The sequence below is a fragment of the Streptosporangium amethystogenes subsp. fukuiense genome (assembly GCF_042665875.1).
Lineage (GTDB): Bacteria > Actinomycetota > Actinomycetes > Streptosporangiales > Streptosporangiaceae > Streptosporangium > Streptosporangium fukuiense.
This window is the reverse complement of the sequence record NZ_JBHTEE010000001.1, coordinates 8,499,245-8,960,617: the sequence shown is the minus strand read 5'-3', so window position 1 is coordinate 8,960,617 and position 461,373 is coordinate 8,499,245. Positions and strand designations below refer to the sequence as shown.

Annotated in this window: 394 protein-coding genes, 3 tRNA genes, 3 rRNA genes and 2 pseudogenes (2 of these 402 only partly in view); 200 read left to right on the top strand and 202 right to left on the bottom strand. The window is 69.5% G+C overall.

Going from position 1 to position 461,373, the window contains the following annotated elements; genetic code table 11:
• From ACFQVD_RS39795 to ACFQVD_RS39770, 6 genes are all read left to right on the top strand, one after another.
• Window positions 1-1,008, top strand: partial view of a fibronectin type III domain-containing protein gene (locus ACFQVD_RS39795; RefSeq protein WP_386368801.1) — the final stretch only. It extends 5,778 nt beyond the left edge of the window; the window shows 1,008 of its 6,786 coding nt (coding positions 5,779-6,786); its start codon lies beyond the left edge, outside the window; the stop codon is at window positions 1,006-1,008.
• Window positions 1,009-1,263: 255 nt separating this feature from the next.
• Window positions 1,264-2,622 carry a xylan 1,4-beta-xylosidase gene (locus tag ACFQVD_RS39790; RefSeq protein WP_343972936.1) on the top strand — a complete coding sequence of 453 codons (1,359 nt, stop codon included), beginning with the start codon at window positions 1,264-1,266 and terminating at the stop codon, window positions 2,620-2,622.
• 39 nt (window positions 2,623-2,661) lie between these two features.
• Window positions 2,662-3,174: a nitroreductase family protein gene (locus tag ACFQVD_RS39785; RefSeq protein ID WP_386368798.1), complete on the top strand. Its 513-nt coding sequence runs from the start codon at window positions 2,662-2,664 to the stop codon at window positions 3,172-3,174.
• Between the two features lie 220 nt (window positions 3,175-3,394).
• On the top strand, window positions 3,395-6,283 hold the full coding sequence (locus ACFQVD_RS39780) for a helix-turn-helix transcriptional regulator (protein WP_343972941.1): 2,889 nt from the start codon (window positions 3,395-3,397) through the stop codon (window positions 6,281-6,283).
• A 105-nt stretch (window positions 6,284-6,388) separates the two neighbouring features.
• Window positions 6,389-6,541, top strand: coding sequence for a hypothetical protein (locus ACFQVD_RS39775; protein ID WP_343972944.1), 153 nt, complete (start codon window positions 6,389-6,391; stop codon window positions 6,539-6,541).
• 156 nt (window positions 6,542-6,697) lie between these two features.
• Entirely contained in the window at window positions 6,698-10,744 is a 4,047-nt protein-coding gene (locus tag ACFQVD_RS39770; RefSeq protein WP_343972947.1) for a S8 family peptidase, read from the top strand.
• 121 nt (window positions 10,745-10,865) lie between these two features.
• Here the strand turns inward: ACFQVD_RS39770 and ACFQVD_RS39765 are convergent, their stop codons facing one another.
• Window positions 10,866-11,807, bottom strand: a complete 942-nt coding sequence (locus tag ACFQVD_RS39765) for a DUF5996 family protein (RefSeq protein WP_343972950.1) — start codon at window positions 11,805-11,807, stop codon at window positions 10,866-10,868.
• Between the two features lie 348 nt (window positions 11,808-12,155).
• On the opposite strand from ACFQVD_RS39765, the gene ACFQVD_RS39760 reads away from it, so the two are divergent.
• The 3 genes from ACFQVD_RS39760 (at window position 12,156) to ACFQVD_RS39750 (ending at window position 15,585) form a co-directional block, all read left to right on the top strand.
• Window positions 12,156-13,262 carry a HAMP domain-containing sensor histidine kinase gene (locus ACFQVD_RS39760; RefSeq protein WP_343972953.1) on the top strand — a complete coding sequence of 369 codons (1,107 nt, stop codon included), beginning with the start codon at window positions 12,156-12,158 and terminating at the stop codon, window positions 13,260-13,262.
• Between the two features lie 215 nt (window positions 13,263-13,477).
• A complete protein-coding gene (locus ACFQVD_RS39755) occupies window positions 13,478-14,482 on the top strand; it encodes an iron-containing redox enzyme family protein (protein ID WP_343972956.1) in 1,005 nt (334 codons plus the stop codon).
• Entirely contained in the window at window positions 14,479-15,585 is a 1,107-nt protein-coding gene (locus ACFQVD_RS39750; protein ID WP_343972959.1) for a glycosyltransferase, read from the top strand. The genes ACFQVD_RS39755 and ACFQVD_RS39750 overlap by 4 nt, the downstream gene beginning before the upstream one ends.
• Here the strand turns inward: ACFQVD_RS39750 and ACFQVD_RS39745 are convergent.
• Window positions 15,549-15,668 (bottom strand): annotated as a pseudogene (locus ACFQVD_RS39745) (hypothetical protein); the annotation flags it as partial. The gene ACFQVD_RS39750 and the pseudogene ACFQVD_RS39745 sit on opposite strands and share 37 nt — an antisense overlap.
• A gap of 298 nt (window positions 15,669-15,966) precedes the next feature.
• Between ACFQVD_RS39745 and ACFQVD_RS39740 the strand changes: the two are divergent.
• Window positions 15,967-16,167 (top strand): PIN-like domain-containing protein, encoded by a 201-nt coding sequence (locus ACFQVD_RS39740; protein ID WP_343972962.1) that lies wholly within the window; start codon window positions 15,967-15,969, stop codon window positions 16,165-16,167.
• 52 nt (window positions 16,168-16,219) lie between these two features.
• Here ACFQVD_RS39740 and ACFQVD_RS39735 read toward each other — a convergent pair whose 3' ends face one another.
• Together ACFQVD_RS39735 and ACFQVD_RS39730 are read right to left on the bottom strand one after the other, a co-directional pair.
• Entirely contained in the window at window positions 16,220-16,432 is a 213-nt protein-coding gene (locus ACFQVD_RS39735) for a DUF397 domain-containing protein (RefSeq protein WP_343972965.1), read from the bottom strand.
• Window positions 16,423-17,244, bottom strand: a complete 822-nt coding sequence (locus tag ACFQVD_RS39730; protein ID WP_343972968.1) for a helix-turn-helix domain-containing protein — start codon at window positions 17,242-17,244, stop codon at window positions 16,423-16,425. The genes ACFQVD_RS39735 and ACFQVD_RS39730 overlap by 10 nt, the downstream gene beginning before the upstream one ends.
• 731 nt (window positions 17,245-17,975) lie before the next feature.
• On the opposite strand from ACFQVD_RS39730, the gene ACFQVD_RS39725 reads away from it, so the two are divergent.
• Entirely contained in the window at window positions 17,976-18,746 is a 771-nt protein-coding gene (locus ACFQVD_RS39725; protein WP_343972975.1) for an ATP-binding protein, read from the top strand.
• A gap of 69 nt (window positions 18,747-18,815) precedes the next feature.
• On the opposite strand, the gene ACFQVD_RS39720 is transcribed toward ACFQVD_RS39725, so the two are convergent.
• The 4 genes from ACFQVD_RS39720 to ACFQVD_RS39705 all read right to left on the bottom strand — a co-directional run bounded on the left by ACFQVD_RS39720 (window position 18,816) and on the right by ACFQVD_RS39705 (window position 22,388).
• On the bottom strand, window positions 18,816-19,295 hold the full coding sequence (locus tag ACFQVD_RS39720; protein WP_343972978.1) for a hypothetical protein: 480 nt from the start codon (window positions 19,293-19,295) through the stop codon (window positions 18,816-18,818).
• A 261-nt stretch (window positions 19,296-19,556) separates the two neighbouring features.
• Window positions 19,557-20,438 (bottom strand): hypothetical protein, encoded by an 882-nt coding sequence (locus tag ACFQVD_RS39715; RefSeq protein ID WP_343972981.1) that lies wholly within the window; start codon window positions 20,436-20,438, stop codon window positions 19,557-19,559.
• 19 nt (window positions 20,439-20,457) lie between these two features.
• Entirely contained in the window at window positions 20,458-21,216 is a 759-nt protein-coding gene (locus ACFQVD_RS39710; protein WP_343972984.1) for a TIGR04255 family protein, read from the bottom strand.
• Window positions 21,217-21,752: 536 nt separating this feature from the next.
• Entirely contained in the window at window positions 21,753-22,388 is a 636-nt protein-coding gene (locus tag ACFQVD_RS39705; protein ID WP_343972987.1) for an NAD(P)-dependent oxidoreductase, read from the bottom strand.
• A 96-nt stretch (window positions 22,389-22,484) separates the two neighbouring features.
• Here ACFQVD_RS39705 and ACFQVD_RS39700 point away from each other — a divergent pair, with 96 nt between their 5' ends.
• From ACFQVD_RS39700 to ACFQVD_RS39690, 3 genes are all read left to right on the top strand, one after another.
• A complete protein-coding gene (locus ACFQVD_RS39700; RefSeq protein WP_343972990.1) occupies window positions 22,485-22,688 on the top strand; it encodes a hypothetical protein in 204 nt (67 codons plus the stop codon).
• A gap of 101 nt (window positions 22,689-22,789) precedes the next feature.
• On the top strand, window positions 22,790-23,758 hold the full coding sequence (locus ACFQVD_RS39695; RefSeq protein WP_343973292.1) for a helix-turn-helix domain-containing protein: 969 nt from the start codon (window positions 22,790-22,792) through the stop codon (window positions 23,756-23,758).
• Window positions 23,759-23,882: 124 nt separating this feature from the next.
• A complete protein-coding gene (locus tag ACFQVD_RS39690; protein ID WP_343972993.1) occupies window positions 23,883-24,365 on the top strand; it encodes a hypothetical protein in 483 nt (160 codons plus the stop codon).
• 194 nt (window positions 24,366-24,559) lie between these two features.
• Here ACFQVD_RS39690 and ACFQVD_RS39685 read toward each other — a convergent pair whose 3' ends face one another.
• Window positions 24,560-24,868 (bottom strand): hypothetical protein, encoded by a 309-nt coding sequence (locus ACFQVD_RS39685; RefSeq protein ID WP_343972996.1) that lies wholly within the window; start codon window positions 24,866-24,868, stop codon window positions 24,560-24,562.
• A gap of 537 nt (window positions 24,869-25,405) precedes the next feature.
• Here ACFQVD_RS39685 and ACFQVD_RS39680 point away from each other — a divergent pair.
• From ACFQVD_RS39680 to ACFQVD_RS39670, 3 genes are all read left to right on the top strand, one after another.
• The gene (locus ACFQVD_RS39680) at window positions 25,406-25,780 is read left to right on the top strand and encodes an effector-associated constant component EACC1 (protein WP_343972999.1); all 375 of its coding nucleotides are present in this window, start codon (window positions 25,406-25,408) and stop codon (window positions 25,778-25,780) included.
• Window positions 25,764-30,191 (top strand): caspase, EACC1-associated type, encoded by a 4,428-nt coding sequence (locus tag ACFQVD_RS39675; protein ID WP_343973004.1) that lies wholly within the window; start codon window positions 25,764-25,766, stop codon window positions 30,189-30,191. The genes ACFQVD_RS39680 and ACFQVD_RS39675 overlap by 17 nt, the downstream gene beginning before the upstream one ends.
• 101 nt (window positions 30,192-30,292) lie before the next feature.
• On the top strand, window positions 30,293-30,454 hold the full coding sequence (locus ACFQVD_RS39670; RefSeq protein WP_343973007.1) for a hypothetical protein: 162 nt from the start codon (window positions 30,293-30,295) through the stop codon (window positions 30,452-30,454).
• A gap of 96 nt (window positions 30,455-30,550) precedes the next feature.
• On the opposite strand, the gene ACFQVD_RS39665 is transcribed toward ACFQVD_RS39670, so the two are convergent.
• Both ACFQVD_RS39665 and ACFQVD_RS39660 read right to left on the bottom strand, forming a co-directional pair.
• Entirely contained in the window at window positions 30,551-30,886 is a 336-nt protein-coding gene (locus tag ACFQVD_RS39665; RefSeq protein ID WP_343973010.1) for a TraR/DksA family transcriptional regulator, read from the bottom strand.
• 317 nt (window positions 30,887-31,203) lie between these two features.
• A complete protein-coding gene (locus tag ACFQVD_RS39660; RefSeq protein ID WP_343973013.1) occupies window positions 31,204-31,578 on the bottom strand; it encodes a hypothetical protein in 375 nt (124 codons plus the stop codon).
• A 222-nt stretch (window positions 31,579-31,800) separates the two neighbouring features.
• Between ACFQVD_RS39660 and ACFQVD_RS39655 the strand changes: the two genes are divergently transcribed.
• Entirely contained in the window at window positions 31,801-32,298 is a 498-nt protein-coding gene (locus ACFQVD_RS39655) for a GNAT family N-acetyltransferase (RefSeq protein ID WP_343973016.1), read from the top strand.
• Window positions 32,299-32,465: 167 nt separating this feature from the next.
• On the opposite strand, the gene ACFQVD_RS39650 is transcribed toward ACFQVD_RS39655, so the two are convergent.
• Window positions 32,466-34,913 carry a M14 family metallopeptidase gene (locus ACFQVD_RS39650; protein ID WP_343973019.1) on the bottom strand — a complete coding sequence of 816 codons (2,448 nt, stop codon included), beginning with the start codon at window positions 34,911-34,913 and terminating at the stop codon, window positions 32,466-32,468.
• 538 nt (window positions 34,914-35,451) lie between these two features.
• On the opposite strand from ACFQVD_RS39650, the gene ACFQVD_RS39645 reads away from it, so the two are divergent.
• From ACFQVD_RS39645 to ACFQVD_RS39620, 6 genes are all read left to right on the top strand, one after another.
• A complete protein-coding gene (locus tag ACFQVD_RS39645) occupies window positions 35,452-36,126 on the top strand; it encodes a hypothetical protein (protein ID WP_343973022.1) in 675 nt (224 codons plus the stop codon).
• A 3-nt stretch (window positions 36,127-36,129) separates the two neighbouring features.
• A complete protein-coding gene (locus tag ACFQVD_RS39640) occupies window positions 36,130-37,341 on the top strand; it encodes a copper amine oxidase (protein ID WP_343973025.1) in 1,212 nt (403 codons plus the stop codon).
• A gap of 159 nt (window positions 37,342-37,500) precedes the next feature.
• Window positions 37,501-39,807: a 1,4-alpha-glucan branching protein GlgB gene (gene glgB / locus ACFQVD_RS39635; protein ID WP_343973028.1), complete on the top strand. Its 2,307-nt coding sequence runs from the start codon at window positions 37,501-37,503 to the stop codon at window positions 39,805-39,807.
• 139 nt (window positions 39,808-39,946) lie between these two features.
• Window positions 39,947-41,896 carry a S8 family peptidase gene (locus ACFQVD_RS39630; RefSeq protein ID WP_343973031.1) on the top strand — a complete coding sequence of 650 codons (1,950 nt, stop codon included), beginning with the start codon at window positions 39,947-39,949 and terminating at the stop codon, window positions 41,894-41,896.
• 365 nt (window positions 41,897-42,261) lie between these two features.
• Entirely contained in the window at window positions 42,262-43,857 is a 1,596-nt protein-coding gene (locus tag ACFQVD_RS39625) for a glycosyl hydrolase family 18 protein (protein WP_343973034.1), read from the top strand.
• A gap of 148 nt (window positions 43,858-44,005) precedes the next feature.
• The gene (locus tag ACFQVD_RS39620; RefSeq protein WP_343973037.1) at window positions 44,006-46,045 is read left to right on the top strand and encodes a S8 family peptidase; all 2,040 of its coding nucleotides are present in this window, start codon (window positions 44,006-44,008) and stop codon (window positions 46,043-46,045) included.
• A 77-nt stretch (window positions 46,046-46,122) separates the two neighbouring features.
• Here the strand turns inward: ACFQVD_RS39620 and ACFQVD_RS39615 are convergent, their stop codons facing one another.
• Window positions 46,123-46,473: a VOC family protein gene (locus ACFQVD_RS39615; protein ID WP_343973040.1), complete on the bottom strand. Its 351-nt coding sequence runs from the start codon at window positions 46,471-46,473 to the stop codon at window positions 46,123-46,125.
• The gene (locus ACFQVD_RS39610; protein ID WP_343973043.1) at window positions 46,470-46,790 is read right to left on the bottom strand and encodes an ArsR/SmtB family transcription factor; all 321 of its coding nucleotides are present in this window, start codon (window positions 46,788-46,790) and stop codon (window positions 46,470-46,472) included. The genes ACFQVD_RS39615 and ACFQVD_RS39610 overlap by 4 nt, the downstream gene beginning before the upstream one ends.
• 257 nt (window positions 46,791-47,047) lie before the next feature.
• Between ACFQVD_RS39610 and sppA the strand changes: the two genes are divergently transcribed.
• Entirely contained in the window at window positions 47,048-48,748 is a 1,701-nt protein-coding gene (gene sppA, locus ACFQVD_RS39605) for a signal peptide peptidase SppA (RefSeq protein ID WP_343973046.1), read from the top strand.
• A gap of 302 nt (window positions 48,749-49,050) precedes the next feature.
• Here the strand turns inward: sppA and ACFQVD_RS39600 are convergent, their stop codons facing one another.
• Entirely contained in the window at window positions 49,051-49,521 is a 471-nt protein-coding gene (locus tag ACFQVD_RS39600; protein WP_343973049.1) for a flavin reductase family protein, read from the bottom strand.
• 654 nt (window positions 49,522-50,175) lie between these two features.
• Here ACFQVD_RS39600 and ACFQVD_RS39595 point away from each other — a divergent pair.
• Window positions 50,176-58,227, top strand: coding sequence for a GH-E family nuclease (locus ACFQVD_RS39595; RefSeq protein ID WP_343973052.1), 8,052 nt, complete (start codon window positions 50,176-50,178; stop codon window positions 58,225-58,227).
• A complete protein-coding gene (locus ACFQVD_RS39590; RefSeq protein ID WP_343973055.1) occupies window positions 58,227-58,619 on the top strand; it encodes an ankyrin repeat domain-containing protein in 393 nt (130 codons plus the stop codon). Before ACFQVD_RS39595 ends, ACFQVD_RS39590 begins: the two co-directional genes overlap by 1 nt.
• A 100-nt stretch (window positions 58,620-58,719) precedes the next feature.
• On the opposite strand, the gene ACFQVD_RS39585 is transcribed toward ACFQVD_RS39590, so the two are convergent.
• From ACFQVD_RS39585 to ACFQVD_RS39575, 3 genes are read right to left on the bottom strand one after another with little or no spacing between them, the layout of a single operon-like run.
• Window positions 58,720-58,983, bottom strand: coding sequence for a tyrosine-type recombinase/integrase (locus tag ACFQVD_RS39585; RefSeq protein WP_343973058.1), 264 nt, complete (start codon window positions 58,981-58,983; stop codon window positions 58,720-58,722).
• A 42-nt stretch (window positions 58,984-59,025) separates the two neighbouring features.
• Window positions 59,026-59,238 (bottom strand): DUF397 domain-containing protein, encoded by a 213-nt coding sequence (locus tag ACFQVD_RS39580; RefSeq protein ID WP_343973061.1) that lies wholly within the window; start codon window positions 59,236-59,238, stop codon window positions 59,026-59,028.
• 11 nt (window positions 59,239-59,249) lie between these two features.
• Window positions 59,250-60,101, bottom strand: coding sequence for a helix-turn-helix domain-containing protein (locus tag ACFQVD_RS39575; protein ID WP_343973065.1), 852 nt, complete (start codon window positions 60,099-60,101; stop codon window positions 59,250-59,252).
• A gap of 727 nt (window positions 60,102-60,828) precedes the next feature.
• Between ACFQVD_RS39575 and ACFQVD_RS39570 the strand changes: the two genes are divergently transcribed.
• The 3 genes from ACFQVD_RS39570 (at window position 60,829) to ACFQVD_RS39560 (ending at window position 63,673) form a co-directional block, all read left to right on the top strand.
• Window positions 60,829-61,146 (top strand): hypothetical protein, encoded by a 318-nt coding sequence (locus tag ACFQVD_RS39570; RefSeq protein WP_343973068.1) that lies wholly within the window; start codon window positions 60,829-60,831, stop codon window positions 61,144-61,146.
• Complete coding sequence (locus tag ACFQVD_RS39565) at window positions 61,103-61,651, top strand: ATP-binding protein (protein WP_343973071.1); 549 nt, start codon at window positions 61,103-61,105, stop codon at window positions 61,649-61,651. Before ACFQVD_RS39570 ends, ACFQVD_RS39565 begins: the two co-directional genes overlap by 44 nt.
• A 99-nt stretch (window positions 61,652-61,750) precedes the next feature.
• On the top strand, window positions 61,751-63,673 hold the full coding sequence (locus ACFQVD_RS39560; protein ID WP_343973074.1) for an RHS repeat domain-containing protein: 1,923 nt from the start codon (window positions 61,751-61,753) through the stop codon (window positions 63,671-63,673).
• An 858-nt stretch (window positions 63,674-64,531) separates the two neighbouring features.
• Here the strand turns inward: ACFQVD_RS39560 and ACFQVD_RS39555 are convergent.
• Together ACFQVD_RS39555 and ACFQVD_RS39550 are read right to left on the bottom strand one after the other, a co-directional pair.
• Window positions 64,532-64,744 carry a DUF397 domain-containing protein gene (locus tag ACFQVD_RS39555; RefSeq protein WP_386273626.1) on the bottom strand — a complete coding sequence of 71 codons (213 nt, stop codon included), beginning with the start codon at window positions 64,742-64,744 and terminating at the stop codon, window positions 64,532-64,534.
• 496 nt (window positions 64,745-65,240) lie between these two features.
• On the bottom strand, window positions 65,241-66,590 hold the full coding sequence (locus tag ACFQVD_RS39550) for a helix-turn-helix transcriptional regulator (RefSeq protein ID WP_343973080.1): 1,350 nt from the start codon (window positions 66,588-66,590) through the stop codon (window positions 65,241-65,243).
• Window positions 66,591-66,765: 175 nt separating this feature from the next.
• Between ACFQVD_RS39550 and ACFQVD_RS39545 the strand changes: the two genes are divergently transcribed.
• The 6 genes from ACFQVD_RS39545 to ACFQVD_RS39520 all read left to right on the top strand — a co-directional run bounded on the left by ACFQVD_RS39545 (window position 66,766) and on the right by ACFQVD_RS39520 (window position 70,928).
• Window positions 66,766-67,206 (top strand): hypothetical protein, encoded by a 441-nt coding sequence (locus ACFQVD_RS39545; RefSeq protein WP_343973083.1) that lies wholly within the window; start codon window positions 66,766-66,768, stop codon window positions 67,204-67,206.
• Window positions 67,163-67,723 carry an ATP-binding protein gene (locus tag ACFQVD_RS39540; protein WP_343973086.1) on the top strand — a complete coding sequence of 187 codons (561 nt, stop codon included), beginning with the start codon at window positions 67,163-67,165 and terminating at the stop codon, window positions 67,721-67,723. The genes ACFQVD_RS39545 and ACFQVD_RS39540 overlap by 44 nt, the downstream gene beginning before the upstream one ends.
• A gap of 188 nt (window positions 67,724-67,911) precedes the next feature.
• Window positions 67,912-68,451, top strand: a complete 540-nt coding sequence (locus tag ACFQVD_RS39535) for a hypothetical protein (RefSeq protein ID WP_343973089.1) — start codon at window positions 67,912-67,914, stop codon at window positions 68,449-68,451.
• Complete coding sequence (locus tag ACFQVD_RS39530) at window positions 68,448-69,149, top strand: hypothetical protein (protein WP_343973092.1); 702 nt, start codon at window positions 68,448-68,450, stop codon at window positions 69,147-69,149. The genes ACFQVD_RS39535 and ACFQVD_RS39530 overlap by 4 nt, the downstream gene beginning before the upstream one ends.
• A 188-nt stretch (window positions 69,150-69,337) precedes the next feature.
• Window positions 69,338-70,072, top strand: coding sequence for an alpha/beta fold hydrolase (locus ACFQVD_RS39525; RefSeq protein ID WP_343973095.1), 735 nt, complete (start codon window positions 69,338-69,340; stop codon window positions 70,070-70,072).
• 214 nt (window positions 70,073-70,286) lie between these two features.
• Window positions 70,287-70,928: a hypothetical protein gene (locus tag ACFQVD_RS39520; protein ID WP_343973097.1), complete on the top strand. Its 642-nt coding sequence runs from the start codon at window positions 70,287-70,289 to the stop codon at window positions 70,926-70,928.
• Between the two features lie 119 nt (window positions 70,929-71,047).
• Here ACFQVD_RS39520 and lgt read toward each other — a convergent pair whose 3' ends face one another.
• Window positions 71,048-71,950, bottom strand: a complete 903-nt coding sequence (gene lgt, locus ACFQVD_RS39515; protein ID WP_343973099.1) for a prolipoprotein diacylglyceryl transferase — start codon at window positions 71,948-71,950, stop codon at window positions 71,048-71,050.
• A 470-nt stretch (window positions 71,951-72,420) separates the two neighbouring features.
• Between lgt and ACFQVD_RS39510 the strand changes: the two genes are divergently transcribed.
• Complete coding sequence (locus ACFQVD_RS39510) at window positions 72,421-73,653, top strand: glycosyltransferase (protein ID WP_343973102.1); 1,233 nt, start codon at window positions 72,421-72,423, stop codon at window positions 73,651-73,653.
• A 168-nt stretch (window positions 73,654-73,821) separates the two neighbouring features.
• Here the strand turns inward: ACFQVD_RS39510 and ACFQVD_RS39505 are convergent, their stop codons facing one another.
• From ACFQVD_RS39505 to ACFQVD_RS39490, 4 genes are all read right to left on the bottom strand, one after another.
• A complete protein-coding gene (locus ACFQVD_RS39505) occupies window positions 73,822-74,745 on the bottom strand; it encodes an ABC transporter substrate-binding protein (protein ID WP_343973105.1) in 924 nt (307 codons plus the stop codon).
• A 36-nt stretch (window positions 74,746-74,781) separates the two neighbouring features.
• Window positions 74,782-75,453, bottom strand: a complete 672-nt coding sequence (locus tag ACFQVD_RS39500; protein ID WP_343973108.1) for an ABC transporter permease — start codon at window positions 75,451-75,453, stop codon at window positions 74,782-74,784.
• A 184-nt stretch (window positions 75,454-75,637) separates the two neighbouring features.
• On the bottom strand, window positions 75,638-76,300 hold the full coding sequence (locus ACFQVD_RS39495) for an ABC transporter permease (protein ID WP_343973111.1): 663 nt from the start codon (window positions 76,298-76,300) through the stop codon (window positions 75,638-75,640).
• Window positions 76,293-77,582 carry an ABC transporter ATP-binding protein gene (locus ACFQVD_RS39490; RefSeq protein ID WP_386273616.1) on the bottom strand — a complete coding sequence of 430 codons (1,290 nt, stop codon included), beginning with the start codon at window positions 77,580-77,582 and terminating at the stop codon, window positions 76,293-76,295. Before ACFQVD_RS39490 ends, ACFQVD_RS39495 begins: the two co-directional genes overlap by 8 nt.
• Window positions 77,583-77,872: 290 nt before the next feature.
• Here ACFQVD_RS39490 and ACFQVD_RS39485 point away from each other — a divergent pair, with 290 nt between their 5' ends.
• Complete coding sequence (locus tag ACFQVD_RS39485) at window positions 77,873-79,849, top strand: hypothetical protein (RefSeq protein ID WP_343973114.1); 1,977 nt, start codon at window positions 77,873-77,875, stop codon at window positions 79,847-79,849.
• A gap of 375 nt (window positions 79,850-80,224) precedes the next feature.
• On the opposite strand, the gene ACFQVD_RS39480 is transcribed toward ACFQVD_RS39485, so the two are convergent.
• The gene (locus ACFQVD_RS39480; RefSeq protein ID WP_343973117.1) at window positions 80,225-81,208 is read right to left on the bottom strand and encodes a helix-turn-helix domain-containing protein; all 984 of its coding nucleotides are present in this window, start codon (window positions 81,206-81,208) and stop codon (window positions 80,225-80,227) included.
• A 362-nt stretch (window positions 81,209-81,570) separates the two neighbouring features.
• On the opposite strand from ACFQVD_RS39480, the gene ACFQVD_RS39475 reads away from it, so the two are divergent.
• Entirely contained in the window at window positions 81,571-82,629 is a 1,059-nt protein-coding gene (locus tag ACFQVD_RS39475; protein WP_386274440.1) for a glycoside hydrolase family 19 protein, read from the top strand.
• A 127-nt stretch (window positions 82,630-82,756) separates the two neighbouring features.
• On the opposite strand, the gene ACFQVD_RS39470 is transcribed toward ACFQVD_RS39475, so the two are convergent.
• From ACFQVD_RS39470 to ACFQVD_RS39445, 6 genes are read right to left on the bottom strand one after another with little or no spacing between them, the layout of a single operon-like run.
• Window positions 82,757-83,929, bottom strand: coding sequence for a lipid-transfer protein (locus ACFQVD_RS39470; protein WP_343973124.1), 1,173 nt, complete (start codon window positions 83,927-83,929; stop codon window positions 82,757-82,759).
• A 16-nt stretch (window positions 83,930-83,945) separates the two neighbouring features.
• On the bottom strand, window positions 83,946-84,350 hold the full coding sequence (locus tag ACFQVD_RS39465) for a MaoC/PaaZ C-terminal domain-containing protein (protein ID WP_343973127.1): 405 nt from the start codon (window positions 84,348-84,350) through the stop codon (window positions 83,946-83,948).
• Window positions 84,350-85,489, bottom strand: coding sequence for a bifunctional MaoC family dehydratase N-terminal/OB-fold nucleic acid binding domain-containing protein (locus tag ACFQVD_RS39460; protein ID WP_343973130.1), 1,140 nt, complete (start codon window positions 85,487-85,489; stop codon window positions 84,350-84,352). The genes ACFQVD_RS39465 and ACFQVD_RS39460 overlap by 1 nt, the downstream gene beginning before the upstream one ends.
• Window positions 85,486-86,640, bottom strand: a complete 1,155-nt coding sequence (locus ACFQVD_RS39455) for an acyl-CoA dehydrogenase family protein (RefSeq protein WP_343973133.1) — start codon at window positions 86,638-86,640, stop codon at window positions 85,486-85,488. The genes ACFQVD_RS39460 and ACFQVD_RS39455 overlap by 4 nt, the downstream gene beginning before the upstream one ends.
• Entirely contained in the window at window positions 86,640-87,725 is a 1,086-nt protein-coding gene (locus ACFQVD_RS39450) for an acyl-CoA dehydrogenase family protein (RefSeq protein ID WP_343973137.1), read from the bottom strand. Before ACFQVD_RS39450 ends, ACFQVD_RS39455 begins: the two co-directional genes overlap by 1 nt.
• Complete coding sequence (locus tag ACFQVD_RS39445; RefSeq protein WP_343973140.1) at window positions 87,709-89,319, bottom strand: AMP-binding protein; 1,611 nt, start codon at window positions 89,317-89,319, stop codon at window positions 87,709-87,711. Before ACFQVD_RS39445 ends, ACFQVD_RS39450 begins: the two co-directional genes overlap by 17 nt.
• Before the next feature lie 296 nt (window positions 89,320-89,615).
• On the opposite strand from ACFQVD_RS39445, the gene ACFQVD_RS39440 reads away from it, so the two are divergent.
• The 4 genes from ACFQVD_RS39440 to ACFQVD_RS39425 all read left to right on the top strand — a co-directional run bounded on the left by ACFQVD_RS39440 (window position 89,616) and on the right by ACFQVD_RS39425 (window position 93,263).
• Window positions 89,616-90,224, top strand: coding sequence for a TetR family transcriptional regulator (locus ACFQVD_RS39440; protein WP_343973295.1), 609 nt, complete (start codon window positions 89,616-89,618; stop codon window positions 90,222-90,224).
• Between the two features lie 127 nt (window positions 90,225-90,351).
• Window positions 90,352-91,509, top strand: coding sequence for a steroid 3-ketoacyl-CoA thiolase (locus ACFQVD_RS39435; RefSeq protein ID WP_343973143.1), 1,158 nt, complete (start codon window positions 90,352-90,354; stop codon window positions 91,507-91,509).
• A gap of 25 nt (window positions 91,510-91,534) precedes the next feature.
• Window positions 91,535-92,551, top strand: a complete 1,017-nt coding sequence (locus ACFQVD_RS39430) for an MBL fold metallo-hydrolase (RefSeq protein ID WP_343973146.1) — start codon at window positions 91,535-91,537, stop codon at window positions 92,549-92,551.
• A 37-nt stretch (window positions 92,552-92,588) separates the two neighbouring features.
• Window positions 92,589-93,263 (top strand): FadR/GntR family transcriptional regulator, encoded by a 675-nt coding sequence (locus ACFQVD_RS39425; RefSeq protein ID WP_343973149.1) that lies wholly within the window; start codon window positions 92,589-92,591, stop codon window positions 93,261-93,263.
• Between the two features lie 101 nt (window positions 93,264-93,364).
• Here the strand turns inward: ACFQVD_RS39425 and ACFQVD_RS39420 are convergent, their stop codons facing one another.
• The 9 genes from ACFQVD_RS39420 to ACFQVD_RS39380 form a co-directional block, all read right to left on the bottom strand.
• A complete protein-coding gene (locus ACFQVD_RS39420) occupies window positions 93,365-93,946 on the bottom strand; it encodes a PIN domain-containing protein (protein ID WP_343973152.1) in 582 nt (193 codons plus the stop codon).
• Between the two features lie 17 nt (window positions 93,947-93,963).
• Window positions 93,964-94,410, bottom strand: a complete 447-nt coding sequence (locus ACFQVD_RS39415) for a helix-turn-helix domain-containing protein (protein WP_343973298.1) — start codon at window positions 94,408-94,410, stop codon at window positions 93,964-93,966.
• Between the two features lie 159 nt (window positions 94,411-94,569).
• Window positions 94,570-95,499, bottom strand: a complete 930-nt coding sequence (locus ACFQVD_RS39410) for an aldo/keto reductase (RefSeq protein WP_343973155.1) — start codon at window positions 95,497-95,499, stop codon at window positions 94,570-94,572.
• Window positions 95,500-95,650: 151 nt separating this feature from the next.
• On the bottom strand, window positions 95,651-96,664 hold the full coding sequence (locus ACFQVD_RS39405; protein ID WP_343973158.1) for an ABC transporter permease: 1,014 nt from the start codon (window positions 96,662-96,664) through the stop codon (window positions 95,651-95,653).
• Entirely contained in the window at window positions 96,664-98,157 is a 1,494-nt protein-coding gene (locus ACFQVD_RS39400) for a sugar ABC transporter ATP-binding protein (protein WP_343973161.1), read from the bottom strand. Before ACFQVD_RS39400 ends, ACFQVD_RS39405 begins: the two co-directional genes overlap by 1 nt.
• Window positions 98,157-99,215 (bottom strand): sugar ABC transporter substrate-binding protein, encoded by a 1,059-nt coding sequence (locus ACFQVD_RS39395; protein WP_343973164.1) that lies wholly within the window; start codon window positions 99,213-99,215, stop codon window positions 98,157-98,159. Before ACFQVD_RS39395 ends, ACFQVD_RS39400 begins: the two co-directional genes overlap by 1 nt.
• Before the next feature lie 125 nt (window positions 99,216-99,340).
• A complete protein-coding gene (locus ACFQVD_RS39390; RefSeq protein ID WP_343973167.1) occupies window positions 99,341-100,087 on the bottom strand; it encodes an SDR family NAD(P)-dependent oxidoreductase in 747 nt (248 codons plus the stop codon).
• Window positions 100,080-101,387: an L-fuconate dehydratase gene (locus ACFQVD_RS39385; protein ID WP_343973170.1), complete on the bottom strand. Its 1,308-nt coding sequence runs from the start codon at window positions 101,385-101,387 to the stop codon at window positions 100,080-100,082. The genes ACFQVD_RS39390 and ACFQVD_RS39385 overlap by 8 nt, the downstream gene beginning before the upstream one ends.
• Window positions 101,384-102,229: a fumarylacetoacetate hydrolase family protein gene (locus ACFQVD_RS39380; protein ID WP_343973172.1), complete on the bottom strand. Its 846-nt coding sequence runs from the start codon at window positions 102,227-102,229 to the stop codon at window positions 101,384-101,386. The genes ACFQVD_RS39385 and ACFQVD_RS39380 overlap by 4 nt, the downstream gene beginning before the upstream one ends.
• A 439-nt stretch (window positions 102,230-102,668) precedes the next feature.
• Here ACFQVD_RS39380 and ACFQVD_RS39375 point away from each other — a divergent pair, with 439 nt between their 5' ends.
• The 4 genes from ACFQVD_RS39375 (at window position 102,669) to ACFQVD_RS39360 (ending at window position 108,736) form a co-directional block, all read left to right on the top strand.
• Window positions 102,669-105,014 (top strand): glycoside hydrolase family 95 protein, encoded by a 2,346-nt coding sequence (locus tag ACFQVD_RS39375; RefSeq protein WP_343973175.1) that lies wholly within the window; start codon window positions 102,669-102,671, stop codon window positions 105,012-105,014.
• 222 nt (window positions 105,015-105,236) lie between these two features.
• Entirely contained in the window at window positions 105,237-106,442 is a 1,206-nt protein-coding gene (locus tag ACFQVD_RS39370) for a cytochrome P450 (RefSeq protein ID WP_343973178.1), read from the top strand.
• A gap of 117 nt (window positions 106,443-106,559) precedes the next feature.
• The gene (locus ACFQVD_RS39365; RefSeq protein ID WP_343973181.1) at window positions 106,560-107,036 is read left to right on the top strand and encodes a DNA-binding protein; all 477 of its coding nucleotides are present in this window, start codon (window positions 106,560-106,562) and stop codon (window positions 107,034-107,036) included.
• 398 nt (window positions 107,037-107,434) lie between these two features.
• Window positions 107,435-108,736: an MFS transporter gene (locus ACFQVD_RS39360; protein WP_343973184.1), complete on the top strand. Its 1,302-nt coding sequence runs from the start codon at window positions 107,435-107,437 to the stop codon at window positions 108,734-108,736.
• A 106-nt stretch (window positions 108,737-108,842) separates the two neighbouring features.
• Here ACFQVD_RS39360 and ACFQVD_RS39355 read toward each other — a convergent pair whose 3' ends face one another.
• Entirely contained in the window at window positions 108,843-110,930 is a 2,088-nt protein-coding gene (locus ACFQVD_RS39355; RefSeq protein ID WP_343973186.1) for a WD40 repeat domain-containing serine/threonine protein kinase, read from the bottom strand.
• 110 nt (window positions 110,931-111,040) lie between these two features.
• Entirely contained in the window at window positions 111,041-112,069 is a 1,029-nt protein-coding gene (locus tag ACFQVD_RS39350; RefSeq protein ID WP_343973189.1) for a GDP-mannose 4,6-dehydratase, read from the bottom strand.
• Window positions 112,070-112,360: 291 nt separating this feature from the next.
• Here ACFQVD_RS39350 and ACFQVD_RS39345 point away from each other — a divergent pair, with 291 nt between their 5' ends.
• The 6 genes from ACFQVD_RS39345 (at window position 112,361) to ACFQVD_RS39320 (ending at window position 119,884) form a co-directional block, all read left to right on the top strand.
• The gene (locus tag ACFQVD_RS39345; RefSeq protein ID WP_343973192.1) at window positions 112,361-113,605 is read left to right on the top strand and encodes a glycosyltransferase family 4 protein; all 1,245 of its coding nucleotides are present in this window, start codon (window positions 112,361-112,363) and stop codon (window positions 113,603-113,605) included.
• Between the two features lie 40 nt (window positions 113,606-113,645).
• Complete coding sequence (locus ACFQVD_RS39340) at window positions 113,646-114,359, top strand: class I SAM-dependent methyltransferase (protein ID WP_343973195.1); 714 nt, start codon at window positions 113,646-113,648, stop codon at window positions 114,357-114,359.
• Window positions 114,356-115,399 (top strand): prenyltransferase, encoded by a 1,044-nt coding sequence (locus ACFQVD_RS39335; protein WP_343973198.1) that lies wholly within the window; start codon window positions 114,356-114,358, stop codon window positions 115,397-115,399. Before ACFQVD_RS39340 ends, ACFQVD_RS39335 begins: the two co-directional genes overlap by 4 nt.
• 378 nt (window positions 115,400-115,777) lie before the next feature.
• The gene (locus ACFQVD_RS39330; protein WP_343973201.1) at window positions 115,778-116,698 is read left to right on the top strand and encodes a DUF1702 family protein; all 921 of its coding nucleotides are present in this window, start codon (window positions 115,778-115,780) and stop codon (window positions 116,696-116,698) included.
• Between the two features lie 85 nt (window positions 116,699-116,783).
• Entirely contained in the window at window positions 116,784-118,802 is a 2,019-nt protein-coding gene (locus ACFQVD_RS39325) for a CRTAC1 family protein (protein ID WP_343973204.1), read from the top strand.
• A gap of 113 nt (window positions 118,803-118,915) precedes the next feature.
• Window positions 118,916-119,884: an enediyne biosynthesis protein UnbU gene (locus ACFQVD_RS39320; RefSeq protein WP_343973207.1), complete on the top strand. Its 969-nt coding sequence runs from the start codon at window positions 118,916-118,918 to the stop codon at window positions 119,882-119,884.
• On the opposite strand, the gene ACFQVD_RS39315 is transcribed toward ACFQVD_RS39320, so the two are convergent.
• Complete coding sequence (locus ACFQVD_RS39315) at window positions 119,791-120,438, bottom strand: class I SAM-dependent methyltransferase (RefSeq protein WP_343973210.1); 648 nt, start codon at window positions 120,436-120,438, stop codon at window positions 119,791-119,793. The genes ACFQVD_RS39320 and ACFQVD_RS39315 overlap by 94 nt on opposite strands.
• A gap of 77 nt (window positions 120,439-120,515) precedes the next feature.
• Here ACFQVD_RS39315 and ACFQVD_RS39310 point away from each other — a divergent pair, with 77 nt between their 5' ends.
• The 3 genes from ACFQVD_RS39310 to ACFQVD_RS39300 are packed head-to-tail and all read left to right on the top strand — an operon-like array spanning window position 120,516 to window position 122,280.
• Window positions 120,516-120,980 (top strand): pyridoxamine 5'-phosphate oxidase family protein, encoded by a 465-nt coding sequence (locus ACFQVD_RS39310; protein ID WP_343973212.1) that lies wholly within the window; start codon window positions 120,516-120,518, stop codon window positions 120,978-120,980.
• Between the two features lie 9 nt (window positions 120,981-120,989).
• The gene (locus ACFQVD_RS39305; RefSeq protein WP_030913934.1) at window positions 120,990-121,184 is read left to right on the top strand and encodes a ferredoxin; all 195 of its coding nucleotides are present in this window, start codon (window positions 120,990-120,992) and stop codon (window positions 121,182-121,184) included.
• Between the two features lie 10 nt (window positions 121,185-121,194).
• Window positions 121,195-122,280 carry a Zn-dependent alcohol dehydrogenase gene (locus ACFQVD_RS39300; protein ID WP_343973215.1) on the top strand — a complete coding sequence of 362 codons (1,086 nt, stop codon included), beginning with the start codon at window positions 121,195-121,197 and terminating at the stop codon, window positions 122,278-122,280.
• 105 nt (window positions 122,281-122,385) lie between these two features.
• Here the strand turns inward: ACFQVD_RS39300 and ACFQVD_RS39295 are convergent, their stop codons facing one another.
• The 6 genes from ACFQVD_RS39295 to ACFQVD_RS39270 form a co-directional block, all read right to left on the bottom strand.
• A complete protein-coding gene (locus ACFQVD_RS39295) occupies window positions 122,386-123,393 on the bottom strand; it encodes a sugar phosphate isomerase/epimerase family protein (protein WP_343973218.1) in 1,008 nt (335 codons plus the stop codon).
• A 64-nt stretch (window positions 123,394-123,457) separates the two neighbouring features.
• On the bottom strand, window positions 123,458-124,705 hold the full coding sequence (locus ACFQVD_RS39290; RefSeq protein ID WP_343973221.1) for a Gfo/Idh/MocA family protein: 1,248 nt from the start codon (window positions 124,703-124,705) through the stop codon (window positions 123,458-123,460).
• Complete coding sequence (locus tag ACFQVD_RS39285) at window positions 124,705-125,769, bottom strand: ABC transporter substrate-binding protein (protein WP_364156243.1); 1,065 nt, start codon at window positions 125,767-125,769, stop codon at window positions 124,705-124,707. The genes ACFQVD_RS39290 and ACFQVD_RS39285 overlap by 1 nt, the downstream gene beginning before the upstream one ends.
• A 205-nt stretch (window positions 125,770-125,974) precedes the next feature.
• Window positions 125,975-126,982, bottom strand: coding sequence for an ABC transporter permease (locus ACFQVD_RS39280; protein ID WP_343973227.1), 1,008 nt, complete (start codon window positions 126,980-126,982; stop codon window positions 125,975-125,977).
• 100 nt (window positions 126,983-127,082) lie between these two features.
• Window positions 127,083-128,591, bottom strand: coding sequence for a sugar ABC transporter ATP-binding protein (locus tag ACFQVD_RS39275; protein ID WP_343973230.1), 1,509 nt, complete (start codon window positions 128,589-128,591; stop codon window positions 127,083-127,085).
• 345 nt (window positions 128,592-128,936) lie between these two features.
• A complete protein-coding gene (locus ACFQVD_RS39270; RefSeq protein ID WP_343973233.1) occupies window positions 128,937-129,833 on the bottom strand; it encodes an SDR family oxidoreductase in 897 nt (298 codons plus the stop codon).
• Window positions 129,834-130,131: 298 nt separating this feature from the next.
• Here ACFQVD_RS39270 and ACFQVD_RS39265 point away from each other — a divergent pair, with 298 nt between their 5' ends.
• Entirely contained in the window at window positions 130,132-131,190 is a 1,059-nt protein-coding gene (locus ACFQVD_RS39265; RefSeq protein WP_343973236.1) for an NAD(P)H-dependent amine dehydrogenase family protein, read from the top strand.
• A 260-nt stretch (window positions 131,191-131,450) separates the two neighbouring features.
• On the opposite strand, the gene ACFQVD_RS39260 is transcribed toward ACFQVD_RS39265, so the two are convergent.
• Window positions 131,451-131,957, bottom strand: a complete 507-nt coding sequence (locus ACFQVD_RS39260; protein WP_343973239.1) for a flavin reductase family protein — start codon at window positions 131,955-131,957, stop codon at window positions 131,451-131,453.
• 119 nt (window positions 131,958-132,076) lie between these two features.
• On the bottom strand, window positions 132,077-132,598 hold the full coding sequence (locus ACFQVD_RS39255; protein WP_343973242.1) for an NADPH-dependent FMN reductase: 522 nt from the start codon (window positions 132,596-132,598) through the stop codon (window positions 132,077-132,079).
• A 181-nt stretch (window positions 132,599-132,779) separates the two neighbouring features.
• Between ACFQVD_RS39255 and ACFQVD_RS39250 the strand changes: the two genes are divergently transcribed.
• The 9 genes from ACFQVD_RS39250 to ACFQVD_RS39210 all read left to right on the top strand — a co-directional run bounded on the left by ACFQVD_RS39250 (window position 132,780) and on the right by ACFQVD_RS39210 (window position 143,766).
• Window positions 132,780-133,673 (top strand): glutathione S-transferase family protein, encoded by an 894-nt coding sequence (locus ACFQVD_RS39250; RefSeq protein WP_343973245.1) that lies wholly within the window; start codon window positions 132,780-132,782, stop codon window positions 133,671-133,673.
• Between the two features lie 204 nt (window positions 133,674-133,877).
• Entirely contained in the window at window positions 133,878-136,427 is a 2,550-nt protein-coding gene (locus ACFQVD_RS39245; protein ID WP_343973248.1) for a glycoside hydrolase family 9 protein, read from the top strand.
• Window positions 136,428-136,532: 105 nt separating this feature from the next.
• Complete coding sequence (locus tag ACFQVD_RS39240) at window positions 136,533-136,919, top strand: type II toxin-antitoxin system RelE/ParE family toxin (RefSeq protein WP_343973251.1); 387 nt, start codon at window positions 136,533-136,535, stop codon at window positions 136,917-136,919.
• Window positions 136,920-136,926: 7 nt separating this feature from the next.
• Complete coding sequence (locus ACFQVD_RS39235) at window positions 136,927-137,205, top strand: helix-turn-helix domain-containing protein (protein ID WP_343973254.1); 279 nt, start codon at window positions 136,927-136,929, stop codon at window positions 137,203-137,205.
• Window positions 137,206-137,334: 129 nt separating this feature from the next.
• A complete protein-coding gene (locus tag ACFQVD_RS39230; RefSeq protein ID WP_343973257.1) occupies window positions 137,335-138,000 on the top strand; it encodes a B3/B4 domain-containing protein in 666 nt (221 codons plus the stop codon).
• A gap of 194 nt (window positions 138,001-138,194) precedes the next feature.
• Window positions 138,195-141,902, top strand: a complete 3,708-nt coding sequence (locus ACFQVD_RS39225; protein ID WP_343973260.1) for a multifunctional oxoglutarate decarboxylase/oxoglutarate dehydrogenase thiamine pyrophosphate-binding subunit/dihydrolipoyllysine-residue succinyltransferase subunit — start codon at window positions 138,195-138,197, stop codon at window positions 141,900-141,902.
• A gap of 113 nt (window positions 141,903-142,015) precedes the next feature.
• Window positions 142,016-142,192: a DUF6104 family protein gene (locus ACFQVD_RS39220; protein WP_343973263.1), complete on the top strand. Its 177-nt coding sequence runs from the start codon at window positions 142,016-142,018 to the stop codon at window positions 142,190-142,192.
• Between the two features lie 69 nt (window positions 142,193-142,261).
• Window positions 142,262-143,059 carry a DUF4097 family beta strand repeat-containing protein gene (locus ACFQVD_RS39215; RefSeq protein WP_343973266.1) on the top strand — a complete coding sequence of 266 codons (798 nt, stop codon included), beginning with the start codon at window positions 142,262-142,264 and terminating at the stop codon, window positions 143,057-143,059.
• Entirely contained in the window at window positions 143,056-143,766 is a 711-nt protein-coding gene (locus ACFQVD_RS39210) for a PadR family transcriptional regulator (protein WP_343973269.1), read from the top strand. The genes ACFQVD_RS39215 and ACFQVD_RS39210 overlap by 4 nt, the downstream gene beginning before the upstream one ends.
• An 84-nt stretch (window positions 143,767-143,850) precedes the next feature.
• Here the strand turns inward: ACFQVD_RS39210 and ACFQVD_RS39205 are convergent, their stop codons facing one another.
• The 4 genes from ACFQVD_RS39205 to ACFQVD_RS39190 form a co-directional block, all read right to left on the bottom strand.
• On the bottom strand, window positions 143,851-144,840 hold the full coding sequence (locus ACFQVD_RS39205) for an oxygenase MpaB family protein (RefSeq protein WP_343973272.1): 990 nt from the start codon (window positions 144,838-144,840) through the stop codon (window positions 143,851-143,853).
• Between the two features lie 118 nt (window positions 144,841-144,958).
• Window positions 144,959-145,921: a zinc-binding dehydrogenase gene (locus tag ACFQVD_RS39200; protein WP_343973274.1), complete on the bottom strand. Its 963-nt coding sequence runs from the start codon at window positions 145,919-145,921 to the stop codon at window positions 144,959-144,961.
• A gap of 9 nt (window positions 145,922-145,930) precedes the next feature.
• Window positions 145,931-146,818 (bottom strand): hypothetical protein, encoded by an 888-nt coding sequence (locus tag ACFQVD_RS39195; protein ID WP_343973276.1) that lies wholly within the window; start codon window positions 146,816-146,818, stop codon window positions 145,931-145,933.
• A gap of 104 nt (window positions 146,819-146,922) precedes the next feature.
• Window positions 146,923-148,383, bottom strand: a complete 1,461-nt coding sequence (locus ACFQVD_RS39190) for an acetyl-CoA synthetase (protein WP_343973278.1) — start codon at window positions 148,381-148,383, stop codon at window positions 146,923-146,925.
• A 318-nt stretch (window positions 148,384-148,701) separates the two neighbouring features.
• Between ACFQVD_RS39190 and ACFQVD_RS39185 the strand changes: the two genes are divergently transcribed.
• The 6 genes from ACFQVD_RS39185 to ACFQVD_RS39160 all read left to right on the top strand — a co-directional run bounded on the left by ACFQVD_RS39185 (window position 148,702) and on the right by ACFQVD_RS39160 (window position 159,041).
• Window positions 148,702-149,817 carry a trypsin-like serine peptidase gene (locus ACFQVD_RS39185; protein WP_343973280.1) on the top strand — a complete coding sequence of 372 codons (1,116 nt, stop codon included), beginning with the start codon at window positions 148,702-148,704 and terminating at the stop codon, window positions 149,815-149,817.
• Between the two features lie 380 nt (window positions 149,818-150,197).
• Entirely contained in the window at window positions 150,198-151,757 is a 1,560-nt protein-coding gene (locus tag ACFQVD_RS39180) for a hypothetical protein (RefSeq protein WP_343973283.1), read from the top strand.
• Between the two features lie 216 nt (window positions 151,758-151,973).
• Window positions 151,974-153,209 (top strand): trypsin-like serine peptidase, encoded by a 1,236-nt coding sequence (locus ACFQVD_RS39175; RefSeq protein ID WP_343973286.1) that lies wholly within the window; start codon window positions 151,974-151,976, stop codon window positions 153,207-153,209.
• 129 nt (window positions 153,210-153,338) lie between these two features.
• Window positions 153,339-154,511, top strand: a complete 1,173-nt coding sequence (locus ACFQVD_RS39170) for a trypsin-like serine peptidase (RefSeq protein ID WP_343973289.1) — start codon at window positions 153,339-153,341, stop codon at window positions 154,509-154,511.
• Between the two features lie 474 nt (window positions 154,512-154,985).
• The gene (locus ACFQVD_RS39165; RefSeq protein ID WP_386273580.1) at window positions 154,986-156,545 is read left to right on the top strand and encodes a hypothetical protein; all 1,560 of its coding nucleotides are present in this window, start codon (window positions 154,986-154,988) and stop codon (window positions 156,543-156,545) included.
• Between the two features lie 870 nt (window positions 156,546-157,415).
• Window positions 157,416-159,041, top strand: a complete 1,626-nt coding sequence (locus ACFQVD_RS39160) for a hypothetical protein (protein ID WP_386273578.1) — start codon at window positions 157,416-157,418, stop codon at window positions 159,039-159,041.
• A 532-nt stretch (window positions 159,042-159,573) separates the two neighbouring features.
• Here the strand turns inward: ACFQVD_RS39160 and ACFQVD_RS39155 are convergent.
• Window positions 159,574-160,767: an NAD(P)-dependent malic enzyme gene (locus ACFQVD_RS39155; RefSeq protein ID WP_343969230.1), complete on the bottom strand. Its 1,194-nt coding sequence runs from the start codon at window positions 160,765-160,767 to the stop codon at window positions 159,574-159,576.
• Between the two features lie 278 nt (window positions 160,768-161,045).
• On the opposite strand from ACFQVD_RS39155, the gene ACFQVD_RS39150 reads away from it, so the two are divergent.
• The gene (locus ACFQVD_RS39150) at window positions 161,046-161,576 is read left to right on the top strand and encodes a CGNR zinc finger domain-containing protein (protein WP_343969233.1); all 531 of its coding nucleotides are present in this window, start codon (window positions 161,046-161,048) and stop codon (window positions 161,574-161,576) included.
• Here ACFQVD_RS39150 and ACFQVD_RS39145 read toward each other — a convergent pair.
• Window positions 161,546-161,848, bottom strand: coding sequence for a S24 family peptidase (locus tag ACFQVD_RS39145; protein WP_343969236.1), 303 nt, complete (start codon window positions 161,846-161,848; stop codon window positions 161,546-161,548). The two genes, ACFQVD_RS39150 and ACFQVD_RS39145, sit on opposite strands and share 31 nt — an antisense overlap.
• A gap of 90 nt (window positions 161,849-161,938) precedes the next feature.
• Between ACFQVD_RS39145 and sodN the strand changes: the two genes are divergently transcribed.
• The 3 genes from sodN to ACFQVD_RS39130 all read left to right on the top strand — a co-directional run bounded on the left by sodN (window position 161,939) and on the right by ACFQVD_RS39130 (window position 163,925).
• Complete coding sequence (gene sodN / locus ACFQVD_RS39140) at window positions 161,939-162,340, top strand: superoxide dismutase, Ni (RefSeq protein ID WP_030924829.1); 402 nt, start codon at window positions 161,939-161,941, stop codon at window positions 162,338-162,340.
• Window positions 162,341-162,702: 362 nt separating this feature from the next.
• Entirely contained in the window at window positions 162,703-163,128 is a 426-nt protein-coding gene (locus ACFQVD_RS39135) for an ATP-binding protein (protein WP_030924831.1), read from the top strand.
• A gap of 17 nt (window positions 163,129-163,145) precedes the next feature.
• Window positions 163,146-163,925, top strand: a complete 780-nt coding sequence (locus ACFQVD_RS39130; protein ID WP_211264307.1) for an RNA polymerase sigma factor SigF — start codon at window positions 163,146-163,148, stop codon at window positions 163,923-163,925.
• A 119-nt stretch (window positions 163,926-164,044) separates the two neighbouring features.
• Here the strand turns inward: ACFQVD_RS39130 and ACFQVD_RS39125 are convergent, their stop codons facing one another.
• Complete coding sequence (locus ACFQVD_RS39125; protein ID WP_343969243.1) at window positions 164,045-164,428, bottom strand: hypothetical protein; 384 nt, start codon at window positions 164,426-164,428, stop codon at window positions 164,045-164,047.
• A gap of 114 nt (window positions 164,429-164,542) precedes the next feature.
• Between ACFQVD_RS39125 and ACFQVD_RS39120 the strand changes: the two genes are divergently transcribed.
• Window positions 164,543-165,502 carry a diacylglycerol/lipid kinase family protein gene (locus ACFQVD_RS39120; RefSeq protein WP_343969246.1) on the top strand — a complete coding sequence of 320 codons (960 nt, stop codon included), beginning with the start codon at window positions 164,543-164,545 and terminating at the stop codon, window positions 165,500-165,502.
• Window positions 165,503-165,781: 279 nt separating this feature from the next.
• Window positions 165,782-166,036, top strand: coding sequence for a WhiB family transcriptional regulator (locus ACFQVD_RS39115; RefSeq protein ID WP_343969249.1), 255 nt, complete (start codon window positions 165,782-165,784; stop codon window positions 166,034-166,036).
• 471 nt (window positions 166,037-166,507) lie between these two features.
• On the opposite strand, the gene ACFQVD_RS39110 is transcribed toward ACFQVD_RS39115, so the two are convergent.
• Window positions 166,508-167,971, bottom strand: a complete 1,464-nt coding sequence (locus ACFQVD_RS39110) for a sensor histidine kinase (RefSeq protein WP_343969252.1) — start codon at window positions 167,969-167,971, stop codon at window positions 166,508-166,510.
• A 68-nt stretch (window positions 167,972-168,039) separates the two neighbouring features.
• On the opposite strand from ACFQVD_RS39110, the gene ACFQVD_RS39105 reads away from it, so the two are divergent.
• The 5 genes from ACFQVD_RS39105 to ACFQVD_RS39085 all read left to right on the top strand — a co-directional run bounded on the left by ACFQVD_RS39105 (window position 168,040) and on the right by ACFQVD_RS39085 (window position 173,540).
• A complete protein-coding gene (locus ACFQVD_RS39105) occupies window positions 168,040-169,200 on the top strand; it encodes an 8-amino-7-oxononanoate synthase (protein WP_343969255.1) in 1,161 nt (386 codons plus the stop codon).
• Entirely contained in the window at window positions 169,197-169,916 is a 720-nt protein-coding gene (locus ACFQVD_RS39100) for a GntR family transcriptional regulator (RefSeq protein WP_030924850.1), read from the top strand. Before ACFQVD_RS39105 ends, ACFQVD_RS39100 begins: the two co-directional genes overlap by 4 nt.
• 19 nt (window positions 169,917-169,935) lie before the next feature.
• On the top strand, window positions 169,936-170,658 hold the full coding sequence (gene bioD / locus ACFQVD_RS39095) for a dethiobiotin synthase (protein ID WP_343969261.1): 723 nt from the start codon (window positions 169,936-169,938) through the stop codon (window positions 170,656-170,658).
• Window positions 170,659-170,759: 101 nt separating this feature from the next.
• The gene (bioB, locus tag ACFQVD_RS39090; RefSeq protein ID WP_343969264.1) at window positions 170,760-171,755 is read left to right on the top strand and encodes a biotin synthase BioB; all 996 of its coding nucleotides are present in this window, start codon (window positions 170,760-170,762) and stop codon (window positions 171,753-171,755) included.
• 132 nt (window positions 171,756-171,887) lie between these two features.
• Window positions 171,888-173,540 carry an acetolactate synthase gene (locus ACFQVD_RS39085; protein ID WP_343969267.1) on the top strand — a complete coding sequence of 551 codons (1,653 nt, stop codon included), beginning with the start codon at window positions 171,888-171,890 and terminating at the stop codon, window positions 173,538-173,540.
• A gap of 96 nt (window positions 173,541-173,636) precedes the next feature.
• On the opposite strand, the gene ACFQVD_RS39080 is transcribed toward ACFQVD_RS39085, so the two are convergent.
• Entirely contained in the window at window positions 173,637-175,418 is a 1,782-nt protein-coding gene (locus tag ACFQVD_RS39080; RefSeq protein WP_386273567.1) for a protein kinase domain-containing protein, read from the bottom strand.
• Between the two features lie 372 nt (window positions 175,419-175,790).
• Window positions 175,791-176,000, bottom strand: coding sequence for a biotin synthase auxiliary protein BsaP (bsaP, locus tag ACFQVD_RS39075; RefSeq protein WP_343969275.1), 210 nt, complete (start codon window positions 175,998-176,000; stop codon window positions 175,791-175,793).
• On the opposite strand from bsaP, the gene ACFQVD_RS39070 reads away from it, so the two are divergent.
• Entirely contained in the window at window positions 175,999-176,403 is a 405-nt protein-coding gene (locus tag ACFQVD_RS39070; protein WP_343969278.1) for a thioesterase family protein, read from the top strand. The two genes, bsaP and ACFQVD_RS39070, sit on opposite strands and share 2 nt — an antisense overlap.
• Here ACFQVD_RS39070 and ACFQVD_RS39065 read toward each other — a convergent pair.
• From ACFQVD_RS39065 to ACFQVD_RS39040, 6 genes are all read right to left on the bottom strand, one after another.
• The gene (locus ACFQVD_RS39065) at window positions 176,393-176,605 is read right to left on the bottom strand and encodes a biotin/lipoyl-binding carrier protein (protein ID WP_157594786.1); all 213 of its coding nucleotides are present in this window, start codon (window positions 176,603-176,605) and stop codon (window positions 176,393-176,395) included. The two genes, ACFQVD_RS39070 and ACFQVD_RS39065, sit on opposite strands and share 11 nt — an antisense overlap.
• Window positions 176,606-176,765: 160 nt before the next feature.
• The gene (locus tag ACFQVD_RS39060; RefSeq protein WP_343969284.1) at window positions 176,766-178,046 is read right to left on the bottom strand and encodes an HD-GYP domain-containing protein; all 1,281 of its coding nucleotides are present in this window, start codon (window positions 178,044-178,046) and stop codon (window positions 176,766-176,768) included.
• Window positions 178,043-179,389, bottom strand: a complete 1,347-nt coding sequence (locus ACFQVD_RS39055) for an HD-GYP domain-containing protein (RefSeq protein ID WP_343969287.1) — start codon at window positions 179,387-179,389, stop codon at window positions 178,043-178,045. Before ACFQVD_RS39055 ends, ACFQVD_RS39060 begins: the two co-directional genes overlap by 4 nt.
• A gap of 435 nt (window positions 179,390-179,824) precedes the next feature.
• Window positions 179,825-180,769, bottom strand: a complete 945-nt coding sequence (locus ACFQVD_RS39050) for an NAD-dependent epimerase/dehydratase family protein (protein ID WP_343969290.1) — start codon at window positions 180,767-180,769, stop codon at window positions 179,825-179,827.
• A 200-nt stretch (window positions 180,770-180,969) separates the two neighbouring features.
• Window positions 180,970-181,236 (bottom strand): mycothiol system anti-sigma-R factor, encoded by a 267-nt coding sequence (gene rsrA / locus ACFQVD_RS39045; protein WP_030924877.1) that lies wholly within the window; start codon window positions 181,234-181,236, stop codon window positions 180,970-180,972.
• A gap of 64 nt (window positions 181,237-181,300) precedes the next feature.
• Window positions 181,301-181,906: a sigma-70 family RNA polymerase sigma factor gene (locus ACFQVD_RS39040; protein ID WP_343969346.1), complete on the bottom strand. Its 606-nt coding sequence runs from the start codon at window positions 181,904-181,906 to the stop codon at window positions 181,301-181,303.
• Between the two features lie 286 nt (window positions 181,907-182,192).
• On the opposite strand from ACFQVD_RS39040, the gene ACFQVD_RS39035 reads away from it, so the two are divergent.
• Window positions 182,193-182,933 (top strand): class I SAM-dependent methyltransferase, encoded by a 741-nt coding sequence (locus tag ACFQVD_RS39035; RefSeq protein ID WP_343969295.1) that lies wholly within the window; start codon window positions 182,193-182,195, stop codon window positions 182,931-182,933.
• A 350-nt stretch (window positions 182,934-183,283) separates the two neighbouring features.
• On the opposite strand, the gene ACFQVD_RS39030 is transcribed toward ACFQVD_RS39035, so the two are convergent.
• Together ACFQVD_RS39030 and ACFQVD_RS39025 are read right to left on the bottom strand one after the other, a co-directional pair.
• Window positions 183,284-183,616, bottom strand: a complete 333-nt coding sequence (locus ACFQVD_RS39030) for a TraR/DksA family transcriptional regulator (RefSeq protein WP_343969298.1) — start codon at window positions 183,614-183,616, stop codon at window positions 183,284-183,286.
• 200 nt (window positions 183,617-183,816) lie between these two features.
• Window positions 183,817-184,548, bottom strand: coding sequence for an SOS response-associated peptidase (locus ACFQVD_RS39025; RefSeq protein ID WP_343969301.1), 732 nt, complete (start codon window positions 184,546-184,548; stop codon window positions 183,817-183,819).
• 328 nt (window positions 184,549-184,876) lie between these two features.
• Here ACFQVD_RS39025 and aroA point away from each other — a divergent pair, with 328 nt between their 5' ends.
• The 8 genes from aroA to ACFQVD_RS38985 all read left to right on the top strand — a co-directional run bounded on the left by aroA (window position 184,877) and on the right by ACFQVD_RS38985 (window position 193,219).
• The gene (gene aroA, locus ACFQVD_RS39020) at window positions 184,877-186,154 is read left to right on the top strand and encodes a 3-phosphoshikimate 1-carboxyvinyltransferase (RefSeq protein WP_343969304.1); all 1,278 of its coding nucleotides are present in this window, start codon (window positions 184,877-184,879) and stop codon (window positions 186,152-186,154) included.
• A gap of 83 nt (window positions 186,155-186,237) precedes the next feature.
• Window positions 186,238-187,290 (top strand): ribosome small subunit-dependent GTPase A, encoded by a 1,053-nt coding sequence (gene rsgA / locus ACFQVD_RS39015; protein ID WP_343969349.1) that lies wholly within the window; start codon window positions 186,238-186,240, stop codon window positions 187,288-187,290.
• A 309-nt stretch (window positions 187,291-187,599) separates the two neighbouring features.
• Window positions 187,600-188,403 carry a histidinol-phosphatase gene (gene hisN / locus ACFQVD_RS39010; RefSeq protein WP_343969307.1) on the top strand — a complete coding sequence of 268 codons (804 nt, stop codon included), beginning with the start codon at window positions 187,600-187,602 and terminating at the stop codon, window positions 188,401-188,403.
• Between the two features lie 390 nt (window positions 188,404-188,793).
• On the top strand, window positions 188,794-189,792 hold the full coding sequence (locus ACFQVD_RS39005) for a PstS family phosphate ABC transporter substrate-binding protein (protein WP_343969311.1): 999 nt from the start codon (window positions 188,794-188,796) through the stop codon (window positions 189,790-189,792).
• Window positions 189,792-190,733, top strand: coding sequence for a phosphate ABC transporter permease subunit PstC (gene pstC, locus ACFQVD_RS39000; RefSeq protein WP_343969314.1), 942 nt, complete (start codon window positions 189,792-189,794; stop codon window positions 190,731-190,733). Before ACFQVD_RS39005 ends, pstC begins: the two co-directional genes overlap by 1 nt.
• Window positions 190,733-191,623, top strand: coding sequence for a phosphate ABC transporter permease PstA (gene pstA / locus ACFQVD_RS38995; protein ID WP_343969317.1), 891 nt, complete (start codon window positions 190,733-190,735; stop codon window positions 191,621-191,623). Before pstC ends, pstA begins: the two co-directional genes overlap by 1 nt.
• A gap of 29 nt (window positions 191,624-191,652) precedes the next feature.
• Window positions 191,653-192,480, top strand: a complete 828-nt coding sequence (gene pstB, locus ACFQVD_RS38990; protein WP_386273554.1) for a phosphate ABC transporter ATP-binding protein PstB — start codon at window positions 191,653-191,655, stop codon at window positions 192,478-192,480.
• 82 nt (window positions 192,481-192,562) lie between these two features.
• Window positions 192,563-193,219, top strand: a complete 657-nt coding sequence (locus ACFQVD_RS38985; protein ID WP_343969320.1) for a response regulator transcription factor — start codon at window positions 192,563-192,565, stop codon at window positions 193,217-193,219.
• Window positions 193,220-193,233: 14 nt separating this feature from the next.
• Here the strand turns inward: ACFQVD_RS38985 and ACFQVD_RS38980 are convergent, their stop codons facing one another.
• The gene (locus tag ACFQVD_RS38980) at window positions 193,234-194,235 is read right to left on the bottom strand and encodes a serine hydrolase (RefSeq protein ID WP_343969324.1); all 1,002 of its coding nucleotides are present in this window, start codon (window positions 194,233-194,235) and stop codon (window positions 193,234-193,236) included.
• 128 nt (window positions 194,236-194,363) lie between these two features.
• Complete coding sequence (locus ACFQVD_RS38975; protein WP_343969327.1) at window positions 194,364-195,257, bottom strand: phenylalanine 4-monooxygenase; 894 nt, start codon at window positions 195,255-195,257, stop codon at window positions 194,364-194,366.
• Between the two features lie 131 nt (window positions 195,258-195,388).
• On the opposite strand from ACFQVD_RS38975, the gene ACFQVD_RS38970 reads away from it, so the two are divergent.
• Window positions 195,389-195,856 (top strand): Lrp/AsnC family transcriptional regulator, encoded by a 468-nt coding sequence (locus ACFQVD_RS38970; protein ID WP_343969331.1) that lies wholly within the window; start codon window positions 195,389-195,391, stop codon window positions 195,854-195,856.
• A 24-nt stretch (window positions 195,857-195,880) separates the two neighbouring features.
• On the opposite strand, the gene ACFQVD_RS38965 is transcribed toward ACFQVD_RS38970, so the two are convergent.
• Window positions 195,881-196,474 (bottom strand): TetR/AcrR family transcriptional regulator, encoded by a 594-nt coding sequence (locus ACFQVD_RS38965; protein WP_343969334.1) that lies wholly within the window; start codon window positions 196,472-196,474, stop codon window positions 195,881-195,883.
• Window positions 196,475-196,592: 118 nt separating this feature from the next.
• On the opposite strand from ACFQVD_RS38965, the gene ACFQVD_RS38960 reads away from it, so the two are divergent.
• Window positions 196,593-197,042, top strand: coding sequence for a nuclear transport factor 2 family protein (locus tag ACFQVD_RS38960; RefSeq protein ID WP_343969337.1), 450 nt, complete (start codon window positions 196,593-196,595; stop codon window positions 197,040-197,042).
• A 128-nt stretch (window positions 197,043-197,170) separates the two neighbouring features.
• On the opposite strand, the gene rrf is transcribed toward ACFQVD_RS38960, so the two are convergent.
• From rrf to ACFQVD_RS38945, 3 genes are all read right to left on the bottom strand, one after another.
• A 5S ribosomal RNA gene (rrf, locus tag ACFQVD_RS38955) occupies window positions 197,171-197,287 on the bottom strand.
• 131 nt (window positions 197,288-197,418) lie between these two features.
• Window positions 197,419-200,548, bottom strand: a 23S ribosomal RNA gene (locus tag ACFQVD_RS38950).
• Between the two features lie 427 nt (window positions 200,549-200,975).
• Window positions 200,976-202,501: ribosomal RNA gene (locus ACFQVD_RS38945) — 16S ribosomal RNA — on the bottom strand.
• Together the 16S, 23S and 5S rRNA genes form the textbook arrangement of a ribosomal RNA operon.
• A 652-nt stretch (window positions 202,502-203,153) precedes the next feature.
• Between ACFQVD_RS38945 and ACFQVD_RS38940 the strand changes: the two genes are divergently transcribed.
• Window positions 203,154-203,564, top strand: coding sequence for a hypothetical protein (locus ACFQVD_RS38940; protein ID WP_343977273.1), 411 nt, complete (start codon window positions 203,154-203,156; stop codon window positions 203,562-203,564).
• A gap of 53 nt (window positions 203,565-203,617) precedes the next feature.
• On the top strand, window positions 203,618-203,863 hold the full coding sequence (locus ACFQVD_RS38935; protein WP_343977276.1) for a hypothetical protein: 246 nt from the start codon (window positions 203,618-203,620) through the stop codon (window positions 203,861-203,863).
• Between the two features lie 117 nt (window positions 203,864-203,980).
• On the opposite strand, the gene ACFQVD_RS38930 is transcribed toward ACFQVD_RS38935, so the two are convergent.
• The 6 genes from ACFQVD_RS38930 to ACFQVD_RS38905 all read right to left on the bottom strand — a co-directional run bounded on the left by ACFQVD_RS38930 (window position 203,981) and on the right by ACFQVD_RS38905 (window position 210,684).
• Window positions 203,981-204,057, bottom strand: a tRNA-Met gene (locus ACFQVD_RS38930).
• 310 nt (window positions 204,058-204,367) lie between these two features.
• Window positions 204,368-204,444, bottom strand: a tRNA-Met gene (locus ACFQVD_RS38925).
• A 75-nt stretch (window positions 204,445-204,519) separates the two neighbouring features.
• A complete protein-coding gene (locus ACFQVD_RS38920; protein WP_343977279.1) occupies window positions 204,520-207,441 on the bottom strand; it encodes a UPF0182 family membrane protein in 2,922 nt (973 codons plus the stop codon).
• Window positions 207,442-207,779: 338 nt separating this feature from the next.
• Entirely contained in the window at window positions 207,780-208,826 is a 1,047-nt protein-coding gene (locus ACFQVD_RS38915; RefSeq protein ID WP_343977282.1) for a YlbL family protein, read from the bottom strand.
• A gap of 83 nt (window positions 208,827-208,909) precedes the next feature.
• Window positions 208,910-209,335: a molybdenum cofactor biosynthesis protein MoaE gene (locus ACFQVD_RS38910; RefSeq protein ID WP_343977285.1), complete on the bottom strand. Its 426-nt coding sequence runs from the start codon at window positions 209,333-209,335 to the stop codon at window positions 208,910-208,912.
• Between the two features lie 275 nt (window positions 209,336-209,610).
• Window positions 209,611-210,684, bottom strand: coding sequence for an NAD-dependent epimerase/dehydratase family protein (locus tag ACFQVD_RS38905; RefSeq protein ID WP_343977502.1), 1,074 nt, complete (start codon window positions 210,682-210,684; stop codon window positions 209,611-209,613).
• A gap of 79 nt (window positions 210,685-210,763) precedes the next feature.
• Here ACFQVD_RS38905 and ACFQVD_RS38900 point away from each other — a divergent pair, with 79 nt between their 5' ends.
• The 3 genes from ACFQVD_RS38900 to ACFQVD_RS38890 all read left to right on the top strand — a co-directional run bounded on the left by ACFQVD_RS38900 (window position 210,764) and on the right by ACFQVD_RS38890 (window position 213,865).
• Window positions 210,764-212,074: a zinc-dependent metalloprotease gene (locus ACFQVD_RS38900; RefSeq protein WP_343977288.1), complete on the top strand. Its 1,311-nt coding sequence runs from the start codon at window positions 210,764-210,766 to the stop codon at window positions 212,072-212,074.
• Window positions 212,071-212,616: an NUDIX hydrolase gene (locus tag ACFQVD_RS38895; protein ID WP_343977291.1), complete on the top strand. Its 546-nt coding sequence runs from the start codon at window positions 212,071-212,073 to the stop codon at window positions 212,614-212,616. Before ACFQVD_RS38900 ends, ACFQVD_RS38895 begins: the two co-directional genes overlap by 4 nt.
• A 259-nt stretch (window positions 212,617-212,875) precedes the next feature.
• The gene (locus tag ACFQVD_RS38890; RefSeq protein WP_343977294.1) at window positions 212,876-213,865 is read left to right on the top strand and encodes an endonuclease/exonuclease/phosphatase family protein; all 990 of its coding nucleotides are present in this window, start codon (window positions 212,876-212,878) and stop codon (window positions 213,863-213,865) included.
• A gap of 21 nt (window positions 213,866-213,886) precedes the next feature.
• On the opposite strand, the gene ACFQVD_RS38885 is transcribed toward ACFQVD_RS38890, so the two are convergent.
• From ACFQVD_RS38885 to ACFQVD_RS38875, 3 genes are all read right to left on the bottom strand, one after another.
• Window positions 213,887-214,468: a hypothetical protein gene (locus ACFQVD_RS38885; RefSeq protein WP_343977297.1), complete on the bottom strand. Its 582-nt coding sequence runs from the start codon at window positions 214,466-214,468 to the stop codon at window positions 213,887-213,889.
• A 14-nt stretch (window positions 214,469-214,482) separates the two neighbouring features.
• Window positions 214,483-214,998: a M48 metallopeptidase family protein gene (locus tag ACFQVD_RS38880; protein ID WP_030910429.1), complete on the bottom strand. Its 516-nt coding sequence runs from the start codon at window positions 214,996-214,998 to the stop codon at window positions 214,483-214,485.
• Between the two features lie 141 nt (window positions 214,999-215,139).
• Window positions 215,140-215,925 (bottom strand): enoyl-CoA hydratase/isomerase family protein, encoded by a 786-nt coding sequence (locus ACFQVD_RS38875; RefSeq protein WP_343977302.1) that lies wholly within the window; start codon window positions 215,923-215,925, stop codon window positions 215,140-215,142.
• Window positions 215,926-216,120: 195 nt separating this feature from the next.
• On the opposite strand from ACFQVD_RS38875, the gene ACFQVD_RS38870 reads away from it, so the two are divergent.
• Together ACFQVD_RS38870 and ACFQVD_RS38865 are read left to right on the top strand one after the other, a co-directional pair.
• On the top strand, window positions 216,121-217,221 hold the full coding sequence (locus tag ACFQVD_RS38870; protein ID WP_343977305.1) for a ThiF family adenylyltransferase: 1,101 nt from the start codon (window positions 216,121-216,123) through the stop codon (window positions 217,219-217,221).
• Between the two features lie 65 nt (window positions 217,222-217,286).
• Window positions 217,287-218,624: an ABC1 kinase family protein gene (locus tag ACFQVD_RS38865; RefSeq protein ID WP_343977308.1), complete on the top strand. Its 1,338-nt coding sequence runs from the start codon at window positions 217,287-217,289 to the stop codon at window positions 218,622-218,624.
• 530 nt (window positions 218,625-219,154) lie between these two features.
• Here ACFQVD_RS38865 and ACFQVD_RS38860 read toward each other — a convergent pair.
• The 4 genes from ACFQVD_RS38860 to ACFQVD_RS38845 all read right to left on the bottom strand — a co-directional run bounded on the left by ACFQVD_RS38860 (window position 219,155) and on the right by ACFQVD_RS38845 (window position 222,892).
• Window positions 219,155-219,424 carry a WhiB family transcriptional regulator gene (locus ACFQVD_RS38860; protein WP_030910441.1) on the bottom strand — a complete coding sequence of 90 codons (270 nt, stop codon included), beginning with the start codon at window positions 219,422-219,424 and terminating at the stop codon, window positions 219,155-219,157.
• 126 nt (window positions 219,425-219,550) lie between these two features.
• Complete coding sequence (locus ACFQVD_RS38855; protein WP_343977313.1) at window positions 219,551-219,850, bottom strand: hypothetical protein; 300 nt, start codon at window positions 219,848-219,850, stop codon at window positions 219,551-219,553.
• Window positions 219,851-219,965: 115 nt separating this feature from the next.
• On the bottom strand, window positions 219,966-220,832 hold the full coding sequence (gene tesB / locus ACFQVD_RS38850) for an acyl-CoA thioesterase II (protein ID WP_343977317.1): 867 nt from the start codon (window positions 220,830-220,832) through the stop codon (window positions 219,966-219,968).
• Complete coding sequence (locus ACFQVD_RS38845) at window positions 220,829-222,892, bottom strand: ATP-dependent DNA helicase UvrD2 (RefSeq protein ID WP_343977320.1); 2,064 nt, start codon at window positions 222,890-222,892, stop codon at window positions 220,829-220,831. The genes tesB and ACFQVD_RS38845 overlap by 4 nt, the downstream gene beginning before the upstream one ends.
• A gap of 176 nt (window positions 222,893-223,068) precedes the next feature.
• Here ACFQVD_RS38845 and ACFQVD_RS38840 point away from each other — a divergent pair, with 176 nt between their 5' ends.
• Both ACFQVD_RS38840 and ACFQVD_RS38835 read left to right on the top strand, forming a co-directional pair.
• Window positions 223,069-224,067: an alpha/beta hydrolase gene (locus tag ACFQVD_RS38840; protein WP_343977323.1), complete on the top strand. Its 999-nt coding sequence runs from the start codon at window positions 223,069-223,071 to the stop codon at window positions 224,065-224,067.
• 58 nt (window positions 224,068-224,125) lie between these two features.
• Entirely contained in the window at window positions 224,126-224,380 is a 255-nt protein-coding gene (locus ACFQVD_RS38835; RefSeq protein ID WP_343977326.1) for a mycoredoxin, read from the top strand.
• Between the two features lie 256 nt (window positions 224,381-224,636).
• On the opposite strand, the gene nudC is transcribed toward ACFQVD_RS38835, so the two are convergent.
• Window positions 224,637-225,608 carry an NAD(+) diphosphatase gene (gene nudC, locus ACFQVD_RS38830; RefSeq protein ID WP_343977329.1) on the bottom strand — a complete coding sequence of 324 codons (972 nt, stop codon included), beginning with the start codon at window positions 225,606-225,608 and terminating at the stop codon, window positions 224,637-224,639.
• A 223-nt stretch (window positions 225,609-225,831) separates the two neighbouring features.
• On the opposite strand from nudC, the gene ACFQVD_RS38825 reads away from it, so the two are divergent.
• The 3 genes from ACFQVD_RS38825 to ACFQVD_RS38815 are packed head-to-tail and all read left to right on the top strand — an operon-like array spanning window position 225,832 to window position 230,245.
• Window positions 225,832-226,989: a siderophore biosynthesis protein gene (locus ACFQVD_RS38825; RefSeq protein WP_343977331.1), complete on the top strand. Its 1,158-nt coding sequence runs from the start codon at window positions 225,832-225,834 to the stop codon at window positions 226,987-226,989.
• Window positions 226,974-228,680: an IucA/IucC family protein gene (locus ACFQVD_RS38820; RefSeq protein WP_364151197.1), complete on the top strand. Its 1,707-nt coding sequence runs from the start codon at window positions 226,974-226,976 to the stop codon at window positions 228,678-228,680. Before ACFQVD_RS38825 ends, ACFQVD_RS38820 begins: the two co-directional genes overlap by 16 nt.
• Window positions 228,677-230,245: an IucA/IucC family protein gene (locus ACFQVD_RS38815; protein WP_343977337.1), complete on the top strand. Its 1,569-nt coding sequence runs from the start codon at window positions 228,677-228,679 to the stop codon at window positions 230,243-230,245. Before ACFQVD_RS38820 ends, ACFQVD_RS38815 begins: the two co-directional genes overlap by 4 nt.
• 66 nt (window positions 230,246-230,311) lie before the next feature.
• Here the strand turns inward: ACFQVD_RS38815 and ACFQVD_RS38810 are convergent, their stop codons facing one another.
• Window positions 230,312-233,533 (bottom strand): penicillin acylase family protein, encoded by a 3,222-nt coding sequence (locus ACFQVD_RS38810; RefSeq protein WP_343977340.1) that lies wholly within the window; start codon window positions 233,531-233,533, stop codon window positions 230,312-230,314.
• Between the two features lie 157 nt (window positions 233,534-233,690).
• A complete protein-coding gene (locus tag ACFQVD_RS38805; RefSeq protein ID WP_343977343.1) occupies window positions 233,691-234,467 on the bottom strand; it encodes an IclR family transcriptional regulator in 777 nt (258 codons plus the stop codon).
• A 126-nt stretch (window positions 234,468-234,593) separates the two neighbouring features.
• Between ACFQVD_RS38805 and ACFQVD_RS38800 the strand changes: the two genes are divergently transcribed.
• From ACFQVD_RS38800 to ACFQVD_RS38765, 8 genes are all read left to right on the top strand, one after another.
• On the top strand, window positions 234,594-235,583 hold the full coding sequence (locus ACFQVD_RS38800; protein WP_343977345.1) for an ABC transporter substrate-binding protein: 990 nt from the start codon (window positions 234,594-234,596) through the stop codon (window positions 235,581-235,583).
• Window positions 235,576-236,592: an ABC transporter substrate-binding protein gene (locus ACFQVD_RS38795; protein ID WP_343977348.1), complete on the top strand. Its 1,017-nt coding sequence runs from the start codon at window positions 235,576-235,578 to the stop codon at window positions 236,590-236,592. The genes ACFQVD_RS38800 and ACFQVD_RS38795 overlap by 8 nt, the downstream gene beginning before the upstream one ends.
• The gene (locus ACFQVD_RS38790; protein ID WP_343977351.1) at window positions 236,589-237,422 is read left to right on the top strand and encodes an ABC transporter permease; all 834 of its coding nucleotides are present in this window, start codon (window positions 236,589-236,591) and stop codon (window positions 237,420-237,422) included. The genes ACFQVD_RS38795 and ACFQVD_RS38790 overlap by 4 nt, the downstream gene beginning before the upstream one ends.
• Window positions 237,419-238,141 (top strand): ABC transporter ATP-binding protein, encoded by a 723-nt coding sequence (locus ACFQVD_RS38785; protein WP_343977354.1) that lies wholly within the window; start codon window positions 237,419-237,421, stop codon window positions 238,139-238,141. The genes ACFQVD_RS38790 and ACFQVD_RS38785 overlap by 4 nt, the downstream gene beginning before the upstream one ends.
• On the top strand, window positions 238,138-239,604 hold the full coding sequence (locus ACFQVD_RS38780) for a hypothetical protein (protein ID WP_343977356.1): 1,467 nt from the start codon (window positions 238,138-238,140) through the stop codon (window positions 239,602-239,604). The genes ACFQVD_RS38785 and ACFQVD_RS38780 overlap by 4 nt, the downstream gene beginning before the upstream one ends.
• Before the next feature lie 207 nt (window positions 239,605-239,811).
• Window positions 239,812-240,690, top strand: a complete 879-nt coding sequence (locus ACFQVD_RS38775) for an LLM class flavin-dependent oxidoreductase (protein WP_343977359.1) — start codon at window positions 239,812-239,814, stop codon at window positions 240,688-240,690.
• The gene (locus ACFQVD_RS38770) at window positions 240,680-241,810 is read left to right on the top strand and encodes an LLM class flavin-dependent oxidoreductase (RefSeq protein WP_343977362.1); all 1,131 of its coding nucleotides are present in this window, start codon (window positions 240,680-240,682) and stop codon (window positions 241,808-241,810) included. Before ACFQVD_RS38775 ends, ACFQVD_RS38770 begins: the two co-directional genes overlap by 11 nt.
• Window positions 241,810-242,700: an ABC transporter substrate-binding protein gene (locus tag ACFQVD_RS38765; RefSeq protein WP_343977365.1), complete on the top strand. Its 891-nt coding sequence runs from the start codon at window positions 241,810-241,812 to the stop codon at window positions 242,698-242,700. The genes ACFQVD_RS38770 and ACFQVD_RS38765 overlap by 1 nt, the downstream gene beginning before the upstream one ends.
• 143 nt (window positions 242,701-242,843) lie before the next feature.
• Here the strand turns inward: ACFQVD_RS38765 and ACFQVD_RS38760 are convergent, their stop codons facing one another.
• Complete coding sequence (locus tag ACFQVD_RS38760) at window positions 242,844-243,830, bottom strand: ATP-binding protein (protein ID WP_343977368.1); 987 nt, start codon at window positions 243,828-243,830, stop codon at window positions 242,844-242,846.
• 878 nt (window positions 243,831-244,708) lie between these two features.
• On the opposite strand from ACFQVD_RS38760, the gene ACFQVD_RS38755 reads away from it, so the two are divergent.
• From ACFQVD_RS38755 to ACFQVD_RS38740, 4 genes are all read left to right on the top strand, one after another.
• A complete protein-coding gene (locus tag ACFQVD_RS38755) occupies window positions 244,709-245,551 on the top strand; it encodes a helix-turn-helix domain-containing protein (protein ID WP_343977371.1) in 843 nt (280 codons plus the stop codon).
• A gap of 10 nt (window positions 245,552-245,561) precedes the next feature.
• On the top strand, window positions 245,562-245,774 hold the full coding sequence (locus ACFQVD_RS38750; protein WP_343977374.1) for a DUF397 domain-containing protein: 213 nt from the start codon (window positions 245,562-245,564) through the stop codon (window positions 245,772-245,774).
• A 62-nt stretch (window positions 245,775-245,836) separates the two neighbouring features.
• Window positions 245,837-246,040: a DUF397 domain-containing protein gene (locus tag ACFQVD_RS38745; RefSeq protein WP_343977377.1), complete on the top strand. Its 204-nt coding sequence runs from the start codon at window positions 245,837-245,839 to the stop codon at window positions 246,038-246,040.
• Window positions 246,041-246,606: 566 nt separating this feature from the next.
• Entirely contained in the window at window positions 246,607-246,966 is a 360-nt protein-coding gene (locus ACFQVD_RS38740) for a hypothetical protein (RefSeq protein WP_343977380.1), read from the top strand.
• A 126-nt stretch (window positions 246,967-247,092) separates the two neighbouring features.
• On the opposite strand, the gene lepB is transcribed toward ACFQVD_RS38740, so the two are convergent.
• Window positions 247,093-247,683, bottom strand: a complete 591-nt coding sequence (lepB, locus tag ACFQVD_RS38735; RefSeq protein WP_343977382.1) for a signal peptidase I — start codon at window positions 247,681-247,683, stop codon at window positions 247,093-247,095.
• 133 nt (window positions 247,684-247,816) lie between these two features.
• Between lepB and ACFQVD_RS38730 the strand changes: the two genes are divergently transcribed.
• Together ACFQVD_RS38730 and ACFQVD_RS38725 are read left to right on the top strand one after the other, a co-directional pair.
• On the top strand, window positions 247,817-248,623 hold the full coding sequence (locus ACFQVD_RS38730) for an SAM-dependent methyltransferase (protein WP_343977385.1): 807 nt from the start codon (window positions 247,817-247,819) through the stop codon (window positions 248,621-248,623).
• A 462-nt stretch (window positions 248,624-249,085) separates the two neighbouring features.
• Entirely contained in the window at window positions 249,086-249,415 is a 330-nt protein-coding gene (locus tag ACFQVD_RS38725) for a hypothetical protein (RefSeq protein ID WP_343977388.1), read from the top strand.
• Window positions 249,416-249,490: 75 nt separating this feature from the next.
• On the opposite strand, the gene ACFQVD_RS38720 is transcribed toward ACFQVD_RS38725, so the two are convergent.
• The 14 genes and pseudogenes from ACFQVD_RS38720 to ACFQVD_RS38655 all read right to left on the bottom strand — a co-directional run bounded on the left by ACFQVD_RS38720 (window position 249,491) and on the right by ACFQVD_RS38655 (window position 270,223).
• Window positions 249,491-250,684, bottom strand: a complete 1,194-nt coding sequence (locus tag ACFQVD_RS38720) for a cytochrome P450 (RefSeq protein WP_343977391.1) — start codon at window positions 250,682-250,684, stop codon at window positions 249,491-249,493.
• 271 nt (window positions 250,685-250,955) lie between these two features.
• A pseudogene (locus ACFQVD_RS38715) lies at window positions 250,956-251,126 on the bottom strand (helix-turn-helix domain-containing protein); the annotation flags it as partial.
• 227 nt (window positions 251,127-251,353) lie between these two features.
• Entirely contained in the window at window positions 251,354-252,127 is a 774-nt protein-coding gene (locus tag ACFQVD_RS38710) for an SDR family NAD(P)-dependent oxidoreductase (protein WP_343977395.1), read from the bottom strand.
• Window positions 252,128-252,493: 366 nt separating this feature from the next.
• Window positions 252,494-256,123 carry an ATP-dependent helicase gene (locus ACFQVD_RS38705; protein ID WP_343977399.1) on the bottom strand — a complete coding sequence of 1,210 codons (3,630 nt, stop codon included), beginning with the start codon at window positions 256,121-256,123 and terminating at the stop codon, window positions 252,494-252,496.
• A gap of 82 nt (window positions 256,124-256,205) precedes the next feature.
• On the bottom strand, window positions 256,206-259,406 hold the full coding sequence (locus tag ACFQVD_RS38700; RefSeq protein WP_343977402.1) for an ATP-dependent helicase: 3,201 nt from the start codon (window positions 259,404-259,406) through the stop codon (window positions 256,206-256,208).
• A gap of 254 nt (window positions 259,407-259,660) precedes the next feature.
• Window positions 259,661-262,561, bottom strand: a complete 2,901-nt coding sequence (locus ACFQVD_RS38695; protein WP_343977405.1) for a CDP-glycerol glycerophosphotransferase family protein — start codon at window positions 262,559-262,561, stop codon at window positions 259,661-259,663.
• A gap of 113 nt (window positions 262,562-262,674) precedes the next feature.
• On the bottom strand, window positions 262,675-262,983 hold the full coding sequence (locus ACFQVD_RS38690; RefSeq protein ID WP_343977407.1) for an MGMT family protein: 309 nt from the start codon (window positions 262,981-262,983) through the stop codon (window positions 262,675-262,677).
• Window positions 262,971-263,321, bottom strand: coding sequence for a hypothetical protein (locus ACFQVD_RS38685; protein WP_343977409.1), 351 nt, complete (start codon window positions 263,319-263,321; stop codon window positions 262,971-262,973). Before ACFQVD_RS38685 ends, ACFQVD_RS38690 begins: the two co-directional genes overlap by 13 nt.
• Before the next feature lie 129 nt (window positions 263,322-263,450).
• Complete coding sequence (locus tag ACFQVD_RS38680; protein ID WP_343977412.1) at window positions 263,451-264,791, bottom strand: S8 family peptidase; 1,341 nt, start codon at window positions 264,789-264,791, stop codon at window positions 263,451-263,453.
• Window positions 264,785-265,744: a hypothetical protein gene (locus ACFQVD_RS38675; RefSeq protein ID WP_343977415.1), complete on the bottom strand. Its 960-nt coding sequence runs from the start codon at window positions 265,742-265,744 to the stop codon at window positions 264,785-264,787. The genes ACFQVD_RS38680 and ACFQVD_RS38675 overlap by 7 nt, the downstream gene beginning before the upstream one ends.
• Before the next feature lie 106 nt (window positions 265,745-265,850).
• Window positions 265,851-267,149, bottom strand: coding sequence for a S8 family serine peptidase (locus tag ACFQVD_RS38670; RefSeq protein ID WP_343977418.1), 1,299 nt, complete (start codon window positions 267,147-267,149; stop codon window positions 265,851-265,853).
• Window positions 267,143-267,877, bottom strand: coding sequence for a hypothetical protein (locus ACFQVD_RS38665; protein WP_343977421.1), 735 nt, complete (start codon window positions 267,875-267,877; stop codon window positions 267,143-267,145). Before ACFQVD_RS38665 ends, ACFQVD_RS38670 begins: the two co-directional genes overlap by 7 nt.
• Window positions 267,878-268,052: 175 nt before the next feature.
• A complete protein-coding gene (moeZ, locus tag ACFQVD_RS38660; RefSeq protein WP_343977424.1) occupies window positions 268,053-269,234 on the bottom strand; it encodes an adenylyltransferase/sulfurtransferase MoeZ in 1,182 nt (393 codons plus the stop codon).
• An 80-nt stretch (window positions 269,235-269,314) separates the two neighbouring features.
• Window positions 269,315-270,223, bottom strand: coding sequence for an alpha/beta fold hydrolase (locus ACFQVD_RS38655; RefSeq protein ID WP_343977427.1), 909 nt, complete (start codon window positions 270,221-270,223; stop codon window positions 269,315-269,317).
• A 409-nt stretch (window positions 270,224-270,632) separates the two neighbouring features.
• On the opposite strand from ACFQVD_RS38655, the gene ACFQVD_RS38650 reads away from it, so the two are divergent.
• From ACFQVD_RS38650 to ACFQVD_RS38625, 6 genes are all read left to right on the top strand, one after another.
• Window positions 270,633-270,947 (top strand): hypothetical protein, encoded by a 315-nt coding sequence (locus ACFQVD_RS38650; protein WP_343977430.1) that lies wholly within the window; start codon window positions 270,633-270,635, stop codon window positions 270,945-270,947.
• A gap of 750 nt (window positions 270,948-271,697) precedes the next feature.
• On the top strand, window positions 271,698-272,024 hold the full coding sequence (locus tag ACFQVD_RS38645) for a hypothetical protein (RefSeq protein ID WP_343977433.1): 327 nt from the start codon (window positions 271,698-271,700) through the stop codon (window positions 272,022-272,024).
• 739 nt (window positions 272,025-272,763) lie between these two features.
• On the top strand, window positions 272,764-273,144 hold the full coding sequence (locus tag ACFQVD_RS38640; RefSeq protein ID WP_343977436.1) for a hypothetical protein: 381 nt from the start codon (window positions 272,764-272,766) through the stop codon (window positions 273,142-273,144).
• A gap of 586 nt (window positions 273,145-273,730) precedes the next feature.
• Window positions 273,731-274,033: a hypothetical protein gene (locus ACFQVD_RS38635; protein WP_343977439.1), complete on the top strand. Its 303-nt coding sequence runs from the start codon at window positions 273,731-273,733 to the stop codon at window positions 274,031-274,033.
• 60 nt (window positions 274,034-274,093) lie between these two features.
• On the top strand, window positions 274,094-274,723 hold the full coding sequence (locus ACFQVD_RS38630; RefSeq protein ID WP_326644512.1) for a TetR/AcrR family transcriptional regulator: 630 nt from the start codon (window positions 274,094-274,096) through the stop codon (window positions 274,721-274,723).
• A 109-nt stretch (window positions 274,724-274,832) separates the two neighbouring features.
• Window positions 274,833-275,063, top strand: coding sequence for a DUF3107 domain-containing protein (locus tag ACFQVD_RS38625; protein WP_343977446.1), 231 nt, complete (start codon window positions 274,833-274,835; stop codon window positions 275,061-275,063).
• An 807-nt stretch (window positions 275,064-275,870) separates the two neighbouring features.
• Here ACFQVD_RS38625 and ACFQVD_RS38620 read toward each other — a convergent pair.
• Complete coding sequence (locus tag ACFQVD_RS38620) at window positions 275,871-276,509, bottom strand: ferritin-like fold-containing protein (RefSeq protein WP_343977449.1); 639 nt, start codon at window positions 276,507-276,509, stop codon at window positions 275,871-275,873.
• Window positions 276,510-276,878: 369 nt separating this feature from the next.
• Between ACFQVD_RS38620 and ACFQVD_RS38615 the strand changes: the two genes are divergently transcribed.
• The 3 genes from ACFQVD_RS38615 to ACFQVD_RS38605 all read left to right on the top strand — a co-directional run bounded on the left by ACFQVD_RS38615 (window position 276,879) and on the right by ACFQVD_RS38605 (window position 280,679).
• Entirely contained in the window at window positions 276,879-278,717 is a 1,839-nt protein-coding gene (locus ACFQVD_RS38615) for a DEAD/DEAH box helicase (protein ID WP_343977452.1), read from the top strand.
• Between the two features lie 102 nt (window positions 278,718-278,819).
• Window positions 278,820-279,692, top strand: a complete 873-nt coding sequence (locus ACFQVD_RS38610; protein ID WP_343977455.1) for an alpha/beta fold hydrolase — start codon at window positions 278,820-278,822, stop codon at window positions 279,690-279,692.
• A 69-nt stretch (window positions 279,693-279,761) separates the two neighbouring features.
• Window positions 279,762-280,679: an oxygenase MpaB family protein gene (locus ACFQVD_RS38605; RefSeq protein ID WP_343977457.1), complete on the top strand. Its 918-nt coding sequence runs from the start codon at window positions 279,762-279,764 to the stop codon at window positions 280,677-280,679.
• Window positions 280,680-280,694: 15 nt separating this feature from the next.
• Here ACFQVD_RS38605 and ACFQVD_RS38600 read toward each other — a convergent pair whose 3' ends face one another.
• The 3 genes from ACFQVD_RS38600 to ACFQVD_RS38590 all read right to left on the bottom strand — a co-directional run bounded on the left by ACFQVD_RS38600 (window position 280,695) and on the right by ACFQVD_RS38590 (window position 283,041).
• On the bottom strand, window positions 280,695-281,603 hold the full coding sequence (locus tag ACFQVD_RS38600; RefSeq protein WP_343977459.1) for a RecB family exonuclease: 909 nt from the start codon (window positions 281,601-281,603) through the stop codon (window positions 280,695-280,697).
• A gap of 6 nt (window positions 281,604-281,609) precedes the next feature.
• The gene (locus ACFQVD_RS38595) at window positions 281,610-282,323 is read right to left on the bottom strand and encodes an MBL fold metallo-hydrolase (protein WP_343977461.1); all 714 of its coding nucleotides are present in this window, start codon (window positions 282,321-282,323) and stop codon (window positions 281,610-281,612) included.
• Window positions 282,324-282,399: 76 nt separating this feature from the next.
• Window positions 282,400-283,041, bottom strand: a complete 642-nt coding sequence (locus ACFQVD_RS38590; protein ID WP_364151111.1) for a DUF6758 family protein — start codon at window positions 283,039-283,041, stop codon at window positions 282,400-282,402.
• Between the two features lie 74 nt (window positions 283,042-283,115).
• On the opposite strand from ACFQVD_RS38590, the gene ACFQVD_RS38585 reads away from it, so the two are divergent.
• Entirely contained in the window at window positions 283,116-283,514 is a 399-nt protein-coding gene (locus tag ACFQVD_RS38585) for an NUDIX hydrolase (RefSeq protein WP_343977467.1), read from the top strand.
• Between the two features lie 17 nt (window positions 283,515-283,531).
• On the opposite strand, the gene ACFQVD_RS38580 is transcribed toward ACFQVD_RS38585, so the two are convergent.
• Window positions 283,532-286,648 carry a hypothetical protein gene (locus tag ACFQVD_RS38580; RefSeq protein WP_386273511.1) on the bottom strand — a complete coding sequence of 1,039 codons (3,117 nt, stop codon included), beginning with the start codon at window positions 286,646-286,648 and terminating at the stop codon, window positions 283,532-283,534.
• Window positions 286,649-287,092: 444 nt separating this feature from the next.
• Complete coding sequence (locus tag ACFQVD_RS38575; RefSeq protein ID WP_343977473.1) at window positions 287,093-288,034, bottom strand: HpcH/HpaI aldolase/citrate lyase family protein; 942 nt, start codon at window positions 288,032-288,034, stop codon at window positions 287,093-287,095.
• 159 nt (window positions 288,035-288,193) lie between these two features.
• Between ACFQVD_RS38575 and ACFQVD_RS38570 the strand changes: the two genes are divergently transcribed.
• Complete coding sequence (locus ACFQVD_RS38570) at window positions 288,194-288,766, top strand: biotin transporter BioY (protein ID WP_343977476.1); 573 nt, start codon at window positions 288,194-288,196, stop codon at window positions 288,764-288,766.
• 60 nt (window positions 288,767-288,826) lie between these two features.
• Window positions 288,827-289,192, top strand: coding sequence for a hypothetical protein (locus tag ACFQVD_RS38565; RefSeq protein WP_343977479.1), 366 nt, complete (start codon window positions 288,827-288,829; stop codon window positions 289,190-289,192).
• On the opposite strand, the gene ACFQVD_RS38560 is transcribed toward ACFQVD_RS38565, so the two are convergent.
• Window positions 289,167-290,111 carry an EamA family transporter gene (locus ACFQVD_RS38560; RefSeq protein WP_343977482.1) on the bottom strand — a complete coding sequence of 315 codons (945 nt, stop codon included), beginning with the start codon at window positions 290,109-290,111 and terminating at the stop codon, window positions 289,167-289,169. The genes ACFQVD_RS38565 and ACFQVD_RS38560 overlap by 26 nt on opposite strands.
• A gap of 139 nt (window positions 290,112-290,250) precedes the next feature.
• Between ACFQVD_RS38560 and ACFQVD_RS38555 the strand changes: the two genes are divergently transcribed.
• Together ACFQVD_RS38555 and ACFQVD_RS38550 are read left to right on the top strand one after the other, a co-directional pair.
• A complete protein-coding gene (locus ACFQVD_RS38555) occupies window positions 290,251-291,480 on the top strand; it encodes a magnesium transporter MgtE N-terminal domain-containing protein (RefSeq protein ID WP_386273506.1) in 1,230 nt (409 codons plus the stop codon).
• Window positions 291,473-291,952 carry a DUF1003 domain-containing protein gene (locus ACFQVD_RS38550; RefSeq protein WP_343977485.1) on the top strand — a complete coding sequence of 160 codons (480 nt, stop codon included), beginning with the start codon at window positions 291,473-291,475 and terminating at the stop codon, window positions 291,950-291,952. Before ACFQVD_RS38555 ends, ACFQVD_RS38550 begins: the two co-directional genes overlap by 8 nt.
• A gap of 56 nt (window positions 291,953-292,008) precedes the next feature.
• Here the strand turns inward: ACFQVD_RS38550 and ACFQVD_RS38545 are convergent, their stop codons facing one another.
• Complete coding sequence (locus ACFQVD_RS38545; protein ID WP_343977488.1) at window positions 292,009-293,928, bottom strand: Xaa-Pro dipeptidyl-peptidase; 1,920 nt, start codon at window positions 293,926-293,928, stop codon at window positions 292,009-292,011.
• Window positions 293,929-294,143: 215 nt separating this feature from the next.
• A complete protein-coding gene (locus ACFQVD_RS38540) occupies window positions 294,144-294,623 on the bottom strand; it encodes a MarR family winged helix-turn-helix transcriptional regulator (protein WP_343977491.1) in 480 nt (159 codons plus the stop codon).
• A 270-nt stretch (window positions 294,624-294,893) separates the two neighbouring features.
• Between ACFQVD_RS38540 and ACFQVD_RS38535 the strand changes: the two genes are divergently transcribed.
• Entirely contained in the window at window positions 294,894-296,036 is a 1,143-nt protein-coding gene (locus ACFQVD_RS38535; RefSeq protein WP_343977494.1) for an Mrp/NBP35 family ATP-binding protein, read from the top strand.
• 75 nt (window positions 296,037-296,111) lie between these two features.
• Here the strand turns inward: ACFQVD_RS38535 and ACFQVD_RS38530 are convergent, their stop codons facing one another.
• From ACFQVD_RS38530 to sigE, 5 genes are all read right to left on the bottom strand, one after another.
• The gene (locus ACFQVD_RS38530) at window positions 296,112-296,468 is read right to left on the bottom strand and encodes a sec-independent translocase (protein ID WP_343977496.1); all 357 of its coding nucleotides are present in this window, start codon (window positions 296,466-296,468) and stop codon (window positions 296,112-296,114) included.
• A 105-nt stretch (window positions 296,469-296,573) separates the two neighbouring features.
• Window positions 296,574-298,193 carry a S1C family serine protease gene (locus tag ACFQVD_RS38525; protein ID WP_364151093.1) on the bottom strand — a complete coding sequence of 540 codons (1,620 nt, stop codon included), beginning with the start codon at window positions 298,191-298,193 and terminating at the stop codon, window positions 296,574-296,576.
• A gap of 95 nt (window positions 298,194-298,288) precedes the next feature.
• Window positions 298,289-299,290 carry a sigma-E factor regulatory protein RseB domain-containing protein gene (locus ACFQVD_RS38520; protein ID WP_364151236.1) on the bottom strand — a complete coding sequence of 334 codons (1,002 nt, stop codon included), beginning with the start codon at window positions 299,288-299,290 and terminating at the stop codon, window positions 298,289-298,291.
• 35 nt (window positions 299,291-299,325) lie between these two features.
• The gene (locus ACFQVD_RS38515; protein ID WP_343976310.1) at window positions 299,326-299,856 is read right to left on the bottom strand and encodes an anti-sigma factor family protein; all 531 of its coding nucleotides are present in this window, start codon (window positions 299,854-299,856) and stop codon (window positions 299,326-299,328) included.
• Between the two features lie 52 nt (window positions 299,857-299,908).
• Entirely contained in the window at window positions 299,909-300,541 is a 633-nt protein-coding gene (gene sigE, locus ACFQVD_RS38510; protein ID WP_343976307.1) for an RNA polymerase sigma factor SigE, read from the bottom strand.
• A 171-nt stretch (window positions 300,542-300,712) separates the two neighbouring features.
• Here sigE and ACFQVD_RS38505 point away from each other — a divergent pair, with 171 nt between their 5' ends.
• Window positions 300,713-301,363 carry an O-methyltransferase gene (locus ACFQVD_RS38505; RefSeq protein WP_343976304.1) on the top strand — a complete coding sequence of 217 codons (651 nt, stop codon included), beginning with the start codon at window positions 300,713-300,715 and terminating at the stop codon, window positions 301,361-301,363.
• Between the two features lie 54 nt (window positions 301,364-301,417).
• Here the strand turns inward: ACFQVD_RS38505 and ACFQVD_RS38500 are convergent, their stop codons facing one another.
• Complete coding sequence (locus ACFQVD_RS38500; RefSeq protein WP_343976302.1) at window positions 301,418-302,848, bottom strand: leucyl aminopeptidase; 1,431 nt, start codon at window positions 302,846-302,848, stop codon at window positions 301,418-301,420.
• 191 nt (window positions 302,849-303,039) lie between these two features.
• Window positions 303,040-303,207: a DUF3117 domain-containing protein gene (locus ACFQVD_RS38495; RefSeq protein WP_084195322.1), complete on the bottom strand. Its 168-nt coding sequence runs from the start codon at window positions 303,205-303,207 to the stop codon at window positions 303,040-303,042.
• Between the two features lie 189 nt (window positions 303,208-303,396).
• On the opposite strand from ACFQVD_RS38495, the gene ACFQVD_RS38490 reads away from it, so the two are divergent.
• Together ACFQVD_RS38490 and ACFQVD_RS38485 are read left to right on the top strand one after the other, a co-directional pair.
• Window positions 303,397-304,179 carry a PaaX family transcriptional regulator gene (locus ACFQVD_RS38490; protein WP_343976293.1) on the top strand — a complete coding sequence of 261 codons (783 nt, stop codon included), beginning with the start codon at window positions 303,397-303,399 and terminating at the stop codon, window positions 304,177-304,179.
• A 33-nt stretch (window positions 304,180-304,212) separates the two neighbouring features.
• On the top strand, window positions 304,213-304,995 hold the full coding sequence (locus tag ACFQVD_RS38485) for an enoyl-CoA hydratase-related protein (protein WP_343976290.1): 783 nt from the start codon (window positions 304,213-304,215) through the stop codon (window positions 304,993-304,995).
• 116 nt (window positions 304,996-305,111) lie between these two features.
• Here the strand turns inward: ACFQVD_RS38485 and ACFQVD_RS38480 are convergent, their stop codons facing one another.
• Both ACFQVD_RS38480 and ACFQVD_RS38475 read right to left on the bottom strand, forming a co-directional pair.
• Entirely contained in the window at window positions 305,112-305,690 is a 579-nt protein-coding gene (locus tag ACFQVD_RS38480; RefSeq protein ID WP_343976287.1) for a DNA-3-methyladenine glycosylase I, read from the bottom strand.
• On the bottom strand, window positions 305,687-306,442 hold the full coding sequence (locus tag ACFQVD_RS38475; protein ID WP_343976284.1) for a hypothetical protein: 756 nt from the start codon (window positions 306,440-306,442) through the stop codon (window positions 305,687-305,689). The genes ACFQVD_RS38480 and ACFQVD_RS38475 overlap by 4 nt, the downstream gene beginning before the upstream one ends.
• 41 nt (window positions 306,443-306,483) lie before the next feature.
• Between ACFQVD_RS38475 and ACFQVD_RS38470 the strand changes: the two genes are divergently transcribed.
• Window positions 306,484-306,906, top strand: coding sequence for a hypothetical protein (locus ACFQVD_RS38470; RefSeq protein WP_343976281.1), 423 nt, complete (start codon window positions 306,484-306,486; stop codon window positions 306,904-306,906).
• On the opposite strand, the gene ACFQVD_RS38465 is transcribed toward ACFQVD_RS38470, so the two are convergent.
• From ACFQVD_RS38465 to ACFQVD_RS38450, 4 genes are all read right to left on the bottom strand, one after another.
• Entirely contained in the window at window positions 306,883-307,470 is a 588-nt protein-coding gene (locus ACFQVD_RS38465) for an LOG family protein (protein ID WP_343976278.1), read from the bottom strand. The two genes, ACFQVD_RS38470 and ACFQVD_RS38465, sit on opposite strands and share 24 nt — an antisense overlap.
• A 32-nt stretch (window positions 307,471-307,502) precedes the next feature.
• On the bottom strand, window positions 307,503-308,273 hold the full coding sequence (locus tag ACFQVD_RS38460) for an LOG family protein (protein WP_343976275.1): 771 nt from the start codon (window positions 308,271-308,273) through the stop codon (window positions 307,503-307,505).
• 280 nt (window positions 308,274-308,553) lie between these two features.
• Window positions 308,554-309,615 (bottom strand): succinyl-diaminopimelate desuccinylase, encoded by a 1,062-nt coding sequence (gene dapE / locus ACFQVD_RS38455; protein WP_343976272.1) that lies wholly within the window; start codon window positions 309,613-309,615, stop codon window positions 308,554-308,556.
• 122 nt (window positions 309,616-309,737) lie between these two features.
• Window positions 309,738-310,598 (bottom strand): 2,3,4,5-tetrahydropyridine-2,6-dicarboxylate N-succinyltransferase, encoded by an 861-nt coding sequence (locus ACFQVD_RS38450; protein ID WP_343976269.1) that lies wholly within the window; start codon window positions 310,596-310,598, stop codon window positions 309,738-309,740.
• 114 nt (window positions 310,599-310,712) lie between these two features.
• On the opposite strand from ACFQVD_RS38450, the gene ACFQVD_RS38445 reads away from it, so the two are divergent.
• A complete protein-coding gene (locus ACFQVD_RS38445) occupies window positions 310,713-311,513 on the top strand; it encodes a hypothetical protein (protein ID WP_343976266.1) in 801 nt (266 codons plus the stop codon).
• A gap of 148 nt (window positions 311,514-311,661) precedes the next feature.
• Here the strand turns inward: ACFQVD_RS38445 and ACFQVD_RS38440 are convergent, their stop codons facing one another.
• From ACFQVD_RS38440 to fdxA, 3 genes are all read right to left on the bottom strand, one after another.
• Window positions 311,662-312,333, bottom strand: coding sequence for a DUF4178 domain-containing protein (locus ACFQVD_RS38440; protein WP_343976263.1), 672 nt, complete (start codon window positions 312,331-312,333; stop codon window positions 311,662-311,664).
• 11 nt (window positions 312,334-312,344) lie between these two features.
• Window positions 312,345-313,424 (bottom strand): succinyldiaminopimelate transaminase, encoded by a 1,080-nt coding sequence (gene dapC / locus ACFQVD_RS38435; RefSeq protein ID WP_343976260.1) that lies wholly within the window; start codon window positions 313,422-313,424, stop codon window positions 312,345-312,347.
• 289 nt (window positions 313,425-313,713) lie between these two features.
• The gene (gene fdxA, locus ACFQVD_RS38430; RefSeq protein ID WP_030910647.1) at window positions 313,714-314,040 is read right to left on the bottom strand and encodes a ferredoxin; all 327 of its coding nucleotides are present in this window, start codon (window positions 314,038-314,040) and stop codon (window positions 313,714-313,716) included.
• A 160-nt stretch (window positions 314,041-314,200) separates the two neighbouring features.
• Between fdxA and ACFQVD_RS38425 the strand changes: the two genes are divergently transcribed.
• From ACFQVD_RS38425 to ACFQVD_RS38390, 8 genes are all read left to right on the top strand, one after another.
• Complete coding sequence (locus ACFQVD_RS38425) at window positions 314,201-314,386, top strand: putative acetyltransferase (protein ID WP_343976253.1); 186 nt, start codon at window positions 314,201-314,203, stop codon at window positions 314,384-314,386.
• 112 nt (window positions 314,387-314,498) lie between these two features.
• Window positions 314,499-315,560, top strand: coding sequence for an ABC transporter substrate-binding protein (locus ACFQVD_RS38420; RefSeq protein WP_343976250.1), 1,062 nt, complete (start codon window positions 314,499-314,501; stop codon window positions 315,558-315,560).
• Window positions 315,561-315,686: 126 nt separating this feature from the next.
• Complete coding sequence (locus ACFQVD_RS38415) at window positions 315,687-316,442, top strand: class I SAM-dependent methyltransferase (protein WP_343976247.1); 756 nt, start codon at window positions 315,687-315,689, stop codon at window positions 316,440-316,442.
• A 111-nt stretch (window positions 316,443-316,553) separates the two neighbouring features.
• On the top strand, window positions 316,554-318,728 hold the full coding sequence (locus tag ACFQVD_RS38410; protein WP_343976244.1) for a hypothetical protein: 2,175 nt from the start codon (window positions 316,554-316,556) through the stop codon (window positions 318,726-318,728).
• A 3-nt stretch (window positions 318,729-318,731) separates the two neighbouring features.
• A complete protein-coding gene (locus tag ACFQVD_RS38405; protein WP_343976241.1) occupies window positions 318,732-320,789 on the top strand; it encodes a UvrD-helicase domain-containing protein in 2,058 nt (685 codons plus the stop codon).
• A 49-nt stretch (window positions 320,790-320,838) separates the two neighbouring features.
• On the top strand, window positions 320,839-322,686 hold the full coding sequence (locus tag ACFQVD_RS38400) for a sigma factor-like helix-turn-helix DNA-binding protein (protein WP_343976238.1): 1,848 nt from the start codon (window positions 320,839-320,841) through the stop codon (window positions 322,684-322,686).
• Between the two features lie 17 nt (window positions 322,687-322,703).
• A complete protein-coding gene (gene cysS / locus ACFQVD_RS38395) occupies window positions 322,704-324,083 on the top strand; it encodes a cysteine--tRNA ligase (protein WP_343976235.1) in 1,380 nt (459 codons plus the stop codon).
• 133 nt (window positions 324,084-324,216) lie between these two features.
• Window positions 324,217-325,128 (top strand): aldose 1-epimerase family protein, encoded by a 912-nt coding sequence (locus tag ACFQVD_RS38390; protein WP_343976232.1) that lies wholly within the window; start codon window positions 324,217-324,219, stop codon window positions 325,126-325,128.
• Window positions 325,129-325,232: 104 nt separating this feature from the next.
• Here the strand turns inward: ACFQVD_RS38390 and rraA are convergent, their stop codons facing one another.
• The gene (rraA, locus tag ACFQVD_RS38385) at window positions 325,233-325,712 is read right to left on the bottom strand and encodes a ribonuclease E activity regulator RraA (RefSeq protein ID WP_343976229.1); all 480 of its coding nucleotides are present in this window, start codon (window positions 325,710-325,712) and stop codon (window positions 325,233-325,235) included.
• A 108-nt stretch (window positions 325,713-325,820) separates the two neighbouring features.
• On the opposite strand from rraA, the gene ACFQVD_RS38380 reads away from it, so the two are divergent.
• Window positions 325,821-328,355 (top strand): penicillin acylase family protein, encoded by a 2,535-nt coding sequence (locus ACFQVD_RS38380; RefSeq protein WP_343976326.1) that lies wholly within the window; start codon window positions 325,821-325,823, stop codon window positions 328,353-328,355.
• 57 nt (window positions 328,356-328,412) lie between these two features.
• Here ACFQVD_RS38380 and ACFQVD_RS38375 read toward each other — a convergent pair whose 3' ends face one another.
• The 4 genes from ACFQVD_RS38375 to mshB form a co-directional block, all read right to left on the bottom strand.
• On the bottom strand, window positions 328,413-329,609 hold the full coding sequence (locus ACFQVD_RS38375) for an MBL fold metallo-hydrolase (RefSeq protein WP_364151053.1): 1,197 nt from the start codon (window positions 329,607-329,609) through the stop codon (window positions 328,413-328,415).
• A gap of 68 nt (window positions 329,610-329,677) precedes the next feature.
• Window positions 329,678-330,103, bottom strand: coding sequence for a hypothetical protein (locus ACFQVD_RS38370; protein WP_343976220.1), 426 nt, complete (start codon window positions 330,101-330,103; stop codon window positions 329,678-329,680).
• Window positions 330,104-330,186: 83 nt separating this feature from the next.
• Window positions 330,187-330,693, bottom strand: coding sequence for a DUF6113 family protein (locus tag ACFQVD_RS38365; protein WP_386273484.1), 507 nt, complete (start codon window positions 330,691-330,693; stop codon window positions 330,187-330,189).
• Between the two features lie 14 nt (window positions 330,694-330,707).
• Window positions 330,708-331,613, bottom strand: a complete 906-nt coding sequence (mshB, locus tag ACFQVD_RS38360; protein ID WP_343976214.1) for an N-acetyl-1-D-myo-inositol-2-amino-2-deoxy-alpha-D-glucopyranoside deacetylase — start codon at window positions 331,611-331,613, stop codon at window positions 330,708-330,710.
• A gap of 98 nt (window positions 331,614-331,711) precedes the next feature.
• Here mshB and ACFQVD_RS38355 point away from each other — a divergent pair, with 98 nt between their 5' ends.
• The 3 genes from ACFQVD_RS38355 to ACFQVD_RS38345 all read left to right on the top strand — a co-directional run bounded on the left by ACFQVD_RS38355 (window position 331,712) and on the right by ACFQVD_RS38345 (window position 336,343).
• A complete protein-coding gene (locus tag ACFQVD_RS38355; protein WP_343976211.1) occupies window positions 331,712-333,772 on the top strand; it encodes a S9 family peptidase in 2,061 nt (686 codons plus the stop codon).
• Between the two features lie 526 nt (window positions 333,773-334,298).
• Window positions 334,299-335,402, top strand: coding sequence for an FAD-dependent oxidoreductase (locus ACFQVD_RS38350; RefSeq protein ID WP_343976208.1), 1,104 nt, complete (start codon window positions 334,299-334,301; stop codon window positions 335,400-335,402).
• Between the two features lie 113 nt (window positions 335,403-335,515).
• On the top strand, window positions 335,516-336,343 hold the full coding sequence (locus ACFQVD_RS38345; RefSeq protein WP_343976204.1) for a L,D-transpeptidase family protein: 828 nt from the start codon (window positions 335,516-335,518) through the stop codon (window positions 336,341-336,343).
• A gap of 13 nt (window positions 336,344-336,356) precedes the next feature.
• Here the strand turns inward: ACFQVD_RS38345 and ACFQVD_RS38340 are convergent, their stop codons facing one another.
• Together ACFQVD_RS38340 and ACFQVD_RS38335 are read right to left on the bottom strand one after the other, a co-directional pair.
• The gene (locus ACFQVD_RS38340) at window positions 336,357-338,102 is read right to left on the bottom strand and encodes an ABC transporter ATP-binding protein (RefSeq protein WP_343976201.1); all 1,746 of its coding nucleotides are present in this window, start codon (window positions 338,100-338,102) and stop codon (window positions 336,357-336,359) included.
• Complete coding sequence (locus ACFQVD_RS38335) at window positions 338,099-339,796, bottom strand: ABC transporter ATP-binding protein (RefSeq protein WP_343976198.1); 1,698 nt, start codon at window positions 339,794-339,796, stop codon at window positions 338,099-338,101. Before ACFQVD_RS38335 ends, ACFQVD_RS38340 begins: the two co-directional genes overlap by 4 nt.
• A gap of 115 nt (window positions 339,797-339,911) precedes the next feature.
• Here ACFQVD_RS38335 and ACFQVD_RS38330 point away from each other — a divergent pair, with 115 nt between their 5' ends.
• Entirely contained in the window at window positions 339,912-340,145 is a 234-nt protein-coding gene (locus tag ACFQVD_RS38330; protein ID WP_343976195.1) for an RNA polymerase subunit sigma-70, read from the top strand.
• Window positions 340,146-340,147: 2 nt separating this feature from the next.
• Window positions 340,148-340,699, top strand: a complete 552-nt coding sequence (locus tag ACFQVD_RS38325) for a Clp protease N-terminal domain-containing protein (RefSeq protein WP_386273478.1) — start codon at window positions 340,148-340,150, stop codon at window positions 340,697-340,699.
• Between the two features lie 182 nt (window positions 340,700-340,881).
• Here the strand turns inward: ACFQVD_RS38325 and ACFQVD_RS38320 are convergent, their stop codons facing one another.
• From ACFQVD_RS38320 to ACFQVD_RS38310, 3 genes are all read right to left on the bottom strand, one after another.
• Window positions 340,882-341,619 (bottom strand): succinate dehydrogenase/fumarate reductase iron-sulfur subunit, encoded by a 738-nt coding sequence (locus ACFQVD_RS38320; RefSeq protein ID WP_343976320.1) that lies wholly within the window; start codon window positions 341,617-341,619, stop codon window positions 340,882-340,884.
• Window positions 341,620-341,703: 84 nt separating this feature from the next.
• Window positions 341,704-343,632, bottom strand: a complete 1,929-nt coding sequence (locus ACFQVD_RS38315) for a fumarate reductase/succinate dehydrogenase flavoprotein subunit (protein ID WP_343976192.1) — start codon at window positions 343,630-343,632, stop codon at window positions 341,704-341,706.
• Window positions 343,633-343,688: 56 nt separating this feature from the next.
• On the bottom strand, window positions 343,689-344,411 hold the full coding sequence (locus ACFQVD_RS38310) for a succinate dehydrogenase cytochrome b subunit (RefSeq protein WP_343976317.1): 723 nt from the start codon (window positions 344,409-344,411) through the stop codon (window positions 343,689-343,691).
• A gap of 237 nt (window positions 344,412-344,648) precedes the next feature.
• Between ACFQVD_RS38310 and ACFQVD_RS38305 the strand changes: the two genes are divergently transcribed.
• The 7 genes from ACFQVD_RS38305 to ACFQVD_RS38275 all read left to right on the top strand — a co-directional run bounded on the left by ACFQVD_RS38305 (window position 344,649) and on the right by ACFQVD_RS38275 (window position 352,720).
• Window positions 344,649-345,581 (top strand): LysR family transcriptional regulator, encoded by a 933-nt coding sequence (locus ACFQVD_RS38305; protein ID WP_343976189.1) that lies wholly within the window; start codon window positions 344,649-344,651, stop codon window positions 345,579-345,581.
• A 157-nt stretch (window positions 345,582-345,738) separates the two neighbouring features.
• Window positions 345,739-346,893, top strand: coding sequence for a PP2C family protein-serine/threonine phosphatase (locus ACFQVD_RS38300; RefSeq protein ID WP_343976186.1), 1,155 nt, complete (start codon window positions 345,739-345,741; stop codon window positions 346,891-346,893).
• Window positions 346,890-348,503, top strand: a complete 1,614-nt coding sequence (locus ACFQVD_RS38295; RefSeq protein WP_343976183.1) for a sensor histidine kinase — start codon at window positions 346,890-346,892, stop codon at window positions 348,501-348,503. Before ACFQVD_RS38300 ends, ACFQVD_RS38295 begins: the two co-directional genes overlap by 4 nt.
• Window positions 348,496-348,945 carry a response regulator gene (locus tag ACFQVD_RS38290; RefSeq protein WP_343976180.1) on the top strand — a complete coding sequence of 150 codons (450 nt, stop codon included), beginning with the start codon at window positions 348,496-348,498 and terminating at the stop codon, window positions 348,943-348,945. Before ACFQVD_RS38295 ends, ACFQVD_RS38290 begins: the two co-directional genes overlap by 8 nt.
• 323 nt (window positions 348,946-349,268) lie before the next feature.
• The gene (locus ACFQVD_RS38285; protein ID WP_343976177.1) at window positions 349,269-350,054 is read left to right on the top strand and encodes a hypothetical protein; all 786 of its coding nucleotides are present in this window, start codon (window positions 349,269-349,271) and stop codon (window positions 350,052-350,054) included.
• Window positions 350,055-350,063: 9 nt separating this feature from the next.
• A complete protein-coding gene (locus ACFQVD_RS38280; protein WP_343976174.1) occupies window positions 350,064-351,956 on the top strand; it encodes a fumarate reductase/succinate dehydrogenase flavoprotein subunit in 1,893 nt (630 codons plus the stop codon).
• A gap of 2 nt (window positions 351,957-351,958) precedes the next feature.
• Window positions 351,959-352,720 (top strand): succinate dehydrogenase/fumarate reductase iron-sulfur subunit, encoded by a 762-nt coding sequence (locus ACFQVD_RS38275; RefSeq protein ID WP_343976171.1) that lies wholly within the window; start codon window positions 351,959-351,961, stop codon window positions 352,718-352,720.
• 153 nt (window positions 352,721-352,873) lie between these two features.
• Here the strand turns inward: ACFQVD_RS38275 and ACFQVD_RS38270 are convergent, their stop codons facing one another.
• The 11 genes from ACFQVD_RS38270 to ychF all read right to left on the bottom strand — a co-directional run bounded on the left by ACFQVD_RS38270 (window position 352,874) and on the right by ychF (window position 369,524).
• The gene (locus tag ACFQVD_RS38270) at window positions 352,874-354,394 is read right to left on the bottom strand and encodes a hypothetical protein (RefSeq protein ID WP_343976168.1); all 1,521 of its coding nucleotides are present in this window, start codon (window positions 354,392-354,394) and stop codon (window positions 352,874-352,876) included.
• 117 nt (window positions 354,395-354,511) lie between these two features.
• Complete coding sequence (locus ACFQVD_RS38265) at window positions 354,512-356,578, bottom strand: hypothetical protein (protein ID WP_343976165.1); 2,067 nt, start codon at window positions 356,576-356,578, stop codon at window positions 354,512-354,514.
• A 107-nt stretch (window positions 356,579-356,685) separates the two neighbouring features.
• Window positions 356,686-357,084 carry a (deoxy)nucleoside triphosphate pyrophosphohydrolase gene (locus tag ACFQVD_RS38260; protein ID WP_343976163.1) on the bottom strand — a complete coding sequence of 133 codons (399 nt, stop codon included), beginning with the start codon at window positions 357,082-357,084 and terminating at the stop codon, window positions 356,686-356,688.
• A gap of 161 nt (window positions 357,085-357,245) precedes the next feature.
• Complete coding sequence (locus ACFQVD_RS38255) at window positions 357,246-358,343, bottom strand: C40 family peptidase (protein ID WP_343976160.1); 1,098 nt, start codon at window positions 358,341-358,343, stop codon at window positions 357,246-357,248.
• Between the two features lie 13 nt (window positions 358,344-358,356).
• Window positions 358,357-359,022 (bottom strand): hypothetical protein, encoded by a 666-nt coding sequence (locus ACFQVD_RS38250; protein WP_343976157.1) that lies wholly within the window; start codon window positions 359,020-359,022, stop codon window positions 358,357-358,359.
• A gap of 2 nt (window positions 359,023-359,024) precedes the next feature.
• Complete coding sequence (locus ACFQVD_RS38245) at window positions 359,025-361,337, bottom strand: type IV secretion system protein (RefSeq protein ID WP_364151022.1); 2,313 nt, start codon at window positions 361,335-361,337, stop codon at window positions 359,025-359,027.
• Window positions 361,334-363,826, bottom strand: coding sequence for an ATP-binding protein (locus tag ACFQVD_RS38240; RefSeq protein WP_343963864.1), 2,493 nt, complete (start codon window positions 363,824-363,826; stop codon window positions 361,334-361,336). The genes ACFQVD_RS38245 and ACFQVD_RS38240 overlap by 4 nt, the downstream gene beginning before the upstream one ends.
• 118 nt (window positions 363,827-363,944) lie before the next feature.
• On the bottom strand, window positions 363,945-366,344 hold the full coding sequence (locus tag ACFQVD_RS38235) for a TcpE family conjugal transfer membrane protein (protein ID WP_364151018.1): 2,400 nt from the start codon (window positions 366,342-366,344) through the stop codon (window positions 363,945-363,947).
• 47 nt (window positions 366,345-366,391) lie between these two features.
• Window positions 366,392-366,667, bottom strand: a complete 276-nt coding sequence (locus ACFQVD_RS38230) for a hypothetical protein (protein WP_037970213.1) — start codon at window positions 366,665-366,667, stop codon at window positions 366,392-366,394.
• 151 nt (window positions 366,668-366,818) lie between these two features.
• Window positions 366,819-367,850 (bottom strand): conjugal transfer protein, encoded by a 1,032-nt coding sequence (locus ACFQVD_RS38225; protein ID WP_343977611.1) that lies wholly within the window; start codon window positions 367,848-367,850, stop codon window positions 366,819-366,821.
• 585 nt (window positions 367,851-368,435) lie between these two features.
• Window positions 368,436-369,524, bottom strand: a complete 1,089-nt coding sequence (gene ychF / locus ACFQVD_RS38220; protein ID WP_343977614.1) for a redox-regulated ATPase YchF — start codon at window positions 369,522-369,524, stop codon at window positions 368,436-368,438.
• A gap of 246 nt (window positions 369,525-369,770) precedes the next feature.
• On the opposite strand from ychF, the gene ACFQVD_RS38215 reads away from it, so the two are divergent.
• Together ACFQVD_RS38215 and ACFQVD_RS38210 are read left to right on the top strand one after the other, a co-directional pair.
• Window positions 369,771-371,075, top strand: coding sequence for a DNA recombination protein RmuC (locus tag ACFQVD_RS38215; protein ID WP_343977889.1), 1,305 nt, complete (start codon window positions 369,771-369,773; stop codon window positions 371,073-371,075).
• 128 nt (window positions 371,076-371,203) lie between these two features.
• The gene (locus tag ACFQVD_RS38210; protein WP_343977617.1) at window positions 371,204-371,728 is read left to right on the top strand and encodes a DUF6542 domain-containing protein; all 525 of its coding nucleotides are present in this window, start codon (window positions 371,204-371,206) and stop codon (window positions 371,726-371,728) included.
• 79 nt (window positions 371,729-371,807) lie between these two features.
• Here the strand turns inward: ACFQVD_RS38210 and ACFQVD_RS38205 are convergent, their stop codons facing one another.
• A complete protein-coding gene (locus tag ACFQVD_RS38205) occupies window positions 371,808-372,776 on the bottom strand; it encodes a 4-hydroxy-3-methylbut-2-enyl diphosphate reductase (RefSeq protein WP_343977619.1) in 969 nt (322 codons plus the stop codon).
• A gap of 112 nt (window positions 372,777-372,888) precedes the next feature.
• On the opposite strand from ACFQVD_RS38205, the gene ACFQVD_RS38200 reads away from it, so the two are divergent.
• Both ACFQVD_RS38200 and xseA read left to right on the top strand, forming a co-directional pair.
• On the top strand, window positions 372,889-374,097 hold the full coding sequence (locus tag ACFQVD_RS38200) for a hypothetical protein (RefSeq protein ID WP_386273460.1): 1,209 nt from the start codon (window positions 372,889-372,891) through the stop codon (window positions 374,095-374,097).
• Between the two features lie 27 nt (window positions 374,098-374,124).
• Window positions 374,125-375,333: an exodeoxyribonuclease VII large subunit gene (xseA, locus tag ACFQVD_RS38195; protein ID WP_343977625.1), complete on the top strand. Its 1,209-nt coding sequence runs from the start codon at window positions 374,125-374,127 to the stop codon at window positions 375,331-375,333.
• Here the strand turns inward: xseA and ACFQVD_RS38190 are convergent.
• Complete coding sequence (locus ACFQVD_RS38190) at window positions 375,311-375,781, bottom strand: GNAT family N-acetyltransferase (protein WP_343977628.1); 471 nt, start codon at window positions 375,779-375,781, stop codon at window positions 375,311-375,313. The genes xseA and ACFQVD_RS38190 overlap by 23 nt on opposite strands.
• Before the next feature lie 137 nt (window positions 375,782-375,918).
• Between ACFQVD_RS38190 and ACFQVD_RS38185 the strand changes: the two genes are divergently transcribed.
• Window positions 375,919-376,149, top strand: coding sequence for an exodeoxyribonuclease VII small subunit (locus tag ACFQVD_RS38185; RefSeq protein WP_030910800.1), 231 nt, complete (start codon window positions 375,919-375,921; stop codon window positions 376,147-376,149).
• 13 nt (window positions 376,150-376,162) lie between these two features.
• Here the strand turns inward: ACFQVD_RS38185 and ACFQVD_RS38180 are convergent, their stop codons facing one another.
• On the bottom strand, window positions 376,163-376,696 hold the full coding sequence (locus ACFQVD_RS38180) for a DUF4245 domain-containing protein (RefSeq protein ID WP_343977634.1): 534 nt from the start codon (window positions 376,694-376,696) through the stop codon (window positions 376,163-376,165).
• A 38-nt stretch (window positions 376,697-376,734) separates the two neighbouring features.
• Window positions 376,735-377,340: a TetR/AcrR family transcriptional regulator gene (locus ACFQVD_RS38175; RefSeq protein ID WP_343977637.1), complete on the bottom strand. Its 606-nt coding sequence runs from the start codon at window positions 377,338-377,340 to the stop codon at window positions 376,735-376,737.
• A gap of 82 nt (window positions 377,341-377,422) precedes the next feature.
• Between ACFQVD_RS38175 and glpX the strand changes: the two genes are divergently transcribed.
• Entirely contained in the window at window positions 377,423-378,457 is a 1,035-nt protein-coding gene (gene glpX / locus ACFQVD_RS38170) for a class II fructose-bisphosphatase (RefSeq protein ID WP_343977640.1), read from the top strand.
• Window positions 378,458-378,525: 68 nt separating this feature from the next.
• Here the strand turns inward: glpX and ACFQVD_RS38165 are convergent, their stop codons facing one another.
• Entirely contained in the window at window positions 378,526-379,131 is a 606-nt protein-coding gene (locus ACFQVD_RS38165) for a DUF1707 SHOCT-like domain-containing protein (RefSeq protein ID WP_343977643.1), read from the bottom strand.
• A gap of 257 nt (window positions 379,132-379,388) precedes the next feature.
• Between ACFQVD_RS38165 and ACFQVD_RS38160 the strand changes: the two genes are divergently transcribed.
• Window positions 379,389-380,525, top strand: a complete 1,137-nt coding sequence (locus tag ACFQVD_RS38160) for an MFS transporter (RefSeq protein ID WP_343977646.1) — start codon at window positions 379,389-379,391, stop codon at window positions 380,523-380,525.
• Here the strand turns inward: ACFQVD_RS38160 and ACFQVD_RS38155 are convergent.
• Window positions 380,478-382,007 (bottom strand): aminotransferase-like domain-containing protein, encoded by a 1,530-nt coding sequence (locus ACFQVD_RS38155; protein ID WP_343977649.1) that lies wholly within the window; start codon window positions 382,005-382,007, stop codon window positions 380,478-380,480. The two genes, ACFQVD_RS38160 and ACFQVD_RS38155, sit on opposite strands and share 48 nt — an antisense overlap.
• A gap of 67 nt (window positions 382,008-382,074) precedes the next feature.
• Between ACFQVD_RS38155 and ACFQVD_RS38150 the strand changes: the two genes are divergently transcribed.
• Entirely contained in the window at window positions 382,075-383,004 is a 930-nt protein-coding gene (locus ACFQVD_RS38150; RefSeq protein ID WP_343977652.1) for a DMT family transporter, read from the top strand.
• Here the strand turns inward: ACFQVD_RS38150 and ACFQVD_RS38145 are convergent.
• Entirely contained in the window at window positions 382,931-383,278 is a 348-nt protein-coding gene (locus tag ACFQVD_RS38145; protein WP_343977655.1) for a hypothetical protein, read from the bottom strand. The genes ACFQVD_RS38150 and ACFQVD_RS38145 overlap by 74 nt on opposite strands.
• A gap of 251 nt (window positions 383,279-383,529) precedes the next feature.
• On the opposite strand from ACFQVD_RS38145, the gene ACFQVD_RS38140 reads away from it, so the two are divergent.
• On the top strand, window positions 383,530-385,182 hold the full coding sequence (locus ACFQVD_RS38140; RefSeq protein WP_343977658.1) for a fumarate hydratase: 1,653 nt from the start codon (window positions 383,530-383,532) through the stop codon (window positions 385,180-385,182).
• Window positions 385,183-385,513: 331 nt separating this feature from the next.
• Here ACFQVD_RS38140 and ACFQVD_RS38135 read toward each other — a convergent pair whose 3' ends face one another.
• On the bottom strand, window positions 385,514-386,764 hold the full coding sequence (locus ACFQVD_RS38135; RefSeq protein ID WP_343977661.1) for a PQQ-binding-like beta-propeller repeat protein: 1,251 nt from the start codon (window positions 386,762-386,764) through the stop codon (window positions 385,514-385,516).
• A gap of 492 nt (window positions 386,765-387,256) precedes the next feature.
• On the opposite strand from ACFQVD_RS38135, the gene ACFQVD_RS38130 reads away from it, so the two are divergent.
• The 9 genes from ACFQVD_RS38130 (at window position 387,257) to ACFQVD_RS38090 (ending at window position 399,379) form a co-directional block, all read left to right on the top strand.
• Complete coding sequence (locus ACFQVD_RS38130; RefSeq protein ID WP_386273450.1) at window positions 387,257-388,435, top strand: serine/threonine-protein kinase; 1,179 nt, start codon at window positions 387,257-387,259, stop codon at window positions 388,433-388,435.
• 35 nt (window positions 388,436-388,470) lie between these two features.
• Window positions 388,471-390,105, top strand: coding sequence for a serine/threonine-protein kinase (locus ACFQVD_RS38125; protein WP_343977667.1), 1,635 nt, complete (start codon window positions 388,471-388,473; stop codon window positions 390,103-390,105).
• A gap of 64 nt (window positions 390,106-390,169) precedes the next feature.
• Window positions 390,170-391,561: a class II fumarate hydratase gene (locus tag ACFQVD_RS38120; protein ID WP_343977670.1), complete on the top strand. Its 1,392-nt coding sequence runs from the start codon at window positions 390,170-390,172 to the stop codon at window positions 391,559-391,561.
• Window positions 391,562-391,766: 205 nt separating this feature from the next.
• Window positions 391,767-392,153, top strand: a complete 387-nt coding sequence (locus ACFQVD_RS38115) for a tautomerase family protein (RefSeq protein ID WP_343977673.1) — start codon at window positions 391,767-391,769, stop codon at window positions 392,151-392,153.
• A gap of 173 nt (window positions 392,154-392,326) precedes the next feature.
• Window positions 392,327-393,070 carry a 3-hydroxybutyrate dehydrogenase gene (locus ACFQVD_RS38110; RefSeq protein ID WP_343977893.1) on the top strand — a complete coding sequence of 248 codons (744 nt, stop codon included), beginning with the start codon at window positions 392,327-392,329 and terminating at the stop codon, window positions 393,068-393,070.
• A gap of 272 nt (window positions 393,071-393,342) precedes the next feature.
• A complete protein-coding gene (locus ACFQVD_RS38105; RefSeq protein WP_343977676.1) occupies window positions 393,343-395,385 on the top strand; it encodes a helix-turn-helix domain-containing protein in 2,043 nt (680 codons plus the stop codon).
• 273 nt (window positions 395,386-395,658) lie between these two features.
• Window positions 395,659-396,978 (top strand): MFS transporter, encoded by a 1,320-nt coding sequence (locus ACFQVD_RS38100; RefSeq protein ID WP_343977679.1) that lies wholly within the window; start codon window positions 395,659-395,661, stop codon window positions 396,976-396,978.
• A gap of 20 nt (window positions 396,979-396,998) precedes the next feature.
• Window positions 396,999-398,021 carry an alpha/beta hydrolase gene (locus ACFQVD_RS38095; RefSeq protein ID WP_343977682.1) on the top strand — a complete coding sequence of 341 codons (1,023 nt, stop codon included), beginning with the start codon at window positions 396,999-397,001 and terminating at the stop codon, window positions 398,019-398,021.
• Window positions 398,022-398,029: 8 nt separating this feature from the next.
• Window positions 398,030-399,379, top strand: a complete 1,350-nt coding sequence (locus ACFQVD_RS38090) for a tannase/feruloyl esterase family alpha/beta hydrolase (protein WP_343977685.1) — start codon at window positions 398,030-398,032, stop codon at window positions 399,377-399,379.
• Window positions 399,380-399,406: 27 nt separating this feature from the next.
• Here the strand turns inward: ACFQVD_RS38090 and ACFQVD_RS38085 are convergent, their stop codons facing one another.
• Entirely contained in the window at window positions 399,407-401,383 is a 1,977-nt protein-coding gene (locus ACFQVD_RS38085) for a glycosyltransferase family 2 protein (RefSeq protein WP_343977688.1), read from the bottom strand.
• A gap of 60 nt (window positions 401,384-401,443) precedes the next feature.
• The gene (locus tag ACFQVD_RS38080; RefSeq protein ID WP_343977691.1) at window positions 401,444-402,172 is read right to left on the bottom strand and encodes an aggregation-promoting factor C-terminal-like domain-containing protein; all 729 of its coding nucleotides are present in this window, start codon (window positions 402,170-402,172) and stop codon (window positions 401,444-401,446) included.
• A gap of 300 nt (window positions 402,173-402,472) precedes the next feature.
• On the opposite strand from ACFQVD_RS38080, the gene ACFQVD_RS38075 reads away from it, so the two are divergent.
• From ACFQVD_RS38075 to ACFQVD_RS38065, 3 genes are read left to right on the top strand one after another with little or no spacing between them, the layout of a single operon-like run.
• Window positions 402,473-403,147, top strand: a complete 675-nt coding sequence (locus tag ACFQVD_RS38075) for a response regulator transcription factor (protein WP_343977694.1) — start codon at window positions 402,473-402,475, stop codon at window positions 403,145-403,147.
• Complete coding sequence (locus ACFQVD_RS38070) at window positions 403,144-404,550, top strand: sensor histidine kinase (RefSeq protein WP_343977697.1); 1,407 nt, start codon at window positions 403,144-403,146, stop codon at window positions 404,548-404,550. The genes ACFQVD_RS38075 and ACFQVD_RS38070 overlap by 4 nt, the downstream gene beginning before the upstream one ends.
• Entirely contained in the window at window positions 404,547-405,095 is a 549-nt protein-coding gene (locus ACFQVD_RS38065) for a hypothetical protein (protein ID WP_343977700.1), read from the top strand. The genes ACFQVD_RS38070 and ACFQVD_RS38065 overlap by 4 nt, the downstream gene beginning before the upstream one ends.
• A gap of 139 nt (window positions 405,096-405,234) precedes the next feature.
• Here ACFQVD_RS38065 and ACFQVD_RS38060 read toward each other — a convergent pair whose 3' ends face one another.
• From ACFQVD_RS38060 to ACFQVD_RS38015, 10 genes are all read right to left on the bottom strand, one after another.
• Entirely contained in the window at window positions 405,235-406,557 is a 1,323-nt protein-coding gene (locus tag ACFQVD_RS38060) for a PhoH family protein (RefSeq protein ID WP_343977703.1), read from the bottom strand.
• A 242-nt stretch (window positions 406,558-406,799) separates the two neighbouring features.
• Entirely contained in the window at window positions 406,800-407,567 is a 768-nt protein-coding gene (locus ACFQVD_RS38055; protein ID WP_343977706.1) for an isoprenyl transferase, read from the bottom strand.
• 79 nt (window positions 407,568-407,646) lie between these two features.
• Window positions 407,647-408,123 (bottom strand): hypothetical protein, encoded by a 477-nt coding sequence (locus tag ACFQVD_RS38050; protein WP_343977709.1) that lies wholly within the window; start codon window positions 408,121-408,123, stop codon window positions 407,647-407,649.
• Window positions 408,124-408,211: 88 nt separating this feature from the next.
• Window positions 408,212-409,168, bottom strand: a complete 957-nt coding sequence (locus tag ACFQVD_RS38045; protein ID WP_343977712.1) for a DUF7064 domain-containing protein — start codon at window positions 409,166-409,168, stop codon at window positions 408,212-408,214.
• Between the two features lie 37 nt (window positions 409,169-409,205).
• Window positions 409,206-409,388 carry a hypothetical protein gene (locus tag ACFQVD_RS38040; protein WP_343977715.1) on the bottom strand — a complete coding sequence of 61 codons (183 nt, stop codon included), beginning with the start codon at window positions 409,386-409,388 and terminating at the stop codon, window positions 409,206-409,208.
• Between the two features lie 71 nt (window positions 409,389-409,459).
• Window positions 409,460-409,822, bottom strand: coding sequence for a hypothetical protein (locus ACFQVD_RS38035; RefSeq protein WP_364150962.1), 363 nt, complete (start codon window positions 409,820-409,822; stop codon window positions 409,460-409,462).
• Window positions 409,815-410,660 carry a DUF692 domain-containing protein gene (locus ACFQVD_RS38030; RefSeq protein ID WP_343977720.1) on the bottom strand — a complete coding sequence of 282 codons (846 nt, stop codon included), beginning with the start codon at window positions 410,658-410,660 and terminating at the stop codon, window positions 409,815-409,817. Before ACFQVD_RS38030 ends, ACFQVD_RS38035 begins: the two co-directional genes overlap by 8 nt.
• Complete coding sequence (locus tag ACFQVD_RS38025; protein ID WP_343977723.1) at window positions 410,653-411,600, bottom strand: TIGR04222 domain-containing membrane protein; 948 nt, start codon at window positions 411,598-411,600, stop codon at window positions 410,653-410,655. The genes ACFQVD_RS38030 and ACFQVD_RS38025 overlap by 8 nt, the downstream gene beginning before the upstream one ends.
• Window positions 411,601-411,707: 107 nt before the next feature.
• The gene (locus tag ACFQVD_RS38020; RefSeq protein ID WP_343977726.1) at window positions 411,708-413,507 is read right to left on the bottom strand and encodes a phosphoenolpyruvate carboxykinase (GTP); all 1,800 of its coding nucleotides are present in this window, start codon (window positions 413,505-413,507) and stop codon (window positions 411,708-411,710) included.
• 291 nt (window positions 413,508-413,798) lie between these two features.
• Window positions 413,799-414,326 (bottom strand): hypothetical protein, encoded by a 528-nt coding sequence (locus ACFQVD_RS38015; RefSeq protein WP_343977729.1) that lies wholly within the window; start codon window positions 414,324-414,326, stop codon window positions 413,799-413,801.
• Between the two features lie 66 nt (window positions 414,327-414,392).
• Here ACFQVD_RS38015 and ACFQVD_RS38010 point away from each other — a divergent pair, with 66 nt between their 5' ends.
• A complete protein-coding gene (locus tag ACFQVD_RS38010) occupies window positions 414,393-414,704 on the top strand; it encodes an acyl-CoA-like ligand-binding transcription factor (RefSeq protein WP_343977732.1) in 312 nt (103 codons plus the stop codon).
• A gap of 19 nt (window positions 414,705-414,723) precedes the next feature.
• Here the strand turns inward: ACFQVD_RS38010 and ACFQVD_RS38005 are convergent, their stop codons facing one another.
• From ACFQVD_RS38005 to ACFQVD_RS37995, 3 genes are all read right to left on the bottom strand, one after another.
• Window positions 414,724-415,965, bottom strand: coding sequence for a C40 family peptidase (locus tag ACFQVD_RS38005; protein ID WP_343977735.1), 1,242 nt, complete (start codon window positions 415,963-415,965; stop codon window positions 414,724-414,726).
• Window positions 415,966-416,163: 198 nt separating this feature from the next.
• The gene (gene greA, locus ACFQVD_RS38000; protein WP_343977738.1) at window positions 416,164-416,664 is read right to left on the bottom strand and encodes a transcription elongation factor GreA; all 501 of its coding nucleotides are present in this window, start codon (window positions 416,662-416,664) and stop codon (window positions 416,164-416,166) included.
• 106 nt (window positions 416,665-416,770) lie between these two features.
• Window positions 416,771-417,199: a DUF4307 domain-containing protein gene (locus ACFQVD_RS37995; protein ID WP_343977741.1), complete on the bottom strand. Its 429-nt coding sequence runs from the start codon at window positions 417,197-417,199 to the stop codon at window positions 416,771-416,773.
• 228 nt (window positions 417,200-417,427) lie between these two features.
• Here ACFQVD_RS37995 and mca point away from each other — a divergent pair, with 228 nt between their 5' ends.
• Entirely contained in the window at window positions 417,428-418,312 is an 885-nt protein-coding gene (gene mca, locus ACFQVD_RS37990) for a mycothiol conjugate amidase Mca (protein ID WP_343977744.1), read from the top strand.
• Window positions 418,313-418,346: 34 nt separating this feature from the next.
• Window positions 418,347-418,547, top strand: coding sequence for a hypothetical protein (locus ACFQVD_RS37985; protein WP_343977748.1), 201 nt, complete (start codon window positions 418,347-418,349; stop codon window positions 418,545-418,547).
• Here ACFQVD_RS37985 and ACFQVD_RS37980 read toward each other — a convergent pair.
• Window positions 418,544-418,720 carry a hypothetical protein gene (locus ACFQVD_RS37980; RefSeq protein WP_343977751.1) on the bottom strand — a complete coding sequence of 59 codons (177 nt, stop codon included), beginning with the start codon at window positions 418,718-418,720 and terminating at the stop codon, window positions 418,544-418,546. The genes ACFQVD_RS37985 and ACFQVD_RS37980 overlap by 4 nt on opposite strands.
• Between ACFQVD_RS37980 and ACFQVD_RS37975 the strand changes: the two genes are divergently transcribed.
• Window positions 418,707-419,024: a GNAT family N-acetyltransferase gene (locus tag ACFQVD_RS37975; RefSeq protein ID WP_343977754.1), complete on the top strand. Its 318-nt coding sequence runs from the start codon at window positions 418,707-418,709 to the stop codon at window positions 419,022-419,024. The genes ACFQVD_RS37980 and ACFQVD_RS37975 overlap by 14 nt on opposite strands.
• Before the next feature lie 93 nt (window positions 419,025-419,117).
• On the opposite strand, the gene ACFQVD_RS37970 is transcribed toward ACFQVD_RS37975, so the two are convergent.
• Entirely contained in the window at window positions 419,118-420,278 is a 1,161-nt protein-coding gene (locus ACFQVD_RS37970; protein ID WP_343977757.1) for a hypothetical protein, read from the bottom strand.
• Between the two features lie 387 nt (window positions 420,279-420,665).
• On the opposite strand from ACFQVD_RS37970, the gene ACFQVD_RS37965 reads away from it, so the two are divergent.
• Complete coding sequence (locus tag ACFQVD_RS37965) at window positions 420,666-422,666, top strand: thioredoxin domain-containing protein (protein ID WP_343977760.1); 2,001 nt, start codon at window positions 420,666-420,668, stop codon at window positions 422,664-422,666.
• Window positions 422,667-422,668: 2 nt separating this feature from the next.
• Here ACFQVD_RS37965 and ACFQVD_RS37960 read toward each other — a convergent pair whose 3' ends face one another.
• On the bottom strand, window positions 422,669-424,807 hold the full coding sequence (locus ACFQVD_RS37960) for a transglycosylase domain-containing protein (protein ID WP_343977763.1): 2,139 nt from the start codon (window positions 424,805-424,807) through the stop codon (window positions 422,669-422,671).
• A 104-nt stretch (window positions 424,808-424,911) separates the two neighbouring features.
• Window positions 424,912-425,391 carry an Lrp/AsnC family transcriptional regulator gene (locus ACFQVD_RS37955; protein ID WP_030910940.1) on the bottom strand — a complete coding sequence of 160 codons (480 nt, stop codon included), beginning with the start codon at window positions 425,389-425,391 and terminating at the stop codon, window positions 424,912-424,914.
• Between the two features lie 102 nt (window positions 425,392-425,493).
• On the opposite strand from ACFQVD_RS37955, the gene hppD reads away from it, so the two are divergent.
• The 3 genes from hppD to ACFQVD_RS37940 all read left to right on the top strand — a co-directional run bounded on the left by hppD (window position 425,494) and on the right by ACFQVD_RS37940 (window position 428,863).
• On the top strand, window positions 425,494-426,603 hold the full coding sequence (gene hppD / locus ACFQVD_RS37950) for a 4-hydroxyphenylpyruvate dioxygenase (protein WP_343977766.1): 1,110 nt from the start codon (window positions 425,494-425,496) through the stop codon (window positions 426,601-426,603).
• 261 nt (window positions 426,604-426,864) lie between these two features.
• Window positions 426,865-427,287 (top strand): RDD family protein, encoded by a 423-nt coding sequence (locus ACFQVD_RS37945; RefSeq protein WP_343977769.1) that lies wholly within the window; start codon window positions 426,865-426,867, stop codon window positions 427,285-427,287.
• 73 nt (window positions 427,288-427,360) lie between these two features.
• Window positions 427,361-428,863 (top strand): M1 family metallopeptidase, encoded by a 1,503-nt coding sequence (locus tag ACFQVD_RS37940; RefSeq protein WP_343977772.1) that lies wholly within the window; start codon window positions 427,361-427,363, stop codon window positions 428,861-428,863.
• 42 nt (window positions 428,864-428,905) lie between these two features.
• Here the strand turns inward: ACFQVD_RS37940 and ilvA are convergent, their stop codons facing one another.
• On the bottom strand, window positions 428,906-430,114 hold the full coding sequence (ilvA, locus tag ACFQVD_RS37935) for a threonine ammonia-lyase (RefSeq protein ID WP_343977776.1): 1,209 nt from the start codon (window positions 430,112-430,114) through the stop codon (window positions 428,906-428,908).
• A 222-nt stretch (window positions 430,115-430,336) separates the two neighbouring features.
• Here ilvA and ACFQVD_RS37930 point away from each other — a divergent pair, with 222 nt between their 5' ends.
• Window positions 430,337-430,951: a hypothetical protein gene (locus tag ACFQVD_RS37930; protein ID WP_343977779.1), complete on the top strand. Its 615-nt coding sequence runs from the start codon at window positions 430,337-430,339 to the stop codon at window positions 430,949-430,951.
• A 58-nt stretch (window positions 430,952-431,009) separates the two neighbouring features.
• Here the strand turns inward: ACFQVD_RS37930 and ACFQVD_RS37925 are convergent, their stop codons facing one another.
• The gene (locus ACFQVD_RS37925; RefSeq protein ID WP_343977782.1) at window positions 431,010-432,191 is read right to left on the bottom strand and encodes an FIST signal transduction protein; all 1,182 of its coding nucleotides are present in this window, start codon (window positions 432,189-432,191) and stop codon (window positions 431,010-431,012) included.
• Between the two features lie 279 nt (window positions 432,192-432,470).
• On the opposite strand from ACFQVD_RS37925, the gene ACFQVD_RS37920 reads away from it, so the two are divergent.
• Both ACFQVD_RS37920 and ACFQVD_RS37915 read left to right on the top strand, forming a co-directional pair.
• Entirely contained in the window at window positions 432,471-433,868 is a 1,398-nt protein-coding gene (locus ACFQVD_RS37920) for a sigma 54-interacting transcriptional regulator (RefSeq protein WP_343977785.1), read from the top strand.
• A 10-nt stretch (window positions 433,869-433,878) separates the two neighbouring features.
• Entirely contained in the window at window positions 433,879-435,825 is a 1,947-nt protein-coding gene (locus ACFQVD_RS37915) for a vWA domain-containing protein (RefSeq protein WP_343977788.1), read from the top strand.
• 23 nt (window positions 435,826-435,848) lie between these two features.
• Here ACFQVD_RS37915 and ACFQVD_RS37910 read toward each other — a convergent pair whose 3' ends face one another.
• Window positions 435,849-436,262: a DUF6292 family protein gene (locus ACFQVD_RS37910; protein WP_343977791.1), complete on the bottom strand. Its 414-nt coding sequence runs from the start codon at window positions 436,260-436,262 to the stop codon at window positions 435,849-435,851.
• Window positions 436,263-436,793: 531 nt separating this feature from the next.
• Here ACFQVD_RS37910 and ACFQVD_RS37905 point away from each other — a divergent pair.
• On the top strand, window positions 436,794-437,219 hold the full coding sequence (locus ACFQVD_RS37905; RefSeq protein ID WP_343977794.1) for a hypothetical protein: 426 nt from the start codon (window positions 436,794-436,796) through the stop codon (window positions 437,217-437,219).
• 14 nt (window positions 437,220-437,233) lie between these two features.
• On the opposite strand, the gene ACFQVD_RS37900 is transcribed toward ACFQVD_RS37905, so the two are convergent.
• Together ACFQVD_RS37900 and ACFQVD_RS37895 are read right to left on the bottom strand one after the other, a co-directional pair.
• Window positions 437,234-438,373, bottom strand: a complete 1,140-nt coding sequence (locus ACFQVD_RS37900; protein WP_343977797.1) for a cystathionine gamma-synthase — start codon at window positions 438,371-438,373, stop codon at window positions 437,234-437,236.
• Window positions 438,374-438,448: 75 nt separating this feature from the next.
• Entirely contained in the window at window positions 438,449-438,649 is a 201-nt protein-coding gene (locus ACFQVD_RS37895; RefSeq protein WP_343977800.1) for a hypothetical protein, read from the bottom strand.
• Window positions 438,650-438,788: 139 nt separating this feature from the next.
• On the opposite strand from ACFQVD_RS37895, the gene ACFQVD_RS37890 reads away from it, so the two are divergent.
• Window positions 438,789-440,012, top strand: coding sequence for a sensor histidine kinase (locus ACFQVD_RS37890; protein ID WP_343977803.1), 1,224 nt, complete (start codon window positions 438,789-438,791; stop codon window positions 440,010-440,012).
• A gap of 72 nt (window positions 440,013-440,084) precedes the next feature.
• On the opposite strand, the gene ACFQVD_RS37885 is transcribed toward ACFQVD_RS37890, so the two are convergent.
• Window positions 440,085-441,455, bottom strand: a complete 1,371-nt coding sequence (locus ACFQVD_RS37885; protein WP_343977806.1) for a cystathionine beta-synthase — start codon at window positions 441,453-441,455, stop codon at window positions 440,085-440,087.
• Window positions 441,456-441,587: 132 nt separating this feature from the next.
• Here ACFQVD_RS37885 and ACFQVD_RS37880 point away from each other — a divergent pair, with 132 nt between their 5' ends.
• The 3 genes from ACFQVD_RS37880 to ACFQVD_RS37870 all read left to right on the top strand — a co-directional run bounded on the left by ACFQVD_RS37880 (window position 441,588) and on the right by ACFQVD_RS37870 (window position 445,353).
• Entirely contained in the window at window positions 441,588-442,562 is a 975-nt protein-coding gene (locus ACFQVD_RS37880) for an SGNH/GDSL hydrolase family protein (RefSeq protein WP_343977809.1), read from the top strand.
• A 59-nt stretch (window positions 442,563-442,621) separates the two neighbouring features.
• Complete coding sequence (locus ACFQVD_RS37875) at window positions 442,622-443,965, top strand: outer membrane protein assembly factor BamB family protein (protein ID WP_343977812.1); 1,344 nt, start codon at window positions 442,622-442,624, stop codon at window positions 443,963-443,965.
• Between the two features lie 167 nt (window positions 443,966-444,132).
• On the top strand, window positions 444,133-445,353 hold the full coding sequence (locus ACFQVD_RS37870; protein ID WP_343977815.1) for an acetyl-CoA C-acetyltransferase: 1,221 nt from the start codon (window positions 444,133-444,135) through the stop codon (window positions 445,351-445,353).
• A gap of 31 nt (window positions 445,354-445,384) precedes the next feature.
• Here the strand turns inward: ACFQVD_RS37870 and ACFQVD_RS37865 are convergent, their stop codons facing one another.
• From ACFQVD_RS37865 to mfd, 15 genes are all read right to left on the bottom strand, one after another.
• The gene (locus ACFQVD_RS37865; protein ID WP_343977818.1) at window positions 445,385-445,795 is read right to left on the bottom strand and encodes a PPOX class F420-dependent oxidoreductase; all 411 of its coding nucleotides are present in this window, start codon (window positions 445,793-445,795) and stop codon (window positions 445,385-445,387) included.
• Window positions 445,796-445,864: 69 nt separating this feature from the next.
• Window positions 445,865-446,092: a DUF4287 domain-containing protein gene (locus tag ACFQVD_RS37860; protein WP_030910989.1), complete on the bottom strand. Its 228-nt coding sequence runs from the start codon at window positions 446,090-446,092 to the stop codon at window positions 445,865-445,867.
• A gap of 185 nt (window positions 446,093-446,277) precedes the next feature.
• Window positions 446,278-447,063, bottom strand: coding sequence for a Bax inhibitor-1/YccA family protein (locus ACFQVD_RS37855; protein ID WP_343977821.1), 786 nt, complete (start codon window positions 447,061-447,063; stop codon window positions 446,278-446,280).
• 147 nt (window positions 447,064-447,210) lie between these two features.
• Complete coding sequence (locus ACFQVD_RS37850; protein ID WP_343977824.1) at window positions 447,211-447,594, bottom strand: winged helix-turn-helix transcriptional regulator; 384 nt, start codon at window positions 447,592-447,594, stop codon at window positions 447,211-447,213.
• Between the two features lie 107 nt (window positions 447,595-447,701).
• Window positions 447,702-447,774: transfer RNA gene (locus tag ACFQVD_RS37845), tRNA-Leu, on the bottom strand.
• Window positions 447,775-447,947: 173 nt separating this feature from the next.
• A complete protein-coding gene (locus tag ACFQVD_RS37840; RefSeq protein WP_343977827.1) occupies window positions 447,948-449,264 on the bottom strand; it encodes an NAD(P)/FAD-dependent oxidoreductase in 1,317 nt (438 codons plus the stop codon).
• A 171-nt stretch (window positions 449,265-449,435) separates the two neighbouring features.
• Window positions 449,436-450,236 (bottom strand): uracil-DNA glycosylase, encoded by an 801-nt coding sequence (locus tag ACFQVD_RS37835; protein WP_343977830.1) that lies wholly within the window; start codon window positions 450,234-450,236, stop codon window positions 449,436-449,438.
• 176 nt (window positions 450,237-450,412) lie between these two features.
• Window positions 450,413-451,471, bottom strand: coding sequence for a hypothetical protein (locus tag ACFQVD_RS37830; RefSeq protein WP_343977834.1), 1,059 nt, complete (start codon window positions 451,469-451,471; stop codon window positions 450,413-450,415).
• A gap of 232 nt (window positions 451,472-451,703) precedes the next feature.
• Window positions 451,704-452,663 carry a Ppx/GppA phosphatase family protein gene (locus ACFQVD_RS37825; RefSeq protein WP_343977837.1) on the bottom strand — a complete coding sequence of 320 codons (960 nt, stop codon included), beginning with the start codon at window positions 452,661-452,663 and terminating at the stop codon, window positions 451,704-451,706.
• Window positions 452,660-453,178, bottom strand: a complete 519-nt coding sequence (locus tag ACFQVD_RS37820) for a DUF501 domain-containing protein (RefSeq protein WP_343977840.1) — start codon at window positions 453,176-453,178, stop codon at window positions 452,660-452,662. Before ACFQVD_RS37820 ends, ACFQVD_RS37825 begins: the two co-directional genes overlap by 4 nt.
• Before the next feature lie 40 nt (window positions 453,179-453,218).
• Window positions 453,219-453,629 (bottom strand): septum formation initiator family protein, encoded by a 411-nt coding sequence (locus tag ACFQVD_RS37815; protein ID WP_343977843.1) that lies wholly within the window; start codon window positions 453,627-453,629, stop codon window positions 453,219-453,221.
• 195 nt (window positions 453,630-453,824) lie between these two features.
• Complete coding sequence (gene eno, locus ACFQVD_RS37810) at window positions 453,825-455,102, bottom strand: phosphopyruvate hydratase (RefSeq protein WP_343977846.1); 1,278 nt, start codon at window positions 455,100-455,102, stop codon at window positions 453,825-453,827.
• Window positions 455,103-455,496: 394 nt separating this feature from the next.
• The gene (locus tag ACFQVD_RS37805) at window positions 455,497-456,438 is read right to left on the bottom strand and encodes a MazG family protein (RefSeq protein ID WP_343977850.1); all 942 of its coding nucleotides are present in this window, start codon (window positions 456,436-456,438) and stop codon (window positions 455,497-455,499) included.
• 9 nt (window positions 456,439-456,447) lie between these two features.
• The gene (locus ACFQVD_RS37800) at window positions 456,448-457,095 is read right to left on the bottom strand and encodes a SurA N-terminal domain-containing protein (protein ID WP_343977853.1); all 648 of its coding nucleotides are present in this window, start codon (window positions 457,093-457,095) and stop codon (window positions 456,448-456,450) included.
• Between the two features lie 26 nt (window positions 457,096-457,121).
• Complete coding sequence (gene mfd / locus ACFQVD_RS37795; RefSeq protein WP_343977856.1) at window positions 457,122-460,679, bottom strand: transcription-repair coupling factor; 3,558 nt, start codon at window positions 460,677-460,679, stop codon at window positions 457,122-457,124.
• A 634-nt stretch (window positions 460,680-461,313) separates the two neighbouring features.
• Here mfd and ACFQVD_RS37790 point away from each other — a divergent pair.
• Window positions 461,314-461,373: the 5' end (the start) of a class I SAM-dependent methyltransferase gene (locus ACFQVD_RS37790; protein ID WP_343977859.1), read on the top strand. 669 nt of this gene lie beyond the right edge of the window; 60 of the gene's 729 nt are visible here — the first part of the coding sequence; the start codon lies at window positions 461,314-461,316; its stop codon lies off the right edge, out of view.

Here is a 461,373-nt window from a genome sequence, read left to right as displayed (position 1 = left end):
CTGGCGGCCGCCCCGGTGGCCAATCCCGCGAACTACAACCTCTATCTCTTCCGCTACGACACGACCACCACGGAACGTATCGTCGTCTCCAGAGGGCTGACCGGAGAAGCGGTGACCTCGGCCTACATCTTCAAGGCCAGTCGTGACGGGAACGCGGTGGCCTTCCTGAACGGCAGCAACCTGATCGTGCACCGCATCAACGCCGGCACGAGTTGGAGTCCGGGAACCGATCTGGCCCCGTACGGGGTGAGCAACAACGGCGACGTCGTGCTGTACCGGAAAAAGCTGGCGGGCACCACTGCCCAGTTCAACGCGTTCCGTCAGGTCGCCGGTGGCGCCCCGCAGCGGATGGACGAGGAGTGCACCACCGGTGCCGCCGACGAGAAGTGCCTGGATCTCAGCGCGACCATGTCCGACGACGGGTCGAAGGTGGCGTACGGCACCATCGACAACCGCGACGGGGGCAACGAATGGCGAGTGTGGGTGTTCGACGCCGCCGCGGGCACCCGGACCGAGGTCACCAGCGACAGCGCCGTACCCCGCGTGTCGAATCCGATCATCTCCGGTGACGGGAGCACCGTGGCGGTCTCCTACACCTGGTGGAACCGCTCTCCCGCATCGGAACCGCTGGTGAGCGGCCTGGCACTGAAACGACTCGGCACCGGCCCCGTCACCCGCGCGGACATCGTGGTGCCCTTCGTCAGCGACACCTCCGGGCAGGGCGGCTCCGCCAACCAGGAGTGGGCGACGCCGGAGGTCCTGAGCGGAGACGGCCAGGTGCTGGCGTATCACCACCGCACCAAGACCGGGACCGGCATATTCGATGCCCTCCACAGCCTGCGGACCTATCGGGTCGGCGGCATGACACACATCGCCGGTGGATCCGCGCTCACCCAACCTTCGCTGATCAGCTTGACCGATGACGGGCAGCGGCTGGTCTACACCCTGACGGGCGCCTCCGGATCAGGGCTGGGCCTCATACCGGGAGTGTGGCACGACCTGTTGTGACAGAAGGCTCGTGATGGCGGTGTCGTCGTAGGCAACCGGCCCTCGGCCTGGCTCACGACGACACCGCGAAGGCGGCGGTGGCCGGCGAGCACGCCCGCCTTTCGGGCCGGTCATAACGTTTACCTGCGAACCACTTCCCCATACGCCGCTTTTACTCCGCCTGTGGAACCCTCTGGGCAAAGCAGACGGCGAAGATCGAGTGGGGATCAGGTGTCATCGAGTACTGAGGGATCGACATGGTGGCGGCCTGGGCGGGTGGTCGCCTCAGCCGCGGGAGTCATCGCGACGGCGATGATGGCGGCGAGTTGTTCCTTCGGCAGCACCCCGGACCAGGCGGTCACCGCCACGCGACAGGCCGACGCCCCCTCGACGGCGGCGTCCGATCCCCCGACCACGGCGCCCAGCGGCAAGATCCAGAAAGCGCCGGCGGTGGACCCGGCGTGGCCTCGCTGGGGGTTCACCCACACGGGGGTCAGCGCCAACAACGTCACCCCGCAGTTCGAGCAGGAGGTGAGCCGGACACTCGCCCGGACCCCGATGCTGCAGAACCAGCACATCATGGGGTTCGGGGCGCTCAACCCCCAACCGCGCCCGCAGGAGTTCTACTGGGAGGACCTCGACAGCCGGACGAACCTCATGAGGCGGTCCGGCGGCACACAGATCATCACGCTCTGCTGCGCCCCTGACTGGATGAAGGGCGGCCCCGAGGGCCCGACCGAGGACTCGGCCTGGGACGAACACCTGGAGGACGCCCCCTACCCCAAGCATTTCGACGACTTCGCCAAGCTGTCGGCGACCGTCGCCGCGAAGTACCGCGACGTCGAGTACTTCATGGTCTGGAACGAGTTCAAGGGCTTCTGGAAGGACCACTCCAAGCCCGCGGACTTCAAGGGCTACACCGACCTCTACAACAAGGTCTACGACGCGGTGAAGGCGGTCCGGCCCGACGCCAAGATCGGCGGCCCCTACCTCGGCTTCGACAGCAACAGGACCGGCGAGTCCGAGCTGCGCGGCAGCTGGGGAGTCGTCAACCAGAACGCCCTGGACGCCTTCAACTACTGGTTCAAGAACAAGAAGGGCGCCGACTTCATCGTGGTCGACGGCGCCTCGCTGACCGACGCCCACGAGTTGCTGCCCGACGCGTTCGGAGCGCTGAGCAAGTTCGGCGCGGTCACCACCTGGCTGCGCGACAAGACCGGCGACCTGCCGGTCTGGTGGTCGGAGTGGTACTTCGTCCCCGAGGACGACACCGTCTGGCCGGAGCCGATGCGGCTCGCCGTCCAGGCCGCCTCGATGATCGAGTTCGCCGAGAGCGGCGCCGCCACCGCGCTGTACTGGAATCCACAGGCCAAGGAGGGCACCTGCCAGGGGTGCATGTGGGACCCGCGGACCGGTGCCGAGCTCCCGACCGGCAAGCTGGTGGCCGACTTCACCACCTGGTTCCCCGCCGGAGCCGAACTGGAGCACGTCACCTCCTCCGACCCCAAGGTCCGGGTGCTCGCACAGCCGCGGCGGCTGTTGATGGTCAACACCACCGACGCGAAGATCACCACGACCGTGGACGGAAAGTCGTTCGCCCTCCAGCCCTACGAGATCAAGTGGAGTGACCGCTAGCCTCAGGACGTCGCCGGAGCAGGGATCGGGGAGATGGGCGTGGGGCAGAGGGGCGGGCCACTGCGGGCCACCCGGTGGTTCGCCGGCACACCGGTGCCGACGGGCGACCTCGTGCGGGTGCTGGAGGCGGCTCGGTGGACCGGCTCGGCGCGCAACCGCCAGCCGTGGAGGTTCGTCGTGGTCAGGGAGCACGGCCTGCAGCGGAGGTTGAGCCTGCTGGGAGGCTACGCGGCTCACCTGGCCGCCGCTCCCGTGGTCGTCCTGCTCGCGGTGGACCACGGCACGGGCGGCGAGGACGCGGAGTTCGACGCGGGCCGGGCCGCGCAGAACCTCATGCTCGCCGCGCACGACCTCGGCCTGGGAAGCTGCCCGGCCTCGTTCTTTCCCGCCTCCAACGCCGAGCGGGCCGGCCGGATGGTCGGCGTCGAGGCTCCGTGGCGGGTCAGGACCGCCATCTCCCTCGGCTACCCCGCACCCGCGCCTCGCGGCAGGTCAGCGATCCCCTCGGGCCGCCTGCCGCTGGACGACCTGGTCCGCTGGATCGGTCCCTGAGCGGCGTGCCGCCGCTCAGGGACCGGTTCCCGGCCTGACAGGTGCTCTCGTAGCGGGCCGGTCGGCCCGGCGTTCGGAGAGGCGGCCGCAGGCGGTGTCGGCAGGAGGGGCGGTAGTGGCGGCGGGGGCTTGCTGTTTGAATGATCCGGATCGTAACGGTTCAGGGCTTGGAGTCCGAGTGGCCGTTGTGGAGTGGGCCGGGTGAGTGGAGGCGTGCCGGATGACGCTGGACGGGGGTACGGCCGCGGGACGGGTGATCTCTCCGGTTCTCGTGGGACGTGAGGACCAGTTACGGCGGCTGGTGACCGCGATGAGCCGTCCGCCCGCCGTGGTGGTGCTGGAGGGAGAGGCCGGCATCGGTAAGACCCGGCTGGTGACGGAGATGGCGGCCCACCCTGATGCGGCGGGTCGCCTGTTCCTCGTCGGGGGCGCCCGGCGGATCCGGGAGCCGTTTCCCCTGGGGCCGGTGGTGGAGGCGCTACGCGGCACAGGCGAGCTGCTGGCGCGGGCCGAGCTGTCGCCGGTCACGGGTGCTCTGCGAGGGTTGCTGCCGGAGCTGACGGGAGTGCTGCCGCCTCCCCTGGAACCGCTGGACGACCGGGCGGCCGAACGCCACCGGCTGTTCCGCGGTCTCAGAGAGGTGCTGAGCGCGCTGGGACCGCTGGTGCTGGTGATGGAGGACCTGCACTGGGCCGACGAGCAGACGGTCGAGTTCCTCGCCTACCTGCTGGCGGCCCTGCCGGACCGGATGTCGGTGGTGCTCGTCTATCGGGGTGAGGAGGTCGGAGCCGGGGTCAGGGAGGCCACGGGCCGTCTCCCGGACTCGGTCTTCCACCACCATGTCGTGCTGGAGGCCCTGGACGCCGAACAGACCGGCGTGCTCGCGGCGTCGATCCTGGACGCGAAGAACGTCACCCCCGACTTCGGGGCGCACCTGCACGAGCTGTCGTCGGGCCTGCCGCTGGCGGTACAGGAACTGCTGGCATTGCTGCGGGAACGAGGTGCGCTGATCCAGCTGCGCGGCGGGCGATGGGCGCGTAAGGCGCTGGCGGAGCTGGACGTGCCGCCGGGGGTCCGTGACTCGGTGCGCGAGCGGGTGGGCCGACTGTCCGCGGCGGCGCGCGGGGTGGCCGAAGCCGCGGCGGTGCTGCAGGTGCCGGTACAGGTGGCGGTGCTGGCCCAGGTGGGCGGGCTGTCCCGGGCCGAGACCGTGGCCGGGCTGGATGAGCTGCTGGTCTCGGGGCTGCTGGCCGAGCAGGACGGGACGGTGGCCTTCCGGCACGTACTGGCCGCACAGGCGGTGTACGGGGGAGTCCCCCTGGGGCGGCGGCAGGACCTGCACACCCGGGCGGCGGCCGCCGTACGCTCGGTGAAGCCGGTGCCGCTGGGGCAGGAGGCTCACCATCTGCGCCAGGCCGGTCTGCTGCGGGAGTGGGTGGACGCCGCGGAGCAGGCCGCCGACCAGGCGTCGGAGCTGGGCGACGACGCCGAGGCCGTGCGGATTCTGGAGGACGTGCTGCGGAACGCCCCGCTGGAGCCCGAACGCCGGGGACACCTGGCGGTGCGGCTGGGCTGGGCCGCCGGCCAGGTGCTGCGTCCCCCGGAGGTGATCGACCTGCTGTCGGAGGCCCTGGAGTCCGAGCAGCCGGGGCCGTTGCGCGGGCAGCTGCACTTCCTGATCGGCCTGCTGCAGGAGCGGCTCGGCGACGCCCCCGGCGCGCAGCGGCGCGCCTTCATCGCGGCGGTCGACGACCTTGGGGACCGGCCCGAACTCGCGGCGTGGGTGATGGCGGCCCTCGGCAGGCCGATGGACGCGGCCGTGCCGCTGGCCGAGCACACCGTGTGGCTGGACCGGGCCCTGGAAGTGGTGCCCGCGATAGGCGATCCGGTCGAGGAGGTCTTCGTGCTCGGCAAGGTCGCGACCTCGCTGAGCGGATTCGGCGACCGGCGCTGGGCCGCGCTGACCGACGACGTCCGCCGGCGGACCGGCGGCCGGCCGCGGCATCGCCAGGAGGTGAACGCCTACCGGTCCATCGCGGAGAGCGCGTGTTGCACCGGGTATTTCGAACTCGCCGACCAACTCCTGACCGCCGCGTCGCAGGCGGCCGGTGCGGAATCCTCCCGGGAGCCGCTGGCCCGCTGCCGGCTGGTCGCTCTGGTGCTGGCCTACTGCCGGGGCACGTGGACCGGGCTGGCCCAGGAGACCGCGCTGCTTCTCGACGAGTACGGCGGCCGCCCGTTCGACAGGATCACCGCCGAGACGGTCGCGGCCTGCCTGGCGCTCGCGCACGGCGACCTCGACGTCGCCCGGCGCGACCTGCACGATGTCGTCCGGCGCACCGTCGACCTGGGCGGCTACGAGCTGCTCCCGCTGTCGGTGACCGGATTCCTCCGGCTGTCCAGCGCACGCGGCGAGGCCGAGGCGGCGCTCGCGGTGACCGGCGCGGCGGTCACCGTGTGGGAGACCAAGGGGCTCTGGCCGCTGGCGGTACGGGCGGTGCCCGCGCTGGCCGAGGCGATGGCCGGCGTGGGCAGGCACGACGAGGCCGCCGATCTGATCACCCGGCTCTCGGCGCGACTCGACGGCCTGGACGCTCCACTGGCTCCGGCCGCGCTGGCGCACGCGCGCGGGCATCTGGCGGCCGGCCCTACGGCCGCCGCGGAGCGGTTCCTGGCGGCCGGATCCGCCTACGCCCGGCTGGGCGCCTTGTACGAGGCGGCCCAGGCCCGTGAACAGGCGGCCGGTTGCCTGTTCGCCGCCGCGGACACGCGGGCCGAGGAGCCGCTACGCGCGGCGATCACGACGTTTCAGGCGTTGGGCGCCCGGTGGGATCTGGACCGTGCCGCGCAACTGGCCCGCAAGTACGGGGTGGCGGTGAAGGGGCGATACCCAGGTGGCCCGCAGGGTTACGGCGACGGGCTGTCTCCCCGGGAACGGGAGATCGCCGAAATGGCCGCCGCCGGACTGACCAACCGGGAAATCGGCCAGCAGCTTTTCGTGTCCCCCAGAACGGTGGAGAAGCACCTCAGCGCCGCGCTGCGCAAGCTCGGACTCCGCTCCCGCGCCGCCCTCGGGATGCACCTGGGCGGCGACCGCGACGGTCGCTGAGCCGTACGGCACCGCCCACCCCCGTAGTACCGCACCCCATTACGGCCCTCCGAATGGGGGGCCCTACCCATAGTCCCGACGTGCCGCGCAGGCGACGCTAACGGCATGTCCGAAACCGACTCCACGGATGGCCGCCCGGCCGATGCCGCCCCCGAGGCCGACGCGGACCAGGAAGGGCGGGTATCCCCCGCCGCCCCGCCGGATGAGGCGGCCGCCGAACTCCCCGACGACACCCCCGAAGGGTTCGAACCCCTCTGACCTCTCCAGCCCCACCCCCCGAAAGGGCAGTTCCGCATGTCTGCACACATGTCCCCCGACCAGCCCCCGCCGGGCGGCGACCCCGGCCCTCCCCCCACTCGAACCACCGCTCGAATCACTGCTCGAATCCCCGCTCGAACCGGCACGAGACGGAAGGTGGCGCGCGGAGGATCGCTCCTGGCGGCCTCGGTCATGGTGCTGGGCACCCTGGTGGCGCCGGGCACGGCCGCCCTCGCCCAGGAACAGGAGCCCGCACCGGCCACCCCGGCGACGGAGCCGGCCCCCGACCCGATCGCGCTGACCGGACTGGGCCAGGGTGACCGCACGGTCACCCTGGTCACCGGGGACAGGGTGAGGTTGAGCGACGCCGGCGGCGGCAGGTACGCCGTGCGCCCCGAGCCGAGCGTCCGCCCCGACGGCACCAACGCCCAGCTGTCCACGCTGGCCACCCCGAAGGGCGTGTACGTCACCCCCAGCGACGCCCTGCCCGCCATCAACGCCGGCCGCCTGGACCGGGAGCTGTTCAACGTCACCTACCTGGCCGAGAACGGCTACACCGACGACAAGACCAAGCAGCTGCCCGTCATCGTGCAGTACCCGCCGCAGCACACCGCCAAGGCCGTCGCCTCGGCCGCCAAGGCCATCCCGGCCAGCGAGCCGGTGCTCACCCTGGAGAGCGTCAACGCCTCGGCGCTCCAGGTCACCAAGGCCGAGGCGGGCGCGTTCTGGAACGCGGTACGGGCCGTACCGGAGAAGAAGGGCGCGAACGGGCTCGCCGGGCCGGCCAACGTACCGGACACGCTGCGCGGCGACATCGCCAAGGTGTGGCTGGACCGCAAGGTCAAGGCCGACCTCGCCGAGAGCGTCCCGATGATCGGCGCGCCGCAGGCGTGGGCCGGCGGGCACGACGGCGCCGGTGTGAAGGTCGCCGTGCTGGACACCGGCATCGACGCCAAGCACCCCGACCTGGCCGACCGGATCGCCGACAGCAGGTCCTTCATCCCCGGCCAGGAGGTGCAGGACGGCCACGGCCACGGCACGCACGTCGCCTCCACCATCGCCGGCTCCGGCGCGGCGGCCGACGGCAGGTACAAGGGCGTCGCGCCAGGCGCCCAGCTGATCGTCGGCAAGGTGCTGGACGACACGGGCTCCGGCTCCGACTCCCAGGCCATCGAGGGCATGGAGTGGGCCGCGGCCTCCGGTGCCAAGGTGATCAGCATGAGCCTCGGCAGCGGTCCCACCGACGGGACCGACCCGATGAGCCAGGCGGTCAACACGCTGAGCGCCTCCACCGGCGCGCTGTTCGTGATCGCCGCGGGCAACTCCGGCGCGTCGGGCGCCGAGACGGTCTCCGCCCCCGGCACGGCCGACGCCGCGCTGACCGTGGCCGCCGTGGACAAGAGCGACGCGTGGGCCACCTTCTCCAGCCAGGGACCGCGCGTCGGCGGCGGCCTCAAGCCGGACGTCGCCGCCCCGGGCGTGGCCATCGCCGCGGCACGCGCCGCGGGCACCACGATGGGCAGCCCGGTCAACGAGCACTACACGGCCGCGAACGGCACCTCGATGGCCACCCCGCACGTCGCCGGAGCCGCCGCGATCATGGCGCAGCTGCACCCGGACTGGACGGGCCCGCAGATCAAGGCCGCGCTCATGTCGACCGCCAAGGACGACGCGCTCAGCGTGTTCAAGCAGGGCGCCGGCCGGGTCGACGTGGCCAGGGCGTACACCCAGCAGGTCTTCGCCGTCACCCCCGGGGCCGACTTCGGCGCCATCGAGAGCGACGCCGAACCCGTGACGCGGGAGCTGACCTACACCAACCTGGGCAGCCGGCCGGTCACCCTGACCCTCACCCCCGTCCTGAACAAGTCGGACGGCGGCGCGGTCGAGGGCGCGCTGACCCTCGCCGGGACGACCCTCACCGTGCCCGCCGCGGGCACCGCCACCACCACCGCCACCGTCGACCCCAAGACCCTGGCCGGCCTGGACAACTACACCGGCGCCGTCACCGCGACCGCCGACGGCGTCCAGCTGCGCATCCCGGTGGGCGTGGTGCGTGAGGCGCCCAAGGTCACGCTGACCGTCCACACCCTGGGCAGGGACGGCAAGCCCCGCACCCCCTTGGCCCAGGACACCATCGACGTGTCCGGCGGCAAGGGCGTCCTCGGCGGTGTCGCCCTGACCTCCGAGGGGACCACGGTCACCCGCGTCCCGCAGGGCGTCGTCAGCGTGACGCAGGTGCTGACCTGGGTCGGCGACGACGAACGGGACAACCTGGCGCTCCTGTCCGTGCCCGAGCTCACCGTCACCGGGGACACCGAGATCACGCTCGACGCCCGGAAGCTGACCGAGGTCCGTTTCACCACCCCGCAGCCGGCCGAACCGTTGAGCAACGTTCCCTACGTGGCCTACCAGCGGACCGTGGCCAACGGCGGTGCCTACATGGGATTCACCTGGCCCGGCCGCACCTGGTCCCGGCTGTGGGCCCTGCCCACGGAGAAGGTCACCAAGGGCGCCTTCCGCTTCCACACCCGCTTCACCCTCGGCAGGCCCGAGGTCGAGATGAGCGTGCGCGGGCGGGGCGGGCTCACCCTGCACCCGGCCTCCGCGCTGCACGGCGTCAACACCTACGGGGTGCACGAGCAGTACGACGGCTTCCCCGACTTCCGGCCGTTCACCGGCACCCGTGAGCTGGAGGTCGTCGACGTCGGCGAGGGCAGGCCCGAGGACATCGCGGGCCGCGACCTGCGCGGCAAGCTCGTCCTTGTGGAGGCGCCGATGTCAGCGGGTCTGTCCGGACCCATGTGCGGAGTCCAGATCGAGCGGATCGGCCCGATCCGCGATGCCGGCGCGGCCGCGATAGCGCACTTCCCGCAGCCCGGGACCGGCTGCGCGATCCCGCTGAGCTTCACGCAGACCCCGTACACCGGAGAGGCCAAGCCCATCGGTCTCCCCACCGTGTCCCTGCCCTCCCGTGAGGCGCTCGGCCTGCGCGAGCGGCTCACCGGCGGCAAGCCGGTCACCGTCCGGGTGACCGGCACCGAGGAGTCGCCCTACACCTACACCTTCGCCCCCTACGAGGAGGGCCGGGTGCCCCGCTCGCTGCACTACACCTTCGCCGAGCGCGACCTGGCCCGGATCGACCTGAACCCCCACATCGTCGCCCACGCGCGCTACAACGACTGGCGGTACGCGCAGAAGCCCGACGACGTCATGCCGATGTCGACGTCCGTCTCCGGGTGGGGCGGCCCCCGGCTCACCCTGCGGGAACGCCGCGACTGGGTCGGACCGCTCGACTCCGGGGTCCTCTGGTCGCACGGCATGGAGGAGATGCGCGGCGCGCCGATGGACGACCGGGTCCCGCAGTGGGCCCTGGAGGTGTTCGACAAGCCGGTCCGCACCCGGCAGTCCTGGATGACCACCCCGTTCACGCCCGGCGCCGCGACCGGCTCCGACAAGGTCTACAGGCTCGCCAGGCCGGGCGCGAACATCGGCTCGTTCTTCCGGTGCATGATCTGCGTCCAGGGCGACAGCCTGTGGGCGGAGTTCGAGCCCAGCTACGGCTCGCCGGGCACCAGGAAGTACAACGGCGACTACTGGCCGACGACCGACCTGTCCAAGCCCGGCTTCGACGTCCGCCTCTACCAGAACGGAAAGGAGATTCCGCGCACCCCCGTCGGCGGCACCGACTTCATGCCGCTCTTCAGCCTGCCGGACAGTCCCGGCAGCTACCGGCTGACCGCCAAGAACGACCGGAACGACACCGAATGGACCTTCACCACCCCGGTCAAGGCCGAGCGACTGCCCGGATCCTTCTGCTCCCTGGAAGTGCTGTACGGCACGGCGGAGCCCTGCAGGCCCGCCCCGGTCGTGTTCGTCGGCTACGACCTCGGCGACACCCTGGACGCCGCCAACAGCGTCCGCGCCGACCGTACGCACACCTTCACCGTCTCCCCCTACCACTCCCCGTCCCCCTCGAAGATGCCTGACATCACCGGCCTGAAGCTGTGGGCCAGCACCGACGACGGCGCCACCTACACCCCCGTCTCCGTCAAGCGCGGCAAGGACGGGACCTACACCGCCACCACCCGCTACCCCGCCCTCAAGCACACCAAGGGCGCCGTCACCCTCAGGGTCGAGGCCTGGGACAAGGCGGGCAACACCATCAAGCAGACCACCGTCCGCGCCTTCGATCTCCGCGGTTAGGCCACCGGACGACCACACGACCACACCGAGCGGGAACCCCGGGTCACTCAGCGTGATCCGGGGTTTCCCCCGGTTCGCCGCCGGTAAGGCCGGCGGACACCCGATCCGACGGTCGCCCCGGTCATGGGCCGGTCCTCAGCTGCGGGTCGGTGATCCCGCCGGGGCAGGCGAGCCGGGCGATGTCCCAACCGGCACGCCGGGCTCCGGCCTGGTAGGCGCTCTCGTAGAAGGCCAGTGCCGCGACGCGGGGGTCGGCCGCCGATCGGGCGTCGTCGTAGCGCAGCACGGCCAGGTGGCCGCCGCGCTGCTCGATCCACTCCGCGGCCTCGGGCCTCAGCGGCTCGTTCTCCAGCCCTTCGGGCTCGGGGGCGGTGTACGAGTAGAAAGCGGGCTCGGGAAAGACGTCGTCGCCGAACCAGAAGCCGGAGCTGATCACCTCCCGCGAATAGGCCTCCCGCGTCACGGGGTCGACCGAGGGCGGCTGGTCGACCCGGCGTTCGGAGAAGCGGCTGCAGGCGAGGTCGAAGGTGTGCCAGAAGTGATGCACCGGGCTGATCTTCCCCGAGAAGCCCGAGGAGAACTCCTCCAGCACCAGGTTCACCTGGCTCAGCACCTGCCAGTAACGATTGGCCATGACGGGGTCGTAGGCCGCGTGCTCGGTGTCCTCGACGAACGGCCGCCCGGAGTCGGGCAGGTCGAACGGCCACGGCCGGTCCAGGTCCACCTGCACGTCCAGCTCCGCCAGCGCCAGCATGACCTTCTGGTAGAAGGACGCCACCGACTGGCCGTAGAGCGGGAAGGAGACCGCCCGGCCGTCCAGCTCGGTGACGAGCAGCTGGTGGCCGACGAAGTCGAAGTCGATGGTGAAGATCGGGTTGCCGTCCGCCTGTCCCATCGGGCGGGTGGTGAGCCCCCGGCCGGTGAGGTGGAACGGCACGTTCCACCAGTGGTTGCGCCGGACCTCGGCGGCGAGCCGGATCTTGCCCACCACCTGGCAGAACCGGTGCAACGTGGCCTTGGTGTCCCGCCACTCGTCCAGCGGCATCGGGGCGAACAGCTCCATGACGCCACCATTCCCGCAGCGTGCGCGCCAAAGACCCGGCCGGCACCACGGACAGCAAGATCTTCACCGGGGCCGCGCCGGGAACACTCCGGAGCGAGGGCGAGGGCGACTCATGGCGCCCGGCGCCCGCGCCTCGCGGCAGGCCCGCGATCCCCTCGGGCCACCTGCCACCGGATGACCTGGTCCCCGGGCCGGCCCCTGGGGGCCGCCTCTCCGGGCTGTCCGAGGTGACCACCGCATACCGCGCAGTGTCCAACAAAAAGTCATATAGGAAATCTTTTATAAAGAGTATGCAAATCCTTTTATAGCAGTGAGTACGCCCTTTTATCGGGGGTACCGGCCACGAGTATGTCCGGCCTGCGCGTGCCGCTGCCCGCACAGTCGACCTGCGTGCGGCTCGCCATTCTCGTCACCATCCCGGCGGCACCGGTACCGGTGCCGGGAGGCGTTGCTCCCGTCTCACCGGAGGCCGCGCGGGTGCGCTCCGCTCCAGACTTCCCCGCCCGCCACAGGGCGCGGCGCGTCTCCGGGCCTGTCGTCCCAGGCCTGCTCGGTATCCTTTTCGCGGCCCAGACGATCATGCCGATGGCACTCGCCGGCTGGAGGATGCGCGGCATCGTCATGGCCACGCTGCGCCCGGTGAGGAGGATCTGCGACCGCCTCGACGAGATCAACGAGGGTCATCCGGAGGGCCGGATCCCGGACTTCCCGGGTCGGCAGGAGATCAACCGGCTCGCCCGCGGCATCAACAGTGCCCTTGAGCGCGGCTGGAAGGCGCACCGGTTCGCCTCCGACGTCTCACATGAGCTGCGCAGCCCGCTTACCGCCCTTCGCGTGCAGATCGAGGGGGCACGGCTGCACGGCGGGCAGATCGATCTGGACGACCTGCTCCGCCGGGTGTTACGCGAGGTCGACCACCTTGAATCGATCATCGATGATCTCCTGACGCTGTCTCGGGCGGAACAGGGTGGCGAGTCGGCGGCGTGCCGGCCGTTGGACATGGCGGCAGTGGTGAGGCAGCACGTCGCCCGGCGGCACGACCGCGTTCCGGCCGGGCTTCGGCTTGAATCCGGTGTGTTCGTCAACGGCGTGGAACCCCAGATCTCCCGGATCCTCACAAATCTGCTGGACAACGGGCAGCGGCACGTCAAGGAATCGATCACGGTCGGAGTCCGGCGCGACAGCGACATCGCCGAGATGACCGTCGAAGACGACGGCGACGGCGTCCCGCCCGTCGAGCGGGAGCACATCTTCGAGCGCTTCGCCCGCTCCGAGAAGTCGCGCCGTGTCGACCCGCGCGGTGCCGGGCTCGGTCTGGCGATCACGCGCGAGATCGCCCACGCGCACGGCGGCACCATCCATGTCGAGGACTCCGCAGCCGGTGGTGCCCGCTTCGTGCTCCGGCTGCCCGCCATCGACCCGCCGGGTGAAACCGGTGAGACGAGATCGGTGTGATCCTGCCCGCCGGCCACCGCCTGAGACAATCGGCTCCGCCCGGCGCATGGCGCGAACCCGCCGCGCGGCCGCGTTAGTTCTCTGCAGATGAGGGAACATTTAAAAATCCAACTTATAGCCCAAAGAGAGTGCTATTACCACAAAGGAGATGCAATTTGTTCAACTGAACCATTCACCGGTTCTTCATTGATCCATCGTCGCTTCGGGAGACCAGGATGCAACTGCCCGCGCCTCGAGGCCCCCTCACCGCGCTTCTCTTCGAGCGACTGGCGTGCCCGCCTCATGAGTTCGGCCCGCCACCGGTGCCCTCCAGGACACCGGCCCTGGAGGACGAGGATCTCCAGCTCGCGCTTTTCGCCTGTTACGAGCTGCACTATCGCGGCTTCGCGGAGGTGGACGAGGAGTGGGAGTGGGAGCCGTCGCTGCTGGCGGTCAGAGGGGCGCTGGAGCGGCGGTTCGAGGACGGTCTCGCGCGGTCGGTGCCGCGCCCTGTTCCCACCTTCTCGGCGTCCATCCGCCGGGCCCTGGCCGAGCTGACGGCCGCCGCCACCGGGCCCGACCTGTCGGGCTTCCTGCAGCACGAGGCCGACCTCGCGCAGTTCCGCGAGTTCGTCGCGCACCGGTCGATCTACCATCTCAAGGAGGCCGACCCGCACACCTGGGCGATCCCCCGGCTGCACGGTGGCCCCAAGGCGGCCCTGGTCGAGATCCAGGCGGACGAGTACGGCGGCGGGCACGCCGGGCGGATGCACTCGGAGCTGTTCCGCACCACCATGCGCCGCCTGGGCATGGACGACTCCTACGGCGCCTACCTGGACCGGGTCCCGGCGATCACGCTGGCCGTCTCCAACGCCATGTCGCTGTTCGGACTCCATCGGCGGCACCTCGGAGCGCTGCTGGGCCACCTGACGGCGTTCGAGATGACCTCCTCGATCCCCAACCGCCGCTACTCCATGGGCCTGCGGAGACTGGGCGGGGACGAGGAGGCGAGGCGTTTCTACGACGAACACGTGCAGGCCGACGCCGTCCACGAGCAGATCGCCGCGCACGACATGTGCGGCGGGTTCGTGCGGCAGTACCCCGCACGCGCCGGCGACGTCCTGTACGGGACCGCCTGCGCCCTCACCCTGGAGCGGCTCTTCGCCGAGCACGTCATGGACAACTGGCGGCGCGGCGCCTCCTCCCTGCGTGAGGCGGGCCTGACGGTGGGGAGCCGATGATGGACCTGGCCTACGTACTGCCGTTGCGCTGGGACGACGACTCCGGCCTGGAGGAGCTGACCGCCTACCTGCGCCGGCTCGGCCGCAGCGTCCGCGTCATCGTCGTCGACGGCTCCCCGGCCGCCCTGTTCGACCGGCACGCCCGCCGGTGGAACGGCCTGGTGTGGCACCTGCGGCCCGACGAGGATCTCGGCTTCGCCAACGGCAAGGTCAACGGCGTGATCACCGGGATGCGCCGGGCCGACGCCGAACACGTGGTCATCGCCGACGACGACGTCCGCTACGGCGAGGCCGAACTGTCCAGGCTGGACACCCTGCTGGAGGGAGCCGACCTGGTCCGGCCGCAGAACTACTTCGCCCCCCTGCCCTGGCACGCCCGCTGGGACACCGCCCGGACCCTGCTCAACCGCGGCCTCGGCGCCGACTACCCCGGCACGTTCGGCGTACGCCGCTCCACCTTCCTGAAGATGGGCGGCTACGACGGGAACGTGTTGTTCGAAAACCTGGAACTCATCCGCACGATCCGCGCCCACGGCGGTCGCGAGTGTCGCCCCCTGGACCTCTACGTCCGCCGTCTGCCGCCGGAGCCGCACCGGTTCTGGTCCCAGCGCGTCCGGCAGGCCTACGACGACCTGGCCCAACCGGCCCGCATGGCGTTCTTCCTCGCCGTCGTCCCCGTCCTGGCCGCCGGGTTGCCACGCCGGCGTTCCCGGACGGTTCTGGCCGGTGCCGCCGTATCGGCCGGGCTGGCGGTGGGACTGGCCGAGATCGGCCGCCGCAGGGGCGGCGGGCGGCGGGTCTTCCCCTTCACCGCCGCACTGTTCGCCCCGGTGTGGCTGCTGGAGAGGGCCGTGTGCAGCTGGCTGGCACTGGCGGCCCGCCTGTTTCGCGGCGGGGTCCCCTACGCCGGACATCGGATGCGGACCGCCGCGCACTCCTCCCGCCGGCTCAGGGCGCGCGCTCAGGCCACCGCGTCGGGCTCGCTCGCCGCCCGGAAACCGACCCGCTTGTGCGAGCCGTCACAGAACGGCTTGGCCGCCGAACGCCCGCAGCGGCACAGCGCCACCGTCGCCCGGCCCGGGTCGATGACGGCCCCGTCCTGAGTCATCAGCGTGAACCCCCCTCGGATCAACAGCGGCCCATCCTCACAGAGAGTCACCGTAACCGAATTATCCGTTTTGGGCATGTCAGGGTGCTGCCCGCTGTCTCCCTCCGGAAACGCAGGCCGCCGCCCCAGCGCACGCATGCCGGGCACCCCGAACCGAGGCGTCACCTCCTCCGCGGCGACCACTGACGGTCAACATCCAACATCGCCGACGCGAAGGCCCGACCCCACATGCCGGCCGGCATGTCAACCAGCAGGTGAAAGCGGAGGAGGAGATTCTCAGCGTCTTCTTCTGCCGGAGTGCTTGATGACGCCCCGGATCACGTGAGTCAGGACGCCAGGAACACCTCGTCTTTTACTCCGATAAACCGCAAATCGGATGTCCGGTGTTGGCCGAGCCCTGGCGCTCCTACGCCGGGACGTCATCCACACCAACCACCGGCTCATTCCCGAAGTGCCCCTCGGCGCGCTGGACGACGAATGGATCCCTCGGGTGGCGACCAGGAACCTGGTAGTGATCACTCGCGACAAACGCATCCGTACCAAGCACGCGAAGACCATGCTCTACACCGAGAAATGATGGAAGCCCTCGGCCAAGTGGCCGAGGGCTTCTCTCGTTTCCGGAGGCGGAGTCAGAAGTCGAACTCGCCCTTCTTGGCCCCGTCCACGAAGGCGTCCCAGACGCTCGCACTCACCACGAACGGCGCCCGCCCCGGCGCCTCGGTGTCCCGCAGGCCCACCCGACCACCCGACAACGGAGCCACCTCCAGGCAGTTGCCCTGATCGGATCCGCTCTTGGTGGCCTTACGCCAGGTTGCGGTCTTCAGCTCATCGCTCAGGTCCACAGTTTCTCCGCCTCTCTGATCAACTCGATGGACATGTGCTGAGGTTGCGCCTCGGCTCGCAAGGCGTCATATCTGCTATGGATAGCTTCGACATCTTCTGAGCGGTTTGTCACGTGCCCATGGATTGCGGACTGGATATACGCCGTATCCGGACTCCCTGAAAGCTGCGCGATCACGAAGCTACCGAGGATTCCCGTCATCACCCCCAGCATCGAGGGGATGATCTGGATGCCGATTCGCGGGGACTCTACCGCCTCCACGAGGCGTTCGAGTTGCCGACGCATGACTTCCTTACTGCCGACCAGGCGATGTAGAACGCCTTCGTCCAGTACCGCGCGGAACAGCGGTGGAGTGGCGCGCCTGAAGATCTCCTGACGCTCCATTCGAGCCGTAACAGCCTTCTCGATTTGCCTGTCGGTTATGCCGGGCTCGCCGCGGATAACCGCCCGCGCGTATTCCTCGGTCTGCAGCAGGCCTGGAACGACGAGCGGTTCCCAGGTATGTAGGGAATGCGCCTCCTGTTCGATGTCCAGCCAGCCCCGGAACCACCGGGGGCTCGCCGCGCGGGTGAGGTTTTCCCAGAGTCGGACGAGCTCCCCGCCCGCGTCCATGGCCTCGTCGTAGCGCTCCATGAAGTTCCGGCCGGCCCTGCGCTGCCCTCGCTCGATGAAGCCGATCAGGCTCGCACTGAACTGGATGACCTCCGCCAGGCGCTCTATAGAGATACCTGTTCTTTTTCGGTGTTTGCGAAGCTCGGTCCCCAAAAGGACCAGAGGCTTCACAGCAGGATCGGGTTCCTGGAAAACGAACATTTCAGCTCCGTCCTGTGGGGGCGCTACTCCGGCAACACAGAAAAACACAGTCCACTACAAAGTGTCCCGGTGATGTGCGGGGAGTTTCGATACCCAACGTAGCCGGTCGAGGGCACCCTGCGAAGGGAACGAAAGGCGCGAGAAACCCATCGGATAAGCCCACTTACCACATGCAACGAAAGGCCCCACCAAACCCGTCGCCAAAATAGTTGGCTATGTCCAGAAAAGGAAGCGGGAAAAGACGCCGAGGTGCCGGAACATGCGAGGAAACCCCCGGCCCATCAGGGTCCGTTGGCATGCCGACCGGCCACCGATGCCGCTCGGCTGTCGCTGGTGCGGTCATCCCCCGTACGCGCACGAGGCCGCCAGCCTGCCACACCACGCCCACCACCACTGGGAGCAGCCCACCTCCGCCCAGGTCCACGCCCGGATGACCACCCCCGCCGCCTCCTCGTCCCGCCACCCCCCACCGCTCGCCCCGGCCGACCGCCGGCGACTTTCCCCAGGCACTCCCCGGTTTTCCCGCAGCACCCCCCAATGCCACCTTCCCAGCAGTCCTCCGAACACCCCCCACTGCTCTCCCCCGAGCAGCTCCCCGCCCCCTCCCCCGGCCGACACCTGCGGCCGGAGCCGCCCGTGGCCACGGCCGCCGTGCCGTACCGGCGAGGACGGCCGCCGGGTCCCCGTCCCCCCTCCGGCAAGCACACCCCGTACCGGCAGGGGGCGACGACATGAACGAACGCGTCCCCCACCCCCGGCAGGGCGGGCGGCATCGGCGCGGGGCCGTCACCGAGCAGGTCGACTCCCAGGCCTGGGACCTAGCCGAACGGGCCGCCGCCGAGCAGCTCGACCAGATCGAGCCCGCCTGGACCGTCTGGTACGGCCCCGGCACCCGGCACTTCCACGCTGTCGCCGGCTGGCCCACCCCCGAACCCCTGATCGTGCGGGCCCGCACCCCCGACGAACTACGCGCCCTGACGCACGAGGCCGAGGACACCACACCGCCACCCCAAGGAGGGGCCATGCCCGAGACCCCTGACACACCGCACCCCCCGCACGACCCCCACCCCCTGAACCCCTCCCAGACTGGGGGCCACCCACACCCCCCGGACGACCCGCGCGCCGTCTACTGGGACCTGCCGCACGACCTGCCGATCGTCGGCAAGGCCCGCGCCATGGTGAGTGAGACCCTCGCCGCCTGGGCGTTGCACCACCTCGTCGACGACGTCGCCCTGGTGGTCGGTGAGCTGCTCGCCAACGCGATCGTCCACGGCGAGCCCGTGGTCAGGCTCTCCCTGTGGGCGAGTCCTGACGAGTTCCAGGTCCAGGTCACCGACCGGGGCACCAGACAGCCGCGTCATCTCACCCTGGATCCCGAGTCCCTGCACGGCCGCGGGCTCGCCATCGTCAGGGCCATCGCCCACGACACCGGCGTCACCCCCCTCCCCAACCGCCCCGGCAAAACCGTCTGGGCCCGCTGGCGTCTTCCCGTCGAACCGTGACCACCCGGGCATCGTCCTGAACTTCAGAAGCTGATCAGCACATCCGCGCAGGCGTCCGGAGCGTCGGGGTCACTCAGGACGTTTTCCGCTGATCTCCTCGATCAGCACGTCCAGGGCACCGTCGAGGTAGTCACCCGGTACGACCGGGTGTACCGGGTCGAGGGCTGGGATGACCTGAGGCGTCCTCAGCCAGTCACTGAATCCCTTGAGAGAACCGCCGTTCGACCGTATCCAGGCCTGCATCACGAATGACTCGTTCCACTGCCTGAAGGTGTAGGCCGTCGTGTTGGCGAGAGTGCTGGGCATCCGAATCTGGAACCGGAGAAGACGCTTGGCGAGCAGGCCGAGCCCCAGGTGACTGAGGCAGGCCATCCGCCGGGAGGTGTGGAGGTATCTGTTGGGGATACTGACCAGGCGTCCGAAATCAGCGACGTGCGATGCGACGGTCTCCTTCCCGCCGAGCAGCACGGGAAGGTCGGGAAGCGCGAACTTGTCCATCGCGCCCGCGCGCTCGGGGCCGAAGTTGTCGTAGTGCGGCACCTCCGTCACGGGTGCGACCGTGAGGCGAGGACGCAGCTTGTCTCCGTGGTAGCACTGGCACGGGTGAGGGACGAGCCACCATGGACTCGACGAAATCCACGAGGACCTTGCCGGGCTCCGGCGGAGTGGAGGGCATGACCGGCAGGGGGACACCGTGGTAAACATCGCCCTGGAAGACAGGCCGGTCGATCTCGCATGCGGAACCGACCTGGTGGTACAGGTGTTCGGGCTCCAGCCACTCCGCATCGTCGACCGAGGGGGGAGGTGTGGTCATGGTGTCTGGTCAGCGTCCCTTTCCCTCATGTCCGCCACCTCGGGAAGGCTGTAGGGGCTCCACGGTTCGTCGTCGTCATCGACGTCGTCGCCGGGGAGTTCTGTTTCGTCCGCGACGGCCAGCGCCACGAACACGCCCTCCGCGACAGGGCGTGGATCCTCTACCGCCACGATCGCGCGGTGCAGGAGATCGAACCGTCGACTCGTGAGCAGATCGACCGGTGTCCTCGCCCCGTTGAGCGGTGTGTGCAACCAGGCGCGAGCACCGTCCGGCCCGAGACGCCGAACCAGGTCACGGACGAGGGTGTGCAGAAATCGCAACTGCCCGAGACGGACGTCGCTGATGGGGTGGCCGTTCGCCCAGCGGGAGTACTGTTCCCGGGTCACGCCGAGAGCGGCCCCGAGCAGCCTGGCTCCCAGACCGCTCATCTCCCGGACCTCACGCGCCAGGAGTGCCGGCTCCCGCTCGGGAGAGCGTGTGACTTGGGGAAAATCGGGTGTCTGCGCCGTGGCAGCCGTTGTGGTGGTCGCCCGGATCTCCTCAAGCTCCAGCACCTCACCGGCCGCGACGAGCCTCAGGTCATCCAACTGGCCGAGGAGTGCGGCCCACGAGGACAACGCCTCGGGCAACCGGGCGGCATGACCGGATCGGGCATGCGCCATCACCACGTTCATGAGTGCGCTCAGCAGCGTCGCGTTGGCGGCCTCGATAGTGCCGCGCACGACAAGCCTGACGGAGGTGTCCCCCAGCTCGCACGCACCAGTGCCGGTGAGGAAGACCTGGGACAGGCGCTGGGCGATCGGATCGGGTTCGTATCCGGTCCCCGCCGTGAACGGCGATGTTCCCCGGTCGGCGAGGCCGGGCGCGGCATTGGCCACCGTGCCCTCCCTGGGTTGCTCAGTCGTCTACGGCAGAGGCGAGCTGCTTTCGGTACGCCTCGGGAACACACCAGCAGAAGCAACGGTAACTCACATCATTGAGCGCGTCGAAATCATTCAGCGTTTCCCGAAGTGAGAATGTGCGCGGTTGAACTTTGGCGCAGTCTACATCAATCAGGTAGGGAGCCGAGAGGTTCGACGGGTCGGCCGCAAGCCCATAACGGAGCAAAAGTTGCATTTCTCCGTCTTCGGCGATTACCTGGCTGATCATCGTATTGAGGTGCCGCCTCCAGCCCATGTCAACAGCCGGCCCAAGTAGTTCAGGCTGCACCTTTTGAGAGAAAAGTCCATGGTCGTCCGGTTCGATATGATTGATATAGCGAAGACCAACACGTTCTCGAACGCGAATATTTGTGATGTCCTCAACGGCGGTGAGCGCGGCTTCCAACCTCTGCCTGAACGATGTCCAGGTCGCATAGCGGGTCGTCTCCAGAGTGAGATGCTCCCGGCCGATCACGATGGACCAGGCACCGTCCAGGTCGGTCAGTCGATACTGGGGAAGCAACTCACTGGAGGCTCCCGTCGCCGTCATCGTGACGACCTGCTGCTGCTCCGTCAGAAAACGCGGGTAGTGATCGGCGAGTGCCTCGTGAACCACCGCGGCACCCTCATAGGTCCCGAGCATGCTCTGGCCGCCAAAACGCACCTGCGCGATGACCTGCCTGAGCGGTGCACCGCTTAGGCGCACGACCTCGGCGAAAGGCAGGAAGTCGAACATCGGCTCCTCCTGAGCAGCTGTACATCACACCCTACATCACACCCCTCCCGATGTTCCATCAATGCGGCCCGGTAGACCATGAACATCCGAGAGATCGTTCCCTTGCCGTTCCCTCAGGGCTATTTCGAGGAGTTCAAGAAATCCCCTTCCACAGGTAAACAAGCGAAGGCCATGACGATGCCGAGCCGGCCGCCGTTGCTTCGGGAGTTCATCGACATTCCCGAGGGGATGAGCGCTCCCTAAAGGCGTTCGGGCACCGCCACTTCATGGAGCTCACCACCGTTTTCACGGCGTCACCGCAGTTCACGGTCCTGCACGGCCGTGCGGAGATCGGTCGCATCGACCGTCTCGCTCGACGACGGCACACCCTTTCGTGACCGGAGTTACCCCGGCTCCGTTCTGCTCCCTGCCGACCGGCAGCGACGCTACGACCTCTCCGGCACCGGGCGCCTGATCGCGACAGCCCCCGCCGGACAGGTCGTTCATGCCCGGACTCCCCGGCCTCCGGTTTCCGGAAGCCGGGCAGCCCACCTCCCTCAGCCCTCCTCGACGCCGAGATGCGTGCGGCGGTGCTTCGGGGTGTCGATCTCGTCGAGCAGCGCGATCGCGAGGTCGGCGTAGGAGATGCGGCTGGCCGCGTCCGCCGGGGCCGTCCGGTACCGGCCGGTGCGCGTACCGCCGTGGTCGAAGTCGCCGGCCGGGCTGACGACCAGCCAGTCGAGAGTGGTCTCGGCCGCGCGCAACGCCTCCGTCCCGGCGGCGTGTCCCAGGTAGAACGATCGGTACTCCTGGGGATAGCCGGGGGTGTCCATCAGCTTCACCCCGGAGGCGGTCTCCAGGGCGGAGGCCAGCCCGACCACCACCAGCCGCCCCACTCCGGCCTGTCCCAGACCGTCGACCAGGGCCCGCGCCGAGCCGGTGAAGAAGTCATGCGGGTCGGCGCCCATGTCGCAGGCGGCACTGATCGCACCGTCGTGACCCGCGGCGATCTTGGCGATGGCGGACGTGTCGGTGACATCGCCCGCGACGACCCGTACGCCCTCGGCCGCGAGGTCTCCGTGGACGGCCGGGTCGCGGACGACGGCGGTGACCTGGTGGCCACGCCCGCGCGCCTCGGCCACGGCCGCACGTCCGGCCCGGCCGCCGGCCCCGAAAATCACGATCTCACTCATCGGAACACTCCCGTCGTCAGGGCCGGATCCCAAGTTCCGGCCGCCGACCCGGACGCTATCCGGAGCGGTGGTTACCACGGGGATACCGTGGCGCCGGTGAGCGAACCGCCGGCTCCCGGCATGTTCGACGGGCTCCGCCCGTCCGCGCTCGCACCGATCCGGTCCGGCGGCACGTGGGCAGGGATGATCGTCCGCTGTCTCGAACACGGGCCTCGGCGCTTCCCCGAGCCGCGGGTCCCCCTGCGCGGCATCACCGCGAACAGGAACGAGTCGACGGCCCGCGACCATACACCGCCATGATGATTCCACCGGGTCTCCAGCGGGAAGTCGATACTCTGACGTGTCTCCCCCGAGGCCGCGGGGAACGGCGGCACGGCCGGAAGAAGAAGCCATTGAGTGCGATGACCTTCCACACCCACGACCTGCCGGCCAGGGACCGTTTCCCCTGCTGGTTCGAGATGGCCACTCGGACGCACGTGCGCGCCTGGGGCCGCAGCGAACACGAGGACGACTTCGCGGCCACGATGCGCGTGTGGCGACTGGGCGAGGTCCAGGTGTCGCTGCTCTCCTACCCCTCACTCCAGGTGGCCCGAACTCTCAAGTTGATCCGCGAGAACGATCCGGAGATGTATCTGCTCGATCTCAACCTGAACGGCTCGGCCGGCCTCACCTACCGAGGTCGCTCCACCCTCTACCGCGCCGGGGAGTTCGCCTTCTGCGGCACCTCCCACCCCAGCCAGGGATGGCGATCTTCGCAGGAAGAGCCGGCGCGGTCACTGGTCGTGCAGTTCCCGCGTGCCCTGCCGGGCCTGGCCGCCGACAGCGTCGATCGGCTCGCCGCGGTGCCGATCTGCACCCGGAGGGGCATCGGCGCGGTGCTGGCCGCCCACCTGTCCCAGCTGATGAGGGACACGGACGGCTACACCGGAGCGGACGAGACCGCCCTGTCCGGCATCACCCTCGACCTGGTGGCGGCCACCCTCGCCCACCGCCTGGACGCGTCCGACGCGCTCACCCCCGAGACCCACCTGCAGGTCCTGCTCCAGCGCATCGACCACTTCATCGAGCTGCGGCTCTCGGACCCGGAGCTGAGCCCGGAGGTCATCGCCGCGGCGCACCACATCAGCCTGCGCTACCTGCATCGGCTGTTCCAGGCACGCGGTGGCCCCACCGTCAGGGCCCATATCCGCCAGGCCCGGCTGGAACGCTGCCGCCGCGATCTGACGGACCCTCGGCTCGACGGCCTGCCCCTGCACATGATCGCCGCCCGCTGGGGGTTCGGCGACCGCACTCACTTCAGCCGCCTCTTCCGCTCCGCCTACGGCGTCTCGCCCGGTGACTACAGGCACACGCGGAACAACGGCGGGTAGTGCACTGATCTCCATAGGAACGTGCGCCGGCGGTCACATCCCGCGCGCCACGACGACCTAACTTTGCTCTGCACCGAAAAGCGATATCTCAGTCGGACCTCGCCATCCACGTACGGAGTCTCGCATGCCCATCCTCCGCACTCGCCTCGCCCGCAGGATCGCCCCGCTGGCCGCCGCACTGACCCTCGTCGGCGCACTCGCCGTGCCCGCCTCGGCGTCCGCCGATCACTCCGCCCTGACATACTTCGTGATCAGGAGCGCCAACGACTGCACGCAGGCGTCGTTCGATTACACCTACACCTATATCAACACCTTCAATGGCCGTAAGGCGTACGACGTGTATCTGAGCGGGTCGCTGTCGGACTACGGCGACTGCTACAACGACAACTACGGCGGCGCACTCCAGTTCAAGGGGTACCGGTACTCCGGAAGTACGTGGACTAACTACTCGGCGACCGTCTTCGTCACCTATGAGGCCGACGACCACACGACCGGGTTCAGCACGAGTGCTCTTCCCAGCGGCCTGTACTCCGACCTGCACTTCCGAGCCTGCAACAAGGGCCCGACGGGTTACGTCGGCACCTGCGGGGCCTGGACGGGCTCGTGATCCCCGGATACCGGACCACTGGTCCCGGGCGACGGAGAGCGTCCGTTCCCATCGCCGGTCCGCCGCCGTCCGGCGGCTCGTCCTCCAGGCACCTGCTCCCGTCGTGGCCGGCATGCTCGGCCACCTCCACGACGAGCCGACGTTCCTCCTGACCGGGCGCCTCGCCGGGCTCACGCTGACAGCATGAGGAAGCCTCAGCGCAGTATCCCGGCGAGGCGGCGCCATTCCTCGCGGGGCAGGTCGAAACCCGACTCGGTGATGGCCTGCAGCGCCACCTGGTCCGCGCCCGCCGCGTGGAAGTCCTCGACCCGCGCCCGGATCCGCTCCTCGTCGCCCCAGGCGAAGAGCGCGTCGATCAGCCGGTCGCTGCCGCCGCCGGCCAGGTCGTCCTCGGTGAAGCCGCCGCGCAGCCAGTTGTTGACGTAGTTCCGCACCCCCGCCTCCTGCCAGGCCAACCCGCTGAAGACGCCGTACCGCCCGATGTTCGGGGTCTCACTGCTCATGGGAAAACCTCCAGGTCGTCAGGTCCTTCATCGGCCAACACGTCAGATGATCTCGCCTGTTCCTCGGTGGCGATCTCTCCGACGCGCCATGATGTGCTCGGCTCGCGTGGCCACCCTGGCCGGTCGGTGCCCCCTCGGGTGAGCACCTCTTCCGTGCTCCTCCGCCTCGGACGCGGCTCCCGGCGCCGGCCGTACCCACCCACGGCGATTCTTCGCCTCCGCCGGTGGACCCTCCCGCACATCGCCACGTCGCTCCCGTCGCTCGTTCACCGCCCGCTCGGCGGCGACCCCCGCGGCCCGATGTACGGGCTCGCCAGGAGTACCCGACCGAGAGGTGGGTGGCGACCCCGCATGATCCTGTGCCGGAAACTTGACGTCGATTGAGAACCGCGAAAACACCGAAGGCGGTGACTTTCCATAGGCGCCTAGGTCAAACTGGTGGGCGTACCACCTAGAGGAAACCGCGTCGAATTACGCGGTGGTCGCAGTAGCGGTGCGGGGGCCCAGGAATCCTGGAGTGCCAATTTGAACGTGCCGGTGACTGTCACAGCCGAGAACTCCGCGGACGAACTCCGTAACCTGCACTCCTGGTTGCGGGAAGAGCCCGAGCTGCGCGGACAGGTCCGGGTCAGGGAGGGTGACCCGCCGCCCGATGCTCTCGGTCCCGTGGTCGACGGGCTGCAGGTCGCCCTTGGTACGGGAGGGGTGGGGGCCTCGCCGACGGGTGTGCTGATCGCCTGGCTGCGAACATGCGGAGAAGTGAGTCTGCCCCTGGCCCGCGGTGAGAACGAGACTCGCGTGGAGATGACCGCCAAGGGTGTCAAAGCTCTGAATCTGGTCGAGAAACCGGCACTCACCACGCAACTGGTCGAGGTGCTCAAGAGCACCGAGGCCCATGATGGCGGCGACTGAACCGCCTCTCAGCCTGCTGCTCGCCACACCCGGCACCCAGGTCCTTCTGGTCGGTTCGGGAACATACCCGACCGGCTCCCGCTTGCCCGATGTTCCCGCCGTCCCCGGCACCGTCAGCGATCTCGGACAGTGCCTGATCGACCACGCGGGGCTGGACCCGGCCGATCTGACCGTGCTGATCGATCCCTCCGGCCCGCAGGAGTTCGGCGCCGCGCTGGTCCAGGCGGCACAGCGGGCGCGAGCCGTGTTGTTCGTCTACTACCTGGGCCACGGCCTGGTCAGCAGTAACAACGAGCTGCATCTGGCCACCCGTTCGACGGTCGATCTCACCGAGGGGATTCCCAGCCACCAGGCCCTGCCGTACTCGGTCGTCCGGGAGGTCGTCGCCGGCTCCCCGGCCCGCCTGACGCTCATCGCGTTGGACTGCTGCTTCGCCGGACGAGCACAGGGGACCACCGGCCGCGCCGACATCGATCAGGTCTTCGACACCGCCCGGCAAGGCATGTATCTCCTGACCTCCACCAACAGGAACGAGGCCGCGTGGGCGCCCGAGGGACAGCAGCACACCGCCTTCACCGGTGCCCTCATCCACCTGCTGACCAATGGAGACCCCACGGCCCCGCCACTGCTGACCCTGGACGATCTCTACAGGTCACTGTCGCGCACTCTTCCCGCGCAGGGTTTTCCCCGGCCTCGGCGCCAGGCCGCCGACTACGGAGACCGGCAGCCGATCGTCCCCAATCCCGCCTACCGGAGCAGATCCCCCGAAGACCCGAGAGAACAGGTGGGAGATTTCAGCCCCTACCGGGGGCTGGCCGCGTTCGGCCCGGAAGACGCCGGACTCTTCTTCGGCCGCACCGATCTCATCACCGCCCTGGTCGACCGGGTGACCGGACATCCGTCCCAGGCGGGGCCGCTCGTGGTGATCGGGCCGTCCGGGTCGGGCAAGTCGTCGCTGCTCCGCGCCGGTCTGGTCCCCGCTCTCCAGCGAGGATCGCACTCCGGCGAGACCGGCAGCAGGTTCATGATCTTGAGCCCCGGTGACGATCCGGTGGGCATGCTCGCCAAGCGGTTCGCCGTTCTCGGCGACTCATCTCCCGAGGAGTTCCGGCGACGGCTCCAGGATCAGCCCGGTCATCTCCGTGAGGCGCTCGTGCGGATCCTCGGCGACCGGACCGAACGTCCGGTCATCATCGTCGACCAGTTCGAGGAGGTCTTCACCGCCTGTCCCGACGAACACCAGCGTCGAATCTTCGTCGAGGCACTGCACTCCGTATCCGTCGGCACCGAGGGTGACGCCCCGGCCGTGGTCGTCATCGGAGTGCGGGCCGACTTCTACGGACACTGCACGGCCCACCCGGAACTCCTGTCCGCCCTGGATCACCCCCTGGTCGTCGGCCCGATGACGACGGCACAGCTGAGCGAGGCGGTCGAAGGACCGGCCGCGCTGACCGGGCTGATCCTCCAGGACGGGCTCGTCGACCTCCTCCTGGAGGATCTCGGCACCGGCGCGCAGCTCAGCGCGATGGGAATGGGAGGCGTTCTCCCCCTTCTCTCCCACGCCCTGCTGGCGACCTGGCAGAACCGGGAGGGACGGACGCTGACCCTGGCCGGATACCGTGAGACCGGGGGAATCGCCAGGTCGCTGGCACAGACCGCCGACACCACCCTGCAGGGCCTCGACTCCGCGGGCCATCGGATCGCCCGGCGGCTCCTGCCCCGCCTGGTGCGGCTCGGCGAGGACACCGAGAGCACCCGGCGAACGATCCCTCTGGCCGACCTGCTTCCACCGGCCGCCTCGCCGGGGCACGTCGAGGCACGGCAGGTCCTCGACCACTTCGTCCACGCCCGGCTGGTGACGGTTGACGAGGACAGCGTGCAGCTCACCCACGAGGCCCTCATCCGCGCCTGGCCCCAGCTACGTCTCTGGATCGAGGAGGACCGCGCCACCCTGCTGGTGCTTCAGCAGCTCGGTGAGGACGCCCGCGAATGGGCCGGGCATGACCGCGATCCCGCTTTCCTCTACCAGGGCACCCGTCTCCTTGCGGCTCAGCAGGCTCGTACCCGCCGGGAGGGCGACTCCCTGCGCCACCACGTCACGCTGACCGTGACCGAGCAGGCGTTCCTCGACGCGGGTTCGGCGTTGATGAGGCGGCGGGGGCGGCAGCGCCGGCTGACCCTGGCGGTTCTGTCGGGACTGCTGGTCGTCGCCCTGGCGGCCGCGGGTCTGGCCGAGAGCCGGCGCCGGGTGGCCGACGAGCAGACCGCCGAGGCGGTCGCCCAGCGAGATCGCGTCGTCGCCAGCCTCGTCGCCGCTCGCGCAGGCGTCCTGCGGCCCACCGACCCGGTGAACGCCACCCTGCTCAGCATCGCCTCCTGGCGGCTCGGGCAGGTTCCGGAGGCCAGGGGCAGCCTGTACGAGGCGCTGGATCAGCTGGAACGGTCAGTGGTCACCGTCCCCGGCGCGGTCGTGTACGAGTTCAATCGGGACGGCACGGAACTCGTCACCTTCGGACCGGACGGCGGCGGCGTCTGGGACGCCGCCACGGGCAGACGGCTGCGGACGCTGAGCGGCTCCGGATCGGACGTCACCGTACCGATGAGCAGGGGTGCCTCAGCGGGGAGGTCGTTCAAGACCGTCACGCTCAGTCCGGACGGCCACACGCTGGCGGTCGTCACCGAAAAGGGCCGGGTACGACTCTGGGACACCGGAACAGGCCGTCAGATGGGCGCCGAGTTCGGCTCCGGGGTCGAGGCGGTGGAGTTCAGTCCCGGCGGAAAACGACTGGTTCTCGACAGGGGAGAGCCCGACTGGCTGACGTTCGATCTGGAGGTCTGGGACGTGGCCCGGCAGGTCATGCTCCACAGAACCTACTCAAGTCGGCGACTGGTCGCGTTCAGCCCCGACGACCGGCTGGCGGCCTACTTCAGCCTGGACTCGGACACCGTCGTCTGGGACCTGGCCTCGGCGAAGAAACGTCTCACTCTGCGGACGAGGTCGGCGGGAAGCGAGGCGATAAACACTGACACCTTGGGAATCGCCTTCAGCCCCGATGGAAAGTACCTGGCCGTCGCCGGCCACAGTAGCGGCCCGCGACTGTGGGACCTCGGCACCGGGCGGGTCGTCGAGGACGAGTACGGCGTCGACGGCTACAGCGTCAACGACTACGACGGAGTCGGCGTGGCCATGCTGCGCTTCAGCTCCGATGGGCGCTTCCTCGCCGGATTCGACGACGACAGAGCCGTGTGCCTGTGGCGCGTCGCCGATCACACCCTGCTCCAGCGCTACAAGCCCGCCTACGAGGAGGTCTTCGACTTCCGGTTCACTCCGGACGCCTCCTCGCTCAGGCTCGTGGGCGACGACGGTGCCGTACTCACCCTTGACCTGCGCGCCGACACCCACCCGGCGATCGTCAAAGAGGCGTCGCTGAGCCGCGACGGCTCGACGGTCGTCTCCGTGGGAGAAACCACCACCCTGCTCGACTCACGCAGCCGCAAACCGATCGGGTCGATCCCCAACGACGCCTTCGACACGTTGGAAGTCGGACCCGGCGCACGGATCGTGGCGTTGCAGAAGGGCTCCCGCGTGACGCTGACCAAACCCACGGGCCAGGCACCGGTGGTCTTCGACCTACCCGGCGAAGCGCCGTACGGACGCTGGCAGTACTTTCTCCACGGCATGACGTTCAGCCCCGACGGAAAGAGCATCGCCTTCGTCACCGGTGACGACACCAAGCCCAGGCAGACGGTCCTGCTGTACGACGTCGCGACCGGGCGGCAGCTCCACTCGATCAAGGTCGATCACATCGACAGGCCCACCGGGGCATTGGCCTTCCAACCGGGTGGCCATCTGCTCGCGCTCGGCACCTACCCCGGACACGCGATCGACCTGACCTCCGGCAAGATCCTTCCCGAGAAGTTCGGCCCGGAGACGAACCAGACAAGCACGCTGGCCTTCAGCCCCGGCGGCGACCTGATCGCCGTCGGCGGCAACGACGGCCAGGTCACCTTCTGGGACGCGACCACATTCGGCCGAGTCGGGCTCAGCCTCCGTGGCCACAAGAACGGCGTCGACTCGCTCGCCTTCTCCAGCCGAGACGATCTGCTCGCCGTCGCGGCGGACGACGGCGTGCGGATCTGGGACGTCGCGAGCCGGCACCAGCTGGGTCTCCTGCTGACCACCCCGGGAGATGACGTGACCTTCGCCCCCGATGGGTCCATTCTGTACACGACCGGAAGGACCGAGGACGAGGAGACCTGGATCTCCGCCTTTCCCACAGACCCCGAGCAGGCCATCATCACCCTGTGCGCCCGGGTGGGGACCACCCTCTCAAGGGAGGAGTGGACGAGACTCATCCCCGAATCGTCCTACCGCGGGATCTGCCCGAAAAGCGCGGCGGGGATCAGGTAGGCGGCCGCCTCGGCCCGCCCCCGCCTCCTGCCAGGCCGGCCCGCCGAAGACGCCGTACCGCCCGATGCCCGGGTCCCGAACGGCATGGAGAGGGCGGTTCCGTGTCCGGATTCACCTACCCGGCCGACGCCATCGCCGGCCAGACCGGCACCTCGGCCACCGCGTTGCTCTCCGCGCCACTCGGCGCCGCCGTACTGCCGGCCTATGCCCTGATCGCCACCGCCGTCGCCGTCGCGGTACCGCTCAGGCGGGATATCACGTAAACGATCCGCTGGAACACCCGATGATCCGGCACCGGGCCGATCTCCCAGCCGGTGTGGCGGCCCCGCCCGGCGGACGTCGAGCGGGGCCGCCGGGGGTCAGCGGGCCTCGTGGCGCCGCTGGCAGGCGATGCAGTACCGGGCGAGCGGACGGATCTTCAGCCTCTCGAAGGGAATGTCCGCGTCGCAGCCGGCGCACCGGCCGTAGGTACCGGCGTCAAGGCTCTCCAGTGCCCGCCTGGTCTCCGCGAGATCGCGGCCCGCGGCGGCGAGGGCGACGAGCTCGTCCTGCCGGGACGCGACCTCCCCGTCCTCCACCGAGGTTTCGAGCTCGTTCACCCGGGTGGTACGCCACAGGAGTTGCTCGTCCAGTTCCTCGCGGATGATCCGGGCCTGCACGCTGCTGAGACGGGTGCCCTCACTGTTGACTGACATGATCGGAAGTCCTTTCCAAAGCTGAGAACGCCAAGCGGCGCAGTTGGCCGCGCTCGTCGTCGAGTTCGCCCGGCGGGGCCTGGTCACGGCCTCGCGGACATGGCGTGAAACGGGCCGGGGTACGGCCCGATGGAACCTGCGGGGTATCGGCCGGGGCGGGGGTGTGCACAGAGTCGCGGCCGTTCCACGGCTCTGTCCGGTGACACGCGGACACGGCGGACGGCAGAGCGCGCACCCGGGTGTTCGGTGAACACCGGCGCGCGTACGCCACCCGCCGGTCGAGCGCGTGGCCCGACAGGTGAAGGGGAATGGATCGGCTAGATCAGCGGCGGGCTGCGCGAGCCCGAGGTCCGGTGGGTGGCCAGCTGGGGGCTGCGTACCATGTCCGGATCCCGCCACGCGGGGGACAGCAGCGGTAGCAGGTTCGCCAGATCGGAGGCGGAGCGCTGGTGCAGCCGCCGGAGGGCCGGCATGTGCTCGAAGGCGCCGGCGGACGCCCGCGGCATGGTCGACGACTGTTCGAGCCAGTGTCCGGGCTCCCAGACGTCGCCGGTCGCTCCGGGGGAGCGCAGGGCGGGGCCGCCGCCGTACGAGGTCGGGGCCAGGGCGGCGAGCAGGAGGGCGGCCAGAACCAAGCCCACCACCACGGACAGGGCGGTGGACTCACGTGGGGTTCGCCACGAGGTCGCCATGCTGCCGACCATAGCCCAACCAGCGAAAACAGGCACATGCCCAGCCCGGTGCCCCTGGACTCGCCTGCCTGCCCGCGCCGGCAGGCGGTGGAGACGGCCCGGCCGATCCGCCCGGGAAGATCGGGAGGCCCGGAAGGCCGGGAAGACCGTCCGGACCCGGCCCCGAGTTCCGGCAAGCGGGAGTTCAGCAGGTGCCAAGACGGGCGCGTCAGGCTGTTCCGTATGTCGTTCCTACCAAGAACCCATGAGATTCCCGCAGGTGTGGAGCATGACCGGTTCCGCATCCGGCCCATCACGGTGCACGACGCGGTGCGTGACTTCGACGCCGTGATGAGCAGCGCCGCCCGGCTGCGGGAGCGCTTCCCGCTGTGGGGCGGCTGGCCGCTCGACGACATGACACTGGAGGACAACCTGATCGATCTGGCCTGGCACCAGAAGGAGGCGCTGCTGCGCAGATCGTTCAACTACGCGGTGCTGGACCCGGAGGGGTCCCGGCTGCTCGGCTGCGTCTACATCGATCCTCCGGAAAGGCAGGGGGCCGACGCCGACGTGTCGTTCTGGGTGCGGGCCGACGAGGAGGGCACGGGCCTGGAGGAGGAACTGGAGCCGGTGGTCCGCGCCTGGTTGCGCGACGCGTGGCCGTACGCCTCGGTCCGCTGGCCCGGCAGGGAGATCTCCTGGCAGGAGTGGGATCTCCTGCCGGGCGTGCCCGGAGAGTAGACGGGCTCCGGCCGCGGACGGGGACGCGGGAGCCCCTGGCGAAGGCGGTCGGTCTCGCGGCGGGCGGGCGAGCAGGGCCGGCCGTTCGTCTTCGGCGACCAACGGCCTGTGAACGGGCGACGGCCGCCGGTCGGGGGGACCGGCGGCCGTGCGGGCGTCAGGCGGGGTCAGCGGGCGTCGCCGACCTTCACCTTCTCAGTGCGGTAGTTCTTGCCGTTGCCGTCAGGCTTGTAGTTGTTCTCGACGTTGCCGGCGATGTCGACGGCGAACCAGCGGACCTCGGTGGTCTTGTCGATCGTGATCTGCTGCGCGCTCTCGCGCATTCCGGCGGCGACGAGCTTGGTGGAGTTCAGCGTCGGGCGGCTGCCGTCCAGCGTGTAGTACACGTTGGCGGGCTCGTCGGTCTTGAAGGTGAAGGTGGCCGAGGTACCGGTCTGCCCCGTCACGTTCAGCTCCGACTTCGGCTGCTTCTTGTCGTCGGAGAAGGACCTGGCGATCTCCAGGATGCCGATCTGACCGGCGGCGAACTCCATCGCCTCCTCGTGGCCCTCGGCGAACGGCGGCTGGAAGCCGACCGCCTGGAAACGCTTGGTCTCCGGGTTGTAGACGTCCGCGCCGACCTCGAAGTCCCAGCCGATGATGCCCCGGTTGTACCAGTGCTCGTCGGCGCTGTTACCGGCCGCGGAGTACAGCACGTCCGTCACCGGACCGGTGCGACCCGGCCAGATCCCCGTACCGCGCCAGGTCTGGACCGCGGAGAGGATGTGGTCGGAGGCCTTCCAGAAGTAGTTCTCCGTGCCGTAGTCGACCCGCGGCAGCAGTTCGCGACCCGCGGTCTTGTAGGCGCCCGGAGGCCACATGAAGTAGCCGCCGTAGGAGTGCGTATTCATCGCGAACTTGATGTTCGGGAACTGGTTGGTGAGCCAGACCTGGTTGCGCGCCTCCGGCTCGGACAGCTCGGCCGGGCCCGCGAAGGTGTCGCTGGTGCAGGTCGTCGAGGCGCCGTTGTAGCCGTCGAACACCGAGCCGACCGAGAAGTTACGGTTCAGGTCCACGCCCCAGGAGTTGCGCCGGGCCGGGTCGCCGTTGGTCACATCACAGTGGTTGGTCATGTTGCGGCGCTGCGAGTTGTAGTCGTACAAGCTGTAGTGGCCGCCGTCGGGGTTGGCCGTGGGCATGACGAAGATGTCGAGGTTGTCGACCAGCTTCTTGGTCTCCGCGTCCTTGGCGTAGTTGCGCACCAGCCGCTCGGCGGTCTCCAGGCAGACCAGCGGGGTCACCCACTCGCGGGCGTGCTCCTGGCAGTAGAGGAACACGCCGACCTTCGAGCCGTCGCGCTTCTTGCCGATGCGCAGCGCCTTCATCTGGAACGGGTCACGCGAGACGGTCGCCGGCGCCTTGAGGTTGTCGGTCAGCTTCGTCGCCGCGGCCGCGGCGACGAGACCGGCGCCGGCGTTGCCCCGGTAGGTGGCGGCGGTCAGCAACGCCGACGCTGCGGCGTTACCGTTGAGCGCGTCCACCACCGCCTTGGCGGTGCTGTTGATCGCGGCGGACGCGTCCGTGCCGAGGTTGACCACGACGTCCTTACCGCTCACCGAGACGCTCAGCGCGGCCGAGGCGGTGTCCGGCTTGACCAGGGCGACACTGATGTCGTTGCCGCCCTCGTGCCCGTAGGCCTTCGAGCTCACGTAGAACGTGCTCGCCGTGGCCGTGCCGAACTGCGCCTGCGCCGCCCGGCGGTAGCCGTTCGTCTTGTTGGGCAGGTCGACGATCTGGGTGATCTTCGGGAACTCCGCGGCCAGGGCGGTGATCCGGCCGGTGAGCTCGGTGGGGTCCATGTAGCGGTCGACGAAGTCCGCGACGTAGTGCTTGCTCGGCGCCTTGCGCTTCTCACCCAGCCACTTGGTCACCGGAACCGTGACCGAGCCACCCCGGTTGCTGGTGATCGTGACCTTGGTGGGAACCGCGGTGAGGGCCAGCGGCGAGTTGAACCGGTGGTACATGTACTGGCCGGCGTCGGTGAAGCGCGACATCGTCGTGGTGCCGCCCGAGTCCGGGGCCGTGTCCTTTCCGCTGTCCCAGGTGGCGGTGAGCACGGTCTGCGCGTCGATGGCGCTCGACTTGACCTCCACCGAGAGGAAGTGCTCGTTGTCGAGGCTGGTGAACCACTCGGCGCGGAGCGGGGTCAGCGTGTCGACGTCCGCCGCCGCCTCCGCAGCCTGGGCGAGCGCCTCCTGCCGTGCGACCCTGTTCTCGGCCACATCGGTCTGGTCGAAGATGGCGTCGCGCACGTCGATGCCGAGGTCGCGCAGTCCCTGGGCCTCTTCTGGACTCAGTACCGCGTGCACCTCCAGGCCTTCGTCGACGGGCTTCTTGTATTCCGCGAGGTCGACGCCCATGTCGTTGAGCCGTTCGACGGACTCCTGGTCGGGAACGATGACGCGCAGCAGCGCCACGCCGTTCTGCTCTGTGCTGGACTGCCGGTCGGGGGCGACCTCACTGGTCTGCGGCGCCGGATCGGCCAGTACCGGCATCGCGCTGAGGCTGAGGGCAAGGGGCAGGGCGAGTACGACCGCGACGCGACCGGCTCTCCTCCCGTTGAGGGGGCTCCTCATGAAAAATTCCTCCAGTTCGCGCACACCCCAGATAGTTGGTCATTCTGGAATGAAGTGCGCAATTGGCAAGAATCCTCGCTAGAGGTCGAATATTCGTCAAGGCCCCAAAACGGCATATCAGGCGTACTTAAATTCTGTAAGCAAATATTCACATGAAGGTTATATGTGACTTATGCCATTCAGCCCAGAACTGTGGTATATAGCAAAGATCAATAGCCCGTCAAGTAAGTGCATCACGTAATTGATGGGTGTTTGGGCGGTTTATGACCATTAGTGGCCGTATGTCGCTATCGCAACCGGGTGCGATCCTGGCGATCGGCACCCCGTCACCCCCACCGCCGACCGGATCGGCACCCGCCGGTGAAGCACCCCGGACGGCCGGGACGGTTCCCCCAGGCCTCGCGGAGCAAAAGGCCATCAAGTTCCGCAAACCTCGGTAACACCCACCAAAAACGCAATACGCCTTTAGACCCGCCCTCCCCCTCCCCGATCGCTACCCTTCGCAATGAAAAGTCAACGGTGAGTAAAGAGGGCGCTCATGGGGCGAAGGTTGATCGTGACGGCGATCGCGGGGGCGGGGGTGGCCGTCGTCGCCGGCGCGCTGCTGTTCGTCTCCGGCGAGCAGGGGTCGCAGGCGGCGCGGTCCGCCCCGCGGATGCCCGCATGGGAGGATCCACTGACCGGCCAGGAGGTCGCCCAGGCCACCGCCATCGCGTCGGCGGGCTCCAGGTCGCACCTGGCCGCGGGGCGGATCAAGCTGCTCTACGTGGAGCGCGACGACGACAAGGACGTCTCGGACCGCCGCCGTGCCGACGCGTATCTCTACGACTACGGCAGTGACAGGCTCATCGTGCGGACCGTCGACCTCGGCCGGGGCACCGTCGTACGGGAGACGGTGGCGCGGGGGGTGCAGCCGCCGCCGTCGAAGGAGGAGGAGACGACGGCCGCCGGGCTCCTGCTGGCCCACCCGGGATACGGCAAGGTCGCACGCGAGGCGTACGCCGGGGCGGGAGGCGGGCGGCTGGGGTCGGCGGCGGATCTGGGGCTGCGCGGGCTGATCTTCACCCCGTCCGGCGAGAAGGGACCGGCCAGGCAGTGCGAGGCCCACCGGTGCCTGCGGCTGTTCGTCCGGCTGCCCGACGGCACCTGGCTGGACACCAGCCGGCTCGTCGTCGACCTGTCCGCCAAGAAGATCCACACCCTGGAGTGGTGATCAGTGTTCCTCCGCCTCGCCCTCTCCTGCGCCCTGCTCGCCGGAACCCTCACCGCCCCCCAGGCCGCACCGATACCGCCGCTCCCCTCGCCCGGCGCGCCGTCCGGCGCCCCGGCCGAGACGGCGGAGACGACCGCCGCGCAGCCCGGTACGGCACCGTGTAACGCGCCGTACCGGATCGACAAGACCCTGCCCAACGGGGCGCGCTGGCAGCTCTGCTGGGAGATGCGCAACGTCGAGGGGCTGACCCTGACCAGGGTCGTCTACACACCGAGGAACCAGCGGGCGATCGCCGTGCTGCGCAGCACCTCGCTGGCCCAGATCCACGTGCCCTACGACAGGGGCCGGCCGCGCTACCACGACATCGGGTCGCTGGGCTACACCGCCATCCCGCTCCGGGCGGCCGACTGCCCGCTCGGCGAGCGTCGCGAGCAGTTCGTCTGCGTGACGACCAGGGCCCGCGGCCACGCGTACCTGAAGTCGGTCCCCGACCAGCCGAACCTGACGGCCCAGGGGCGTGACCTGGTGGTGTTCGCCGCCTTCCAGGTCGGCTGGTACACCTACCTGGCCGAATGGGCCTTCTCCGACGACGGTGCGATCACCCCGCGGGTGGGGGCCACCGGGTCACTCGCCGGTTTCACCACCACGCCGGAGCACGGCTGGCCCATCGGGGTGGGCGACGACAGGTTCGAGGCGAGCCACACCCACAACATCTTCTGGCGCCTGGACTTCGACGTGGCGGGCCGGGCCGACGACGTCGTGGAGCAGTACGACTTCAGCGGCTCGGGCACCGCGAACCGGCGGCTTGAGCGGACGACGTTCGGCACCGAGGCCAAGGCCGTCAGCAGGCCGATGCGCTGGTGGCGGGTGGTGGACCGCAAGGTGCGCAACGCCGACGGGCACCGTGTCTCCTGGGAGATCAACAACTCCGACAGCGCCCAGTACCGGGGCCCCGCCGACGAGGCCTTCACCCGGGCCGATCTCTACGTCACCGACTACCGCTCCTGCGAGCGCCTGGCGAGCGTCAACCCGACCCCCCGGTGCGCCAAGTCCGTCGACCGCTACACCAACGGCGAGCGACTGACCGACCCGGTCCTGTGGGTCAACGTCGGCTACCACCACGTCCCCCGCGACGAGGACGCCGACCCGATGCCGAGCCACTGGCAGGGATTCCGCATCACCCCCCGCGACGTCACCGCCAAGAACCCGTACTGACGCCCGGTTCCGGCACGCTCCACATAGCTGGCGATCGTCACTTTTCTCCCATTCGGCTCCGCACCTTTTCCTCACACGCATGGTGATAGTGGACAAGGGCATGGGTTGAGAGACCCGGGTAGGGCAAGGTAGGGGCTATCGATCTACGGGAGTTGACTCATGAACGCGCACTTGGACCTGGACCGGCTCGCGGGCGGAGCGCACCATGATCCGCACTCGATCCTCGGGGCGCACCAGGGTCCCGAGGGCGTGACGATACGGACGCTGCGCCCGCTGGCACAGAAGGTCCAGGCCCTCGTGGACGACAGGGCCCACGACATGAGGCATGTGGCCCACGGTGTCTTCGCGGTGACGATCCCCGGCCTCGACAAGATCCCCGACTACCGGCTCCGGATCGCCTACCCCGATGCCGAGCCCTACCAGACGGACGACCCCTACCGGCACTGGCCCACGCTGGGCGAGATGGATCTGCACCTGATCGGCGAGGGGCGCCACGAGCGGCTCTGGGAGACCCTCGGCGCGCGGGTCATCCGGCACGAGGACGTCGAGGGCACGGCCTTCGCCGTGTGGGCGCCCAACGCCCGCGGCGTCCGGGTCATCGGCGACTTCAACCACTGGGACGGCACCGCGTATCCCATGCGCTCGCTCGGCAGGTCGGGCGTGTGGGAGCTGTTCATCCCCGGTCTCGGCCCCGGCGACCGTTACAAGTTCGGCATCCTCGGCTCGGACGGGATCTGGCGGGCCAAGGCCGACCCGATGGCCCGGCGTACCGAGACACCGCCCGCGACCGCGTCGGTGATCGAGAAGTCGGAGTACGGCTGGCGGGACGAGGAGTGGATGCGGCGCCGTGCCGGCGGCGCCGCGGTGCGCGAGCCGATGAGCGTCTACGAGGTGCACCTCGGCTCCTGGCGCCCCGGCCTGTCGTACCGGGAGCTGGCCGTCGAACTGGTCGACTACGTGGTGGACATGGGGTTCACGCACGTGGAGTTCATGCCGGTGGCCGAACATCCGTTCGGCGGTTCCTGGGGTTACCAGGTGACGTCCTACTACGCGCCGACCGCCCGTTTCGGCTCTCCCGACGACTTCCGCCATCTGGTCGACAGCCTGCACGAGGCGGGCATCGGGGTACTGGTCGACTGGGTGCCCGCGCACTTCCCGATGGACGACTGGGCGCTGGCCAGGTTCGACGGCACCCCGCTGTACGAGCACGCCGACCCCGCGCGGGGCGAGCACCCCGAGTGGGGCACCTACATCTTCGACTTCGGCCGCAGGGAGGTGCGCAACTTCCTGGTCGCCAACGCGGTGTACTGGCTGCGCGAGTTCCACGTCGACGGGCTGCGCGTCGACGCGGTGGCCTCGATGCTCTACCTCGACTACTCGCGGCGCGAGGGCGAGTGGACGCCGAACGAGTACGGCGGCAGGGAGAACCTCGACGCGGTCGAGTTCCTCAAGGAGATGAACGCGGTCGCCTACCGGGAGGCGCCGGGCATCGTCACCGTCGCCGAGGAGTCGACCGCGTGGCCGGGCGTCTCACGCCCCGTGCACCTGGGCGGGCTCGGCTTCGGGTTCAAGTGGAACATGGGCTGGATGCACGACACGCTCGCCTACCTCAGGCACGAGCCGGTCTTCCGCCAATACCACCACCACCAGATGACGTTCTCGCTGATGTACGCGTACTCGGAGAACTTCGTGCTGCCGCTGTCGCACGACGAGGTGGTGCACGGCAAGGGGTCGCTGCTCGGCAAGATGCCCGGTGACGAGTGGCAGCGGTTCGCGAACCTGCGCGCGCTGTTCGCCTTCATGTGGGCCCACCCGGGCAAGCAGCTGCTGTTCATGGGCGGCGAGTTCGGCCAGGGCTCGGAGTGGTCGGAGGAGCGCGGGCTCGACTGGTGGGTGCTCGACTTCGACGGGCACCGGGGGGTGCAGCGGCTGGTCCGCGACCTCAACCGGGTCTACAAGGACTCTCCCGCCCTGTGGAGCGTGGACGCCTCCCCCGAAGGGTTCCGCTGGATCGACGCCGACGACGCCCAGGGCAACGTGTTCTCCTTCCTCCGCTACGCCGAGGACGGCTCGGCAGTGGCCTGCGTGGCCAACTTCTCCGGCGCCCCGCACGAGAACTACCGTCTCGGCCTGCCCTTTCCCGGCCGGTGGGAGGAGGTGCTCAACACCGACGCCTACGACTACGCGGGCAGCGGCGTGGGCAACCTCGGCGCCGTCGAGGCCGTCGAGGAGCAGCGCCACGGCCTGCCGTACTCCACCACACTGCGCGTCCCGCCGCTGGGCGCCCTCTGGCTGCGCCACCCGGGTGAGTCCGAGTCCGCCGTGGAGTCCCCCGTGGAGTCCACGGCGGAACCGGCGGCGGACGAGCGCGCGGTGCGGATCGTACGGGAGCGACCGGAGAGGCGGGCCGCGACCGAGTCGCCCGCCGACGAGCCGGAGGAACGCGAGGAGGCCGAACCGGCCTGATCACAACTCAACAACACTCGCACACAGTATCGAATACTCCTCTACCCTCAAGATCGCGAGGCGTGGTGATCTTCGATCCCGCCCGCCAAGTGATCAGCGGGCGTGCGCGGCAGCGGGCGCCCCCTTCCCTGGAGGTTGAGTGAGACTTCGACGTCTCACGGCGGGCGCCATCGCGCTCACCGCCGTTTGGGCGACCCTGGTCGCCACCCCCGTCTCCGCTCTCGCGGCAGGACCGCCCCCCTCGGCCGGTCCCGCCATCGACCCCGCCGTCACAGCCGGGGTCGCCTCGGGGGAGAGGGTCCGCGCCATCGTCGGCGTGGCCGAGGGGCAGTCCGTCGCCTCCGTCGCCCGCAGCGCGGAGGCCGCCTCGCCGGAGACCGGCGTTCTGCCCGGCTCCGGCACCGAGACGTTCTTCGTCATGAACGTCGACGGGCCGACGCTCGCCGCGCTCGGCGGCGATCGGCGCGTCGCGTCCGTTCACGAGGACCGGCTCAGCGCTCCCGCGCTCGCCTCCACCACCAAGGTGATCGGCGCCGACAGGGCGTACCTGGCCGGTGCCACCGGAGCGGGCCAGAACATCGCCATCCTGGACAGCGGCATCGACCGCGACCATCCGTTCCTCGCGGGCCGGATCGTGGCCGAGGCGTGCTTCTCGCACAACGCGGAGGAGTGGAGGAGCCGCACGCTCTGTCCCGACGGCAGCACCAGGCAGGTCGGCCCCGGCTCGGCGGACGCCGAGACGGCCCAGTGCGTGGGCCCGCGCGGAAACCTGTGCGGCCACGGCACGCACGTCGCCGGGATCGCCGCGGGCAAGCGGTTCGGGAAGGAACGGGCGAACGGCGTCGCCCCCGGCGCGGGCATCATCGCGATCCAGGTGTTCAGCCGTTTCCTCGACGAGGAGCAGTGCGGCAAGGGCAAGGCCCCGTGCGTGCTGGCCTGGGCCTCCGACCAGCTCCGTGCGCTGGACTACGTGATCGACCTCACCAGGACCCATCGGATCGCCGCGGCCACCATGAGCGTCAGCCAGCCCGGCGACAACCCGTACGACGAGAACGAGACGTGCGACGTCGAGCCGGTCAGCGAGGAGATCGCCGAGTTGCTGAAGCTGGGCGTCCCGACCGTCATCGCCTCGGGCAACGGGGGGTACGAGGGCAGGGTGAGCGTCCCCGGTTGCGTCCGCAAGGCCGTCACGGTGGGCGCCACGAACGACCGTGACGCCATGGCCCCCTTCTCCAACCGGGGAATCCTGCTGGACCTGCTGGCCCCGGGGGTCGGGGTCAGGTCCTCGGTCCCCGGCGGCGGCTGGGCCACCCGGAGCGGCACCTCGATGGCCGCCGCGCACGTGGCGGGTGCCTTCGCGCTGCTCAGGGAGCGCTCGCCGGAGGCGAGCCCGGCCGAGTTGCTCGCGCGGCTGCAGGACACCGGCAAGGCGGTCACCTACCGCAACCGGGGCAGCGACGTGACCACGAAACGGATCGAGGTGCACGCCGCGCTCGGTCCGGCACCGTCCGCCACCCCGACCCCCAGCCCGACCCCCACCGCCACGCCGTCGCCCAGTGCGACGCCCACCACCGCACCCGCCACGTCCCCGCCGACCACGACGCCGGCCGCGACGCCGTCGCCCGACCCGACGGGCACGGACGCGGGTCCGGCCACCCCGGACCCGCTCCCCGAGGCCGGCACCTGCCGACGAGGCGGCGGCACGAAGGCGCTGACCTCCGCACGGTGGGCCTTCGAGCTGCGCCGGGGCAGCGGGAGGCTCTCGGACCTCACCCTCTCCTGCTATCTGAGCCTGGCCCAGAAGGGCAGCAAGGTCTTCCCAGAGGTCACCGCGTCGGGCTCGCTCGGCAGTGCCTACCGGGTCCTGAAGGGCAGGGCAGGCAAGGCCGCGCTCGACCGTGAGCTGCTGGCCGCCTGGCTGAACTGGGCCCACGGCGCGTACGACGGTTCCTCCAGGGTGCGCGGCACCACCACGCTGAAGAGCGCGATCGCCGCCGCGGAGAGGCAGCGCCTCAACGGCAAGGCGACCGGTGTCCAGGTCGCCGCCGCGACCGGATACCTGCAAAAGCACGTCAACCGGGCAAGGTAGCCCTTCTCCGCGGTCTCTTCGCTCCCCGTGGGAGTGTCCATTCGAACCCAGGAGGCACCCCAGGGGAGCGATTCACCTCGCCGAACATGATTACCCGGGCCGGTCACGCCGCTGCGTGATCGGCCCGCTTTATATCTATTTAGTGCCTTAAATCTGTTTTGCGCTTCACGACCGTTCCGTGACACTCCGACACGGCCCCCTCCCGCCGCGCCCGTTCCACCACCGTTCCTCCCAAAACCTTAAATCGGCCTTATATCCGCGACCGAGGCATTGACCGGCAGCGAAGGAGAACCTACGCTCAAGAAATTAATAGGAAACTTTCCTATGAATACGGGGGCTAGGCACTCTCTGACCTGGAGCGACCCTTGCGACGAATTACCATCGGCTCCTTCATCGCAGCGGCGGCGCTGCTGATTCCGCTGGGGATCGGCAACGCCACGGCCGCCACACCCGCCACCGCGACCTACTCGACCGTTACCGACTGGGGTTCCGGCTTCGAGGGCAAGGTCGTCGTCAAGGCCGGCACGAGCGCGCTGACCAGTTGGAAGGTCGAATTCGACCTCCCCGCCGGCAAGTCGATCAGCTCGGCCTGGGACGCGGACCTGACCAAGAACGGGAACCACTACACCTTCGTCAACAAGTCGTGGAACGGCGCGCTGGCGGCGGGTGCCTCGGTGAGCTTCGGCTTCAACGGCGCACCCGGCGGGGTGTCCGGCGTGCTCAACTGCACGCTGAACGGCGCCGGCTGCGACGGCACCGGCGGCCCCGACCCCACGCCGACTCCGACGGTGACCCCGACGGTGACCCCGACCCCCACGCCGACCGTGACCCCGACCGTCGACCCCTCCGCCAAGAAGCTCATCGGCTACTTCACCCAGTGGGGCGTCTACGGCCGCAACTACCACGTGAAGAACCTGGTCACCAGCGGTTCGGCGAGCAAGCTGACGCACATCCTGTACGCCTTCGGCAACACCACCGGCGGCAGGTGCACCATCGGCGACTCCTACGCCGACTACGACAAGGCATACACCGCGGACCAGAGCGTCGACGGCGTGGCCGACACCTGGGACCAGCCGCTGCGCGGCAACTTCAACCAGCTCCGCAAGCTGAAGAAGGCGTACCCGAACATCAAGGTCATCTGGTCCTTCGGCGGCTGGACCTGGTCCGGCGGCTTCACCCAGGCGGCGGCCAACCCGACCGCGTTCGCCGACTCCTGCTACAACCTGGTCGAGGACCCGCGCTGGGCGGACGTGTTCGACGGCATCGACATCGACTGGGAGTACCCCAACTCCTGCGGTCTCACCTGTGACAACAGCGGTCCGAACGCGTTCAAGAACGTGATCTCCGCGCTGCGGGCCAAGTTCGGCACCGGCAACCTGGTCACGGCGGCCATCACCGCCGACGGCTCCACCGGCGGCAAGATGGACGTCGCCGACTACGCCGGCGCGGTCTCGAATCTCAACTGGCTCATGCCGATGACCTACGACTTCTTCGGCGCCTGGGACGCCCAAGGCCCGACGGCTCCGCACTCGCCCCTCACCGCCCTCCCCAACTCCACGAAGCCCGGCTTCTACTCCGACGCCGCCATCCAGAAGCTGAAGGACAAGGGCGTCCCGGCCAACAAGCTCATGCTCGGCATCGGCTTCTACGGCCGCGGCTGGACCGGCGTGACCCAGGCGGCTCCCGGTGGCACCGCCACCGGCCCCGCCCCCGGCACCTACGAGCAGGGCAACGAGGACTACAAGGTCCTCAAGACCAAGTGCCCGGCCACCGGCACCGTCGCCGGCACCGCCTACGGCTTCTGCAACGGCCAGTGGTGGGGCTACGACACCCCCGCCACCATCACCGGCAAGATGACCTACGCCAAGAACCAGGGCCTGGGCGGCGCGTTCTTCTGGGAGACCAGCGGCGACACCGCGAACGGTGAGCTCATCACCGCCATGTCCAACGGTCTCAAGTAATATCCCAATCACTCGACCCTCCGTGTGCGTCACGCCGCGGGGGGTCGAGCAGTTCCTGAGAAGATCCTCAAAATCCGGGGCAAAGTATTCACGCGTCGCATATGGCTGTTTAGACTCCTAAACGCCCTTTGATCCCCCCGGAGGACGTGTGCGAGTTCGAGCCCTGGTGGCCCTGGCGTTGGTCCTCACCATCGCACCCGCGGTACCCGCCCTCGCCGAGAACCCTCCGGCTCCCCCGGGCGCCTCCGCGAGTCCGTCCCCCGGCCCGGATGAGAGCGCGCCCGCCGACGTGCCGGCCCCGCCCACCGACGGCGAACTCCCGCCCGGTGACGGCGAGACCCAGCCTGGTGACGGCGAACCCCAGCCGAAGCTGGAGACGGGGCTCGCCGCGGAGAGCGACGGGACCCGGGTGATCGTCGAGCTGGCGGCCCCCGAGGCGGCGGCGCCGGTCGCCGGGGAGGCGGAGCGACTCCCCGATGCCCAGGTCGTCCTCGAACCCTCCGACACCTCGTTCATCGTGGTCGAGGGCAGCGGCGAGTCGCTCGCCAAACTGGCCGAGGACCCGCGCGTCCTGTCCATCCGCCGCGACCGCGTCTACTCCCCCGCCGCGCTGACCTCGCTGGGCTCGCTGGCCTCCAGCCTGCAGGTGGTCGGCGCGGACAAGGCGCACGCCGCCGGGACCAAGGGTGCGGGCCAGACGATCGCGGTCATCGACACCGGGATCGACGCCGGCCACCCCGACTTCGGGGGCAGGGTCGTGGGTCAGGCCTGCTTCTCCGCGACGGACGAGGGCGCGCAGTCCCTCTGCCCGAACGGGCAGACGAGCGACCCCGGATCCGCCGACGCCAACACCCCCGCCTGCGTCCACGAGCAGGTCAACCTCTGCGACCACGGCACCCATGTGGCGGGCATCGCGCACGCCGTCGCCCCCGAGGCGGACATCGTCGCGGTCCAGGTGTTCAGCAGGTTCAACGACTGCGACGACGAGGGCGGCGCCTGCCTGAGCGCGTTCGAGTCCACCATCCTGCTCGCCCTCGAACACGTCGCGAAGCTCAAGGAGGGCGGCACGAACATCGCCGCGGTGAACCTCAGCCTCGGCGGCGGCCTGTACGAGGGAGCCTGTGACGCCGAACCCGAGTTGGCGTCGATGAAGAGCAGGATCGACGACCTTCGCGCCAAGGGGGTGGCCGTGGTGGCCGCCGCCGGCAACGAGGGCCTGTCCGGCGCCGGGGCTCCCGGCTGCCTCTCCGGCGCGGTGACCGTGGGCGCGACGGGCGACGACGACACCATCCCCTACTGGTCCAACTACGGCTCCGTGCTCGACCTCTTCGCTCCCGGCCTTGACATCGACTCCGCGGTGCCGGGCGGCGGCCACCAGGTCTACAGCGGCACCTCGATGTCCACCCCGTTCGTCACCGGCGCCCTGGCGCTGATGGCCCAGAAGGCGCCGGGCGCCCCGGACGCGCTGGAGGCCGCGCTGAAGACCGCGGGCCGGCCGATCACCTACGGCAGCGTGACCACCCCCCGCCTCGACCTGAACGCCGCGATCGCCGGGGGCACCCCCGGCGATCCCATCACCCGGACCCCTCCCCCCGACTCCGCCGACTCCCCTGAGGACCCGTCCGAGGACCCGTCGGAGGAGCCCAGCCCGGAACCGAGTTCGGGTCCCACGCCCACACCCACGCCGACCGACCCGGTGCCGACGCCGATCCCGCTGCCGACGGTGACGGTCACCGTGACGGTGACCGTCCCCCCGACGACTCCCCCTGCGGCCCCCACGGTGTGCACGCGCGGCAAGTCCACGAAGACGCTGACCGTCGCGCAGTGGGCGACGGAGATCAGCCGGGGCTCCGGGACGATCCCGGACGCGACGCTCGGCTGCTACCTCGGCCTGGTGAGCAAGGCCAGCAAGGTCTTCTCCGAGATCACCCGCGCCTCCACCCTGGGCACCGCGTACAAGGTGCTCAAGCCCGCCAAGAAGACGTCGAAGGCCAAGCTGGAGGGCGAACTGCTGGCCGCCTGGCTGAACTGGGCGAACGGCGGGGTGAACTTCACCGCGAAGATCAAGGAGACGGCGACGCTGAAGACGGTCCTCACCTCGGTGGAGAAGCAGCGCCTGAAGGGCACCACTCCCGCCGCGTCCACCTCGCTGCTCAAGAAGAAGGTGAACGCCCGCCGGGCCGCCTAGTACGTGATCGGGGTTGAGAAACAACCGGTGGCTGTTCCTCAACCCCGATCAGCCGCCGCCCGTCGCGGTGGCGGCGCTCATGCCTGGATGAGGGTGAGGACGTTGCCGGCCGGGTCCTTGACCTGTGCCTTGACCACCCAGCCGTTGTCGGTCGGCGGCATGGCGACCGCGCCGCCCAGTTCGGCCGCACGGCGGACCGCCTGCTCAAGGTCCGGGACCAGCACGCCCAGGGTGACGCCGGCCTGTTCGGTTTCGACGATCGCCCCGCCCAGCCCGCCGGGCGTCTGAACCAGCGCGTACCCCGGCCCCTTGCGGTCGACCTGCCAGTCCAGTAGGTCGCCGTAGAAGCGGTGCAGGTCCGCGTCGTCCGGGCCGCCGATGTCGAAATGCGCCACCGCGTTCGCCGGGCGCACAGTCTGCTCGTTCATGTCATGTCCTCCTGGGTCTCTTCGCCGTCCCGGGCCTGGACGGTGGCCGGAAAAGCCTGCACGAGCAGGTCGGCAAGCCGGTGAAGCCGTTCAGGGCAGGCCCGGTAGAGCCGATACGTCCGGTCGACTCTCATCGTGACCAAGCCGGTCTTGCGCAGCACCTTCAGGTGCTCCGAAACACTGGCCGGGGCCAGGCCGAGTTCGTCGGCCAGTTCTCCCGCGCCGCGCTCACGCTCCCAGACCTCGGAGAGGATACGCCGACGGTGCCTGCCGGCCACGGCGCGCAGGAGTTCATCGAGATCATCCGGCTCGATCACGACGGCGATGCTATTTCGGATTAATCCGAAATAGCAAGCGGCCGATCACACGCGTTGCCCCGGCAGGCGGGTGAACCTCGCCACACCGCGCATCCCCGGTTAGGGACCACTCACCGCGTACCCGGCAGGCAGCCGAACGTCCGGCAAGCCCGGTGAAAGCGGGACACCGGCAAGCCTCACCGCCCCGCCTACCCGGAAAGCCGACGAACCTACGCCGATCCGCATAAGCCTGGTATGTGTCGCTTAGGGTGAAGGGCATGGACGCGACCAAGGTGATCATCGATACCGTCGACCGGTTCAAGCAGCGGCGTACCGCCCCGCTGGTCCTTGAACTCGACCTCACCGAGGGCCTGACCGACGGCGCCCCGGCGGATCCGCTGGGCGCCATCCTCGCGATGCGCAAGACGAGCCTGGCCGACGTGCTGGCCGGGCTCAAGCGAGCCAGGAAGGACGACCGGGTCAAGGCCCTGATCGTCAAGATCGGCACCCAGTCACCGGGGCTCGCGGTCGTCCAGGAGCTCCGCCAGGCCGTCGCCCTCTTCCGTGCCTCGGGCAAGCTGACCGTCGCGTTCGCCGAGAGCTTCGGCGAGTTCAGCGGGGGCACCGTCCCCTACTACCTGGCCAGCGCCTTCGAGCGGGTCTACCTCCAGCCGTCCGGCGACGTCGGGCTCACCGGCGTCGCGATGGAGCAGCGCTTCCTGCGCGGCGCGCTGGGCAAGCTCGGCGTCGAGTACCAGCTCGGCCAGCGGCACGAGTACAAGACGGCCGCCAACACCTTCACCCAGGACCACATGACCGACGCCCACCGCGAGTCGATGGGCCGCATCACCGAGTCGGTCACCGAGCAGGTCGTGGCGGGCGTCGCCGAGGGGCGCGGGCTGGAGCCCGCCAGGGTACGCGAGCTGATCGACCAGGGCCCGTTCATCGGCGCCGAGGCCGTCGAGGCCGGGCTCGTCGACCGGATGGCCTACCGCGACGAGGTCTACGACGAGGTCAAGCAAGAGGTCGGCGAGAACTCGCTGCTGCTGTACGTCGGCCGCTACGCCAAGGCGCTGACCGCGAAGAAGCTCCCGCACCCGGGCGAGCAGGCCGTCGCGCTGGTCCGCGGCAACGGCGCGATCCGGCTCGGCCGCAGCGGCCGCAGCCCGATGGGCGGCGGCGGCGCGATGGGCTCCGACACCATCTGCGCCGCGCTGCGCGCGGCCCGCCGCGACGACAGCGTCAAGGCGGTCGTCTTCCGGGTCGACAGCCCCGGCGGCTCGTACGTGGCCTCCGACGCCATCTGGCGCGAGGTCGTGCTCACCCGCAAGGCCGGCAAGCCCATCGTGATCTCGATGGGCGACCTGGCCGCCTCCGGCGGCTACATGGTCTCGATGGCCGCCGACGTGATCGTGGCCCAGCCGGGCACGCTCACCGGCTCCATCGGCGTGTTCGGCGGCAAGGCGGTCATCGGCGGCCTGCTGGAGAAGATCGGCGTCACCTCGGAGATCGTCGGCGAGGGCGCCAACTCCGGGATGTTCTCCCCCACGAACGCCTTCTCCGAGGCGCAGTGGGTGCGGATCAACGCCTGGCTCGACCGGGTCTACGACGACTTCGTGAACAAGGTCGCCGAGGGTCGCGGCCTGACCCGCGAGCGCGCCCACGAGCTGGCCAAGGGCCGGGTCTGGACCGGGGCCGACGCCCTGGAGAACGGTCTCGTCGACGAGCTCGGCGGCCTGGAGGACGCGCTGGCCGTGGCCCGCAGGAAGGCCGGCCTGCCCGCCGACGCCCCGGTGCGCGCCTACCCCAAGCTCAACCCGCTGGAGCGGCTGCGCCCCGCGGAGTCCAGCGAGGACAAGGCCGCCGCGCTGGCCCGGGTCCGGGTGGAGGCGTGGGGCCCCCTCGCCCACCTCGCGGGCGAGCTGGGCCTGCCCTCGTACGGGCCGCTCATCCTGCCGGGCTCGTGGACGATCCGCTGACCGCGTCCTGCGGTTGAACCACTGACGTTGTCTCCCGCTTGTCTCCCGCACGCTTCGGTCGTACGGACCGCCCGGCTCGGCGGGCTGATCGTCTTCGGTGAGGAGCCGCCGCGTTCGGACAGAGTGTCCGGCGGCTTCGACGAGGGCCGCCACCCGGATCGGGTGGCGGCCTTTCGGATCAGCGGTGGCGACTCCGACCGTGCGACATTCGCCTCCCGTACGGAAGCGAGCGACGAAACACCGGGGCAGCGGTAACGGCTCCGCGCCTCCCGTACGGAAAAGGCGGGCGGCGGACCGCCAGGTCAGCGATAACGGCTCCGGTAGCGCGTCAGCGGCGGAACGGACGCGTCGACGTAGTCGACCCCGAGGACCTTGGCGACGAAGAGGGTGTGGTCCCCGGCCGGGACGACCTTGACCGTCTCGGCCTCCAGCGCGGTGACACCGCCGTCCACGATGAGGGCCCCGCTCCGCTCACCCCGGTGATGCGGCATGCCCGCGAGCAGCAGCCTGGCACCGGGACGTCCCGCCGCGGCGAACCGGCTGGCGATCGTCTTCTGCCCGGCCGACAGCACGCTGGCGGCCCAGCGGTCGTGCCGGAGCAGCAGCTCGTTGAGGTAGCCGGTGTTGTCCAGGCTCACCATCACCAGCGGCGGGTCCAGCGAGATCGAGGTGAACGTGCCGACCGTGACCCCCACGTCATCCCGCTCGTCCTTCACCGTGACGACCGTCACCCCGGTCACCACCTGGGCCATGGCCTCGACGAACTCGTTCATGCGGCAATCATCCCGGAGCCTGGTGTAGGCGGGACATCCGCCCGGCAAAGCCGTGGTCGCACGCGGCTGATCAAGGTTCCGCCAGGTAGAACAGTGACGACACTGGGCGGGATCACCCTTGACCGCTTCCGGACACAATCTCCCCATCACCCCCGGTCACTGGCGGAGTGACGCCCTTGTCGTCATCGGATGTCCGAAAATAGGCCCTGACCACCCATTCGGATGCTTTTTCATGGCCACCACTGCTTCTTGCCAGGTGCGATCTGGGATTTCAGAAAAAACCCTCGAAGGCGAACAGTCCGAGGTGGCCAAGAGTGATCACATCCACTCCCTACGTCACCGTTTTTGTCTCGTCACTCCGCGACTATCCGTCACATCTCACTCACGTGTTCGATATCTCCCCTCCTCAAACCTGACCGTCGCGCCCGTTATTTGTTCCTTATGTAGATCTTGCGGATTTAAGTGATCTATATGTACTTTCTGATCGTTTGCTTGCATTTGATGCACTCTGAACCGTCAGCTCCGGTCTTGTTCGGGCTCCCTGACGGACTGGGGTAACGCGAGGACGCCCGTTCTCGCGCTGACGTGTTCGGAGGATGACGGCGTATGCGCCGGAGTTTGTCATGGACGTTTTCCACAGGCGCGCGTACCTGGATGGCAGTAGCCGTCACCACGCTCGTGACCCCGGGCCTCCTGCTGTTCCAAGCGGTTCCGGTGTCCGCGGCGGTGCAACCAACCGCGCTGATCAACGGCACTCCTGACACACCCCGGCAGTTGACCGGTTCGGCGGCAGGGCTTGGGTCGCTGGTCGATTCCACCGTCACAGCGACGACGGCGAAGGTACCCTCCGGCCCCGAGCAGGCCCCCCGAGGTGTTCCGGACGCGTTGCCGCTGGAGAAGCGACCCAGCTCAAAGACCGCTCAGCCCGCAGCGGACCCCGACAAGGGCTCCTCTGCGGCTGCGGCGCGCAAGGCGCAGAGCATGGATGTCGTGTCCAACGCCACGGTGTCGGCCCTGACCGCCTGGTGCGAGGACTACCCGCAATGGGACTCCTCCACGCGCTACAGCTACGGCAACGTCGTCTACTACGACGCGTCCCTGTGGGAGGTGACCGCTTTCAACAGCCAGGTCGGCTCGCCGCCGACTTACGGCCAGGGCTGGGTAAACCGAGGGGCGTGCTCATATCACCGGTCCCCGTGGGCAACGGCCACGTTGCCGACCGATGGCGCGCTGGTGGAATCACGGACGCCCATACTGCAGGCCCGAGGCGGCAGTAACGACTCCTACAGCACCCCGGTCGAGTTCACCTTCGAGATCTGTGACGACGAAGCGATGACGAACGAGTGCATCTCTTCTGGTGTGCTGTCGGCCGACTGGACCAATACGAAATCCTGGAAGGTCCCGGCGGGGAAACTGGCGTGGAGCAAGCAGTACTGGTGGAACGTCACCATCACCGACACGGACAACGGGATGCATACGACGTCATCGACGCTCTCCTTCACCACCGGGGTACACCAGCCGGTGATCGGCTCGCGACTGGCCGCCCGGGGAGTCAACGGCCAGGAGTTTCACCAGCTGGCCGGTAACTACACCACCGAGGCCACGGACCTGTCGGTGGCCACCTCCGGTCCTCCGTTGTCAGTGACGCGCTCCTACAACAGCATGGACGCGCGTACCGACGGGATCTTCGGCGCCGGCTGGTCGACCCGCTGGGACATGAAACTGGTCCGTGAGGTGCGCGGAGACCTGGTCTCGGCACTGGTGACCTACCCCGACGGGCGCCGAGTGCGGTTCGCCGCCAACGGAGACGGCAGTTACCAGCCGCCGCCTGGCATGTACGCCACACTGGCGGAGGTGGCCGGTGGGGGCTGGCGGCTGATGGACAAGTCCGCTACCTCGTACGTGTTCGACGCACAGGGGCGTCTGACCAGGGTAACCGACGCCCGTGGCCGAGCTCAGGAACTGCTCTACGGTACGGGCGGCAAGCTGGAGAAGGTGACTGCGGCCGGGGGCCGGTCGCTGACGTTCACCTGGAACGGCGCACACGTGGCGAGCGTGGCCAGTGATCCGGTCGGCGCAGCGGCGATCACCTGGACCTACCACTACGACGGTGAGCGACTGACGGGGGTATGCGCCCCGGTGGCTGCACCGAACTGCACCACCTACACCTACGGCACCGGCTCGCAGTACCGGGGCATCGTGCAGGACTCCGAACCGTACGGATACTGGCGGCTGGGCGAGGTGCCTGATACCTGGGATGCGGCCGACCTCGGCTCAGGGGCGGGCCCCGCGTCTTACTACGGGCTCGATACCAGCGTGTCGAACATAACGCTCGGTAAACCCGGTGCCCTGGCGGGCAGCACCGACACGGCGGTGGAGTTACGAGACGCGATGATCGAGCTGCCCGAGTACGCACTGGCGTACCTGCGAGATCACGCCTCCTTGGAGATGTGGTTCAAGACCGCTTACTCAGGAGTCCTGATGTCTGCCACTCCGGCTGACGAGATCTTCGGTGAGGGCGACAACGAACAGATGCTGTATGTCGGCACTGACGGCAAGCTGCGTGGTTCGTTCGGGGCGGTGGCCTCACCGATGGCCTCAACAGCGGCGGTCAACGACAACCAGTGGCACCACGTGGTGCTGACAATGGCGGGCACCGCTCAGACGCTCTACCTCGACGGTGCGCAGATCGGCACGATGACCGGTGCGGTCAACACCTGGCGACCGCACGCGTGGATCGGTTACGGATCCGTTCAGCGGGGTTCCGCCCCGGGACTTCCGACCGGTAGCGGGACGCAGGACTTCCCCTTCCGTGGGCAGTTGGACGAGGCCGCCGTCTACGGCAAGCCGTTGACCGCGGCCGAGGTGGCGCTGCACCACGCGGCGCGGACCGAGGCGCCGCACAAGCTCACAAAGATCACCCTGCCGTCCGGGCGGGCGTGGGCGACCAATACCTACGACGCCGGCACCGAGCGGATCACCACCCACATCGATCAGAACGGTGGCACCTGGAAGCTCGGTGCGCCCATCTACACCCAGGAAACCGGTCTCTCGGCGGTCACGGTGACCGATCCCAACAACAACACCCTCGGCTACGTCTATGATGCCTGGCGCGGTTACCGCCTGGTCAGCCAGACCGACCAGCTTGGCAAGGTCACCGCATACGAGTACGACACCGGCGGCTTCCTCAGCACGATCACGGACCCGAACAACAACGTGACAGAGCGCTCCTACGACAAACGCGGCAACGTTGTCGGGGTCAAGCAGTGCCGGAACACAAGTAGTTGCCAGACCGAGCGCTATGCGTACTACCTGAACAACAACGACCAGTTCGACGCCCGCAACGACCGGCCGATCGCCTCGCGGGACGCGCGCTCCTCCAGCGCCACCGACAACACCTACGCCACCAAGTGGGAGTACAGCCAGCACGGCGAGACACTCAAGCAGACCACCCCGGCCACCACCGACTTCCCCAGTGGCCGCTCGACCACCTTCACCTACACCGACGGCACCGAACCCGCCGTCGGCGGCGGCACCACCCCGGCCGGCCTGCGCAAGTCGGCCAAGGATTCCAAGAACAACGAGACTACCTACCGCTACACCGCCGCAGGGGACCTGGCCGAGCAGACCAGCCCCTCGGGGCTGAAGACCCAGCTCGCCTACGACGCGCTGGGCCGGGTGACCTCCAACACCCAGGTGTCGGAGGCTCACCCCACCGGTGTCACCACGACGTTCAGCTACGACAACCTCGGGCGCCTGCTCACCCGGACCGAGCCCGGGGTGAAGAACGAGGTCACCGACGTCACCCACACCGCCAAGACCACGCTGACCTACGACGCCGACGGCAACCAGCTCACCACCACCGTGGCCGACCTGACCGGTGGTGACCCCGCCCGTACGACCACCTACACCTACGACGCCAGGGGCCGGGTGGAGACGGTCACCGACCCCGAGGGCGGCGTGGTGCGCTCGGCCTGGGACGTCACCGGCGCCCAGGTCTCGACGACCGACCCGCTGGGCACCGTTCTCACCTACGCCTACACCAAGCGCGGCGAGCCGGCCTCCACCACGATCAAGAACTGGACCGGGAGCCCGGTCAGCCCGCAGGCCCCGCAGGATGTGGTGCTGGAGTCGCGCTCCTACGACCCCGGCGGACGACTGGCCGGTCAGGTCGACGCGATGGGCCGCAAGACGGCCTACACCTACTTCACCGACAACCGCCTGTCGGAGGTGATCGGTGACGATGTCCGGTTGAACGGTTCCACCACCCCGGCCGACGTGGTGCTGGAGGCCAACACCTACGACGCGGCCGGCAACCTCGTCAAGCAGGTCACCGGCGGCGGGAAGGCGACCACCGACTACGTCTACGACGCCGCCGGCCGCCTCACCTCCACCACGTTCGACCCGGCCGCCCTCAAACGCAAGACCGCCTTCGAGTACGACGCGGTCGGGAACGTCACCCAGAAGACCTTCACCGGTACGGGCACCACCCGTACCGAGTCCACGGTTTACGCCTACAACGCGCTGAACCTGGTGACCCGGCAGACCGTGGAGAACGGGGCCGACGACCTGGTCTCCACCAGCACCTACGACGACCGCGGCCTGCTGACCGCGACCACGGACCCGCGCGGCAACGCCTCCGGTGCCACCGCCGCCGACTTCACCACCACGATGCGCTACGACCTCGCCGGTCAACTCGTGGAAACGAAGGCTCCCCAGGTGAAGATCGAAAAGAACGGGTCCGCCGCCGACGGACGCCCCACCCAGAAGTACGGCTACAACAGCATCGGGCTGGCGACCCACACGGTCGACGCCGAGGGACGGACGCTCACCTCGACCTTCGACAAGGCCGGACGCCTCACCTCAGCGGTCGCCCCGTCCTACACCCCGCCGGGTGGCAGCGCCGTCATCCCCAAGGTCAGCTTCGACTACGACGCGGCGGGCCGCCAGATCAAGGTCACCGACCCGCGCAATTACGTCACCTCTACCACCTACGACGCGCTGGGACGCCCGGTCAAGGTCACAGAACCTGGCCCGTCGGGACCCGGTGGCGTCTGGGTGGCGGAGTACGACCTGCTGGGCGAGCAACTCGCGGCCATCGATCCCACCGGCGCACGCGTCGAGGCAACCTACGACGACCTCGGCCGCAGGATCACCCAGACGCAGATCGAGCGCAGGCCCACCACCGCCGCGCACACCACCACGCTGACCTATGACACCGCGGGCAACCTCACCAAGAGCGTCGCTCCCGGCGCCAAGACCACCGCCTACGAGGTCAACGCCGCCGGGCAGGTCAAGACCGTGACCGACCCGCTCACCCACAAGTTCACCCTCGGCTACGACTTCCTCGGCCGAGCCGCCAAGGTGACCGACCCGTTGGGCAACGCCACCGAGGCAGAGTACGACCTGGCCGGACGCCAGATCGCCGCCAAGGACCTCGACAGCACCGGGACCACCGTCCGTACCTTCGGCTTCGGCTACGACCCGGCCGGCAACCCGACCAGCACCACCTCCGGCGAAGGGCGCGTCATCCGTCGTACCTTCGATGCTACGGACCAGATGATCTCGCTCATCGAGCCGGTCACCACCGGCACCTCGATCACAACGACGTTCGGCTACGACGCCACCGGAGCGCGCACCCGCACCACCGACGGCCGGGGCAACGCGACCTGGACCGGCTACAACACCCTCGGCCTGGTCGAATCAATCATCGAACCATCCACCGCCGCCCACCCCAATGCCGCCGACCGGACCTGGATCAATGTCTACGACGCCTCGGGCAACGCCGTCTCCACCCTGCAGCCGGGCGGAGTACGCATCGACCGTACCTTCGACCCGCTGGGCCAGGTGGTCGAGGAGAGCGGCAGCGGTGCCTCGGTGGCCACCCCGACGCGGAACTTCACCTACGACACCGCGGGCCGGGTCACCGCAATCGGCGACTACACCTTGGAATACAACGACCGCAGCCTGCTGACCAAGGTCTCCAAGGCCACCAACCAGGTCGCCGCCTACACCTACGACGCCGTGGGCAATCCCACCCAGCGCGTCGACCCGGCCGGGACGGCGAACTACACCTGGGACAACGCGGACCGGCTCAAGACCGCGAGCGACCCGGTGACGGGACGCACCTGGACCTACGGTTACGACGACGCCGACCGACTCACCACCAAGACCTCCGCGAGCTCGGTCAACACCCAGGCTTACGTATACGACGCCGTCGACCGGCCCACCTCCCAAACATTGAAGAACAGCTCCGGCGCCGAGCTGTCGAAGATCGTCTACGGGTGGGACAAGGACGACAACCTCACCACCAAGACCACCACCGGCACCGCGGGCGCGGGTACCAACACCTACAGCTACGACCACGCCGGACGCCTCAATTCCTGGACCGCCCCCGGCGGTGCCGTCACCGCCTACACCTGGGACGAATCGGGCAACCGCACCACAGCCGGCGCCAAGACCTTCACCTATGACGAGCGCAACCGGCTCATCTCCGGCGGCGGCACCGACTACACCTACACCCCGCGCGGCACCGCCGCCACCGAGACCAAGGCCGGCGTCACCCGCGACCTCACCTTCGACGCCTTCGACCGCCTCATCTCCGACGGCGACGCCACCTACGGCTACGACGCCCTGGGGCGGATGACCTCGCGTACCAAGGGTGCCGATCAGCGACGCTTCGTCTACTCCGGCCTGGAAAACGACATCGTCACCGTCGCCGACGGCGCCAACACCACTCTGGCCAAGTACGGCCGTGATCCCTTCGGCGGTCTACTCGGCCTTCAGGAAGGGGGAACGGCCGCTCTCGGGACCATGACCGACCTGCACGACGACCTGATCGCCACCTTCTCCGGCACCGCCCTGGTCGACTCGACCGCCTACGACCCCTTCGGCGAGGTCACCCACCGCACCGGCACCCAGCGCAGCCTCGGCTACCAGGGCGAGTACACCGACCCGGACACCGGCAAGGTCAACATGCACGCCCGCTGGTACCAGCCCGGCACCGGCGCCTTCACCTCCCGCGACGACTGGACCCTGGATCCCCAGCCATCGGTTCAGGCCAACCGCTACACCTACGGCAACGGCAGCCCACTGGTCAATACCGACCCCTCAGGTCACGCCCTTCCCCTCTTGCGTGATACGGCAGGAGGCAAAATACCTGCGCCTGTACCTCCGGCCCCTAGAATACCCGTTCCTCCCCCGGTCTTCCCTATCCCCAATACAGGCAAAAGTCCCACTACAGCCCCTAGCCCTAGTCCAGGCAAAAATACCAATACAGGCTCTAACCCCAATCCAGGAAAAGGCTCCAATCCCGACCCAGGAAAAAGCTCCAACTCCGACGGCAAGGGAAGTACCGGCAGCAGGTACACCGCTACCGCCACAAGCAGCACGCAGAGCGTTACCACCAGAAGCAATACGGGAGCTACTGGTCCGCCCAGGGTGTCGCCTCCACCGCCGCCCAAGAAGCCGGAGCCGTACAAGCCCGACTTCGATCCGAACAGTCCAGAATTCAAAAACGACCCGAACAACGGCAATAACCCGATCTATCAGCGTACCCCCCAAGAAGAAGCCGACTACTACTGCACGCATCTCGGACCATGCACGGAGAGCTACACCGGCCACGTCGGAACCGATATCGTGGGCGCTATAGGAGGTGGAGGCGGCGGCGGGATCTCCTGCGAGGAATGGAACCCGGGAAACTGCGGAAAAGACTCCTGTAGCGAATCCATTGGCTTTCTGTCCTCCACATCGGTGTCCGGATGTGTGCCCAGTTCCGGCAACGATCTAGGTAACGGCACAGCTCGCCCGCGTAACTTCCCCGTACCCGATACCGACATCGACCCCGACCGGTATCCCGACGCCCCACCACTCTCGCCGGTGTCCTGTTCACCCTCCGGCTTCAACAGCTTCGCCCCGGGCACCAAGGTCCTGATGGCCGACGGCACCACCAAGCCGATCGAAGACGTCAAGGTAGGCGACTGGGTGGTGGCCGCCGACGCGACAACAGGACTGACCGCCGCCAGACGTGTCAGCCACCTGATCACCGGTGACGGCGAAAAACACCTCGTCCGCATCACCGTCACCCCGGACAAAATGACCGGCAAATCCGGAACATTGATCGCCACAGATGGTCACCCGTTCTGGGTCCCCGACCTCCGCAAGTGGGTCAAGGCCGGCGAACTCCAGCCCGGCATGCTCCTACGAACCAGCGCCGGCACCTACGTCCAACTCACCGCCATCAAAAAGTGGACCGCCACCCAACACGTCCACAACCTGACAGTAGAAGGCCTGCACACCTACCATGTGATGGCAGGCGACCAAGCTATCCTGGCCCATAACGCAGGACCTGGTGACCCAGAGCGTGGCCCGGATGGCAGATTCCTGCCTAATCCGAATCCTCTCAACCCGGACTCTCGATACGATCGGGTTTCGCTCTGGGAGAAGACTAAGCGGGACATTCGAAACGCTGCGCCGACGGATGCGAATGGCGACTTTATTGACCCTAACACGGGTCAGATTATTCCGAAGGGAGGACCCTTCCATTACGGACACAAGCCTGGTCATGAGTATTGGCGGGCTCGCGATATGGCACGGGAGAACAACTTGTCCCGAGAGCAGTTCATTGCGCATCAAAACAACGCGGACAACTATCAGATCGAGGACCCGAGTAGCAACATGAGCCATAGATACGAGAGTCCCTGTTAATGATGATCGATCGAGACGGCCGCTCTGACCTGCATCAAGCCGCCTTCACGGGTGATGTGGCTTGGATTACCCTCCTGGCCGAGGAGGGGCTAGATGTAAATCTCCCGGACCGTGACGGCTTTACTCCACTCCACTTTGCCGCACAAGAGTGGAATGTGGATGCTGCACGTGCACTACTGGATCATGGGGCATCTGTCGATCCAGTCAATCGTCATGGGAATACTCCGCTATTCGTGGCGGTGTTCAACTCTCACGGAAGGGGTGAATTGATTGTTGTTCTGCGCGAATTTGGAGCTAACCCCTTCAAGGAGAATGGCCACGGCCAGACCCCTGTGGGACTGGCTAGGCTGATCGGCAATTACGACATCGCGCAATATTTCGCCGATCTATAGAAACGAAATTCGACATCCCTTGTGATGGCTTCACCCGGGGCACCGCACGCCGTTTGACGGCTATGTTGACGGCTACAGCGACCGTGATCGTTTTTGACGGCTACGTTTCGGGGTGGTCGTCGAGGGCTCCCGCCATGCGTTCGATGACCTCGCACTGGAGGCGGAGCCGGACGTAAGCGTAGGTGTCGACGGTGATCGAGATGTGGGCATGGCCGAGCAACTCCTTGATCACAACTAGGTCCATGCCCTGATCCAGTAGGAGCGAGGCGTATGAATGCCGTAGGCCATGGAAGTGGATCATGCGCAGGCTCACGCGCTGAAGCAGAGCCTTAAAGTCACGGTTAACGTTGGCCGAATTGATCATTCCGCCGCACCGTGTTTGGAAGGAAGTTAATTAGGCCGTTAATCAGCAGCCCAAGTTGTCGAATCCTCCACTTTTGGTGCTACGGACGAATGACTGCCAATCGCTGCTTGCGAAACGCAGTATAGGTCCGTTCGGGTCCTTGCTGTCTCGTATGGCGCGGCCTCCGCCCGGAAGGGCTGCCACCTCCACGCAGTTGTCCTGCTGGGCGCTCTTGCTGCTCTTGCGCCAAGCGAGCGCAAGGGGGATTTGATCCACGGTTGTCGCCTCTACTTCTGCTGTAGCTGGTCAACCAGGGCGGCCACGTAGCGTACGGACTCCTCCACGGTCAGTGCCGCCGCCACTACGCGGTTGAAAATGAGGGTATATGCCTGAACCTCCTCTGGTCGCTCCAGAAAGAGATTGTCTGTTGGCGTCTCCAGGTAGACGATCGACGGGTCCAGGTCGCCCATGAAGTCCAGGATGACGAACCCGCTCCCCATCGCCGCATGCGCACCGCTTGAGTCAGGAAGCACCTGGACAGCAATGTTGGGTCGCATCGCCATCTGGGCGAGGTGGCTGAGCTGTTCGGCCATGACGTTGGGGCCACCGACCATCTTGCGCAGTGCTGCCTCGTCGATGACCGCCCAGATCTGCGGCGGGTCGTCGCGGTGGAGGATCGCCTGCCGGGCCAAACGCGCCTCAACGCGTCGCTGGACAGCCGTCTGATCAAGAACCTGCCCGGCCTGGAAGACCGCCGTGGCATAGTCAGCCGTTTGCAGCAGACCGGGGATGGTCACGAGCTCGACGGTGCGGATCTGGCTCGCCTCCGCTTCGAAGCCGGGGAGGCTGCCGCCGAACACGTCCTTGTATTTCGCCCACCAGCCCCTTTCACGGGACTGTCGGGCGAGGTCGAGTATCGCCTCGCGTACAGCAGGATCGACAACCTGGTAAAGGTCCAACAGAAGGCGAACATTACCGATATCAGGCAGAACCCACTTGTTCTGCTCCATATGGGTGAGGCGGCCACGCGACCATTCCAAGCGTTTGGCGACCTCGTCGTGGGTGAGGCCGGCTTGTTCGCGTAGCCGGATGAGTTCGGCACTGAGGCGCCGTCGTTTGATGGTGGGGCTGCCAGCCATATGACCTCTTTCCGCACATTAAGTGAGCGAACTACGCCATTCCTCCGCCAAAACCAGACAATATCGGCGATGAAGTTTTGGCCTTGAAAATTTTGTGGCCAGCCATCACTATGTGAAGAGTATCCAACACCGAGGGTGATCAAGGGGTGACTCTCACCCAACGCGTCTTTGGAAACTCTCAGGAAGTCCCCCTGGGACCAATGGCCGACACAGGCCGGTGCCGAGTTCAGGCCCAGGCTGTCGCCGGCCGGGACTGCTACAGAAAACGGCTCTGCCAGGCGAATGGCGTCGCCTGGCAGAGCCTCGCCCGCACACTGGAGGTGCGAACTGTGCTCAACCCTAGTAGAGCCTGCAAGATCATCAGGGTCCGCTGGCAGGCCGAGCGACCACCCTCGCCCCTGGGCTGCCGCTGGTGCGGCCATCCCCCCTACGCCCATGACGCGGACAGCCTGCCGCACCGGCCCGGTCACCTGTGGGAACAGCCCACCCCAGCCCAGGTCCGTACCCGCATGACGGCCCGGCGTCGTCTCGGGCTCTGTGGTCGGCTGCCCGCTCCCACCGTCGCCGCCTGCCCGCCGAGCCGTCCCCTCTCCGGCTCTCTCCCCAGCCGCGGACGCCACTCACGACCGGCCTCGACGACTGCCGCCCCGCCGTACGAACGAGAATCGCCGCCGGGCGTACGGCCCGGACCAGGCAGGCGCGAACCACGCCGCAGGGCGGTGACGGCATGATCTCCGTCGACACCCCCTTCCGGCACGAGCCCGTCGAGGAGATCGGAGCGCTGCATAAGCCGGCGCTGCGGTTCACCGGCTGGCATCTCTGGTACGGCAAGGCCACCGGCCGCTACTGGGCACTCTCCCCCGCCTGGTGCCGAGAGCACATCGGCCTGATCGAGGCCGACACCCCCGCCGAACTCGCCGCACAGATACAGAACATCGAGAACTACCGCCCCGGGACAGACGCCCCAGTCCCGAGCGACGAGAGCGCGGGAGGTGACCGAGATGGCAGCACGACTCCTGGCCGTACTCGTCGGCGTGCTCGCTGACCGCTTCCGCACAACGGCCGACGGCGCCGTACGGTCACCGCACCTGGGACGGATCCCCGGCTGGTCGGCGCCCCTGGGCCACACGCCCGTCATCTCTCAACGGTTCGCGGCCACCCCCGACCAGGTCAGGCCCGCACGCGTCTTCGTCGCCGAACTCCTCGGCGACGACCACCCGTTCCGCGACGACGCCGTACTCCTGACCAGCGAACTCGCCACCAACGCCGTCGAACACTCCAGCGGACCACTCGATGCCCGACCGCGCGCCACCGGACCGGTCGACCCGCCACGAGAGTTCGTCGTCACGGTGGCCTTCCTCCCCCACGGAGTACTGGTCACCGTCCAGGACCCCGGCGCCTCAAAGGTCCCCTGTACGAGAAAGCCCGGCCCAGAGGCCACCGGCGGCCGAGGACTCCTCCTCGTCAACGACCTCGCCACCCGCTGGGGCTTTCACCGCGACCCCACCGGAACCGTCACCTGGTTCGAACTCCGCTCGACCAGCGGGTAACCCCTTGATCACGGCTACGGCCTCCTCGCCGCCGGAGGCCGCGACGATATCCGCGCAGGCTACGTCTACGACGCCGCCGATCGGCTCACCTCGCACTCGGTGAAGAACAGCTCCGGCACCGAGCTGTCGAAGATCGTCTATGGGTGGGACAAGGACGATCTCCTCACCTCCAAGACCACCACCGGCACCGCCGGAGCGGGCACCAACACCTACGGCTACGACCGCGCCGGACGCCTGACCTCCTGGACCGCCCCCGGCGGCGCCGTCACCGCCTACGAGTGGGACGCCTCCGGCAACCGCACCAAGGCCGGAGCCGAGACCTTCGTCTACGACCAGCGCAACCGGCTGACCTCCGGTGCCGGGACCGACTACACCTACACCCCGCGCGGCACCACCGCCACCGAGACCAAGGCCGGCGTCACCCGCAACCTCACCTTCGACGCCTTCGACCGCCTCGTCAACGACGGTGACGCCTCTTATGGTTACGACGCCCTGGGCCGGATGACGTCACGTACCAAGGGCGCCGACCAGCAGCGCTTCACCTACTCCGGCCTGAGCAACGACCTCGTCGCCACCACCGACGGCGCGGGCGCCCTGCAGGCCAAGTACGGCCGCGACCCCTTCGGCGGCCTGCTCAGCCTCCAGGAAGGCGCCGGCCCCGCCCTCGCCACCATGACCGACCTGCACGGCGACCTGGTCGCCACCTTCTCCGGCACCGCCCTGGTCGACTCGACCGCCTACGACCCCTTCGGCAACGTCACCCACCGCTCCGGCACCCAGCGCGCCCTCGGCTACCAGGGTGAATACACCGACCCCGACACCGGCAAGGTCAACATGCACGCCCGCTGGTACCAGCCCGGCACCGGCGCCTTCACCTCCCGCGACACCGCCACCCTCAACCCAGACCCCTCCGTCCAGGCCAACCGCTACACCTACGCCAACGCGAGCCCCCTCACCCATAGCGATCCCACCGGACACAGTTCCATCCAGATCAACAACGCGAGCTCCATCACCGGCACAACTGGTAGCTCCAGCTGGCAGTCCTTCGACATGAACGCGTACATGAGCGCCCACATCGACAAGCTCTCCGCCAAAAGTTTCGATGTTACGAAAATCAACTGGCCAAAGCCGGGACAGCCGTACAATGCGTGGGGTGGCGACGGCTCGGGTCTGTATAGAAGCGACGGACTCCCGGACTGGGAACCATGGAATCCAGGAGTCTCAAATGACGAGGCGCAGCGAATTGGTTACATGACTAATGGGAGGCCGGCACCGAAGGGTTACTGGAACGAATCCAAAGAAGTCCGGGACACCTACATGTCCCTGTACAGCATTTACAAAGATGATGCCGACATGGCTAAAACCTGGTCAGTACTTAAGAAGATTGATAAAGAATCAAAGCAAAATAGGGCTTCTTCGGGATCCCCTTATGGCGGGAAGGCCTCACTTGCACTGTGTGTAACATGCAAAGCGGGCAGCAATGCGGGTAGCAAAAAGAATATTCCGCCCCCTCCGAAAGACGACAAAGACGCCAACTGGCTACAATGGCTAAGCCAGGCTGGCGTTTGCGCTACGCACGGAATGGTAAAGTGCGGTCAAATAGCTGCGATATCCGCGTATGCCGCAGGGCTCACATCAGGCATAAAAGATAGTAACAAGGCGAATGCAATTCGCCATTTCGTATGGATGGCAGGGATGGCGACAGTGGTGGGAGAAGCTGCGGCGTTGGACTTTGCCAAAGCTCACGAGGCGGGAACCGGAAGAAAGAAGTACGGTGACAGCTTGCGTGACCAGTTGAATAATATCCATTCCATGAAATACGAAAAGAACCACAGAGGGGAATTGCAAGCTATTTATTGGACGGCGTCGGTCGGGGCGGGCATCACGACCGTGATGAACCACCTAGCGATTGCCGGGAGTAAAGAATACAACGCGGGACGTATGGCAATCCTTGTTAGTGTCAACAAGCATGAAGAGCAGGTCTGGTATGGAGGAAGAATAGTTTGGCGTGGGAAAAAATAGAAAGTTTTTTCCCCTCACTAAATCTCTGCTGGTTGTCGTTTCAATAACGCTTACGGTAGCGGGGTGCACGGACACGTGTGAGTCCGAAGTAAAGAAGCTCCTCACTATGACAAAAGAAGCGACTGATAATTCGTTTAATACAGGGTGGGTCGTCTCGCGTGACACATCCGGGTGCGACTCTGGGGACAACCCTTCGGTCACCTTTTGGCTTGCCGAAAATGTTCGGTCGTCGACTGAAGTGTCCGAGAAAATGAAGATGGATGGCTGGACGGCTGTTTCAAAAAAAGACGCGAGACCCTACAATGCCGATGTTGTACTCAAGAAGTATGTTAATAACCAATCTCTGGCTGCCGCAATAAGGAATGCCCCTCAGATAAACAAAAAGATGGTTGAGGTTTTTTTCGGAGATTAAACTGCCCGAAAAGATGTCGCTGTGCACTCGCCGCCGATCACGTTTGATAAATCGCCTGGTTGAGTCGAATTCCTGGACGTCAAACACGTCTGCTGTGTCCAGCCAGGTTATGCAGGATGCGCATCTGGTCAGGCCGGACTTGACGCCACGTGACCGAACAAAAAATTTGCTCCACATCTTTACTTGTTCACCGTCGCCGGGCGCTTCATCCGAGATGGCCGAAGGCTACGGTTACGCATCGCCGTCCGCTGGCTTTGGACAGAATCATCACTGTCGTCATGCGCCTGCAAGCTTTTCCTTCACCGCTGTGGCAGCACCACCTCATCCCGGTCGGGTGGCCGGAGGAAATCTCACCCTCCGGCTCCCACAGATCCGGACGTAAGAGCCTCGAACACACTTCAAGCAATGTCGACCTCCTGTTGAAGGGAGACTAATTGGGCCATTGATCAGTAGCCCAGAGTGTCGAACGCTCCGCCTTTGATACCACCGATGAATGACTGCCAATCACTACTCGCGAAACGCAGCACAGGCCCGTTCGGGTCCTTTCTGTCTCGTACGGCGCGACCTCCGCCCGGAGGGTCTGCCGCTTCCATACAGTTGTCCTGCTGGGCGCTCTTGCTGCTCTTGCGCCAAGCGAGCGTAGGGCTGGTCCGGTCCACAATCCTCTCCTCGTACTGCGGCTGATCACCCAAATCGAACGTTTCAAAGGATGTGCATGCGTGTTCCGAGGCGGCGGATGCGTTCCCTGTAGTTGTAGCGCTCCAGGTCCAGCAGGGTTCGTACCGCCTGCCGGGCCATGGGGTGGTTACGGATGAGGAGGGGGGCCGCCTTCTCCGCGTGTTCCAGTTCGGCCGTGGCGGCCTCGCGGTGGCCGCACCAGAGCAGGGCGCGGGCGTAGTCGAGGTGGTGGTAGCCGACACGGTTGGCCGGAGCCGGACCGCCTTTCCCCGGCTCACGGCCTGGGGACCGTCACCGAGTACGGCCCGGCGACCCCGTGGATGTCGACGTTGGTCTGGCTGGTGCACATCTCGTAGTAGTTGGTGTGCTGGCGAGCCCCGAGCCGAGTGACCGCCTCTCCCGCGAGGCGGTGTCGTGACCACGCCTCGTGGCGTCGTTCCTGCGTGCCACAGTAATGGCCACTCGACTTTCGACTGGTCAGATCGCGTCTACCGTCGATTGGTAAAGGTCCTCGAATCTTCGAACCGCAGCGGTATCCGCGAAAGGGCGGAGGCGGGAACGAATGAGCTCTATGCGGTCGGTGACGCGGGCTGAGTTGACCTTGACCGCCAAGTTCAACGACTTCGAGGCGGCCTCGGTGGCCCGTTCGATCTCGCGGGCCTGAGCGTAGGCGTCGGCGAGCCAGCTCAGATAGAGGGAGACTTCCCGTGCGTGCGTGGCGTCGTAGGTGTCGATGCCCTGGGTGAGCAACGGTTCGGCCTTGAGCGGGCGGCCGAGTTCGGTGAAGCACCGGCCGGCCATCACGTCGACCTCGCCTCGGTCCAGCCAGTAGACCCACTTCGGGTCATCATCGCCGTCCCCGTGCTGCTCGAACACCCGGTCGACCGCGCCGAGTGCCCGTTCGGTGATCGCTGAATCTCCGGCCTTGGCGTGTGCCCAGGCCACTCGTTCCAGTAGCAGGGCGCGGGTGAGCGGGGTGCTTGATCGCTCAGCGCCCTTGACCGCCGTACGGGCCATCGTGGCCGCTTCCCTGGGGTCTCCCACATTGGCCATCTGGTAGCTCAACGAGGACAGCAGATTAGCCGCCGTCGGCTCATCTTCAGCGACGTGCGCGGCTTGGATGCCTTTGACATAGTAGGTACGAGCGCGACCGTACAGCCCCGCATCGGAGGCCACCCATCCCGCGAGCTGGCAGAGCTCTCCCACCGCTTTCAGAAGTCGGCGGCCCACGTCCTCGCGGTACGCGGCCTCCTTGGCGACTGTGGCGGTCGCCTCCAGCTCTTGAGAGACAAGCGTGTGCAGGTCTGTACCGCCCACGTAGTCATCGAGGTGCCGCAAATGGTCGATCCGGGTCTCGATCTTGCCGACCAACGAATGACCGACACGACGCCCCGCCCGGATCTCATGGAGCTGTGGCGGCTCCACGATCAGCCACTCGTGGGCGACGCGGAGCGCGGACTCCTCCGACATGGCTTCGCTCTCGATGACCAGCCCGGCGGCCATCGCCTCGTTGCTCTCGCGCGTCCAGCCGTCGCTGAACAGTGTCAGACGATCACCGTTCACGCTGGGCGGGGTGACGCCCAGTCGTTTGGCGCGGGACAGCACGACCGCCTGGTCCAGTAGAGCCAGCGGGAGATCCAGCACGATGCTCAACCACGGCAGCCAGGCCAGGGGCAACCGCCTGCCGCGCTCCCAGCGGGAGATCTCGTTGCGAGTGATCGTGGACTGCCCTGAAGCTCGGGCGAGCCGGTCGGCGAGGCTCGCCTGAGTGAGGCCCTTGGCCTGCCTGGACTGCTTGATCAGTTCCTCGATCGTCAGACCCTCCACGCCCCGGCTCCTTTCGCTCACCACCTGTAGGCCAGGAAGCGGCCCCCTCGCGACTGACCTGGCCTTCAAGGCGGCCCTCGACGCGGGCCCCTACGAGGCTCCTTTCATCGTCACCCAGCTGCGCTTCTCTTGGAAGAGAATTACACAGAGTTACTTGATCTCACCGGGAGAAGATATGTCGGGCGATCCCTCACCAGTGATCACCATGGATCCCTGCCAGACCACCGAGCTTCTGCAGTGCACATCGCGAGACGACGGATACGACCGGGTTCCGCGTGCGCTGGCGCTGCGGTTCACCGGCTGGCACTTCTGGTACGGCAAGGCCACCGGACACTGGTGGGCGCTCTCCCCCGCCTGGTGCCGACAGCACGTCGGCCTGATCGAGGCCGACACTCCCACCGAACTGGCCGCCCAGATGCAGCACATCGAAAACTTCTGTCCCCATCTCGCCCCCGGCCAGCCCAACCACCCCCTCTCCAGGGCAGAAGCCCCGCGCCCCGAAAGCAGCACGGACGTCAAGGGCGCCAGAAACCCCGAGCAGAACAGGATCGCGCGCACGGGAGGTGACCGAGATGGCAGCACGACTCCTGGCCGTACTCGTCGGCGTGCTCGCTGACCGCTTCCGCACAACGACCGACGGCGCCGTACGGTCACCGCACCTGGGACGGATCCCCGGCTGGTCGGCACCCATAGGCCACACGCCCGTCATCTCTCAACGGTTCGCGGCCACTCCCGACCAGGTCAGGCCCGCACGCGTCTTCGTCGCCGAACTCCTCGGCGACGACCACCCACTCCACGACGACGCCGTACTCCTGACCAGCGAACTCGCCACCAACGCCGTCGAACACTCCAGCGGACCACTCGATGCCCGACCACTCGACACCGGACCGGCCGACCCGCCACGAGAGTTCGTCGTCACGGTCGCCTTCCTCCCCTACGGCGCACTGATCACCGTCCAGGACCCCGGCACCTCAGAGATTCCCTGTACGAGAAAGCCCGGCCCAGAGGCCACCGGCGGCCGAGGACTCCTCCTCGTCAACGACCTCGCCACCCGCTGGGGCTTTCACCGCGACCCCACCGGAACCGTCACCTGGTTCGAACTCCGCTCAACCGGGGCAGCGCCGGATTGCTGAGCGAGCACCAGGAGAAGAATTCCCACGAAAACCCCGGAAAGCACATGTGCGCGGGATGACACTGAGACACCATCGGTCAGGAAAGCCTTTATTGTCACATCCACTCCGCAAAACCCGTATTTGGTGTTTACTTACCCCTCATGTCAGCTGATCTTGGTGCTTCTCGATGGGGGCCTCGTGAATGGGGTGTGCTCGGGGTCGCGGTACTGCTACTCGCGGTGAGTTTCTGGGAGTGGTTCGGTATCACCTGGGCGGTCTCGGATCAGTACGGGGACCGCACCGAGCAGTCGACGGCGAACGTCTGGCAGGCCTCCACCGCCTGGTCGGTCGCGGTGCTGCTGGTAGTGGCCGCCGCGCTGCTGTGGAGCCTGCGCGGCGTTGCTACCGCGTCACGATGGAGTCGGCCTGCCGCGCTCACCCTCGTCGTCCTCGGCATCGCCCTCACGACGTGGCAGTGGTTGAGCGTTTACTCGGTCGGAGGGACGTTCTCCAACGAGATCGAGGTGACGTCCGAGTTGCTCCCGCTCGATGATGCCGCCAAACCCGAAGAGCAGATCGGATACATCACTCGGGACATTCTGCTCAGCTTCCACCAACCCGGCTACAGCGCGGACGTACGCCCCGGTCTCTATATCGCGCTGTTTCTGCTCGTGCTGGAACTCGTCCTCATGCTCAGCGCGTTCCTTCCGCGCATCCCGCTACGGCGAGAAAGTGCTCGGACAGGATGAACGATCACATGATCGACAGGGAGCGCGTCAGGGATGTGCTGTCCATCGGGATCGCCGTCGGCGTCCCGATCTGGGGCGCCGTCGGCGCGTGGACGGCCGTCACCGTGCAGAACTACCCGTGGAACCAGTGGGTGCCGTTCGCCAACGGAGCGAGCAAGGGCGTGCTACTTGGCTTGCTCGCCGCCGTCGGTGTCGCCACCGTGCTGGCTGATGGCTCACGGCCCGGATGGCGATGGGCCGTGTTCAGCTGCGCGCTGATCGGCGGCGGCTTGCTGGGTACGATCAGGGATCTCCTTGGTCCGCCGACCCCCGCGGTGTACTTCGAGGACTCGATTCCCGATGAGCGGTGGTACGGAACGACGATGCTGCTGCACTGGACGGGCAAGGTGGTACTGCCTGCCGTGGTGTGTGCCGTGATCCTGACCCTGCTGGTGGCTCGTCCGTACCGGCGGGCACAGTCGGTCCTGGCCGGTGCGGCACTTGCCCTCGCGGGTGTCGCGCTGCTCCTGCTTCCAATGATCGCCTCAGCTCTCGCGCCCGAGGTCCAGGGCAATGGCCAGCACGTCAACGAGGGCTTCAAAGCGGGACTACTCTGCTGGGTCCTCGGAATCCCGGTGCTGGCCGTCGGCATGCTTCGAACGTTCTCGCTCCGCACCGGTCGGCGCGGAGCGCGCACAGAGCGGATGCGTTCCCGGTAGCTTCGGCGCGGCCGCCCGGTCCTTGTCTGCGGCGGCGTGGCCGAGGTCCTCCACCCCCAGGTGGATCCCGGATCCGGCATCCGTACCGGTGCTGGGACCGCCACCAGCACCGGACGGGGCGCGCCGTCGGCCGGACGACCCCCCTCTGCCATCATGGTCGTCGGCCGACGCGACGGGAGCGGTTCCAGATGCATGTCGAGACGTACGGTCCCGCCGACGCGCCGCCCGTGCTCCTGCTGCACGGTGGCGGTGTCGCCGGTTGGATGTGGGAGCCGGTGCGGGAACGTCTCGCGCACGACCACCGGGTGATCGTCCCGGACCTGCCCGGCCACGACCGCAGCGCGGACGAGACGTATCACTCCCATGCCCGCACCGTCGAAGCCTTGACGAAGCTCCTGCACGACGTGGGCGGTCGTGTCTCCGTCGCCGGGTTCTCCCTGGGCGCGCAGCTGACGGTCCTGCTCGCCGCACACCGGCCCGAGCTCGTGGAACGCGTGGTCGTGGTCAGCGCACAGGCCAAGCCCATCGCGGCCGCCGGGTTCACCCTCGGCCTGCTCGGTGCCACCGCCGGGCTCGCCCGGCAGCGGTGGTTCGCCAGGTTGCAGGCCAAGCAGCTGTTCATTCCCGGCCCGCTGCTCGACGACTACGTCCGCACGTCCGCGAGCGTCTCGAAGCAGACCCTGCTCGCCGCGGTCGGTGAGAACCTGCGTTTCACGCCGCCGCCCGCGTGGTCACGTTTCCCCCGCGAGGCGCTGATCCTCGCCGGCGGGCGTGAACGGGGCCTGATGCGGGAGTCGGCCCGCGTGCTGCACGAAGCCCTGCCGGGCAGCGAGCTGGAGATCGTGGCGGACTGCGGGCACGGCATCCCGCTGCAACGGCCCGGCTGGTTCGCGGACCGGGTGCGCGACCTGCTCGGCGCGTGACCCGGCCGCCGAGCCGCACCCCTGGGCGCTCGACGCCAGAGCAAGGTTTTCGGTCGTTCAGCGGGCCCGCAACGTGATCCTGACGCCGCCGCGGAACTCGTCGCCGAACGAGGTCGCCGCCCGCGCGGGGGGCGCCGAAGGCGTGCTCTACCCGAGGTTCACCGGGCCGACAAGACGCCTGTCAGCATCGGCGGTTTTTCAGTAGCGTGAAGTGATGTTCTTCGATCCCGTACCGACAGAACAGGAACCCGTCGCCCGCCCCGAGCTCCCGCCCTGGTCGGCCCCGTCCTCCCTGGAGATCGGAGCGGTGCTCGCGGTCGAGCGGGTGGTGGCCCGGAGTGCGAACGTCGTGGTGCTCCTGCCGACGATCCGGGTCTTCAGCACCGGCTGCATGCTGAATGTGGAGGTGGTGTCCAGGCAGGGTGACCTGTCCGGTGAGGACTGGTGGTACGTGCAGCTGGCCGGGGCCCCGATCGCCCAGGCGTTCGGGCGCGGCCGCCGACCGGACTCGCTGTTGCGGCTGGGCGTGCGGTTCGCCGACGGCACGAAGGCCACCGCCCTCGAATGGGCACGGCCCCCGAAGAGCACCCCCGGCGATCCGCCGGTCGGGCCTCAGCTGTCCTGGTCTCCGATGGGCAGCGGCATGCGCGGCGGCGAGTTCGGGTTCAGCGGCTTCGGGCTGTGGCTGTGGCCGTTGCCCCCGGCCGAGAACTTCGAGTTCGCCGTGGAGTGGCCGTTGGGCGGCATCGAGTTGACGACCGTCGAACTCGACGGCGCGGCCATCGTCTCCGCCTCCGGCCGCTCGGCGCACCACTGGCCGGACTCCAAGCAAGGGGGAGCGGGTTACGCGGTGTGAGTGTCGGCGCCGCGCTTCGTCCACGGCCTTGTCTCCGCCGGAGTCCGCGACGAGGCGCGGATGTCGCTCCAGTGGGGAAAGCCCGAAGCGCGCATTTGCCACAGCGGTATTCGTGAGTCTCACGGCATGGTGGTCGCGTCAGGATCGGAGACCTGCCCGCCGTTCTCCTCGTGCGGGGCCCTGTGCCGTGAGGTCGGCACCACGGTCTCCTCGGTGTCCTTGTCGCGAGTCACCCAGAGGTAGACCAGCGCGCCGATGAACAGCACGATCGAAGTCCACTGGTTGATCCGCAGCCCCAGGAGCGTCACCGCGTGGTCCACCCCGCCGACCGGGTCGATCCGCAGCCCCTCGATCCAGAACCGCCCGAACGTGTAGCCGGCGACGTAGAGGGCGAACAGGCGGCCGTGGCGCAGCGTGAACCGCCTGCCAGCCAGGATCAGTCCGAAACCGAGCGCCGCGTCCCACAGCGACTCGTACAGGAACGTCGGGTGGTAGAGAACGCCTGGCTCGCCGCCGTGCGCCTGGTCGATCTCCAGGCCCCATGGCAACGTGGTCGGACCGCCGTACAGCTCCTGGTTGAACCAGTTTCCCCAGCGGGCGATCGCCTGCCCGAACGCGATGCCGGGCGCGACCGTGTCGGCCACGGCCCCCAGGGAGAGCCCCCGGCGGCGGCAGGCCAGCCACACGCCCAGGCCTCCCATGGCGACCGCGCCCCAGATGCTGAGCCCGCCTTCCCAAACGAACAGCGCCTGGTAGGGCTCCTTGATCGCGCGCGGGCCGAAGTAGGTCTGCCAGTCGGTGATGACGTGGTAGAGGCGAGCCCCGATCAGGCCGAAGATCACTGCGGGGATCGCGATGTCGCCGATCGTGCCCTTCTCGCCGCCGCGGGCGCGCCAGCGGCGCTCGCTCAGCCAGATGCCGAAGCCGATCGCGATGATGAAGCACAGGGCGTAGGCCCGGATCGGGATGAACCCGAGATACCAGACCCCTTCGGAAGGACTGGGAATCGAGGCGAGAGGCATGCCGGTGAGGCTAGCCAACGCCAGGCCACCCGGCCGCCTTCGTGACCTGATCGCGAACCTTCTGCGGCGCGCCGGACGGTCGATGTGCGGAACCGAGCACCGAGCGCGGTGCGCCCGAGGAGGCCACGCCGTTGGAGGCGTCGGTGGGCTGTGAACGCGACGGGGTGGGCCGGTAGCGCACCGGTGGGGGCCGCCATGAGTACACAGCGATCCGGGGTCCGGCTGATCGGTGAGATAGGTCCTGAAGGAGGCGGTGGCCGGTGCCCAGCGCGTGATCGCAGGCGGTTCCCCCGGTCAGGAGCACTCCATCCTTGTCGCCACTTTCAACGTATAGCCGGGTGAGGGGCTTGCGGCAAGGCCCCGGTGGTCCCTCAGAATCGGGAGCCGTGCGCCGGACCGTCCCAGGGCGGGGCTCACATTCGCCATGCGGCCGGTCGGTCGTGATCCAAGCCGTCACAGGGGGAATTCAGGTGCGTGTGCTGCTGTCCACCATCGGGTCGCGTGGCGATGTCCAGCCGTTGGTGGCACTCGCCTTGGAGCTGCGGGATCTCGGTCAAGAGGTCCGCATGTGCGTGCCGCCCGACTTCCGCGAATGGATCGACGGCCTCGGCATCCCCGTCGTGCCCGTCGGTCCCGAGCTGCGCGCCACCGCCGTCAGCCGACCGGCCCCATCGGTTCCGCCCGCCCCGCCCTCTCCCGAGCAGCGGCGTCGGATGGCGGAGGCCACGGTCGCCGCCCAGTTCGCCACGGTCACGTCGGCGGCTGAAGGCTGCGACGTCATCGTGGCCGCCACAGCCCTGCAGCTGGCCGCCCGCTCGGTGGCGGAGACGATGGGGATCCCCTACGTCTTCACCGCCTACTGCCCGACGGTTCTGCCGTCGTCACACCACCACCCCCCGCTGCTCGCACCGGGACAGCCGCCGCCCGCGACGGCCGACAACCGCGAGTTGTGGGCTCGGGACGCCGAACGCTTCAACGAGCTGTTCGGCGCCGCGCTCAACCTCCATCGGGCGCCGGCCGGTCTGGCCCCTGTCGGTGACGTGCGAAGCCACGTCTTCACCGACCGGCCCTGGTTGGCCGCCGACCCGACGTTGGGGCCGTGGCCCGAACCCGCCGACCGGACCGTGCTCCAGACCGGCGCCTGGATCCTCCCCGATGAGCGGCCGCTCTCTCCTGAGCTGGAGGCGTTCCTGACCGCCGGCGAGCCACCCGTCTACTTCGGCTTCGGCAGCATGCGCGCGCCGCAGGACCTCGCCCGGGTGATGGTCGAATCGGCCCGTGCGCTCGGGCACCGGGCGATCGTCTCCCGCGGGTGGGCCGGCCTGTCACCGGTGGACGACGAATCCGACTGCCTGTCCGTCGGCGAGGTCAACCAGCAGGCGCTGTTCAGGCGGGTCGCCGCCGTCGTCCACCACGGCGGGGCGGGCACCACGACCGCGGCCGCGCGAGCCGGTGCGCCCCAGGTCGTCATCCCCCAGATCTACGACCAGCACTACTGGGCGCGGCGAATCCACGATCTCGGGATCGGAGCCGCGCACGCGCCCGGCGCGCCGACCGCCGACTCGCTGACGAGTGCCCTCAGGCACGCTCTCCGGCCGAACGTGGCGGCCCGTACCCGGGTCATCGCCGCCGGGGTGCGCACTGATGGCGCCAGAACCACCGCGCAGCGCCTGATGACCTTGGCCTCTCAGAGGTCATCCTGATACTGCGGTGCAGCATGCCCGTTTCGCTCCTCCCCACCCCATCACTCCGTACGGTGCGATATCGATGAGCGACCCCGAATCTCCTTCCACCGAACACAGGACCCGAGTCGTTCTCCGAGAACGCGAACCGGCCCCGGACGAGAGGTCCGGGGCCGGTCGGGGGAATCGTTACAGCAGGCCGTTCTGGGTGAGCCAGTCCTTGGCGACCGCTTCGGCGTCGTCCTTGTCGACCGCGACGCGCTTCATCAGCGCGACCAGGCCGGCGGTGTCCAGCTTGGCGGAGACCGCGTCGAGGGTGGTCTTCACCGTGTCGTTCACGCCCGCCTTGTTGACCAGGGGGGCGATGTTCTCCGCGGCGAAGGCGCTCTTGTTGTCCTGGAGGGAGACCAGGTCATTGATGATGATCTTCGGGTCGGTGGTGAAGACGTTGCCGACCTGGACGGTGCCGTCCTTGATGGCGTCGGCGGTGGCGTCGCCGGTCTTCTTCCACTCCTTGAACTCCAGGCCGTAGGTGTCCTTGAAGTTCTTCTCCTGGCGGCTCTTGAACTCCGGCGGGCCGCCCACCGCGTAGCCCTTGGCGACCTTGACCAGGTCCTCGATCGTGGTGAGGCCCTCGGAGGTGGCGGTCTCCTTGGTGACGGTCAGCGAGTTGTTGTCCTCGGCCGCGGCGGGTGTCAGCACCTCCAGCTCGGCCGGGAGCTTCTCCTTGAGCGCGGCGACCACGTCGTCCTTCGACTTCGCCGTGGCGGTGTTGTCGACGAAGGCCAGCAGCGAGCCGATGTACTCCGGCAGGATGGTCAGGCCGCCGCTCTTGACCTGGTCGTACAGCACCTCGCGGCTGCCGATGTTGAACTTCTCCTCGACCTGGACGCCCTTGGCGGCCAGGGCCTGCGAGTAGATCTCGCCCAGCAGGACGTTCTCCGGGAAGTTGGCCGACCCGATGACGACCTTCCCTGCGGCCGCCGGCTCGGAGGCGGACCCGGATTCGGCGGGAGCCTGGGACGCGCTGGTGAGGGGATCTCCACCCCCGCACGCGGTAAGTGTGAGCGCCGCGGACAGAAGGATCGCCGCGGTGCTGAACAGGCGCTTCATGGTGCTATTCCCTTCCAAAACGGGGGGTAATGGAGACTATCGGATGGTCTGGCGCTCGCTCACCCCCGGGGAGACCGTTGCGCGCTGTACCAGGGTGAACCCGAGCTGAACGAGAAGCGCCAGCAGTGCTACGAGAACCGCTCCGCCGATCGTGCTCGGGAAGTTCTTGGTCGCGAGACCGTCGATGATGAAGCGGCCGAGGCCGCCCAGGCCCACGTACGCGGCCACCGTCGCGGTCGCCACCACCTGGATGGCGGCCAGCCGCAGGCCGAGCAGGATGAGCGGCAGCGCGACCGGCACCAGCACCCGGCCGAGCACCTGCCCGCCCCGCAGTCCCATGCCGTACGCGGCGTCGCGCAGGTCCGGGTCCACCCCGCGGATGCCCTCGTAGGTGTTGACCAGGATGGGCGGCACGGCCAGCGCCACCAGCGGGATCAACACCGGCAGAATGGTGCCGACCCCCATCAGCAGCACGATGAGGACGAGCAGGCCGAGCGTCGGCAGGGCGCGGGCCGCGTTGGCGATGGAGACCACCAGCAGGGCGCCCCGGCCGGTGTGGCCGATCAGCAGCCCCAGCGGGAGCGCGATCAGCATGGCCAGCAGCAGCGAGAGCCCGGCGAACTCCAGGTGTTCGAGCAGCCGGGCGGGAATCCCGTCCGGACCCGACCAGTTGACCGGGTCGCCGAAGAAGTCGATCAGCCAGTTCACGCGGCCTCCCTCACCCACGACCACCTGGTGATGGGAACCCCGCCGGATCGTCGACCACCTGTGCCCGCCGGATGCGGTGACGTACGACTTCCGGCGCCGGCTTCGGCGAGGCTGCGACTGGAAACCCCGCCAAGACCCACGGCCACCACACCGGCCGGGTCTCCGAGGAGATCAAACGGTCGGTTCACGCGGACCCCCTTGCCCGTGACCACGGGGTGAGCAGGCGCTGCGCCAGGATCAGCAGCAGGTCGGCGACGCCCGCGAGCACCACGACCAGCACGATGCCGACCACGATCGGGGTGTAGAACTGCCGCTGCCAGCCGTCGATGAACAGGTAGCCGAGTCCTCCCCTGCCGACCAGCGCGCCGACGCTGACCAGGCTGACGCTGGCGACCGTGGCCACCCTGAGCCCGGCCAGCACGACCGGCACCGCGATCGGCAGCTCGACCTGGAGCAGCCTGCGCAGCGGGGTGAAGCCCATGGCCACCGCGGACTGGCGTACGTGGTCGGGGACCGAGCCCAGCCCGTCGACGACCGCCGGGATCAGCACCGCCATGGCGTAGAAGGTGAGCGGGACCATCACGGTCAGCCGCGTCGCGAGGCCGGTGACCGGGATGAGCACGATGAAGACGGCCAGCGAGGGCAGCGAGTAGATCACGTTCATCACGCCGACGGTCGGCTGGTAGAGCCAGCGCCAGCGGACTCCGGCCAGCCCGAGCGGGAGCGCGATGAGCAGCCCGACGACGATCGGCACCAGCGCCATCACGATGTGGTCCTCCAGCAGGCCCTGGATGGTGGGCCAGTTGCGGCCGATCCAGTCCCAGCGGACCAGGGGTTCCTCACTCACCCGCGTCCCCCGTGCCTTCCGCGCCCAGACCGGTGCTTTCCGCGTCCGCCGCTGATCCGGCCGCGCTTCCCGCGGACCCGCTGGATCCGGCGGCACTCCCCGCACCCCTCACGGGCCCGCCGGAACCTCCCACACTCCCGACGGACCCGCCGACACCTCCCTTGCCCCCTGCGGACCCGCCGACACTTCCCGCCACCTCGGCCAGCGCCTCGTCCAGTGCCTCGCGGGTGGCGACACCCACGGCCCGGCCCTCGCCGTCCACCGCGACGGCGTTGCCCGAGGGCGAGAGCAGCGTCGCGTCCAGCGCGCCGCGCAGCGAGTCGCGCCCGCTGACGAACGTCCCGTACGGCGCGAGCTCCAGTTCGGCGAGCGTGCCGGACTCGGGCAGGTCCTTGACCGCGACCCAGCCCAGCGGCCGGCTCCCCGCGTCCACCACGGCCAGCCACGGCTCGCCGGCGGCGCGCGCCGAGGCCGACGCGGCGTCGGTGGAGACCGGGACGAGCAGGTCGGCGCGGAGCCGTACCCCCTCGGCCGAGACGAACGAGAGCCGCCGGATGCCCCGGTCGCGGCCGAGGAACTCGCGGACGAAGTCGTCGGCGGGCCTGGCCAGCAGCGTGGCGGGGTCGTCGAGCTGGGCCAGGTGGCCCCCGACCCGGAAGACGGCCACCCGGTCGCCGAGCTTGACCGCCTCGTCGATGTCGTGGGTGACGAACACGATGGTCTTGTTCAACTCGGCCTGGAGCCGCAGCAGTTCCTCCTGCAGGCTGGTCCGGACGATCGGGTCGACCGCGCTGAACGGCTCGTCCATCAGCAGCACCGGCGGGTCGGCGGCGAGCGCGCGGGCCACGCCGACGCGCTGCTGCTGGCCGCCGGAGAGCTGGAAGGGGTAGCGGTCGGCCAGCTTCAGGTCGAGCCCGACCCGCTCCAGCAGTTCCATCGCCCGGTCGCGGGCCTTCTTCCTCTCCCAGCCGAGCAGCAGGGGGACCGTCGCCACATTGTCGACGATCTTTCTGTGCGGGAAGAGCCCGGCCTGCTGGATGACGTAGCCGATGCCCCGACGCAGGGTCGGCGGGTCTATGGTCTTGACATCGACGCCGTCCAGGAGGATCCGGCCCTCGGTGGCATCGATCATTCTGTTGATCATGCGCAGGGAGGTCGTCTTGCCGCACCCCGACGGGCCGACGAAGACGGTGATCTCCCCGGTGGGCACCTCAAGGCTCAGGTTGTCCACCGCTACGGTGCCGTCGGCGTAGCGCTTGGTGACACCGTTGAATGTGATCATGCACAACCTCTTGTTGTCGCCGGGTTACGGCCCCCTGCCCCAACCGCCCCCCAAAATCTGGCTCAGGTCAGCCTATGCCCCACTTCTCCGATCTGTCTTCCCGGCTTTGCCGGGTAGATCGACATGTGTATTTCTCACTAAAAGGGCATTCAGTAGTGCGGGAGGTGCCCATGACTTGACATGATTACCCACATTGCTGGAGTTGACCCCTCTGGCACCGTACGTCACAGGCCTCACAGCCGCCCCAGCTCTTCACCACGCTCGACGAACCACCAGAGGAAGCCGGTCCCGTGACCCAACCGCTCCTCGGTCAACGCTCGCGCGGCGAACTGATCGCCGAGCTCTACGACCGCCACGCAGCAGGGCTGTACGCCTACTCCCACGACCAGTTGGGCAGCGCGGACTCGGCCTTCGACGTCCTGGTGACCGTTCTGTCCAGTGTCACGGACACCCACCCCCCGCGCGCCGCGCTGTACGCGCTCGCCCGCCGCGAGATCTTCCTGCGCGACATCGTCTACTCGCCCCCGGTCACCGGCCTGGACCCGGTCCCCGCCCTCGTCGAGCGGGTGTTGAGCGAGCTGCGCACCCACCAGCGCGAGGTGCTGTACCTGTCGGGCGTCTGCGAGATGAACGCCGCCGAGCTGTCCTGGGTGCTCGACGTGGCCGTCGACACCGCCGACGAGCTGACGGTGAGCGCCTGCCGCAGGTTCGCCCAGTCGCTGGGCGCCGCCCTGGCCTCGGCCCGGATCCCCGCGCACCTGACCGAGGTGTTCGGCGCCCTCGCCGTCGCCCCGGTCCGCGACGTGCTCGTCCTCGCCCCCTGGGCCACCCCTCCCTCCGGGCTGCGCGCCGCCGTGCTCGGACCACGGGCACCGCTCGCCCCCGCCGGCAGGCGGTCAGCGTCCCCGCTGGTCAGGCAACTGTGGCCGACGTCACCCGCCTGGCCGCCACCGTCTCCGGAGAACGGTGCCCAGGCCGGTACCCCGGCCTTCCCCGCGCCGGACCACATGGCGGGCGACCGCTTCCCCGACCCCTTCGCGCCGAGGGACCCCAAGGTGGTCTCCACCCACGAGGCCAGCACCGAACCGCTGCCCAAGCTCGGCGACTCGGTGCTCACCGCCCTGGACACCGCGGCCCTGCGGCCTCGCCGCCGGCTCCAGCGTCCCAGGCCGCGCCGGGCCGCGCCGCTGTCGGCGCCCATCCCCGGGGACGTGCTCGACGGTCCCCCCGTACGGGAGAACCTGTTCCGCCCGCTCAGCCCCGAGGCGCGGGCGGCCCGCGTCTACACCGACAGGCTCGTCGCCGCCGCGCCCCGCCCCGAGGCCGCGCCCGCCGCCCCGCCCACTGATCCACTCGCCGACCCCGCACCCGTCGAGGCCCCTCGCACACCCCTCGCGAGCGTCCCGGCTCCCGGACCCGTGCCGGGGGACGTGCTGGAGGACGTGCCCACCGCGCGCCCCACCGCGCACCCGCTCCCCGGCTGGCCCCTGCAGACCGACCAGCTCGACGCGCTCTCCGACGCCGAGCGTCACCGGCCTCTCTTCCCCGTCAGGGCGGCGCAGGCGGAGACCTCTGACATCGGTCGGGCACAACCGCCGATGCCCACCTGGGCCACCCCGGCACCGGCCCCCGACCCGGAAACCGGTCGGGTACAACCGCCGATGCCCAGTTGGGCCGCCGCCCCCGTTCGGCCCGCCGAGATCGACTGGTTCGCGGACGCCGCCCCCTCCGGCCCCGAGACCGGCCCCGAGACCGGCATCGCGACCGGCATCGCGACCGGCACCGCGACAGACGCCCAGGCCGACGAGACCCGGCACGAGACCCGGCACGAGACCTCGGGCGAGGACCCGGCGGCCCTCCCCTCCTGGTCTCCCCGGCCTGACCATCTCAGCACTCCGACGGGCCGTGCCCAGCTGCGCCTGCCCAGCTGGATCATGCGGGTCGACCAGCCGGAAGACGCCCCGAACCACACCGCGCCCCAGGACCACACCTCGATGTCGTACGACGCGCAGTGGAGCGAGTCGACGATCGCGCGGGGAGGCGATTCGGAGGCGGAGACCGGCGAGGCCGGGACGGCGGAGAGCGGAATCCGTCTTTCCGGACGGGCCGGATCCCGCAGGCGCGCGGGCCGCCGGGCGGCACGCAGGCACAAGGCGCAGGCGAAGGTCTCCCACCACGACTGGGCCTGGGAAGTGGTCGGCTTCATCATCGCGGTGGCGATCGCCATGGTCGTCTTCTTCGCGGTGCCGATGATCACAACCCCTTAGTCCCTCCTCCGGACCTTCGGGCAGATGGTCACCGCCGCCGAGACGGGCGCCCCGCCGGCCGTCGTGCCACCGGCCGCCACGAACAGCAGCCCGTGGCAGTACTGGACGGCGGACGACCTCGCCTTCCGGCCCCCGATTTCAGCCGCGACGATCCCCTACGAGCAGGGGGCAGAAGCCGCTGGAGAGGATCCGCAAGGGCGGCAGGAACGCGGTCGAGCAGACCGTACTCCGCGCGTACGGCGTCAGGTGACGTGACTCGGTAGGCCCGGCGCCGGGCCCACCGCTCGGAGACGCGGGCCCCGGTAGCGCTCCTGGAGCCCGCCGGGTCTCCCGTTCGCGACGGCGTTCGCGACGGCGGCGCGGCCGGATACCGGGTCAGAGCCAGCGTTCGGTCGCGGCGCGCCAGGCCAGTTGCGTGCGGGTCTGGGCGCCGGCGAGTTCCACGATGTTCGCGACGCGTCGCTGCACGGTCCGCTGGCCGATCCCCAGCTGGGTGGCGATCGACTTGTCCGGCACGCCCGCGACCAGCAGCGAGAGCAGGTAGAGGTCGTCGGGGCCGAGCGGGCAGGGCGTCATCCCCTCGGTGAGGTCGCCCCCCTCGGTGATCCGCAGCGGCGTCGCCCGCTCCCAGTAGCTCTCGAAGAGTGCCATCAACGCCTCCAGCAACTGGCCGCCGCGGACCAGCGCCGCCGTCGGTTCCGAGATCCCGGTCTCCTGCACCAGCGGCAGCACGGCGATCTCCCGGTCGACGACCGTCAGCCGGACCGGCAGCGAGGGCACGGCCCTGGCCTGCTCGCCCAGCTTGACGCCGTAGGCCACGTTGGCCTGCATGCCGGGCTCCTTGAGCAGGGGCCGCTCGTAGATCACCCGGTAGTCGACACCGCGGCGCAGCGCGGCCGGTTCGGCGTCGTTCTCCTCGGCGGGCATCACGGTCGCGCGACCCCGGCAGAAGTAGAGGACCTCGTGGCGGGCGTTGTCCTGCAGGTGGTCGAGCTGCTCGCGGAGCGCGACGCGGTTGGGCAGGACCTCGACCAGCAGGCCCGCGTCGCGGCGGCGGGCGTTGTCCCGGTACTCCTCGGACAGTCGCTCCACCTCGCGCCGCGCCCAGTCGAGCGCCTGCTGGTGGCGGAGGAGCTGTGAGCCCAGCACGATGTCCGGCGCGACCGCGGCGAACCGCCGCCTGCCGGGAGAGACCGTTCTGATCAGCCCCCTGACCCGCATGGAGACCAGCACCGTCTCCGCCGTCTCGGCATCGATGGCCAGATTCCCGATGAGGTCGGTGATGTCCGCCTCCGCGGTCGTCACCAGGAACCGGTAGACGCGTTCCTCCACAGGATCGAGCCCGAGGGATTCCAACATGCCGCAATAATGGCACCCCAAATGCCGATAAAAGTTACATCTAATAGCTAACCGGATGGATCGCGCCCCGGTGAACCGGCAGCGCGCGAGATTCCCCGCGTTTGGAACGCGCCCGGCCCGCGATGGCGGGACTCACCGTCCGAACGGGTTGTGACAGCGATCTGTCAAGGCTAGTATCACGATAACTCTTAGGAAACTTTCTTAAGAGAAACATCAGGCCGGCGATCCCGCGCCTCGCGGCGGAGCCGCCCGATCCAGGCATGAGCTGCGCGAACGCGATGACGCGGGTCGTCACCGCGCGAAAGTCCGACCGTCCGGACACCCCACACCATCCGGTTTCCCCCCATGGGAGTGATCAAGTGTTGAGACAGCGCATCATGGCCGCCCTCGCCGCCCTGGCGGTCACCGGCGTGCTCGCGGTCGTCCTGCCGACGTCCTCCGCCTCCGCCGAGAGCTGCGCGGCCGCGTGGAGCTCCTCGGCCGTCTACACCGGCGGCATGACCGCCTCGTACAACGGCCACAACTGGTACGCGCAGTGGTGGACCCAGAACGAGAGGCCGGGCACCGCCGCCGTCTGGACCGACAAGGGCACCTGCGGCGGCACGACACCGCCCACGGGCAACTGCGACCACCCGAACTGGGCGGCGGGCACCTGGTACCCCGTCGGCAGCATCGTCAGGTTCACCGACGGCGGGTACTACATCGCCGTGCACGAGAACCCGGGCTACGACCCGGTGATCAGCCACTGGTACTGGGACCCGTACACCTGCGGCGGCACGACGCCCACCGACCCGCCCACCTCGGGCTTCGTGGTGAGCCAGGCACAGTTCAACCAGATGTTCCCGAACCGGAACCCCTTCTACACCTACAGCGGGCTGACCGCCGCGCTGAGCGCCTACCCAGGCTTCGCGAAGACCGGCAGTGACACCGTCAGGAAGCAGGAGGCGGCCGCCTTCCTCGCCAACGTCAACCACGAGACCGGCGGGCTGGTCCACATAGTTGAGCAGAACACCGCGAACTACCCGCACTACTGCGACGCGAGCCAGCCCTACGGCTGCCCCGCCGGTCAGGCGGCCTACTACGGGCGCGGCCCGATCCAGCTGAGCTGGAACTTCAACTACAAGGCGGCGGGCGACGCGCTCGGCATCAACCTGCTCGGCAACCCGAACCTGGTGCAGAACGACGCGGCGGTGGCCTGGAAGACCGCCCTGTGGTACTGGAACACCCAGAACGGCCCCGGCACGATGACGGCGCACAACGCGATGGTCAACGGCCACGGCTTCGGCCAGACGATCCGCAGCATCAACGGCAGCCTGGAGTGCGACGGCAGGAACCCGGCGCAGGTGCAGAGCCGGATCAACGCCTACCAGAGCTTCACCCAGATCCTCGGCACCACCCCGGGCGGCAACCTGAGCTGCTGACCGACACCCGTGTGCGACCCACACGCGTGACACGAAGGGCGCGGCCCACCGGCCGCGCCCTTCCTCCGTGCCGCCCCCGCCTCCGCTCCGTTTCGGAACCCGCCCGGCCGCCGCGAGCGGCGCCGGGTCACTCCGCCGACAGGACCAGTCCGCTGGTCGGCACCCCCGTGCCCGCGGTGACCAGCACGTTGCGTACCGAGGCGAGCTGGTTGGCCGAGGTGCCGCGGATCTGCCTGACGGCCTCGGCGATGCCGTTCATCCCGTGGATGTACGCCTCGCCGAGCTGGCCGCCGTGCGGGTTGACCGGCAGGCGGCCGTCGATCTCGATGCCGCCGTCGGCGACGTAGTCGCGGGCCTCGCCGCGCCCGCAGAAGCCCAGCTCCTCCAGCTGGGTGAGCACGAACGGGGTGAAGTGGTCGTACAGGATGGCCGCCTGCATGTCCGAGGGCCCGAGCCCGGACTGCTGCCACAGCCGGCCGCCGACCACCCCCATCTCCGGCAGGCCCGTCATGTCGTCGCGGTAGTAGCTGGTCATGGTCATCTGGCCGGCGCCCGCCCCCTGGGCGGCGGCGGCGATCAGCGCGGGTGACCTGCGCAGGTCTCTGGCCCGCTCGGCGGAGGTGACCACCAGCGCCACCGCGCCGTCGCTCTCCTGACAGCAGTCGAGCAGGTGCAGCGGCTCCGCGATCCACTTCGACGCCTGGTGCTCCTCCAGCGTGATCGGGCGCCCGTGGAACCAGGCGGCCGGGTTGGTGGCGGCGTGCCTGCGCATGGCCACCGCCACCCTGCCGAAGTCCTCGGAGGTGGCGCCGTAGGCGTGCATGTAGCGGCGGGCGAACATGGCGACCCAGGCGGCCGGGGTCATCAGCCCGTACGGCAGGTGCCAGCTCAGGTCCAGGCCGTGGGACGTGGGCTCGCCGCCGATCCCGGGGTTGGGCTGGCCGAACCTGCGTCCGGAGCGCTCGTTGAACGCCCGGTAGCAGACCACGGTCTCGGCGACCCCGGTGGCCACGGCCATCGCCGCGTGCAGCACGGTGCCGCAGGCCGCGCCGCCGCCGTAGTGGACGCGGGAGAAGAACGACAGGTCGCCGATGCCCACCTCGCGGGCCACCGAGATCTCCTGGTTGGCGTCCTGGGTGTAGGTGACGAGGCCGTCCACGTCCGAGGGCGCCAGGCCCGCGTCGTTGAGCGCCGCGAACACGGCCTCGGCGGCGAGCTGGAGCTCGGACCGGCCCGACTGCTTGGAGAACTCGGTCGCGCCGATGCCGGCGACGGCCGTACTCCCGGAAAAGGAGACCACGCTGGTGAGGGCCTTTCTACGGGAGGGCGAACCTGACGGTGCCCGAGGCGTGGTCGCCGAGGCTGACCCCGCCCCGGACCTCGACCGTGAACTCGCCGTCCTCGCAGGCGAGGACGGTACCGCTGAAGACCAGCCGGTCGCCCGCGTACGCGGGGACGCCGAGCTTGACGTTGATGCCGCGGATGATCGCCTCGGGTCCGGCCCAGTCGGTGACGTAGCGCTCGACGAGGCCCATCGTGGTCAGGATGTTGAGGAAGATGTCCTTCGACCCCTGTGCCCTCGCGCCCTCGACATCGTGGTGGACGGGGGTGAAGTCCATGGTCGCGAGCGCGGTCGAGACGACCACGGTGGGGGTCAGCTCGATCGCGAGCTCGGGGAGGACGGCTCCGACCCGCACCTCGTCGTCGGTAAGTGTCCGCATCACGCCTCCCGGGGGACCCACATGGGCAGGATCAGCTCGTCGTCCATCTGGCGATACGTCAGGCGCACCGGCATACCGATACCCACCCGCGAAGGGGCGCAGTCCACCACGTTGCCCACGATCCGCACACCTTCCGGCAGTTCCACCACCGCGACCACGAAAGGCGTCCTGATTCCCGGTACCGGGGGGTTGTGGTGGACGACGTAGCTGTAGACCTCGCCCTCACCGCTCGCCGTCACATGCGTGCGGGCGGCCGAGCGGCACGAGGGGCAGACCGGCCCCGGCGGGTGGCGGAGCTCGCCGCAGTCGGCGCACTTCTGGATCCTGAGCTCACCCTCGGCCGCCCCCTCCCAGAAGAAGGCGGTGTCGGCGTTGACCGCGGGTCTCAGCGGGTACGGCCTGCGAGCGGGCGCGTCCTCGTCGTTCCCGCCCGCCGCGGGCGTGTCCTCGCCTGTCGAGGGCAGGTCCTTGCCGGCCGCCGATCCGTTCCCGTCCGTCGCGGCCCCGCCCTCGCCGGTCACGGACGAACCGGTCGCGGACGAACCGGTCGCGGACGCGCCCTTGGCGGCCGACGTCCCGTTCCCCGCGGGCTCCTTCGCCCGCTCCCTGGGCCGGAACTTCAGCACCCGGAACAGCATCTCGGCCACCGCCTCGCCGGCCACGTACCAGGTGACGTTCCAGGTGACGAAGTAGCCCTCGCCGAGCGCGGTCCGCTTCGGGCCGGCCAGGCCGGTGAACCGGGTGGCCGGGACCGGGGACTCGCCGAGCCTCAGGTAACGGTGGTAGGTCTGTTCGCAGTTGGTGGCGACCACGCCGGTGTAGCCGTTGCCGTCCAGCATCGCGAGCACGGCGTCGACCGGGGTGCCCGCCTGCCTGCGGTCCCGGTTCACGCCGGGCATGGTCCAGACCTGGATCATCGCCGGTGGCGCCACGATCTGCCCGTGCACCCCGGCCGCGGCCGCCGCGGGGTCGGTGTAGATCGGGTTGGCGTCCCCCAGGGCGTCGGCCCAGTGCCGGATCATCGGGGCGTTCACCGGGTCCGCCGCCGCGGCACCGAGCACCTCGCCCGCGGCGATCTGCCGCTCGGCCAGGGCGGTGAGCCGCTCGTGCAGGCCGGTGGGCTCCGCCGTCGCGGTCATCGGGGCGGCCTCGGCAGGCTCAGGCCGAGCATGGCGATGAGCTCGCGCTGTACCTCGTTGACGCCGCCGCCGAAGGTGAGCACCAGCCCGCCCTTGGCACCGCGGTCGACACGCTCCATCAGGTCGGCGGTGCCGGGGTCGGACGGGTCGCCGAACCGGGCCAGCACCTCGCCGACGATCCGGCCGACGTCCTGCAGCCGCTCGGAGCCGTAGACCTTGGTGGCCGAGGCGTCGGGGGCGCCCAGCCAGCCGAGGTCCATGTTGGCCGCGACCTGCCAGTTCAGCAGCTCGTTGGTACGGAAGTAGGCGTAGACCTGGCCGAGCGCCCTGCGTACCGCGGGTTCCTCGATCGCGCCGGTACGGCGGGCCCAGGCCAGGAACCGGTCGTAGGTGTGCGCGATGTTGCCCGCCGGGCCGAGCGTGACCCGCTCGTGGTTGAGCTGGTTGACGATCAGGTCCCAGCCCTTGTTCTCCTCCCCCACGACCATGTCCACCGGCACCCGGACGTCGGAGTAGTAGGTGGAGTTGGTGTGGTGGCGCCCGTCCATGGTCAGGATGGGCGTCCAGGAGAAGCCGGGGTCGGCACAGTCGACGATCATCATGGTGATCCCCCGGTGCTTCTTCGCGTCCGGGTCGGTGCGGGCGGCGAGCCAGATGTACTGGGAGTAGTGCGCGCCCGAGGTGAAGATCTTCTGCCCGTTGACCACGTAGTGGTCGCCGTCGCGGACCGCGGTGGTGCGCAGTGACGCCAGGTCGGTGCCCGCCCCCGGCTCGCTGTAGCCGATCGCGAAGTGGCACTCGCCGGCCAGGATGCGCGGCAGGAAGAACTCCTTCTGCGCCGCCGTGCCGTACTGCATGAGGGTCGGCCCGACGGTCTGCACCGTGATGATCGGGTACGGCACCTCGGCGCGGGCGATCTCGTTGGCGAAGATCTGCTGCTCCAGCGGGCCGTACCCGCCGCCGCCGTACTCCTTGGGCCAGCCGAGGCCGAGCTTGCCGTCGCGGCCGAGGTTGCGGCAGTGCTCCATGTAGGCGTGGCCGAACGGGTCGGTGGAGATCTTCTTGCGGTCGGCGGCGGTGAGACAGGACTGGAAGTACTCGCGCAGCTCGGCGCGGAGCCGCTGCTGCTCGGGAGTCAGGTCGATCAGCATCAGACGAGCGCTCCGATCATGTCGAGCCGGGCTTCCACCCCGCCCAGCAGGTGGGCGTGGTGCTTGCCCCAGGCGAAGTAGCGGTGCAACGGGTAGGTCACGTCCACGCCGATCCCGCCGTGCAGGTGCTGGCAGGTGTAGAGCGCCCGCAGCGCCTGGTCGGTGACGGTCAGCGCGCCGACGGCCAGGTCGGCGTCGGCCTCGGCATCGGCCCCCTCGGCCAGCCGCCACGCCCCCGACCAGACGGCCACGTCCAGCGCCCGGCCGGCGATGTAGACGTCGGCGATCTGCACGGTGACCGCCTGGAACTCGGCCAGCGCCCGGTCGAACTGCCTGCGCGTCCTGATGTACTCGGTGGTGAGCGCCAGTGCTCCGGCCAGCACTCCGGAGGCGACCGCGATGTTCCCGGCCAGCACCAGCCTGCGCAGGCCGTCGGCCGCGACACCGTCCTCGGCGCCGACGAGCTCGCCGGGAGTGCCCGCCAGGCTCAGCGCGGCGGCCGGCTCACCGGTGGAGAGCGTCACCCGGTGCTGTGTCGTCTCGGCGGGGTCCACCAGGAACAGGCCGACGCCCGTCCCCGTGGTGGCCGGAACGAGGATCCTCGCGGCCTGGGCCGCGTAGGGCGTCGTGGTCTTGGCGCCGTGCAGCACCCAGCCGGAGCCGTCCTCGCGCGCGGTCGTGGCGGGCGGGGCGCCGAGGTCTCGACCCGGCTCGGACGGCGCGGCGGCCAGCGAGATCTCACCGTCCGCCAGCGGGGCCAGTGCCTCGCGCTGCTCGCGGGAGCCGTACCTGGCGATCACCTGCGCGGTGACCAGGCTCTGCTCCGCGGGGACCGGCGCCACGTGTGCGCCGATCTCCCGCAGGACGACCGCCAGCTCCACCGGACCCAGCCCGGCCCCGCCGGCCTCCTCCGGCAGGCAGACGCCGAGCAGCCCCGCCTGGGCCAGGGAGCGCCACAGGGCCGCGTCGTAGGGGGCGCCGCTCTTCTCGTGGGCTTCGAGCCTGGCCGAGGTCACCTCCCTGCCGAGGAGGTCGACCGCGAGTTCGCGCAGGTCGGTCTGGGTCTCGTCAAGATTGAAATCCACTGGCGCTCCAGGGTTGCCGTCGGCCGTACTGGATGAACTCGTCGTCGATGCCCCGGGCGTCCTCGGGGGTGAGCGGCCGCCAGGACGCCTGCCCGGGTGGACGCCACCAGACGGGGTCGCCGGTGTGCCATGCCTCGGTGGCGAGGATCCGCTTGATGACCTTGTTGGATGCGGTCTGCGGCAGTTCCTCACTGATCCGGATATATCGAGGTATGGCCTTGGGGCCCACGTCCTTCCTGCCGGCCAGGAAGCCCGCGAACGCCTCGGGGTCGAAGCCGTCCCGCAGGACCAGGGCCGCCATCACCTGGTCGCCCGCCGCGGCGTCCGGCACGGGGTAGACGGCCGCCTCGACCACGCCGGGGAACTCGCGCACGACCGCCTCTATCGGCGCGACCGCCAGGTTCTCCCCGTCCACCCGGAGCCGCTCGGTGCCCCGCCCGGCGAAGAACACGTAGCCGTCGGCGTCGGCGTAGGCCAGGTCCCCCGACCAGAACGCGCCCCGCCTGACGCGCTCGCGGTCGGCCTCGGGGTCGTTGTAGTAGCCGTCGAACAGGCCCAGTCCCCGGGTGTTGACCAGTTCCCCGATCGCCTCGCCCGCGTTGAGCAGCCGCCCGTCCTCGAAGACCCCGACCGGGCACCTCTCCCCCGTGGCGGGGTCGCGGATCTCGACCTCCTCGGGGAGCCTGCCCAGGCATCCCGGCGGCCCGGACGGGGCGGGGGTGATCGAGATCGCGGTCTCGGTCGACCCGAACGCGTCGATGACGTGGCAGCCGAAGCGCTCCCCGAACCGGCTGACCGCGGTGGCGCTGCCCTCGTTGCCGAACGCGATCTTGAGGGTGTTCTCCGCGTCCGAGGGCTCCGCCGGGGTGGCCAGCACGTAGGAGAGCACCTTGCCCACGTAGTGCAGGTAGGTGACCCCGTAGCGCCTGACGTCGGGCATCAGGCCGGAGGCCGAGAACCTCCGCCGCAGCACCAGCGCCGCCCCCGACGCCACCGCCGGGGCGTACGCGGCCATGATCGCCCCGGAGTGGAAGAGCGGCATCGAGCAGTAGACGACGTCCTGCGGTGACAGCATCGCCGCCAGGCTCGTCCCCGGAACCGCGATCTTCCGCTGCGTGATCTTCACTGCCCTGGGCCGTCCCGAGGTCCCCGACGTGAAGATCAGCATCGTCAGCGCGTCCTCGCGGACCGGGCCCGCCGAAGGGGCGGGTGACGGCCGGGAGCGGGCCGACCCCGGATCGCGGAGCGCGGCGAGGTCGGCCGCGAGGGTGGCGTATCCGGGCTCGTGCAGGATCAGGTCGACATGGGTCGCGTCCGCGTCGCGGGCGAGTTCGGCGGCGCTCCTGGTGGTGTTCAGCGCGACGATCACGTGGCCGGAGAGCGCGGCCCCGCCCAGCAGGAACAGCACCTCGGGAACGTTGTCGAACAGCACCCCGACGTGCAGGTTCCGGCCCCGCGCGTCCAGCAGGGCGGCGCGGGCCCGGCATTCGGCGACGTACTCGCGCCAGCTCCAGGTCCGCTCCTCGAAGAGCAGTCCCGGCCGGTCGTCGTCGGCGCGTCGCGCCAGCAGCCCCGCCAGTGTCTCTTCGGACATTGCGCCTCCCGCCAGGATGCCCAGGCCAGCTGCTCCGAAAAGTAGAACAGATTCTATTCTGTGTCCAGAGCCGGCCGATCACAACACCCCACCGGATAACCGCGATACCGCATATGCCATGTAAGCGCGGGGCGTCTTTGTGACCGGCGAGTAACCCACCGAAGCATCCGGAAATCAGATAACGTGTTCTCATGCGTACCCCGCATGTGTCCACCGACGTGCCGGTCACCCCGCACGCGGCCGACAGGCCCGTCCCGAGAGACCTCGATCCGGTCACGACCGAGAAGACATCCGGCATGCAGAGCGAACCGGCGTCCACGGGCGTCCGCACCAGGAGCCAGCACCAGCGGCGCAAGCGCATCGTCCAGGCCGCCGCCGCTCTCGCCTCGCGGGGCGGCGTCGAGGCGATGCAGATGCGGACCGTCGCCGAGCGCGCCGGGGTCGCGCTGGGAACGCTCTATCGGTACTTCCCCTCCAAGATGGATCTCGTCGTCGCCGTCGTGGGCGAGGAGATCGATCTCCTCGAAAGCAGCATCGAGCGCCGCCCGCCCAGCGCCACCGCAGCCTCGGGGCGGGCCGTCGACATCCTGATGCGCGCCACCCGCGGCCTGATGCGCGAGCCCGAGCTCGCCGACGCGCTCATCCGCTCGCTGATCATGGCCGAGGTCGAGACACCGTTCGGCGACCGGATGACCGGACTGCTGCTCCGCGTCGCCGGAGACGACCTCACCGTCGACACCGCCACCGAGGAGCAGTTCGCCCTCGCGGGCTCGCTGTCCAGCATCTGGGTGCACGAACTTCTGGAGATGCTCAGGGGGCGCCGCACCTACGAGCAGATCCAGCGGCGCATCGAGATCGCCGCCGAGCGCCTGCTCGCCGATTTCCACCCCTCTCCTTCCGCGTGAAACTAGAACCCGTTACAGTCGCATTGACAGGCGACTAGAGCTACATTCTGGAGCGACGCGCGAGCAGGGCGAGCGGGAGCGGTCGCCCGGTGGCCGCGAGCTCCGAGCCGGCGGGCGAGGAGATCGTATGGGTGCAGTGATCGTCGAAGCCGTGAGAACCCCGATCGGCAGGCGCAACGGATGGCTCGCCGGACTGAAGCCGCAGGCGGTCCTCGCCGCGGCGCTGGGCGGTCTGATCGACCGGGCGGGCATCGACCCCGCCGCCGTGGAACAGGTCTTCGCCGGGTGCGTCACGCAGGCCGGTGAGCAGGGCGGTCATGTCGGACGACATGCCTGGCTGTACGCCGGCCTGCCTTACCAGGCGGGCGTGACCACGATCGACGCGCAGTGCGGCTCCGCCCAGCAGGCCGTGCACCTGGTCGCGGCGCTCATCTCGGCAGGCGTCATCGACGTCGGTGTGGCCTGCGGCGTCGAGGTGATGAGCCGGGCGCCGCTCGGCTCCAACGTGCTGCCCGCCCGGCCCCGGCCCGACGACTGGTCCATCGACCTGCCCGACCAGTTCACCGCCGCCGAGCGGATCGCGCGACGGCGCGGGCTGACCCGCGAGCGGCTGGACGGGTTCGGCGCCAGGTCCCAGCGGCTCGCCGCGGCGGCGTGGGCCGAGGGCCGCTTCGACCGGGAGGTCATCCCGGTGACCGCGCCGATCCTCGGCGAGGACGGGCGGCCCACCGGGGAGACCCGCGTCGTCAGCAGGGATCAGGGGTTGCGCGAGACCACGCTCGAAGGACTGGCCGGGCTCAAGCCGGTGATGGGCGAGGGCGGCATGCACACCGCGGGCACCTCCTCGCAGATCTCCGACGGCGCGGCGGCGGTGCTGCTGATGAGCGAGGAGGCCGCCGCCCGGCACGGCCTGCGCCCCAGGGCCCGCATCCTCGCCCAGGCGCTCGTCGGCGCCGAGCCGTACTACCACCTGGACGGGCCGGTGGACGCGACGGCCAAAGTCCTGTCCGCTACCGGGATGACCATGGAAGATATCGAGAGGTTCGAGGTGAATGAGGCTTTCGCAGCGGTGGTCTTATCCTGGTCATCGGTGCACAAGCCGGACATGGAACGGGTCAACGTCAACGGTGGTGCCATCGCACTCGGCCATCCGGTCGGCGCGACCGGTTCCCGGCTGATCACCACCGCCCTGCACGAGCTTGAGCGGTCCGACTCCTCGACCGCACTGGTATCGATGTGCGCGGGCGGGGCGCTCGCGACCGCGACCGTCCTGGAGCGCCTTTGATCGGCGCCGGTAAGGAGCAGCACCCTTGAAATCCCGCCGCAGGCCGTACAGCGAGCAGCGTCCGTTCGACACCGGTGGCGGTGTGTGGAGCGTGCCCGTCCCGATTCCCGGCAACCCGCTCGGCTACACCCTGGTCTACGCGATCGAGTCCCCCGCCGGGCCGGTGCTGATCGACGCGGGCTGGAACGCCCCCGAGGCGTGGCTGGCCCTGCGCGACGGGCTGAGCGCGGTCGGCATGGACGTACGCGACGTGCGCGGGGTGGTCGTCACTCACTTCCACCCCGACCACGCCGGGCTGGCCGGGCAGGTCAGGGAGTCCTCCGGCGCGTGGATCGCCATGCACGAGGCCGACGCCGAACTGGTCAGGTTCATGCGGGAGGTCGGGGGCGACGCGCACCGCGACCTCCAGGCCGACATGCTGCGCCGCGCGGGGGCGGGCACCGTCGAGGTGGAGGAGGTGACCGGGAACCGGCCGAAGCCGCCCGCGCTGCCGGACCGTGTTCTCTCCGACGGCGACCTGATCGACCTGCCGGGGCGCAGGCTCCGTACGATCTGGACCCCCGGCCACACGCCGGGCCACGTCTGCCTGCACCTGGAGGACGCCGACCGGCTCTTCACCGGCGACCACGTGCTGCCGGCGATCACCCCGCACATCGGCATCTACCCGTACGACCGGGCGGACATCGACCCGCTCAGTGACTTCCTGGAGTCGCTGGAGAAGGTGAAGGGTCTGGGCGAACTCGAAGCCCTGCCCGCCCATGAATGGATATTTCCAGATACGGCGGCTCGGGCGGCGGAGATCGGCATCCACCACGAGGAGAAGCTCCGACTACTGGCCGCACTGCTCGCCGAGGCGGCGGAGCCGCTGACCATCTGGGAGATCGCCGGGCGGATGACCTGGAACCGCCCCTGGGAGGACTTTCCTCCCATGCTTCGCGGGATGGCGGCCGGGGAGGCTGCGGCGCACCTGCGCACCCTGGAGGCTCGCGGGATCATCCGCCGCGTGACGGGGGTGGACCCGGTCCGGTTCGCCATACACTAGACATCGGATGTCTGGCGAAACCTGAGGACGGTGCGGAGTGGCGGTCACCGACGCCGCTATCGACAGGATCAAGCAGATGATCCTGTCCGGCGAGCTCGCTCCGGGCAGCAGGCTGCCCAAGGAGGCCGATCTGGCCGACCGGCTCGGCCTCTCGCGCAACTCCCTGCGCGAGGCGGTCAGGGCACTGGCCCTGATCAACGTGCTGGACGTGCGCCAGGGCGACGGCACGTACGTGACCAGCCTGGAGCCGAGACTCCTGCTCGACGCCATGTCGTTCGTGGTCGACTTCCATCAGGACGACACGGTGCTGCAGTTCTTCCAGGTCCGCCGGATCCTGGAACCCGCGGCGACCGCCATGGCGGCGACGTACATGTCCGAGTCGGAGGTGGCCGAACTCCGTAAGATCCTCGACGCGCTGCCCGTCGACCCGAGCGTCGAGCAGCTCGTCGCCAACGATCTGGAGTTTCACCAGCGCATCGCGGCGGGCTCGGGCAACGCCGTGCTCTGCTCGCTCATCGAGAGCCTCTCCGGCCCCACCACCAGGGCCAGGATCTGGAGGGGCCTCACCCAGGAGAACGCCCTGGAGAAGACCCGCGAGCAGCACACCGCGATCTGCGACGCCATCGCCGCCCGCCAGCCGGAGGTCGCCCGCGCCTGGGCGACCGTCCACATCGCCGGCGTCGAGGACTGGCTCCGCAACGCCCTCGCCTGACCGAGTCCATCACCGGTTTCCCGCCGCTCCTCACTGGCCCGGCGCCTCCGCCTCCCGTACCCGTGACAGGCGGCGCATGATCGTGATGTGCGGGGTACCGGTCAGAACTCATTCGGTACGGCAGACAGACGGCTGCGGGCACGACGGGCGAAGGCGGGAATTCCGGCTCTGTTCAGCGCGTCGACGATATCCAGGACGGTCATGGGGGGACGTCGTTTCCCTGCCGCCATCCGGGCCAGCACCCCCATCACCTCGTGAGGACTCTGGCTCAGCAACGAACACAGGTACGTATCGGGGTCGGTGACGGTCAGTCCGTACCGGCCGAGGAAGGATACGGGAAAGTCCGCGAGATTCCAGGTGACCAAGGTCTGGACGTGGCCCGCGACAGCGGCGGCCATGTGATGGCGATCGTCGGGATCAGGGCCTTCCATTCGATCGAGCAGGTGTTTGTAGTCGTCCTCCGATACACGGGTGTCGGCGAAAAACTCCCGGATCGCCGCACCGATACGTGCCGCTGCCGGTGCACGGCGATGTTGCTCCCGCACGATGACGCGTTCCCATTCCTCCAGCAGATGATCACTCCAGACCATGGTGTGCACAGCGTCCTCGGTCAGGGCGAGCATCAGGTCCATCAGCGAGAATGGAAACAGCACGTTGGTATCGACGAAGACACGCGCCGTCAACCAACACCCCCGGAAGATCAGTAGGGAAACTCCGCCTCTTCGGCGGCTTCCATGATCCTGCGGCGGCCTTCGGCGCGGTGCTCACGACGAGCCTGGAACTCCAAGATGTCAGCAAGCCGGACCAGACGATGGCGGCTGTCGGGCAGATACTGAGAGGGAATCTCACCCTCGTCAAGCAATCGGACGACGAAGGGGCGCGACAGACCGAGCATCTGGGCGACCTCGTTCGGAGTCAGCCGGGTCTCCACTGGAAGAGCGAAGACGGCGTTGCCCTTCGCGAGGTCGTGAGCGGCAGCCAGCACAAGACTCATGAGCGATGCGGGCAACACGATGTCATGGCCGTCGGCCCCACGCAGCACAAGCTGCGCGTGTTGAGCGGCGGCTTCGATATGGGCGAGCAACTCACGATCCCCGTGGTCGGCTTCGACGCGGACGGCATGAGCAAGGACCCCGGTACGGGACATGATCACCCCCTGTGAGGATATCTGAAATAAGTGTAACCCACAGGTCGGCGGAGCATCAATCGTGATCCCCTCATAGCTTGATCGTCCACATAGCGGCACCTCATCCGTATTCACGGCACAGGCGAACTGCGCTATCCCACCCGCGCGTCCTTGCGCTTCTCAGCGAATCAGACCTTCGGCCGCGAGGTCGGCCCAGAGCTCCTCGGGGACGGGGCAGGCGGTCAGGGCGGCGTTGCGGGTCACCTCGGTGGCGGAGCGGGCGCCGACGACGACGGTGGCGACCGCCGGGTGGCGGAGCGGGAAGGCCAGGGCCGCCTGGGGCAGGGTGACACCGTGCCGGTCGCAGACGGCGGCGATCCGGCGGGCGCGCTCCAGGAGCGGGCCGGGGGCCGGCGCGTAGTCGTAGGTGCCCGACGGGTCGTGGGTGGCCAGCAGGCCGCTGTTGAACACCCCGGCGGCGAGCACCGAGACGCCGCGCCCGGCGCAGAGCGGCAGCAGCTCGTCGGCGCCCGACTGGTCGAGGAGGGTGTAGCGCCCGGCGAGCATGACCATGTCGACGCCGGTCTCGCGGACGAACCGAGCGAGCATCCCCGCCTGGTTCATGCCGACCCCGATCGCCTTGACGACCCCCTGGTCGCGCAGCTCCGCCAGGGCCGGGTACGCCTCACCGACCGCCTGCTCCCAGTGGTCGTCCGGATCGTGGATCAGCACGATGTCAACCGCGTCGAGGCCGAGCCGCGCCAGGCTCTCCTCCAGCGACCGCCGGACCCCGTCGCGGGAGAAGTCCCACACCCGGCGCAGGTCGGCGGGGACGTCGAAGCCCTGCTCGTCCCGGCCGAAGGGGCCTTCGGCCGGGACGAGCAGGCGACCGACCTTGGTGGACAGGGTGTAGGAGTCACGGGGCCGGTCCGCCAGGGCGGCGCCGAGCCGCCGCTCCGACAGGCCGAGCCCGTAGTGCGGCGCGGTGTCGAACAGCCGGATGCCCGCCTCGTAGGCCGCGTCCACCGCCGCCCGCGCCACGTCCTCGCCGACCTCGGAGAACAGGTTCCCGATCGGGGCCGCGCCAAAGCCGTACCTGCTGACCTGCACCTCTTGCTCCGTTCTGGACGGCTTGATGTTTCTGGTACGGGAGTGATGCTTCTTGGCTCTCGCGCAGTCCGAGGTATCCGCCCGGGTCCGCGCATCCCTGAGAACTTCGCTCCTCCGCGTGTCCCGCCCGGAGGGGCGGGACCGCGACACGTCAGTCCTGGGCCTTGCCGCCTGCCAGGCGACTGATCATCAGGGCGACCAGAATGATCGAACCGTAGACCAGCTGCTTCCACTCACCGGGGACGCCCTTCAGGGTCAGGATGTTCTCGACGAGGCCGATCACCAGGACACCGGTGAGCGCACCGAGGATCGTCCCCTTGCCGCCGTCCATGCTGACGCCGCCGATGACCGCGGCGGCGAAGGCCATGAAGATCCAGCCGACGCCCTGGTTGGCGCTGATGCCACCCAGGCGACCGGTCTCCAGCACGCCGGCCAGCGCGGCGACGATCCCGCCGATGACGAAGACGACCCAGACCACCCGCTCGACCCTGACGCCCGCCGCGCGGGCGGCGTCGGCGTTGCCGCCGATGGCGTAGAGCGAGCGGCCGACCCGGAAGTAGCCGAGCGCGACGATGGCCACCGTGAAGAGCGCGCCGACGATCCAGATGGCCGCCGGCAGGCCGAGCCAGGTGGCGCTGCCCAGGTAGAGGAACGACTCGGGCAGCTCGAACAGGCTCTTGCCCTGGGTGAGCCCCAGGTGGAGTCCGTGCACGACGATCATCATGGCCAGCGTGACGATGAACGCCGACAGCTGGAACCGCATGATCAGGAAGCCGTTGAAGGCGCCGACCAGGCCGCCGACCAGCAGGCAGAGCGGGATCGCCAGGATGCCGGGCAGCTCCAGGCCGAACCCGCCGGCCGCCACCGGGATGACCAGCATCACGCCGACGGCGGGAGCCATGCCGACCGTGGACTCCAGGGACAGGTCGAACTTCCCGGAGATCAGGATCATCGCCTCGGCGAGCACCACCAGCGCCAGGGCCGACTGCTGCTGAAGCACGTTGGTCAGGTTGCCCGGGGTGAGGAAGATCGGGTCCACGAAGGAGCCGGCGATCAGCAGCACGACGATCACCGGGACCAGGGTGAGGTCGCGGAACCGCCCGAGCTGTATGCGGCGGCCCAGGGGGGCGGCCGACACGGGAGAGGAGGTCTTCGTCGTGGTCATCAGTGGTCGATACCTTCCATCGCCGCCACCAGCTCGTTGTCCGTCCAGCCACGCGGCACGTTCTTGACGATCCTGCCGTGGAACATGACGAGGACGCGGTCACAGATCCGCAGGTCGTCGAGTTCGTCGGAGACCAGCACGGCCCCCGCACCCCGGTCGGCCGCGTCCTCCACCGCACCGAGCAGGGAGTGCTTGGCCTTGACATCCACCCCGGCGGTCGGGTTGATGACCACGAGCGCGCGGGGGTCGTCGGCGAGCGCCCTGGCCAGTACCACCTTCTGGGCGTTGCCGCCGGACAGGTCGGCCACCGGCTGGTCGGGCCCCGTCGTCTTGATGTCCAGCTGTTCGATCATCCGGGCACCGTGCTCGCGGCGGCGGGCCGGGGACACCGCGCCGAAGCGGCCGAGCTTGTGGGCGATCGGGATGGTCGCGTTCTCGGCGATCGAAAGCAGCGGGACGAAGCCCTGGTGGTGCCGGTCCTGGGGGACGAACCCGAGCCCCGCGCGGAGTGCGGAGGGCACGTCGCCCTGCTTGATGTCGGTGCCGTTGACGGTCACCGTCCCGGTGTCGGCCCGTTGCAGGCCGACCAGGGTCTCGGCGAGACCGACCTTGCCGCTGCTGCCCGAGCCGGCCAGGCCGACGATCTCGCCCGCGCGGACGTCCAGGTCCACGTTCTGGTAGCGGCCGGCGAGGCTGAGCCCCCGGGTGGACAGCACCACGGGGGCCGCAGAGGCGAGGGGGCGGGTGCGGTACTCGTAGGCGGCGGTGGCCTCGCCGGTCATCGCGTCGACGAGCCGGTCGTGCGGCAGGTCCTCGACCGCGGCGGTGACGATGTGCCGTGCGTCGCGGAAAACCGAGACGCTCTGGCAGATCTCGTACACCTCCTCAAGGTGGTGGGAGATGAACATCATCGTGACGCCCTGCTCCCGCAGGGAGCGCATCCGGTCGAAGAGCCGCTGGATGGCGGGGCCGTCGAGCTGGGCGGTGGGTTCGTCCAGGATGATGAACCGGGCGCCGAACGACAGTGCTCGCGCGATCTCCAGCAGCTGGCGCTGCTCGACGCCGAGGTCCCCGGCCATGGTCTCCGCGTCGACGTCCACGCCGTACTGCTCCAGGAGCCGCCGGGCCCGGGTGCGCAGGGACCGCCAGTTGATCCTGCCTCGCTCGGTCTGGCGGTTCAGGAAGAGGTTCTCCGCGACGGAGAGCGTGGGGATGATCGTCGACTTCTGGTAGACGCACGCGACGCGCTGCCGCCAGGCGTCCCGGTCGGCCGGCGGCGGCGCGGGCTGCCCGGCGAAGCGGACCTCGCCCTCGTCGGGGCGCTGCAGCCCGGTGAGGATCGACACCAGGGTGGACTTGCCCGCGCCGTTCCTGCCGATCAGCGCGTGCGTCTCCCCTTCGGTGATGGCGATCTCGGCGCCGTTGAGAGCGGTGGTCGGGCCGAAGCGCTTGGTGATCCCAAGCGCCTCGACCGCCTTGACGGAAGAAGTCATCACTTGACCTGGTTGCCCCAGAGAGCCTGGTCGTCCACGTTCTCCTTGGTGACCAGCGGGGCGGGAAGCTGGTCCTCCAGGCCGTTCGGCAGCTGGATGATCGTGCTGTCGTGGTCGGTGGGGCCGGGCTGGAAGGTCTTGCCGTCGATCGCGGCCTTGGCGTAGAAGAGCGCGTACTTGGCGTAGAGGTCGGCCGGCTGGGAGAGCGTGGCGTCGATCTCGCCCTTGCGGATGGCCTCGAACTCCTGCGGGATGCCGTCGTTCGAGATCACGAAGACGTGCTTGGGGTCCTCCGGCGGCGCGATCAGGTTCTTGGCCTTGAGCACCTGGATGGTGGGGGCCAGGTGGACGCCTCCGGCGTGCATGTAGACGCCCTTGATGTCCGGGTGCTGCTCAAGGCGGGTCTGCAGCATCGAGGCGGCCTTGGTGCCCTCCCACTCGGTCGGCTCGTTGAAGACGGTGATCCCGGGGAACTTCTCCTTCATGCAGGCGCCGAACGCCTCGGCCCGGTCGCGGCCGTTGATCGACGAGAGCGCGCCCATGAGCTGGACGACCTTGCCCTTGCCGCCGAGCTTCTCGCCGAGGAACTCGCAGGCCTTGGTGCCGTACGCCTTGTTGTCGGCCCGCACGACCATGTAGACCTTGCCCTTGTCGGGGCGGGTGTCCACGCTGACGACCGGGATGTTCTTGTTCTCCAGGTTCTGCAGCGTGGAGGCGATCGCGCCGGTGTCCTGCGGGGCCATGACGATCGCCTTGGCGCCCTGGCCGGACAGGGCCTGGACGTTGGCCACCAGTTTGGCCACGTCGTTCTGCGAGTTGGTCGGCGGCATCAGGTCGACGCCGAGCTCGGGTGCCATCTGCGGGATGTACTTGTTGTAGGAGTTCCAGAAGTCGGAGTCGGCGCGGGGGAAGTCGATCCCGACCTTGCCGCCCGTGGCGCCGGCCTCGCCGGCGGGCTGGGCCGCGCCGGTCCCGGTGGACTCCGACGATCCACAGGCGGAGAGGGTGAACGCGATCGCGAGCAGCGCCGCACCTGTCGCCGCGGGGCGGATTTTCATGCTTTTGCCTCTATTCGGGGGGATGAATTGCTTTTAGAGCGATATCTCATCTGGCGGGATGGCTCCCGCCGTCGATCCGTCGTGACCCGCGCGAGTCCGGGCCGCGGCCGAGGCCTGGGACCCGGTCAGGATCTGGGCCGGAGCCGGAGCCCCTGCATCCCGCCGTCCACGGCCAGGGCCATGCCGGTGGTGGACCCCGCGAGCGGGCTCGCGAGGTAGGCGATCGCCGCGGCGACCTCCGGGGCGCTCACCAGGCGGCCCGTCGGCTGGCGGCTTTCAAGGGCCGCACGCTCGGCCGCCGGGTCCTCCGCCACGTCGAGCAGGCGCCGCACCCAGGGAGTGTCGGCGGTGCCCGGGTTGACGCAGTTGACCCGGATTCCCTCGCGGATGTGGTCGGCGGCCATCGCCAGGGTCAGCGACTGGATCGCCCCCTTGGACGCGCTGTACAGCGCCCGCTGGGGCAGCCCGGCCGTGGCCGCGATCGAGCAGGTGTTGACGATCGCGGCGTGTGCCGAGCGACGCAGATGCGGCAGTGCCGCCCGGGTGACCCGGACGACGCCCAGCACGTTGACGTCCAGGACCCTCGACCACTCCTCGTATGAGTTGTCCTCGACCGTCCCGGCGGCACCGATCCCAGCGTTGTTCACCAGAATATCCAGCCCGCCGAGTTGTTCCGCTGCCCGTGAGACGGCCGCGCGGACCGCCTCCTCGTCGGTGACGTCCGCCCTGACCTCGACGAACGGGCCATCGGAGGCGTTGATGTCCAGGCAGGCCACCTGTGCGCCCCGCTCGGCCAGCAGGGTGGCGGTGGCCAGGCCGATGCCGGATCCGCCACCGGTGACCAGGGCACGCAGGCCGTCGAACTCAGCCATTGAGGGACCTCCATACCGGACCGTTGGGATAGGTGTGGTCGGTGATCGACGCGGCGTGCATCGTCGCGCCGAAACCGGGCAGGCTCGGCGCGACGTAGGCGCCGTTCTCGATCACCACGGGATCGACGAAGTGCTCGTGCAGGTGGTCGACGTATTCGATCACCCGGTTCTCCATCGAGCCGCTGACCGCGACGTAGTCGAACATCGACAGGTGCTGTACCAGCTCGCACAGGCCGACCCCGCCCGCGTGCGGGCAGACCGGGACGCCGAACTTGGCGGCGAGCAGCAGGATCGCGATGTTCTCGTTCACCCCCGCGACGCGGGCCGCGTCGATCTGCAGGTAGGAGATCGCGCCGGCCTGCAGGAGCTGCTTGAAGACCATGCGGTTCTGGACGTGCTCGCCGGTGGCGACCGGGATGGGCGCGATGCCCCTGGCGATGGCGGCGTGGCCGAGCACGTCGTCGGGGCTGGTCGGCTCCTCCACCCAGTGCGGGCGGAACTCCGCGAGGGCGTTCACCCAGGCGATGGCGGAGTCGACGTCCCAGCGCTGGTTGGCGTCGATCGCGATGGGGAAGTCGTCGCCACAGGTGTCGCGGGCGATGCGCATCCGTCGCCGGTCGTCCTCCAGATCGGCGCCGACCTTCAGCTTGATCTGGGTGAAGCCCTCGTCCATCGCCTCCTTGCACAGGCGGCGCAGCTTGTCGTCGTCGTAGCCGAGCCACCCCGGTGAGGTGGTGTAGGCCGGGTAGCCGTGCTCGCGCAGGTGGGCGACGCGCTCACGCCTGCCGGGCTCGGCGGCGCGCAGGATCTCCAGCGCCTCCCGCGGGGTGAGCGCGTCGGTGAGGTAGCGGAAGTCGACCAGCTCGACGAGTTCCTCGGGCGACATCTCGGCCAGCAGCAGCCAGAGCGGCCTGCCCGCCCGCTTGGCCTTCAGGTCCCAGAGCGCGTTGACCACGGCGGAGATCGCCATGTGCATGACGCCCTTCTCCGGGCCGAGCCAGCGCAGCTGGGAGTCGTGGACCATCTCCCTCCAGAGCGCGCCCATGTCCTCGACGTCCCTGCCGAGCACGTACGGCTCCAGCGCCCTGATCGCGGAGGTCTGCACCTCGTTGCCGCGTCCGATGGTGAAGGCGAAGCCGTGGCCCTCGAACCCGTCGTCGGTCCTCAGCACCAGGTAGGCGGCCGAGTAGTCGGGGTCTGGGTTCATCGCGTCGGAGCCGTCGAGCTCCAGCGAGGTGGGGAAGCGGATGTCGTGGGTCTCCATCGAGGTGATGCGGTACGCGCCCGCTCCCTCGCTCATGCCTGTCCCGCCGTCTGCCGCTGGGCGCCGAGGCCGTCGATCTCCAGCTCCATGACCTGTCCCGCCCGCAGGTACGGGGTGCCGGGCAGGCCGAGCGCGACGCCGGCGGGGGTGCCGGTGTTGATGAGGTCACCGGGTTCGAGGACCATGAACCGGCTGAGGTAGCGGACGATCTCCGCCACGGTGAAGACCATGTTCCGGGTGTCGCCGTTCTGGCGCCGTACGCCGTCCACCGACAGGCGCAGGCCCAGGGCCTGCGGGTCGGGGATCTCGTCGGGGGTGACCAGCCAGGGGCCGAGCGGGTTGAAGGTCTCGCAGGACTTGCCCTTGTCCCACTGGCCGCCGCGCTCCAGCTGGAACTCGCGCTCGGAGACGTCGTTGGAGATGGCGTAGCCCGCGACCTTGGACAGCGCCTCCTCGTCCGTCTCGACGTAGCGGGCCGTCTCGCCGATGACGACCGCCAGCTCGACCTCCCAGTCGGTCTTCACGCTGTCCCTGGGGATGAGCACCTCATCGTTGGGGCCGACGATCGTGTTGGGGGCCTTCATGAAGACGACCGGCTCCGCCGGGATCGCGGCGTTCGTCTCCTCCGCGTGGTCGCGGTAGTTGAGCCCGATGCACACGATCTTGCCCGGCCGGGCGATCGGGGCGCCGATCCGCAGTCCCTCGGCGTTCAGCACGGGCAGTTCGTCCCGCTCCAGCGCCTCCCGGACGCGAGCCACCCCCTGCGAAGCGAGGAAAGCCCCGTCGATCTCCGCCTCCGAGATTTCGCGGAGATTACCGGCCCCGTCCAGGACCGCCGGTCGCTCCTGGCCGACGGGTCCCACTCGCAGCAGCTTCACACCGCACCCCTCGTTGATACATCCGATGTCTTATCTCGCGATGCTGAACGATTTCGAACCTTGATGTCAACCCCTCACAGCCTGATACATCCGATCCGTTATCGAGGAGAAACCTCTTCTAGCAGGGCAGATGCCGGATAGCCGGTTAAACACGGCCCCTATTCATCGGACTTCCCCGCGCGAACAGGGGTGAAGATCATTCCCGGCGTTTGCCGCCGCGACGAGGGTTCAAGCGATCAACTCACTACAGACATCGGAGGACGATGCTTGTTACGGTGGAGTTTCGATGCCATCTCCTGGAAACAGTCCCGTCCTGTGATCGGAGGAGTTCGTTGCCTCGCCCCCACGACGACGTCTCACCACGGTTCTCCTCGCCGCCGGCACCCCCACCACCTGGCCGTACGGACCCGGTCCGGCGAACGAGGAGCCGGCAGCGGACATGAGACGAGCGGACACACCCGATGACCTGACGCTCTGGTACGACAGCCCGGCCACCGACTGGGAGACCCAGGCGCTGCCGATCGGCAACGGCGCGCTGGGCGCCATGGTGTTCGGCGGCGTCGGCGGCGAGCGGATCCAGTTCAACGAGAAGTCCCTGTGGACCGGCGGCCCCGGTTCCGACGGCTACGACTTCGGCGACTGGACCTCCCCCAGGCCGAACGCGATCGCCGAGGTCCGGGCGGAGATCGACCGCGACGGCAAGGTGTCCCCCGCGGCGGTGGCGGCCAGGCTCGGCCGGCCCAGGAGGGGGTTCGGCGCCTACCAGACCTTCGGCGACCTCTGGCTGGACATGCCCGGTACTCCCGGGGCCGCCACCGGCTACCGCCGGGAGCTGAGCCTGCGCGACGCGATCGCCAGGGTCGGCTACACCTCGGACGGCGTGACCTACTCCCGCGAGTACTTCGCCAGCCACCCCGGCAACGTCGTCGTCGGCCGGATCTCCGCCGACGAGAAGGGCAAGGTCTCCTTCACGCTGCGCACCTCCTCCCCCCGCTCCGACAGGCGGGTCTCGGTCTCGAAGGGACGCCTGACGGTCCGGGGCGCGCTCGCCGACAACGGCATGAGGTTCGAGTCGCAGGTCCAGGTGATCACCCGGGGCGGCACCCGCACCGACGGCACCGACCGGATCACTGTCGCGGGCGCCGACAGCGCGGTGTTCGTGCTGTCCGCGGGCACCGACTACGCCGACGTCCATCCCGCCTACCGGGGTGCCGACCCGCACGCCAGGGTCACCTCGGCGGTCGACAGGGCCGCCGGGAAGTCGTACGAAAGGCTCAGGTCCGACCACCTGGCCGACCACCGGAAGCTGTTCGACCGGGTCAGGCTCGACCTCGGCCAGCGGGCCCCGGCCGTCCCGACCGACAGGCTCCGCGCGGCGTACACCGGTGGCGCCTCGGCCGACGACCGGGCGCTGGAGGCGATGTTCTTCGCCTACGGCCGCTACCTGCTGATCGCCTCCTCCAGGGAGGGGTCGCTCCCGGCCAATCTGCAGGGCGTGTGGAACGACTCGACCAACCCTCCCTGGTCGGCCGACTACCACGTCAACATCAACCTGCAGATGAACTACTGGCTCGCCGAGCAGACCAACCTCGTCGAGACGACCGAACCGTACGACCGCTACATCCGGTCGATGGTCGCCCCCGGGGCGAAGACCGCGCGGGAGATGTTCGGGGCGCGCGGCTGGGTGGTGCACAACGAGACCAACCCGTTCGGCTTCACCGGCGTGCACGACTGGGCCACCGCGTTCTGGTTCCCGGACGCGGCGGCGTGGCTGACCCAGCGGATGTACGAGCACTACCGCTTCAGCGGCGACACCGAGTACCTGCGCGAGACCGCGTACCCGGTGATGAAGGGCGCGGCCGAGTTCTGGCTGGACACCCTGCACACCGACCCGCGTGACGGCACCCTCGTGGTCTCCCCCAGCTACTCCCCCGAGCAGGGCGACTTCACGGCGGGCGCCTCGATGTCCCAGCAGATCGTCTTCGACCTGCTGACCAACGTCCTGGAGGCGGCGAAGGAGCTGGAGACCGACGAGGCCTTCCAGGCCGAGGTGACGGCCGCGCTGGCCAGGCTCGACCCGGGCATCCGGATCGGTTCCTGGGGACAGCTCCAGGAGTGGAAGGAGGACCTGGACGACCGGGGCAACACCCACCGGCACGTCTCCCACCTGTTCGCGCTGCACCCCGGACGGCGGATAACGGCCGGAACCCCCGAATCCGAGGCGGCCAGGGTCTCACTCACCGCGCGGGGCGACGGCGGCACCGGCTGGAGCAAGGCGTGGAAGATCAACTTCTGGGCGCGCCTGCTGGACGGCGACCACGCGCACAGAATGCTCGGCGAGCAGCTCAGGGGCTCCACGCTGGACAACCTGTGGGACACCCACCCGCCGTTCCAGATCGACGGCAACTTCGGCGCCACCTCCGGCATGGCCGAGATGCTGCTGCAGAGCCGGCACGACACCGTCCACGTGCTGCCCGCACTGCCGTCGGCCTGGCCCACCGGCTCGGTCACCGGCCTGCGTGCCTGGGGCGACGTGACGGTGGACGTCTCGTGGCGGGACGGTGAGGCCGACCGGATCACCCTGCGAGCGGGAAGGACCGGACTTCTCCGGGTCCGCGCGGACATGATCGGCGGCGGTTACCATGTCCTGGACGATCGGGGCGGCACACTCGACCCGGGCCGTGACGGCGACGTCCTGGTCATCGACGCCCAGGCGGGCAGGTCCTACACGGTCGTCAAGGAGATCACGAGGGACCGCCCCCTTGACGAGGCACCCCTGAGGTAATAGAACACGTTTCAGAAAGTAATCCAACCAAGCGCTTGATCAAGCGCCTGGCGGTTCAGCGTGCCCCGGCGGGAGGCGGGAACATCGGCAGGCCCCGCGCTCGCCACGTCCACGACGGATGTCCCGCGAGGAACCCGCCTCGCGACCGGAGGGCACATCGCCGACCGCACCGACAACGAGCCGCGTCACAGGACCGGGGACCCGGTTCGCACAGGAGGACCGATGGACATCGATCTGGTCGACCAGGACTTCTACTGGCGGAACGGCGCGCCGCACGATCAGCTTGCCTGGCTACGGGCGAACGCGCCGGTCTACGCGCACCCGGGTGACGCCGAGCGGGACTGGCCGGGTTTCTGGGCGGTCACCAAACACGCCGACGTGGTGCACGTCTCCCGCCGCTCCGACCTGTTCTCCTCAAGCAGGAAGCTCGCGCTCTTCGACGAGATGCCCGAGGACGAGCGCGCCCTCCAGCGGATGATGATGCTCAACCAGGACCCGCCGGAGCACACCCGTCGGCGCTCCCTGGTCAACCGGGGCTTCACCCCCCGCATGATGGGCGCCCTGGAGCAGCACATCCGTGACATCTGCCACGAGCTGGTGGACGAGGCCAAGGCGCGCGGTTCGGTCGACTTCGTCAGGGACATCTCCGCCCCGTTGCCGCTGTACGTGATCTGCGAGCTGCTCGGCGCCCCCGTCGAGGACCGGGACAAGATCTTCAACTGGTCCAACCGGATGATCGGCATGAACGACCCGGACTACGCGACCGATCCCGCCGAGGGCACGGACGCGGCCATGGAGGTCTACGCCTACGCCAACACCCTGGCCGCCGAGCGCCGGGAACAACCCCGCGAGGACATCGTCACCAAGCTGATCATGCCCGACGCCGCCGGGGAGACCCTCACCGAGGAGGAGTTCGACCTGTTCGTGCTGCTGCTCGTGGTCGCGGGCAACGAGACCACCCGCAACGCGGCCTCGGGCGGCATGCTCGCCTTCTTCGAACACCCCGAGCAGTGGCGGCGCCTGGTCGCCAACCGCACCCTGGCAGGTACCGCGGCCGACGAGATCGTCCGCTGGGTCTCCCCGGTGAACCTCTTCCGCCGTACGGCCACCGTCGACACGACGATCGGCGGCCAGGAGGTCAAGGCCGACGACAAGGTCGTGGTCTTCTACAGCTCCGCCAACCGGGACGAGGACGTCTTCGCCGACCCCTACACCTTCGACATCGGCCGCGACCCCAACCCGCACATCGGCTTCGGCGGTGGCGGTGCCCACTTCTGCCTCGGCAACCACCTCGCCAAGCTGGAACTGCGGGTGCTCTTCGAGGTGCTGGCCGAGCGGCTGCCGAACCTGGAGCAGGCCGGCCCCGCCCGCCGGCTCCGCTCCAACTTCATCAACGGCATCAAGGACCTGCCGGTCTCCATCTCCTGAGGTCCGGCCGCGATCACCGATGACGTCCGCGGGAGGCGAGGCGATCTCCAGTCTTTAAACAAATTGTTTAACACATATGGTTGACAATAGATCGTTCAGTGATTCATCGTGGTTCGCATGCCCACGAACCACGATGAATCAGCCGACACCTTCACGGCTCCGGATCCGAGCCGGGCGCGAGCGCACCGCGAGTACGCCTCCCTGTCACGTATCACCGAGCGCCACGCGACCGACGACGCCCAGCGCCACCGGCAGGTCCACCCCACGGTCCTCGGCGCGCACGAGGCCGTCAGGCTCGTGTCGTTCCTGCTGAGCGGTGCCGCCCATCGCGAGGAGGGCGAGCCGGAGGTGGACCGCGCCGACATCACCGCCGCCCTGACCCTGCTGCCCCGGGCCCGCGCGGAGCTGGACGAGCTGGAGGCGGCGCTCCTGCTCATGGCGCGAGGCCGCGACCTCACCTGGCAGGAGATCGCCTTCGGCCTCGGCCTGGGCACCCCCCAGGCCGCCAAGCAGCGCTATGAGCGCCTGGCGGGCCGCGCCGCCAGATCGAGCGAAGAACACGAGTCGCCGGCCGGGCACACCATCCCGAGATAGGACCACCATCGGGCCGTCCAAGCCGTCCGCCGGCGAGCGGGGACCTTTCGGCGACCGGGGCGCATACTCCCCGCCCACTCTTGGGATCCTCTTGGATCGCCCGCACCCGGCACCCTCCGGCGAGGATTCCAGAGGCGGGAAGGGGTGCGGGCGAGCATCGGGGCACCGGCGCCCCGGGCCGCCGATCGGAAACCCCGAACACACCGTCGTCGCTTCCAAGACGTCAGCAAGGAATCGCTTAGGAGGCCCCAAGGGGGACACGCAGGATGGCCGGGAAATCCTACCTGCCGGTACCACCGCTCGAAGGTCCGTGGATCAAGGGATACGGGTTCCTCCACTCACCCGTATTCCATGCCATCTCGCCCACAGCACCCCCTACTCCGCCTCTTGGAGGACTTTTGTCCACGACAACGGCCGCCGCGGACACGCCCGTACGGTCCGCTCGCAGGGAACTGGCCGCCGCGACCGTCGGCGGCGTCGTCGAACTCTTCGACTGGACGCTCTACGGTGTGCTCGCACCCTACTTCGCCGCGCAGATATTCCCCGGCGGCGACCCGCTGACCAAGCTGCTCGCCGCCTACCTGGGATTCGCGGTCGGCTTCCTGGCCCGGCCGCTGGGCAGCGCGGTCATGGGCCGGCTCGCCGACACGCACGGCCGCCGATTCGTCATGACCCTGTCGGTCATGACGATCGCGATCGGCAGCCTTCTCATCGGCATCGCGCCCACCTACGCCACGGCAGGCGCGACCGGAGCGGTGCTCATCGTCATCGTACGGTTCGCGATGGGGCTGTCGGTCTCGGGCGAACTGGCCAGTTCGGCGGCCTTCGTGACCGAGACGGCACCGCGCGCGCGCCGGTTCCTCTACAGTGCCGTCTCCTACGGCGGCGGCATGCTCGGGCAGCTACTGTCCTTCGCGGTGCTCGCCGTCCTGCTCGCCGGCTTCGGCAAGGAGGGGCTCGAGAACGGCGCCTGGCGGTACGGCTTCCTGTTCGGCGCGGTTCTCGGGCTGGCGGCCCTGTGGATCCGCCGGTCGGTGGACGAGCCGGAGGAGTTCGTCAGAACACGTGCCTCCGGCGCGCGTCCCAAGGTGCTTCCGCTGCTCCGCGCCAACCTGCGCAAGCTGCTCGCCGTGTTCTTCATGACCGTCGGCAGCACGATGAGCCTCTACTTCGGCACGCTCTACCTGCCCCAGTTCGCGGCCAAGGCCGGGGTCGTCTCCGCGGCGGCGGCGTCCTCCCTCATCATGGTCGCGATCGCCGTCCAGTTCGTCGCCATGGTGGTCTTCGGAAAGCTCTCCGACCGGCTGTCCCCCCTGACGCTCACCCGCGTCGGGCTGGGCTACCTGGCCGTGGCGACCGTGCCGCTGATGTCACTGCTCCTGTCGGGCGCGCTGCCCTTCCTGCTCGTCGCCTGCCTCTACGTGATCGGCGTCGCCCCGGCGCTGGCCGTGCTCAACGTGGTCGGCGGGCTGCTGTTCCCCGTCCACATCCGGGCCATAGCCATCGGCCTCTCCACCTCCCTGGCCGTCGCGGCCTTCGGCGGCACCTTCCCGCTCGTCGCCGAGGCCATGACCGGTTCCGGCCACCCGGACTGGGTCGGCTGGTACGCCGCCGCGGGCGCCGTCATCTCCCTCGTCGCCTCGCTGTTCATCCGCCGGCAGGACCTGCGGCACGGGGAGAGCCGATCCTTGGCCGGATGACGGTCTTCAGCGGTTCCTCGACCTGGTCGGCCGCGTGACCGGACGGACGGCGATCACCGGAGACGAGTCCAGACTGTGCCGGGCGCTGAAAGGTCTCCCGCCGGGATCAGGAGCCGGGCGCGGGGGAGGGCGGAGTCAGGCTCCATACCCGTATCTCTCCGTCGAAGTCGCCGGAGACGACGACCGGCCGCCCCTGCAGTCGCGTCACCAGCATCGTATTGATCTCCTGGGTGCGGCCGGTGGACGGCCTGCCGATCTGCTCGCGGGTGGCCAGATCCCACACCCGCACCCCGTCGTAGCCACCGGAGACGACGACCGGGCGGCCCGCCGACTCCGTCACCAGCACCGATTCGACCCCCGAGGTGTGCCCGGTGAACGGCCTGCCGATCTGCTCGTGGGTGGCCAGGTCCCACACCCGCACGGTGTGATCCTCGCCACCCGCGACGCCGGAGACGACGACCGGCCGCCCCGCCAACTCCGCCACCGCCACCTTCACCGTCACGTCGTCGTCGGTGTATCCGGTGAACGGCTCGCCGATCTGCTCGCGGGTGCTCAGATCCCACACCCGCATCTCGTTGTAGCCGCCGCAGACGAGAACCGGCCTCCCCTCCAGCTCCGCCACCGCCATCGACTCGACGGAAGCGGTGTGGGCGGCGAACGGGGCGCCGATCCGCCGGTGGGTGGCCAGATCCCACATGTATATCCTTCCGTTGCCGGTGGCGATGACGACCGGCCGCCCCGCCGGCTCCGCCACCAGCACTGACGTGAGCCTCGTACCGGGGCCGGTGAGCAGCCCGCCGATCTGCTCGCGGGTGGCCAGGTCCCACACCCGCAGCCCGTCGTGGTCGCCGGAGACGACGACCGGCCGCCCCGCCAACTCCGCCACCGTGACCGCGTAGCCGGTGAACGGCCTGCCGATCTGCTTACGGGTGGCCAGATCCCACACCCGCACGGTGCGACTCTCGTCGCCACCACCGCCGGAGACGACGACCGGCCGCCCCGCCAGCTCCGTCACCGCCATCGAGTGGACTCCCCCGGTGTGCCCGGTGAACGGTTCACCGACCGGCATGCCGAAGGGAACGGCCTGCTGAGTCCGACCGGGCGACGGAGCGGAGGTCCCGGAGGAACCCGTGGCGGATGAGGACGGTACCGACAGAGCCGGGGTTCCGGAGGGGGTCGTGGACGGCGACGCGGAGACTTCGGGGGACTCCGGTCGCCACGGCCAGAAGACCACGGCGGCCGGGACGAGAGCGGCGGCGATCACCACCGCGGCCACCAGGCGCCCCCTGACGGAACGGCGCGGGACACGGGACGCCGGAGGCGGCGGGGCGGGGCCGCGCGGCCGGTGATCCACCGTACTGGACTCCACCGTGCCGGACTCCTCCGTGCCGGGCTCCTCACGGGTGAGGACGGCGAGCAGGTCGGCCACGGTGGGCCGGACGCCGGGGTCCTTGGCCAGGCAGGCGGCCAGCAGCGGGCGGATACGCTCGGGCACCCCGGCGAGGTCGGGTTCGCGGTTGGAGACGGCGTTCATCACCGCCGCCGGGATGGCGCCGGGGAACGCCGGATGCCCCGTGGCTGCGAACACCATGGTGGCGGCCCAGCTGAACACGTCCGACGCCGTACCGGCCTGGTGACCGTCGAGCTGCTCCGGCGACAGGTAGGCGGGGGTGCCCACCAGCCCCGAACGCGTGGTGGCGGCCAGTACCCGGGCGATTCCGAAGTCGATGACCACCGGCCCCTCCGGGCCCATGATCACGTTATCGGGTTTGAAATCACGGTGGATGATCCCGGCCCGGTGGATCGCGGCCAGCGCCGTCAGGGTGGCGACCGCGAGCCGGTCCAGGCCGCTGCCGGTCCGCGGCCCGTCGCCGGTGACCAGTTCCTTCAGCGAGGGCCCGGGGATGTACTCACTGACCAGATAGGGCCGATCGCCGACGATCCCCCCGTCCAGCACCTGGGCGGTACAGAACGCCGCGACCCGGCGGGTGATCTCCGCCTCGCGCATGAACCGCTCGCGCACCTTGGGGTCGGCCGCCATCCGGACGTGCAACACCTTGATCGCGACCTTGCGGTCCGCAGGGTCGTGGCCGAGGTAGACCACGCCCTGACCTCCGTCGCCCAGCACCCCGCTCAGCCGGTAGCCGCCGATCCGCTCGGGGTCGCCCACGGTCAGCGGGCCCGGCTCGGACATCGCTCACCTCGTCTCCACGCCCCCGCCGGCGGACGACCGGAGTCACCGCCGATCCAAGGAACGACGATAGGCGGCCCCCTGCCGCAGCAGAAGCCCTACGGCTCCGGAGATCAGGGCCAGGAGGAGTCCTGGTCGGGGTCGCCGCCGTCGGAGAGCAGCTTGACGTCCGATTCGACCATCATCGCCACCAGTTCCTCGAAGGTGACCGAGGGCTCCCAGCCGAGCTGGACGCGGGCCTTCTTCGGGTCCGCGCAGAGCAGGTCGACCTCGGCGGGGCGGTGCAGGGTCTGGTCGGTGACGACGTACCGCTCCCAGTCGAGCCCCGCGGCGGCGAAGGCGGCCTCGGTCAGGTCGCGGACGGTTTGGGTGCGGCCGGTGCCGATCACGTAGTCCTCGGGCGTGTCCGTCTGGAGCATCAGGTGCATCGCGCGGACGTAGTCCCCGGCGAACCCCCAGTCGCGACGCGCCTCCATGTTGCCCAGGCGCAGCTCCGAGGCGAGGCCGAGCTTGATCCTGGCCACGCCGAGGCTCACCTTCCTGGTGACGAACTCGGCGCCCCTGCGCGGGGACTCGTGGTTGAACAGGATCCCCGACACCGCGTACATGCCGTACGACTCGCGGTAGTTCTGCGTCAGGAAGTGCCCGTACGCCTTGGCCACGCCGTACGGCGAGCGGGGGTGGAAGGGGGTGATCTCGGTCTGCGGGGTCTCGCGAACCTGGCCGAACATCTCCGAGGACGACGCCTGGTAGAACCGGATCTGCCCGGATCCGGCGGCCGTACGCGAGGAGGAGATCCCGGAGCAGACCCGGATGGCCTCCAGCATGCGCAGCACGCCCATGCCGGTCACCTCGCCGGTGAGCTCGGCCTGCTCCCACGACATGGGGACGAACGAGATGGCGCCCAGGTTGTAGACCTCGTCGGGCTGGACCTTCTCGACCGCGGAGATCAACGAACCCTGGTCGAGCAGGTCACCCCGGACGAGCTGAACGTCCTGCAGGAGCTTGCGGAGCCGTGAGACGCGCGGGTTGGCCTGCCCTCGGGCCAGGCCGAAGACCTCGTAGCCCTGACTGAGCAGGCACTCGGCCAGATAGGAACCGTCCTGCCCGGTGATACCTGTGATCAGCGCGCGCCTGGCCAACGCGTCCTCCTCGCTTGCGGGGGCGGGACCTATGCCTGGTCTTATGCCGTTTGATTGGCGAATGTACCGTCCCACCCCCGTGTGGGCACTATCTCCCCCACGGCGCACCTAGAACGCGTTCCACCGAATCCTGTTCGGTCAGGTTAACCTCCCAGCTCGCGCCCGGTGAAGCACACCCTAGGAACAATTCCACATCAGGTACAACAGAGCTACCGAATGGTAGTGTCCGAGGACTAAGGTCATCTTTCACGGTACCTGTCCCCTTTCGGGCAGGGTGAGAAAGGGGTTGCCGTGCCGGGTGCTGAATCACTGCGGGTGGCACTGCTGTCGTATCGCAGCAAGCCGACCTGCGGTGGGCAGGGCGTCTACCTGCGTCACCTCAGCCGCGAGCTGGTCGCCCTCGGGCACAGCGTGGAGGTCCTCTCCGGCCAGCCCTACCCGGAGCTCGACGAGGGCGTCATCCTCACCAAGGTCCCCAGCCTGGACCTGTACCGCGACGAGGACCCCTTCCGTACTCCCGGGCTCCGCGAGTACCGCGACTGGATCGACCTGCTCGAGGTCGGCACCATGTGGACCGCCGGGTTTCCCGAGCCGCTGACCTTCACCCTGCGGGCGCACCGCGAGCTGAAGAAGCGCGTCGGCGACTTCGACGTGGTGCAGGACAACCAGACCCTCGGCTACGGACTGCTCGGCATCCAGAAGCTGTTCCCCGTGGTCGGGACCATCCACCACCCGATCAGCGTGGACCGGCGCATCGAGCTGAAGGCGGCTCCGCTGCGCAAGAAGCTCTCCATGCGACGCTGGTACGGCTTCGTGCGCATGCAGGCCAAGGTCGCGCCGCGGCTCAGCCCGATCCTGACCGTCAGCGAGTCCTCCCTCGCCGACATCCACCGCGACTTCAACGTGCCCCAGAAGAACATGCGGCTCATCCCGCTGGGCGTCGACACCCGCTACTTCCACCCGCGCCCGGAGCTTCCCAAGCGGCCCGGCTCCATCGTCGCGGTGGCCAGCGCCGACTCCCCGATGAAGGGGGTCGCGACGCTGCTGCGGGCCGTGGCGAAGCTCGCCACCGAGCGCGACGTCCACCTGACGGTGGTCAGCAAGCCCACTCCCGGCGGCCCGACCGAGAAGCTCGTCGGCGAGCTGGCGCTGCGGGACCGGGTCAGGTTCGTGCACGGCATCTCCGACACCGAGCTGGGCGAGCTGATCGCCACCTCGGAGATCTCGGTCGTCCCCTCCCTGTACGAGGGCTTCTCGCTGCCCGCCGTCGAGCACATGGCCTGCGGCACCCCGCTGGTCGCCAGCCGCACCGGGGCGCTGCCCGAGGTCGTCGGCGACGCCGCCGTACAGGTGGCCCCCGGCGACCCCGAGGAGCTGGCCGCGGTGCTGCGCCGCCTGCACGACTCTCCCGAGGAGCGGGCCGCGGTGGGCAAGAAGGGCTACGACCGGGTCATGGAGCGCTTCACCTGGAACGTCGTCGCCAGGCGGACCGTGGAGGCCTACCACGAGGCCATCCAGGCCCACCGCGCGAAGTGACCGACACCCTGAAACGATCACCTCTCACAAGGAGCGGCCAGTGCTGACTGTCGACTTCGACCGGTTGCCCGTGGGTCCGGGAACCCGGGTGCTGGACCTGGGGTGTGGCGGCGGACGCCACGCGTTCGAGGTACTGCGGCGCGGTGCCGACGTGGTGGCCTTCGACATGGACGCGGGGGAGCTGGAAGGCGTGGCGAACATGTTCGCCGCGATGGACAAGGCCGGTGAGGTGCCACCCGGGGCGACGGCGGACACCGTGACGGGCGACGCGCTCGACATGCCGTTCGAGGACGGCGCCTTCGACCGGGTGATCGCGGCCGAGGTACTGGAGCACATCCCCGACGACATGGCCGCGATGCGGGAGATCTTCCGGGTCCTCAAGCCGGGTGGCCAGGCGGCCATCACGGTGCCGAGCTTCCTGCCGGAACGGATCTGCTGGGCACTCGACGAGGCGTACCACACCGCTCCCGGCGGGCACGTCCGCATCTACACGCTGGCCGAGCTGAGCGCGAAGCTCAAGTCGACCGGCTTCACCATCGGCCCGCACCACCACGCCCACGGCCTGCACGCGCCGTACTGGTGGATCAAGTGCGCGGTCGGCGTCGACAACGACGACCACCCGCTGGCCAAGGCCTACCACGAGCTGCTGGTCTGGGACATCATGAAACGTCCCGCCGCCACCAGGATCGCCGAGGCCGTACTCAACCCGCTCATCGGCAAGAGCGTGGTGCTCTACGTCCGGAAGCCCGCATGATCTCCTGGGAACAGGTCGTGCAGACCGCCCAGAGCATCGCGGCGGTGCAGGAGCCCGACGGCGGCATTCCCTGGCCCGAGGGGCACGTGGACGCCTGGAACCATGTCGAGTGCCTGATGGCGATGAGTGTGGCGGGGCTGACCGGCCCGGCCCGCCGGGGATACGACTGGCTGGTCCGCACCCAGCGCTCCGACGGTTCCTGGCCGATGAAGCTGGTCGGGGGCGAGGCCGTCGAGCAGGGCGGGGAGTCCAACCACGCCGCCTACATCGCGGTCGGCGTCTGGCACGAACTGCTGGTGACCTCCGACGAGGACTTCACCCGGCGGATGTGGCCGGTGGTCCGGGCGGCGCTGGACTTCGTGGTCGGTCTGCAGACCACTCGGGGCGAGATCGTCTGGGAGCGCGCGGCCGACGGCAGGCCCGCCGAGTACGCGCTGCTGACCGGCTGCGCCTCCGTCCACCAGGGCCTGCGCTGCGGCGTGCTGCTCGGCGAGCACCTGGGCGACCCGCAGCCCGACTGGGAGCTGGCCGCCGACCAGCTCGGCCACGTGCTGGTCGCCCACCCCGAGGCGTTCGCCGACAAGAGCCGCTTCTCGATGGACTGGTACTACCCGATCCTGGGCGGCGCGGTGCGCGGCCCGGCCGCGCGGGCCCGGCTGGCCGAGGAGTGGGACACGTTCGTGGAGCCGGACCTCGGCATCCGCTGCGTCTCCGACCAGCCGTGGGTGACCGGTGCCGAGACGTGCGAGCTGGTGCTCACCCTCGACGCGCTGGGCGACCGGAACCGGGCGCGGAAGCTCTTCTCGGACATGCAGCACCTGCGGCACGAGGACGGCTCGTACTGGACCGGCTGGCAGTTCGCGAACGAGAAGTGGTTCCCCCACGAGCGCTCCGCCTACACCGCGGCCGCGGTCGTACTCGCCGCCGACGCGCTGGCCGGGCACACCCCCGCCGCGGGCATCTTCCGCGACGCGGGCAAGTACCTGACCGACCGCCCCACCGCCGCCTGCGGCTGCAGCCACGCCCGCTCCCGGAGCTGAACCCCCGGCTCTCGGCCGTGCCGTCGGCGTTTTCTTTGCACGGAATCAGAAACGTGGTGCTTGAAGGGCTGAATGCGGCTCACTACGTTCGGGTCCGTGAGTAATGCGGAGGGCACTCGGACGGTAGCTCAGAGCGATGACACCGAGACGGCCGGCGCGGAGGCCGTCCCGGAGGGCACCCCTGACCCGGCACCCCCGCGGCGACCCGAGCCCACGGGCTCGGCCGGCCCTCCGGACCCCGCCGAGCATCCGGGCCCGCAGGAATCCCCGGTCCCCTCTCCCCGGCCGGACTTCTCCGAGCCCGGCCCTCCGGGGCCCGACCTTTCCGAGCCGAGGGCGCCGGCTCCGGGGACGTCGGCGCCGCCCAGGCCGAACGGCGTGACCCGGCTGCTGTGGCAGAACCCCGCCCGGGTGGGGTTCGGGGTACGGCGGTTCCGGCTGGGGCCGGCGCGCGAGCGGCTGGAGGGCGCGGAGCGGTCGTTCACGACCGGGTTCAACGCGGTGGTCGCCGGGGAGGCCGAGCGGATCGACGACCTCCGCGAGGACCTGCGCGGTTTCGGGTACGAGGGCGCGGGCATGGCCTGCGCCACCCTCGACGTGCTCACCCTCACCGGCGGGCGCCGCCTGCGGGAGCTGCTGAGCGGGCCGGGGATGCGCTACCCGCACCTCATCCACATGGGCACCGGCCGGGCGTACGCCCGGATGCGGCTACGGCCGATGTGGGGCGTCCGCTCGGTGCACCCGCTGCTGCGCTGGCTGGCCCACGACGGCTTCGGCTTCCACCAGGGTTTCTTCTCCGCGGACCGCACGGTGGGGCGCCAGCGGACGGCCGGGCTCATGGACCGGACCCGGAGAGCGATCTTCGATCAGGGACTGGGGCGGATGCTCTGGTTCCACGAGTGCGCGGGGACGGCTGACGTCGTGCTGCGCATCGCCGAGTTTCCCGCGGGGCGCCGCGCCGACCTGTGGAGCGGCGTGGGCCTGGCCGCCACGTACACCGGGGGTGCGAGCGCCGCGGACCTGGGGCGGCTGGCCTCCGCCGCGGCCGAGGACGGTTTCCGCGCCCACCTCGCCCAGGGGTGCGCCTTCGCCTGCGCCTCCCGGCTGATCTCGGCCGTGGTCCCCGAACACACCGTCGCCGCCGCCCCCGTGCTGTGCGGTGCCGAAGTGGACGAGGCGGCGGCCTGGACCGACACCGCGCTCGTCGCGCTGGGCCACAACGCGCACAGCGGCGACCACTACCAGGCCTGGCGGGCGGGAATCCGGAAGGCCTGGGCACGGCGCGACCGCGATTCTTGACCGCGACTCGAAGAGGGGACGCGGACGATGCCGGACCGGTCGCGGCCGGGATCGTCACCTGCGGCTCGAAGGGGCGGTGAGAGCGATGTCAGGGGTTCGCAGGTACGCGGCGGGAGCCCTCGCCCTGATCGCCGCCGCCGCCGGGTGGCGGCTGACCGGCCTGCCGGACACCTCGGTCGCGGAGACGTCGGCCGACTTCTCCTTCCACGCGAGGCCGCTCGGGCCGCCCCCGGGACCCGGTGACCGTACCCTGCGGCCGGTCGCGGCGGGATACGCCGGTCTCCAGGGCTGGGTGTCGTCGCTGGGCGCCGGGGTGGCGCTGTTCGACGTGGACAACGAGGTCGTCGCCGACGACCTGTGCCTGGTCGATCCCCGCCATGACACGGTGACCGTCAGGCGGGCACCGGGGACGCCCCGGGGTTACCGGCCGTTCACGCTGGTCCCCCCGGATCGCAGGCGGTACGAGGCGCCGACCGGGTGCCTGCCCGCCGACCTCGACCAGGACGGCTGGCAGGATCTGGTCGTCTACTACTGGGGCCGCTCCCCCTCGCTCTTCCTGCGCGTGCCCGGGGTACCCCCTTCCGGAACCGCCTTCCGCCACCGCGCGCTGACCACCGAGCCGGAGATCTGGAACACCAGCGCCGCCACGACCGGTGACTTCGACGGGGACGGCCGCCTCGACCTGGTCTTCGGCGACTACTTCCCCGACGGCGTCCGGGTGCTCGGCGACGGCGCCTCCACCGACGGTGCCTCCAAAGACGGTGCCTCCAAAGACGGTGACCCCAACGACGCTGACCCCAACGACGGTGACCCCGGCAGCGCGGTGATGCCCGACTCGCTGTCCGCCGCCGCCAACGGCGGCGGCGCCCGGCTCTACCTGGCGAGCGGACCGGCACGGTTCACCGAGGCCGAGGGGGTGTTCGACGAGGTCGGGAACGGAGGCTGGACGCTGGCGCTGGGCACCCAGGACCTGGACGGCGACGGGCGGCCCGAGCTGTACCTGGCCTGCGACTTCGGCCCCGACCGGCTGCTGGTCAACGAGTCGGTGCCCGGCCGGATCCGGTTCACCGAGGCCAGAGGCACCAGGCACCTGACGACTCCCGCCTCCAGGGTCGTCGGCCGCGACTCGTTCAAGGGGATGGGCGTCGGCTTCACCGACCTCAACGCCGACGGCAGGCCGGACATCCTGGTGAGCAACCTCACCGAGGACCACGCGCTGCACCAGGGCAACTTCGCCTTCGTGTCCCGGCCCGGCGACCTGCACGGCGGTCACGCGCCCTACGAAGACCTCGGTGAGGAACTGGGGCTGAGCCGCAGTGGCTGGTCCTGGGACGTCAAGGCCGCCGACTTCGACAACGACGGCGACGACGAGATCATGCACGCGACCGGGTTCGTCAGGGGTGAGGTCGACCGGTGGGCGCAACTGCAGGAGGCCGCGTCGGCGAACGACCTGTTCCTCTCCCGTCCCGCGCTCTGGCCGAGCATCCGGGCCGGAGACGACCTGTCGGGCCGCGACACCAACACCTTCTTCACCAGGGGTCAGGACGGCCGCTACGCGGACGTGGCCCGGCGGGCCGGGGTCGGCGGCGACAGCGACGGCACGGTCAGCCGGGCCTTCGCGGTGGGCGACGTCGACGACGACGGGCGACTGGACTTCGCGGTCGCCAACCAGTGGTCGGAGTCGGTGCTCTACGGCAACCACGGCCCGACGGCACCGTTCGTGGGCCTGCGGCTCCGTCTGCCGGCGGGCCCCTGCCGCCCATCCGCCGCGCCACGCTCCGGACCGGAGCGGTCCCGAGCGGCACGCCTGGAGTGGACACGCCCCGGGCCGACCCGGCCCGCCATCGGGGCCGTCGCCACGGTGCGCCTGCCCGGCGGGGGCATGCGCAGCAGGCAGCTCTACCCCGCCAACGGGCACAACGGCTTCTCCGCGCCCGAGCTGCTGTTCGGTCTGGGCGACCACCTGCCGGACTCCCCCGTCCCCGTCGAGATCTCCTGGAGGGACGCCTGCGGCGGCGCCCGTACCGCGTCGGTGTCCGTGGAGCCCGGCTGGCACCGGATCCTGCTGGCCGACGGCCGGGCCTCGGAGGTCCGCCGTCCGTGAGCGCCGCCCCACCCCCCGAGACAGCGAAACCCCGGACAGCGAAACCGCGGGTCTCCGGTCCGAGCCTAGGCAGGGCGCTCCGCCGGTCGGCGTGGTCCCTCACCCTGCTCACCGTGCTCGGGCACACCGTGCTCGGCTTCGAGCAGTCCTGCCTGGCGCCGGTGGTCGGCGCGCTCACCGGCGTGGCCACCGAGTTCGCGCTGGAGACCGTGGAGGCGTGGGCGTGGCGGCGCCCGGCCCGCTATCTCGGGGTGCCCCGCGACCGGGTCGCCGACTTCTTCCTGCCCTCCTACATCCGCGGCCTGCTCTGCGCGATGCTGCTGTACGGCAACGGGCGTCTGATGCCGATCGTGCTCGCCGTCCTGATCGGCGTCGGCAGCACGTACCTCTTCCGCGTGCGGGCGCCGGAGCCGGCGCGCACGGCCGATGGGGCGGGAACGACGAGACCGGCGAGGCGCACCGGCGGGGACGCGCCCGGCGTCGCGTTCCTGAATCCGGTGGCCTTCGGGATCGTCGCCGTGCTGCTGCTGTTCCCGTGGGTCGGCCTCGCCCCCGCCTACCAGTTCACCGCGTGGGTCTCGGGTCCTCTCGACCTGATCGTGCCGCTGGCCGTACTGGCAGGGGGCGTGCTGGCGAACGCCGGACCCGCCGGCAGGCTGCCGCTGGTCCTGGGCTGGGCGGGCGGGTTCGCCCTACAGGCGTGTCTCAGGGGCGGCCTGGGCGACGTGTCGGCGGTCGGCGCCCTGCTGCCGATGACCGGGACCGTCTTCGCCCTCTACACCGGCTACGTGATCACCGATCCGGGCACGTCCCCGGTCAGGGCGCGCGACCAGGTCGGGTTCGGCCTGGCCACGGCGGCGGTCTACGGGCTGCTTGTCCAGTTCCACGTCGTCTTCGGGCTGTTCCTCGCCCCTGTGATCGTCTGCGCGGGCCGGGAGCTGAAACGGCTCCGCCGCCCGCCCGGCACCGGGCGCCCCGCACGGGGAGGTCAGCCGATGCCGGGGCCGATCCGTTCGAGCACCCGCAGCGAACCCTCCTGCCGGACCTCCCTGAACGCGCCGGAGGCAAGCGCCCGCTGGTAGACGCGGTACGGCGCCTGCCCGCCCGTGGCCGGGTCCGGGTAGACGTCGTGGAAGACCAGGGCGCCGCCCTGCATGACGTGCGGCGCCCACCCCTCGTAGTCCTTGGTCACCGGGAGCTCGGAGTGGCCGCCGTCGATGAAGAGCATCGCCAGCGGGGTGTTCCACAGCCCGGCGACGCGCTCGGACCTGCCGACGATCGCGATGACCTCCTCCTCCAGACCCGCGGAGGCGATGGTGGTGCGGAAGGTGGGCAGCGAGTCCATCTTGCCGAAGCGGGGGTCCATCAGGGTGGGGTCGTGGTGAGCCCACCCGGGCTGGATCTCCTCGGAGCCCCGGTGGTGGTCCACCGTGAAGACCACGGACCCGGCCTGCCGGGCCCCCGCGCCGAGGTAGACCGCCGACTTCCCGCAGTAGCTGCCGATCTCGCAGATCGGGCCGCGCGGGCCGTACTCGACGGCGGTCTCGAACAGCGCGAATCCCTCCTCGTGCGGCATGAAGCCCTTGGCGTGCTGGGCGGCGTACAGCAGGTCGGCGGGCATGGTGGCGTTGCTCATCCCAGCAGACTACCCATACCGAACAACATTCCGATTGGCCCTTGCCCGACCTTGTGGAACGTGTTCTACTTTGCACCGTGAACCAGCGCGCCCGCATCGTGATGTCCGACGACGAGGTGACGGCTTTCGTCGGTGAGTCGCGGAAGCTGCAGCTCGGCACCATCAATCCGGACGGCACCCCACACATGGTGACCATGTTCTACGGGTTGACCGAGGGCAAGATCTCCTTCTGGACCTACGGCAAGGCCCAGAAGACACTCAACATCCAGCGCGACGCCAGGGTGAGCTGCCTGATCGAGGCCGGGGAGGAATACTCCGATCTGCGCGGCGTACTGGTGTACGGGGTGGCTCGGAGGATCGACGACCCCGAGGGCATCCTCGACGTCGGCATGAACGTGGCCAGACGGATGGCCGGGATGCCCGACGCGGAGGAGTCGCTCACCGAATACGTGGCCTACACCGGCCGCAAAAGGGTCGCCTTTGTGGTCGAGCCCACTCGTGTGATCTCTTGGGATCACCGTAAGCTCGCCATTCCCGGCTAGGAGGCCCGCATGAAAATCAAAGTCGACTATCTGGTCTGCGAGGCCAATGCGATCTGCATGGGACTCGCCCCGGAGGTCTTCGAACTCGACGACGACGACCAGCTGCACCTGCTGCTGCCTGAGCCGCCGCCGGAGATGATGGACCGCGTCCGGCACGCCGTGCGGTCCTGTCCCAAAGCCGCACTCTCCGTTGAGGAGAACTAGGAGGTCCCCCATGCGTGGTGCGCTTCTGCATGCCGTCGGCGACGACAAGCTCGACATCCGCGATGACTTCACCCTCGCCCCGATGGGCCCGACGGACGTCCGCGTCAAGGTCAGGGCCACCGGCGTCTGCCACTCCGACCTGTCGGTGATCAGCGGCGTGCTGCCCATGCCACTGCCGGTCATCCCCGGCCACGAGGGCGCCGGAGAGGTCGTCGAGGTCGGCGACCACGTGACCACGGTGCAGCCAGGCGACCACGTCATCATCAACTGGACCCCGGCCTGCGGCACCTGCGCGAACTGTCTGGTGCACCAGCCGTTCCTGTGCATGACCTACGTGATGGACAGCTTCGTCAACGCCCGCTTCCGCTACGGCGGCGACACCCCGGCGTTCGGCATGGCCGGGTGCGGCACCTGGTCCGAGGAGATCGTCGTGCCCTGGCAGGGCGCGATCAAGGTCGACCCCGAGGTGCCCTTCGAGGCGGCGGCCCTGATCGGCTGCGGGATCACCACCGGCGTCGGCGCGGCGCTCAACACGGCCAAGGTGAAGGCCGGCTCGACGGTCGCCGTGGTCGGCGCCGGCGGCATCGGCCTCTCGGTGATCCAGGGTGCCCGCATCTCCGGCGCCACCACGATCCTGGCGATCGACCCGCTGGAGTCCAAGCACGCCCTCGCCAAGAAGGTCGGCGCGACCCACGCCATCACCCCCGACCAGCTGATGGACGCGCTCGGCACGCTCACCGGCGGTGCCGGGTTCGACTACGGCTTCGAGGCCGTCGGCAAGTCCGCCGCCATCATGACGGCCTGGCAGGCGACCCGCCGGGGTGGCGACATGATCGTGGTGGGCGCGGGCGCGATGGACGACAACGTCCCGCTGAGCGCCTTCAGCCTGCTGTTCGAGGGCAAGAACATCCTCAGCTCGCTGTACGGCGGCTCGGACGTCCGGCGCGACTTCCCGTTCTTCGCGGGACTCTACAAGGCCGGCAAGCTCGACCTGGAGAGCATGATCAGCTCCCGCATCAAGCTGGCCGACCTCAACGACGCCGTGGCGGCGCTCAGGGGCGGCGAGGTGCTGCGCCAGATCGTCGTCATGGACTGAGCGCCGAACCCGCGCACCGGGCCACCGGGCCGCCCACCTGAGCAGGGCGGACCGGTGACCCGGCCGGGTCACCGGCATGCCTCCGGCACATCGGCCCCGCGTGTCTCAGTCGGAGGAGAAGGCCGCGTCGAAGGCGGCCGAGGGCGGGGTGATGGCGTTGAACCCGCGGATCACGGCCAGCGCGTCGGGGGCGCCGTCCAGGCGGTCCATGCCCGCGTCCTCCCACTCGATGGAGATCGGCCCGGTGTAACCGATCGCGTTCAGCGCGCGGAAACAGTCCTCCCACGGCACGTCGCCCCGGCCGGTGGAGACGAAGTCCCAGCCCCGGCGCAGATCGCCCCAGGGCAGGTGCGAGGCCAACCGGCCGCGGCGGCCGTCACCGGTGCGGACCTTGGCGTCCTTGCAGTCGACGTGGTAGATCCGGTCGGCGAAGTCCAGGATGAAGCCGACCGGGTCGATCTCCTGCCACACCATGTGCGAGGGGTCCCAGTTCAGCCCGAACGCGGGCCGGTGCCCGACGGCCTCCAGGGTCCGTACCGTGCTGTGGTAGTCATAGGCGATCTCGCTCGGATGCACCTCGTGGGCGAAACGCACCCCGACCTCGTCGAAGACGTCCAGGATCGGGTTCCACCTGGCGGCGAAATCGGCGTAGCCGGCCTCGATCATCGCGGACGGCACCGGCGGGAACATCGCCACGGTGTGCCAGATGGACGATCCGGTGAAGCCGACCACGGTGTCCACACCGAGCCTGGCCGCCGCCCGAGCCGTGTCCTTCATCTCCTCGGCCGCGCGTCGGCGCACCCCCTCGGGTTCACCGTCGCCCCAGATCCGCGCGGGCAGGATGCCCTTGTGCCGCTCGTCGATGGGACTGTCACACACGGCCTGGCCGAGCAGGTGGTTGGAGATGGTCCACACCTTGAGGTTGTGCCTGGCCAGCACTTCCAGTTTGCGCTCGACGTAGGAGTCGTCGGACAAGGCCTTGTCGACCTCGAAGTGATCGCCCCAGCAGGCGATCTCCAGCCCGTCGTATCCCCAGCCCGAGGCCAGCCGGCAGACCTCCTCGAAGGGCAGATCGGCCCACTGGCCGGTGAACAAGGTGATCGGCCTGCTCATACGTCCTCCACGGTTGATGGACCTGTTCTCTCCTGGCCGACGGTGTGGCGCACCGCCGGCCCGCTCACGTCTGCCGTACCGCTGTCAGCCGGCTCTGGTCGGCGGCGCTGCGCTCGACCGCGGCCAGCACGCGCTGGACCCGCAACCCGTCGTCGAACGACGGGGACGGCGCGGCGCCGGAGGCGATCGCCTGTACGAAGTCCTTCACCTCGTGGGTGAAGGTGTGCTCGTAGCCAAGGCCGTGACCCGGTGGCCACCACGCTCCCGCGTACGGGTGTCCCGGCTCGGTGACCAGCACCCGGCGGAACCCCGCCTCCTCGGCGGGCAGGGCGTGGTCGTGAAACCAGAGCTCGTTCATGGCCTCGAAGTCGAACGCCACGCTGGCGGCCGAGCCGTTGATCTCGATGCGCAGCGCGTTCTTACGCCCGGTGGCGAACCGGGTGGCCTCGAACGAGGCCAGCGCGCCACCGCTGAACCTGCCGATGAACAGCGCCGCGTCATCGACGTCCACCTCCCCCGTCTCGGCACCGCCGACGCCGGCCGACAGCCCGGCGGAGGTCTCGGCCAGCGGGCGCCGGGTGATGAAGGTCTCGGTCAGCGCCGAGACCTGCGTCAGGTGCTGACCGGTGATGAACTGCGCGGTGTCGATGATGTGCGCGCCGATGTCGCCCAGCGCCCCGGACCCGGCGAGTTCCCTTCGCAGCCGCCACACCAGCGGGAAGTCCGGATCGACGATCCAGTCCTGCAGGTACTGCGCCCGCACGTGCCGGATCTCGCCCAGCCTCCCCTCTGCCACCCAGCGGGCGGCGAGCGCGATCGCGGGCACCCGCCGGTAGTTGAACGCCACCATCGCGTGGACCCCGCGGGCCGCGGCCGCCCGTGCCGCGTCCGCCATCGCCTCGGCCTCGGCGACCGTGTTGGCCAGCGGTTTCTCGCACAGCACGTGCTTGCCGGCCTCCAGCGCGGCGATCGCGATCCGCGCGTGCGAATCACCGGGGGTGCAGATGTCGACCACGTCGACGTCCTCACGGGCGATCAGCTCGCGCCAGTCGGTCTCGACCGCCGCCCAGCCCATCTGCTCGGCCGCCCGTGCCGTGCCCTCGGCCGAGCGGCCGCACAGCGCCGCCATCACCGGCCGGACCGGCAGGTCGAAGAACGCCGGCGCGCTGCGCCAGGCCTGGGAGTGCACCCGGCCCATGAACGCGTAGCCGACCATGCCGATGCCCAGCCTCGGGCGTTCCCCTCCCGCCGTTCCCGGCGCCGGCCCCGGTGTCGGCGTCGATCCGGGCGTGGCCTCGTCCGTCTGAGCCATCAGGACTCGAATCCCAGCGGCAGGTAGGCGTCCACGTTCTCCTTGGTGATCGTCTCCGAGGCCAGGGTGATCGACTGGGGTACCTGGTTCTCCACCAGATCGCTCATCCCCTTGCCCTGGGCGATCAGGCGGGCCAGCTTGATCGCCGAGGAGGCCATCGTGGGACTGTAGGTCACCGTCGCCTCCAGCACCCCCGTACCCGCCTTGATGTCGCGCATCGCGTTGGCCGACCCGGCGCCACCGACCATGAAGAACTCGCTGCGCCCGGCCTCCTTGATCGCGGCCAGCACGCCGATGCCCTGGTCGTCGTCGTGGTTCCAGATCGCGTCGATCTTCTTGTGCGCCTGCATCAGGTTCGCCGCGACCTTGGTCCCCGACTCCACGGTGAACTGCGCGTCCTGCTTGGCCGTCACCGCGAACCCGTACGTCTTCAGCGCGTCCTCGAACCCCTTGCTGCGGTCCTGGGTCAGCGGCAGCGTCGCGATGCCCTGGATCTCCAGGATCACCGGGTCGGCCACCCCCTTGTCCTTGAGCTTCTTGCCGATGTAGTGGCCGGCCGCGACGCCCATGCCGTAGTTGTCGCCGCCGATCCAGGTGCGGTACGACAGCTTGTCGGGGAAGACCCGGTCCAGGTTGATCACCGGGATGCCCGCGTCCGAGGCCTGGCGGGCGATCTGGTTGAGCTGCTGGCCGTCGTTCGGCAGGATCACCAGGGCGGCGACCTTCGCCGCGATCAGCGACTCCACCGCGGAGATCTGCGCGTTGATGTCATTGGTCGGCTCGACCGGCTTGAACTCGATGTCGGCGTACTGCTTGGCCGTGGCCTCGGCGTTCTTGGCGATCGCGGCGATCCAGCCGTGATCGGCCGCGGGTGCCGAGAAGCCGATGACCACCTTGTCGCCGGGCGCGTCGTTACCGCCGGTCGCGGCCGCCGGCGCCGGCGCCGAGCTCGCCGCGCCGGCCGGTGCGGCCACCTCGTTGCCGGTGCACGCGGTCACCAGCGCACCCGCGCCGATGACCGCACCGCCGAGCAGGAAACCCCTGCGAGCGACGTTCTCTGTCATGATCCTGCTCCTTCTTGGGGGGGAACTGGGAGGTGGAGGCGTAGCGCGCCCCGCGGACCCCTGACCGGTCCGCGGGACGCGGGTCCAGGCTCTGTCCGGCGGATCCTGACGCGGCGAGGACCGGCCGGCCGGTCTCTCCCGAGGCTGCGGAAACGTGGTGAGACGCCTCCTGGCCTCGGGATACGGAAGATCCACCGGACCGGGCTCAGGTTCGTGAGGTGAGGGCGCGCCGCTGGAGCAGCACCGCCACCACGATGATCAGGCCCTTGGCCACCAACTGGTCGCTGGTGTTGAGCCCGTTGAGAATGAACAGGTTCGTGATCACAGTGAAGATCAGCAGACCCAGGATCGATCCGATGATCGACCCGCGCCCCCCGGTCAGCAGCGTGCCGCCGATGATGACCGCCGCGATCGCGTCCAGCTCGTACAGATCTCCGTGCGTGGAGGAACCCGTCGTGGTCCTGGCCATGATCAGAACCGCCGCGATCCCGCAGCACAGCCCCGACAGCGCGTACAGCAACACCGTGTGGCGGCGCACGTCGATGCCCGCCAGCCTGGCCGCCTCGGGGTTGCCGCCCACCGCGTAGGTGCGCCGGCCGAACGTGGTGCGGTTCAGCACCACCCATCCGGCCAGTACCACCAGCGCGAAGATGTAGACCAGCAGCGGGATGCCCAACACCCGGGTCGTCGACAGCTCCACGATCATCTCGTTGCCCTGCTGCACCAGCTGGGTGCGCCGGTCGGACATCCGCTGGGCCAGTCCCCTGGCGGCCACCAGCATCGCCAGCGTCGCGATGAAGGGCACCATCCGCCCGTAGGAGATCAGCAGCCCGTTGACCAGGCCCGCCCCGGTACCGACCAGCACCGCGCACACGATCATCACGAGCGGGCCGTAGGACTGGGTGGCCAGCGTGGTCGCCCACACCGACGCCAGCGCCATCACCGCGCCCACCGACAGGTCGATGCCCCCACCGATGATCACGAAGGTCATGCCGACCGTGATCACTCCGATGGTCGCGGCCAGCGACAGGATGCTCACCAGGTTGGAGGTGGTCGCGAAGGTGTCGGGCACCGTGACCAGGCCCACCACCGCCAGCAGTACCAGCGCGACCACCAGCCCGAGGTGGCGCATCTCCCCGAGACGGGTCAGTGGGCTCGCCACGGCGGGTTCACGGACCGGCGCCTCGACGCGCTCGTCCGCGGGCGACTTCACCGGAGCCCCGCCGGGGTGTTCTCGAAGCGACGAGAGATGACGTTCATGAGGACCTGCCGGTTCCTTTCACCAGTCCCGGTGCTCCCGGTCGACAGGGATGTCACAGGGCACTTCCTTCCATGATCATGTCGAGGACGGCGTGTTCGTCCAGCTCACCGGCGCCGGCCTCGCGGATGACCCGGCCCTCCCGCAGGACCAGCACCCGATCGGCCAGCCCCAGCACCTCGGGCACCTCGCTGGAGACCAGCAACACCCCGATCCCCTCATCGGCCAGCCGCCGCACCAGCGCGTACAGCTCCGCCCGAGCCCCCACGTCCACCCCCCGGGTAGGCTCGTCCAGCAGCAGCAGCTTGCGGTCGTTGAGCAGCCACCGCGCCAGCACCGCCTTCTGCTGGTTGCCACCGGAAAGCGTCTTGACCGGCCGCTCGGGATCGGCCGGCCGGATGTCCAGGGCCCGCACCATCTCCCGCGCGTCCGCGGCCTCGCGGCGGCGGTCCATCCATCCCAGCCGCGAGTAGCGGCCCAGGCTGGCCAGGCTGATGTTGCGCGACACGCTCTGGTCCAGCAGCAGGGCCTGCGCCTTGCGCTCCTCCGGGGCCAGCCCCATCCCCAGCCGGACCGTGCCCGTCGTACCGCCCCCGCGCACCGGCCGCCCCTCCAGGAGCACCTGCCCCGAGAACCTCCGCGCCCCGTACACCGCCTCGATGATCTCCGAGCGGCCCGAGCCGACCAGTCCGGCCAGCCCCACGATCTCCCCCGCCCGCACCGAGAACGACACGTCGGCGAAGACGCCGGGCACGGTGAGCCTCTCGACCCGCAGCACCTCGGCCCCCGCGACGCGTTCCGCGCGGCGCGGCGGGAAGACGTACTCGACCTCGCGGCCGGTCATCAACGCCACCACCCGCGAGGTCGGAGTCTGCTTGGCCGGCAGCCCCACCGCGACCGTGCGACCGTCCTTGAGCACCGTCACCCGATCCCCGATCTCGCGGATCTCCTCCAGCCGGTGCGAGATGTAGACCACCGCGACCCCCTGGGCGGTCAGCTCCCGGATGATCCGGAACAGGTTGCCCACCTCGTCATGGGCCAGCGCCGCCGACGGCTCGTCCATGATGATCAACCGGGTGTCGTGTGACAGCGCCCGCGCCATGCTCACCACCTGCTTGGCCGCCGGCGACAGCCGTCCCACCTCCGTCGACGGGTGGATCTCACCGTGCCCCAGCCGGGCCAGCAGCTCCCGCGTCGCCCGCGCCGCCCTCCCCCGTCCGACGAACCCCAGCCGGGCCGGCTCGTGTCCGAGGAAGACGTTCTCCGCCACACTCAGCCCGTCCACCAGATCGAGCTCCTGGTAGATCGTGGAGATGCCGAGCCTGATCGCGGCGATCGGGCTCGACAGCCGCACGTCCGCGCCGTTCAACGTGATGGTGCCCTCGTCGGGCTGGTGAGCGCCCGCCAGGGTCTTGATCAGAGTGGACTTCCCGGCGCCGTTCTGGCCGAGCAGGCAGTGCACCTCACCGGGCAGCACCTCCAGGTCGACGCCGTCCAGGGCACGCACACCGGGGAACTGCTTGACGATCCCCCGCATGCGCAGCAGGGGGGTGGCTTCGGACATGGGGCCTCACTGGTTCGTCGTCGGGCCGAGAGGACGTGATCGCCGCAGGCCCCACCCGCTCCGCCGGGTGCGGCTCGACGAGCCTGTCGGGTTCCGCACGTGAGCGCGTCTCGCACGCGGCGACCGTGGTGACCCGACTCACAGCACCTCCTCGCCCGGAGTGGGATGTGCAGAAGCTAACCCCCTTCGGCTGGATTTGTGAAGAGCTTTTAACTAACAGTCCGTCGACTTTTGCAGAAATCAACAAAAGTCCCGGCCCCGTCCCCGGCGCGGACAGCAGAAGGGGCGCCCCCGGCGTGGGAGCGCCCCTTGAGTCTCAGGACCGCCGGAACGCGGCCCGCGGCGTCAGAGCATGGCCTTCATGGAGGCGCTCGCCTGCTGGCCGAGAGTGGTCGGGGTCAGGTACGGCTGCTCGGCGAGGATCGCCTGCCAGTTGTCGCGGATGTCCTCCACCGTGTGGTCGTCCTGCCGCCAGCCGGGCCCCTCGGCCACGAACACCCGGGCGATCCGGCCGCCGCCGACGCTGAAGACCTCGCCGCTGGTCTCACAGGCCTCGTGCGCCAGGAAGGTCACCAGGGTGCTGACCCGCTCCGCGGTGAACTTGGCCTCGAACTCGGCGGGGAGGAGTTCCTCGGTCATCCGGGTCCAGGCGACCGGCGCGATCGCGTTGGCCTTGATCCCGGCCCTGGCCCCCTCGATACCGAGCGTCTTGGTGAGGCCGACCAGGCCCATCTTGGCCGTGGAGTAGTTGGCCTGGCCGAAGTTGCCGAACAGCCCGGCGGGCGAGGAGGTGTTGACGATCCGGCCGTACCCCTGCTCCTTGAGGTACGGGAACGCCTCCCGGCTGACCAGGAACGAACCGCGGACGTGGACGGCGAGAACCTGGTCGAACTCCTCGACGCTCATCTTGCCGAAGGACTTGTCCCGCAGGATGCCGGCGTTGTTGACGACGATGTCCAGCCGCCCGAAGGCGTCGATCGCGGTCTGGACGATCGCCTTGGCCCCCTCGGGGGTCGCGACGTTGTCGGTGCTGGCGGCCGCCTCGCCACCGTTCTTCCTGATCAGCTCGACCACCTCGGCGGCGGGTCCGGTGGAGGCCCCGGTGCCGTCCAGCGCCCCGCCCAGGTCATTGACGACCACCTTGGCACCGCGCTCGGCGAGCGACAGCGCGTGCGAACGGCCGAGACCGTGTCCGGCGCCGGTGATGACCGCGACCCTGCCGTCAAACCGCAGCTCTGACATCCGCAACCCTCCTACGAGAACATAATTCTAGTCCTCCGAACAATAGCTTGCTCGCCCCCGGCGATGCCATCACGGGCGCCCCGGACCTCCGGCGACGCCCCCGGAAGCGGCCGACCACCTTTCGGATAAAGGCCCCAAAATCCCCAGGGCGGTAACCAAAAAATAGGAGATCATTGCGCATAGTAAGCGAGCGTGTTAATTTCTGCTAAAGTTTCTGCCCCATACGGGCGAGGGTCAATGATGACACCCCTCATTTCCCAACAGGGCCCCGCCCAACAATTCGGGCTGGAGGCCCCATATGTCCTTATCGCCGCCCCTGCGCGTGATCCAATGGGCCACCGGCGCAGTCGGCAGATACTCCCTGCGCAGCCTCATCACCCGGCCGGAGTTCGAACTGGTCGGGGTGCTGGTCTACGACCCGGACAAGGTGGGACGGGACGCGGGGCTCCTCGTGGGACTTCCCGAGGCCGGTGTCCTCTGCACCGACGACGTCGAGGAGATCCTCGCCCTGGAGGCCGACTGCGTGCTGCACATGCCGCTGCCGACCTTCTACTTCGGCGGGGGCCATCCGAACGACGTGGAGACCATCTGCGCGCTGCTCGCCAGCGGCAAGAACGTCATCACCACCACCGGGTTCGTCTACCCCAAGTGCTATGGCCCGACGGTGGTGGCCCGCCTGGAGGCCGCCTGCCGGGCGGGAGGAACGTCCCTGCACGGCACGGGCGTCAATCCCGGTTTCATGAGCGACATGCTGCCGCTCACGCTGACCGGCCTGTCCAGCAGGGTCGACCACATCTACGTCCGGGAGTCGTCCGACTTCCGGGGTCACCCCTCCCGGCAGATCGTGGTGGACCTGTTCGGCTTCACCCGCTCGGCCAAGGACTACACCGCCGGAGTGCGTCCCTTCCGCGCCTTCCAGCGCTCGCTGTTCGCCGAGAGCGTCCAGTTCGTCGCCGACAACCTCGGCGTGACCCTCGACGAGGTCGAGGAGAGCGACGAGTTCGAACTCGCCTCAGAGGAGTTCGAGATCGCCGCGGGGCTGGTCAGGGCGGGCACCGTGTGCGCCTCTCGCTGGATGTTCAGCGGGCTGGTCCGCGGCCGCCCCCTGATGACCGTGGAATGCGTCTACAAGGCCGACGCCACCCGGGTGGCACGCTGGGCCGACCCAGGCTTCAGCGTCCACATCGAGGGCATGCCCCAGCTGATGCTCACCGTCAGCGAGATCTCCCACGGGCTGGCCGGCGCCGCCGCCCATGCCGTGAACTCCGTGGCCGCCCTCTGCGCCGCCCCACCGGGCATCCGTACCGCCCTGGACCTCCCCCTGACCACCGGCCGGGGCACCGTCCGCCTCGCCTGAGGAAGCACCGCCGGGCATCCGCGGGCGAGCCCCGCGGCAGGCCGGCCGTACCGCGACCGGGACACCCGCCGCCGCCGATTAGAGCTATCCGGTATTTAACACTTTTGCCGAAATAAGCAGATTCTCCGCCCAGTCGGCGCGTCGGTCACCCGCGCCGCGTTCCCTCATCCGGAAATCGGCCATCGAATTCACCGGGACACCGAAGGTCAGAGCTCATGGAACATCCCCTTACCCGACCAAACGGAAATTCCCCTCAACAATCAGGAGTGCGGGGTGAAACGCCCGAAACGACCCTGGTGGTACAGGAGCGGGCGACCGCCGGGTTCGAGGCTCGTCTCGGTGACGAGTCCGACGACCAGGATGTGATCACCGATGTCGACGGTTGAGTGGGGGGCACAGACCAGGTGGGCCGAGACGCCGTCCAGCAGCGGGACGCCCAGGTGCCCCGGCACCCAGGAGGTGGGTGCGGCGAAGCGGTCGACGCCCTTCCTCGCGAAGCGCGCGGCCAGCTCGGCCTGATCGCTGGCCAGCACGTTCACCGCGAAGTGATCGGCCTGCCGGAGCCAGGGCCAGGTGCTCGACGACTGGTCCACGTAGAAGGAGACCAGCGGGGGCGTAAGACTGACGGATGAGAACGAGGTGGCCGTGAGACCGACCGGTACGCCCTCGAACTGCGCCGTGACGACGACGACCCCGGCCGCGTGAACGGCCAGCGCCTGCCGGAACCGCTCCGCGTCGACCGCTCGGCCGGACAGGGTCTCGGTCATGACACCTCTCCCAGGGACGGGTGGGGTACCGCCAAGATGCTCCACTTGGTCACTTTTCCCCCTCCGAGGAATAAAAGACACTTCTCAGAACCCATTAATGCCGCCTTCTCTTCCCGGCGTCACGCGGGAGCCCGCTGCCCGAGTGCCGCCGCCACCTGCGGGGCGACCCGGTCGACCCAGGGGCCGAGGACCGCGTCGAGGTCGGCGAGCTGCGATTCCAGCAGCGCGAGGCCCGGCGTGGGAACGACGGCGCCCAGCTCCACCAGCAGCGGCCGGAGGTGGACCTCCACCGCCAGAGAGTGCTTGGCGTCCCCCATCACCAGCAGCGGAAGCGCGACGGCCGAGGCGAGGGCGCCACCCGGCAGCCGGTCGAGGAACGCCTTGAGCAGGCCGGTGTAGGTGGCCTTGTAGGTCGGGCTGGCCACCACCAGCACATCGGCACCCGCGACCAGTTCCAACGCGGCCCTCACCTCCGGCGCCGTCTCCGGGGCGAACAGCAGCGGAGCCAGGACCGCCAGATCGACGACCTCGGGAGCCTCCCGAACCCCGATCCGCCGGGCCACGGCCTCCGCCGCCGAGTTGGCCGCTCCGTGAGTACGCGACCCGGGTCGCGGGTTTCCCAGCACGGTCACGATGCTCATGAGGCCACCGATGCTTTCTGGTCGAAACGGGTCAGATAGCAGCTCATACCGGACAAGTTACGCACCCCTCCGGGCTAAGTCAATATTTCCTACTTGTTTTGCATGAAATCCTTGGAGGGCCCGGCTCCCCCGACCCTCTCAACCGAACCATGTTCTATTCGAGATCCCGTACCGTCATACCATGAAGCTGGAAAAGGAGATCTCCGGCGACGGCCGCTTCGTCAGGCAGCAGAACCGGTTCACGACGCGGATCGAGGCGGGCGGCGAGCATCCGCCGGAGCCCGGCCGCTACCAGATCTACGCCTCCTACGCCTGCCCGTGGGCGCACCGCTCGCTCATCGTCCGCGAGCTGCTGGGCCTGCAGGAGGTGGTCGGGGTGACGATCGTCGATCCGATCAGGGACGAGAAGGGCTGGCGGATGCCCGGCGGCGATCCGGTGACGGGGGTGGAGTACCTCTCCGAGCTCTACCTGGCGACCGATCCCGGCTACCAGGGCCGCTACACGGTGCCCTGTGTCTGGGACATCGCCGCCGAGCGCCTGGTCACCAACGACTACCCGCAGATCACCCTCACCCTGGAGACGGCCTTCGCGCCGTGGCACGCCGAGGGCGCACCCGACCTCTACCCCGAGGAACTGCGCGAGGAGATCGACGCGCTGAACGAAGTGATCTTCCACGGCCTCAACAACGGTGTCTACCGGGCCGGGTTCGCCCGCTCCCAGGAGGCGTACGACGAGGCGGTCGCCGGCGTGTTCGCCACGCTCGACCTGCTGGAGGAGCGCCTGACCGGCCGGCGCCACCTGCACGGCGACGCGCTCACCGAGAGCGACGTGCGGCTCTACCCCACGCTCGCCAGGTTCGACGCGGTCTACAACTCGCACTTCAAGTGCTCGGTGCGACGGCTCGTCGACTACCCGGCCCTGTGGGCCTACGCCCGCGAGCTGTACGCCGTTCCCGCGTTCCGCGACACGACCGACTTCGACCAGATCAAACGGCATTACTTCGTGACGCAGACGAACGTCAACCCGAGCGGGATCGTGCCCCGGGGGCCGGAGATCGACTGGACCGCTCCCTGACGCGGTCCCCCGGAAGCCCTGAAAGTTTCATCGGGCAAATCGGTCATTCACCCGGTCAGCGGGCGGCCCCGGAGGGGGGACGATTGACTGCGGGCGAAACGCGCTGGAAACATCGGCACATCCTCGCGGTGGGAGCGCTCCCACAGGGACGCTCCCACCCGGCGCTCCCACCGCGAGGCGCATCCCCTGCGTAAAGGACCCCCCGTGATCAGACCACCTGCCTGGCTCGCTCTCGCCACGGCCGCCGCCCTGGTGACCCTGACCCCACTGCCCGCCGCCGCGGACGGTCCCGAACAGATCGTCAACGGCACCTTCGACACCGGCACCGCCCCCTGGTGGAGCACCGGCAACACCGCGCTGGAGATCGAGGCCGGACGGCTCTGCGCGGACATCCCCGGTGGCACCGTCAACCCGTGGGACGTCATCGTCGGCCAGAACGACATCCCCCTGGTCAAGGACGAGACGTACGAGTTCTCCTTCTTCGGCGTCGCGACGCCCGGCCGCGTCGCCAGGGCCCTCGTCCAGCTCCCGGTCGACCCCTACACCCAGTACCTGTCGGCCAACCCCGAGCTGAGCGTGTCGGGCAACGACTACCGCTACACCTTCACCTCACCGGTGGACCTGCCAGGCGCGCAGGTGGCGTTCCAACTCGGGGGCAGCGCCACCCCGTGGAGGTTCTGCGTGGACGACGTCTCCCTGAAAGGCGGAGCCGAACCCGACGTCTACCGGCCGGACACCGGGCCCCGGGTCCGGGTGAACATGGTCGGCTACCTGCCCACCGGGCCGAAGAGGGCCACGCTCGTCACCGAGGAGACGGAGCCGGTGGGCTGGAGGCTCCGGCGCGGCGGGCAGCTCGTCGCCCAGGGCGACACCGTCCCGCGCGGCGTCGACGGAAGCTCCGGCCAGAACACGCACTCGATCGACTTCGGCACGGCCCCCGGCACCGGCATCGCCCCCGGCACCGGCTACACGCTGGAGGCCGACGGCGAGACCAGCCGCCCGTTCGACATCGGCGCCGACGTCTACGACGAGCTCAGGAATGACGCGCTGAAGTTCTACTACACCCAGCGCAGCGGCATCCCGATCCTCGACACCCTCCGCCCCGGCTACGGCAGGCCCGCCGGGCACGCGGGCGTGGCCCCCAACCAGGGCGACGTCGAGGTGCCCTGCCAGCCGGGCGTCTGCGACTACACGCTGAACGTCAAGGGTGGCTGGTACGACGCGGGCGACCACGGCAAGTACGTCGTCAACGGCGGCATCTCCGTCCACCAGCTGATGTCCGCCTTCGAGCGCGCCAAGGCCGACGGCATCCACTCCGACGGCGACCTCGACATCCCCGAGAGCGGGAACGGGGTCCCCGACATCCTTGACGAGGCCCGCTGGGAGCAGGAGTTCCTGCTCAGCATGCAGGTCCCGGACGGCAGGCCACACGCGGGGATGGCCCACCACAAGATCCACGACGCCGCGTGGACGGGCCTGCCGCTCCTGCCCCACCTCGACGCGCAGCGGCGCGAGCTGCACCCGGTCTCCACCGCCGCCACCCTCAACCTGGCCGCCACCGCGGCCCAGGCGGCGCGGCTCTTCGCCCCGTACGACGCCGCGTTCGCCGCGCGCAACCTCGCCGCCGCCAGGAAGGCCTGGGCCGCGGCCAAGGCCGACCCCGCGCGGTACGCCGACGCCTCCGACGGGGTGGGCGGCGGCGCCTACGACGACAACAACGTGACCGACGAGTTCTACTGGGCCGCCGCCGAGCTCTATCTCACCACCGCCGAGAAGGAGTTCAGGGACTACGTGCTCGCCTCGCCGCACCACACCGGCGACATCTGGCGCGAGCGCGGCTTCGACTGGGGCAGCACCGCCCAGCTCGGCCGCCTGCAGCTGGCCGCGGTGCCCAACGCGCTCCCCGACCGGGCACGGGTGCGCCAATCGGTGCTGGAGGGCGCCGACGGTTATCTCGCCGCCCAGCGGGCCCACCCCTACGGCGTCCCGTACAACCCGTCGACCTACGACTGGGGCTCCAACAGCCTGGTGCTCAACAACATGGTCGTGATGGCCGTCGCCCACGACCTCAGCGGCGAGGCGAAGTATCGCGACGGGGTGCTGGAGGGGCTGGACTACCTCTTCGGGCGCAACGCCCTCAACCAGTCGTACGTGACCGGCTACGGCGAGGTCGCCGCCAAGAACCAGCACAGCCGCTGGTACGCCCGTCAGCTCGACCCGTCCCTGCCCAACCCGCCGCGCGGCACCCTGGCCGGCGGCCCGAACTCCAGCATTCAGGACCCGGTGGCCCAGGCCAAGCTCAGGGGTTGCGCGCCCCAGTTCTGCTACATCGACGACATCGAGTCGTGGTCCACCAACGAGCTGACCATCAACTGGAACTCCCCGCTCGCCTGGATCGCCTCCTACCTGGACACCCCCGCCGCCGCCGGTGAGTGCAAGGTGACCTACACCAACCACGGCCAGTGGCCCGAGGGGTTCAACACCCAGGTCACCGTCACCAACACCGGCAGGAAGGCCATCGACGGCTGGACCCTGAAGTGGTCCTTCCTCGGCGGCCAGACCGTCCGGCGGCACTGGAGCGCCGACATCTCCCAGGACGGCGCGACCGTGACCGCCAGGAACCTCAGCTGGAACAAGACCATCAGGCCCGGTGACTCGGTCACCTTCGGCTTCATCGGCGCCGACGCCCCCGGCCCCAACCCCAAGCCGGAACGCCTCCTCCTCAACGGCACCCTCTGCGGGCGACCGGCGTAACCAGGCACCTGTCACCGGCGGGGTCTACCCCATATGCCCCTAGTCGGGCGTCCGCATCGATGCCCTGTGGTTATCAACCCCGACGTATCACGGATTATATAATCGATGACATATAGCCTCACGGCCGTGAGGCTATATGTCATCGAGATCGAGCCCGAGATCCGATCTTGGCTTGAGTCACTCTCCGAGCGCGACTATGTCAAGGTCGAGGCCTTGGCCGACCTCCTCTCAGAACAGGCTGAGACGCTGGACGAGCCATACTCCAAGCACCTTGGCGGCAAAGTGCGTGAGCTACGCCTCTCACTCACGCGCCGGCAGGTCAGGATCACCTACTGGCTCGCCCCGCGACGGCGAATCGTCCTTCTCACCGTCTTCACCAAGACACGCCGCAGGGAGACCGGTCAGGTTGAACGCGCTCGTCGAGCACAGGTCGAATGTGAGAATCTTCATGTGGTCGCTTCAGAGGTCTACGACCGCGTCTGGAAGGACTGATTGGGGTATGGCTCACAGCACGTGGAAACGGACCGGCGCCGAGCGCCGGGCCGATGCCTACCAGGAAGCCCGTGAGGCTTTGCTGCTGGGGCAACAGGTCTACAACCGCCGAATGGAGCTCGGCCTCTCGCAGGCGGAGCTGGCCGAGCGTGCCGGCATGACGCAACCGCAGGTGTCCCGCCTGGAAACCGGGGGGGTCACCCCGACGTTGACGCTGCTCCGACGTCTGGCGAGAGCGCTGGACGCCGAGTTGAGCGTCACGTTCAGACCTCACGCGGCCGCCTGACGCGGCCACGGTCGACCCGCGGAGGCCACCGATTCGGGGTCCAGGTGTGCACAGTTTTCGAAACCCCGACGTCTATCGAATATCTCGCCCCTCCAAAGTGCGGGACTGTGAGCGGCCTAAGCTGGGGGAGTGATCGAGGACATCTGGGTGGACCCCGCCGTCAGCGCGCTCAGGCCGGACTTCGCGGTGCTGGTGATAGGGGTGTACGGGCTGCGCAACGGGCCGACGGACGACAGGTCGAGGGCCTGGCTGGCGGAGGCCGCCGAGAAGGCGGTGGCGGCCGACGACGCGAGGGTCGAGGCGTGGCGGGAAACGTACCGGGCATTCGGCGCCAAGCCCCAGCGGACCCGACCCTCGGTGGACGCCCTGGTCAGGCGGATGCCGCCGCCGGAGATCAACCGGGTGGTCGACGCCTACAACGCGATCAGCATCAGGCACGGCCTGCCGATCGGCGGAGAGGACCTGACCCGCTACGAGGGGACGGCGAGGCTGGTGCGCGCGGCCGGTGACGAGCCGTTCGAGGTCGTCGAGAGAGGCGAGCCGGCGATCGACCACCCGGAGATCGGCGAGGTCGTCTGGCGGGACGACAGGGGAGTCACCTGCCGCCGGTGGAACTGGCGGCAGTGCGTCCGCACCCGGATCACCGAGGAGACGACGGACGCGCTGTTCCTGCTGGAGCGACTCGCACCCCTGTCCATCGAGGAGTTGCGGACCGCCGGAGACGAACTGGTCGGCCTGCTCGAAGATGTTACCCCGGAGATACGGACAGAATTCCGACTGGTCGGATTTGACTGACAAAGCTCCCCGAATCCAGCTGACCAGCGACTCAGCGGGCGAAACGGCTACCCAGGAGGTGACCGTTTTAAACGAGTCTGAGAGGATCGACAAGGAAGCTGCGGCCAGAGTGGCGCAGGTCCGGGCCGAGGCGAGTAGCCTTGGACAGGTTCTCTATCATCAACGCCGATCTGCGGAAGAGGGCGATTTCCGCCGTGTCGTCTGAGTCGTCGCGGACAAACCCGCTGGCAGCCTTTGGCCAGAACGAGTGGCTGGTCGACGAGCTGTACCAGAAATACCTCCAGGACCCCGAGTCGGTCGACCGGGCCTGGTGGAGCTTCTTTGCCGACTACAGCCCTGATGCAGGGGCCGGCAGAGTCGCTCCCCCGGGTGCGGCGACCGCCGCGTCCACTCCTCCGACACCCACCGCTTCCTCGACCCCGGCCACCCCAGCCCCGGCCAGCGCGGCTCCGGCCGCCGCGGCCCCCGTGACGACGACCCCAGCGCCGGCGGCGGCCAAGGCCGCCCCGGCGGACCGATCCAAGCAGGAGACGCAGTTGCCCGCCGGTGCCGAGGAAGTTCGACTACGCGGCGCGGCCGCGAGGACTGCCGCCAACATGGAGGCCAGCCTTGTGGTTCCGACGGCGACCAGCGTGCGCGCGGTCCCGGCGAAGCTGCTGATCGACAACCGGATCGTGATCAACAACCACCTGTCGCGCGGTCGCGGCGGCAAGGTGTCGTTCACCCATCTCATCGGCTACGCGGTGATCAAGGCCCTCAAGGTCCTGCCGGAGATGAACCACTCCTACGCCGAGGTCGACGGCAAGCCGGCGCTGGTCAAGCACGAGCACGTCAATCTGGGCCTGGCCATCGACGTCGCCAAGAGCGACGGCACCCGTCAGCTCCTGGTCCCGTCGATCAAGGCGACCGAGCAGATGGACTTCCGCCAGTTCTGGGTCGCCTATGAGGACGTGGTGCGCAAGGCCAGGGCGGGCAAGCTGGGGGTCGACGACTTCGCCGGCACCACGATCTCGCTGACCAACCCGGGCACCATCGGCACCGTGCACTCGGTGCCGCGCCTGATGCCGGGACAGGGCACGATCATCGGCGTCGGCGCGATGGAGTACCCCGCGGAGTACCAGGGCGCCTCCCCCGACACGCTCTCCCGCCTCGCGGTGAGCAAGGTCATGACGCTCACCAGCACCTACGACCACCGGATCATCCAGGGTGCCCAGTCCGGCGACTTCCTGCGGCAGGTCCACCGGCTGCTGCTGGGCGAGGACGGCTTCTACGACGAGATCTTCGAGGCCCTCCGGATCCCGTACGAGCCGATCCGCTGGGTCCAGGACATCTCCACCACGCACGACGACGACGTGGCGAAGTCCGCGCGGGTCATAGAGCTGATCCACGCCTTCCGGGTCCGCGGCCACCTGATGGCGGACACCGACCCGCTGGAGTACAAGCAGCGCAAGCACCCCGACCTGGACATCAAGTCGCACGGTCTGACCCTCTGGGACCTGGAGCGCGAGTTCGCCACCGGCGGTTTCGGCGGCCGGCCCCTGATGAAGCTGCGCGACATTCTCGGCGTGCTGCGCGACTCCTACTGCCGGACCATCGGCGTGGAGTACATGCACATGCAGAACCCCGAGGAGCGGGCCTGGATCCAGGCGCGCGTCGAGCGGCCGCACGCCAAGCCCGACCGCACCGAGCAGCTGCGTGTCCTGGAGCGGCTGAACACCGCCGAGGCGTTCGAGACGTTCCTGCAGACGAAGTTCGTGGGGCAGAAGCGCTTCTCGCTGGAGGGCGGCGAGTCGCTGATCCCGCTGCTCGACTCGGTGCTGAGCGCCGCGGCCGAGGAGCGGCTCGACGAGGCCGTGGTCGGCATGGCCCACCGAGGTCGACTCAACGTGCTGGCCAACATCGTCGGCAAGTCGTACGGGCAGATCTTCGGCGAGTTCGAGGGCAACATCGACCCGCGCAGCGCCCACGGCTCCGGTGACGTCAAGTACCACCTGGGTGCCAGCGGCGACTTCGTCTCGCCCGACGGTTCCAAGCTCAGGACCTCGGTCGTGGCCAACCCCTCCCACCTGGAGACGGTCGACCCGGTTCTGGAGGGCGTGGTCCGCGCCAAGCAGGACCTCCTGGAGCGCGGCGAGGAGGGCTTCACGGTCCTGCCCGTGCTCGTCCACGGCGACGCGGCCTTCGCGGGCCAGGGCGTGGTGGCCGAGACCCTCAACCTGTCGCAGCTGCGCGGCTACCGCACCGGCGGCACCGTGCACATCGTGGTCAACAACCAGGTCGGCTTCACCACCAGCCCGGCCAGCTCGCGTTCCAGCGTGTACGCCACCGACGTGGCCCGGATGATCCAGGCCCCGATCTTCCATGTCAACGGCGACGACCCCGAGGCCGTGGTCCGGGTCGGCCGCCTGGCCTTCGAGTACCGCCAGGCGTTCCGCAAGGACGTCGTGATCGACCTGATCTGCTACCGGCGTCGCGGCCACAACGAGATGGACAACCCGGGCTTCACCCAGCCGCTGATGTACGACCTGATCGACGCCAAGCGCTCCACCCGCAAGCTCTACACCGAGGCGCTGATCGGCCGGGGCGACATCACGGTCGAGGAGGCCGAGGGCGCGCTCCGCGACTACCAGGCCAAGCTGGAGAACGCCTTCGCCGAGACCCGGGCGGCGGCCAACGAGCCGACGGACGAGTTCTCCCGCCCGATCGACATGGAGACCATCCCCTGGTCCCACGAGGACGTCAAGACGGCCATCTCCGAGGAGACCGTCAAGCGGATCGTGGAGACCCAGCTCAACATGCCCGAGGGCTTCACCGTCCACCCGCGCCTGCTGCCGGTGCTGCAGCGTCGCGGGCAGATGGTCACCGAGGAGCGTATCGACTGGGGCATGGGCGAGACCCTGGCGTTCGGATCGCTGCTGATCGACGGCCACCCGGTCCGCCTCGTCGGCCAGGACTCCCGGCGCGGCACGTTCACCCAGCGGCACGCCGTGCTGGTCGACCGGGTCACCGGCGAGGAGCACACCCCGCTCAAGGCGTTCAACCAGGGCACCACGAAGTTCTACGTCTACGACTCCCTGCTGAGCGAGTACGCCGCGCTCGGCTTCGAGTACGGCTACAGCGTGGAACGGCCCGAGGCGCTGGTCGCCTGGGAGGCGCAGTTCGGCGACTTCGTGAACGGCGCTCAGTCGATCATCGACGAGTACCTCACCTCGGGCGAGCAGAAGTGGGGCCAGCGTTCCGGCGTCACCCTGCTGCTGCCGCACGGCTACGAGGGACAGGGCCCCGACCACTCCTCGGCTCGCATCGAGCGCTTCCTGCAGATGTGCGCCCAGGACAACATGACCGTCGCGCAGCCCACGGTGCCGGCCAACTACTTCCACCTGTTGCGCTGGCAGACGCTGTCGAACCGGCACCGCCCGCTGGTGGTGTTCACGCCCAAGTCGCTGCTGCGGCACAAGGCGGCGATCTCGTCGGTCAGCGAATTCACCTCGGGGTCGTTCCAGCCGGTGCTCGGCGACACCACCGTCGCCCCGGCCGGCGTCCGCAAGGTCGTGCTGGTCTCCGGCAAGCTCTACTACGACCTGGCGGCGGCTCGCGACAAGCAGGGCCGCAACGACGTGGCGATCGTCCGTCTCGAGCGGCTCTACCCGTTCCCCGGCAACCCGCTGGAGGTCGAGCTGAGCCGTTACTCCGCCGACGTCGAGCTGGTGTGGGCGCAGGACGAGCCGCTCAACATGGGTCCGTGGCCGTTCCTCGCGCTCAAGATGGCCGAGAATCCGGGTGTCTTCGGCGGCCGTACGATCAAGCGGGTCTCCCGCAAGGCCAACTCCTCCCCGGCGACCGGCTCGCACTCGGCCCACGAGGCCGAGCTGCAGCAGATGCTGGGCGAGGTCTTCGTCTAGCAGGAAGGACCGCCGACCGGCGGTCCGCAGTGCAGGCGTCACCACGGAAGTCCCCCGCAGGAACCTCTGCGGGGGACTTCCCCGTTATGACAAGTGTCACCACGAGGAGAACGATGTACTTCACCGATCGGGGCATCGAGGAGCTCGTCGAGCGTCGTGGCCAGGAGGAGGTCACCATCGGGTGGCTGGCGGAGCGGCTGCGCGAGTTCGTCGACCTGAACCCCGACTTCGAGACTCCGGTGGAACGGCTGGCCACCTGGCTGGCCCGGCTGGAAGACGAGGACGACTGAAATAACACGATATATCTTGACCTCCCGACTGACGCGACATATCGTGTCATGCACAAGGAGGTCACGAACATGCGGCAGTGGACGATCGAGAAACCAGAGCAGCTCACCTTCGACTCCGTGAAAAAGCTGAACGTACGCATCGTGGCGGGCAGGCTGGCGGTGCTGGCCGGCGACGGCCCCGCCATGCTCGAGGTCACCGAGGTGGACACCACACCGCTGCTCGTCACCCACGACGACGACGGCACGCTCACCGTCACCTACAAGGACCTGACCTGGGACGGCCTGCTGGGCTGGCTGCGCCCGGGGCGACGCCGGGCGACGCTGACGCTGACCGCGCCCAAGGACTGCCCGATCAACGTGGGGGTGGTCTCCGCCTCCGCGGTCGTCTCCGGATTCGAGGACCGCACCTCGGTCAGGGGCGTCTCGGGTGACATCGTGCTCGACGGAGTGAGCGGGGAGATCAACGCCGACACCGTCTCCGGTGACGTGGAGAGCCGCGACCTGGTCGGGGACCTGTCGTTCAAGAGCGTCTCCGGCGAGCTGACCGTGGCGCAGGGCACCCCCCGGCGTCTCAGCGTCACCACCGTCTCCGGCCGGATCACCGCCGACCTGGAGCTCCCGCCGACCGGTCACGTGACGCTGAACAGCGTCACCGGCGACATCGTGCTCAGGCTCCCGCACGCCGTGGACGCCGATGTCAAGATCCGCTCCACCTCGGGCAGGCTCGACACCGCCTTCTCCGAACTCCACCACTCCATCCAGACCGGCACGAGGTCGCTGACCGGCCGGATCGGCGGCGGCATGGCCTCCCTGACGGCGCACACCGTCTCCGCCGATGTCACCCTGCTGAAGGGAGCCCAAGCATGAGCCCGGTTTTCGGTCATGGAAGGCTCCGGCTCTATCTCCTGAAGCTGCTCCAGGAGAGCCCCCGCCACGGTTACGAGGTGATCCGGCTGCTCCAGGATCGCTTTCTCGGTGTCTACTCCCCCTCGCCCGGCACGATCTACCCGCGCCTGGCCCGCCTGGAGGAGGAGGGGCTGGTCACCCACGAGGTCGTGAACGGCAAGAAGGTCTTCACGATCAGCGACCGGGGCCGCGCCGAGCTCAACGACCGCCTCGACGAGCTCGCCGATCTGGAGCAGGAGATCTCCGACTCGGTCCGCGACATCGCCCGCGAGGTCAAGGAGGACGTGCGCGACACCGTGAAGTCGCTGCGCGAGGAGCTCACCCAGATGGCGCGTGACGTGCGCCAGGGCGCCAGGCACGAGGAGAAGCAGGCCAGGCAGGACCAGCGCAGGGCCTGGCACGAGCAGAAGACGGAGTGGCAGCGCCAGAAGCACGAGTGGCAACGCCAGACCGGCGAGTGGAAGGACGACTGGAAGCGGATCTGGGCCGTCGGCTTCGCCGGCGAGGGGTCACACGCCGTCGACGCCCGGCTCGGGCAGATGCTGGCCGAGTTCGCCGAGGAGGTCCACCGGGACGCGTCGAACGCGCAGGTCACCGAGGAGACCCTGGCCACCGCGCAGGACGCCCTGTACGACGCGGCCCGCCGCATCCGCGAAGCGCTCCGGTGACCATCCGCCTTCCCGCCGACGGCCGGTCCGCGCCCCCGCCACGCGACGCGCACGGACCGGCGGCACGGGACAGGCGGCCTTTCCTCAGGCGACGCGCATGGCGCGGGCGAGCCGCTCCTGTGCGCGTGCCGCCCGCCTGGCGTGATAGGCGATCGGCAGGTATCTGGCCCGCTCGGGCAGGCGTGGCATCGTCGCGGCGACCGCCCTGCCGAGACGGCGCAGCCGCACCTCGTCCCTGGCGGTCCACGGCAGTTCCAGCTTCCGGCGAACCGCGTCCGGCAGCGTGCCGACCGTGACGAAGTGGTTGAGCCGGCCCGAGGTCAGACCGAGCGGACGCCACAGTGCCCGCAGCGGCCCCCGGAGCGGCGGCGGTGCCCCCACCGTGAGCGTGGTCTCCAGCACGTCGTGCGCCGTCGGATGGTTCTCCAGCGTGTTGTCGACCATGTCGTGGAAGTAGGTCCAGTAGTCGCCGACCGTGGCGGGGAACATCCGCTCGGGGACCCGCAGGATCCGGCCCAGGCGGATGACCTCCTTGTACAGGCGCTGCTCCTCCTGCGGGGTGTACGGCCGCTCGCCGAAGTACTTCGCCATGGTGACGGCGCGCTCGAAGGCGGTCAGGTGCACCCAGGCGTACGGTCCCGCGCTCAGCGCGTGGTAGCTCCTGCCCTGTGCGTCGACACCGCTGATGTCCTTGTGCATCTCACGCAGGCGCTTACCTTCCTCGATGGCCTGCGGTCCTCCGTACACCCAGGTCTGCAGCGAGTTGAGCGAGCGGGTGAGCCGTCCCCACGGGTCGGACCGGTAGACCGACTGCTGGCCGACCGCGGCACCGATCGCCGGGTGCATGACCTGCATGATGAGACCGCCGCCGAGCAGGAACATCAGCCGCTGGTCGCCCATCCCGTCCCAGAGCAGGTCGCCGGGGCCGAACGGTTCGGGTTCGCCGCGCGCGGGCCCGTCGTCCCCCGCCTCGGGGAGAGTCGGGACGGGACCACCGGGTGCGGAGGAGCCGGCGGGCGCGGCGAGGGGGGCGCGCGGTGCGTCGGGGTCGCGGCGCGCGATTGAGTCGGTCATTCCGGGCCTCCCGGGTGATACATCGCTCATCCGTGTTCTATCACCCGAGAGGCCAAGAAGTAACCCATTACTTACGTGCGTGACCGGGAACACATCGGTGCCCGGCTGCGGACCGCGTTCACCCCGGCAGCGTGAAGACGACCTTCCCGAAGAGCTCACCCTCGTGCATGGCAGCGATGCCCTCGCGGGCCTCGGTCAACGGAAGGACCCGGTCGATCAGCGGGCGGGTGCCCGTCTGCTCCATGAAGCGGGCGAGCCTGCCCAGTTGGTCGCGGCTGCCCATGGTGGAGCCGATCACCGAGAGCTGGAGGAAGAAGATGCGGTTCAGCTCGGCCGGCGGGACCACCCCGCTGGTCGCGCCTGAGATCACGATCCGCCCGCCGGGGCGCAGCGCCTTCAGCGAGTGCGCCCAGGTCGCCTGGCCGACGGTCTCCATCACCGCGTCGACCCGCTCGGGCAGCCGGGCACCGTCCTCGAACACCTGGTCGGCGCCCAGCTCCAGGGCCCGCGCCCGCTTCTTCTCAGAGCGGCTGGTCGCCCAGACCCGGTATCCCCCGGCCCGGCCCAGCAGGATCAGCGCGGTGGCCACGCCACCGCCCGCGCCCTGGACCAGCACCGTCGAGCCCGGCTCCAGCCCGGCCTTGTCGAACAGCATGCGGTAGGCGGTCAACCAGGCCGTCGGCAGGCAGGCGGCCTCCTCGAAGCTGAGCGCGGCGGGCTTGGGCACGAGGTTGCGCCTGGGCACGACGACCCGCTCGGCGAAGGTGCCGTCGTACTTCTCCGACAGCAGGGAACGCTTCGGGTCGAGCGTCTCGTCGGCACCGCTGCCGATCACCGAGTGCACGATGACCTCGTTGCCGTCCTCGTCGTACCCCGCCGCGTCGGTGCCGAGCACCATCGGGAGCTGCTCCGCGCGGATGCCCACGCCCTTCAGGGTGAAAAGGTCGTGGTGGTTGAGCGAGACCGCTCTCACCGTGACGGTGGTCCACCCCTCGGGGACCTGGGGTTCCGGGCGCTCACCAAGGGTGAGACCGGCGAGCGGATTGTCGGGATCGATCTGCGTGGCGGTTACAGCGAACATGGCCGCACCCTACGCTGTCCGCCTGACGACTATTTCAGCGACCGCCCTCTCTACGTGCCCTCGCTCTCCCGAGGCCGCCACGTACACCCCGTCCTGGCAGGTCTCGGCGGAGAAGCGACGCCGCTGCTCGATCACGGAGAGTTCGATCGCCGCGACGTCACAGCCGGGCACCGGCGCCAGCACGAGCAGCGTCTCCCTGGCCCCGCCGAACCACAGCTGCGGCCCTACCTGCTCGCCGCGGAAGGTCTCCCCCGGCCGGGCCAGCCGCACCGGAGCCTGGGCGTCGAGCACCAGGTAGCCGTCCCTGGTCACCCTGCCGCGCAGGTTGCGCGCCCAGAGCATGCGCTGCTCGAAGGGCATGCCGTCCTTGAGATCGCGCAGCGCCACGAACCAGGGGTCGAACGCGAACAGCAGCACCTCCCCCTCGACGGGACTCATCGGGTGCCAGAGTGTGACCTGCCCGGCCAGCTTCCGGATCATCGGCCTGCCCATCGCCACCCCGGCCGGCCCTCCCTGCGGCACGGTCAGCTGCCGGTACGTGCCGGCCTCCCCGTCGAGCCTGCCCGTCATCGCGGGCCGGACCCCCAGCCCGGCCAGGCCCAGTTCCGCCGGGTAGCCGACCTCCGCCGCCGAGCCGTCGGGGAAGACCACGTTGAGGATCTCCCTGCCGCCTCTGTGCCGGGGCCGGGGGTAGAGCACGTTGGGTGCGTCCTCCGCGACGGCCTCCGCCCTGGCGGGCACCGACGGCGGAGGTCGCGGAACGGAGTCCGGCTCCCGGCCTGCCAGCAGGCTCACCACCGGCACCAGCACGAGGGCGGCCAGCACCGCCACGCCGATCCAGCGCCGTGGTCCTCTCGGGGACCTGGCCTCGATGATGTCGTGCGGTTCACCGGCCACGTCCTGGGCCGCCTCTTACGAGAAGGTACGGTTCTCGCTCCATCTTCGGGTTTCGACGGTCTTGATGCCATCACGAATCGGAGTCGATGCCCGTCGGGAGAGGATCACCAGGTCGCGACGTTCACCGGCCCTTCGGGGACCAGGCGCACCTCGGTGCCGACCAGTTCCCGCGACTCGGCCTCGGCGATCAGGTCGGGGTGGCGGACGTGGGCGTGTGCCCGGCCGCCGCCGGGAAGGTCGGCGATCAGGACGCCGCGTTCGGCCGCTCCGTCCCTGCCGTGTGCGACCGTGTATCCGGCGACGGTCGCGGAACCCTCGTAGGAGTCCGCGATCGGCACCGGTTCCGCGACGTACACCGGTGCGGCGTCACCCGGGACGCCTCCGGGCTCGGTGGACCAGACCGCGTAGGTGTGCTTGGTCAGGTGCATGCCGACCCCGGTGACCAGCCCGTGGCCCGGCGCGGCCCGCAGGCGCTCGGCCATCGCCGCCGTGGAGTGCAGGACGTAGTCACTGGCCGGACCTCCCGCGTACGGCAGGCCACCGGTGACGGTCAGCCCTCGCGGGTCGAGCGGGTCGAGTTCCACGGCGGCGCAGGCGGCGCGGAGCGCGATCGCGAAACAGCTGTAGAGGTCCAACGCGGACATCTCGTCGAGGCCGGTCCCCGCCCGCTCGAAGGCCGCCCGCGCCGCGGCGGCCATGGCCGGCGAGGAGCCGAGCGCGGGACGGGCCGCCACCTCCCAGGTGTCCTCGGCGTAGGACCATCCCCGCAGGTAGACGCGTTTGTCTCGGGGGATGCCGAGCCGGTCGGCGAGCCCGTCGCTGACCAGGATCGCGGCGGCGGCCTGGTCCACCTCCATGACCGCGACGGTGCGCCTGGTGTAGGGCCAGCCGACGAACCGGTTGTCCGCGGCCGGGGTGACCAGTTCCGAGGGCTTCGCGACCTCCCGGTACCAGGCGTGCGGGTTGGCCGCGGCGATCTCGGTCATCGGGGCCATCATCAGCCCTCGCGCCGCCCGCTCCTCCTCGATGGACTCGCCCGCCGCCGCCCGCCGGGCCGTTTCCATGATCGCGTAGGTGTGTACGGGCAGGAACAGCTCGTGGGCCAGCTCGGCCGGGTGCGGGGGCCGCTCCCAGCCGTAGGGCGGCTTGGGATTCGCCGGATGGCTCCACGCCACGCGCTCCCCCGCCCTGCGCAGGGCCCTGCGCGTGGCCAGCGCCTCGGCCCCGGCGACCAGGGCGGCGTCCATCTCGCCTCTGGCGATCATCGAGGCCGCCTCTCCGAGGAGCAGTTGCGGTGCCGTGCCGCTCACCTTGGAGTAGGCCCGGTGGCGGGGAGCGGCGCCGAGCCGTTCGGCGAGCCTGGCCGTCGGGTCGTCGTACTGCCAGGACTCGGTGTAGACGACCTGGATCGAGTCGAGGGCGTTCAGCAGACCTGGGGCTCCGGCGTCGGCGGCGGCCTCGCGGGCGACGAGTTCCCACAGATCCAACGGCTCGGGCCCCGGCTGGACGCGGACCGTGTGCTGGGCGACGCCGACGAGGCATGGGGTACGGGGATCTCCACTCATGCCGACATCCAACCAGAACATAATTCGGTTTAATAGGCCGGGGGTGCCGGAGTTACTTGAGAAACCTTCGGTAATCGCTGTTACCAATGGTGCCACAGAGGCCCACAGAGGCCCACAAAACCCGCTATGACCTGCAAAGATGCCTATTCGTTAAACCATAACAAATCGCTATTTAAATAACGGGATTGCATCGCCTGGAACCATTCGATGCTTTTTCCCGTCAATTCCTCGCCGACCGCCCGATTCAGTCAGTAACGTTCCGATCGTTTTCCCGGCGAGGAGAGGTCCCGTCTCCACGCCGAGTGTGAAAGGAGCTCCATGAATTCCCGAGCACGGCGCCTCACGATCCCCCTCACCGGCGTTCTCATGATCGCCGGAGTGATCGGCGCCACCACAGGCGCCAACGCCGCTCAAGCCCCCAGCGACGTGGTCAGTTCCCCGGCCTCGGAGACGGCCACGGAGGCCACCTCCTTCTGGTCGCCCGAGCGCATGCGCAAGGCCACGGACGCCACCGGCGACCTCGACCTGAGCATCAAGGGCGGCAAGGCCTCCGGCGCCGCGGGCCCCGACGGCCCCGGCGGAGCGGTCCCGCCGATCGGCGAGGAGGGCGCCAAGTCCGCCAAGAGCAAGCACGTCAACCTGCCCAACACCGTCGGCCGCGTCTTCTTCACCCTGCCCGGCGCCAACCCGGCGGACCCGAAGAGCTGGAAGTACTGCTCCGGCAGCTCCGTCCAGGGCAAGTACCGCAACGTGGTCGCCACCTCCGCGCACTGCGTCTACGACGTGAAGACCAACCAGTTCTACGACAACTGGATCTTCATTCCGTCCTACTGGGACGGCGACCAGGCGTGGGACGGCAAGAACCCCTACGGCATCTACGCGGCCAAGTGGTTCAACGCGCACGACGACTTCGTGGTGAAGGAGGACTACGACTACGACTACGCCTTCGTCAACGTCCACTCCGGGTTCAAGGTGAACTGGGAGAAGGACAAGGACGGCAAGTGGCAGCCGATCATCAAGAAGGTCGGACGGCTCGGCGACAACGTCGGCGGCCAGGGCTTCGCCTGGAACCAGAAGATCAAGAACACGGTCTTCGCCTTCGGCTACCCGGCCGGACTGCACCCCGACGGCGACAAGCCCTTCTCCGGCCGCACGATGAAGTGGTGCTACGGCAAGACCGGCGCCATGCCGGCCGCGCCGAAGTACAACGTCCAGGAGCACATCGGCTTCAAGTGCGCCTTCACCGCGGGCGCGAGCGGCGGCCCGTGGCTCTACAAGTACAAGAGCTCCAGCCGGACCGGCTACCTGATCGGCGTCAACAGCGTCGCCTGGGACACCGACAAGAACGACCGGTACGACAAGATCTCCTCGCCGTACTTCAACAGCGACACCTACAAGGTCTACAAGGCCGCGGCCAACCGCTGGACCGACTGACCCGCGCGACCGTCCCGTGAGGGTTCGACCTGCCGGATGAGGAGGGGCCCGGTCTCAGGACCGGGTCCCTGCTCGCGTCGACGGTCATCGCCCTGTCCCGGAGCGTTCCAAGGACAAGCGGACGCCCGCCGCCGAGTCAACGGGTTTCCGCAGTTCACACGCCAAAAAAGGCCGTACGAGGCTCCTCGGCCCAACAAGGCAAGATCAGACGGGCAGGACCGATTTCCGGTTCCATGGATTTGGTAACGAAATCATATCGGTCCAAGCCTCTGCCCGTTTTGTAGCTCTTTAACCCATCTTTGCCGAGTACGGTCACCTCTTGTCTCTTTACGCATGCGTGGATCGCGTCCCGAGTGGTCCATGACAAAGAAGGAGCTTCATTGAACCCCCGAGCCAAGCGTCTGATCCTTCCCCTCGGCGGTGCCCTCGCGGCGGCCGCGATGATCGGCGCCTCCCTCCCCGCCACCGCACAGGCGAGCACCGCCGACCCCGACATCAAGTCGGCGGCGCTCACCCCCTCCGGTAACGCGAAGGCCATCGCGGGCTACTGGACCGCCTCGAAGCTGAAGTCGGCGAAGACCTACCTCTCCGACTCCACCGTCTCGGCGAAGCTGAAGAAGACCGGCGCCGCCAGGGCGGCCGCCGACGGCAAGCCCGGCGTCGTCGCCCCCACCGGTGAGGGCGGCAAGTCCGCCGGCAAGTCGCGGAACGTGAACCTCCCGATCACCGTCGGCAAGGTCTTCTTCGTCGACAACAAGGGGCAGGAGCGCTGGTGCTCCGGCAGCTCCGTGCAGTCGAAGTACCGCAACCTGGTCGCCACCGCCGGCCACTGCGTCTACGACACCGACACGAACAAGCCGTTCGACAACTTCGTGTTCATCCCCGGCTACTACCAGGGCAAGGCTCCCTGGGGCATCTATGTCGGCGCCAAGGTCAACACCCACGACGACTTCACGGTCTACGAGGACTACGACTACGACTACGCCTTCGTCAACGTCTACAACGGCGTCAAGCAGCAGCCGGAGAAGGAGGTCGACTACAAGACCTTCAAGGCGCACGTCGACAAGGGCGGGGTTGGCCGCGAGGACGCCAAGACCGTCGACTTCGAGACCTACGACAGGTGGACCCAGAAGGGTGGCATCGGCAAGGTCGAGAACATCTCCTCCGAGGACGAGGTCGGCCCCCAGTACAAGGGCGCCCTCGCCGTCGCGTCGGAGACGGACAAGTGGGCCTGGGAGAAGGTCACCGGTGAGGTCTACGGCCTGAAGAACGACAAGGTCACGCTCAAGGGCAAGGAACTGCCGCAGGGCGACTGGCCCAAGGCCGGCTCCAAGCTCGAGAGCCGTGTCGAGAACGTCACCAAGGCCGACTACGACGCATACAAGGGTCCGGGCTACAAGAAGGTCGACGACAAGGGCAACTACACCATCACCCACTACTACGTGGTGAAGTACATCAAGAAGACCGCGTCGGTGAAGTATGTGATCTTCCGCCACTACATCTCGACGGTGGCCGACGCCGGCCGCCTCGGCGACAATGTCGGTGGCCAGGGCTTCAGCTGGAACCAGAAGCTGGGCAAGAAGGTCTTCACGTTCGGCTACCCGACCTCGGCCCACCTGGACGGCGACAAGCCGTACTCCGGTCACACCCAGAAGTGGTGCTACGGCACGACCGTCGCCGCGCCCGTCGTCGCGGCCTACAAGGCCGAGGAGCACCAGGCGATCAAGTGCGCCTTCACCCCCGGCGCCAGCGGTGGCCCCTTCCTGCTGCAGTACAAGAACAGCAAGCGGACCGGCTACCTCAACGGCGTGGTGAGCCTGACCGTCGACAGCGACAAGAACGGCCGCTACGACCGCGTCACCACCCCGTACTTCAACGGTGAGACGTACGGCATCTACAAGCACGCGGCCAACCTCTGGACCGGGAAGCTCCCGGCCTAGGACGCAGTTCGCGTGAACCAGGAAGGGCCCGGTACGCACCGGGCCCTTTCCGTACCTTCACGGGGTGCTTATACACCCTCGGGCACACTGGCCAGATAACGGAGTATGAGCGGATCGGTCCAGCGAACTGCCCAAAACCAAGTTGATCTGGAAAAATCACCCCTTGCATCCCTGGTAGTCCCCTGAAACTCCGGCCTCCCGAAAGGAATCTTCCTCATGTCCTCCCGCGTACGGCGGCTCACGGCCACACTCGGGACGCTGGTCGCCGCCTGTGTGACCGTGACGTCGGCATTCGCCGGGAGCGCCGCGGCGGGTCCGCTGAACACGGTGCCCAGCGGTATCACCTCGATCCCGCTGACCAAGAGCGCCGCCGACATGAGACGGATCGCGGAGTACTGGAGCCCGGCCAGGCTCAAGCAGGCCATGGACAATGTGCCCGCGACACCCGGGGTACCGGCGGCACCCAGTGGGAAATCCGGCACCACCACCTCGCCGTCCCCCAGTGCCGGAAGCGCCACGGCCGGAAGCACCACCACCGGAAACGCCACGGCCGCCGCCGCCGGGGAGACAGGCGACGCGACAGCCAGGACCGAGGAGACCACCGCCACGACCAGCGGCGGGAAGAACTCCGCCAAGCCCAAGGGGACCGCCCCCCTGGTCAGGCCCACCCTCCCGAAGAAGCGGGCTCCTGGCTCCGGCGGCTCCCCGCTGACCGTCGGCAAGGTGTTCTTCCGGATCGGCAACAAGGACTACTGGTGCTCCGCCTCCTCGGTGGCGGCGGCCAACCGCAACCTGGTCGCGACGGCCGGACACTGCGCCTACGACGCCAAGACGGGCAGCCAGGCCGAGTACTGGATCTTCATCCCCGGCTACAACAAGGGCGACACCCCGTACGGGATCTATGTCGGTCACTCGCTCAACCTGCATGAGGACTTCGTCGGCAGGGGTGACTACGACTACGACTACGCGTTCGTCACCGTGCACGACGGCTTCAGGTGGAAGGCGGGCAAGACCGCCGGCAGCTACGAGATGGAAAGTGTCGGAAGCCTGGAGGACAACGTCGGCGGACAGGGCCTGGCGACCAACCGGGGCACCGGCCTGTTCACCCTCGCCTTCGGCTACCCCGCCGCCCCGCACCCCGACGGCAGCAGGCCCTACGACGGCCAGCGGCTGAAGTCGTGCGACGGGCGCACAGAAAAGGTGAAGGCCCCCGCTCGTCTGGTCGAGCAGGGTATCGCCCTGACCTGCGGGTTCACCACCGGCGCGAGCGGCGGCCCCTGGCTGATCTCCTACGACAACAGGACCGCGCTCGGCTACCTCAACGGCGTCAACAGCTTCGCCTGGGACACCGACACCGACCGCAGATACGACCGGATCTCCTCCCCGTACTTCATCGCGTCGACCTACGTCGCCTATCACTGGGCGGCCACCCAGCAGGCGCCCCGAACATAACGACACCTTAAGAGAGCCTTAAGAGAGCCTTAGTCGACGTTTGGCCCGGCGATCCCTGCATAGGTTCGTAGCTTGTCGTCCCGCAGTTCCCGGATGTCCGGGAACGTTGCAGCGCAAGGAGCTCGTCTTTTGAAGCACTCTCGTCTTTCCCTCGGTGGCTCCGCAGCCGCCACCGCCCTGCTGGCCACCACCCTGGTCGGCCCCCTGGCGGGCACCGCCCAGGCCGCCCCCGACTGGGCGACCGACCCGATGGCCAGGAACAACTCCTCGGCGGTCTCGGTCATCAACTTCTGGGCAGCCTCGAACTTCGCCGCCCTCAAGAAGGCGACCGTCTACAACGTGGACCCCGGCGCCCCGAAGATGAAGGTCGGTGGCGGTTTCTCCCCCGACGGCAGGCCCGGTACCGTCGGCCCGACCGGCTCGCAGAAGCCCACCCCCTCACTCGCCAAGAACGTCAACCTGCCCAAGACCATCGGCAAGGTGTTCTTCGTCGTCAACGGGCAGTACCGGTGGTGCTCGGCCACCTCGATCCAGGGCAAGTACCGCAACCTGGTCGCCACGGCCGGCCACTGCGTCTACGACCCCGACAGCAACAGCGACACCCTCGACAAGTGGGTCTTCGTCCCCGGCTACTACCAGGGCAAGACCCCGTGGGGCATCTACGTCGGCAAGTCGGCGTGGACGCACTACGACTTCGCCAACTACGAGGACTACGACAAGGACTACGCCTTCGTCACCGTCTACAACGGAGTCGCCTTCAACGGCGTCAAGCAGGTCACCAAGGCCGAGTACGCGGGGTTCAGCGGCCCCAAGTGGTCGCGTGGCTCGCACTACTACATCCTGCTCTCCAAGGACGTCGGCCGCCTGGGTGACAACGTCGGCGGCCAGGGCTTCACCTGGAACCAGAGGACCGGCAAGCCCGTCTATGTCTTCGGTTACCCCGCCGCCCCGCACCCCGACGGCGACCGGCCCTACAGCGGCGTGACCCCCAAGTACCTGTACGGCAAGCCGTCAGGCAAGGAGTACGTCTCCGCGGCGCACAAGGTCGAGGAGCACGTCGGCCTCAAGGGCGCCTTCACCCCCGGCGCCGACGGTGGCCCGTGGTTGACGCAGTACAGCAGTGCCCAGCGTCTGGGCTACGTCAACGGCGTCACCAGCCTCCTCGGCGACCAGGACCAGAACGACCGCTACGACCTGATCACCTCGCCGTACTTCGACGGTGAGACGGCCGACATCTACCGCAAGGCCGCCAACGTGTGGTCCGGCAGGATCGTCGGCCCGAACGGGGAGCTCTACAAGTAGTTCGCACACCTTCGAACAGCGGGACCCGGCGCCACGCGCCGGGTCCCGCACCCGTTTCCGGGGCGGGAAGAGCTCGGCTCGGAGGGGCCGGAAGCCGGGTTGCGAGTTGACGCGAAAGCCGGATCGGCCCCTGAAGGAGACGTTAGACGTGCCCACGGCGGAATCGGTGCCATCAAATTGATGTGATCTATGTCACAGGGGGATGGTGGCTCACAGTAAGTGGGCACTCACGTCACATTCGCCACCTTCATCCCAACATCATGTCTAGCTGCGTAAACACCTTGAGCAAGTTTTGGTTACAGCATCGGCATCAGGACCACTTAAACATCACGAAACGATCTCGGCACTCCAGATCCGCCTCTTCCCCCTCAAAGCGGCTTCCGGTCTTCAAGATCGACGCTGTATGTTTCTGGCATTCCCTTTACTGACGCATGGGACGCAAGAAGCGTTCCACATCAGACCAAGGAGTTCCCCTTGAAGCGCATCCTCCTCCCCGCCGGTGGCGCCATCCTGGCCACCGGTCTGCTGGCCGCCGGTCTGGCCGGCACCGCCACCGCCGCGGTTCCGGACTGGGCCTACGACACCCTGGCCAAGGACGCCCCCTCCGCCTACGCGGTGGCCGAGTTCTGGACCAAGGTCAACGGCACCACGAACAACCTGGCCAAGGCCACTCCCTACACCTGGGAGACCAAGGCCACGCCGAAGCTGAACGCCGGTGGCGGCTACGTCGCCGACGGCAAGCCCGGCGTCGTCGCCCCGATCGGCGAAGAGAAGAAGACCGCCGCGAAGGTCAAGAACGTCAACCTGCCGAAGTCCATCGGCAAGGTGTTCTTCGTCGACGCCGACAACAACCTCAAGTGGTGCTCGGCCACCTCGATCCAGGGCAAGTACCGCAACCTGGTCGCCACCGCCGGTCACTGCGTCTACGACGACGGCAAGGACGCCAGCGTCATGGACAACTGGGTCTTCGTCCCCGGCTACTACCAGGGCAAGACCCCGTGGGGCATCTACGTCGGTAAGACCGCCTACACCCACTACGACTTCGCCAACTACGAGGACTACGACAAGGACTTCGCCTTCGTCACGGTCTACAACGGCATCCAGATCGGTGGGGGTGTCAAGGAGGTCTCCTACAAGGAGTTCCAGGACTACGACGGGCCGAAGTTCGAGAAGGCCGAAGAGGTCAAGGACTTCGAGACCTACGACAAGCTGACCCAGAAGGGTTACGTCGGCAAGGTCGAGAACGTCAAGGCCTCCGACGAGGTCGGCCCTGACCACAAGGACGCCACCCCGGTCTCCATTGAGGTCGACAAGTGGACCTGGGAGAAGGTCACCGGCGACGTCTTCGCCGTCAAGGGCAACGACGTCTACAAGGGCAACTCCAAGCTCGGCAAGCACCAGTGGCCGGCGGCGGGCTCCAAGCTCGCTTCGAAGGTCACCGATGTCACCAAGAGCGAGTACGAGGCCTACAAGGGTCTTGGCTACAAGGCCACCGATGGTAAGGGCAACTACACCATCACCGAGTACTTCGTCGTGAAGTACACGAAGAACACCGAGTCCGTGAAGTACGTGATCTTCCGTCACTTCATCAGCCCGATCGCGGACGTCGGCCGCCTCGGTGACAACGTCGGTGGCCAGGGCTTCACCTGGAACCAGAAGCCGCAGCAGACGGTGTTCGTGTTCGGCTACCCGGCCGACGCGCACCCCGACGGCAACAAGGCCTACACCGGTGTCACGCCGAAGTGGACCTACGGCAAGACCAACGCCCAGAAGTACGTGCAGGCCGCGACCAAGACCGAAGAGCACGTCGGTCTGAAGAGCTCCTTCACCCCCGGCGCCGACGGTGGCCCCTGGCTCACCAAGTACAGCAGCGCCAAGCGTCTGGGCTACGTCAACGGTGTCACCAGCCTCTTCGGTGACCAGGACGCCAACGGCCGCTACGACCTCATCACCTCGCCGTACTTCGACGGTGAGACCGCGGCCATCTACACCAAGGCCGCGAACGTGTGGTCCGGCTCGATCGTCAAGAAGTAGTAGCTCCCTGACGATCACCCGAGCCTGAGCGTCCAAACCTCAGACTCACCTGATCCACCAGCTTCACCCGAAGGGGCCCGGCGTCAGCCGGGCCCCTTCGGCCATCCCCACCGGAGTCCCGGAATCGGCTCCCGGTTTCACATAAATGGTGAGGGGCCCGGCTGACGCCGGGCCCCTCACCATTCACCATTTGGGAGACGGCTCCGCCTGGAGCTCGACGATCTCTCCATCGGGGGATCACGGTCCAGGAGCCAAGGCGACGTCGATCACAGAGAATTCCACGTGCACCGACTTCTCGCTTACTCCGCAGAGGCACCTTCGCGGCGCCACATCGCGTTTTCCGGGAAGGTCGAACCTTCCCAGCCGGGAGTACCCGCCTTCCCTGTCGTCGCCCGGCAGGAAAAGGATCATGCCTCTGCAGGGCGACAGGGGCACGGAGGAGACCTCGCGCGCCGTCTCCCGGCATCTGCCCGCCGTGGCACCGTTGCTCTCCGTGCCGCTTTGGCCTCTCCTCGCCATCGGACTCCCTCCGGGAGGCCTCTTAGACGTATCACTCGCCCAATCGGTGCCATCGATTTATTGTGATCTGCATCACATGACAAGGGTGACCACTAATGTTCACCCTCTTATGTCACATCGACCACTTTCCATCAAACCAGTGCCCATCTGCACAAACGTCTCTTCAGCCCTCGATCTCAACAACAGCTTCAAGGGTGCCCAAACATCACGAAATTGCATCGAGGCGATCAGGGCGGACTTTGGCCCCAAGTCGGCTTCCGGTGCTCAAGATCGACGCTGTATGTTTCTGGCATTCCCTTTACTGACGCATGGGACGCAAGAAGCGTTCCACATCAGACCAAGGAGTTCCCCTTGAAGCGCATCCTCCTCCCCGCCGGTGGCGCCATCCTGGCCACCGGTCTGCTGGCCGCCGGTCTGGCCGGCACCGCCACCGCCGCGGTTCCGGACTGGGCCTACGACACCCTGGCCAAGGACGCCCCCTCCGCCTACGCGGTGGCCGAGTTCTGGACCAAGGTCAACGGCACCACGAACAACCTGGCCAAGGCCACTCCCTACACCTGGGAGACCAAGGCCACGCCGAAGCTGAACGCCGGTGGCGGCTACGTCGCCGACGGCAAGCCCGGCGTCGTCGCCCCGATCGGCGAAGAGAAGAAGACCGCCGCGAAGGTCAAGAACGTCAACCTGCCGAAGTCCATCGGCAAGGTGTTCTTCGTCGACGCCGACAACAACCTCAAGTGGTGCTCGGCCACCTCGATCCAGAGCAAGTACCGCAACCTGGTCGCCACCGCCGGTCACTGCGTCTACGACGACGGCAAGGACGCCAGCGTCATGGACAACTGGGTCTTCGTCCCCGGCTACTACCAGGGCAAGACCCCGTGGGGCATCTACGTCGGTAAGACCGCCTACACCCACTACGACTTCGCCAACTACGAGGACTACGACAAGGACTTCGCCTTCGTCACGGTCTACAACGGCATCCAGATCGGTGGGGGTGTCAAGGAGGTCTCCTACAAGGAGTTCCAGGACTACGACGGGCCGAAGTTCGAGAAGGCCGAAGAGGTCAAGGACTTCGAGACCTACGACAAGCTGACCCAGAAGGGTTACGTCGGCAAGGTCGAGAACGTCAAGGCCTCCGACGAGGTCGGTCCTGACCACAAGGACGCCACCCCGATCGCGGTCGAGGTCGACAAGTGGGCCTGGGAGAAGATCACCAGCAAGACCTACAAGGTCTTCGGCGGCGACATCTACGAGAAGGACGGCCGCGGCGGCCACGGCAGGGACGACAAGAGCCGCCACGGCGGCCACGGCGGCTACGGCGACTGGGACAAGCTCAACAGGAACGAGTGGCCGGCGGCGGGCTCCAAGATCGAGTCCAAGGTCACCAGCGTCACCAAGAGCGAGTACGAGGCCTACAAGGGTCTTGGCTACAAGGCCACCGATGGTAAGGGCAACTACACCATCACCGAGTACTTCGTCCTGAAGTACACGAAGAACACCGAGTCCGTGAAGTACGTGATCTTCCGTCACTTCATCAGCCCGATCGCGGACGTCGGCCGCCTCGGTGACAACGTCGGTGGCCAGGGCTTCACCTGGAACCAGAAGCCGCAGCAGACGGTGTTCGTGTTCGGCTACCCGGCCGACGCGCACCCCGACGGCAACAAGGCCTACACCGGTGTCACGCCGAAGTGGACCTACGGCAAGACCAACGCCCAGAAGTACGTGCAGGCCGCGACCAAGACCGAAGAGCACGTCGGTCTGAAGAGCTCCTTCACCCCCGGCGCCGACGGTGGCCCCTGGCTCACCAAGTACAGCAGCGCCAAGCGTCTGGGCTACGTCAACGGTGTCACCAGCCTCTTCGGCGACCAGGACGCCAACGGCCGCTACGACCTCATCACCTCGCCGTACTTCGACGGTGAGACCGCGGCCATCTACACCAAGGCCGCGAACGTGTGGTCCGGCTCGATCGTCAAGAAGTAGTAGCTCCCTGACGATCACCCGAGCCTGAGCGTCCAAACCTCAGACTCACCTGATCCACCAGCTTCACCCGAAGGGGCCCGGCATCAGCCGGGCCCCTTCGGCCATCCCCACCGAAATCCCGCCGGTGAAGGCTTTCCGCGCCGCGGGCAGGAGGGCTCCTACCCCGCTCGCCCAACGCCGCCCTGGCCCCCAACCGCGGCCTCCGCCGCAGAACCGCGGCCCGGGAGCAGGTCCTGGCCGACCGAACCTGCCTCCCCTGGTTCCTTCAAGGCGAACGACCGGCAGCGTGCGTGACCCGTTCGCACACATGTACCGGCCGCTCAACGCGTACCTGGTGAGCGCGGTTACCAGCGGGCTTCTTCCACGACGTGACGCGCGACGGATGTCAGGGTTCCAGGAAACCGTGAACGCCCCCCGCCGGTCGGGCGAGGGGCGTTCACGGTTGGGTGCCTGATGGGCGTGATCGTGCTCAGGTGCCGGGTGGCGGAGTTCGCCTGCCACCGCACCTGGGTGATTGTGGCAGGTGAGAGCCCTAGAGACGGGCGACCCCGTCGGCACGGGCCTGCTCGGAGACGGCGGCGATGACCGCCGGGGCGACGCGCTCGTCGAACGGGCTGGGGATCACGTAGTCGGCCGACAGATCGTCGTCCCCGACCACCCCGGCCAGCGCCTCGGCGGCGGCGACCTTCATGTTCTCGGTGATCGTGGTGGCACGGACGTCGAGCGCCCCGCGGAAGACGCCGGGGAAGGCCAGCACGTTGTTGATCTGGTTGGGGAAGTCGGAACGGCCGGTCGCGACCACCTGCGCGTACTTGCGCGCGATCTCCGGCCGCACCTCAGGCGTCGGGTTGGACAGCGCGAAGACGATCGAACCGGAGGCCATCGACGCGATGGCCTCCTCCGAGACCGTCGAGCCCGACAGCCCGATGAACACGTCGGCCCCGGCCAGCGCCTGCTCGGTGGAACCATGCAGACCGGCCCTGTTGCTGTCGCGGGCCAGGGCCTCCTTCACCGGGTTGAGACCGTCGCGGCCCTGGTGGATGATCCCCTTGGAGTCGGCCACCGCGATGTCACCGATGCCCGCGTTGAGCAGGATCCGGCTGACCGCGATCCCGGAGGCGCCGGCACCGGCGACCACGGCCCGCAGATCGCCCAGCGAGCGACCGGTCAGCCGCGCCGCGTTCTTCAGCGCGGCCAGCGCGACGATCGCGGTGCCGTGCTGGTCGTCATGGAAGACGGGAATGTCGAGGATCTCGCGGAGACGCGCCTCGACCTCGAAACAGCGAGGAGCACTGATGTCCTCGAGGTTGATCCCCCCGAAGGAGGGGGCGAGCCGGACGACCGTCTCGACCAGTTCGTCCACGTCGGTGCAGTCCAGGCAGATGGGCACCGCGTCGACGCCTGCGAACTGCTTGAACAGCAGGGCCTTGCCCTCCATGACCGGCATGGCGGCGGCAGGCCCGATGTCTCCGAGACCGAGCACCGCGGTGCCGTCGGAGACGACGGCGACCACGTTGGAGATCCAGGTGTAGTCCTTGGCGAGTTCGGGCTTCTCGGCGATCGCGCTGCAGACCCTGGCCACGCCAGGTGTGTAGGCGAGTGCCAGGTCGTCGGCGTTGCGGACCGGGACCGTGGAACGGACCTCCAGCTTGCCCCCGCGGTGCAGGGCGAAGGCCGGATCCAGATCGAGGGCTTCGAGGGCTTCGAGAGAGATGGAAGATGGCATGGTGGCCACAGCGACCCCTGTAGTTCAGTCAGGCAGACGGATAGTTCCTTCTGAGGCGGCCGTGGAAAGCCTGTCCCCGGCTTCTGTAGCCGCTCGGGGCCTACTTCACTGAGCACGGTCGCCTGGAGGGTCCGGGGGTCACCCGTCGCTCGATTGTGCCACATGTTGAGACTGTCACCACGGGCGGGTACCCCATACTTTCGTCGTCCCGGTGTTAACCTCACCACACCGTGTAATACTCGAAGTCCATGCCACCTCTTACATTGACGGATCCTCAGATGGACCTGACCTCCTACGCGGAGCTGGCCGTACTACTGATCAACAGCCCCGACCGGCTGACCGGTCTCGAAGGGCTGCGCGCGCTCCTGGAAGAGGGCGGTCGCTACCGGCCCGGCTGCCGCATCACCAGAAGCGACCTGGAGGCCCTGCGTGACCTGCGCGAAGAACTGATGATCGTGTTCGAGACCGCCGAGGCGGGCGACGAGGAGGCGGTGGTCGACCGGCTCAACTCGCTGCTGATCCACCACCCGGTCCAGCCGCAGATCTCCGGGCACGACGGCGAGCGCTGGCATCTGCACCTCACCGAGGGCGGCCGGATGGCCGACCAGTACGCCGTGGGAGCGGTGATGGGGCTCGCCACCATGATCACCGATCTCGGCGTCGACCGGCTCGGCCTCTGCCAGGCGCCGCCCTGCCGCAGGGCCTACCTCGACACCTCCTCCAACCGGTCGCGCCGGTACTGCTCGGAGCGGTGCGCCAGCCGTGCCAACGTCGCCGCCTACCGGGCCCGCCAGAAGGTCGGCCAGTAGCGCAGCACCACCCGGCCGACGATCGACGACGGAGGCAGCGCGCCGAAGTCCCAGCTGTCACGCCTGCCGGGAGCACGCTGGTTGTCGCTCTCCAGCCACCAGCCGCCGTCCGCCTCCCAGACCGCACGTTTGACGATGAGCACGGCGGGGTCGGACGGCAGCCGGGCGACTACCAGGTCGCCGGGCCTCACCGCCGCTCCGCGCCGTACCCAGAGCCAGTCGCCGGACCGCAGCGCGGGCAGCATCGAGTCCCCCGCGACACGTACTCTCATCGAGCGTAACCCCCTCCCACACGGGCATTCAGAGACGAGTAAGGTCGTTAACCGGACCATTCTGAACATGGCATCAAGGAAGGATTTCCGATGCTCGCACGACTTCTGCGCCCCAGGAACATCGCGTCGGCGCACTGCGACCTGCCCTGCGGCGTGTACGACCCGGCTCAGGCCCGCATCGAGGCCGAGTCCGTCAAGGCCATCATGGAGAAGTACGCCGGAAACGAGGACCCGGTGTTCCGCTCCCGTGCGCTCACCATCAAGGAGGAGCGGGCCGAGCTGGTCAAGCACCACCTGTGGGTGCTGTGGACCGACTACTTCAAGCCTCCGCACCTGGAGACCTACCCGCAGCTGCACCAGCTGTTCTGGGAGGCCACCAAGCTCGCGGGCGCGGCCGGCGGCAAGGGCACCGTCGACGTCGCCAAGGCCGACGAGTTGCTGGGCAAGATCGACGAGATCTCCAAGATCTTCTGGGAGACCAAGGCCGCCTAAAACCCTCACGACCAGCCCGTGAGGCCGCGCCGGGGACCTGCCCCAAGCAGCACCCCTGGGGGACGTGCCTGCGCTCTGTCCCGAGGGACTACCGTGAGGCCGCGCCGGCGACTGGACCGAGGAGAGCGGGGTCGTGAGGAACGAGCGACCCCGCTCGACGAGGGAAGGAGCCGGATAAGAGCGGCCTCACCGCGACGCGTCAGCGTCGCCATGTAACAACCGAACCGCGACGCGTTAGCGTCGCCAGAGGGTCGCCATAGATTCGTAATCAATACAGTCAAATCGCCCCGATCGCGAGTCCAAATGGGCCAACCACCGTCTCAGGGCTGTAGGTTGCAGTCAGCGACTCTGCGAGGAGGAACGTGACCGAACACACCGAGGCGCCCGCAGTCGGCATGGGCGGGATCCGTGACGTGGTGAGCGTCCGGCTGCCGGCGACGAGTGCTTATCTGTCCGTGCTGCGTACGGCGACAGCCGCACTTGCCGTACGGCTGGACTTCACGCTGGACGAGATCGAGGATCTACGGATCGCGGTCGACGAGGCGTGTGCGATGCTGCTGACCCAGGCCGTCCCCGGCACCGATCTGACCGCCGAGTTCGAACTCACCGGGCAGTTGATGAAGGTGCGGGTCGAGGTCAGCACGGTGGGAAGCACCCCCCCGAAGCGCGACGATTTCGCGTGGATGGTGCTCACCGCCCTGGCTGATGATGTGGATGCCGTAACCGACTCCCCCGACCGTATGGCGATCGTCCTCCGCAAGCGCCGAGGCGCGGCGAGGCCGGCGTGACGGAAAGGACTCGTGCCATGGCCGCCAGCGACCACGCGGTGCCCGACCGGGTGCGTGCGCGCCTGCTCTTCGCGGAGCTGGTGGAGTTGACCTCCGACGACCCCCGGCGCCAGCGCATCCGTGACGAGCTCGTCGAGCTCCACCTGCCCCTCGTCGAATATCTCGCCCGCCGGTTCCGCAACCGGGGCGAGTGGCTGGATGACCTCACACAGGTCGCGACCATCGGCCTGATCAAGTCGATCGACCGCTTCGATCTCGGCCGCGGCGTGGAGTTCTCCACCTACGCCACCCCGACGATCGTCGGCGAGATCAAACGTCACTTCCGTGACAAGGGCTGGGCGGTCCGCGTACCGCGCCGGCTTCAGGAGCTGAAGCTCTCGCTCACCAAGGCGATCAGCGAGCTCTCCCAGCGGGAGGGGCGCGCGCCGACCGTGGCCGAGCTGGCCACGTTCCTGAAGATGAGCGAGGAGGAGGTGCTCGAAGGGCTGGAGTCGGCCAACGCCTATTCCACGGTCTCCCTCGACGCGCCCGACTCCGGCGACGACGACGCACCGGCGGTGGCCGACTCCCTGGGCATCGTGGACGACTCCCTGGAGGGCGTCGAGTACCGTGAGTCGCTCAAGCCCCTGCTGGAGCGGCTGCCTCCGCGCGAGAAGCGAATCCTGCTGCTGCGTTTCTTCGGCAACATGACACAGTCCCAGATCGCCACCGAGCTCGGCATCTCGCAGATGCACGTGTCCCGGTTGCTCGCCAGGACACTCGCGCAGCTCCGCGAGGGCCTGACCGTGGACGACTAAGGCCTGCCTGGCAGGTCCTGCCGCGACGAGGGTCGGTCAGGCGGTGCCTTACAGGGCAGCGGGGGAACCGCGGTGACCGGTGGCGCGACGAGGCCCCGCCTGACCAGTCCCGCGAGTGCCTACTCCTGGTCCCCGTAGAGGGCGTGCGTCGTCGGCGGAGACAGTAGCGTGACCAGTCCGATCACCGCCAGGGTGATCAGCGAGATGCCGATCACCAGTTGGTCGGACTGGATCAGCGTGATCGAGATCGGGGTGGCGAAGATCTGGGTCAGCACGCCCGGACTCCTGGCCCACCGCTCGGTGAGGATCATGCCCCATCCGACCCAGAGCAGAGCCGCGCCGATGATGATCCCGGACACCGCGACGGCGATCGAGGTCGTCAGGTCGGACGGCTGGCCGATCACGGTCTCCACTCCGACGTAGCCGCCGAGGAGCAGAGCGGTGGCGCCTTCCACCGCCATGACGGCGGCGGCGACGGCGAGGGTCATCGGACGGTTCGACACGGTGTCAACCCTATCGCCGGAGGGTGCCGCACCGTTCTTTGCCGTCTTGGCTTGGACCTTAACGGAAGGTCGGGTTTCGACGGAAGTTCGGGGCTCGGCGGATACGCTGAGATTATGCGCGCGATGCTCCTGGTGAACCCGAAGGCGACGACGACCAACCAGCGGACCAGGGATGTGCTCATCAGGGCGTTGAGCGCGACGATGAACCTGACCGTCGAGGAGACCGGCTACCGGGGACACGCGACACAGCTCTCCCGCAAGGCCCACGCCTCCGGTTACGACGTGCTGGCCGTCCTGGGCGGTGACGGCACCATCAACGAGGCAGTGAACGGCCTGCTCGACCCGGTGGACGGAAAGGGAGGCGACGAGGGCAGCTCGGCCGACCGGCCGGCACTGCTGGCCATCCCCGGCGGCAGCGCCAACGTGTTCGTCCGGGCCCTCGGCCTGCCGAACAGCCCGGTCGAGGCGGTGGGGGCGATCCTGGAGGCGATCCGGGACGGCCGGCAGCGGATCGTCGGCCTCGGTCAGGCGATCTGGGATGGCCAGACTAGATATTTCACGTTCTGTAGTGGCCTGGGGTACGACGCCGAGGTGGTCAGGGCGGTCGAGGGGATGAGGGGCACCGGCCGCAAGGCCACGCCCGCGCGCTACGTGAACACCGCACTACACCACTACCTGTCGACGGACAAGCGCCATCCTTCGATGACCGTCGAGGGGCCGGAGGTGCCGCCGACCGGCGGCATCTACATGGCCGTCGTCTCCAACACCTCACCCTGGACGTACATCGGCCCGCGGCCGGTCTCACCGACCCCGTGGGCGAGCTTCGAGACCGGCCTTGACCTGCTGGGACTGCAGCGCCTGGGCCTGCCGAGCATGCTCCAGCTGATACCTCAGATCATCGGTGCCCGCGACACTCTGCCCAACGGCCGTCACCTGGTACAGCTCCACGACGAGGGAGAGTTCACGCTGAGTGCCGAGCGGCCCGTGGCGTTTCAGCTGGACGGGGACTACCTGGGGGAAGTTGAGCGAATAACGTTCCGTTCTATCCCTAACGCGTTACGAGTCTTGGTCTAACCCGTTACGTCGTGTCATTGTGTGACGCATCCGACATCCATTTCAGGCAAAACCTTCTCCCAAACCTCTTGCGTGTACTGAGCGTGGCTGACAATCTCGAGATTGACGTCGGAACGTAGGACCTTTGAGCGGCACCCCGCTCCCAGGCCATCGGCGATCAAGCGGACGTGCCCCGAGCCGAACCACGGATCGGGGAGTTGTTCGCGCTGGTTAGTGAAACTCTTCACAAAGTGAGCCGTTGGAGCGCGTAAGAGCTCCTCTTTACTAAGGAGTGGACGCATGGACTGGCGCCACCGAGCTGCCTGCCGTGACGTGGACCCCGAGCTGTTCTTCCCGATCGGCAACACCGGCCCCGCCCTGATGCAGATCGAAGAAGCGAAGCAGGTCTGCCGTACTTGCACCATCAGTGAAGCATGCCTGAAGTGGGCACTGGAATCCGGGCAGGACGCCGGCGTCTGGGGCGGCCTGAGCGAGGACGAGCGACGCGCCTTCAAGCGCCGTACGGCCCGAGCCCGCGCCCGCAGTGGTGTTTAACAGTGTTCAACTGCGACGCTGACGCGTCGCGGTTCGGCCGCTCTTACCCGGCTCCTTCCCTCGTCGTTCATCCGCTTCACTCCTCAGTCCAGTCCCCGGCGCGGCCTCACGAGTGTCCGGCGACGCTGACGCGTCGCGGTTCGACCGCTGGGACCCGGCTCCTTCCCTCGTCGAGCGGGGTCGTTCGTTCCTCACGACCCCGCTCTCCTCAGTCCAGTCCCCGGCGCGGCCTCACGGTAGTCCCCTCGGGCCAGGGCATGGGCACGTCCCAAGGTGGCATCTGATCGGTCACCGGCTTGGCGTTGTGGTGAAGCGCGCTGATCTGGTTGCCTATCTCTTCGCTTGTTCCGTTTCGCGTTGCGTCAACGGCGACGCCGCGCGTTGCGGATAGGACACTCCGATCCCTGCTCCGGCCGGCGATACGGCCTCGCTGTGAGGTCTTGAACTGATGCTATTCCCCTGTCCTGCCGCCTAGGCAGCGGGGAGGGGGATGCTCAGGCTCACCTCGGTGCCGCCGCCCTGTCGCGGTTCGATGGCCAGCCGCCCGGACAGCTCTCCCACCACCAGGGTCCGTACGATCTGCAAACCCAGACTGGTGGTCTGGTCCAGGTCGAAGTCCTCCGGCAGCCCGCTGCCGTTGTCGGACACGATCACGTCCAACCGCTCGCCCCCGCGTGACACGATCACCTGAAGCTTACCCTGACGCTGCGCCAGCCCGTGCTGGACCGCGTTCTGCAGCAGCTCCGTGAGGACCATCGCCAGCGGCGTCGCGATCTCCGAGCGCAGCACCCCGAAGCTCCCGACCCGGCGCGGCACGACCTGCGTCTCCGGGGCCGCGACCTCTCCCGTCATCGCGATCACCCTGTCGGCGATGTCGTCGAAGTCCACCTGCTCCTCGGGCGTGTGGGAGAGCGTCTCGTGCACGATCGCGATCGACCCGACCCTGCGTACCGCCTCCTCCAGCGCCTCCCTGCCCTCCGGCAGCTGCAGCCGCCTGGCCTGGAGCCGCAGCAGCGCGGCCACCGTCTGCAGGTTGTTCTTCACCCGGTGGTGGATCTCCCTGATGGTGGCGTCCTTGGTCATCAGCTCTCGCTCGCGGCGGCGCAGCTCGGTCACATCCCTGATGAGCACCAGGGCGCCGATCCTCCCGCCGCCGACGATCAGCGGGATCGCCCGCAGCTGCACGACGGTGCCACCCGACTCCACCTCCGTCTCCCTGGGCTCTCGCCCACTCGCGACGATCATCAGGTTCTCGTTGATGGGCTCGTCGGAGTAACAGAGCGTGGCGGTCGTACGGCCCAGCTCCGCACCGACCAGGTCGGCGGTGAGGCCCAGCCTCCGGTAGGCCGACAGCGCGTTCGGCGAGGCGTACGTGACCCGGCCCGCCCGATCGAGCCGGAGCAGCCCGTCGCCCACGCGCGGTGAGCGGACCAGGATCGGCTCCGCGCCGGAGAACGGGAAGCGGCCCTCGGCCACCATCTGGGCCAGGTCGGAGGCGCTCTGCAGGTACGTCAGCTCCAGCCTGGAGGGGGTCCGCGCGGAGGACAGGTTCGTCGAGCGCTGGATGACGCCCAGGAAGTGGTCGGCCCGCCGCACGGGAATGGTCTCCTCGCGCACCGGCACCCCGCTCGACCAGTCCGGATCACCCTCACGGCAGATACGCCGCTCGTTCCAGGCCGTCTCCAGCAGCGGCCGTTCGCCCTTCGCGGCGATCATGCCAACGATGTCGTCGTGATAGACGGTCGGCCCGGTGGTGGGCCGCATCTGCGCGATCGCGACCCAGCCGGAGCCGTCCTTCAGCGGGATCCACAGGATCAGGTCGGCAAAGGACAGGTCCGCGAGGAGCTGCCAGTCGGAGACCAGCGAGTGCATCCACTCAAGGTCCGCATCGTCGAGCGCGGTGTGACGAACCGCCAGGTCGCTTAGAGTCGGCACCCGTGCATCATGCGTTCTTTCCAGGCCCGAACGCGAATCGGGTGAGTCCTGCTGAAAAGATGCCGCTTATGGAGCAGATCCCTGATCCGCTGGTCCGGTTCCGCGCGGCGGCGACCACGAGGGAGGCCGCGGGGCTACGGCGGACCCTGCGCGCCCGTACACCGGACGACGACGGCCTCGTCGATCTGGCCTCCAACGACTACCTCGGCCTGGCCAGGGACGAGCGACTGGCCGAGGCCGCCGTGGCGGCGACACGTACCTGGGGTACCGGCTCCACGGGTTCCCGCCTGGTCACCGGCTCCACGACCCTGCACGCGCGCCTGGAGGCCCGGCTGTGCGCCTTCACCGGCGCGGAGGGCGCCCTGGTGTTCTCCTCCGGCTACCTGGCCAACCTGGCCGCCGTCGCGGCTCTGGGCAGGGGCGCCCTGGTGGTCTCCGAGGCGGGCAACCACGCGTCGATAGTGGACGCCTGCCGGCTGTCGCGCTCGCGGGTCGTGGTCACCCCGCACCGGGACGTCGCCGCCGTGGAGAGGGCGCTGGCCTGCCGGGAGGAGGAACACGCGATCGTGGTCACGGACGCGGTCTTCTCCGTGGACGGCGATCTGGCCCCACTCGCGGAGCTGTACGCGGCGACGGTGCGGCAGGGTGCGCTGCTGGTCGTCGACGAGGCCCACGCGATCGGGGTCGTCGGGCCGCGCGGACAGGGCGCCGTGCACGCCGCGGGGCTGGCGGCCGAGCCGGGCATTGTGAGAACGATCACACTGTCCAAGTCCCTGGGCTCCCAGGGCGGAGCCGTACTGGGCACGCCCGAGGTGATCCAAACCCTTGTGGACACGGGCCGGCCGTTCATCTTCGACACCGGGCTGGCACCCGGCAGCGTGGCCGCGGCACTCGCCGCTGTCGATATCCTTCACCATCAGCCCGAACTGCCCGGACGCGTGCGAACCATGGCGAGGGAGCTGGCCGCTATGGCCCGCGATCTCGGCCTGGAGAGCGGCGATCCAGCGGGTGCGGTCGTCCCCGTCGTGCTCGGCCCACCCGAGATCGCACTTCGGGCCGCCCTCATCTGTGCGGAACACGGGGTGCGCGCCGGATGCTTCCGGCCGCCCTCGGTGCCGGTCGGCCGCTCTTGCCTGCGCTTGACGGCACGGGCCAATCTGAGTTCCGACGATCTAGCGGTGATCAGGGGTGCACTCACCGCCGTGGCCGAGATGAAGGTGACCATGTGAGCGACGACTCCCCGAGAATCCCGAAATACTACGACGTCAAGCGCAGCCTGCTCACCCTCACCAAGAGCCTGCCCGCAGGCAGCGCCCTGCCCCCCGAGCGAGCCCTCGCGGTCCGCTTCGAGACGTCGCGCACCACGGTGCGCCAGGCCCTGTCCGAGCTCGTGGTCGAGGGCCGCCTGGTGCGCATCCAGGGCAAGGGGACGTTCGTCGCACAGCCCAAGGTCGCCCAGGTCCTCCAGCTGACCTCCTACACCGGGGATCTGCGGACCGTCGGCCTCGAACCCGACACCAAGATCCTTGACATCAGCTACGTCACCGCCGACGAGCAGCTGGCCCGCCGCCTGGCCATCAACGCCGGCGGCCGCGTGCTGCGTATTCACCGGTTACGCCTGGCCAGCGGCGAGCCGATGTCGATCGACACCACCCACCTGTCGGCCCGGCGCTTCCCCCGCCTGCGGCGGGAGCTGGAGATGCACTCCTCGCTGTACGAGACGCTGTACAACGCGTACAACGTGCGGCTGACCGACGCCGAGGAGATCATCGAGACCGTGCTGGCCACCCCGTACGACGCGCAGGTGCTCGGCGTCGACGCGGGCCTGCCGCTGCTCCTGCTCACCAGGCACGCCTTCGACGCGGACGGTAACCCGGTCGAGTGGGCGCAGTCCCTGTACCGGGGCGACCGCTACAAGTTCGTCACCCGGCTGCGCCGTCCCTGACCCACCTAAGCTGGGACGGATGAGCATTCTCGTGGTCACCGGGACCGACACCGGGGTGGGAAAGACAGTCGTCACCGCGGCGGTGGCCTCGCTCGCCAGGGAGCGGGGCTCCTCCGTGGCCGTGCTGAAACCCGCGCAGACCGGGGTGTCGGACACCGAACCCGGCGACGTGGACGACATCATCCGGCTGTCCGGGGTACGGACGACCTTCGAGTCGGCCAGGTACCCTGCCGCGCTGTCCCCCGCGGCGGCGGCGCGCCTGGCCGGTCTGCCGCCGGTCTCCCTCGCCCGGGTGGCGGACCGGGTCGGCGAGCTGGCCGACTCACACCGGCTGGTGATCGTCGAGGGGGCGGGCGGGCTCCTCGTCCGTTTCGACGAGGAGGGCGCGACCCTGGCCGACCTGGCCAGGGCGCTCTCGGCGCCGGTGCTCCTGGTGACCAGGGCCGGGCTGGGCACGCTCAACCACACCGCGCTGACGCTGGAGGCGATGGCCCACCGGGGGCTGGAGCCGGCCGGGGTGGTGATCGGCTCCTGGCCGGCCGAGCCCGGCGTTGCCGAGCGGAGCAACGTCGCGGATCTGGAGATGCTGGCCGCCCGGCCGCTGGCGGGCGCCCTCCCCGAGGGTGCCGGGCTGCTGGGGCGCGACGCCTTCGCCCGCGCCGCCCGCTCCGGGCTGGGGCCGGCGCTGGGCGGTGGCTTCGACCCCGCCGCCTTCCGCACCACCCTTAGGCTTTCCCCGTAGCCACGGCCGCGGATCCGAACCGCTCGACGTCCTCCCCGGTGGAAGCCGGGAGTCCCCCTTTCCCGGGGCCGGCACCCGGGATCTCCACGCTGGAGGTATTCATGAGCGACATCCTCGAGATCGCCAGGACGCAGGTGCTGGAGGAAGGCCGCGGTCTCGACGCCGCACAGGCCCTGCGCTGCCTGGAACTGCCGGACGACCGCCTGGCCGAGCTGCTGGCCCTGGCCCACGAGGTGCGGATGAAATGGTGCGGTCCCGAGGTGGAGGTCGAGGGGATCGTCTCCCTCAAGACCGGCGGCTGCCCCGAGGACTGCCACTTCTGCTCGCAGTCGGGGCAGTTCTCCTCCCCGGTCCGCGCCGTCTGGCTGGACATCCCCTCACTGGTCGAGGCCGCCAGGGAGACCGCCGCGACCGGGGCCACCGAGTTCTGCATCGTGGCCGCCGTACGGGGACCCGACCAGCGCCTGATGGACCAGGTCCGCCAGGGCGTGAAGGCGATCCGCGAGGCGGTGGACATCAACGTCGCGTGCTCGCTGGGCATGCTCACCCAGGCTCAGGTCGACGAGCTGGCCCAGATGGGCGTGCACCGCTACAACCACAACCTGGAGACCGCGAGGTCCCACTTCGGGAAGGTCGTCACCACCCACACCTGGCAGGAGCGCTGGGACACCTGCCTGATGGTGCGCGAGGCCGGCATGGAACTGTGCTGCGGCGGCATCGTGGGCATGGGCGAGACGCGGGAGCAGCGGGCCGAATTCGCCGGGCAGCTGGGCGAGCTGGCGCCCGACGAGGTCCCGCTGAACTTCCTCAACCCGCGCCCCGGCACGCCCTTCGAGTCCTTCCCGCTGCTGGAGGGGTCCGAGGCGCTCCGGACGATCGCCACCTTCAGGCTCGCGCTGCCCCGCACGATCCTGCGCTACGCGGGCGGTCGCGAGCTGACCCTGGGCGACCTGGGCACCCGCGACGGCATGCTCGGCGGCATCAACGCGATCATCGTGGGGAACTACCTGACCACCCTGGGTCGCAGGGCCGAGGCCGACCTCGGCCTGCTGGCGGACCTGAAGATGCCCATCAAGGCGCTCTCCGACACTCTCTGAGCCTCCCTCCGACGCATGACGGCCCCTTATCTCCGGCCGGATGCCATATGTGCCGCCCGCATTAGGCGAGGGGATCTGGGCAGGGAGAACAATCCCTGTTCGGCTAAGTGACTGACTGGTAGGTTGCGCGATATGGAGTCTCCGAAGCACGCAGGTGACATCGCGGTCGCCATCTCCAAGGCATACGGCATCGAGACCATGTTCACCCTGTCCGGTGGACATGTCTTCCCGCTCTACGACGGCGCGGTCCACGAGGGGATGCCCATCCTGGACGTTCGCCACGAGCAGAGCGCGGTCTTCGCCGCCGAGGCGACCGCGCGGCTCACCCGTAAACCCGGGCTGGCCGTGCTCACCGCGGGGCCCGGCATCACCAACGGCGTCAGCGGAGTGGCCACCGCGCACTTCAACGGCTCGCCCGTCGTGGTCATGGGAGGCCGTGCCCCCCAGTCCCGGTGGGGTTCGGGCGCGCTGCAGGAGATCGACCACCCGCCGCTGTTCGCACCGATCACCAAGCTGGCCTTCACCGGATCGGGCGCCGACTCCATCGCTCAGGACGTGGAGATGGCCTTCCGCACCGCCCTCGCTCCGCACCGCGGCCCCGTCTTCCTCGACTTCCACATGGACCACCTCTTCTCGGCCGCGCCTCCGCTCGAGGAGGCCCCCGAGACGCTGACCCCGTCGCCGCTGGAGCCCGACCCCGATGCGCTGGCCGCGATCGCCCGCCTGATCGCCGAGGCCCAGCGCCCGGTGCTGGTGCTCGGTTCCGATGTGTGGATGGACCGCGCCGAGGAGGTCGCCAGGGGCTTCGCCGAGGAATACCGGTTGCCGGTCATCCCCAACGGCCAAGGCCGCGGCATCCTGCCCGCCGGCCACGAACTGCTGGTCACCCGGGCCAGAGGAATGGCGTTCTCCCAGGCGGACCTGGTGATCGTGGCGGGCACCCCGATCGACTTCCGCCTCGGCTACGGCTGGTTCGGCGGCAAGGACGGCGCTCCGCTCGCCAAGGTCGTGCACCTGGCCGACGCGCCGTCACAGCTGACCACGCACATGGACCCGGTCGGCACCGCCGCCGGCGACCTCTCGCTGCTCTTCTGGGGGCTCGGCACGGCCTGCGCCGAAGCGGGCGTGTCCCCCAAGAACCACGCCCCCTGGGTGACCCGGCTCTCCGAGGCGGCCTCGGCCGCCATCGCCGCCGACGCCGCCCTGCTTGAGTCCGCGGCCGACCCGATCCACCCGATGCGGATCTACGGCGAGCTGGGCAAGCTCCTCGCCGACGACGCCGTGGTGATCGGTGACGGCGGTGACTTCGTCTCGTACGCGGGCAAGTACGTCGAGCCGAAGCAGCCGGGCAACTGGCTCGATCCGGGTCCGTACGGCTGCCTGGGCACGGGCCTGGGTTACGCCATCGCCGCCAGGTTGGCCCGCCCCTCCTCACAGGTGGTGCTGTTGCTCGGCGACGGTGCGGCCGGTTTCTCGCTGATGGACGTCGACACTCTGGTGCGCCACCGGCTGCCGGTCGTGATGATCTGCGGCAACAACGGCATGTGGGGTCTGGAGAAGCATCCCATGCAGATGCTCTACGGCTACGACGTGGCCGCGGATCTCCAGCCGCAGTGCCGCTACGACCAGGTGGTGACCGCCCTCGGCGGTGGCGGCGAGCTCGTCACCGACCCCGCACAGATCGGCCCGGCCCTGCGCCGCGCGTTCGACTCCGGCGTGCCCTACATGGTCAACATCGCCACCGACCCCTCGGTGGCCTATCCTCGCCAGACCACGGGCGTCTAGGCTCTGCTCGACGGGCGTCGATCTCGTCGGCCTGTCGCCGACGAGATCCGCCACCGCATTGACCGGACCTTTCGCTACCTGGAGGGGGACATCCGGCTAGGTCGTGGGTGTGGCGGTCGGTGTGGGGGTCGGTGGGCACTTCTCACTGATCACCACGATCTCCACCGGCTTGCTGGAGTCCCACATGGCATTCGGCGCGGGGTCCTGCTGAACCACTTTCAAGCACTGTGAGTGGTCGATGTCGGCGCTCTCGCTGACCTTCGCCTTCAGACCCGCCGCCTTGAGCTGTGCCACGGCCGCCGTCGGAGTCAGACCCACGACGTTCGGCACCTTCCTCTTCTGCGCCGGCGTCGCGGTCGGCGTTGGCGTCGGGGTGGGGGTCGGCGTGGGAGTCGGAGTCGGCGTTGGCGTGGAGGTCGGGGTCGGGGCGGCGGGCTCCGTCGATGGCGGACAGCCATCGTCGGTCACCACGATCTCCACCGGCTTTCTCGGATCCCACATGACCCGGGCGACGGGATCCTGCTGAACGACCTTCGCGCACTCCGAGCCGCCCGTGTCGGCGTTTCCGAAAACCGTTGCCTTCAGACCCGCCTTCTTCAGGTACGCTCTGGCCGCCTCCGGTGTCAGGCCCGTCACGTTGGGCACCCGCCGCTTCTGCACCGGCTTCGCGGTGAGCGTCTGCGGTTCGCTCACGCTGGGCGTCGACTGGGTGTTCATGTTGTCTTTCGGCACCGTGGAGGCCGCCAGCCCGTTGATCGCCACCGCGACAAGACCAACGCATATCACGCCCGCCGTGGCGGACACGGCCACCAGCCCGCCCTTACGCCGTGGCTTCTTCATCGCGCGGGAGCCGCGCCCGCCGGGAATGGCCTCGGTGGCCTGCGCCGACCCCGGCACCTCGGGTGGCTCGGTCCCCTGCCGGCCGCCCGCCGGCCCATGTCCTGGCTGAGGTGCAGCGGAGCCCTGCCAGCCCGTCTGAGGCCCGGCGAACGCCTGCTCCTGCCAGCCGGTCTCGACCGGTGACTGCTGCGGACCCGCCTCGGCGTCCCGCGGGAGGATCGACTGCCTCGCGGCGGCGCTCATGGCCATGGCGCTTGGGAAGCGCCGGGCCGGATCCTTGGCGAGGGAGCGCTCCACAAGTGCCCGGATCGCGGGCGGGACGTCTGGCGGCAGCGGCGGCGGCGTCTCGCGGATGTGCTTGAGCGCGATGGTGACCGGCGTGTCACCGTCGAACGGGCGCTGCCCGGCCAGGCACTCGTACGCCACCACGCCCAGCGCGTAGATGTCCACCGCGGGGGTGACGGGTGCGCCCTCCGCCTGCTCCGGCGCACAGTAGGCGGCGGTGCCGAGCACCATGCCCGCGTCGGTGAGCCGGCTGGCGGTGTCGGACCTGGCGATGCCGAAGTCGGTGAGCACCAGGGTGCCGTCCGAGCGCACCAGCAGGTTGCCCGGCTTGATGTCCCGGTGAACGATGCCCTGGTCATGGACCGCCTGCAGCGCCGAGGCCGCCTGGGCGATGAGGTCCATCGCGGCGCCGGGGGCGATGCGTCGCAGCCGCCCGAGCAGGCGGTCGAGCGGCTCACCGTCGACGAACTTCATCACCAGGTACGCCGTAGCCCCCGCGCCGGGCACCTCGTGAACCCCGTAGTCGTACACGTCGACGACCCCGGGGTGGTTGATCGTCGCCATCGCCCTGGCCTCGCCCTGGAAGCGAACCAGGAAGCCCGGATCATCGGTACGGCCCGGAAGCAGCACCTTGACGGCGACGGTGCGGGCCAGGACCATGTCCTCGCCCTTCCACACCTCGCCCATACCACCGGCGCCGATGCGGGTGTTCAGGCGATACCGCCCCGCCAGCGTCGTGCCTTGGGCCACCATTACTCCCCCGTAACCCTCTCCACTCCTACGCCAGGGCTCTCCAACAAAGCGGATTCGCATCGCGGCACCGTCACGGCGCTGTAACGAAACCCTGCATGCCGTAGGGCTCGCAAACAAGACGCGTGCCGTAGCATCGCACAAACCCCGGCACTTTTGGGCGTACTTGTACACCTTGCAGACCCTTGCGCCCGGGGCAACTCGGGCGTCATACCCGAAACAGTCGACTCGGGTACCGCACTGGCAACCCACAGCACATCAGCAAAGTCCGTAAAACCCTACAGGTCTACGAAGATAAGGCGTAAACCGGGGCGAAAGCCATCTACTTCACCGAACCACATTCGGGTGGAAAAGCCGGTCGCATGCCGCTCACCGTCAGCCGCTTGTCACACCGTGCTCGGCGCAGCGCGCGGACCAGCCGCCGGGGGTCACCTGCACCACCATCCGGCGGCGGCAGCGGGCACAGTAACGGGGCGGCTCCATCACGCGCGCGGCCCGGCACCCGGCGTGGTCGGCCTCGCCCTCCGGGCGGCCGCAGTGGTCGCAGTACGGGGTCACGGGACCAGAGCCTATGCTGGCGCGCATGGCACTCGCTCCCGGTCTGCAGGCACGGCTTCTCACCATGGTGGAGAGAGAGGACACCGCGGCGAAGGTCGGCAGCGGGGACGTCCCCGTGCTGGCCACCCCCCGCGTACTGGCTCTCGCGGAACAGGCGACCCTCCAGGCGGTCGCGGGGGCTCTGGCCCCCGGCCAGACCTCCGTCGGCACCCGGGTCTCTCTGGAGCACCTGGCGGCCAGCCCGGTCGGCACGCACATCGAGGTCGTCGTCGAACTCACCGAGGTCGACGGCCGCCGCCTGGTCTTCGGCTTCACCGCCCGCGATCGGAGGGCCGTCGTCGCGAGCGGAACCATCGAGCGCGTCGTCGTCGACCGCGAACGCTTCCTCGCGCGCCTCGCTCCCGGGAACGAGGGCGGAACTACTCGATAACGGCGATCAGGTCGCCCTCCTGGATGACGTCGCCCTCGGCGACCTGCAACTTGGCGATCACACCGTCGTCCTCGGTGAGGACCGGGATCTCCATCTTCATCGACTCAAGAATGAGCAGGGTGTCGCCGTCCTCGACGGTGTCCCCCTCGGCCACCAGGACCTTCCAGACGTTCGCCACCATCTCAGCGCGGATCTCAGCCACCGGAAACTCCCATCGTTCAACGTTCTTCAACTTTGCCAGACAGAGCTGATCACGCTCGCATCCGAGACACCAGTCCTGTGTCGTACTTTCCGTCGACGGACTCCAGGCCGTTACAGCAACTCCAGGCAGAGCCGCAGCCGGCGTTCAGCCGCGGGGAGGCTTAGAGCCGATGGATCGGGGCCAGCCTGTCGATCACTTTGGCCATCGCCTCGACGACCGTCGGATCGTACTCCTTGCCCGCGCCGAGACGGAGGCGCTCCAGTGCGGCGCCTGCCCGATCGCGGTCACTGGAACCACCCACGAGATCGTCGTAGGCGTTGGCCGCCTTGATGATGCGGCTGGCCATGGGCGGCGTCTCGGCGCAGGTGTCACACTGACGACGGACGATCTCGGCCACCCGGTCCAGCACCCCGGTCTGCTTGATCACCTCCGCGCCCAACTCGGCGATGCGCCGCGCCTGCTCGGGGTCGGTGAGGACCGTGGCACCGCCGGGAATCGGGTCGCGCAACGACAGCTGACCGATGTCGTGCATGAGCGCGGCGTATTCGAGCTCCAGCAGCTCGGGCTCCGCCGTGCCGAGCTCTCGCCCGACCGCCACCGCCAGGCGGCTCACCCGGCGGGAGTGCCCCGGCTCGACATAGCCGCCGACCTCGGTGACCCGCGACAACGCTCGTACGGTCTGCAGATAGGTGGCCCTGATCCCGGCGTACTTGCGGAAGGCGACCTGGGTGACCAGCAACGGCGCCGCGAAGACCAGCAGCGCGGCCATGTCCATGCTGTGCGAGGCGAGCGCGAGCAGGATGCCCGAGGCCGCGACGGCGACCCCCAGCGGCGCCGCCATCCACAGCTCGTCGTGAACGGCCACCCTGAAGGCGGCACGCACCTGCTCGGCCCGGAGCGCGGCGGCCAGCAACACGTCCGCCACCACCATGAGCAGGATGAACAGTGCCATCACTCCGAGCGCGGGCCACCAGCCGCTCTCATCGCCTCTGGCCAGGTCGAACAGCGGGCCTGCCAGCGGCCGGTAGGCCAGCGCGAGCAGGGCGCCGGTGAGCAGCCTGCGCGCCATCGCGTCCAGACGGGGTGGACGGCCCACCGCGAGGTGCGGAAGCGCCCCGGCGACCATGCCGACCGAGAGCACCGCGACGACCTGGAGCGCCGAGTGCCGGGTGGGAACACCGCCCATGTCCAGCAGGAGCGTGTAACCGAGCGCGGCCGCCGCGCCGATCGGTGCCACCTCCCTGTTGCCGGGCATGGTCAGCCTGGCCAGCTCCCCCACCGCGATCAACGCGCCGAAGGCGACGGCGATCTGGGGATCGAGCAGCCCTGTCGCGGCCGTGTGGGCCACCCCGGCCACCGCCAGCAGGCCCGCCGCGCAGATCAGCAGCAGCTGACCCGAGTCGAGCGCCTGGAAAGCCCGGTTGGCGCCGGAGCCGTTCATCGCTCGGACACCACCTGAATGGGCATGGTCGGGTCGTCGTGATCCTTCGTGGTGGTCTCCGCCGCGTCCGCCGGGGGCGTGCCGACGGTGCGCGGCGGCTCCCAGCCGTCACGGTCGACCGCCTTGATGAACGCCACGACCATCACCGGGTCGAACTGGGTGCCGGCGTTCTTGCGCAGCTCGGTCATGGCCACCTCACGCGAGCGGGCGTTGCGGTAGGAACGGTCCGAGGTCATCGAGTCGAAGGCGTCGGCCACCGCGATGATCCTGGCGAACTCCGGGATCTCGTCCCCCGCCAGCCCCATCGGGTAGCCCTTGCCGTCCTGCCGCTCGTGATGATGCATGATCCCGGCGAACGCCTCGTCCAGGAAGTCGATGCCGCGCACGATCTCCAGCCCGCGCATCGGATGGAGCTGGATGGCCGCGAACTCCTCCTCGCTGAGCGGGCCGTCCTTCTGCAGCACCTTGGTCGGCACGCCCAGCTTGCCCACGTCGTGGAGCATCCCGGCGTAGCGGATCGCGCGCAACCGCTCGGACCTCATGCCGATCTCCTCGGCGATCATTCCCGCGGCCAGGGAGACTCGGGTGCAGTGGCCGCGTGTGTAGTAGTCCTTGGTCTCCACCGCCTGGCAGAGCGCGGCGATCGTGGCGTCGTAGGAGCGCTGCTGCGCGAGGTACTGGCCGAAGGCCCAGCGGGCCACGAAGAGCGGGAGCAGCACGAGCACCGCGGAGATCGAGTTGACCGTGGCCCACAACCCCGCGATCAGCAGGCCGAAAGTGGCGTAACCGAAGTAGGAGACCATGAACTGGGCCACGCCACGCAGCGGCACCTGGTGAGCCTGGCCCGTGAACGCCAGCACGAACGCGATCAGGACGAAGTTGAGGGGCACGAAGACGGCCGCCGCGCCCGCGAACGGCACGATGATCTCGTCGAATCCGGCGATGGTGGGTACCTCGGCCCTGCCACCGAGCGCCACGTAGACCCGGCCCGCGACGTAGCCGCAGATGGCGAACTGGGCGCTGTTGAACAACCGCTTCACCAGCGGCAGGCCGGGCCGCACGCTGAACATGGCGGTCATGCCGACCAGCGCCGCCCCCTCGGGGCCGAGCAGCACCACCGCGGCGAGCACGGCGGAGAAGCTGACCGACACCGCCGCCTGCCTGACGTGCAGCAGGGTGGGCACCGATTCGCACACCAGGAACAGCAGGGCAAGCACCATGAGGTTGGACCAGTCGAGCCGACCCAGACGAGCGTCCGCCGCCATGCTGTATCCGAGCAGCACGAAGGCGGCTCCGATGACAAGGATCAGATAGACCTTGGCAAACCACGGCAGTCCACGCAAAGCGGCCACCCTAGGGCTCCGAAGGGCGCGCGTTCAGGTCCAGGAGATCCCGGGATGGGCCGGGCCGACCGTTTCCTTCAACATGCGCTGCCTCCACGTCGATTTCGCACTCAGGCTACAGAAGCGAGCCAGATCAGGAGGGCGAGACGACCAATCGCAAGCAAAGCGTAATCAGTCAATCACGTGCTGTTGGCGACGCTGACGCGTCGCGGTTCGGGCCTGCCTACGGCGACGCTAACGCGTCGCGGTGAGGCCGCTCTTGTCCAGCTCCTTCCCTCGTCGAGGGAGGCCGCTCGTTCCTCGCGACCTCCCTCTCCTCAGTCCAGTCGCCGGCGCGGCCTCACGGGTAGTCCATCGGGAAAATTCTTGAGGGACTCCCCTGGGCGCTGTCCCGGTCTGCGGTGCGGTCTCACGAGGTGAGGGTGCTTTGCGGGATCACAGGCTCGTGATCCTGGCCCTCGCCCAGTCGACCGTGGCCTTCAGGCCCGTGGCCAGGTCCGTCTGGGGGCGCCAGCCGAGCTCGTCGAAGGCGTCGGCCGGATCGACGGCCATGGCCGGGAGGTCTCCCAGGCGTGCCGGGGCCGCACCCGGCTCGTCGGCGGCCCCCGCCGCCGCGGCGACCAGCGAGTGCAGCCTCCGGTCGGTGGTCTCGACTCCGGTGCCCAGGTTGAAACGGCCACCGCCGCCCTTGGCACCACAGGCGCGGGCGAAGCCGTCGACCACGTCGTCGACGAAGATGTAGTCGCGAGTCTGGGTGCCGTCGCCGTACACCACCGTGGGGGTGCCGTTGAGCAACGCGTCCGTGAAGATGGCGACCACCCCCGCCTCGCCGTCCGGCGACTGGCGCGGGCCGTACACGTTGGCGAGCACCAGCGTGGTGTAGTCGATGCCGTGGAGCGCCTTGAACGTGGCCAGGTAGGTCTCCGCGCTGAGCTTGGAGGCCGCGTACGGAGAGCGCGGGTCGGTCGCCGCGCCGCCGGAGACCGGGATGACCTCCGGCCTGCCGTAGACCGCGACCGAGGAGGCGAAGACGACCTTGCGGGTGCCCCCGTGGTGGGCGGCCGTCAGGGCCGACACGGTGCCCTCGACGTTGAGCCTGGCGTCGTGCACCGGGTCGGCCACGCTCTTGCGCACGCTGATCTGCGCGGCGAGGTGGCAGATGACCTCGGGTCTCCACTCGGCCGCCAGGCCGATCAGGGCCGGGTCCCGGACGTCCATCACGTGCAGGGCGAACAGGGGACTCTCCGCGGCGCGGACCAGGTTGCCGCGGTCACCGCCGGACAGGTCGTCCACCACCGCGACCTCGTGCCCGTCGGCCAGCAGCCGGTCAACGAGGGTGGATCCGATGAACCCCGCCCCACCGGTCACGAGTATGCGCATGAGCAACCCCCATCGTCGTGTGACTCCTCGGCTCCACGAGGGGAGCGGCTTCTCGGTTCCCTGGACCGAGGGAACCGACGGCCAGGTCATGACCGTTTCGAACCCAGGAACCATAACAGGGAAGCGGTTCACCTGCCGGGTGGACCCGGCAGTCCCTCGGCACACGCGACGACCACGACCGTACGGAAGCTCCGGAGAGGTCAGTGGGCGAGTTCGGAGCGTACCTGGTCGATCCGGCTGAGCACCTTGGCCCGCAGGTCTTCCGAAACCTGGTCGCAGCCGCAGTGCTTGGCCACGAGTTGCTTGACGACCTGTTCCAGGCCGTACTCCTCCAGGCAGGGGTGGCACTCGTCCAGGTGCTGGCGGATGTCCGCGCAGTTGCGCTCGTCGAGCTCGCCGTCCAGGTAGGTGTAGACCTTGTCCAGGACCTCACGACAGTCGGTGTCGTGGTGCTCGCCACAGCTCATGCGATCACCTCACCCAGGGGTGTCGAGGCCGCCGGGGCGGGATCGCCGTTCCTGTCTCGCTCGCTCACTTCGCACCTTCCGCGGGAACCAGGCCACGCTCGCGGGCGTAGTCCTCCAGTTGGGTCCGCAGCTGGCGACGGCCACGGTGCAGCCGCGACATCACAGTCCCGATGGGGGTCCCCATGATGTCCGCGATCTCCTTGTACGGGAAGCCCTCGACGTCGGCGAGATAGACCGCGATGCGGAACTCCTCAGGAAGCGCGGCCAGCGCCCGCTTCACGTCGGTGTCCGGGAGGTGCTCCAGCGCCTCGGCCTCCGCCGACTTCAACCCCGCCGAGGTGTGCGACTCGGCCCTGGCCAGCTGCCAGTCCTCGATCTCCTCGGCGCCCGACTGCTTGGGCTCCCGCTGCTTCTTGCGGTAACTGTTGATGAAGGTGTTGGTCAGGATTCGGTAAAGCCACGCCTTGAGGTTCGTGCCTTGCTGGAACTGGTGGAAGGACGCGAACGCCTTGGCGAAGGTCTCCTGAAGAAGGTCCTCGGCGTCCGCGGGGTTCCGGGTCATCCGAAGTGCGGCGGAGTAGAGCTGGTCGAGATAGGGCATGACATCCCGCTCGAACCGTGTGCTCCGCTGCTCCAGAGTCTCCTCGTCTGTCGCAGGGACCGGACCCACCCCCTTAAGATCGCCGGAGTCCTGCTGACGCGGGACACCGTACTGAGCGGAGGATACCCGCTCACCGGGGATGGCCCGATCACCGGGGCGGGTGACGGGTTCGATCAAGGCGAGCATCTGCTTGCCAACCTCCGAAAGGATCGTGCGTTGTCCGCTTGCAACACGCTCGTCCGGTCATCTGTTCCCGCAAGATAGAAGGTGACGAACGACCCGGTACGGGGAAAAGAAGATACGTACCGGTAGGTAATCAAAGACCACCGGATCCTCCCGACGCCAGGAGCTGCTTGTGCTGCCCATCCCGGCCGAAGAGCTGAACGGCTCAGGTGCGCTCGGGCCGTACTGGACCTTTTATCACGCGGTCGTGGCCGAGCAACTGAGTCGATGGCTGCCGGAAACCCCCTCCACCGTCCTCGACATGTCCTGCGGCAACGGCCGCTGGGCCGTCCAGGCGGCGAAGGCGGGACACCGGGTGATCGAGATGGTCGACTTCCGCCGGCCCGCGGACGATCAACCGCTGCACGACATCTCCAAGGTCAGCCAGGTACGCGCCGACGACCTGCGCTTCCTGCCCGACTGCAGCGTGGACGCCGTGCTCGCCGAGGAACGGGCGATGTCCGTGGAGCTCATGGCCGAGTCCGCGATCGACGATGTCGCCAGGGTTCTGCGTCCCGGCGGCCGGACACTGGTCTGCGTCGACTCCCTGGTGCTGGGGATGGCGATCCTCGCCGAGCAGAACTACTGGGCCCACCTGCGCCAGACCGGCGAGGTCATGCTCGTTCCCTGGCCCGACGGCAGCATCACCCGCTGCTTCAGCAGCGCCCAGCTCCGGGAGCTGCTCACCGAGGCGGGCCTGGAGGTCGAGTGGGTACGGCCCCGCACGGTGCTGTCCCCTTCGACCGTCGACCATGTGCTCGCCTCCGACTCCCGGGCGCTCACCTGGCTGGTCAACACCGAGTTGGACACCCACCCCGACGACGACGACACGGTGGGCATCCACTTGGTCGCCAGCGCACGCCGGCCCTGTTAAAGGCGACGCTGTGTTGATTGCGACGCTAACGCGTCGCGGTTCGGCCGCTGGGATCCGGCTCCTTCCCTCGTCGAGCGGGGTCGCTCGTTCCTCGCGACCCCGCTCTCCTCAGTCCAGTCGCCGGCGCGGCCTCACGGGTGGTCCCCAAGGGAGGGCATGGGGTACGTCCCCTGGGCGCTTCTTGGGTTGGGTGAACGGCCCGTCCCTCCTGGGGAGGAGAGAGACCTCGCGGCCTCACGGGTCGTCCCGCGGCCCGTCCCCAGGAATGCTTCTGGAGCGGGTGAGCGGGTTCCGGGGAGCAGGAGCCCGAGGGGCACGGGGCATGTCCCCGGGGTGTTTCCTGGGCGGGGTCAGCGGCGGCGTTCGCGTTTGGACTGGCACTGGAGGCAGCGGGCGGCTTCGGGGCGTGCCTCCAGCCTGCCCTCCGGGACGGGTGCGGCGCAGTCCGCACATAGTCCGTAGCGCCCCTCGTCCATCCGCCTGAGTGCTTCGATCACCGAACCCCGGTGCCGGGTGGCCCCCTCCAGCAGTGCCCGGTTGCGGTCGGAGTCGGTCAGCTCGGAACCGGCGTCCGCCGGGGAGCGGTCCCCCGCGGCGGGTGAATCTCCACGAAGGACTCCAATGGAACGGTCAAGTTCGGCGAGCATGTTCTTCAGGCGCTCGCGCGCGGTCGCGACGTCCACGAATCCGCACCTCCGGAAAACGGGGGCGGCCTGTGAAGGGATCCCCAACTCTCCCGTCAGGCGCAAGGGGTGAGTTCTGGCGACGGTGAACCCGCCCGGTCGTCGCGAGTCACCGCTTTCCTCAGCGGATGCCCACTTGGCGGAAGTTTTACACCGGATCGACCGGCGTTTTCAGAAGAGCGGCCGACGGCCGCCCTCCTCTACCGCAGCGGCTCGACGAGCTCGGGGCTGTTGTTGCGCACCGAGTTGACCGCGGTGGAGACCGGGTAGACCTCCAGCCCGGTGGAGCCCGCGGGGATCAGGAACTCCCGCGCGTCGGTCACTCCCGGGTCGAGCCACTCACCCCACCGGTCGCGCTCGATCAGCATCGGCATCCGGTCGTGTACCGCACCGGCCTCGTCCACGGCGTCGGTCGTGATGATCGTGCAGGTCACCAGCCAGGAGAGCGGGTCCTCCTCGGCCCGGCCCCGGTCCCGCCAGAACTCGTACAGCCCCGCCATGGCCAGTACGCCGCCGTCGGCGGGGCGGACAAAGTAGGGCTGCTTCTTCGGCCTGCCCTTGGCGTCCTTCTCGTCGAGCACGACCCACTCGAAATAGCCGTCGGCGGGCAGCAGACACCTGCGCTCCGCGAAGGCCTTGCGGTAGGCGGGTTTCTCCGCCACCGTCTCCACCCGCGCGTTGATCATCTTTGAGCCGATGGAAGGGTCCTTGGCCCAGGCCGGGACCAGTCCCCAGCGGACCACGCGGAGCTGCCGGACCGGCCGGCCGTCCGGATCGGCCTTCGGCACCCGGCTCATCACCGCGTACACCGGTTTCGTGGGCGCGACGTTGTAGTCGGGCCTGAGTTCGTCGTCGGCCGCGCCGTCAAGCTCGACCTGGAACTCCTCCAGCAACTCGTGCTTGTCCCGCGTAGACGCGTATCTCCCGCACATATCCCCACCCTGCCACGCCCTGCCACAGCACGCCGAAAAACCCCACGGGGAAATGCCCACCCTCCTCTTCCCAAGGGACGACCCGTGAGGCCGCGCGGCCTCACTCCTTCCCAGAAGGGGCAGGCCGTTCACCCGCCCCAAGAAGCGCCCCAGGGGACATGCCCCATGCCCTCCCTTGGGGACTCCCCGTGAGGCCGCGCCGGCGACTGGACCGAGGAGAGGAAGGTCGCGAGGAACGAGCGGCCTTCCTCGACGAGGGAAGGAGCCGGGTAAGAGCGGCCTCACCGCGACGCGCAGCGTCGCCATCAACACAGCTAGGCTTTTGGGCATGTCCGTTCCGCTGTGGCCCGCGCCGACCGCGACCGAACCCGTCCGCGCGACCGTTCCCCTGCCCGGATCGAAGTCCGTGACCAACCGCGCGCTGCTGCTCGCCGCGCTGGCCGAGGGACCAGGCACGGTGCGGCTGGCGCTGCGCAGCCGCGACGCCGATCTGATGGCGGACGCGCTGCGGGCACTGGGCGCGACGATGACCCCCTCCAACGAGAGCGCCTCAAGCGTCGACTGGGCGATCACGCCCGGCCCCGTCATCAGCGGCGCCCACATCGACGTGGGACTGGCGGGCACGGTCATGCGCTTCGTGCCGCCCATGGCGGCACTGGCCAGGGGTGAGGTGTTCTTCGACGGCGACCCGCACGCGCGCAAGCGCCCGATGGGCCCGATCCTGCGCGCCCTGCGCGCCCTCGGCGCCGAGGTGACCGGCGACGCGCTGCCTTTCACCGTCAGGGGGCCGCTGACCGGCGGCGAGGTCAGGCTCGACGCGTCGGGCTCCTCTCAGTTCCTCTCCGGCCTGCTGCTGACCGCCGCGCGCTTCGAGAAGGGCGTGACGGTACGCCACGACGGCCCACCGATTCCCTCGCAGCCGCACATCCGGATGACCGTTCAAATGCTGCGCGAGTTCGGCGTCGTGGTGGACGACTCCGAGCCGGACGTCTGGCGGGTCGAGCCCGGCCCCATCGGAGCAAGGGACTTCACGGTCGAGCCCGACCTGTCCAACGCGGCACCGTTCCTGTCCGCCGCCATGGTGACAGGCGGCACGGTCACCATTCCCGACTGGCCCGTGCGGACGACCCAGCCGGGTGACCAGTTGCGCACGCTGCTGGCCGACATGGGCGCCTCGGTGGAGCACACCCCCGAAGGGCTGGCGGTCACCGGTACCGGGCGGATCACCGGAATCGAGGCCGACCTGCGCGACGTGGCCGAGCTGACCCCGACGATCGCCGCGCTGGCCGCTCTCGCCGACTCCCCCAGCAGGATCAGCGGTGTCGCCCACATCCGCGGGCACGAGACCGACCGGCTGGCCGCTCTGGTCGCGGAGATCAACGGTCTCGGCGGCGACGCGAACGAGACCGAGGACGGCCTGGAGATCCGGCCCCGACCGCTCACCGGCGGCGTGTTCCACTCCTACGCCGACCACCGGATGGCCACCGCCGGAGCGGTCATCGGGCTGGCCGTGCCCGGCGTCGAGGTGGAGGACATCGCCACCACGGGTAAGACCCTCCCCGAGTTCGCCTCGATGTGGGCGGACATGCTGCGCGGCGCGCGGTGAGGGGCGACCGGCCGGCAGGCCCAGGAGGCGCCCGGTAGTCGCGGCCCTTAGCGGGGCGCACCGGGCCGGACAAGGCGGAGAAACTGAGAAAGCGCGAGTACGACGAGGACGACGTCAGGGTCAGGCCGGGAAAGGGATCTCGGCCCCGGACCCGGATCCGTCCTGCCCATGAGAACGCGGTCCCGGCGTTCGTGGTCGCCGTCGACCGCGGGCGCTACACGTGCCTGGTCGAGTCGGAAGGCGAGCGTGGGCGCCGCCGCAAGCGGGACCAGGCGGAGGGCGCCGTGATGAGCGGCCGGGTCGTGGTCGCGATGAAGGCGCGCGAGCTGGGCCGCAAGGGAATCGTGGTCGGCGACCGGGTGGCCCTGGTGGGCGACGTCTCCGGGATGACCGACACGCTGGCCCGCGTGGTGCGGGTCGAGCCCCGTGCCTCCATGCTCCGCCGCTCCGCGGACGACACCGACAACACCGACGGCATCGAGCGCCCCGTGGTCGCCAACGCCGACCAACTCGTCATCGTGACGGCCCTGGCCGATCCGCCGCCCCGGCCCCGCATGATCGATCGGATGCTGGTCGCGGCCTTCGACGCCGACATCGAGCCGCTGCTCTGCCTCACCAAGTCCGACCTCGCCTCGCCCGACGAGTTGGTCTCGCTGTACGCCCCCCTCGGCGTGCCGTACGTGGTGGTCTCCAAGGGCGGCGACCTGGTGGAGGTGCGGGAGCGCCTCAAGAGCCGGATCAGCGTGCTCGTCGGCCATTCCGGGGTGGGTAAGTCAACCCTGGTCAACGCCCTGGTACCGGACGCCAACCGGGCCGTCTCACATGTGAACGCGGTGACCGGCCGGGGCCGTCACACCTCCACCTCCGCCGTCGCCCTCGAACTGCCGGAGAGCGGCTGGATCATCGACACCCCCGGGGTGCGCAGCTTCGGTCTGGCCCATGTCTCGGTGGAGACGGTCCTGGCCGGCTTTCCCGACCTGATCGAGGGCACCATCCAATGTCCGAAGGGCTGCAATCACCTCTCAGAGGAGTGCGCCCTGGACGCCTGGGTAGCCGCCGACCACGCCGACCAGGCCCGCCTGACCTCCCTACGCCGCCTCCTCGCCAGCCGCGAAGGCGCCCCCGACGACGACTAACCCCAACAAACACCACGAGCACGCGCCGACAACCGGGCCAAGAAGCACCTCAGGGACGTGCCCCATGCCCTCCCTTGGGGACTACCCGTGAGGCCGCGCCGGCGACTGGACTGAGGAGAGGGAGGTCGCGAGGTACGAGCGGCCTCCCTCGACGAGGGAAGGAGCCGGGTAAGAGCGGCCGAACCGCGACGCGTCAGCGTCGCCAAGGGCAGGCCCGAACCGCGACGCGTCAGCGTCGCCGGCAACTCGCGAGGAACGAGCGGCCCCACTCTCCTCAATTCGGTCACCAACGCGATAGCGTTGGCCTCCGTGACGGGTTATAACGACGATCTTCGCCTCGCGCACGTCATGGCCGACGCGGCCGACGATCTGACCATGCGTCGGTTCAAGGCCCTGGACCTGCGGGTGGAGAACAAGCCTGACCTCACACCGGTGAGCGATGCCGACCAGGCGACCGAGCAGGCGATCCGCGCGACCCTTGGCCGGGCCCGTCCTCGCGACACCATCATCGGCGAGGAGTTCGGCAAGAGCGGCTACGGCGAGCGCTCGTGGATCATCGACCCGATCGACGGCACCAAGAACTACGTGCGCGGAGTGCCCGTCTGGGCCACGCTCATCGCCCTGGTGGACCAGGGCCGCGTCGTTGTGGGCCTGGTCTCGGCCCCCGCGCTCGGCCGCCGCTGGTGGGCCGCCCGCGACGGCGGCGCCTGGGCCGGCAAGAGCCTCACCAAGGCCACGCGCTGCCAGGTCTCCTCCGTCGCCTACCTGGAGGACGCGTCGTTCTCCTACTCCAGCCTCGGTGGCTGGGAGGAGGCCGGGAAGCTCGACGCGTTCCTCGACCTGAACCGTTCCGTCTGGCGCAGCCGCGCCTACGGTGACTTCTGGTCACACATGATGGTCGCCGAGGGGGCGGTCGACGTGTCGGCGGAGCCTGAACTCTCCCCCTGGGACATCGCGGCGCTGACCGTGATCATCGAGGAGGCGGGCGGCATCTGGACCGACCTGTCGGGTGTCCCCGACATCGACGGCGGCAGCCTGCTGTGCAGCAACGGCCCCCTGCACACCAAGGTCCTCGAGCGCCTCGGCAGCGGGCCGCTCACCTTCCCCGTTTAGTCCCTTTCCGGGCGCCGTACGGCCTTCCGCGCACACCCGGGTACTCGCCGTACCCGTTGGCCCATCCCGGACCGTGTCCGTTCACCTTCCCCGGGATGTCGGGAGGGTGAACGGATCACCAGATCCGCGAGTACCGAGGCCGGGAGCGAGGGCGATCCGGCGCCCCTTCCCCGCCCACCAGGTCATATTTCCGGCAAAACCTTCCAAGGCGCAGCCCAAGGGCCCTACGCGGGTGCAAGCCAGGACGAAAATCCTGCCAAAGCCCAGGTATTCACATCCGTGGGTTCACCTCTTCCGGTGCCGGTCACGGCTCGTTTCACTTCCGTTCACTTTGCCCCAGTTTCATCGAAGACATCGAGAACGGATCTCACTACGGAGAAGGAACATACCGTGACCAGTGGACAGCGCCGCCTCAGCGCGGTGGCGACGGCCGCGCTCGTCGTTTCGCTCGCGGCCGCATGCGGTGGCGACGCCAAGCCCAGCAGTGACGGAAGCACCTCGTCCGCCGCCCCAGCCACCGAGGCGGGCGCGGCTCTGAGCGGCGAAGTCAAGATCGACGGTTCCAGCACCGTGGCTCCCCTCACCCAGGCCGCCTCCGAGCTCTTCGGCGAGGAGCAGCCGCAGGTGAAGGTGCCGGTCGGCACCTCGGGCACCGGCGGCGGCTTTGAGAAGTTCTGCGCCGGTGAGACCGACATCTCGAACGCCTCCCGCGCCATCAAGGACGAGGAGAAGGCGGCCTGCGAGGCGAAGGGCATCACGTTCACCGAACTCACGGTGGCGACCGACGCGCTGACCGTCGTGGTTCCCAAGGAGAACGACTGGGCCACCTGCCTCACCACCGACCAGCTCAAGAAGATCTGGGAGCCGGCGGCCGAGGGCAAGATCAAGACCTGGAAGGACGTCGACGCCAAGTTCCCCGCAGAGGCGCTGAAGCTCTACGGCCCCGGCACCGACTCCGGCACCTTCGACTACTTCACCGACGAGATCAACGGTGAGGAGGGTGCCAGCCGCAAGGACTACAGCCCGAGCGAGAACGACAACGACATCGTCACCGGTGTCTCGGGTGCCAAGGGTGGTCTGGGCTACTTCGGCTTCACCTACTTCGAGGAGAACGCCGACAAGCTGAAGGCCGTGGAGATCGACTCGGGCAGCGGTTGCGTGGCCCCGAGCGTCGAGGCGGCCCAGGGTGGCAAGTACACCCCGCTCTCCCGCCCGCTGTTCATCTACCCCTCCACCGCCGCGGCGAAGCGGCCCGAGGTCGCGGCCTTCCTCGACTACTACGCGTCCAACATCAACGCGATCGCCAAGGACGCCAAGTTCGTCCCGCTGAACGCCGAGCAGGAGGCCAAGCTCAAGGCTGACATCACGTCGCTGAAGAGCGCCGGCTGATGTCGGCACAGCACCGCACGACCGTTCCAGGGACCCAGGGGTCCCTGGCGCGGTCGCGCCCGCGTTACGGCGAGTTCCTGGTCAAGGCCGTTCTCCTGACCGCCGCCATGGTGTCGGTGGCGACCACGATCGGCATCGTCATCGCACTCCTCGAACCGACCGTCGAGTTCTTCGCCACGGTGAGCATCGGCGAGTTCTTCGGGTCCACCGACTGGGGACCGCTGTTCAACCCGCCGGCGTTCGGTGTCTGGCCGCTCATCGTCGCGACCGTGGAGATCACCCTCATCGCCGTCGTGGTCGCCGTGCCGCTAGGTCTGGCCGCGGCGATCTACCTGTCGGAGTACGCCTCCCGCAGGACTCGCAAGATCTTCAAGCCGGTGCTGGAGGTTCTCGCGGGCGTTCCGACGGTGGTCTTCGGCTTCTTCGCCCTCACCTTCGTCACGCCGCTGCTCAGGTACCTCTTCCCCTTCCTGGACCTGGAGGCCAAGAACGCGCTCGCCGCCGGCCTCCTGGTCGGCGTGATGATCATTCCGATCGTCGCGTCGCTGTCGGAGGACTCGATGGCCGCGGTGCCGAACGGCCTGCGCGAGGGCTCGTACGCCCTCGGCGCGTCCAAGATGCTCACCTCGGTGCGCGTCGTCGTCCCCGCCGCGTTCTCCGGCATCGTCGCCGCCATCATCCTGGCGATCTCCCGGGCCGCGGGCGAGACGATGATCGTCGCGATCGCGGGCGGCTTCAAGTCCGTCTTCACGCTCTACCCGGGCAATGAGATGTCCACGATGGCGGCCTTCATCGCCCAGGCCGGCTCCGGCGACGCCTCGGTCGGCTCGATCGCCTACAAGACCATCTTCGCGGTGGGTTCCCTGCTTTTCGTGATCACCTTCGCGATGAACTACCTCAGCGCCCGCATGGTCCAGAAGTATCGCGAGGTCTACGACTGATGGCCATCCTCTCCACCCCGCGTTCGGCCGTGCAACTGGCGAGCAAGGGACGTCCGCTCAAGGAGCACCTCTTCCGCATCGCGCTGATGGCCAGTCTCGCGATCGCTCTGGCGTTCCTGGCCATGCTGCTGCTCTACGTCGTCGAGAAGGGCTGGCCGCGGCTCAACTCGATGCTCTGGGAGAACCAGCCCTCGATCCGCCGCCCGGAGACCTCGGGCATTCAGTCGGGCATCCTGGGCACTTTGTGGATCATCGCGCTGACCGCGGTCATGGCCCTGCCCACCGGGATCCTCGCGGCGATCTACCTTGAGGAGTACGCCGACAAGACCAAGTGGTACAACAGGCTGATCGAGCTGAACATCTCCAACCTGGCGGCCGTTCCCTCGATCGTCTACGGCATCCTCGGCCTGGGCATCATCGCTCGCTGGCTGCAGTTCGGCTTCACGGTCATGACCGGCGCGGTCACCATCTCGCTGCTCGTACTGCCCATCGTCATCATCTCCGCGCGTGAGGCCATCCGCGCGGTGCCCCCGTCCATTCGCGAGGGCTCGCTGGCACTGGGCGCGACCCAGTGGCAGACCATCTACCGCCAGGTGCTCCCGGCGTCGATCCCAGGCATCGCGACGGGCTCGATCCTGGCCCTCTCCCGTGCGATCGGCGAGGCGGCCCCGTTCCTGATGCTCGGCGCCGCGACGCTGGTCCGGTTCAACCCCGAGGGCGTCTGGAGCAGTTTCACCGTCCTGCCGTTGCAGATCTACAGCTTCATCAGCCGGCCCCAGGAGGAGTTCAGCGTCCTCGCCTCCGCGGCGATCGTGATCCTGCTGGCGATCCTGCTCCTGATGAACTCGGTCGCCATCTGGCTCCGTAACCGCTACCAGAAGCGCTGGTGAGGTAAGAAATGTCCGAGATTGGAATTTCCGTGCCGAATGTGAACGTGCGCGGCCCCGAAGTCCCCCGTACCATCGAGGCCCTCGACCCGGTCTTCACCGTCTCCAACCTCAGCGTCTTCTACGGTGACTACGAGGCGGTACGCGGGGTCGACATGACCATCGGCAACCGTGAGATCACGGCCATGATCGGCCCGTCCGGCTGCGGCAAGAGCACGGTGCTCCGCTGCTTCAACCGGATGAACGACCTGATCCCTGGCGCCCGCGCGGTCGGCGAGATCCTGTACCACGACGAGAACCTGTACGGCGACCACGTGGACCCGATCGAGGTCCGCCGCCGGATCGGCATGGTCTTCCAGAAGCCGAACCCCTTCCCCAAATCGATCTACGACAACATCGCCTACGGTCCCCGGGTCAACGGGATCAAGGGCAACATGGACGAGATCGTCGAGGAGGCGCTGACCAAGGCGGCGCTCTGGGACGAGGTCAAGGACAAGATCAAGCAGAACGCGCTCTCCCTGTCCGGCGGGCAGCAGCAGCGCCTGTGCATCGCCAGGGCGATCGCGGTGAAGCCCGACGTCATCCTGATGGACGAGCCCTGCTCGGCCCTGGACCCGATCGCGACCACCAAGATCGAAGACCTGATGCAGGAGCTGACGCGCGACTACACGATCGTCATCGTCACCCACAACATGCAGCAGGCCGCCCGTGTCTCCGACCGTACCGCCTTCTTCACCGCCGAGGTCGACGGAGCCGGCGTGCGGCACGGCCGCCTGGTGGAGTTCGACGAGACCAGCCGCATCTTCACCAACCCCACTGACAAGCGGACCGAGGATTACATCACCGGTCGCTTCGGCTGACCCACATTGGAGGATCCGGGTGCTCCAGCCGCAGACGGCACCAGAAGTGGAAGGGGACAGACGGACGGCACCCATACTGCTGGTGGCCGATCCGGAAGCGGCCATGGTCCATGACCTGTCCGCGGCCCTGGAACGCGAAGGGGTGCGGGTCACGGGCGTCACCGACGGCGCCCAGGCTCTCCTGCAGGCCGGGGCGCTACGGCCCGACGTCGTTCTCGTCAGCGCCTCACTGCCGATCCTGGGGGCTGTGGAGTTCGTCCGCGCGGTACGGCTGACGCGGGCGATCCCCGTCCTGCTGGGCGTGGGCGAGGGACACGCCCAGCAGGCCGTCCAGGCGCTGGCCGCCGGGGCCACCGCGTGCGTGGCCCGCCCCTACCGGGTGCCCGAGCTGCTGCCCCTGGTCCACGCCGCGTTCACCGGCGAGCCCGGGGCCCGCCGGGTGCTCGTGGTCGGCAAGGTGGAACTCGACGTCAACGCCTACCAGGTCACGGTCGGCGGCCGGATCGTCCACCTGCCGCTGCGCGAGTTCGAGCTGCTGCACTACCTGATGCGTAACGCGCACCGCACCGTGACGCGGGAGCAGATCATGAGGCATGTCTGGAACTCCACGGACACCGCCTCGACCAACACCATCGCGGTACACGTCAAGCGTCTCCGCGCGCGTCTGGGCGATACCGACGACCAGCTGATCCAGACCGTGCGCGGAGTGGGCTACCGGCTGGTCGACAGGACCCCTTAGCGGATACCCGCCGCTCAGTTCGCGTCCGGCTCGCAGCCGTGTTCACCCCTGAAGGCTTCCATGACGCGTGCGGCCACGCCCTCGACCTTGGCGATGCCGGCACTCATGCTCGGACTGTCCTCGGTGAGGACGGCCACCGCGTAGTCGTGCCCGTGCCCGCGGATCAGTCCGGCGCTGACGACCACCCAGCGCCCGTTCGACGCGTGCCGCAGCCAGCCGTTCTTCAGCGACACCTGGTCGTTCTCGCACGCCCCCGCACTGATCCCCCACTTCTGGCCGGGGGTCACCCGCTCCATCAGCCCGAGCACCCGCCGGCGTTCCGCGGGGGCCAGCGGGCTCCTGCCCGTGGCCAGCGCCCTGACCAGCCGTACCTGGTCCTCGGCCGTGCTCCGCGTGGCGTCCCAGCAGTTCGGGGCCGCACACCGCCCGCCGGGGGTGTAGGTGCGCTTGAGGCCGAGCCTGCGGTTCGCACTGGCCAGCCCCTGCTCCAGGCCGATCCGCTCGTACAGCCGGTCGGCCGCTCCATCGTCGCCGAAGCGGATCATGTGCCTCGCGTCGGACCTCGCCTGATCGCCGAGCTCGCGCCACCGTGTGTCGAGCAGCAGTGCCGTCAGGATGCTCACCTTGGAGATGCTGGCCGTCGGCAGTTGGAGGGCACGGTGGTAGCGGTAGCGCCGGCCCGTGGTCAGGTCGCGCACCGAGACCGCGGTCCGGCCACCGCCGTACCTGACGAGAAGGCCGTCGAGAGTGCGCGTGAGCTTCCCGGGGAGGATCCTCGGCGAGCCGGCGAGCACCGTCCGCCCCGGGATCCCGAGCGCCATGGTGCCGGGGAAGGTGGGCGCGGGAACCGCTGCCAGGAACGGTGCCGGAGGAGGAGGCACCGATGCCGGTGCCGCCTGCCGCGTCGGGGAGGAGATGCTCACCGGCGTCAGGCCCTGGCAGGTGCTACAGGCGGTGACCTGCGCGGTGACCAGCAGGACAGCCGCCGCGACCACCCGGTGCCTGGCTCTCATCATCCACCCCAACCGTCTCCCCCATTACGTGACGATCGGGATATATCCCACAACAGGCACTAAGAAGATGATGAAGCGAAATCTAGCCAGAAAAAGGACTTACGCCTTGGGATGTCGCGCCGAACCTGCACCTACCCTTGGGGAACCTCGGCGATTAGCCGGGCGATGCTCTCGTCGTCGCAGGTCGCCCAGAACTCGCCGACGACGTCTTCGAGGTGCTTCAGCGACTCGGCCCGGAAGAGAACATCCTGATATTTCGTGATGTCGTAGTGCGTGGTGCCCATGACGGCGACGTCCAGCGGCCGGATGTCCATGCCCCGGAACTCTTCGATCTCCCCATAGGAGGACAGGATGCCCGCCCCGTACGCCCGCAGCTCACCCTGGTCCGTCATGACGCCGAACTCCATCGTGAACCAGAAGACCTTCGAGACGAACTCCAGCGCCTCGGAGCTCTCGACTCTCCGCGCCGCTTCCCCGGCCAGTCGGTAGAGCCGCGAGTAGCGGTCGGAGGCCAATGCGTTGGCGTGCCCGATCACCTCGTGGATCACGTCGGGCTCCGGCGTGTACAGCGGCGTGGAGTGGTGCCGGATGTACTGCGTGGAGTGGAAGAGCCCATCCGCCAGAACACCGTAGAAATCTCTGAGCGGCACCAGCCCCGCGGCCGGGATGTAGCGGAACCCGGTCAGTGGCTCCAGCAGATCGCCGACCTCCTGCAGCTGCGGGATGCGCTCGGCGGGCAGTCCGAGCCGCTCGGTCGCGGCCAGATACTCGACGGTGGCGTATTTGTGGTGCTTCAGGCTGAGTTCCCGGCTGACCAGTGCCCACACCTCGTGCTCCTGGGCGGTGTACTCGGCCGTCGGGATCGGCGTACCCGGCACGTACCCCACAGCGAGGGCCGCGATCGCGTTGCGGCGCGCACGGTAGACCGGATCGGCGAAACCTGGATGACCGGCGCCGAGGTGGACCTCGATCGTGCCGTCGTCACGGGTCGCCACCGGCGCGAAGTACTGCGCTTCTTCGAACATGTATGAAATGACAGCAATTCCTGGAAACATTGACAAGAGCGGCCAGTTTTACTGGGCGATCCGCACAGAACTGTACGGTCATACCGCACTTACGCTGGTCGAATCGCCCAGTCTGCTGCCATCCTGTTGAGATGTCTATCGACGAGTTGGACGGCCGCCTCCTGGTCACCATGCGCGCCAACCCGCGCATCGGCCTGACCGAGCTGGCCCGCCTGCTCGGCGTGGCCCGGGGCACCGTTCAGGCCCGCGTCGAGAAACTGACCGCCCGCGGCGTCATCGCCGACTTCGGCCCCACGGTCACCCCCGAGGGTGCCGGGTACCCGATCCTGGCCTTCGTCTCGCTACAAATCGCCCAGGGCCGCCTGGACGAGGCTGTACGGGCGCTGGAGCCCCTTCCCGAGATCCTGGAGGTCTACGGCACCAGCGGCCAGGCCGACCTGCTCTGCCGCGTGGTGGCCCGCAGCACCCCCGACCTCCAGGAGATCATCGCCCGCATTCTGGCCTCCCCCGCCGTCCAGCGGACCGACACCACGATCGCCCTCTCCGTCCAGGTCCCCTACCGGATCGAGCCCCTGCTCCGCGCCGCAGCCGAGGCCTGAACCGCGGCCGGATGCCGGCACCGGTCATCGACGGTCCGCGGACGCCCTGAGGCCGTCGAAGACGATGGCGAGCGTACGACGCTGGAGGTCGCGATCCCACCCAGCGTGAAGCGCTCCCTGGCAGATACCGGTGAGCAGCGCGATCACCTCGTCCGGCCGGACCCCCTCGCGGACCGTGCCGGCTTCCTGGGAACGGACCAGGAGCGTCGCGATCCCCTCGTGCAGCATCTGAACCGAGCTCGCGACCTGGAGATCGATCCCCGTCTCGGCGAGAAGCCCCACGACCGTCCTCTTCTGCGCCGCCTGTTCGACCATGCGGGCGACGAAGGTGAACAGCGCCTCGCCGGGTGCGTCGTCGGCCGCGAGAGCGGCCATATCCCGATCCAACCTGCCCAGGAGATCCTTCATGATGGCCTGCAGGAGTTCCTGCTTGGTCGGAAAGTGCTTGAAGACCGTACCGATGGCCACTCCAGCGCGGGCGGCGACCTCCTCCGTCGACGCCGACGGCCCCTTCTCCGCGAAGACCGCCTCGGCCGCGGCGAGAATCCGTTCCCGGTTACGCCGGGCGTCCGCGCGCATCGGCCTGGCACCGCCCGGCGAGGGCTTCGAGGACGTCATCCCAGCCGGCCTTCCCCGATCCTGGACGCCGAATACGGCATTGACAAAGTGAGTCTCCACTCATAATCATAAAGATGAGTCACCACTCATCTTAACTTCCATCAACGAGGAAACCATCATGCCTGAGACCACCATCACTCCCGGCCCTCGCGACATCTTCGAGCGCATGCGGCGGCACTGGCTTGAGAACCCCGGCGGCATCGGGGGCGAGCTGGCCGAGGACGCCGTCATCGAGATTCCCTTCGCCCCTTCCGGCAGGACCCGACGCTATGAGGGGCGGGAGGCGTTTCTTCACTTCGCCGGCCCCGAACAGGCCGCCTTCGTTCGGGAGTTCCGCTTCGACGAGGTTCGCGATGTGGTCATCCACGAAACCACCGACCCCGAGGTCATCGTCGTCGAGTACGAGCTCGCCGGCACCGTCATCGCCACCGGCCACCAGGCCGCCTCCGCCTTCGTCGGGATTCTCCGGGCACGGGACGGGAAGATCGTTCATTGGCGTGAGTACCAGAACACGCTGGCAATGATCGAGGTGCTCGGGCCCATGAGCGGAGCCGAGAACCTTCGATAGACAGGGCCACGGGACACCGGTACCGGAGAACACGAAGGCCCCCACCGCATGGTGAGGCCCCGGGAACGAAACTCCCCGGAAAACACGAAGGCCCCCACCGAAAGGTGAGGGCCTTCATATGAAAGATTGTCCGGCGGCGACCTACTCTCCCACACCGTCCCCGGTGCAGTACCATCGGCGCTGAAGAGCTTAACTTCCGGGTTCGGAATGTAACCGGGTGTTTCCCCTTCGCCATAACCGCCGTAACACTATGAAACACACAAACCACCGTTTGCTGTCTCAGAATTGCCTAGTGGACGCGAGCAAGACCCTGATCTGGCGCTGCTCCGGACCCGGCGAAGGGACAGAGCGCTGCACAGACCAAGCATATTGCTTTGTGGTCAAGTCCTCGGCCTATTAGTACTGGTCAGCTCCACACATTACTGCGCTTCCACCTCCAGCCTATCAACCCGGTCGTCTACCGGGAGCCTTACCCCCTCACAGGGTGGGAGACCTCATCTCAAGGCGAGCTTCCCGCTTAGATGCTTTCAGCGGTTATCCCTTCCGAACGTAGCCAACCAGCCGTGCTCCTGGCGGAACAACTGGCACACCAGAGGTTCGTCCGTCCCGGTCCTCTCGTACTAGGGACAGCTCCTTTCAAGTCTCCTGCGCGCGCAGCGGATAGGGACCGAACTGTCTCGCGACGTTCTAAACCCAGCTCGCGTGCCGCTTTAATGGGCGAACAGCCCAACCCTTGGGACCTACTCCAGCCCCAGGATGCGACGAGCCGACATCGAGGTGCCAAACCATCCCGTCGATATGGACTCTTGGGGAAGATCAGCCTGTTATCCCCGGGGTACCTTTTAGCCGTTGAGCGACGGCGCTTCCACATGCCACCGCCGGATCACTAGTCCCAGCTTTCGCTCCTGCTCGACCCGTCGGTCTCACAGTCAAGCTCCCTTGTGCACTTACACTCGACACCTGATTGCCAACCAGGCTGAGGGAACCTTTGGGCGCCTCCGTTACTCTTTAGGAGGCAACCGCCCCAGTTAAACTACCCACCAGACACTGTCCCTGATCCGGATCACGGACCGAAGTTAGACGTTCAAAACGACCAGAGTGGTATTTCACCAATGACTCCACCACCACTAGCGTGATAGCTTCACCGTCTCCCACCTATCCTACACAAGACGCTCCAAACGCCAATGTCAAGCTATAGTGAAGGTCCCGGGGTCTTTCCGTCCTGCTGCGCGTAACGAGCATCTTTACTCGTAGTGCAATTTCGCCGGGTCTGCGGTTGAGACAGCGGGGAAGTCGTTACGCCATTCGTGCAGGTCGGAACTTACCCGACAAGGAATTTCGCTACCTTAGGATGGTTATAGTTACCACCGCCGTTTACTGGCGCTTAAGTTCTCAGCTTCGCGAAGTCGAAACTCCACTAACCGGTCCCCTTAACGTTCCAGCACCGGGCAGGCGTCAGTCCGTATACATCGTCTTACGACTTCGCACGGACCTGTGTTTTTAGTAAACAGTCGCTTCCCCCTGGCCTCTGCGACCCCCACCAGCTCAGAACGCAAAGGTTCGTCACCAGCGAAGGCCCCCCTTCTCCCGAAGTTACGGGGGCAATTTGCCGAGTTCCTTAACCACAGTTCACCCGATCGCCTTAGTATTCTCTACCTGACCACCTGAGTCGGTTTAGGGTACGGGCCGCCACGACACTCACTAGAGGCTTTTCTCGGCAGCATAGGATCACCCACTTCGCCACAATCGGCTCGGCATCACATCTCAGACTCAATGTGTTGCGGATTTGCCTACAACACGTCCTACATGCTTACCCCAGGACTACCATCGCCTGGGCTGGGCTACCTTCCTGCGTCACCCCATCGCTTACCTACTACCAGTTCAGGCCAGGCGTTCACCCTCACCCCAAGCCCGAAGGCTCGGAGGGGTTAAGGACCCTTAGTATCACTGGATTCAGTATTGGCGCATCGTAGCGGGTACGGGAATATCAACCCGTTGTCCATCGACTACGCCTGTCGGCCTCGCCTTAGGTCCCGACTTACCCTGGGCGGATTAGCCTGCCCCAGGAACCCTTGGTCATCCGGCGCAGAAGTTTCTCACTTCTGATTCGCTACTCATGCCTGCATTCTCACTCGCACAGCCTCCACAGCTGGATCACTCCGCTGCTTCGCCGGCCGCACGACGCTCCCCTACCCATCCACACACCTAAACCACAAAGGCTCAGTTATACGTGTGAATGCCACGACTTCGGCGGTGTACTTGAGCCCCGCTACATTGTCGGCGCGGAATCACTTGACCAGTGAGCTATTACGCACTCTTTCAAGGATGGCTGCTTCTAAGCCAACCTCCTGGTTGTCACTGCGACTCCACATCCTTTCCCACTTAGCACACGCTTAGGGGCCTTAGTCGGTGGTCTGGGCTGTTTCCCTCTCGACTACGGAGCTTATCCCCCGCAGTCTCACTGCTGCGCTCTCACTTACCGGCATTCGGAGTTTGGCTGACGTCAGTAACCTTGTCGGGCCCATTAGCCATCCAGTGCTCTACCTCCGGCAAGAAACACGCAACGCTGCACCTAAATGCATTTCGGGGAGAACCAGCTATCACGGAGTTTGATTGGCCTTTCACCCCTAAACACAGGTCATCCCCCAGGTTTTCAACCCTGGTGGGTTCGGTCCTCCACGCGGTCTTACCCGCGCTTCAACCTGCCCATGCCTAGATCACTCCGCTTCGGGTCTACAGCATGCGACTCAAACGCCCTATTCAGACTCGCTTTCGCTACGGCTCCCCCACACGGGTTAACCTCGCCACACACCATAACTCGCAGGCTCATTCTTCAAAAGGCACGCAGTCACATCACAAACAAGGCAAGCCTCGTTTACGCTCCTACGGCTTGTAGGCACACGGTTTCAGGTACTATTTCACGACCCCTCACCGGGGCGCTTTTCACCTTTCCCTCACGGTACTTGTTCACTATCGGTCATCAGGGAGTATTTAGGCTTACCAGGTGGTCCTGGCAGATTCACACAGGATTTCTCGGGCCCCGTGCTACTTGGGATCCCCTCCAACAGTCCAACCAATTTCGCCTACCCGACTCTCACGGTCTACGGCGCCACTTCCCAGAAGCTTCAGCTATCGGAAGGATTTCTTACTGTCTGGAGGAACGGCAGCTCCTCCCAGAGGGTCCCACAACCCCGTAAACGCAACGCCTGCCGGCTATCACACGCCTACGGTTTAGCCTGATCCGCTTTCGCTCACCACTACTCACGGAATCACTATTTGTTTTCTCTTCCTACGGGTACTGAGATGTTTCACTTCCCCGCGTTACCACCAACCGCCCTATACATTCAGGCGGAGGCAACACCACATGACTGGTGCTAGGTTTCCCCATTCGGACATCCCCGGATCAAAGTCTGGTTGGCGACTCCCCGGGGCTTAACGCAGCCTCCCACGTCCTTCATCGGCTCCTGATGCCAAGGCATCCACCGTGTGCCCTAAAAAACTTGGCCACAAAGATGCTCGCGTCCACTATGCAAATCTCAAACAACAAACAGCGACCAAACCCGCCCCGCCACCAACACCCGAACCCTCAACAGGCCGAGCTGGTATGACAGGAGGATGGTCCCGCATGAGGCTCCAACAGACACCCACCCCAAACGGGGGCAGGCACCAGGGCCACCACCAACCGGTAGCAGCCCTGACCATGGTCCGTTTCCTCAGGACCCAACAGTGTGTTCACCCCAGCGAAACCCCACAACCGCCGTTCCCACTCCCCAGCTCCGAAGAACCAGGGCGGTACTAACCGATCAGCGATCCCGCCGAACCGAATAGCCAGTGCTCCACTAATGAGCGCGCCGAGCGTGGAACGTTCGCCCACGAACACGGCATGAACTCTCCCCTCGGCCGAAGCCGACACGAAGAGCCGATGCTCCTTAGAAAGGAGGTGATCCAGCCGCACCTTCCGGTACGGCTACCTTGTTACGACTTCGTCCCAATCGCCAGCCCCACCTTCGACCGCTCCCCCCAGACAAGCTGGTTGGGCCACGGGCTTCGGGTGTTGCCGACTTTCGTGACGTGACGGGCGGTGTGTACAAGGCCCGGGAACGTATTCACCGCAGCGTTGCTGATCTGCGATTACTAGCGACTCCGACTTCATGGGGTCGAGTTGCAGACCCCAATCCGAACTGAGACCGGCTTTTAGGGATTCGCTCCACCTCACGGTATCGCAACCCTCTGTACCGGCCATTGTAGCATGTTTGCAGCCCAAGACATAAGGGGCATGATGACTTGACGTCATCCCCACCTTCCTCCGAGTTGACCCCGGCAGTCTCCAATGAGTCCCCACCACCCCTAAAAGGAGCGTGCTGGCAACATTGAACAAGGGTTGCGCTCGTTGCGGGACTTAACCCAACATCTCACGACACGAGCTGACGACAGCCATGCACCACCTGTCACCCAGTCCGAAGAGGGCTCCATCTCTGAAGCTTTCCGGGCGATGTCAAGCCTTGGTAAGGTTCTTCGCGTTGCGTCGAATTAAGCAACATGCTCCGCCGCTTGTGCGGGCCCCCGTCAATTCCTTTGAGTTTTAGCCTTGCGGCCGTACTCCCCAGGCGGGGCGCTTAATGCGTTAGCTACGGCGCGGAAACCGTGGAAGGTCCCCACACCTAGCGCCCAACGTTTACAGCGTGGACTACCAGGGTATCTAATCCTGTTCGCTCCCCACGCTTTCGCTCCTCAGCGTCAGGTAAGGCCCAGAGAACCGCCTTCGCCACCGGTGTTCCTCCTGATATCTGCGCATTTCACCGCTACACCAGGAATTCCGTTCTCCCCTACCTACCTCTAGCCAGCCCGTATCGAATGCAGACCTGGAGTTAAGCCCCAAGCTTTCACACCCGACGTGACAAGCCACCTACGAGCTCTTTACGCCCAATAATTCCGGACAACGCTTGCGCCCTACGTATTACCGCGGCTGCTGGCACGTAGTTAGCCGGCGCTTCTTCTGCAGGTACACGTCAACTTCGTCCCTGCTGAAAGAGGTTTACAACCCGAAGGCCGTCATCCCCCACGCGGCGTCGCTGCGTCAGGCTTTCGCCCATTGCGCAATATTCCCCACTGCTGCCTCCCGTAGGAGTCTGGGCCGTGTCTCAGTCCCAGTGTGGCCGGTCGCCCTCTCAGGCCGGCTACCCGTCGTCGCCTTGGTAGGCCGTTACCCCACCAACAAGCTGATAGGCCGCGAGTCCATCCCCAACCGAAAAAACTTTCCACACCCACCCGATGCCGGGAGGTGTCGTATCCGGTATTAGACCCAGTTTCCCGGGCTTATCCCAGAGTCAGGGGCAGGTTACTCACGTGTTACTCACCCGTTCGCCGCTCGAGTACCCCGAAGGGCCTTTCCGCTCGACTTGCATGTGTTAAGCACGCCGCCAGCGTTCGTCCTGAGCCAGGATCAAACTCTCCAAACAATGTCTGAACAGTTGCTCCCGGCTGAAAGCACCCATCACACATGATGGATGTTCAACCAAAGGAATCCGTCCCCCACCCCAATGACAGGGCAGGTTGGACAGGGTTGTGCTTCATGCACTGGCTTTTAACACACTGTTGAGTTCTCAAGAAACGGGCGCGTACTCCGTTGTCCGCGGGCCCGCGTTCGCGGTGTCCCGGACTTCGGGGCGTTCCATTCCGTGTCACCATCTTATCAGATTTGCCGGGTTTGTGTCAGCTTGCCGGTTTTCCGACCATCGACTTGAACCCGCCGAATCCGCTAGGATTGCGACCACCCTGTCTCCAGGGCAACCCCTCTAACTTACTCCAACATCCGGTCGATGTCCAACTCGTGCGGACACGCCAGACCTGTCGGGAAAGCGAGAGGGTTTTGCCGGGCACTCCGCCCACCCGGGAGATTCTGGATCCGGGGGCTCGTTGCCCTGCGAGAAGAACACTACCAGGACTCTCACGTCACAGAGACAACTTGCCAACCATCCCCGGGGCTCGCGCGTCCCAAACAGTCATAGAAAGTCGAAGTGCGCAACCAGACGTCAAGCCATTCGCAATCGACTCTGGATACGAAGTAGGCGCGAGGGTCAGGATCCTGACTCCGCCGTGGAGGTGAGCACCATGACCCGCTCGGAGTTCGACGACATCCGCGCGCACATCGACGCGGAGGCCAACCACCCAGGTGACTTGTTGAGGGTCGCCAGGTCTCTGCTGAACGACCTTGAAGACGCACGCATGCGAGAGGCGACCCTCCGCGCCTACTACCTGCGTCTCCTCACTGCGGCTCGGGCAACGGTCGCCGCGGAGGCGGCCGGCTACCCGGAACCGCTGACCTTCCTCACCGACGAGCTGGCCAAGCGCGGCCAGCTCCCGACATCCGAGGACGAGGTGAACCGGATCCTGGCAGACGCCCACACAGCGGCCATGCTGCTGACCTACCTTGAGGAGAATCCTCTCGGAACCACCCCGATGAACGCCGGAGGGGCTCGCGCGCGCAGGTGTGCCGGCACAAGCCGTAGCATCCCCCGATGAGGCGTTCCGCGTCATTGACCTGGTCTTGAACCAAGATCTGCAAGACTCCAGGCATGTTGCAGCGAGGGCTGAATTGGGCTGCGGCGACCCTCGTGGGCGTCTTCGGCTTCGTCTGGACCGGTGTGGTGATGTTCGCGACCGTCGAGACCTCGGCGTGGACGTGGATCGGGCAGGTCTCCTTCGGGGCCTTCCTGACCTGCTGGGCTCTTTACAAGGCGAGCCTGCTGGTGCGTCGCGCCAAGCCCGGTTTCGTTCCGCGGCATCGCCGGGTGCGGGCCGGACGGGCTACAGCCCCGTGACGGCACCTCAGGTCGGCCCCGGCCCCCTCCTCGCTCTTCAGTGACCACGGAGGCACCGGGCGGACCGGTCACGGACAACGCAAAAGGCCCTGATCTCCAAGAGATCAGGGCCTTCCTTGGTAGCGGGGACAGGATTTGAACCTGCGACCTCTGGGTTATGAGCCCAGCGAGCTACCGAACTGCTCCACCCCGCGTCGGTGTGTGCTTGAACATTAGCCGGAACTCCCCTCCGGGTGCAAATCAACACGGGGACGCGGGTTGACATATCCCGCGCCACCCACTCGCGGATGACCCGGCCGCGGCGTGATCACGCAGGTCGGAACGGCCGTGGCCGGAGGCATCGCTCTCATCCGCCACCTCGCGCACGGACGGGCATCAGAGTTTGGGCGGTGAACGCTTCACCCGGCTGTGGACCCCGCGCGAGAGCCGCACGGCCCAGATTCGGAAGAACCGGGGGAAAAGCAGAAGATCCCGGTCGCCGTTTCCGGCGACCGGGATCTTCGTTGGTAGCGGGGACAGGATTTGAACCTGCGACCTCTGGGTTATGAGCCCAGCGAGCTACCGAGCTGCTCCACCCCGCGTCGGTGTATGTATGAACCATACCCGGCTTTGGAGGTGGACGCGAATCGAATAGCGCTGGGCCCCTCTATCGCCCCCTAGGAACTTGGCGGGGGCGACGGTGTCGCCGACGGAGCCGGCGTGCCGGACGGTGTCGCCGAGGGTGACGGGCTGGGGGTGACGCCCGCCGTCTCGGCGGTGTCCTTCAGCTTGCCCAGCGCCTTCTGAAGCTCCTGCTGGGCGGCGCCGTACTCGGTCCAGTTCGGCGGGTCCGCCTGAAGCGCCTCCTGTGCCTTGTCGTACGCCTTCTGCACCTCGTCGATCGACTTGGCCAGTTCGGTGGCCGGCTTGGCCTCCTCCGGCTTCGCCTCACCGGACGTGTTCTCGCCCTGTGGCGCGCTCTGGGTGCCGTCGCCGAAGACCTGCTCCAACGCGCCCTTGAGCGTGTCGGCCGAACCGACCTTGTTGCCGTAGGCCACCAGGACCCGGCGGAGGATCGGGTACGGCTCCTGGCCGGAGGCGGCCGCGATCTCCACGTAGACCGGTTCGATGTAGACGAGGCCGTCGGCGAACGGCAGGGTCAGCAGGTTGCCGTAGCGGACCTTCGCCTGGCCGAGTCCGAGCAGGTTGAGCTCGCCGGAGAACTTGTTCTGGAAGTTGTTCTGTACCTGTCCAGGTCCGGGAATCGTGGTGTTGGACGGCATGCGAAGGATGCGCAGCTTTCCGTAGTCCGGTCCGGGATTGGCGTCCACGGCCATGAACGCCGCCAGGTTGGGCCCCTGGCGTGGCACGAACGTGGTCGTCAGCGAGAACGTGGGCGCCGAGGTCTTCGGCATCTTGACCGACAGGTAGTACGGCGGCTGCTTGGTGTCGCCGCCACCGGACGGGTCGTTCGGGACGTTCCAGAAGTCCTGGCCGCTGTAGAAGGCGTTCGGGTCGGCGATGTGGTACTGGGAGAGCACGTCACGCTGGACCTTGAACAGCGCCTCCGGGTAGCGCAGGTGCTGCTTGAGCTCGGACGACATCTCCGTCTGCGGCTTGATGATGCCGGGGAAGGCCTTGCGCCAGGTCTGCAGGATGGGGTCCTTCTCGTCCCACGCGTACAGGCTGACGGTGCCGTCGTAGGCGTCGACCACGGCCTTCACCGAGTTGCGCATGTAGTTGATCTGGTCGCGCGGCTGCGGCACCACCAGGCGCGGGTCGGTGATGGTGTCCCGCGTCATCGCCTCCAGGCTCTTGCTCTGGGAGTACGGGTAGGCGTTGGAAGTGGTGTAGGCGTCGGTGATCCAGACCACCCTGCCGTCGACGATGGCGGGGTAGGGGTTGTCGTCCAGACTCAGGAACGGCGCCACCTTGGCGATGCGCTCCTGCGGGTTGCGCTCGTAGAGGATCTTGGAATTCGGGTTGATGTCGCCCGACAGCAGCAGGTTGATCTCACCGTACTTGGCGGCGTAGAGCATCCTGTTGATGAACGAACCGACGGGGACCCCGCCCTTGCCGTCGTAGGTGGTGTTCTTCTGGCCGGTGCCGCCGCTCTCGGGGTAGTCGAGCTCCTGCTGCTTCTCCCCGCCGCCGCCGACGACGACGTACTGGGTCGAGGCAGGTGCCTCACCGAAGTAGATCCGCGACTCCTTGAGCTTCGTCCGCTCCACCAGGGAGCCGGTGACCGGCATGTCCTTGGCGTCGAAGTTGGGCAGGCCCTCGGAGTCGACCTCGTTGCCGGGCGCGGCCACGAAACCGTTGCCGTGGGTGTAGACGAGGTGCCGGTTGATCCAGTTGTTCTGCTCCGCCGGTGGCCCGGTGAGCTCTCGTACGGCCACGATGGTGTCGCGGACCGTGCCGTCCGCGTCGGGGTAACGGTCGACGTCGAGCGGCTCGTGGAAGTCGTAGTAACCGCGGATCCGCTGCTTCTGCTGGTAGGTCTTGGCGACCAGGCTCGGGTCGAGCAGGCGCACGCCGGAGATGGAACTGTCGGCGGTGACGCTGACCTTGCTCGGATCACCCTGAGCCGTGTAGTCGATCACCTCGGCTCCGTCCACGCCGTAGGCTTTTCGTGTCGCGTCGATGTTGCGCTTGATGTACTCCTGCTCCTTGCCCTGCTGGTTCGGCTTGACCTGGAACTGCTCGACCAGGGCCGGGTAGACCCCGCCGATCAGGATGGCCGAGAGCACCAGGAGGCCGAAGCCGACGCCGGGCAACATGCCGCCGGATCGCACGACCCCGGCGAAGAACAGCACCGCGCAGATCAGCGCGATGATCGCCAGGATGTTCTTGGCGGGAAGCACCGCGTTGACGTCGGTGTACGAGGCACCGTGTCTGAAGCCCCGGTCGGAGAACACCAGCCCGTACCGGTCGTACCAGTAGGCGACCGCCTTCAGCAGCACGAAGATGCCGAGCAGCACCGACAGGTGCGCCCGAGCGCCACGCGAGGCGTGCACGCCGGGTGACTGGAGCCGGAACCCGCCGTACAGGTAGTGCACGATCGCCGAGAGCAGGGCGGACAGCACCACCGCGACGAACAGGAAGTTCAACACCATCCGGATGAAGGGATAGGTGAACATGAAGAAGGAGATGTCGTAGCCGAACTGCGGGTCGGTCTCACCGAACGGCGTCGCGTTGATGAACTCCAGCCAGGTCTTCCACTGGCCGGAGAAGGATGATCCCGCGAACAGGCCGAGCACCGCCACACCGATCAGGAAGATCAGCTTGCGGTGCGGGTCGAGGGCCATCCGATACCGGTCGGCACCGCTGGCGCCGCCGAACATCCCGGGGCCGAACATCGGCCGCATCCGGTACGCCATCAGCATGTTGCCGCCGACGATGCCGACCATCAGCAGCGCACCGACGATGAACAGGAGGATCTGTGTGATGATCACGCCGGAGAAGACGGCCGTGTAGTCGACCGCTTCGTACCAGAGGTAGTCGGTGAAAATACCGGCAAAGAGGAAGAATAACGCGACTATCACGACCAGAGTGATCGCGACGGGAAGTAGCAGTCGTGGCCGGCGGGGCAAGCGCATTGCCCTACCGGCTCCGGGGGTCCGGAAGCTCAAGGCCAACCCCTTGTCGTAAGAGCACGGTCCGTGTCTGGAAACCTACACCGGCGAGAGTTGGGGCGCGCTTAGCCTTTCGGGCACGGTCCGGCCACAACGTCCGCTGGTATCGGGTCCACCGGTAGCAACGCACAAGGGTCCTGATGAGTGCCCCATGACGAACTCCTGACCCGAAAATTCAACTTTCTTTGCAAATCGGGCATCACACTCATATCGCCATCGAGCTCGCGGAGCCACTCCCCCGGCGGGAACCGCGCGCACCATGACGTCCTGGCGCACGGCCGGCCTCCGGGCCGATTCCGGCGTCAGCCGGTCGGGCAGCTCTGCACGGAACCCGAGCCGGTACGGATCGAGTCGATCGCCTGAACGGCCTCGCGCAGCGTCTCGACCTTGACCAGCCTGAGCCCGTCCGGGATCGCCCTGACCGCCTCGGCGCAGTTGTCGGCCGGGGTCAGAAAGATCGTCGCGCCGGCCCTCCTGGCACCGACCATCTTCTGCTGGATGCCGCCGATCGGGCCCACGTCACCCTCCGCGGTGATCGTCCCGGTCCCCGCGATGGACTTGCCGCCGGTCAACGGCCCAGGGGTGAGCTTGTCGACGATGCCCAGGGAGAACATCATCCCCGCGCTCGGCCCGCCGACGTCGCCAACATTGATCTTGACTTCGAAGGGGAACTTGTAACCCACCCGCATGGTGATGCCCACGATGGGTGCTCCGTCCTTGCCTGCGACGGTAGGGACGGCGATGGTCAGGCTCTGGGTGCCACGGTTGACGACGAAACTGACCTCTTCCCCCGGCTTGTGCTTGCGGACGGAGGAGGAGACGGTCTCCCGGTCGGCCACGGGCGTGCCGTCCACCGAGACGATCTCGTCACCGGCCTTGAACTTCCCGTCGGCCGGCATGCCCTTCTCCGTGGAACCCACGGTCACGATCGAGTTGTAGGGAATCCTCAGCTCGGTCAGCGCCGCCGCGGTCGCGTCGTCCTGGGAGTTCGTCATCTCCTGGGTGTTCTGCTCCTCGACCTCCTTGGCGGTGGTCGCCGGAGGGAAGATCGTCTCCTCGGGCACGACCGCGATGGTGGGATCGATCCATCCCCTGAGCGCGCTGAACAGATCGATCCTGGTGCCGGGACCGCCCTGGTAGGCGACGGTGACGAGGCTGAGCTTGCCGTCGGTCGGATACGTCTGGTGTCCCTCGATGCTGATCACCGGCTTACCGTCGACGTCGCCGATGGTGTTCTCGGTCGGCCCGGGGCTCAGCACGACGTACGGCACCGGCAGCACGGCGCCGATCAGCGCGAGCATGAGCGTGAGGAAGCCCGCCACCATCAAAGTCAGGGCTCGTCGGGACATGGACAAAGCCTATGCCGTACGACAGGTCATGAAACCGCACCCGGACGCCGCCGCGCCGACGGGCACATACCCGTCAGTCGAGATCAATCGCAGGCTCCCACCCACTCGGAGGACCCGTCGGTGAAAAACTGGTTCTTCCAGATGGGGACCTGGCTCTTGAGATCGTCGATCAGCCTTCTGGACGCCTCGAACGCCTCACCGCGGTGCGGCGCGGCGACCGCCACGACGACCGCGACATCGCCGAGCCTCAGGTCGCCGACCCGGTGGACGGCTGCCAGGGCGGTCACCGGGAAGTCCGCGGCGACCTTCTCGGCCACCCTGCGCAGCTCGCCCGGGGCACTCGGGTGTGCCGAGTAGGACAGGCTCGTGACCGGCCTGCCGTGATCCTCTTCTCGTACCGTGCCGACGAAGACCGTCGTACCGCCCGCTGCGTGATCGCCGACGGCGGCGAGCACCTCGTCGACGGAGAGCGTGCTGTCGCGAATATCGAGCAACCGGATGACATCCACGCCAAGGAGTCTAAGGCGACGCTGCGCGTCGCGGTGAGGCCGCTCTTACCCGGCTCCTTCCCTCGTCGAGGCAGGCCGCTCGTTCCTCACGACCTCCCTCTCCTCAGTCCAGTCGCCGGCGCGGCCTCACGGGGAGGTCCCTCATGGGGGGCGTGGGGCACGTCCCCAAGGGATTCTTGGTTCAGTCGCCGGCGCGGCCTCACGGGTAGTCCCTGGGGGGAGAGGGCTTGGGCACGTCCCAGTGGTTCAGTGCCTGGCGCGTCGCAGTGAGGGGCTCAGGGGCGGCGCTTCTTGCGGGCGGCGCGGACGATCGCCGCGGTGCCGAGGACGGCGACGGTGGCGCCGGCCGCGGTGAGCGTGGCCTCCTTGCCGGACAGGCGGCGGCCCACGACGGCGTGCCTGCCGCCACGCAGCTCCAGGAGCTGCTCGAACGCGGCCTCGTTGGTCCACATCGGCTTCCAGCCGACCTCGCGCAGCGTCGTGCAGTCGACCACCCAGGGGTAGACGACGTAGTGCAGGTCGGTGGCCGGGGCCGGGGTGACGCCGAGACGGTGCAGGCGCTGGGCGGTTCCGAAGGTCAGCCCCGCGGGCAGTTCCAGCCGGCGCAGCCCGGAGAGCTCCTCCACCTGCTCCTGCTCCAGCCAGCCCTCTCCCCCGACGGCCACCACCCCGGAGACCGTGCCGAGCGCCGCCATCTCCAGGACCGAGACCAGGTCGTCCACGTGACAGAACTGCCAGCGCGGGTTGCATCCCTTGACGGTCAGCAGCCGGGGCGCCTCGAAGTGCCGGGTCACCACGCTGTCGACACCGGGGCCGACCACGGCCGCGGGTCTGACCACGGTCACGTCGAGACCCGGGTGGCTGCGCAGGGAGCGCCGGGCCAGTGCCTCGATCTCCAGATGGTCGCCGACCATGCCCGTATCCGGCTCGGCCGCGACCTCGGAGTTCTCAGGCAGCGGGACGGGATTCTCGGGGACGGCCCCGTAGACCATGGCGCTGGTGACCAGCACGACCCGCCGCACCCTCGCCGCGGCACTGGCGGTGAGCACCGTCTGGGCCGCGCGCAGGTTGTAGGCGCGTCGCTCCGCGGGGTCGGCGTCGAGCGCGTAGTCACCGGCCAGGTGCACGAGCACGTCAATATCGGATATGCGGTTCGCCAAGAGCGGATCTCGAACATCGAGCACCCGCCATGTGACATCGGGCACATCGCCGCGCTGCTCGTCGATGGCCACGACCCTGCGGAAATCCGCAGACGAGGCGACCTTCGCGAGGAAAGCACGGCCTAGGCCCGAGGCGGCGCCGGTGACGGCGACGACAGGGGGCCGGGAGCGTTTCGAGGTAGGCACCAGGTCCTCACTTTGCACTGACCCGCCATGCGACGGATAACGTGGCGGATGTGGACTCCTCCATCCTGCACGAGGTAGAGCGGTGACTGACTTGCCAGGTCGGGAAAACGACCCCAACGACAATCCGTTCGCCATGTTCGGCGACCCGGAGCAGATCGCAGCGGCAATGCGCCAGTTCGCCGACATGCTCTCCGCTCCGCCGACCTCAGGTCCCGTCAACTGGGACATGGCGAAGAACATCGCACGGCACGTCGTGGTCGCCGAGGGCGATCCCAGTGTCATGGAGGGTGAGCGACGCCAGATCGTCGACGCCCTGAACCTGGCCGACCTTTGGCTCAATGAGGCCACCTCCCTGCCGAGCGGGGTGAGCAACCCCCAGGCGTGGAGCCGTTCGGAATGGATCGAGAAGACCGTCCCCGTCTGGCAGAAGCTCTGTGACCCGATCGCCGCCCGCATGGTCGAGACCATGAGCGGCACGCTCAGCGCCTCCGGTCTGCCCCCGGAGGCTCAGGCCATGGCCGGGCCGCTGATGGGGATGATGAAGCAGATGGGCGGCATGATGGTCGGCCAGCAGATCGGCCAGGCCATCGGCTCGCTCGCCCTGGAGGTGATCGGCGCCACCGACATCGGCCTGCCGCTGTCGGACAGCGCCGCCCTGCTGCCCGGCGGCATCTCGGCGTTCAGCCAGGGTCTGGAGACCCCCGCCGAGGAGATCCGCCTCTATCTCGCCCTGCGCGAGGCGGCCCACCACCGGCTGTTCCAGCACGTGCCGTGGCTGCGCGCGCACCTGCTCGGAGCCGTGGAGGAGTACGCCAGGGGTATCACGGTGGACGCCTCCGCCCTGGAGGAGCAGCTCCGCGGGCTTGATCTCAACAATCCCGAGCAGCTCCAGCAGGCGCTGAGCGGCGGCAACCTGCTCAAGCCCGAGGAGACCGAGCGGCAGAAGGCCGCCCTGTCCCGGCTGGAGACCATGCTCGCTCTCGTCGAGGGCTGGGTGGGCACCGTCGTGGACGGCGCCGCGGACGGCAAGCTCCCCTCGGCGACGGCACTGGCGGAGACCGTACGGCGCCGCAGGGCGACCGGCGGCCCCGCGGAGCAGACCTTCGCCACGCTCGTCGGCCTCGAACTCCGGCCCCGCCGCCTGCGCGAGGCCGCCACCCTGTGGCAGGCGCTGGAATCCGACCGGGGCGTCGACGGCCGCGACGCGGTCTGGAGCCACCCCGACCTCATGCCCACCGCCGACGACCTGGACAACCCCGAGGGGTTCGTACGGGGCGAGCCCGAGCTCGACCTGTCGTCCCTGGAGGGAACTCTGCGCGAGCCTCCCGCCGCTCCCGGCAAGGACGATGACAAGGGTGACGACAAGGGCGACACCGGTGGGAGCGGCGCGTGAGCCTGCGCGCCGACGCGCGGGACGTGCTCACGGAATGGACCGCGCCCACGGCGGAGGAGGAGATCCTCCGCAAGGAGTTCCTGGATCACGTACACGCCCATGACGACGCGATGTGGCGCGAGTGCGTCACCGGTCACCTGACGGCCACGACCGCGGTGCTCTCCCACGACGGCGAGCGGGTTCTGCTGACGCTGCACCCCAAGGCCGGGATGTGGCTGCCCATGGGCGGCCACTGCGAGCGCGGCGACACCTCCCTTGAGGCGGTGGCGATGCGTGAGGCCACCGAGGAGTCCGGTATCCCGGGCCTGCGGCTGTTGCCCGGCCCGCTGGCACTCGACCGGCACCGGGTCTGGTGCCATCCGCCGCACAGCAGCCATCTGGACGTGGAGTACGGCGCGGTCGCCCCCGCGGACGTCGAGGCCGTGATCAGCGCCGAGTCGCTCGACCTGCGCTGGTTCCCCGTGGACGAGATCCCCGAACTCTCCGACGAGGCGACCCGCCGCCTGGCCCGCCGCGCCCGCGAGGCCCTGCGCTCCGGCTGACCGGGAGTCCGAGCCGGTACCGGCTCGGACTGTCGTGGCTCGGTGCCACCGCGGCTCCGGATCTGGGAGGCGTGGTGACCACTGGGAGATCCTCGGTCTCGGCGGCTTCCCGGAACGCGTAGGTTCCGATGAATCGATTGATTTCCGGCCGTCTTCCGCGGGCGTTGGACCGTTTTATGCTTGTCTCACCTCTGCCTGGATATCTTCGTTCCCAATCAGGCTGTACAGAGCGGATCGGGGCGCTGTGAGCGTAGACATCGTGGCTGACAGGAGCGCCGGAGGCGCGGTCGTGACGCCGCCGCGGCGGCGCTGGAGGATCCCCACCTCCCTCGCCTGGGCCGCGGTCACACCATTCGCCGCCTGGGCGGTGGCCCGGGTCGCCGGACTCGAACGTGACTCGCTGACCACCCAGCTCATGACCGGTACCCCGTACGTGGCGGCCGCCTCGCTCGTACCGGTGCTGCTGTCGGTGCTGACCCGCAACCGGGCCGCGACGGCCGTCGCGCTGGTCACCACCGCGGCGCTCGGCCTCAGCGTGCTCCCCAGGGCCTTTCGCTCCGGGGATGTGGTGGCGGGAACGCCCCTGCGGGTGCTGACGCTCAACACGCTGTTCGGGCACGCCGAGCCCGACGCCGTGATGGATCTGGTCCGGCGGCTGGACCCGGACGTGCTGAGCACCCAGGAGCTGACCCCGGGAATGGTCGAGAAGCTGGAGGCGGCCGGTCTTGGCGGGATCATGCCGTACCAGGTGCTGGAGCCGGAGTGGAGTGCCGGCGGCAGCGGCCTGTACTCCCGGTATCCGCTGACCCCCAGGGAGAACCTGTTCGAGGCGATCGGGCACAACATGCCCGCCGCGCTGATGACCGTCCCCGGCGCCAAGCCCGTCGAGATCATCGACGTGCACCCCTTCCCGCCGCTGGGCAGGCAGGTGTACGACTGGACGGCGGCGCTGGACGCCCTGCCCTCCGCCTCGCCCGACACGATCCGCATCCTCGCGGGCGACTTCAACGCCAGCCTCGACCACGCGGTCATGCGCCGTTTTCTCGACCGCGGCTATCAGGACGCGGCCGACAGCGCCGGAGAGGGGCTGACCCCCACCTGGCCGGTCAACAAGCGCGTCCCGCCGCTGATCACGATCGACCATGTCGTGGTGGACCGGCGGGTGGGCGTGAACACGGTCAGCGTGCACAGCGTTCCCGGCACCGATCACCGGGCCGTCTTCGCCGACCTACGCCTGCCCGCGCTCTGACGGCTCGGGCATCCGGGCCGCTCAGGCCGAGAGCAGTGCCCGGGTGTTGTCCCAGCCTTCGAGGCCCGGGTCGAGGAGGTGGAGGTCTCCGGGAGCGCGCAGGCGATGCCAGCCGGGCCCCCTGGCGACCATACGGCTGCCGGGCGCCGAGGCACGGAGCGCCTTGACCGGGTCAAGGTCGTCGAAGCCCACCGAGGCCCAGCCCGGGTAGGGCAGGTGGGCGGCCAGCGCCACGGTGCCACCGCCCGCGGCAGGGCAGACGGCGATCCGTGCCCGGCCGAGTTCGCGGAAGAGTTTGCCGATGAGCAGCGGAGGCAGGTCGGGCGCGTCGGCGCTCAGCAGGACCGCCTGCTCGCCGTGGGGCAGGGCGGCGAAGGCCGCCTCGACCAGGGCGCTCCCCGAGAGATCGGGGATCTCGACGACAGGGGTGCCCGGCCAGACGATCTCCTCCATGCCCGGGACGCTCGTCACCACGACCGGTGAGACGAAGTCGAGTCCGGCGACGAGTTCGTAGGTGTCCTCGGCGACGGCGGTCAGGAAGTCGGCTGCGTCGATTCCCGGCGGGGCCGCGTCCGCCGCGGAGGGCGTGACGAGAACGGCCACCACTCGATCCTCTGTCAACATTCCTCCGCGGAGCCGTGGGCCGCCGTGGAGAATCCCTCCAGGAAGCCCCGTGCCCGCTCGGCCTTGGGATATCGTTCCACGAGCGCCCAGAAACGCGAGCCGTGACTCGGCACCAGCAGGTGGACGAGCTCGTGCATGATCACATAGTCCACCACCCACGAGGGCATGCCCCTCAGGCGCGTGGAGATCCTGATGGTTCCGTGATCCGGAGTGCACGAGCCCCAACGGTGCTTCTGGTTCTCCACCCAGCGCACGCTCGACGGTTTCGCCTCCCCGCCCAGGTAGCGGGCCGACAGCTCGACGGCTCGATCGAGGAGGTCGTCGTCCGAGGGACGTCTGCGCTGCTCCTTGGCCGCGAGTCGATCGAGCATACGGCGCACCCACTGTTCCTCGTCGGTGCTACTCAGACCGGCGGGGAGGAGCACGATCGTTTTCTCGCCGTCGCGGTACGCAGAAACCGTCCGCCGGCGGCGAGAACTTCGGCGGACCTCGACTGTCTCGGGGGGCACATATGAACGGTAGCCGAGAATGGCGAATTCACACCAGAGGGTAGAACACGTTCCCGCTGGTCAATCCCCGTTCACCGATTGTTCGGCGGGAGCGATCAAGTGCGGTCACAACTTATCTAATTAACCTGGATATCAGCCGTCTCACGCGTTGCCGAATCGCGGGACCCGCTGTTCTCGCTGAGCCGCCAACCCTTCGAGCATGTCGTCGGAGGCCATGGTGACCGGCTGGGCAAGGGATTCCCAACGCAGCGCGGCGTCGAGATCGGCGTGCCCGCCGCCCGCGAGGGCGACCTTGGTGAGCCGGGTGGCGATCGGCGCGTTGGCGGCGATCCGCGACGCGATGCCCAGCACCTCGGCCATCAGCGACTCACGGGGAAACGCCCTGTTCACCAGCCCCGCGGAGGCCGCCTCCAGCCCCGTCATCGTCCGCCCTGTGAGCAACATCTCCCTGGCCACGCCCACCCCGGCGACCCTGGGCAGCAAGTAGGTGGCCGCCATGCCGGGGTGCAGGCCGAGCGAGGTGAAGGGGGCGAGCAGCTTGGCCTCCTCGGCGGCGTAGACCAGGTCACAGGCGAGGGCGAGGCACAACCCCGCCCCGACGGCGGCGCCGTTGACCGCGGCGATGGTCGGCACCTCCAGATCGGCGATCGTCAACCAGGTCCGGTAGAAGCCGAGCATCCGGTCGCGTAGGGCGGGGACGTCCTCGATACGTCGCTCCGCGAGCCAGGACAGGTCTCCTCCGGCGCAGAACGCCTTCCCCTCCCCGGTGACGACCACGCACCGCAGTTCGCGGTCCGCCGCGAGGCCGGCGACGGCCTGCCGCCATCGGGCGGTCATCGCGTCGGTCATCGCGTTGCGCAGGTCGGGGAGGTTCAGGGTGAGCACCGCGACACCGTTCTCACGCCGATCAATCAAGATCTCCTTCATGTCGGGAGCGTAGCCCACGACGTTTTCCGCCCTAGGCCGAGGGCGGCCCACCAGGAGTTGTCCACAGGGCAGGAGTTATCCACAGGCGGCGGGAAAGGCGTCCGGGAGCCCGCGGGGGCGTGGCACGCTGGCACACCCGGCCAGCCTGTTCACCGGCTCTCCCGCAGGCTGCCTCCTTCGAGGAAAGGTCCCTTGATGCGACCACGCCTGAAGCCCGCGCTGCGCCGCGTCGCCCGTGATCGGCGCACCCTGCAGTTCGGCCTGCATCCCCGGCACGCGGTTGTGCTGAGCGATCTGGAACCGGAGGTCCGCCGCTGGGTGGAGAGTCTCGACGGCGTAAGGGATCTCGCGGGCGTGCTGGCCGGCGCCACCGAGGCGGGTCTCGACGAGGAGCGCGGCCGGACCCTGCTCGATCTGCTGGTCAGCCGGGGTGTGGTGGACGACGCGGCGGCGGGTCCGGGCCCGCTGCGCGCGCTGACGCTGGCCGAGCGCGACCGGCTCCAGCCCGATCTGGACGCGCTCTCCCTTTCCCCCGGCACGGTCGACGGAGGGCTCGCCGTGCTGGAGCGCAGGCAGCGGGCCCGGGTGCGGGTCTACGGCGCGGGCCGGGTGGGCGCGCAGGTCGTCGCCCTGCTCGCCGCCTCAGGGGTCGGCCACATCTGCGTCGTCGATCCCGGTACGACCCGGCGGCGGGATGTCGTCCCCGGCGGGCTCGGCTGGACGGAGGTCGGGATGAGCAGACAGGACGGTGCGGTCGCGGTGGCCAGGAGGCTGGCACCCGGCCTCACGGCGTCGACCGGCGACGGCGCCGCCCGACCCGCCGACGGGGCCGGGCCCCCCGACCTGGCGGTGCTCGCTCCGGTGGTGCCCCTGGACGGCCTCCTGGTCAGGGAACTCGTCGAGTGGGGAATCCCACATTTGCTGGCAACCGCCTTCGAGGCCTTCGGTTCGGTCGGTCCGCTGGTGCTACCTGGACGGAGCACGTGCCTGCACTGTCTAGATTTGACGCGACGCGATCGCGACCCCGGCTGGCCCATTGTCAGTGCGTGCCTGGGCGGCTTCCCCGCAGGGGAGATCGCGTGCGGGACGGCGCTGTCCGCGCTGGTAGCGGCATCGGCCACCGGTCATGCGCTTGCTTGGATAGACGGCCGTGAACCCGTTGTGACGAACAGCACAATGGAAGTATTGCCAGATTGGACGTGGAAAAGGCGATCCTGGAGTGTTCATCCTCAATGTCGTTGCTTCCGAAACGAGTTGGGTTCGCTAACAATGGTCGCGTCGGCTACCTGCCGCTGACGGACAAGCACAGCGAAGGGAGGGAGCGGCGTCTCGCTGTAACGGGGGACACGCCGCTAACCGAGGTGAGTGACCTTCCGCGTCGCGCCGTTGCGCGCTCTGCAAAGCTGGCGGCCCTTCCCATCGGGTTCGCCGGTCGTACCGCTCTCGGTCTCGGAAAACGGATCGGCGGCAAGTCGGCCGAGATCGTCGCCCAGGAGATCCAGGAACGCACCGCCGAGCAGATCTTCAAGGTTCTCGGAGAGCTCAAGGGCGGGGCGATGAAGCTCGGCCAGGCGCTGTCCATCTTCGAGGCGGCGCTGCCCGCCGAGATCGCCGGCCCCTACCGCGCGACCCTGACCAAGCTCCAGGACGCGGCTCCGCCGCTCCCCACCGCGACCGTGCACAAGGTTCTCGTCGAGCAGTTGGGGGACGACTGGCGGGAGAACTTCCAGTCATTCGACGACAAGCCCACCGCGGCCGCCTCGATCGGGCAGGTGCACAAGGCGGTCTGGCACGACGGCCGAACGGTCGCGGTCAAGATCCAGTATCCAGGGGCGGGAAAGGCCCTGCTCTCCGACTTCACCCAGCTGGCCAGGCTCGGCAAGCTCTTCGGGGTGCTACTGCCGGGTCTCGACATCAAGGCGGTCCTGAACGAGCTGCGCGAGCGGGTGATCGAGGAGCTCGACTACCTGCGCGAGGCCGAGGCGCAGCACGCCTTCGCCCAGGAGTTCAAGGACGACCCCGACTTCCTGATCCCGGACGTCATCGCCGCCAACGAGCAGGTGCTCGTCTCCGAATGGGTCGACGCCACCCCGCTGTCGCGGGTCATCACCGACGGCACCCAGGAGGAGCGCGATCGGGCCGGGCTCCAGCTCGTCCGGTTCCTGTTCTCCTCACCGGCCCGGCTGGGCATGCTCCACGCCGACCCCCATCCGGGCAACTTCCGGATCCTCGACGACGGCAGGATGTGCGTGCTCGACTTCGGCGCGGTCAACCGGCTGCCCGACGGATACCCGCCGCTCTTCGGGAAGCTGACCCGCATCTTCAACAACGGCGACATGGAGACCGTGGTCCGGGGCCTGCGCGACGAGGGGTTCATCCGCCCGCACATCGAGGTCGACACCGAGGCCCTGCGGGCGTTCCTTGCCCCCTACGTCGAGCCGACCTCCGTGGAGGAGTTCTCCTTCAGCAGGGAGTGGCTCCAACAGCAGGCCGCCATGGCCACCGACCTGCGTCCGAACAACGTGGTGCGCCAGCTCAACCTGCCCGTGTCGTACGTCCTCATCCATCGGGTGCACACGGCGGGAATCGGCGTGCTCTGCCAGCTCGGCGCCACCGCCCGTTTCCGCCAGGAGGTCATCCGCTGGGTCCCCGGATTCGCCGACGAGGACACCGGAGAGCCCACCCTCGCCAGCGCCTGACCGGAGACGGCCCGGCGAGACGCGTAAGGGGCGGTTCGCCGAGACCCGTGAGAGGCGACCCGCCGAATCGCATGGGTAACGACCTGGCGAGACCCCTGAAGGGCGACCTCGGCGAAACGCGTAGCCGGCGACCCGGCGAGAGCACCGTGAAGGGTGGATAGCCGAGACGCGTGAGAGGCGACCCGCCGGAGCGGGTCACCCCTCATTCATCTGCCGTGTTCCGCTGTGCCTCCGCTATGCGTCGCCGCCGATCCTCATGGATCAGACGAGGCGCAGGAGCGCGGTGCGCAAACGCGCCGACGCGCGTTCCGCACCACGTTGGGCTCGTTGGAGACGTTGAAGCCCGGCGGCCCTGCGATGCTCCTCCGCCTCACGGTGGAGGGTCCGTATTCGGTCACGTACCAGTTCTTCTTGCATAGACGGCAGGTCGAGCCCCGTGGTGTTGAAGTAGCTCATCGGAGTGGTCCTTTCGGGAACGTGTGATTTCTGGTTGATCGAGTTCTCGGTGGTCTGGGCGATGACCGGATTGTTCAGGCCGCGACCGGGTTCTTGCGCGGACGTCCGCGCGGGCGCTTCCGGGGGACGATCGCCCCCCGCAGAACGAGCTCGCCGCCCCAGACTCCCCATGGCTCCTCACGCTCCAGCGCGCGGGCCAGGCAGGCCTGGCGGATCGGGCAGCCTCCGCAGAGCGCCTTGGCGAACTCCACGTCCTCCGGAGACTCGGCGAACCACAGGTCAGGGTCGGTACGACAGGGGATTGTGGCTTCGTCGATCAGGTCCATGACCGTCTGGGCCCCCATCTGTTTCACCTCTCAGTTAGGTGTTGATCTTCGGCTACCTCTTGGGTGGGGGTCAGGAATGACGCGGACAAACAAGAAGGCCGCGGATCCTGGTGCGGATCCGCGGCCTGAAGGCTCTTTCCTCGGTCAGATTATGACCGGAGGATGCCTCCAGGGTTGCGGACCGCGCAGTCCACCGTTTCCGATGTGCTTGGTCGTTGCTGCGTAGCCGCCGCCCACAAGGGTCGGGACAGCCGGGGCCTCTGTCGCCGCGAAGGCGATCGAAGCGGCCTGGCGGTTGGCCTCGACCCAGAAGCGGGCAGGCTTGTCCTGCAGAACCGGGGCTGCCGCGCCACGGGCGAGGGAGACCTGGCTGCCGCAGGGCAGTTCGGTGTTACGGCGCACGGAAGCGAGCCCCATCTGGGACGACATCAGGATGTTCTTCACAGCGGACTCACCTCCATTCGTGGATCGTCGGACAGGAACGTCCGACTTGCTTGACCATGACCCTAAACCCGGGCCACCGGAGCGGGCAACATATTTTCTACCTGCGGCTTTGCGACTATCTCACGCGGATCATCGCTTCCTGCACTACCGACACGGCCAGTTCCCCGGACCGGGTGAACATCTCGCCCTTGGCGAGCCCGCGAGCCGCTCCCGACCACGGGGACTCCTGAGCATAGAGCACCCACTCGTCCACCCGGATGGGGCGGTGGAACCACATCGCGTGGTCCAGCGAGGCGCCGGAGACATTGGAGGCGCCCCAGGCCAGGCCGTGGGCCAGCAGCACGGTGTCGACCAGGGTGAAGTCGGAGGCGTAGGCGGCGAGCACCACGTGCAGCAGCGGGTCGTCGGGCAGCTCCGCCTCATAACGGAACCACACGTTGGTGTTTGAACCCCGAAGCTCCGGGTCGCGATGGGCCTCCCAGGTGAGCGGAGTCACATAGCGGGCGTCCACCGGCCGGGGCCTGGACGCCCACTCACGCATCAGTGAGTTCGTCCCCACGATCTGGAGCATCCGGTCCCGGTAGGACGGCAGTTCCTCAGGACCGATCACCTGGGGCATCGTGGCCGCCTGGTGCTCGACGCCGGTCTCCTGCACGTGGAAGGAGGCCGACATGGTGAATATCGCCTTGCCGTGCTGGATGGCCACCACCCGCCGGGTGGTGAAGGAGCGGCCGTCACGGACCCGCTCCACGTTGTAGACGATCGGGATGGCCGGGTCTCCCGGGCGGATGAAATAGGCGTGCAACGAGTGGACGTCGCGGCCCTCGGGCACCGTTCGCCCCGCGGCGACCAGGGCTTGCGCGGCCACCTGACCGCCGAAGACACGCTGGATACGCTCCTCGGGACTGCGTCCCCTGAAGATGTCGAGCTCGATCTGCTCCAGGTCGAGCAGGTCCAGGAGCTCCTTTAACGCCTCGTTCACGCGCCCTCCGTATGGTGTGCGGTGGAACGGCACAGTTCGAGCACCGCTTCACCGTAACGCTCAAGTTTGACGCGCCCGATTCCCGCGATCGCCAACAGGTCCTGTTCGGAGACCGGCGCCCGCTCGGCGATGGCCTGGAGGGTGACGTCGGTGAAGACCGCCCACTGCGGGAGCTTCTCCTTCTTCGAGACTCCGGTACGCCATGCCTTCAGCGCTTCGAGCAGTGCCTCGTCGTAGTCCGCGGGACAGGCGGCACACCTGCCGAGCTTCTGCTCGGCGGCGGCCATCAGGGTCTTCCCACAGACCCGGCAGCTGATCGGTGCGGCGACCACGCGGCGATCAGCCGCCGCGGGTGTGCGGCTCCGCTGCGTGGCGCGACCGGTCAGCCCGTCCAGGAATCGGGAGGGTTTGCGGGAGCGTCGACCTCCCGGCGAGCGCGCCAGCGCCCACGACACCCCCAGGTGGGCGCGGGCGCGGGTGACGCCCACGTACAGGAGGCGACGTTCCTCCTCGATCTGCTCAGGGGTCTCCGCGTAGATGATCGGCAGCATGCCCTCGGTGACGCCGACAAGGAAGACCGCGTCCCACTCCAGGCCCTTGGCCGCGTGCAGCGAGGCGAGGGTGACCCCCTCGACCGGCGGCGCGTGCTGCTCACTGGCCCGGCGCTCCAGCTCCGCGACGAAGGCGGGCAGGTCCGCGCCCGCGGCGGCGAGGTCCTCGGCGAGGTCGGCCAAGGCCTTCAGCGACTCCCACTTCTCGCGGGCCTTGCCTCCGCCGGGTGGCTCGGGGGTCAGCCCGATGCCGGACAGGATGTGGTGCACGGTCAAGGCGAGCGTGTCGCCGGGCTCGGCGGAGCGTGCGGCGCCGCGCAGCAGCACGACCGCCTGGCGGACCTCGGGACGCTCGAAGAACCGGTCGGCGCCGCGCAGCACGTACGGCAGGCCGGCCTTGCTGAATGCCTGCTCGTACGCCTCGGACTGGGCGTTGACCCGGAACAGCACGGCGATCTCGCGGGTCGGCACACCGCCGGTGACGAGTTTCCGCACCGCCCGCGCCACTCCCTCCGCCTCGGCGGTCTCGTCGTCGTACTCGGCGAAAACCGGTTCGGGGCCGTCCGGACGCTGGGCGATCAGGGCGAGCTTGTGCGGGGTCCTCGCCCTGTCGAGCACCCGGTTGGCCAGGGAGACGACCTGGGGGGTGGAGCGGTAGTCACGGACCAGCTTGATCACGGTGGCGTTGGGGTACTCGACCGAGAAACCCGTCAGGTAGCGGGGTGTGGCCCCGGTGAAGGAGTAGATCGTCTGGTTGGGGTCGCCGACCACGCACAGGTCGTCGCGTCCGCCGAGCCAGGTGTCGAGCAGCAGCTTCTGCAACGGGTTGACGTCCTGGTACTCGTCGACCACGAAGTAGCGGTACTGCCTGCGGATCTCGCCTGCCACCTCGCGGTGCTCGGTCATCACGGCCGCGGTGAGCTCCAGGATGGTCTCGAAGTCGACCAGGTGCCGGTCGCGACGGAGGGTCTCGTACATCTCGTAGAGCCGGGAGACCTCCTCGGCCGGTACGGGCGAGGTCCGGCCGGCCTTCTTCGCGGCCTCCGCGTAGTCTTCGGGGCCGATCTGGGTGACCTTGGCCCACTCGATCTCAGAGGCGATGTCGCGCAGTTCCGAGCGCTCGTGGTTCTTACGCAGGGAGCGGCAGGCGTCGACCAGCAGCGGCAGCTTCGACTCGATCACCCTGGGCGGGTCGCCACCGATGACCCGCGGCCAGAAGTAGGTGAGCTGGCGCAGCGCGGCGGCGTGGAAGGTGCGCGCCTGCACGCCCGGCGCGCCGAGCTGGCGCAACCGCTGCCTGAGCTCACCGGCCGCGCGTGTGGTGAACGTCACCGCCAGCACTCCCTGGGCGTCGACCACCCCGTTGCGGACGGCGTGCGCGATGCGATGGGTGATGGCACGGGTCTTGCCCGTCCCCGCGCCGGCAAGGACGCAGACCGGTCCCCGGACGGCTTCGGCCACCTCACGCTGCTCTGGATCCAGCGCCGCCAGAATGTCGTCGGGCCTCACAGAGCCTCCTTACAAGCAGTCGAACGGACCGGGCCGCAACATCCTCCCAGGCTCTGGCCAAACCTTGCTCATTCTGGCAACATGCCGCCTTCAACCTGTATCGATCACCGAGATGCATAAAGTGTGCCTTTTGCCCCACAATGGGGTGCGACTGGTTCCGGGGAAGGAAGAGGCCCGTGCGAAGTTGGGTAACCGTGGGTGCGCTCGCTCTGGCGGCGGCGATGGTTGGACCCGCGGTGGTGGACACGACCGCGCCCGCATACGCGATCTCAGCACCGACCCGGATCGGCGGCGGGGAGACGGGTAAGGCCACCCCGACGCCGCCTCCGACGCCGTCCCCGTCTCCGTCTCCGTCTCCGTCTCCGAGCACGGAGGCCGCACCGCTGGCCCAGGGCACCCTTGTCGAAACCGTGGCCTACGGCCGGCACGTGCGCCAGCGCATGGACGTCTGGTACCAGCCCGACGAGCTGAAGCGGCCGGGCGTCTTCCTGGTCCACGGCGGCTGGTGGTCCTCGGGTGACAAGAAGTACATGACCGAGGTGAGCCGTAGCTACGCCGAGCAGGGCTACGTGGTCTTCAACATCAACTACCGTCTCTCCGGCGACGCCTCCTGGCCGGCCCAGCGCACCGACACCTTCGGTGCCATCGCCACCGCGCGGCGGCACGCGGCGCGCTGGTCCTTCGACCCGAACAACTACGTGGTCGTCGGCTTCTCCGCCGGAGGCCATCTGGCCACCGCCGTCGGTACCTACAAGAGCCGACTGCCCGGCCTGCGCGGCGTGGTCGGCATCTCTCCGGTGATCTCCCCGCTCACCGCGTACACCGAGGGCATCGACAGCCTCGACCCGAACAAGCGCAAACTGCGTGATTCAGCCATCAAGCTCGCCGGGGGCTGCGAGCCCACCGGCAAGTGCGCCAGGGTGTGGGCCAGCATGGAGGTGCCGTGGCACGCGAGCCGCGGCGACGCGCCCATGCTGATCGTGCACTCGTCGGACGAGTTCGTGTCGGCGGAGCACAGCAAGCAACTCAAGGAGCACCTGCAGCAGGTCGGCGTGCCGGTGACGGTGCTGACCGAGCAGGGCATCGAGCACAGCGCGCCTCTTTACCGGTTGCCCGGCGTGGCGGAGCGGGTCCAGCAGTGGGTCACGGAGAAGCTTCTCACATCGGGAAGATGAAGGACTCTCGCTTTGTTGCCAATGGCGCCGGACATCACATGAGGGGATTTTTCACGACATGGCGCTGACTGTGTACACCACCACCTGGTGCGGCCCCTGCAAGCGGTTGAAGAGCCAGCTCAGCCGCGAGGGCATCTCCTACAACGAGGTCGACATCGAGAGCGATCCGGACGCGGCCACGTTCGTCATGAGCGTCAACAACGGCAACCAGGTCGTGCCCACCGTCGTGGTCGACTCCCCCACCGGCCGGATCGTCAGGACCAACCCCTCGGTGATCGAGGTCAAGCGCATCCTGGCGGGGGCGGGCGTGTAACCGTCCCCCCGCACCACCCGAGCCCCGGTTCCACCGAGAACCGGGGCTCCCACATGCCAGGGCCCCGCATACCGGTACGGGCTCCATCGCGTACGTACCGGCACATGGAGTGCGCCCGCGTCTGCCCCGCCCGGTCAGCCGGCCCTGGCTCGTCGAGGCGGTCGGCACCGTCGTCGTCGGCCGAGCCCGTGCGGTCCCGGCCGCCGGATCCGTCAGCGCCCGTGGCGTACGGCGGACACCACGGCGGCGGGCGCCTTCACCAGTCGCCGGTCAGCGGCGCGCCGTACCAGGTCTCGATGAGCCTGCGGGCGATCGACACCTCCGACGGCAGGCGCACCTCACCGCTCTCCATCGCGGCCAGCAGTTCGGCACGGCTGAACCAGTGGGCCTCGGCGATCTCCTCGGAGTCGAGGACGAACTCCGTCGACGTGGCCCGCGCGAAGAAGCCGAGCATCAGGCTGCGCGGGAACGGCCAGGGCTGGCTGCCCATGTAGCGCGCGTCGGCGACCCGCACGCCGACCTCCTCGGACACCTCGCGCGCCACGGCCTGCTCCAGCGACTCGCCCGGCTCGACGAAACCGGCCAGCACCGACAGCCGCCCCTCGGGCCACTGCGGTCCTCTGGCCAGCAGGCACCTGTCGTCGTCATCGTGGATCAGCATGATCACCGCGGGGTCGACCCGGGGAAAGTGCTGACTGTCGTCCTTGGGACAGACGCGCACATGCCCGCCGGCCCGTACCTCGGTGCGGCTCCCGCACCGGGGACAGTACTCGTGGGTGGAGTGCCACGCCTCCAGGGCGACCGCGTACACCAGCAGTCCGGCGTCCAGATCCCCCAGCAACGATCCCACCTGGCGCAACCCGGCGGTGACGGTCTGCCCCTCACCCGGTTCCGAGGGGTCGAGCGGGGAGACGATCCGGTTGAAGGAACCGGGACGGGTGGCCGGCGACGCCGCCACGGCGAAGTAGGCGATGCCCTCCGCGTCGAGACCGAGCAGGTAACGCTCTCCCTCGGGAGCGTCGGCGGTGGACAGCAGGACCAGCTCCGCGTCTTCGCCGTTGCGCCGGATCAGCGCCTGCCCGTCGTCGACGACCACGACCCTGGTCGCGGCGTCCGCCCAGGCCCGCTCCAGCCACTCGGCGTCACCGCGGAGCACCGCCGACCTGTCGATGGCGCTGCGCGCAAGCAGCAGCGGCCCCAGAAGTCCTTCTTGTGCAGCGATCTCCACGCCGTTCCGCCTCCCCAAACGAGGCACATATTACGCCGCCGGAACACGGAGCCGCATCGGGCCGACGGCGTCGCCCCTGGCCGGAGGCCATCCAGAAAAGACCCCATCTTTTGACGACACGGACATATACGGTCAATAGACCGATCATCCCGGCGCGATGATCTCCGTCCCGCTAGGATGCACCGAGTTAGGTTAGCCTTACCTGATATCGGGGGTCCCTGCATTGCGGCTGTACCTCACCGCGCTGAAACCGACAGACTCGGTCACCGACGGCTTCCTCCCGGCGGCACGCGCACTCGGGTGCGAGGTCACGATCCTCACCGACCGGCCGGAACAGTACCGCGACCACGGAGCGGAGGTGCTCCGTTGCGACGTGCGCGACGCGCGGGCGGTGATCGACACCGTCGCGCACCACCGCGTCCCGGACGCGATCTTCTCGAACTCCGACCACATCCAGGCGGAGACCGCGCTCGCCGCCGCCTACTTCGGACTCCCCGGCAAGGACTGGCGGGCCTGTGTCGACACCAAGAACAAGGCGCTCACCCGGCGGCGGCTGGCCGCGGCCGGGGTCGAGACCGTCCGTGCCGCGCGGCTGGCACCGGCCGATCCGCCGGTCGCGGACGTGCCCTTCCCCGCGGTCGTGAAACCGCGCGAGGGCGTGGCCAGCGAGGACGTCGTGCTGGTCCACGACGCGGACGAGCTCGCGGCGGCCGTCCTGTCCATCAGGGACAGGCGGCCGGCCGAGACGCTGGTCGTGGAGGAGTATCTCGACGGCCCCCTGCACACGATGGAGACGCTCGGCGACGGCGAGCGGATCAGGGTGCTCGGCGGTTTCCGCACCACTCTCGGACCGCTGCCGCACTTCGTGGAGGAACGGCTCGACTGGGAGCCGCCTCCCGGCCGCGACCACGTGCTGCGGGCCCTGGAGGCACTCCGGGTGGGGTTCGGGGCCTGCCACACCGAGTACGTGATGACCCCGGCCGGACCGCGGATCGTCGAGGTCAACTACCGGGTGATCGGCGACCACTGCGACTTCCTGCTGGCCGGCCTGCTCCAGGCGCCCCTGTTCGAGCTCGTCCTCGGCACACATCTCGGAATGGGGCCGGCGGACCTCGCCCCGGTGCGGGAGCACGGGACCGCGCTGAGCCTGGTCGCCGATCGCTCGGGGACCGTGGTGGAGGCTCCCGGGACCGTCGTCCCCGCCTCCGGCGACCCGGTCCGGATCTGGCACCGGCCGCTGCGCGCCGTGGGCGATCGGATCGACCGGAGCAACACCAACCGCGACTATCTGGGCATCGTCCGCGCGACCGGGCCCGACCGGGCGGGCGTGGACGCCGCCGTCGCGGCCTTCAGGGCGGAGAACCCGTGGGTGATCGCGTGAGCCGGGGAACCGTGGACGGCTCCGGGATCGGCGGAGGTTCGGTGCGCGGGCGGGAGTCGTACCTCGCCGTCCGGGTGCTGAACGCGCTGCTGCGCGAGGACTACGGTGGCCTGGCCAGGCGGGTGACCCACGGCAAGGACGGCGTCGCGCTGGTCCTGCCCGGGGGCAGGCGGGTGCGGCTGGTCCCCGGCTCGCTGTTCCAGGACTTCGTCGCGGCCCCGCAGGAGGCGCTCTGGCTGTGGGAGGTCCTGCACACGCTGCGGGAGGTCTCCGACCCCGCCGACGCGGCCGGGGTCGAGTCGTTCACCAGGGAGTGCCACGAGGCGCTGCGCGCCCTCGACCTCCACGACCTCCACCGCGAAGAGGTGCTCACCAGACTGGCCGCCACCGCGCACCCCGCCACCACGGGCACGGCGGGAACCGGTGGCGGACGCGACAGCGTGTGGTACGAGACCCTGGCCGCGTTCGTCGATCACCCCGTCTATCCGACGGCCCGGTGCCGGATCGGCCTGTCCGACGAGGAGCTGACCGCGTACGCGCCGGAGTTCGCGCCCGCCTTCGAGCTGCGCTGGGCCGCGGTTCCCCGGGAGCGGCTCACCGGGGCCGAGCTGCCGGGGGCACCCGGGTTCCGTGCCGTCGGGCTGGCGGGGGGTCTGGCCGAGACGCACGCGCTGTTCCCCGTGCACCCGCTGACGGTCCCCCGCGTCGAGGAGATCCCGTGGGCGACCGTGGCCCCTCGGCCGTATCTGAGGGTCAGGCCCACGCTGTCGATGCGCACCGTCGAGATCGCTCCGGGCACGCACCTGAAGCTGCCACTGACCACCAGCACCCTCGGGCTGCGCAACCGCAGGTCGATCAAGCCCGACACGCTGGCCGACGGGGCGCGGGCCGAGCTGCTGCTGCGGGCCATGCCCGATCCCGAGGTGCTGCTGGCCGACGAGCAGACGTACGGGCACGCCGGGCACGAGTATCTGGGCTGGCTGCTGCGCCGCCAGCCCGCCGGGGAGGTGGTCCCCGTCGCGGCGCTGGCGGCGCCGCTGCCCGGAGGCGGTCTGGTCGTGGAGGGTCTCGCCGGACGACGGTTCGGCGGGGACGTCGCCGCTCTGCTCGCCCGGTACCTGCGGGTGCTGTTCCGCTTCCACGTGCGGCTCTTCGTCAGGTACGGCACCGCGCTCGAGGCCCACCAACAGAACCTCTCACTGGTGTTCGACACCGAGACCACGGGCGAAGGTGTCATGCGGCTGCTCGTCAAGGACAACGACGGATTGCTGACCTCACCCGGCCTGCTGGGAGGCGCCGGTCTCCCGGTCCCGGACTTCACGGACGCGCGGATGCTGACCGACGACCCGCACGCGCTCGCCGACATGTTCGTGACCATCACCCTGCACCTGGCGGCCGCCGCCGTGGCGTTCGGCGCGCTGCCGTCGCCGCGGGCCTTCGAGCTGGTCCGCGACGCGCTCGCCGGAGCGCTCGACGAGTACGGGGAGGACCCGATGGCCCGGCTGCTGCGGGCCAGGACCCTGGACGCCGCCAGGCTCGTCGGTAAGTCGATGGTCACCGCCGGAACCCTGGTGGACAAGGCGCGCACCGGCGCACGGGATGTGAACAAGTTCTACGGCACGAGCGGGCCGAACTACCTCCGCCAGCAGCCCCAGGCCACACCGGCCGCGACCACCGGAAGGACGCCATGACCAGCCTCGCCCTCGACTCCCCCGCAGCCGTCGCCGAGGAGGCTTCACTGGCGGCGCTGCTGCGCTGCTGCGTGCGGGAGATCTCGGGACCTCGCGGGCAGGTCAGGCACGACCAGCCGTACGTGCTGCTGCGTGTCGCGGACACCCTGCTGCGGGCCCGCGCGCACGGCGGGCTCGCGCTGCGCTTCGAGGGGCGGGCCGAGTGGCTGGAGAACGACTCCTGGCAGCCGCTCTCGGCGGACCGGCTCGTCCGGCTGGTGGAGGCCGAGCTCGGTGAGGGCAACGACGAGTTCGCCGCCCAGGTGGCCGCGAGCAGGGACGCCATGGTGACGCTGCTCGCGGCCCGGCGGGACGCGCCTCCCCCCGCCGACCCGTGGCTGGCCTCGGAGCAGGCGCTGGTCTTCGGGCACCCGTTCCACCCCAGCCCGAAGGCACGCGGCGGCGCGGGCTGGCTGCGCTACGCGCCCGAGGCACACGCGAGCTTCCCGCTGCGACTGCTCGGGGTCAGGGACGACGTGCTGGCGGAGGCGGGCGAGGTCGGCTCGCTCGACGCGCTCGGCGCGGCGCCGCCCGGTTACTCGCTGCTGCCCGCGCACCCGTGGCAACTGGAGCTGCTCTCGGCCGACCTGGCCGCACCACTGGCCGACGGCCGGCTGCTCGATCTGGGAAACGGCGCCCGGATGGCGGTTCCCACCTCGTCGGTCCGTACCGTCTACGAGCCGTTGATCGACCGGTGCCTGAAGTTCAGCCTGGACGTGCGGATCACCAACTGCCTGCGGAAGAACTCCTGGTACGAGCTGGCGGGCGCGGTCGAGCTGAGCCGCCGCCTCGGACCGGTGTTCGCGGAGCTGTCCGCGACCTTCCCCGGCACCCGCTGGCTGCCCGAGCCCGGCTACCGCTCCGCCGAGCTGGGCACCCGGCTGCTCGAGGGACTCGGCGTCATCGTCCGGGTCAGCCCGTGGTCGGTCTGCAGGCCCGGGGTGACCCCCCTGCTGAGCGGCGCGCTGGCCGCCGGGCGGCAGGTGACGGCCGCCGACCCGGTGCGCTGGTGGCGGGCGTACGTGGAGCGGGTGGCGCTGCCGGTGCTCGACGCCTACCTCGGCCACGGCGTGGTGCTCGAACCTCACCTGCAGAACGTGCTGATCGGGGTGGACGCGGAGGGACTCCCGGTGGAGGCGGTCTTCCGCGACATGGAGGGCACGAAGCTCGTCGCCGGACGGCACGACCTGTCCGGCCTGCCGGCCCGGGTCGCCGAGGCCCTCACCTACGACGCGGAGGCCGGCTGGAGTCGGGTGGTCTACTGCCTGATGGTCAACCATCTCGCCGAGATCGCCGCCTCCCTTTCCGGGGCCGGGCCCGCGCGGGAGCTGTGGGCGGTGGCCGGGCAGGTCCTGGCGGGGTACGCGGAGTCGCGGGGGTGGCCCCGGCCATTGTCGGATCCACTGTCGGACCTGCTGGCGGGGGCGCCGCTGCCGGCCAAGGCCAACCTGTCGGTCAGGTGGGCGCGGTCGGCGGACCGCGCCGCGGGGTACGTGCCGGTCGCCAACCCGCTGGCCGCGCTCTGAGCGAGTGCCGCCCCGGAGGAGCCGGCTCCCGGCGTGACAGCGGGGAGCCGGATCCTCCGGGCGTGCCTATCGGGGGTAGACCTCCAGCTCGTAGAGGGAGTAGCCGTACGTCGTCCCGCGCGTGACGCCCTGCATGCGGACGTGGCGGGCGGTGGTCGGGGTGAACGTCACGTTGTCCACACCGCCGTTTCCGGTGGTGGTGGAGTAGACGGTGGCCCAGGTGGAGCCGTCGGTCGAGGTCTGGATCGAGTACGCGGCCCCGTAGGCCGCCTCCCAGCGCAGGATGACCCTGCCCACGGTCGTGGCGGAACCGAGGTCGACCTGGAGGTACTGGTTGTCGCTGGACGAGCTCGACCAGCGGGTCGTCGGGTTGCCGTCAACGCCCCTGCTCGCCGGGTAGGAGGAGGACTGGTTGCTCGACGACCTGGCCGTCCGCCCCTCCGCCAGGTTGGTGATCGCGTCGCCCCTGCGGGCCGGGAAGGACAACACCTGCTGGTAGGTCGGCCGGTTCTGCCAGGAGATCAGCGAGTGCGTGATCCCGCCGAGCGGCGACTGCTCGACGGCGTCGGCGCACCACTGGTTGCCCGCCGCGCACACGTCGTCTCCCGGGTAGGTCGTCGCCGCGGGCTCGGCGAGCGCCTCCGACAGGCTGTTCAGCAGGACGGTGCGGCAGCCCGCCACCGTGCCGTCGCCGCAGTACTTGGCGGGCAGCGGGCCGGAGACCTGGTCACCGAGCACGTTCCTGACGTCCTTGCTCACATAGCCCCACCAGCCGTACTGGAAGGCCGAGCCCTTGTGCGTCTGCGCCCCGTTCGCGGAGGTGGGCAGGCTGGACCTGTCGCCCTGCTGGAGACCCGAGGGAGACTCGTTGATCTGCAGGGTGTCGACCAGCGACTGGTACAGACCGTCTCCCAGCCCCGGCTTGAACTGCGCACGGACCAGCTTGGGCCACCACGCGTCGAACGCGCGGATCGCGTCGGCATGGGCGTACGCCTTGCTGCCCTGCGAGGTCTCCAGCCGCTTGGAGCCCGAGGTGCTCCAGGCGGAGAGCTTGGTGACCGCCGAGGCGAGGGCCGGGTCGGTGACGGCGGCGCTGTTGATCACCCGGAGCAGGTCGGGCAGTACCTTCCTGCCCCGCAGGTCGGTCACGCCGGCCTCGGCCATGATCTTCGCGGTGCCGGCCCGGTCGAGCTTGCCGCCTCCGGCCAGGGCCGCCTTGACCGGGGCGTCCAGCAGGTCGGCCCGGTGCACCGGCCCGAAGCTGAAGTTGCCGTCCGCGGCGCCGTAGTCCTTGGCCTGCTTGTTGTTCCAGCTGACGAAGTAGTCCTGGTTGACCGCCTGCGGGTGGGTGGCGGCGGCGGTGTAGGTCGCGGTGTTGGTCGCCGGGTCGTAGCCCGCCCACTCGTGGGCCGCGTCGGCGACCATCGGCAGGTTCGGGTCGGAGACCGAGGACCTGACCGGGGTGTTGCCCGACATGAAGTACGCCGAGTCGGTGGAGTTGACGTAGAACCAGTTGAACGCGAAGCCGATGGTGGCGGCCGAGTTCTTGAAGGCCGTCGCGTCGCCCATGGTGGCCGGGTCGTTGAACATCTGGAAGCCGATCGCCGAGTCGACCTCGTGGTGGTACGTCGACCGCAGCGCGGTGAAGGCGGTGGGCTGCCCGCCGACCGTGCCGCGCCAGCTCACCAGCCCGTACTTGGTGCGCTGTATCACCAGGTCGTACGAGCCGGCGGGGGTGGAGTCGGCGACCGTGGGCTTCCAGGAGTTGGTCTTGCGCAGCGTCTCCATCGCGGTGCAGACGCCCCGGTAGAGGTAGTGGTTCGACGCGACGGTGGCCGCGCCGCCGCCGGGCTCGCAGAGCTGTAGGGCGTAGGTGTCGGTGATGTCCTGGCCGCTGGAGGTCGCGCTCCAGGCGTAGTCGGTGCCCCGGCCGAGCAGCACGTACAGGTTGAGACCGGCGAAGGCCGCGCCGCGCGCCCGGATGCCGGGTCCGGAGAGCTCCTGGAGCATCAGCAGCTGGGGGGCGAAGTAGCCGGTCTGCGGGCCGAACACCGCGACCGGGTGCCCGGTCTTCGACTTGGCCGCCGAGACCACCACGGCGTTGGACATGCCGGGCTGGGAGTTGTCGACGAGCAGCCCGTCCAGCATGCCCTTGGCGGTCAGGGCCGAGGCCGGGGTGGTGGCCGAGCCCTTCTTGTTCTCGACGATGTTCACCGGTGCGGTGGACGGGTCGGGGAGGACGACCCCGGTGGCCCCGGCGGGCGCGGCCCCGGACGGGAAGCTCTGGCCGTTGTGCAGGGTGAGCGTCGTCTCCGGGTCGTTCTGCGCGCGGAACGCCGCCCAGACCTGGTCGCCGACCGCCGTGCCGTACTTGGCGCGGGACGCGACCCGGACCAGTGCGGACTGCATCTCCGCGCCGCCGCCACCGCCGAACAGGCCGCCGATGACACCGGAGATCGCCACCAGGTCGGTCATGGTGAACTTCACCGGACCGCCCGCGTTGGTGATCGCGTCCATGTGCCCGGTCAGCACGTACTCACCGGGGCAGTCCCGGTTCGCCATGCAGGTGTCGATGTAGGCGTTGACGCCGGCTATGTAGTGCTCGACGTCGGTGTAGAGCTGCGCGCCCCGGGGGCTCGCGTTCCTCAGCCTGGTGATCTGCGCCTGCAGGTCCGCCTCGGTGTACGGGGCGTTGCGCCAGGCGCTCTGCTCCAGCTCCCGGTTGCCCGGCGCGCCCCCGGCGAACGAGGTCAGCTCGCCCCGGCCGACGTGCCGCATCAGGTCCATCACCCAGAGGCGGTTCTGCGCGCCCGCGTACCCGGCGCCGAACATCGTGCCCTCGCGGGTGGTCCCGGTGATGTGCGGGGTGCCGGTCGCCTTGTCCCGGACGATCGTCACGTCCGAGCGGGGGCTGATGGTGCTCTCCACCTGCCCCTCCGGGACACCGAACGAGGCGTCGTTGAAGAAGCCGGCGATCTGGTCGTCGGTCAGGCCGGTGTAGCCGGAGAGGAGGTTGGCGTACTTGCCGAGCTGGTCGTCACTGTGCTTGGGCTTCGTCCCCAGTGACTGGTGGGCGAGGATCCCGGCCAGGGTCGCGTTGCCGTTCTGGCCCGGGGGCAGGATGTCCGCGCACTCGCCGAGGCAGTAGTCGTCGGGAGGGTAGGCCGCCGCGGCGGTGACCGCGGACGTCGGTACGGATGCGGATGCCGGTACGAGGGGGGATGTCAGCGCGAGGGCCATCAGCAGCGCGGAGGCCGCCGTGATCGTCCGCCTGAGGCGTGCATGCATAGGAGAGTCCCTAAAACATGAGGCGTACTCGGATGTTGAGAGGAACATACGTTCCCGACCAACAGCGAATCAATGGCCGATGTGATAATCGTCGGCTCCGGTTCATGACCGGCCGTCAGTGCTGCCGGTCGGAGCCGGGGACGCCGTCATCGCCGGATCACGAGTGCCAGCGGCGTTCGGCGGGAGGCAGCAGGAGCACCTCCAGGACGCGGGCGCAGGCACGGGCCTGCTTGACGAACCAGGGGATCCGCGTGTCACCGATGAGCCGGGGCGTGGCCCGTACCGCGAGGGCGTAGCGGGCGTGGTCGGCGCGGTCCAGCACGGGGACCGCGACGGTGCGGACGCCCTCCGAGGACTCTCCGTCGTTGAGCGCGTGGCCGCTCTGGCGCACCTGGTCCAGCTCGGCACGGAGGGCGGCATGATCGATGATCGTCCGCTGGGTCTGGGCCTGGAGCGGGCCGAGCGCGGCGAGGTCGCCGTTCCCCGGCGGCGCCCAGGCGAGCAGGACCTTGCCGAGCGCCGTCGAGTGGAGCGGGCGGTGCAGGCCGATTCCCCGATCGGGGTTGAGGGACCCTCCGACCAGGATGACCGCGTGCGGGCCGTTGCGGACCGCCAGATCCACGGTGGCCGAGGTGACCCGGGCGAGTTGCCCCAGCTCGGGGGCGACCTTGTGCAGGCCGCGCCGATGGAAGGAGAGCTGGCCCAGTTCGGTGATCGAAGGGCCCAACCGGTAGCAGGCGGTCTCGACGTCCTGCTCCAGGAATCCGGTGTCGAGCAGGCTGCGAGCCAGCCGGTGCGCGGTGGAGGTGGACAGGCCCGTCCGCCGGGCGAGCTCCGAGACGGTCAGCGCGGGCTCGCCCTCGCGGAAGCAGTTGAGTATCCCGACCGCCCGCAGGACCGACTGGACACCGTCCGCGCGACTCGATGCCGCCATACGGGAATCTCCTTCTCTCCGATAGGGAGGGATATGAGCAGGTAGAAGCAGTTGAAGGGGAAAAGGCATCCCGCATCGCGGGACATACTTTGCATTTCCTACCAATTTACTAGCAAACTCTTCCGCATGACCACAGCCGCACCAGACACGATCTGGTTCACCCGGTGTCCGGTGCCCACCGCGACCGGTGTCGCCGCCGACCAGGGCTGGCTCACCGAGGAGTTCGCACCCGACGGGATCGGCGTCCGGTCCCTGCAGGACGCGACGGCCGACGTCTCCGCCGACCACCACTTCACCCACGAGCTGACCGGCCTGTTCCGCGAGGGCGGGAACGTCCCCGCGCTCTGGGCCCGCTCGCGCGGCGAGGCCACCCGGCTCATCGGCCTGACCTGGATCGAGGAGCGCCAGGTCATCCTGGTCCGCGGCGGCAGTGGTCTGCAGAGCCCGGAGCAGCTCAAGGGGCTACGTCTGGCCGTCCCCCGGCACCGCCTCGCCATCGACTTCTGGCGGGCCATGGCGCTGCAGGGCTTCCGGGGTGCACTCTCCCTGGCCGGACTCGACCTGGGCGACGCGGACCCGGTGGACGTCGAGGCCACCCCGGGCGGCGGGCAGTGGGAGGCCGAGCTGGCCGCCCTGGCCCGCGGCGAGGTCGACGCGGTCTACGTCAAGGGCGCGCTCGCCGTCGAGGCGGCCCTGCGCCACAGCGCCGAGGTGGCGGTCGACCTCGACGCCGTTCCCGACCGGCGCGCGCGAATCAACAACGGGACGCCGCGCCCCATCACCGTCCACCAGCGGCTGCTCGACGAGCGCCCCGACCTGGTCACCCGGTTCCTCGCGGTGCTGCTGCGGGCGGCCGACTGGGCCGCGGACCACCCGGCCGACGTCACCAGGATCCTGGGCGCCGAGACCGGCGCGGGCTCGGCGGGAGTGGCCGGCGCCTACCACTCCGGCGCCTCCCTCCACTTCGACCTGTCCGCGGAGCGCCTGGAGTTGCTCGCCGAGCAGGAGCGGTTCCTGCGCGGCCACGGCTTCCTGGAGTCGGCGGTGGACGTCACCACCTGGGCCGACCACACCCCGCTCGCCAATGCCCGATCCCACGGAGAATCCCATGCGTAGACTCGCCCTGGCCGCCGCGCTCCCCCTCGCCCTGCTGGTCGCGTGCGGCACCACTCCCTCGGCGAACACCTCGGCCGCCGCCGCGCCGGACGCCAAGACCGAGCCGGTGGTGGTGCGGATCTCCGATCCGGGCAACAGCGGCTTCCTGGCGGTGGCGAAGAAGGACGGCAGCCTCGACGCCGCCCTGGCCAAGGTGAACGCGAAGGTCCAGTGGGCCGGCGACTTCTCCGTCTTCGCTCCGGCGGCGCAGGCCATCAACGCCGGGTCGCTCGACATCGCCGTCGGCTCGATCACCTCGGGCGTCACGGCGCTGGCCGTCAAGCCCAGCTTCAAGATCTTCGCCACCGTCCCGCCGGACCTCGCGGGCGAGGGGATCGTGGTCAAGAAGGACTCCCCGATCAGGTCCGTGGCCGACCTCGCCGGACACACCGTGGCGGTCGGCCACGGCGGCACCAGCGAGTACCTGCTCCTCAAGGCACTGCAGACGTTCAACGTGCCGGTCGAGAAGGTCAAGCGGGTCTACCTGGCCCCGCCGCAGACGGCGCCGGTCTTCGGCTCCGGCAAGGTGGACGCCTGGTCGACCTTCTCCACCTTCCTCATCCCGGCCGTGACCAGCCTGGACGCCCGCATCCTGGCCAGCGGGGCGGAGATCGAGTCGGACAACTACGTCATCTACGTCGCCGCCAACACCCTGATCGACAAGCACCCCGAGGTGCTGAAGGCGCTGTACGCGTTCATCGAGGAGGGCACCGCCAAGGAGAACGCCGACCCGGCGGCCTACCTCAACGTCTTCACCTCCGCCGGGCCGCAGGCCGTGACCGGCGCCCAGCAGGACTTGGTGGTCCAGATCCAGAAGCAGGGCAAGCCCGCCCAGCCGGTGACCGCCACCGAGATCGCCAAGTACCAGGAGGTCGCCACGTTCTTCCTCGACCAGAAGGTCCTCACCGCCCCGCTGGACGTCTCCCAGTACGTCGTCGACGTCACCGCACTGCCGGACGCGGCCTCATGACGGTCCTGACCGGACAGGAAACGGCGGGGCTCGTCCCGCCGGACCCGCCCAGGAACACCGGCCGCCATCCGGCGGCGAGCCTGACCCTGCGCGTCCTCGGCCCGGTCCTGCTCGTCGGGCTCTGGTACGCGGGAACCGCGTCAGGGGTGATCACCCCGGACGTGCTGGCCGGTCCGCAGGAGGTGGCCGGCACCTTCGGCGAACTGTGGGCCGACGGGCAGATGCAGGAGGCACTGGGCGTCTCGCTCACCCGCGCCGGCCTCGGCCTGCTGCTCGGCGCCTCCGCCGGGCTGGTCATCGGGGTGCTGTCCGGGCTGAGCAGGCTCGGCGAGGAGCTTCTCGACTCCTCCATGCAGGCGCTGCGTGCCATCCCGTTCCTGGCGCTGACCTCGCTGTTCATGGTCTGGTTCGGGATCGAGGAGACCTCCAAGATCCTGCTGATCAGCGTGGCCTGCACCTTCCCGATGTACATCAACGTCTCCAGCGGGGTGCGCAACGTCGACCGCAAGGTGGTGGAGGCCGCCCGCTCGTTCGGGCTCGGCCGCCTCGCTCTCGCCAGGGAGGTGGTGCTGCCGGGCGCGCTGCCCTCGATCTTCGCCGGGCTGCGGCTGTCGACCACGCTCAGCGTGGTCGCGCTGATCGCCGCCGAGGAGATCAACGTCACCGCCGGTCTGGGGTACCTGATGGCCAGGGCCACCGACTACCTGCGCACCGACATCCTCGCCCTCTGCGTCATCCTCTACGCGCTGATCGGGCTGACCGCCGACGTCATCCTCCGGCTGGCCGAGCGGTTCACCATGCCATGGCGGAAGGCGGTGGCGGCCCGATGAGCCTGGCCGTACAGACCACGGACCTGCGCAGGGTCTTCGGTGACCGCGCCGTACTGGACGGGATCGACCTGCGGGTACGGCGCGGTGAGTTCCTCGCGCTGCTCGGTGCCAGCGGCACCGGCAAGACGACGCTGCTGCGGATCCTCGCCGGGCTGGACGCCGCCACGAGCGGGACCGTGCTGGTCCCGCCGGTGCGGACCGTCGTCTTCCAGGAGCCTCGGCTGATCCCCTCCAAGCGCGCGCTGGCCAACGTGATCCTCGGGCAGGGCCGCGGCGCCCGCGCCAAGGGCCTGGCGGCACTCGCCGAGGTGGGCCTGAGCAGCCACGCCGACGCCTGGCCGGCGACGCTGTCCGGCGGCGAGGCGCAGCGGGTCGCGCTGGCCCGCGCCCTGGTCCGCGAGCCCGAGCTGCTGCTGCTCGACGAGCCGTTCGCCGCGCTCGACGCGCTGACCAGGCTGCACATGCAGGACCTGATCGCCGAACTGTGCGCCAGGCACCGCCCCGCCGTGGTGCTGGTCACCCACGACGTCGAGGAGGCCATCCTGCTCGCCGACCGGATCGCCGTGCTCCGCGACGGCGCGTTCGTCACCGACCTGACCGTCGAACTGGACCGCCCCCGCGACCGGGCGGACGGCGACTTCGTGGCGCTCCGTCGCCGCCTGCTCGCCGACCTCGGGGTCTCCGCCAGGGAACCCGGACACGTGGGAGTGGCGCGGTGAGCACGGAGAAAACCGCGCTGAACTGGATCGACGTGAACGCACCCGTGCTGACCGGCCTGTCGGACACCATCTGGTCGTACGCCGAACCGTCGCTCCGCGAGTGGCGCTCGGCATCGGCCACCGCGGACCTGCTCCGCTCGTACGGCTTCGCGATCGAGTGGGGCACCGCCGGATTCCCCGCGGCCTTCGTCGCCACCCACGGCGGGCACGGTCCCGTGCTCGGGTTCAACGTGGAGTACGACGCGCTGCCCGGCCTGTCCCAGCACGCGGGCGTGCCGTACCACGACCCGATCGGCTACGCGGGCGACCCGCTCTACGGCCCCGCGTACGGTCCGGGGCACGGCTGCGGGCACAACGCGCTGGCGGCGGCGTCGGCGGGCGCGGCCATCGCCGCCGCCGTCGCGCTCGGCGACCGCGCGACCGTAAAGGTCTTCGCCTCCACCGGCGAGGAACAACTGGTCGGCAAGGCGTACGCGGTACGCGACGGCGCCTACGACGGGCTCGACGTCTTCCTGGACTGGCATCCGGCCCCTGTCACGGCGACCGGTTGGGACGTCACCAGCGCGCTGATCTCCGGGACCTTCACCTTCCTCGGCTCGGCCGGGCACGGGTCCGACCCACTGGGCACCAGGAGCGGCCTGGACGGCGCCCTGCTGCTGACCACCATGATCGAGCACCTGCGCGCCGCGAACGTCTCGCCGTCCGGCCGGGTGAGCTACACCCTCAGCGGGGGCGGCGCCCCGAACGTGACACCCGACGTGCAGACGGTCTGGGTCTACGTCCGCGAGGCGACCCACGAACGCGCCAGGACCCTGTACGACAAGGTCGTCGAGTGCGCCGGGGCGGCCGCCACGGCCGGCCGGACCCGGCTGGAGCACCGCCTGGTGACCGCGATCCGGCAGGGGCTCGGCAACCGGGCCGGGGCCGAGCTGCTGCATCACACCATGTCCGAGCTGGGTCCCGCCCGGTTCACCGACTCAGACCACGAGTTCGCCCTCCGTCTCCAGGCCGCGATCGGCAGGCCGCGGATCGGGCTCGCGGCCGGGATCGCACCGCTCACCCCGCCGCCGGAGACCGACCTCGGCGGCCCGTCCAGCGACACCTCCGAGGTCGGCTGGCAGGCCCCGCACCTCAGCCTGGTCGCCCCCGTGGTGCCGCTCGGCGTACCGCTCCACTCCTGGGCGGCCACCGCGTCGACCGGCACGAACATCGCCCACCAGGGACTGCTGGCCGCCGCCCGCTACCTGGCGGCCGGCGCGGTCGCCCTGGTCGAGCAACCGGAGACGCTGGCGGCGATCCGGGACGAGTTCGACGCGCGGGAGCCCTGGCACAGCCTGCTGCCCGCCGACGCGACTCCCCCGCGCTACCCACCGCCACCCGAGTTCCTGAAGGAGACCGGGCAGGAGTTCACCCTTCCCGCGCTGCCTTTTCCCGTCTCCGCCGAGCCTCTAGGAAAGATCTGACATGGCTGTCCCATCGATTCCGGCCAGTCCGCGAGAACGCTCCCACACAGCACGGCGCCCCGGCACAGTGGCATGGGCACACGACGTTTCCCCGGGCACGGTGCCACGGACGCACGGCGTTCCACTCGGCGCGGTGCCATGGGCGCACGGCGTGCCACTCAGCACAGTGACGCGAACGCGCGACGTTCCGCCCGGCGCGGTGGCGTGATGGCCAGGTTCAACGTCACGCTGCCCACCCGGAGCACCGCCCGGCCGGTGCTGCCCGGCTTCGTCACCGACGTACGGCCCGCCCGCTCGGATCCGGCGGGACCGACGGGCCGGGCCGCCGAGCTGGCGGGGCTGTCCGGCGCGCTGCTGCCCTTCGATCCCGAGGGGCAGGAGTCGCTGGTGCTGGCCGCCGGGGTGCTGCGCGACTCACGCCACCTGCGGGTGATCGCGGAGTTCCACCCGGGCATCGCCACCCCGGTCTACCTGGCCAAGCTCTCGGCCTCGCTGCAACGCTTCTCCGCCGACCGGCTCGGCTGGCGGCTCGCGGTGGACCTCGACCCGGCGGTGGCCAGGGCCCAGGGGGACTTCCGCACCGGAGCCGACCGGTACGCGCGGGCCGAGGAGTTCCTCACCGTCGCCAAGGGCGTCTGGCAGGGGGACTTCGAGTACCGGGGCCGCTTCTACCAGGTGGCCGGGGGCGGCTTCGCGGCCCCGCTCTCCGGACGGGTCTTCCCGACCGTCTACCTCGGCGGCACCTCGCCGGAGGCGCTTGAGCTCTCCGCCCGCCACGCCGACGTGCACGTCTTCTCACCGCAGGACGACCTGGAGGCCCTGACCGCGCGACTGCCCGGCGTGGCGTACGGTCTGCGACTGCCGGTGCTGGCCCGCGAGGACGACGACGAGGCGCTGGCCGCGGCCCGCCGTACCGGCTTCACCGGGCTGACCGGCTCCTACCCCGCCGTCGCCGCCGCGATCGGGGAGTACGCCGACCGGGGCGTCTCGGAGTTCTTCCTTGAGGCCGGGCCGCGCCCCGAGGAGACCTACCGGCTGGGCGAGCACCTGCTGCCGCTGTTGAAGGAGAGCACCCGTGTCGGTTGACATCTACTGGCGCATCCACATGGAGGGCGACCAGCCCTCGCTGCGCCGCAGGGGCGGCAGCCGCGGCGGCTTCGCCGACCTGCCGGGTGCCCTCGCGCCGGGAGTCAGGGACGGCGCCCCCGACGGCTACAGCCATGCCGACTACATGGCCGAGGTGGCCAGGGCGGCCGAGGACTCCGGCTTCGTCGGCGGGCTGCTGCCGTCCTTCCCGCACACCGACGACCCGTGGGCCGCGGCGGCCACCCTGGCCCGGGAGACCCGCTCCTACCGGTTCATGATCGCCTTCCAGCCGGGGTTCCTGCACCCGGTCCAGGCGGCCCGGATGACCGCCACCCTGCAGCGGGCCACCGGCGGGCGGGTGGTCTACAACGTCATCTCCGGCGGCGGCGGACCCGCGCAGCTCTGGTGGGGCGACCGGATCGACCACGACGACCGCTACGCGCGCACCTCGGAGTTCCTCGACGTGCTCAAGGGCGTGTGGCACGGCTCCCACACCCACCACGGCCGCTTCTACCAGGTGGAGAACGCGAGCCTGCCCGAGGAACTGGCCGGGCAGCCGTTCCCGGAGATCTTCTTCTCCGGCTCCTCCCCCGCCGCGATCGCCGCCGCCGGGCGGCACGCCGACCACTACCTGTCCTGGCTGGAGCCGTACCCCGCGCTGGCGGAGAAGTTCGACCTGGTCCGTGCGCACAGCGACACCCCACCGAAGTTCGCGGTCCGGGTGGACGTGCTCGCCCGCGAGACCGAGGAGGAGGCGTGGGACGAGCTCCGCCGGGGCTGGGCGGCCAGGGTGCCCCGCGACTCCGGCGGGGAGTCCGGCTCCGGCTCCGACACCGGTTCCGGCGACTCGGTCGGTGTGCGGCGCAGCCGGTCCTTCCTCGCCTCGGCCGGCGGGGACCTCCGCGACCTGGAGGTCTCGCCCAACATCTGGGGCGGGTTCGGCGAGTTGCGCGACGGCCCCGCCTTCGGCCTGGTCGGCGACTACCACCAGGTCGCCGAACGGCTCGACGAACTGATCGGGCTCGGCGTGGACGCCCTCATCCTCGCCGGAGTCCCACACCTGGAAGAAGCCCATCGGGTGGGCACGCACGTGCTCCCCCTGCTGAAAGGACGGTCCTGATGACCACCCGAGTCGGATATTTCCCCCAGAACAACTCGCTCTGGGTGCTACGCCACCGGGGGCTTCCCGACGTGGAGTGGGTGAACCTGCGCTCCCTGCCGACCGGTGAGCGGGTCGACCCCACCCGGGCGCTGCCGTCGGTGCACAGCGACCACCTGTTCGACGGCGGCTACGACTTCATCGGCACCGGCGCCACACCCCCGGTGACCGCCCAGGCCAAGGGGCACGACGTCGTCTACGTCGCGATCTCCGAACCCCGGATCGAGAACGGCCGCCTGGTCGTCCTCGACGACTCGCCGATCCGGAGCCTGACGGACCTGAAGGGCAAGAGGATCGCCCTCGGGCACGGCTCTTGGCAGACCACGCTGCTGCTGCTCGCCCTGGAGCGGGTCGGCCTCGGCTGGAGCGACATCGTCCCGGTCGACGCCTACGGCGACGCCGCCGAGCTGTTCCTGTCCGGCGAGGTCGACGCGTGGGTGGGCTCCTACCCCTACCTCACCGGGGTCGAGCAGCGGGCGTCCGTCCGGGAACTGGTCGCCACCGACGGCCTGTTCAGCCACCGCTCCCTGTGGTTCACCCGCCGCGACTTCGCCCTCGAACAGCCCGAGGAGCTGGCCAGGATCGTCTCCGCGCTCCAGGAGTCCGACGAGTGGACCCGGCAGAACCCCCGCGCGGCGGCGGAGCTGTTCGCCAAGGACGACGGTGGCGACCTGGACGCCTGGGAGCACGCGCTGCGCACCCGCCCGTGGGGCCTGCACCCGATCAGCGAGGAGTTCGTCGCCGAGCAGCAGCACGTCGCCGACCTCTTCCACGCCAACGGGCTGATCGAGAAGAGGATCACCGTCACCGACGCGGTACTCCCCGAACTCGGCAAGCTGGTCACAGGCTGACCGTCCGGTGTGATCCCGCAGCCGGTGCATCACCGGCCGGCTGATGCGGCCCCGTGCGGCCTTCCTCACCTGCTCTGAGCATCGGGAAGGCCGCCCTGACGGTCCCGGTTTCCCGGCCGCGGGATCGCAGTCCATACCGGACATCAGGCGAGCAGGTCGCCTGCACGGAACCGGGCGGATGCCATGAACGCCGCCTCGATGACGGAGGAGGACCGGAGGAACGCTCCTTCTCGGGCACGGGACCCTTTTTCCATGGATGCCTCCTCACGGACTCCGGAGAACGGAACCAGTTCCGCGCAGTCGACGGCGCGGGACACGTCGGACTCCGAGCGGGAGATCCCCCAGGCGGCCCAGACCGTCTTGCCGACCCCGCCCGGCACCGGAACCACACCCCACCGGTCGGCCAGCGCCTCCACGATCGCGAGCCCCCGGCCGTGCGAGGCGTCCTCGCCCAGGCTGAGCTTGCGGGGCCGTTCGGAGCCGTGATCGGTGACCCGTACACAGACTCCCTGGGGCATACCCCAGAGCGAGAGCCGGATCGGTTCCTCGCCGTACAGCGTGGCGTTCGCCACCAACTCGCCGACCACCAGCACCGCGTCGTCGGCGAACTCCGGCGGCAGGCCCCAGACGGTGAGGGTGTCGCGGGTCATCCGGCGGGCCTCGCCGACGGTCGCCGGATCACGGGGAATGTCCCAGCAGACGGTCCGGAGTCCGTCGGGGGTGCCTGCGATCATCGGATCTCCTTGCCAGTGCCGGTGGGATTCCGTTTGTCGGTGAGATTCCGGCCGCCTTGGGGGTTCTGGCTGTCGTTGGGGTTCCGGCTGTCGTTGGGGTTCCGGCACCATATGCACGCCGGGCGGCTGCTCGGGTGACGGCACCGTCGCCGGTTCGGTGACCTCGCTCTCGCGCATCAGCGCGCACAACTCCTCGGCCGTACGCGCCTCGACGACCAGGGGCCCGGGAACCTGCCCGGCGGCGATGGCGTAGAACCGGCGCCCGCCCACCCCGTACATGACCAGCCAGCCCGCCTCGGCCCGATCCAGCCGGGCCGCGACCTCCCGCTGCTCGCGGTCCCACTGCCGTGGGCCCCGCTGATCGACGGGCCCTCCCCGCCGATGCCGCCCGCTCACGCCGCCTTCCCTTGCCGCAGCATGCCCGGGTACGCCCTCCGCCCGCTCAAGGTGAGATCGTCCGGTGGTCGACCTCGCCCGTACGACGCGAGCGACCCGGCGACCACCGGCTCCACAGGCCGGGCGTGACGTCCGTGACCGGAAAACGACCGCGTCTCCCCCGGCGGGCGTACCTCCGCCGAGGCGGACAGGCGCCCCGCGAACCCCAGCCGCCACCACTCCGCCAGCCGCGCCCGGAACTGCGCGGGCGTCGGCCGCTCGTAGGCGTGCGCCTGCCGATGGGGCAGGCATCGGTCATCGTGCGCGTACGGCGAATGCCCACACCACCGACACCCCAACGGGGCAGGCGGCCGGTCACCACTGAAGCGCATCCGGATGACCCGGATCGCTCTTGTAAAATCGAGCACGGAATTGGACCTCCAGCGTCCGGTTCAAGAGGCCGTCACGGTGTTGCTGCACCGTGGCGGCCTCGCCTATTGGCGTCGGTTCAGTGAAGACAAGACAGGATGCGACCATCGCAACCGCTTGGGCCGGATAGGTAGACCAGGATCACTAACGTCACCATCCCTCTTATTCCACATCGATCAGAGCAGGCATTCCTTCTGTCGATTCAGAACTGAAATGCAACTCGTGTCTGAATTGCCGATCTGCAAGTAGCATTAAATGCACTAATCGCCAATATGCCACTAATCCGGACACGTTTACCCGGCCCTCAAGGGCGAGCGCCTACCACTGTCGCAATGCGCCCACTTTCTCGCCTCAAGCCCACTAGCATGCTGGCAGAGCAAAGTATAAATCGCAACGCACAAGTAATTGTACGGTGAATTGTCTACTTTGACCGTGGGTCATACCAGACAATTCCCAAAGGAGGTCTCAGTATGGTGAACAGCCCTACGGTCAAGCGACGGAGGCTTTCTCAGGCATTCCGCCAACTCCGCCAGGAAGCCGGCCTCTCGGTGACCGAGGCCGCCAGAAGGCTGGAGTGGGAGCCGTCGAAGATATCGAGGATGGAGCGCAACGAGTGGAAGCTTCCCAGCGTCCATGACATACGCCTGATGCTCGACTTCTACGGTGTCACCGACGAAGACCAGCGCGAGGCAATGATCACCCTCGCCAGGGAGTCACGCCAGCGCGGCTGGTGGGAGAAGTACCAGGACGTCTTCCGGACCAGCCTGCCCGACTTTGAGGCAGGTGCCAGCGTCATCCGCACCTGGGAGGTCGTCCTCATTCCAGGATTACTTCAGACGGAGGCATACGCGAAAGCGGTGTGGCGAGCTGGCCGGGTTCTGGACGAGAGCCTCATCGAACGCCACGTGCAGGCAAGGCTCGCACGCCAGGAGATCCTCACCAATGAGAATCCGCCAACCCTGCTGGCGTTGATCGACGAGGCCGCGCTGCGCAAGTCTATCGGTGGCGCGGAGGTGATGCGTGAGCAGATCAATCATCTCATCGCGATGGCCGCCAGGCCAAATATCACCATCCAGGTGGTTCCCGACTCCGCCGGTGCTCACCCCGCCCTGGACGGGGCGTTCGTCATCCTGGACTTCCCCAATGACCCGAGCCTCATCTACACCGTGACCGTGACGGAAAATCTCTGGCTTGAACAGCAGGTGGACTACCAGCGATATGGCCTTATCTACAATCATGTGATGACATTGGCTCTATCGCCAGAAGAGTCGGTTCGGTACCTAGCGAAGCTCGTAGAGCAACTCACGGGATAGGTGAAACACAGTGGGCCAAAGCACTCAGAACCTCACCTGGCACAAGAGCACTCTCAGTGGAGCCAACACCGATAACTGCGTCGAGGTCGCCAATCTACCCAGCGGCGGCCAAGCCATACGAGACAGCAAGGACCCCAACGGCCCCACACTCAACTTCACTCACGCCGAGTGGCGAGCGTTCATCACCAACGTCAAAAACGGCAACTTCGACCAACCAGGCTAGCCAAATGGGCCGATTCAGCAAGCAGCGAAGCTCATGGAGTAACCCAAGGGATAGGTGAAACAGTGGACCAGAGCCGTCCGAATCTCACCTGGCGCAAGAGCACCCTCAGCGGAACCAACAACGATGACTGCGTCGAGGTAGCCAACCTGCCCAGCGGCGGCCGCGCCGTACGAGACAGCAAAAATCCCAACGGCCCCACGCTCAGCTTCACCCCCCATGCTTGGAGAACCTTCATCACCAGCATCAAGAACAACGAACTCGGCTAGCCCGAACACCCCGGCAGGGAACCACCCGATGGAAACCCCGACCTCAACCTGAAGTGGCGCAAGAGCACTGAGGGGCTGTGTCTGAGCGGCGGCTGCCGGGTGGTGTTCGCCGGTCAGGGCTTTGCCGGGGCTGGTGGCCTGGGCGCGGCAGGTGCCGGGCATCATCGTGCACATCGTCGGCAAGCCTGTCTGGCAGCGGGGCTTTCAGGCGCATCCCCGGCGGTGAGTGGTGGAGCCGGCGCCGGCACGAACCGGAGCGGCAAGAATTCGCCCCCGCCCCAAGAACCCAAATAACCGCAGGTCATACCTATATCTGTTGGGTTTTCGGCCTGGAATCCAGGGACCCTGAAACCTTATAGGTAGCCAAGGTCTCAACCTCCAACCTTGAATGAGCGATGTCGGGCTGTGCGACCGGTGGCCCCTCACCGAACGTTGACCGGGAAGCCTGCGACGGGAAGCAGGTGTTCCGAGCCCGGAAAAGCCCGGTCAAGGTTCGGAGACATCTCACCGGCCATTGTCGAATCCGGTGGCCGGAAAAAGTCGGACCAAAGAACGGGGAGAAATTCTTGCGTGCAACGATCAGGATCACTCGTACCATCGCAGTCGCCGGCGCGGGTGCCGTGTTGTCGCTCGGTCTGAGCGCCACCACCGCGAACGCCGAGCCGAACCCCTGTGCCGGTCGTAGCAGCGACAGCGGCAGCGGTGGGAGTCTCGGCACGATAGACCCCGTCACCGTCTACGGCACCTGGTACAACTGTGGCGGCGGAACGGGCGCCGACAGGAAAAAGCTCAACATCGCAAACGCGGATGACGGCCCGTGCATCACCATCCCGTACGGGAGCACCGGCTCCAGCACTGTCTCGAGATACCGCTACATTTCGGGCGTCGGCCCGGCCCCGCGCTACAACGGGTGGATATCCTGCTGAGCTGCTGACCCGAAGCGGCCCCGCCCCCGATGGGGCGGGGCCGCTCTGCTTGACCGGTCGGCCGTTTGGGCTGCTCACCGGCCCCGCGACGGCCGCCGCCAAAAGCCCCCCGCGGAAAAGACCCGGTCATCTGTCTTCGGTGAACGTGTCCGGCGTCGAGAAGAAGGTCGCCCGGGAGAGGGGCCAGAAGATCGCTATGGCGCGGCCGATCACGTCGGCCTCCGCGATCGTTCCCTCGCCTTCCTGCTCCTCGTGGCTGCGGGAGTCCTGGGAGGCCGAGCGGTGGTCGCCCATGACCCACAGGCGGCCCTCGGGAACGACCTTCTCGAACTCCTCACCCGAGGGGAAGTCGTCGGGGTGGAGGTAGTCCTTCTCGTCGAGCGGGACCCCGTTCACGGTGATCCTCTTCTTGGCGTCGCAGCACTTGACGGTGTCGCCGCCGATCGCGATGACCCGCTTGATGGTGTCCTCGCCGTTCCAGCCCTTGAAGACCACCAGGTCGCCGCGCTCGGTCGCACCGTGCAACTTGTTGACGACCACGCCGTCGCCCTCGCGCAGGGTGTTCTCCATGGACTCCGACGGGATCCAGAACAGCCGGAAGACGAAGACCTGCAGCAGCACCGCCACCACGACGCCGCAGACCAGCAGGAACAGGCTCTCTCGCGCGCCCCCCTTGCGGGAGGGCTTGTTCTGCTTGTTCTCGGAGTCGACGGTCATGAGATGCCTCCATCAGCTTCCGGGCCGGCGGCGTCCGCCACCGGCCCCACATCGATGACCTCATCCTGCTGCTAAGGTGCGGCAGACTCCCTAAGATCAATTCCAGACGAATAACGAAAAGTCGGGAGAAAGTGTGGAAGATCAGGCTACGCCGGTCGGGGTTGACCCGAACGTGCCCAACGTCGCCCGGATGTACGACTACTACCTGGACGGCAAGGACAACTACGCCGCCGACCGGGCCGCAGCCGAGCAGATTCTGAAGCTCTTCCCCGAGACCCGCGACTCCGCGAAGGAGAACCGGGCGTTCCTCTCACGTGCCGTACGCCATCTGGTCGAGTCGGGCATCCGGCAGATCGTGGACCTGGGCTCCGGGCTGCCCACCCGGGGCAACACGCACGAGATCGCGCACGCGGTCGCGCCCGACACCCGCGTGGTCTACGTGGACTACGACCCCGTCGTGTGCGTGCACAGCCGGGCGCTCCTGGCGAAAGGCGACAACGTCACCATCGTGCAGGCCGACGCGCGTGCCCCGGAGACGCTGCTGACCGAACTGCGCGAGCACGTCGACTTCGACCGGCCCGTGGCGTTCCTGCTGCTGGCCATCCTGCACTTCATCCCGGACGAGAACCCCGACGGCGCGGGCGCCTACCAGATCATCCAGCGGCTGTACGAGGCGAGCGCGCCGGGCAGCCACCTCGTTCTCAGCCACGCGATCGACGCCAAGCCCGACACCACGCCGGAGGCTCTGGAGATCTACAACCGGTCCACCGAGGCGCTGAGCCTGCGTACGCACGCGGAGATCGCCCGCTTCTTTGACGGCTACGAGTTGCTCGAACCCGGCTTGGTGTTCCCCAAGGACTGGCGCCCTGTCGATCCGCCCCTGTTCAACGCGCGGAACACCTCGATCGGCTACGTCGGAGTGGGCCGCAAGCCCTCCTGACCCTCGCGATGCGCCGGGCGAGAGCATGAGCCTCCCGCCCGGATACCTCGTCGGCCACGAAAGATCATTCCTGTGTTCGGACGGCATGGTCGCGGATTCGCCTGTACGTCTCGGCGTCCTCGGGAGAGGTGGCGAGCGCGGCGATGTCCTCGGCCGCCGGAGCACCATCGGGCCGAGAGGGAGTGGCGGGTCGCCCCGCCGCTCCCTCTCGAACCGTGCCTGCCGCTCGCCGCGTGGGGCCTGAAAGGCCTGCGCCCCCGGGAGTTCATCCGTTCAACAATGAATCCCAGATCTCTGCCGAATAATTCTTTTACCGTAATCGCGGGTTTGAAATAAAGAGTCCGTTTTGTGTGCTTTTGTCAGTGAATGTCGGGTATCACTCTCCCGCTGAGAATGTCGCGGTCCCGTGCCGGCCTCGGTCGGCACGACGGCACCGCTTGATCGGCAAAGGAGATGAGCACCATGTCCAACCGAATCCTTCAGGCGATCGCGATCGGTGCGACGAGTGTCGCGCTGATCGGCGGTGTGGCGGGCATGGCGGGTGCGACCCCGACCGACCCGGAGGCGGCGGCGGCCAGCCCCTCGTACACCGCGACCCCATCCCCGAACAAGCCATGCCAGAAAGACAAGGACTGCAAGAAGGGTTACAAGGACGGGTACAAGGCCGGCAAGAGCTCCTGCAAGAGCGGCGAGGCCCAGGGCAGAAGCGGCGGTCAAGGCTCTGGCGGTTTCGGGGAGTATGAGCGCGGATTCGATCTGGGATACGACCACGCCCGCGCCCGGTACTGCTAGGGACGGCGAGCACCAAGGAAAAGGGCATGGAGCCTAAAAGCCTCCATGCCCTTTTCTCCTGGCGGAACAGCCCGCTCAACCGGCGGAGGTGAGCAGCGGCAGCTTCCGTACGCCGGTCATGTTGGGGCTCGGCAGGAAGAGCGGTGGCTCGTCCGGGTCGGTGCGCAGGTGGGGGAAGCGGTCGAGCAGGATGTCGAGCGCGACCTTGCCCTCCAGGCGGGCCAGCGGCGCGCCGAGGCAGAAGTGGATTCCCCGGCCGAGGCCGAGATGGGGGTTGGGGTCACGGCTCGGGTCGAAGACGTCGGGGTCGGCGAACTGCCGGGGGTCGCGGTTGGCCGCCGCGATCCACACCATGAGCAACTGGTCGGCGGGCACCTGCTGCCCGCCGAACTCGACGTCGACGTTGGTGACCCTGCTCAGGGCCGCGAACGGGCTGAAGAAGCGCAGGGACTCCTCGATCACGGCGGGTAGCGTCGATCGGTCCGCGCGGGCACGGGCCAGTTGCTCGGGCTGGGCGTCCAGGCAGAGCACGGTGTTGCCGAGCAGCATGGTGGTGGTGATGTGCCCGGCTATCAGCAGGATGTTGGCGAAGTTCACCACCTCGGCCTGGCTGAGCCGCTCACCGTCCACCTCCGCCTCGACGAGCTGGGTGAGCAGGTCGGCGCGCGGCCGAAGCCGACGCTCCGCGGCGTGCTCGCCGAGGTAGTCGCTCAGGTGCTTGGCCTGCTCCATGACGAACTCCAGGTTGCGCTCCTGCTCCTCGCTCCGGTTGACCAGCGAGAACCGCTGGGACCCCTCGAACATTTTGTCCACCCACTGCTTGAACAGGTAGCGGTCGGAGCCGGGCACCCCGAGCAGTTCCGCGATGACGATGACCGGCAGCGGGTAGGCGAGGTCGGCCACCAGCTCCAGCCGGCCCGTGTCCGCCGCCGTGTCGAGCAGTTCGTTGGTCAGCGCGGCGATGCGCGGTTCGAGGTCGGCGACGACCTTCGGGGTGAAGGCGTGGCTGACGAGCTTGCGAAGCTTGCTGTGCATGGGCGGATCCAACTGCGTCAGGCTGCGCTCGGCCGGCCTGGCGATCTCGGGCACCATACGGCTGGTATCGGAGGAGAACGTCTTCGGATCGCCGAGAATCCGCAGTGCCTCGGGGTAGCCGTAGACGTTCCACATCCCGGTGCCGGCGTCGAAGCTCACCGGCTGGTCCGGCCGCCTTCCGCGTAGCCAGAAGTGCCCCTCGTGCAGGCCCCATGTGTCGGCGATGGTGGTCATGGCGTGCCTTTCTGGTCGGGACGGGTCCGGCATCAGCCGGGCTCGCGCGTTTTCTCGTACGCGTAGATCCAGGTGCGGTAGGGCGGGACCAGGTCCTCGAAGACGGCGACGACCGCCGCGCGGCTCGGGCGGTTCGAAGGCGTTCCGGACGGCGCACACGGGCGACTCGGCCCTGGCGCGCACGTCCGGTCGGACGGCCGGCGGATCCGAGCTCTCGGTCGAGAAGCTCCTCGACGTAGGAGATGGCCTCACGCGGCGGCACGGCCTCGGACAGCTGCCGCTTCGTGCGCCGGTGCGGGTGGACCGTGCCCTCGCCGATGCCGGCGAGCCGGGCGATGTCCTCGATCGTCACCTTGCGGTAGCCGAGGCGCACGAGCGGTTCGCCCGCGGCGTCGAGGATCCGGTCGACGCGACCGGCGGCCTGCCCTGGTCGTTCCGTCATCCTTGGAACTCTCACTCTGACTTCATGACCGATTATGAGATCTGGTCAACAAGCCGGAGAGTAAACCTCCGTCGGGGCGAGGACAATCCCGGGTCGGCGTGGCGACGTCCGCGAACGGCATCGACACGTGACCCTGGCCGCGTGGCCTGCCCGGCGTCATCGCTCCCGACGAACCCGGCGGTCGTCGTCACGATGCCCCGGGTCATGGGGCGGCCACACAGCCCGTGTCACTGGGCGGTCATGCCGCCGTCGATGGCCAGCGCCGCGCCGGTGATGAACGGCGCCTCGTCGCTGAGCAGGAACGCGGCGAACGCGGCGACGTCCTGGGCCGCGCCGACCTGCCCCGTCGGGATCAGGCTCTTGAGGTAGACCTCGAACGAGGGTTCGGCGGCGACGGCGTCCCGATACAGCGGCGTGTCGATGAGGCCGGTCACCAACGCGTTCACCCGGATGCCCTCTTTGGCCATTTCGAGCGCGACCGACTTCGTGAGCCCGATGACACCGTGCTTCGCGGCGACATACGCGTGCATGAGCGGATTGCCGACCACGCCGCCGGCCGAGGCGTTGTTGACGATGGAACCACCACCTGAGGCGAGAATCGCCGGAACCTCGTACCTCAGGCTGTAATAAAGGCTCGTCAGGTTCAGGTCGATCGTCGCCTTCCAGAACTCCGTCTCCATCGTGTGGACCGATGAGATGGTGTCGCCACCCCCGGCATTGTTGAACGCACCGTCCAACCTCCCGAACGTGTCCACAGCCGTGGCGACGAGGGCGGCCACCTCCTCCTCGACGGTCATGTCCGTCGGCACGAACAGCGCCGTGCCGCCATCCGCGACGATGCCGGCGGCCACCTCTTCGCCCCGCGCCTTGTCGCGGGCGGCCAGGACGACCGTGCCGCCTTCCGAGGCGATCCGTTCGGCCGCCGCACGACCCATTCCAGCGGTACCACCGGTGACGATAATCACCTTGGAGGAAAAACGGCCAGTCATGTTTGCTCCCAAATTTTTCCGCCGCTGCCGGGCGGCATTCGGGCCCAATTCTAGCCCGGCTAAAATAACGGCTTAACTTCGACCATTACCGTTGGGAGTCATGTATCAATTGGCGGCCGGGGAGATCTACCACCTCGTGGCTCCGGCCGGGGAACCGCATTGGGGTGCCGTCGGCGAACGTGTCACCGAGCCCTGATGAGCAACAGACCACGGGTCCACGGCCTGCGCCGAAGGCCAGGACGACTCCGGCCGGTCACCACCCTTCCGGATGGGAACTCCGCCCGGCCCGCACACCCCGCGTGATCCCCTGGGCCAGGGCCGCGAACGCCACCGCACCCGTCCGCCGCTCAGGGAGGGATCACGCCCGGTACGCGGGTCTCAGCGGAGTTCGGGCACCGACTCGACGAGGGTGACCAGGCCCCGCTCGTCGAGGAGGTCGACCGGACGGACCGTCTCGCCCCGCAGGACGTAGTGGAAGGCCGCGCCCACCTCCTCCAGGGGGACGGCGGCCAGGTGGGACCAGGCCAGCCGGTAGGCGGCGAGCTGGACGGAGGCGGCGGCCTCGGCCTTCCTGCCCCTGGGGCGCCGGCCGGTCTTCCAGTCGACGACCTCGTAGCGCCCTTCGGAGATCTGGAAGACGGCGTCCATCCGGCCGCGGACCACCCGGTCGGCGATCACCGTTTCGAAGGGGACCTCGACGTCGAGCGGTTCCCTGTCCGCCCACTCGCTCTCCTCGAAGCGGTCGCGCAGCTCGTCGAGATGGGCGTCGGTCTCCTCGAAGTCGTCGGACGCGCCGGGCAGCTCGAACTCGTCCATCAGCCGCTGCTGGCCCCAGCGCCCCTCCAGCCAGCGGTGGAAGGAGGTGCCCCGGCGGGCCAGCGGCGCGGGCTTCTTGGGCACCGGGCGGCGGATCTGCCTGGCCAGCGCCTTGGGGTCGGAGGCCAGCGTGACGAGGGAGGAGACGGTCAGGTGGGTGGGCAGCTCCACCCTGCCGCCACCGCGCCGCCGGTTCGTCTCCCGCTCCCTGAGCAGGAGCTCGATGTCACGCTCCCAGGCCTTCGCCCGCTCCCTGTCCCACCCCCGCAGCTCGGCCGCCGGCACCGGCCGCCGCTCCCCTGGCTCGGCAGTCTCGGCAGTCTCGGCTGTCTCGGCACCGGAATCGGCCCGGTCGCTCCGCCGGATGTCCGCTCCGGGAAACCCCCCGGGAAACTCCTGCGGATCGCCGGGGAAGGGCACATCGCCGTTCTCCGCCCCCTCGGGAACGGGCCCGCGGTCGTCCGGACCGGGAACCTCCTCATCCGGCAGGTCTTCGGGGAAGAACGCGTCCTCGTCCCACGGATCTTCGGGGAAGGGCACCTCCTCGTCCTGAGGGGCTTCTGGAAAGGGGACATCCTCGGAAGCGTCAGGGAGGGGGACATCCCCGGAAGGACCGGGAGCGGGCCCCTCGGCGAGGGCCGCGAGGGCGGCCTCCACCATGGTGGCGCCGTCGAGAACGGCGGCGTAGCGGGCATCGTCCGGCTCGATCGGCCACCGGGCCTCGGCCGGCTCGGCGAGGAGCGGGTTGGTGGCGCCCTCCTCCATCTCCGGGGCCCAGAAGGCCACCCTGCCGCAGGTCTCACGGATCTCCAGCAGGAAGTCCGACGGCTCCAGCGGCTTGGAGGCGGTGCCCCAGCGGTAGCCGGAGGCGATCAGCAGGTAGTGGGCACGGGTGACGGCGACGTACGCCAGGCGGCGCTCCTCAAGCAGGTCGCGGTCGCGGCAGCGCTCGTCGAAGTCGGCCAGCTCCTCCTTGGCCAGCCCGGCCAGCCCAGGCAGGTCGGAGGCGTCCCCGCGGAGCTGATAGGGCAGCTTGCGAGGGTTCTCCGTCCACCTCGGGCTGGTCGTGGAACGGGCCGGGAACACGGTGCCGACGGTGAGCGTCCCGGCCTTCGACAGCGCCTGGGAGAGGCCGGGCACCACTACGACCGGCCATTCCAGCCCCTTGGAGGCATGGACCGTCATCAGCTTCACGCTGTTGCTCTCGCCCACTCGCCCGGCGTCCAGGCCGTTCTCCTCCTCGTCCGCCGCCTTCAGGAACGCCAGGAACGCGCCCAGCGTGGGATCCTCGGAGTCTCCGGCGAACCGGGCGGCGGCGTCCAGGAAGGCGTCGAGGTCGGCGCGGGCGGCGAACGGGCCGACGGCCGTCCCCCTGGCCGCCACCTCGATGTCCAGGCCGAGCCTGCGCTCGATCTCCAGGATCAGGTCGGGCAGCGGCTGGCCGGTGTGGGCGCGCAGCAGGCGCAACTCCTGGGCCATGGCGACCAGCCGCACCCTCGCCAGCGGGGAGAACAGATCCTGCCAGGCGGGACGGTCGGGCAGCTCGTCGAGCGCGTCGACCAGGCTGCCGCGCTCCTCTGCCATGTCGGCCACGACCTGGTCCAGCGGGTCGGCCACCGGCGACGCGCCCTCGCGGGTCTCCCGGTTCAGCTCACGGGCCCGCTCGCCCAGTTCCTTGAGGTCGGCGGGGCCGATCCGCCAGCGGGGACCGGAGAGCAGTCGCACCAGGGCGTCCCCCGCGCTCGGGTCGTAGATCACGCGCAGGGTGGAGACGATGTCGGCGATCTCGGGTACGAGGAGCAGGCCGCCCAGGCCGACGACCTCGACCGGGATGCCGCGCTCCTCCAGGGCCTTGCGGAGCGCGGGAAATTGCGAGCGCTTCCGTGCCAGGATCGCCACGTCGTGCGGCTGGAGCGACTGCGGCCCGCCCCACATGCTCTGCTTGGCCTTCTTACGCTCGCCGTCGCCCCACGGCATGCCGTCGGGCGCGCTCTCGACGCCCAGCACCCTGGCGATCTCCAGGGCGGCCCAGCGTGCCTCGTCGTCCGCGGTCTCGTGGAAGGCGCACATCACCCGGCCACGCTCGACCCGGTTCTTACCGGGCACCAGGACCGGTACCTCCCTGGCCTCCATCCGGAGCGGCAGCTGGAGCCGGGCGGCGACGTCCAGCACGGCGTCGCCGTTGCGGAAGCTGACCGACAGGCGGTTGACGGGCGCGGGCTCCCCCGAGGCGGTCCTGAAGTCACGGGGGAATCGGGTGAGGTTGCCCGCCGAGGCGCCCCGCCAGCCGTAGATGGACTGGCAGGGGTCGCCCACCGCCGTCACCGGGTGGCCGCCGCCGAACAGGGCGCGGAGCAGGACGAGCTGGGCGTGGCTGGTGTCCTGGTACTCGTCCAGCAGGACCACGGCGAACCGCCCGCGCTCGATCTCGCCGACGTCGGCGTGCCGGTCGGCGATCCGGGCGGCCAGCGCCATCTGGTCACCGTGGTCGACCACCTCCCGCCCGCGCTTGAGGCGGTCGTACGCCTCGACCAGCGGCAGCAGCTGCTCCCTGGCCCGCTGGGTGACCAGCGGTCTGCGCTGGTCCTTGGTCGGGGTGCCGGGCAGCTCGGCGAACCGCTGGGCGAGTCTGGTGCCGACGTCGCGCACGTCCTGCGGGGTGCGCAGGTGCTCGGCCAGCTCACCGGCCAGTTCGAGCACCGCCCGGGTGACGGTCGCCGGGCTCCACTCGACCTGCTCCATCGGCCCGTCGTAGGCGCTGACCACCCGGCTGGCGAGTTGCCAGGAGACGGCCGGGGAGATCAGGCGCATGGTCGGCTCCAGCGCCTCGCGCAGGGCGTGCTCGGTGACCAGGCGGGCCGCGTAGGCGTGGTACGTCGAGATGGTCGGCTCGCCCTCCATCAGCTCCGCCGGCACCTGCCCGACCTCGACGAGCCCGTTGAGCCTCTCGCGCACCCGCGCGGCCAGCTCCGCGGCGGCCTTCCTGGTGAAGGTCAGGCCGAGCACCTGTTCGGGGCGGAGCAGCCCGTTGGCGACCAGCCAGACGACGCGCCCGGCCATGGTCTCGCTCTTGCCCGACCCGGCCCCGGCCATCACGACCATCGGTTCGAGCCCGGCCTCGATCACGGCCGCCTGCTCCGGGGTCGGCGGCAGGATGCCCAGCTTGGCGGCAAGCTGAACCGGGCTCAGCACGCGGCGGCCCCGGTGGAGGTGGCACGGCCCCGGCGCCGGGGAGCGGCACGGACGCCCCCAAGGCGCCCTGCGCCCAGGCGGTTCAGCACACCTGGTCTCCGTTCTTGCTGACCGGGCAGCTCGACCGTACGGCGCAGGTGCGGCAGCCGTCGTTGACCTTGGCCTGGAAGAACGGCCCCGACATGCCGACGGCGACGGTGTCGACCATGTCCCGGGCCCAGCCGGGCTCGGGGTCGTCGGACAGGGGAGGCTGCGTCTGCTCCTTGGCCTTCTTCTTACCCGCCGCGTCGCCCACCTGGACCAGGGCCGCGCCGCCCGGCTCGGTCAGGCCGTGCCGCTGGAAGGCGCCCAGCAGCGCGGCGAGCTGGTAGACGCCCAGCTGGGGGTGGCGTTCGAGCTCGGTGTCCTTGGCGCCGGTCTTGCCGGTCTTGATGTCGATGATCACGGCTCGGCCCTCACCGTCGCGCTCGACCCGGTCGACCCGGCCCTTGATCTGCACCCCCTCGGAGACCATGGCCGTGAACGCCTCCTCCAGGCCGACCAGCGTCCGGGGGTTGTTCTCGTGCCAGGCGACGAATTTGGAGATCATCTCCTCGGCGACCGCGCGCTGCTTGCGGTTGTACCAGACACCGCCGAAGTCGAGCTCGTTCCAGACCTCGTCCAGGCGCTTGCCGAGGGTCTCCTCGGTGGGCATGCCGGTCGCGGCGAGGACCGCCAGCGCGTGCACGACGGTGCCCAGACCTCGGGCCGCGTCGGTGCCGCCCGCGCCCACCGAGGTCTCCAGCAGCCAGCGCAGGCCGCACTTGCTGAAGCTCTCCACCGCCGAGGGCGAGACGCGCACGACGTCGTCGGGCCAGCTCAGCGGGCGATCGTCGGAGATGGGGGTGAGGGCGTACCAGTCGTTGGGGTGGGCGCCGGGCACTCCCGCGGCGGCGAGCCTGGCCAGGTGCTCGGCCGCCGCCCTGCGCAGCGGTTCCGGTCTGGTGGAGTCGGTGACCGCCGACCGCAGGTCGGCCACCAGTGCGGACATGCTCAGCCAGCGGGACCGCTCGTCGACGCCCGCCTCCTCGGTCGAGCCGGGCACCAGCTCGGTGAGGAAGCGGGAAGGCCGCTCCTCGGTGTCGTCGCCGCCCACGGCGGTGACGATGAGCCTGCTTCTGGCCCTGGTGGCCGCCACGTAGAACAGGCGACGTTCCTCGGCCAGCAGCTGGGAGGCGAGCGCGGCGGAGACGGCCGCCGGGTTCTCGTGCTCGGAACCCTCGGCCCTGGCGACCATGTCGTCGGTGCTCAGGATGGACCCGCGCAGCCGCAGATCCGGCCAGGCACCCTCCTGGACCCCGGCGACGACCACCACGTCCCACTCCAGGCCCTTGGAGCGGTGCGCGGTGAGGATGCGGACCTTGTCTCCGTCGGGAGCCCGAGCGGCCAGGGAGTCGCCGGGAATCTCCTGGGCGACCAGGTCCTCGACGAACACGTCCACCCCGGCGTGCGGGAGCCGGTCGACGAACCTGGCCGTGTGGTCGAAGAGCGCCACGACGGCGTCGAGGTCGCGGTCGGCCATGGTGCCCCTGACCCCGCCCCTGAGGCTGACGTCCGTCCATTTCCCGGCCAGCCCGGTGGCCTGCCAGACGGTCCACAGCACGTCCTCCGCGGTACCGCCCTGCCGTACGGCCTCGGTGGCGGCGGAGATGAGGCCGGCGACCCGCTCGGCGGGCAGCGCCACGTGCGGCTCCACCCGCACCAGTTCCCGCGCGTCCTTCAACGCGGCGACCAGCAGCTCTCCCGAGGAACGGGGGCCGGGGGCCTCGCGCTCCAGGCCGAGATCCACATCGAGATCCACATCGAGAGCCGCGCCGCGATCCGCCTGCTCGGCCTCCTCCTGTTCGGCGGGGTGGGCCAGCGCCTCGTGCTCGGCGATCCGCAGGGCGCGGCGGAGGCGGCGTACACCGATCATGTCGGTGCCGCCGAGCGCGCCGGTCAGCAGTTCCTCCGCCACCCCCTCATCGAGGGTCTCCGGGTGCAGCGCCACCTGGATGAGCCTGATCAGCGGCCGCACGCCCGGCTCCTGGAAGAGCGGCACCTCGCCGCCGCCGACCACGACCGGCACCCCGGCGGTGACCAGGGCGCGGCGCAGCAGCGGCACCTGACGGGTCGCGGAGCGGACCAGCACCGCCATCCGCGACCAGGGGACCCCGTCGAGCAGGTGCGCCCTGCGGAGCGTGTCGGCCACGATCGCCGCCTCCTGAGGTGCCCCGTCGGCCACCAGCACCCGTACGTCACCGGGGTCGGCGTCCGGCAGGGCGCGCAGGTCGCGGTGGGCGGCCCCGCCTGGGGTGGCGGGCAGCCGGGTGGTGACGCGGCGGGTGGCCCGCAGCAGGTTCCGGCCGCTGCGACGGCAGACGCGCAGCGCGACGACGGGAGCCTTCGCGCCGCCGGCGTCGCGGAACCGGTCGGTGAAATTCATGATCCCTCGGACGTCGGCGCCGCGGAAACCGTAGATCGACTGGTCGGGGTCGCCGACCGCGACCAGGTCGCGTCCCTCCCCCGCCAGCTGCTGGAGCAGGAACTCCTGGGCGGGGTCGGTGTCCTGGTACTCGTCGACGAAGACGGCGTCGTACGCCGATCGCTCGCGGTCGCGCACCTCGGGGTCGGAGAGCAGCGCCCCCGCCGCCCGGATCAGCTCCGCGTAGTCGAGCACCGGTTCGAGATCGAGGTCGAACCTGGCCTGGTAGCGGTCCGCGAACCTGCCGGCGGCCACCCAGTCGGGGCGGCCGTGGCGGCGGCCCAGCTCGACCAGCTCCGGCCCGTCGAGGCCGCGTTCGGCGGCGCGGGCCAGGAAGTCGCGGAGCTCGGAGGCGAAGCCGCGCGTCTTGAGCGCCTCGTGCATGTCCTGCGGCCAGTGCACGGCACCGTCCTCCAGCTCGCCGTGGAGCAGGCGGCGGATCTCCAGGAGCTGCTCGGGGCCGGTCAGCAGGCGCGGCGGCACCCCTCCGGCGATCACCGCCTCGCGACGGAGCAGCGCGTAGGCGTAGCTGTGGAAGGTGAGGGAGAGCGGAGTGCGGGTGGTACGGCGCATCCGGGCCGTGATGCGCTCGCGCAACTCCTCGGCCGCCTTGCGGCTGAAGGTGAGGACGAGCACCCGCTCGGGGTCGACGCCCCGGCGCTCGATCCGGTCCACGACGGTCTCCACGATCGTGGTGGTCTTGCCGGTGCCCGGCCCGGCGAGCACGAGCAGCGGGCCGCTCTGGTGGGCCACCACCGCCCGCTGGTGCTCGTCCAGCACAGGGGCAACAGCTCTCCCCGCACCCTCACGACGTACCAGCCGCCAGTCCTGACCACTCACAACTCGCCATTCCACCAGATCCCGGACGATGATCGTGCCGAGTCGGCGGGTACGGCATGGCGGATTGTCGGCCCCGCCGGGCGGGCCACGGGCGGGGCCAGGGGCGGCCGATGACCAGAGTGAGGCGCTGACCTGCGCCGGAGCAGTCCCGGGGCGGGTTCAGGGGCCGCCCGCAAGCCGCCCCCGGGAACCGCTCAGGAGAAGAAGACGTGGTCGACGAGCCTGGCCGTCGCCTTGCCGTCGTCGCGGGGCGCGTAGGTGCGCTGGAAGAGGTCGTACCGCTCGGCGTGGGCGGCGGTCACCTCGTCGATCGACCGCAGTGCCTTGATGACCTCGGCCCCGGTGGAGAGCAGTGGGCCGGGCGCCTCCGCGGCCAGGTCGAGGTACATGCCCCGCTTGGACGAGTAGCGCTGCAGGTCGTGCGTGAAGAAGAGCATCGGCCTGCCGGTCGCCGCGAAGTCGAACATGACCGACGAGTAGTCCGTGATCAGCACATCGGCGATCAGCAGCAGATCCGTAATATCGGGATATGTCGTGACATCGCGTCCGAGGCCGGCGGGCACGTTGGGCGCCGCCTGCATCGAGTGCGCCCTGATCAGGAACTCGTGGCCGGGGCCGAGCACCCGGTGCGCCTCGGCCAGGTCCAGGCGGATCGAGGCGTTCTTGCGGTCGTAGTCGCGGTAGGTCGGCGCGTAGAGCACCACCCTCGCCCCCTCGGCGATGCCGAGCCTGGCGCGCATCCGCGCCGCCATCTCGTCGCGGTCGGGGGCCACCAGCACGTCGTTGCGCGGGTAGCCACTCTCCAGGACCTCGCCCTGGTAGCCGAAAGCCTTGCGCAGCACCCGGGTCGCCCAGGGGCTCTGGGAGACCAGCAGGTCCCAGCCGCGCACCTCGACCGCCTGCCGGTGCCAGGCCGGCGGCCTGGGGTCACGGGACATGTGCGGCAGGTCGTTGCCCAGGCGCTTGACCGGGGTGCCGTGCCAGGTCTGCACGACCGTCTGGTCCTCTCGCGCCCGGAACCAGGGCGGCAGGAAGCCGTTGGTCACCACGTACCGCGAGCGGGCCAGCACCGCGTAGTGCTCACGGCTGCCCGCGCGCACCACGGTCGGCCCCTCGCCCTCGCCGAAACCGAGCTCGGCGGGGCCCGGAGGGGTGAACGCGCCGTCCTTGACCACCCAGATGTGCTCTCCGGCGTCGCCGCGCCGCACGTGCTCCTCGTAGATCGCGCGGACGTTGCCCTCGTACTGCCGTCCGTCGTAGGCGACGTAGACGATCGCGTCGTTCAGCTCGCGGGTCCGCTCCGCGGGGTAGAAACCGCGGCGCAGCGCGTACAGGCCACCGGCGCCCTTCTCGTCGTCGGGACGGTGCTCGGCGACGGAGAGCACCGGGATGTCGAAGCGGGTGGAGATCAGGCGGTACTCACGGCCGTCACGGATCTTCGTGTCCTCGTCCAGACCGTCGAGGATGGCGTGGTCGACGCGGAACGGGACGATCTGGCCGGCCGGGTCGCGGACCGCCATGCTCCAGGTGCCGCTGCCCAGCGGGACCGTGTCCCCGAAACGGGGCATCGCGGCGGCCGCGACCCGCACCGTGAAACGGGAGCCCTCCCGCTCCAGGGGGATGGCGTGGATCAGTCCGCTGCGGTGCTTGAGGGTCAGCTCGGCCGTGCCGGAGCCCGGGTAGGAACCCTCCAGGACGAGCACGCCCTGCTCGTCCCAGGTCGCGGCGGTGATGACCGGGCGGATCCGGTGCGCGGAGACGCTCACCCGGTCACGCCGGTCACGCAGCACGGTGATCTCACGATCCCCGACGACCGTACGGCTCTCCTCCGCCTTGCCGATCATGACGGAGGCCGCGGGATCGCCCTTTGGCTCGATCCAGAGACGGCCGCCGTCGCGTTCCTGCAGCAGGGACGCCACGGCGAGCGGTACGACCACCGCGGTGCCGCCGTCGACGGGGGTGAAGTCCGCGGCGATCCGGTGGCCGTCCAGCCTGGCGTGCCCCCTGCTCGCCTCCTTGCCCGGCAGGAAGACCTGGACCTCCAGCCGTTCGCCGTCCAGCTTCACGCCGGTCAGCTCGGCCCTGGTGGGCTGTAGCACCACCTGGAGTGCCCGGTCGGAGGTCCAGACGGGGCGGATCCACCAACCCCCGCCGAGGTCAAGCCCCGAGGGACGCTCGGTACGGCCGGTGGAGGGGCCGCGCAGCAGGCCGACGGCGCGGGCACCCCGGCTCCAGATCACGATCTCGGCGCGCCAGGTGGTGGTGTCCTGCACGGTGGCGCGGCGGCGCAGCAGACGCTTGCCGCCGCGCACGACGGCCCGCACCGCGGAACGCCAGCGCAGCGGCCACGGGCTCAGCTCGGCGGTGAACCCGGACCAGTCGTAGTTGCAGCCGGCCTCTTCCGCGCCGTAGGTCGCCTCGGGATGGAAGACCCTCCGGGTGCGCAGCCGCACCGGCGGCAGCCAGCGCGGGCCGCGCAGCACCACCGTGGCCCTGTTGAAGCGGCGGCTGCGCACCGACAGCCCGGCCAGATAGGCATGGCCGCTGACGTGCAGCCGCCCGCCGGACCAGGAGACGTCCTCGATCTGGGTCATCGGGATGAGATCCGCGGCCCGCAGCCGGAACAGGGCCTCGGGCAGCTCGTCCTGGAGCGGCAGGTCCGCGTACCAGCGGAGTTTCTTGCGGACGCGCCTGGACGGCTCCGCGGCGGCGGCCACGAGCTTCTGCAGCGCGTCGCCGTCCGCGAGGTCGTCGATCTCGCGGTGCTCGATCAGGTGAAAGGCGATCCTGCGGGCGACCGGCAGGTCCCGCTTGACCCTCGCGTCCACACCGGTCACGTACGGCTTCAGGACCGTGACGAACTCGCGGCGCCGCGCGGCGCCGCGCTTGGCGGCGATGTCCAGCCTGGAGCCCAGCGGCCCGGCCAGCGCGTCGGCGTCGAAACGACGGCGCTCATGCGGTTTCAGCCCGTCGGCCAGCACCGCGGCCATGATCGAGTCGAGTGGTTCTCCCCGGTCGCAGAGATCCTGGACAACCCGAAGACGGTCGACGACGGGGTCGCCGCCGGCTCGTGCGGGGGTGGCACCGATGGCCATGGGGGAAGCACCGCCTTTCGGACAGAGCGCTGTCCTAGGCCATGTTAGTGCGCCGCGGCAGGGCCGGTTACGCGGTGAATTAAGGGTTCCCGGGATTTACAGGCTTTTGTGATCTAAGGCTTTCCATCCCATCTGGCCTCCCGCATATCGGCCCGGGCGCCCCTCAGCGGGGTCCGCTCCTCGCGCCAGTTCACCAGGCATCGCTGCTCGTGGCCGGGTGGCGGGGTGCCGTCGGCGTGCACGACGCGCCACCAGGGCACGCCCCCACCCCAGGTGGACATCACCCTGCCGACCTGGCGCGGGCCGCCCTCGCCGAGATACTCGGCGATGTCGCCGTAGGACATCACCATGCCGGCCGGAATGCGCTCGACCAGATCCAGCACCCGCTCGGCGTACGGGGTGGGATGGCCTACTGGCTCCATACCGTCGGTCCGGCCGAGAGGATTTCGTCGAGCTTGCCGAACTCGTAGGCCACCGAGCCGTTCAACTGCTCGACCAGACCGCCACGGATCGCGTAGGACTCGCCGTCCTCGCCGACCAGCCGTGCTCCCAGCAGAGCGGACACGCGTGCCAGCTGGGCCACCTGCCAGTCCGATCCGGGGGCGCCGGACAGGCGGCCGTTCCATATCGCTATGGCATGAACCGCGCCGTTGTGGCGGGCCAGGACCTCCCCCGACTCCTGCGACCCTCTGAACTCGAACCCCGCCTGCCCCAGCACAGTCGCGAGTTCCGCGAAGGCGAGAGGCGCAGGGCGCTCCACGCGCAACTCGTACCCCATAACGCGGGAGAATAGCGAACCTTCCGGGTTTCCCGGAGTGCAAATCCCGACATTCGGGCTATCGCATCCGAACAGTGTCCCAAACGCGTTCTAATTGACTTCAAACTGCGCTTATCTCCGCGATCTCCCGCGCTTGGCCGTTTTGGTGTCGACCACTACCGGTCCATTCCTGTCCGAGTGCCGGCCGAGCATCACCACGGCCGCCGCGAACGCCACCAGGCCGCCGACAAGGCTCGTTCCGTAAAGCCAGAGCCTCAGCGGATCGGGGCCCGGCCTGCTGTACTCCTCGTGCGGGACGCCCGCGCCGAAGTGCTTGTCATCCGGGACCGATATCTCCGTCGCACCCGCCACGAGCCGATCCGCCCTGTCGAGCGCCGCGGCGGCGTCGACGACGCCGAACCCGATGTGGTCGTCGTAACCGGCGGCGGGACTCGCCGAAGCCGTGGAGACCAGGGCCTGCGCCACCATCTGCGGCGCGATATTCGGGTATTTCGCTTTTATTAGTGCGGCGACCCCTGCCACCAGCGCGGTCGCCGAACTGGTCCCCTCAGAGGATCCGTAGTTTCCGCCGGGGACGACCACCGGCACCCCGGCACCGGGCGCCGAAACCAGGACCGACAGATTGTCGCTGCTGAACCTCGCCGGCTTGCCCAGCCTGTCCACCGCGCCCACACCGATGACCCCGGAATATCCGGCGGGGAAGTTCCAGAAGGAGGTGGAGTTGTCCTTGGCGTACTGGGAGTCCCCGTCGTTGCCCACCGCGGCGACGAGCACCACGCCCCTGGACAGCGCGTAGGAGACCGCCTCCCGCTCGCTCCGGTGCGGTCCGTAGGCGCCCAGCGACATGCTGATGACCTGGGCCCCGTTGTCCGCGGCGTAACGGATCGCCCGGGCCAGCGGGCTGTCGCTGCGCGAGCGCAGATCCTCCTCCGGCAGCACGGAACCGTCCTCGGGCCGCTCCTCGACGATCAGCGGCAGCGAGAGGATCCTGGCCTCGGGGGCGATCCCGAGAAGACCTCCCTCGCCGTTGCCCGCCCCGGCGATGAGCGAGGCCATGGCGGTGCCGTGCCGTCCGGCGTCCGGGGAGTTCCTGTCGAACTTGACAGATCCCATGTCGGGCCCGGAGATCACCCGCCCGCGCAGCTCGGCCACCTGGTCGTCCACCCCGCTGTCGACCAGGGCCACGGTGACGCCCGCGCCCCTGGTGACCTTCCACGCCTCCTGCGCTCGCAGCATCTCCAGCACCCAGCGCTGGTCCTCGCGCACGTCGGCGCCCTCCGGCGGCGCGGCCGGCACCGGGGCGGCGGGCATCCCGGCGAGCAACCCGGCGGGCGTCTCGGCGGGCGTCTCGGCGGGCGTCTCGGCGGGCAGGGTCGCGAAGGCCGGCACCGCCGGGACCGTCACCGAGATCGCGACCAGCACTCCCGTCGCCCACAGCCGCCGCCTCAGCACACGTTCCCCTGGGTGCACTGGGGCACGGCGCTCGGCTCGTCGCCGAGTGCCCTGGCGATGCGCCCCGCGACCGCCTGGGCCGCGGGCCACAGCTCGCTGTGCAGGATCTCCTCGGGGGCGATCGCCTGGCGGGTGCGGCCGTCGGTGTAACCGGCGGTGGAGAAGACGATGTAGGGGCCGACGCCGACCCAGGCATTGTGCTGGCGCTGGGCCGCCCCGAACAGCTCGGTCGCCGTGCCGGGGAAGGCCACCGGCCGCACCCCCACCCTGTCGTCCACGACCAGCTGCGCGGAGGCGGCGAGCCGCCGCTCCTCGTCGGCGAGCACGGCGATGCCCACGGTGAAGACGAACGTGGACGTCTGGTCGACGTAGGTGGCCCGCAGCAGCGTGCGGCAGCCGTGCCGGGTGAGCACCGACCCCACCTGCGCGTCGGTGCCGGCCGCGCAGGCCACCTCGGGCGCGAGGCCGACCCTGCGGGCGTACTGCTGGACCCTGCCCAGGCCGATGTACTGCAGCTCGACGGGGAAGACCAGGTCCGCGGTCCAGGTGTACCAACGCTTGGCGATGTCGTCGGAGATGTAGCGGGCCTGCTCGGCGGCGGTCAGCGGGCGCGAGCTCGTCTCGCGCAGCAGCCCGACCGCGCCGGTCAGCACGTTGGTGGCGGCGATGGCGAGGATCGTGCCCACCAGGATCAGGAAGATCGTACGGAACCGGACGCCCTGCTCCAGGGCCGCCAGCTCGGCACGCTGGATCGCCGCGCGGTCACGGCCCGCCGCGGGCCAGGAGCGCACCCGGTGCCGCCTGACCGTGGCGCCCTGCGCGGGCGCCCGCCTGGTGCGGCCGCCCCCCGTGGCGCTCACCCGGGAGCCGGACGGTGGCCAGCCGCCGCGGGCGCGGGGGGCCGGGGCTCCCAGACGCCGCTCCGGCTCCTGGGACCGCCCTGGCTGCGACATACTCCGATGCTACGTCGCCTGCCCTCTCCGCCCCATCAGCGGCGTGCATTTTCGTGGCGGCGACCTTGGCCCGGCTCCGGCCGCGATCCGGCTCCGGGCCCGATGCTCACGGCCAGGGCGCGGCGACCGCGTCGGGCCCGGGGTCCTGGTAGGTCGTCGACGAGCGCGCACGGCCGACCAACACCGCGATCGTGACCAGGCAGGCGATCGCGCCGAGCCCGGCGGCCACGGCCACCCCGCCGTACAGGTTGATCCTGTCCCGGTCACGGTGGACGACCCGCACCGGCTCGACCGCCAGGCCCAGCGGGCGGGCGGGGTCGTGCCCGCCGGCCCCCTCCGCGGTGAGGGTGTGCCGGGAGATCCTGGCGGCCGCGGCGAGTGCCCGGGTGGCGTTGACGACGCCGAAGCCCATGCCGGTGTCGTAGCCGCCGGTGGGCCGCCGGGTGGCTCCCGCGGTGATCGCCTGGACAACCAGCACGGGCGACATTTCTGGATATTTCGCCTTAATGAGGGCGGCGACGCCCGATACCAGGGCGGTCGCCTGCGAGGTGCCGCGACCGACCCAGTACTCGTCGCCGGGACCCGCCCCGAGGATGTCCACCCCCGGCGCGGCCACCAGGACCGAGGGGTTCCGGTTGGAGAACGAGGCGCGGCGCAGCCCCCGGTCCGTCGCGGCGACCGAGACCACTCCCGGGAAGGCCGCCGGGTAGGAGTACGGGGCGTTGCCGCCGGCGTCGGTCGCCTCGGCACCGTCGTTGCCCGCCGCCGCGACGAGCACGACCCCCTTGGAGATCGCGTAGCGGATCGCCGCCCGCTCCTCCCTGGTCGCCAGTTCCTTGGAGATCGACATGTTGATCACGTCGGCGCCGTGGTCCACCGCGTACCGGATGCCCCTGGCCACCACGTTCTCGTAACGCTCGGCGGTGTTGAACTCCCGGAAGCCTGGCTCCTCGTCCTCCAGGATGACCCGCACCGACAGCACCTTCGCGCGGGGCGCGACACCGATCACCCCGTCCGCCCCGCCCGGCCCGTGACCGTGCCCGGCGATCAGCGACGCCATGTACGTGCCGTGCAGCCGGAGGGGCCGCACACCCGGCGGGTTGGCCCCGGAGGTGAAGTCCTTACCCTCGATCACCGACCCGGCCAGGTCGCGGTGGTCGCTGTCCACCCCCGAGTCAAGCACGGCCACGACCACGTCCTCCCCCTCGGACACCCGCCACGCGGCGGGCAGGTCGAGGGTCCGCAGCACCTCCCGCTGGCTGTCCCTGACATCGTCGGCCCGCACGGCCGGGGCCGGTCCCGCCACTCCCGTCAACACCGCCACCCCCGTCGACACCGTCAGTGTCAGCAGTGTCGTCGCGAGCGCCCCGCGGGCGGCGGAAAGACGCCTCGGCACGGTCAGCATCGCCACTCCGCGGAGGCGCAGTCGGGGCGTGCGGGCCTGGTCAGGTCGGCGAGGATCCGGTCGGCGATGTCGCCGGTGAACGCGAACAGGGTGGGCCGCTGCTCGCCGACCGCGCTGGCGGGCCGGCCGTCGGTCTGGCCGACCGTGGCCATCACCATGTAGGGGCCCGCCTGCCGGACGAGGCCGGCCTGGCGTCCCGCGGATACGAACCGGTCGGTGACGGTGCCGGGGAAGGCCAGCGCCCTCAGGCCCGGCGAGGGCCGGTCGCTCCTGGGCAGCGCCGCCTTGGCCCTGGCGGCGCCCGTCTCGTCGGTGAAGGCCACGACTCCGATGGTGACGACCACCCCCTGGAGCGCGTCGATGTAGGTGGCGCGCAGGATGCCCAGGCAGCCGGCCTCCCGGAGCGCCTTGCGCAGCTTGGCGTCGACCGCGTCGTCACAGCGGGTCTCCGGCGAGATGCCCACCCTACGGGCCTTCTCCTCGCCCCCCTGTTCCGCGGCGTAACGGACCGTCTTGGGGAAGACCCGTCCGGCGGGCCAGGCCTGCCAGCGCCGGGACACCTCGTAGAGTGCCGCCCGATCGAGCTCCGCCTGGGTCGGCCCCCGGGTGAGCTCCGCTCCGGCGGCGCTGGTCGCCACCCCGGCCACGATCGCGCAGAACAGCGTCAGCGCCGATGCCACGACCAGCGTCGGCCATGAATGCCGTCGCTGACGTGGGACTTCATTCACGCTCTCGACCTTAATGCGGCGAGGCGGGTGTCATCCGCCGTTCCGTCCATATCCGTCGGACCGGAAAGCACATGTGGCGGCGGGGCGAGCACCTCCCGGACGGCGGGGGAACGGCGAGCGCCCCGTGGAGCGCGTGCTCCACGGGGCGCGGGCGGTAAGAACCCCACCGGGCCGGTCAGTAGGTCGGCAGGCTCGGGTCGATGGTCTTGATCCAGCTGAGCACGCCGCCGCCCACGTGGACGGCGTCGGAGAAGCCGGCGCTCTTGATGACCGCCAGGACCTCGGCGGAACGGGCACCGGACTTGCAGTGCAGGACGATCCTCTTGTCCTGCGGGAGTCCCTCCAGCGCGGATCCGTTGAGGAACTCGCCCTTGGGGATGAGCACCGCGCCGGGGATGGACACGATCTCGTACTCGTTCGGCTCGCGGACGTCGATCAGGTAGATGTTCTCGTCCGCGTCCTGCATGGACTTGAGATCGGCCGCGGTGATCGTGGAGCCGGAGACGGCCTCCTGGGCCTCCTCGGAGACCGCGCCACAGAACGCCTCGTAGTCCTCCAGGAGCTGGGTGACCGTCGGGTTCTTGCCGCAGAGCACGCACTCGGGGTCCTTGCGGACCTTGACCGAGCGGTAGTTCATCTCCAGGGCGTCGTAGATCATCAGACGGCCGACCAGCGGCTCGCCGATGCCCGTGAGGAGCTTGATGGCCTCGTTGACCTGGATGGAGCCGATCGACGCGCACAGCACGCCGAGCACGCCGCCCTCGGCGCACGAGGGGACCATGCCGGGCGGCGGGGGCTCGGGGTAGAGGCAGCGGTAGCAGGGGCCGTGCTCGGCCCAGAAGACGCTGGCCTGACCGTCGAAGCGGTAGATGGAGCCCCAGACGTACGGCTTGCCGAGAAGGACCGCCGCGTCGTTGACCATGTAACGGGTGGCGAAGTTGTCCGTGCCGTCCACGATCAGGTCGTAGCCGGCGAAGATCTCCATCACGTTGTCCGTGGTGAGCACCTCGTTGTGGACGATCACGTTGACCAGGGAGTTGATCTCCCTGACGCTGTCCGCGGCGCTCTCGGCCTTGGGGCGGCCCACGTCGGACTGGCCGTGGATGACCTGCCGCTGCAGGTTGGACTCGTCGACCACGTCGAAGTCGATGACGCCGAGCGTGCCCACTCCGGCGGCGGCGAGATAGAGCAGCCCCGGGGAACCCAGGCCACCCGCGCCCACACAGAGCACCTTCGCGTTCTTCAGGCGCTTCTGCCCGGCCATGCCCACGTCCGGGATGATCAGGTGGCGCGAGTAGCGGCGCACCTCATCGACGGTCAACTCGGCTGCCGGCTCTACCAGCGGTGGCAACGACACAGTTCTGCTCCCGTTTCAGGGGGTCTTGACGATACGGCTAGCGCAGCACGCTCCACTCACAACCTAACCCGGTGCCCTGGTCATTCCCCAACCGGAGTGAGGACCGTCTCACCTATCAGGATCCTGGCCTCGCGGGCCACCCGGTCGGGGAACTCCATCTGGGCCACGTGCCCGGCGTCGGGCAGCAGCACCAGCTTCACCTGCGGGAACGTCCGGCCCGCACGGGCCGCCATCCGGGGGTTGACGAGCCGGTCGTGACGACCGTGCACGACCAGCGTGGGCGCGGTCACCTGGGCCGCCTGCCGCCACAGGTTCGTCTCCCCGCGCCGGAAGTACTCGGCGACGATGCCGCGCGCAGAGTTGATCAGTGCCGCCCCCGCGTACGGGAGGCCGTCCCGGCGGCGCACCTCCTCGATCGCCTCCTTGAGCCGCTCCGGGTGAATCCTCCCCACGTCGGCGTAGCACATGGCGAGCGTGGCACCGAGCCTGCGCTCGGCGGGCAGCAGGCTCAACCGGCTCGCCGCCCACTCGCCGAGCCTGGGCACGGCGGACAGCGCCACCCGCGCGGGGCCGTACCTGGGCAGCAGGTCGGGCAGGGCCGGGGAGATCAGGGTGAGCGAGCGGACCAGGTCGGGACGGGTGGCGGCGAGCCGCACGGAGACGGCCCCGCCCAGGGAGTTGCCGAACAGGTGGACGGGGGTCCGCGAGACCCGCTCTATCAGGGCGGTGACGGTCCGTACGTGGGCGTCGACGGAGTAGTCGCCGCCGGGCGGCTCGGGCGAGTATCCGGCGCCCGGCAGGTCGACGGCGTGACCGGTCACCACGTCGAAGAGCTCGCCCATCAGGTCTGTCCAGTTGGTCGCGGAACCCGCGAGGCCGTGTACGTAGACGGCGGTCTCCGCGGGGCCTGGCGGGGTCGAGCGCACATGGATCCGCTGGTCGCCGAGGTCGACCATCTCGCCCTGCCAGTTGGGGATCGGTTTGTGCACCACGCGTCTCCTCCTGTCGTCCGGCCGCTCTTCCACGATAGTTCGCCGCTCGACGCGGCAGACGACAGCCCCCGAGTTACCACAAAAGGCACATAAGCCTATTTTAGCCAGATGTCTTTTTATTGCACGCTTTATCACTATTAGTTAGGTACCCCCTCCGGCGCCCCTTCCCCCGAAGAACAAATGCGACATTAAAGACATTTAACTTGAAAGCATCCGGTAACTATCCAAGGTCGACCACAAATAGATAAGGAGAGTGCAAAAGGATTCGATCTCCGTTTATTAGCAGACATGCGAGGAAATCATGACAACCAGGGATGGCCCATCACTCACCATCTCCGGTAATTCCCGACTGATTTCGGCAAGTGCCGAAAATCGGGGCAACCGATCCTTTCAAGGGGGAAACGCAATGCCCAAGTTCAAGAGTGTCCTCGCAGGGCTCGCGATCAGCACGGCGCTGGCCGGCGGAGTCGTCGGCATGGGCGCAGCGACCACCGTCACCAGCGCCAGCGCGATGACCACCGCGGTCACCTCCGTCGCCTTCCCGACCTGGGGCGGCGGCTGCGGTCGCGGCTGCGGTTGCAACCGCTCGCACTGGCGCCGCAGCCACCACCGCTTCAGGCTGATCATCAACAACCACAACAACAACGACAACCACCTGGACAACGACAACCGCAACGACCGCCTCGTGCCCGTTCTCACCCAGCGCGACGAGCGGGAGTAGCAGGCCTCTCGATCACGGACCGGGGCCGCACACCCCGATGGGGGCGCGGCACAACCGGAACATGAGGCCACTCACGGTCGAATCCGCGATCTCAAGCGGCTTCGAAACCGTAACGGAGCGACAGGGTCCCGGTATTCGCCATGATCATTTTCTCTCACCGAGAGACCGTGATCAGAAAGCGAAAACGGGAGGCTGAGGAGAAATCCTCAGGCCCCTGACTCCAACGCAGTGCGAGTTCTCATTTCTCAGGAATCACAGCGGGGCCCCGCGGTTCTCGAACCGCGGGGCCCTCGCCCATGCGCCCGGCCTCCGGCACGCCACCCTCCCCGCCCCGCCGCCCCGCCCCCCTTCACCGTCACCCTTCCCCACCTCGACACCGGCGTACGAAAGCGGCCTCACGGCGCCCGCCCACGCGACAGCGGGACGCCCCGGAGACGACCTCGGCCGGACCACCCAGGAAGCGGGCGAGGGCCCCCGGCGCATCCCGCCCCGCTCCTCGGCAGGCCCCGACTCCCTTCCACCACAAATGCGACATTAAGTGCATTTCACTTTAAATTCATCAATAAGGGTTCGACGTCGACGATAAATATCTAAGGGGATAGCAAAAGCCTTCGATCTCTGTTTATCAGCAGACATGCAAGGAAACTATGACAACCAGGGATGACTCATCATCGATCATCTCTGGCTTTTCCTATTTATTCGGGAAATTCAGAAAATTAGGGCAACAAATCCTTTCAAGGGGGAAACGCAATGCCCAAGTTCAAGGGTGTCCTCACAGGGCTCGCGATCAGCACGGCGCTGACCGGCGGAGTCGTCGGCGTAGGCGCAGCGACCACCGTCACCAGCGCCAGCGCCAGCGCGATGACCACCACGGTCACCGCCGCCGCCTTCCCGACCTGCGGCGGCGGCTGGGGCCGCGGCTGCGGCTGCTGCGGCGGCTGCCGCTCGACCCACCGTCACACCCGCCACCGCTTCAGGCTGATCATCAACAACCACAACAACAACGACAACCACCTGGACAACGACAACCGCAACGACCGCCTCGTGCCCGTTCTCACCGAAGGACGCAGGGACTAGCACCGGACCCGAGTCGCACGCCCCGATCGGGGCGCGGCACGGCCGACGGCCGAAACCACACGGCCGGACCCGCGGTTGTGAGCGGCTCCGGAACCGTAACGGAGCGACAGGGGCCCCGCGTTCGCCACGACCACCGCTTCTCACCGGGAAACAGTGGCCGAACAGCGAAACGGAAAGTTGAGGAGAAATCCTCAGGACCCTGACGCCGACACAGTGCGATTTCTCATTTCTCAGGAATTACAGCGGGGCCCCACGGTTTTCGAACCGCGGGGCCCTCGCCCATGCGCCCGGTCGCCGACATGTCACCTCGCCCGCCGTTCTCATCGCCCGCCTTTCCTCACCTCGGTGCCCGCGCACCAGAACGGCCCCCGCGGCATCCCCCCATATCAACCGGATCCGGACAGCGGGACGCCCCGGAGACAACCTCGGCCCCGACCACCCGGGAGGCCGCCGAGGCCCCTGCCGCACTCCGCCCTCCCACCGCACCCGACGCCCCCCAGCACCAAAGCACAAATGCGACATTAAGTGCATTTCACTTTAAATCCATCAATAAGAGTTCAACGTCGACGATAAATATCTAAGGAGATAGCAAAAGCCTTCGATCTCCGTTTATCAGCAGACATGCAAGGAAACTATGACAACCAGGGATAGCCCATCACTAGCTATCTCCGGTAATTCCCGACTGATTTCGGTAAGTGCCGAAAATCGGGGCAACCGATCCTTTCAAGGGGGAAACGCAATGCCCAAGTTCAAGGGTGTCCTCGCAGGGCTCGCGATCAGCACGGCGCTGACCGGCGGAGTCGTCGGCATGGGCGCAGCGACCACCGTCACCAGCGCCAGCGCGATGACCACCACGGTCACCGCCGCCGCCTTCCCGACCTGCGGCGGCGGCTGGGGCCGCGGCTGCGGCTGCGGTGGCAGCAGCTGCCACCGCCGTTTCAGCCACAAGCGCTTCAGGCTGATCATCAACAACCACAACAACAACCGTAACCACCTGGACAACGACAACCGCAGCCAGCGCTTCGAGCCCATTCGCGAAGAGCGCCGCCGCGAGCGCGACAACGACGGTCCCGGCAACGGTCCCGGCAACGGCGACCTTGGCACCCCCCCGGTCTCCTAGTCACCTGGCCGGGGGCGCGTGCCCCGATCGGGGTGCGGCACGGCCGGCGGCCGAAACCACACGGCCGGATCCGCGATTGTGAGCGGCTCCGGAACCGTAACGGAGCGACAGGGGCCCCGCGTTCGCCACGACCACCGCTTCTCACCGGGAAACAGTGGCCGGACCTCGAATACGGGAACTTGAGGAGAAATCCCCAAGCTTCTGTCTCCCAACACAGTGCGAGTTCTCATTTCTCACGAATTGCAGGCGGGGCCCGCGGTTTTCGAACCGCGGGCCCCGCTGTGGTACCCGACCTTCCACCGCTCTCCCCCGAATGCCGGCCGCGCGGCCCCCGTCCCCCTCCCGGCCATCTCGATACCGACGCGCCCCACCTGGTCCAGCCCCTTTGACCACTTATCGTACACATGTTCTAAATAAGGGGTAAAGCATCGTCAATGCGGCAGGTACCGCCATGGGCAATCCGATGCCGCGTCTTTCTCGGCGCGCGGCATCCGAGGTCGTACGCTGGGCGTTGTCCGACGTTTGCAGGAACCGGGTCAGGACAGGAAACGTGCCAAGGTCCGGATGACGACAGGGGATGTCAGACATGAACCCGCACGGCGACAGAGAGCATGGGAGAACGGTCGACGATCCGTCCGAGGAGATCCCGATCGAGACACCCGAGGCCGACGCCGCCGAGCAGCGCCGGTCGGCACGCGAGGGCGGCTCCGACTCCTCCCCCGACCTCTCCGCGGAGGCGGAGGTCGACCCCGCGGACGCCGCCGAGCAGAATCGGACCGCGCGTGAGGAGGACGAGGAGTGGCCCGATACCGTTCCCATGGAGGCCGACCCCGCCGACACCTTCGAGCAGCGACGCACGATCGAGCTCGATGAGGACGATTATCGCTGACCCGAGTTACCCGCGCGTAGGATGGCCCCAGACGCCAGGAGTTTCACCCGAGGAGACCACGTGACCGCTACCCCGGACGCCAAGCCCCGGGGCACCCGGCTGCCCCGGACAGCCCGCCGCCGCCAGCTGCTCAGCGCGGCGCAGGAGGTCTTCGTGGAGAACGGCTACCACGCGGCCGCGATGGACGAGATCGCCGAGCGGGCCGGGGTCAGCAAGCCGGTCCTCTACCAGCACTTCCCAGGCAAGCAGGAACTCTATCTGGCCCTGCTCGACCTGCATGTGGACGACCTGATCACCCGCTGCCGCGACGCCCTCGCCTCCACCACCGACAACAAACAGCGTGTCCAGGCCGCGATCGGCGCGTTCTTCGACTTCGTCTCCAGCCAGGGTGAGGCCTTCCGGCTGGTGTTCGAGTCGGACCTGCGCAACGCCGCCCCGGTCCGCCAGCGCATGGAGCGCAACCTCCGGGAGAGCGCCGAGATGATCAGTCAGGTCATCCAGGAGGACACCGGCTGCTCCAGCGACGAGGCACGCCTGCTGGGCGTCGGGCTGGTCGGGATGGCCGAGGTCAGCGCGCGTTACTGGATCAGCAGCAACGGCTCCATCCCCAAGGACGCGGCCACCCAGCTCATCGCGCGCCTGTCGTGGCGGGGCATCTCCGGTTTCCCCCGCACCGTCGCCGACCACTGAGAACGTCCCGTGGCCACGGGACTTCTGTTCGCTTGGCGCGATCAACCCGCGCGTCGAACCTTCGATGGGGTGACCATGGGACGAGCAACCCTCATCGAAAGGGAGCAGGATGGAAATCAAGATCGGCGTACGTTCCGTGCACCGTGAACTCGTAGTGGAGACCGACCTCACGGCCGAACAGGTCGAGAGTGAGATCAGCGCCGCCCTCGCGTCCAGCGCCGGTGTCTTCACCCTTACCGACGTCGGTGGCCGGAAGGTCATCGTCCCGATCGCGTCACTCGGCTTCATCGAGATCGGTGGGGAGGCGATGCGTCCCGTCGGCTTCGGCGGCACGCTCTGACGGATTCCGCGGCTCGCGCCAGATCGTCGTCCCTCGCCGGCACGGCGCGGTCCGCGGATCTGGCGTGAGCACCGGCGCCGGGCGACCCACCCCTCACGGAGAGCGCGAGGGCGCCGGACGGCCCGGCACACGTCTCGCCAGGCTCAGAAACGCTCGTTCCCCCATGTTCCCGGGCACTCGTCCCGCTCGCCGAACCCGCAGCAGCGCGGACGTCTGACCCGGCGGAGATGCTCCCGGCCCCGGCCGACGGCCGGGCACCCCGCGCCTCCTCTGCGTAACACGGGACGCGAGGTCCAGCGGTTCGGCCCACATCTCGTCAAGGAACTGCCATAGCGGCGCGAGGCCCTCATGTCTCGCACGCTACCGGAATCGTCCGTGGTGCTCCGGCGTTTACGCCGGAGGTGAAGCGGACTCTCGCGCGTAGCGGGCAGGGAAGCTGTTTCGCCGCCAAGGCGGAACAGCGTGTAGTACCGTGATCGCCGTCAGGTGCCGCCGGGCGGGAACGCGGGCCGGAAGGCTCGAAAGCCTGTGGAGACCCGGTAAGACCACTTCGGTGGCACAGGTCGGTGAAACAGGAAGCCACAGAAGTGCCGCATCGGCGGCACAGGCTGAATCTTCGGCATTCATGCCGAAGAGCGCGTCAACGCTGTTCGGCGCCCCACGCGTCTTGATCCGCGGGACCGGTTCCCCTGCTCCGCCCCCGGCGAACAGGCCCCGGGCCGGTCCAGCGGCTACTCCAGGAGCGGAGGACAGGCCCCGGACAGGGGGGCCTGCCCGGTCCCCACGCCGGAGCCCGGAGCCTGCGGTTCACAGCCCCAGAGCGGCCATCCGGTCGCCGTGCTTCTCGGTCAGCCGGGCGAACATCCGGCCGATGTCCTCCCCCGCCGCCTCCACCAGCAGTGCCGCGAGCTCCGGTCTGGCCGCGGCCACGTGCTGTCCCTGGCTCAGCGCCTCCCCGACCAGCCGCCTGGCCCACAGCGCCAGCCGCCCCGCCTGCTTGGGGTCCTCCTGAAGCGCCGCGCCGACCCTCTCGACGGCGAACTGCGACCGTCCCTCGTCGGCGAGAACCTCCTCGACGAGGTTCCGGGTCCGGTCGTCCACGCCGACTGCCGCCTCACGGTAGAAGTCGAGCGCGATCCCGGTGCCCACATACGCCTTCACCAGAGCCTCCAGCCAGTCCCCGGGAGCGGTCTGGGCATGCCAGTCGTCCAGTGGCCCCACGAAGGGCGCCATCGCCTCCTCGGGATCCACCCCGAGGTCGGCCAGCCGGTCGCGGAGCAGCTCGAAGTGCGCGTACTCGGCCGCCGCCAGGCCGCCGAGGGCCGCCCGATCGGTCAGTGAGGGGGCATGCCGCGTGGCGTCCTCGGCGAGCCTGAGGAACGCCGTCAGCTCGGCGTAGGCGAGAACGCCGAGCAGGTCGGAGACACCGGGAGGGGAATCACTCATGGACGCAGCCTACGATCTGATCGACCTCGCGATTCACCGGGAATACGAAGAAATCGGTTCTCCGTTGTGGTATCGAGTACACTGCTCTGTGAAAGTGCGACCGCACCGTGTTAATCCGGGATATCCACTCCCGGACGCCCCCAAAAGTCGGCGTGACGCCGCAGCGGTCGCTGATGACATGAGAAGGCTGGACCTTCCGCGAGGACCCGGCACGGGGAACATGTTTTCTGCCCGTGGTCCCGGCAGTCCTGCCTTCAACGGAGATTTAGGCAGGCCAAGCTGACGACGTTCCGAGACCTCGGAGTCACCCCAGAGATCGCCGATGCCCTTGAGACCGAGGGCATCATCGCGCCGTTCCCGATCCAGGAAATGGCACTCCCCCTGGCCCTCAACGGCCAGGACATCATCGGCCAGGCGCGCACCGGCACCGGCAAGACCTACGCCTTCGGCGTGGCGATGCTGCAGCGTGTCGGCAAGCCGAGGAAGAACCGCAAGAAGCCCCGCGGGCTGGTCGTGGTACCGACCCGTGAGCTCGCCGTTCAGGTCACCGAGGACCTGGTGACGGCGGCCGGAAAGCTCGGCTCGCGGATCCTCACCGTGTACGGCGGGCGCGCCTACGAACCCCAGATCGAGGCGCTCAAGCAGGGCGTCGACGTCATCGTCGGCACCCCGGGCCGCCTGCTCGACCTGGTCAAGCAGAAGCACCTCGACCTCAGCCAGATCGGGACCCTCGTCCTCGACGAGGCCGACCGGATGCTCGACCTGGGCTTCCTACCCGACATCGAGCGCATCATCAAGCTCATCCCGGCGGAGCGGCAGACGATGCTGTTCTCCGCGACCCTGCCGGGTGAGATCGTCGCCCTGTCCAGGCGTTACCTCACCCGCCCCACCCACGTGCGGGCCGAGAACAACGACGCCGAGGCCGAGGCGACCCCGCAGACGACCCAGTTCGTCTGGCGCACGCACCGGATGGACAAGATCGAGATCGTCGGCCGCCTGCTGCAGTGCGAGGGCCGTGGACTCACCATGATCTTCTGCGAGACCAAGCGCGCCTGCGACATGGTCGTCGAGCAGCTCAAGGAGCGCGGCTTCGCCGCCGCGGCCGTCCACGGCGACCTCGGCCAGGGCCAGCGCGAGCAGGCCCTGCGCGCCTTCCGCAACGGCAAGATCGACGTGCTGGTCGCGACGGACGTCGCGGCGCGCGGCATCGACGTCGACGATGTCACCCACGTCGTCAACTACGACTGCCCGCAGGACGAGAAGGCGTACGTGCACCGGATCGGCCGTACCGGCCGGGCCGGCAAGACGGGCGTCGCGGTGACCTTCGTCGAGTGGGAGGACCTCACTCGCTGGAAGGTCATCAACAACGCGCTCTCGCTCCCCTTCCCCGAGCCGGTCGAGACCTACTCGACCTCCCCGCACGTCTTCAGCGATCTGGGCATTCCCGAGGGCACCAAGGGCGTGCTGCCGCGCGCCAACCGGTCCCGGGCGGGCCTGGCCGCCGAGGAGGTCGAGGATCTCGGCGAGACCGGGCGAATCCGCTCCCGCTCTCCCCGCAAGGGGCGCGAGGACGATCGTGAGGAGCGTCGTGAGCGTCCGGCACGTACGCCTCGCGAGCGCCGTCGCACCCGCGGTGGCCGTACCAGCGAGGAGATCTCCGCGCCGGTCACCACCGAGGAGGTCCAGCCGGCCGAGTCCCCTGTCGTCGAGATCGCTGAGGTGGAGACGGACGTGGCCCCCCGCAAGGACAGCCGTGACGACCAGTACACCGCCGAGGCCGCGCCCCGCCGGGGCCGCGCTCGCCGGGCCGGGCTGAATCCCGAGGTGAGCCTCGTCGGGAAGTCAGAGGCTCCGGCTCACCCCGACTCCACGACGGACGAGCCGGTCCGCAGGCAGCGCCGCGCCAGGCGTGAGCAGGTGGCCGAGGTCCCCTCGTGGAGCGGGGAGCCGGTGGCGGAGTTCGCGACGGGTGGAGAGGACGACGCCGTGGCCGAACATCGGGACGACGAGCCCGCGGCGGAGGTCTCCAGGCCTCGGCCGCAGCCTGAGAAGATCATTCCGCCGAGCCCGTTCGCGGTGATCTTCAAGTCTCCGGACCTGGCGTCGGACGACGACGAGATCGCCCCCTCGGCGGCCTCCGAGCGCGTGCAGAGCCGCCGCCGCCCGCAGACCCGCGGCCAGCAACGAGGACCTCGCCGTCCGAACTAGTGGTAACAACATCAAAAGGGGCGCGACCCTACCGGGTGGCGCCCCTTTTCGCGCTCCCGGACGCACGGAGCGATGTCGTCAAGAGAGGTATCGTGGGGCCACGTGAGTACGCCGCGTTTTCTGACCATGCCTCCTGGCGTCCGCTCTCGCCAGATCGAGACGGCGGTGGGCACCTTCGCCGCACTGGAGGCCCTGCCCGTCAGCGGCATTCCCGAGCGCTGGCCGGCCCTGCTGGTCCCCGGTCTGACGGGGAGCAAGGAAGACTTCATCGCGGTGCTGCAGACGCTCGCCCAGTCCGGCCGCCAGGTCATCGCGATCGACATGCGAGGCCAGTTCGAGTCGAACGGCCCTGACGACAGGAGCGCCTACAGCTGCGCCGCGCTCGGCAACGACGTCGACGTCCTGGCCCAGGTGATCGGCCACGGAGGCCCGGTCCACCTGGTCGGCCACTCCTTCGGCGGCCTGGTCACCCGGGAGGCGGTCATCGACGGCCGTACCCGGTTCGGGTCCTACACGCTCATGAGCTCCGGGCCCGCCGCGATCGTCGGGCCCCGCGAGCGCGCGGGCCGCATCATGCTCTCGGAACTGCCCGACCTCGGGCTGGAGCACCTGTGGCACAACCGGATGGAGCCCGAGGCCCTGTCCGCCGGGGTCTCCGACGAGATCATCGCCTTCCTGCGCAAGCGGCTGTTCGCCAACTCGCCCACCGGCATGTACGCGATGACCGAGGAGGTGCTCTCCGCGCCTGACCGGTGCGACGAGCTCACCCAGGTCGATGTCGCCACCCTGGTCCTGTACGGCGAGCACGACGACGGCTGGCCGCCGCGTATGCAGTCGGAGATGGCCCGCCGGCTGGACGCCGACTGCGTGGTGGTCCCCGGCGCGGCCCACTCCCCCGCGGTGGAGGCCCCGGAGACCACGGCCGCCGCGCTCATCCGTTTCTGGAACGCCGCGGAGAGTCGGCCGAGAAGCTGACCTGGGATTTCCCGCTGCCGGGACCCCTGTTGGACGGAGCGTCGAATGCCATGTAATGATTCACTTACTATGGCGAGCATCGAAGACATCGTCGTCCAGCCTCCGCACACCGCGACCTGGCTGGTGCACATCGACCGCTCCATGTGGGTCGGCGGGGTCCGCGGCCTCATGCTCCAGGCCCTGCATCCCCTCGCGATGCGTGGCGTCTGGCAGAACTCCAACTTCCAGCAGGACCCGTTCGGAAGGCTCCGCCGCACGGCGGACTTCGTGGGCAGGGTCACCTTCGGCAGCCCCGCGGAGGCCGACGAGATCGGCCGCCGCGTCCGGGGAATCCACCGGCGGCTCCGCATCGACGACCCCGACACCGGCCGCACCCACCGGGTGGACGACCCGGAGCTGCTGCTCTGGGTGCACTGCGCGGAGGTCTCCTCCTACCTGACCGTGGCACGCCGGGCGGGCCTGGGGCTCAGCGACCGTCAGGCCGACCGCTACCTGGCCGAGCAGCGCCGCAGCGCCACCTACGTCGGCCTGCACGCCGAGGACGTGCCCGGCTCCCTGGCGGAGCTGGACGACTACCTCACCTCGGTCCGCCCGACGCTGCGGGTCACCCCCGAGGCCGCCTCCACCGTGCGCTTCCTGCTCTGGCCGCGACTGCCCGCCGAGCTGCGTGCCCTCACCCCCGGCAAACCCGCCTACTTCCCCTTCGGCGCGCTCTGCTACTACTCGCTGCCCGACTGGGCCAGGCAGATGTACGGCGTGCTGCCCGAGGTGCCGCCCAGCACGGTGACCGCCGCGCTGAGGGCGTTCCGGCTGACCATGAACTCGCTTCCCGAACACGTCCACGACCGGGCGTTCACCCCCGGCACCCGCGAGATGCTCGGTGCCTCCCGCGAACGGCTCGCCGCCGCGGGTTACGACCTGGGCAAGGGGCTCAAGGGGCTGACCGACCCGCGCCGCTGGCCGGACCTGCTGCCCCGCGCCGCCTGACGGCGCGCCGCGCGGTCAGTCCGCGAGGGCGTCCCACGGCTCGCGGTCGCCGCTCGCGGCCTGGCCCTCGGGGCAGTGGCGGCGAAAGTCGCACCACGAGCACAGCGGGCCCGTACGGGGCGGGAAGGAGGCGTCGACCTCGGGCGGCACCGGTGGCGGGGTCCGGCCGGTGCCTCTGGTCCGCGACGCGGCCGAGCCGGTCCCGCCGGGACGGGCGGCCGACCATGCCCGGTAACGCTCGTCGGCCTCGGCGGCCTCGACGGCGATCTCCTCGGCTCGGCCGAGGTGCCGGGCCAGCGACTCGTCGGTGTGCTCCCACTCCACGACGGAGGCGGTCGGCAGGTGATGGAGCTCGACCCGGTGGCAGGGGCGGTGCATCATCGCCGAGGAGGCGATGGCGTAGACCGCCAGCGCGAGCGAGGAACGGGCGTCGTCGGTGGTCAGCGGGCGCCTGCCGGTCTTGTAGTCGACCACGACCAGTTCCTCACCGCGCCGGTCGAGCCGGTCCACCCGGCCGGAGAGGGCGACGACGGAGGTGCGCGTGGCGACCGTGCGCTCGACGCCGACCGGCTCCGCGGCGGGGTCGAGACCCGCCACGTATCCCCGGACCATCTCCCTGGCCCGGTCACGCCAGGCGGCCGACTGCTCCGCGTCGCGGAACCCCTCGCCGATCCATCCCCTGGTGAGCAGGGCGGCGGCGACCTCGGGCGTACGCAGCTCGTACGGCTCGCGCCACCAGGCGGCCAGGGCGTTGTGCACGCTGACGCCCACGCTGTTGTGCGCCCACGGCGGACCCTTCTGCGGCGCGGGCCGATCCAGGTAGGTGAACCGGTAGCGCCGGGGGCAGTCCAGCCAGCTGTTCAGCCGCGACGGCGTACAGGCATACAGCCGCCGCGGCATGCCGTCCAGGGGAAGCTGGTCCATCGGGGGCTATTCGTCCCGGAGGTTCAGCCGGATCCCCGCCGCGCGCGTGCCATCGGTCAGCGGCCCCTCCTCCTGCTCCTGCGCCCCTCGGGTCAGCGAGCCGGAGAGCCAGGCGTCGAACTGAGGCTCCAGGTCGCCGATCGTGGTCTCCTCGCCGTGCGCGGGCAGCACCCGGGTGGCGTGCGGCAGGGTGAACAGCCGTCCCCCGATGGCGGTCAGCTGGTCGGCCAGGGCGGGATACTCACCGCCGACCCTGCCGGGGCCGTCGGCCTGGAGGGTCTTGCCGGTGAAGACCGCCTCCAGAGCCTCGCAGTAGAGCGAGACGCCACCGTGGGAGATGCCCGGGGTGGACATGACCTCCAGCTGGACACCGCCGACCTCGAACAGGCCCTCGTCCTCCATGTCGATGTCCGGCCAGGTGTCCGGCCAGGTCAGTCGCCACAGCGGCCTGTCCTTGGGGTGGAGGGCGATCACCGCCTCGTCTCTGGCCGCGACCTCGATGGCCGCGCCCACGTGGTCGGGCAGGCCGTGGGTGCAGATGATCGCCAGCACCTCCCGCTCGCCGACCTTCTCCAGGATCGCCTCCGCGTCACGCGCGGGGTCGATGACGATGACATCCTCGTCGTCACCCAGGATCCACGTGTTGTTCTCGACCTTGTGCTCGACGCCGTCGACATCGACGACGCCCTCGGTCACCACTCGCTCGATACGCGCTGTCACGCTTCCGAACTTTACTGCCTCCATCCGCCCTCCGGTCCGGACGGAACGGTCAAGGGTTCGAATACCGAGCGGGCGGTCAGGAGGCCGGGGCCTCCAGGCGCGGGGAGAACGCCCCGAAGGGCAGGTCGAGGGCCTGGTCGTGGTCGCGCAGATCGCGCAGGGACAGCTCGGCCAGGGTCATCAGGTAACCGGCCTCGGCGGGCCACACGACCGCCCAGAGCCAGTTCCCCAGCGCCTCACCCACGTAGACGGCCCGGTCACAGGCGGCGGTGACGCACCACAGGGCGGCCGGATGGCCCTTGACCTCGATCTTGGCGTGCGGCGGGCCCTGGTCGAAGCCGGTGCCCGGATCGGTGCTCTCCAGCCCGGCGAACGCCGCGCCGAGCCCGACCCCGGGCTCCTCCGCGATGAGCAGCAGATCGGCGGGCCCGTAGGTCAGCGAAGGTCCGGAGACCGCGACCACCGTGGCCCGTACGCCGCTGCGCTCGTCGCCCACGTGGGCGAACCCGGTGACCAGCCATCCCGTGGGCAGCGGCCACGGGACCCAGACGGGGACGCGGGAGATGCGGGTGATGGCCTCCACCGCGGCGGCGGAGGGAGGTATGGGTGGCTGGAACGGCAGCACATCACCGTGGGGGCCGCATCTCCAGGAGCTTGACCAAGCACTCGGCGGACGTAGCGGGCCGAAACAGCGTGGGCATGTAGGGGCGGCTTTCACGCCTACCCACGCTGCTTCTTCGACGGCCCATCCGTCAAGAGGCCTGGTCGTTATCACGCCGTAATGTTGTTCACGTGCGCGTAAATTGTGTGGGGGCGATCATCCTCGACGACTCGGGGCGGATGCTTCTGGTCCGCCGCGGCCGGCCACCCGGGATGGGGTTGTGGTCCGTCCCCGGCGGCCGGGTCGAGCCCGGCGAGTCCGACCCCGAGGCGGTCATCAGAGAGGTTCTGGAGGAGACCGGCCTGACCGTCGTCCCCGGGCGCCTGGCCGGAACCGTCGACCGCCCCGGCCCCGGCGGTGCCGTCTACGAGATCCGCGACTACCTGGCCGAGGTCTCCGGCGGCACGCTCTCCGCCGGGGACGACGCCGCGGACGTCCGCTGGGTCACCCGCGCGGAGCTACCGCGGCTCCCGCTCACCCCCGGCCTGCTGGACGCACTGGCCGAGTGGTCGGTCATCGCACGGGAGTGAGCGGCGCGAGGCCCGGCTCACCGTGTCGAGGTGAGCTTGGAGCGCCACAGGGTGAGGTGGTCCGCGCTGTAGGTGGTGGAGCGGCCCAGGGCCACGACCTGGCCGCCCAGGACCGCCACCGCGCCGAGCCACTGGGCCCCGTCACCGTCCAGCCTGCCCTGGCCGGGGGTGTGGAGCTGCCAGTCCAGCCCGTTCTCCGAGGTCCAGGCCGCGCTGTCGCCCTCGCCCGGAACCCCGTGCCAGCCCACGGCCACCACGCCCTCCGGCGTCGCGGCGAGGTCCTGCACGGCGGACGCGGTCTCTCCGGGGAGCCAGGAGAACTCCCAGCTCGTCCCGTTGTCCGCGGACACCGCGCCGAAGGCCCGCCGACCGTCCGCCGTGCTGGCCGTGCCGGCCGCGACGATGTCCCCGCCGTACAGGACCACGTGCCGCAGCCCCGCCGACGTCGCCCCCGGGGGCAGGACCGGCTTGCGCGCGTTCCAGTTGACCCCGTCGGCCGAAACCCAGACCACGCCGGTCTCGCGCTCGGCCGTGCCGGCGCCGCCGACGGCCACGTATCCGGACGAGGTCGCCGAGACGTCGTGCAGCCGCACGCCCGTACCGCCCGCGGGCAGCTTGGCCGCCCTGGAGTAGCGCTTGAGGTCGGCGGAGAACCACAGGACGGGCACGGTGGCGGCGGGGCCGCGGTCCTCACCCGCCATGACGTAACCGGAAGGGCCCGCCGCCACCGCGTGCGGGGCGAGGAAGTCGTGGTCGCCGGCCGGGGCGAGGGAACCCAGCACCGCGACCCTGCGCCAGTTCTCGCCGTCGGAGGAGGTGAGCAGCAGCGGTTCGGTGGAGGAGGCGTCGGTCATCGTGCTGCCCGCGGCCAGCCAGCCCCGCCTGCCGTGCGCGACGTCGGCGAGCGCCTGCCGCCTCGGACCGCCGAGGAGCTGCGCCGGGCCGCCCGCCTGCCAGCTCTGGCCGCCGGGGCTGCTCCAGATCCCGGCGTCGCCCGAGACGGCACCCACCGCGACGAATCTGCCGTCGCCCGCGGCCACCCTGGCCGTCTCGCGGGCGGCTCTGGCCAGGCCCTCGATCCCGCCCAGGGAGACCGGCCTCGGTTCTCCGCCCTTGGGCGCGGTGATGAGAACCACCCTGTTGTCCACGTCGGCGGCGCGCTCGTCGCCGCCGACGACGAGCGCGCCGGTGTCGGACAGGGCGAGCGCCCGCAGCGAGCCGGGTACCTCGCCGAGGTCTGTGGTCTTGCTCCAGTCCCGGCCGTCGGGGCTGGTGTGGACCGTGTAGCGCTCGAAGCCGGATTCGACGACCGCGGCCACCCCCGCCGAGGAGGAGGCCAGCCGCCTGACGCCGGAACCGTCGGACCCCAGGCCGGTGATGGTCCCGCAGGCCTTCCAGTCGGCGCCCTCGGGCGAGCAGTAGACGCGGACCTCGCCCCTGTCGCTGCGCTGCTGGGTCGGCACGAGGACGAACCCCCCGCCTGCCACGGCCAGCGCGCCCGGCTCGGGTATGACGTCGTTGAGCGCGGTGCCGGTCCGCTGCCAGCTCCCGCCTCCGTCGGCCGAGCGCAGGATGACCGAGGTGGACTGCCCCTGGGCGGGGTCCGCCAGTGCGACCACGGCGTTCCCCTTGGCGACGACCGCCTTGATGCCCCGCACCTTGTCCGGCATGCCGATCTCCCGGGTCGCCACCCGTTTCCAGGCGCGCCCGTCGGGCGAGACCCAGGCGACGGCCCCGGTGGTGCCGTCGTCCAGCACGGCCGCGCCGACCGCGACGAAGCCCGAGTCGGTCCTGGCCAGGTCCATGATCTTGTCCCCGCGCGCGAAGGCGTCCAGCTCGGCGGGGTCGACGGCGGTCCAGCTGTAGCCGTCGGAGCTGGTCCACAGGCCGTGCCCCGAGCCGAGGGGGTCGTTGCCCGCCGCCAGCCAGCGGCCGTCACCGCCCGCCACCCGGCCCACCGTGGTCGGCCCCGTCTCGTACCCCACCGGGCCGACCATCCTGCCCAGCTGCCAGGTCGTGCCGTCGTCGGGAGAGACCAGGAACAGCGGCCTGGGTACCGGGCTGGTGGTGTCGCTGCCGACCGCGACCATGACGGAGCCCACCGAGGCCACCGCGTTGAGAACCTGGTTGGAGCCGTTGCCGCCGACACCGGCCCGCGGCACGAAGTTCTCGTCACCCGAACCCGCCTCGTCGCCGACCAGCCGGAGACCGGTGGCGAACGGGCTGCTCACCCACCCCCACAGGGCCAGGCCGCCGCCGACCGCGACGGTGAGGACCATGACCATCAGGAACGGGATCACCAGGCCCCTGCCACGCCTGCGCCTGGTCGGGCTGGACCGGCGTACCGCGGAGGGCGCGGCGGCCGAGCGGTGGTGCCGCCCGCCGTTGGGGCCCCGCCTGCCGGGCGGGCCCTCCGCGACGAGCAGGTCGGGCCTGGCGGGCCTGCCGCCGGGCGGGCGCCCCACCCGGCGTACCGGCTCGAAATCGTCCTCGACGGGCGTGCCGGGCCCCTCGGTCTCGGACGCCGGATCCGATTCGGAGGTCGGCCCGGGTTCCGGGGTGGGCACAGGTTCCGGCGTCGCCGGAATGCTCGGTCCCATCCTGATCCGGTCCTCGGGCATGGGCGGCGGGGGTGCTGTCCGCCCGTCCTCGCCGCGCTCGCGGGCCGGCCCCGAGGCGACCAGGCGGTCGGGCCGGTCCGCCCTCCTCCTGCCCCTGCGCTCGGGCGTCGGCCCCGAGGCGACCAGGAGGTCGGGGCGGTCCACCAGGCGCGGGCGCCCTCGCTCCGGTGTGGCGTGGCGGCCCTGACCCGTCCCCCGCTCCTCCACGGGCTCCTCGGCGAGGTGATCGGTGGCGGGCTGGTCGGCGGCGGGGGAATCCGGCGGAAACGGCTGCCCGGCGGGCTGGGGGGTGGGGGCGTAGGGCTGGGCGTACGGACGGCGCCGCTCGCCGCCGAGTCCTTCCGGGCGGGCCCGGGGCGGCTCGCCGTCGTCCGGGGTCGGCGCCGCGAACGGCGGGAGCATCCACGGGGAGGCCATGGAGAGCCCGCGCGTATCGTCGCCGGAGGGGCCTGGCGGGGAGTGCTGGATCGTCGGTGGGGACGCGTGTGGCTCCTGGGACCTGCCTGCACGCATGGCATCGTCGTGAACGCCGCCGTCATCCGCCGGCCACTCTCGCGAGCGCGGGTCGTGGGGGCCCGAGGCCACGCTCAGCACCTCCTCGCAGGAAGCCCGTTTCAGCCCGGGGTCACCACCCCGGACCGTTCCAGTCGTCTCCGTAACGGTAGGCCGCAACCCCTACGGATGCGGCAAATCGCACGCGACCCTACTACTACCCCGTTCTCCGGAAACGATCACCTCCCGCGGCCGACCGGCCGGACCTCGGCCGTACACAGTCAAGAGCAACACGTCCCGGCCGCGATGACGAGACCTCTCTAGTCAGATTTATCAATCCGGCACCCGGATTATCATCATTTGTCCATAAAAATCCTGAAACACACCAGCCCGCTGAGCCCCATGGAGGAACCCCCGGCTCACCCGCGCCCGCCACCGCGGCGCACCGGCAGGTGATCGCCGGTGTCAGGCCGTGGGCGGGGTGAAGGCCGTGGTTCGCGCGAGACCGGCGGCCCTGCCCTTCGCCGCCACCACCAGCGCCATCTTTCTGGACGCCTCGTCGATCATCTCGTCGCCGAGCATGACCGCGCCGCGCCTCTCGACCGTCGTGTAGTACTCGTACGCGTCGAGGATCAACTCGGCGTGGTCGTAGTCCTCCTGCGACGGCGAGAACACCTCGTTCGCGGCCTCGATCTGGGTCGGGTGGAGCACCCACTTCCCGTCGAGCCCCAGCGCCGCGGCCCGGCCCGCCACCCGGCGGAAGCCGTCCAGGTCCTTGATCGCCAGGTAGGGGCCGTCGATGGCCTGCAGGCCGTGCGTCCGGGCGGCCATCAGGATGCGCATCAGGATGTAGTGGTAGGCGTCGCCCTCGGTGTAGCCGGGCGGCTGCTCACCGACCACCAGGGTCCGCATGTTGATCGAGGCCATGAAGTCGGCTGGGCCGAAGACGAGCGTCTCCAGGCGCCGGGACGCGCCGCCGATGGCGTCCACGTTCACCAGGCCCTTGGCGCTCTCGATCTGAGCCTCGATGCCGATCCTGCCGACGGTGAGGCCGTTCGCCTTCTCGATCTGGGTGAGCAGCGTGTCGAGCCACATCACCTGGGCCGCGTCCTCCACTTTGGGCAGCATCAGGCAGTCGACGAACTCCCCCGCGCCCTCCACGATCTCGATGACGTCGCGGTAGGTCCACTGGGTGCCGAGGTCGTTGACCCTGACGACCCTCGTCCTGCCCGACCAGTCGCCCTCGCGCAACGCCGCCACGATGTTCTTGCGCGCCCCCTCCTTGGCCAGGGGCGCGACGGAGTCCTCCAGATCGAGGAAGACCTCGTCCGCCGGGAGTCCCTGGGCCTTCTCCAGGAATCGGGGGTTGCTGCCGGGCACCGCGAGACATGAACGCCGAGAACGCATGGGCACACGCTAGCGCCCGCGGGAAAGCAGACCGGCGGCCGGGCGGCGCTATGGCGTCCGCACAAAGACCTCCCGCCGTTCTTGGCGGCGATCTCGCAGGGCTTTTGCCGGAGATCTCAGAAGAATGTGCGACAAGAACCTGCAAAGGAGACACCCACCATGGCAAACGCCTCCGCTGTGAACAGGCCCGCCGTACTGTCCGACCTCATCCCGGGCTCCCGTGCCCGCGACGTCGCGCTCGTGGTCGGCGGCGCCGCCCTGACGGGCCTGGCCGCGCAGCTCAGCTTCCCGCTGCCCGGCTCACCCGTCCCGGTCACCGGTCAGACCTTCGCGGTCGTACTGGTCGGCGCGGCCCTCGGCATGAACCGCGCGGCGCTCAGCATGGCGCTCTACATGCTGGCCGGTCTCGCGGGCTTGCCGTGGTTCGCCGGCGGCACCTCCGGCTTCGGCGCGTCCTTCGGGTACGTCATCGGCTTCGTCGCCGCCGCGGCCGTGGTCGGCAGGCTCGCCGAACGCGGCGGCGACCGCACCGTCCCGCGCACCGTCGGCACGATGATCGTGGGCAACCTGGTCATCTACGCCTTCGGCCTGCCGGTCCTCGTCGCCGTCGCCCAGACCGACCTCGGCACCGGCATCGCGGTGGGTGTGCTGCCCTTCCTGCTCGGCGACGCCCTCAAGATCGCTATCGCGGCCGGGCTGCTCCCGGCCGCCTGGAGGCTCTCCCGGCACTGACCTCACGGCGCGTACGGCCTGTACCGCCCCATAGGGAGGAACAGGCCGTACATTCGTCCTATGGGTGTGATCGAGGAGGGCGCCAAGAAGTCGGGCGTTCTGTGGCTGTCGCTGGACCGGCCCCGGCTGGCCTGGCACACCTGGCACGACGGCGCGATCTACTTGGTCACCGGCGGGGGCGAGCAGCCGCTGCCGGGGCTGGCCGAGGCCGGTGAGGTCCGGGTGACACTGCGCAGCAAGGACAACGGCGGGCGCCTGGTGGCCTTCGACGCCAGCGTGGAGGTGATGGACCAGACGAAGGCCGCCGACGCGGTGGCCGCGCTCGCCAAGGAGCGGCTCAACGCCCCCGACGGCGCGAGCCTGGTGGCGCGCTGGGCCACCGGTTCCCAGGTGATCCGGCTCATCCCACGGGAGCCGGCTTCCTGACCTCCGGCACGGCCACGGGCGGCACGACCGTGGCCCGCTGGGCCAGGTAGGCGCCGATCAGGACGATCACGCCACCCGCGATCTGGAAGGGTCCGAGCGCCTCGCCCAGCAGGATCCAGGCGACCACCGCCCCGGCGATGACCTCGAGCGAGGCGACGGTGGAGCCGATCGCGGCCGACAGGCGGCGTACCGCCAGCACGCCGAGGATGTAGGCGATGACCGTGGCGACCACGATCAGGCAGGCCAGCGCCGCGGCCACCGGCAGCGAATAGCCGCCCACGGGTGTGGCCGTCCCGCCGAACGCCTCCCAGGGGATGTTCCAGGGCTGGGAGATCGGGACGAGCGCCACCGCGGCGCCGAGCAGCCCCCAGGCGACCAGCCCGAGCGGATCGATCTCGTCGCCGAAGCTGTCGTTGAGCAGGAAGTATCCGGTGCAGCACGCCGCCGCGGCGAAGGCGAGGAGCAGCCCCACCGGGTCGAGGGCGAGACCCGACCAGACCTCCACCACGATGCCGAGGCCGAGCACGGCGACGGCGGCTCCGGCGAAGGCCGCCCGCGGCAGCCGTACCCGCCGGACGAACCGTACCCAGAGCACCACCAGCACCGGTGAGGTGTACTCGATCAGCAGGGTGACGCCGACCGGCAGCCGGGTGATCGCCGCGAAGAAGAGCGCCTGCACGCCGGCGACCGCGATCACCGCGTACGCCGCGAAGAACGGCAGCCGCGAGCGCGGGATGCGCAGGGCCGAGGGCCGGGCCACCGCGAGGACGCCGACGAGCAGCAGCCCGGCGCCCGCCATGCGTACCCAGACCGCCTCCAGCGGGGCCAGCCCGGCCGCGCCCACGTATTTGGCCATGGGGCCCGAGAAGGCGAAACAGAGGGACGACGCGAGCGCGATCAGCAGTCCTGCACGTCTCATGAAACACCATTCCCGTAATTACCGTTATGCGACTTTGATGCTGTCATGTTGGGATACCGGCCAGCAAATCGAGTCCGGCATGTGAGCCGGGGAGCGTGGCAGCAGCCGGTAGGCCCGAGACGCGGCCTACGCTTCAAATGTGAGGATCTTCATCGCGCGTCTCGCCGGCACCCCGGTCTTCGACCCCGCCGGGGACCAGATCGGCCGGGTCCGTGATGTGGTGGTGGCCATCGCCGGCAGCGCGCCGCCGCACGTGCACGGGCTGGTCGTCGAGGTGCAGCCACGGCGCCGGGTCTTCCTGCCGATCACCCGGATCCGGTCCGCCCAGACGGGTTCGGTGGTCTTCAGCGGCCGGCTCAACATGCGCAGGTTCGAGCAGCGGGCGACCGAGACCCTGGCCGTCGCCGAGTTGCTCGACCTCGGCGTGGAGGTCGGCGGCGAGCGGATGACGGTCCTTGACCTGGCCATGGAGCAGACCAGGCGTGCCGAGTGGCTGGTCACCAAGGTGGCGGTGGTCCCGAGCACACCCGGCATCGGACTGCGGCGGCGCGGCGCGACCAGAGTCGTCGACTGGGCCGAGGTCCACGGCTTCGGCGCCGTCCAGAAGGACCAGGGCGCCGCCAACCTGCTGGTCGCCTTCGAGTCGATGCGCGCCGCCGACCTGGCGGGGGCACTGCACGACTTGCCGGACAAGCGGCGGGTGGAGGTGGCGGCGGCCCTTGACGACGTACGGCTCGCCGACGTGCTGGAGGAGCTTCCCGAACGGGACCAGATCAGCATTCTGAGCAGGCTCTCCCCCGAACGGGCCGCGGACGTGCTGGAGGAGATGAACCCCGACGACGCGGCCGACCTGCTGCAGGACCTTCCCGCAGAGCAGGCCGAGGCGCTGATGGCGCTGATGGAACCCGAGGAGGCCGCGCCGATCAGACGGCTGCTGATCTACCCGGAGAACACCGCGGGCGGGATGATGACGAGCGAGCCGGTGGTCCTGCCGCCGAACGCGACGGTCGCCGAGGCGCTGGCCAACATCCGCCAGCGTGAGCTCACTCCCGCGGTGGCCGCGCAGGTCTACGTGGCCAGGCCGCCCATCGAGACGCCCACCGGCCGCTTCCTCGGCCTGGCCCACTTCCAGCGGCTGCTGCGCGAGCCGCCGTCGACACTGCTCGGCAGCATCCTGGACACCTCCCTCGACCCGATCAGGCCGGAGTTCACCCTGAACCAGGTGACCTTCTACCTGGCCAACTACAACCTGGTGGCGGTTCCCGTGGTGAACGAGGCCGGGCGCCTGGTCGGGGCCGTCACCGTGGACGACGTGCTCGACCACCTGCTGCCCGAGGACTGGCGCGAGCAGGAGGACAGACATGGCTGACCGCCTCGACCAGCCAAGACAGCCCGGCCTGCGGCTCCGCCCGCACTACGACCCGGAGGCGTTCGGGCGGCTCTCCGAGCAGATCGCCCGTTTCCTCGGCACCGCGAGGTTCCTGGTCTACATGACGGTCTTCGTCACCGTCTGGGGCCTGTGGAATGCCTTCGGCCCCCCGTCCCTGCGGTTCGACCCCTACCCGTTCATCTTCCTGACACTGATCCTGTCCCTGCAGGCCTCGTACGCGGCGCCGCTGATCCTGCTCGCCCAGAACCGGCAGGCCGACCGTGACCGGGTCCAGAACGAGCACGACCGCAGGGCCGCGGAACGGAACCAGGCCGATCTGGAGTACCTCGCCCGGGAGGTCGCCGCGCTGCGCATGGCGGTCGGCGAGGTGGCCACCCGCGACTACATCCGCTCGGAACTGCAGCGGCTCCAGGAGGATCTCCAGGAGCCGCGAACGTCCACGGAGGCGTGAAAGACGGGTCGCGCGCCGGGTGTCCCCGGCGCGCGGCCCGCGCGAACCTCCGCGGTCTAGAAGAACCGGTTCTCCGGCACCGGCAGGTCCAGTCGTGCCGGCCCCTGCCACCTGGACGTGTCCTTCGGCACGTCGGCGCCGCCGAGGGTGCTGACCACCAGCGGGATCACGACCTTGCTCTCCGCCAGGTCGACGGTGACGTTCGCGCCGGTGGCCCGCTCGGCGCTGTAGGTCGAGTCGGTGCCGGCGATCACGAGGGCCAGCCTGTGTCCCTTCTTGAAGACGTACTCCTGCGGCAGCGTCTCCCAGCTGACCTTGCCGTACGTGCCCGGGGGCAGCGGCGAGGGCTCGCTGAGCGAGTCGCGGTTCTGCACGTCGATCCAGCCACGGGCGACGATCTCCAGTGGCCGGGTGGCCCGGTTGGTGACGACCTGCCGGTAACAGGCGTCGTCGGAGGCCGTGCTCTCGCCGTGGCAACTCTCCTCGGCGACCGTGGTGATGCCCTGACCCCGCCGCCAGTCGATCCGGGTGTCCTCGCCGAAGTCGACGAGGAGCGCGGTCAGGTTCGAGGTGGGCTTGTCGAGCGCGACGCGCAGGTCCACCACGGGCGTGCCGGACAGCCGCAGATCCAGCGGCAGCTCGCCGGTGGTGAAGGCCACCCGCCCCGGCTTGACGGTGCCGACGTCGGCCACCATCGCGTCCTCGGACTGGCGGATGTCGGTGAACGTGGCGGTCTGCCCTCTCCTGGCCGGGACCAGGCCGAACGAGCCGTCGGCCGCGGGGCGGAAGGGAACCTTCAGGGAGAGCGGGGCGGGCCAGTCGCGCTGGGTGATCCAGCGGTCGAGGCTGGTCTGCACGTCGGCGCGGGGCTCGCGCATGACGCCGTTCTGCACGCCGAGCAGCCAGTGGTCGAACCAGCGGTGCAACGTGTCGACCCAGAGGTCACGACGGCCCTCGAAGTCGAAGGGGTCGACGTGCTGGTACTGCCCGACCCAGATCTTGCGGGGCACGTTCCGGCCGGCCAGCGCCTGCCACCACTTGGAGAAGTTGTCGGGCCTGACGTTGAGGTCGTTGACCGTGTGCACGGCGAAGACGCTGGCACGCACCTTGGAGACATCGGCCATCGAGCCCGCGATGTAGTCGCGCTCGGCCCAGAAGCCGTTGTAGTCGCCGGTGTCGTCGCCGTCCTCGGCGTCCAGCCGCGCCCGCACCGCGGCGCACTTGGCCTCGGGGTCGGTGTCGACGTAGTTCCCCAGCCACGACATGTAGTCGTAGTTGTAGACCACCCCGTTGGAGCGCTGGTACCTGTACCAGGAGCTGATCGCCGAGATCGGCACGATGGTCTCCAGCCCCCGCACGCCGGTCGCCGCCACGGCGTTGGCCAGCGTGCCGTCGTACGACTTGCCGATCATCGCGGCCTTGCCGGTGGTCCAGTCCGCGACCGCGGGCGTGCCGTCGGGACGGTAGGCGGTGGCGCGGCCGTTCAGCCAGTCGATCACGGCCTTGCCGCCCAGCACGTCGGCCTGCCCGCCGACGTCGGGACAGCCGTCGGACCTGGTGGTGCCGATCATGTCGACATTCAGGACGGCGTAACCGCGCGGCACGAAGTAGTTGTCGTAGAACAGCGGGAATTTCACTACGTTCCCGGCGGCGTCGTAGACCTTCCGCTCGGCCTCGTTGCCCCGGCCGGAGTTGTCGTAGTACGGACTCTCATCGATGATCACCGGTACCTTGAGCCCGGGGCCCGATTCCTTCGGCCTGATGATGTCGACACGGACCCGGTCCGGCCTCCCATCGGAGTCGCTGTCGACACTCGACTCGACGTAGACGTGCTCGCGGACGGCGTCGGCGTAGGAGAAGACCGGCTGGGTCCGCCCCTGCTCGACGGTGAGGGATGGCCGGGTGGCCGCGTGGGCTGGGGTGACGCCCGTCGCGAGAACCGCGAGGACGATGAGGGCTGCCCGTAACTTCGGCAAGCGGAGCCTCCAGAACAACTAGGGAAACATCCGCAATATCAATCTTTGTCCGTATAGTCCGCAAGATCCTTTATGTGTTCGACATCACCCTGGGGCTGGTATGTGACATGGCGCTCGACAGCCCTGTCCGACCGTCCGGTCAGGAGTGCCCGGCACGGGCCCGGGCAGGCGGAAGCGGGGGGCGGCCGGGTGCGGCGGCTACCCGCCGCGGGACCTCAGCAGGGTTCGGTGCCGGAGACGGGCAGGAGCTTGTTCAGCATGACCGCGCACCGGCGCAGCTCGTCGGCGTCGAGCATGTCCAGGAACTGGGCGCGGACACCGCGCAGATAGGTGGGGCCGGCCTCGGCCAGGAGCGCGGCGCCCGCGTCGGTGAGCACCGCGAACAGGCCGCGCGCGTCACTGGTGCACGCCTCGCGCTCGACCAGGCCGTCACGCTGGAGGCGGTCGATGAGCCGGGTCAGGCCGCTGCGCGAGAGCAGCACCCGGTCCGCCAGGTCGTTCATCCTCAGCCGCCGCTCGGGCGCCTCGAAGAGCTGCAGGAGGACCTCGTAGGAGGCCAGGGACAGATCGTGCTCGACCAGCAGGTCGGCTTCCAGCACTCGGGCGATGCGGACCTGTGCTCGCTGAAGCATGCGCCAGAGCATCAGCTCCTCCGAGCTGAAGCTCTCCGTGGACTCGCCCGCCGTGAGGGTCACCCAGTAACCTTAGAACGTTGCACGCGCATCTACACAGCGAATTGTCCGAATCCGGCGACCAGAACCGGAGCCGGAATTCCTGCCGACGTTCCGTGGTTCATACCATTGGACTCACGACGCCGACCGTTCCCTGACGGGATCGGGCCTCTCGCCAAGCCATACGAGCGCCGCGACGGGCAACTCCTGCCCTTGAGACGCCTCATCGATAACAGACAAGGAGGGACGGCATCCTCCGTCGCCCCCGGGTGACGCCGCGCTGCCGACACTTCGATGGCACCTACCCCGGAACTGGTGATGGCCGCTCTCGCGACCGTCAACGACCCTGAGATCCGTCGGCCGATCACCGAGCTGGAAATGGTCAAGAGCGTCGACATCTCCCCCCAGGGGGCGGTACGTGTCGCGATCTTCCTCACCGTGTCCGGCTGCCCCATGAAGGACACCATCACCCGAGACGTCACCGCCGCGGTCTCCAAGATCGACGGAGTGACCGGCGTCTCCGTCGAGATGGACGTCATGAGCCCCGAGCAGCGCAAGGCGCTGCAGAGCAAGCTGCGCGGCAACAAGGGCCCCGAGAAGGAGATCCCCTTCGCCCAGCCCGGCTCGCTGACCCGGGTCTTCGCCGTCGCCTCCGGCAAGGGCGGTGTCGGCAAGTCGTCGGTCACCGTCAACCTGGCCGCCGCGATGGCCGCGAGCGGTCTCAAGGTCGGCGTCGTCGACGCCGACATCTACGGCCACAGCATCCCTCGCATGCTGGGCACCTCCGAGCGCCCCACCAAGGTCGAGGACATGATCATGCCGCCGGTGGCGCATGACATCAAGGTCATCTCGGTCGGCATGTTCAAGCCGGAGGGCAACACCCCCGTCGTGTGGCGCGGTCCCATGCTCGACCGGGCCCTGCACCAGTTCCTCGCCGACGTCTACTGGGGCGACCTGGACGTGCTGCTGATGGACCTGCCCCCGGGCACCGGTGACATCGCGATCTCCGTGGCGCAGCGGATGCCCTCCGCGGAGCTCCTGGTGGTGACCACCCCGCAGCAGGCCGCCGCCGAGGTCGCCGAGCGGGCCGGATCGATCGCCGTCCAGACCCACCAGCAGATCGCCGGTGTCATCGAGAACATGTCGTGGCTGCCCTGCCCGCACTGCGACGAGCGGGTCTCGGTCTTCGGCGAGGGCGGCGGCCAGACCGTGGCCGACGCGCTCACCCGCACCCTCGGCGCCCGCGTGCCGCTCCTCGGCCAGGTGCCGATCGACATGCGCCTGCGCGAGGGCGGCGACGAGGGCAAGCCGCTCGTGCTGACCGACCCGGACGCCCCGGCCGCGGCCGAGCTGATCCGCATCGCCGGCTCCCTCAGCAAGAAGTCGACCAGCCTCAAGGGCCTCCAGCTCGGCATCTCGCCCACCCGGCGCGGCTGAACGGCACCCGCTCCGACACGACGACGGCGGCGTCCCCCTGTGGGGGGCGCCGCCGTCGTCCGTCCCGGAAGGGACTCAGGTCGCCTCGGAGTCGTACGGAGGGATCTCGCCGTAACCCAGCTCGCCGCCCGCCGGGTAGGAGGAGGCGGGTTCGGCGGTGGCGGTGGCCGGGGTGGAGTTCCAGTCGTCCTCAAGATCAGCGGTGAGGTGCTTGCGGACGAAGTTCTTCGGATTCAGGTCGGACGGGTCGAAGTCGGCGAACTCCGGCCCCAGCCCGGTCCGCAGGTCGTCTCTCGCGTTGTTGGCCATCCTGCGCAGGTTGCGCAACGTCTTGCCCGCCTGGGCGGCGGCCTGGGGCAGTTTCTCCGGACCGAACACCAGGAGGGCGATGACCACCAGCGCCACGATCTCAGGCCAGCCGAGTCCGAACACGGTGATCTCCTACCGGGAAGAGGCCATGGGCACCTCTCCGGCCACATACCGGAGAGGTTCCAGACTAATACCGCCGAGCGTGAGCACGCGCCCCCGCCCGGCGGCTCAGGACGGCTCGGGTGCGGGCTGGTCCGGCGCGGTGCCGACGGTCACGGTCGCGGTGTTCTCCTGACCGCCGCGCTGGTACTTGACCGAGAGTTTCTCACCGGGAGCCCTGTTGCGGACCAGCGCGATCAGCTCGTTGCCGTCCTGCAGCACGATGCCGTCGACCTCCAGGATGACGTCGCCCGGCTTGAGGCCCGCCTGGGCGGCGGGGCCGTTCGGCTCGATCGGCTGGCCACCCTGCTTGGCCTCGGTCGCGATGCGCACCCCGACGCCCTGGTAGGTCGGGTCGATGGCGACACCGATCCGCGACTTCTTGGCCTTGCCCGTGGTGATCAGCTCCTGGGCGACGCGGCGGGCGTGGTTCACCGGGATGGCGAAACCGAGGCCGATGCTGCCGCTCTGGCCGCCGACCGACCTGCCGAGAGTGGCGATCGCCGAGTTGACGCCGATCACCTCGCCGTTGCCGTTGACCAGCGGTCCCCCGGAGTTGCCCGGGTTGATGGCCGCGTCGGTCTGGACCGCGCTGAGCCAGGTGGTCTCGGAGTTGTTCTCCTCACCCGCCTGAACGGGGCGGTTGAGCGAGCTGACGATGCCGGAGGTGACGGTGCCGGTCAGGCCCAGCGGGGAGCCGATGGCGATGACCGGGTCGCCCACGACCACGTTGTCGGAGTTGCCGAGGGTGATCTCCGGGGCGCCGAAGGTCTCCGCCGGCTTGACCACTGCCAGGTCGGACTCGGGGTCGCGGCCGACGACGACGGCGGAGGTGGACTTGCGGTTGTTGAACTGGATCTGGATCCGGCCGCTCGGATCGGCGCCGGCGACCACGTGGTTGTTGGTCACCACATAGCCGCCCTTGATCAGGAAGCCGGAACCGGTGTTGGAACTCGTCCCGCCCTCGACCGCCAGCGAGACCACGCTGGGCAGCACCTTCGAGGCCACGCCCGCCACCGAGTCCGGGGGCCGGGCGTTGGAACCGGTCGGCGCGTTCCCCAGGCTGTAGGAGGGGTCGCGTCCCGAGCCGGTCGGCTTGGTGAGGAGATAGGTGCCGACGCTGCCGAGCAGCGAGGCGAGCAACGCGATCACCACGGCGAGGACGACCAGCGTGGCCGTGCGCGGCCCGCGGACCGCCGCGGACGCCGGGCCGCCGAAGCTCCCCGCCAGCCCCGGGCCGCCGGGAGGCGGCGCCCAGCCGGGCCCCAGGCCGAACGCCTGGGTGGGCGGCGGTGGCGGCGGAGCCTGGTGGGCGGCGAAGACCGCCGTGTCGTACCTGGGCCGGCCGGAGGGGTCGCCCCAGCTCTCCGCGTAGCCCTGTCCCTGGACGCCCTCGCCCGCCGGCGGCTCCCCGTCGTCGTGACGGAACAGCTCGGGTTGCCCCTGCCGGCCACCCCACCGGCCACGGCCTGGCGGGGCGCCCAACTGGCTCCAGCCGTCGTTGTCCGGCTGCTCGGCCTGGGACGGCGCCCCCTCTCCGGCGGGCAGGAACTCGGGGCGCGAGAACTCGGGGCCGGAGGAGTCTGCGTGGCGGGACTCCGGAGCGCCGTGACCACCGTCGGTGAAGTCCGACGGCGTACGCCCCGCAGCATCGTGCGCCCCGTGGCCGGTACGGGCCTCGTCGGTCATCGAATACTCACTACTCCTTGCCTCGCAGATGCCCACTCACCGGGTCAACCCGGCAATCTTCCCCCGAGTGGCATACGAGATGTGTAAAACACGCGTCAACCGAAGGGATTGACCCACGAGAGCAGGCGACTCGCACCTCGGCCGAGCCTCGTCCAGAGATCCGGAACATGCTCGTGCGGTAGGGCCGCGACAGCCGTGTCGACCATGTCGGCCGGCGCGTCCGCGAAGACTGTATAGACATGCCCCCCACTCGCCCAGATCATCTCCTGCCCAACCGGGCCTCGAATCCAGATCGTATGCCCGCTGCGCCGTTCCGCATGCCAACCCTGGAGATGATCCTCATCAAGCACTCCGGGCTGCACAAAAACCGACACAACTGATAACCCATCTGAATACCCCAAATATAAGTATCCAGCGGGGGCTCTTCGCGCGGCGAACAACTCCAGGCGGCCCGGCAGGGCACGGGGAATACGCCAGCCCGCGGCCAGCAGGCGGGGCATCTCCACGAGGTCGAGACCCCCGGTGGCCAGCGGCGGCACCGTGGGCACCGCCCCCTTGGCCACCGGGTCGAGGGCCAGATCGACGAAGGCTCCGACGTTGACGACCCGGCCCCTCGCGTCCATGAGCTCGCGGCGCAGCACCGGCCCGGCGGCCTTGTCGATCCAGTAGCGGGCGGCGACCGTGCCGTCCCCGCGCAGCACGTTCACCAGACGGGCGGGGCGCCCGCAGGCGTGCCCCTCCCCGGCGGCCACCACCCGGTAGTTCCGGGCCAGCACCTCGAGCATCGTCTCCGACGGGCTGGACATGCCCCCGGCGGGGGTGCCTGGATCGGCGCTCCGCACGGAGCCCGAGGGCTCGGCATGCACCGTCATCCCCTTTCCGGGGACGTTGCGCACCTCCAGCACCGCGGAGGTGGAGCCGGAGGCCCCCCATACCGTGACGTACTGGGTGCCTGAGTATCCACGGGCCCGGCCCGCGACCGCCGCCTCACGGAGCAGGTGCAGGCCGGTGTCCTCGTTCTCCGCCTCGTCCGGCGGTATGGCGTGCGAGGTCCTGACCGCGTGTGCCGTACCGCCCGTCACCAGCCCCAGCAACATGACAGCCACCAGGATGATCGTGGCGGGCAGCCGGATCACGGAGTGGGTGAGAAGGTGGGCGTCGCCGATCCGCCGTAGGGTGCCGTGTTCCTGTGCTGGTTGGCGAACATGTCGACCGGCGGCACGACACGCGGATTGGGGTCGGCCCCGCCTACCACGAACAGTGTGCCGATCGCCACGGCCGCCGAGGCGACACCCACCGCGACGTAACCCGCTCTCCGGGTGCGGCGAGGTCCTTGGGCCCGGCTCCTGGGACGGTTGTCCGGGGGAGCGACGCTGTACATGCTCGGAATAGGTGCTCCGCCGAAGGTGCGCGAGGCCGGAAAGGGGCGCTCACGCGGGGGCAACGGGCCGCCGGGCTCCGCCATCCGCAGCAGGGACATCGTCAGGTCGGTCGGCATCGCGGGCCCGTCGAGGGACCGCAACCGGCTCTTCAGCGCTCGCACGGCGTCGACCTCGGCCCGGCAGTCGGCGCAGAAGGCCAGATGCGACAGGGCCCGGTCGCGCTCGTGGTGATTCAGCTCACCGTCCACCAGTGCGGAAACACGCTCTCCTAGATGACTCATGCGCACTCCTTGCCAAGTGGCTCGTCGTGACATTCGTCATGACTGTGATTTCTCATGCGAATTCCTCCCCGTGAGTAACGCTCGGGGGGAATAGATCGTTCCGCGGCGCGCGATGCTCAAGCGCCTCACGCAACTGCGCCCGTCCACGGTGGATCCGGCTCCGAACCGTGCCGAGCTTCACACCCAGCGTCGCCGCGATCTCCTCGTAGGACAGCCCCTCGATGTCACACAGAACGACGGCCGCGCGGAACTCGGGCGCGAGCGCGTCGAGTGCCGCCTGGATGTCGGGCTCCAGATGGGTGTCGTCGTACGCCTGTGCGGGAGAAGGCTCGCGCCCGCGCAGCCGCTCGGCGGCGTCGTCGGCGAGCCCCTCGAACCTGATGCGCTGCTTGCGCCGCGCCATGTCGAGGAACAGGTTGGTGGTGATGCGGTGCAGCCAGCCCTCGAAAGTGCCTGGCGTGTAGTTCGACAAGGACCTGAAGACCCGGACGAAGACCTCCTGTGTGAGATCTTCCGCATCGTGCACGTTGCCGGTCAGCCGATAGGCCAGCCGATACACTCGTGCCGAGTGCGCCCGGACCACCTCCTCCCAGGTAGGAGGCGTCCAATCAGACACTGGAGCTTCTGCCTGGTGGTCAGGCTCGTCCACCAGCACTCCTCTCTCCGGGACCACCGCTATCGCCATAGTGCCTGGTTTCGTCCCTTCGTGCGCACTGACTACCTTCAGGACCGGCAAAGGCCGCTTAAACCGTGCAACGCACCGGGGACGACATGAGTTCCCGATCGGGCCTGCCTCCCTTAGGCTGCGACCCAGCGCCTATATGACTGTGTACGGAGAAAGCGGGAGGAGAGGCCGATGGCAGAGACGCCGACAAGTCCGTTGGAGGCCACTCTGGCCTATGCCGATGACTTCCACAGGGAGGACGACATCCTGCTGGCCGCGCGCATGCGCGGAGCCGAGGTGGGAGCGCCCCCGATCCGGCCCGGCGGCGGCGCCGCTCTCTGCTTCCTCGCCACCGCCATCAACGCCCGTGCCGTCGTGGAGATCGGCACCGGCTGCGGGGTGTCAGGCCTGTGGCTGCTCCGCGGCATGCGCCAGGACGGCACGCTCACCAGCGTGGACGTGGAACCGGAGCACCAGCGACTGGCCAGGCAGAGCTTCGCCCAGGCCGGATTCTCCGGGGGCCGGACCCGCCTGATCACCGGCCGCGCCCTCGACGTGCTCCCCCGGCTGTCCGACGGCGGCTACGACCTGGTCTTCTGCGACGGCGCCATGCACGAGTACGCCGACTACCTGGCCGAGTCCGTCCGGTTGCTCCGGATCGGCGGCATCGTCGTCTTCGACAACGCCCTCTGGGGCAACCGGGTGGCCGACCCCGTACAGCGGGACCCCGACACGGTCTCCATCAGGGAGCTCGGCAAGCTCGTCCGCTCCGACGAGCGGCTCCGCCCGCTGATGATGCCTCTCGGAGACGGCATCCTGGCGGCCGTCAAGCTCTCCGACTGACGGCCGCCACCCGGCCGGGGGCGGGACGACGACACCGTCCCGCCCGCCGCGCGATCACCGCTCCTGGAGCCCCGCCAGCCATTCGAGCAGCAGGCGCACGCCGTATCCGGTGGCTCCCTTGCTGAAGAGCCCCTCGTCCGCGCCGCTACGGCCGACGCCGGCGATGTCCAGGTGTGCCCAGGGCCGCCCGCCGGTGAACTCGCGCAGGAACAGCGCCGCGGTGACGGAACCCGCGCCGTAGGTCGATCCGGCCTCGATGTTGGTCAGGTCGGCCACCGACGAGTCGAGCGCGGGAAGGTAGTCCTCGATCAGCGGCATCCGCCAGAGCCGCTCCCCACTGGCCTCCCCCGCCTCGACCAGCGCGCCGGCCAGCGCGTCCTCGGAGGTGAAGACCGCGCCGAGATTCTTGCCCAGGGCCACACTGATCGCCCCGGTCAGCGTGGCGACGTCGACCACGACGTCCGGGTCCAGCTCCGCGTCGGCGTAGGCCAGCGCGTCGGCCAGCACCAGGCGGCCCTCGGCGTCGGTGTTGAGCACCTCCACGGTCCGGCCGCCGTACTGTGTGATCACGTCCGAGGGGCGCTGGGCCGAACCGGAGAAGGAGTTCTCGGCGGCGGCGACCAGGCCGGTGACCCGGATCGGCACGCCGAGCGAGGCCAGCGCGCCCAGGACCGCGATGACCACCGCTCCGCCGGCCATGTCGGTCTTCATGAACACCATGCCGGCGGTCGGCTTGAGCGACAGGCCGCCGGTGTCGTACGTGATGCCCTTGCCGACCAGGACCACGTGGCGCGTCGCGCCCTCGGGCCGGTAGGAGAGCTGGATCAGCCGGGGCGGGTTCACCGACCCCTTCCCGACGGCGAGGATGCCGCCGAAGCCGCCGGCGCGCAGTTCCCGCTCGTCCCACACCCGCACGGCGACGCCCTGCTCGGCGGCGCGCTCGGCGAGCCAGGCCGGTGACTTCACCGAGGACGGGGTGTTGGCCAGGTCCCTGGCGAGCGCGACGGCCCCGGCGATCACCTCCGCGCCTGCGACCTCCGCCTCGACCTCGTCTCCGACGAATTCGAGCGTCGTCACGGGGGACTTCGCCTCGCCGACCCTGAAGGTGTACGTGGCCAGCAGCGCGCCCTCCACGAAGGCCGCCACCGGCCCGCCGGGCAGCACGATCCTGACGGCGTCCTTGCCCTTACCGCGCCGCGCCACCGCCGCACCGGCCTTGCGCAGGGCCGTCGCCGACCCGTCCCCGACTCCGTAGAGGAGCACCCGGCCCACGGCGTCGCCGTTCGCGACGGGGACCTCGACGATCTCACCCGCCTCGCCCTTGGCCTGGTAGTGGGCGAGCAACGCGGCCACGGGCACCGGCAACTCGATCTCGGGCGCGAGATCCTCGGCGAAGGGGACGGCGAGCAACTCGGCGTCCTCCCCGACGATCAGCCCTTGGGCATAGGGCACGCGGGGTAGGAGCAGACAGGGGGAGATGGGCATGGATGACTCCAGTCGTCAGGCCCGGCAGGAGAGAAGCCGGGGAGAACACCGCGGCCCTGGCGCGAGCCGCCGCAAGGCGGTCCGACGGCCAGGGCCGTGTTCATCGTCGGTCGCGCGGGCCATCGCAGGTGTCATGCTCCCCGAGCAAGCTCAAATAGGGCCCGGCTCCGCCACTTTGTCTTAGATCGGTATCAACCGACGATCTTCTTCAGTTCCTCACCAAGAGCACTTGCCTCGTCCGCGGAGAGCTCAACGACGAGACGGCCGCCCCCCTCCAGAGGAACCCGCATGACGATCCCCCTGCCTTCCTTGACGACCTCCAGCGGACCATCACCGGTCCTCGGCTTCATAGCCGCCATGCGTGTATCCCTTCCTGCTTCGGGCTCCGGATCTCCGACTGACCCGAGGGTGGCCGACGCATTCACGTCTTCTGTGATGTCCTATTATCCCGCCTCCGCACGGAGAATGGGAACGATCAGTCTCAGCGTCGGCTCATCCGGCGATCAAGACCGTTGTCCGAGACCCCCCGGACGGCCAAACTTGTCCTCGTGAACGCCCGCGCCGCGCTCTTCGATCTGTACGGGGACCACCTCGGATCCCGAGGCGGCCATGCGTCCGTGGCCGCCCTCGTCCGCCTGCTCGCCCCGCTGGACATCGCCGCTCCGGCCGTGCGCACCGCCATCTCGCGGATGGTACGGCAAGGCTGGCTGGCGCCCGCCCGGTTGCCCGGGGGCCCCGGCTACGAGGTCACCCCCAAGTGCGTGCACCGCCTCGACGAAGCCGCGCTGAGAATTTACCGAGTTGGGACGATCACCTGGGACGGCCGATGGCACATCCTGGTGCTGGAGCCCGTGCGCGAGCGGTCCAGAAGGGAGCGCCTCCGGGCCGAGCTCTCCTTCATCGGGTACGCGCCCCTGTCCGAGACCACCTGGATCGGGCTCCGGCCCTCCTCCGAGCTGGAGGCGATCCTCAGCCGCGAGGGCGTCGGCGCCGAACGGTTCGACGCGGTGCTCGACGGCGACCCCGCGGCACTGGCCGCCAGGACATGGGACCTGGACGGCATCGGCGCCGCCTACCGGAGATGGCTGGCCCAGGCGACGGACCTGATCGGCGAGCTGCCCGGCGACGCGAGCGACGCCCGGGTGTTCGCCGTCCGCAGCAGGCTGTTGCACGGCTGGCGCAACTTCCTGTTCCACGACCCCGGGCTCCCGGCCGAGCTCCTGCCGGAAGGCTGGCCGGGGGAGCAGGCCAGAATCTACTTCGAACACGAGGCCGGACGGCTGCTCCCAGCCGCCGCCGCCTTCGTCGACCGCCACCTCGGCGAGCCGTAGTACGCGGAGCCGAGAAGCCCGAAGGAGCCCTTGTTGAACGACGTTCTCTACTCCGTCGACGACGCCGTCGCCACCATCGTCATCAACCGGCCGGAGGCGATGAACTCGCTGACCTCCCGGGCGAAGACCGCCCTGCTTGAGGCGGTGACCGCGGCGTCGCAGGAGCGTGCCGTGCGGGCGGTGCTGCTGACCGGGACGGGGCGGGCGTTCTGTGCCGGCCAGGACCTGGGCGAGCACGCCGCGAACCTGGAGGCCGGCCGGGGCCTGGACAACACGGTACGTACGCAGTACAACCCGATCGTCCGCACGATCACCGAGATGGACAAGCCGGTCGTCGCGGCGGTGAACGGCGTCGCCGCGGGCGCGGGCGCCGCACTGGCCTTCGCCTGCGACCTGCGAATCGCCTCGGAGAAGGCCAGATTCGCGATGGCCTTCTCCGGCATCGCCCTGGCCCCGGACTCGGGTGCCTCCTGGACCCTGCAGCGCCTGGTCGGAGCGGGCCGCGCTGCGGAGCTGCTACTGCTCGGCGAGCCCGTCGGCTCGGCCCGCGCGCTCGAACTCGGGATCGTCTCCCAGGTCGTCCCCGCCGACGAACTGGACACCGCCGCCCACGCACTGGCAGTACGGCTGGCACAGGGGCCCACGAGCGCCTACACGGCCACCAAGCGCGCCCTGCGGTTCGCCTCGACCAGTTCGCTGGCCGAGGCCCTGGAGCTGGAAGCCGACCTCCAGGACGCCTGCGCCGGGACCGACGACCACCTGAACGCGACCCGCGCCTTCCTCGCCAAGGAGCGCCCGGTCTTCCAGGGCCGCTGACGGCCTGCCGGCGGTTTCCGCCGGGAACCCGGCCCGGCCGCCGCGTACCCGCTCCCTGCCGCGCGGGCGGCGGGGCGTCCGCGCACGGCTCCCCCTCGCCCGCGGGAGGGAGACCGTCAGGCCCGGCGTGTCCAGCAGTCGGCCAGGTGGTCGTTGACGAGGCCGATGGCCTGCATCAGCGCGTAAGCGGTGGTCGGGCCGACGAAACGGAAACCGTGTGACTTGAGCTCCTTGGCCAGCGCCTTGGAGCCGGGGGTCTGGGCGGGCAGGTCCGCCGGGGTCTTCGGGACCGGCGAGCCGGGGTCCGCGTGACTCCAGACAAGGTCGGACAGGCCGATGCCGAGCGCGGCCCTCGCGTTGGCGATCGTCGCCTCGATCTTGGCCCGGTTCCTGACGATGCCCGCGTCGGCGAGCAGGCGTTCGACGTCCTGCTCGCCGAAGGCGGCCACGGCCGGGATGGAGAACCCCTCGAAGGCGGCACGGAAGTTCTCCCGCTTGCGCAGGATGGTGATCCAGGACAGGCCGGACTGGAACGCCTCCAGCGTGATCCGCTCGAACACCCGGTCGTCGCCGGTGACCGGGCGGCCCCACTCCTCGTCGTGGTAGGCGATGTAGTCGGGGGCCGCGCTCACCCACCCGCAGCGCACGAGCTCCACGGGTGCCGCGGGCACCAGGGGTCGCGAGGTCTCGGTCAACGGGACTCCTCCTTCTTGTCCGTCCCCGGCCGCTCACCGAGGTGGACGCCGACGGCGTCGGAGGACGGCTCCGGCGAAACCCCGGAAGGGGACGGGGAGTCCGGCACCCGGGACGGCTCGGACGGCGAGGAGACCCGCGACGCGCCAGGCGGCTCCTCCGCCACGGAACTCCCATCCGCCTCGGAGGGCCCGCCGGCCTCCTGCGGCCCGTGCCCGCCCCGTGGAACGGCCGGTGACCCGCCGGAATCCCCCTCGTCGTGCACGAGGTCCGGCACGGGCTCGGCCGGGTCGGGAAGCCGGGGCGGCACCTCGCGCTCGGTGAGCGAAACGGCGGACGAGCCGTCGGCACGCTCCTTGTCCGCCGCGGGCCTGCCGTGGCCGGAGAGCTCGTACGGCGCCTCAAGCTCGCGCAGGGTGGCGGGCAGGCCGCCTTTGAGCTCGTGGCGGGCCTGGAGCCGGCCGGCGAGCAGCTCGGCCACCCGCTGCTCCAGCACGGCGATCCTGGTGTCACGCTCGCTCAGGGCTCCGGCGACCCGGTTCAGCGCCTCGTCCACGCTCTGGGTGTGATAGCCGACGAGGCTCACCGGGAGCTGGAGCGCCATGAAGTCGACGGCACCGAGCTGGCCGCCCTTGGGCAGGTCCAGCGGAGGCACATCGGGGGCGAACTCGCTCAGCTCACCCCCTCGGCCCATGGCGACCACCGTGACACTGGCGACGACGGCTACGGCAGCGAGGGCTAATACGACCAGCACATACGAATCGTGCCACAACTCCGCTGACCTAGGATCGGGTCGTGACTCCTCCGCTCCCTGAAGAGAGCAGCCTCCCGCCCGCCTCCGCCGAGGCGGGCGACGACCGGGCCCCGGCCTCTCCGAGCGGGCGGACCGGGACGGTCCCCCTCGTGCTCGGCCCCGGCGATCCTGGCGAACCCGGCTGGGTCGAGGCCCACTCGATCGGGGAGGTCGAGGAGCTCGTCCGCGCCGGGCACACCGTGGTCGTCACCCCCGCCAGGCTGGCCGCCGGCGGGCAGGCCGGGAAGGCCGGAGACGAGAGGGACGCCGAGGCCGCGGAACTCACCGCGGCCTCGATCTGCGCCTGGGCGGGTGCCCGCGTGTTCCGTACGGATCGCCGGGAACAGGTGCGGCTCGCGGTCGAGATGACCGACTCCCTCGCCGGGCGACGTCCACCCGCGCTAACCCGCCGTGGCCTCGCCTAGTTCCTCGGCACTCGGTTCCAGGTGCCTGGTCGACTTCTCCAGCAGCCGGAACGCCTCGTCGACCGTGGCGGTCCAGGAGATGGCGTCGAAGACGTTCGGCCGGGTGAAGCCCGCCTCCTGCATGCCCTCGACCAGGTCCCGCAGCGGCCGGTAGATGCCCCACGGGTCGAGGACCACCAGGGGCTTGTCGTGCAGGCCCAGCGTGCGGGACGTCCAGATCTCGAACAGCTCCTCCAGCGTTCCGATGCCGCCCGGCAACACCAGGAAGGCGTCGGAGCGGGCGTCCATGACCCCCTTGCGCTCGCGCATGTCGCCGGTGATCACCAACTCGTCGGCGTGCTCGTCCGCGAGCTCGATGTCCACCAGTGACTGGGGGATCACACCCACGGTGCGGGCGCCCCCCGCACGGGCCGCTCGGGCGATCGCGCCCATGCAGGAGACCCTGGCCCCTCCGCTCACCAGGTCGTGCCCGCGCCTGGCGAGCTCCGCGCCGACCTCCTCGGCCAGCTCCTGGTACTTCTTGTCGATTCTCTGACTAGACGCGAGGAATACACATATGAACACGCCCCGACCTTATTCGGCTTCGCCGACCGGGGTCATGGGCTTCTCCGCCCGTCCCTGGTGCGGTCGGCCCTGGTGCGGTCGGCCTCCACGATGATCCGGACCGCCTCGTCCACGTCGTCGGTGACGTGGATGAGATCCGCGTCCCGGGCGGAGATCTTGCCGGTCCGCGCGAGGGTGTTCCTGATCCAGCCGATCAGGTCGCCCCAGAACTCGGTGCCCATCAGCACCACGGGGAAGGAGGTGACCTTCCCCGTCTGGACCAGGGTGAGCGCCTCGAACAGCTCGTCCAGGGTGCCGAACCCGCCGGGCAGCGTGATGAAGCCGCAGGAGTACTTCACGAACATGGTCTTGCGCACGAAGAAGTAGCGGAACTCGATGCCGAGGTCGACATACTCGTTCATGCTCTGCTCGAAGGGCAGCTCGATGCCCAGGCCGACCGAGACACCGCCGGACTCCGCCGCCCCCTTGTTGGCGGCCTCCATGCAGCCGGGGCCGCCACCGGTGATCACGGCGTAGCCCGCCTCGGAGAGCCTCTTGCCCAGCTCGATCCCCATCTCGTACTCGGGGCTGCCCGCGGGGGTACGCGCGGATCCGAACACGGTCACCGCCTGGGGCAGCTCGGCGAGCTGGCCGAAGCCCTCCACGAACTCGGCCTGGATCCGCATCACCCGCCAGGGGTCCATGTGCAGCCAGTCGGCCGGCCCTCTCCTGTCGAGAAGCCGCTGATCGTAGGTGGAGTCGGAGACGAGGTCACCGCGGACCACCGCGGCTCCCTGGCGGCGTTCAGGACGTGTTTTCCTCATGCGGGACACCGTAGTGCCGCCCCGGAAAAATCTTGAAAAATCTCCATGAAAACATGGAACCGAATTTTGACGGGAGCGCGTCTAACTGCCGAGGGTGCTGCTCGGGACTGAAAGTGGCTTTCCCCGCCAAATGGCCGGCGAGGAAAGCCACTTTCATTTGCGCCGCACATCGCTCCGGCCCCTCACGGGGTAACCGCCCACGTCAGGGTGGAGTGGATCACACTCGCCGGATGCCCCACCCCACCGTGAACGGCACGCCCGGCCGGGTGGGCCCGGCCTTTCACGACAGCCAGCCGAGCATTCCGCGCTCGCAGTCGGCGATCTTCTTCAGTGAGACGAACTCCCCCTGCTGGTGCGCCATATTCGGGTCTCCGGGGCCGTAGTTGACGGCGGGCACCCCGAGACCGGCGAAGAGCGAGACGTCGGTCCAGCCGAGCTTGGCCCTCGGCGTTCCGCCCACGGCGTCGACGAAGGCCGCCGCCACCGGATGGGTCAGGCCGGGCCGCGCGGCGGCCGCGCCGTCGGTGAAGCGGACCTCGTACCCCTCGAACACCTCGCTCACGTGGGCCTGCGCCTCCTCCAGCGACAGGTCGGGGGCGAAACGGTAGTTCACCGTCACCACGCACTCGTCCGGGATCACGTTGCCCGCGACGCCACCGCCGATGCCCACCGCGTTCAGGCCCTCGTGGTACTCCAGCCCGTCGACGACGGGCAGCCTCGCCTCGTAGGCGTTCAGGATCGCGAGCACCGGCTGGACGGCGTGGATCGCGTTGACCCCGAACCAGGACCTGGCGCTGTGCGCCCGCTTGCCCCGGGTGACGATCTGGGCCCTGAGCGTGCCCTGGCAGCCGCCCTCGATCGCGCCGTCGGTGGGTTCCATGAGCACCGCGAAGTCCCCCGCGAGCCAGTCGGGGTGCCTGCGGCTGAGCCTGAGCAGGCCGTTGCGCTCGGCCTCGATCTCCTCGCAGTCGTAGAAGACGTAGGTCACGTCCCTGCTGGGTTCCGGGAGGGCCGCGGCCAGCTTCAGGGCGACCGCGATGCCGGACTTCATGTCCGAGGTGCCGCAGCCGTAGAGCAGGTCGCCCTCGACCCGGCTGGGCAGGTTGCCGGCGACGGGGACGGTGTCCAGGTGCCCGGCGATCACCACCCGCTCACCGCGGCCCAGCCGGGTACGGGCCACGACCGACTCGCCGTCGCGCTCGACCGTCAGATGCGGAAGAAGCCGGAGGGCCTCCTCCACGGCGTCGGCCAGTGCCTTCTCGTCACCGCTGACCGACTCGACGTCCACGATCCGGGCGGTGAGCTCCCCGACATCCTGGGTGAGATCCAGACGCGTACTCATGCCCGCGACCCTAGTGCCCGCGCGGGAACCGGACGAGCCCGCCCCCGCCGCTCCGTCCGCGTCCGTACGGCATCCGGTCGAGTCCGGCGTGGGGCCGGGCGCCCCCCTGTCGAGCAGGCCGCCTATCCGTGTCCGTGCAGCATCCGGTCGAGTTCGACCTCGCCGGGCCTGCGGCCCTCCTCCAGGCGCTCTAGCACCAGTACGCAGCGCAGGCCGAAGGTGCCACCGGGAAACTCACGCCGCCGGGTCCCCCCTGCCACCACACACCAGTCCGGGACGCGGCCGCGGCCGAGTTCCTCCCCCGTCCGCACATCGATCACAGGGGTCGAGCCCGACAGGATCGTCCCGGCGCCGACCACGGCGCCCCGGCCCACCCGGGCCCCCTCGGCGATCACCGCACGGTGGCCGATCAGCGCGCCGTCCTCGACGACCGCGGGTGCGGCCCTCGGCGGCTCTCCCCCGGCGCCGGAGCCCTCCTCGCCGTCCTGGCCGCCCGTCGCTCCGACGCCGGCCCCGCCGGCCAGGTGGACGTTCTTGCCGATCTGGGCGCACGAACCGACCGAGACCCAGGTGTCCACGGTGCTGCCCTCGTCCAGGTGGGCGCCGATGTCGACGAACGAGGGCATCAGCACCACGCCTCGCGCCAGGTAGGCGCCCCAGCGGGCGATCGCCCCCGGCACGACGCGTACCCCGTCGACGGAGGTCTTCAGCGGAAGGCGATCATGGTGATGGAAGTCACCCACCTGGGACCTGGCCATGCCGAGCACCCGGAAGGCGAGCTTGACGGCCCGCCGGGCGCGCTCGTCCACGACCACCTCGCCGCTGGGGGAGACCTCCGCCACCCGGGCCTTTCCGCCGTCGAGCATGTCCACCGCGCTCACCACGACGGCGCGGGCCTCGGTGTCCGCGGGGCTCAGCTCGGCCCGGCGTCGCCACAGCTCGTCGACGGCCGCGGGCAACGGGCTGGCATCGCTCTGGATCATGGCCCGGAGCCTAGTGTTCACAGCGTTATCACAGGCTGAGCAATCGCGGGGACCGGTAGGTTCTTGACCGTGCGAGGGCGCTTCTCAAAAGGGGTTATCGCGATCATCGCGATCGTGGTCGTGCTCGTGGTGGCCATCACCGCGGGTCTGTTCACCCTGCTCAAACGGGCGAAACCGTTCGTCGACCTCGGCGAGGGGTGCAGGATCACGACTCCGGAGGGCTCGCTGGACCTGGACATCGCGCAGGCCCAGGTGGCGGCGTCCATCGCGGCCGTGGCGGCCCGCAGGAAGCTGCCCGAGCGGGCCGCCGTGATCGCCTACGCCACCGCCATCCAGGAGTCGAAGCTGGAGAACCTGAGGGGCGGCGACCGCGACTCGGTCGGCGTGTTCCAGCAGCGGCCCTCCCAGGGGTGGGGAAAGCCCAGCCAGCTCATCGATCCCGTCTACGCCTCGGAGAAGTTCTTCGCCGCGCTGGTGAAGGTGAAGGGATACCGGAAGCTGCCGCTCCACGAGGCGGCCCAGGCGGTGCAGCGCTCGGCCGACGGGTCGGCGTACGCCCAGCACGAGGAGGACGGGAAGATCCTCGCCGCGGCGTTCACCGGACGCGTCCCCAGGGCCGTGCACTGCTGGTTCCCCGTTCCCTCGGGTCCCTCGGGCAAGAGCCCGAGCCCCGACACGGGTGCGGCGAAGCGCGAGCTCACCAGGGCACTCGGGGCCGCGTTCGAGGCCCCGTCGCGCAGGCGCGGCTGGCTGGTGGCCGGCTGGTCGATCGCCCACGCCAAGGAGTTCGGGCTGACCAGGATCCGCTACGACGGCCAGTCGTGGGTCTCCGCGAACGGCCACGACGGCTGGCGGGCCGACCCCAAGGTGCCCGCGGGGAAGGTCGAGATATCGCAGTCAACGACCCCTTCCTGAAGGAGGGGGCTTGAGGCGCGGTAACGCGCTTGACCAGCCCCGCGTCGACCGGCCCTGGCCATCAGCGTTGTGATACACGAGGTCGCGGACCCACCGGCGGGTGCTTCCTCAGCCCGCCGCCCTGGAGGTCGAGCCCGCCCCCTGGGTCTCAGCCCTTCTTCTCGATCCTGATCGTGCCGGGGGCCAGGTGCTGGGCGTGCGAGGCTCTCCAGCGCCGGCCCTGCAGGCGTTCGAAGCTGAGCAGGCGGCCGTCGGCCGCCCGGTAGTCGGCGAAGTCGAGCAGGCCCCGCTCGGGCATCGAGGTGACGCCCTCACCGCGGAAGGCCGCGGTGCCACGGTCGATGGGAAGGAAGTCGACCCCCTCGACGCTCAGGGTGGTCTTGGCGGGGATCATGCCCTCGGTGGGCACCTGCGTCCACAGCAGCACCTCCAGGTGCGGCGGCTCGCCGGTCGCCAGGCCGTCGTGCATCTGGATCGAGAGCCACTGGTAGCGGCGGGTGCCGTCGTCGAGGAGGTACTCGGTCCACTGGGTGCCCTGCCACGACAGGTACAGGGCGCCGAGAACGCGGCTGCGCACCCCCTGGCATTCGATCGTGTCGCCGACCTTGATCGTACGGGGGTCGGGATAGTCGATGCCGACATGGCCCATGGCCGGTTGGGGCGGCTGCGCGGCCCCAACCGAGGAGGAGAGGGGTGTCTCGCCGGGAGGCTCGGGGTCGTCGGCCCCCCTGTCCTGACGCGTCGTCGCGAAGAACGCGCCGAGCAACAGGACAAGGGTGACCACACTCAGACCGAGTATCACGGCGACCTCGGGGGTCATGCCGCGCGATCCTACTGGAGGCGGCGCACAGCCGCACTGATGCGTTCGTCACCGGCCGTCACGGCGACCCTGATGTGCCTCTCGCCCGCGGTCCCGTAGAAGTCGCCCGGAGCGACCAGGATCCCGTTGTCGGCCAGCGCGCGAACCTGCTCCCAGCAGCCCGTCCCGTTGGACGCCCACAGGTACAGACCCGCCGTGGAGTGCTCGATCTTCCAGCCGGCCGCCTCCAGGGCGGGCCGGAGCGCCGCGCGGCGGGCGGCGTAGCGGGCCCGTTGCTCCTCGGCGTGCTCGTCGTCGTCCAGGGCGACGGCCATCGCCGCCTGGACCGGCGCGGGCATCATCATGCCGGCGTGCTTGCGTATCTCCAGCAGCCGCTTGATCAGCGCGGGGTCGCCGGCGACGAACCCGGCGCGGTAGCCGGCCAGGTTGGAGCGCTTGGACAGCGAGTGCACCGCCAGCAGGCCCTCGTGCGAGCCGCCGCAGACGTCCGGGTGCAGGATCGAGACCGGCTGCTCCTCCCAGCCCAGCTCGATGTAGCACTCGTCGGAGGCCACGACCGCGCCGTGCTCGCGCGCCCACGAGACGACCTTGCGCAGGTGCTCGGCGGGCAGGACCCTACCCGTCGGATTGGACGGGGAGTTGACCCAGACCAGCGGCACCCGCTCGGGCCCGAGCGCGAGCAGCCCGTCGGCGGCGTACGGCTCGGCGCCCGCGAGGCGGGCTCCCACGTCGTAGGTGGGGTAGGCCAGCTCGGGGAAGATCACTCGTTGTCCCGGCCCGACGCCGAGCAGTGTCGGCAGCCAGGCCACCAGTTCCTTGGAACCGATCAGCGGCAGCACGTTCGCCTGGTCGAGGACCACTCCGTGCCTGCGCCGCAGCCATCCGGCCGCGGCCGAGCGAAGGCGCTCGGAACCGTAGGTCTGCGGGTATCCGGGGCTGTCCGAGGCGTCCGCGAGCGCCTGGCGCACGATGGCGGGCACCGGATCGACGGGGGTGCCCACCGAAAGGTCGACGATCCCGTCGGGGTGCGACGCCGCCAGTTCCTTCAGCGGCGTGAGCCGGTCCCACGGAAAGTCCGGCAGGCCGATCATCGGAGCCTCGCGGACACGTTCGGGTTCTCTGACCGGTTGGAAGTGGCGCTCACTTGATTCAGCCGTCGTCTCTCGCTCTGTCGGATCTGCCGGTGGCACGCACCGGAGGAGCGATCTCGCACCCCTCCGGCACCGGACCCCGTCCTTTGGATCTTTCACCCACCGCGGCCGGTCAGACGGCACCTCGCCGTGTCGTCGTCGGTCGCCGCGGCACGCCGCGGCGACCTCCTTCACTCCGCGAGGCGGCGGCCGGCCGATCCTCGCCACGGCAAGATCCGCCGGACAGGACCTAGTGGCTCTCGGCCTGCGGGGGCAGAGCCTCGACGACCGGGTGGTCCTTCTCGATCTTGCCGACCTTGGAGGCGCCGCCGGGCGACCCCAGGTCCTCGAAGAAGTCCACGTTCGCCTTGTAGAATTCCTTCCACTGCTCGGGAAGGTCGTCCTCGTAGAAGATGGCCTCCACCGGACAGACGGGTTCGCACGCGCCGCAGTCGACGCATTCGTCGGGGTGGATGTAGAGCATCCGTCCCCCCTCGTAGATGCAATCGACAGGGCACTCCTCGATGCATGCCTTGTCCAGGACGTCCACGCAAGGCTGCGCGATGACGTAGGTCACCTCGGGCTCCTTCTTCTTTACGCACCTAGGCACGACTTCGACCGCGGGTTGCTTAGCCCTAGTATTGCCGGGCCCGCCACGTGTCTGAAACGGGAGGGGGCAAAAGTCGATGGCCCTTGGTTTCGGTGCTCACCTGAATATCACCATAACCCCCTCTGACGTGGGCAAAAGAGTCACCACGCGGAGACGGGTCCCCGAGGGATTCCGGGACGCGGTGGGCGAGTTGGAGTTCTGGCGGGACGGCGTGCTCGGCGTGCGCAAACGGGACGGCACGCTGGTCGAGATCGGCGAGGAGACACTCGCCGCGGCGAAGGTGGTCCAGGAGTCGCGTCCCCCGCGCGCGTGAGGCGCCCGCCGGGGCGTTCGGGTAAGCCGCTCGCCAAGACACGTATAAACCGTCCGGTGGGAAGGGCCGCGCCTGCTCGACCGGAGGAATGACAGCGGAGAGCATTCTCTCCGTGACCGTACGTACCAGCGCCGCAGCCGCCGTGATCCTCACGGCCACGATCGCCGGATGTGGCGCCCCGGCTCCTCAGAACATCCAACTTCCGCCGGTCAACACCCAGGCCGCCTCCATGAAGGAGGGCTTCTCCACGATGGAACGCCTCGTCGAGGCGGCCAAGAAGGAGGGGACCCTCACGGTGATCGCGCTACCGCGCGACTGGGTGAACTACGGCGAGATCATCGACACCTTCGCCGAGGAGTACGGGATCAAGGTCGACCAGTTGGAGCCCGACGCGAACAGCGCCAGGGAGATCGCGGCCATTCCCGCGCTCAAACCCGACGTGTTCGACCTGAGCGTGGACGTCGCCGTGTCCAAGTCCGACCTCTTCGCCCCGTACCGGGTCCAGGGCTGGCAGGACATCCCCGACCATCTCAAGGATCACCGGGGCACCTGGTACGCCGGGTACGGCGGCTACATGTCCATCGGCTACGACCCGAGCAAGGTCGCGGCCCCCGCCTCCTTCTCCGACCTGCTGAAGCCCGGTCACAGCGTCTCGCTGCCCGGCGACCCCCGGGAGGTCTCGGCGGCCTTCAACGGGGTGATGGCCGTCTCGCTCAGGGGCGGCGAGGCGAGGGCGGAGCGGGGCGTCGAGTTCTTCCACCGCCTCAAGGGCGCGGGCAACCTCGCGGCGACCCCCAAGGCGGCCTCGGTCATCGTCGACTGGGACTACCACAACGCCGAGCGGGCGGCCGGCGGCAAGGACTGGAAGGTCGCGATTCCCGGCGACGCCGTGCTCGGCTCGTACTACGTCCAGGCCATCAACAAGCAGGCCCCGCACCCCGCCGCCGCCCGGCTCTGGCAGGAGTTCCTGTTCTCGGACAGGGGCCAGAACCTCTTCCTGAAGGGCTACGCCCGCCCGGTCAGGATGGAGGCCCTCCAGATGCGCGGCACCCTGGACGACGAACTCGCGGCCAAGCTCCCCGCCACCAGCGGCAAACCCGTGATCCTCACCGTCTCGGAGATCGACAGGGCCAGAGCCTACCTTCAGCGCGAGTGGGCCAGAAAGGTGAGATGAGGGTGGGGCTGATGAGACTGATATGTCGTGACTTCCCAGAGGCTCTAAAGTGTCTGGAGAGTACCGATAAGAGACCCTGGCGTCTCAGAATGTGAGCTGATCGTCTTGCGATACGACGCGCCTAGCTTGACGAGGTGGAATGCTCGCGCCTATGACAGCAGCTTTGGGTACGTTTCAGCACATGGCGCCCCCCTGGTCGAGCTACTCGACCCGCAGCCGGGCGAGCGCATCGTGGATCTCGGCTGCGGCACGGGGACGCTGACCGCCGAGATCACCTCCAGGGGCGCGCACGTCCTGGGGATCGACGGATCGCAGGCGATGATCGAAAAAGCCCTGGCGCAGTACCCGGGGCTGGACTTCATAGTCGGCGACGGCCGCGACTTCACGGTGGCCCAGCCCTACGACGCGGTCTTCTCCAACGCGGCCCTGCACTGGATGGGCCAGGAGCCGGACGCGGTGATCACCAGTGTCCGCGAGGCCCTCGCACCCGGCGGACGGTTCGTGGCCGAGATGGGCGGCGCGGGCAACTGCGCCGCGCTGACGGCGGCGCTGTCCACCGCCTGGCGGGAGTACGGGCTCCGTGAGCCCGGCCTGCCGTGGTACTTCCCCACCCCCGCCGAATACGCCACAAGGCTGGAGAAGGGCGGCTTCACGGTCCGCTTACTGGAATACTTCGATCGGCCGACCCCGCTCGACGAGTGCCCCAACGGGGCGGCCGACTGGGTGCGGATGTTCGCCGGTTCGCTGCTCCAGGAAGTGCCGGTGGAGATGGTCGACTCGCTGCTGCACCGGGTGAACGAGCTGGCCGCCCCCGCCCTCCGGCGGGAGACCGGCTGGATGGCCGACTACGTGCGACTGCGGTTCGCGGCTGTACGCCGCTGAACCGACCCGATGCGCCGTAGCGATTTGCCAGACTATGGTCTGTTCCATGAGTCTCGTTCCCCGGCCACACGGAGTGTCTCGGGCGGCTTAAGGGGCTGGTGAAGGGAACGGATGAACTTCTGTCTGAGTGACCTCGTGCCGCCGCTACGCTGGAGCGACGCGGCCACGGTCCCACTTCTGCGCGACCAGCCGGATCTGCCGGACGCCTGGTGGCGGAGCCTGCCGATGGCCCGCGTGCTCGCCGTGCTGCCTCCTGAGCGGCTGGCGGAGATCCTCACCGTGCTCGCCCTGAACCACTGGCCTGCCGCTACCGTGGGCGACGTGCTGCCCGCACTGCACGTCCTGGACCCGGACGAGGCCGACGAGCCCTGTACGGCCATAGCCCTCGACCGCGCGGGATCCTGGCCGGGCCTCCTCGCGCTGACCGGCCACGACCTGCGCGACCAGCCGTTCATCCAGCCGGTCCCGCTGCTGCACGCCCTCTTCACCGCGGTCTTCGCACGCCTGGCGACCCCGCTCCCGGCGACTTCGGCTCCGATGTCTCCGGCCGCTTCCGTCCAGGCGGCTCCGGTTCCGGTGGCTCCGGTCCAGGCGCCCGGCGCGCGGAGCGAACCGGTCCCGGACGAGTCCGATGCCATACCGAATGAGTCTGGAGCCGACCCCGCGCCGGAGACCGGGCCGGGCGTCGTGGCGGAGTCCCCCGCGGAACCCGCCGCCGAACCCGCTTCGGAGCCCGCTTCGGGGCCCACTGCCGAAAGCGCTGCCGAGAGCGCGGAGAGCTCCGTGCCGGAAGCCCTGCCGGTGCCCGAGGCACGTCGTGCGGCGGAGGCTGAGGCTGAGCCCGCCGCCGTCCCCGGGTCGCTCTTCCAGCCGGCTCCGGCGAGGAACGATCCGCCCGTGACCGAGCCGGAGGCTCAGGCCGCCGCGCCCGGCGCCGTGTCCGAAGAGGTCCGGGAGTCCTCCGCCGAGAGCGTGCCCGAGGCCGAGGCGGCCGCCGCCCCGGTCGGGGCGATCGCCGAGACCGGCGACGACCCCGTACCCGCCGCCGCCCCGGATGCGGCGAGCGCCTCCGAGCCGGAGGAGGCCGCGCGGAGCCCGCGGGCCGGGCAGCCCGCGGAGAGCCTGCACGCACTGGTGGACGGTGTCTTCGCCAACGCGGAGGACAAGCGCTGGGCGGTGGCGCAGAACAGGCTGTTCAGCGACACCCCGGCGAGCGCCGAGGCGCTGGCCAAGCTCTTCGCGGTACGGCCGGAGGTCATCTTCGGCATCGAGGTCGACCTGCGCCGGGAACTCGGGGAGTGGATCGCCTCCGACGAGGCCGCCCCGTACCGGGAGCACCTGGAGGAGATGAGAAGGGTGCTCGGCAGGGCGGCGCCCAAGGAGCGGCTGATCAACGCCGCCGACTGGCACACCCTGGAGCTGCACTCTCTCGACATCCCGGCCTGGCAGTTCGTGCTGGCCACACTCCCCGGTTACCACCTGGTCGACGAGTGGCTGGTGGAGGGCGACATCACCGAACTCCGCCATCGCACCCGCGACATGCTCAGCGACGCCCAGCCGCCGCTGACCATCAACAAGGCCCTCGACATGGTCTCCTCGCTGGGCATCCACCCCGAGGTGTCCAAGGAGTGGCTGGAGAACGTTCCGCAGCTCCGCATCCTCGGCGCGGGCGAACGGCCTCCCCATCGCCCGAGCGGCGCCCCGGCCCTGATCGCGGAGAAGCCGCCCGGCGCGCCTCGGGAGAACGGGGAGCCGGCGAAGGCCCCCTTCCGCCCGCTGAAGGACGTCTCGCTGACCAGGCGCTGCTTCCGCCAGCCCGACGGCCGCTGGTGGCTCCGGATCGACGTCACCTCCGACCACCTGCGGGGCGCCGAGTGCCCGTTGCCCAGCGGGTTCGCCGCCTACCTCGGGATGTCACCCGGTGAGGGCCGCACGGTCAGCAGCGCGGTCGGCGATCTGGTCCTCAGCTGGCATGACAGGCCCGTACTCGAGTCGCTCAGAACGCTCCTGGAGGACGTGGGGGCCAAGGAGGGCAGTCACCTGTTCCTCACCCTCTCCGACGAGGGCGTCCTGCGGGCCAGGCACCTGCCCTCCGCCGGGGGCGAGGGGGAGGCGACGGCCCAGGCGCTGAGACTCGTCGGCTACACCGCCTCGGGCGGCACCCCGGAACAGGCCGGGCGGGTCATCGCCACCCGGGTCGGCATGACGGGCCCCGTGGGCATACCCGACCTTCTCATCCGGCTGCGAGAACGCGGGGACCGCGATCTCCTGTCACTGTTGGCCTAGCTCATGCCCCGCCTCGCCATCTCCCCGGACTTCCCCGTCGAACTCGGCGCCCTGGCCCAGCCGGTGCGCCGGGACGTCGTGGTCTCGGCGCGCAGGTTCCTGCAGAACGTGGCGGGTGCTCCGCACCCCGAGCGGGTCAGGGGGGCCAGGGATCCCCGGGTCGCCACCCTGAGGCTGGCCGACCGGTACCGGGGCGTCGTGGTCAAGCAGCGGGACGTCTACTGGCTGCTGACCGTGCTGCCGGACGCGGAGGCGTGGGCGTACGCCCAGCGCTACCGGTTCGGCGTCAACACCGCGCTGGGCGTGGTCGAGATGTGGGACGCCGAGGCGCTGGACCAGGTGCGGCCCGCGGTGCGCAGGGCGGCCGAGGCGTCCGCGACGCGGCTGTTCTCCGAGATCTGTGACAGCGACCTGGCCGAACTGGGGGTGGACGGCCGGTTCCTGCCGCTGATCAGGCAGATCACCGACCAGCTCACCCTGGAGGCGCTCGAACCGCTGCTGCCCCCCACGCAGTACGAGCCGCTGGCGGCGCTCGCCAGGGGCGAATCGATGGCCGGAGCCTGGCGGGAACTGGAGAACTGCCGCGCCGTCGCCGCGGGACCCGAGCCGATCAACCCCGAGGACTTCGGCGCCGCGCTGCTGCGCAGCCCGGACCGGGCCGTCTTCACGGACCACCCGCGCGAGCTGAACCGCGTGCTCGACGCGCCCGGCTGGTGCGTGTTCCTGCGGCCGCCGCAGCACCGGCTGGCGTACTGGGAGTCCTACCAGCAGCCGACGCTGGTCACCGGTGGCGCGGGCACCGGCAAGACGCTGGTCGCCCTGCACAGGGCGGCCCACCTGGCCAGGCGCGCGAGCGGCCAGATCCTGCTCGTCACCTTCTCCCAGGGGCTGAGCGCCGAACTCGCGGCCAGGCTCGACCTGCTGATCGAGGACGAGACGATCCGCAAGCGGATCGAGGTCGGCAACGTGGACCGGCTGGCCCATCGCATCGTCGCGGAGGCCGAGGGCCGTCCGCCCTCGCTGGTCGGCGCCGCCGAGCTGACGGCGCTCTGGGAGGAGACCGCGACCGGCCACAGCCCGGCGTTCCTGCTGCGCGAGTGGGAGCAGGTGGTGCTGGCGCAGAACCTGCGAACCCTGGAGGAGTACCTGGCCACCCCCCGCTCGGGCCGCGGCGTCGAGCTGTCGGCCGAGGAGCGCGGCGCCGTCTGGGACGCGATCGGGCACGTCACCGGACGGCTGCGGGAACGCGGCAAGCGGACCCTGCTGCAGCTGGCCTCCGAGGCGTCGGTGCTGCTCGGCCAGACCACGGGAGACCTGCTGGAGGAGACGGAGCCCATGCGGGAGCCGTACCGGCACATCGTGGTGGACGAGGCGCAGGACCTGCACCCCGCGCAGTGGCGGCTGCTGCGGGCGGCGGTGCCGCACGCCCGCGACGACCTGTTCATCGTGGGCGACCCGCACCAGCGCATCTTCGACACCAGGGTGACGCTCAGCGCCGTCGGGATCGACGCGATCCAGCAGCGCCTGCAGGTGTCGCACCGGCTCCCGCAGGAGATCCTGTCCTGGGGGGTCCGGCTGCGCGGGGGCGGTCCCGCCGACGGGCTCGTCAACGGTGTGCAGGAGCTTTACGGCTTCCGGAGCACCCGGCACGGGGCCAGGCCGATGGTCCGAGCCTACGATTCACCGCAGGATGAGCTGACGGGGCTGGTGGCACAGGTGGGACAGTGGGTGGATGAGGGCGTGACGCCCGAGGAGATAGCGGTGGCCGCCAGGACCGCCGGCCTCGTGCGTGACGCGCGGACCGCTCTGCGCGAGCTGGGGGTGCGAGTGACGACGCTGCACGGCATGAAGGGACTCGAGTTCCGACGGGTCGCGGTGATCGGCGTGGGCGAGGGAATCGTGCCCGACCCCGACTCGCTGACCCCCGTCGGCGAGGATCCGGCAGCCAGGGCCCACGATCTCCAGCGGGAGCGCGGCCTGCTCTATGTCGCCTGCACCCGGGCACGAGAACTCCTTTACGTATCCCATTCCGGACGGGCAAGTCCCTTCCTTCCCAACTGACCACATAGTCTGAATTGCGGATGTAATCCCCTTTGCCGGTTGGACCTCAATGAACCTCAGCCTGAGCGACATCGCGCCACCTTTGCGCTGGACCTCTCCCGGCCAGGTAGCGCCGATCGCAACCGATCCGCGCCTCCCAGAGGCGTGGTGGCAGGCGCTTCCGCTCGACAGGGCCTGCTCCACCATCGGGACGTCCGAGGTAGCCGGACGCCTGACCGACCTCGCCCTGGCATGCTGGGGTCACCTGATGCTCGGCGACGTCCTCCCCCTGCTCAGGTTCGCCGACCCCGCCTCAAGCGTGCGCACGCCCGAGGGGCTCGGCCGTGAGACGGTGCACAAGCTGTTCACCGGGGTGCTGGAGCGGCTGCTCGAACCGGTCACCGAGGAGAGCATCGCCCAGACCCGCCCCGCAAGGCCCGACCGGCCGCTGCCCGAGCTGATCGACGAGGTCTTCGCCACGCTGGACGAGCGACAGCGGGCCATCGCCAGGGACCGGCTCTACGCCTCCCAGCGGGCCACGCTCGACGACCTGGCCCAGCGATTCTCCGTCACCAGGGAGCGCATCCGGCAGATCGAGCGTGACCTGCGCGACCATGTCGAGACCTGGCTCGCCAAGGACGACGCGGCCCCGCTGATCGGCCACGTGTCCTGGTTGCGGGGCCGGCTGGGCTCCGCCGTGCCCGCCGACGACCTGGCCGCGGCGGTGCCCTGGCACCGCACCGACCTGGCCACGCTGGGCATCCCCTCCTGGCGGTTCGTGAGGACGCTGCTGAGCGGCTACGAGCAGGTGGACGGCTGGCTGGTCGCGGGCGGCGCGGACGAGCTCAGGGAGAAGACCAGGCAGCTGTTCACCGACGGGCCGCGCCCGCTGGACGAGGCCGTCACGCTGGTCAGCCAGCTCGGCATCCGCGAGGACGTGGCCGAACGCTGGCTCATCGCGGTGCCCCAGCTGCGGGTGCTGGAGAACCACGTGGTGCCCTGGCCGCGCAGCGTCAACGACAAGGCCGAGGCGGTGCTCGCGGTGGCCGGCAACCCGCTGACGCCCGAGGAGATCCAGGAACGCATCGGCGAGGACTACAGCCTCGTCGGCATCCGCAACCAGCTCACCGCCGACGACCGGTTCCTGCGGGTCGACCGGAACAAGTACGGGCTGTCGCGCTGGGGTGGCGAGCAGTACCTGGGCATCCGGGAAATGATCGTCAGGGAGATCGAACGCTCCAACGGCGAGGCGTCCGTCAACACGATCGTCACCAACCTCACCGGGCGCTACGACGTGAGCGAGAGTTCGGTCCGCGCGTACGCCGGCGGCCCCGGCTTCGAGCGCACGCAGCGCGGGTGGATCCGGGTGGCCGGAGCCGAGCAGTCCGACTACCAGCCGCGCCGCGACGTCTCGGAGACCCGGCGCTGCTTCCGCAGCCGCGACGGGCGCTGGTGGCACCGGGTGGACGTCAACGCCGAGCATCTGCGCGGCTCAGGCTCCCCGCTGCCGACCGGCTTCGCCGCGCATCTCGGCATGGCCCCCGGCGGCCAGCTGACCGCCTCCACCCCCTCCGGCGACGTGGTGATCAGCTGGCACAACCAGCCGACCATGGGCTCCATCCGCCCCGTCCTGATCGCGACCAACGCCTCCGAGGGTGACCACATCTTCCTGACCGTCTCCGACGGCGGCGAACTGCTGACCCGCTACCTGCCCGCCGCCTCACCGGCACTGCCCGCCCTGAACCGGGCGCTGCACCTGATCGGCTACACGGCGCCGGTGGCCTCGGAGGCCGAGGGCATCCGCCTGATCGGCGCCCGCATCGGCCTCTCGGACGGCTGCACCCGCGAGGAGGTGATCGCCCGCCTGCGCGACCGAGGAGACCGCGAGATCCTCGCCTTCCTGGAAAATGGTGGGTGATTGCGTAGGCTCGGCGTATGTTGCGCCTGTATGACACGCGGAATCGGCGGGTTGAGCGGATCGTCCCCGAAGGGAGCCGCTCACTGCGGATGTACACCTGCGGGCCGACCGTCTACAGGTCGGCCCACGTGGGCAATCTCCGGTCGTACCTGCTGTCCGACCTGATCAGGCGGGTCAGCGAGCGGCAGCGGGTCCGGGTGGTGGTCTGCCGCAACATCACCGACGTCGGTCACCTGGTCGACGACGCCGAGACCGATCCTGTCGGCGAGGACAAGGTGCTCGCCCAGGCGAGGGCCGAGGGGCGCAGCGCCCTGGAGATCTCGCGGTTCTACGAGGACGCCTTCCTCGCCGACACGGCCGCGCTGAACATCCGGCCGCCCGAGCACTCGCCCCGGGCGAGCGAGACGATCGACCTGATGATCGAGATGATCGCCAAGCTGATCGAGAAGGGGCACGCGTACGCGGTGCCCGGCGGGTCGGTCTTCTTCGACGCGGCCTCCTTCCCGACATACGGCGAGATCTCCGGCAACCGGCTCGACCAGCTGAGGCCGGGCCACCGGGTCGAGGGTGTCGATCCGCGCAAGCGCTTCCACGCCGACTGGGCGCTGTGGAAGCCCTCGGACCGGGAGCTGACCTGGGAGACACCGTGGGGCCGGGGCTTCCCCGGCTGGCACATCGAGTGCTCGGCCATGTCGCTGCGCTTCCTCGGTGAGCGCATCGACGTGCACACCGGCGGGATCGACCTGCGTTTCCCGCACCACGAGGACGAGCGCGCCCAGTCCGACGCCACCGCCGGACACGAGGTGGTGCGGCACTGGGTCCACGGCGAGCACCTGCTCTTCGACGGGCGCAAGATGTCGAAGTCCACCGGCAACGTGGTCCTGCTCAAGGACGTGGCGGACGCGGGCCTGGACCCGCTGGCCGTGCGGCTGGCACTGCTGGAGCACCGCCACCGCCAGCAGATGAACCTCACCTGGGACACCCTGCGGGCCGCCGACCGGACCCTGCGGCGCTGGCGGAGCCAGGTGGCCCGGTGGTCGGAGTCGCCGAGCGGGCCGATGCCCGCCGATCAGGTCTCCCGGATCGAGGCGGCCTTCGACGACGATCTCGACACCCCGCTGGCGCTCCGGCTGCTGCGCGAGCTGGAGCGCGACGGCTCGGTCGCCCCCGGCTCCCGCTTCGAGGCGTTCCTGCACCTCGACCAGATCCTCGCCCTGGACCTCTCCCTCGACATCGGCAGGTCGAGGAGCCTGCCCGGGGGTGCCGCGGAGCTTCTCGAACAGCGTGCCCGAGCCCGCGACGCCCAGGACTGGGCCGTCTCCGACCGCCTCCGCGACGAGCTGGCCGCCCTCGGCGTACAGGTCGCCGACACCCCGGAGGGCCAGATCTGGTCCTGACATCCCCTGACCGGCCCTTGGCGCGGTCCAGGTCAGAGCCCCTGCCTCTGACCTGGCCACGGAGCGGCCCGCATCGGGAACAGCCACTGACACGACCCGCCACAGACCTGTCTCATGGGTGTTGAATTACCAGGTGACAAACATCGCGCCCACCGGGACTCAGTACACCATCGCGGCCGGCGGTTTCCAGGCGGTCATCACCGAGGTCGGGGCCGGCCTGCGGAGCCTCACCCTGGACGGCCGGCCGCTCGTCGTCGACTTCCCCGAGGACCTGTCCCCGATCGGCGGCGCGGGGCTGCCGCTGCTCCCCTGGCCGAACAGGATCGAGGACGGCCGCTACACGTTCGACGGTACGGAAAGGCAACTCGCGCTGAGCGAGCCGCAGACCGGCAACGCGATCCACGGCTTCTCCCGGTCCTTCCCCTGGCGCGTCCTCTCCCGTGACGACGCCTCGATCCTGCTGGGGCTGCGGCTCTTCCCCCAGCTCGGCTATCCGCACATCCTGGATCTCCACCTCCGGTACGCGCTGGGCGCGTCCGGCCTGGAGGTCGAGGTGTCCGCGGAGAACGTCGGCACCACCGACGCGCCGTACGGCTTCGGGGCCCATCCCTACCTGACCCTGGGCACCCTCGACGACGCGATCCTGGAGCTCCCCGCCGCCCAGTGGCTCGCGGTGGACGACCGGAAGATCCCCACCGACCGCCGGGACGTCAAGGAGACCGAGTACGACTTCAGGACCGCCCGCCCGATCGGCCGGACGGTGCTCGACACCGCGTTCACCGACCTGGAGCGCGGCGCCGACGGGCTGGTACGGGTGCGGCTGAGCGCCGCGGACGGGACCCGCGGGGTCCAGCTGTGGGCGGGCGAGGGGATCGAGTGGCTCCAGCTCTACACCGGTGACACCCTTCCCGAGGAGCACCGCCGCCGGGGACTGGCCGTGGAGCCGATGAGCTGCCCGCCGAACGCCTTCCGCAGCGGTGAGGACGTCATCCGGCTCGCTCCCGGAGAGCGCGCCGTCCACCACTGGGGAATCGGCCCGATCTGACCTGCCGCCAGGGGACCGGGACCGCCTTCTCCCCCGGTCGCTCCCGGTCCTGGCCGCGGGGCGGCACTTCGGGCCGGGACTCCTCAGCGACCGGGAACGGCACGTCAGGAGAGCTCGACTGGGCTGACCAGGATGCCGTCCTCGTCGCTGTAGAGCCAGGCGCCGGGGGTGAAGACGACCTCGCCGAAGGTGACGGGGACGTCGAGCTCGCCGGTGCCCTCCTTGGCGCTCTTGGCCGGGTTCGACCCGAGGGCCTTGATACCCAGGTCCAGGCCGGCGAGGGCGACGGTGTCGCGGACGGCGCCGTTGACGACCACGCCTGACCAGCCGGAGGAGACGGCCGAGGCGGCGATGAGGTCGCCCATCAGCGCGGTGCGCAGCGAGCCCGCACCGTCCACCACCAGCACCCGGCCCGCACCGGGGGTGGCCAGGACCCGCTTGACGAGGGCGTTGTCCTCCAGACAGCGGACCGTCGCGATCGGGCCCGCGAATCGGGTGCGCAGGCCGTAGGAGCGGAACTGGGTCAGGCAGCTCGCGACCGCGGCGCCGTGGGCGTCGACCAGATCGGCCGTGGAAAGTGTCATACCCGCATCTTCGCTAATGATCACAATGCCGGGACCTCCGGGGTGGTGCCACACTTGCTGGAGCATGTCGCCTAGGAGGTTTTTGTGAGGTTCCGCCCATACGCCTGGATGCCCCGTCCGCTCAAGTGGCTGGCCCGTGTACTTTCCGTCCTCGTGGTGCTCGGTCTGCTGTTCGCCGGGGCCGGCGTGTGGAGCGTACGGGCGTCCTTCCCCCAGCTCGAAGGCGAGCTCAAGGTGCGTGGCCTCACCGGGAAAGTCACTGTATATCGCGACAAAACGGGTATCCCGCATATCTATGCCGACTCCCCCGACGACCTGTTCCTCGCCCAGGGCTACGTGCACGCGCAGGACCGCTTCTTCGAGATGGACTTCCGCCGCCACGTGACCGCCGGCCGGCTGTCGGAGATGTTCGGCCCGGCGACGCTGACCGAGGACAAGGTCATCCGGACCATGGGCTGGCGAAAGGTGGCGGAGAAGGAGCTCTCCCTGCTCGGCGAGCAGACCCGGCGCTACCTGGACGTCTACGCCGACGGGGTGAACGCCTGGATGGAGCGGCACGACGGCTTCGCCGCCCGGAGCCTGGAGTACGTGCTGCTGCGGGCGACCAGCCCCGGCTACAGTCCCGAGCCGTGGACCCCGGTCGACTCGCTGGCCTGGCTCAAGGCCATGGCCTGGGACCTGCGCTCCAACATGACCGACGAGATCGGCCGGGCCCTCGCGGCGAGCAGGCTGCCCCGCGGGCGGGTGGAGCAGCTCTGGCCCTCCTACCCGTACGACACCCACCAGCCGATCGTCACCCGGGGCTCGGTCGGCGAACGCGGGTTCGACCAGGACGAGGAGCCGAAGAAGAGCGTCGCGGAGCCGCCGGGGACACCGGCCACCGGGGCACTGGTCCGGGCGGCGGCGGCCATCCGCGCGGTGCCGAGCCTGATGGGCGACCCGGCGGGCGGCAGCGGCATCGGCTCGAACTCGTGGGTGGTCGGCGGCAAGCACACCAAGTCGGGCAAACCTCTGCTCTCCAACGACCCCCACCTGTCCGCGAGCATGCCCTCGGTCTGGTACCAGACCGGACTGCACTGCCGCGCCAAGAGTCCCGAGTGTCCCTTCGACCTCACCGGGTTCAGCTTCTCCGGCGTGCCCGGCGTGATCATCGGCCACAACGACAGGATCTCCTGGGGCTTCACCAACCTCGGCCCGGACGTCGCCGACCTCTACCTGGAACGGATCAAGGATGATTCGTACCTGTTCATGGGCGACTGGAAGCCGCTGACCACCAGGACTGAGACGATCAAGGTGGCCGGAGGCGCCGACGTACAGCTCAAGGTGCGCGACACCATGCACGGGCCGATCATCTCCGACGTCCTGCAGAGCACGGAGGACACGCTGCCCGGCATGGACGCGGTCTTCGAGGAGAAGGCCGACGCGGTCGCGCTCAAGTGGACGGCCCTGGAACCGGGCAGGACCGCTGACGCGATCTTCGAGCTGAACACCGCGCAGGACTGGGAGCAGTTCCGGGCGGCGGCGAGCAGGTTCGAGGTGCCCGCGCAGAACCTGATCTACGCCGACACCGCGGGCAACATCGGGTACCAGGCCCCCGGGCGGATCCCGGTGCGGAGCCGCGGCGACGGCACCTGGCCGGTGCCGGGCTGGACCGGCGAGTACGCCTGGCAGTCGACGATCCCCTTCAACGAGCTGCCCAGCGTCTACAACCCGCCGGAGGGCTACATCGTGACCGCCAACAACGCGGTCATCGACCCCACCCGCTATCCGTACAACCTCACCAAGGACTGGGCGTACGGATACCGCTCCCAGCGCATCCTGGACCGCCTCCGCGACGCGGTGAAGGACGGCAAGGTGGACGTGGCGACGATGAGCGCGCTGCAACAGGACAGCGACAACGGCTTCGCCGACTTCCTGGTGCCCAAGCTGATGGACGTCGAGATAGCCGGCCCCGCCGAGGGCGCCCGCGAGCTGCTGCAGAAGTGGGACCGCTCGCAGGGCGAGGACTCGGCCCCCGCGATGTACTTCAACGCCGTCTGGCGGCACCTGCTCATCGAGACCTTCAACGACGACCTGCCCGAGGGGGCCTGGCCCGGCGGCGGCGACCGCTGGTTCGAGGTCGTCCGGGTCATGCTCGACAAGCCGAACGACGCGTTCTGGGACGACAGCGGCACCCCGCGTACCGAGACCCGGGACGACATGCTGCGACGGGCGATGGCCCGGGCCTACGACGAGCTGAACGTCCGGCTCGGCCCGGACGCCAAGGACTGGCGCTGGGGAGACCTGCACTCGCTGAAACTCGTCCACCAGACCTTCGGAACCTCGGGGATCGGCCCGATCGAGTGGCTGTTCAACCGGGGCCCGTTCCCGGTGGCCGGCAGCGACGACGCGGTCAACGCCGCCGGCTGGGACGTCCAGTCCGACTACACGGTGGGCTGGCTGCCGTCCATGCGAATGGTGGTCGACCTGGGGAACCTGGACGAATCCCAGTGGATCAACCTGACCGGCGCCTCCGGCCACGCGTTCCACGACAACTACTGGGACCAGGCGCCGCTCTGGGCGAGCGGGAAGACCGTCCCCATGCTCGCCCGCGAGGAGTCGATCAAGAAGGCGGCCACCGACGTCCTGACGCTCAGCCCCTGATGACCCGGGGCGGGCGCCGGGAGGCGCCCGCCCGCCAGGACGCAGGGTCGCGGGTCGTCAGGTGGTCAGCACGCGGGACTCGCCGACGGCGAGGTCCCACAGGTCGGCGCGGTCCCGTCCCGCCTCCGCCCAGGCCGCCCTGGCCTCCTCCACCGGCGCGAGGAGCGACTCTCCGGACAGTACGAACGTGCCCCAGTGCATGGTCGCCATCCGGCGCGCCCCGACGTCCTGGCAGGCCCGTACGGCCTGCGCGGGATCGACGTGCGCGGCCTTCATGAACCAGCGGGGCTCGAACGCGCCCACCGGCATCAGGGCCAGGTCGATGCCGCCCGGATAGCGTGCCCCGATCTGGGCGAAGCGCTCGCCGTAACCGGTGTCCCCGGCGAAGTAGATCGTCTGGTCGTCGGAGGCGATCACCCAGCCGCCCCAGAGGGTCCTGCAGGTGTCCCAGACCGTGCGGCGGCTCCAGTGGTGGGCGGGTACGAAGTCGAAGCGGACACCGCCCACCCAGGTGCTCTCCCACCAGTCGAGCTCGGTGACGTGGCGGAACCCGCGTCTGGTGAACCAGGACCTGAGCCCGGCCGGGACGAGGACCGGCGTGCTCCGCGGCAGCCGCCGCACGGTCGGCGCGTCCAGGTGGTCGTAGTGGTTGTGGCTGATCACCACGGCGTCGATCCGGGGCAGGTCCGCCCAGGCGACGCCGGGCGGGGTCAGGCGGGGCCGGGTGCCGGGGATCTTCCTGGCCCAGACCGGGTCGGTGAGGATGGTCAGCCCGCCGATCTGCACCACGTACGTCGCGTGGCCCACCCAGGTGAGGACCGCGTCGGTCCCCGCCGGGCGGGGCAGCCCGTCCCGGTGAACCGGGATGCGGTCCGCGTCCCCGACCCCTGGGCGGAGCCTGCCGTGCCACGCGATCGCCAGCAGCTCCTGGAAGGTCGGGACCGGCGAGGTCAGCCGGTCCCTGAAGCCGCCCGGCCACGACCGCCGGGGCGCGGGTGCCAGGCGGCCTGGCGGAGGCGCCGGTCGGGGCGCCGGCCGTACCGGCGGCTCCGGCCGGGTGGGGGGTTCCGGGAGCGTGGCGGAGCCGGCCGCCGCCTCGACCACGGCCATCCGCCTGGAGGCCCGGCCCAGCTGTCTCAGCGCGCGCGCCGGCCGTGTGGCGAACCGGGCCGACCACCCGGAACGGCGGGGCGGCTGCTCGACAGGGCCCATGGGTTCTGCTGCGGCGGCTTCGGGGTGGGACGTCTGCGACATGGGCGGTCCCCTTCTGTCATCGTCGGCTCACCCCCTGTTGATCCCCCCACAGAGAGATTCATTCCCTTTTAAGGGGATTTAGTACGAAACCACCACGGGGATCTGCGGGCGTAGTTGCCGTCCTCCAGGTTCGCCAGTCGCTCGAAGAGGTTCCAGGAGGCGTGGTCGCCGCAGATCAGCATGGAGACCGCCACCGCCACGACGTAGAGCGGCAGCATCGGCAGGCCCACGCAGAGCATGTACTGGGAGGCGTGCCGGTCCTCGTGCCTGAGCAGGGCTCCGGTGAGGAAGCCCTCCTCGTGCTTGGTCAGCACCACGTTGCCCACGGTGAACGCCGAGGCGATCGGGAACCGGAAACGGTAGCCGTACGCCAGGACCAGCCCGTCGGGCCCGGTGGCCACCCTGGCCCGCCCGAGGCGCGCCAGCAGCAGCCCCAGAGGCGTGGCCAGGTTGATGTAGTTGACAGTCCGTCGTACCCGATGCAGCCGCCGCATACCGGGATTGTCCGTCATCCGGACGGCTCGCGGTAGCGGCCCCCACCGCGCGGGGTCCGGGCAGAACCCGACCGGGCGAGCCCTCAGGTGCCGGGCGGGGGCTGCGGTCCCGGCGGCCCCTGACCGGGTGGTGCCTGCGGGCCCGGCGAGGCGGGTGAGGGCTGCGGGCGGGGACCGTACCCGTGCTGGGTGAGCGGCCACGAGCCGCCCTGCGCGGCCGGTGGCGCGAGCAGGACCCCCACCGCGACCGCCGCGAGGCCCCCGTAGAGGTAGACGTAGCCGGACAGGTCGTTGGCGATGACCAGGTCGCCCTCCGGCCGCCCGGTGATCCAGATCATGGTGATCAGCGCCCAGCCCATCGCGAACGACAGGGCCGCCGCCTTGCCGCGGGTCATCCGGCCCGCTCCGTAGGTGATCGCGAACAGCAGGGCGACGCAGACGAGGGCGGAGACCGGGACGGGCCTGATGTACCAGGAGTGCTCGAACCCGCCGAGGACGCCCATCAGCAGTCCGAGCATGACGAGCACCGCGTTGACCGCCACGGTGACAACCGTCTCCGAGGGTTCGCGTGTCGCGGGGACCTGCTCCATCACAAACATCGAGGCTAGTCGATCCCGGCGAAGAGGTCGTCCTCGCGGCCGTAAGGCTCGCCGAGACCTCCCACCTCGATCGGCGCTCCCGGCCTCGCGGGACCCCGCGCGCCGGAGCGGAGAACGAAGTGCTCGATCCCGAGCAACTCCTGGCCGACGTCGTTGGACAGCGCGAACCAGGGCGGGCTCACGCTGATCTGGGTGGCGTGCGCCCGCATCGCGGCTACCTTCCGTTCGATGTGGGCACGGGCGTCGATCTCGGTGGTGACGTCGTCGTCCGCGCAACCGAACGGCAGGTCGGCGACCGACTCGACGAGGAAGGGGGTGCCGTTCTCACGCATCGCCTCCTCCCCCCTGATCATCACCGACCTGGGCATGGCGGTGTGGTAGAACTTCGAAACGCGCCACGGACCGTCCTCGCCGTACGCCGGGTCCGCCGCCAGCTCAAAGGCCCGCCAGGTGACCCGGTGGGCCTGGATGTGGTCGGGATGGCCGTAGAAGCCGTTCTCGTCGTAGGTGACGAGAACCTGGGGCCGCACCTCGCGGATGATCCTGACGAGCTCCCCGGCCGCCTCGTCCAGATCGGCCTGCCAGAAGGCGTTCGCGGCGTGGTTGGAGACGACGCCCATCATGCCGGAGTCGCGCCAGCGGCCCCGGCCGCCCAGGAAGCGGTGGTCGGTGACGCCGAGCGCGGCGCAGGCCGCGGCGAGCTCGGAGACGCGGTGCTCTCCCAGGGTGTCGTCGCGATCGGCGGTCAGGTGGGCCAGCTCAGGCGGGATGACCTCGCCCTCCTCCCCCAGGGTGCAGGTCACCAGTGTGACGTGCGCGCCCTGGGCCGCGTACCTGGCCATGGTGGCCCCGCTGCCGATCGTCTCGTCGTCCGGATGGGCATGCACGAGCATCAGGCGCCGGTCAGTCATAGGTTTGAGGGTATCGATGCCAGGGATCGCCCAGAACCTCCGAATTCACCACTTCTGGAGAACAGGACAGCCGACGCGGAACTGGCAAGATGGCTCGTATGAGTGAGAGCTTTCCTCGCCTGCACGCCAGAACCCGCCGATTCACCCTCGGAGTGCCCCGCGGCTTCACGATCGCTCCAAGCGGTGATCGCATCGTCTTCCTACGGACCAGGGGCGGCTCCGATCCGGTGACCTGCCTGTGGGAGTACGACGTCCTCAGCGGCGCGGAACGGCTCGTCGTCGACCCGCGCGCCCTGGCCGCGGACGACGAGAACCTGCCCCCCGAGGAGCGGGCGCGCCGCGAGCGGAGCAGAGAGCAGGCCGGCGGCATCGTCGGATACAGCACCGACGCCGCGGTGGCCACCGCCGCGTTCGCGCTCTCCGGCGGCCTCTACGTCGTCGACCTGAAGACCGGGTACGTAAGGAATCTGCAGACCCCCGGACCGGTGATCGACCCCCGGATGTCCCCCACCGGAGAACACGTCGGCTACGTGACCGGCGGCGCCTTCCACATCCAGGACCTGGCGGACGAGGTCGACCACGCGCTGGCCCGCCCCGAGGCCCCGGAGGTGACCTACGGCCTGGCCGAGTTCATCGCCTCCGAGGAGATGGACCGCATGCGGGGCTACTGGTGGTCCCCGTCGGGGGACGCGATCCTGGTCGAGCGGGCCGACGAGTCGCCGGTCCAGCGGTGGCACATCGCCGACCCCGCCAACCCGGCCCGGCCCGCCGCCGAGCAGCGCTACCCCTCCGCGGGAACCGCCAACGCCGGGGTCGAACTCTTCGTACTGACCCTCACCGGGGCCCGCGTCCCCGTGCCCTTCGACGACGAGTACCTGGTCAACGCCGCCTGGGACGCCCACGGCCTGTCGATCGTCACCATGACGCGCGACCAGCGGACCATGCGGCTGCTCGCCGTCGACCCGGCCACCGGCGCCTCCACCCTGGTGCGCGAGGACACCGACCCCGCCTGGGTCGACGTCGTCACCGGCGTTCCGGGCCACCTGGCCGACGGCAGCCTCGTCTGGGCCGCCGTCTCCGAGGGCGGCCACCGCCTGATCGTCGGCGACGGCCCCGTCACACCGCCCACCCTCCAGGTCCGCGAGATCCTCGACATCGACGGCGAGACCGTGCTCTTCCGGGCGAGCGGGGAACCCACCGAGATCGCGGTATGGGCGTACCGGAGGGGTCAGATCACGCTCGTCAGCCCGACCGAGGGCGGTGTCTACAGCGGCCACACCGCGGGCGGCACCCTGGTGATCACCGGTCAGACCCTCGAGAGCGAGGGCTCGGTCACCCGCGTCCTGCACAACGGCACGCCTCGCGGCCACATCACCTCGCACGCCGAGCGTCCCGGCCTGGACCTGCGGGTCTCCCTGATCAGGGCGGGCGAGCGCGACCTGGCCACCGCGGTGCTGCTGCCCTCCGGGCACGTGCCGGGCTCCGCGAGACTGCCGGTCCTCATGGACCCGTACGGCGGACCGCACGCCCAGCGTGTCCTGGCCGCGGCCGGGGCGCACCTGACCAGCCAGTGGTTCGCCGACCAGGGCTTCGCGGTGGTCGTGGCCGACGGCCGCGGCACCCCGGGGCGGGGCCCCGAGTTCGAGCGGGCCGTCCTGCACGACCTGGCCGGCCCGGTCCTGGATGACCAGATCGACGCCCTGCACGGCGCCGCCGCGCGGTTCCCCGACGACCTGGACCTGACCCGGGTCGGCATCCGTGGCTGGTCCTTCGGCGGCTACCTGGCCGCCCTGGCCGTGCTCCGCCGCCCCGACACCTTCCACGCGGCCGTCGCGGGAGCCCCGGTGACCGACTGGCGCCTGTACGACACCTGCTACACCGAGCGCTACCTCGGCCGGCCCGACGAGGGGCACTACGACTCCTCGTCCCTGTTCGCCGACGCCGAGAAGCTGGACCGCCCCCTCCTGCTGATCCACGGCCTGGCCGACGACAACGTGGTCGCCGCCCACACCCTCCGCCTCTCCTCGGCTCTGCTGGCCGCCGGTCGCCCGCACAACGTGCTGCCGCTGTCCGGGGTCACCCACATGACCCCGCAGGAGGTCGTGGCGGAGAACCTGCTCCTGCTCCAGGTCGACTTCCTGAAGAAAGCCCTGACCTGAGCCGGGGCCGTTCCCGTCAGAAGATACGACGCCGTGCCGGTGCGGCACAGAACCGCTCACCGGCACGGCGTTTCCCATCGGACGCGCGACTGAATTCCTCCGGTCGCCACGTTCCGGAACAAGTACGACTCGACCGGCCAGCTACCCTCAACAGTCCCACCGAGGATATATAGGCGAGTCCCCAGGACAACGTAGGCAATCCAGCCCGCCACACCCGCCGGGGAACGGCCAAAAATGTGCCGCTGTTCTCCCGAGCCGATCCATTGATTGGCGATGAAAATCCGGCACGCCGCCAAACACTCGTCATCATGGGATTTGGGACGGGTATGGCTTTTCCCCGTTCAGTACGTTTTTTCCATTCCTCGACGGCCATCCGTCCCCCATCTCGGATTCGCCGCCGTTCCGGGGTTCACCGGTGCCTCGATTTACCCTGGAGAAGTTTCAGCGCTCGTTGTGACGACCTTCCTCGGTCGGCCACGCCGAAAATCGATCGAGCTGGACGGATCCAGAAAGAAGGCGTTCCCAGGTGCGCGCGAATTCAGCGAAGGTGCTCGTCGTCGGAGCCGGTGTGAGCGGGTTGACGACCGCGCTCTGTCTGGCCAGGGAGGGATTCCGGGTCACCGTCATCGCGGACAGGTTCGCACCCGACATCGTCTCGGTCGTCGCGGGCGCGCTGTGGGAGTGGCCGCCCGCGGTCTGCGGTTACCACCACGACCAGGTCTCGCTCGCCCGCTCCAAGAGCTGGTGCGTCACCTCGTACCGGATATTCGATGAGCTGGCCCGGTCCGGAGTCCCCGGGGTGGCCATGCGAAGGTCCAACTTCTATTTCAAGCACCCCGTCGAGGAGAACCCCCACGATCTCCACAAGATGCGGGAGCTCGCGGGGAAGGTGCGCGGTTTCGTCCACGACCGATCGCTCGCCGAGCGGAACGGCGTCGGCCCCGGCTACGGCGTGGTCGACGCCTACTCCCACCTGGCGCCCATGATCGACACAGACCGGTACATGCTGTGGCTGATGCGGCAGGTCAGAATGCACGGGGTGCGGGTCGGACGGCATCGGATCGAGGGGTCGCTGACCGAGAGGAAGGCCGAGCTCCTCGACCGGTTCGACGCCGAGGTGATCGTCTGCTGCGCGGGGCTCGGCACCGCCGAGCTCCGCGGTGTCGGCATGTATCCACTCCGCGGTGCGCTGGTGCGGGTCCGCAACGACGGGATCGACGAGGCCCACTGCGTCTCCCACGACGAGACGAACGACGGCGAGCAGGACATCGTCTTCATCGTGCCGCGCAGTCCGCAGATCCTTGTTCTCGGCGGGCTCGCGGAAAAAGACGAGTGGGACACCGGAATCAACCTGGAGAATCACGCCCCGGTGCGGGACATGTATGAGCGCTGCCTGGCCTTCATGCCCGCGCTGCGAAGTTTCGAGCTGGATCCTGATGAACCGGTACGGGCCGGACTGCGGCCGTTCCGGAAGGAGAACGTCTGCCTTGAGTGGGACGGGGAAGGACGGGTCGTCTACAACTTCGCACACGGCGGGGCCGGATTCAGCTTTTCCTGGGGCTGCGCCCAGGAGGCCGTCGGCCTGGTGCGCGCGGCCGTGGCGGACCGCACGTACTCCTACTCCTGCTGAGCGTTCTCCTTTCTTCCCGGAGTCGACGCGAGACGGCCTGAACACGGCGAGGTCGCCCGGCGCCGTATGTCACCCTGCTCGGTCGCGACGACAGACCAAAGAGGCTCACTGAAATGCAGAGAATCGTCAAATGCCTGCTGATCTCGAACACGGCCCTCGCGCTCACCTCGTGCCTGCCGTTGGGCATCGCGAACACCGGCACCGCGAACACCGGCGTCGCGTCACCGAGACGCTCCGGACCCGCCGCCGTCGCCGACGACCGCCCGCCCCGTTCCGGGCACACCCCGCTGTCGCGTTTCCCCGTCCTTCGCCCCGGTGACCGGGGAACCCAGGTCCAGGAGATCAAAAAACGTCTCGACCGGCTGGGGTTCCGCACGGGATCCACCGGCCAGGAGTACGACCCCGCGCTGCGCGCGGCCGTGTGGGCCTTCCAGAAGGCCAACGGGCTGCCCGCCGACGACGAGATCGACCCGGCGACCTGGAAGGCACTCGCCCATCCGGCGCGGGTCAGGCCGCTGGTGTCCTACGGGGCTCCCACCAGGGTGGAGATCGACCTGCGTCGCCAGTTGCTCACGGCCTGGCAGGACGGCAAGCCGGCGCTGGTCTCCCATATCTCGACCGGCAACGACAAGCACTACTGCAAGAACGGCCACTGCGGGGTCGCCGTCACGCCCACCGGGGACTTCCGCGCCTGGTGGCGGACCACCGGCTGGACCCATGGGCCACTGGGCGACCAGTTCTACACCATCTACTTCAACGATGGCATCGGCTTCCACGGCTCGGAAAGGGTCCCGCTCCACCCCGCGTCCCACGGCTGCATCCGCGTCCCGCTGCACAACGCCAAGCCGCTGTTCGACATGACCCCGACCGGCACGCCGGTGTACGTCCGCCGCCCGGCCCCTGCCGAGCCGCCGAAACAGGCCGCGGCCCGGCGAGGCTGACCCGCGCCGGTCCTCAACCGGAGGTGCCGTGCCAGCTGCGCCACAGGGCCGCGTAGGAGCCCCCCGCGGCGACCAGTTCCTCGTGGGAGCCGAGTTCGCCGATGCGGCCGTCCTCCACGACCGCGACGCGGTCGGCGTCGTGGGCCGTGTAGAGGCGGTGGGCGATGGCGATCACCGTACGGCCTTCGAGGACGGCGGCCAGCGAGCGTTCCAGGCGGCGGGCCGCGCGGGGGTCGATCAGCGAGGTGGCCTCGTCGAGGACCAGGGTGTGCGGATCGGCCAGCACCAGCCGGGCCAGGGCCAGCTGCTGGGCCTGGGCGGGGGGAACGTGCTCGCCGCCGGAGCCGACCGCCGTGTCGAGCCCGTCGGGCAGGGCCTCGACCCAGTCCCAGGCGTCCACGGCCTCCAGCACCTCGCGGACCCGCGCGTCGTCGGCGTCGGGCCTGGCGATCAGCACGTTGTCGCGCACCGTGCCCCGGAAGACGTGGTGCTCCTGGGTCACCAGGGCGACCTGGCCGCGCAGGTCGTTCAGGGGTAGCTCGACCAGGGGGACGCCGCCCACGGTGACCGATCCGGTGCGGGGGCCGTGGATGCCGGCGAGCAGGCGGCCCAGCGTGGACTTGCCCGCCCCCGACGGCCCGACCATGGCCAGCCGCTCGCCCGGCTTGACCAGCAGGTCGATGCCGTGCAGCACGTCGTGGCCCTCGCGGTAGGCGTAGCGGACGTCGTCGGCCGCCAGCTCACTGCCCTCGGGAGCGGCGGAGGTGGCCTCGCGGTCGTCGGGCACCTCGGCGACGCCGAGCAGCCGGGCCATGGAGGCGCCACCGACCTGGAGCTCGTCGATCCACATCAGCAGCCGGTCGAGCGGGTCGATGAGCTGCTGGACGTAGAGCGTGGCCGCGGTGACCTGGGCCACCGATACCCAGCCCTGGAAGTGGAACAGGCCGCCGATGACCAGCGTCGCCACGATCGGGATCACGTAGCCGAGCTCGACCGAGGGGAACCACACGGTGCGCAGCCCCAGCGTGTAGCGCTCGGCCGCCCACGAGCGGGCGATGTCGGTGTCGGTGCGGCGGTGCCGCCGCTCCTGCAGGCCCAGGGCCTCCACCGCACGGGCGCCGCCGACCGTCTCGGCCAGCCCGTCGGTCATGTCGGCGTACGCGGCGCTCTCCCGCAGGTAGCCCTCCCTGGCCCGGTTGAGATACCAGCGGGTGGAGATCCACAGGATGGGGACGGCCAGCAGCGAGGGCAGCGCGAGCAGCGGCCCGACCAGTACCAGCGCGCCGACGGTGATCAGGCAGGTGACCAGCGCGATCAGCGTCTCGGGCACGGCGTGCCGTACGGTGCGCGACAGCGAGTCGACGTCCCGCGAGGTCCGCGAGATCAGATCGCCGGATCCGGCCCGCTCGACGACGGACAGCGGCAGGCCGAGCACCCGCCCGACGAACTCCTCGCGCAGCTCGGCGAGGACCTTCTCGCCGAGCCTGGCCGAGGCGTAGACGGCGAACCTGACCAGCACCGCCTGGGCGACCAGGAAGCCGCCGATGGCCAGCGACACCGTGGTCACGTCGATCCCGGTGCCGTCCTGGACGCCCTGGACGAGGCCGCCGAGCAGCCACGGCACCGCCAGGCCGGCGACGGCGGCCAGGCCGTGCAGCCCCAGCGCCACGGTGAGCTCTCCGGGATATTTCAGGGTGAGCCTGCGGGCGTACGCCCGAACCTGCGCGGTGTCGGCGACGGGCAGGATCTGCCTGCTCATGACTCCTCACCCCTGGTCACGACGGCGGTGTAGCCCGGGTGGGCGGCCAGCAGCTCCCGGTGCGTGCCCTGGGCGCGCACGACGCCTCCCTCGACGTAGATGACGTGGTCGGTGCGGTCGAGCACCAGCGGGCTGGTCGTGCAGACCAGCGTGGTCTTGCCCGCGCGGGCCTTGGCCAGCCGGTCGGCGATGCGGGCCTCGCTGTGCGCGTCGACCGCGCTGGTGGGCTCGATGAGGATGAGCACCTCCGGGTCGAGGGTCAGCGCCCTGGCGAGCCTGAGCCGCTGCTGCTGGCCGCCGGAGAACTCCCGGCCGGCCTCGGCGACGCGCCCCTCCAGACCGCCGGGCAGCGCCTCGACGATGTCGGTGGCGCACGCGGCCCGCAACGCCGAGTTGATCTCCTCGTCGGAGGCCCGGCCGGTGACGTCCAGTTCGTCCCTGAGCACCCCGGCGAACAGCTGGGCCCCGTTGTCGGCGACGAGGATGCGGCGGCGGACCTCGGAGATCGGCAGGGTGTCGAGCGCCACGTCGCCGAAGTCGACGTCGCCGTCGCTGTAGCGGCCGAGCCGGTCGGCGATGGTCACGGCCTCCTCGGGGACGGCCGCCGCGATGGCGGTGAGCATGCCGGGACGCACCGCGACCCCGGAGGTCACGTCGCGCAGCAGGCCGCCCTCCGAGCGGCCGGTGCCGCCCTCCACCTCGGGATTCAGCGCCAGGATACGCACCACCCTGCGAGCGGCGACGTGCCCCTTGGTCAGCTTGTCGGCCGCCTCGGTGAGGGTGCGCACCGGGGCGATCAGGAAGACCGCGTAGCCGTAGAAGGCGACGAGCTGGCCGGCAGTGATCTCGCCGCGCATCGCGAAGGTCGCACCGAGCCAGGTCACCCCGGCGATCAGCAATCCGGGCAGCAGGATCTGCGCGCCCTCCAGCATCGACTCGACGGAGGCCACCCGCACGCCGGCGTGGCGCACTCGCTGCGACTCGGCGCCGTAGCGGTCGGCGAAGACCCGCTCGCCGCCGATGCCGCGGAGCACCCGCAGGCCCGTGACGATGTCGGCGGCGCGGGTGGCGAGGTCGCCCTGCAGGTCGCGGTGGTCGTTCTGGCGGCGGTGCAGCGGCTTGAGCAGGGGGGCGACGGCGACCGCCACGAGGGGCAGCCCGACCAGCACCATCAGCCCCAGTTGCGGCGAGGCGCCGATCAGGATGACGGTCACGACGGCGATGGCGACGACGGCGCCGCTGCCGCGGAGCAGGATGTCCATCGCGTTGCCGATGTGGGCGATGTCGGAGTTGCCGACACTGACCACCTCGCCGGTGGACATGCGCTTGGGCAGGGTCGCGCCCAGCCGGGTCGACTGCCTGGCGGTGACCTGGACGGTCCGGTAGGCGGCGCTCAGCCAGTTGTAGACGGCCATCCGGTGCCGCAGGACGCCCATGACGGCCTGGATGATTCCCAGGGCGAGCACCACGGCGCCCCAGGTGACCAGGGCCGGCAGGTCCTTGGCCTTGGGCGTGATCGCGTCGATGCCGTTGCCTATCGCGGCCGGTACGAGCGCCATCGCCAGCCACCACAGGATGGCGTAGCCGATGCCGATCAGCAGCGGGCCCCGCTGCATACGGGCCACCCACAACAGGTAGCCGATCGGGCTGCGGGCATCGGGAACGCCTGGGTCGGCGGCTGGTAAGGAGCGCATCTCACAGCAAGGGTCACAAACTTCGACCTGGCTCGGCAAACGATTTTCGGCCTCCTCGGCGTGTCGCCGTCAATCAGGGTTGACAGATGGAGTACGTCAACCTAAATTGACAGACATGAGTGATACGGCGCAACTGGCATCCGACGCCGGTAGCCGCGATCCGGCCGTCGGCCTGCGGGCCGTGCGGGCGCTGCGGACGCTGGTCGACCGGCTGGAGGCCCTCCAGGTGGAGAACGCCAGGGACCAGGGCTGGTCCTGGCAGGAGATCGCGCACTGCCTTGAGGTGAGCCGGCAGGCGGTGCACAAGAAGTACGCGGGCGGCCGAGGTCTGCTGAGACGGAAGGACTGACCATGTTCGAAAGGTTCACCGACAAGGCCCGGCGGGTGACGGTCCTCGCCCAGGAGGAGGCACGGCGCCTGCGTCACGGTCACATCGGCACCGAGCACCTGCTGCTCGCCCTGCTGCGCCAGGGTGACGGCGTCGGCGCCCAGGTGCTGACCGGCCTCGGCCTCACCCACGAACGAGCCGACGAGGCGGTCGGCCGCACTCCCCGCGCCGGAGACCTCGACGCGGAGGCCCTGGAGACCATCGGCATCGACCTCGACGCGATCCGGGAGAAGGTCGAGGCCGCCTTCGGGCCCGGCGCCCTGGATCGCCCCCGCGACCGCAAGGCGCCCCGGGGCCACATTCCCTTCACCCCCGGCGCCAAGAAGGTCCTGGAGCTGTCCCTGCGGGAGGCCCTGCGGCTGAAGAACAAACACATCGGCACCGAACACCTGCTGCTCGGCCTGGTCCGCGACGGCACGGGGCCCGGGATGCGGGTCATCACCCAGGCGGGCCTCACCGCCGACGACGTCCGCCGCGAGATCGCCCGCCACCTCGGCCGACCGGATCGGCACTGATCCGAAGGACGTTCGAACCTCGGGCGTCGTCGCCCTGCGCGCGTTCCCGGCCGGATGGATCCCGGGACGGCGCGAGCCGTACATCACCTCGGATGTACGGCTCGGTGAACCCGGGAAGGCCCGGAGGATCGATCGGGCACCCGGCCCCGGGGACGGGGCCGGACGCCCGGCGACCGCCTGGCCTACTTGGCGGCCCGCAGGTAGTCGTGGTTCATCTGGGCGATGGTGTCCAGCGGGATGCCCTTGGGGCAGACCGCCGTGCACTCGCCGGTGTTGGTGCAGCCGCCGAAGCCCTCGGCGTCCATCTGCTCGACCATCGCGACGGCACGGGAGTCGCGCTCGGGCTGGCCCTGCGGCAGCAGGCTCAGATGGGTGATCTTGGCCGCGGTGAAGAGCGAGGCCGAGCCGTTCGGGCAGGCGGCGACGCAGGCGCCACAGCCGATACAGGTGGCCGCGTCGAACGCCGCGTCGGCGTCGACCTTCTTCACCGGGACGCTGTGCGCGTCGGGGGCCGAGCCGGCCGGGACGGAGATGAAGCCGCCCGCCTGGATGATCCGGTCGAACGCCGAGCGGTCCACGACCAGGTCCTTCACCACCGGGAAGGGCGCGGCACGCCACGGCTCGATGGTGATGACCGCGTTGTCCTCGAAGTGGCGCATGTGCAGCTGACAGGTGGTGGTGGCCACCTGCTCGCCGTGCGCCACGCCGTTGATGACCATGCCGCACATGCCGCAGATGCCCTCGCGACAGTCGTGGTCGAAGGCGATCGGGTCGTCGCCCTCCAGGATGAGCCGCTCGTTGAGGACGTCGAGCATCTCCAGGAAGGACATGTCCGGTGACACGTCCTCGACCCGGTAGTTGACCATCCGGCCCTCGTCCTTGGGGCCCTTCTGACGCCAGACCTTGAGAGTGAGGTTCATACTCACGGTTCGCTTACCTCTCCTCATTCGCTGCGCGGATCGCTCGTTCCACGCGAACCGGTCCGCTCACCGCGTCGGGTGCACTCACTTGTAGCTCCGCTGGCTCATCTTGACGTACTCGTAGTCGAGGTCTTCCTTGTGCAGGATCGGACCCTGCTCGCCGTACTCCCAGGCCGCGACGTAGGAGAAGTTCTCGTCGTCGCGCAGGGCCTCGCCGTCGGCGTCCTGGGACTCGGCGCGGAAGTGGCCGCCGCACGACTCGGTACGGTGCAGCGCGTCGATGCACATCAGCTCGGCCAGGTCGAAGAAGTCCCCGACCCGTCCGGCCCGCTCCAGCGCCTGGTTCAGCTCGTCGGCCTCGCCGGACACCTTCACGTTCTGCCAGAACTCCTCGCGCAGCTCGGGGATCCGCTCCAGCGCCTTGCGGAGCGACTCCTCGGTACGTTCCATGCCGCAGTACTCCCACATGATCTTGCCGAGTTCACGGTGGTAGGAGTCGGCGGTGCGGGTGCCGTTGTTCGTCAGCAGCTTTTCGATCTTCTGGCGCACCTCGGCCTCGGCCTCGGTCACGTCCTCCTCGTCGACCTCACCGTAGGGGCCGTTCGCCAGGTAGTCGCCGATCGTGGTCGGCAGCACGAAGTAGCCGTCGGACAGCCCCTGCATCAGCGCGGACGCGCCGAGGCGGTTGGCGCCGTGGTCGGAGAAGTTGGCCTCGCCGATCACGAACAGGCCCGGGATCGTGGACTGCAGGTCGTAGTCCACCCACAGGCCGCCCATCGTGTAGTGGACCGCCGGGTAGATGCGCATCGGCTGGGAGTACGGGTCCTCGCCGGTGATGCGCTCGTACATCTCGAAGAGGTTGCCGTACTTCTTCTCCACCGCCTCGCGGCCCAGACGGCGGATCGCGTCGGCGAAGTCGAGGTAGACGCCCAGGCCGCCGGGGCCGACACCGCGGCCCTCGTCGCAGACGTTCTTGGCCGCGCGGGAGGCGATGTCACGCGGGACCAGGTTGCCGAACGCCGGGTAGATCCGCTCCAGGTAGTAGTCGCGCTCCTCCTCGGGGATCGCCGAGGCCGGACGGGTGTCGCCCGCCTTCAGCGGCACCCACACGCGGCCGTCGTTGCGCAGCGACTCCGACATCAGGGTCAGCTTCGACTGGTGGTCGCCGCTGACCGGGATGCAGGTCGGGTGGATCTGGGTGTAGCAGGGGTTGGCGAACATCGCGCCGCGCCGGTGCGCCCGCCAGATCGCCGTGGTGTTGCAGCCCTTGGCGTTCGTCGACAGGAAGAACACGTTGCCGTACCCGCCGCTGGCCAGCACCACCGCGTCGGCGACGTGCCGCTCGATCTCGCCGGTGACCATGTCACGGACGATGACGCCGCGCGCCCGGCCGTCGGAGACGATCAGGTCGAGCATCTCGTGGCGGGTGTGCATCTTGACGGTGCCGGCCGCGATCTGGCGCTCCAGCGCCTGGTACGCGCCGAGCAGGAGCTGCTGGCCCGTCTGGCCTCGGGCGTAGAAGGTACGGGAGACCTGCGCGCCGCCGAAGGAGCGGGTGTCGAGCAGACCGCCGTACTCGCGGGCGAACGGCACCCCCTGGGCCACGGCCTGGTCGATGATGTTCACACTGACCTGGGCGAGCCGGTAGACGTTGGACTCGCGGGCGCGGAAGTCGCCGCCCTTGACCGTGTCGTAGAAGAGCCGGTAGATCGAGTCGCCGTCGCCGCGGTAGTTCTTGGCGGCGTTGATACCGCCCTGGGCCGCGATGGAGTGCGCGCGGCGGGGCGTGTCCTGGTAGCAGAACGAGGTGACGTTGTAGCCGAGCTCGCCGAGGGTCGCGGCGGCCGAGCCGCCCGCCAAACCGGTGCCCACGACGATGACGTGAAGCTTGCGCTTGTTGGCCGGGTTGACCAGCTTCGCGGAGAACTTGCGCTTCTCCCAGCGCTCCTCGATCGGGCCGTCGGGAGCCTTGGTGTCACGGATCGGCTCACCTTCGGTGTACCCCGTGCTCATCGCGGTCCTCGCTCCTTGTGCTCCGTGCGGCAGGCCCGCCGGGTTCGCGTTCTCGCTCACTTGATCACTCCGATCGCGACCGCCACCGGGACCACCAGGAAGCCGATGACCAGCAGCGCCGACAGGCCCGCGGCGACGGCCTTCAGCGGGCGGTAGCTACGGCTGCTCGCCAGGCCGAGCGTCTGGAAGGCGCTCCACAGGCCGTGGCGCAGGTGCAGGCCGACCATGACGAGGGCGAGCACGTAGAACAGGGTGACCCACCAGCGCGACGGCGCGAAGCCCTCGACCAGGCGGTCGTAGGGGGTGGCGCCGCCACCGGCCGGGTTGGCCGTGCCGAACGTCAGGTCCAGCAGGTGGTAGATCACGAACAGCACGATGATGACGCCGCCGTAGCGCATGGTGTGCACCGCGTAGCCGTTCGCCCTGGACTTGCGCTTGGCCGCGTACTTGACCGGGCGGGCCTTGCTGGCCCGCCGGGCCAGGGAGATCGCCGACCACATGTGCAGGACGACCGCGACGACCATCACGACCTCGACGACGGTCAGCAGGACCCGGTACGGGAGCATCGGCTCGCCCATGGTCCGCAGGAAGGCCGCGTAGGTGTTGAACGACTCGGCACCGGCGAAGCTCTTGAGGTTTCCGGCCATGTGGCCGACGAGGAAGATCACCATCACGGCACCCGTGATGGCCATCACGGCCTTCTTGCCGTTCGAGGAGCCCAGGAAGCCGCTTCTCCGCCTGGGCTTCGCGGTCTTCGCGGTATCCGCGGGGGGGTTCACAGACGCGGTGGCGGATCCGCGCTCAATCGTGGCAGTCACCCTCGTGACGCTAGGTAAGGGGTTTTAGCCAAGTCCAAGTCATCGTGGATGTGGTTTCCATAGCCTGCGGCTATTACCTCTGCGTCGCTGTCGCTTCCAGCGCCGCGCCCTCCGACGCGGTGCGAGCAATCTCACATTGTCCCCCCCACCACCACCCGCCCCGAATCCGCGGTCGGGGGGTCCGTACGCTAGGGAAACGTGCAGCTCCAGCAACTCGCCTATTTCGTGGCGGTCGCCGAGGCCCGGCACTTCACCCAGGCCGCCGAGCGGATGCGCGTAGCCCAGCCCTCGCTGAGCAAGCAGATCAAGGCCCTGGAGGCCGAGCTCGGCGCACCGCTGTTCAGCCGTGCCCGGGGAAACGTCACGCTGACCCCCGCGGGCGAGGCGTTGCTGCCGCTGGCCCGCCGCATGCTGGCCGACGCCGAGACCGCCAGGAGCGAGGTCGGCGAGCTGGCCGGGCTGCGCCGCGGCCGGGTCCGGCTGGGTGCCACGCCCTCGCTCTGCGCGGGGCTGCTCGCCGACGCGCTGGCCAGGTTCCACCACGCCTACCCCGGCATCGAGCTGTTCGTGGAGGAGGGCGGCTCCCGCGACCTGGTCCGCACCCTCGCCCGGGGCCAGCTCGACCTGGCGCTGATCATCATGCCGCTGCACAGCGACGACCCCGCCCTCGTCACCGAGGAGGTCCTGCGGGAGAACCTCGTCGTCGCCTCCCCCTCGACCACTCGCGCCCGCAAGCCGTACGTGCGCATCGAGGAGTTGCGGCGGCGGCCGATGGTGATGTTCAGGCGCGGATACGACCTGCGGGAGGCCACGCTCAACGCCTGCCGGCAGGCCGGGTTCGAGCCCAGGTTCGCGGTGGAGGGCGGCGAGATGGACGCCGTGCTGCGCTTCGTGGAGGCCGGGCTGGGGGTCGCGCTGGTCCCCTCGATGGTCCTGGACGGCCGCCCGGGACTTTCCGGGACACCCCTGGCTCCCCCCGGGCTGCGCCGCACCATCGCCATCGCGCACCGCAAGGACGTCGAGCCCACCCGCGCGGCCCAGGCCTTCCGCGCGACCCTGCTCCTCTTCCTCGCCGAGGCCGCCCACGAGGGCAGCCTTCCCCAGGGATTGGACCTGATCATCCAGGGTTGACCACCGGCGAGGAGACCGTCGGCGCCTCGCGCCGATCCGTGCCTCCCCCGGTGTCCGACGGGCGGTGAATCACATCGCATCGGCGTCCCGGTACCTGACGTGTCGCACTATTCTACGTAGCGTCGACAGGTTCTCCCGAGCTCATGAAGAGGCGTCAGTGACCGCCCCCGCCAATGAAACGCTCACGCTTCTTCTCATCGAAGACGACGCGGGCGATGCCTTCCTCGTGGAGGAGTTGCTCGGCGAGGCGGACAATCCACCGAAGATCATCTGGGTGCGGAGCCTGGCCGAGAGCAGGGTCCGGCTGACCTCCGAGGTGCAGTGCGTGCTCGTCGACCTCTCCCTGCCCGACGCGACCGGCCTGGAGGCGCTGGAGCAGGTGCTCTCGATGGCGCCGCATGCCGCCGTGCTCGTGCTGACCGGCCTGAACGACGCCCACGTCGGCGTGGAGGCGGTCGCCGCCGGCGCCCAGGACTTCCTGGTCAAGCAGGACGTGGAGGGTCGCCTGCTGGCACGGGCGATCCGCTACGCGATGGAACGCAAGCGAGCCGACCTGGCCCAGCGCAGGCTGGTCGAGGCCGAACTGCTCACCAAGGAGAACTCCCGCCTCGAACGCGGGCTCCTCCCGGTCCCGCTGCTGTCCACCGAGATCCTCGAACACCACGCCCGCTACCTGCCAGGACGCAGGCGCGCCCTGCTCGCCGGTGACTTCTGGGACACCGTGCAGAGCCCCGACGGCGCCGTCCACGTGGTGGTCGGCGACGTGTGCGGGCACGGCCCCGACGAGGCCGCGCTGGGAGTCGCGCTCAGAATCGCCTGGCGGACCCTGGTCCTGGCCGGGCACACCGGCAACGAACTGCTCGGCACGCTGGAGTCGGTGCTCCGCCTGGAACGCAAGTCCGCGGAGATCTTCACCACCCTGTGCATCGCCACGATCGACCCCGCGCTCAGCCACGCGCGGATGTACGTGGTCGGCCACCCGCCGCCGCTGCTGATCCGCGACGGCGCGATCGGCGTGGTGCCGGGTACCCCCTCGGGGCCGCCACTGGGCATCTTCCAGGACGTGCACTGGTCGGAGATCGACGTCGCGCTCGGCGACGACTGGTCGCTGCTGCTCTACACCGACGGGCTGATCGAGGCCACCGTGGGCGGCGGACCCGACCTGCTCGGCACCGAGGGCCTGCTCAGGCTCGTCCAGGAGCAGGGCGGGATCGAACTCGATCGCCTCATCGAACGCGTCATCGAGCTGAACCGTGACGCGCTCAGCGACGACCTGGCGACCGTGCTCATCTCACGGAACGGAAGACGATGACCGACCGCTCGGATCGCGGCACCAGCCCGCATCCCCTGCCCGCACCCACCCCCGCGAAGGGTTTCGGGAGGTTCCCGGTGGGCCGCTGGTTCATGTTCGCCGGGGTGGGCATCGCGCTGGTCTTCATGATCTCGGCCGTCGTCACGATCAGGTCGATCGAGGACGCCCGCCAGGCCAGGGAGACCCTGGTCGACGTCATCGACCCGGCGACGCTGCGCACCCTGGAGATCTCCAACGCGCTGACCGCGCAGGAGAGCTCGATGCGGACGTACGGCAGGACCAACGAGGAGACCTCCCTGCGGGAGTACCGGGAGGCGCTCGCCGCGGAGCACCGGGCGCTGGACGCGCTCACCGCGCTGATCCCCCGGATACCGGAGCGACAGAGGATCAGCGTCGAGGTGGCCAACCTGAAGGCCAGGGGGGAGGCCTGGCGGCGCGACTACGCGGAGCGGGTCATCGCCTTGGTGCCGACGCTGAAGACCGACGCCGCCCGGCAGAACGCTACGATCAACGCCACCCGGTCCACCGAGATCCGCCAGTCCCTCGAAGAGCTGCAGAACCATCTGAACCGGCTGCACGAGATCGGCAGCGTGCAGCTCGACCGCGGCTGGCAAGCCCTCTACGTCGCGCTCATCGGAGTCGCCGGAGCACTGGTCGCGGCCGTGATCGTCTCGGTCCTCATCGTGCGCCACGTGGTGCTCCGCCCGCTGGCGGAGCTGAACGAGCAGGTCCGCGCGGTCGCCCAGGGAGACTTCGACCACAGGCTCAGGGTCGAGCACCCCGCCGAGCTGGCCGAGCTGTCCGGCCACGTCGACGCGATGCGTCACCGTATCCTCGCCGAGTGGCACCGGTCCTCGGAGACGCAGCGCAAGCTGGAGGACCAGGCGACGGAGCTGAGGCGCTCCAACAGCGAGCTGGAGCAGTTCGCCTACGTGGCCAGTCACGACCTGCAGGAGCCGCTGCGCAAGGTGGCCAGCTTCACCCAGATGCTGGAGCAGCGCTACGGCGACCAGCTCGACGACCGCGCCAAGCAGTACATCGCCTTCGCGGTCGACGGCGCCAAGCGCATGCAGATGCTGATCAACGACCTGCTCGACTTCTCCCGGGTCGGCAGGATGGGCGGCGAGCGCACCGACATCGACGCCGAGGGGCCGCTGAGGGCCGCGCTGAACAACCTCGCCGCGCCGATCGAGGACACCGGCGCGACGGTGACCTACGACGAGCTGCCCCAGGTGCACGGCAACCGGGTGCAGCTCACCCAGCTCTTCCAGAACCTCATCGGCAACGCGATCAAGTTCCGCTCGGCGGATCCGCCGGAGATCCACATCGGGGTGCGGCGCGACGGGGACATGTGGGAGTTCTCCTGCACCGACAACGGCATCGGCATCGACAGTAAATACACTGACCGCATCTTCCTGATTTTCCAGCGTCTGCACGGGCGGGACGTCTACGCGGGCACCGGCATCGGGTTGGCTCTCTGCAAGAAAATCGTCGAGTACCACGGCGGTCGCATCTGGGTGGACACCGAGGACAGCGAACCCGAGAACACCACCAGAACCGGTACGACCTTCCGATGGACCTTTCCCTCAGGAGAAACCGCTGATGAATGACCTGCGCTGGATCGACGTCCTACTGGTCGAGGACGACCCGGGCGACGTCCTGCTGACGCGGGAGGCGTTCGAGCTCAACAAGGTCCGCAACAAGCTGCACGTGGTCAACGACGGCGAGCAGGCCATGTCCTTCCTTCGCAAGGAGGGCGAGTACGCCGACGCGCCCCGGCCCGACCTGATCCTGCTCGACCTCAACCTGCCCCGCAAGGACGGCCGGGAGGTGCTCCAGGACATAAAGGCCGACGAGAAGCTCCGCGGGATCCCGGTGGTCGTGCTGACCACGTCGGAGTCCGAGGAGGACATCCTGCGCAGCTACAACCTGCACGCCAACGCCTACGTCTCCAAGCCCGTCGACTTCGACCAGTTCATCAGCGTGGTCCGGCGGATCGACGACTTCTTCGTGACCGTCGTCAAGCTGCCCAGCTCCGGCCAGCACTACTGACGGCACGCCACGCCCGGCGGCGGGGTCTCCCCGCCCGCCAGCCGGTGCCCGTTCTCACGGCCTCCGAGACCTCCCTGTGATCGTCCACCTCTTGAGACGCCGCAGGCGGGGTGCCCTCACGCGCCAACGTGACAGGAATCACACCTGGCTAGTGAAATTACCAGTGACCTCTCTCACATAACCCCCGGGCTCCGTCGTAACGTATCCCCCACCAACATGCGCGCGCACGTGTGAGCCGGCGCGACCATGGCCCAGCGCGCGGCACAACTGAAACGACCCGGACCCCAAGGCGAGCGGGGTTCGCGGGAGGTGGAGAGGTCTCGATGACCCAGACAACGGCCGAGAGCCCGGCCAGAAGGCAACGTGCGCAGATCAAGGAGCGCACCCTGCGAACCGACCCGTGGTGGCGCTATCCACTGGTCACATTCATCATCTTCACGGTATTCGTCGTCTACGCCACGTGGACGATCTTCGACGCGAGTTACTTCGTGTCCCCATATCACGCACCGTTCACATCGCCCTGCCTGGCGACGAGCTGTCCCGAGGAGGCGCGGCTGTTCGGCCTCGCCCCGTTCGGCGACTGGTACGCGCTGCCCCCGGCCCTGCTGATCCTCGGTTTTCCCGGGGGCTTCCGTCTCACCTGCTACTACTACCGCAAGGCCTACTACCGGGGCTTCTGGCTCTCGCCGCCGGCGTGCGGGGTGGCCGAGCCGCACAAGAAGTACACTGGTGAGTCACGCTTCCCGTTGATTCTTCAGAACATTCACCGCTACTTCTTCTACGCGGCGATCGTCATCGGCCTCATCCTGGCGTACGACGCGGTGAAGGCGCTGATCGCCAAGCCGACCGGCCTGGGCACCTGGATCCTGATCGTCAACGCGATCCTCATCAACCTGTACACGCTGTCGTGCCACTCCTGCCGGCACATCACGGCCGGGCGCCTGAACCACTTCTCCAAGCACCCGATCCGCTACCGGGCCTGGGGCATCGTCTCGAAGCTCAACGCCAAGCACCAGGAGCTCGCACTGATCTCCATGTTCAGCATCATGGGCGCCGACCTCTACGTCCGCCTGGTCGCCAAGAACATCATCGCCTTCCCGTTCGTATAAGGATCACCTGTGGAAATCGAGCGTCACGAATACGACGTCGTCGTCATCGGCGCCGGCGGTGCGGGGCTGCGGGCGGCCATCGAGGCCCGCCAGCAGGGCAAGCGGACGGCGATCGTCTGCAAGTCCCTGTTCGGCAAGGCGCACACGGTCATGGCCGAGGGCGGCGCCGCCGCGGCCATGGGCAACGTCAACAGCGACGACAACTGGATGGTGCACTTCCGCGACACCATGCGCGGCGGCAAGTTCCTCAACAACTGGAGGATGGCCGAGCTGCACGCCAAGGAGGCGCCCGACCGGGTCTGGGAGCTGGAGGCGTGGGGCGCGCTGTTCGACCGCACCAAGGACGGCAAGATCAGCCAGCGTAACTTCGGCGGGCACGAGTACCCGCGGCTGGCCCATGTCGGCGACCGCACCGGCCTGGAGCTGATCCGTACCCTGCAGCAGCGGGTGGTCGCGCTCCAGCAGGAGGACGAGAAGCTGCACGGTGACGCCGAGGCGTACATCAAGGTCTTCCAGGAATGCACGGTGACCCGCCTGCTCAAGGACGGCGACGCCATCTCCGGCGCCTTCGGCTACTGGCGGGAGAACGGCAAGCTCATCCTGTTCGACGCCCCCGCGATCGTGCTGGCCACCGGCGGCATCGGCAAGTCGTACGTGGTCACGTCCAACTCGTGGGAGTACACCGGCGACGGCCACGCGCTGGCCCTGCTGGCCGGGGCGAACCTGATCAACATGGAGTTCATCCAGTTCCATCCCACCGGGATGGTCTGGCCGCCCTCGGTCCGGGGCATCCTCGTCACCGAGTCCGTCCGCGGTGACGGCGGGGTGCTGAGGAACTCCGAGGGCAAGCGCTTCATGTTCGACTACATCCCCGACGTGTTCAAGGACAAGTACGCCACCTCCGAGGAGGAGGGCGACCGCTGGTACACCGACCAGGCCAACAACCGCCGCCCTCCGGAGCTGCTCCCCCGTGACGAGGTCGCGCGGGCCATCAACTCCGAGGTGAAGGCGGGACGCGGATCACCCCAGGGCGGCGTCTACCTCGACGTCTCCACCCGCCTCCCGGCCGCCGAGATCATCAAGCGGCTGCCGTCGATGCACCACCAGTTCAAGGAGCTGGCCGACGTCGACATCACCAAGGAGGCCATGCAGGTCGGCCCGACCTGCCACTACATCATGGGCGGCGTCGAGGTCGACGCCGACACCGGCGCGGCGGCCGTACCCGGCCTGTTCGCGGCCGGTGAGGTCTCCGGCGGCATGCACGGCTCCAACCGGCTGGGCGGCAACTCGCTGTCCGACCTGCTGGTGTTCGGCCGCCGCGCGGGCATGGGAGCGGCCTCGTACGTGGACGGCCTGGCCGCCCGGCCGAAGGTCTCCGAGGAGTCCGTGGCCAAGGCGAGCATGGAGGCGCTGGCCCCGCTGGAGCGCTCGGGCGAGAACCCGTACGAGGTCCACCACGAGCTGCAGCGGACGATGAACGAGCTGGTCGGCATCATCCGCAAGTCCGAGGAGGTCTCCGAGGCGCTGGAGGCGGTGGAGAAGCTCAAGGAGCGGGCCCAGAACGTCGGCGCGGCCGGCAGCCGGATCTACAACCCGGGCTGGCACCTCGCCCTCGACCTGCGCAACATGCTCCTGGTCTCGGAGTGCGTGGCGAAGGCGGCGCTGCTGCGCGAGGAGAGCCGCGGCGGCCACACCCGTGACGACTTCCCGGCCATGTCCGCCGAGTGGCGGACCAAGATCCTGCGCTGCGCCCTCACCCCGGACGGCTCCGGCATCGCGGTCGAGGAGCAGGTCCAGACCGCGATGCGGGACGACCTCATCACGCTGTTCGACCGCGACGAGCTGAAGAAGTACATCACCGAGGAAGAGCTGGCCGCCTTTGACGCGCTGGCCAAGGAGTAACCATGAGTTACAAGGCGAAGTTCCGCGTCTGGCGGGGCGAGGGCGGCGAGGGCAGGCTTGAGGACTTCACCGTCGAGGTGAACGAGGGCGAGGTCGTTCTCGACATCATCCACCGGCTCCAGGCGACCCAGGCCCCCGACCTCGCCGTCCGCTGGAACTGCAAGGCCGGCAAGTGCGGCTCGTGCTCCATGGAGATCAACGGCAGGCCGAAGCTCGGGTGCATGACCCGGATGTCCACCTTCAGCGAGGAGGAGACGATCACGGTGACGCCCATGCGGACGTTCCCAGTGATCAAGGACCTGGTCACGGACGTCTCGTACAACTACCAGAAGGCCAGGGAGATCCCGTCCTTCACTCATCCGGCCGACGTGAAGCCGGGCGAATACCGCATGCAGCAGATCGACGTCGAGCGGTCCCAGGAGTTCCGCAAGTGCATCGAGTGCTTCATGTGCAACAACGTCTGTCACGTCATCCGTGACCACGAGGAGAACAAGCCCGGCTTCGCCGGTCCGCGCTTCCTGATGCGGATCGCCGAGCTGGACATGCACCCGTACGACGTGGCCGACCGCAAGGACTCCGCTCAGGAGGAGCACGGCCTGGGCTACTGCAACATCACCAAGTGCTGCACCGAGGTCTGCCCCGAGCACATCAAGATCACTGACAACGCGCTGATTCCCATGAAGGAGCGCGTCGCCGACCGTAAGTACGATCCGCTGGTCTGGCTGGGCAACAAGATCTTCAAGCGTTCCAGCTCGAAGAGCTGACCCCCGTACGGCGGCGCCGCCCACGGGGCTCTCCCCGGGCGGCGCCGCCGTGTTTCCGCAACGTTCAAGCCGCTCGGACCTTCGTGACCTTCCGCGCTGTCTCAGGCCGGCGGCGCGATCAGGGACGAGGACGGTTCCAGAGGCCGGTGGAGGTCAGGTGGAGCGGCGGAAGAGACCGCGCTTCTTCTTGCCGGCGTCCTGGCCGGGGAGCGGGTAGACCGCCGTCGAGGCCGGCCCCATGGGGGGCTGCTCGCCGGCATCCGGCCGGTTACCCGGGCCGTGGGTCCCCGGACCACCGGGACCGTCAGGACCACCGTGAGCGGGCGGGCCGCCGATGGGGCCGTGGGCCCCCGGACCACCGAATCCTTCGGGGCCGCCCTGAGCCGGCGGGCCACCGATGCCGTGAACTCCGCCGAAGGGACCTCCGTGGCCACCTCGGGCGGGCTCCTGCGGGAACGGCGCCCCGGGGAACTCCGGCTGCCCCTGCGGAGAACGCCCCTCGCGAGGCTCGGGGCCAAGGGCTCCGGGGTTCTCCGGCCCGCCCTGGCCTGGAACTCCCTGACCCGGAGCGTGCTGCCCCGGAACATCCTGCGGCTCGGGTCCGAAAGGCCGGAAATCGCCCTGGGGGCGGTCCGACCGGTTCCGATCATCCTGCGGTTCCTGGCCGAAGGGCTGGGGACCGTGGAACGCGGCCGCCGGGCCGTCCTGCCCCGCCGGGCCGTAGGGCACCTGCTCCTGGACGGTCTGACCGTACGGGTCGCCGTGGCCGGTGGGCTGCTGCTCGTAGCCGGGCGCGGGCATGTACGCCGTCGTCTGCTCGTAGCCGTAGGGGTACTGCCCGGGGACGTAACCCTCCGGGTAGACCGGAGAGTACATCTGCATCGGGACGAGGCTGATGATCGGCGCGTAGGCCGTGCCGCTCTGGTAGGGGCCGGGAACGAAACCAGGTCCGGCGGCGTAGCCGGGACCGCCGTGATAGGTCATCGGGTCCATCGGATCGACGCGGGGACCCATCCCCCGGGGGCCGGCCCGGCGGATGGCCGCGGCGTGGGCCAGGCGGCGCAGCCTGCCCTCGAAGATCAGAACGGCGAACAGCACCAGCAGCACCAGGATCAGCGCCGGGATGCCGAGCTGGCGGCTCAGCGTGGCCCCGTCGAACTCGGCGTTCGCGTTGCGGATCTCGGACACCGAGGAGCCCGAGGCGTTCTCGTCGAACGTGGCGCTCTCTTCCGGTGAGGGTGTGGCCGAGGGAAGCGGGGTGTTGGCCGGGAACTGGACCTCTTGTTCCTCGGACGCCGAAGGGCTGGGATCGGTCTCCGTCCCCGTCTCCGGCGGAGCGATCGGGGCCGAGCTCTCCTGGGCCGGCGGAGCGGCCGACTCCTGCGCGGGTGGCGGGGTCGTGGCCTTCGGAGGCTTCGTCGTCGGCGGTACGGTCACCGTGGTGGTCACGGTCTTCTGCGGGACCGGGGTCTCCTCCGCGCCGCCTCCGGGATCCTCGGTGACCGTGACCGTGACGATCGGCGTGGGCTCCTCACAGGGCCCCGCCGGATCGACGTCACATCCGGGGATGGACGACGGGTCGACGACCATCGTCCTGACCGTCGCGCCGGCCACGGAGGAATCGGTGAGCGGTGCCACGACGACCAGGAAGGCACCGCTGATCCCCAAAGACATCACAACGGCGGAGACAGCTGCCCTGAGCCGTGCTCGCGTCACCGGTGCCCTCCGTGCAATCAACCATGAACACGTCAAAGAAATACTAGTTGGGCAAAAGTAACAGTAAATCGCCTTTTACAAAACGTGTCGCGAACGACGGCGGCGCTGGATCCTCCGCTGCAGCCAGAGGAGGCCGAGTAGTGCTCCCACCGCTGCTCCCACCGCCGGTAGGCCCCGCACTCCCGTCAGCAGCGGGCTTGACTCGGCGACCGCCCGGACCTGGGTGTTCGGACCGTCGAGATCCTGCGGAAGAGGCGCACCCTGCGGTACGGGGACCTGTGCGGCGGCGGGGAAGGGGCCCGCCGGCGGCAACTGGAGCTGGGGCCCGGCCCCGAGACCGGGCATCTGACCCGCCCCCGCCATCCCCGTGGAACCCGGCGGCACCTGCTGCGGTACGCCCGGCATCTGCCCCATGGGCAGCGGCGGTACCTGCTGCGGCACCATCGGTGCCTGGCCACCCGGCGGCTGCGCCATGGGCACCTGCTGTCCCGCTCCCGGGAAACCGGCCCCCGGGAAGCCGGGACCGACCGGCCCGCCCACTTCCCGTCGCGGCGCACCAGGCCGGCCGGCCTTTCCCTGCCCGCCTGCCCCCGGATGGCCCGGAAGCATCGGCTGCGGCTGCGCGCCGAGCTGACCGGGCGGGACGAGCATGCCCTGACCGAGCTGACCAGGCGGGACGAGCATGCCCTGGCCCGGCTTACCCGGCCGGCCAGGCATGCCCTGACCGGGCTGGACGAGTTGCCCGGCCGGCCACTGAACGGCCCCCGGGTAACCAGGCCCCATCGGCGCCACCATCGGGCGGCGCGCTCCGGGCTTGCCGATCATCGTCTGGCCGCCTGCCGGATAGCCGGGTCCCACGGGCGCGAGCATCGGTCGGCCCGCCCCCTCGCGGCGCGCGCCGGACCGGCAGGCCGCCCGCCGCTTCCCGGACATCTTCCGCCCGGCCGCCCCGCGTCCCGCGTGAGTCCCCACGGCCGGATGGTTCCGGCCGTTTTGCCGCTGAAGGAGATGTTGCTCAGGTGTTCTCACCGGCTGCGGTGCGGCGTCGGCCGGGCCATGGCCGGCCACACCGCCGTTCGTCCCCGGTGCGGTGCCCGGAACGGCGGCGTCGGCGGGAAGCCGCGTTCCCGGCCGTACCGAGCCCTCGGGAGCCACCGGGGCCGAGGGGGCAGCCGGGGCCGAGGGGGCAGCCGAGGTCGAGGGAGCTCCCGAGGTCGAGGGCACGGCCGTGCTCCCGCCCACACCCGCCACGACCGAACGCGGCGCCTCGGGGACCGACGTCTTTTCCAGAACGTCGAAAAGGAAGGCCAGCGTGCGCTGCTCGGCCTTCTCCGCCTCCGACGCGCCGGGGGCGATCTTCGGAGCCCAGCCCCGCTCCCCGACCGCCTGGGGAGCGTTGAGAACCAGGTCGGCGCCACCGAGCGCCTCCACGCCCGCGCGCGGATCCGCGGGCCGGGCCGGCGGGGCATCTCCCAGATGGATCCTGGAAGGGCCGGAGATTTCCGGGGCACCGGAGCCGCCACGCGAGGGCGACGCCCCGGCACTCACCCCGGAGACGGACCCGGGCATCTCCCTCTGGGCACGGGCGAGCTCCGGGCTCCCGGCGGCGCCCCGGATCTGCGGTGTCACCGCGCCCGGACTCCCGGCAGTGCCTCCGACGGTGCCTCCGACGGTGCCCCGCACCTGCCGGGTCACCACATCCGACCCCTTGAGCGCGCCCTGTCCCTGCTGCACCGTCTCCCCAGCGGGTCCGCGCATCCGGGCCATCGCGGTCAGCGTGATGTCCCGCGGACGCTCCGGCGCGGCGAGCAGCACGTCGACGAGCCCGCCGCCGTCGGGCAGGTCACCGACCGAGCAGACCGCCGTCCCCTTGGGAAGCGGGGTCGCGGGCCCGGTCGCCACCGGACACTCGATGCCTCTGAGGGCGTCGGCGGGGGTCGTCACGACCGCCAGCCGCGCGCCGGTGCCCGGCCCTCGCAGGCGGATGCGGAAGCGGATCACCTCGTCGGCGCGGCTCCACCGCGCCCACGTACCGGGGGCGGCGGCCAGATCGAGGGGCGACTCGGCCGGCTCGGCCGGCTGGGCGGCGTACACCCCCGAGGCACCGCCGAGGATGAGCACCCCCGCTCCGACCGCCGACACGAGCCGAGTACCACGCCACCATACGGTCACCGCATATCTCCGTTCCCCGGGTACGGACACGCGACATCGCCACGTCCAGTAGCAGTTATGTCACGGTGCGGAGACGATCAATCCTTATTGAACCGACCTTGCCCATCGTTGAGACGACCTTGTACCGCCCGCACGATTGGAAGGTCCGCGGGCAGCCACGCCACGTCGTAGAGCTCGTCCATCTCCAGCCAGCGCAGATCCAGGTGCTCCCTGGTCTCCGGCCTGCCCTCGGCGATCACCGCGAACCAGACCCGCAGGACGTAGCCGCCGGCGAGCGCCCAGTCGCCGCCGACCCGCTCGCCCACCTCGATCAGTACGCCGAGCTCCTCCTGGCACTCCCTGACCAGCGCCGTGTGCTCGTCCTCGCCGGGATCGACCTTGCCTCCCGGCAGCTCCCAGCCACCGGCCAGCTCGGGAGGATCAGCGCGCTGGGCGGCGAGCAGCCTGCCCTGGCCATCGACGATGGCGGCGCCCACAACGACCTTTTCCGTGACTCCTCCGCTCCCCGAGGAGAGCGGCTTCTCGCTCCCCCGGCCGAGTTGGGCGATGGTCAGAACACCGGAACCGTAACAGGAAGCGACTCACCTGCCGGGTAGGCCAGGCCGTCCCCTCGCCGAACATGACGCCCCCGATTCTGTCAGCCCTGCTCCCTCAACTTGAGTTGCTCCAGGATCTGGGGGTGTTGCAGCGGTCGGGTGAACCCCACGATCCCGGTGCGTTCCCGATAGGTGGTGACCTTGATCGGCCCGCAGAGCCGGCATCTCGCCTCGACCATCTTGCCCGGCGACACCACCAGGCCCACGTGCCCGGGACGGTCGGGGCCGGTGCCGGGACCCGAGTTGAAGAAGACGAGATCACCCGCCTGTTCCTGCCCCGCGGAGACCTGCACACCGAACGGCCACTGGCCGAACGTGGTCCGCGGAATGGTCAGGCCAACGCTCCGGTAGGCCATGTAGATGATCCCCGAGCAGTCGTAGCCGGCGGGCCCGGTGCCGCCCCAGATGTAGGGCTTGCCGCGCTGGGCCAGCGCGTACTGCAGGATCGCGGCCACCGTACCTGTCGGCGCCGCCTCCAGCATGGGTTCGTCGCAGCTGTCGTCCGCCTCGGGCGGGGTGGCGACCTCGCCGTCCTTGGCGTACTTCTCGGCGATCTCCATGACCTGGTCGACGTACCACCAGGCGCGGTTGTAGACGAACAGCGAACGCCGTACGTTCTCCGGCGCGCCGTTCCGCTTCAGCATCTTCGCCGCGCCTAGGATGGCGTCAGCCGGGTTGTACACGTCGGCCCAGCCGTCTCCGTCGCCGTCGGAGGCGTAGCCGTTGAACGTGGACGGGATCTTGATCTTGGCCTTACCGCCCCAGGTGCTGATGAGAAACTGCATCGGCCCGGCGGCGCCCGCGTAGTTGACGCCGCTGCGCACGCCGGGGAGCGTGGAGCGTCCGTGGTCGGTCTCGCGCTTGCCGACCCCGGCGAGCACGTTCCACTGCACGCCGACCTTCTGTCCGTGCTCGCGGTAGAGCTTCAGGTACTCCTCGGGGATGTCGGACGTCGCGGTCTCCGACTCGTCGCCCACCGTCTGGACGTTCTTCCCGCAGTCGGGTTGCGCCTGCCCGGTGATGGAGGGGAACGAGGGGAAACCACTGATCATCATCATCGGCGCCATGATCAGCGTGATCATGCAGAGTCCGGCGACTCCGAGGACCAGCGCGAGGCGGAGGTGTCTGTTCTCCCTCATGAGATTCCGCCGTTCATCCGGCCACGCCGGTCTCGGAAGGCTGTTCGTCTCCCTCCTGGCCGGAATCCGCCGGCTGGAGGTCGTGGACCCGCCACTCGGCACCGACCTGGATGAGCGTGACGGCGTACTCCGCGGTCCTCTCGTTCACCCCGCTCTTGGCCGTGACGTTCTGGGTGCCGACGACCACGAACACCACCGAGGCGCTGTTGATCTGCCGGATCTCCTTCACCCGCGCCGCGCCGACCGAGACGACCTCGTCGGCCCTGTTCGCCTCGACGGTGCCCGGCGAGGTGACCGTGCGCAGCAGCACCCCGGAGAACTCGGCCGTGGTGTAACCCTTCAGGCGGTCGCCGTAGACCGCCGGGTCCTCGTCGTAGCTGAACGTGCCGTACTCGGCGGTGAAGCGCTGCGCGTAGTCGGCGGCGGCCGCCAACTCCTGCTTGGTCATCGGCAGGTAGGAGTAGACGTCGAAGGGCGCGTTGCTGGCCGTCGCCTCCGGACGCGTCGGCTCCGCGACCGGCTCCCGTCCCGATGCCACGGTACGGGTGGCCCCCGCGGGCTCTGTCAGGTTCTCCACCCCGTCGCCCTCCGGCCACATGGTCAGGTAGACGCCGACCGCTGCGAGCACCGCGACCAGCACCGCGAAGACGACTCCCCGCCGGCTGCCTCCCTCGGTCAACGTCAGTCCCTGTCCGGGTTGGACGGGCGGAGCCAGAACGGCGGCGGCTCACCGGCATCACCACCGCGCTCCGCTCGCCTGGTGATCCAGAGCGGTGGCGCCTCGGACGACCTGCCTCCGGCGTCCCGGTTCCGCGAACCGCCGGAGGAACTCCGCGAGCCGCCGAAGATGCTCTCGCCCGACCTCGAACCGCCCGAGCCCTTCGGGCCCGAAGAGCCGCGGGAGGAGTTGCCGTTACGCGACCCCGAGCCGGAGCCGCCTCGCGAGGAGCCGCCGAAGATGCTGCCGCCCGACCGGCCGCCACCCGAGGATGGCGCGGCGGGCCTGACCGCCGAGGGGCCGGACGATCTGCCCGCCGAGGACGCCCCGTTGCCCGAGGAGCCGCCCTGCGGCGCCCAGCCTCCCGACGAGCCGCCGAACCAGCCGCCGGAACCACGTCCCGAGGACCCTCCGGACCTGGTGGGGGGCGCGCCACCGCCCGTACCGGCACCGGACAGGTTGAGCGGTGGCGCCGCGCCCGGGCGTGCCGCGGTGACCGGGCGTCCGGTGCCCTTGCGCCGCCCCGCCGCCTGGGAGTCGGTGTCGAGCGGCGCCGGTTGCGCGCCGACCGGGACCCGGGTGCCCGACGGGGTGGCCGGCGTGGCGCCGTCCTCGCCGCGTCCCCTGCCCTGGGCGACCGTGGCGGCGGCCGCCGCGCCGACGGAGGCTCCGCCGGCCATCGCGGCCGCCTGGAGCATCGGCTCCGCCTTGCGCATGCCCCAGCGGCCCACCCTGGCCGCCGCGACCGGCGGCAGCGCGGACGCGGCCCGCTGCAGGGTCGGCGCGGTGGCCGCGTCGCCGAGCATCCGGGTGGTGAGCGTGTGCCCGTCCATCGAGGCGAACAGGTGCTGGAAGGGCCGCCGGTAGAAGAACACGGCGATCGTCAGGATCGCCATGAACATGACCTGCATACCCCATGGCATCGCGGTGGAGATGATCAGCGCGTAGCCGTACACGAGCACGCCCAGGACGAGGGCCAGCACCGCCTGTCTGAGCAGTGTGCCGATCAGCATCTCCACCCAGCGCATGGCGATGATCCGCCCGGACCCCGGATGGACGCCGATCAGCAGGAAGACCGGCGCGAGGATCAGCAGCAGCAGGAACCCGACCTTGAGCACCAGCAGCGAGACCGCCACCAGGAAGATCAGTAGCCCCGCGACCACCGCGGCCATGAAGGCGCCGATCGCGACCCCCAGCCGGTTCGTCCAGTCCTTGCCCTGGAAAAGGGGGAAGATCGGCGTGTTCTGCAGCTTGTCGGCGACCTCTGTCTCGTATCGTGCCTGGTGAAAGCCCGCTTCGGGCGCCTGCTGCGCCTTCAGCTCGGCCGCGTCGATCGTCTGGATCTCCAGCAGTTTGGCGCCGAACACCTTGATGACGGGGGCGTCGGCGTCGGCCGTGCCGAACTGGCCCATCAGCCACGGCTTGCAGACCAGGGTGGACCAGAGCGCGTCGGAGTTCTGCTCGACTCCCGGCACGCCGCTCTGGCCGTATCCACCGCCCTGGACCTGCGGGTTGGCGTCGCCCTTGGCCGGCAGGCAGGAGGTGCCGCCCGCACCGGGCAGCCCGGAGAAGGCGGAGTTGACCACCTCGCCGGTCTTGTCGGTGACGACCTTGCCCAGCCCCGTGAGGTCTCCGGGGCGGCTGAAGAACCAGACGGCCACGGTGACCGCGAGGACCATCCAGATGACGCCCTCGGCGGTGGTGGTGGCGCGCTTGCGGATCAGCCCGTACCAGGCCAGCCAGACCGCGCCGAGGATCACCAGCGGCCGCAGGTACGGCCAGTACATGGCGTCGGCCAGGCGGACCACGATGTCGTCGACGACGTTCTTGATCGACTCCAGCGGCCCCTCGGTGGCGGCCGCCTGGTAGGTGGTGATGGTCAGCCGGTCCAGCGCCTTGGCCCACAGGAAGACCGTGTTGGCCATCGCGTTGCCCATCACCGCCGCGATGTCGTCACAGCCGAGCTGGTGGGTGTGCCAGAACTGGCCGCTCATGCCGTAGGTCGCGTAGTTGCCCTGAACCGCGGGAACCTCCGCCTGGGCACCCGGCTGCGCGGGGTCCGGGACCGGCGGCTTGATCAGGCCGTCCACACCTCCCGCGACGATGTCAGGGGACAGGTCGGGTGACATGTCGCAGGGCGCGGCGGCGACGGCCGTGGACGCCTCGTCGGGGAACACCATTGGCAGCGCGAGGAACGCGGCCAGTGCCACCAGCCCGATGGCGATCCGCCTGCCCAGCCTTCCCCTGCGGGAATCCCTCTTGCGAGAGCCCTTCATGACCGCACCTCCAGCGCCGCAGCCCCCGGCCCATCGACTCTGTCGCCCCCAGGGAGATCATGCACTTTCTCGTCGGGTTTGTCGTGGGTAGGGTTCGTATCCAGCCAGCGCAGCAGCTCGTCCGAGATCAGGTCCACCCCGATACGGCCTGCTCGGCCGTCCAGATCCCGGAAGACGCACTCACCGTTACCGAGCGAGCGCAGCACCGCCTTGTGCTCCTCGGACGCCTCGACACCGAGCAGCGCCATCACGTGCTCCACCTCGACCCGCTCGGTGGAACGGAACGCGAACACCGAGGAGAGGCAGTTCGTCACCTGCTCGCTCAGCAGGTCACCGGCGTTCTGCGAGACCAGGACCAGCGCCGTGTTGCGGGAGCGGCCCATCCTGCTGACCTCGGGCACCAGCTTGGCGCCCTCGGGAGTGGAGGTGATCGCCCATGCCTCGTCCAGGAAGATCGCCTTGGGGGTCCGCCGGTCCAGGCCGTTCATCAGACCCCGCGCGAACTGCGCGACGAGGTAGAGCAGCGCCACCGACAGCCGCTGCTCGTAGGAGTAGTCGTCGCGGCCGGTGGAGGCGTCGGGCAGCGTCAGACCGCCCAGGGTGAAGACGGTGGTCCAGCCCTCGGTGTCGATCTGGTCGCCGCCCGAAGGGTCGAAGCAGAGCCTGGCCAGATGCATGTCGGACATGGAGCGGAGCACCGCGCCCAGGTTCTTGGAGGCGGCGTCGTCCGTCTGCTCCAGGAAGTCGACCACCTTGCCCAGCGACGGGTCCTCGGCGTTGGAGACCGCGGCGACCGCCTGGATCATCGCCGACTCGCGCTCCTCCGACATGCGCGGCAGCAGCAGGCGCAGGGTCTCGGTGGCCATCGTCTTCTTGGCCGCGAGGTCGTCGCCGAAGGAGAACGGGTCGAGCAGGCCCGGTGCCGCGGAGCCGAGCGGGATGATCCGTGCCTTCCTACCCCGCTTCCGCAGTAGCTGGACCAGCGAGTCGGCGTCGCCCTTGGGGTCGATGACCGCGACCGTCACTCCGCGCAGCGCCATCTGGTAGATCATCAACAGCGCCAGCGTGGTCTTGCCGCCGCCGGGTTCGCCGGTGATGGCGATGGCCGTAGGCCGGTTGCGCGTCGCCGCCACCAGCGGGTCGAAGTGCACGATGCTGCGCGCCCGGCCCAGGGTCTCCCCTACGTACGGGCCCATCCAGCCCGAGCCGCCCTCGTCCGTCCGGTCACCCAGGTCGACGGTGGCGGTGGCCATGCCGCCCGCGATGGTGCGCAGCGGCTGCCGCTGCGCGTAGGCGTTGACCCTGACCCGCTCGCCCGGCAGCGTCTCGCAGAACAGCGAGAACTGGTCGCCGGTGGAGTTGACGATGTCGATGCCCATGTCGCGGTAGTGCTCCACGACCGCCTCGACCCGCTGCACGCAGATCTCCTCGGTCGGGGCCGACACGATCAGCCGGTGCCAGCCGTACACGAACGGCAGGCGCTCCTTGGTGATGCCGTGCTCCAGCATCCGGGCCGCGTCGATCTGCTCGGCCAGGGCCAGCGGCGCCTCCGCCCCGGCCTCGCGGATGTGGATGTCCATGTCACGGGCGTGGGCGAGCTGGCGCGCCACGTCCTTGCTCGCCTTGACCGGCGGGATCAGCCGCATCCTCGAACTGATCTCCACCGGGAAGGGCAGCTGGTCGGCGAAGTGCATCCAGGGTTCGCCGTCGGGGAAGGGCATCAGGTCGGGGAAACGGGCGAAGGACATGTGCGCCACGTAGGAGTCACCGTGCGGCTGCTCGATCCGGAGCAGCGCCCTGCCGTTGTGGATCTGCCCCTCGACCAGGGACTCGATCTCCCCCTGTCCCCACCGCCGCTTGGGGCTGGCCGAGGCCGGAGGGTCGCCGAGGGAGCCGGTCGTGGCGTGCTGGAACAGCCAGGCGAGCTCGACGGAGCTGGCGTGCCTGGCGTACAGGGCGCTGGCCGACAGTGCCCTGCCCAGCCGCTCCGCCTGCTCGGACCACTTGGCGATCTCCGCCTTGGGGACATGGTCGTCCTCGATGCCCAGGGCCTTCTCGCTGCGCTGGTAGAAGCCGAAGAGCTGGGAGAGGACCCCGGTGCCCAGTTGCCTGCCGCGCGTGCCGAGCCGCACCCCGAGATAGACCTCCTTGGTCCAGAAGTCCTTGGCCCAGACGTGCCGGTACATGTCCTCCAGGTAGTCACGCCAGCCGGGGCCCTCGTCGGAGGTGGCGTTCAGCGCCATCGCCCATTCGGCGGCCGGGTAGGTGCGGTGCGCCACCCGCAGGTGCACCTCGGCGTCCGGCATCCGGATGGCGGCCAGCGCGATCGTGATGTTGGTGGCCAGCGCCTCCCGCTCCTCGGGAGTGATGAACTCGTAGCTCACGGTGGGAAGCCTGAAATAGGCCCAGACCGACGAGTCGGTCAGCAGGATCCGGTCGTCGAAGTACCGGACGGCGAGGCGGCTGCGCGCTCGGGACGCACGGCTCACAGGCCCTCCCCCACCGGTCGTACGGCCCTGCCCGCACGCCTGCCCGTGCGGCCTCCGGCCCACCCGCTCACCCGCACCTCGTCACGCCCGTTCACCACGTCTTCTCGCGCCCGGGGGATCACTGAGCTAGTTCCTCCTCGCTGGGTCGACCCGCCTGCACCGTTCCGAAGCCCGCCACCACGACACCCGCCAGGGCGAGGTACGCCCGGCGGCCCGGCGCCCTCAGGTGGGACGGTTCCACCCGATCGGCCCTGCCGGGAGCCAGCGCGTCCTCCCAGGGGACCCTGACGATCGCCCGGCACCTGCCCCGCGCGACCGCCTCCGCCTGCTCCACGTCCTCCATACTGCGGCGGCTCACCCCGTTGACGACCATGACCGCCCGGTGGCGGAGGTCCGCGCAGCCGTGCCCGTCGAGCCACTCGTAGGTCATGGCCACCGCGTCGGGCCCGTCCTCACTGGCCGGGACGACGAGGACGAGCTGATCCGCGTAGGGGAGCACCCGCGCGGCCAGGGCCGCCGCCGGGTCCATGACGATCATCTTGTAGTACCGGTCGAGCGTGTCCATGGTCTGGCCGAGCCGCCGGTCGGAGAAGAGCGTGCGGTCGGACAGGCGCTGCTCGGCACCGGCGTCGGTGTCCCCGGCGAGAACCTCCAGCCCCGAGGCACAACGGCTGGTGTAGGCCCGCATGCCCAGGTATCCCTGGACGTTGTCGAGGCCGGCGAGCAGGGAGCTCAGGGTCTCGGGCGACTCGCCCTGGATCCGGCTGGACAGGGCGTGGGAGCCGGTGCTGGCGTCGACCGCGAGAATCCGGTCCTCCCGGTAGCGGGCGAGGGTGTGGCCGAGCATGAGCGCGGTCGTGGTCTGCCCGGCGCCGCCGGTGCAGCCCAGCACCACCACCCGGCGGCTGCCGCTGAACACCGCCCTGGCCCGTGCCTCGTCGATCTCCGAGCCGTCCGTACGGCCGCCGCCCCCGGGTCCGATCACCACCTGGGCCAGCCGCCGCCAGCCGCCCGAGGAGTCCCTGCCGACCACCGACTCCACCCGGCGGACCCTGGCCCCCGCCTCGCCGGCCGAGGAGGTGGGCACCGGCACCACGGGGGCCACCGGATCGGCCTTCGCCGTTCCCGAGGGGACCGCGCGGATCGACATGCCGGCACCGGTCTGGACGCCGGTGTCCCCTGGGATGCCGGGACCCGCCTGCGTCCCGGCGGGCCGCTCGGGCGGCCATGCCTTCGAGGCGTCGGCCGCCCGGCCGATCGGGGTGGGCCGCCCTCTGCGGTGCTGGCGCCGGGCGCTCCTGTCGTCCGGCGAGAGTTCGGCCGCCTCAGCGTCACGGCGTCCGGCCGGCGCCGGTCCGACGAACCTGGGCACGAAGGACGGAACGGCCGGGGCGGAGGGCTTCTCCACGGGGTCGGGCACGACGGCCGGCCTCTCGGCGGGCACCGTACGGCCCTTGGCGGGTGTCTCCACCCGGGCCGGCTCCGGAGCCGAGGGTGAGGGCGGCGGCACGGCCGGGGCCTCGGGACGGTCCCGGACGGGAGAGCGCGAGGCGGGCACGGAGATCTCCGGAGACACCTCGGGCTCGGGTGGGGTGGGCGGGGCGGCGGCGCGCTGAGCCTCGGCGGAGGCGGCGAGCCTGCGCAGCCGCCGCAGCGCCTCGGTGCTGATCGGAGCGGCCGGAGCCTCCGCCGTGTCCGCCGTGTCCGGCGTGCCGGGCGTCGCCGGAGTGCCCTCGGCGTGCTCCCGTGCGGGAGCACGGTCCCACTGGGCCGCGGGCCGGTCGGCGGGAGCGTCGGCGATCGGCCGCGAGGGCGGACCCGGGACCGGCGTGTCCGGCGGGGAGGTGACGGTCTCGGCCGGAGCCTGCTCCGGTGACACGACGGGCAGTGAGGCGCGGGGCACCGCGGACAGGACGGGGACGACCGGGGCCGGCTCGGCGGCCGTGGTCTGGGCGAGGGCCGGGGCGGTGCCCTGACGGAGTGCGCGAGCCTCGCCCCAGGCGACGCGCTCGCGGGCGACCGGGGCGGTGGCGGCGGCCGCCGCCGCCGCGGCCACGGCAGGCCGCACCTCGCGCGAGCGTGCGGCGGCGCGCTTGGACTGGGCGTGGCGGGCCTTGCGCGACGCCTTGACCCGGACCGAGGCGGGCCGCGGCGCGGCCCGCCAGATCCGGCCGTTCAGCGCGATCTCGGCGGGCTCGGAGATGGGAGCCATCCGGCACCAGGTGCGCGGCTCGCCCACGTAGCGCATCTGCGACTGGAGCAGCTCGGTGAGCCGCTTGCTCTCGATCACCGGCCGGGTGGAGAGCCAGGTGACCACACCGGGCGGCACCAGGTAGAGCACGTGCCAGGGGGCCGCGAAGGGCAGGCCGAGCAGGTAGAGCAGGAGCGACCACGGAGCCAGCACTCCCACGAACCCACCGATCCAGACGATCGGGAGCGGCGTCGGCAGCCGTAGGTCGTACAGCTTGTAGAGCCGCTTCTCGATCCTCCAGATATTGGTGTACGTGGGCAGGTCCACGTGATCCTCCTCTCCGCCTCTCCTTGTTTGACCGTTTGGAGGCGGTCTCAACCCCCCGAGATGCCCAGTGCGCCCGCGATCGCCTTGGCAGTCACCTCGATGATGTTCGGCACGTAGAAGATCACTCCGATGGCGATCGCCAGGATGATGAACTGAACGAACCTGGTGATCTCACGGGTGAAGAGGAAGAAGAGGGCCACCACCGAGACGATGACGAGGAAGAGCGGTGCGAAGAAACTGCGGAGGAAGTCAGCGAGGCCTTCTGTGTTGACGCCTGCCGGAGGGGCTGTGGGCTGAGCGAACTCCATGGCGCTCAGCAGCATGGTCTTGATAATCACTTCTTGTCCTCCGTACTCACGATCGCGGCCCCCGGGCGGCGACGGGCCCGCGACGCACTCGCGCGCGAACCCGAACCGGCGGCTCGTCGATCAGGGGGGGTCTGCTCACCGTGGACCGGCACCATTCGATCATGCGTTACCTCGCCACAGATCGATACGCACCACGAATGTCCTTGACGAACCACTTGTCGCCTTGCTTGACCACGGTGAGCAGGTAGGCCTGCTCGAGCTTGCCTTCCATCTGGCCGGGATCCGCGGGTTCCGGGTCGGTGGACTGCCTCGCCTTTGACGGCACACCCCACAGGACCGTCGCGGTCACCTCTCGGGTGGCTCCCCCTCCGAGGGGCACGGCGAGTTCTTTGAGCTGCAGGAAGGTGAACGCGCCGCCGAATCCCTCCAGGGTGATCCCGGCGTCGGCGTAACGCTGCAGCGAGGCGGTGTCGCTCGCCGCGTAGGCCTTGAAGAAGTCCTCCATCGGGGTGCGCAGCTCCTGCTCCGCGGCGCGGTCACGCTCGGGTGCGGCCTTGGGCGGCAGGGCGGCCGCCTTCGGCGCCGGCAGGATGCCCGGACGCCCCGCGACGACGAACCTCTTCGTGGACCGGTCGTGGTAGACGGGCACCGACAGCAACTGGCGGCGGTTGTCCGACTGGTAGAGGACGGTGACGACCGCGTTGTCCGCGTCGACGACCTCGATCCCGTACGGTTGCACCGCGCCGGCGCTCATCCGGCCGAAACCGTCCCAGCCGAACTGCGGCTCCGTGCCTTCGGGCAGGTAGGGGGCGAGCCGCGACCTTCTCTCCTCAAGACGGGCCCCGTCGAAGTTCAGGTAGACCTCGGCGAACTGGGTCGCGAAGGCGGACCCCTGGGCGGTGGGGAACCCGCTGTCGGAGGCGGGCGCCGCGCCCGAGGGGGCGTTCTGCTGAGTGAAACGCTCGAAGGGCGCGCGGACCCCGTTCACCACGATGACGACTATCAGCGCCCAGAGTACGGCGCGGCCGGTCCACACCAGCCAGCGACCGCCTCCACCGGACCAGCGGCCCCGCGACGCGCCCCGCCCGCGCGCCGGGGCGCGGCCGAGATCGGGGTCGTCGGGAAAGTCCGGGTATGCCGACAGCTCAGGGTCGCCAGCGATCCGGGGATCACGCTGGACCGTCGACCTTCGAGCCATCACGCCTCCGCTCGCGTCAATCCTCGGCCGCACGGTGTCGTATCGCCGCCAATCCCGTCGGCCATGGTGACGCACTTACTCTAGCCGCCCCGCCGATTCTTCCAGGAAAGCCACGCCTATGCTGCAGGCATCGCGATGACTGAGCAAACCCGGTCTGGAACCCCGTCGAGACCGGCGATGCCGCCGATGCCCGATGAAAAGTGCATTACCCCTGGCCAACGCATGGGTCGATTACTCAAACGCCACGCATTGCTAACTGGACGGTTCCCGGACTGTCGCGACCTGCGCATTTAACCCGAAATACGTCACCCAGTGTCACAACCCCACGGAATGGCCTCGTTCCCCGGTCCGAACAACGACCGGGCCGCGAGGGCGCCCACCGGCGCGTCGGCTTTCCGCTCGGTGCGACCTCCGATGCCGCCGGGCCGAGGAGGCCGTCGCCCCGGTCCGGCATTTTGACGATCATCGGCGGACGACCGGGCGGACGTGACGCGGCCGCTTTCGGCCGAGCCGGCCGGGCGAACCTCGTACGACAGGAGAAGGCCCCCGCTCGATCGGGCGAGCGGGGGCCTTCCGGGCGATCGGTCAGACGTTGAAGCGGAACTCCACCACGTCGCCGTCGCGCATGACGTAGTCCTTGCCCTCGATGCGGGCCTTGCCGGCCTGGCGGGCGGCGGCGATGGAGCCGGTCTCCACCAACTCGACGAAGGAGACGATCTCGGCCTTGATGAAGCCGCGCTGGAAGTCGGTGTGGATGACGCCGGCCGCCTCGGGGGCGGTGGCGCCCTTGGGGATCGTCCAGGCCCTGGTCTCCTTGGGGCCGGCGGTCAGGTAGGTCTGCAGGCCCAGGGTCTCGAAGCCCACCCTGGCCAGCTGGGCCAGGCCCGACTCCTCCTGGCCGACGGACTGCAGGAGCTCCAGCGCCTCGGCGTCGTCGAGCTCGACGAGCTCGGACTCGATCTTCGCGTCGAGGAAGACGGCCTCGGCCGGTGCGACGAGCGCCGAGAGCCGGGCCCGGAGCTCGGAGTCCGTCAGCTCGTCCGCGTCGAGGTTGAAGACGTACAGGAAGGGCTTGGCGGTCAGCAGGTGCAGCTCGCGCAGCTCCTTCGGATCGATCCCCGCGCCCTTGGCGCCGGCGTACAGGGTGGTGCCGCCGTCGAGGAGCTTGAAGGCCGCCTCCGCCGCGTCAAGCGCGAACCTACGATCCTTGTTGGTCCGAGACTCCTTCTGGAGGCGGGGAATCGCCTTCTCCAGGGTCTGCAGGTCGGCGAGGATCAGCTCGGTGTTGATCGTCTCGATGTCGCGCCCGGGGGCGACGTCGCCGTCCACATGGGTCACGTCGGGGTCACCGAAGACCCGGATGACCTGGCAGATCGCATCGGTGTCGCGGATGTTGGCGAGGAACTGGTTACCCCGCCCCTGTCCCTCCGAGGCACCGCGGACCAGCCCGGCGATGTCCACGAACTCCACCTTCGCCGGCAGGATCCTCGCGGACCCGAAGATCTCGGCCAGCTTCTCAAGACGCGGGTCGGGAACGCCGACGATGCCCACGTTGGGCTCGATGGTGGCGAACGGGTAGTTCGCCGCCAGGGCGTTGGCGGTCTTCGTCAGCGCGTTGAAAAGCGTTGACTTGCCGACGTTGGGCAATCCGACGATGCCGATGCTCAAGCTCACGTGAGCCGAGTTTACGCGGAATGACCCACTGCTAACCGCCACCGGCAGGTCACAGGGTGGTGGACATCCTCTTCGGGCGCCCGCCGCCGGTGGTCCGGCACCGATCGAGGCCGTCCGGGCGACTCTCCCCGGTTCGGCCAGGTTCGGAGACGATGCCGCGGCTCCCGGTCCGGCCCCGGGCGCCTTCGGAAGGCGTGTCGGCGCGCCAGAAGTGATCGGGCCTGGAATCATGCCGGGGTGGACGTCATGGCGCTCTCCTTCCAGCTCGCGGTGGGCCTCGCCGCGGGGCTCGCGATCGGCTTCCTGCTGGGCCGGGCGCGCGCCTCCTCGGGAGCCGCCGACGTCATCGCGCGCCTGGCCGACGCCGAGGCCCGCGCGAAGATCGCCGAGGAGAAGGTCGTCTACATCGAGGAGCAGCTCTCCGAACGCTTCCAGGCCCTGTCGAGCCGGGCGCTCGATGTCAACAACCTGCGGTTCCTGGAGCTGGCCGAGACGAGGCTGGCCGCCAACCGGGTCGAGGCGGCCGGTGAGCTGGAGCAGCGCAAGCAGGCGGTCGAGCACCTGATCGAGCCGTTGAAGGACACCCTGGCCCGCGTCGAGACGCAGCTGCGCGACACGCAGACCGGCCAGCGGGCCGCCCACGCGGAGTTGGCCAAGCACATCGACGTCGTCCGCGAGAGCAACGAGCAGCTCCGCGCCCAGACGAGCTCCCTGGTACGGGCCCTGCAACGCCCCGAGGCCCGGGGCCGGTGGGGAGAGCTCCAGCTCCGCAGGGTCGCCGAGATCGCCGGGATGCAGCGGTTCTGCGACTTCGACGAGCAGGTGAGCGTCACCACGCCGGACGGCGTGTTACGGCCCGACATGGTGGTACGGCTGGCCGGCGGCAAGAACATCGTGGTGGACTCCAAGGTCTCCCTCGCCGCCTACCTGGAGGCCGCCGAGTCCGCCGACCCCGGCCACCAGTCGGCCCGGCTCGACTCCCACGCCCGTCACGTGCGCGAGCACGTGGACCGGCTGGCCGCCAAGACCTACTGGCAGGCGTTCAACCCGGCACCGGAGTTCATGGTGCTGTTCATCCCCGGCGAGGCGTTCCTCGCCCCGGCGCTGGAGCGCGACCCCGCCCTGTTGGAATACGCCATGCGGCGGCGGGTCCACATCGCCACCCCCACCACGCTGATCACCATGCTCCGCACCGCGCAGTACGCCTGGCAGCAGGCCGCGCTCAGCGAGAACGCACGGGCGATCTTCGAGGTCGGCAAGGAGCTGTACGAGCGGCTGAGCAGCATGGGACGTAACGTCGACGCTCTGGGCCGCTCGCTGAACCGGGCCGTGGAGTCGTACAACAGGACCGTCGGCTCGCTGGAGACCCGGGTGCTGGTGAGCGCGCGCAAACTAAACGATCTGGGACTGGTCGAGACCGATCTGGACAGGCCGCAGGCGGTCGAGGACCTGCCACGCGCACTGACCTCGCCGGAACTGCTCGCGGAAGAGGAGCCAAGCTCGCCTCTCGTATCCCGCCTGAACGGTAGGTTGGCCAACGACCTGCCCTGAAACTGTTCTCCCAAGGCGCCGACGGCCGGACACTGGAGGCGACGGGGTTGACGACGTGGGGTCCGAGGTCATGGGGAGCGAGTGGTGGACGAGCGAGGCGGCCTACAGCCGGCCGGCGGGGTGATCGTATGAGTGAACTTGGCCGGACCACCGGCGGCGTCCGGCTGACCGTCCGGGGCGCGCTGGCCCTCGTGCTGGCGTCCACGCTGGTGGGCAGCGTGCTGCAGGCGCTGTTCGGGGTGGCGGCGCTGACCGGGGCGGCGTTCGTGGCCGGCTGCGTGGCCGCGGCGGCGCTGGTGAACCGCAGGGACCTGCTGACGCTGGTGGTCTCTCCGCCCCTGGTCTTCTTCGTGACCACCGTGCTCATCGAGGCGGTCCGTTCCCTGTTCGCGTCCACGCCCGTCCAGGCCTTCGGCCTGGGCATGTACACCGCGCTCTCGCAGGGTGCCCCGTGGTTGTTCGGCGGCTCGCTCCTGGTGCTGGTCATCGCCTGGCGCCGCGGTCTGACCCACTGCGTCCGTGAGCTGCGCGACGAGCTCAGAGCCGGCAAGGCCTCCGTTCCCGCGCCGAGGAGCGGCGAGGGCGCCTTCGCCCCCGAGCCCGAGGGGTACTTCGAGCCCAAGGTGTACGGCACACCGCGCGAAGGCTCCTGACCGGCTGTGGCCTGCCGCGACGGGCCGGGCGCGGCACCGTGCCCGTAGCGGCGGCGGAACCCCTCGAACAGCGGTACGGTCAGGCCGTGACGCGCAGGTCCTTGCGCAGCTCGTGCGGGAGCGCGAAGCGCACGCTCTCCTGGACGGACTCGACCTCCTCGACGTCCTCGAAGCCATGCCTGGCGAGGCGGGCCAGGACTTCTGTGACGAGCTCCTCCGGCACCGAGGCGCCGCTCGTCACGCCGACCGTGGTGACACCGTCGAGCCAGGCGTCCTCGATGAACGCGGCGTCGTCGACGAGGTAGGAGGCATCGGCCCCGTGGTCGAGGGCGACCTCGACCAGCCGCTTGGAGTTGGAGGAGTTCTCCGAGCCGACCACGATGACCAGCTCCGCCTGTGCGGCGATCTCCTTGACGGCGACCTGACGGTTCTGGGTGGCGTAGCAGATGTCGTCGCTCGGCGGGTCGATCAGGTTCGGGAAGCGCTCCTTGAGACGGGAGACCGTCTCGACCGTCTCGTCCACGGAGAGCGTGGTCTGCGACAGCCAGACCAGCCGCTCGGGGTCCTTGACCCGCACGGCGCCGACCGACTCCAGACCGTCGACGAGCTGGATGTGGTCGGGTGCCTCGCCCGCGGTGCCCTCGACCTCCTCGTGACCCTCGTGGCCGATGAGGAGGATGTCGTAGTCCTGGGAGGCGAAGCGCCTGGCCTCGTTGTGCACCTTGGTCACCAGCGGGCAGGTGGCGTCGATCGTCTTGAGGCTGCGCCGGGCGGCCTCCTGGTGGACCGCCGGAGAGACGCCGTGGGCGGAGAAGACCACGATGGCCCCCTCGGGCACCTGCTCGGTCTCCTCGACGAAGATCGCTCCACGTGCCTCCAGCGTCTTGACCACGTGGGTGTTGTGGACGATCTGCTTGCGGACGTAGATCGGGGCACCATACTGCTCCAACGCCTTCTCCACGGCCTGAACAGCACGATCGACCCCCGCGCAGTAACCGCGGGGCTTCGCCACCAGTACGCGTCGGGTCGCGGAGGTCTTGGAAGTCATGCTCTTATGCTACGTGGAGACGCCCGCGAGACAGCCCATACGTCCCACAAGCTCATGCGGCACAGTCTTGCCACACTAGCCTTTCTCGATACAGACCTCCCAGGGAGACGATATGTCAGTCCCCGACATGATCCGCAATGTCACGCAGAAGGCAAAAGATCTGCCGCTGCACATGCTGCAGACCGCACTGAGCGGGATGGGTCAGGCCCTGCTCCTCGGCGACCGCGTACGGTCCAAGATCAAGGGGACCTCCGGCCAGGGAGAAGAGCCCGGCGAGTCCCGCGAGACGCTCGGCGGCCAGTCGGCGGAGACGGGTGAGAAGGCCGCGGAGCAGGTGGAGAAGCCCGCCCGCCGCGCACCCGTCATCTTCGCGCCGCGCCCGGAGAAGGCCGCGGACACGGCGACCGCCGCCGAGAGCAACGGCGCCAAGACCACCCGCGAGCCGGTCATCTTCAGCCCCGCCAAGCCCAAGGCCGCGGAGCCCTCCGCCACCGAGGCGCCCACCGAGGCCGCCACCGAGGCCGCCGAGACCAAGCCCGCCGAGGCCCCCAGCGCGGAGCCCTCCACCACCGAGGCACAGGCCGCCAAGGCCCCGATCCCCGCGGAGACCCCGGCCGCCGCCGAGCCGGAGGCCGCGGAGGCCCCCACCACCGAGGCGAAGGCCGCGGAGACCCCGGCCGCCGAGGCGAAGGCCGCGGAAACCCCGGCCGCCGCCGAACCGGAAGCCGCCGAAACCGCCACCGCCGAGCCGGAGGCCGCGAAGGCCCCCGCCGCCGAGGCGAAGGCCGCCGAAACCGCCGCCGCCGAGGAGAAGCCCGCGGAGACCCCGGCCGCCGAGGCCCCCGCCGCGAAGAAGCCCAGGGCCACCCGGGCCAAGCCCAAGGCCACCGAGCCTGTGGAGCCTGTGGAGGCTGTGGAGTCCGAGGCCACCGCCCCCAAGGCCGCCCCGAAGGCCAAGGCGACCAGGGCACGCAAGACCGCCAAGACCGCCGCCCCAGCGACCCCGGTGGCGGAGAGCGATGCCCCCGTCGAGACGCCCGCGGCGGTGAAGGTCGAGGTCGAGCGGGTCGAGACCGCGAAGCCCGAGAGCACCGACGCCGCGGCGGTCGAGGTGACGGAGACCAGGGTCGCGGCACCCGAGACGGCCGAGCCGCTGCCCGGCTACGCGGGGCTGACCGTCGCGTCGCTGCGGGCGCGGATGCGGGGCAGGACGTCCGAGCAGATCCAGGAGCTGCTCGCCTACGAGCGCGCCACCGCAGGCCGCGAGGCCGTCGTGCGGATGTACGAGAACCGCCTGGCCAAGCTGGAGGCCGCGGAATAGTCGCCTCCGGCGCGTAGGCTCCCGGCCATGAGTTCGAACACCACCCCTGAGCAGCCGCTCCCGGTTCGCACGGTGTTGCAGATGGTCGGCGGCTGGATCGGCAAGCTCGGCACCGTCTGGGTCGAGGGGCAGATCACCGAGCTGACCGCCCGAGGCGGCACGGTGTTCCTGACGTTGCGTGACCCGGTGGCCAACGTGTCCGCCCGGGTCACCTGCCCGCGTGGTGTCTACGAGGCGACCGTCCCCCGGCCGGTCGACGGCGCGAGGATCGTGGCCCACCTGAAGCCCGATTTCTGGGTCAACAAGGGCTCGTTCGCGTTCACCGCGCTGGAGATGCGTCCGGTCGGGGTGGGCGAGCTGCTGGCGCGGCTGGAGCGGTTGCGCCGGTTGCTCGCCGCCGAGGGGCTCTTCGGCGTCGACAGGAAACGCCGGCTGCCGTTCCTGCCGGGCACGGTCGGCCTGATCTGCGGCCGGGACTCGGCCGCCGAACGCGACGTGCTGGAGAACTCACGGCGCCGCTGGCCGGCGGTGCGGTTCAAGGTCGAGCCGGCGGCCGTGCAGGGGCCGTACGCGGTCGGCGAGGTCATCGAGGCGCTGCGCAAGTTCGACGCCGACAGCGAGGTCGACGTCATCGTGGTCGCGCGGGGCGGCGGATCGATGGAGGACCTGCTGCCCTTCTCCGACGAGGCGCTCGTCCGGGCGGTCGCGGCCTGCCGCACGCCCGTGGTCAGCGCGATCGGCCACGAGCAGGACAACCCGCTGCTCGACCTGGTCGCCGACGTGCGCGCGTCCACGCCCACGGACGCGGCGAAGAAGGTGGTGCCGGACGTCGGCGAGCAGATGACGCTGATCCGCCAGCTCAGGGACCGGGGCCGCAGGGTGGTGGGCGGCTGGCTGGATCGCGAGACGGCCTGGCTGGCCGCGGCCCGCTCCCGCCCCTCCCTCGCGGACCCGGTCCGTGAGATCGAGCGCAGGGCCGAGCAGGCCGAGCAGCTCAGGGACCGGGCCCGACGTTCCCTCACCGGTTCCCTGGACCGCGCCGCCGATTCGCTGGAGCACCTGCGCGCCCGGCTGGTCTCGCTCTCTCCCGCCGCCACACTGGAGCGCGGCTACGCGATCGTGCAGCGTCCCTCGGGCGATGTCGTACGGCTCGCGAGCGAGGTCTCCCCCGGCGACGAGCTGACCGTGCGCTTCCCCGACGACCGGGTGCGGGTCAGGAGTGATCCCGCCAGGTGAGCGAGGGGTAGCCGTCGTCGACGAACCCCAGCTGCCGGTAGAGCGACTCGGCGTCCGAGGTGGCGTGCAGGTCGACCCTGCGGACCCCGCTGTCGCGGTACCACTTCAGGAGGGCTCCCATGATGGCCCGGCCGTGCCCCCTGCGCCGGTGGCGCGGGTCGGTGGTCATGCCCTGGACGTAGCCGTAGCGGCCGTCGGGAAGGCTGGGGCCGGGAAACCGCTCGAAGATGAGGCCGATCCCGCAGGCCGCCAGTCCCCTCTCCGGGGAGTCCACCACGTAGACGGCGGTGTCGAGGCTGCCCAGCCGCTCTTCGAGGCTCTCGGCGTAGGTCTGCTGCCACTCCGCCTCGATGGGGAGGTTGCCGTCCCTTGCCATCCGGTCGGCCAGGATCTCACGAAGGCGCACCAGCTCGGGGATGTCCCCGGCGGTCGCGTCACGAACGTTCACCTGGGCATTCTCCCAGCCGTGCTCCCCCGCGGAGCGACCGGGGAGGCACCTTGTCGATCACGCCGTCGCGGGGGGCGCCTCGGCTCCCGGTACGGCACGGCGTCATCGGGTGGGCGTCACGATCTAAGGTGGGGTGCGTGGCCGATGAGAAGAGACCGTCGTACGAGCAGGCGCGCGAGGAGCTGACCGAGGTGGTCCGCAGTCTTGAGGCGGGCGGACTCACCCTGGAACAGTCGATCGAACTCTGGGAGCGCGGCGAGAAGCTGGCCGCGGTCTGCGAGGAGTGGCTCCAGGGTGCCCGGGTGAAGCTCGCGGCCGCCATGGCCCAGCGGCGGCACTCCGACCCGGCCGGAGAGACCCCCTTCTAGGTCCTGTCCCGCGCTAGGAGTCGTTCCTCGGCTGCTGCTTGAGGGAGCCCGCCAGGGTGGACAGCTCGTCCCAGGGGGCGGTGCCGGTGACGACGATCGTGACGTCGGGCAGGAACCGTACGAGGGCGCGCTGGTTCTTGTCCTCGCGGACGCGCTGCTCCCAGGTCACGCCGTCGATCTGGACGGTACCGGTGACCGTGGAGGTGTTGGAGAGCCTGCCTGCGAACTCGGCCGCGGGCTTCTCGTCGCTCTGGGCGAGCATCGCGTGGAAGCGCTTGGCGGTGGCGAAACCGAGCTTCCAGGTGGTGGCGCCGTTCTCACGGGTGCTCCGGGAACTGTTCGGGATCCACCCTGCGGCGACGGGCTCGGGGGCCCACATCTGGAAGGGCGCCGTACGGCGCAGATCGGCCAACGCTATCGAGTAGTCGACCCTGGGGATGTGCTCGGTCCTGCTCTGCGGTGTGACCAGCAGGAACAGGCCGACGGCGGCCAGGCAGATCGCCATCGCGACCACATAGCCGTAAAAGCCCTGAGTGAACCTTCGCACGACTGTCGACACTATCCGTTCAGGGAGGTGGTCCGCCCTCAGGGGCGGCGGATCTGGGCGATGATGGCCAGCACGTCCTCGACGAGCGCCCGTGAGGCGTCCTCGTCGTCGGACAGGGCGACCTCGGAGACCGCGGCGGCGAGCGCCCCGGTGAGGACCACGACCAGCGCTCCCTCGTCACCCTCGAACAGGGCTGCGTTGCGCTTGGCCCACTGCCGGAGCCGGTCGCGCACGATGACCTCGAACCCCGGCGGCCCGTCACCGCGCAGGAACAGCGCGGAGATCTCCCGCTCGGCCAGGCAACCCTCCAGGTAGGCGCGGGCCCCGGCGATGAACAGCCGCATCGGGTCGCTCTCGCCGGCCGCCCTGGCCTGGCCGACCGCCTGCTTGGTCCGCTGGGTCTGCCGGGCCTGGAACTCGTCGAAGAGCGTGAGGTAGAGGTCGGCCTTGCCGGAGAAATGATGGTAAAGACTTCCGACGCTCGCCCCCGCGCGGGCGACCACGTCGGTGACCCCGGTCTCGGCGAATCCGCTTGTGACGAAAATCTCCCTGGCGGCGGACAGCAACGCGGCGCGCGTGGCGGCCCCCCGCTCGGAGGTCCGCGCACCCACGCCTTTCACCAGCCGTTCCGCGTCGCTGCTCATGGTGGGCACATTATCCTCCGCCGACCGGTCAGAGGGGCGCCAACTACGATCGTTGCATTAGCCACGAGAGGGGTTTCCCACCATGTCTGATCAGACGTCCGTTCCTGCCGCCCTTGCCACGGGCGAGCACGCCCCTGATCGAAACCTCGCCCTGGAGTTGGTCCGGGTCACGGAGGCGGCCGCGATGGCCGCGGCCCGCTGGGTCGGGCGGGGTGACAAGAACGGCGCCGACGGCGCCGCGGTCAACGCGATGCGCCAGTTGATCAACACGGTCTCGATGCGCGGCGTGGTGGTGATCGGCGAGGGCGAGAAGGACAACGCGCCGATGCTCTACAACGGCGAGCAGGTGGGTGACGGCAGCGGCGCGGCGTGCGACGTGGCCGTCGACCCGATCGACGGCACCCGGCTGACCGCGCTCGGCATGCCCAACGGGATCTCGGTGATCGCGGTCAGCGAGCGCGGCTCGATGTACGACCCGTCCGCCGTCTTCTACATGGACAAGCTGGTCACCGGTCCCGAGGCCGCCTCGTCCGTGGACATCAACGCACCGGTGGCCGACAACATCGCCGCGGTGGCCCGCGCCAAGGGCGGCGAGCCCTCGGACGTGACCGTGGTCATCCTCGACCGGCCCCGCCACGAAAAGATCATCCGGGAGATCCGGGAGACCGGCGCCCGGATCAGGCTCATCACCGACGGCGACGTGGCCGGTGCGATCATGGCGGCCCGGGTGGGCACCGGTGTCGACCTGATGCTCGGCATCGGCGGCACGCCGGAGGGCATCATCGCCGCGTGCGCGCTCAAGTGCCTGGGCGGCGTCATCCAGGGCAGGCTCTGGCCGCAGGACGACGCCGAGCGCCGCCGGGCGCTGGACGCGGGCCTCGACCTCGACGCCACGCTGAGCACCGACGACCTGGTCAGGTCCGACGACGTGTTCTTCGCGGCCACCGGGATCACCGACGGCGAACTGATGCAGGGTGTCCGTTACCGCGCGGGGCGGGCCATCACCAACTCCCTGGTCATGCGCGGCCGTTCCGGGACGATCCGGAAGATCGAGAGCGAGCACCAGCTCTGGAAGCTGCGGGCGTACAGCGCGATCAACTTCGACAGCGCCAGCTGAGGACCGGCACTGGAACCGGTGTCGTCCGGCATCCCGGAACGGCATCGGAACCGGAGCCGGAGGTGACCTCAGCGGCGGAACCAGGGTCGGCGAGGACGTTTGGGGGACTTGGCCACGATGTTCCCGAGCGTGACGACGCCGGTGATCTCGATGACCGGGCCGTCGGGCGCGCCCGGGGGGACCTGGTTCTTCTTGCCCCCCATGAAGGACGAGGCGGGCATCTCGATCCGCACGCCCTCGGGGACGATCAGGGTGAGGGTGCCGCCCATCACGGTGACCTGCAGGGTCACCCGGCTGGACTGGAGCAGCGCCTCGCACAGGTCGAGCTTGACGTTCGCGCAGATCGCGGTGGCGGAGAAGTGAGTCGGCACGACCCAGCGGCCCGAACGCTCCTCGGAGCCGAAGAACGCCGTCACCGGACGGACGTCGGTGCGGAGCGGCTGCGCCTCGGGCGGCAGCAGGTCCGTGGTGAGCGCGGAGAGCTCTCCCAGGGTGCGGGCGCGGTAGACCGCCTCGGTGCGCTCCTCGTACTCGTCGTGGTTCAGGCGCCCGTCGGCGAGCGCGTCGCCCAGCACGGCGGCCACCCTCTCGCGGTCGGCGTCCGCCGCCCGTAGGTCGGCGGGGGCAGGTTCACGATTGCGACGGCGGTTCGCGGGCGGGCGGGGACTCTCCACCCCTCGACCCTAATCCCTGCTGGGCCGCCCCGAGCGTCCCAGCACCGCCCGGCCGTCCGCTCCTCGGCCCCGGCCCGCGCGGCCCCGGGGCCTCTGCCGCGAACCGGTGGAGCCATGCCTCGTCCGCCCGGTCGCGGGTCCCGAGCGGCACAGGGCATTGACCGCCGGGGGCGGCACACCTAGCCTGGCGAGAACTTGAACCCCCCTCATGTTCTCCGGAGGCCGTCGTGCCCCTCCCGCGTGACAGACAGGCGCGCGTGGCGACCTGGGCGGCCTTCTTCGTCCAGGGCCTCTGCTTCGCCACCCTGCTCACCCATGTGATCGACCTCCAGCACAGGTTCGGGCTCAGCGACGGCGACCTCACCCTGGTCCTGCTGCTCGTACCGGTGATCGCCGGTGCCGGCAGCGCGATCGCGGGCCCGCTGGCGAGCCGGTACGGCAGTGCCCCGATCCTGCGCGTCTCCCAGGTCGGCGTCTGCGTCATCGTGGCGCTGTCGGGCTGGAACGATCAGCTCGCCGGGCTGTACGCGCTCAGCGCCGCGTTCGGCCTGTTCGTCGGCGCGGTGGACGCGGCGATGAACATGCAGGCGGTCGCGGTGGAGCGCCGGTACGGCATGAGCGTGCTGACCGGCTTCCACGCCGTGTGGAGTGTCGGCTCGATGCTGGGCGCCGGATTCAACTCCGCCTTCAGCGCGCTCGGCGTCGAGCTGGGCTGGTCCTTCTCCGTCCCGGTGCTGATCGGCGCGGTGATCTCCATGGTCATGCTCCCCCGCCTCTACGGGCGGGACGCGGAGCGGGCCGGCGAACAGGCCGCGCAGGTGGCGGCCAGGGTGCCGTGGCGGCCGATCATCCCGCTCTGCCTGGCGATGGCGTTCCTGTACGTCGGTGACGCGGCGGTCTCCAACTACAGCACGATCTACATGGAGAAGGCGCTGGCGGCGAGCGGCTGGCTGGTTCCGTTCGCCTACCTCGTCTACCAGGCGACCATGCTTCTCGCGCGGGTCCCCGGTGACCTCGCGGTACGCAGGTACGGACCCGCGCCGGTCGTCCGCGCGGGCGCGGTGATCGCGGCCGTGGGCACGCTGGGCGTCGTCGTCGCGCCCGGCGTCGTGCTGGCCGTCGTGTCGTTCGGCCTGGTCGGCGTCGGCCTGTCCATCATCGCCCCGCAGTCGTTCTCGGCCGCCGGGCGCCTCGGTGCCGGTGCGGAGACCGCGATCGCGCGGGTCAACATGTTCAACTACGTCGGCTTCCTGGTCGGTGCCGCCGTGGTCGGCACCCTCAACGACGAGGTGAACGTCCGCGTGGCGTTCGTACCCGCCGTGGTGCTGGTGGCCCTGATCGTGTTCCTAGCCAGGGGTTTCCAGCCGGAACCGGAACTCGCCGCGCGCCCCTAGGGCTCTCGCGAGGGCGCGGACCGCCTGGCCGGCGCGGTGTCCGGGCAGTCGGGCGAAGCCCATCAACAGCGCGGGCGGACCGGGGGCGTGCCGCATCGGCTCCACCGGCTCGACCGCCAGCCCGCACTCCTCTGCCCTGGCCACCACCGATGCCTCGTCCCAGCCGTACGGCAGCTCGGCGAACAGGTTGAGCCCGGCGGAGACGCCCCGCACGGTGATCTCGGGAAGGTGCTCGCCGAGGGCCAGCACCAGGGCGTCGCGGCGGGCGCGGTACTGCCGGCGCATCCTCCTCAGGTGCCGGTCGTAGTCGCCGGTGGCCACGAAGTCGGCCAGGACGTACTGCTCCAGGACGGGCGACCCCATGTCCAGCTCGCCGCGGGCCAGCCGCAGCGACCCGGCGATCCGGGGCGGAGCGACCGCCCAGCCCAGGCGGAGGCCGGGGGCCAGCGACTTGCTGACGCTCCCGACCAGGACCACCCGGTCGGCGGCCAGCCCCTGCAGACAACCCACCGGGTCGCGGTCGAAGCGGAACTCCGCGTCGTAGTCGTCCTCCAGGATCATCGCGCCGGTCGCGACGGCCCACTCGATCAGCTCGGCACGGCGGCGGGGCGAGAGCACGACCCCCGTCGGGTACTGGTGCGCGGGAGTGAGCATCACCGCCCGCGCCCCGGTCTCGGCCAGTGCCCCGACATCGATGCCCTCGTCGTCCACCGGGACGGCGACCAGGTCGGCTCCCGCCGCGCGGAGCAGCGGGAGCTGGCGCACCCCGGCCGGGTCCTCGACCGCCAGCAGGATCCGGCCCGGGGAGGGCACGGGGTACTCGACCCGCTGGACGAACCAGTCGAGGTCGGGGCGCGCCCGGACCTGGGGAAGCCGCCCCGCGAGCGCCTGGACCGTGAGGCTCAGCCCCTGGGCGACCCCGCCCACGATCACCAGGTTGTCCGGGACCACGTCGGCCGCCCGGACCCTCCCGAGGTAGGCGGCCAGCTCCTCGCGGAGCGCGGGGACACCGCCGGGGTCGCCGTAGTCCAGGGCCTCGACGGGCAGCGCGGCGAGCGTACGCCGCATCGAGGCCAGCCACCGCTCCCTGGGGAACGCCCTCAGGTCGGGCGCGGTGGAGCGGCGCTCGTGATACGGCTCGCGGCCCTCCGCGGGGCTCGTCATCCCGGGACCGGCGGGCGAGGGCGCGCTGTCCTGCGGCCGGGAAAGGCTCCCTGGAAGGACTGCCTGGCGGCTCGCGGCCGGAGCCACCGTGGTGCCCACCCCGGTCCTGGAGATCAGGAAGCCCTCGGCCACGAGCTGCTCGTACGCCTCGACCACCACCCCCCGGGAGAGCCCGAGATCTCTGGCCAGCTCACGGCTGGCGGGCAGCCGGACCCCGGCCGCCAGCCGTCCACGCCGCACCGCCTCGCGGAGCTCGCGGGCGATCTGGGCGGCGACACCGCCCGCCGCACGGTCGACGACGAGATGCAGATCGGCCAATTGGTCCTCTGTTCCGATGCTTCATTGGACCCGACAGGGGAGCCATTGGCTTCCTAGCATTCCGCACATGAAGGTGGATGTCAGTACCGTCTCCCGGCCGGAGTTACGCGGCCTGAGTGAGGCCGCAGGAGCGATGTTCCTGGTGGGAACCCTGGCGGGGGTCTCCGGAGTGATCGGGGACTATCCGGTCTACGGCGGCCAGGCCATGCGCTACCTGCTGGCGGCCGTGGTCCTTCTCGCGGTCGCCCGGATGGCGGGGCTGCGGTTCGTGCGGCTCACACCTGGTGAGACGGCGCTGCTGGCGGCGCTCTCCCTGACCGGGCTGGTGATCTTCAACGTGTGCGTGATCGAGGCCACCCGGCACGGCGGCCCGGCCCTGGTCGGCACCGTCCTCGGCACCGTGCCACTGGCACTGGCCCTGCTCGGCGGGCGCCCCTCGCCCCGGCTCCTGTCGGCGGCGGCGGTCGTCGTCACCGGAGCGACGGTGGCCACCGGGCTGGGCAGCGGTGAGGCGGCCGGACTGCTCTGGTCGCTGGGCGCGCTGGGCTGCGAGATCTGCTTCTCCCTGCTGGCCATCCCGCTGCTGCCGAAGCTGGGCGCCGTGCGCGTCTCGGCCTATTCGGCGTCACTGGCCGTACCGCTGCTGGTCGTCGCGGGCCTGCTCGCGGACGGCACCGCGATGATCCGGGTGCCGACCGCACCCGAGATCGCGGGCCTCGGCTACCAGTCGCTGGTCGTGACCGCCGTGGCGTTCTTCCTCTGGTACGACGCCCTGCCCCGGCTCGGCCCGGGGACCGCGGGGCTGTTCGCCGGGCTGATCCCGGTCGGCGCCATCGCCACCGGCGCGGTCCTCGGCCTCGGTGCGCCCTCGCCGCCCGACCTGCTCGGCGCGGCGCTCGTGGTCGCCGGCATCGTCCTCGGCCTCAGAGCCGGTGCACCCGCTGCCGGGGCAGATTCGCCTCCTGCGAAGGCTCCTCGTCCTGCGGGGGCAGGCTGACCCGCTCGGCGATGCCGCCGTCCCGCTGCGGGGGGACCGCCCCCTGGTGCGGTGGCAGGACGATCTGTCCGGACTCGGCGCTGATCCGCTGCCTGGGGACGCTCCGCTGGGAGTCCGGCCAGCTCACCGGCCACTGGGGAGTCCGCCCGTCGCCCTCTTTGATACTTGTCAGCGTGATGGCTATCAGTGATACGGCGAGTCCTGCCACCACGAAGACGGCCACGAGGATCAGCAGGACGATGTCACCGGTCATCAGGGTGTTTCCAATGTCCATGATGCCTCCCAACCTCCACCGGACGCTCGGCCCGGCCCTCTTCCAGCTTCTCTCGTTTCTTCGGACACGTGTGGACAAAAGACGCATATGCCATTAATGCTTGTCCCAAATATGTGGTTTTCATACGATCTGTCCACTGGCGCTCGCGTGGAGAAAGGGAGAGTCGGCTCCCACCCGACCGCGAAGGTCGGGCCCGATCGCGAGGGCCGTACCCTCTAGGAAAACGGCGCCCGCACGGAGGACCTACCACGATGCCCGAGTTCGACTACACCGACCTGCTTCCCATGGGACCGGACGAGACGGAGTACCGCCTGATCACCACCGAGGGGGTGCGGGTCGTCGAGGCCGCGGGGCGCAGGTTCCTGGAGGTCGAACCCGAGGCACTGCGGCTGCTCACCGAGACCGCCGTCCACGACATCTCCCACTACCTGCGGTCGTCCCACCTGGCCCAGCTCCGCAAGATCATCGAGGATCCCGAGTCGAGTGGGAACGACCGCTTCGTCGCCCTCGACCTGCTGAAGAACGCCTCGATCTCGGCGGGCGGCGTACTCCCGATGTGCCAGGACACCGGCACCGCGATCGTGATGGGCAAGCGCGGCCGCCACGTGCTCACCGACGGCGCCGACGCCGAACACATCTCCCGCGGCGTCTACGACGCCTACACCCGGCTGAACCTGCGCTACTCCCAGATGGCCCCCATCACCATGTGGGAGGAGAAGAACACCGGCTCCAACCTCCCCGCGCAGATCGAGCTCTACGCCGAGGACCCGCTCGGCCACCCCGACGAGTACAAGCTGCTGTTCATGGCCAAGGGCGGCGGCAGCGCCAACAAGTCGTTCCTGTACCAGGAGACGAAGGCCGTGCTCAACGAGAGGCGGATGCTCCAGTTCCTGGAGGAGAAGATCCGCTCCCTCGGCACCGCCGCCTGCCCGCCGTACCACCTGGCGATCGTCGTCGGCGGCACATCCGCCGAGTACGCCCTGAAGACCGCCAAGTACGCCAGCGCCCGCTACCTGGACTCCATCCCCACCGAAGGCTCCCCCTCCGGCCACGGCTTCCGCGACACCGAGCTGGAGGCCAAGGTCTTCGAGCTCACCCAGAAGCTCGGCATCGGCGCGCAGTTCGGCGGCAAGTACTTCTGCCACGATGTCCGCGTCATCCGCCTCCCCCGCCACGGCGCCTCCTGCCCCGTCGCCATCGCGGTCTCCTGCAGCGCCGACCGCCAGGCCCTGGCGAAGATCACCCCCGAGGGGGTCTTCCTGGAGCGGCTGGAGACCGACCCGGCCAGGTTCCTGCCCGAGACCACGGACGAGCACCTGTCGGACGACGTGGTGAAGATCGACCTCAACCGCCCGATGCAGGAGATCCTCGCCGAGCTGACCAGGTACCCGGTCAAGACCCGTCTGTCGCTGACCGGGCCGCTCGTGGTGGCCCGTGACATCGCGCACGCCAAGATCGGTGAGCTGCTGGACGCCGGCGGCGAGATGCCGCAGTACCTCAAGGACCACGCGGTCTACTACGCCGGCCCCGCCAAGACCCCCGAGGGCTACGCCTCCGGCTCCTTCGGCCCGACCACCGCGGGCCGGATGGACTCCTACGTCGAACGCTTCCAGGCGGCCGGCGGCTCCAAGATCATGCTCGCCAAGGGCAACCGCTCCAAGCAGGTCACGGACGCCTGCAAAACCCACGGCGGCTTCTACCTCGGCTCCATCGGCGGCCCCGCCGCCCGCCTCGCCCAGGACTGCATCAAGAAGGTGGAGGTGCTGGAATACCCCGAGCTGGGCATGGAGGCCGTCTGGAAGATCGAGGTCGAGGACTTCCCCGCCTTCATCGTGGTCGACGACAAGGGCGAGGACTTCTTCACGGACACGACCGGGCCCGTCCTGAGCATCGGCCGCCGCTGACCATCCCCGGCTCTCTCAGGCATCGTCCACGAGGTCGCGACGACCCGGCGTCCGGGTACACCGGCCGGTCACACCGTTGTGTGCCGGCCGGTCGCGTCCCTGAGTATCGGCCGAGTCGCGGGCCGCCGTTTCTCGCCCGGCCGGACCGGGGCGCGGATCACAGCGGGGTACGATCCGGCGGCGGCCATGCCGAGACCGGTGACGGTGCGGGAACCGGGGGCGTGACAGGGCCGATGCCATCCTCGCCGCCCGCCGGTAGGTCCGATCGCGGGTCGTGAGGTGGCGCTGTCGCAGATGTCGCCGGTCGGCGGACAGAAACCCCTGGTCGCCCCTATCCCGCCGGCGCTTTCACGGCACTCACCGTGTGACCGGTGGAGATGTACACGACACCGTCGGCCACCACCGGCCTGAAGGTACGGTCGCCGGTTTCATAGGTCCAGCGGTGCTCGCCGGTGGCCGCGTCCAGGGCGTGCACCCTGTTCTCCTTGTCATCGGAGAGGTACACCACACCGTCGGCCACCACCGGATCGAGGTACCTGCCTCCGAGAGTTCCGGAAAACTTGTGGGTCCAGCGTTCGGTGCCGGTCGCCGCGTCCAGGGCGTACACCCTCTTCTCGTCTTTGCGGGCATGTACGGCATACACCACGCCGTCGGCCAGTACCACGCTGGAGTAGGGGATGCCGCGAATCTCATCGATCCAGCGTTGCTCGCCGGTCGCCGCGTCCAGGGCATGCATACTGCTAGCGGTGAAGTACACGGCACCCTCGGCCACCACCGGGCTGAAGATGGTGTCGAGGAGGCTGTGTTTCCTGTAGGTCCAGCGGTGCTTGCCGGTCACCGCGTCCAGGGCGTACACCCTGCCGGCATCGTCGTCGAAGTACACGGCATCGCCGGCCACCACCGGACTGGAGTCGACCTCAGCGCGGTAACCGGTTTCGTAGCTCCAGCGGCGCTTGCCGGTGGCCGCGTCCAGGGCATGCACCCTGCCGGCATCGTCGCCGAAGTACACGGCATCGCCGGCCACCACCGGACTGGAGGTGATGTCGACGAGGTCACGGTTTTCGTAGCTCCAGCGGCGCTTGCCGGTCGCCGCGTCCAGGACGTACACCCTGCCGGCATCGTCACTGAAGTACACGGCATCGCCGGTTACCACCGGGCTGAAGTCGACCTTGGCGCGGTTACGGGTGTCATAGGTCCAGCGTTGCTCACCGGTCGCCGCGTCCAGGGCGTACATCCTGCCGTCACTGGTGGTGTACACGACACCTCCGGCCACCACCGGATCGGAGTAGCCGATTGAGGGAACATTGGGAAGTTTGCGGGTCCAGCGTTGCTTGCCGGTGGCCGCGTCCAGGGCGTACATCCTGTTCTCGCCGAGTTCGCCTCCGAGGACGTACACCACACCGTCGGCCACCGCCGGCGTGGAGGATCCGAAGCCGACGTCGTAGGTCCAGGAGGGGATCACGGGCGCGGTCGCCGTCACCGCCCGCCACGCCAACCAGGAGGCAACGACCAGTACGCCGATCGTCAGTCCTGTGACCGCCCGCTGCCATCCGCTCCACTGACGCCGGCTCACGCTCTTCATCTCCCGGACCTCATCGCCGTCTCTCCTTAAGGTGCTCGCATGCCTGGAGCCGGCTTTTGTGTCGCGCCCGGCACGAAGCCCCCGAACGACGCTAGAGGCGGGCGCTGGAGAACGACTTGTCGGTCACTGGGACGGTCATGTTCGCCACCTGCCCGGTGTGCATGCCCTCCGCCCAGATGAGCAGGTTACGCAGACTCGACCTCGGGCACCCATCACCACCCTCGATGCCGGAAATATGCTTATTGCTTCCACTATCACTACACATGTCCATATTTTCAGGAGAAGCAGGGGTCCCGCGGCAATTCACCAAATATCACGCAGCGTTTCCCAACAGTTACGAGCGCGAAAATCTGACTGAAGTTGGCAAGAATATTCGGCCCGGTCTCTACTGGTCTCATTACGCAAATCGGTAAGCTGCACCACATGCGTGCGCCGCCCGGATACCTTCTTGCAGCGCGCTACCGGCTGTCAGAACCGGTTGGGCGCGGTGGCATGGGCACTGTCTGGCGCGCGCACGACGAGTTGCTCAACCGCGAGGTGGCCGTCAAGGAGGTCCGCCTCCCGCTGATCCTCGACGAGGATCTCCGCGCCGAGCTGTGCGCCAGGACCGAACGCGAGGGACGGGCGACCGCGATGGTCGCCCACCCCTCGGTCATCACGGTCTTCGACGTCGTCACCGAGGACGAGCGTCCCTGGATCGTGATGGAGCTGCTCCGTGCCAGGTCGCTGGAGCAGCTCCTGCAGGACCACGGCCCGCTGCCGCCACGCCAGGTGGCGGAGATCGGCCGTCAGGTCCTGGGGGCGCTGCGCGCCGTGCACGCCAAGGGGATCCTGCACCGCGACGTGAAGCCCAGCAACGTCCTGGTGACCGACGACCGGGCGGTGCTCACCGACTTCGGCCTGGCCGCGTTGGAAGGCGACGTGTCGATCACCCAGGCGGGCATCGTGCTGGGCTCGGCCGGATACATCGCCCCCGAGCGCGTGCTGGGCGCCAAGGCCAGCCCGGCCGGCGACCTGTGGTCACTCGGCGCGACCCTCTACACCGCCGTCGAGGGCCGCGGCCTGCACGGCCGCCGTACGGCCGCCGCCGCGCTCGCCGCGCTGACCAGTGGCGAGCCGATCCCCATGGAGCGGGCGGGCCCGCTGACGCCGGTGCTGCGGGGTCTCCTCACGATCGACCCGAACGCCCGGCTCGACACGGGACGGGCCTCGCTGATGCTCGCCCGGGTGGCGGCCGGCGGGCTGGTCGAGGACTCCTTCACCATGCCTCCGGCCCGGCCCGACGGCAGGCCCGCACGGCCCGACGTCAGGCCCGACATCAGGCCCGCCAGGCGCCCCGACGGCAGGCCCCCCGTGGGCGGGTCCGGCGGGACCCCGGTTCCGCCGTTCAGCCGTCGTTCCCAGCACCGCGGGCTGCATCGGTTCGGCTCGGTGCCGACGCCGACGTCGGCGCCGCGGCTCTCGTCTCCCATGTCGGCCCCGCCGCCGTCCGGACCGATGTCGGCACCGGTGTCCCAGCCTCGCGCGCACCGGCGCCCGGGTGAGGGGGTACACAGAAAGCCGGCGGAGGTTTCGCCAACCTATCGCCCATTTGTCCGTTTTATGACACCCCTTATAAGGTTGATGCTCCCGCGTCTTCTCTGGCCGAGGGAACTCCGTAAGCGCGGGTAAAGCGCTTCTCAAGGTGGAATGGCTATCTTCTTCTCATGCCGGAACAGCAGATGCGCGTGCTCGCGGACCGTTACGAGCTGATCGCGCCGCTCGGCCGGGGCACGATGGGCACAGTTTGGAAAGCCCATGACCGTTCCCTCGGCCGTGAGGTAGCGATCAAGGAGATCCGTCAGGAGCCCGGCCTCAGCGAGGCGCAACGCGCCGAACTTCGGGAGCGGATGATCCGCGAGGGTCGCACGGCCGCCCGCATCAGTCATCCCTCGGTGGCCACGGTCCACGACGCCATCGTCGAGGACGGCAGCCCCTGGATCATCATGGAGCTCGTGCAGGCACGCTCCCTGGAACAGGTGATCGAGGAGGAGGGGCCGCTCCCGCCCCGCCTGGTCGCCGAGATCGGGGCCGACCTGCTGGGGGCGCTTCGCGCGGCCCACGCCCAGGGAGTGCTGCACCGCGACGTCAAGCCCGGCAACGTGCTGATCACCGAGAACGGCCGGGTGGTTCTCACCGACTTCGGCATCGCCAAGGCCGAGGGCGACACGAGCCTCACCAAGACCGGCATGGTGATCGGCTCTCCCGGATACACCGCGCCCGAGCGGGCCCGCGGCGAGCACAACGGCCCCGAGTCGGACCTGTGGTCCCTCGGCGCCACGCTGTACTTCGCGGTCGAGGGCCGCCCGGCCTACGAGCGGGCCTCGGTGGCGGAGACCCTGGCCGCGCTGATGAGCGAGCAGGTCGACCCGCCGACCCAGGCGGGGCCGCTGCGCCCGGTGCTCGAACAGCTGCTGGAGAAGGACCACACGGCGCGGCTGACGGCCGCTCAGGCGGGCGCGATGCTCCGGGCCGTGGCGGACACCCCCTCGCACCTCGTGGACTCCATCCCCGCCGTCCCCGCCCCCGCACCGTCCCCTCCCGCCCCGGAGACACCCCTCGCACCGGACGCGGAGGAGGACGACGCCGACGGCTTCGACGCCGACCGCACCATGGTGGTCATCCGTCCCAAGGGCGGCCTGCGCATCCCCGGCGGAACGGCGCCCGCCGCGGAACCTCCCGCCTCCCCTCCCTCCGCCGCGGCCCCCGGCCGCCCGACCACCTCGCCCTACCCGGACAGCCCGCCCCCCGCGGAGCCGGGCAGGCCGGCCCCGGGGCGGCAGGGCCCTCCCGGTCTCGGAACTCCGGTCGCCCGGGGACCCGCGGTCGCCGGTCGCGGCCCGGGCGCCTTCGGGCGGCAGGAAAACGAGCACGGATTCCTCGACGACGGAAAGCCTGATCTCTCCGCCACCCCGCCGCACGGCTTCCCCCCGGTCGATCCGGAGTTCGGGGCGCCCGTCCCCGGACGCCCGGAAGCCCCCGCCGCCCTCCCGCCACATGGCCCGCCCCCCGGCAACCGACCCGCCGACCCGGGAGCCCCGATGTTCTCGCAGCCCTGGCGCCCGCCGGGGCCCGAGTCCGCCGACGGCGCCTTCGGCCGCTCTCCCGGCCTGGGCACCGACCTGTTCGCGATCGCGGGTCAGAACGGCCGGCAGGTCCCCGGCATCCCCGGTGCCCCCGGTGCTCCCGGGGAGCGGCAGGCCCCCTCGAAAAAGCCCCCGATCGGCATCCTCGTCCTCATGGGCGTGGCCGCGATCGCGCTGGTAGTGATCATGATCCTGGTGGTGGCCGCCTTCTCCTGAGTGCTCCCCGGTAAGGACCCGCACCCGCCGGTTTGATTCCCTCCCTGGGACGCAGACTGGACGTATGAGCGAGTATCGGATCGAGCATGACTCGATGGGCGAGGTGCGGGTGCCTGCGGGCGCGAAGTGGCGGGCGCAGACCCAGCGGGCGGTGGAGAACTTCCCCGTCTCCGGGCGCGGGCTGGAGGTTCCGCACATCTCCGCACTCGGCCTGATCAAGGCCCTCTCCGCCGAGGTCAACGCCGAGCTGGGGGTGCTCGACAAGGAGATGGCGCAGGCGATCGCCGAGGCCGCCACCGACGTCGCGGAGAACGAGTGGGACGGCGAGTTCCCCGTCGACGTCTTCCAGACCGGCTCCGGCACCTCCTCCAACATGAACGCCAACGAGGTGATCGCCACCCTCGCCGAGGAGCGGCTGGGCCGCCCCGTCCACCCCAACGACCACGTGAACGCCTCGCAGTCGTCCAACGACGTGTTTCCCACCTCCATCCACGTCGCCGCCATGACCGAGGTGTCATACCACCTGATCCCCTCCCTGAGGCACCTGGCCACCGCGCTGCGGGACAAGTCGCTGGAGTTCGACGGCGTGGTGAAGGCGGGGCGCACGCACCTGATGGACGCCACCCCGGTCACGCTGGGCCAGGAGTTCGGCGGGTACGCCACGCAGATCGACAACGCCATCGGGCGGGTGCGCGGCGCGCTCCCGCACCTCGCCCAGCTGCCCCTGGGCGGTACGGCGGTGGGCACCGGCGTCAACACCCCTCCCGGCTTCGCGGCCAAGGTCATCGAGAAGCTGCGCGAGGCCACCGGGTTGCCGTTCTCCGAGGCTCCCGACCACTTCGAGGCCCAGGGGGCCCGGGACGCCATCGTGGAGCTCTCCGGCCAGCTTCGTACGGTCGCGGTCTCGCTCAACAAGATCGCCAACGATCTCCGCTGGATGGGCTCCGGCCCCCGGGCGGGACTGGGCGAGATCAACCTGCCCGACCTCCAGCCCGGTTCGTCGATCATGCCGGGCAAGGTCAACCCGGTCGTCCCCGAGGCGGTGACCATGGTCGTCGCCCAGGTGGTCGGGAACGACGCGGCCATCGCCTTCTCCGGAGCCTCGGGCACCTTCGAGCTCAACGTGATGCTCCCGGTCATCGCGCGCAACATCCTGGAGTCCATCCGGCTGATCGCCAACGCCTCCCGGCTACTGGCCGACCGGTGCGTGCACGGCATAACCGCCAACGTCGACCGCCTGCGCGAGTACGCGGAGTCCTCGCCGTCGATCGTCACCCCGCTCAACCCCTACGTCGGGTACGAGGAGGCCGCCAAGATAGCGAAGCAGGCCCTGACCGAGCGCAAGACCATCCGCGAGGTCGTCATCGAGCGCGGCCACGTCGCCAACGGCGCCCTCACCGAGGAACGGCTCGACGACCTGCTCGACGTGCTGTCCATGACCCGGCCTCCGTCCTAGCTCCCGCCCACCACGCCTCCGCTCGCCGCGGCCGCCCGGACGCGTCCCGCCGCGTCACGCGGGTCGGCGCGGCACGCCGCTGCTCCCTCCCCGCCTCGCGAGACACCGCCTGGCCGGCCCACGCCACGGCGGGATTCGCGGGACGGCGCCCGGAGCCGCGACCCGGCCTGCGCCGTGCACCCGGTCACCTGCGAGACTGCGGAACATGACCCAGATCAAGTTCTACGGCCGCCGGGACGTGTGGTCCGGCCGGCGTCAGGAGATCTCCGACACCGTCCACGGCTGCCTGGTGGACGTCTGGCGACTCCCCGAGGACAAGCGGTTCCACCGGTTCCTGCTGCTGGACGCCGAGGACCTGGTCTGCCCGCAGCGGAGCGAGCGGTACCTCATCGTGGAGATCGTCTGTTTCGGCGGCCGGTCGGACGAGGCCAAGCGCGCGCTGATCCGCGCCCTGTTCGCCAGGGCCGGGGAGGCACTCGATCTCCCCGCCGAGGACCTGGAGATCGTGATCCTGGAGTCGCCCAAGGTCAACTGGGGCATCCGCGGTCTCCCCGGCGACGAGCTGACGCTCATGTATCCGGTCACCATCTGAGACGCCGCCTTCCCCTCTGCGGTGGCCGCCCCGGGAGGTTCGTACTCCGCCCCCCATCGACATCTCCCCGAACCGGGCGGGAAGACGGAGTCAGGCCACATATACCGGGAATGGAGTGTGGGGGTGGGCGACATGGGCTGGGATTCAGGTCATTGCCTAGATTCGGCAGCATGATGGACCTAGCGGGTCGGCGAGCCGTGGTGACCGGGGCGGGCAGCGGGATCGGGCGCGCCTGCGCGCACCGGCTGGCCGCGGCCGGAGCACACGTACTGGTGGTCGACATCGACGCCGAGGCCGCGGCCAAGGTCGCCGCGGAGATCTCGGGAACACCCGTCGTCGCGGACCTGTCGGCACCGGACTTCACCCGGGCGATCCCGTCCGGTACGGACATCCTGGTGAACAACGCGGGATTCCAGCACGTCGCCCCGATCGAGAAGTTCCCCCCCGAGGTGTTCTCCAAAATACTCAAGGTGATGGTGGAGGCGCCCTTCCTGCTGGCCAGGGAGACGCTGCCGGGAATGTACGAGCGCGGCTGGGGCCGGATCGTCAACATCTCCTCGGTCCACGGGCTCCGCGCCTCGCCCTACAAGTCCGCGTACGTCACCGCCAAGCACGCCCTGGAGGGGCTGTCCAAAGTGATCGCCCTGGAGGGCGCCCCGCACGGCGTCACCTCCAACTGTGTCAGCCCCGCCTACGTCCGCACCCCCCTGGTGGAGAACCAGATCGGCGCCCAGGCCGGAACCCACGGCATCGGCAGGGACGAGGTGGTCGAGCAGATCATGCTCGCCCCCGCCGCCATCAAACGGCTCATCGAACCCGCGGAGGTCGCCGAACTCGTCGCCTACCTCTGCGGCCCGCACGCCTCCTCCATAACCGGCGTCTCCCTCCCCCTGGACGGCGGCTGGACCGCCCGCTGACCCCCATGAGACCGTGCCGGAACCGGACTGAGAAGCAAAGGGTTCCAGGTAAGACCGTCCTCACCTCGACGCGCTAGCGTCGCAAACAACTCACAAGAACGCGACATACGGGACGGGCCAAATGATCCGTTCCCAAGGGACCAGCCGTGAGGCCGCGCCGGCGACTGGACTGAGGAACGAAGGAGCGAAGCGGATGAGTGACGAGGGAAGGAGCCGGACAAGAGCGGCCTCACCGCGACGCGCAGCGTCGCCGACAACACAGAGCGAAGCGGATGAGTGACGAGGGAAGGAGCCGGACAAGAGCGTCCGAACCGCGACGCGCCAGCGTCGCATTCAATACCGTCTTCCTTGAGCTGCTGGCCAGGGAGGCGTCGGCGGTCGAGTTCGAGGGACCCGTTCTCGCGGCGAGGAGCGCCGGGATCGGCGCGGAGGCACTGGCCGAGCTGGAGGAGGCCAAGCTCACCGCGTTGAAGGTACGGGCGTTGCTGCGGCGCAGGGCGAAGCGTGAGGCGGAGTTGTCCGCGCTCTTCGACACCGCCGGCGACCTCGCGGGACTGCGGGATCTGGACGCCGTCCTGGAGGCCATCGTGCACCGGGCCAGGCAGCTGCTCGGCACCGATGCCGCCTATATGACGCTGCACGACCCCGAGCGGGGCGACACCTGGATGCGGGTGACCGACGGATCGGTCTCGGCGAAGTTCCGGGCGCTGAGGCTGCCCATGGGCGCGGGTCTCGGCGGGCTGGTGGCCCAGACCGCCACCCCGTACTCGACCGCCGACTACTTCGCCGACGCGCGCTTCCGGCACAAGAGCGACATCGACGACGCGGTGCTTGAGGAGGGGCTGGTCGCCATCCTCGGCGTGCCGCTCAAGCTGGGCACGCGGGTGATCGGAGTGCTGTTCGCGGCCAACCGGAGCGTGCGGCCCTTCACCCAGGACGAGGTCGTGCTGCTGGGCTCGCTGGCCGCGCACGCGGCGGTGGCGATCGACAACGCCCGGCTGCTGCAGGAGACCAGGAACGCGCTGGAGGAGCTCAGCGAGGCCAGCCGGCAGGTGAACGCGCACAGCCAGGCGGTGGAACGCGCTGCTCTCGCGCACGACCGGATGACCGGTCTGGTGCTGCGCGGCGGCGGGGTCGAGGACGTGGCGGCGGTGGTGACGGAGGTGCTCGGCGGCTCGCTGACGGTGCTCGACGACGCCGGACGCCCGATCGCCGGGGACGCGAGCGTGCTGGAGGGCACGCTGGACGAGGAGACGCTCGACCGGGCGGAGTCCGAGCAGAGATCCGCACAGAGGTCGGCGCGGAAGCCGGCCAGGAGGTCCGGCGCCGGGCGCAAGGAGGGCGCCGGGCAGCCGCCGCGGAAGGCGGCGGATGTGATCGCGGACGCCGCACGGTCGTCGAGGGCACTCGGGCGCACCGTGTGGCGGGGGAACCTGCTGGTCGCGTCGGTGGAGGTGAGCACGGAACCGCTGTGCACGCTGGTGTTGCGCAACGGCGTGCGGATGTCGGACGCCGATCATCGCATCCTGGAGCGGGCCGCGCTGGTCACCGCGCTACTGCTGCTGTTCCGGCGTACGGTGGCCGAGGCGGAGGGCCGGGTCAGGGGCGAGCTGCTCGACGACCTGATCTCGCGGCCCGCCCTCGCCGGCCTGGCCGACCGTGCCCGGCGGGTGGGGGTGAACCTGGACGCCGACCACGTGGTGGTCGTGGTCCGCCACGACGGCGGGCGGGAGCGGGCCGCGTTCTGGGCGTCCTCCCAGGCGGCCCTGCACCACGGCCTGGCCGCCCAGCGCGGTGACGAGGTGGTCCTGCTGCTGCCGGGGGACCGGCCCGGCCCCCTGGCGAAGCGGGTGGCGGCCGAACTGAGCGCCTCGCTGGGCCACCCGGCCACGGCGGGCGCCGGAGGCCCGGTACGCGGCGCCGCGGAGGTTGCCGCAGGGCACCGGGAGGCCCAGCGCTGCGCCGACGCCCTGGTGGCCCTGGGGCGGGCCGGAGACGGCGCCGACGCCGGAGAGCTCGGCTTCGTCGGACTGCTGGTCGGCGAGGGACGCGACATCGGGGCGTTCCTCACCTCGACGCTCGGCCCGGTGATCGACTACGACGCCCGCAAGGGCACCGCGCTGGTGCGGACGCTCGCCGCGTACTTCGGCGTGGGCGGCTCGCTGTCGCGTACGAGCGAGGCCCTGCACATCCATGTCAACACGGTCACCCAGCGCCTGGATCGGATCGGCCAGCTCCTCGGCGACGACTGGCAGGCCCCCGACCGAGCCCTGGAGATCCAACTCGCCCTCCGCCTGCACCGCCTCAGCGGCTGATCCCGCGGCCGCACCCACCTCGGCGGTCGAAACCGGGCCGGCGGCCACCCGGTCACGCCCTGCCCGATCCCGGCCCCGGCCCGATGGTCGGCCGCGGCCGCGCCAGGCCCTGCCCGTACGGCGTCGTGGCCCGTCCCGGGTGTACCGCGCGGCGGCTCCGAACACCCACATAGGACGCTTGTCGGCTATGGCTGTCATCCCCATAGGAGTGACGCCGGTCACTACGTACGGTAGCCGGAATCCCCCCAACAGCGACTCCCCCTGGTGAGTGAGATGGCAGAGAAAACCCGAAGCCCCATCGGAAAGATCGTCGGTGCCAGCCTCATCGGCACCACGATCGAGTGGTACGACTTCTTTCTGTACGGTTCCGCCGCCGCCCTGGTCTTCCCGAAACTCTTCTTCCCCGAGTCGGAGCCGCTGACCGGCACCCTGCTGGCGTTCCTGACCTACGCGGTGGGCTTCGTGGCCCGCCCGCTGGGCGCGCTGGTCTTCGGGCACTACGGCGACCGGGTCGGCCGCAAGAAGCTGCTGGTGTTCAGCCTGCTGCTGATGGGCGGGGCCACCTTCCTGATCGGCTGCCTGCCGACCCACGCCGCGATCGGCATGGTGGCGCCGCTGCTGCTGACCCTGCTCCGGCTCGTCCAGGGCTTCGCCCTCGGGGGCGAGTGGGGAGGCGCGGTGCTCATCGTCTCCGAGCACGGCGACGCGGAGCGCCGCGGCTTCTGGGCCTCCTGGCCGCAGGCGGGCGCCCCCGGCGGCAACCTGCTGGCCACCGCCGTGCTGGCGGCGCTGGCCGCGATCCAGACGGACGAGACCTTCCTGAGCTGGGGATGGCGGGTGCCGTTCCTGCTCTCCGGCGTGCTGGTACTGGTCGGCATGTGGATCCGGCTGTCCATCAGCGAGTCGCCGGTCTTCCAGCAGGCGGTCGCCAACGCCGAGCCCGCCCCGTCCATGCCGATCGTCGAGGTGTTCAGGCACCACTGGCGGGACGTGATCACCGCGATCGGCGCCCGTTTCGCGGAGAACGTCTCCTACTACATCCTCACCGCGTTCGTGCTGGTCTACGCGACGACGTCGGCGGGGCTGACGAAGCCCGTCGTGCTCAACGCGGTGCTGATCGGGTCGGCCGTCCACTTCGTCTCGATCCCGCTGTGGGGGGCGCTCTCCGACCGGCTCGGCCGCCGCCCGGTCTACCTGCTCGGCGCCGCCGGAGTGGGCCTGTGGGCCTTCGCCTTCTTCCCGCTGATCGACACGAAGAACTTCGCCGCGGTCACCCTGGCGGTGACCGTCGGGCTGATCCTGCACGGTGCGATGTACGGCCCGCAGGCGGCGTTCTTCTCCGAGTTGTTCGCCACCAGGATGCGCTACTCGGGCGTGTCGATCGGCTCACAGCTCGCCTCGATCATCGCGGGCGGCCTGGCCCCGCTGATCGCGGTGGCCCTGCTGAGCGCCTACGAGTCGTCGCTGCCGGTCATGCTGTACGTGGTCGGAGCCGCCGTACTCACCCTGATCACCGTGTACGTCTCACGTGAGACCCGGGGACGTGACCTCGTCACCCTCGGCGCCCGCGACGAGGCCCCGACCACCCGCTGAACATGATGGAGAGGCATCCGATGCGCATCGAGAACCGGCGGGTACCCACCGCCCGCATCACCCAGAACGTGCTGTCCGCCGCCGATGGAACGGCGAGTGGCGAGACGGTGCTGCTCGTGCACGGGAACGTGTCGAGCTCCGCCTTCTGGCGGGACACGCTGCTCGCCCTGGCGGAGGCGGGCCACCGGCCGCTCGCCGTCGACCTGCGGGGCTTCGGCGACACCGAGCCGGCCCCGGTCGACGCCACCCGCGGCCTGCGGGACTACTCGGACGACGTGCTCGCCCTCATCGACGCCCTCGGGCTGGACGACGTGCACCTGGTCGGCTGGAGCATGGGCGGCGGGGTGGTGCTGCAGGCGCTGCGGGACCGGCCGGCCGGCGTGCGGAGCGTGACGCTGGTCAACCCGGTCTCCCCGTACGGCTTCGGCGGCACGCACGGCCTCGACGGGGCGCTGAACCACCCCGACGGCACGGGCGCCGGCGGCGGGTCGGCGAACCCGGACTTCGTGAAGCTGCTCGCGGCGGGGGACACCTCCGACGACTCCCCGGCATCACCGAGGAACGTGATGCGGACCACGTACGTGAAGCCCGGCACCGTGATCAAGGACGAAGACGCCCTGGTCGCGTCGATGCTCTCCACGAGGGTCGGCGACGACCACTACCCGGGCGACGTGGTGGCGTCGGAGGAGTGGCCGGGGGTGCGTCCCGGCACGCGGGGCGTGCTCAACTCCTTCTCGCCGCCGAACTTCCGGCTCGACGACCTGCACACGATCGACCCGAAGCCGCCGATCCTGTGGATCAGGGGCGAGGCCGACGTGATCGTCTCCGACACCTCGCTGTTCGACCTGGCCCATCTGGGCGCCCTGGGGGTCGTCCCCGGCTCCCCCGGCACCCCGGCGCAGCCGATGGTCGCCCAGACCCGCGCCGTCCTGGAACGGTACGGCCCGTACACCGAGATCGTCCTGGACACCGGTCACAGCCCCCACATCGAGCGCCCCGAAGAGTTCCGCACCGCCCTCATGAACCATCTGAAGCGGAGCTGACAGTGTCCATGGCAGCACCATCACGTCGCGGTTGGGCTGGAGCACTCGCCGTCGCCCTGTTCGCGGCCCTGCTGGCGGGCGGTCCCGCGGCGAGTGCGGGGTCCTCTCCCGCGCACTGCGCCCGGTTGGACCGGGTGCTGGTGCCGGGGGCCGAGCACCAGGTGAAGGCGTGCCTGGACGACCTCACGACGGCCGGCACGATCGCCTCCGGGCACACCGACCCGGCCGACTGGGCGGGTCTACACCCGGCGGGGGCGGTCAACCCCACCGGCGTGCCCGGCATCCAGGTCGACGGCTACTTCCCCGACACCTCGACCTCCAACACGACGCACGGCTGGAACCACGACTCGCAGTTCGTGCTCCGGCTGCCCGACGACTGGAACGGCGGGCTGGTGGTCGCGGGCACCCCCGGCAACAGGGAGCAGTACGCGAACGACTTCACCATCTCCGACTGGGCACTGGCCAGGGGCTACGCCTACGCCGTGACGGACAAGGGCAACGTCGGCGTCACCTTCCACCAGGACGGCCGCAGGCCCGGCGACGCGGTCGCGGAGTGGAACGACCGGGTCACGCAGGTCGCGGTCGCGGCCAAGGCCGTCGTCGCGCAGCGCTACGGCAGGCTTCCGAAGCGGACCTACGCGGCGGGCATCTCCAACGGCGGATACCTGGTCCGCTGGCAGCTGGAGAACCGGGCCTGGCTCTACGACGGCGGGATCGACTGGGAGGGCACGCTCTGGCGGGTCAAGGGCGACAACCTGCTCAACTACCTGCCTCCGGCGCTGCGGGCCTACCCGGCGGGCGACACCCAGGCGATGTACGACGCCGGGTTCGCACGCGGGTCGGAGTTCCTGTGGCCCTTCCACTACCAGTACTACTGGGACCTGACCCAGCGCGTCTACCGTGAGGAGCTCGACCCCGCCTTCGACGGCGACACCGAGGCGGGCACCCCGTTCTGCGCCTCGGGCACCCCCGCCTGCGACGCCGACTACGACTACGACGCGCGCAAGCCGTACGCGGCGGTGCGGAAGATCGGGCTCACCGGCCGGATCGGCAAGCCGCTGATCACGATCCACGGCACGCTGGACACGCTGCTGCCGATCTCCCGCTCCGGTGACGTCTACGCGGAGATGGTCGGCGGGCACCGGCCGTTCCGGTACTACCGGATCACCGACGGAACCCATGTGGACAGCCTCTACGCCGCCTACCCCGACAGGCTTCGCCCGCTGCTGCCGTGCTTCCGCAGCGCGTTCGAGGCCATGGAGGGCTGGGTGGAGCGCGGGCAGAACCCGCCGCCGAGCGCGACCCTGTCGAGGCCCTCCGGCGGTGACCTGCCCAACGAGTGCCGGCTCGGCGCCTGACGTGGCCGTGCGGTACGGGTCACCGTCTCAGCTGAGCATGTAGCGGCGCTGCACCGTCTTGGTGACCCGGACCGCGTTCCTGACCCCCGGTATCCGCAGCGCGAGGCGTTTCAGCAGCGGGTACCAGGGCTCGGGGGGCCGGGCCGCGGCGGACTTGAGGATCTCCACCCGCCCGCCGCGGTTCATCTCCATCTTGAAGCGGAGCCCGGTCTCCTTGCCGTCCACCCGTAGGAAGGGCGCCCAGGCGCCCGGCGCGAGGAACCCCTCCCGGTACGCCAGCCGGGTCGGAATCTTGGCGATCAGCCTCCCGGCGAGCTGCCCGGGGACACCCGGCTCGACCAGGGCGGGCGCGGCGACCTCGCGTTCCCTGCCGGTGGTCTGGCGGAGCACCAGTTCCACGGGCGGCCCCCCGCTCGGCGGCACGTACGGCACGGGCACGACCACGAAGACGTACTTGCGCTGCCTGATGACCGTCGTACCCGGCGAGACCAGGACGATCGACTCGGAGAACGAGCGGGGCTCCACGCAGATCCCCAGCTCCCCCCGGTCCGACCACCAGGGGACGACCAGCCGCTTGGAGTAGTCGGCGACCACCCCGGTGCAGTTCAACGGGGACCCGGTCACCCGGGTACGGGCCTGCTGAGCCCCCCCGTACATGCGTACGTGGATCTCCCAGAGCCCCGGCGGCAGCGGGCCGTCCACGGCCGCCGAGTCGACGTCCAGCCGGGCCGTGCCGGTGACCTGGAGCCTGACCCCGTTGCGGTGCCGGCAGCGGATCATCGAGCACTCCACCGGCAGGAAGTAGACGACCCCGGTCTCCTCGTGTCTGATGTACACCTCGAACCGCGCCCTGGCCGCGGCCTGGCTGACGTCGGCCATCTCGGGGGGGAGGCGGAGCCCGTCCAGGGGCACCGGAGGCTCCCAGAGCAGGCCGTCCTCCCCGTAGGGGATGAAGCGCATCGGGGTGCCGTCGGACTGCATGATCTCCACGGTCAGCCCCATGGTGAGCACGCCGTCGTCCCAGACGACGTCCGTCAGGTCGGCCTGGAGGTGGATGCCCTGGCTGGCTCCGGCCAGCATGACGAGCTGGTCGAGCCTGCCCGCCCGCAGCAGCGCGGCGCGAGCCCGCAACTGCACCGGCAGCAGCAGGTCGAGGCGCGGGGGGAAGCGCTGGACCACCAGCTCGCGCAGGGTCGTGAAGGTGGCCGCCCGGCCCAGGGAGGAGGTGGCGAACGCACCCCCGCCGAGCCGCCGCAGCACCGCGGTACGGAACCACTGGGCGTACATCCGGTCGCGTCTGCGGCCCTCGGGGACCTCGTCGTCGATGATGTCGAGCAGCTCGCGCAGCTCGGCGGCCCAGACGTACGGGTCCTCCTGCGGCTCGGGCCGCTCGGCGACGTGACAGCAGACCTGGTCGGCCATGACCACGACGACCTTGGCCCGCAGGTAGGCGCGGACGACGAAGGCCTGTTCGGCCAGGCGCCCGCCGGGGTCGGAGAAGTTCAGCGCCTCGTCGTCGAGAAAGGCCCTGCGGAACAGCTTGTGCGGGGTGAGCAGCGTGAGCAGCCGGTCCTTGACCACGTCGGCGCGCTCACGGTTGACGTCGAAGACCGGGGAGGGCGGCTTCCGGTCGTCGACCAGCCGCCCGATGAGGATGTCGGCCTCGGTCTCCACGGCACGCCGGTACATCAGCTCCAGGGCCGTCCGTTCCAGGCGGTCGGTCTGGCCGAGCATGTAGACGTACTCGCCCCTGGCCACCATGAGGGCGACATTGCGGCCGCGCATCGGCGAGCCGGTCCGCTCAAGGTGGAGCACCTTGACGTTCGACCGCACCGCGGCCACGGCGTCGAGGCGCTGCTGGATCCCGTCGTCGGAGCCGTCGTCGGCGAAGATCACCTCGTAGTCGTCGGAGGCCATCGACTGTTCCAGCACCGACCGGATACAGGCGTCGGCGCCATCACCGGGGTTGTGCACCGGCACTACCACGCTGACCTTCACATCCATGCGGCCAAGGGTGCGATGCCCGGGGCCGGGAGACGGTCAGACTTGCCGAGTCCTGGTCTCTCAGTACCAGCCTTTGGCCTGGGAATGGGCCCAGGCCCCGCAGGGCGTGCCGTAGCGGCCCTTGATGTAGGTGAGCCCCCACTCGATCTGGGTGGCCGGGTTGGTCTGCCAGTCGCTTCCCGAGCTGGCCATCTTGTGGCCGGGGAGGGACTGGGGGATGCCGTAGGCGCCGCTGGAGGTGTTCATGGCGCGCTCGTTCCAGCCGCTCTCCTTCATCCAGAGCTTCTCCAGGCAACCCCACTGGTCGGCCCAGCCCCGGGACTCCAGCATCTGCTTGCCCAGTGCCCTGTTGCCGGTCGGGTTGGCGGTGCCCGGGGGGAGCCGCTGCGGGTTGAACCCGCCACCGCCCGGCGCCTCGTCAACGATCTTGACCGGGCTGAGCACCTTGCGGTTCTCCCGCTCGGCGGCGATCTTGTCGGCCTTGAGCGCCTGGGCCGCCTGGGCCTTCAGCATGTCGGACTCCAGGTCGGAGCCGAACGGGTCGGAGCCGAGCACCTGCGCCATCTCTTCCAGGGTGAGCGGCTGCGTGGGCGGCGCCGAGGCGTTCTGCACCGCGGTGTAGGCGGTGAAGGCTCCGCCACCCACCAGGATCACGACCGCGGTGCCCAGGATCAGGACGCGCTTGGGGGTCAGACGGCCCGGCGTCTTCGTCTTGGCCGTTCTGCGATTGGAACGACGGGCACGGGGCGCCGCCGAGCGGTCCTTCAGTTGCTGTGATCCTGGACTCACGACCTATGAGCTTGCCGTGCGGAGGGGGGTGGTCCGCAACCGGAACGTAAGAGTTGGTCGGCGCCGTACGAGATCCACCGGGCCTCTCCTGAGCTAATCACCAGGCCAGAGCGCTTTCCCGGCAAGGAAAAGATGGGAGTGATTTTGCTCACATTTTACCCTACGGTGCCCCTTCGCCTCTCTATGTGATCACAGGAGCGCCCGAATCACGGCTTGACTGCCTTGTTCAGGTACTGTTTGCCCTATGTCGGGGTTCGTGACCTGGCAGATCCATCCAAGCCTTGAGAGAATGATTACCCGGTGGCAGGCATCCTCCTCGTCGAAGACGACCCCTCGGTCAGGACCGGGCTGGAGCTGGCGCTCACCCGGCAGGGCCATTCCGTCACCGCATGCGCCAGCGGTGAGGAGGCGCTTGAGCACATCAGGTCCCGCCGCCCCGAGATCGCCATCCTGGACGTCATGCTGCCCGGCATCGACGGCGTCGAGGTGTGCCGCCGCATCCGCAGGCTGGACCAGCTGCCGGTGATCCTGCTCACCGCCAGGGGCGACGACCTCGACGTGGTCGTGGGACTGGAGGCCGGGGCCGACGACTACGTGGTCAAGCCGGTCGAGCCTCGGGTACTGGACGCCCGCATCCGCGCCGTCCTGCGCCGGATGGAGTCGGTCGCCTCCGACCGCATCACCTTCGGCGACCTGGTCATCGACAGGGGCGCGCTCAAGGTGTCGCTGAGCGGCCGCGAGGTCCACCTCACCCCCACCGAACTGCGGCTCCTGCTCGAACTCGTCCGCCATCCCGGCCAGGTGCTCAACCGCAGGTACCTGCTGCGGGCCGTCTGGGACCACACGCACGTCGCGGACTCCCGGCTGGTCGACGCCTGCGTCCAGCGGGTTCGCGCCAAGATAGAGGCGGTTCCCGCCGAGCCCGAGTTCATCCACACGGTACGGGGATTCGGCTACCGGTTCAGCCCACCGTGAAACGCACCCACACCGGCCTGCGTGGCCGTCTGGTGATCACCTTCACCCTGATCGCCGTCACCGCCTCCTCGCTGGTCGCCGGGATCGGCTACGAGTTCGTCAAGATCCGCATGATCGGACGCGCCGAGCAGGTCGCCGTGAGCGACGTGCGCGACATCCTGGAGGGCATCAGAGTGCCCATCGGCGCGCTCTGGCCCGGGGACAGCCCGCCGACCGACGACGAGATCAGCGCGCTGCAGAAGAGCCTGCGCCCGCAGGGCGGCAGGGTGGTGGTCCGCTACGAGGACTACCTCTACCCCGACGGCGAATTCGGCATCAGGGACGTCCCCGGCGACCTCGCCGCCAGGGCCACCCAGCGGATGGTCGCCAAGCGGCAGATCATCAACGGCGACATGTGGCTGCTCATCGGCACCCCCGTGTGGCGGATCGAGCCCATCCACACCGCCCAGCCCACCGGGATGACCGTCTACGTGTTCGCCCCCCTCATCGAGGAGGAGCGTCTTCTCAGCGGCCTGCGGCAGCCGCTGGCCGTCGCCAGCGTCGCCATGCTGATCATCGCGCTGGCCCTGGGACTGCTGTCGGCCCGGCAGCTCCTGCTGCCGGTAAGGCGGCTCGGCTCCGCGGCCCGCGCGCTCGGCGCCGGTCACCTGGACACCCGCCTGCCCGTACACGGTAAGGACGAGCTCGCCGAACTCACCGCCACGTTCAACGACACCGCCGCCGCCCTGGAACGGAGCGTCTCCGAGCTCCGCTCGCTGGAGGCGATGTCCCGCCGCTTCGTCGCCGACGTCTCCCACGAGCTCAGGACCCCGCTGACCGCGATGACCGCGGTCACCGACATGCTCTCCGAGGAGGCCGAGCGGCTGCCCCCCGAACCCGCGGCCGCCGTGCAGCTGGTGCTGCGGGAGATCGCGCGGCTGCGGACCCTGGTGGAGCAGCTCATCGAGGCGAGCCGGTTCGACTCGGGCACCGCGACGCTGAACGTGGACACGGTGAACATCGTCGACGTGATCTGGGACTGCCTGGAGATGCGCGGCTGGTCGGACCAGGTGCGGGTGAACGTGCCCCAGGGACTGGTCTTCTCCGTCGACCCCAGGCGATTCGACGTCATCGTGGCCAACCTGGTGGGCAACGCCCTACGCCACGGGGAGCCCCCCGTGATGGTGACCGCCCGCAGCACCCCGAACGGCCTGGAGGTGAAGGTGCGCGACCACGGCAAGGGCATCCCGGCCAAGGATCTGCCGTTTGTGTTCAACCGCTTCTACAAGGCGGGCGCCCGGGGCGACGGCAGCGGACTCGGCCTGTCCATCGCGCGGGCCAACGCCCAGTTGCACGGCGGCACGATCTCGGTCCGCGCGCAGCGGCCGGGAACCCTCTTCACCGTCTGGCTGCCCCCGGCATGAGACGCCTCACCTGTCTGCTCGTCGCCCTCGCGGTCCTGTGTGGATGCGGCATCTCTCCCACCGAGGTCCAGGACTACGGCCGCCCGCCGGTGATCAGCTACAGCCCGACCTGGGTGACCGTCTATCTGCTCCGTGACGGACGGCTTGAACCGGCCAGGATCCCGGTGGTCTCCGACTCGGCCAAGAACATCATCGACACCCTCTTCCGGGCGGGCAAGCAGCCGCCGAAACGGGGGCTGACCAGCGCGCTCAACAACTTCAGCCACTACGACACCAAGACCACCCGATACTCCGACAACACCGATCAGCGCAACGATCCGGACGACAGCCTGGGCTACCGGTTGAATGTGATCATCACGGGCGAGGGCAAGATCTCCAAGGAGGGCCTCGCCCAGATCACCTGCACCATCCGGCAGAACAAGCAGGAGAGCATCTGGAGCGTCGAGATCACCCGGCTCTTCCCCGGAGTCCCGGAGTCGATGGGCGAGCACACCTGCTTCGAGTTCCGCAAACTCGCGGCCCCCGGCGTACGACTGCCGCCGTGAGCGCTCCCTGACGCCCGGTGCCGTGGTCCACGGCCGGCGTCCGCCGACCCGCGAACGACGCGCGAAGCGCGGTCGCGGATGCCTTGAGGCATCCGCGACCGCGCTTCGCGCGATCATGCCTGGAGGTCCAGGACACCCGTCACATCGTGATGTCCTCCAGCATCTCGGTGACCAGCGCCGCGATCGGCGAGCGCTCCGAGCGGGTCAGCGTGACGTGCGCGAACAGCGGGTGCCCCTTGAGCTTCTCCACCACCGCCACGACGCCGTCGTGCCGGCCCACCCGCAGGTTGTCGCGCTGGGCGATGTCATGGGTGAGGACGACCCGGGAGTTGGCGCCGATCCGGCTCAGCACGGTGAGCAGCACCCCGCGCTCCAGCGACTGCGCCTCGTCCACGATGACGAAGGCGTCGTGCAGGGAACGGCCGCGGATGTGGGTGAGCGGGAGCACCTCCAGCATGCCCCGGTCCATCACCTCCTCGATCACCTCGGGCGTGGTGACCGCGCCCAGGGTGTCGTAGACGGCCTGTGCCCACGGGCTCATCTTCTCGTTCTCGGAACCCGGCAGGTAGCCCAGCTCCTGGCCGCCCACGGCGTACAGCGGGCGGAAGACGATGACCTTGCGGTGCTGGCGGCGCTCCAGTACCGCCTCCAGGCCCGCGCAGAGGGCGAGCGCGGACTTTCCGGTGCCCGCCCGGCCGCCCATCGAGACGATGCCGACCTCGGGGTCCATCAGCAGGTCGAGCGCGATCCGCTGTTCGGCGGAGCGGCCGTGCAGGCCGAACACCTCGCGGTCGCCGCGCACCAGCCGCACCGACTTGTCGGGCAGCACCCTGCCCAGTGCCGACCCTCTGCTCGACAGCAGCCGCAGACCGGTGTGGGTGGGCAGGTCGCGAGCCTCCTCCAGGTCGGCGGTGCCGTGCTCGAAGAGCACCTCCACGTCTTCGGAGGTCACCTGGAGTTCCGCCATGCCTGTCCAGCCGGACTCGACCACGAGTTCGGCGCGGTACTCGTCCGCGGCGAGACCGATGGAGGCGGCCTTCACCCGCATCGGCAGGTCCTTGGAGACCAGTACCACGTCGTGTCCCTCGGCGGCGAGGGTGCGGGCCACGGTCAGGATGCGGGTGTCGTTGTCGCCGAGCCGGAACCCGACGGGCAGGATGGACGGGTCACTGTGGTTGAGCTCGACCCGGATGGTGCCCTCGCCGATCGGCATGGGCTCGTCCAGCCGTCCGTGCGTCACCCTCAGGTCGTCGAGGTACCTCAGCGCCTTGCGCGCGAAGTATCCGAGCTCTGGATGATGGCGTTTGCCCTCCAACTCGGTGATGACGACGATCGGGATGACCACCTCATGCTCGGCGAAACGGCTCATCGCCGTTGGATCCGCCAGGAGCACCGAGGTGTCCAGGACGTACGTGCGCCGCTTGACTGCCGGCGACGTGGGTGAGGACGAAGGGTTTGCCACGCGTTCTCCCCCGGGCGCCAAGGACGGCGCCCTGCCATGAGCTGGGATGCGGACCGGCCTCGGACCCGCTCACGAGAATGCCGAGCAGGGACCGGTGACCGGCCCTCCTCAGCGAATCGTGACGCAAAGGCGGGCCCTCTCCGGCGTAGGTGAGTCGTGCTCTCCTACTTCTTACGGTACGTCCTGAATGCCCTACTTCCAACTGCTTAAGACTGACCGAAAGGGGTCGTTCATGTGCTGTTTCAGGAACCGTACCTACGGTGCCGCGCGGCGTACGAGCGGAGGGCCCGCAAGAAGTCGACCCTGCGGAAGTCAGGCCAGTAGGCCTCGCAGAAGTAGAACTCGGAGTGGGCGCTCTGCCAGAGCAGGAAGCCGGAGAGCCGCTGCTCTCCCGAAGTACGGATGACCAGATCCGGGTCGGGCTGGCCGCGCGTGTAGAGATGCTTCGCGATGTGCTCCACATCGAGGACCTCGACAAGGTCCTCGATGCTCGCGCCCTTGCTCGCGTGCTCCTGGAGAAGGGAGCGCACCGCATCAGCGATCTCACGCCTTCCTCCATACCCAACGGCAACGTTCACAATCAAACCGGGACGATGTGATGTCGCTTCTTTTGCATCTTTAAGCACACGGGCCGTGTGATCCGGCAAAAGATCTAGCGCACCCATGGGCTTGATGTGCCAGCCGTCTGCCACGAGTTCCTGGACCACATCCTCGATGATCTTCATCAGGGGGTCCAGCTCGTCCTTGGAACGGTTGATGTTCTCGCTGGAGAGCAGCCACACGGTGACGACCTCGACACCGGCCTCGCGGCACCAGCCGAGCAGCTCCGAGATCTTGTCCGCGCCCTTGCGATGTCCGCGGCTCACGTCGTCGATGCCCATCGAGCGTGCCCAGCGGCGGTTACCGTCAACGATCACGCCGACGTGCCGGGGAAACATCTCCCGCTGACGGGACAGCTTCGCTTCGAGCCGGCGCTCGTAGAGTCGATAGACGAGATCGCGCACGCCCATTGGAGCCCCTCCCTCAGCACCCGCCATGAATGGGCGCTGACAGGCAATTATCGCCGTCCCGCGGACCCCTCCGCCCCCTCTACAGGGATCTGGCCGACTTGCCTGGTTTGTATGGTCCTAGGCATCCTTCGGCTTCCGTGATGATGTCTTCCACGAAAACCCCCAGCTCAGCAGAAGTGAGCACGGCGCGCATACCCACTCCGCCGCCACCCCATGCCTCCAGGAACGCTCTCCTGGTGAGCCGCCATGCCCCGGCCGGGCCGCGCCGTCCGGGAACCCAGATCGGAATGGTGCGCAGTTGGCAGCGGAGTTCACCCCCGCCGACGACCCCGTTCCTGGCCCGGTAACGAAAGGCGAACAGTTCCGCGTCACCGGGGAAGCGGTCGTCGGGATCGGGCCACCGCGCCTCGTGGCCGGCGCGGGCCTCGGCGACCCCGCGCGCCAGCCGGCTGAGAATCCAGCCGCAGCGCTCCCCCACCGTCCCGTACAACGCGCCGTCGCGATGGAGTTCGAGCGTTATCTCGTACGGCGTACCGACACTGTCCCGGCACGCCACCGGCGTAACGGTCAGATAAGAACCATCAAGACAACGCACTCCCCCCACCTCAGAGAGGGTATCCCCGGCTCAGACCATCAAAACGTGATCAACGCCATCCATGTCCCCGCCAGCCAGGCGGCTGGTGCCACTCGGTCCATCCGTACCCCAGGCGCCCGTCGGAGGCCTCGAACCGGCACAGGGCACGTGGGAAGCGGGCGACCTCCCCGTCCGGCGACGTCATGGCGACCGGGGCGAAGGCGAGCGGGACGACGGTCATCGGCATCCCCGGCACCTCCAGCCGCGCCCCGGACGGGAATCCGTCCTCCCCGAACTCGCTCGCCGCGGTGAAGCCCTCACGGTGCTCCAGCGCCCCGCCCGGCGGAGCCGTGAAGCAGGGCCAGGGCATCTCGAAGCCGACGTTCGCCCGCATGCCGTGGAAGAACGTGCCGTCGTCGAGCCGGCCCGAGCTCCACAGCCACGACGGCCCCCACCAGTCACGCTCTCCCCAGCTGTGGTCGCGCTCACCATGACCGGAGAAGGCGATCTCCTCGCCACCGACCCGGATGGTCCCCTCGACCTCGCAGGGGACCTCGTAGCGCGGGACGAAGCCGTAGGGGTACGCCTCGCCGGCGCTCCGCCACTCCAGGTCGAACGCCAGGGAGGTCGTGGCGGCGCCGTCCAGGTCCCGGTACGCCAGGGCGGGGTCGGAGAGGACGGCGGCCGCCCCCGCCTCAAGGCTCACCCGCAGGGACCGCATGGGGAGCGTCACGTCGTGGGTGGCCTGGAAGTTCTCACCCCGCACCGCGAGGTCGGGACCGGGGAGTGGGACGTGGTGGTCGACCAGCAGCACCGTGGGCCTGCCCACGCCGACCAGGCACGCCCAGTACCAGGCGCGGTTCCAGTTGGGATACAGGCCCAGCCGGACGTAACCGGCGAGCGCACCGTCCTCGGTCGTGAAGTCCAGGTAGACCGACTCGCTCCACAGCGGCTCGGCACCGGCCGGATGCGTCCCCTCGTCCTCGGGGCGCAGCGGCCAGGTCGCGTGATCGGCGGAATTCCCCACGGTCGCTCCCGGCACAGGCACTCGATCATGTACCGGCTCAACCTAACCGACGGCGCCTCCGCGGCATAGAGCCCCTGGCGGCCGTCGCTCCGGCCTTCCGGCCCCCGGTGCCGGTCGAACGGCGTGCGCGCGAGGAGTGCACGGCCAGGCGTAGCGCGACCAGCCCGGCGACCAGGAGGAGCACGACGAGCACGGTGATGATGATCTTTGCGATGTGCATGCCGACCTCCGGGACGAATTCCCTTCCCGAGGTCCACTACCCAGTGGACGAACAGGGAAGGCCGCAAGTTTCTAACGGCGCCTGGTGAAAGGCGACCATCGGCGGGGCTCAGGGGCGACGGACTCCTCCGGCAGCCGTCCCGCCGCGCGCAGCCGGTCGGCGAAGTCGCGGGCGTCGGCGTGCGAGCCGCCCGGCGGCTTGGGGCGGCCTCGCGCGTACGCGTCGAACTCCGCGGCGAAGCCGTCGCCGAGCAGCGCGGCCAGGTCGGGCCGGAGACGGGCCACCGTTCTGCGCCGCTTGGAGATCAGGCTGGACTCCTGGATCAGCAGCCGCTCCCTGTCGAACCCCGGCGGTGCCTCCTCCCCCGCCACCAGGGCGGCCAGCAGCGCTGCCTGCGCCCCGGCCAGCGCCTCCCTGGCCGCGTCCTCAGACACCGGACATCGCGCCGCGGATCCGGCCCAGCTCCCGCTCCAGCGCGCCGTCGCTGGGGTAGTCGTCGTCCCATTCGAGCAGCACTCCCGGCGGATCCACCCTGGCGCACAGCTCCGCGAGGATGTCCAGCACCTCCTCGGGGACGCGGGCGGTGTGGGTGTCGTGCCACAGCCCTCCACGAGAGTGACCCCCGGCGACATGGACGTAGGCGAGTTCGGACAGCGGCAGGCCGTCCAGCGCGGCGGTGGCCGACAGACCCAGATTGACCTGGTTCGTGTAGAGGTTCGCCACGTCGACCAGGAGTCCGACGCCGGTCATCTCCACCAGCTCTCCGAGAAAGGCGGCCTCGGTCATCTCGTCCTCCGGCCAGCCGAACAGTGCCGCGACGTTCTCCAGGGCCAGCGGGACGGGAAGCGCCTCCTGTGCCCGCCGCACGTTCTCCGCGACAACGGCCAGCGCGGCCCTGGTACGCGGCACCGGCAACAGGTGGCCGGCCTCCATGCCGCCCGCCCTGACGAAGGCCAGGTGCTCGCTGACCAGCGGCGCCTCCAGGGCGCGCGCGCAGTCCGCCAGCCGCGCCAGCCGCCGGGGGTCGGGATGCCCGGCACCGCCGATGCCCAGCCCGACGCCGTGCGGGATCACCGGCACGCCCCGGGCGCGGAGCACCCGCAGTGACTCGGGGAGCCGGGCCGGGTCGACGTTCTCGGCGACGACCTCGACGAAGTCGACCCCGGGCAGCCGTTCCACGGTCAGGTCGATCTCCGGCCGCCAGCCGATGCCCACGGCCGGCCCGGCCGCCGCCGGGAGCACCCCGCCGGCGACCGGGGGACGCTCACCCACCGCAGCCGCCCCCGCACCCGCCACCGCAACCGGACCCGCCACCGTCACTCGATCCGCCACCGTCACTCGACCCGCCGCCTGAGTCGCCCCAGCTCCCGGATCCGAAGTCACCGCCGCCGCCACCGCAGGCGCCGACCGCGCAGCCGCTCCCGGAACCACTCGCGCTCTGGCGCTGGAGCTCCTCCACAAGGCCGGGCTCGTCGAGCTCCCCCAGCCCGTACAGGGCGACGGGAATGCCGACGGCGAAGGCCAGGTCGGGCGCGACGGGGCGGGCGCCCCGGACATAGGTCCCGCGGGCGGAGGTGAGCACGTCGTGACCCGCGTGGCTCAGGACGTCGCGCAGCAGCCGCTTGTGCCGCGCGTAGACGGAGAGCCCGAGGAGCGCCGCGATCAGTCCGACCAGCAGCGCCGCGGCGCCGAGCCTTCCCCTGGCGCCCGCGATCAGGATGCCCACCGCGAGGACCAGCGTGACGATCGAGGTGACCAGGAGCCGGTTCAGCAGTCCCCGCGCGTGGTCGAGCGCGCTCTCGGGCACCAGCAGGCCCAGCCCCAGCAGCCGGTAGCGCAGGCCGTCGACGGCCTGTCCGGCGGCCACCGCGTGGCGGAGCTCGCCCACCGGGGCGGCGCCCCCACGCTGGGCGAGCGCCGCCGTGACGGCGTGTTCGATCGGATCGGGAGAGGGCACGGCCCCGGCGACCAGGCTGACCTGACCGCCTCGCGAGACCCGGATCACCCCGGCTTTGGCCAGCATGCCGAGCGCGGTGTTGACCACTCGGCGCGGGCCTCCGGAGAGGTAGGCGAGCTCGTAGGGGGTCGGTGGCCCGCCGTGGTGGCGGGTCACCGCCGAGCGGACCCGGCGGTGCTCACGGCCGAGCGTGAACGCCGTGAAGACGATGGCCAGGGCGGCGGCGAAGGCGATGACGAACAGCGGGAACCCCATATCCGCCTCCTCGGGGGAAAGGGATCACAGGCGTGACGTCCCGTGTATCCGATTGGACGGGCACAGCCTGTCAGAAGTTTCCCCCGTCTTCGACCCCTTTGCAGCTGTCAGCCCAGGCGGGCGACGAGTGCCTCGTGCTCCTCCCAGAGCTCGCGGGGCAGGTGGTCGCCGAAGGTCTGGAAGAAGGCGGGCATGAGCGCCGCCTCCTGCCGCCAGATCTCCTCGTCGACGCTGAGCAGCGTCCGCATGTCCTCTTCGGAGACCGCGAGACCGTCGGTGTCGAGCTCGGCGGGGAGCAGGCCGATGGGGGTGCGCACCGCCTCCGCCTGGCCGTTGAGACGGTCGACGATCCACTTGAGCACGCGGGAGTTCTCCCCGAACCCGGGCCAGATGAACTTGCCCTCGTCGTTCTTGCGGAACCAGTTCACGTAGTAGACGCGCGGCAGCTCGGCGTTCTCACGCTGGCCGATCTTGAGCCAGTGGGCGAAGTAGTCGCCCATGTTGTAGCCGCAGAAGGGCAGCATCGCGAACGGGTCGCGGCGCAGCTCGCCGACCTTGCCCTCGGCGGCGGCGGTCTTCTCCGAGGCGATGTTGGCCCCGATGAAGACGCCGTGCTGCCAGCTCAGCGCCTCCGTCACCAGCGGGACCGCGCTGGCGCGGCGCCCGCCGAACAGGATCGCCGAGATCGGCACGCCCGCGGGATCCTGCCACTCACGGGCGATCGTCGGGCACTGCGCGGCCGGGACCGTGAAGCGGGCGTTGGGGTGCGCGGCCGGCTCGCCGGACTCCGGCGTCCAGTCCCGGCCCCTCCAGTCGGTCAGGTGCGCCGGGGGCTGGTCGGTGAGTCCCTCCCACCACACGTCACCGTCGTCGGTGAGGGCGACGTTCGTGAAGATGCTGTTGCCCCAGAGCGTCTCGATCGCGTTGGCGTTGGTGGACTCGCCGGTGCCGGGAGCGACGCCGAAGAAGCCCGCCTCGGGGTTGATGGCCCGCAGCCTTCCGTCGGCACCGAAGCGCATCCAGGCGATGTCGTCGCCGATCGTCTCGACCTTCCAGCCCGGGATGGTCGGCTGGAGCATGGCGAGGTTCGTCTTGCCGCACGCGCTCGGGAAGGCCGCCGCGACGTAGCGCGTCTCCCCCGAAGGCGGGGTGAGCTTGAGGATGAGCATGTGCTCGGCCAGCCAGCCCTCGTCCCGGGCCATCGTGCTGGCGATTCGCAGCGCGTAGCACTTCTTGCCGAGCAGGGCGTTGCCGCCGTACCCCGAGCCGTAGGACCAGATCTCGCGGGTCTCGGGGAAGTGGCTGATGTACTTGGTGGCGTTGCACGGCCACGGCACGTCGTCCTGGCCGGGTTCGAGCGGGGCGCCGACCGAGTGGACCGCCTTGACGTAGCCGCCGCGCTCCTCGATGAGCCGCAGCGCGTCCTCGCCCATCCGGGTCATGACGCGCATCGACACGACCACGTACGGCGAGTCGGTGATCTCCACACCGAGCTGGGAGATCTCACCGCCCAGCGGCCCCATGCAGAACGGCACGACGTACATCGTCCGGCCGCGCATGCTGCCCTTGAAGATCTCGCCGAAGGTGCGGCGCATCTCGGCGGGGGCGATCCAGTTGTTGGTCGGCCCGGCGTCCTCCTCGCGCTCCGAGCAGATGTAGGTCCGGTCCTCGACCCGGGCGACGTCGCCGGGGTCGGAGGCGGCGTGGAAGCTGTTCTGCCGCTTGGCCAGGCGTGTGAAGGTCCCTCGCTCGACCAGCAGGTTCGTCAGGCGCGTCCATTCGACCTCGGAGCCGTCGCACCATTCGATCCGGTCCGGCTGTGTCAGCTCGGCGATCTCCCTGACCCATTCGGCCAGTTCCGCATGACTGGTCGGGCTGGTGGTGTTCACGTCTACGGTAAGGGACACTGCTCGGGCTCCTTTACGCTTCACGGGGCCAAAACATCATTAACGACGGAACCGCGCTTAATCCAATTGGCATAGACCAGTGAATTCGCGCGATCAGATGTCAAGGCGCTTCCGGCCCGGCGTCTCCAGCGATGTATAGCCTGGCAGGAGCCGCAGGGCTGTGCAGCCCCCTACCCAGAAAAAACGGCCCTAAAAAAGCTTTTCCCGCACTGGTATAGGCCAATGAGAAAGGTCTAAACCAATCGGCCGACAGGTTCAGACCAATTTATCGACCATTCCCGCTGCCCAGCCTCAGGAATTCACGTCGGGTCCGGCGGCCCGGACGCGGTCGACATGCCGTAGCGCGTCCCTCAGATCCGCCAGCCAGGTGTCGGTGTGGTCGCCCACCAGACGTACGCACCAGGCGAGCGCGTCACTGCGACTGCGGGCCACCCCCGCGGCCACGAGGGTGTCGAGCACCCGGCGCTCCGACTGTCTGAGCCTGGTCATGACGGGCACCGACAGTGTGGTGAACATCACCGTCTCGCCGCCGACCGCGACCCCCCAGGAGACCTTCCTGCGGAACAGGTGTTCGGCCTCCAGAGCGATCTCCACGCGCCGCTCCCTGGTCTCCTCGCGGAAGCGCAGGATGCCGCCCTCCAGCGCGGCGGAACGCTCCACCTCCGAGACGTCGTCGCCGAGCGCGGGAGCCCGAAGCCGGCCGACCACCGCGATCTCCTCGCGGTCCAGCACGATCTCGGGCTCGCCTTCGAACCATTCCCGGGGCAGCCTTCCCGAGAACCAGCCGCGCAGCCTCTCCATTGTTTTATCTTTTTCCATGTAATTTAGATTACAACGTTCACGGCCGCTGTCCACGCTGGCCCGCACAGGCGCGAGAATCGGCGAATGAGATCACCCCAACGCGCCGGAGGGCTGCGCGAGCGCAAGAAGGCGAAGACCCGCTGTGCGATTCAGGAGCACGCGCTGCGTCTGTTCGCCGAGCGGGGATACGAGGCCACGACCGTCGAGCAGATCGCCTCCCGTACCGGCCGCGATCCCCGCGACCTCTCCGTCGAGACCTTCGCCGCCGCGGTGCTCGGGGCCATGCTCCCCTCCGTCGCCCGCTGGGCCGCGAACCCCTCGGAGAACCTGCCCGACCTCCTTGACACCGCCCTGGTCCAGCTCGCCGCCGGCCTCCCGCTCACCGGCACGCGGTAGGCGAGAGATCCAAGGGGGCCTAACGGACGCGGGCGGCGACCGCCGGGCTGACGCGCACGGCCCCGGCGAAGTTGCGGGTGGTGACGGGGACGAGCTTGACCACGTCGCCGGTCCTGGGAGCGTGCAGCATCTTGCCGTCCCCCCAGTAGATCGCCACGTGCGAGACGTAACCGGGGTTGGTGGGGTCGTGCCGCCAGAACAGCAGGTCCCCCGGCTGGGCCTGGGCGAGCGGGATCTGCGGGCCCGAGACGAACTGCTGGTGCGTCACCCGGGGCACCGTGATCCCCGCCTGGGCGTACGCCCACTGGACCAGGCCCGAGCAGTCGAAGCTGTCCGGCCCTTCCGCGCCCCACACGTACGGGCGGCCGAGCTTGCTGATCGCGGCGGTGAGCGCGGTCCTGATCTGGGGAGTGGTCGGGAAGGAGCCGGCCGGCCAGTTCGCGCTCCGGGAGACCGTCAGCACCGGGTTGATCACGGCGACCTGCCCTCCCTTGGGCAGTACGCGCAGAAGCGCGCGGCGCAGCTTCGCGGAGTCGGCCTTCGGGGCGCTCACCACGAGCGCGTTGTTCTCCGGGATGCCCAGTGCGCGGGCGGTCGGCCGGGAGACCACCGCGTCGATGGCGCCCATGCCCATCGTGGCGTAGGCGCCGACCCTCAGGTTCTGCCCGGCGGTGGTGAACGTCTTGCCCAGCGGCATGCCCCCGTCGTTGCCCAGGACGAAGGAGACGGCGACCTCCCCCGCCGAGACGTTCCGCCAGAGCCTGTCGGAGCGCGCCGTCGGCTTGGGGGTGTAGGCGCGGAACGTCGAGGGGTTCACCCCGAGCGTCTGAACCCGCTTGCCGTCCAGGATCACCTCCGCGGCGTCGGCGCGCTCCACCGCCCGCACCCCGGAGAGCTGGGCGACCTTGGCCACCACCGCCGAGCTGAGCGGCTTGGGCGCCACCACGAAAAGATGCGGTTTCCGCATCGAGGTCAGCGGCGCCACCGGAGCGGGCGCCTGCGCGGGCTGGACGGGCTTCGCCACCTGGGTCGGCACGGTGGCGACGGATCTGCGCATGGTGACCGTCTCCGGATCGGCCTCCGGCATCTGCGTGTAGATCATCAGGCCGATGGCCAGCACGCCGACGAGCAGAACGGCGAGGATCGGGACCGCCTGCCTCATCAGACGGGCGGCGCGGCTGTAGCGGAGACGGGGACGGTAGGCGAGGTCCTGGCGGGCCTCCCGAATCAGGTCGGAGACACGTGGCCGCCGATCGAACACGACATATCCCCTTCTCCCACCGGTCCGGCCCTACGAGGGTGCCGTACACCGCCCGGCGATGCACGCGAACCCACCAAAAAGCGCCTTATCTGCAATATGGCCGAAAGACTACAAATCTCCCGCCAAATCCTCCAAGACATGGCAATCCGCCGGGACACCCGTCCCGGCGGATCAACGGATCAACGGAGTGTGGGGAGGTCAGTTGCCGACGTACGGCACGGCCTCGAGGATCTCGACGGTGTTGGACCGGCCGTTCGGCATCGTGTAGGTCGCCTTCTCACCGATCTTCTTGCCGTTGATCGCCGAGCCGAGAGGCGACTTCGGCGAGTAGACGTCGATCGGGGCGCCGCTCTCCTCGCGGGAGGCCAGCAGGAAGGCGACCTCCTCGTCGTCGCCCTCGAAACGGACGGTGACCGTCATTCCTGGGCCCACCACGCCTTCGGTACGGGGCGCCTCACCGACCTTGGCGCTGTCCAGGATCTGACGGAGATGGAAGATGCGGGCCTCCATCTTGCCCTGCTCGTCCTTGGCGGCGTGGTAGCCACCGTTCTCCTTCAGGTCGCCCTCTTCGCGGGCCGCCTCGATCTTCTTGGCGATGTCGACGCGCCCGGGCCCCGAGAGATGCTCGAACTCAGCCTTCAGGCGGTCGTACGCCTCCTGAGTGAGCCAGGTGACGCTCTCGTTGTGGGAGTCGGCCACGGGTTCTCCTTGCTTCCTCTAGGGGGCTTCGTGCTTGGGGGTTGCGGACGGTCGAATCTCGACAGGCTAACAAGTTAGGCCTTCGTCCGCCTCCTCAAATGTCTCACTATACGAGATAGCAGTACTGGACATGACCAGAAGTGGCCTGAGCACTGGTCTCTAGCTGTTCAGTAAGCCGAACATACCCCTCACCAGCCGGAATATTGACCTCCTTGCTGCCGACCTCGACGTGGCTGACGTCGGTGGCCCGCAGCCGGCAGAGCGCCGCGCGATCAGATGGTTTGACGACCTCGAACATGATCTGCACAGAATCGCCGCGGCTGGCATCGAATGCGATGAGCTGGTCGATGACTTCCGTGTTGCCCTTGGACGCCCACATCACATAGCCCCAGCCCCCCGCGCACACGGCGCAGAGGATCGCGATCACGACGTGCACGACGAAGCGTCCCCTGCGCTCCGGACGGTCGGGAAAATCGTCCGGGGTGCCAAGGATCGGGCCGTTCTGACGGCCCTTCTCGGCTTCGCTGGTGGCCATGACGGAATCTCCCTGCACTACCTCGGTGTTATCCGAGACAATTGTCCCCTGCGGGGGCCTCGCCCTCGCGACCGCCCAAGAGAAACTAACCTCTTCACAGAGTGACGTAAGCCAAGGGCGCGCGGGGTACCGCGTCGAGCGGAGCGGGGGATACGGCCAGGTTAGGCCGTCCGCGAGGCGACCGACGACGATCCGAAGCGCGACCGACACAGAGGAGACACCGAGCCCGTGAGTGCACCACTCAGGCTGATGGCCGTCCACGCGCATCCCGACGACGAGTCGAGCAAAGGCGCCGCCACCATGGCGCGCTACGTGGCCGAGGGCGTGGACGTGCTGGTCTGTACGCTCACCGGGGGCGAACGCGGGTCGATCCTGAACCCCAAGATGGAGCGCCCGGAGATCCTGGAGAACATCGGCGAGGTGCGACGTCTGGAGATGGAGCGCGCCCGCGAGATCCTCGGCGTACGACAGCGCTTCATGGGGTTCGTCGACTCCGGCCTGCCCGAGGACGAGAGCGAACCGCTACCCGAGGGCTGCTTCGCCCTGCAGCCCCTCCAGATCGCCTCGGCCTCGCTGGTCGCGGCCGTCCGCGAGTTCAGGCCGCACGTCATCCTCACCTACGACGACGACGGCGGCTATCCGCACCCCGACCACATCATGACCAACCGGGTCTCGGTGGAGGCGTTCGAGGCGGCGGGCGACCCCGACCGTTACCCGGGCACCGGCGAGCCCTGGCAGCCCCTGAAGCTCTACTACCACATGGGTTTCACCAAGGACCGGTTCGAGGCGCTGCACGAGGCGATGAACTCCCGCGGCATGGGCTCCCCCTACGCCGACTGGATCTCCCGCTGGGAGGACCGCCCGCAGAAGTGGCCGGTGACCACCCGGGTCCCCTGCGGCGACTACTTCGAGATCCGCGACGAGGCGCTGCTCGCGCACGCCACCCAGGTCGATCCGGACGGCTTCTGGTTCGTCTGCCCGCGTGACCTGCAGCGTGAGGTCTGGCCGACCGAGGACTACCACCTGGCCCGCGCGCTCGTGGACGTCGAGCTTCCCGAGGACGACCTGTTCACCGGAATCCACGCGGACACGGTCTCGCACGCCTGCCACTGACGCGACCGTGGGGTGGCGGTGGCAGACTTGACGTGTGATTACACCAAACGTCCTCGACGAGTCCGTCGTCAACCCGGGCCTCGTGGGCTTCCTCGTCGTGGCAGCGATGGGGTTCGCCCTCTACCTGCTCGTCAAGTCGATGCGCAGGCAGATCTCCAGGATCGAGGTCCCCTCCGAGGCCGAGCTGAGGAAGCAGCGGAGCACCGCCGGCACCACGACACCGACCGCCCCCTAGTCCGGTTCCGCGTACGTCCCCGGCCCGCCGGGGGCGATCGAGGGACGGGCGGGGGTGATCGGGGCGATCACCCACACCGCCGGACCCGTGACCCCGGCCGGTGACGGCTCGGCACGCGCGAAGAACCCGCCCGGCAGGGCCGACACCCCAAGGACGAGCATGGCCGACGACATCGAGGTCTCCGACAACCACGAGGCCGCCCGCTTCGAGATCCTGCTGGACGGCGGGGTCGCCGGGTTCGCCGCGTACCGGCTCCGATCCGGGAAGATCATTTTCACGCACACCGAGATCCTCCCCGAGTTCGAGGGCAGGGGCCTGGGCGGGCGGCTGGCCGCCGCGGCTCTCGACGCGAGCCGCGCCTCCGGCCGGATGGTCGTGCCGCTCTGCCCGTTCGTCGCCCGCTACATCCGGCGCCACCCCGAGTACCGGGACCTGGTGCCGGAGAGCTACCTCGACCTCCTGGACGAGGACGCCTGACCTCGGCGGCCGTGCGGCGGGCACCCGGTTCTCCGGGCCTGGCCGACAGGCCCCTCCGCGCGTCCCGGCCGTCGGTCCGCGGCCCTCGCCCCCTCAGTCCCCGAGGGCGTCCGTCGAGGACCAGGCTCGCTCCAGCGCCTTGGGCAGGCCCCAGCGACCCAGCGGGGTGAGCACCTCGGTCCTGTCGACGATCCCGAGACACGCCCAGAGCGGGGTGACCGAGCTGAAGAGCGTCTCGGCCGCTTCCAGATCCTCCGGCTCGTCCATGTCGACGTCGATGTCCTCCGACTCGGCGATGAGCCGGGCGATCCGCTCGGGTGAGGCCAGCACCCCGGGACCGCGCCTGGCCAGGGCCGCGACCACGGCCAGCCAGTCGGCGTGGTGGATCGCGCACAGGGCGGCCAGCACCGAGTCCTCGTGGCTGAGCTCCCCGTCCAGATCGGTGAAGACCTCCAGCCGGTCCTCCTCCTCCGGCAGGTCGGAGATCGGCCCTGCGATACCCGCCGTGACGGTCAGCCAGAGCTCCTCGTCGTCGGCCGGCAGCGGCTCCCCCTCGTACCCTGCGCAGGCCCGCAGCACGTTTCCCGGATAGCCGGGGCCGGCCAGCACCTCGCGCAGCCGGGTGGCCGCGGCCCGCAGCTCCCCGACAGGCCGCTCGGGCTCGGGCAGCTCGGCCAGGATGCGCCGCAGCTCGCCCAGCGCGAACGCCTCCTCCTCGTCCCAGGCGGCGAACAGCTCCTCGTCCTGCTCGTCGGAGACCGCGGCTCCCGGGACCCGCCCGTCGGGCAGCGGACCGGTGAGCCAGCGCTCCTGGAAGTCCGCGTAGACCTCCCTGGCCTGCTCGTCACCCCGTGCGAGCGCGTCCGGGTCGATCTCCCCCGCGGCGACCCGCTCCTCCAGGTAGGCGACCAGCCGGTTGAACATCTCCTCGCCGACCGGTCCCCGTTCGTCCTCCTCAGGCCAGACGAAGAAGCTGCGGGTGAGCAGGAGCGGCTCGGTGCCCGTGGACTCCATCCAGCGCTGCACGTCCCCCACGGTCGCGCCGCCAGACTCGATCGCGCTGAGGGTCGCCTTCGCGGAGTCCCAGAACGGCACCGACAGCGGGTTGCCCGCCGCCAGCAGCGCCCGCCTCAGATCGGGCAGCGCCACCAGCGCCACCCCGGACGGCACGGCGAGCAGCGCGCGGGCAACATCACGCCGGGTCAGCTCGGAAGCCGCCCTTCCGGCGTGCACACAGACGAAGTCGAGATCCACGCCCAGTGAGCCTACGCCCGAAGCGCGATGAACACACCTTCCTGCCCGGTGTCACCTCCAGCCCCTCGGCCGGCACGGCCTTCACCGGGCGGCCGGAGGGGAGAACGCGGCGGTGAACCCCGAACGCCCGGCGAGACGATCGCCGTCCACGGCGCGGGCCCGGCCGGGCTCAGGGCCACGCTCCCGGCGACCGCCGTCCCAGCCTTCTCGCCCTCGTCGAGCAGCTCGGCGGGACTCCCTTCGACGACTCCAGAGGGCCGAACGTCAAGGACCACGACCACGGGCCGCTCGGCCGCACCCTCGGTCTAGTGTGGGAAAAACCGGGACGCGCGACCTGTGCGCACCCCGCGAGGAGAAGTACGCACCGCGTACCCAGGAAGGGTCTTCATGAACCGTTTGACGGACGCGACGAGCCCCTACCTGCTGCAGCACGCGGACAATCCCGTCGACTGGTTCCCCTGGGGGGACGAGGCCTTCGCGGAGGCGCGACGACGGAACGTGCCCCTGCTGATCAGTGTCGGTTACTCGGCGTGTCACTGGTGTCACGTGATGGCTCACGAGTCGTTCGAGGACCCCGGCACGGCCGCGCTGATGAACGAGCACTTCGTCAACGTCAAGGTCGATCGCGAGGAGCGCCCGGACGTCGACGCGGTCTACATGACGGCCACCCAGGCCATGACGGGCCAGGGCGGGTGGCCGATGACCGTCTTCGCCACCCCGGAGGGCCACCCCTTCTACACCGGCACCTACTTTCCCAGGCAGCAGTTCCAGCGGCTGCTGGCCGGAGTGTCGAACGCCTGGAACGGCGACCGGGAGGCGGTGCTCGAACAGAGCTCGAAGATCGTGGAGGCGCTGAACGAGCAGTCGGCGATGCCGTCGGGTCCACTGCCCGCGCCGAGCACGCTCACCCGGGCCGTACAGAGCCTGGCCGAGTCCTTCGACTCGGCCCGCGGCGGCTTCGGCGGAGCGCCCAAGTTCCCGCCGTCGATGGCCCTGGAGTTCCTGCTGCGCTACGGCGCGACCCCCGCCGACGAGGATGCGCGGACGACCGCGAACGCGGCGATGTCCATGGCCGACCGGACGCTGGAGGCCATGGCCAGGGGCGGCATCTACGACCAGCTCGGCGGCGGGTTCGCCCGCTACAGCGTGGACGCGGACTGGGTGGTGCCGCACTTCGAGAAGATGCTCTACGACAACGCCCTGCTCCTGCGGGTCTACACGCACTGGTGGCGTTCCACCGGCTCCGCCCTGGGCAGGCGGGTGGCACTGGAGACCGCCGACTGGCTGCTGGCCGAGATGCGCACCCCCGAGGGGGGCTTCGCCTCCGCCCTGGACGCCGACAGCGAGGGCGTGGAGGGCAGGTTCTACGCCTGGACCCCCCGGGAGCTCCGCGAGGTCCTCGACGAGGAGGACGGCGCCTGGGCGATCGACCTGTTCGAGGTGACGGGGACGTTCGAGCACGGCACCTCGGTGCTCCAGCTCCGCTCCGACCCCACCGACCCCGAGCGGTTCGCCCGGGTGCGCTCCGCGCTGCTGGCCGCGCGGGCCCGCCGGGTGCGGCCCGGGCGCGACGACAAGGTGGTGGCCGCCTGGAACGGCCTGGCCATCGCCGCCCTCGCCGAGACCGGCGCCCTGTTCGACCGGCCGGACCTCGTCGAGGCGGCACGCGAGGCGGCCACCCTGCTCGACGACCTCCACCTGGACGGTGACCGGCTGCTGCGCACCTCCCGCGACGGCCGCGCCGGCACCAACGCGGGGGTACTGGAAGACTACGCCGACCTCGCGGAGGGCCTGCTGGCCCTTTCCGGGGTGACCGGGGAGGTCCGCTGGTTCCGGCGGGCCGAGTCGCTGCTGGAGACCGTCCTGGAGCGGTTCTCCGACGGCTCCGGCGGGTTCTACGACACCGCCGACGACGCCGAGCGGCTCTTCCAGCGCCCGCAGGACCCGACGGACAACGCCACTCCCTCCGGCCGGTTCGCCGCCGCGGGGGCGCTGCTGTCGTACGCGGCGCTGACCGGCTCGTCCCGGCACAGGGCGGCGGCCGAGGCGGCCCTGGGCACGGTCACCGTCCTGGCCGACAGGCACGCCCGGTTCGCCGGGTGGGGCCTCGCGGTGGCACAGGCGGCGGTGACCGGCCCGATCGAGGTCGCGGTCGTGGGGTCGGCCGACGATCCGACGACGGCGGCCCTGCACCGGGCCGCTCTGATGTCACCCCTGCCCGGCCTGGTCCTGGCACTCGGAGAGCCCGGTTCCGGCGAGATCCCGCTCCTGGCCGGCCGGGGCCTGGTGGGAGGCGCGCCCGCGGCCTACGTGTGCCGTGGCTTCACCTGCCGGATGCCCGTCACCACCCCCACGGCCCTGCGAGCCGAGCTGGCGGGCGGGGCGTAGGGTCACTCGCTCCCCACGGGGGCGACGACGCGGCGGCCCAGGCCGTTGAGGTCGAGCTCGTCGCCGCCTCCGTCCTGGCCCTCCGGGCCGTTACCGGGGCCACCCTGCCCGTCGTCGCCCGGAGCCGAGGTCTGGCCGGGGCCGGGGGTCTCCTGGCCGGGACTCGCGCTCTGGCCGGGGCCGAAGGTGCCGGTCTCGTCGGGGGTGGGGCTGGCGGTGCCCTGGTCACCGCCCTGGTCGTCGTACCGGCCGTCGGAGCCGTAGACGTCGTACGGGTTGGAGTAGCCGTAGCTGGACGGCTCCTTGAACTCCTTGACCGGCTTGCCGTCCATCGCCTCCGTCATGAAGGCGCGCCAGATCTGGGCGGGATAGGATCCGCCGTACTGGGCGCTGCCGTTCACGGTCACCGGCTTGTTGTCGTCGCGGAACATGTTCACCGCCGTGGCCAGCTGCGGGGTGAACCCGGCGAACCACACGGCCGCCGACTCGTCCGTGGTGCCGGTCTTGCCCGCCACGGGGCGGTCGTACAGGCGGGCGCCCGAGCCGGTGCCCGCCTCGACGACCTGGGTCAGCGCGTAGGTGGCGTCGATGGCGGCCTGCTCGCTGAAGGCGCGCTTCCCCTTGGTGGAACTCTTCACCACCTTTCCGTCGGCGTCGGTGACCGAGCGGATCACATGGGCCTCGCGGTGGACGCCCTCCGCGGCGAAGGTGGCGAAGCCCGAGGCGTTCTGCACCGCGCTCACCGAGGCCACGCCGAGCGGGAGGGTGGCCGCGGCCCGATGCGGGTCGAGCTGCCCGCTGGGGATTCCGGCGGCCTCGGCGACCTTGACCACCTTGTTCAGGCCGACCTTCTGGGCGAGGTCGACGAAGGCGGTGTTCACCGAGCTCTGGGTCGCCTTGACGAGGTTGACCTGGCCGTAGGAGTAGCCGCCCGAGTTGGGGATGTCGGCGGAGGCGATCCGCAGCGGCGAGTTGCCGTCGACCCTGGTGTCCAGGCCGAAGCCGTTGTTCAGGGCCGCGGCCAGCGTGTACGCCTTGAAGGTCGATCCGGCCTGCACCTTGGCCGAGAACGAGTTGTCGAACTTGTTGGCGGCGTAGTCGCGGCCGCCGTAGAAGGCGAGGACCTCACCGGACGCGGGATCGACGGCGGCCAGCCCGGTGCGGACCTTCCTGGGGGTGTTCTCCGGCAGGACCGAGGTGACGGCGCGCTCGGCGGCGGCCATCAGGTTCTTGTCGAAGGTCGATACGATCTTCAGCCCGCCCTGGTTGATGACCTCGTCGGTGTAGCCCCTGCTCTTGAGCTCGGCCGCCACCTGGTCGAGCATGTAGCCCTCCTGCCCCTTGGGCGCGAAGATCGCCTTGGGCTTTCTGAGGGTGGGGAAGGTCACCTCGGCGGCCTCGGTGGAGGTGACGGCCCCGATGGCCACCATCCCGTCGATCACCGACCTCCAGCGGTCCCTGGCCGCATAGAGGTCCGCGCCCTGCGGGTCGGCGAACCTGGAGGGCTGCTGGATCACCGCGGCGAGGTAGGCGCCCTCGGCGAGGGTCAGCTTGCCCACGTCCTTGCGGAAGTAGGCGTCGGCCGCCGCCTGGACCCCGTCGGCGCCCCGGCCGAAGTAGATCGTGTTGAGGTACTGCTCCAGCACCCAGTCCTTCGACTTCGACTGGTCCACTTTCAGGGAGATCATGATCTCCTTGAGTTTGCGGATTATGGAACGTTCCTGACTGAGGCCGCTGTAGTAGTTGCGGACCATCTGCTGGGTGATCGTGGAGCCGCCCTGGAGCTGCTGCCCGGTGACCGTGGACCACATGGCCCGGAAGGTGCCCTTGAGGGAGATGCCCTGGTCGTCGTAGAACGAGCGGTTCTCCGCGGCGATGACCGCGTTGCGCAGGCCCTGCGGGACCTTGTCGAGGGTCACGCTCTTGCGGTTGACACCCTGCTTGGCCAGCACGGTCTTGCCGTCGCGATAGAAGATCACCGAGCCCTGCGCGGTGGCCCTGGGCTGGGTGCTGTCCGGGATGGGGGTCATCGCCCACACCACCCCGAGCAGGCCGATCACCGAGATGACACCGACGCCGAAGACGATGAGTGTGATCCGCAGGAGCTTCCTCCTGGGACTGCCCGTCCCGCCCTTTAGCACGCGTGACCCCCCGATCGGATCCGTCGCAGACCCCCGACGGCTGCGCGGACCGTTAAGGGTAAACGATGGATAACGGTGTCTGGCCCCTGCTTGGCATGGTACGGCTAGCTCCTCCCCTTGCGCGGGACATCGGCCACCAAAGGCAGAACACGGTATGGCACAGGGGTGTCCAAGGCGATCACCGACGAGGTCCTGACCACGCCCCGGACGTCAACGATCAGGTCAATTACCCGCTGCAGATCGGCATTGCTGCGCGCCACCACGCGGCAGTGCATGTCGTCACCGCCGGTGATCGTGTGCACCTCCAGCACCTCGGGGATGGCCGCGAGTTGCACGGCGACCGGGTCGTGCCCGCTGACCTGGCGGATCTGCAGGGTCACGAACGCGGTCACGTCGTAGCCGAGCGCCGCGGGGGCGATGTCCGGGCCGAACCCGGTGACCACCCCCCGGGCGACCAGCCGGTCGAGGCGTGCCTGCACGGTCCCCCGGGCCACTCCGAGCCGCCGCGAGCACTCCAGCACCCCGAGTCTGGGCTCCGCCGCGAGCAGGGCGATGAGGCGGGCGTCGAGCTGATCGATCGTCATGATGTACAGGCGCTCCGCGATGATCGGCAACCGATTGTGCATATTGTGCACTATTTCAAGTGAGTGTTGCACAAACAGACCAGCAAATCAGAAGGTACTCGCATGAGCGACATCTTTCCGGTGAACGGCATGGACTCCGTGGTTTTCGCGGTGGGCAACGCCAAGCAGGCCGCCCACTACTACTCCAGCGCGTTCGGCATGCGGCTCGTGGCCTATCGGGGCCCGGAGAACGGCAGCCGCGACGAGGTGGCGTACGTCCTCACCTCGGGCGCCGCCAGGTTCGAGTTCCGCGGGGCGGTACGCCCCGGCACCGAGGTCGCCCGCCATGTGGCCGAGCACGGTGACGGCGTGATCGACCTCGCCATCGAGGTCCCCGACGTGGACACGGCCTACGCCCACGCGCTCGCCCAGGGCGCGCGGGGGCTGTCGGAGCCGCAGGTGCTGGAGGACGAGCACGGCAAGGTGGTGGTCGCGGCGATCGCCACCTACGGCGAGACCCGGCACACCCTCGTCGACAGGTCCAACTACAGCGGCGTCTACCTGCCCGGCTACCTCCCTGCGGAACCTCTGGTCGCGGCCCCCGACGTGAAGAACGGCCGCCTGTTCCAGGCCGTCGACCACTGCGTCGGCAACGTGGAACTCGGCAAGATGGACGAGTGGGTGGAGTTCTACAGGCGGGTCATGGGCTTCACCAACATGGCGGAGTTCATCGGCGACGACATCGCCACCGAATACTCGGCGTTGATGTCCAAGGTGGTCGCGGACGGCACCCGCAAGGTGAAGTTCCCGCTCAACGAGCCGGCGATCTCCAAGAAGAAGTCGCAGATCGACGAGTACCTGGAGTTCTACGGTGGCCCCGGCGTGCAGCACATCGCGCTGGCCACCAACGACATCCTCGGCACCGTCGACCGCATGCGCGAGGCCGGGGTCGGCTTCCTGGACACTCCCGCCTCCTACTACGACGACCCGGAGCTGCGGAAGCGCATCGGCGAGGTCCGCGCGCCGATCGAGGAGCTGAAGAAGCGCGGCATCCTGGTCGACCGGGACGAGGACGGCTACCTGCTGCAGATCTTCACCAAGCCGGTGCAGGACCGTCCGACCGTGTTCTTCGAGCTGATCGAGCGGCATGGCTCGCTCGGCTTCGGCAAGGGCAACTTCAAGGCGCTCTTCGAGGCGATCGAGCGTGAGCAGGACCTCAGGGGAAACCTGTGACCCCGGCTCAGAGGTAACCCAAAACCGCCGTTGGCTTTGTGATGGCACTCTTCCGGCAATCACCCGTAAATGGGATCAATACCGCCACCGCCGGATGACCGGGGATCGGACCCGTGGTCCGATCCCGCTCCACCGGGGCCGGGCCACCCGGGTCCCGGCCCCGGTCCACACCACGGCCCCGGCCCGGAACCCGGCCCCGGCCACGGTCCCGGCCCCGGCTACGGTGAGGGGCCGTTCGGCGGTGCCCCCTGGGACGGGGGCATGCGACTGGGCGGACGATGGCGCCGCCTGTTCGCGGGCATCCTCGACCTCGTCATCATCAGCCTCATCTCCACACCGTTCAGCTACCGGACCATCAGCACCGTCACGGGCTCCGAGGGCTTCGTCGCGATAACACCCCGCGCGGAGACCCTCCTGGTGGCGGTGATCGGCTTTCTGTACTACTGGCTGCTGACCGCCTTCTGGAACGGGCAGACGCTCGGCAAGCGTCTCTTCCACCTGCGCGTGGTCGACCTCGGCGGGCGAAGGGCCGACGTCGGGCAGGCCGCGATTCGCGAGCTGGTCCGGTGGGTGATGTACATCACCTGCTGCCTGGGGTGGATAGACCTGGCTTTCATCCTTTTTCAGTCACGCAAGCAGGCCGTGCACGACATCGCGGCCAGAACGCTTGTCATAGACGCCTGATCGACGCAGGTCAGTCGCGTAGTGTGCCATGCACGAGCTCGGCTCAGCGGGCCGGGGAAGGGGTGTTAGGGGTATGGCGTCCAAACGGCTGGCCACCACGGCGACCGCCGCTCTGCTCAGCACGCTCGGCACCATCGGCACGGTCGCCTGTGCCGCGTCGAGCGGGGAGAGCGCCCCGGCGGCGGGCTCGACCGTCAACTCGACGGTGAACTCGACGCTGTCGGGCCCCTCCGCCTCCCCCCTGTCCAGCTCCGCCGCCGACACCAGGGCCAGGCCCGGTGCCCCCGGGATCGGCGACTCCGACTTCCCCACCGACGGCAACGGCGGCTACGACGTCGACCACTACCTGCTCAAGCTGGGCTACACCCCGTCCGCCAAGCACCTGGCCGGGACGGCCAGGATCGAGGCCCGGGCCACCCAGCACCTGGCGAGCTTCAACCTCGACCTCTCAGGCTTCACGGTCAGCCGGGTCACCGTGGACGGCAGGCCCGCGAGATTCGATCGGGCCGGAAGCGAGCTCACCGTCACCCCCGCCGAGTCCATCCCGAACGACGCGACGTTCGCCGTCGACGTCACGTACGCCGGAGAGCCCAAACCTGTCCGGAACTCCTCCAATCTGGGCACGTACGGCTTCATCCCGACCCAGGACGGCGCGTTCGTCACGGGCCAGCCCAACGGCGCCAAGACCTGGTTCCCCAGCAACGACCACCCCGCCGACAAGGCGCGCTACGACTTCGAGCTCACCGTGCCCGCGGGGCTGACGGCGCTGGCCAACGGCGAGCTCGTCGGCGAGCCGAAGACCGCCGGGGGCAGGACGACCTTCCGGTGGCGGGAGAGCCACCCGATGGCCAGTTACCTGGCCACCATGACGCTGGGCAGGTTCGAGGTGCTCCAGGGCAAGACCCCCGGGGGCCTGAAGAACCTGGCGGCCGTCGACCCGATCTTCCGTGGTTCGCTGCGGAGGCTGTACGACGTGTCGGGCAAGGTCACCGACTACTGGAGCACGCTCTTCGGCCCCTACCCCTTCTCCTCCACCGGGGGCGTGGTCGACGACTTCCCCGCGGGCTACGCGCTGGAGAACCAGACCAAGCCCATGTACGGCGGGTTCGCCCCCGACGAGGACATCATCGCCCACGAGCTGGCCCACCAGTGGTTCGGCGACAGCCTCAGCATCAAGCGGTGGAAGGACCTGTGGCTCAACGAGGGCTTCGCGACCTACGCCGAGTGGCTCTGGTCGGAGCACGAGGGCCGGGCCACCACCGAGCAGCTCTTCCGCAGGCACTACGCCGCCGCCGTCGGCGACCCCATCTGGAGCTACGCCCCCGGCCGGGCCAGGCCGGAGGACCTGTTCAACAATTCCGTCTACACCCGGGGTGGTATGACGCTGCACGCGCTCAGGCAGCGGATCGGCGACCAGGCGTTCTTCAAGCTCCTGAAGCAGTGGGTCGCCACGCACAAGTACGGGAGTGTCACGACCCCGGAATTCATCGCGATGGCCGAGAAGATCTCCGGCAAGAACCTCGAAGCCCTCTTCGACGCCTGGCTGTTCACCGCCGAGAAGCCGTCCACCTGGTGACGCGGGCCCGATGCGGCGAGGAGCCGGGCGCCCGGTGACGGCTCAGGTACAGACGATCTTGTACCCGTCCGTCCGCAGGGAGCCCAGCACCTCCGCGGAGTGCGCCGGCCCCCTGGTCTCCAGTTGGAGCTGGACCTCGACCTCGCCGGGGTGCATGCCCAGCCGCTCGTGCACGACGTCGAGCACGTTGGCGCCGAGTTCCGCCAGCCTGGCCAGCAACCTCGCCAACGCACCCGGCCTGTCGGAGAGCGGCACCCGCATGGTGAGATAGCGCCCCGCCGCGGCCAGGCCGTGCCGGAGGACCTTGGCCAGCAGCAGCGGGTCGACGTTGCCCCCGGAGAGCACCGCCACCACGGGCGGCTCGAAGACCCGCGGGTGGGCCAGGATCGCGGCCACCCCGGCCACGCCCGCCGGCTCGACGACCTGCTTGGCCCGTTCGAGGCAGAGCACCAGCGCCTGGGAGATCTGGCTCTCGGTGACGGTGACGACGTTGTCGACCAGGTAGTGGATCAGCTCGAAGGGCAGCTCGCCCGGGCGGCCCACGGCGATGCCGTCGGCCATCGTCGAGGCGGGCCGGACCTCGACCGGATGCCCGGCGGCCAGCGACGCCGGGTAGGCGGCGGCCCGCTCGGCCTGGACCCCGACGATCCGCACGCCCGGCCTCAGCGACTTGGCCGCCAGCGCGACCCCGGCGGCCAGCCCGCCGCCGCCCAGTGACATCACGATCGTGCCGACCTCGGGAAGCTGCTCCACGATCTCCAGCCCGATCGTGCCCTGCCCGGCGATGACGTCGGGGTGGTCGAAGGGATGGATGAACACCGCTCCGGTCCGCTCGGCATGCTCCCCCGCCCGCTCCAGCGCGACGTCCACGGTGTCGCCCGCGAAGATCACCTCGGCGCCGTACGAGCGGGTGGCGGCCACCTTGGGCAGCGGCGCCCCCTGCGGCATGTAGACCGTCGAGGAGGTCCCGACCAGTCCGGAGGCGAGCGCCACACCCTGCGCGTGGTTGCCCGCACTGGCCGCGACCACCCCTCGCCGCCGCTCGCTCTCGGTCAGCCCGGCGATCCTGACGTACGCCCCCCGGATCTTGAAGGAACCCGAGCGCTGCAGGTGCTCGCACTTGAGGTGGACGGGCCCGCCGACGATGCCCGACAGCACGTGTGAGTGGAGCAGCGGGGTGCGCAGAGCGACGTCGGCCAGCGACTCGCGCGCGGCGACCACGTCCTCGTAGGTCACCCGAGACTCCGACATGCGGGCCATCGTACGGCGCGCGCTCGCGCTTTCGCACCGGACCTGGCGGGAGCGCTCGCCGGACGGGGCGACCACCACCCGCGATCGCCCCCAGTCGCTTACAAGGACTTCACAAGACGGTGCGGGCAGACTCGGGCGGAGACGGGATCGGCATCGGTTCCTGGACAACACGGAGCGCAAGATGTACGCGGTGGCCTGCACCGGGGAGCAAGGTGTCCTGAGATGACGGACGGGCGATTCACGGAGGAGGAGTACGTCGAATGGGCGAGGCGGTGGCTCGGCGACCGCCCGATCCCCGGTGAGCTGCTGCGGATGGTCGCCATCCAGGCCTCCCGGCCCCTCCACGCGGGCCCGGACGCCGACCCGCTGCACGAGCTGGAGATCACCGTGCTGGGGCCGGGAAGCACCCACCCGGTGTTCGACGACGCCGCCAACCGGGAGATCGGCGGATCGTGGTCGGAGGTACTGAGCCACCTGTTCCCCGTCGTGGAGACGTTCAACTCGCCCTCGCTCGGCGACGGCGTGTACGGATACTGGCTGCACCCGGACGAGCGGGCGGAGCGGCCGCCGATCGTCGCGATCGACAGCGAGGGAACCTTCTTCGCGCCGAGGGGCAGCACCCTCCTTGAGGCGTTGCTCAACGATTCCGGCGTCGACGGCCCGGCGTTCGGGCACCTGGCGGACCGGTTCGCCGCCGTCGGCCTGCCGATCTCCCCGCGCAGCCGTGCCGAGATCCCCGAGTCCGGCATCGTCATGGACCCCGAGGCGCTGGAGAAGATCGTGGACGCCGAACACCGAGCGGCCCACACCGCGAGCAGGGCCCTCGCCTCACGATGACCGTCCAGTCCGGACGGCGGGGTCGACCGTATCTCGGCCCGCCCAGGATCGGCTGATCTCAGGGCTGGCCGGCCGGCGGCCGGGCGGAGAAGACCAGGACCGAGGCGGTGAAGCCGTGGACGTGGTTGTGGCCGCCCACCGGGCCCACCTCTCCCGCGGCGAAGAATCCGGCCACCCCGATGGGGCCCAGGGTGTCGCGGACGGCGACGGCGTCGTGGTCGGCGCTGCCGAACATGGCCGAGCCCCGGCCGTTGCAGGAGAACAGCAGGGCGCCGTCCACCCGGCCGAACGTCTCTCGGTGGGCGTCGAGCAGCTCGTACAGGTCCTCGTCGGCGGTGGCGGCGTCGCGGACCTGGAACCGGACGGTACGCCCGATCTCGACGACGTCGCCGATGGCCACCGCCTCGCGTTCGGGGTCGATGCCGAGCACGCCCCTGATCAGGAAGTCGCCGCGCTCGTGCCGTTCCGCGTACTCGTCCATGGCGATGCCGATCTGCAGCCCCGAGGCGACCAGGTCGCGGTCGTCCTCGTCCAGGGCGCTGACGATCTCCTCCAACCGGGCCAGAGCGGGCTGCCCCGCGAGTTCGAGCAGCAGGTTGTCCTCGACGGAGGTGACGGCCATCGTCGGGCCGATCGGGCGGCAGCCCTGGCTGACCACGGTGCTGACGTTGAGGTCACCGCTGAGCAGCACCCCGACTGCCCCCTCGGTGTAGATCCTCCCGTCGGCGAACAGCCGCACCGCGCCGCGGCCCTGGATCGCGTTGGCCAGGCCGCCGATCAGCGGAAGGTCTCCCATGACCTCCTCCGAGCGCTCGACGAAACCGTCGGTGGGGAAGGTGTAGGGGTCGGCGAGCAGGATGGCGGCGTGATCGTCGGGGCCGCAGTCGGGCAGGCCGACCACGACGAAGCGGTCGTCGGTCCGCAGCGTGTCGAGCGCGAAGGTCGTCAGCCTGGCCCCATCGAGGGTGGCGGCCCAGGCACTGACCGCCGGGGTGACCTCCACCCCCTGCCCGTCACCGATGACCCCGGTGGCGCTGCAGCCAAGGACGGCGGCGCCCGGTGCCATGCTCATCGCACGCAGTCCGGCGCGGGAGACGTCGTCGGGATCGTCCCCGCAGATGAAAAAGCAGAGCAGGTCAGCGGGTCCGGACAGGCCGGACAGAGCTTGGCGCACCGCGGTCTCGGCTGCGGCGACCAGATCGGACCCCACCGCGAGGCCATCGGCGAAACGGCTCGTCATCAGCGCCACTCGTCTCGCCTCTCCCTCTTGTCTGACGGCTCGCCCGGGAGTGACCGTGGTCTCGCCCGAAGCTCGCCGTGAAGTTCGTGAATGCCGGAACCGTCCGACGTCCCCCCGAGGCCGTCCTGACGCTTGATCCTGAAGTCATCCGGTGTCTTGTCTTGGAGCGATTCTCCCCACTGCCGACACAAGCACTCGTGTCGAGCCCCACACAATAGTCAAGATCCGAAAGAGGGATGAGAGTGCCGGATCGGGTGTTGTGGACGTAGGCTCGATCCCGTGCCTCAAATCCCAGAGCCACGTACTCTGCGCGAGCTGCGCGCGAGCGGCCATATTCACCGTACGGTAAAGGCCGAGATCCGTGAGAACCTCCTGGCCCGCCTGCGGGCAGGGGAGTCGCGGTTCCCCGGCATCGTGGGCTTCGACGACACCGTCCTGCCATACCTGGAGCGGGCGCTTCTCGCCGGGCATGACCTGGTCCTGCTCGGTGAGCGTGGCCAGGGCAAGACCCGGCTGATCCGCACCGTGACCGGGCTCCTCGACGAGTGGACCCCCGTCGTCGAGGGCTGCGAGATCAACGACCATCCCTACCGGCCCTCGTGCGTCCGCTGCCGCCGCCTGGCCGACGAGGCGGGTGAGGAACTGCCGATCTCCTGGAAACACCGGGACGAACGGTACGGCGAGAAACTCGCCACCCCGGACACCTCCGTCGGCGACCTGATCGGCGACATCGACCCGATCAAGATCGCTGAGGGACGCACGCTCGGTGACCCGGAGACCGTTCACTACGGCCTGGTGCCCCGGAGCAACCGGGGCGTGTTCTCCGTCAACGAACTGCCCGACCTGGCCGAGCGCATCCAGGTCTCGCTGCTCAACGTGCTGGAGGAGCGCGACATCCAGGTCAGGGGCTACAACCTGCGCCTGCCCCTGGACGTCCTGCTGATCGCCAGCGCCAACCCCGAGGACTACACCAACCGCGGCCGGATCATCACCCCGCTGAAGGACCGTTTCGGCGCCGAGATCCGCACCCACTACCCGCTCTCGATCGAGACCGAGCTGGTGCTGATCCGTCAGGAGGCCGCTCTCGATCAGGTGGGCGCCGACCTGCCCGACCATTTGATCGAGGTGATCGCCCGCTTCACCCGGCTGGTCCGCGAGTCCACCGCCGTGGACGCGCGCTCTGGCGTCTCGGCCCGCTTCTCCATCGCCGCGGCCGAGACCGCGGCCGCCTCGGCCATCCGGCGTGCGGCGCTGACCGGCGAGGACCACGCGGTGGCCAGGGTCGCCGACCTTCCGGGGATCGTGCACACGCTCCGCGGCAAGGTGGAGTTCGAGGTCAGCGAGGAGGGCCGGGAGACCGAGGTGCTCTCGCATCTGCTCCGCAGGGCGGTGGCCGAGACGTTCCGCGGCACGCTCGGCGGCACGGACCTGGCCCCGTTGCTGGACAGGTTCGCGGAGGGCGTCCAGGTCGAGTCGGGGGTGGCGGTCCCGGCGGCCGAGTTGCTGCGCAGGATCGGCCCGGTGCAGGGCCTGGCGAAGATCATGTCCCAGCTCGGCATCGGCGACGAGTCGCCCGGCCACGCCGCCGCCGCGCTGGAATTCGCCCTGGAGGGCCTGTATCTCCTGCGTCGGCTCTCCAAGGACGAGGTGGACGGCACGACGACCTACCGCACCTGAGGTGTCTGGCATGAGCTATCGCTACGGCGAATACCGGGACGGGCCCGACCCGCTCGCCCCTCCGTACGACGTCCGTTCGGCGCTGGATCGGATGGGCGACGCGATCCTGTCCGGTTCCAACCCCGCCCACGCCCTGCGTGACCTGCTCAAGGAGGGCCTGCCGGGCGCGCAGAATCGGCGCGGGCTCGACGATCTGCTCCGCGAGGTGCGGCGCCGGCGCCGGGAGCTGCGCGAGCGCGGACGCCTGGACGGCACGCTGGAGCGGGCCAGGGCGCTGCTGGACAAGGCGATCGGCCAGGAGCGGGCCGAGCTGTTCCCCGACCCCTCGGACGAGGCCAGGCTCCGCGAGGCGGAGCTGGCCGCCCTCCCCGACGACACGGCGAGCGCCATCCGGGAGCTGGGGGACTACCGGTGGCGCTCGGCCGCCGCCAGGCAGACCTTCGAGGAACTGCGCGACCTGCTGCGCGGGGAGGTGCTCGACAGCCAGTTCCGCGGCATGCGGCAGGCCCTGGCCAATCCCGACCCCGCCGCCATGGAGCGGGTCAGGGAGATGATGTCCGACCTGAACGACATGCTCGACCGGGACGCCCGTGGTGAGCACACTCAGGCTGATTTCGATAATTTCATGTCGAAATATGGGGACATGTTTCCGGAGTCGCCGCGGAACCTGGAGGAGCTGGTCGACACCCTCGCCCGGCGGGCCGCGGCCACCCAGCGCCTGCTGGCCTCCCTGACCCCGGCCCAGCGCGAGGAACTGGGCCGGCTGATCGAGCAGACGCTCGCCCAGGCCGGGCTGGACGAGCAGATGCGCCGCCTGGGCGAGTCCCTGTACGCCCGCCGCCCCGACCTCGCCTGGAACACCCCGGAGCGGCTGAGCGGCGACGAGCCGATGGGGATGTCCGACGCGGTGAGCGCGCTGGACGAGCTCGCCGACCTGACCCAGCTGGAGGCCGCGCTCCGCCAGGACTACCCCGGCGCCCGAATGGACGACATCGACGAGGCCGCGATCCGGCGTGCCCTCGGCCGGGCGGCCGTCGACGACCTGCGGGCGCTCAGGCAGGTCGAGCGCGAGCTGGAGCAGCAGGGCTACCTGCTGCGCCGGCGCGGCAAGCTGGAGCTCACCCCGAAGGCCGTCAGGCGCCTGGGCGAGACCGCGCTGCGCCGCGTCTTCGCCTCCCTGGAGAGCGGACGCCGCGGCGACCACGACCAGGTGGACGCCGGTTCGGCCGGTGAGCTCACCGGCTCCTCACGGCCCTGGCGGTTCGGCGACGAGCAGCCGATCGACGTGGTGCGCACGGTGATCAACGGCGTCCGGCGCGGAGGGAGCACCGGCGCGGTGACCCTGTCCGTCGACGACTTCGAGGTGGCCGAGACCGAGCGGCGTACGGCGGCGGCGGTCTGCCTGCTGGTCGACCTGTCCTACTCGATGGCGCTCCGCGGCACCTGGGCGGCCGCCAAGCAGACGGCGATGGCGCTGCAGGCGCTGGTGGCCTCGAAGTTCCCGCAGGACTCGGTGCAGATCATCGGCTTCTCCAACTACGCCCGCGTGCTGCAGCCCGACGAGCTGGCGGGCCTGGAGTGGGACATGGTCCAGGGGACGAACCTGCACCACGCCCTGCTGATCGCCGGGCGCCACCTGGACCGCCACCCCGACTTCGAGCCGGTCGTGCTCGTGGTCACCGACGGTGAGCCCACCGCCCACCTGCGGCGTAACGGCTCGGCGGCCTTCGAGTGGCCGCCCACCCAGGAGACGCTGGAGCTGACGCTCGCCGAGGTCGACAAGATGACCCGGCGCAGGGCGACGCTCAACGTCTTCATGCTCGCCGATGACGAGCGTCTGAAGGATTTCGTGAACGAGGTCGGGCGGCGCAACGGCGGCCGGGTCTTCTCTCCAGGCGCCGACCGCCTGGGAGAGTACGTCGTCAGCGACTTCCTGCGGGCTCGTCGCACGCGCTGACGGCCCCCGGCCCGCCTGAGGGCTCAGAAGTCGGCGTAGCCGTCGAGTGCCAGGTCGAAGCCGTCGTGGTAGTGGCGGTAGGAGCGGTAGCAGGGACGCCACGCCGTGCTGTTGCCGACACCCGCGCGGGCGTCGGCGATCGCGGAGGGGATCCGCCGGGGAGAGAGCAGCAGGCCGCCGCCGAGATAGCGATCCTCGGCGAGGACCGTGGGGGTGCCCGGGTCACCGCTCGCGTAGCGGCCACGGCGCCAGCCGCTCTCCTCGTCCCAGACCAGCGCGTCGCCTCCGGTCAGGCGGACGGTGACGGTGCGCGGGTCGCAGGGTCCCCGCCACCAGCTCTCGACCTGGTCACCCAGGGCTTCGACGACGAGGCCGACATAGTGGGCCGGCTGGTCCCGCCACTCCTCGGTGTACGGCTCAACGTGTTTGACAGCCACGGCTGGCACTCCTTCGTGCCGTCTTATCTCTGTTCGGTGGAAGGCCCGCCCGGCACGACCACGACTTCGCCGCCGGTCTCATCACACGGGAACGGACTCTTTTCGATCCTACTCATCCCCGGGTGTGCTCGAAGCAGGATTCGAAGATCGACCACCTCGCAAACCGTGACCCTTCCGTAACAACGTCTTCGGGGCTGCCGCCGTCTACCTAGTAAAGAAAGTTCACCAATTCAAGGGGGAGGAATGAGTCCGATGCTCGCGGGAACTCTCGTGGCACTGATGCTCATTGTCTGCGTCTGCTTCGAGTTGTGCATGGTCCCGCACGGCCGGGACAGGCACGACACCATCGACGGCGAGTGACATCCCCCCGAATGTCCGACCGGCCCGGTCCGCACGGCCCCCGCGGGACGACCAGGGGGCCGGGACCCGCCCGCCCGCCGCACCGGAACCGTCTTCAAAAGATCACTGCTGGTCGGTGACGTCCGAGCGAGCCGTACCCAGAAGAGATCGACGAAGACTAATGTCTGGCGCATGACAGACCTGCTGCTCTGGCTGCACATCGGCTTTTCGATCTTCGCTCTGGGCCCGGTGACCGCCGCCATGATGTCCACTCCCAGATTCATCCGTGCCAAGAACGTCGACGTCCTGCGCTACCTGCACAAGACCACCCGTATCTACGGCTTCGCCTCCCTGGGGATCTTCCTGTTCGGCCTGTTGCTGGGCCGCGAGTTCCTCGGCAGGCCGTACCTGTCGGTCTCCATGACGCTCTTCATCGTCACCTTGGGACTGCTGTTCATGGTGGCCCGCGACCAGGGCGCCGCCATCCGGGTCCTCTCCAGCGAGAGCCCGGAGGACGACGCCAAGGTTCAGACCGGCCGGATCGCCGCCTTCTCCGGCGTGATCGTGCTGATCTGGATCGTCATCCTGGCACTGATGGTCTGGTTCAACCCGGTCTGAGCGCGCCCGCGCTCCTACCCCAGCGCCTGGGTGAGGTCGGCGAGGAGGTCGTCGACCGACTCGATGCCGACCGACAGGCGGACCAGGTCGCCGGGGACCTCCAGCGGCGAACCCGCCACGGAGGCATGGGTCATCCGGCCGGGGTGCTCGATCAGCGACTCCACACCGCCGAGCGACTCGCCCAGGGTGAACAGCCTGGTCCGGTCGCACACCTCGACCGCCTCGGCCTCCCCTCCGGCCATCCGGAAGGAGACCATGCCGCCGAAGCGCCTCATCTGCTTGGCCGCCACCTCGTGACCGGGGTGCTCGGCCAGGCCCGGATAGAGCACCGAGGTCACCCGCGGATGGGCGAGTAGCAGATCCACCACCCGTTCGGCGTTCTCGCAGTGGCGGTCCATCCGCACCCCGAGCGTCTTGAGACCGCGCAGCGTCAGCCAGGCGTCGAACGGCCCGGCCACCGCGCCCATCGCGTTCTGGTGGTACGCGAGCTCCTCGCCCAGCCCGGCGTCGCGTGCGACGAGCGCGCCGCCGACCACGTCGGAGTGGCCGCCCACGTACTTGGTGGTGGAGTGCACGACCACGTCCGCGCCCAGCGCCAGCGGCTGCTGCAGGTACGGAGAGGCGAAGGTGTTGTCCACCACCAGCAACGCGCCGCAGTCGCGCGCGAGCTGGGCCAAGGCCGCGATGTCCGCGATGCCGAGCAGCGGGTTGGTGGGCGTCTCCACCCAGATGACCCTGGTCTTCTGGGTCACCGCGGCCGCCACCGCCGCCAGGTCGCCCAGCGGCACCGGGTCGTAGTGCAGCCCCCAGCGCTCGTGCACCTTGGCGAACAGGCGGTAGGTGCCCCCGTAGGCGTCGTTCGGGATGATGACATGGTCGCCCGGCTTGCAGATCGTGCGGAGCACCGTGTCCTCGGCCGCCAGGCCCGAGGCGAAGGCCAGGCCGCGGCTGCCGCCCTCGACCGCGGCCATGGCCTCTTCCAGCGCCGTCCTGGTCGGGTTGGCCGACCGGCTGTACTCATATCCGGCGCGCAGACCACCAACGCCGTCCTGCTTGTAGGTGGACACCGCGTAGATCGGCGGAACCACCGCCCCGGTGTAGGGGTCGGGTTCCTGACCTGCGTGGATGGCCAGCGTCTCGAATCCTTGGTTCATGGGGTCAACGCTACTCGCAACATCGGCGCCCTCAGAGCACGCAAACCGCTCCCGCCACCCCTCGACGCACCCCCGCTAGGGAGCACGCAGACCACTCGCCCCACTCCCTCGGCGCACCCACCCGCCAAGGGGCACGTACAACCGCTCCGCACCGCCTTCCTCGGCTCCCTCTGCGCGCTCCCCGGTGATCCGCGAGAGCAGGACCGGGTCGGCGAGCGTCAGGGCGACGCCGACCAGCAGGCCGGCGACCGGCAGCAGAATTCCGATGACAGTCATTTCCCTCTCCCCCTTCGACATGTCAAGCATCGGTGCGGCCGCCCTGGCACCGCCTCCGCTGAAGGACCGGTTCGAACCGGGACGGCTCAGCCGAACGGCCGATATGCCACCTCCCCCTTCAGGTTTAGGCTCTGGGACCGTGGGGGAAACGAACCGGCTCGTCTACTGGGTCAAACGGCTCAGCGAGATCGCGTTGATCGGCTGGCTCCTCCTGCTCCTGCTGCTCGACGTTCTGATCGTGACGAGCTCGCACGGGGAGGCGATGTGGCCGGTTCTGCTGTGCGGCGTGCTGGGCGTCGCGGCGGTGCTGTGGCGCCGCCGCCTGCGGGTCGGCGGGTTCGTCGCCCTGCTGACGGTGTCCTTCCTGTGCAGCCTGGCCGTCGGCATCACCGAGGGTAACGGCGGACCCGGCCTGGCCGAGATCGGAACGCTGCTGGTCCTCACCGTCGGCGGGCTGCGGGCGATCGAGCCGGTGCGGCGGGCCGCGCTGTTCGCGCTGGCGGCGATGGTCGTGCTGGAGGCGTCCTGCGTACGCCTGAACGAGACGACCGCCAGCCTGGTCACCGGCTTCCTGCTCTTCGTGAGCTGGTCGTTGGCCGCCGGTGTCGGCGCCTACCTCCGCTTTCAGCAGGAGCGCCGCAGGGAGGCCGTGGAGTCGGTGCGGCGGGCCGAGCGCCTGGAGTTGGCCAGGGAACTGCACGACCTGGTCGCCCACCACATCACCGGGATCGTGGTGCAGGCGCAGGCCGCCAAGATCGTCGCCGAGCGGAAACCGGAGGCCGTGATCCCCTCCCTGGAGGCGATCGCCGGTGCCGGGGCCGACGCGCTGACCTCGATGCGCCGCCTGGTCAGCGTGCTCCGCGCGCAGGACGAGGCCGCCCGGTCACCGGGCAGCACGCTCATGGACATGCGCACGATGGTCGAGCGTTTCTCCGCCGCCGGCCCCCAGGTCGCCTTCGACATCGGTCAGGGCATCACCGACGGCACCTTGGCCCCGGAGGTGATGACCACCCTCCACCGGGTCCTCCAGGAGTCGCTGACCAACGTCCGCCGGCATGCTCCCGGCACCGGCTGGGTCGAGGCGGACCTGAGACTGACCGACGGCTCCGACCTGCGCGCCTGGGCCGAGAGCGAGCGCGCGGGGAAGGGCTGGGAGCCGGGGAGCCGGGAGAACGCGGCCGGGGACGCCGTGCGGCTGCGGGTGCGCAACTACGGCTCGGTGTCCGATGCCAGGATCTCCCACCTCGGCGGCGGCTTCGGCCTGGTGGGCATGGTCGAGCGCGTCGAGGCGCTCGGCGGCAGGCTCATGGCCGGGCCCACCCGTTCCGGCGCCTGGGAGGTGACGGCCGAGTTCCCCCTCTGATCCGCAGGGACGGCCCGAATACCGGCCTGGGTCTCCCGGCCGGCATTCGGGTGGTCTCAGCGGTCGGCGAGCTCAGTGGTTGGCGAGGAAGGCCAGCAGGTCCTGGCGGGTGAGCAGCCCGACGGGCTTGCCGTTGTCGAGGACGACCGCGGCGTCGGCCTTCTCCAGCGCATCGACGGCGATGGAGACCGGCTCCCCCGCGCCGATCGTAGGCAGCGGCTGCGACATGTGGGCCGCCAGCGGGTCGGTCGGCCGCACCCGGCCGCGGTAAAGGGCGTCCAGCAGGTCTCGCTCCAGGATCGAGCCGACCACTTCGGCGGCCATGACCGGCGGCTCCTCCTTCATCACCGGAAGCTGCGACACGCCGTACTCGCGCATGATCGAGATGGCCGTGTCGACCGACTCGTACGGATGGGTGTGCACGAACTCCGGCATACCGGAGTTCTTCCGGGTCAGCACGTCCTTGACCAGGCCCTCGTCGCTGTAGGTGGTCAGGAAGCCGTAGTCGGCCATCCACTCGTCGTTGAAGATCTTCGAAAGGTAGCCGCGGCCACCGTCGGGCAGCAGCACCACGACCACGTCGTCCGGGCCGGCCTGCGAGGCCACCCGCAGCGCCGCCACCGTCGCCATCCCGCAGGAGCCGCCCACCAGGAGCGCCTCCTCGCGGGCCAGGCGGCGGGTCATGCCGAAGGAGTCCTTGTCGGAGACCGCGATGATCTCGTCGCAGATCGTGGTGTCGTAGGTGGCCGGCCAGATGTCCTCGCCGACGCCCTCCACCAGGTACGGCCGCCCGGTGCCGCCGGAGTAGACCGAACCCTCCGGATCGGCACCGATGATCTTAACCCGGCCGCCGGAGACCTCCTTGAGGTAGCGGCCGGTGCCGCTGATCGTGCCACCGGTGCCGACGCCCGCCACGAAGTGGGTGATCCGGCCCTCGGTCTGCTCCCAGATCTCCGGGCCCGTGGAGTGGTAGTGACTCTCCGGGTTGTTCGGGTTGGAGTACTGGTCCGGCTTCCAGGCGTTCGGCGTCTCCTTGGCCAGCCGGTCGGAGACGGAGTAGTAGGAGTCGGGGTGATCGGGAGAGACCGCCGTCGGGCAGACCACGACCTCGGCACCGTAGGCGCGCAACACCGCGATCTTGTCCTGGGCCACCTTGTCCGGCACCACGAACAGGCACTTGTAACCCCGCTGCTGCGCCACGATGGCCAGGCCGATTCCGGTGTTGCCCGAGGTGGGCTCCACGATCGTGCCCCCCGGCCGCAACTCGCCCGACTTCTCGGCGGCGTCGATCATCCGCACCGCGATGCGGTCCTTCACCGAACCGCCTGGGTTGAAATACTCCACCTTCGCCAGCACCTGGGCGGAAACACCCTCCGTCACCTTCTGCAGCCGGACGAGAGGGGTGTTGCCCATCAGTTCGACGAGCGAGTCATGTACGCGCACCGGGATATCACCTCGAAATACCAAAGCTCTGTCAGCTTGTTGTGTTGATCGCCGTGATCCCATGGGGGTGGCGGGACCTCGACCATGTTTCAAAGGCAACGCTACCGCCCCGTACGGAGGGAGCAACGTCACGTGATCTGGACACCCGGGACGGCGCGAGCCGCCCGTCGCATCGCCGCGGCGGCCGCGCTGGGAGGGGGAGGCGTCACCGTGCTCGGTGCGGCGACCTACGGGCTGCTGCTGGCCGAGGCGATGGTGGCCCGCCGTGCGGTCGGCCGGCCGCACGGCATGGACGGACCGCCTTCTGACGGCGTGTACGGGGCCTTCGGCGGCGAGCCGATCCGGATGGCCATGCTCGGCGACTCCACCTCCGTCGGCCTGGGCACCACGAACCCCGCGGAGACACCCGCCGTGCTGATCGCCAACGGGCTGGCCGTGATCGCCGAGCGGCCGGTACGGCTGACCGTGGTGGGCAGGTCGGGGGCGACCTCCGCGGAGCTGGGCGACCAGGTCGACGAGGCGCTCAAGGCCCGGCCCGAGATCGCGGTCGTTTTCATCGGCGCCAACGACGTCACCTCGCAGGCCGTACCGGCCCAGGCCGTACGGCACCTGCAGAAAGCGGTCCGGAGGCTGCGGGAGGCGGGGGCCGAGGTGGTCGTGGGCACCTGTCCCGACCTCGGCACGGTCAGGCCGATCGCGCAGCCGCTGCGCTGGATGACCAGGCGATGGAGCCGCCAACTGGCCGCCGCGCAGACCGTCGCCGTGGTCGAGGCGGGCGGGCGGACCGTGGCCTTCGCGGACCTGCTGGGGCCGGAGTTCGACATGAACCCGGCGGAGATGTTCGGCCTTGATCGTTATCACCCATCTAGCCAAGGCTATCTCCAGACAGCTTACGCAGTGCTACCTTCCGTATGCAGTGCGTTGGAGTTGTGGCCCGAACCTCGCGTCCAGCGTGCTGAGTCGATCTACCTCGCGGCGGCCAAGGCCGCGGAGGAGCCCGGCGCCGAGGTCTCCGCGACCCGTGTCGCCGGTCGAGCGACCGGACCCCAGGGACGATGGGTGACCTTGCTCGGCCGGAGGCCCGGAAAGCGACCCGACCGCGCCTGAACACGGTCACCCTCCGCCGCGAAGCCGTAACGCCTCGCCCGCATTGGAGTGGAATACCCGTGATCCGGCCCCTCGCGAAACCGGCCCTGGTGCTCGCCGGAGCTCTGACCCTGGGCGGCTGCTCCGGCAGTGAAGCGGCCACCCCCGACCATCCCACCTGGCACAACACCGAGGTGAACGTGGTCAGCCGCACCACCGTCGCCGATGGCGTCGCCATGGCGACCTCCATGAAGCCGGACGGCACGCTTGAGGCGGTGGCCGTGGACCTCGCCACCGGCAGGAAACTGTGGTCCCACCCCTCGACCATGGCCGGCCGCCTGCCGGGGATGGGGGTGCCCGCTCCCGCGATCGTCGAGACCGCCACCGGGCAGACCGTCGCGGTGACGGTCGACCCCGCCAGGCGGGGGCGCTGGAAGGCCACGCTCGTCGGCCTCGACGCCAGAACCGGAACTCGCAGGTGGAGCCGCCCGGTGCACTCCACCTTCGGCCCCCAGCGGTGCGGAACCTTCGTGTGCGTGTCCGAGCACACCGCGCTCGCGAGCGCCCGCGTCGTCGTGCTCGATCCGGTCACCGGCAGAATCGTGCGGAAGCTCCCCGGCATCGCCGAGGTCGAGTGGTCCGACACCTCCCGCGTGGTCTTCCTCCGCCTCGCCCGCCATCCCGTCCTGGAGTCGCACGACCTGAGGACCGGCAAGGTCATCTGGCGGGCCCCCGTCGAGCAGGCCCTCGGCTCCGGGGTCGACCTGTCGGGCGGCTGGTCCTTCGGCGCGACGACGGGAAACCTCGTCGGGTACGTCGCCCCCTACACCAACCCGAAGACGAGCAAGGTCTCCGCCTTCGGCCTGTTCTCCGTCAAGCTCGCCGACGGCACCGTCAACTGGATGCGCCCGTCGGTGGTCCGCGTCTATCCCAGCGGCAGCCCCGGCTTCGCACCGGTGGTCCGCCCGGTCGACCAGGAGGGCCAGTACGGCGGGTTCGCCCGACTGGAGGCCGACAGCGGCCGGGTGCTCGGCCAGATCTCCGCCGAGCAGGTTCCCGAGTCCGGTTGGTGGCTTGCCTTCCCGACCCGGATGGAGAAGGTCGGTTTCCTGCGACACGACAAGCCGGGCAACGCGTTCGACCTTGCCACCGGCCGCAACGCCGACGTCAAGGACGAGCACGGCTGGTCCTTCTGCGTGACCGATCCCAAACCGCTCGCGCTCAAGGGCCAGAACTCCGGGTTCTACTCGGTGGCCTCGCTGTGCGAGTTCAGGCTGGCCGACGGCAAGCGGGTGTCCGGCCCGGGCGTCCCGCCCGCCTGGTTCACCGGCAGCCAGAACGGCTGGCGGATGTGGCGCGACGAGAAGGGCGGCCTCCACGGGATCAAGGACGGCGACGGCACCTCACCCGGCATGTACGGCTGACATCCGCGGCCCGCGAGGGGCGGTCGACCCGCGACAGGGCCCCGTCTCCGGGCGGGACCCTGTGCATCCAGTACAAAGTTCTGTTTCAATGCCGCCCTGGGCGTGGCTTTGGGCATACCGCGCGGTACGCTCCGCTGGAGGAGCAGATACGAACCCAGGAGAGCCACATGCCCGAGGCAGTCATCGTCGCGACCGCGCGCTCGCCCATCGGACGCGCCTTCAAGGGGTCCCTCAAGGAGATCCGCCCCGATGACCTGACAGCACAGATCATCCAGGCCGCGCTTGCCAAGGTCCCCCAACTCGACCCGACCACGATCGACGACCTCATGCTGGGCTGTGGCCTGCCGGGCGGCGAGCAAGGCTTCAACATCGGCCGCGTGGTCGCCACCCTGCTCGGCCTGGACGGCGTGCCGGGCACCACCGTGACCCGCTACTGCTCGTCCTCCCTGCAGACCACCCGGATGGCACTGCACGCGATCAGGGCGGGCGAGGGCGACGTGTTCGTCTCGGCGGGCGTGGAGTGCGTCTCCCGCTTCGCCAAGGGCAACTCGGACTCGCTGCCCGACACGCAGAACGCGCTGTTCGACGATGCCCGCACCCGTTCGGCCAGGGCCGCCGAGGGCGGCGGCGAGGTCTGGCACGACCCGCGCGAGGACGGTCTGCTGCCCGACATCTACGTGGCGATGGGCCAGACCGCGGAGAACCTCGCCGGGCTGAAGGGCGTCTCCCGGCAGGAGCAGGACGAGTTCGGCGTCCGGTCCCAGAACCTGGCGGAGAAGGCCATCGCCAACGGCTTCTGGGAGAAGGACATCACCCCGGTGACCCTGCCCGACGGAACCGTGGTGAGCAAGGACGACGGCCCCCGCGCCGGCACCACCTACGAGGCCGTCTCGACCCTCAAGCCGGTCTTCCGGCCCGACGGCACGGTCACCGCGGGCAACTGCTGCGCGCTGAACGACGGCGCCGCCGCGGTGATCGTGATGAGCGACACCAGGGCAGCCGAGCTCGGCATCACCCCGCTCGCCCGGATCGTCTCCACCGGCGTGACCGGCCTGTCCCCCGAGATCATGGGCCTGGGCCCGGTAGAGGCCTCGAAGCAGGCCCTGGCCAGGGCGGGCATGTCCATCGGCGACGTGGACCTCGTCGAGATCAACGAGGCGTTCGCCGCCCAGGTCATCCCGTCCTACCAGGAACTCGGCATCGACCTCGACAGGCTCAACGTCAACGGCGGCGCCATCGCGGTGGGCCATCCCTTCGGGATGACCGGGGCCCGCATCACCTCCACCCTGATCAACAGCCTCGCCTTCCACGACAGGTCGATCGGGCTGGAGACCATGTGCGTCGGCGGCGGCCAGGGCATGGCCATGGTCCTGGAACGCCTCAGCTGAGGCCGGGCCGGGACCGGCCCCGACGCCTCGGTCAGCCGTGGACGTCGGGGCCGGCACGGGTGATCGTGATCTTCACGATCACCCGTCGGTCCCGCTCCATGGCGGCCCGGTAGTCGTCCCAGTCGGGGTGCTCACCTGAGATGTCGCGGTAGTAGGAGACCAGGGTCTCCATCGCCTCGGGCAGCGAGATGATCTCCGCGGTGCCGTCGATCTGGATCCATTCGCCGAAGAAGGCGTCGGTGGTCACGCAGAGCGAGAGTCTCGGGTCCCTGCGCAGGTTGCGAACCTTGGCCGCGGTCTCCCGGGTGCTGACGATCGGGTTCCCTTCCGCGTCGAGCCCCACGGTGACCGGGGAGAGCTGCGGACGCCCATCCGCATGCGTGGTCAGCATTACCGCGCGGTGGTTGGCACGGATGAATCCGCGCGCCTTCTCATGATCCATGAACTCATCATGGCGCACATGACAGAGCCCGCACCACCAAGGTGGCGCGGGCTTGGCGAAGACGGTCGACTACAGGTGGCGGGTACGGCGGTGCCGCTCGTGCTCGTGCACTATGGCGGCGGCATAGCCGTGGGACAGCCCGTGCTCGTCCGCGAGCCAGGTGGCGCGCTCATCGCAACGAAGGAACGACGGACCGTTGTCGATTGCTCGGAACCACTCGGGGAGTGCGCGTCCCGTGATATCCGGAACCCTTGCGATCAGCTTGTTCTGCGTCTCCATTGAGTGGTTCAACGACATGGGCACCTCCACGGATAGGCTCCTTTGCTCGACAGTGCATCACGAAAGCGCAGATAGCAAGCCCCGAGACACTCTCTCTCGTCGCGGTTCGTCTATCCCCCGTTGCCTTCCGTTCACTCACGCATCCGCTCAGAAAAAAGGAGGCCCCGCCGGATCGGATCCGGCGGGGCCTCCTGGCGTCACGGTCAGTCACTACTTGAGAAGTAGCTCAGCAGGCGCAGGATCTCCAGGTAGATCCAGACCAGGGTGACGGTCAGGCCGAAGGCCATCAGCCACGAGTACTTCTCCGGGGCGCCGGCCCGCACCCCGCGCTCGACCTCGTCGAAGTCGAGAAGCAGGAAGAAGCAGCCGATGAGGATCGTGGCGATGCTGAACACGTAGGCCAGCGGGCCGCCGGCCCGGATGCCGATGCCGTCCTCGATGAAGAAACCGGCGAGCAGGTTGATGAGCATGAGGCCCATCAGTCCCAGCCCGGCGGCCACCACGAACTTGGTGAACTTCGGCGTCACCCGGATGATGCGCAACGAGTAGACCGTCAGCATGGCGCCGAACGCCAGAGCCGTACCCACCACCGCCTGGAAGACGATGCCGCTGTACAGATCATTGTAGACATGGCTGATCACGCCGATGGCGACGCCGTACGCCACCGAGTAGCCGAGGATCAACGCGGGGTTGGTGCTCTGTTTGAACGAGATGATCAGGGCCAGCACCAGGCCGGCGATGACGCCGACGATCGCCGCGCCCATGCCGAGGTTGAGCGCCCAGGCGACCGCCGCCGAGACAACGAGCGTGCCGAGCGTGATGAAGCCACGCACGACCACGTCGTCGATCGTCATCGTCCGCTGTGCGGGCGGCGCGTATGACGGCGTGTTGTACATTCCCTGAAGCTGGTCAGGGGTGGGGGTCGGCATGCCCCATCCCTGCTGATGCCCCTTGGCCTGCCGACTGAATACGGGGTTCTTGCTCTCCATCGCTGCCTCCACGCTGCGACCTACGCGATCAGCGTATTAGATCGGTTGTCACACGGCCGTATCGTGCTGATATCCATGTTGTTCAAGTGACCGTACGGCTACCGCCGATGTTGCCAACGAACGGTTGGCGCGTCTGGTTCCCGGACCTCACATCTCCTTCGCCGATCTCTCGTCGAAAAGGCGCTGCGACGCCTCGACCTCGTCGAGGTTGCGGCGCGCCCACTCGCAGAGGCCGGTCACGGTGACCGAGAGGTCACGGCCGATCCGGGTGAGCACGTATTCCACCCTGGGCGGCGAGGTCGGATAGACGTTGCGCTCGACGATGCCGTCGCGCTCCAGCGCCCGCAGCGTCCGGGTCAGCATGCGCTGGTTGATCCCCTCGATCCGCGCCTTGAGCCGGGAGAACCGCTGGGCCTCGTACCCCAGGGCCGCGATCACCAGCAGGGACCACTTGTCCCCGATGTGATCGATCACCTGCCGGGCGATCCCATTGGCCCGGAGCATCGGCTCCAGGTTCGCCTCGTTCCCCATGGTTACTATTTTATACCAGGGCCCCGTCGAATCCCAAGTAGTAAGAAAAATCGGCCCGCGACCACATTTGCACTGGTCACGGACCGATTGTCGAATGGGCAATGCGGTACCCCCGGAGGGACTCGAACCCTCACTCGAACCCTTTTAAGGGGTTTGCCTCTGCCATTGGGCTACGGGGGCGCCTAATCATACGTAACGGAACACTCATGCGTAACTGCTCAAGCCAACCGTCGCATGACTCACTGCTCCAAATCTACGGACCCGCCCTGGATTCGGGAACCCGGTCAAGAAATAGCACACCGTCGGCAACGACGAATCCGGGGGTGGACACTCCTGTCCACCCCCGGAGAGGTTCAGGTCGTCGCCGCGGCGCGGAACTCCGTACGTGGCTCCTCGATCTCTCCGAGAGAGACGGTCTCGCGCTTGAAGAAGAGCGCCAGGGTCCAGTCGGCCGTCACCCGGACCTTTCGGTTGATCGTGGGCACCCGCGACAGATGATAGGTGCGGTGCATGAACCACGCGGCAAGCCCGCGGAGCTTGATCCCGTAGACGTTGGCGACCCCCTTGTGCAGGCCCAGTCCCGCGACGGAGCCGACGTACCTGTGCCGGTAGTCGACCTGCTCCTTCCCGTGGAGCCTGCGGGTGATGTTGTCCGCGAGGACCTTGGCCTGCCGTACGGCGTGCTGGGCGTTGGGCGCGCAGTACTGGCCCGGGTTGGTCACGTCGGGCACGCCCGCCACGTCTCCGGCCGCGTAGGCGTCCTCGACGCCGACCACGGTCAGCCGGGTGCTCGTCTTGATCCGGCCACGCTCGTCGAGGGGCAGGTCTCCGGCGTTGACGACCGGGCTGGGCTTCACCCCGGCGGTCCACACGATGGTGGCGGATTCGAACTCGTCGCCGTCGGAGAGCTTGACCAGGCCGCCCTCGCAGGAGTCGAGGCGGGTGTTCATCTTGACCTCGATGCCGCGCTCGCGCAGCTGCTCGGCGGTCCACTTGCCCATCTCGGGGCCCACCTCGGGCAGGATGCGGTCGGTGGCCTCCACGAGGACCCAGCGCATGTCCTCGCGGGAGATGTTGCGGTAGTAGCGGGTGGCGTCGACCGCCATGTCCTCCAGCTCCGCGAGCGCCTCGACACCCGCGAAGCCGCCGCCGACCACGACGAACGTCAGCGCCCGCTTGCGCAGGGCCTCGTCGTCGTCGCTCTCGGCCCGGTCGAGGAGTTCGAGCACCCGGTTGCGCAGCGCGATCGCCTCGCCGACGGTCTTGAAACCGATCGCGGCGTCGGCCAGACCCGGAATGGGGAGCGTACGGGAGATCGAGCCCGCGGCCATGACCACGATGTCGTAGTCGATCTCGTGCGCCGTGCCGACGTTGGGCGCGAAGGTGAGGCTCTTGGCGGCGTGGTTGACCTTGGTCACCTTGCCGTTGAGGATCGTCGCCTTCGAGAGCACGCGCCTGAGCGGGACGACCACGTGCCGGGGCGAGAGGTTTCCGGCGGCCGCCTCGGGCAGGAAGGGCTGGTAGGTCATGTGGGACTCGGGGGTGAGAACAGTGATTCGCACGCTTCCTTCGCGCAGTTCCTTGCGGAGCGTGTGCTGCAGGCGCAGCACGGTGTAAAGGCCGACATAGCCTCCACCGATCACCACGATGTGCTTGGAGTTGCGGTCCACTTCGACGCCTTCCTTAAGTCTCGAGGCTTGTGAAAGCTTTCACAAGCATATGTGCGCGGCCCCGGTCGCGCCAGCCACAAGCCTGGCAACCTATCCGAAATTTCTGCCGACGGTTAGAAACATCCCCTCTTCTCGTGAAAATTCCTGCTGATCTTCTGGTTGTGATTGATTTCACAAGTTGCGGAGCGCGTTCGCCCTGGTGAAGAGCTCGTCGAGCATCGGCGCGGTCACCCGGCCGGTGAAGGTGTTCTGCTGGCTGGGGTGGTAGCAGCCGAGAAGGCGTACAGGGCTTCCCCCGGGGGAGGTGATCTCCACTTCGGCGCCGTGCCCGAAGGCCGGCCTCGGCCGGGGCAGGGCGTACCCGGCGTCCTTCAGCGCGGGCCAGATCGCCTGCCAGGCGAAGCCTCCCAGCGCGACGATCACCCGTAGGTCCGCCGAGATCAGGGCGACCTCACGGGCCAGCCAGGGGAAGCAGGTGGCCCGCTCGGTCGGCTCTGGCCGGTTCGCGGGCGGAGCGCACCGGACCGCCGCCACCATCCGCGCGCCGACGAGCCGCTGCCCGTCGCCCGCGTGCAGGCTGGTCTCCTGTACGGCCAGCCCCGTCCGGTACAGCGAGGCGAACAGCCAGTCACCACTGCGGTCGCCGGTGAAGATCCTCCCGGTCCTGTTGCCGCCGTGCGCCGCCGGGGCCAGTCCGACGATCAGGATCTCGGGCCGCTCCGCGCCCCATCCGGCGATGGGCCGGCCCCAGTAGGTCTCCTCGGCGAACGCCCGTCTCTTGACCGTCGCCACCTCCTCGCGCCACTCGACCAGGCGCGGACAGGCCCTGCAGACCGACTGCGCGGCCGTGAGCTCAGCGAGGGTACCGCTCTTCTCCGCGAGCTCGCGCACCTCGGCGGGGTCGTGGGCGACGGGGGTGTCGGGCTGGGCGGGATCACCGGGCCAGCCGGATCCTGGAGGAACACAGGTCATGAGTTTGATGGTGCCCGATGCGGGAGACCGCGGAGCACATCGGGCCGCTCGCCTTCCGCGGGGTGGCCGGGGAGAAAAGGCGACAGGCGGCGCCCGCTGGGTGCGGACGCCGCCTGTTTCACTCCGGACACGTTCCGGCGTCAGTCGCCGGGCATGCTGTCGCGACTGTCAGGCCATCAGGCGGGAAGACTCGCGGCGGGGGTAGGAGTGGGGGTCGGGGTGGGAGGGGGCACGCAGGTGACCTTGCCCACCGCGGTGCCACTCGTCGGGCCACCGTAGATCTCGATCGCGCGCTTGGCCTCACCGGACGCCGAGGCGGTCCAGGTGTCGGTCACGCTCTGGCTCTGCGGACCGTGACCGCCGAAGTAGACACTCTGCCAGTCGCCCGCGACACCGTCGCGGATCCAGCGGTACTTCACGGCGCCACGGAGGTGCGAGACGCTGATCGTGCCGGTGAACGTACGGGCCGCCGGGCAGGTGCCGGCGTAGTCGGCCGGGGCGTAGGCCGAGACCGACACCTTCGGCGACGTGTCCTTGCACCAGATCTTGAAGTAGGCGCGGTTGGACGAGGTCCCGACCGGGCTGAGGATCTCCAGCTCGGCCCAGCCCCTGAAGTCGTCACGGGGCTTGATCACGTGGTAGACCTTGCGCGAGCCGTTGACGTGAACGGCGTCACGGTCGACGACGCGGCCGTTGACGACCCACTGGTAACGCACCCAGCGGGAGTCGGAGGTGGTGATGCGGCCGATCAGGGCAGCCTCGCAGTTGCCCTCGTCGACCCACACCTGCGCACCGACACCGGGCCTGACGACCTCGTAGTCGTCCTCACCGGCGCCACAGGAGACCGAGAAGCGGCCCTTCGCGGAGGTGGCGGCACGCGGAGCCAGGAGCTGGATGGCCTGCCAGCCCTTGACGTCGCCCTTGAAGGTCGCCTTCTCCTTGACGGTGAAGCTCTTGACGCCCTTGCCGCGGAAGGTGAAGGTCTGGACCTTGCCCTTGGACCCGTCTCCGCGCAACCACCGGTAGGCGACGGTGGTCTTGGCCTTGACGGCCTTCACCTTGATCTTCGAGGAGAAGGTCACCTTGACCGGGCACTCACCCTCGTACTTCGAGGGAGACGCCTTGGGAGTGCCCGCCCACACCGCGGGCTTCGGCTTCGGCTTGGCGGCGGCCGAGACCGCCTGACCCGATCCACTGGCCGCCGCTGCGGGCGTGGCCAGCATGCCTACTGCCATGGTTGCCAGCATGGCCGCGCCGGCTCCTGCTGCGGCTAGCTTTCTTGCTAGTCCGGACTTCATGAGGGGATGCTCCGTTCGTTGGGAAGCAAGATTCGCCCTGGAGACGGTTGCCGCCCCGACAACAAGCTGTGCCGGGCCCACGGCAAAGTCCCACTAAAGCTTCTTTACCTAACCATAAACGGGAAGCTTTCCTCAATACTCCCTAAACGGGTGAATTGTCTAGGTCTTGTTATGACGTGGCTGCGGACCACGCGATGCCATCGAGGATGTCGCGCTCGCTGGCGACCACATCACCGAAACCGTAACGGGTCACTATCCGGTCGAGGATGAGCGCGCCCGCCCCGATCACGTCGACCCTGCCGGGGTGCATGACGGGAATCTCCGCCCGCTGCCCGACGGTCATTCCGAGCAATCTGCCGGCAATGTCATGCACCTGACCTGCGGTAATTCGCGAATGATGAATTTTCTGCGAGTCATATTCGGATAGTTCGAGCGCTACTCCGGCGACCGTGGTGACCGAACCGGCAAGCCCGACCAGTGTCAACGCCCGTTCCACCGGCACCTCGGCCGCGACCCGGTCGAGCGCGTCGTCGATGTCGGCGGTCATCGCCTCGATCGCCTCCGCCGACGGCGGGTCACCCGCGCCGCGCAGGTGACGCTCGGTCAGCCGGACACACCCGATGTCGACGGAGAACGCGGCCTCCACATGCGTCGAGCCGAGCACGAACTCGGTCGAGCCGCCGCCGATGTCGACCACGAGATACGGGGGGCGAGTGCCTTCCGGTGCGGGCAGTCCCGTCTCGGGCGAGAAGCGCACCAGCTCGCGGGTGGCTCCGACGAACGACAGCTCCGCCTCCTCGACGCCCGTGATCACCTCGGGCTCGACGCCGAAGATCTCGCGTACGCCGTCCACGAAGTCCTGCCGGTTGGCGGCGTCCCTCGTCGCGCTGGTGGCGACCACGCGGACCGAGGCGGCCGCGTGCCGGTCGATGAGCTCGGCATAGCCGCGCATGGCGGTGAACGTGCGCTCCAGAGCGTCCGCCGCCAGCCTGCCGGTCTCGTCGACCCCCTGCCCCAACCGGACGATCTCCATTCGGCGCTCGACGTCGATCAGCCTGTCCCTGCCGACCTCGGCGATGAGCAGGCGGACGGAGTTGGTACCGCAGTCGATCGCGGCGACGCGGATCACTTGCTCTCCTCTACGTCTTCGACGTCCACACACGGCCCGGCGGCCCACCACTCGCCGAGCGCGTCAAGGGCCTCATGGCCGAAGGGGTTGCTCCCCGGCACCGCGAGCTCGTGCCCGACCAGGGCGTGCAGGCATTTGACCCGGGTGGGCATGCCCCCGGTGCTCTGCATGTCACGGGGCAGCGGCTCCAGGCCGTCCTCGGCGGCCGCGGCGTCACGGCGCGCCAGGTAGTCCTCGTGGGCGGCCCGGTACGCCTCGGCCAGCTCCGGGTCGTCGGCGAGCCTGGCCTGCATCTCCCGCATCATCCCCGAGGTCTCCAGCGTGCCGATGGCCGAGGCGGCCCTGGGGCACGTGAGATAGAACAGGGTCGGGAAGGGCGATCCGTCGGGCAGTCTCGGCGCGGTCTCGACGACGTCGGGCAGCCCGCACGGGCAGCGGTGCGCCACCCCCCGCAGTCCTCGCGGCGCCCGGCCGAGCTGTCGCTCCACCGCCGCCACGTCGCGGTCATCAACCATTCGTGACACCCCCAAGAAGATGACAACCAGGGTATCGGCGTCACCCGGCGGCCTTCGCCGCCTTCTGCCCGGTGCCGCTGTCGGCGGCCTTGACCGAGTCCCACAACGTTTCGTACCACGGTGGTCTGGCGACGGCCTTCCGCTCACCGACCGTGTTCCTGCCCGGCGCGGGCGACTCGCCCATGACGACGTAGCACTTCTGGCCGGGGTCGCAGTAGAAGAGCCGCTCCCTGCCCTGCCGTTTGATGAAACCGGGGTCCAGGAGCTGCTTGTGGCGGTCGTCCAGGGCTTTGATCGCGGCGATCTCCCTGGCCTTGTCCTGCTCCAGCTGGGCGATCTGGCGGCGCTGTGCGACGTACTCCCTGATGGGGTAGGCGAGGCTCATGGCGATCGCGCACACCACGATCGCGAGGACCGCGGCCCGTCCCGTCAACTGCGGCCGTGTCGCCATGCGCCCCTCCTCGTCCCCACGTTCTCGCGGCCCCGTCCGTCGTGCCCCGTCCGTCGTGCTCTGTGTCCACCGTGCCCCGCGCAGCGGCTCCGACACCGGCGATCGCCGATCTTCGCACCTCGGGAACGCCGGACCGCGGCCGGCGTTCCCGAAGTGCGGCCCGCGCTCGGAACGGGTGCGAGCCGCCAGAAGAAACTATCGCCGGAAACGCGGGAAGGCCGCCCGACCCGCGTAACGGGCCGCGTCGTCCAAAAGCTCCTCGATGCGGAGCAACTGGTTGTACTTGGCCACCCGGTCGGAGCGGGCCGGGGCACCGGTCTTGATCTGGCCGCAGTTGGTGGCCACGGCGAGGTCGGCGATCGTGGTGTCCTCGGTCTCGCCGGAGCGGTGGCTCATCATGCAGCGGTAACCGCTGCGGTGGGCCAGGTCCACCGCGTCGAGGGTCTCGGTCAGGGTGCCGATCTGGTTGACCTTGACCAGCAGCGCGTTGGCGGTGCCCTCGGCGATGCCGCGGGCCAGGCGCTCGGGGTTGGTCACGAACAGGTCGTCGCCGACCAGCTGGACCTTGTCGCCGAGGGCACGGGTGATGGCGTTCCAGCCCTCCCAGTCGCTCTCGTCCAGCGGGTCCTCGATGGAGACCAGCGGATAGTTCGCGACCAGGTCCTCGTAGAAGGCGATCAGCTCGGTGGCGGACAGCCCCTTGCCGTCGATGGTGTAGACGCCGCCCGTGTGGAACTCGGAGGCGGCCACGTCGAGGGCCAGCGCGACGTCCTCGCCGGGCACGTACCCGGCCTTCTCGATGGCGACCAGGATCAGGTCGAGCGCGTCACGGTTGGAGGGCAGGTTCGGGGCGAAGCCGCCCTCGTCGCCGAGACCGGTGGCGTAGCCCTTCTCCTTCAGCACCGCCTTGAGGGCGTGGTAGACCTCGGTGCCCATCCGCACGGCCTCGCGGAACGTCTCCGCCCCGATCGGAGCGATCATGAATTCCTGGATGTCGACGTTGGTGTCGGCGTGCGCGCCGCCGTTCAGGATGTTCATCATCGGCACGGGCAGCAGGTGCGCGTTCGGCCCGCCCAGGTAGCGGAAGAGCGGCAGCTCGGCGCTGTCCGCGGCGGCCTTGGCCACGGCGAGCGAGACACCCAGGATCGCGTTGGCGCCCAGACGTGCCTTGTTGGGCGTGGCGTCCAGGTCGATCATGATCTGGTCGATGCTGCGCTGCTCGGTGGCGTCGAACCCGAGGATCTCGTCGGCGATCTCGTCGGTCACGCCGAGGACCGCCTTCTCCACGCCCTTGCCGCCGTAGCGCTCGTCGCCGTCACGGAGCTCGACGGCCTCGAACTGGCCGGTGGACGCACCACTGGGAACCGCGGCGCGCCCCTGGCTGCCGTCGTCCAGGAGGATGTCGACCTCGACCGTCGGGTTACCCCGGGAGTCAAGGATCTCTCGGGCGGTAACGCCCTCGATGGAAGCCACGAAGCGCTCCTAAAGTCGCAGGACAGTTTGCTTCAGAAGCCTATCGAGATCTATATGCCAGTACGGTGACCGGGACACCGCCGAACAATGTTCGCGCAATTTTCATACGAGGCCCCGAAGGCACCCCACCTCCGACACCAGGACCCGCCCAACACTCAGCTCCCACCGGAGACTGAACCGAGAAGACCATCCCAAGGAGCCCCTGAGGACGTACCCCATGCCCTTCCTTGGGGGACTCCCCGTGAGGCCGCGCCGGGGACTGGACTGAGGAGAGCGGGGTCGTGAGGAACGAACGGCCCCGCTCGACGAGGGAAGGAGCCGGACAAGAGCGGCCTCACCGCGACGCGTTAGCGTCGCTGTAGGCAGGTCCGAACCGCGACGCGCAGCGTCGCAATCAACTCGCGTCGCCGATAGCCCGCCGGTAGGCGCGGGCGACGGCGCGCAACTCGGCCTCGGGGTCGAGACCGGCCGCGTGCCCCTGCCGTACGAGCTCGAAGAGCTTCGCTCCCAGGCCGTCGGCGGGCACCCCCTCGGGAAGGCCCGCCGGGGCGCCGGCACGCTCGGCGCGGCGCAGGAGCTGCGCGACGAGGGAGAGCGCGGGCTGGCCCATCGGGACGCCGTCGACCGCCGAACCCGGATCGCCGCCGCTCTTGGCCGCGCGCTCGGCCGCCTTGATGGTCTCCCAGTTGGCACTGACCTCGCCCGCGCCCTCCACCCGGGTGCCGGCGAAGACGTGCGGGTGGCGGCGGATGAGCTTGGCGACGATCCCGTCGGCCACGTCGTCGACATCGAACCCGTCCGGCCGCTCGCGGGCGACCCGCGCGTGAAAGGCCACCTGGAGGAGCAGGTCGCCCAGCTCCTCACGCAGGGCCTCATGGTCGCCCTCCTCGATGGTCTCCAGCACCTCGTAGGCCTCCTCGATGAGGTACGGGGCCAGGGACTCGTGGGTCTGCCGGGCGTCCCACGGGCATTCGACCCGCAGCCGGTCCATCACCGAGACCAGGTCGAGCAGCCGCGCGCCCGGCAGGTCGTACGAGCCGGGGACGACCTCGATCACCGGCGGGTACTCCAGCGCCACGGCGGCGTGGCCGATGGAGCGCATCAGCGCCTCGTCGGCCTCCAGCCACACGACCGTCGCCGCCGCCGCCTCGCGGACCAGCGCGGCGGGGTCGCAGGTGACCACCTCGACGTCGATCCCGGCCTCCGCCAGGTACGGCAGGTGCGGATGGTCAGCGGCCCCGGTGCGGACCGGGCCCTGTCCGAGAACCTGCCAGGCGCGATGGCTGAGCAGCCCCGGGGCGACCCGGGGCGAAGTGGTGACGATGATCAGCGACATGCCCGGAGGTTACTGCTGCGGAGTCTCGGGCTGCTCGGCGGCAGGGGCGGCGGAAGCCCCGGCGGCACCGAAACGGCCGGCGTCGACGAAGACACTCGGCTGCTCCTGGCTCCGCTGCTGGTTGAGCTGGCCGTAACGCGGGTTCCAGGTGATCGGCACGGCCTGCAGGTCCTTGATCGCCTGCTGCTGGCCGCGCTGGATGGCCGCCTCGTCGGTGCCGCCGCCGTACTTGGTGACGAGCTTGCTGATCAGCACCTGCGACCTCATGAACTCGCGTGCATGCGAGGGGGCCACCGCCTGCTGGAGCATCTGCTGCTCGAACTTCTCCTGACCGCCCTGGCCCGCGATCACCTGGTCGATCTCGCCGTCGGTGACCGTGATGCCCTTGCTCTCCGCGACCTTCGTGTACTGCTTGGCATTGGCCAGCTGGAAGAGCACGAGCTGCGAGACGCTGTCCTGGAACTGCAGTTGCGAGGCGGAGACGCCCGCCTTGGCCAGCGCCTCCTCGTACTCGCGGACGTTCCTGTTCAGCTCGCTGGAGCTGATCCGCTCTCCACCCACGACGGCGGCGGCGCCGATCTGGTTCGGAGAGCAGGCGGTCAACGCGACACCGGCGGCGGCGACCGCCAGGATGACGCGCACTCGGGTCGACTTCACATGCGTTCCCTTCACGACAAACGTGCTTACTCTACCCGCGCGGTTTCGAGGAACATCGCCTCGACGAGATCGCCGCACCACTTGAGCAGGTCCAGATCGCGCAGCGGCTGGCCGCCCAGGGGCCTGGTCTTGGGTACGGGCACCAGCAACGTACCGGCCGCCTGCTTCAGCAGTGCCTTCGGGTACAGCCTCTGGAGCCGGACCTGCTGGGAGTCCTTCAGCTCGACCGGCGCGAACTTGATGTTCTGGCCCTGCAGGGTGACGTCGGTGAGCCCGGCGCGGCGGGCGCGAATCCGGAAGCGGGCGACCTCCAGCAGGTTCTCCACCTGCTGGGGCGGCCGTCCGTACCGGTCGACGAGCTCGTCGCGCACCGCGCCGATGTCGGAGTCGGAACCGATCGCGGCGATCCGCTTGTACGCCTCCAGTCGCAGTCGCTCGGAGGTGACGTAGTCGTGCGGGATGTGGGCGTTGATCGGCAACTCGACCTTGACGTCGGGCCGCTCGTCCTCCTGGTATGTGCCGGCCAGCTTGGCCTTCTGCTCCTGCACCGCCTCGGCCATCATCCGCACGTACAGGTCGAAGCCGACACCTGCGATGAAGCCCGACTGCTCGGCGCCCAGGATGTTGCCGGCGCCACGGATCTCCAGGTCCTTCATCGCCACGTACATGCCCGCGCCCATCTCGGTGTGCTGGGAGATGGTGGCCAGGCGCTCGTGGGCGGTCTCGGTGAGCGGCTTCTCCGGCGGGTACAGGAAGTAGGCGTAGCCGCGCTCGCGGCCCCGGCCGACCCGGCCGCGCAGCTGGTGTAGCTGGGAGAGGCCGTAGTTGTCGGCCCGGTCGACGATCAGGGTGTTGGCGTTGGGCACGTCCAGGCCCGACTCGACGATCGTGGTGCAGACGAGCACGTCGAAGTCGCGCTCCCAGAAGCCCACCATGATCTTTTCCAGCTGGTGCTCCTGCATCTGGCCGTGCGCGACGGCGATCCTGGCCTCGGGCACGAGCTCACGCAACATGGCCGCGACCTTGTTGATGCTGGCCACCCGGTTGTGGACGAAGAAGACCTGGCCGTCGCGCATCAGCTCGCGTCGGACCGCGGCACCGATCTGCTTCTCGTCGTACGGGCCGACGAAGGTGAGGATCGGGTGCCGCTCCTCGGGCGGGGTGAGGATCGTGGACATCTCCCTGATGCCGGTGAGCCCCATCTCCAGCGTGCGGGGGATCGGGGTCGCGGACATGGCCAGCACATCGACCTGGGTGCGCATGTGCTTCATGGCCTCCTTGTGCTCGACGCCGAACCGCTGCTCCTCGTCGATGATGATCAGGCCGAGCTGCTTGAACCTGACCTCGGACGAGAACAGCCGGTGCGTGCCGATCACCACGTCGACCGAGCCCTCGCGCAGCCCCTCCAGGGTCGCGGAGACCTCGCCGTCGCTCTGGAACCGCGACATCGGCCTGACGTTGAGCGGGAATCCGGAGAACCGCTCGGCGAAGGTCGACATGTGCTGCTGCACCAGCAGCGTGGTCGGCACCAGGACGGCCACCTGCTTGCCGTCCTGCACCGCCTTGAACGCCGCCCGCACCGCGATCTCGGTCTTGCCGTAGCCCACGTCGCCGCAGATCAGCCGGTCCATCGGGATCGGGCGCTCCATGTCGCGCTTGACCTCGTCGATGGCCTCAAGCTGGTCACCGGTCTCGGCGTAGGGGAAGGCGTCCTCCATCTCGCGCTGCCACGGGCTGTCGGGCGCGAAGGCGTGTCCCGGCGAGGCCATCCGGGCGGAGTACAGGCGGATCAGCTCCCCGGCGATCTCCTTGACCGCCTTCTTGGCCTTGGTCTTGGCCTTGGCCCAGTCGGCACCGCCCATCCGGTTGAGGGTGGGCGACTCGCCACCGACGTAGCGGGTGACCTCGTCGAGCTGGTCGGTCGGCACGTAGAGCCGGTCGCCCCTGGCGTACTCGATCACCAGGTACTCACGGGTGGCGCCCTGTACGGTGCGCTGCACCATCTCGACGTAGCGGCCCACGCCGTGCTGCTCGTGCACGACGTTGTCGCCGACCTTGAGCTGGAGCGGATCGACCATGTTGCGGCGCCGGGACGGCAACCGCCGCATGTCCTTGGTCGAGGCCTTCTGGCCGACCAGGTCGAGGTGGGTCAGCACGGCCAGTGACGGGGTGACGAACCCGTGCTCGATCAGGCCGGTGGTGACGTGGACGACCTTGGAGTCGGGGATCCGCTCAAGGCCCGGCTCCAGGCGCGCGGGCAGGTCGACGCCCTTGAGCAGCTCGACCATGCGCTCGGCGGGGCCGTGGCCCTCGCTCAGCAGGACGACCACCCGCTCGGAGTCGAGCCAGCCCTTGATGTCCGACAGCGCCCGCTGGGTGTCGCCCCGGTACGCCTCCGCCTCGCGCGCCCTCAGCACCAGCCCGCCGTCCGGCCCGCCGCCCTGGGCACCGTCACCCTCGCCTTCGACACCGAACGGCGCGAGCGACCACCAGGGCTGGCCGAGCCGCCGCACGTGGTCGCGGATCTCCTCCAGGGTGCGGAAGGCCGCCCCGCCCAGGTCGATCGGCGCCTCGCCGCCGGAGGCCGCGTTGATCCAGGACGCCTCCAGGAACTCCTGGCTGGTCCGCACCAGCTCGTCCGCGCGCCCGCGAATGCGCTCCGGGTCGCACACGAAGATCGCCGCTCGTTCCCCCAGGTGGTCGACGAGCAGGTCCATCTCCCCGGCGAGCACCGGCGCGAACGCCTCCATGCCCTCCATCGGCACGCCCTCGGCCAGCTGCTCCAGGATCTCGGCCAGCGAGGGGTGCGTCTCGGCGAGTTCCCTCGCCCTCTCCCTGACCTCGGCGGTCAGCAGCAGCTCCCGGCAGGGGGCGGCGAACAGCCCGTCCTCGGCCACCTCCAGCGAGCGCTGGTCGGCGACCTTGAACCAGCGGATCTCCTCGACGGTGTCGCCCCAGAACTCCAGCCGGAGCGGGTGCTCCTGGGTCGGCGGGAAGACGTCGAGCAGCCCGCCCCTGACCGCGACCTCCCCGCGCTTCTCCACCATGTCGACCCGGTGATAGCCGTTCTCCACCAGGCTGTGGACGACGCCGTCGAGGTCGGCGTCGTCCCCGGCGCGCAGCCGCACCGGCCGCAGGTCGCCCAGGCCGCGCACGATCGGCTGGAGCAGCGCCCTGATCGGTGCGACCACCACGTGCAGCGGACCGGCCGAGAGGTCGCCCTCGACCGGGTGGGCCAGCCTGCGCAGCACCGCCAGGCGCTGGCCCACGGTGTCGCTGCGCGGCGACAGGCGCTCGTGCGGGAGCGTCTCCCAGGCGGGGAAGACCGCGACGGTGCTCTCGTCCAGGAGGCTGGTGAGGGCCGAGGCGAGATCCTCGGCCTCGCGGCCGGTCGCGGTCACCGCGAGGACGGTCCTGGCCGCCCTCTCCGCGCCCTCCCTGGCCAGCGCGGCCACCGCGAAGGGGCGGAGCGCCGGCGGCGCGACCAGCGACACGTCGGACGAGTCGCCCTCGCGCACATCCCGAAGAAGGGAAGCCAGCTCAGGCTCCCCGGCGACAAGGTCCAGAAGTCCGGAAAGACTCATCAGATTCGCCCACAGCCCCACGACGGCAACACGACAGCCCCGAGCCGTACGGACACGGGGGGTACCTGGTCAAGGCTACCGAATTGCGGGCCGGTGCTCCGGCCTTCGGGCGCCCGGGACCGCCCGCACCCCATAAGACCGCGCCGGCGACTGGCCCGAGGAGTGAAGGAGCGAAGCAGATGAGCGACGAGGGAGGGAGCCGGATTCCAGCGGCCGAACCGCAACGTGCCCGCGTCGCCAACGACCCGTGAGGCCGCGCCGGAGACCGGACCAGGAGAAGGGACGCACCGTTCTCCCACCTCAAGAATCACCCCGAGGACGTGCCTCATGCTCCTGTCCTTGGGGGACTACCCGTGAGGCCGCGCCGGCGACTGGACTGAGGAGAGCGGGGCCGTGAGGCCGCGCCAGCGACTGGACTGAGGAGAGGGAGGTCGCGAGGTACGAGCGGCCTTCCTCGACGAGGGAAGGAGCCGGGTAAGAGCGGCCGAACCGCGACGCGTTAGCGTCGCCGGCAACTCGCGAGGAACGAGCGGCCTCCCTCGACGAGGGAAGGAGCCGGACAAGAGCGGCCGAACCGCGACGCGTCAGCGTCGCCATGTAGATGAATCGTGCCGGGTTGACTACTCTCGGTTACATGTCAGAGGTGAGATCGGTCGTCGATCGAGACGACCTGTTGAGTCAGCGGGTCAGGGAA

Bases quoted from the DNA above. Each gene is read 5' to 3' on its own strand.
- ACFQVD_RS39780 (WP_343972941.1), top strand. From the start codon at position 3,395: ATGACGCTGGACGGGGGTACGGCCGCGGGACGGGTGATCTCTCCGGTT.
- ACFQVD_RS39775 (WP_343972944.1), top strand. From the start codon at position 6,389: ATGTCCGAAACCGACTCCACGGATGGCCGCCCGGCCGATGCCGCCCCC.
- ACFQVD_RS39765 (WP_343972950.1), bottom strand. From the start codon at position 11,807: ATGGAGCTGTTCGCCCCGATGCCGCTGGACGAGTGGCGGGACACCAAG.
- ACFQVD_RS39760 (WP_343972953.1), top strand. From the start codon at position 12,156: ATGTCCGGCCTGCGCGTGCCGCTGCCCGCACAGTCGACCTGCGTGCGG.
- ACFQVD_RS39755 (WP_343972956.1), top strand. From the start codon at position 13,478: ATGCAACTGCCCGCGCCTCGAGGCCCCCTCACCGCGCTTCTCTTCGAG.
- ACFQVD_RS39750 (WP_343972959.1), top strand. From the start codon at position 14,479: ATGATGGACCTGGCCTACGTACTGCCGTTGCGCTGGGACGACGACTCC.
- ACFQVD_RS39740 (WP_343972962.1), top strand. From the start codon at position 15,967: ATGTCCGGTGTTGGCCGAGCCCTGGCGCTCCTACGCCGGGACGTCATC.
- ACFQVD_RS39730 (WP_343972968.1), bottom strand. From the start codon at position 17,244: ATGTTCGTTTTCCAGGAACCCGATCCTGCTGTGAAGCCTCTGGTCCTT.
- ACFQVD_RS39725 (WP_343972975.1), top strand. From the start codon at position 17,976: ATGAACGAACGCGTCCCCCACCCCCGGCAGGGCGGGCGGCATCGGCGC.
- ACFQVD_RS39710 (WP_343972984.1), bottom strand. From the start codon at position 21,216: ATGTTCGACTTCCTGCCTTTCGCCGAGGTCGTGCGCCTAAGCGGTGCA.
- ACFQVD_RS39705 (WP_343972987.1), bottom strand. From the start codon at position 22,388: ATGAGTGAGATCGTGATTTTCGGGGCCGGCGGCCGGGCCGGACGTGCG.
- ACFQVD_RS39695 (WP_343973292.1), top strand. From the start codon at position 22,790: ATGACCTTCCACACCCACGACCTGCCGGCCAGGGACCGTTTCCCCTGC.
- ACFQVD_RS39690 (WP_343972993.1), top strand. From the start codon at position 23,883: ATGCCCATCCTCCGCACTCGCCTCGCCCGCAGGATCGCCCCGCTGGCC.
- ACFQVD_RS39685 (WP_343972996.1), bottom strand. From the start codon at position 24,868: ATGAGCAGTGAGACCCCGAACATCGGGCGGTACGGCGTCTTCAGCGGG.
- ACFQVD_RS39675 (WP_343973004.1), top strand. From the start codon at position 25,764: ATGATGGCGGCGACTGAACCGCCTCTCAGCCTGCTGCTCGCCACACCC.
- ACFQVD_RS39665 (WP_343973010.1), bottom strand. From the start codon at position 30,886: ATGTCAGTCAACAGTGAGGGCACCCGTCTCAGCAGCGTGCAGGCCCGG.
- ACFQVD_RS39660 (WP_343973013.1), bottom strand. From the start codon at position 31,578: ATGGCGACCTCGTGGCGAACCCCACGTGAGTCCACCGCCCTGTCCGTG.
- ACFQVD_RS39655 (WP_343973016.1), top strand. From the start codon at position 31,801: ATGTCGTTCCTACCAAGAACCCATGAGATTCCCGCAGGTGTGGAGCAT.
- ACFQVD_RS39650 (WP_343973019.1), bottom strand. From the start codon at position 34,913: ATGAGGAGCCCCCTCAACGGGAGGAGAGCCGGTCGCGTCGCGGTCGTA.
- ACFQVD_RS39645 (WP_343973022.1), top strand. From the start codon at position 35,452: ATGGGGCGAAGGTTGATCGTGACGGCGATCGCGGGGGCGGGGGTGGCC.
- glgB (WP_343973028.1), top strand. From the start codon at position 37,501: ATGAACGCGCACTTGGACCTGGACCGGCTCGCGGGCGGAGCGCACCAT.
- ACFQVD_RS39615 (WP_343973040.1), bottom strand. From the start codon at position 46,473: ATGAACGAGCAGACTGTGCGCCCGGCGAACGCGGTGGCGCATTTCGAC.
- sppA (WP_343973046.1), top strand. From the start codon at position 47,048: ATGGACGCGACCAAGGTGATCATCGATACCGTCGACCGGTTCAAGCAG.
- ACFQVD_RS39600 (WP_343973049.1), bottom strand. From the start codon at position 49,521: ATGAACGAGTTCGTCGAGGCCATGGCCCAGGTGGTGACCGGGGTGACG.
- ACFQVD_RS39595 (WP_343973052.1), top strand. From the start codon at position 50,176: ATGGCAGTAGCCGTCACCACGCTCGTGACCCCGGGCCTCCTGCTGTTC.
- ACFQVD_RS39590 (WP_343973055.1), top strand. From the start codon at position 58,227: ATGATGATCGATCGAGACGGCCGCTCTGACCTGCATCAAGCCGCCTTC.
- ACFQVD_RS39585 (WP_343973058.1), bottom strand. From the start codon at position 58,983: ATGATCAATTCGGCCAACGTTAACCGTGACTTTAAGGCTCTGCTTCAG.
- ACFQVD_RS39575 (WP_343973065.1), bottom strand. From the start codon at position 60,101: ATGGCTGGCAGCCCCACCATCAAACGACGGCGCCTCAGTGCCGAACTC.
- ACFQVD_RS39570 (WP_343973068.1), top strand. From the start codon at position 60,829: ATGATCTCCGTCGACACCCCCTTCCGGCACGAGCCCGTCGAGGAGATC.
- ACFQVD_RS39565 (WP_343973071.1), top strand. From the start codon at position 61,103: ATGGCAGCACGACTCCTGGCCGTACTCGTCGGCGTGCTCGCTGACCGC.
- ACFQVD_RS39545 (WP_343973083.1), top strand. From the start codon at position 66,766: ATGTCGGGCGATCCCTCACCAGTGATCACCATGGATCCCTGCCAGACC.
- ACFQVD_RS39540 (WP_343973086.1), top strand. From the start codon at position 67,163: ATGGCAGCACGACTCCTGGCCGTACTCGTCGGCGTGCTCGCTGACCGC.
- ACFQVD_RS39530 (WP_343973092.1), top strand. From the start codon at position 68,448: ATGAACGATCACATGATCGACAGGGAGCGCGTCAGGGATGTGCTGTCC.
- ACFQVD_RS39525 (WP_343973095.1), top strand. From the start codon at position 69,338: ATGCATGTCGAGACGTACGGTCCCGCCGACGCGCCGCCCGTGCTCCTG.
- ACFQVD_RS39520 (WP_343973097.1), top strand. From the start codon at position 70,287: ATGTTCTTCGATCCCGTACCGACAGAACAGGAACCCGTCGCCCGCCCC.
- lgt (WP_343973099.1), bottom strand. From the start codon at position 71,950: ATGCCTCTCGCCTCGATTCCCAGTCCTTCCGAAGGGGTCTGGTATCTC.
- ACFQVD_RS39505 (WP_343973105.1), bottom strand. From the start codon at position 74,745: ATGAAGCGCCTGTTCAGCACCGCGGCGATCCTTCTGTCCGCGGCGCTC.
- ACFQVD_RS39490 (WP_386273616.1), bottom strand. From the start codon at position 77,582: ATGATCACATTCAACGGTGTCACCAAGCGCTACGCCGACGGCACCGTA.
- ACFQVD_RS39480 (WP_343973117.1), bottom strand. From the start codon at position 81,208: ATGTTGGAATCCCTCGGGCTCGATCCTGTGGAGGAACGCGTCTACCGG.
- ACFQVD_RS39465 (WP_343973127.1), bottom strand. From the start codon at position 84,350: ATGCGGACACTTACCGACGACGAGGTGCGGGTCGGAGCCGTCCTCCCC.
- ACFQVD_RS39460 (WP_343973130.1), bottom strand. From the start codon at position 85,489: ATGACCGCGACGGCGGAGCCCACCGGCCTGCACGAGCGGCTCACCGCC.
- ACFQVD_RS39455 (WP_343973133.1), bottom strand. From the start codon at position 86,640: ATGCTGATCGACCTGACTCCCGAGCAGCAGCGGCTCCGCGCCGAGCTG.
- ACFQVD_RS39445 (WP_343973140.1), bottom strand. From the start codon at position 89,319: ATGTCCGAAGAGACACTGGCGGGGCTGCTGGCGCGACGCGCCGACGAC.
- ACFQVD_RS39440 (WP_343973295.1), top strand. From the start codon at position 89,616: ATGCAGAGCGAACCGGCGTCCACGGGCGTCCGCACCAGGAGCCAGCAC.
- ACFQVD_RS39435 (WP_343973143.1), top strand. From the start codon at position 90,352: ATGGGTGCAGTGATCGTCGAAGCCGTGAGAACCCCGATCGGCAGGCGC.
- ACFQVD_RS39415 (WP_343973298.1), bottom strand. From the start codon at position 94,410: ATGTCCCGTACCGGGGTCCTTGCTCATGCCGTCCGCGTCGAAGCCGAC.
- ACFQVD_RS39405 (WP_343973158.1), bottom strand. From the start codon at position 96,664: ATGACCACGACGAAGACCTCCTCTCCCGTGTCGGCCGCCCCCCTGGGC.
- ACFQVD_RS39400 (WP_343973161.1), bottom strand. From the start codon at position 98,157: ATGACTTCTTCCGTCAAGGCGGTCGAGGCGCTTGGGATCACCAAGCGC.
- ACFQVD_RS39395 (WP_343973164.1), bottom strand. From the start codon at position 99,215: ATGAAAATCCGCCCCGCGGCGACAGGTGCGGCGCTGCTCGCGATCGCG.
- ACFQVD_RS39390 (WP_343973167.1), bottom strand. From the start codon at position 100,087: ATGGCTGAGTTCGACGGCCTGCGTGCCCTGGTCACCGGTGGCGGATCC.
- ACFQVD_RS39385 (WP_343973170.1), bottom strand. From the start codon at position 101,387: ATGAGCGAGGGAGCGGGCGCGTACCGCATCACCTCGATGGAGACCCAC.
- ACFQVD_RS39375 (WP_343973175.1), top strand. From the start codon at position 102,669: ATGAGACGAGCGGACACACCCGATGACCTGACGCTCTGGTACGACAGC.
- ACFQVD_RS39370 (WP_343973178.1), top strand. From the start codon at position 105,237: ATGGACATCGATCTGGTCGACCAGGACTTCTACTGGCGGAACGGCGCG.
- ACFQVD_RS39365 (WP_343973181.1), top strand. From the start codon at position 106,560: ATGCCCACGAACCACGATGAATCAGCCGACACCTTCACGGCTCCGGAT.
- ACFQVD_RS39355 (WP_343973186.1), bottom strand. From the start codon at position 110,930: ATGTCCGAGCCGGGCCCGCTGACCGTGGGCGACCCCGAGCGGATCGGC.
- ACFQVD_RS39335 (WP_343973198.1), top strand. From the start codon at position 114,356: ATGATCTCCTGGGAACAGGTCGTGCAGACCGCCCAGAGCATCGCGGCG.
- ACFQVD_RS39325 (WP_343973204.1), top strand. From the start codon at position 116,784: ATGTCAGGGGTTCGCAGGTACGCGGCGGGAGCCCTCGCCCTGATCGCC.
- ACFQVD_RS39315 (WP_343973210.1), bottom strand. From the start codon at position 120,438: ATGAGCAACGCCACCATGCCCGCCGACCTGCTGTACGCCGCCCAGCAC.
- ACFQVD_RS39305 (WP_030913934.1), top strand. From the start codon at position 120,990: ATGAAAATCAAAGTCGACTATCTGGTCTGCGAGGCCAATGCGATCTGC.
- ACFQVD_RS39300 (WP_343973215.1), top strand. From the start codon at position 121,195: ATGCGTGGTGCGCTTCTGCATGCCGTCGGCGACGACAAGCTCGACATC.
- ACFQVD_RS39295 (WP_343973218.1), bottom strand. From the start codon at position 123,393: ATGAGCAGGCCGATCACCTTGTTCACCGGCCAGTGGGCCGATCTGCCC.
- ACFQVD_RS39290 (WP_343973221.1), bottom strand. From the start codon at position 124,705: ATGGCTCAGACGGACGAGGCCACGCCCGGATCGACGCCGACACCGGGG.
- ACFQVD_RS39285 (WP_364156243.1), bottom strand. From the start codon at position 125,769: ATGACAGAGAACGTCGCTCGCAGGGGTTTCCTGCTCGGCGGTGCGGTC.
- ACFQVD_RS39275 (WP_343973230.1), bottom strand. From the start codon at position 128,591: ATGTCCGAAGCCACCCCCCTGCTGCGCATGCGGGGGATCGTCAAGCAG.
- ACFQVD_RS39270 (WP_343973233.1), bottom strand. From the start codon at position 129,833: ATGTCAGAGCTGCGGTTTGACGGCAGGGTCGCGGTCATCACCGGCGCC.
- ACFQVD_RS39265 (WP_343973236.1), top strand. From the start codon at position 130,132: ATGTCCTTATCGCCGCCCCTGCGCGTGATCCAATGGGCCACCGGCGCA.
- ACFQVD_RS39260 (WP_343973239.1), bottom strand. From the start codon at position 131,957: ATGACCGAGACCCTGTCCGGCCGAGCGGTCGACGCGGAGCGGTTCCGG.
- ACFQVD_RS39255 (WP_343973242.1), bottom strand. From the start codon at position 132,598: ATGAGCATCGTGACCGTGCTGGGAAACCCGCGACCCGGGTCGCGTACT.
- ACFQVD_RS39250 (WP_343973245.1), top strand. From the start codon at position 132,780: ATGAAGCTGGAAAAGGAGATCTCCGGCGACGGCCGCTTCGTCAGGCAG.
- ACFQVD_RS39240 (WP_343973251.1), top strand. From the start codon at position 136,533: ATGACATATAGCCTCACGGCCGTGAGGCTATATGTCATCGAGATCGAG.
- ACFQVD_RS39235 (WP_343973254.1), top strand. From the start codon at position 136,927: ATGGCTCACAGCACGTGGAAACGGACCGGCGCCGAGCGCCGGGCCGAT.
- ACFQVD_RS39220 (WP_343973263.1), top strand. From the start codon at position 142,016: ATGTACTTCACCGATCGGGGCATCGAGGAGCTCGTCGAGCGTCGTGGC.
- ACFQVD_RS39215 (WP_343973266.1), top strand. From the start codon at position 142,262: ATGCGGCAGTGGACGATCGAGAAACCAGAGCAGCTCACCTTCGACTCC.
- ACFQVD_RS39210 (WP_343973269.1), top strand. From the start codon at position 143,056: ATGAGCCCGGTTTTCGGTCATGGAAGGCTCCGGCTCTATCTCCTGAAG.
- ACFQVD_RS39205 (WP_343973272.1), bottom strand. From the start codon at position 144,840: ATGACCGACTCAATCGCGCGCCGCGACCCCGACGCACCGCGCGCCCCC.
- ACFQVD_RS39200 (WP_343973274.1), bottom strand. From the start codon at position 145,921: ATGTTCGCTGTAACCGCCACGCAGATCGATCCCGACAATCCGCTCGCC.
- ACFQVD_RS39190 (WP_343973278.1), bottom strand. From the start codon at position 148,383: ATGAGTGGAGATCCCCGTACCCCATGCCTCGTCGGCGTCGCCCAGCAC.
- ACFQVD_RS39185 (WP_343973280.1), top strand. From the start codon at position 148,702: ATGAATTCCCGAGCACGGCGCCTCACGATCCCCCTCACCGGCGTTCTC.
- ACFQVD_RS39175 (WP_343973286.1), top strand. From the start codon at position 151,974: ATGTCCTCCCGCGTACGGCGGCTCACGGCCACACTCGGGACGCTGGTC.
- ACFQVD_RS39155 (WP_343969230.1), bottom strand. From the start codon at position 160,767: ATGCCATCTTCCATCTCTCTCGAAGCCCTCGAAGCCCTCGATCTGGAT.
- ACFQVD_RS39150 (WP_343969233.1), top strand. From the start codon at position 161,046: ATGGACCTGACCTCCTACGCGGAGCTGGCCGTACTACTGATCAACAGC.
- ACFQVD_RS39145 (WP_343969236.1), bottom strand. From the start codon at position 161,848: ATGAGAGTACGTGTCGCGGGGGACTCGATGCTGCCCGCGCTGCGGTCC.
- sodN (WP_030924829.1), top strand. From the start codon at position 161,939: ATGCTCGCACGACTTCTGCGCCCCAGGAACATCGCGTCGGCGCACTGC.
- ACFQVD_RS39130 (WP_211264307.1), top strand. From the start codon at position 163,146: ATGGCCGCCAGCGACCACGCGGTGCCCGACCGGGTGCGTGCGCGCCTG.
- ACFQVD_RS39120 (WP_343969246.1), top strand. From the start codon at position 164,543: ATGCGCGCGATGCTCCTGGTGAACCCGAAGGCGACGACGACCAACCAG.
- ACFQVD_RS39115 (WP_343969249.1), top strand. From the start codon at position 165,782: ATGGACTGGCGCCACCGAGCTGCCTGCCGTGACGTGGACCCCGAGCTG.
- ACFQVD_RS39105 (WP_343969255.1), top strand. From the start codon at position 168,040: ATGGAGCAGATCCCTGATCCGCTGGTCCGGTTCCGCGCGGCGGCGACC.
- bioD (WP_343969261.1), top strand. From the start codon at position 169,936: ATGAGCATTCTCGTGGTCACCGGGACCGACACCGGGGTGGGAAAGACA.
- bioB (WP_343969264.1), top strand. From the start codon at position 170,760: ATGAGCGACATCCTCGAGATCGCCAGGACGCAGGTGCTGGAGGAAGGC.
- ACFQVD_RS39085 (WP_343969267.1), top strand. From the start codon at position 171,888: ATGGAGTCTCCGAAGCACGCAGGTGACATCGCGGTCGCCATCTCCAAG.
- ACFQVD_RS39080 (WP_386273567.1), bottom strand. From the start codon at position 175,418: ATGGTGGCCCAAGGCACGACGCTGGCGGGGCGGTATCGCCTGAACACC.
- ACFQVD_RS39070 (WP_343969278.1), top strand. From the start codon at position 175,999: ATGGCACTCGCTCCCGGTCTGCAGGCACGGCTTCTCACCATGGTGGAG.
- bsaP (WP_343969275.1), bottom strand. From the start codon at position 176,000: ATGCGCGCCAGCATAGGCTCTGGTCCCGTGACCCCGTACTGCGACCAC.
- ACFQVD_RS39060 (WP_343969284.1), bottom strand. From the start codon at position 178,046: ATGAACGGCTCCGGCGCCAACCGGGCTTTCCAGGCGCTCGACTCGGGT.
- ACFQVD_RS39050 (WP_343969290.1), bottom strand. From the start codon at position 180,769: ATGCGCATACTCGTGACCGGTGGGGCGGGGTTCATCGGATCCACCCTC.
- rsrA (WP_030924877.1), bottom strand. From the start codon at position 181,236: ATGAGCTGTGGCGAGCACCACGACACCGACTGTCGTGAGGTCCTGGAC.
- ACFQVD_RS39025 (WP_343969301.1), bottom strand. From the start codon at position 184,548: ATGTGCGGGAGATACGCGTCTACGCGGGACAAGCACGAGTTGCTGGAG.
- aroA (WP_343969304.1), top strand. From the start codon at position 184,877: ATGTCCGTTCCGCTGTGGCCCGCGCCGACCGCGACCGAACCCGTCCGC.
- pstC (WP_343969314.1), top strand. From the start codon at position 189,792: ATGTCGGCACAGCACCGCACGACCGTTCCAGGGACCCAGGGGTCCCTG.
- pstA (WP_343969317.1), top strand. From the start codon at position 190,733: ATGGCCATCCTCTCCACCCCGCGTTCGGCCGTGCAACTGGCGAGCAAG.
- ACFQVD_RS38980 (WP_343969324.1), bottom strand. From the start codon at position 194,235: ATGATGAGAGCCAGGCACCGGGTGGTCGCGGCGGCTGTCCTGCTGGTC.
- ACFQVD_RS38975 (WP_343969327.1), bottom strand. From the start codon at position 195,257: ATGTTCGAAGAAGCGCAGTACTTCGCGCCGGTGGCGACCCGTGACGAC.
- ACFQVD_RS38970 (WP_343969331.1), top strand. From the start codon at position 195,389: ATGTCTATCGACGAGTTGGACGGCCGCCTCCTGGTCACCATGCGCGCC.
- ACFQVD_RS38965 (WP_343969334.1), bottom strand. From the start codon at position 196,474: ATGACGTCCTCGAAGCCCTCGCCGGGCGGTGCCAGGCCGATGCGCGCG.
- ACFQVD_RS38960 (WP_343969337.1), top strand. From the start codon at position 196,593: ATGCCTGAGACCACCATCACTCCCGGCCCTCGCGACATCTTCGAGCGC.
- ACFQVD_RS38940 (WP_343977273.1), top strand. From the start codon at position 203,154: ATGACCCGCTCGGAGTTCGACGACATCCGCGCGCACATCGACGCGGAG.
- ACFQVD_RS38935 (WP_343977276.1), top strand. From the start codon at position 203,618: ATGTTGCAGCGAGGGCTGAATTGGGCTGCGGCGACCCTCGTGGGCGTC.
- ACFQVD_RS38920 (WP_343977279.1), bottom strand. From the start codon at position 207,441: ATGCGCTTGCCCCGCCGGCCACGACTGCTACTTCCCGTCGCGATCACT.
- ACFQVD_RS38915 (WP_343977282.1), bottom strand. From the start codon at position 208,826: ATGTCCCGACGAGCCCTGACTTTGATGGTGGCGGGCTTCCTCACGCTC.
- ACFQVD_RS38875 (WP_343977302.1), bottom strand. From the start codon at position 215,925: ATGAAGGAGATCTTGATTGATCGGCGTGAGAACGGTGTCGCGGTGCTC.
- ACFQVD_RS38870 (WP_343977305.1), top strand. From the start codon at position 216,121: ATGCGACCACGCCTGAAGCCCGCGCTGCGCCGCGTCGCCCGTGATCGG.
- ACFQVD_RS38860 (WP_030910441.1), bottom strand. From the start codon at position 219,424: ATGGGGGCCCAGACGGTCATGGACCTGATCGACGAAGCCACAATCCCC.
- ACFQVD_RS38835 (WP_343977326.1), top strand. From the start codon at position 224,126: ATGGCGCTGACTGTGTACACCACCACCTGGTGCGGCCCCTGCAAGCGG.
- ACFQVD_RS38815 (WP_343977337.1), top strand. From the start codon at position 228,677: ATGACCAGCCTCGCCCTCGACTCCCCCGCAGCCGTCGCCGAGGAGGCT.
- ACFQVD_RS38810 (WP_343977340.1), bottom strand. From the start codon at position 233,533: ATGCATGCACGCCTCAGGCGGACGATCACGGCGGCCTCCGCGCTGCTG.
- ACFQVD_RS38805 (WP_343977343.1), bottom strand. From the start codon at position 234,467: ATGGCGGCATCGAGTCGCGCGGACGGTGTCCAGTCGGTCCTGCGGGCG.
- ACFQVD_RS38800 (WP_343977345.1), top strand. From the start codon at position 234,594: ATGACCACAGCCGCACCAGACACGATCTGGTTCACCCGGTGTCCGGTG.
- ACFQVD_RS38795 (WP_343977348.1), top strand. From the start codon at position 235,576: ATGCGTAGACTCGCCCTGGCCGCCGCGCTCCCCCTCGCCCTGCTGGTC.
- ACFQVD_RS38790 (WP_343977351.1), top strand. From the start codon at position 236,589: ATGACGGTCCTGACCGGACAGGAAACGGCGGGGCTCGTCCCGCCGGAC.
- ACFQVD_RS38785 (WP_343977354.1), top strand. From the start codon at position 237,419: ATGAGCCTGGCCGTACAGACCACGGACCTGCGCAGGGTCTTCGGTGAC.
- ACFQVD_RS38775 (WP_343977359.1), top strand. From the start codon at position 239,812: ATGGCCAGGTTCAACGTCACGCTGCCCACCCGGAGCACCGCCCGGCCG.
- ACFQVD_RS38765 (WP_343977365.1), top strand. From the start codon at position 241,810: ATGACCACCCGAGTCGGATATTTCCCCCAGAACAACTCGCTCTGGGTG.
- ACFQVD_RS38755 (WP_343977371.1), top strand. From the start codon at position 244,709: ATGGTGAACAGCCCTACGGTCAAGCGACGGAGGCTTTCTCAGGCATTC.
- lepB (WP_343977382.1), bottom strand. From the start codon at position 247,683: ATGACCGTCGACTCCGAGAACAAGCAGAACAAGCCCTCCCGCAAGGGG.
- ACFQVD_RS38725 (WP_343977388.1), top strand. From the start codon at position 249,086: ATGTCCAACCGAATCCTTCAGGCGATCGCGATCGGTGCGACGAGTGTC.
- ACFQVD_RS38720 (WP_343977391.1), bottom strand. From the start codon at position 250,684: ATGACCACCATCGCCGACACATGGGGCCTGCACGAGGGGCACTTCTGG.
- ACFQVD_RS38695 (WP_343977405.1), bottom strand. From the start codon at position 262,561: ATGGCCATCGGTGCCACCCCCGCACGAGCCGGCGGCGACCCCGTCGTC.
- ACFQVD_RS38690 (WP_343977407.1), bottom strand. From the start codon at position 262,983: ATGGAGCCAGTAGGCCATCCCACCCCGTACGCCGAGCGGGTGCTGGAT.
- ACFQVD_RS38675 (WP_343977415.1), bottom strand. From the start codon at position 265,744: ATGTCGCAGCCAGGGCGGTCCCAGGAGCCGGAGCGGCGTCTGGGAGCC.
- ACFQVD_RS38670 (WP_343977418.1), bottom strand. From the start codon at position 267,149: ATGCTGACCGTGCCGAGGCGTCTTTCCGCCGCCCGCGGGGCGCTCGCG.
- ACFQVD_RS38650 (WP_343977430.1), top strand. From the start codon at position 270,633: ATGCCCAAGTTCAAGAGTGTCCTCGCAGGGCTCGCGATCAGCACGGCG.
- ACFQVD_RS38645 (WP_343977433.1), top strand. From the start codon at position 271,698: ATGCCCAAGTTCAAGGGTGTCCTCACAGGGCTCGCGATCAGCACGGCG.
- ACFQVD_RS38640 (WP_343977436.1), top strand. From the start codon at position 272,764: ATGCCCAAGTTCAAGGGTGTCCTCGCAGGGCTCGCGATCAGCACGGCG.
- ACFQVD_RS38635 (WP_343977439.1), top strand. From the start codon at position 273,731: ATGAACCCGCACGGCGACAGAGAGCATGGGAGAACGGTCGACGATCCG.
- ACFQVD_RS38625 (WP_343977446.1), top strand. From the start codon at position 274,833: ATGGAAATCAAGATCGGCGTACGTTCCGTGCACCGTGAACTCGTAGTG.
- ACFQVD_RS38620 (WP_343977449.1), bottom strand. From the start codon at position 276,509: ATGAGTGATTCCCCTCCCGGTGTCTCCGACCTGCTCGGCGTTCTCGCC.
- ACFQVD_RS38615 (WP_343977452.1), top strand. From the start codon at position 276,879: ATGGCACTCCCCCTGGCCCTCAACGGCCAGGACATCATCGGCCAGGCG.
- ACFQVD_RS38605 (WP_343977457.1), top strand. From the start codon at position 279,762: ATGGCGAGCATCGAAGACATCGTCGTCCAGCCTCCGCACACCGCGACC.
- ACFQVD_RS38600 (WP_343977459.1), bottom strand. From the start codon at position 281,603: ATGGACCAGCTTCCCCTGGACGGCATGCCGCGGCGGCTGTATGCCTGT.
- ACFQVD_RS38580 (WP_386273511.1), bottom strand. From the start codon at position 286,648: ATGCGTGCAGGCAGGTCCCAGGAGCCACACGCGTCCCCACCGACGATC.
- ACFQVD_RS38575 (WP_343977473.1), bottom strand. From the start codon at position 288,034: ATGCGTTCTCGGCGTTCATGTCTCGCGGTGCCCGGCAGCAACCCCCGA.
- ACFQVD_RS38570 (WP_343977476.1), top strand. From the start codon at position 288,194: ATGGCAAACGCCTCCGCTGTGAACAGGCCCGCCGTACTGTCCGACCTC.
- ACFQVD_RS38565 (WP_343977479.1), top strand. From the start codon at position 288,827: ATGGGTGTGATCGAGGAGGGCGCCAAGAAGTCGGGCGTTCTGTGGCTG.
- ACFQVD_RS38560 (WP_343977482.1), bottom strand. From the start codon at position 290,111: ATGAGACGTGCAGGACTGCTGATCGCGCTCGCGTCGTCCCTCTGTTTC.
- ACFQVD_RS38550 (WP_343977485.1), top strand. From the start codon at position 291,473: ATGGCTGACCGCCTCGACCAGCCAAGACAGCCCGGCCTGCGGCTCCGC.
- ACFQVD_RS38535 (WP_343977494.1), top strand. From the start codon at position 294,894: ATGGCACCTACCCCGGAACTGGTGATGGCCGCTCTCGCGACCGTCAAC.
- ACFQVD_RS38525 (WP_364151093.1), bottom strand. From the start codon at position 298,193: ATGACCGACGAGGCCCGTACCGGCCACGGGGCGCACGATGCTGCGGGG.
- ACFQVD_RS38520 (WP_364151236.1), bottom strand. From the start codon at position 299,290: ATGTTGCTGGGGCTGGTGACGGGCGGTACGGCACACGCGGTCAGGACC.
- ACFQVD_RS38515 (WP_343976310.1), bottom strand. From the start codon at position 299,856: ATGAGTCATCTAGGAGAGCGTGTTTCCGCACTGGTGGACGGTGAGCTG.
- sigE (WP_343976307.1), bottom strand. From the start codon at position 300,541: ATGGCGATAGCGGTGGTCCCGGAGAGAGGAGTGCTGGTGGACGAGCCT.
- ACFQVD_RS38505 (WP_343976304.1), top strand. From the start codon at position 300,713: ATGGCAGAGACGCCGACAAGTCCGTTGGAGGCCACTCTGGCCTATGCC.
- ACFQVD_RS38500 (WP_343976302.1), bottom strand. From the start codon at position 302,848: ATGCCCATCTCCCCCTGTCTGCTCCTACCCCGCGTGCCCTATGCCCAA.
- ACFQVD_RS38495 (WP_084195322.1), bottom strand. From the start codon at position 303,207: ATGGCGGCTATGAAGCCGAGGACCGGTGATGGTCCGCTGGAGGTCGTC.
- ACFQVD_RS38460 (WP_343976275.1), bottom strand. From the start codon at position 308,273: ATGAGGAAAACACGTCCTGAACGCCGCCAGGGAGCCGCGGTGGTCCGC.
- dapE (WP_343976272.1), bottom strand. From the start codon at position 309,615: ATGAGTACGCGTCTGGATCTCACCCAGGATGTCGGGGAGCTCACCGCC.
- ACFQVD_RS38450 (WP_343976269.1), bottom strand. From the start codon at position 310,598: ATGATCCAGAGCGATGCCAGCCCGTTGCCCGCGGCCGTCGACGAGCTG.
- ACFQVD_RS38440 (WP_343976263.1), bottom strand. From the start codon at position 312,333: ATGACCCCCGAGGTCGCCGTGATACTCGGTCTGAGTGTGGTCACCCTT.
- dapC (WP_343976260.1), bottom strand. From the start codon at position 313,424: ATGATCGGCCTGCCGGACTTTCCGTGGGACCGGCTCACGCCGCTGAAG.
- ACFQVD_RS38410 (WP_343976244.1), top strand. From the start codon at position 316,554: ATGAACTTCTGTCTGAGTGACCTCGTGCCGCCGCTACGCTGGAGCGAC.
- ACFQVD_RS38405 (WP_343976241.1), top strand. From the start codon at position 318,732: ATGCCCCGCCTCGCCATCTCCCCGGACTTCCCCGTCGAACTCGGCGCC.
- ACFQVD_RS38400 (WP_343976238.1), top strand. From the start codon at position 320,839: ATGAACCTCAGCCTGAGCGACATCGCGCCACCTTTGCGCTGGACCTCT.
- cysS (WP_343976235.1), top strand. From the start codon at position 322,704: ATGTTGCGCCTGTATGACACGCGGAATCGGCGGGTTGAGCGGATCGTC.
- rraA (WP_343976229.1), bottom strand. From the start codon at position 325,712: ATGACACTTTCCACGGCCGATCTGGTCGACGCCCACGGCGCCGCGGTC.
- ACFQVD_RS38380 (WP_343976326.1), top strand. From the start codon at position 325,821: ATGCCCCGTCCGCTCAAGTGGCTGGCCCGTGTACTTTCCGTCCTCGTG.
- ACFQVD_RS38375 (WP_364151053.1), bottom strand. From the start codon at position 329,609: ATGTCGCAGACGTCCCACCCCGAAGCCGCCGCAGCAGAACCCATGGGC.
- ACFQVD_RS38370 (WP_343976220.1), bottom strand. From the start codon at position 330,103: ATGCGGCGGCTGCATCGGGTACGACGGACTGTCAACTACATCAACCTG.
- ACFQVD_RS38365 (WP_386273484.1), bottom strand. From the start codon at position 330,693: ATGGAGCAGGTCCCCGCGACACGCGAACCCTCGGAGACGGTTGTCACC.
- mshB (WP_343976214.1), bottom strand. From the start codon at position 331,613: ATGACTGACCGGCGCCTGATGCTCGTGCATGCCCATCCGGACGACGAG.
- ACFQVD_RS38355 (WP_343976211.1), top strand. From the start codon at position 331,712: ATGAGTGAGAGCTTTCCTCGCCTGCACGCCAGAACCCGCCGATTCACC.
- ACFQVD_RS38345 (WP_343976204.1), top strand. From the start codon at position 335,516: ATGCAGAGAATCGTCAAATGCCTGCTGATCTCGAACACGGCCCTCGCG.
- ACFQVD_RS38340 (WP_343976201.1), bottom strand. From the start codon at position 338,102: ATGAGCAGGCAGATCCTGCCCGTCGCCGACACCGCGCAGGTTCGGGCG.
- ACFQVD_RS38335 (WP_343976198.1), bottom strand. From the start codon at position 339,796: ATGCGCTCCTTACCAGCCGCCGACCCAGGCGTTCCCGATGCCCGCAGC.
- ACFQVD_RS38330 (WP_343976195.1), top strand. From the start codon at position 339,912: ATGAGTGATACGGCGCAACTGGCATCCGACGCCGGTAGCCGCGATCCG.
- ACFQVD_RS38325 (WP_386273478.1), top strand. From the start codon at position 340,148: ATGTTCGAAAGGTTCACCGACAAGGCCCGGCGGGTGACGGTCCTCGCC.
- ACFQVD_RS38320 (WP_343976320.1), bottom strand. From the start codon at position 341,619: ATGAACCTCACTCTCAAGGTCTGGCGTCAGAAGGGCCCCAAGGACGAG.
- ACFQVD_RS38315 (WP_343976192.1), bottom strand. From the start codon at position 343,632: ATGAGCACGGGGTACACCGAAGGTGAGCCGATCCGTGACACCAAGGCT.
- ACFQVD_RS38295 (WP_343976183.1), top strand. From the start codon at position 346,890: ATGACCGACCGCTCGGATCGCGGCACCAGCCCGCATCCCCTGCCCGCA.
- ACFQVD_RS38290 (WP_343976180.1), top strand. From the start codon at position 348,496: ATGAATGACCTGCGCTGGATCGACGTCCTACTGGTCGAGGACGACCCG.
- ACFQVD_RS38285 (WP_343976177.1), top strand. From the start codon at position 349,269: ATGACCCAGACAACGGCCGAGAGCCCGGCCAGAAGGCAACGTGCGCAG.
- ACFQVD_RS38275 (WP_343976171.1), top strand. From the start codon at position 351,959: ATGAGTTACAAGGCGAAGTTCCGCGTCTGGCGGGGCGAGGGCGGCGAG.
- ACFQVD_RS38270 (WP_343976168.1), bottom strand. From the start codon at position 354,394: ATGTCTTTGGGGATCAGCGGTGCCTTCCTGGTCGTCGTGGCACCGCTC.
- ACFQVD_RS38255 (WP_343976160.1), bottom strand. From the start codon at position 358,343: ATGAGGGAGAACAGACACCTCCGCCTCGCGCTGGTCCTCGGAGTCGCC.
- ACFQVD_RS38245 (WP_364151022.1), bottom strand. From the start codon at position 361,337: ATGAAGGGCTCTCGCAAGAGGGATTCCCGCAGGGGAAGGCTGGGCAGG.
- ACFQVD_RS38230 (WP_037970213.1), bottom strand. From the start codon at position 366,667: ATGCTGCTGAGCGCCATGGAGTTCGCTCAGCCCACAGCCCCTCCGGCA.
- ACFQVD_RS38225 (WP_343977611.1), bottom strand. From the start codon at position 367,850: ATGGCTCGAAGGTCGACGGTCCAGCGTGATCCCCGGATCGCTGGCGAC.
- ACFQVD_RS38215 (WP_343977889.1), top strand. From the start codon at position 369,771: ATGGCGCTCTCCTTCCAGCTCGCGGTGGGCCTCGCCGCGGGGCTCGCG.
- ACFQVD_RS38210 (WP_343977617.1), top strand. From the start codon at position 371,204: ATGAGTGAACTTGGCCGGACCACCGGCGGCGTCCGGCTGACCGTCCGG.
- ACFQVD_RS38205 (WP_343977619.1), bottom strand. From the start codon at position 372,776: ATGACTTCCAAGACCTCCGCGACCCGACGCGTACTGGTGGCGAAGCCC.
- ACFQVD_RS38200 (WP_386273460.1), top strand. From the start codon at position 372,889: ATGTCAGTCCCCGACATGATCCGCAATGTCACGCAGAAGGCAAAAGAT.
- xseA (WP_343977625.1), top strand. From the start codon at position 374,125: ATGAGTTCGAACACCACCCCTGAGCAGCCGCTCCCGGTTCGCACGGTG.
- ACFQVD_RS38175 (WP_343977637.1), bottom strand. From the start codon at position 377,340: ATGAGCAGCGACGCGGAACGGCTGGTGAAAGGCGTGGGTGCGCGGACC.
- glpX (WP_343977640.1), top strand. From the start codon at position 377,423: ATGTCTGATCAGACGTCCGTTCCTGCCGCCCTTGCCACGGGCGAGCAC.
- ACFQVD_RS38150 (WP_343977652.1), top strand. From the start codon at position 382,075: ATGAAGGTGGATGTCAGTACCGTCTCCCGGCCGGAGTTACGCGGCCTG.
- ACFQVD_RS38145 (WP_343977655.1), bottom strand. From the start codon at position 383,278: ATGGACATTGGAAACACCCTGATGACCGGTGACATCGTCCTGCTGATC.
- ACFQVD_RS38140 (WP_343977658.1), top strand. From the start codon at position 383,530: ATGCCCGAGTTCGACTACACCGACCTGCTTCCCATGGGACCGGACGAG.
- ACFQVD_RS38135 (WP_343977661.1), bottom strand. From the start codon at position 386,764: ATGAAGAGCGTGAGCCGGCGTCAGTGGAGCGGATGGCAGCGGGCGGTC.
- ACFQVD_RS38130 (WP_386273450.1), top strand. From the start codon at position 387,257: ATGGGCACTGTCTGGCGCGCGCACGACGAGTTGCTCAACCGCGAGGTG.
- ACFQVD_RS38125 (WP_343977667.1), top strand. From the start codon at position 388,471: ATGCCGGAACAGCAGATGCGCGTGCTCGCGGACCGTTACGAGCTGATC.
- ACFQVD_RS38120 (WP_343977670.1), top strand. From the start codon at position 390,170: ATGAGCGAGTATCGGATCGAGCATGACTCGATGGGCGAGGTGCGGGTG.
- ACFQVD_RS38115 (WP_343977673.1), top strand. From the start codon at position 391,767: ATGACCCAGATCAAGTTCTACGGCCGCCGGGACGTGTGGTCCGGCCGG.
- ACFQVD_RS38110 (WP_343977893.1), top strand. From the start codon at position 392,327: ATGGACCTAGCGGGTCGGCGAGCCGTGGTGACCGGGGCGGGCAGCGGG.
- ACFQVD_RS38105 (WP_343977676.1), top strand. From the start codon at position 393,343: ATGAGTGACGAGGGAAGGAGCCGGACAAGAGCGTCCGAACCGCGACGC.
- ACFQVD_RS38100 (WP_343977679.1), top strand. From the start codon at position 395,659: ATGGCAGAGAAAACCCGAAGCCCCATCGGAAAGATCGTCGGTGCCAGC.
- ACFQVD_RS38095 (WP_343977682.1), top strand. From the start codon at position 396,999: ATGCGCATCGAGAACCGGCGGGTACCCACCGCCCGCATCACCCAGAAC.
- ACFQVD_RS38090 (WP_343977685.1), top strand. From the start codon at position 398,030: ATGGCAGCACCATCACGTCGCGGTTGGGCTGGAGCACTCGCCGTCGCC.
- ACFQVD_RS38085 (WP_343977688.1), bottom strand. From the start codon at position 401,383: ATGGATGTGAAGGTCAGCGTGGTAGTGCCGGTGCACAACCCCGGTGAT.
- ACFQVD_RS38065 (WP_343977700.1), top strand. From the start codon at position 404,547: ATGAGACGCCTCACCTGTCTGCTCGTCGCCCTCGCGGTCCTGTGTGGA.
- ACFQVD_RS38055 (WP_343977706.1), bottom strand. From the start codon at position 407,567: ATGGGCGTGCGCGATCTCGTCTATCGACTCTACGAGCGCCGGCTCGAA.
- ACFQVD_RS38040 (WP_343977715.1), bottom strand. From the start codon at position 409,388: ATGCACATCGCAAAGATCATCATCACCGTGCTCGTCGTGCTCCTCCTG.
- ACFQVD_RS38025 (WP_343977723.1), bottom strand. From the start codon at position 411,600: ATGGGGTTCCCGCTGTTCGTCATCGCCTTCGCCGCCGCCCTGGCCATC.
- ACFQVD_RS38015 (WP_343977729.1), bottom strand. From the start codon at position 414,326: ATGGAAAAAGATAAAACAATGGAGAGGCTGCGCGGCTGGTTCTCGGGA.
- ACFQVD_RS38010 (WP_343977732.1), top strand. From the start codon at position 414,393: ATGAGATCACCCCAACGCGCCGGAGGGCTGCGCGAGCGCAAGAAGGCG.
- ACFQVD_RS37995 (WP_343977741.1), bottom strand. From the start codon at position 417,199: ATGGCCACCAGCGAAGCCGAGAAGGGCCGTCAGAACGGCCCGATCCTT.
- ACFQVD_RS37975 (WP_343977754.1), top strand. From the start codon at position 418,707: ATGGCCGACGACATCGAGGTCTCCGACAACCACGAGGCCGCCCGCTTC.
- ACFQVD_RS37980 (WP_343977751.1), bottom strand. From the start codon at position 418,720: ATGTCGTCGGCCATGCTCGTCCTTGGGGTGTCGGCCCTGCCGGGCGGG.
- ACFQVD_RS37965 (WP_343977760.1), top strand. From the start codon at position 420,666: ATGAACCGTTTGACGGACGCGACGAGCCCCTACCTGCTGCAGCACGCG.
- ACFQVD_RS37955 (WP_030910940.1), bottom strand. From the start codon at position 425,391: ATGACGATCGATCAGCTCGACGCCCGCCTCATCGCCCTGCTCGCGGCG.
- hppD (WP_343977766.1), top strand. From the start codon at position 425,494: ATGAGCGACATCTTTCCGGTGAACGGCATGGACTCCGTGGTTTTCGCG.
- ACFQVD_RS37945 (WP_343977769.1), top strand. From the start codon at position 426,865: ATGCGACTGGGCGGACGATGGCGCCGCCTGTTCGCGGGCATCCTCGAC.
- ACFQVD_RS37940 (WP_343977772.1), top strand. From the start codon at position 427,361: ATGGCGTCCAAACGGCTGGCCACCACGGCGACCGCCGCTCTGCTCAGC.
- ilvA (WP_343977776.1), bottom strand. From the start codon at position 430,114: ATGTCGGAGTCTCGGGTGACCTACGAGGACGTGGTCGCCGCGCGCGAG.
- ACFQVD_RS37930 (WP_343977779.1), top strand. From the start codon at position 430,337: ATGACGGACGGGCGATTCACGGAGGAGGAGTACGTCGAATGGGCGAGG.
- ACFQVD_RS37925 (WP_343977782.1), bottom strand. From the start codon at position 432,191: ATGACGAGCCGTTTCGCCGATGGCCTCGCGGTGGGGTCCGATCTGGTC.
- ACFQVD_RS37915 (WP_343977788.1), top strand. From the start codon at position 433,879: ATGAGCTATCGCTACGGCGAATACCGGGACGGGCCCGACCCGCTCGCC.
- ACFQVD_RS37905 (WP_343977794.1), top strand. From the start codon at position 436,794: ATGACAGACCTGCTGCTCTGGCTGCACATCGGCTTTTCGATCTTCGCT.
- ACFQVD_RS37900 (WP_343977797.1), bottom strand. From the start codon at position 438,373: ATGAACCAAGGATTCGAGACGCTGGCCATCCACGCAGGTCAGGAACCC.
- ACFQVD_RS37895 (WP_343977800.1), bottom strand. From the start codon at position 438,649: ATGACTGTCATCGGAATTCTGCTGCCGGTCGCCGGCCTGCTGGTCGGC.
- ACFQVD_RS37870 (WP_343977815.1), top strand. From the start codon at position 444,133: ATGCCCGAGGCAGTCATCGTCGCGACCGCGCGCTCGCCCATCGGACGC.
- ACFQVD_RS37865 (WP_343977818.1), bottom strand. From the start codon at position 445,795: ATGGATCATGAGAAGGCGCGCGGATTCATCCGTGCCAACCACCGCGCG.
- ACFQVD_RS37860 (WP_030910989.1), bottom strand. From the start codon at position 446,092: ATGTCGTTGAACCACTCAATGGAGACGCAGAACAAGCTGATCGCAAGG.
- ACFQVD_RS37855 (WP_343977821.1), bottom strand. From the start codon at position 447,063: ATGGAGAGCAAGAACCCCGTATTCAGTCGGCAGGCCAAGGGGCATCAG.
- ACFQVD_RS37850 (WP_343977824.1), bottom strand. From the start codon at position 447,594: ATGGGGAACGAGGCGAACCTGGAGCCGATGCTCCGGGCCAATGGGATC.
- ACFQVD_RS37835 (WP_343977830.1), bottom strand. From the start codon at position 450,236: ATGACCTGTGTTCCTCCAGGATCCGGCTGGCCCGGTGATCCCGCCCAG.
- ACFQVD_RS37830 (WP_343977834.1), bottom strand. From the start codon at position 451,471: ATGGCAGTAGGCATGCTGGCCACGCCCGCAGCGGCGGCCAGTGGATCG.
- ACFQVD_RS37820 (WP_343977840.1), bottom strand. From the start codon at position 453,178: ATGGTTGATGACCGCGACGTGGCGGCGGTGGAGCGACAGCTCGGCCGG.
- ACFQVD_RS37815 (WP_343977843.1), bottom strand. From the start codon at position 453,629: ATGGCGACACGGCCGCAGTTGACGGGACGGGCCGCGGTCCTCGCGATC.
- ACFQVD_RS37805 (WP_343977850.1), bottom strand. From the start codon at position 456,438: ATGTCGCTGATCATCGTCACCACTTCGCCCCGGGTCGCCCCGGGGCTG.
- mfd (WP_343977856.1), bottom strand. From the start codon at position 460,679: ATGAGTCTTTCCGGACTTCTGGACCTTGTCGCCGGGGAGCCTGAGCTG.